Origin of the sequence: Actinacidiphila acidipaludis (genome assembly GCF_019890725.1) — a bacterium.
Taxonomy (GTDB): domain Bacteria; phylum Actinomycetota; class Actinomycetes; order Streptomycetales; family Streptomycetaceae; genus Actinacidiphila; species Actinacidiphila acidipaludis.
In genome coordinates this window covers 56,188-384,406 of record NZ_JAINZZ010000001.1, presented here as the reverse complement: position 1 = coordinate 384,406, position 328,219 = coordinate 56,188, and the positions used below count along the sequence as shown (strand labels likewise).

Below are 328,219 nucleotides of genomic sequence, written 5' to 3'. Positions count from 1 at the left end.
TGCCCTCGACGACGTCACCGTCACCGGGGATGATCTGCCCCGCCTCCACCACCACGTGGTCGCCGATGCCGAGCGCGGTGGCCGGGACCTCCTCCTCGATCCCTGCCGCCCCGTGGGTCCAGCCGGTGAGCCGCCGGGCCGTGGTCTCGGTCCGGGTGCGGCGCAGCGTTTCGGCCTGAGCCTTGCCCCGGCCCTCGGCCACCGCCTCCGCCAGGTTCGCGAACACCGTGGTCAGCCACAGCCAGACGGTGATCACCCAGGCGAACACGCTCGGGTTCCTGATCGCCGACGCGGTGGTGAGGACGGCCCCGGCCTCGACCACGAGCATGACCGGATTGCGGTACATCACCCGTGGGTCGAGCTTGCGCACCGCGTCCGGGACCGAACGCAGCAGGAGTTCGGGGTCGAGCAGGCCGCCGGACATCCGGTGCGGCGGCTGCGCGCTCGCGGCGGCCATCAGTGCAGGCCTTCCGCGAGCGGCCCCAGCGCGAGCGCCGGGAAGTAGGTGAGCCCGACGACGATGAGGATGACCGCGGTCAGCAGGCCGGCGAACTGCGGCCGGTGGGTGGGCAGCGTGCCGGCGCTGACCGGGACGGGGCGCTGGCCCGCCAGCGACCCGGCGAGCGCCAGGACGAAGATCATCGGAAGAAAGCGGCCGACGAGCATCGCCAGGCCCAGCGCCGTGTTGTACCAGGTCGTGTCGGCCGACAGGCCCGCGAAGGCCGAACCGTTGTTGTTCGCGGCGGAGGTGAAGGCGTACAGCACCTCGGAGAAGCCGTGCGGACCGGAGTTGAGCATCGCCGCCCGCTCGCCCGGCAGGGCCATCGCGATCCCCGCGCCGATCAGCACGACGGCCGGTGTGGTGAGGATGTACAGGGAGGCGAACTTCATCTCCCGGCTGCGCAGCTTCTTGCCCAGGTACTCCGGCGTCCGTCCGACCATGAGGCCGGCGACGAAGACCGTGACGACGGCGAGGATCAGGATGCCGTAGAGCCCGGATCCCGTTCCGCCCGGGGCGATCTCGCCCAGCATCATGTTGAAGATGGTCATTCCGCCGCCGCCGGGCGAGTACGAGTCGTGGGACGAGTTCACGGCGCCGGTCGAGGTCAGCGTGGTGGAGGCGGCGAACAGCGCGGAGGCCCAGACACCGAACCGCTGCTCCTTGCCCTCCATCATGCCGCCGGCCAGGTGCCCGGCGGTGCTGCTGATGCTGTGCAGTTCGTTGAGGGTGACGAGAGCGACGGAGACGGCCCAGATCAGGACCATGACCGCGACGATGGCGTAACTCTGGCGCCGGTCCCCGACCATCACCCCGAACGTGCGCGGCAGCGCGAAGGAGACGACCAGCAGCAGGTACACCTCGATCAGGTTGGTGAACGCGGTCGGATTCTCGAACGGGTGGGCGGAGTTGGCGTTGTAGAAGCCGCCGCCGTTGGTGCCCAGTTCCTTGATGGTCTCCTGCGAGGCGACCGGACCACCGGTGATGCTCTGATGGCCGCCGGCGATGGTGGTGACGTCCTGGGCGCCGTGGAAGTTCTGGATCACGCCGGACGCGACCAGGACGATCGCGAAGACGAACGCGATCGGCAGCAGCACCCGCAGCACCACCCGGGTCACGTCCACCCAGAAGTTGCCCACCTGATCGGTCTTCGTCCGGGCGAACCCGCGCATCAGCGCGGCGACGACCGCGATGCCGACCGCGGCGGAGGCGAAGTTCTGCACGGCGAGCCCCGTCATCTGCACGAAGTAGCCGAGAGCGGACTCGCCCGAGTACGACTGCCAGTTGGTGTTCGTCACGAACGACGCAGCCGTGTCGAAGGCCTGGCCGGCCGTCATCCGCGGGGTGCCCAGAGCGAGCAGCAGATGGTTCTGCAGCCGCAGGAAGCCATACAGGAACAGCACGGATACCGCGGAGAACGCCAGCACGCTGCGCAGGTAGGCGCCCCAGGCCTGATCGGCGTCCCCGCTCAGCCCGCCCACCCGGTAGACCAGCCGCTCCAGCCGCCAGTGCCGCGGGGAGGTCAGGACGTGGGCCATGTAGTCGCCGAGCGGACGGAACGACAGGGCCACGGCCACCGCCAGCACCAGGATCTCCAGCCAGCCGCCGAGGGTGTCGCTCACCTCAGAACCTCTCCGGGAAGATCAGGCACACCACCAGATAGACCACGAGAACCGCCGCGACGATCAGACCGACGAGGTTGTCCGCGGTCACAGCCGGCCGACCCCCTTGGCGACCAGGCCCAGGAGGGCGAACACCACGATCGTGAGGCCGATGAAGATCAGGTCCGTCATCGCCCTGTCACCTCGCTTGCTCGGAGGCGGCCGCGACCGCCGGGGAAGCGGCGCGGGTCGCGGGGGGACACGCGAGTCGAAGCCGGATTCCGGGGAACGCGGTGCCGTCGCCGCACGGTCGGTCAGTCCTGCACCGTGCGCCCGACGCTAGTGGAGACCGGTGCGCGGAGGCGCCTTTCACGTGGCGGCCGACAGGGTGAATTCACGGTCGCGGCGGCCGGTCCCGGCCGTCGCGCGCGCCGACCGGTCAGCGGGACCGCGGGCCGCCGTCCGCCGGCCCGGCGGGGCCTGCCTGCTTCCCGGTCGCCCCTGCTCGGCGGCGGAGCAGCCGGCCGTGGGCCGCTTCGGCGTGGGTGACGACGTACACGTCGATGTCGTCGCCCGACCCCTCGATGATGGCCTCGCCGGTGCCGCGCCGGAAGAGTCTGTGCAGGCGGCTGCGCCGGGTGGCGCCGATCATGATCTGGCTGGCGTTGACCTCCCGGGCGAAGTCGAGGACGGCCTTCGCGAGGTCGCTGCCAGTGACGGTGTGGCAAGTGCCGCCCAGCTCCTCCACCAGCTCCCGCTGCCGCGCCGGCAGATGAGGCGAGCCGGCGGTCAGCGCGTCGTCGGCCTCGATGTGGACGGCGAGGAACTCGCCCCCCGCGCCGCGGGACGCGGCACGCTTGGCGCGCCGGATGAGGGTGTCCCCCTCCGGCCCGCCGGACAGCGCGACCAGCACGCGCTCCCGGGTCGCCCAGGGCTGTCGGATGCCGTGGTCGTGGCGGTAGCGCAGGAGGGCCTCCTCGACCCGGTCGGCGGCCCACAGCAGAGCGATCTCCCGCAGAGCGCTGAGGTTCCCCTCGCGGAAGTAGTGGGCGAGGGCCTGGTCCACCTTCTCCGGCGGGTAGATGTTGCCGTGGACCATCCGGCGGCGCAGAGCCTCGGCCGACATGTCGACCAGCTCGATCTGGTCGGCCCCGCGGATCACGTCGTCGGGCACGGTCTCCCGCTGCTTGACGCCGGTGATGTGCTCGACCACGTCGTTCAGCGACTCCAGGTGCTGGATGTTGACCGTGGAGATCACGTGGATCCCCGCCGCCAGCAGCTCGTGGACGTCCTCCCAGCGCTTGCGGTGCCGTGAGCCCGGGATGTTGGTGTGCGCCATCTCGTCGACCAGGGCGACCTCCGGGTGACGGGCGAGGACGCCGTCGAGGTCCATCTCGGTGAAGGTGCAGTCGCGGTACTCCAGGGTCCGCCGCGGCACGGATTCCAGCCCCTCGGCCATCTGCCGGGTCAGCGGCCTGCCGTAGTCCTCGACGTAGGCGATGACGACGTCCGCGCCCCGCCCGGCCCGCCGGTGTCCCTCGGCGAGCATGTCGTACGTCTTTCCCACGCCGGGTGCCGCCCCGAGGTACACCCGCAGGCTTCCGCGCACCATCGCTCCTTCCGGGTTCCCGCCGGTGGGCGGGCCCGGCGCGAGCCGCCCCGCCCCGGTCGCGGAACCCCTCTCTGCGATTCTCACCCACCCGGCCGGCGGAGTCTTCCCGGACGCGGTGAACACCGTGCGTGACCGACCGACCGCGTCACACCTCGATGTGCGAGCCCATGATGACCGTGCGGTCGCGGGGGAGGCCGAAGTGCTCGGCGGCGTCCGCGGTGATGTAGGAGGTGGCGATGAACAGCCTCTTGCGCCAGGGCGTCATCGTCGGCGCCTGTCCGCGGCGGAGTTCGATCGTCGACAGGAAGTAGGACGCCTCGTCGAGTTGCAGCGGCCCCTCCGTCCTGGCGGGGTCGAGCAGGGCCAGCGTGCCGGGGACGTCAGGGGTCTCCATGTAGCCGAACCGTGCGGTGACGTGGAAGATGCCGTCGTCGGAGTAGCCGAGGTCGTCGATGAGGACGCGTTCCCCGGCCGGGACCCGGGGGACGGGTTCGGTCTCGATGGACAGGATCACGATGTGCTCGTGCCGGACGTGGTTGCGCTCGACGTTGGCCCGCATCGCCAGCGGCGTGGTCTGCTTGTCGCGGTTGAGGAACACGGCCGTGCCGGGGACCTCGAGCACCGACGGCCGTCCTTCGCGGAGTTCGTCGATGAACACCCGCAGCGAGCCTTCGCGCTCGGCGCGCTCGGCGGTGACGATCTGCCGTCCGCGCTGCCAGGTCGTCATGACGGCGAACGCGCTGAGGCCGATCAGCAGCGGCAGCCACGCCCCGTGGATCAGCTTGGTCAAGTTGGCCGCCACGAACAGCAGGTCGACGGTCAGCAGCACGGTCGCGCCCGCGGCGACCAGCCACACCGGCGTCCCCCACCGCGCCCTCGCGATGTAGAAGAACAGCAGGGTGGTGATGGTGATGGTGGCGGTGACGGCCATGCCGTAGGCGAAGGCCAGCGACGCGGAGCTGCGGAAGGCGAAGATCAGGGTGAGGACGGAGACCATCAGCAGCCAGTTGATCCACGGAACGTAGATCTGGCCGATGGTCGACTCGGAGGTGTGGGCGATCCGCAACCTCGGCAGATAGCCGAGCTGGGCGGCCTGCGAGGCGACCGAGTACGCGCCGGTGATGACCGCCTGGGAGGCGATGACCGTGGCGGCCGCGGCCAGCAGGACCATCGGAAGCCGTCCCCAGCCGGGCACCAGGAGGAAGAACGGACTGCTGATGTTGGCGTGGTCCTTGAGGATGAGCGCGCCCTGGCCGAAGTAGCTCAGCACCAGGGCGGGGAAGACGACGAACACCCAGGCCCGGCTGATCGACCGGCGACCGAAGTGCCCCATGTCGGCGTACAGCGCCTCCGCGCCGGTGACCGCGAGGACGACCGAGGCCAGGGAGAAGAAGGCCGTACCGAAGTGGCCGAACAGGAAACCCAGCGCATAGGTGGGCGACAGCGCCCGCAGGATGCCCGGGTGACGGACGATGCCCGCCACGCCGCACGCGGCGATCGCCGAGAACCAGACGACCATCACGGGTCCGAACACCCGGCCCACCGCGGCCGTTCCCCTGCGCTGCGCCAGGAACAGCAGCACGATGATCAGTGCGGTGATCGGGACGACCGCGCTCTCCAGCGAGGGCTGGACGACCTTGAGGCCCTCGACCGCGGAGAGCACCGAGATGGCCGGGGTGATCATGCTGTCGCCGAAGAACAGCGCCGCGCCGAAGATGCCCAGAGCGGCCAGCGCGGCGGCGACCCGTCCGTCCCGCTGTGCGTGCAGTCGGCGCAGGAGGGTGATCAGCGCCATGATGCCGCCCTCGCCGTCGTTGTCGGCGCGCATCGCCAGCAGCACATAGGTGACCGAGACGATGATCGTCACCGACCAGAACACCAGCGACACGACGCCGTACACGTTCTGGGTGCTGACCGGGACCGGGTGTGGATCGTTCGGATTGAACACGGTCTGCAGGGTGTAGAGCGGGCTGGTGCCGAGGTCCCCGAACACCACGCCGAGAGCACCGACCACGATGGCCAGTCGCGCGGTGTCGTGCGCGGCGGAACGCCGGGGCACGTTGGGCCGCGCCGCTGATCCGCCGTCCGAACCGGGCATCTGCTGGTCGTTGGTCACGCCGATCCTCCTCAGCGCCGGCAGGACGCCCGGCGTTCCGTGCCGGACACTACCGGGGATGTCAGTCCGGACCGTGGACCGGGCCAGCACGCACGTTCCCGTCGCCGGCCTGTGCGGGGCGGATCGCCTGCTGGACCCAGATCGTCTTTCCGGTGGGCGTGTAGCGGGTGCCCCAGGCCTCGGCGAGCTGGGCGATCATGAACAGCCCGCGGCCGCCCTCGTCGGTACTGGCGGCGTGACACAGATGAGGCGAGGTGCTCGACCCGTCGGACACCTCACAGATCAGGGAACGCTCCAGGATCATCCGCAGCCGGACGGGCCCGCGCCCGTAACGGACGGCGTTGGTCACCAGCTCGCTGACGAAGAGTTCGGTCAGGGGTTCGGCCTCGGCCAGGTCCCACGCGCGCACCTGGCGGCGCGCCAGATCGCGGGCGTGCGCGACGACCGCGGGATCCGCCGCCAGCTCCCAGGTGGCGACGCGGTCGGCGGGCAGGGCGCGGGCCCGCGCGAGGAGGAGGACCGCGTCGTCCTCCGGGGGCCGCGCCCGGAGAGCCGCCTCCCACACCTGATCACGCAGCCGCTCGAGCGGTTGCTCCGCGCGGCCGAGGGCGCCCAGCAAGCCCGGCAGGCCGGCGTCCGGGCCGGACGTCCGGTCCTGGACCAGTCCGTTGGTGAACAGGGCGATGACGCTGTCGTCCGGCAGGTCGAACTCGGCGGCCTCGAAGGGGATGCCGCCGACCCCGAGCGGCGGCCCGATCGGCAGGTCGAGCAGCTGGGCCGCCCGGCCCGGCCGGGCGACCGCGGGAGGCAGGTGCCCCGCGCTGGCGGCCGTGCACCGGCCGGTCACCGGGTCGTAGACCGCGTAGAGACAGGTGGCGCCGCCGCGGGCCCCGGGGTCGGTCCCGGACTGCTCCGGGTCGACGGCCCGGACCACGAGGGCACTGAGCTGGGCCAGCAGCTCCTCAGGAGGCAGGTCCAGGCCGGCGAGGGTGCGGATGGCGGTCAGCAGCCGGCCCGCGCGGGCCACGGCGTCGATGCCGCGGCCCGCGACGTCGGCGACGACCAGGCCGACGCGGGCGCCGGACAGGGCGAGGACGTCGAAGCAGTCCCCGGCGATGCCCGCGCGGCCGGAGGCGGGAAGGTACTGGGTGGCCGTCTCCACGGCCACGCTCCGCAGCCTCCCGGCGTGGGGGAGCAGGCTGTGCTGGAGAGCGAGCGTCGCCTGGTGCTCCCGGGTGTAGCGGCGGGCGTTGTCGACGCAGACCGCTGCCCGTCCCACCAGGTCGCGCGCCAGGGCCAGATCGTCGTCGTCGAAGGGCTCGGGCAGCCGCCACCGGTAGAAGTGGGCCAGTCCCAGCATGACGTCACGGGCCCGCAGCGGAATCGTCATCAGCGAGTGGACCCCGGCCTCGACGATCTTCACCATCCGGGAGGGATCCTGGGCCAGCCAGTCGGCGGCCTGGTCCAGCACCGGGATCAGCAGCGGCTCTCCGGTGGCCAGACAGTCGGCGTAGGGGGTGCTGGGGTGGAACGTCATCAGGGTCCCGGCCTGGTAGGTGGCCTCCGGGGCGTTCGCCGTCACCGAGGCCACCGCGGCCCGCCGCAGCACCGCCGCGCTCCCCACCGGACCGGACGCCGGCTCCTCGCCCTCGGCGACGCCTTCCAGCAGATCGACCGCGACCAGGTCGGCGAGGCGTGGAACCGCGGCCCAGGTCACTTCCTCGGCCGTGTGCGTGACATCGAGCACCGAACCGATCTGCTCGGACATCTCGTTCAGCAGGGCCAGCCGCCGGCCCGGCGACCTCGAGGCGGTCGATGACGCAGCTGGTGCCGTCGGCCGGTCAGGACCGTCCCCGCCGCCCGGCTGCGTCCCTCGGCTCTCCGTCACGGCGCTTCCCCCACTCGGGCGCCGGGGGTCCGGCGCTGCCTGGCGGTTCCAGCCTCTCATCAACGACGCTGGTCGAGCCGGGACGACACCCCCGACGGGGTGAGCCCGGCACGTGACGTCCGGGTGGCGGCGGCGCGGAGGCGGCGCGCCGGGTCACGGACCGCCGGGGCGACGGGTCCCGTCCTCCGGCGTCAGGTCGTGCTGGGCCAGATGGGCGTCGAGTCCGTCCGTGACCGCCGTGATCACGCCCAGGGCGGCGCGGAGTTCGGCGTCGTCGTAGGGTTCCAGGGCTTCGCGTGTGCGGGCGCCGAGCGGCGAGAAGAAGGCCGTGGCGACCGCCCGGGCGCGCTCGGTGTGACGGAGACGGACCACCCGCTGATCGGTGGGGTCGTCCCGTGTGCGCCGCACGTGCCCGGCGGCCTCGAGGCGGTCGATGACATAGCTGGTGCCGCCGGCCGACAGTCCGAGCCGCCGCCGGAGGGTCCGGGGTGTCAGCGGCGTTCCACCGTCCTCGGCGCTGATGATCGCCAGGAGTGCCTGGAGGTCGCTCACTTGCAGACTCCGGGCGGAGGCGAACGCGTGTGCCAGACGTGTCGAGCTGATCGCGTAGCGGCGCAGCGCCAGGAGGATGGCGTCGCGGGTGTCGGAGTCGGCTGTCCGGTCCCTCGCGCGCTCGCTCATGCGGAGTACCCCATGAGCAGCAGGGTAGCCTGCGGTGCATGGATCGTTCAGTGAGTGAATCAGTTCCGCGGCGCGGCGTCGCGAGGGTCGCCCACTGGTCGGTGCGGCACCGCTGGTTCGTGATCGCCGCGTGGCTGGTCCTGGCGCTCGCCGGCGCCGTGGCGGCGAGCCAGGCCGGCGGCAGGCTCACGTTCAGGTTCGATCTGCCCGGCCAGCCGGCCTTCGAGACGAACACGGCGATCGTCGGGCACTTCGGTTCCGGCGGGGACAACCCCCCGCTGGTCGCCGTCGTCCGGCTGCCGGCCGGCAGCACCCCCGACACGCCGGCCGTGCGGAACGAGCTGACCCAGGTGTTCGGGAAGGCGGAGAACGCCCTGCCGGGCGCGCGCACCGCCTCGTACCTGACGACCCACGACCGCGGCTTCGTGTCCGCCGACGGCCGCACCACGTTCGCCCTGTTCTACCCGGTGCCCGACTTCACCACGTCCGATCCGTACAGCAAGGCGCTGCCGGCGATGAACCGGGCGCTCGCGGGGGCACGGGTCGCCGGCGCGCCCGTCCACGTCACCGGCGCCTCTGTCCTGGCGTCCGGCGGCTCCAGCGGCGGCAACAGCGTCCTGGCGGAGACGCTGTTCGCCGGGGTGGCGGCTCTGGTGGTGCTGGCTGTGGTGTTCGGATCGCTGCTGGCCCTGCTGCCGCTGCTGATCGCGGCCGTCGCCATCCCCAGCGCCTTCGTGGTGATCTACGCCCTCACCTATGTGACGACGATGTCCACCCTGGTGCAGAACATCGTCGCCCTGGTCGGGCTCGGTGTGGCCATCGACTACGCCTTGCTGGTGGTCACCCGCTGGCGCGAGGAGCGCGCGTCCCTATCCCCATCAGAGCCGCTGCGCGGAGCGGAGGCGCGCACCGCGCAGGCCCGTGCCGCCAACCGGGACGCGGTTGTCGCGGCGGCCGCCACCGCCGGCAGCTCGGTGGTCTTCTCCGGCATCACCGTCGCCGTCAGCCTGGCGGCCCTGGCACTGACGACGGTGCCCTTCCTGCGCAGCATCGGCCTGGCCGGGCTGCTCATCCCCCTGTTCAGCATCGGCGTCACGACGACGCTGCTGCCGGTGATCCTGGACGCGATCGGGCCGCGGATGGAATGGCCGCGCAGAAAGCCGGCGTCCACCGTCAGCCGTATGTGGACGGCGATCGCGCGCTGGGTGGTCGCCCACCGGGTGATCGCCGCCGCCGGCTCACTGGCCGTGCTGGGGCTGCTCATCGCGCCCGTCGCGGGCCTGAACCTGGGCGAGCCGCAGGCCCGCGCGACCGCCTCGACCGCCCCTGCCGACGCACGGGCGGGGTTCGAGGCGCTGGACGGCTCCGGGCTCGGCGCCGGGGTGCTGCGGCCGACCGAGGTGCTGATGCCGGCCGCCGCCGCGTACACGGCCCCGGCGGGGACGAGCGCGGCGGCGCCGGCCGCCTGGCAGCGAGGCGGTCTGAGGGTGGTCGACGCCTGGTCGCCCGCCGACGCCTCCAGCAGCGCGGGCAAGGACGCGCTCGCCCGGATCCGGCACGCCGCCGCCGGCGTGCCCGGCGCCCGCATCGGCGGATCGGCGGCCCAGGACGCCGACTTCATCCATGCCCTCTACGGCCGCAACCTGCTGATCATCGTCGCGGTCATCGTCGTGCTCACCGTGCTGCTGCTCGCCCGAGCCCTGCGCTCCCTGTGGTTGCCCGTCAAGGCCCTGCTGCTCAACGTCACCTCGCTGGCGGCCGCGTTCGGCGTACTCACCTTCGTGTGGCAGGAGGGCCACGCGACCTCGGTGCTGTTCGGCACCCCGGCGACCGGCGCCGTCACCCTGTGGGTGCCGCTCGCGGTGTTCGCCCTGCTGTTCGGACTGTCGATGGACTACGAGGTGTTCATCCTCACCCGGATCAACGAGGAGTACGGCAAGGGCCTTTCGACGGGCGAGGCGGTCGTCTCCGGCATCGGCCACACCGGCCGGCTCGTCACCTCGGGTGCGCTGATCCTCTGCCTGGCCTTCGTCGCGCTCGGCGGAGTCCCCCAGACGGACGTCAAGATCCTCTCCACCGGACTGGCCGCCGGGATCATCCTGGACGCGACGGTCATCCGCGGCGTCCTCGCCCCCGCCCTGGTCGCCCTCTTCGGCCGTGCAAACTGGTGGATGCCCCGGTGGGCCGCCCGGCTGCTGCGGATCGAACCCCTCACCGGTGGCGGCGACAAGATCCGGGAACCGCTAGGGTGACGTGCACCTGACCGTGGTCGGCCCCGGGCGCCCGCCTGCCGGCACGGGCCTGTTCGCGCGCGCGTGAGGGCTTTCGGCAGGTTCGCCCACAGTCCGAACGACGGCGCCAGGCCCCCTGCCGAACATGCCGACGTGGTGAGAGAGGTACCGGTGTTACGTGGTGAGCTTCCGTCAGAGCACTGCCGAGACGTGTCTCAGACTCGGGCCGCGGCCCGGTGACGTCCGCGGCGGACGCCGTTTCCGGAAGCGAACGTCCGCGGTCCGCGTCACGGTGGCGACGAACGAGGCCTGGGATCAGCGGTGACGGGCAGGCTCCCTCCCATGCAGAACACCCCTGACCTGGACATGCGGCCGGCGCCGACGGACCGATGGAGACCGGCGGACCCGCACCGGACGGTTCCCGCGCCGGTGACCGACCTGGCCGCCGCACCCCCTGTCGGTGCCGAGGACGTCGCGCTGGTACGCGCGAGCCTGGAGGTGGTCGCACCGCACGTCACCGAGCTGGCGCGGTACTTCTACGACATCCTCTTCGCGCGGTATCCGCAGGTCAGGAACATGTTCCCGGCCGACCTCGACGTCCAGCGGGAACGTCTGGTCCGCGGACTGCTGCGCATCGTGGAACTGGTCGACGCCCCCGGCGACCTCGTCGCGTTCTGTTCCCGCCTGGGACGGGGCCACCGCAAGTTCGGCACGCAGAGCGCCCATTACCCGATCGTCGGTGAGTGCCTGCTGCACGCGCTCGCCCACTTCGCCGGGCCTGCCTGGAGTCCGGAGCTGGCAGCGGCCTGGCAGCGCGCCTACACCGCAGCCGCCGGAGTCATGGCCCGTGCGGCCGAGGAGGACGCCCAACTGCGGCCCGCCGTGTGGGACGCGCACATCGTCGGCCATGTGCTCCGCGGAAACGGAATCGCCGAGATCGCCGTTCAGCCGCGGCAGCCGTACCCCTTCGTGGCGGGTCAGTACGTGAGCATCGAGACGCCCTGGGCGCCGCGACTGTGGAGGCACTACTCTCCCGCGCACGCCCCGCAGCCGAACTCCCAACTGACCTTCCACGTCCGCGCGGTGCGCGGAGGCACGGTCAGCAACGCGCTGGTCCACCACGCCCGGGTGGGCGACGCCGTCCGGCTGGGCCCGCCGGAAGGGGACATGGTGCTGCGTCCGACCGCCGGACGCGATCTGCTCTTCGTCGCCGGCGGCACCGGCCTGGCTCCCATCCGCGCGCTCATCGAGCAGGCGGCCCGGAACGGCATCGGCGACGCGCGGGAGGTGAGTCTGTTCATCGGCGCCCGAACGGCGGACGAACTGTACGGACTCGACGACATGTTGCGCATGTCCCAGCGGTACCACTGGCTCCGCGTCCGAGCCGCCGTCTCCGACGAGCAGATCCCGGGACTGAACGGCACGCTGCCCGAGGTGCTGGCGGAATTCGGCCCCTGGTACCGGCACGAGGCCTACCTGTGCGGCCCGCCGCAGATGCTCGGCGGAGCGCTGCAGGCCCTGCACCGCCACGGCGTCCCGCCCCACCACATCCACTACGACCCCTGGGACACCCCCGTCCTGACCGCCCCCCTGGGGCCGCCCCCGACCGACGAGGAGATCTACGAGCAGTGATGAGCCCCGAGACGGCCGGCTTCTCCGGCGAACGACTGCTGCAACAGCGGCTCGGCACGACGGAACGAGCGGCCGAGTTCTACGACCGTCAGGTGCATCCCCGGCTGACCCCCGCCATGGGGGAGTTCATAGCCCGGCAGACCATGATGTTCCTGTCGACGGCCGACTCCCGGGGAGCCTGCGACAGCAGCTTCCGCGCCGGGCCGCCGGGATTCTGCGTCGCACTCGACGAGCGCACCCTGGCCTACCCCGAGTACCGCGGCAACGGTGTCCTGGCCAGCGCGGGCAACATGGCGGAGAACCCCCATCTCGGCGTGCTGTTCATGGACTTCACCCACGACCACATAGGGCTGCACGTCAACGGAACGGTGCGGCTGTACAGCGACGACGACCTGCGCGCGTGGTACCCGCAGCTGCCGATCGAGACCGCGCCGGGCCGCCAGCCCCATCTGTGGGTCCACCTCACCGTCGAAGAGGCCTACGTCCACTGCTCGAAGCACATCCCCCACCTGGAACCCGCACCGCGCCCCCGGCCGGCCACGGACCGCAACCGTCCCAAGGACAGCGACTACTTCACGGAGCACCTCCCGGTCGGTGCACCGTGATCGTGGTCTGCTGACCGGTCGGTCCGGAGGCGGCCGGCGGGGTCGACGGGGCCGCGTCAACGGGGGAGGCAGGCGTGGATGGTCTTGCCGCCGTCCGGGCCCGGGATGATGGAGACCTCGCTGGTGAGGCCGCGGATCAGGGGCCACCCGAACCCGCCGCCGGAGGTGTGGAGAGCCGGCTCGCGTTCCCGCGGGGGTGTCGGACTGAGGTCGCTGACGGCGACCTCCAGCGCGTCCGGGCCGGCCGTGAGCCGGAGGGTGTAGCGACCGCCGCCGTGACGCAGGGCGTTGGTGGTGAGCTCGGACACCACCAGGGCCAGGGCCTGTGCCGTCTCGCGTGAGGGGGACGGATCGAGACCGCCGGCGAAGGCACCGGCGGCGTCGCGGGCGTGCGCGATGTCGGCGAAACAGTCGCCGTTCACGACCAGGGCCCGCGCGGGGAGCGCCGTGAGGATCGTCTCCGTGTCGGTCATGTGCTGCCACCTGCCCTCGATCGGTTGGACCGCCAGAGGTGGCATCTGTCCGCTGGGCCGGTGTTCAACCGGGACTGTCACTCTTTCGAGTGGGCTTGGCATACATGTCCCGGCGTGGGGCAATGCGATTATCTGTCACGGCAACAGCAGAAAAACGCGGTCCGAGCCGTAGCGCTCGCTCGGGCCAGGGGCGCCGGGCGACAGCGGCGAAATCCTTGACCGGGATTCTTGCGATTTACACCGAATCCAGGCATGCGTCTTCGCGGCCAGGGCAGGTGGCTTCTGTCACCGGCCGTCCTGGTGCGTCCCCCCGTGAACATCCCGGGCGGTCCGATGTCGGCCGGTGACTCGTCCGGGCACAGCGCGTGACCGGCGGACGCAAGGCCCTCATGAAGGAGGCGAGCATCACGGAGCGACGTCCGGCGGTGGGTTCCAGCCGCATGCTCCCCGCTGTCCCGACGGCGCTGACGCCGTGAACCTTCCCGGCCGGACCCATCCGGGTGAGGACGATCGGTACCGGCACGAGCTCTACGCCTACGCGGGGCGTGAGCAGTTCGTGGCCGGAGTGTCGGCGTTCATCCACGAGGCGCTGGCGGCCGGTGCGGCGGTGGTGGTCGCCGTCCCGCGGGAGAAAACAGTGGTGCTGCGCGAACGGATCCCGGTGAGCGAGGCGGTCGACTACGTCGACACCAGCCGGGTGGCGCATCATCCGGGACGGCTCTGCGGAGCCTGGCAGGAGTGGATCGGGGAACATGTGGCGCGCGGGCGGCCGGTCCGGGGCGTCGGCGAGTCACCCTGGGGCGAGGTCCGCAGCCGCGTCGAAGCCGAGGAACTGCGCTATCACGAGTGGCTGCTCAACCGAGCGTTCTCCGACGGGCCGGCGTGGTGGCTGCTGTGCACCCATGACATCACTCAGGGCGGGGCCGACGCCCGAAAACTGGCCGACTGCCATCCCGAGCTGCGCCGGGGCGGCCGTCCGACGTGCAACCCGGGATACGACGCGCACGCGCCCTATCCCTTCGCCCCACTGACGAGCCCGCGCGCCCCGTACGAAGAATTCCTCTACGAAAGCGGCGATCTTGCCGCGGTGCGCCGGCGGATCTCCATCCGTGCCGGACTGCACGCGCTGAACGCCGACCGGCTTCGCGAGCTGAATCTCGCCGCGACGGAGGTGGCGACCAACAGCATCCGGCACGGCGGGGGGCGGGGTGTTCTGCGCATATGGTGTGAGAGCAGCCGGCTGGTGTGCGAATTCCGGGATGCCGGACACATCGAGGACCCGCTGACCGGAAGGATGCGGCCGCCGGACAGGCAGCGGGGAGGCCGCGGTCTGTGGCTCGCGCACCAGCTCTGCGATCTCACCGAAGTCCGATCCGCACAGAACAGCGGCACGACGGTTCGCCTTCATATGGAACTGACCGAGTGATTCATCCCACGTCATTGGCCTTTGCGGCGTTTCGGTGTGACCATGGCCGGATGCCTGCAGCCTTTGTCGGAAAAGTTCACGTCAGTGCGGAAGCGGAGGTGTGCGTCCTCACGCTGCGGGGGGAACTGGATTATCAGGACGCCGAAGATGTCGAGAGGGCGGGGCGGGACGCCGCGGACTCCGGACTCCGGACCACGGTCGTGGACCTGAGTCAGGTCACCTTCGCCGACAGCACACTCCTCAACGCCTTGCTGCTCTGGCGACGCCGTCATGACGCCGACGGCCGTCACCTGGTGATCACGGGTCCGTTGCAGCCCGCCGTGTACCGGCTTCTCGACGTCAGCGGCACCCTGGAGTACTTCTCCATCGACTCCGGCGACGGTCCGGCAGCCAACGGCTGACCGGGCTCCCGGCTCCGGCCCGCTCGCTCACGGGTCCGTGCCGCGGGTCGTCCTGGGGGCGGAGCCCCGCGGCGGTGTAGTCCGCAGGATGACGACCACGTTCCGTCGCGGGCCGGATGGCCGGCGGCCGGCGCATGCCTAGCGTTGCAGCATGGACAAGGCGAAGGCGCCGCTGGGCGGCGCAACGGGCGTGGGTCCGGTCCCGGTCATCGAGACCTCGGGGCTGACGAAACGGTTCGGGGATCGGGCCGCCCTTTCCGGGCTGGACTTGGCGGTACCGGGCGGGTGCGCGTTCGGGCTGCTGGGAGCGAACGGTGCGGGCAAGACGACGCTGATCCGGACCGTGCTGGGGCTGACCGCGGCGACGTCCGGTTCGGTCCGCGTGCTGGGCCGGCCGATGCCGGCGGCCCGGGCACGGGTGCTCGCCCGGGTGGGGGCAGTGGTCGAGGAGCCGCGCTTCCACGGACATCTGACCGGGCGTGAGAACCTGCGCGTCGCCGCGGCGGTCCGCGGCCGCGAGGCCGGACAGCGGGTGGGGACCTTACTGGAACGGGTGGGGCTCGCGGGCCGTGCGGACGAACGGGTGGCGGGCTACTCGCTGGGCATGCGCCAGCGTCTGGGGATCGCCCGGTGCCTGCTGAGCGATCCGCTGCTGCTGATCCTGGACGAACCGATGAACGGGCTCGACCCGGCGGGGATCATCGGAATGCGGGAGATGATCCGGACGCTCGTCGGCGAGGGCCGCACCGTGGTGATCAGCTCGCACCTGCTGGACGAGGTGGAGAAGACCTGCGACGCGGTGGCGGTCATCGACCGGGGGCGGTTGATCGCCCAGGGCCCGGTACCCGGGCTCGTCGGCGCGGACGAGCAGGTTCTCGTCGGCTGCACGGAGGCGGCCCGGGCGATGGAACTCCTCAGCGCCCAGGACACGGTGGCCGGGATCAGCGTGGAGGGCGACGGTCTGCTGCGGGTGACGCCGCGTCCAGGCTGCACGGCCGCATCCCTGAACCGGCTGCTGGTGCGGGCGGACATCTGCGTGGGCCGGCTGGAGCCGGTGCGCGCCACGCTCGAGGAACGTTTTCTGCAGATCCTGTCGAACGCGGGGGAGGAAGTGCGATGAACGACGACGGCGGGGATGCTCGGGGAGGCGGCGCGGTGGCGGGAACGCTGCTCCGCATGACAGGGGCGGAACTGCTCAAACTGTACCGGCGGCGGGGGCTGATGATCTGGTCGGGTGTTCTGTCGGCCGGCGGTCAAGTGGCCTTCTACGTGCTGGGGGCTCTGCAGCACGCGGCGGATCCGGCCCATCACGCCCCAGCCGGTGGACTGCGGGGACTGGCCGACGCGATGATGCTGCTCGGCTATCTGGGAGGGGTGGCGGCCGTGATGATCGGTACCGCGGCCGGCGGCGGCGACACCGCTGCCGGGGTGTTCCGCGACCTCGCGTCCACCGGCCGCTCGCGCGCCGCCCTGTTCGCGGTGCGCGTGCCCGCCGCGCTGGTGGTGACCGGGGTGTTCACCGTCCTCGCTTTCGCGGTGACCGCAACGGGGGCGATCGTGTTCGCCGGCCCGGAGCGAGCGCCGTCCGCGGACACGCTCGGGCGATGCTTGGCCGCAGCGGTGGCCGCCGCCGGTGTCTGGACGCTTCTGGCGGTCGGCTTGTCGTCGGCGCTGGCCTCACGGACCGTCGCCGTGGGACTGCTGCTGTGCTGGAACCTGGCGCTGGGCCGGGTGCTGGAGCATGCCGGCGGACTGGGGTCGCTGCGCATGGGGCTGTCCTCGGCGCCGGTCGACCGTCTGGTCCCGGCCGCGGTCGGCGGGACCCACGTGGTCGCGATGCCGGTGTGGGGGGCGGCGGCGGTGATGGTCGCGTGGGCCGCCGCCGGACTCGCGGCGGGCGCGTGGCGGACCGTTCGCCGGGACGCGTGAGCCCGGTGACGTGGCGGATGTCCTGGGGACGTGCGGGTGACCTGGCCGTCACCTGCACGTTCGCCGCGATGGCGGGGGTGGGAGCCGTGGTCGCGCTGCACGACGGCGGCAGCGGGTGGCGGGCGGGTGCGGTGTGTGCCGCGGAGCTCCTCGCCGTGGCGGCGCTCACGCTGCGAAGACAGCGCCCGCTGCCGGTCCTCGCCGTCGTCACCGTTCTCGGTGCTGCGGCCGCGGCGGTCGCCGACCGGACGACGATCGGGCCGCTGCTGCCCGCGGTGGCCCTGTACACCCTCGCCTCCCGACGTTCGTGGCAGACCTCCGCCGCGGCCGGTGCGGGAGTGCTCTGCTGCTACGCCCTCGGCGAGCGCGCCGGCCGCACCCACACACCGGAGCAGTACGTGGTGCTGGCAGCGCTCCTGCTGGTGGCCGTCACGGTCGGGCTCTACGCGGGGGAGCGCCGGGCCGCGCTGGAGACGGCTTCGGCACGTGCCGAACAGGCGGAGCGTGAGCGGCTGTTGCTGGCAGAACGAGCCGTGCTGTCGCAGCGCGTATGGATCGCCCGTGAACTGCACGACGTGATCGGGCACCACGTCAGCCTGCTGGTGGTGCAGGCCGGCGCCGTCCGCAGCACGCTGCCCGGCGATCATCCCGGCTACCCGGTCCTGACGAGCATGATCGAGGGCGGACGCGAGGCGATGACCGAGATGCGGCGCCTGGTCGCCGTGCTCGGTGACCCGCGGGACGAGAGCGACGGCGGCGACCCGGCCGGCGGGCCGCCGCCCGGCCTGGACGACGTGTCCGTCCTGTGCGAACGGCTGCGAACCGCCGGACTGCCCGTCCAGCTCGCCGTCGACGTGTCCGGCCCGCTGACGCGAACGGCCGGCATCACCGCCTACCGGATCGTCCAGGAGGCGCTGACCAACGTCGTCAAACATGCCGGTCAGGTCCCGACGAGGGTGGAGATCCGCGGTGACGGGCGCCTGTTGGACCTGCGCGTCACCAACAGCCGTCCTTCGGCGCCGCCCGACGACCGCCTCGGCTCCGGAGGACACGGTCTGGAGGGCATCCGGCACCGCACAGCCCTGTTCGGCGGCGAACTCGCGGCCGGTCACGTACCGGGCGGCGGTTTCGCCCTGCGTGCCACCCTGCGTCTCCGGGGAGAACCATGATCCGTGTCCTCGTCGTCGACGACCAGCCCCTCATGCGCCAGGGATTCGCCATGATCCTCGGCGCGCAGCCCGACATCACCGTCGTCGGCGAGGCGGCGGACGGGGCCACCGCCGTCCGGCGGGCCCGAGAGCTGTCGCCCGACGTGATCATGATGGACATCCAGATGCCCGGGACGGACGGCATCGCGGCCACACGTGAACTGAGGGGGTGCAAGGTCCTCATCCTCACCACCTTCGGCAGCGACGACCACGTCGCCCAGGCGCTGCAGGCCGGAGCCAGCGGCTTTCTCCTCAAGGACGCCACCCCCGAACAACTGGTCCACGCCGTCCGGGTCGTCGCCGCCGGCGAGGCGCTCCTGGATCCGGCCGTCACGCGCGCCCTGATCCGCCGCGCGCTTCCCGCCCTGGCCGCGCCCGCCCGTCCGCCACGCTTCGACGCCCTCAGCGATCGCGAGACCCAGGTGCTGCGCATGATCGCCCACGGCATGACCAACGCGGAGATCGCCGCCGCGCTGGTGGTCGGCGAAGCGACCGTCAAGACGCATGTCTCCCGGATGCTCGCCAAACTGGAACTGCGCGACCGGGTCCAAGCCGTCGTCGCCGCCTACCAGCACGGTCTCGTGTGACCGGGTGCCGCTGGGCGCGCTGATCGCCGGCGCGGCCGCCCCCACCTTCTCGACGAATGGATGAGAGCCGCCCCATCGGAAGTCCGATTACCTGTCGGAAGGACGCTTCTAACGTCGGTCGGGACGGGGTCGGGCGACGACGCGGGAGGAAGGCTCCGGTGGAGACCATTCGTTGTGCGGGGCTCAGCAAGAGCTATGGCGGGGCCGCCGCCGTGGACGGACTGGATCTGGCGGTCGGGGAAGCGCAGGTGTACGGGTTCCTCGGGCCGAACGGGTCAGGGAAGACCACCACGATGCGGATGCTGCTGGGACTGGTCCGGCCGACGTCCGGCCGGGCGTGGCTGAACGGCCGGGCGCTGCCGGACCCGGACGGTCTCGCGCGGGTCGGGGCGATGATCGAGGAACCGGCCTTCCACCCGTGGATGACGGGGCGGCGCAACCTCGAGGTGCTGGCCTTGCACGGCCCGCCCCTCCCGCACACGGACGCGGTCGCCGGCGCCCTGGAGAACGCCGGCCTGACGTCCGTCGCCGACCGCAAGGTGAAGACCTACTCCCAGGGCATGCGCCAGCGACTCGGCCTGGCCCTGGCACTGATGCGGGACCCGTCGGTCGTCCTGCTCGACGAGCCCATGAACGGCATGGACCCCGCGGCGGTACGGGAGTTCAGGGCCACCATGCGTTCGCTCGCCGACCGCGGGACCACCGTGTTCCTGTCCAGCCATCAGCTGACGGAGGTCGAGCAGCTCTGCGACCGGGTGGCCGTGGTCGCCTCCGGGCGCGTCGTCGCCGAGGGCCGGCCGCGGGACATGACGGCCGCCGTGGTCCGGGTGGTTCTCGCGCCGGCCGACCGGACGGAGGCACGAACCCTGCTGGCGGCACGCTTCCCGGTGCGTGACAAGGGTCCTGACGCCCTGTTGGTCGGGGCCGGTGACGGTCGCGCCGTCAACGAGCTGCTGGGACGGGCCGGGGTGTGGGCCCACCAGATCCGCGTCGAACGGTCGGACCTGGAGGACGCCTTCCTCGATCTGACGACGAGCGACGGGGAGGTGGCCGGTGATGCGACTGCTCCGCGCTGAACTGGCCGCCCTGAACCGGCCGCTGACCTGGGCGGTGATGACGGCCGCAGCGGTCTTCTGCGTTCTGCTCGCGGTCGGGGGCGCGGACAACGCCCGGCGGGGAATGAGCGACGCGGGAGGCGGAGCCATGCCGTCGTGTGCTGTCATGCGGCTGCCCGCCGGACCGGCGTGCACGCAGGCGCAGGCGATGCAGCGCCGGCGGAGGGCAGCAGAGCGCGCCGACGGCACGGCCGCCGCCGCCAGGACGGCGGCGCAACTGGACCCGATCGCCGCCGGAGCCGAGGCGGCCGGCCTCATGGCGTCGCTGCCGGGGGCGCTGGCGCTGTCCCTGCTGGCCGGCGGGCACGTAGGTGGCGAGTGGTCGGGCCGGACTGAAGAACGTGCTCACGCAGAACGGCCGCCGGCACCGGGTCATGCTGGCGAAACTGGCCGCCCTGTGGATCACCGGAGCGGGCATGGTCTGCGCCTGCTGGGCCTCCCTGGCGGTCGCCGGACCCGTGATCCGTGCCGTGGACCATCTGCCCGATCCGCATGAACGGACGCACCACGCCGTGACGTGGGCCGGTACCCAGGCCGGGCGTTCGCTGCTCGTGCTGGCCGCCTTCGCCGCGCTGGGACTGCTGGCCGGTGTGCTCACCCGGGGCACGATCGGCACGATGGCCGCCACCGCCGCGGCCGTCCTCGCCATGCTGATCGCCGCGACGTTGCCGGGGTCGGGGCGCTGGACGCCGGCGACCTGGATCCAGGGGTGGATGGGATTCGCGGCCGGCCAGGGGTCGGTCAGCAACCTCCCGGACAACTTCTGGTCCCGGTTCATCGACACCGGGGGCGCTGCGCCCGGTCACACGCTGGGCCTGGCGGGCGTGACCGGGCTGTTCCTGGCCTGTGCCGCGGCCGCGGCGGTGGTGTTCCGGCGTCTGGACGTGACCGGTTGATCCGGGCGTACGCTCACGTCATGCCGTGCGTCGCCCGAATGCGCGCTGTCGCCGCCCGGAACGGGGCGGACCTGCTGCTGGCCGCAGTGCTGCTGAGCTGGGCGTCGGCGGACGTGCCCTGGCCCTGGCGGCCACCGGGACACGGCGGTACGGGAGCGGCCGTCTGCGGATTTCTCGCGCTGGCCCTTGTGCAGTCCGTGCCGTCGATCTGGCGGCGGCGACTCCCGGGTACCGGACTCGCGCTCGCCCTCGGGGCTCTGGCCGTGCGTACCGCCCTGGGGCTGCACACCGTGTCGGCGGTGGCGGCCGTCGCCGCCACCGGCTACGCGGTCGGCGCGTACAGCGCCTTCGGCCGCCGTCACGCATGGCCGCTGTTCGCGGCAGGGGCGGTGGCCGGGCTGGCGGCCCTGGCGAGCTACCAGGTGCGCATGGTCATCGGGATGCCGGGCGTACTGCTCGCGGCCGGGCTTCTCGCGGGCGATGCGGCCGCGTCCCGGCGCCTGGCGGCAGAGGCCGCCGTGGAAGCGGCCCAGGCGGCAGAACGAAGGCGCATCGCACGGGAGTTGCACGATGTTCTCGCCCACCAGCTCTCCGCCATCACCATCCAGGCGGGCGCGGTGAGGATCGCTGCGGGCACCGGCGCCGCCGGCTCGCAGGGGGCGGCCGTCGAGACGCTCGGGACGGTCGAGCGCCTGGCCCGCGAGGCCACCGTCGAACTGGGGCATCTGCTCGGCGTCCTGCGGCGCGACGGCGAGCCCGCGGCGCGCACTCCGGCACCCTGCCTGGCGGAACTGCCGTCGCTGATCGCCACCGCGTGCGATGCCGGGGTCGAGACCGGGTTCGCGGTCACCGGAGCGGCACGTCAGCTGTCGCCGGGCACCGAACTCGCGGCCTACCGGATCGTGCAGGAGGCGCTCACGAACGTGATCCGGCATGCTCCGGGCGCGGCGGCCCAGGTCGTGCTGCGCTACCAGCCGCAGGGGCTCGACCTCTCCGTCGTCAACGGGCGCCCGGCTACAGTCTTCTCCTCGTCATCGTCCGGCCGGCGGGCGCCGGTGACCTCCCGGCTCGGGATGACCGGCATGCGCGAACGGGCTCAGCTCCACGGCGGGAGCATGACCGCGACCGCGCTGCCCGACGGCGGATTCGCCGTCCACGCCCACCTCCCCTACGGCCTCCCGGGAGGCTCCGCGTGACGGTCACCGTACTGATCGCCGACGACCAGGCCGTCGTGCGCGCCGGACTCGCGATGCTGGTGGACAGTCAGCCCGATCTGGCCGTCGTGGGGCAGGCGCACGACGGGCGGGGGGCGGTCCGGCTGGCGGCCGAACTCGTCCCGGACGTGGTGCTCATGGACATCAGGATGCCGCTGATGGACGGTCTCGAAGCCACCCGGCGGATCAGGACGGCCGGCACCGGGTCCGCGTCCCAGGTGGTCGTCCTGACGACCTACGACCTGGACGAGTACGTCTTCGACGCCCTGCGTGCGGGTGCCCGCGGCTTCCTCCTCAAGCACGCCCCGCCGGAGGAACTCCTGCACGGCATCCGTGTCGCAGCGCGGGGCGGCGCTCTGCTCTCGCCGTCCGTGACGATCCGCCTGATCGAGGCCTTCGCAGCCGGCCGGGCACGGCCCGCGCGTCCGCCTGCCGCGCTGGCCCGGCTCACACCACGCGAGCGCGAGGTCTTCGATCTCGTGGTGGCCGGACGGTCCAACACCGAGATCGGCAGGATGCTGGGAATCGCGGAGACGACCGTGAAGACGCACCTCGGTCACGTCACGGAGAAACTCGGGCTGCGCGACCGGGTCCACGCCGTCATCTTCGCCTACGAGCACGCCCTCGTACCGCCTTCGCCGCCCTGACGGACTCCGCGATCGGCACCGTGCCGGCGTGGGCGTGACGCGGCGGGACGGCGACGGTCGCCGGAGCGTGCGCGAGCGGCCCCTATCGTGGGCGAATGAGCGTTTCGCCCCCCTCCGGGATGCCCCCCGAAGGCCCCGAGGAGGCCCACCCCGGCCGTACGGACTATGCGGGAGCGGTCTACGGCTCCCTGCTGGCGGCCTCCGTCGTGGCCACCGCGGGTGCGGTCGGGGACTTCCCGCGGGTTCAGCTGATCGTGCTGCTGCTGGTCACCGGGGTGGTCTTCTGGGTGGCGCACGTGTACGCGCACATCGCCGGCGAGCGCATCGTCGGCAGGCCGATCGACCGCCGTGAGTGGCGGCGCGTGGCTCGGCACGAGTGGTCCATCGTGGAGGCCGCGGTGCTGCCCGCGGTGGCGGTGGCGGTCAGCCCGCTGCTGACTCTCGGCCTGCCGGGCACCGTCTGGCTGGCCCTCGGCGTCGCCATCGCCCAGCAGGTCACCTGGGCGACTCTCGGCGCGATCCGAGCCGGCGCGTCCCGGCGGCTGGCGGTGGGCGAGGGCGTCGCCAACCTGCTGCTCGGCCTGATCATCGTGGCCGCGAAAGCCGCGTTGGGGCACTGACGTCCGCCCGGCCCGTCGCGCAGGGAAAGATCCGAGGGTCCTGCGCAACGCGCCGATGCGCTGGTGCAGCACGTTCGCTGCGCTCGCCGGCGGCTCGACATCCCAGGGGGCGTTCAGGTGACCCATGGCATTTCATTGCCGCGTCAAGTAAATTCGACTGTGGTTTTCCTTGTCAAACGGACGCCGGGAAGGAACGGATCATGAATCGTCTGCTGTCCGACATCGGGATCGAACTGCCCGTGCTGGCGGCGCCGATGGCCGGCGGCCCCAGCACGCCGGAACTCGTGGCCGAGGCCGCCCGCTCCGGCAGCCTGGGCTTTCTGGCGGGGGGCTACAAGACCGCCGAGGCTCTCGCCGAGCAGATCCAGGCCGTCCGGGCCGAGAACGTGCCGTTCGGAGTGAACCTGTTCGTGGCCAACCCGGTGCCCGTCGCGCCGGAGGACTACCGCCGGTACGCCCGCACGTTGCAGCCCGAGGCCGACCGCTTCGGGCTCACACTCGACGAGGACGCGCCGATGGAGGACGACGACGACTGGGACAGGAAGATCGCCCTGGTCTCGGAGCTGTCCGTCCCCTGGGTCTCCTTCACCTTCGGCATCCCCGATCCTGCCGTGATCCAGGGCCTGCGGCGCTCCGGCACCACGGTCCTGCAGAACGTCACCTCCGCCGACGAGGCGCGATCGGCCGCGGAGGCGGGGGTCGACGCCCTGGTCGTGCAGGCGTCGGCCGCCGGCGGACACTCCGCCACCCTTACCCCGCACCGGCCGCTCGATCCCGCCTCCCTGCCGGACGCCGTGGCGAGCGTGCGGCACGCCACCACGCTGCCGCTCATCGCGGCCGGCGGCATTGCGACCCCCGGGGACGCGGCGGCGGCGCTTCGGGCCGGCGCGGACGCCACGATGGTCGGCACGCTTCTGCTGCGCACGCACGAGAGCGGGGCGTCGCCCGCCCACCAGGCGGCCCTCGCCGATCCGTCCTTCGACACCACCGTCGTCACACGCGCCTTCACCGGCCGGCCCGCCCGCGCCCTGCGCAACCACTTCGCGGAGCGCTACGACGTCGTGGCGCCGGCCGGATATCCCGCCGTGCACCATCTGACCGCCCCGCTGCGCAAGGCCGCGGCCGCGGCGGGCGACGCGCGCCTGGTCCACCTCTGGGCCGGCACCGGTTTCCGCGAGGCGCGCGAGGAAGGTGTCGCGCAGACCCTCCACCGGCTCGCCGATCCCCTCTGACCGCAGGCAACGAGGCCATCGCGCGTTCGCGGCCGGAAGACCTCGGATTCACGCGTCCGGAAACCGGGGTGCGACCCGCTCGCTCGGCGAGTCACACCCCGGATGCGTCCGGTTGCGGTCAGTGCAGGATCCGATCCTTCTCTCGTTCGTACTCCGCTTCGGATATGTCGCCGTGGGCCTTGAGGTCGGCCAGTCGGGCCAGCTCGTCCATCTCGGCAGTCGTGTCATGGGCGGGCTGCGTGCGAGCGGCCGAGGCTGTGGCCCCTCGGAGTTCCGCATCCTGCCGGGCTGCCCGTGCGCTCATCTGGCTGCCGCGAACGATGAGGTAGAGGAAGACGCCGAGGAATGGCAGGCACAACACGCACACCAGCCATGCCGTCTTCCCCAGGCCGCTCATCTGGTGATCCTGGAAGACGTCGGCGATCACCCGGACGAGCAGGAACAGCCACGCCACGGCGGCGACGATGAACAAGATCGTCCAGAAAGCCCCGAGGACGGGGTAGTCGTATGCCAGATCCATGGCTGTCCTCCTGTCGATCCGCGATGTCCCGTGATCAGTGGGGTGGTCATACGTACTCCGGAATGCTGCGCATCTCGATGACACGGAGTCCGAGATCCTCGAATCGGAGCAGCAGCGCGTAGAGGTGCGCGGTGTCGACGACTGGCCCGGAGAGCAGCGTCTCGGCCACGGCGGGTCGCCGGTGCAGTTCGGGGAAGGCTCCCGCCAGTGCGTCGGGCATGGCGCCGGCTATCCGGAACTCGTAGTTCATGGGGCACCCCCTTGATCCCTTCCACATTTGCGCCTGAGGGGCGGACCCGCGACACCCGGAAAGGGTGACTTCGGGACGCCCCGGAGTGTGGGGCGCTCGGCTGCGGAGAGGGCCGTTCGTCCCGGCTGAGGGACCCGAAGGGAGGTTGTGCCGGTCCGGGCGTGCGACGACGCTGGCGGGTGAGGTCAGAACGCGGAGAGCCGGGTCCCCCCAGGGTGGGGAGTGGCATCCGGGCTGCCGGGTGAGTGTCGTGGCTATCGCAGATGTCGGAGCAGATGTCGGAGTCGTTTTCGCCGGTGCCCCTCACGCTGTCGTGGGGGAGGTGCGGGAGTCCGTGGGCGGCGTCGAGGAGTTCGGCAGTCCGGCGGATCCCCTCTTTGCCGCTCGCTTCGTTCCTCCGGGACCACCACGATTCGTTGTCCGGCGCGAGCGGCTCCTGAACCGCATCACGGCCGCCGGCGGGCAGCCCCTGACCCTTGTCGTGGGACCTGCCGGTGCAGGAAAGACGGTGCTCGCATCCCAGTGAACCGCCGAGCACGGCCGTGGTGAACACGTCGCCTGGCTGACCGTGGAACGCGCGGACACGTCGGGAAGCTTCTGGTTCCACGGTGTGGAGGCACTGCGCCGATGCGGCGTCCGCCTGCCGAGGGATCTGCGGTTCCCGGCGTCCCAGCGGGCGGATCACGGAATGCTGGCGCGCCTGGCGGCGGCCCTCGGGGCCCGTCCCGAACGGGTGACGCTCGTCGTCGACCAATTCGACGCCATCACCGCCGTGCGGGAGACGGCAGAAGAGCTGCACTTCGTGCTCCGGAACGCGGCGCCGAACCTGCGCGTGGTTCTGACCAGTAGGTACGACCCCTTGCTGCCTCTGCATCGGTACCGGACCGCAGGTGTGGTGACGGAGATCCGCAACGCTGATCTGGTCTTCGACGAGGAAGCCGCCGCGGTACTCCTGGCCCGCCACGACCTTGACCTCGGCCCGGAGGATGTGCGGGCGCTCGTACGACGGACCGAGGGCTGGGCGGCGGGCCTGCGGCTGTGCGCACTCGCCATGCAGCGCACCGGCGACCCCGCCGCGTTCACCAGGCAGTTCACCGCGGACCGTACCTGCATCGCCGACTATCTCCTGACCGAGGTGCTCAACGCCCAGCCGCAGGCCATACAGGACCTGCTGCTGCGTGTCAGCGTCCTTCCTCGCGTCAGTCCGGCTCTGGCGGACGCCCTCACCCATCGCGACGACGCTGAATGGATCCTCGCCGCTCTGGAGCGGGTCAACGCCTTTGTCGAGTCCGTGGGCGCGAGCGGCTGGTACCGCCTGCATCCGCTGTTCGCGGAAGTGCTCCGTGCGCATCTGCGCCATCGGATGCCCCGGGTGGAGGCGGAGCTGCATCGCCTGGCCGCCCGCTGGCTGGCCGACGAGGGGCATACGTCTGAAGCCGCGGAACAGGCGGCGCAGGCCGGTGACGGCACGGGGACCGCGGGCGTCGTCGCCGTACCGAGCGTCCCTTCGGTACCGCCGGCAGTCGTGGAACCGCTGAGCGACCGGGAACGCGAGGTGCTGCGGCAAGCGGCCCAGCTGCAGTCCAACGCGGACATCGCCGCCGAACTCCACATCTCGGTGAACACCGTCAAGTCCCACCTGAAGAGCGTGCACAGAAAGCTGTGCGTGAACCGCCGACGGGACGCGGTGCGGCCCGCCCGCCAACTCATGCTCGTATGAAGGTGTCGACACGGCCGGCTGGACGACCGCACGTGTGGTTGTCCGCCCCGGGGGCGTGGCCGGAGCTGCTGGAGACGGCATCCCGCCGAGGGGACGGCGGGCGTCACGCAGGGGAGGGTGCCAGGGCGCCGTGACCGCAGGCGCGTCGTCTCAGAAAGCGGCCGGGCGCGGGCCGCCGAGGCTGCCCTCCAGCAGCTGCAGGAGTTCGGCGAGGCGCTGCCCCAGCTCCTGGGCGTCGGACTCGGCCAGGCCGCCGAGCACTCCGCGTTCGAAGGCGAGCTGGGCGGGAAGGACGGCGTCGACGTGCGCCCGTCCCTCCTCGGTCAGCGACACATGGGCCACCCGGCGGTCCCGCGTGTCGACGCGACGCGCCACAAGGCCGGCCTCGGTCAGCCGCTTCAGCCGCTTGGTCACCGCGGCGCCGGACGAGAACGTCTCCCGGGCGAGGTCCCCGGGCGTCAGTTCACGGTCCATGCGCCGCAGCGCGCACAGCACGTCGTACTCGGCGCGGCTGAGGCCGGCGCGCCGCAGCGGGGCGTCCTCGGTCTGCTGGAGGAGGGCGGCGCAGCGGGTGATCCGGCCGACGATCTCGATGGGCCCGGTGTCGAGATCCGGCCGCGTCCGATGCCACTGCCGTACCACCGAGGCCACGGTGTCGCCCCTGCCTGCGCCCGCGGGTCCGTCCTGTGGGGTCATCCGGGCGCGTCCTCCAGAGTGAGCAGTCCCTGCCGTTCCACGATCGCTGCGAGCGTACGGTGTCCGGCCTGCTCGGCGGCGAGCACCCTCTCGTCCGGCACGTCGCGCGGCCACCACTCGCCCGCGGCGGCGTCGGCCGCGGTACGCAGGTCCACGAGTGCCGTGGCGAGCCCGCGGCGCGCCGACCGCAGCCCGGCGGGGTCCACGACAGGCTCCGACAGTGCCGAGCCGGCCTCCTCGTTCGCCCGCTCCAGCCCGGCCAGGGCCCGCCGGACGGTGTCGCCCACGCGCCGGTTCGTCACCGCGACCGCCGCCAGGAGACCGACGCCCGCGCCTATGGCGGTGTCGATCGCGCGGTCGGCGATCAGCTGCCCGGGCGGCTGGGCCCGGACGAACTCGGTCACCAGCAGCGCCATCGGCGTCACGCACACCGTGCCGAGCCAGTAGCTGCGGCTGATCAGCGCCTCGGCGCCGAACGCGCACAGCAGGCAGCAGACGATGCGCGCGCCGGGCCCGAGGCCGGCCACCGGGACCAGCGCGGCGAAGACCAGCACGCCGACGAGGTTGCCCACGAGCCGCTGGAGACCGCGCGACCAGGTGTGGGCGAGATTCGCCTGGTACAGGGACGCGGCGGTGACCAGCGCCCAGTACGGCCTTCCCACGCCCAGCGCCAGGGAGCCGGAGCCCGCGAGCGCACAGCCGACGAAGGTGCGCAGCGCCACGGGCAGCAGCGGGGAGGCCGGTGAGAGGGCGTCGCGCAGCCGGGGCCCGGGCGAGCGGCGCTCCGCCTCCGCGCCCAGGATCTCCGCCGCCCACGGATCGCCGGACGGGAGGGACCCGCGCGCCGAGGACGCCGCGAGCCCGGCGGAGGTGACGGGGGTGGGCAGCGGACCGCGGCCGCGCAGTGCGGCGACCAGACTCCGCAGCACGTCGGGGTTCGCCCCGGCAGGAGCCGCGAGGGCCACCTCGGCCCGGACCAGCAGCAGTTCCAGCGGCCGCCGCACCGCGGGACGGGAGCCGCTGGTCAGCAGGGCGTGCCGGGCGGCGTGAAGGGCGGCGGCGGTGGAGGCGCGCAGCCGTCGGCAGTCGTTCCGCCCGTCGCCCGAACCGTCGCAGCGGCACGGGTGGGTGGGGCCGGCGGAACCGTCCGGCGCCCCGGGAGCGCCCTCCCGGACGCCGGTGGCCGGCCGATGCGCGTCGGCCAGCGCGGCCGCCGCACGCAGCGCCGCCGCCACCGCGCGCCGCTCGGGACCGTCCGGGCGGACCAGCGCCGGCGCCATCCCGACGCACCACGCCCAGGCGCCGGCGGCGACGGTCAGGGCGACATGCCCCGGCACCTGGGCCAGGTGCTGCGGCACGAACAGCGCCGCCGAGCCGACGAAGACGAAGATCACCTGGGCCGGCGGCCCGATCCGCCGGGTGTCGCACAGCAGCTTCTGGACGGCCGCCATCAGCGAGCCCACGGCGACGAGGACCAGCGCGTTCCGGGTCAGCGAAGCGGCGGTCAGGGCCACGCCGACGGTCGCCGCCATGCCCACCACGACCCCGGCCAGGACGCGGGCGCGGGCGCGGTACGGGCGGTTGTGGGCGTAGAGGGCACACAGCGACCCCGCCATCGTGTACAGGATCAGGTCGACCCTGCCCAGGGCGAGCAGGACGAGGTCCGGCACGGCCAGGGCCGCGACGACGCTGAGCGCGGGCTTGAACCAGATGTCCGACGGCCTGGCCGGACGCAGGGACGCCCGCAGCGGCAGCACGGGGAAGTGGCCGGCGCGGACGGAGAGGGGCGGGAAGCGGCGCATACCGTCAACGTTAACAGGTGTTTTACCAGGAAAATATCTTCGGCCTGTGCAGGAGGGCGTTGCCGCGGTCCGTCTGATCGGGCCAGGTCAGGTCACGTCTGGGCAGGTCTGCTCCGGGCCGGTCCGCTTGGGGCAGGGCGCGGACCGGCGGTACCGGCGAGAACTCTCCGTGGTTCGTGGAGGAACGGGCGGAAGGGCGGGCGATCCCGCGGCCCGGAGGTCAGGGGTCCCGGGCCGCGGAGTGCGGTCAGTCGCGGACGAGCGCGAGGACCTCGTCGCGGATCCGCGTCATCGTGGCCCGGTCCGCGGCCTCCACGTTCAGGCGCAGCAGCGGCTCGGTGTTCGAGGGGCGGACGTTGAACCACCAGTCCTGCGTCGTCACGGTCAGACCGTCCAGGTCGTCGAGGGCGACGCCGGAACGGTCCGCGTAGGCGGAGCGGATCCGGTCGAGGCGGGCTGCCGGGTCCTCGACGGTCGAGTTGATCTCTCCCGAGGCGCTGTACCGGATGTAGCCGGCGACCAGTTCGGACAGCGGCGCCTGCTGGGCGCTGAGGGCGGCCAGGACGTGGAGGGCGGCGAGCATGCCCGTGTCCGCGTTCCAGAAGTCGCGGAAGTAGTAGTGCGCCGAGTGCTCGCCGCCGAAGATCGCACCGGTCTCCGCCATCAGCTGCTTGATGAAGGAGTGGCCCACCCGTGAGCGGACGGGTGTCCCGCCGTTCTCCACGATCGTTTCCGGAACGGCCCGGGAGCTGATCAGGTTGTGGATCACCGTTCCGTGGCCCCCGTTGCGGGCCAGCTCTCGCGCGGCGATCAGCGCGGTGACGGCCGACGGCGGCACCGGGTCGCCCTTCTCGTCCACGACGAAGCACCGGTCCGCGTCCCCGTCGAACGCCAGGCCCAGGTCCGCGCCTTCGGCCCGCACCCGTGCCCGCAGGTCGACGATGTTCTTCGGATCCAGCGGGTTCGCCTCGTGGTTGGGGAAGGTGCCGTCCAGGTCGAAGTACATGGGCACCAGGTCGACCGGCAGTGCCGCGAAGACGGCCGGCACGGTGTGGCCGCCCATGCCGTTGCCGGCGTCGACCACCACCTTCAGCGGGCGTGCGACCGGCCCGGCCAGGGACAGCAGGTGCTCGGCGTACCCGCTGAGCAGGTCCCGTTCGGTGACGCTTCCCGGGTTCGGCACGGGCGCGGGTGCTCCGGTCGCCGCCCACGCACCGGCCAGTTCCGCGATGTCGGCCAGACCGGTCGTGAGGCCGATCGGGGCGGCGCCGGCCCGGCACATCTTGATGCCGTTGTAGCGCGCCGGGTTGTGCGAGGCGGTGAACATGGCGCCGGGCAGGCCCAGAGCGCCCGACGCGTAGTAGAGACCGTCGGTGGAGCACAGCCCCACGAGGGTGACGTCCGCCCCGCGGGCGGTGGCACCACGGGCGAAGGCCGCGGCGAGTGCGGGCGACGAGGCACGCATGTCGTGGCCGAGGACGATCGCGGGCGCGCCCGTGACCGTGACGAAGGCGGCGCCGAAGAGCTCCGCCTCGTGCTCGCCCCACTGGTCGGGGACCACGCCCCGTACGTCGTAGGCCTTCACGATCTGCGACAGCTCAGCCATGGGAGCCGTTTCCTTCCCTGTCCTCGACCTTGCCGATCGCCGCGGTGTTCTCGGCGCTGGCGGCGTTCTGGTCGTTCTCGGCATTCTCGTTCGCGGCGATCAGCCACACCGCCGAGTCGGGTGCGACCACCTCCGGGGTGTGCGGCGTCCGCCCGGTGTCCGACGGCTCGCTCGTCAGCACGATGCGCCCTCGCACGCCCGCCTCTGCCAGCGGTAGCGGCCGCGTTCCGAGGTTGACCACGCACGCCAGGCCGCCCCGCTCGAAGGCGAGGTACGGCGCGCCCGCGGGCGAGAGCCACCGCAGCGTGCCGTGCGCGGCCACCGGGTGCTCCCGGCGCAGCCGCAGTGCCTCCCGGTAGAGGCCGAGCGTGGAGTGCGGGTCCGCCTCCTGTGCCTCGGCGGTGAGCCGGCTCCAGTCCTCGGGCTGCGGCAGCCAGGTACGGTCGGGCGCGGCCGTCGAGAAGCCGTAGGGCGGACACGATCCCGACCAGGGAATCGGCACCCGGGCGCCGTCGCGTCCCCGGTCCCGGCGACCGGAGCGGGTCCAGAGCGGGTCGCGGATCCGGTCGTCCGGCACCCAGGCCTGGGGGAGCCCCAGCTCCTCGCCCTGGTACAGGTAGGCGGCGCCGGGCAGGGCGAGCATCAGCAGCGCCGCCGAGCGGGCGCGCGCCGGGGATCCGTAGCGCGTGACCGGGCGTACCGCGTCATGACTCGACAGCACCCAGGTGACGGGCGCGCCGACGGACGCGGTGGCGGCCAGCGACGCGTCGACGACGGCACGCAGCGCCGCGGCGTCCCACGGCGCCTCCAGGAAGGCGAAGTTGAACGCCTGCTGCATCTCGTCCGGCCGCACGTACCGGGCCAGGCGGTCCGGGTCGAACACCGCGGACTCCGCGACCAGCGCGCGGTCGCGCGGGGCCACGGCCCCGGCCACCGGGGGGTGCCGGTCGAGGAGGTCGCGCCAGCTCTGGTAGAGCGGGTGCAGTTCCTCCTGGTCGTAGTACGGCATCAGGTGGTTGCGTGCCGGGTCCTGGTGCTGGCCGGGACCGGCGTCGGGGAGGCCCTCGGCCTTGAACAGGGCGTGGGCGACGTCGATCCGGAATCCGTCGACGCCGTGGTCGAGCCAGAACCGCAGGGTGGCCGCGAAGTCCGCGACCACCTCGGGGTGGCGCCAGTTGAGGTCGGGCTGTTCCGGGGCGTGCAGATGGAGGTACCAGTCGCCGTCGGACAGCCGTGTCCAGGCGGGGCCTCCGAAGGCCGACTGCCAGTCGTTGGGCGGCAGTTCGCCGTCCTCGCCGTGGCCGGGACGGAAGACGTACCGGTCCCGGTCCCGGCCGGGGCCCGGCCCGGCGGCGACCGCCGCGCGGAACCAGGGGTGGGCGTCCGAGGTGTGGTTGGGCACCAGGTCGATGATCACCTTCAGGCCCAGGGCGTGGGCCCGGCCGGTGAACGCGTCGAAGTCCCCGAGGGTCCCCAGGTCCGGGGCGACCGCGGTGTGATCGGCGATGTCGTAGCCGCCGTCGGCCAGCGGCGACGGGTAGAAGGGCGTGACCCACACGGCGTCCGCGCCCAGACGCCGCACGTACGGCAGGTGTGCGGCGGCCCCGCGCAGATCGCCGATGCCGTCCCCGTCCGAGTCGGCGAACGACCGGGGGTGGATCTCGTAGCAGACCGCGTCGCGCCACCAGCTCATCGCGCGCTCCCCGCCGGGAGGACCACCTGCCGGACCGCGCCCGCCTCGGCGGCCCGGGTCGCGGCCTCGGCGACCGCGACGGCCGTCAGCCCCGCATACGCGTCGGCGACGGGCGTGCCGCCGCCGGTCGCGCACCGCAGGAGGTCGGCGAAGGCGGCCCGCACGCTCTGCCGGTAGACCGCGGCCTTGGCCGCCTCGCCGCCGAGATCGACGGTCACCTCCACGTGGTGCGGCACCACGCGGGACACTCCGCGTCCCGCGGCCGGAGCGGTGCCGCCCGCGTGGCGGTCCACGTGGACGGTGATCTGCTCGCGGCCGCTCGGCAGGAACCCGGGGACGTGCAGGAGCTCGCCCGTCCGGGAGGGCAGGCGCTCCCAGCGGGCAGCGCCGTCGTCGTCCGTCCAGGCGGTGATGGTTCCGCGGGTGGGGATCCAGCCGGTGATCAGCGACTGCGCGAAGCCGTGGTCCAGCCTCATCAACTGGCGCTCCGCGCGGTGGGCGTGGGTGAAGGAGTGCAGGTGGGTGGCGAGCGCGCCGCCGGGGTGCACCGCCTCCGCGACCACCATGTCGACCGGGCCGCCGGGCCTGCTGACGGCGGTGGCCTGCACCGACTCCGGGACGCTGCCCAGAAGAGCGCGGGCGGCGTCGAAGAAGTGCACGCCGTGCTCCACGAAGATCCCGCCGCTGCGCGCGGGGTCCCAGAACCAGTGGCCGGGCCCCAGATCCTGGTCGGCGGCGTCGTTCTCGAACAGGAAGCGGCGCGGACGTTCCAGCAGCCCCTCGGCCGTCAGCCGCTGGACGGCGCGCAGCAGCGGGTTGTAGCGCAGCACGTGGTCGACGACCAGCACCCGGCCCGACGCCGCGGCCTCCTCGCCCACGCGGGCGGCGTCGGCGGCGGTCATGGCGAGGGGCTTCTCGCAGAAGACGTGGCGTCCGGCGCGCAGAGCCCGGATCGTGAGCTCGGCGTGGGTGTGCGGCGGGGTGGCCAGGGCGACGACGTCCACGTCCTGGTGGGCGAGCAGGGCATCGAGCCCGTCGCCCGCCGCGGCGCCGTGCCGGGCGGCCAGGGACTCGGCCCGGCCGGTGTCCGCGTCGGCCACCGCGGTGATCCGCAGACCGGGCAGGTCGGCCACGGCGTCCAGGACGTACGCCCCGAACGCTCCGCAGCCGACCAGCCCGACCCCGAGGTGTCCGGGGTTCACGCGGTGCGCTCCAGGACGGCGACGCCGATGTGCGCGTCGGCCATGCCGTAGAAGACGAACACGGTGCCGTCGATCTCCTCGATCGCCGTGGGGAACACCACGTTCGGCACCGTGCCCGAGCGCTCCTGCTCGGTCTCCGGGGCCATCAGCGGCTCGGCGGAGCGGGCGAGGACCCGCGCGGGGTCGGCGGGGTCGAGGATCATCGCGCCGGCGGCGTAGGAGACCCGCTGGTTGGGGGAGAACGGATCGTCGTCCATGACCCCGGAGACGCCGTGGTGGATGAGGAGCCAGCCCTCGTCGACCCGGATCGGGGCGGGACCGGCGCCGATCTTCAGGGCCTCCCAGGGGTGCGCGGACAGCGCCACGAGCCGGTGGTCGCGCGGCCGGGCCAGGGCCCGGATGTCCGCCTCGACCTCGGCCACCGGCACGTACGAGATCCAGATGCCGGGGCGCTCGTCGGTGACGCCCGCCGGCAGGTGGACGCCCTCGCCCGGGCGGAACCAGCCGAGATCCCACATGGGCCGGTGCAGCATGGCGTACGCGGGTTCGCCGTCCGGGCCCGGCACCGGCTCGGGGAAGTGGACGACGTCCTTGTTGGGGAAGAGGTTCAGGTCGGTGTCCAGGTCGGGCTGGTAGGCGAACTGCACGGGGCCCAGCCGCGTCCAGTCCGTGAGGTTCTCCGACACGGCCAGCGCTGGCTTCGGCCCGAGCGGCCCGAAGGCGACGTAGGACATCACATAGCGGCCGAGGCTCGGAATCCAGGTGACCCGGGGGTCCTCCACGCCCGCGTTGTTGGTGCCCCGCTCCCAGCCGGCGTCCGGTTCCAGGACCGTGCCGCGGCGCTCGACGCCCGTCGGCACACCGTCGGTGAGGACGACCTCCGCGATTCCGACCCGGGAGACGTTGCCCTCGGCCACCAGCCGGGGCAGCAGGTGGAGCGTGCCGTCCGGGGTGCGGCCGGCGGCGGGGTTGAGGACGCCCTCCACCTCGTTGGGCTCGCCCGGCCGGGGCGACATCACGACGCCCTTGCGGACCAGCCGGAACGGGATGTGGAGGTGCGGATCCGTGTTGCTCATGGTGCTGATCAGCCTTTGATTCCGGAATCGATGTGGGTCTGGGTGAAGTGACGCTGGAAGAGCAGGAAGAGCACGACGGCGGGGGCGGCCAGCACGCACGCGCCGGCCATCACCGCACCGGTCGGGTTCGACACGGTGCCCTGGAGGTTGCTGAGGAAGCCCGCGAGGGAGACGGCCAGCGGCTGCTTGCTCGCGTCCTTCGTGACGAGGAAGGGCCACAGGAACTCGTTCCACGGGCCGATGAAGGTCAGCAGGGTGCCGGTGAGCAGCGCCGGGCGCGCCATCGGGATGGCGATCTGCCACAGGATGCGCAGTTCACTGGCCCCGTCGATCCGTGCCGCCTCGAACAGCGAGGCGGGCATCTGGAGGAAGAACTGCCGGAAGAGGAAGACCGCGGTCGAGTTGATCGCGAAGGGCAGGATCATGCCGGCGTAGCTGTCGCCGAGCCCGTAGTCACGCACGACCAGCACGTACAGCGGCAGGGTCAGCAGCTGGAAGGGGATGGTCTGCACGAGCAGCAGCACGCCGAACACGCCACCCCGGCCGCGGAACTCCAGCCGCGCCAGGGCGTACCCGGCCAGGACACCGAAGACCAGGGTGCACAGCAGCACGCCGATGGTGACCACGCCGGAGTTGACCAGCGAGCGGCCGAGGGAGATGGCGCCGTTGATCGCCGAGTAGTTGCCGCCGGTGACGTCGCCCGGCGCGGCGGAGGACAGATTGCCCTCGGTGACCTTCCGCAGCGACCCGACGACCATGTAGTAGAAGGGGAAAAGAAAGGCGAGGGCGCCGGCCAGCAGGACCAGAAGCCGGATCACGCGCACCGAGCGGGCACCGCGCTCACGGGGGCCGGATGCGGCGGGGACGTTGGAGCTCATGGCGTCAGTCGCCCCTCTCGGTGAGCTTGCGGGTGATCAGGGTGACGGCGAGCACCAGGACGATGAGGACGACGCCCAGCGCCGCCGCGAAATCCGGGTGACCCTGCTCGATGCCCTTCTGGTACATGAGCAGCACCGGCGAGGTGGACGAGTTGTCGGGGCCGCCGCCACCGGTCAGCAGGTAGGGCTCGCTGAACAGGTTCGCGCCCGTGACGATCGCGTACACCGCGACGAGCGTGGTCGCCGGCCGGACGCCCGGCACCGTGATCGACCAGAACTTGCGGACGGCGCCGGCTCCGTCGACCGACGCGGCCTCGTAGAGGTCGTTGCCGACGTTCTGCAGCGCCCCGAGGTAGAGCATCACGAAGAAGCCGAGCTGCTTCCAGGTCACGAACAGTGCGATCGACGGCATCGCGAGGTGGGTGTTGACCAGCCACGACGGGTCGGGGGCCAGACCGCCGAGCGCGTGGTTGACCAGGCCGTCGGAGCCGAAGAGGAACTGCCACACGGCGACCAGCGCCACGCTGGCCGTGATGTACGGCAGGTAGAAGGCGGCACGGAAGAAGGACCGGAACGGCAGTTTCGCGTTGAGCGCCGTGGCCAGGACCAGTGACAGCCCCACGGTCAGCGGGACGTTGATGACCAGGAAGATCGCGATGTTGAGGAAGGACTTGCCCACCACCGGATCGGTCAGCACGTCCCGGTAGTTGCTGAGGCCCACCCACGGGCTCGGGGCGTGGGCCCCCGGCGCGGTGAAGTAGAAGCGGTGGAAGGAGATCCACAGCGTGTAGCCGAGCGGTATCGCGAAGACGGCCAGTGTGTAGAGCATGTACGGCGTCACGAACAGGGCGCCGATCCCGGAGCGGCGACGCCGCCGGGCGGGGGCCGGGACGCGGGCCGCCGGAGCCTGGGGGAGGGTGCGGGTCAGGGTCATGGCTGCCTCAGTACTCCCCGAGAATCTTGCTGGTCTTGGCCGCCGCGTCGTGCAGGGCCGATGCGGGGGACTGCCGGCCGAAGACGACCGAGCGGGTCCACGCGTCACGGAAGGCCTGCCAGATGTCGATCGAGCCGGCCACGTTCGGCACTTCCACCTCGCGCTCCGCCTGGTCGGCGAACGGCCTGTAGGCGGGGTTCTTCGCGAACCAGCCCGCGAACTGCTGCGCGAGATGTTCCCGGACCGGCATCTGACCGGTGGCCGTGAGGAAGGCGCCGTCCTGCTGCTGGGACGTCGCGAACTTCATCACGTCCCAGGCCGTGGCGCGGTTCTTGCAGGCGCTGAACATGCCGATGGACTTCTGGTCGCTGAAGGTGTGCACCTGGGAGGCCGGACGGCCGTCCGAGGTGGGCACCGGCGCCACGCCCCAGTCGATCTTGTCCTTGTACGCGGCGATGGCCCACGGGCCGACCGTCGCCATGGCCGCCTTGCCGTCGGCCAGCGCGTCACCCGGGTACGCCTCCTGCGGCGCGAGCTTCTCCTGGTAGAAGGTCCGCCAGAAGTCGGCGACCTTGCGCCCGGCTGGGGAGTCGAACTGCGGCTTCCCGTCCTTGATCAGGGGAGTGCCGCCGCTCTCCGCGGCGAAGGCCGGATAGAAGTCGAACCAGGACTGGAAGAACTCGTTGCTCGGCGCCGGCCATATCGCGGCGTCGGCCGCCCCGCTGCGCACCAGCTTCCGGGACGTGTCCAGGAACTCACTGTAGGTCGCCAGCCGCGGGTGCTCGGGGTCGAGTCCGGCCTTCTTGAAGAGCTTCTTGTTGTAGAGGATCATCACCGGATTGCTCTTCCAGGGCAGCTGGTAGTACTTGCCGTCCTCGGAGCGGTACTGCGCGGCCAGTCCGCCGCTGCGCGCCTCGATGTACGACGCGCCGTCCGGGAAGTCGTCGAGCGGGACCAGCCCGGCCTGCTTCTGGAACTGCGGTACGGCGGCGGGAGAGGTGTTGAACACCAGACACGCGCTGGTACCGGCGATGATCGAGGCGCTGATCGCCTCCTCGGACGTCTTGCCCGCGGGGATGTTCTGCGCCCTGACGTGCTGATCGGGATGCAGCTTGTTCCAGTCCGCGACCATCTGGTGTCCCCACTGCGCCTCCTGGGCGTTGTTGGACAGCCAGACCGTGATGGGCCCGCGGGAGTGGTCCGCGGTGGCCGGATCCGGGCCTGATCGCGCGCATCCCGCCGCCGTGCCCGCAAGAGCGAGCACGGCCAGCGCGGACGCTGTTCTCCTCAGCATGTTCTCTCCGAAAGGTGCACGTCCGGCCTCGTTGCCGGACGTCGTCCCCCGCGTCGGGTCGGGGGTCAGTGCCCCGGCGAACCGGCCGCCACGGGTCCGACGGACGCCCGCGGCACGAACGCCGCGGGCGGCAGCCGGACGTCGGGCGCGCTGCCGTGCTCGATCACGGTCAGCAGCGCCCGGGCGGCCGCCGCACCCCAGCCCTGCGCGTCCGCGCGGGCCGAGGCCAGCGGGGGATGCACGAACTGGGCGAGGGGGGTGTCGTCGTAGCCGACGACGGACAGCTGGTCGGGCACGGACACGCCCAGCTGCTGTGCGGCGGCGAGTCCGGCGGTGGCCGACAGGTCGTTGCCGTAGACGATGGCGGTGGGCGGCTCCGCGAGGGCGAGCAGTTCCCGGGTGGCCCGGGCCCCGCCCTCGGCGGTGAAGCCGCCGGGACGCAAGGGCCCCGGCGGCAGGCCCAGTTCGGCCAGCGCCCGCTCCCACGCCTGGCGGCGTCGTTGCGCGTGCCGGAACTCCGGCGGTCCCTCGACGTGCGCGATCCGGCGGTGACCGGCCTTCGCCAGCGCCCGGACGGCCTCGACGTAGGCCGGCTCGTCGTCGAGTTCGACGGCGCAGTGGCCCCCGCTCCACTCCGGCCGGCCCACGACCACGGTCGGCAGGCCGAGCGACGCGGTGAGCGCCGGTCGCGGATCGTCGATCCTGAGGTCGGTGAGCAGGACGCCGTCGACCCTGCGGTCGGCGGCGAGCCGCTCGTACAGGGACCGCTCCCGCTCCGGCGAGCTGACGTGGAGGACCAGTCCGTCACCCTGCTCGGCCAGCACCGTCTCGATGCCCGCCAGGAACGCCGGGTAGAACGGGTCGACGCCCAGGAGGTCCGGTTCGCGGGTCACGACGAGGCCGAGCGCGCCGGCTCTGCCGAGCGACAGGGCCCGGGCCGGACGGCTGGGCTGCCAGCCCAGCTCCTCGGCCGCGGCCAGGATGCGCGCCTTGGTCTCCTTGGCGAGTCCCGGACGGTCGTTCAGAGCGAACGACACGGCACTCCGTGACACACCGGCGAGCTTCGCCACGTCGGCAATCGTGGGTCGCCGCATCATCCGTTCCCTCCCTGCCGGCCGTGTCCCAGCGGCGGCCGACACCGCGTTAAACCGGTTCAGATTCCGGTAACGGCGTCACTAAATCGGTTTAACCCAATGTTTGACAAGCCTCATCGAGCTGTGAGGCCCGTCACAGGGCTGAGCGCCGGGCCGCGGTGCGGCGCCCGGCCCGGCCTGTGGCGTGGATCGGGCGGTGTCCGTCTCGGCCGTGAAGTGGCCCTGGCCGCAGGCGGGTTGGTGTGCCGCCCGTTCGCATGCGGTGGCGGCCTCCTGGCTTCCGGCCGGTAAGTCCGGCGCCCACGTGTCGAGTTGGTGAACACCGTCCTGGAGGGTTCCTCGACGGACTCCCGCCCCGGACGGCCGGCCTCGCGGACGCCTCGCGGGCTGCCGCAGGGTGCCCGGGCGGCGCCTCTCCGTCACACTGGCCTCGGGGGCATATTTCGAGTACATATGACCGCATGGCCCGCAATGTGGGCCGTCCCCCCTCCGCGGGCGCGGCCCAGGACGAAGGCACGCAGAAAGCCCCCGAGCGCCGTCTGCGGGCCGCGCTGGGCCTGCACAGCCTCGCCGGCCAGGTCTTCGTGCTCCAAGTGGTGATCGTGCTGCTGCTCGTCGCGGTCGCCCTGGTGGAACAGGTGGCCCAGTCGCGCCACGACAGCACCTCGGAGGCCCGCAACCGGTCCCTCGCCGTCGCCGAGACGTTCGCGCACGCCCCGGGCGTGGTGGCCGCCCTGCACGCACCGAATCCGACCGCCGTGCTCCAGCCGCAGACGGAGGCCGCCCGCAAGGCGGCCGGCGTCGACTTCATCGTGATCACCGACGTGCACGGCATCCGCTTCACCCATCCCAGGCCCGACAGGATCGGCAAGGTGTTCGTGGGCAACACCGGGCCGCCGCTGCACGGGCACGCCATCACCGAGACGGTCAACGGCACCATCGGCCGGCTGGTGCAGGCCGTCGTGCCGATCGAGAACAGCGGGCACAAGGTGGTGGGGCTGTCGTCCGCCGGCATCACCGTGAAGAAGATCAGCGGCGTCACCAACCGGCAGATCCCGTACCTGGCGGCGGGCGGTGTGCTCGCCCTGGGCCTGTCCACCGGAGGCACCGCGCTCGTCACCCGCCGGCTCCGCCGCCAGACCCACAACCTCGGTCCCTACGAGATGGCGCGGATGTACAAGCACCACGACGCCGTCCTGCACGCGGTCCGCGAGGGGGTCGTCATCGTCGGCGAGGACAAGCGGCTCCTGCTGGTCAACGACGAGGCGCGGCGACTGCTCGGCCTGCCCGCCGACGCGGAGGGCCGGCCGGTCACCGAAGCGGGGCTCGGCGACCCGCTCACGGCGGTGCTGGCCGCGGGCGACCCCGTCAGCGACCGGGTGTTCGCCGCCGGGGACCGGGTGCTGGTGCTGAACCTGCGCCCGACCGATCGCGACGGCGGACCGCCCGGCAGTGTGGCCACCCTCCGGGACTCCACCGAACTGAGCTCCCTGTCCGGCATCGTCGACCGGGCCCGTGGACGCCTCAGGCTGGTGCACGAGGCGAGCCTGGCGATCGGCACGACCCTCGACGTGCGGCGGTCCGCCGAGGAACTGGCCGCCCTGGGCGCGCGGAACTTCGCCGACCTCGTCACCGTCGACCTGGTCGACGGGGTGATGGCCGGGGACGAGCCGGAGCCGGGCAGCACCTGGGTGCACCGGGTCGCGGCCGACGGCGGCCGGGAGGCGCCGGTCCACGCGGTCGGCGACACCTTCGCGTACCAGCCCGCGACACCGGCGGCCCGGAGCCTGGCCAGCGGCCGTGCCCTGCTCGTGCGCGATCTCGGCACCGAGACCGGATGGCGCACCCAGGACCCGGACCGGGCGGAGAAGATCCTGGCGTACGGACTGCGCTCGATGGCCAGCGTGCCACTGCGAGCCCGCGGGGTCACCCTGGGGGTGGCGATCTTCTGGCGCGCCGGCCGGCAGGCCGCCTTCGAGCACGACGACGTCTCGGTGGCCGAGGAGATCGCCGCGCACGCGGCCCTGTGCATCGACAACGCACGCCGCTACACCCGTGATCACTCTATGGCGGTGACGCTGCAGCGCAACCTGCTGCCCCGCGGAGTACCCCGGCAGGACGCCGTGGACGTCGCGTACCGCTACCTGCCCGCTCAGGCCGGAGTGGGAGGCGACTTCTTCGACGTGATCCCCCTGCCGGGCGCCCGCGTCGCCCTGGTGGTCGGCGACGTCGTCGGCCACGGGCTGCACGCCGCGGCCACCATGGGCCGGCTGCGCACCGCCGTGCACAACTTCTCCGCGCTCGACCTCCCGCCGGACGAGCTGCTCGGGCATCTCGACGAGTGGGTCGAACGGACCGATCTGCAGGACGAGGCGCCGGACCGCGGCCAGCCGATCACCGGGGCGACCTGCCTGTACGTCGTCTACGACTCCGTCTCCGGCACGGCGACCGCCGCCACGGCCGGGCACCTGCCGCCCGCCGTGGTCGACCCCGACGGAACGGTGACGTTCCTGCGCCCACCGGTCGCACCACCCCTGGGGCTCGGCGCGGGCCTTCCCGTGGAGACCGCGGCGGTCACGCTGCCGGAGGGCTCCCGCCTCGTCCTGTACACCGACGGGCTCGTCGAGGACCGGCACCGCGACATGGACCGCAGCCTGGATCTGCTCGGCGCGGCCCTGTCCGGGCCCGCCCGCACTCCCGAGGACACCTGCACCGCCGCGACCGAGGCGCTGCTGCCCACCCGCCCGAGCGACGACGTCGCCCTGCTGGTGGCGGCCACCCACCGGCTCGCCCCGGACCGGGTCGCGGAATGGGACGTCCCTCAGGACCCGGCGGCCGTCGCGCCGCTGCGGGAGGCGTGCAGCCGGCAGCTGGAACGGTGGGGGCTGGCCGAACTCTCCTTCGCCACCGAGCTGATCCTCAGCGAACTGCTCACCAACGCGATCCGTTACGGCGCCGAACCCATCCATGTGCGGCTGCTGCGCGACCGCGACCTCGTCTGCGAGATATCCGACGGGAGCAGCACCTCCCCGCACATCCGCCGGGCCGGGGCCACGGAGGAGGGCGGCCGGGGCCTCTACCTCGTCGCCAGCTTCGCCGAACGGTGGGGCACGCGCTACTCGCCGCGGGGCAAGACCATATGGTCCGCGCAGGCCATCCCGAAGGGAGCGGAGGGCTCGGGGTAGGGAGGCCCGAGTCGGAGGCCGTCGGCGCGGTACGCGATCCTGCGCTTCCGGGCAACCAGGCCGAGGGGCCCGACAGCACGTTCGGCTCCGGCGGCCCCAACGGCCGGCAGGATCCGCCGGTGCCGAGATGGGCCAACCGCTCAGGGGGCCGGGCGAGGGCGGGGCGGGTGGCCCGCGGGGTCGACGCGGAGGAACGGGTCCCGCACAGCCTCCTCCGTCAGGGGCCGGTAAGCGGCCGGCCGGCGGAAGGCGTTGCCCCAGGTTTCCCGCCGACGGTAGTCGCGGAGGGCGTCCAGGTCGAACACCGCCGGGTAGACGCCCGCTGGTTCGCCGGCCTCGACGACGAGCATGTCGCGGGAGCGTCCGTCGGCGAAGGCGATTCCGTCGAAGGCGATCGAGTGCCCGAAGCCGGGACCGGCGTAGTTGGTCATCGCGACCGCGGTCATGTTCTCGTAGGCGCGCGCCCGCAGTTGGGTCAGCCGGTTGATCTCCATGTCGCACGCGTTCGGGACCAGCACGAGTTCCGCGCCGGCGAGCATGAGCGCGCGAGCGCTTTCGGGGAACTCCCGGTCGTAACAGATCATCGCGCCGACGGTCACCTCACCGATCGCCGTGTCCAGCGCGCACGCCGTGAAGGACTCTCCCGGCGTGAGGAGTGCTTCCGGCAGCCCGAACGCGCACGTGTGCACCTTCGCCTGGTGCAGAGCGATGCGGCCGCGCCGGTCGATCAGCGAGACGCTGTTGCGCGGTGGCCCGTCCCACCGCTCGAGGTAGGTGAGCGCGATCGCCATGTCGAGTTCGGCCGCCAGCGCGCGGAAGTGGCCCACGAACGGCGATTCCCGGTCGACGGCCCTGCCCTGCCAGACGGCTTCGGGGGCCGGCACAGGTGGCAGGGTGGAACCGTCCCACCGGCTCGGATGCCGGTACAGATCGCCCTGCAGACCGTCCGGGACGGTGCAGGCGTAGCCGTTGCTCCACATCTCGGGGAACAACGCGATGTCGGCGCCCATCGCGCGGGCACGACGACAGGCGGCCTCGCCGAGGACGAGGTTCGCCTCCCACGCGCTTCCGGGCGGGGCGAGTTGCAGCAGGGCGACGGTCAGAGGGCGCACGGCAGGCTCCTTCGTGGTCATGGCGCACGGCGGTCGAACGGACGGCGGGCGGCGGTGGCCACGGAGGAGCTCGGGCGGCGTACGGACGTCAAAGCACGGTGTCACGCTACCGCGTAGGCGTCAGCGCGGTCAGGGGGTGACCGGTGGTGCGGGCACGATGCCCTTATCCAGGTCCTTCTTGAGGTTCCGGGCCCCTTCCACCAAATCCGCGTTGAAGCAGGCCGGGTGGTCGAGCGCGAGGGCGTCGCCCTCTTTGAGCAGGGTGAGATCCCGTGGCTTCACGTAGAGCTTGGCGTCCAGGCGGTCGATGGCGGCCTTGACTTCCGCGCACGACATCGACGGGGACACCGTGGGACTGGTGGTTACCGGGCGCGAGCCGGCGTCGTTGCCGGGCGTGCAACCTGCGAGCACGAAGAACGTGGCGCATGCCAGCGCAGCCGTCGCGAGGATGCGGGGGGACAGGTGGCCCGGGAGGGACGGGGCGGTCACAGGTGGATGCCTCTGCGGGTAGGGCGGTCGAGGGTGGCAGCGCGTCGGAATCCGCGTCACTGTGGCTGCAGCGCAGACGATGTGCCCGGCAGATTCGTCCTCGCTCGCCGAAGGCTGGGGAGTTCAGGCGAAGGAAGATCGTCATCGTACGGCAGTCGTCCACGCGCGCACCGTGTTTTTCGGCTCGTCAGCCTCGGGTCCCGCGGATCAGGAGGGTGGCCATGGGCGGCCGTTTGTCGAAGCCGGGGTCCCGGAGCACGTCGAGGGCCAGCCCGGTGAAGCCCGCTTCGCCGAGCAGCCTCTCCCACACCAGTGCGTCCAGGACCCACCGGTCCATGCTGCTGGTGGTGCCGTTGTCGTGGCGCACGCGGATGGTGCCCGGCCGGACCTCGGTCTCCGCAGGGCGCCCGATCGTGTAGTGGGCGAGGGTGGCCATGACGAACATCCCACCCGAGTGCAGGGACCTGGCTACGACGGGCAGCAGGTCGCGGGGGTCCGTGAAGTCGGGAGCCCCGAAATACGAGTAGGCGACGTCGAGCGAGTCGGGTGCGGCCTGCAGCGCCGTGGACGCGTCGGCGTGCACGAAGTGCAGGGCGCCCACGTGCCCGTAGAGGTCGCGGCCGCGGGCGATCTGGCCCGGGGAGGCGTCGATCGCCACGACCCGGGCGGCGCCCAGGACTTCGGCGACGTGTGCGGCCTGGCGGCCGTTACCGCAGCCGAGGTCCGCGACGTTTTTGCCGGCGACATCGCCGAGGATCTCCGCTCCTGGACCGATCCGCTGGTACCAGTCCCAGAAAAGGCGGCCGCTGGTTCCGCGCGCCCGGTCGTCGGAGGCGCGGCTCCGGCCGTATGTGTTCCAGGGGTCGGCAGCGTCCGCCGCCGCGGAGGGAGTCACCGCCCCATCATTGCGGACGCCGCCGGTACGCGTGGGCACCACGTGGCGGGACCGCGAGGGTTGTTCGTCGGGTGGCGCCGGGCGGGGTCACAGGGCGATGGGGCCGAGGTCGGCGGCGGTCTGGGCCAGCGCGCGGATCGCGGGGCTGTCGGCGGTGGTCCGCCAGGTGAGAGCCCACTCCAGGGTGGGGGCGTCCCGCAGGGGCAGGAAGACGATGCCGGGGGGCTTGTTGTAGCGCGCGGCGATCTCTCCCAGCGGGTGGACGCAGCGTCCGGCGGCGACCAGGGAGAGGATCTCGTGGAAGGTTCGCGCGGCGGGACCGCGCGGTATGCGGCGACCGAGCGGCGTGCGGCTGGGGACCATCGCGGTGACCCAGTACTCGGGGGCCTCCGGGCCGAGATCCACGACATGGTTGTCGGCGAGGTCCTCCAGTGACGCCGTACCGCGTGCGGCCAGCGGATGGTCCTCGGCCACGGCCAGTACGCGGCCTCCCGTGAGCACGGTGGGCCCGACCGTCAGATCGGGTTCCGCCACCGGCAGCCACAGCACATGTGCGTCGTGCTCCCCGTCCCGCAGCGCCGCGAACGCGTCCGCACCGTTGATCTCGCCGAACTGGATGTCGCTGCCCGGGTGGCGGGTACGGAACGCCTCGACGAGAGGCCGCAGTTCGTGGCCGGCGTGGCCGAAGACCCCCAGCCGCAGGGGGCGTCCGGCGCCCGGCCCGGCCATCTGGGCCCGGGCGATCCCGGCGTGCATGAGGTCCAGAGCCTGCTGGAGGTCCTCACGCAGCCGCCGGCCCACGGGAGTCAGGGCCACACGCCGGCTGGTCCGGTCGAACAGGGCGACGCCGAGACGGCGTTCCTGCCGGCGGATCGCCTGGCTGACGCGAGCCTGCGACACGTGCAGCCGCTCCGCCGTCCGGCCGAAGTGCAGTTCCTCGGCCAGCGTCAGGAAGATCTCGATCTCGCGCAGCTCCATACATAACCCCCACGTTATGGACAGACCCACGGACCCTACCTTGTTCCGACGCTGACCTGCGTCGATCCTGGAAGGGATCACCTCGCCGGTGCGCCGCCGCTGCCGCACCCCGCACTGTGCCGGCCCCGCACTGTGCCGGCCCAGCGCCGTGCCGCCCCCGCACGTTGAAACTGCTGTACCTCGCACCGGAACCACTTCGCACAACGGAGAGCCCGTCCATGAACCTCGCTCTGTGGATCTCAGCCGGACTGCTGACCGCGGTCGCCATGGCCGGCGGCCTCAGCAAGACCTTCATCCCCCGGGCGAGGCTGGCCGCACAGCACGGCGGGGAGTGGACGCGGGACGTGGGACAGGGCTTCGTCAGAACCCTCGGCATCCTCGAACTCCTCGCCGCGATCGGCCTGATCGTCCCCGGAGTGCTCGGCATCGCACCGGTCATGGTGCCGGTCACGGCGGCATGCTGGATCGCGCTGATGATCGGCGCGATGATCACGCACGGCCGCCTCGGTCAGTTCGGTCTGGTGCTGCTCAACGCGGTCTACCTCGCGCTCGCCCTCTTCATCGTGTGCGGGCGCTTCGGCCCCTGGCCCTTGGGTAGTTGACGAGGGCCACTCGTGGGGCATGACGCGGCTTCGGGCGGTGCCGGAGCGGCTCCGCGTGTCCGGATGTGGCAGCAGCCCGTCATTGCCGACGCCGAGCCATGCCGGTCAGGATGGACTCATGTCCAGCACCCGCCGCGTCGTCATCGCGGTCTTCCCCGGCGTCGACCTCCTCGACGTCAGCGGCCCGGCCGAGGTCTTCGCCCTGGCCGACCGGGAGACCGGGGGCGCCGCGGGCTACCGCGTCGAGCTCGCGGGGCGGACCCGCGGCGAGGTGCCCACGTCGGCGGGGCTGCGGCTGGTCGCCGACCAGTCCTTCGACGAGGTCGACGGTGTGCTGGACACCCTGCTGATCCCCGGGGTGGTCGAGGCCGGCGCCGGAGGTGAGGTCGCCCGCGTGGACGGGGACGTGGTGGCCTGGGTCGCCCGGGTCGCGCCCCTGGCCCGGCGGGTCGTGTCGGTCTGCGGGGGCGCGCACGTCCTGGCCGCCGCCGGGCTTCTCGACGGCAGGACGGCGACCACGCACTGGTCGGCCGCGGAGCAGCTGGCGGCCGATCATCCCGAGGTCACCGTCGACCCGGACCCGATCTTCGTGCGCTGCGGACATGTGTGGACCGGAGCCGGGATCGGCTCCGGCATGGATCTGGCGCTGGCGCTGGTCGCCGAGGATCTGGGCGAGGAGGTCGCCCTGACGGTGGCCCGGCAACTGGTGCTGTACGTCAAACGGCAGGGCGGGCAGAGCCAGGTCTCGGTTCCGCTGAGCCGGCCCCCCGCGGCCCGCCGCGACATCGACGACCTGCGGATGTTCATCGTGGACCACCTGGACGGCGACCTGTCGGCGGCCGCCCTCGCGGCACGCATGTGCCTGAGTGAGCGTCACTTCGCGCGGGTCTTCCGCCAGGAGACCGGGACCACACCGGCCGCCTACGTCGAGGCCGCGCGGGTGGAGGCGGCCCGCAGGCTCCTGGAGAGCACCGACCAGCCCCTGGACCAGGTCGCCGCCGCATGCGGGCTCGGCTCGGTGGAGACGCTCCACCGGGCGCTGCGCAAGCAGATCGGCACGACGCCCGCGGCCTACCGGCGGCGGTTCCGCATGTCCGCCTGACCCTCTCGTCCCCCACCTCGCCCCGCCCCTTCACCGACCAACTCTCCGCCCGCTCTCCGAGTCCGAGGCGCGCACGCGGAACGGCGCTGTCCCCTGCCCGGAAACGTGCCCGGAAACGCGCCCGGAAACGATCCCGGAAGTGCTGCCCGGGAACCGCAGTCCGGGACGCCCTGCCGGAAGCGACGTCCGAAACGCCCACCGCAATCGACGCCCGAAACACCGGTCCGAGCCTGACGCAGAAAGGCAGTCCGTCCGTGCCCATGCCGAAATCCTTCAGCACGCTGCGGGAACGCCCCTACCGACTCCTGTGGACCGCGCGCAGCGTCTCCGCCCTGGGCAACGCCCTGATCCCGGTGACCATGGTCTTCGCGATCCTGCGCTCGGGCGGCAGCGCCCTGGACGTGGGCACCGTGCTGACCTGCCAGGCTGTCGGTCAGGTGGTGATGCTGCCGGTGGGCGGGGTCTGGGCGGACCGGCTGTCCCGCAAACGCGTGCTGATGGTGACCGATGCCGTCCAGGCGTTGTGCTACGGCCTGCTCGCGGTGATGATCTTTCTGCATCACGCGGCGGTCTGGCAGTTCGCCGTCACCTACACCGTCGCCGGCATGGCCTTCGCCTTCTTCACCCCGGCCTCCCGGGCCGTCCTGCCGGAGGTGGTCGGCGCCGGGCAGCTGCAACCGGCGAACGCGCTGCTCGGCCTCACCGACAGCACCACCAAGGTGCTCGGTCCGGCCCTCGCGGCGCTGCTGCTGGCGGTCACTGGTCCGGGTGCCGCGATCCTCGTCGACTCCCTCAGTTTTGCGCTGAGCTTCGCGCTGGTCGCCCGCATGCACCCGCTCAGGCCGGCGCAACGGCCGGCACGGCAGCGCTTCTTCGCGGACCTGCGGGACGGCTGGCTGGCGGTCGCCCGGCGCCGCTGGTACCTGGCCAACCTGCTCTGCTGGGGCGTGTGGAACTTCGCGATCGCGTTCTTCTTCGTCCTGGGCCCGGTCGTGATGCAGGACGGCCACGGTGGAGCCACCGCCTGGAGCGTGATCATGATCGCCGGCTCCGTGGGCTCCATCGTCGGCGGCCTGGCCGCACTGCGCTACCGGCCGCGGCGCCCCCTGGTCACCGCGAACGCCGCCGCCATGCTCGGGATCGGCCCGCTGGCGCTGCTGGCTCCGCCCGCACCCCTCGTGGTCGTCGCTCTCGGCGTGGCCGTGGCCTTCACCATGACCGCTCTCGTCGGCGAGGTGCTGGCGACCACGCAGCAACAGCTGTTCCCCGAGGAGATACTGGCCCGCGTCAGCTCGCTGGACTGGACGATCTCGCTGATCGCCATGCCCGCGGGTTACGCCGCTGCCGCTCCGGTCGCGCAGTTCCTCGGGACCCGCACGACGCTGCTGGCCGCCGCGGCCGTCATCGGCACCCCGTGCCTGCTGCTGAACCTGCTGCCCGGCGTGCACTCGGTCCAGCGCTTCCCCGACGGCACCATCGGGATCGCCGGCGAGCAGGACGACGCCGCCGCTCTTCCCGAGGCGACGTCGGTTCCCTCTCCGGCCGTCGTGAGCGAGGCGCCCGGGGCCTCGGGACCCTGAACGGGACGGGCGGTGCCGCGCTCCCAACCGCGCGGAGCGGCCACGACGACGGCGCCAGGCCGCGCGACGTCAGCCCGCGAGAGCTGGATCCGGCACCGGCTCCTCCACCCGAGGCGCCCGCCCGGCGTCCGCTCCCGGCTGTTCCGACTGCGGCGCCCGCCCGGCGTCCGCTCCCGGCCGGCACCCCGCCGCCCGCTCAGCCGCGCGTGCGGCCGGGCCCATCGCCCAGGCCGCGGCCGGCATCAGCGCGCCGAGCAGCAGCCAGCCCGGCAGCCCCCAGCCGAGCAGCAACGAGGTCACCACCAGCGGGCCGGCCGTACGGGCGATGGTCACGCCTGTGCCGAAGAACCCCTGGTACTCGCCGATACGGTCGGCCGGGGCGAGGTCGAACGAGAGCTGCCAGGCGCCCGCGGACTGCTGCATCTCCGCCGCCACCTGCAGCGCCTCCCCGGCGACCAGGATCGCCACCGCTACCCAGGGCGCGCGCCCCGCGGACAGCGCGAACACCGCGCAGGAGGCGAACATCACCGCCCCGGACCGTCGCAGCAGCCGCAGCGCGCTGCCCACGCCTGTGACGGTCCGGGCCGTCCGCACCTGGAACAGTGTGACCGCAAGCGTGTTGAGCACGAACAGCCCCGACGCCGACCAGGCCGGCGCTCCCGTCCGCTCGGTGATCCACAGCGGCAACGCGAGACTGAGCAGGGGCAGCCGCAGCAGCAGGACGGCGTTGAGCAGCGCGACCAGGGCGTACGGCCGGTCGCGCAGCACCGCGAACCGCCCGCCGCCGGCCGACGAGCCATCGCCCGCACTGCCGACGGCGCCGAGGGCGCTCACCGCCGGCACGGACGGCAGCCCCCGCAGGAGCAGCGCGCAGGCCAGGTAGCAGAGCGCGTCCAGCGCCAGCACGCCGCGGTACGCCGGCGCCGTCCCGTCGGTCAGCGCGAGCCCGCCGAGAGCCGCGCCCACGGCCAGCCCGGCGTTGAGCGTCGACTGCAGCCGCGCCAGCAGTCCCGTCCGCTCGGCGGCCGGCACCAGCCCGGCCAGCAGCGCCTGGCGGGCCGCCGCCAGTCCGGCCTGCGCGGAGGCGTACGCGCAGGCCGACAGGACGAAGAGCGGGAACCCCCGCGCCGCCAGGAAGGAGGCGACCGCGGCGCACGTCGCCAGTGCCAGCAGCACGGACGTGCCGCGCGCCCCGCGCCGGTCCGCCAGCCGCCCGAGCGGTACCCCGACGAGCGAGCCGACCGCCCACGCCAGCGTCAGCCCGAGCCCCACCCGGGCGGGGGACAGGCCGACGACGTGCGTGAAGTACAGCGCCGAGGACACGTAGAAGGCTCCGTCGCCCACCGAGTTGGCCAACTGGGCGAGACCCAGGTCCCGCTGCGGTCGATACGTCATACCGGCCACGCTAGGGGCCCGGTGGGCCGCTGATCAGGCCCAGTGGACGGCCGGATCATTGGCCCACTTGGACCCCGTGATCCGGCCGGCCCGCTCGGCGCCGCTCAGTGCCCGCGGGCGATCCACTCCTCGAGATGCGGGGCTTCGGCGGCGATGGTGGTGGAATCGCCGTGGCCGGTCAGCACGGTGGTGTCCGGGGGGAGCGTGAGGAGGCGGTCCCTGACCGAGCGGATGATGGTCGGGAAGTCCGAGAACGACCGGCCCGTCGCGCCCGGTCCGCCCGCGAAGAGCGTGTCTCCGGTGAAGACCGTCCCCAGTTCCGGTGCGTACAGGCTGATGGAGCCGGGGGTGTGACCGGGAGTGTGGAGGACCTGGAGCTCGGTCCCGGCGACGGTGATCCGCCGCATGTCGCCGAGGTAGGCGAGGGGGAACTCGGGCTGGCTCTGCGACCACAGGAAGCGGTCGTCGAGGTGGAGGAAGACCGAGGCGCCCGTCGACTCGGCCAGCGGAACGGCCGCGTTGATGTGGTCGTTGTGCGCGTGCGTGCACACCACGGCGGTCAGCCGCCGGTCGCCGACGGCCGACCGGATCGCGTCGGCGTCATGGGCGGCGTCGACGACGAGGACCTCATCGTCGTCGCCGACGATCCAGACGTTGTTGTCGACGTCCCAGGATCCGCCGTCCAGACTGAAGGTCCCCGAGGTCACGACCTGTTCGATGCGGGCGCCCATTCAGAACACCACCACGGAACGCAGGACGTCGCCCGACTGCATCCTGGCGAACGCCTCTTCCACCTCGTTCAGGGCGATGGTCTCGCTGACGAACGCGTCCAGGTCGAGGCGCCCCTGCTGGTACAGGTCGATGAGCATCGGGAAGTCGCGGGACGGCAGGCAGTCTCCGTACCAGGACGACTTGAGGGCTCCGCCGCGTCCGAAGACGTCCAGGAGCGGCAGCTCGATGGTGACGCCGGGCTCGGGCACACCCACCAGCACGACGACGCCGGCCAGGTCGCGGGCGTCGAACGCCTGCCGGTAGGTCTCGGGACGGCCGACCGCGTCGATCACGACATCGGCTCCGAACCCGTCCGTCAGGGCGCGGATTCCCGCGACGGGGTCGCCGGTACGGGAGTTGAGTGTGTGCGTGGCGCCGAAGGAGGTGGCGAGCTCCAGCTTCCGGTCGTCGATGTCGACGGCGATGATGCGTCCGGCGCCGGCCAGCCGGGCACCGGCGATGGCGGCGTTCCCGACCCCGCCGCAGCCGATCACCGCGACGCTCTGGCCGCGGCTCACCGGCGCCGTGTTGAGGGCGGCGCCCAGGCCCGCCATCAGCCCGCAGCCCAGGAGGCCCGCCGCCTCGGGCCGCACCTTGGGCACCTTGGTGCACTGCCCGGCGGCGACCAGGGCCTTCTCCGCGAAGGCGCCGATGCCGAGGGCGGGGCTGAGCGGCGTGCCGTCCGCCAGCCGCATCTTCTGGGTGGCGTTGTGGGTGTCGAAGCAGTACCAGGGCTGGCCCCGGCGGCAGGCACGGCACCGTCCGCACACCGCGCGCCAGTTGAGGATGACGAAGTCCCCGGGCTCGACGTCCTCGACGTCGGGTCCGACGGACTCGACGACACCGGCGGCCTCGTGGCCGAGCAGGAAGGGGAACTCGTCGTTGATGGCGCCTTCCCGGTAGTGCAGGTCCGTGTGGCACACACCGCACGCCAGCACCTTCACCAGGGCTTCTCCCGGACCCGGGTCGGGCACCAGGATCGTCTCCACGGACACGGGCCGGCCTCGGTGGCGTGCGACGACGCCCTGGACTTCGTGGGTCATGTGTGCGTTTTCCCTTGTGCTGGTGGACGTGTACCGGTGTCCTGTTCATCCTCCTGCCTCCACCGCGCGGGCCGCACCCACCGTTCGGGGCACCTCACCCACCCGTTCGGGTAGGTGTGCGGGCTACCATCCGCGCATGCCTTCCTCTTTGCCCCCTGGTGACCCGGCTGTCGTGGCCGAACGGGTAGGCGCGGTGGCGACCGCGCCCTTGCACCTGATCGCCGCACGCCTGCACGAGGTGATCGGGGAGGCGCTTCCGCACCGGGCGCTGGCGGTGTTCACGGAGGACTGCACCGGCCGGCCGCAGAAGAAGGCCGGCGATCCGGCCGTCACCGAACGCATCTCGATCGCGGAACTCGAAGCGGTCCGCCGCCAGGTCCTGACCGGACGCCTGCCCTGCTCCGCCGTCATCGCCGGGACGGAACACGCCGTCCGCGTGTACGACGCGCCGACCGGGGCGATCCTCGTGCTCTGCGAGCCCGGTGAGCCGCGCGTCCCGGGGGCCGGGGCATTCGTCCGCGCGGTGTGGGCGACGGCCGCGACGAGGATCCGGCAGCAGGTCGTCGAGGCCCGCCCCGACTATCTGCGCGAGTCACGTGCCGCGTCCAGCGAGAGACTGCGGGTCACCGCCGAGATGAGCGCACGGCACGAGGCGGACCTGGAAACGCTGCTGGCCCCTTGCGCGGCCGTGACCTGGACGACGCGCGGGCCCGGACCCTGGCCACCGATCTGGCGGCCGCCGCGCTGGTCCGGCTCCGGGCGGGCAACGATCTCGTGGCGTCACTGGCCGAGGAGCCGGTCGCCGTGGCCTTCGGGCGGCTTCGCGAGGACCTGCGTCCCCTCGGCCGCGACGGCAGCATCCAGGTCCAGCTCGTCGACCCGCCCTCCGACGGGCGGCCGCTGCCGGGCGAGATCGCTCATGCCGCCCGGGCCATCGTGCACAGCACGGTCCTGCTGATGCGGGAACAGGCGAACGTCACCCGCGTCCGGGTCGAATGGAACTGCGACGGCACCCACCTGCTGGTCTCGGTGCGCGACGACGGGCCCGGCACACTCGACCCGGGGCGTCCGGCGCTGCGGCGGCTGACGGCACGCGCCTCCGCGCTGGGCGGGTCCCTCGCGGTGAGGGCCGTCGACACCTGGGGCTCCGAGGTCGACGCCCGCATCCCGCTCGACCCACCGGACACCTCGGACACCGCCGCGCTGATGTGGGACCTCGGAGCCCGCGAGGCCGAGGTGCTGCAGCTCCTCGTCGCCGGACGCCGCAACCGCCAGATCGCGACGGAACTCGGCATCAGCGAGAACACCGTCAAGTTCCACACCAGCCGGCTCTACCGCAAGCTCGGCGTCAGCTCGCGCGCGGCCGCCGCCGCCATCGCCGCCGACGCGGGCCTCAACCTCCTGGCGGGCCCGGCGGCGCAGGGGGTGCGGGGGTGAGAAAAGACGGCTGGAGCGGCGCAACTGCCGCATGACGAAGCCGACTTCCGTCGCCAGTCGATTACCCGGGGTGCCGAGGCTGCCGCGGGCCGGCGTTCACCGCATACCGTGCTCGCCGGACGGAGCGAACGGTCCGGGCGCGCATGGCGGATGCTGCCGACGTGACGCGGTGCGGGCCGGGCGAGGCTGCTCTGCGCGACGCGGCCTCGCCCAGCCCGCGCGCAGGCACGGCGCGTTGTCGATCCGGCGGAGGTGTCCGTCCGGGCGACTGACCAGGGCAGGCCCTCGTCAGTCCAGCGGCGTGTGATTCACCCACGCGACCTTGTACGGGTGCCTGGCCTGCCAGTGGTGGATGACCTCCTCGGCGCCGGGGGCCGCGAAGGCGGCGGCGAGGGCCTCCTGGTCGGCGACGCCGAACCGCAGGACGGCCGTCGCGATCAGCGCGGGGATGGCCTCCTCGCCGGGCACGGGGATGTGGCGCCTGGCCGAGGAGCTCTGGACGTGTCCGGAGTCGAGCATCACCTTTTCGATGTCCTGGAGGAATCGGTCGAGCTCGGTGTCCGGGATGGGCTCGTCGAAGGCGACGAGCATCGTGTGCTGAATCATGGGGTCATCGAAACAGCGGTCGGGGAGTCGCGTCCAAGATCCGTTGGGCCATGACCGATAACCTGGAGGCATGGCCGAGCTGGAGACGCGGGAGATCGAGTACGTCGTCGCGGTTGCCGAGGAGCTGCACTTCGGCCGGGCCGCGCAGCGACTGCGCATCGCCCAGCCCGCGTTGTCGAAGGCGGTGCGGCGCGTGGAGAAGCGGCTCGGCGTCCCCTTGTTCGTGCGGTCCAGCCGGCAGGTGACGCTCACCCCGGCGGGCGAGGCACTGCTGCGCCACGGCCGCCACGCCCTGGACGCGGTGAGCGTCGCCGCGGACCGTGCCCGGCGGGCCGGTGACGCGGGAGGGCGGTTGCGGCTCGTCCTCAAACCCGGGGGCGACGCGGGTCTGTTGTCCGCGATCCTCGCCGCCTACGCCACACAGCCCGACGCCCGCCGGGTGGAGATCCTCTTCAGCGGTCCCGCCGACCGCGTGGACCACCTGCGGGCCGGGCGGGCCGATGTCGCGCTGCTGTACGTGCCGTTCGATCCCCTCGACGGGCTCGCGCACGAGACCCTCTGCGTCGAGGAACGCGTCGCGGTCCTGCCCGCGGGCCATGCGCTGGCCTCCCGGCCCGCGCTGCGGCTGGCGGACCTGGAGCACGAGACGTTGCCGCGGTGGCAGGGCGTCCCCGACGAGGTCGCGGGGGATTGGGGTGCGGACGCCGGGCCGCAGGTCGCGGACATCGCCCAGTTGTACTCGCTGGTCGCCGTCGGGCGGGTGGTCGCCGTGCTGCCGCGTTCGCTGGTGTACCCCGCACCGGCGGGTGTGGTGTGCGTTCCCCTTTCCGACGCGCCGAAGAGCCGGATCGTCGTGGCGTGGCCGCCGCACGACGAGGCGTCTCCGCTGGTGGGCTCGTTCGTGACGGCGGCGCTCGCGGTCGGCCGGGAGCTCCGCGGCGCCGACGGCTCCGCGTGACGGGTGGACGCTCCCGCCGGTCACTCCACGCGTGGTGGTGCGTGTGATGCCGGAGCAGCGACTTCAGACAGGAGCAGACAGGGCTAGACAGGACTGGACAGGTGTGTATACCGTCGCGCCATGACAGCCGCCGTACCCGCCAAGCACCAGCGCATCGTCGCGACGCTCGCTGAGGAGATCCGTGCCGGACGGCTGCCCGAGGGCAGCCGGCTTCCCGGAGAGCACGCACTGACCGAGCGGTTCGCGGTCAGCCGGACCACCGTCCGGCAGGCGCTGCGGGCACTGAGTGAACAGGGCCTGATCGCCACCCGGGCCGGGATCGGTTCCGTCGTCACCTTCGACGGTGCCCCGCTGGACGACCCCCGCGGGTGGGCGGCCGCCCTCGCCGGTCGTGGGATCCGGCTGACCACCCGTACCCTCCGCCTGGAGGCCGGACCCGACCCCGCTCTCGCGGCGCGGCTCGGGCTGGACCCGGCGGCGCGGTTCCTGCACCTGGATCGCGTGCGGACGCTGCCCGACGGACTCGGCGTCTCGCTGGAACTCAGCCGCTCCCGGCTGGTCCCCGAACTCGCCGAGGTGCCGCGAACGGGGCTGGTGGAGGACTCGCTGCGCCGCACGCTGACCGCCGCCGGGCTGTTCGAGGCGGGCGGACGGCAGAGCGCCGAGGTCGCCCCGCTGCCCGCGGCGGAGGCGCGGAGCCTGGGACGGGCCGAGGGGGAGGTCTTCCTCAAGGTCGAGCGCACCAGCAGGGACGCGGAGGAGCGCCTTGTGGAGCACGTCACCAGCTGGCTGGCGCCGGAACATTTCCGTCTCGAGCTCACCTTCTGACCAGCAGCGGCACCAAGCACATCACGGACGACACAGAAGACATCACATGAACCACCTTCGTGACCGCGCGCTCGGCGCGCTCTACGGCCTCGCGCTCGGCGACGCGCTCGGGATGCCCACCCAGATCATGTCCCGCTCGGCCATCGCCCGCCGGTACGGCCGGGTGACCGGCTTCGAACCGGGCCCGCCCGAGAATCCGGTCGCCGCCGGGCTCCCGGCCGGCAGCGTCACCGACGACACCGAACAGGCCGTGCTGCTGGGCCGTCTTCTCGTCGAGGGCGACGGCAGCATCGACCCGCACCTGCTGGCCGAGCGGCTGCTCGGCTGGGAGGCGGAGATGAAGGCCCGCGGCTCCTTCGACCTGCTCGGGCCGTCGACCAAGGCCGCGCTCGAAGCCGTCGCCGCCGGCACCCCCATCGAGGAAGCCGCCAGGACCGGCACCACCAACGGAGCCGCCATGCGGGTCACGCCTGTGGGGATCGCCTTCCCGGTCGGACACGGTGGCGACGTCGCCGGCTTCGTGGACCACGTCCTGGAATCCTGCCAGGTCACCCACGCGACGACGATCGGCGTCGCCGGCGCCGCAGCGGTCGCGGCGGCGGTGAGCACGGGCGTCTCCGGCCTCGGCCTCCACGCGGCGCTGGACGCCGCCGTGGCCGCCGCCCGGGAGGGCGTCACCCGCGGCAACTGGATCGCGGGGGGCGACATCGCCACCCGGATCGTGTGGGCCCGTGAGGTCGTCGCCGGAGTGCCCGACGAACGGGCGGTCGATCTGATCAGCGAGCTGATCGGCACGAGCGTGGCCAGCCAGGAATCCATCCCCGCGGCCTTCGCGGTGCTCGCTCTGGCCGGGGACGATCCCTGGCGCTGCGGCCTGCTGGCGGCCAACCTCGGCGGCGACAGCGACACCATCGCCGCCATCGCCTGCGCGATCGCGGGGTCCGTGGCCGGCATTGAGGCGCTTCCCGCGGACGCGGTGGCCACCCTCGACCGGGTCAACGCGGCCCTCGAACTCCGCGCGCTGGCCGAGCGGCTCCTCGCACTCCGCGACCGTTCCGAGCCCGCCGACCGCGCCGACCGTTCCGAGCCGGCCGGCGATGCCGTCGACGCCGTCGATGCAGTGAACGCCGACTCCGCCGAACCCGCCGAACCCGCCGAACCCGCCGAGCCCGCCGAACCCGCCGAGCCCGCCGATCACGGCGCCCCCGGCCGCCCCACCGGTCGCTGAGACCACATCCGACCGACCACCAGGAGGCACACGTGAGCGACTCAACGGTGAGCGCCACCCCGCAGCAGACGGCACCGGACAAGGTCGGCGCCGTCGAAAGCCGCGGTATCGAACCCGTACCCGACGTGGAACGCCACGGCCGGGCCGGGCAGATGTTCTGGACGTGGTTCGCGGCCAACATCAGCATTCTCGGACTGCCGCTCGGCGCCACCCTCGTGGCGTTCCACGGCTTGAACTTCTGGCAGTCGGCCCTGGTGGCGACGGTGGGCTCGGCCGGTTCCTTCGCGATCGTCGGCGCGCTGAGCATCGCCGGCAAGCGCGGCGGAGCGCCGGCCATGACCCTGTCCCGGGCCGTCTTCGGCGCGCGAGGAAACCTCGGCCCCACGCTGATCACCTGGATCAGCCGGGTCGGCTGGGAGACCATCAACACCACCACGGCCGCCTACGCGCTGCTCGCCCTGCTGGCGGCGGCCTTCGGTTGGCGGCAGAACGACGTCCTCACCGTGATCTGCCTGCTGGTCTTCATCTGCTGCACGCTGCTGATCAGCGGGCTCGGACACGCCACCATCATGTGGATCAACCGCTGGGCGACGTACGTCTTCGGGGTGCTCAACCTGGTGGTGATGGGCTTCCTCATCGACACCGTCGACTGGCACAAGGTGTCGAGCGCCGGCGCCGGTTCGGTCAGCGCGATGATCGGCGGAGCCGGGGTGATCGCCGCCGGCACGGGCATCGGCTGGGCCAACGCCGGTGCGGACTACGCCCGTTACCTGCCCCGGAAGATACCCGGGGGACGTCTGGTGATCGCCTCCGCGACCGGGGCCGGCATCCCGCTGGTGCTGCTGATCTCGCTGGGCGCGCTCCTCACCGCCGGGGACCCGGGGCTGGCCACGGCCTCCGACCCGATCGCCGCCATCCACGCCATGCTCCCGAGCTGGATGGCCGTCCCGTATCTGATCGCCGCCTTCGGCGGCCTGCTCCTCTCCAACCATCTGTCGGTGTACTCGGCGGGACTGACGCTGGTGACGCTGGGCATCAAGACGAAGCGGACCATCGCCGTCGGCATCGACGTGGTCGTCACCCTCGCGGGCGGTATCTACTTCATGCTCATCGCGGGCAGCTTCTACGGTCCCTTCACCACGTTCCTGACCATCCTCGCGGTGCCGATCACCGCGTGGGTCGGCGTGTTCGGCACCGACACCGCGCTGGGCCGCCGGTACGACCCGGCAGCGCTGCTGCAGACCCGGCCCGGCAGCCGCTACTGGTACCGGGGCGGCCTGAACTGGCCCGCGGTGGTGTCGTGGGCGGTCGCCATCGTGGTCGGCCTGATGCTGACCGAGGTCGAGACGAGCCCCACCGACGTGTGGTTCTCGGGACCCTGGTCCCACTCGTGGCTGGGCACCAGCGGACTCGGCTGGGCGGTCACGTTCGTCGTGGCGGCCGGGCTGTACCTGGTACTGCGCAAGCTGTCGCCCCGGTCGCGTGCGGCGGAACGCCCGGAGGGCGCCGAGACCGGCACCGGCGGTCATGACGACCTGACCGCTCTGGGGACCCCGGTCAGGAGCGGGTCATGAGCCGCACGCTGTATCTGGCCGGCGGCGTTCTCGTCGACCTCGTGATGCGCGTGCCCCGGCTGCCCGCGCGCGGCGGCGACCTGTTCGCCGAGGGCGCCGAGTTCACCCCGGGCGGCGGGTTCAACGTCCTCACCGCCGCGCGCCGGCTCGGACTGCCCGCCGTGTACGCCGGCGCCCACGGCACCGGGCCGTTCGGCGACCGGGCGCGGGAGGGCCTCGCCCGGGAGGCCGTGGGCGTGCTGCTGCCGCCCGCCCCCGACGAGGACACCGGCTTCTGCGTCGCCCTGGTCGAGACGTCGGAGCGCACCTTCGTCACCGCGAACGGGGCCGAGGGCCGGCTGGACGAAGCGGACATCGCGGTGCTGCTCGAACGACTGCGGCCGGGGGACTTCGTGCACGTCTCCGGCTACGGCCTCGCCGGGCGGGGAACCTCGGACGCCCTCACCGCGCTGGTACGGGCGCTGCCCGCGGACGTCCTGCTGAGCTTCGATCCGGGACCGCTGGCCGACGGCATCCCGGCCGAGGCGCTGCGCACGGTGCTGGCCCGCGCCGACTGGCTCAGCTGCAACCGGCGTGAGGCCGGTCTGCTGACCGGCCTCACGGAGCCCGCGGCGGCGGCCGCCGACGTGTCGGCCGCGCTCCGGGCCCGAACGGCGGCCGGGCTGGTGGTGCGTGGCGACGCGGACGGCTGCTGGGTCACCCCCGCGGGCCAGGACCGCGCGGCCCACGCGGCGGGCCGCCGGGTCGAGGCCGTCGATCCCAACGGCGCCGGGGACGCCCACCTGGGCGCGTTCCTGGCCTCGCTCGCCGAGGGCGCCGCGCCCCTCGCGGCCGCGGCCCGGGCCAACGCGGCCGCCGCGTACGCCGTCACACGGCGCGGGCCGGCCACCGGCCCCACCCGTGCCGAACTGGCCGCTTTCGAGCGCTCGGCACCACCCTCGTCCTGAGCTCGGGGCTCGGCGGTTTCGGCGCGACGGCCGCAGCGGCCCGGCGCGCAACGCCTGGCCGGGCCGTGCGGTGTCAGCTGGGCTGGGCCGTCGGCATGATGAAGACCTGCGGGAGGTTGACCCGCAGCGGCAGGGAGGCGATGAAGCCCACCGTCTGCGCGATGTCGTCCGGCACCAGCCAGTCGATGGTCTCCTTCGACCCCTCCAGCCAGGCGCGGGCGCCGACGTCGGTGACGTGTTCCTGCAGCTCCGTGCCCACGATCCCGGGCTCGATCGCGGAGACCCGCACCCGCTTCGGGCCCAGCTCGACCCGGAGGTGCTTCGACAGGTGCGAGACGAACGCCTTCGTGGCGGCGTAGACGGCGAAGGTGGGGTAGAGGTTCTGCGCGGCGCTCGACGAGGTGTTGATCAGGTCGGCCACGCCGCGCTCGCCGGCGGACCGGACCAGCTGCGGGGTGAACGCGCCGATGACGTTCATCAGCCCGGAGACGTTCAGGTCGATCTGGCGCTGCCACTGGTCGGCACGCAGCTCCTCGACGGGCGCGGGCAGCATGACGCCCGCGTTGTTGAAGAGCAGGTCCGCGCCGCCCAGTTCCGCCTCGACACGGTCGGCCGCGGCCCGCACCGCGGCGGCGTCGGTCACGTCGACGGCGATCGCCACGGCGGTGCCGCCGTTCTTGGCGATGCGGGCGACCAGCTCGTCCAGCCGGTCCGCGCGCCGCGCCAGCACGGCGACCTTCGCGCCGAGCGACGCCAGGTGCTCGGCCGACGCCTCGCCGATGCCGCTGGAGGCGCCGGTGATGACGGCCACCCGGCCGTCCAGGGGCTTGGCGGCGGCCGTGGCAGAGGTCTCGGTGGTCATGGGGTGACACCTTCCGGAAGAAGCGTGGGTAGGGAGGGGGCCCCGGGCGTCCGCCGCGTCGGCCCCTGGCTTCAAGCAGAGCACCGCCCGACTGGCCCCGACGGCCCGGAGGTGGCCCTGGCCAGGCAGGTACCGGCAGGGCCACCCAGCCACGTCCCGGCGCCCGGTGCGGCTCCGGAGCCGTCCGGCCGGTCACGGGGCGCCGGGACGGGTGCGGCTCTGAAACGTTGCCGGTAAGGGGCCGGTGAAGGTCCTGGCCGACGCTGCGGTGCGGGCGGCGCCGGGCGCCCCCGGTGATCGGAGGACGCCCGCTCTCGGTCCGTCGCCCCCAGTTCGGCGGGCGCGATCCACGGCGTGGAACTGCGGAAACGCGAGCAACCAGCCTCTGGTGACGCCCTTTTGGAGAGATCCTGGTTGAACCGTTGATTCAACCCGAGGGCGTGGCTAGCCTCGCCGGAGCGGCGATTGAAACGTACCAATCACCAGCCTCCGGGACTGAGGGAGATGATGACGATGTCCAGACATCGCACGCGCAAGACCGCGCTGACGGTGGCCATCGGCGCGGCACTGGCCGCGATCCTGCCGGTGGGCCCGGCCGCGCCCTCGGCGGTCGCGGCGGCTCCCGCGACGCACCCGTCCGGGCCTTGGACGGACAGCACCTACCAGCCCCGGCCCGGTGACTGGCGGCCCTACGTGCTGGCCCCGGCCGGCCATGTGGTCACGCCGGTCTCGGTCCTGTCCGCCGATCCGCGGGGCGGCGCCGTCCAGGGCGACCCGAAGGCCGCGCTGGGCGGGTCCGCCACGCCGGTGCGGCTGGTCAGCGACGGAGACCGCACCCAGTCGCCGCTGCTCACCCTGGACTTCGGCAAGGAGGTGGGCGGGAAGATCGCGGTCCACCTCGCCGGCGCCTCGACGACGCCGCCCACGCTGCACGTCTGCTTCAGCGAGTCCCGGCAGTTCGCGGCCACCACACCGCAGGCCAACAGCGGTGAGGCCGGGTACGCGCCCGGCTGCGACACGGCGAACATCTGGACCGGCTACCCCGGCGTCACCTACGGCTACGACGCCGACAGCCACACCCTGTCCCTTGACCCCTCGAAGCTGCCCGGCTCCGTGACGGACCGTCAGATACGCGGCGGCTTCCGCTACGCGACGCTCTTCCTGGACGGTCCCGGTTGGGTCGACGTGGACGGCGTCTCACTGGACTTCGACGCCGTGCCGAAGCAGGCGGACCCGGCCGGCTACCAGGGCTGGTTCCTGTCGAGCGACAACGAGCTCAACAAGATCTGGTACGCCGGCGCGTACACCGTGCAGATGGACACCTGGATGTCGGACACGGCCAAGAGCTGGCCGTACGCGGCGGGGGAGCCCGACCACGCCGACTCCCAAGTGCCGTACGCCGACCCGGACCAGGAGGTCATCTTCGACGGCGCCAAGCGCGACCGGATCGTCTGGCAGGGCGACCTCGCGATCCAGGCCCCCGTCACCTACCTGAGCACCGGCGACCTGGCGGCGGTCGACAACTCGCTGTCCTCCCTGTCGGCCCAGCAGCTCTCCGACGGCTACGTACCCGCCGAGAGCCTCGTCGGCCGGCACAACGAGGACGAGATCCGCACGTACGGCGAGTACGTGACCTGGTTCGTCCACAACCACTACGAGCACTGGCTCTACACCGGCGACCGCGCCTACCTCGACAGGTGGTGGCCCTCGCTGACCAAGGCCATGACCTGGCTGGAGTCGGTCCGCGGCCAGGACCCGCAGGGCCTGATCGCGTTCGCCGCCTCCGGGTCGTGCGGCCACTACGGCTACAGCGACTGCGGCCACGAGACGTACGTCAACGCCCTTTACGCCCGGAACCTCGACGAGATGGCCGAGCTGGCCAGGGCCCGTGGCGCGGCGCCGGACGCGGCCACGTACGCCGCACGCTCCATGGCGCTGAAGCAGGCGATCAACGATCAGCTGTGGGACGCCACCACCGGCGCCTACCGGCTCTCCCGTGAGACGCCCGGCGTGTACCCGCAGGACGCCAACGCCACCGCGGTGCTGGCCGGCGTCGCCGACGCGGGCCAGGCACAGCGCGCCATGGACTACCTCCACCGGAACAACTGGAGCGGCTACGGCTCCCTCACGGTCTCGCCCAGCGCCCCCAAGTCCGCGATCGGGCCGATGTACGAGCCGCTGCCCAGCGGCTTCGAGGCCAGTGCCCGCCTCGCGGTGCCGGACTCCACCGGGGACACGCAGGCGAGCGGCCTGCAGCTGATGCGCACCTTCTGGGGTTACATGCTCTCCAAGGATCCGGGCAGCACCTGGTGGGAGAAGGCCGACGCCGCCGGCGACCCGGGGATCAGCCAGTTCACCAGCCTCGCCCACGGCTGGGCCTCCGGCCCCACCGTCACCCTGACCGACCAGGTGCTCGGTGTGACGCCGACCGGAGCGGGCTTCGCCGGCTACGCGGTCGTGCCGCACCCGGCCGGTCTGACCTGGGCGCAGGGGAGTGTGCCCACGCCGCACGGCGCCATCGCCGTCTCCTGGCAGGCGCTCCCCCAGGGGTTCCAGCTCCACGCGACAACCCCGTCCGGCACGTCGGGCCGGCTCGCCGTCCCGACTCGGGGCAAGAGGGTGAGTGTCCGTCTGGACGGACGCCTGGTCTGGGACGGCTCGCACGCGGTCGGCGGGGCGCACGTCACCAGCGACGGCCAGTACGTGTACATGGACGGCGTGCGGGCCGGCCACCACGTCGCGCACGCGCAGAACCTGTAGTCCACGGCCCGGGACCCCGGCCGACAGCCGGGGTCCCGGGACAGGTCATGCGTGGGGGCGGGGCGTCAGCGCCGGGCGTCCTGGGGCTCGTGCGGGGCGACGGCGACCTGCGGGGTGTTCTGCGGGTCCGCGGAGGGTGCCTGCTGCGGCCGGTCCGCGAGCTTGAGCCAGACCACGCCGACGATGATCACCCCCAGCCATAAGGCCTGGAACGCGCTGAGCCCCTCGTCGAAGAAGACCGGACCGAGCAGCGCGGCGCCGGCTGAGCCGATTCCGGCCCAGACGGCGTACCCGATGCTGACCTCGATCGAGCGGAGCGCGACGCTCAGGGCCCACAGGGTCAGCAGGAAGAAGACGACGGCGACCAGCGACCACGTCAGACGGGTGAAGCCGTGGCTTCCGCCCACGGAGAGCGCGTAGCCGACTTCGAACCCCCCGGCGAGGAGCAGCACGAGCCACGGATTGGCGGAGGAGCGGCCGGAGTTGGGCATGAACCGGGGTCCTTTCGTAGAGATTCGTAGAGATGGGCCAGGCAGGGGCGGCGGGTCCGGCGGCCGGGTCCTACGCCGCGCCGCTGAGCTGGAGGCCGACGACCCCGGCGATGATCACGAGGATGCCGAGCGCCTTGCGCCAGTCCAGGCGCTGGTTGAAGAGCAGCACGCCCAGCAGGGTGATGCCGATGCCGGCGATGGACGTCCAGATGGCGTAGCCGACGCCGACGTCGAACGTCAGGAGCGCCTTGCTGAGGAAGTAGGTCCCGATGGCGCCGCTGAGGAGCGTGACGACCGTCCACGGGCGGTTCTTGAAGCCTTCGGCCTTGCCTGCCGCGATGGCGACGGTGATCTCGAAGATGTCGGCGATGGCCAGGTACAGCCACTGCATGGCAGTCCTTTCGTCGGGTGAAGATCGAGGTGCCACGGTGTGAGGTGCCGGGGCGGGGTGCCGGGTGCCGGCCGGTCGGCCCGCGGTGGCCTGGCGGGCGTCAGGTCGCCTGTATGCGGCGGGAGTTGACCGGCACAGGGCTGCCGTACGGCATGTCAGCAGCCATCGAGTCCGCAGGCGTCACCCCGGGCGATCGCCTGCTCGGCCCGGGCGTCGAGTACGGCTGTGCGGATCTGGGCCGCGGTGGGCACGCCCTCGATGCGGTGGCGGTCGGCGACGAGGATCGTCGGAGCGACCTGGACACGGTGGGCGGAGGCGGTCCGCAGCGCCTCCTGGTGGGCCTCGGCGTAGCTGCCCTCGCTCAGGGACCGGGTGAAGTCCGCCGCGTCCAGGCCCAGTTCGGAGGCGATGCCGGCGAGGACGTCGACGTCGCCGATGTCCCGGTTCTCCTGGAAGAACGCCCGCAGCACGCGTGGCGTGTACTCCGCGGCCCTGCCGTGCTCGGCCGCGTACTGGTAGCCCTCGAACGCCAGCCGGGTGTAGGGCTGCGGCGAGACGGTGGGCAGGGTGATGTCCACGCCCATCCGGCGGGCCATCGGGTAGACCGAGCGCGCCCAGATCGCCGGCAGGTAGGGGTCCTCGGGTCGCAGGGTGGGCGTCGGGTGGGGCCGCAGTTCGAACGGCATCCAGGTGATCGCGACGTCCAGGTCCCGGGTGGCCTCGTGCAGGGGGCCCTCGGCCAGCATGCAGAAAGGGCAGACGTAGTCCGACCAGACCTTGATGCCGACGGTGCCGGTCCGCGTCGCCGTCATCGCCGCCCCCGGTTCACGGCGAGGTACTCCTCGAAGGGCTGGGTCCCTTCCGGCACCCGCAGCGAGGTGACCTCCAGCCCCCACGTCGCCGGGTCCTCGGCGAAGATCTTGTACGAGCCGGAGTAGTCGAAGCCGTACCGCGCGGCCGTCCGGCGGTCGGCCGCGTAGACGATGTGGCCGACGTTGAAGTACAGCGACGCCATGTAGCACAGGGCGCAGGGCTCGCCGGAGGCGATCAGCGTGGCCCCGGCGGTGGCGTGCAGGCCGTACCTGGCCGTGGCGGCCCGGAGCGCCACCACCTCGGCGTGGGCGGTGGGGTCGCTGTCCTCGCGCACCCGGTTGAAGCCGGTGCCGAGCACGCGGCCGTCGTTGACCACCAGGCCGGAGAACGGGATGCCGCCCCGGGCGACGTGCTCGCGGCTGATCCGCACCGCTTCACGGACGTGCGCGGTCAGGTCGTTCTCGGCTAAGGAGCCACCGGTCGTGGGTGCCGTGCTGTCAGGCATGGGTCCCCCTGGTATTTGCTTGTACGGACATATATCTTGAGGGCCGCAAAAACCCGTCAGCAACTTTCGGACGGGCAATCAGGTTGTACAGGAGCCCATATTCGCTTGTCAACGCAGCCGGAGGCGAGCCCACGCATCCCGGCCAGTACTTGATCGCACAAACAGTGACGTCCGGTGGGCCGGGCGGCTCCCGGGCCCGTGCGGGTCCTTCCGCACGGGCCCGGGAGGCATCACGCCACCGCGCCGGAGGGCTGCGGCCGCGCTTCCGCGGGAGCCAGCTCGAACAGGCGCCCGTAACCGGTGATCCGTCGGGCGGCCTCCTGCGCGCCGGCCAGATGCAGAGCGTGCCAGAAGAGCACCTGATTGGCGGTCAGGACGGCGAAGTCCAGCTCGCACTCCAGCGCGTTGACGACACCGACCGCCCGGATCCCGTTGCCGGCGACCAGGACGGCGTCCGGCCGGTGCCCGGCCACCGTGGTCCGGATCCAGTCCGAAAGTGCCTCCGGGGTGATCAGTTTCTGGTTGCTCGGCAGGCCGCACGGGCCGTGGTGGACGACCGCGAAGCCCTGCTCGGTGAAGTAGGCGGATCCGAGCCCGGAAAGACGGTCGTCGAACCACGGCGGATTGACGATCGCCACCCTGCGGGCGCCGAGTGCGGTGAAGCCGCTGACGGCGGCGGCCGTGGTGCCGGTGAGCGGGATGCCGCGGGTACGGCGCGCCAGCCGCTCGAACAGCGCCCTCTCGCCGTCCGCGCCGAGCACGTACGCGGAACTGGTGAACCCCAGCGCGATGACGTCGAGCGGTGAGGCGGCGAGCAGTTCGACGGCGTCGTCGATCAACGGCGGCTCCACGAAGGCCCGTACGGGATCGTGCGGGATCTTCGGGTCCATCTCCCCGCCCGCGCGCATCGCGCCGAAGTGCACGCGCGAACCGTGGACGAAGACGTCGTCGGGGGCGATCGCCTGGAACTCCGACTCCGGGCCGACGTCCGCGTGGGGTACGACCACGCCGACCCGGGCCCGGGCCTCCCAGCCGTCCTTCTCGGCCTGGACGTTGCTCATGTGGGTCACTCCTTCAGCTCAGGCCTGGGCCTCGGCGGTCAGCGAGCCGCCGCGGACGGTGCCGGTGCCGCTGCCGTCGAGGAAGCGGGGGTGCTTGGCGCGCATGGTGGACATGACGAACTCGTAGGGGACGTCGTCGAAGTCGCCGTGGTCGGTGAGGAACTCCATGCTCTTGTTGCCCTGTTCGTCGAACGGGTGGTGCACGCTGTCGGCGGTGCCGTCGAACTCCAGCGGCGTCATCCCGTACAGACGGCACAGGATCTTGTTGAACACCGGGGTGGCCTTCACCCACCTGCCGTCCAGGTGAACGGTGTTGAGGCCGTGGAAGAAGACGTCCCCGCCGATGTGGGCGCGCAGCCGGTCGGAGGCGAGATGGTTGCGCACGTCGCCGTAGTGCAGGCGCGCGGGGATCCCCACCGCCCGGCACGCGGCCGCGTACAGGGCCGACTTGTGCAGGCAGAAGCCCTTCCTGGTCGTCGCGGTGCGGCTCGCCCGCAGCCCCTCGGGGGACAGGTCCGCGCCGTACACCTCGTAGAAGACGTCGTCGCGGACCGCGTAGTACAGCTCCACGGCCAGCCGTCTCTTGTCCGCGCCGCGGTCGGTGACGGCGTGATCGACGAAGGCCTGGACGGCGTCCGTCTCGTAGTCCAGGAAGGTGGTGGGCGCGGTGAGCCGGGAGTGCTCGGCGCTCGTGATGGCGTTCATGGTCACCCTTTCGTCAGCGCCGCGTGTTCACAGGCCCAGCAGGGCGGCGATGCGGTTGCGGTGGATCTCGCTGGTGCCGGAGTAGATCGTTCCGGCGACGGCGTTGCGGACTTCGCGCTCGATGCCGGTGCCGGTCAGGTAGCCCTGGCCGCCGAAGATCTGCATCGCGTCCAGGGCGGTGGCCTTGTTGGCCTCGCTCACCACGGTCTTGGTCGCGGCGATGTCGAGCGCGGCGTCCCGGCCGGCCTCGACCTTGGCGCCGGTGTCGGCGAGCCACTTGCGGGAGCTCTCGACCGCGATCTTCATGTCGGCGATCCGGTGCGACACGCCCTGGAACCGTCCGATCGCCTCGCCGAACTGCCGGCGCGTCTTCGCGTAGCGGATCACCCGCTCCAGGCGGTCGTCCATCTCGCCGAGGGTGAGGGAGAACGAGAACAGGATCTCCCGCTTCATGACGTGGTCGAGGATCAGGAAACCCGCGCCCTCGTTGCCGACGCGGTGGGCGGCGGGCACCCGCAGCCCGTCGAAGACCACCTCGCTCAGCGGCGAGGTGCGCAGCCCCATCTTGGCGAGCGGCTCGCCGATCCTCAGGCCGGGGGTGTCCCGCTCCACGAGGAAGACGCTCAGGCCGAACGGACCGGGTGCCCCGGTGCGCGCGTACACCAGGAAGAGATCGGCGATCGGCGCGTTGGTGATGAACGTCTTGCCGCCGTCGAGGACGTAGTCGTCACCGTCGCGCCACGCGGTGGTGGTGATGTTCGTGGCGTCCGAGCCGTGTTCGGGCTCGGTGATGGCGTGCGCCGTGATGAGCTCGCCCGAGACGATCCGGGGCAGGAAGCGGGCGGCGAGGTCCTGGCGGGCGAACGCCTGGAGCGGCACACCGGCACTGACGATCTGCGTGGAGGCGGAGAAGGACAGGCCGGCGTCGCGGCAGACGCGGCCGAGTCCTTCCAGGGCGCGCATGGTGTCCGTGAGGCTGCCGCCGCGGCCGCCGTAACGCTCCTCGAACGGCAGCGCCAGGATCCCCGAGCGCTGAACGGTCTTCCACTTCTCCCAGGGGAATTCGGCGCGGGCGTCGAACTCCGCGATGTCACGGTTGAGTTCCTCGGCCCAGGGCGCCGCGAGGGCGTACGGGTCGGGGACGGTGTCGGAGGTTGTCGGTGCAGGGTGTGCGGAGGGGTGGGTCATGGCTGTACCGGCCTTCCGGGAGGGGTGCGCGGAGGTTCCGGGGCCCGTGGCGGACGGGCCCCGGAACGCGGGACTCAGTACGGGGGGGACTCAGTACGGGGAGGACTCAGTACCGGGAGAAGCGGTACGGGGAGACTCAGTACTGCGAGAAGCCGTCGGGGGAGAGGGTGTGCTTCTCGTCGCCGCGCAGGGCCGGGCTGAAGACGGATATCAGGCGCAGGTCCTCGTAGTCGGAGGCTATGAGGTGGTGCGCGTCGTTCTCGTCGAGGGCGTAGATGGTGCCCTCCGTGATCTTGAAACGGGTTCCGTCCTTGGTGACGACCTCCCCGGAACCGCCGGTGCAGTAGCAGGCCTCCAGGTGGCGGCGGTACTGCAGTGAGCTCGACGTGCCCTTGCGGACCAGCGTCTCGCACACGGTGAAGCCCATGCCGTCGCCCTCGGTCAGCAGGCGGTGGCTGGTGCCGTTGCCCCACTCGACGGGGACGACGTCGCTGGTGCTTCGAACGATCATGGTCAGAACTCCTTCGGGTTACGGAGGGTGGGGGGATTCCGGGATGTCCCGGAGACTCAGGCCGCCGCCCGTGTCGCGGTCTCGACGAAGGCGGCGATGGCGCCGATGCTGCGGAAGTGCTCCGGCTTCAGCGGGATGTCGTCGATGGGTATGGCGTAGGCACCGGCGAGGTGCGAGACCATGCGGACCAGCCCCAGGCTGTCGACGATTCCGCTCTCGATCAGGTCGAACTCCGGCGTCAGATCGGCGGGGTCCTCACCGTCGAGGAACTCGCCGACGACGTAGGCGTGGATCTCCTGCGGCAGATTGCTCATGCCTGATGTCCCTTCTGATGCAGTGCCTTGATGAGGTTGCGGTCAGGTTTTCCGGTCGCGGTGCGCGGCAGGGGTGCGTCGCTCACCTGGACGGAGGAGGGGATCGCGTGGCGCGGCAGATGTGCGGCGCTGTGGGTGCGCAACGGCAGGGAGCTGAGGGTGGTGCCGGGCCGCCGGGTCACCTGCGCGTGCAGCCGGTAGCCCGCCTCCGGGTCGGGAAGGGCCACCACGGCCGCCTCGGCGACGTCCGGGTGGGTGACCAGGACGTTCTCGACTTCCTGCAGGTTGGTGCGCACGCCGCGGACCTTGACCTGGAAGTCGGTGCGCCCGTCGAGCCAGTGCAGGCCGTCGGCGTCCCGGGTGACGACGTCGCCCGTGCGGTAGAAGACCTCGGGGCCGCCGTCCGGCGCCGGCACGAACACCCCCGCATTGCGCTCGCGTTGCAGATACCCGGAGGTCTGGAACGGCGTCGAGACGTAGAGTTCGCCGGTGCCGGGGCCGTCGAGGATCCGCGCCGCGTCGTCGACGAGCAGCGCCCGCACCCCCGGCAGCGGACGGCCGATCGGGATCCGCTCGCCCGCGGTCGCCGGATCGATGCCGTAGAGGAAACTGTCGTTGGTCTCGGTGCAGCCGAACACGTTGTGGAAGCGGGCACGGGGGAAGGCCGCACCGAGCCTGGCCAGCAGCGGGCGTGGTGTCGCGTCACCGGTGCAGATCACCGTACGGACGTGGGGATAACGGACGTCGTCCTGCGTCAGCAGCCGGTACAGCAGGGGGACACCCTGGACGAAGGTGACCTCGTGCTCCGCGACCGCCTGGTGGAGGCGGCGGGCATCGGTGGCGGCCGCCTGCCCGACGAGCACGACTGCGGCGCCGAGCCGCAGCCCGGTCCAGACGTCGAGCAGCGACAGATCGAAGTTGAGCGGGGCGTAACTGAGCAGCGTGTCGCCCGCGTCGAGGCCGAAGTGCCCGGTGGCCCAGTCGGCGAACCGGTCGAAGGCGGCGGCCTCGACGGGCACGATCTTCGGCGTTCCGGTCGACCCGGAGGTGGTCAGCAGCAGCGGTGCGACGGCGGGGTCGGGGACGTCGAATCCGCGAGCCGCCGCGTCGTCCTGGACGACGGTGTCGCGGTGCAGGACTCCGTCGTCGTCGACGGTGAGGACGGCGGAGCAGCGGGCCTGCGCGGTGAGCTCTGCCCGTGCCGCGGGGCCCAGTTCGGGTGACGGAGCCAGAACCGCGTACCCCGCCCGGAAGGCCGCGACGAGCAGGGCGATCGTCCCCGGTGTCTTGTGGGCGGGGACGCACAACGGCCGGCCGCGGTCCGCGGCCAGGCGGTCCAGCCGGTCGGCCAGTGCGTCCGCGAGGTCGGCCAGCCGGCGGTAGGTCGTCACCTGTTCGCCCAGCACCAGAGCCACGGCTCCGGGCCGGTCCCGCGCATGGGCGGCGAGCGCGTCACACAGGCGTAATGAAGGCACGGTTCCCCCTTGCTCATCCCGACATCGACAGGAAGTTGGTCTTCGGTGCGGGGGAGGGCGCCGGAAGAATCCGCGCCAGAAGGATCACATGCCGAAGTCGACGCGCTCGTGGATCAGCGCCGGCTTCGTTCACGCCCCCCCGTGATCGTTCCGTCTCTCACCGTAGCGGCAATGCATGCAGAGTCAAGCATGCATTGCCTAAGATATGACGGAGGTCACGTAACTCCGGGGGCGGAGGGGGCGGCGTTTCGGAGATGACGGAGCGCCAGGAGGGTGCCGCGCGGGCCGGGTGGGGGAGCCGGGACGGGGCCGGGCGAGGTCGAGGTCGCGCAGGGTTGGGCGGGCCGGCGGCGGGGGTGGTGGTGCGGTGTTGTGGCGGTGGCGGTGGCGGTGCCCTCCGGGTCAGACGCCGCTGCGGAGCGCCTGGACCGTCGCGCCGAGCGAGGAGACGGCTCCGGCCGTGTTCAGCGCCGAGCTCAGCACCTCGCCGTAGGTGGCGCGGCCGGCCGCGTAACGCTGACGACCCTCGTCGGTGATCACCGCGTAGACCCCGCGCTTGTCGTCCGGGCACAGGTCGCGCACCGCGAAGCCCGCGGTGTGCAGACGGGCGACCAGGCGCGTCACCGAACTCTGGTTCAGGCCCACCTTGTCGGCCAGGTCCTGCATCCGCAGCTCGCCCTCGGCGGTGTTCGTGAGGCATTCCAGGGCGCGGAACTCCGACAGCCCTATGCCATGCCTGCGCTGCAGTGCCTGGGTCAACTGGCGCTCGACGTACGCGTGCAAGGTGAGGACCTTGCTCCACATGGCCTGGTCAGAGGAGGCGGCGGGCGCCTGAGGGATGGCAGTCATCGTGGAGTCCTCCCAAGCAATGTTGACTAGCCAAGATACATGCTCATGCAAGGTTTGGCTCCGCCCGGGATTTCCGTCTTCGGGCCAGGGTAGGTAGTTGTACGTACAGGCAAAGAATGGGAGTGGGTTCGCGGCCGGTTCGAGGCGCCCGGGTGCCGGGCTCGGCGCGGCGGACGGGTGGCTGGGCGCCGGGGCGCCAGGAGCACCTCGGCAGGGAGAGATCCCGCGCTGCCGCACGTTGCGACGTCGGCCTCGAGTCGGGTCACCGGACTTCGGACGAGGGTTGCGTTCCTGGCGCGGTCGTACTTCCGTGGCTGCTCCAGCCATTCCGGGTCGTCGAACTCGCGCATCGGCGCCGGCAGACGGCTTCGCTCACGGTCGTACCAGCGTGGCTCATGAGCGCGGCTTTTCCACCTGCCGCCAGCCCTCGGCGGAACGTGTGAAGAAGAAGATCCGGTAGACGTCCCGCGTCCACACCGTGGCCCCCTCTCCGTACTCCTCCAGCTCCGCGAAAGCCTCCTCGGAGGAGTCGAAGCTGTACTTGCGCCCCTTGGCGTCCTTGATCATCCACTCCGTACCGGTCGTACTCGTCGCGTTCATCGCCATGCTGCTCGCCCCACCCTCACGTCTTCCTGGGGCACGGCAGCCCCACGTAGTGGGCCGACCCTACCTGGCCCCGCGACCTGCACCCATGCGCTTCCCGTGGGGATCTCGGCCGCCGGCCCCGCGGCGTCCGAGAGAGGGGCTGCGCTACGGTGAGGGGGCCGGTGCGGCGGAGGTGAGCGGCATGGCCATGCGGCCCGATCGGCCCATCCAGTCGCCGGACCGAACAGTGCTTTCCCTGCGTGAAGCCGGGAAGAAGCTCGGGATATCCCGGGGGCGGGTTTTCTGGCGGCTCCTGGCCGGCCATCTCGCCCCCGCACCCGAGGTGAAACATGAGACCGGCGTGACTCTGGCGAGCGTCGAGAGGGAACGGGAGTGGATGCGTCGTGCCACCTGGCCCAGAAAGCTGCGACGCGTCACCGCGGACCTGTTCCAGTGGTTCTGAAGCACGGAAAATGAACGTGGACGGAGAGTTCGGACCGCTGGAATACGCGGGCGGGCTATGGGTCGTCGGCGACCCCGACCGTGCCCATGTGAGGCTCACGCCCCGCGGGATCTCACACTGGGCCGACGGCGCGGAGACGGTCGAGCTGAGATGGCCGCGATTCATGAGCTTCGGCCTGGAAACCCAGGTCAGCCGGCGCGGCGACTCGAAGCGGCTGATCCGCGTGGCGAAGATCGCGGCGAATCTTGCCGGCGCCGTGTATGTGGGCAGTCAGGGTTCTCGCGCAGCGGCGATGCTGCGGCACCCGTACGAAGAGTGGTCCGCGGACTTCGATCACCACGTCAGGAAGTACACACGCCGAGAGATCACCATGGCCGACGCGCTGTTGCGTCACACGATCGCCGCCGGGAAGGGGGAGCGCCTGGGCGATCCCGCCTGGGTTGCGGCCGCGGTGAGCGCGATGCGCGGCGTCCCCTCGGCGCGAAGAGCCAGGGCCGCCGTCGAGTCGATGCTGCGTGCCGGCTGAGGACGCGGCGGACACCGGAGCCACCTGCCGGCACAGGCGATGCGCGGCGCGGCGGCGAGCCCAGTCATGCCGCGCCGCGGAAGACGTAGGCCGTCATGGGGCCGGTAACCGGTCCCGAGCCGAGGCGATCCGTCATCTCCTGGACGACGGTGGCCCGTACCTCCGGTCTGTCGCCGCGTTCCTCGACGGCCGCACGCATCGGCGTCCCGGTGAGGAAGCCGGTGGCGACGTCGGCGGCCGACGCAGCCCGGCCCTCCAGGACGAGTTCCTGCTCCTCCTCGACGGTGAAGCCCGCGGCCGCGAGGTCGGCGGTCACGACGACGGGGTCGCTGTAGCCGTGCGGGATCGCCGGGAGGAACTGCGGTGCGTCCAGGGGAAAGGCCTGTTCGAGCCCGGCCTGGAATGCGGCTCCGAAGGCGTGCGTGCCGATCGGGCCCCAGGTGTTGAACAGGAACCGGCCGCCCGGAGCCAGTACCCGGCGGATCTCGGTGAAGGCCGCGACGCGGTCAGGGAAGAACATCACGCCGAACTGGCAGACCACCAGGTCGAAGCCGCCGTCCGGGAACGGCAGCCTCTGCGCGTCGGCCTGGCGCCACTCCGCACCCGGAGCGCGCACGGACCCGAACGCGACCATCGCCTCGTTCAGGTCGGTGGCCGTCACCGTGGCCGAGGACACTGCCGCCAGCAGGCTTGACGTCAAAACGCCGGTTCCCGCCGCCAGTTCGAGAACCCGTCGAGGGGCGAGTGCCGCCGCCCGGGCGGCCAGGTCCTCGGCGAAGGGCCGGAAGACCGTGGGCACGAGGTACTGCTCGTAGGCCACCGGCATGGACTCGGACCACCGCCGGTCGGCGTCGATTCCCGTCACCTTCCCCACGGTAGTGCCGCCACTTGAAACTGCCGCCCGTGCCGCGCCAATCCCGTGGGACGCGACGCCGTTCCCCAACGAAGCCCTCTTCTCTGCGCGCTGAAGCATCGCCAGTTGGGCAGGGAAGAAACGTGTACCGCGCACGGCGCAACCAAACGGCCGAGGTGTGGGTCATAGGCGTGCCAGTAAGAACTTCGCATCCTGAGGAACAGCGCCCCGTGCATCACAGACCCACCCTGATCTGCGTCATCGCCGGCCTTGTCACCGTCGTCCTCGCCGGTTGCGGCGGTGGCAGCGGAACCGCGGCCGGCCAGCAACAGAAAGGACCGGCCGCAGCGTCCGTCCCGGCGCAGGTTCTGCCGTCGGCTCCTGATCCCGGCTCGATTCGCGTGCCGACAGGCGCCCCCGCGGCTTCTGCCACGGCCGAACCCCTGCCGACCGGGCCGACGCTGGAGCTGAGCCCGCTGGACCTGTGGCGACGGACTGCGGCGGTGATGGCGGACCAGAAGTCCGCGTCGCTGACCCTGGACTTCCGCGACGAGCAGGGCCGGGCTGTGCACGCCGAGTCCTCGGTGGCGGGCAACGGCGACTGCGTGGGGCATGTCAGCGCCGGCGGCGGTCAGGCCCAGGTGATCCACGTCGGGATGACGCCCTATCTGAAGGGTGATGCCGCGTTCCTGACGTGGGCGGGGGAGCGTAACGGAGACGCTGACCTGCTTGTCACCTTTTCGGGCCGCTGGCTCAAGGGAGCCCCGGCCCAGCTCGGCGCCTACGACATCGAGGAGATGTGCTCGCTGTCCACCGCGGTCGGCAACGTCACGGCGGATTTCGACGGGCTGAAGCAGGAACGCGGACCTCTCACGGTCGCCGGCCGGCAGGTCGTGTCCCTGACGCAGACGGGTGACACCAGCTCGGTCACCCTGTACGTCGCCGCTTCGGGGCCGGCCGTCGTGGTCAAGGCCGTCCGGAAGGGCGGAACCGACGTCACCACGACGTTCGCCAACCTGGGCCGGGCCGTTCACGCCAAGGCCCCGGCCGGCACCCTCTGACCTCGTAGCCTCGGCGTCCGGGCACCTCACAGGACTCGGCCTCTGCAGGCATGTCAGGACGCGCTGTCCGCGCGCCTTGCCCCGACGGGCCAGGTCGCGCCGACGGACGGCCGGTCAGCGCCAGCCGAGAGCCGGGGCGACGTGCGTGAGGATGCTCTCCAGGACGTGGGCGTTGTAGTCGACGCCGAGCTGGTTCGGGATGGTGAGCAGCACGGTGTCCGCGGCCTGGATGGCCTCGTCCTCCTGGAGCAGCTTCACCAGCTCGTCGGGCTCGGCGGCGTACGAGCGGCCGAAGATCGCCCGGGTCTTCTCGTCGATCATGCCGACCTGGTCCTGCGAGTTGCGGTCGCGGCCGAAGTAGGCGCGGTCGGTGTCGGTGGTCAGTGCGAAGATGCTGCGGCTGACCGACACCCGCGGCTCGCGCTCGTGTCCGGCGTCCTTGTACGCCGCGCGGTACGCCTCGATCTGCTTGCGCTGCTGGACGTGCAGCGGCTCGCCCGTCTCGTCGTCCTTCAGCGTGGAGCTCTGCAGGTTCATGCCGAGCTTCGCCGCCCAGGCCGCGGTCGCGTTGGAGCCGGAGCCCCACCAGATACGGTCGCGCAGACCCTCGGAGTGCGGCTCGACACGCAGCAGGCCCGGCGGGTTGGGGAACATCGGCCGAGGGTTCGGCCGGGCGAAGCCGTCGCCCTCGATCACCTTGAGGAACGTCTCCGTGTGCCGCCGGGCCATGTCCGCGTCGGTCTCACCCTCGGCCGGGGCGTACCCGAAGTACCGCCAGCCGTCGATCACCTGCTCCGGTGACCCACGGCTGACGCCGAGCTGAAGCCGGCCGCCGGAGATGAGGTCGGCGGCGCCGGCATCCTCCGCCATGTACAGCGGGTTCTCGTACCGCATGTCGATCACGCCGGTACCGATCTCGATCCGCGACGTCCGTGCGCCGATGGCCGAGAGCAGCGGGAAGGGGCTTCCGGCCTGCTGCGCGAAGTGGTGGACGCGGAAGTACGCGCCGTCCACGCCGAGCTCCTCCGCGGCGACCGCGAGATCGATCGACTGGTGCAGGAAGTCGGCAGCAGAGCGCGTCCCCGACTGCACACTCGGCGACCAATGTCCGAACGAGAGAAATCCGATCTTCTTCACACCATGTCACAGCGTCCAGGAGCCCTCTTTGATTCCCGGCCGCCGCTGGTCACGAGGGCGAGGAGCGTCCGCCGGGGGCCGTGACACCCCCTGAGGTCACGGGTTCGTGAAGGCTCGGTGGTCTCCGCCGGGCTCGCCGGGCGAGCGCAGCAGGGCGAACTGCGGGGTGCGGCGCAGGGTGAAGCCCAAGGACTCGTAGAGCCGGATGGCGGCGGTGTTGCCGGCTGCCGCGTGCAGGAACGGTGTCTCGCCGCGGGCGCGGATGCCGGCGGCCACCGCGCGGACCAGCCGGGTGGCAAGGCCCCGGCCGCGATGGTCCGGGTCGGTGCACACCGCACTGATCTCCGTCCAGCCGGGTGGATGCAGCCGCTCCCCGGCCATGGCGACCAGCCGCCCGTCGTGCCGAAGCCCGAGGTAGCAGCCGAGCACAATGGTGCGAGGCAGGAACGGTCCGGGCTTGGTCCGGGCGATCAGGTCGAGGATTTCCGGCACGTCGTCCGGGCCGAGTGGCACGGCCTCCGGGTCCGGGACGCTGTGCAGGGCCGTCGCGACGAGCTGGACGCCGGGTATGGAGTCGATGCGCTCCCAGCCGTCGGGCGGGTCGGTCACGGCTCCGGTGAGGGGGGTGGCGACGCCCGGGCCGACGAGTTCGGCCAGGTCCGCCCAGGCGCGTGGGTCGGACGGGTGGCGAGCGCGGCGAACGGGGACACGTCCGCCGGGTAGCGGGCGGCCAGACCGTGCCGTTCGGCGAGGTGTGCGTGCGGGCCGGTGAGGGCGGCCCAGGCGGGGTTGTCGAGGACGTGGGGCTCGCGCTTACCGAACATCGGCCGGTCGGGTCCTCACCTGGGGCACCCCGCCGCGACGGGAGGGTTGCCGGCCAGCGAGCCAGGGCTTGTCGCTGACACTCATGACCTTCTGCGCGGAACCGTAGAGCGGCGGCGGGAACGCTGTCAACGGCGGTGTCCGGCACTCGGACAGCGTCTCAGGAGGGGCCCGCAGAGCCGGCGCCGCCAGCCCAGGGATGGCCCGGCGAAGGAAGACATTGTGCTTGCCGCGTGCCGGAGTTACGGTGAGGAGCAGGTCAAAGGGGAGGTGACGCGATGCGGGAATCCGGCAGGCAGGTGCTCTCCGCCGTCGCCCTGTTCTCCCGGCGGCACATCGACTTCGAGCGCACCGCCGGCGCTCTGTGTCCGGTCGGCTGACCGCCGCGTCCGACGACCACCCCGACGCCCCGCTTCCGCGGGCTGCGGGCCGCTGCCCGTTTCTCCGGGCCTTCGAGCCCGCGTCCTGACGGGCGGACGCGCCCATACCCCCCGCTCTCGCATCCGGGGCCCGGCCCGGCGTGGCCGGTCTGCATCCCCCCGCTCACCAGCCCCTGGGCCACGCGCACCGGGCCCGGGGACCATCAGGCATGCTCGCGTTCCCGCGCGGCCGGCCTCCCGAGTAGGAAGCGGTACGGCTCGTGTCCCTCTGCAGCATTCCGGTGACCGCCGCTGGCCTGCCGACCCGGCGGCCCTCCTCCCCGGCCCAACTGCGCCGTGTTTTCGGCGCGTTCCCGACCGGAGTGACCGCCGTGGCGGCGCTGGCCGACGGCGTGCCCGTCGGTCTGGCCGCCAGCTCCTTCACCTCGGTCTCACTCCACCCGCCGCTGGTGTCGGTGAGCATCGCCCACACCTCGACGACCTGGCCGCTGCTGGCCGGCCGTGCCCGTCTCGGCGTCACAGTGCTGGGTGCCGACCAGGAACGCGCGTGTGCCCAGCTCGCCTCCCAGGACGGTGACCGGTTCGCCGGGCTGGACTGGCACGCCACCGACGGCGGCGCCGTCCTGCTGCGCGGCGCCTGCGCCTGGTTCGACACCAGCGTCGAGCAGCAGGTCACGGCGGGCGACCACGACATCGTGATCCTGCGCATCCATGCCCTCGGCGCCGAACACGCCGTCCCCCCGCTGGTCTTCCACACCGGCCGCTACCGGCGCCTGGCGGAGACCACCACCAGTCCGAACGCACCCACGACGCAGCACCTGACGACATCCGAGGAGACGCCGTGACCACACACACCACCGACACCGACCGCGCCGCGTTCACGCGGCAGTGGGCGCAGTGGCACGCCCGCCACGAGGAGGTGCGAGCCGACCCGCACGGCTTCCTCGCCATCACCGGCCTGCACTGGCTGGACGCCACCCCGACGCGCTACGCCGACGCTCCCGGCGCCTGGTCGACGACCGAGGAGGGCGCGGTGGTGGTAGAGCTGGCGGACGGCGAGGAACTCGTCCTGGACGGTCAAGTGCTGCGCGGGCGCCATGACTTCGGGGTCGTCGCGGAACGCGGCAGTCTGTTCCCGGCAGCTGGGGACGCCGTCATCGAGGTGGCCAAACGCGGTGGTCACGACATCATCCGTCCCCGCCACCCGGATCACCCGCCGCGGGTGGCCTACGCGGGCACACCGGCCTACGCACCGGACCCGCGATGGGTCCGCGCCGCCCGCTACCTTCCCTTCGCCGTGCCGCGCCCGACGACTGTCGGCGCGGCCGTCGAGGGTCTGCAGCACGTCTATGAGGCGCCCGGGGAGGTCGCGTTCGACCTCGACGGCGTCACGCACCGGCTGACCGCGTTCAACGGCCCGACGCCGGGCAGCCTGTTCGTGCTGTTCACCGACGCGACGTCCGGCGTGACCACCTACGCCGCGAACCGGTCGCTGGCCCTGGCCGCTCCGGGCGAGGACGGACGGATCGACCTGGACTTCAACCGGGCGGTCAATCTGCCCTGCGCCTACACCGAGCTGGCCACCTGCCCGCTGCCGCCCGCCCAGAACCGTCTGCCGGTGGCGATCGAGGCCGGTGAGAAGACCCCGACCGCCCCGGTGACGGTCACCCGCTCAGTACCCGCCGATGGGGCAGCCGGTCAGGCCGGCTGACCCGACGGCGCCCGCCGGTCCCACTCCTCCGCCAGCAGCCGGTAGGAAGCCACCCGGTCCTCGTGGGCATGGGTGATGGTGGTGACGATCAGCTCGTCGGCGCCGGTCGCGTCCCGGAGCGTCTCCAGCCGGTCCGCGACCTGCGCCGCCGTTCCGGTGAACTGGGTCTCCAGCCGGTCCTCGACCAGAGCCCGGTCCTCGTCCGTCCAGACGTGCGCCCGGGCCTCCTCCGGCGTCGGGAAGGGGATGGCGCCCTCACCGCTGCGGATGCTGCGCACCCACAGGCCGTAGCCGGTGGCCAGCTCCCGGGCGCGGCCCTCGTCCTCGGCGACCACCACGTCCGCCGACACACTCACATAGGGCCGCTCCAGCACGGCGGACGGGACGAACGCGGCCCGGTAGCCCTCCACGGCCTCGAGCACCTTCGCCGGGCTGACGTGGTAGTTCGCGGCGAACCGCAGCCCGTTCGCGCCTGCCACCTGAGCGCTGATGCCGCCGCTGCTGCCGAGGATCCACACCTGCAGGTCCGCGCCTTCGCCGGGTACGACGTGGGCCTCGACGCCGTCGGCCGTGGCGTACGTGCCGGCGATCAGCGCGAGGATGTCGGCTATCTGCTCGTCGTACTCCTGCGCCTCGGCGTTCGGCTGCTGCAGGAGCTTCTTGTGCAGGGCGAACCTCGGCGACTTCAGCAGGCCCGTGAAGTCGAAGTGGGCTGGGACGCGCAGCCCGTTGGGGGCGTGGCCGTCCCGCACCGCGGTGGCGCCGGCCAGGGCCGGCTGCCGGGACACGGCCGGCGGCTTGCCGCCCGAGCGGCCCAGGCCCAGGTCGAAGCGGCCCGGGTGCAGGGCGTCGAGCAGCCCGAACTCCTCGACGGTGGACAGCGCGGTGCGGTGCCCGAGCTGCACCGCGCCCGAGCCGAGCCGGATGGCGGACGTCGCGGCTGCCGTCAGCGCCAGGACGACCGCCGGAGAGGTGCCGGCCACGCCGGGATTGAGGTGGTGCTCGGCGAACCAGTAGCGCTGGTAGCCGAACCGCTCGGCCTGCTGGGCGAGGTCGATGCTGTTGCGCAGGGCCTGCTGGGCGGACGAGCCGGAGCTGATCGGTACCAGGTCCAGGACCGCGAGGGGCGTGTTGGCCATGCTCAGACTCCTTGCGACGCGGTGGCGGCGGGCTCGGCGCCCGCCGGAAGGGAGGCGAAGGCGGCCGCCGTCCGGTCCGGGTGCCGGACGGGCGAGTCGTCGGGTGCGACCGGCGCCCACGGCCAGGGCGGATCGGGGATGTCGCGCCGCAGCGCGGGTGCGACGTCGGACTGGAACAGTTCGAGCGACGCCCGGTGCCGGGCGTCGGACAAGCCGCCCGCCTCGGCGCTCACATGGAGCACGGTGTGCCCGAACCGCTCGTGGTAGCGGTGGACCTTGTCGATGATCTGCTGCGGGCTGCCCACCAGCGCGGAGCTGCGCTCGGCGAAGTCCTCAAGGGTGGGGAACACGGGATCGGCACCGAGCCGCCGCTGGAAGGCCAGATAGCCCTCGAACACCGGCCGGTAGTCCGCGAGCGCCTGCTGCGAGGTCTGCGCGGCACACACGCCGGCGGAGCCGGCGCCGACGGTCGCCAGCCTGGGATCATGACCGTACGCCTCCCAGCGCTCGCGGTAGTACCGCACCAACTCGGCGTAGGGCTCGATGGAGTGGGTGACGTTGGCCGAGAACAGCGGATCGCCGTGGCGCGCGGCCAGGTCGACCGACGCGCGGCTGGTGGCGCTGCCGTGCCACACCCGGATCGGCCGCTGGTAGGGCCGCGGCCAGACCTCGGCGTCCTGCAGGGCAGGCCGGAACCGCGGAGCGGCAGTCACCCTGTCATTGCGCCAGAGCTCCCGGAACAGGCCGTAGGACTCGGCGTTCCGCTCCCACTGGTCCTCGGGTGTGACGTGGAACAGTTCGCGCTGGGCGCTGCCGTTGCCCTTGCCGATGATCAACTCCAGTCGGCCGTCCGACAGATGGTCCAGCGTCGCGTAGTCCTCGTAGGCGCGGACGGGATCGAGCAGGCTCAGGGTGGTGACCGCGGTGAACAGCCGGATCCGCCGGGTGAGCGCGGCCACATGGCTCAGCACCACGGTGGGGGAGGAGGAGATGAAGGGCCGCTCGTGCCGCTCCCCGACGCCGAACCCGTCGAATCCCAGTTCCTCGGCGTGCAGGGCGCTGTGGACGACCTGCCGGAATCGGTCGTGCGTCGACGGCTGGGCGCCGGTCACCGGATCGGGGGCGTGCACGATGAGGGTGATGGCGATGAACTTCACGCCCTCGCCCTCCCCGTCCTGGTGACCGTGTCCGCCGTCGGCACCGTGGCCGTGCTCGACGCCGTGACCGCCGCGGTCTCGCGAGCCGGGTCGACCGGCGACAGGCCGAGGTGCTCGCGCAGCGTGCTGCCCTCGTACTCGGTGCGGAACACGCCGCGCTCCTGCAGCAGCGGGACCACGGTGTCCGCGAAGTCGTCGAGGCCGCTTGGCGTCAGGTGCGGTACCAGGATGAAGCCGTCGCTCGCGTCGGTCTGCACGAACTCGTTCAGCGCGTGAGCCACCGTCTCCGGACTGCCGATGAAGGTCTGGCGGCCGGTGACCTCGATGATCAGCTCCCGTGTCGTGAGCTTCTTCGCCTCGGCCAGGGCCCGCCACTCGGCCGCGGTCGCGAGCGGGTCGCGGAACATCCGCACGCTCGCCCGCCCCTTCGCGACCAGGTTCTCGCCGACCAGCGGATCCACCGCGGGCAGCGGGCCGTCCGGGTCGTGGTCACTGAGATCGCGGTTCCACAGTTGCTCCAGGAACTTCACGGCGGTCTGCCCGCTCACCTGCATGCGGCGGATCGCACGGGCCTTCTCCTGCGCCTCGGCGTCGGTGCCTCCCAGGACGTACGTCACGCCGGGCAGGATCTTCAGCTCGTCGGCGGCGCGTCCGTACTTGGCGAGCCGTCCCTTGACGTCGGCGTAGAACGCCCGTCCGGCCTCCAGGGTCCCGTGACGGGTGAAGATCGCGTCCGCGGACGACGCCGCGAACTCGCGCCCTTCCTCGGAGTCCCCGGCCTGGAAGATCACCGGTCGGCCCTGCGGGCTGCGCGGCACATTGAACCGCCCGCGGATGTCGAACTGCGCGACACGATGGGCGAAACGGCCGGCGTCGGCGTCGGTGAGGAAGACCCCGGACTCCTTGTCGGCGGCGATCTCGTCGCCTCGCCAGGAGGCGAAGAGCACCCTGGCCGCGTCGAGGAACTGGCGGGCCCGTTCGTAACGGTCCTCCTGGGCCAGGAAGCCGCCGCGCCGGAAGTTCTCCCCGGTGAAGGCATCCCACGAGGTGACCACGTTCCAGGCGGCGCGGCCGCCCGAGAGGTGGTCGAGGGACGCGAACTGCCGGGCCACCTCGTACGGTTCGTTGAAGGTGGAGTTGATGGTGCCGGCCAGGCCCAGTCGGTCGGTGACGGCAGCCAGTGCGGCCAGGACCGTGAAGGTGTCGGGCCGCCCGACCACGTCCAGGTCGTAGATCTCGCCGCCCTGCTCACGCAGGCGCAGGCCCTCGGCGAGAAAGATGAAGTCGAACTTGGCGCGCTCGGCCGTCCTCGCCACATGGGCGAAGGAACTGAACTCGATCTGGCTGCCCGCGGCCGGGTCGCTCCAGACCGTGGTGTTGTTGACGCCGGGGAAGTGCGCGGCGAGGTGGATCTGCTTCAGCGGCTTGCTCATGTGAGGCTTCCTTGGGTCTCGGCGCTCAGACGGCGGCGGTGGTTTCGGCCGGCGAGGAAACGACCGCGGCGTAACGGTTCGCCGGGCGCGGCAGGCCCAGCAGGCCGCGCAGGGTGCCGGCCTCGTACGCGGTGCGGAACACTCCGCGCCGCTGCAGTTCCGGTACCAGCCGGCGGGTGATCTGCTCCAGGTCGTGCGGGATGGCAGCGGGACGCAGGCGGAACCCGCTGATCCCCGCTTCCCGCCAGCCCGCCAGCAGGTCGGCGAGGCCGTCCGGAGTCCCGGCGAACACCCGGGCGTCGCTGGTGAACGCGGCACCCGCCCGCTCGTCCAGCCGGCTGAGCCGGGCGGCGGCGGTGGCATCCGTGTCATCCAGCAGGACCACCAGATCGGCGAAGACGTGCACGGTCTCCTCAGCGCGCCCCGCCTCCGCCTGGTGCGCCCGGATCTCCGCGACGATCCTCCCCGCCTCGTCCGCGTCGTGCGGCGTGACGAAGCCGACGTCCGCGGAGCGGCCGACCAGCCGGAAGGGCTCGGTGCGGTGGGCCAGTGCGACCACGACCGGCTGGCCCTGCGGTGGGCGGGGCGTGATGGACGGGCCCTTGACGCGGAAGTGGCGCCCCTCGAAGTCGATGTAGTGCAGCTTCGCCCGGTCGATGAAGCGGCCGGTCGCCACGTCGCGGATCTCCGCGTCGTCCTCCCAGCTGTCCCACAGCCGGCGCACCACCTCGACGTAGTCGGCGGCCTCGTCGAAGGAATCGGCGATCACCGCCCGCGCACCCGGAGTGCCGAGGTCGTCGAGCCGCAGCGGCGGGAAGGTGCGGCGGCCGAACAGCTCGGCCTCGTGCGGGCGGACCGACACCTGTACGCGCAGCCCCGCCCGGCCACCGCTGACGTAGTCGAGCGTCGCGATCGCCTTCGAGAGGTGGAACGGCTCGGTGTGGGTGACGACGGCGGTCGGCACCAGGCCGATGCGGTGGGTCAGCGGCGCGATCCGGGCGGCGATCTGCACGGCGTCCAGCCGGCCCCGCACCTGGCCGGTGCGTCGGTCGGGTTCGGTGGGGGAGGAGGACTGCAGACCCAGGGAGTCCTCGATCGTCACGAAGTCCAGCAGTCCGCTCTCGGCCTCGGCCACGAGGCCGGCCCAGTAGGCGGCGGTGAACAGGTCCTTGGGGCGTGCGCCGGGCTCGCGCCAGGCTGCGGGATGCCATCCGGCACCGTCCAGGGCCACGGCGAGGTGGAGGGCGGGCTGGGAGGCAGGGTGGGGCTGGGGCATGGAAGGTCGCTTCCTGCTCGGCGGGGAGACATGGGTGGAGAGCGCGGACCGGCCGGAGTGAGCCGGCGCCCGACGCCGGCGCGGGGACCACACCGACGGGCACGAGGCAGCCGACGCCGGCGCGGCATGCCTGGGCACACCGCGGCACGCGAACGATCAAGGAGTCCGGAAGGGCCGCCCAGCCGGACGGCGGGGCCGGCAGGCGGCAGGCACACCTGTGCCGCGTGAAGGCGGGAGGACTTGTCCGGACGGGCTCAGACGGCCGGACAGAGAGCGCTGGCGATGCGCTGCAGATCGATGTGGCGACGCGAGTAGGCGCTGACGGCTCTGCGCACTTCAGCCCCCTCCGTTCTCCGTCGCGCTTGCGGGCGCCGGGCTCGGCGCCGCCGGGTCGTCACCTGGAGCACCCCGCCGCGTCGGAGGGTTGCCGGTCAGCCAGCCAGGGCTCGGTACTGACACTCGTGACCCGCTCACACGCTAACTCCGGACAACGGCCCAGCACAATGCCCGCTGACCTGGCGTCAGGAAGTAGGTCATTGCCGGGAAGCCGGACAGCCGGTTACGGTGTGGGCCGGTCATGCGACGCACGGTCGTGCCATGGCCCCGGCCCGAGGATGCGAGGTGATCCGCATGCAGGCACGACGGTCCCGCCCCAGCGGCTCGCCTTCGCCGCTCGGCTCCGGCGCGCTCCTGGCCGCCCGCCGGCATGTCGACCTGCTGCGCGTGAACAGCGCCCTGTGTTCCCCGCACACCCTGGTCCGCTGACCTCCGCCTGACCTTTCCCCGCACCGTCGCCACCGGGCTGCTCACCGACCGGTTCGACGGCCGCTTTCCGTGCTGACCGTCCGACGACGTCCGGCAGCACCCACGTGCCTGCGTTGTTCCTGCACGTGCCCCCGCGCCCGCCCGGTCGGCGCACACGGTCACCGCAGCAACCCCAGGCCCCGTTCGCCTCCGGCCGCCCGCCCCACACCGGGGTGCGGCGCCACTACGTCACGGGACGGAAGACGCGCCCTCATGACCAGCTCCGACGCCATCACGCCGACCGACGCCCGCACGCCGTCGACCGATGCTCCCCGCGCCCCGCGCGAAGCCGAACCCCCGCCGTCCGCCGCGCCACCGCCCACCGGCCATCACCCCGGAAACGGCCGCGACGACCGCCGGCTGCTGGCGGCCGGACGCGTCCCCCGGCGCCACCTCGGTCAGTGGATCTCTGCCGCCGTCCTGCTCCTGCTGCTCGCGATGGCCACCAACACCGTCCTGACCAACCGCCGCTTCCAATGGGGTGTCGTCGGCCACTACATCCTCGATACCTCGATCGTCCACGGCCTGGAGCTCACCCTGTGGCTGACGGCCGCGGTGATGGCCACCGGCTACCTCCTCGGAATCGGCGTCGCGGTGATGCGGCTGTCCGCCAACCCCGTGCTCGTCGCGCTCAGCTTCGCCTTCGTGTGGCTGATCCGCTCCGTCCCGCCCCTGGTCCAGCTGCTGTTCTGGTACGAAATCGCCTCGCTCTACCCGCGGTTGTCCATCGGGATCCCCTTCGGGCCGGAGTTCGCGAGCGTGCGGACCGCGCATCTGTTCAGCGGCATCCTGGCCGCCTACGTCGGACTGAGTCTCGACGTCGCCGCCTTCTCCTCCGAGATCGTGCGCGGCGGCATCCTCGCCGTCGACCAAGGCCAGACCGAGGCCGCCCAGGCGCTCGGACTGGGCAGGGCCCGGATCTTCCGAAAGATCGTGCTGCCGCAGGCCATGCCCGCCATCGTTCCCGCCTCCGGCAACCTGCTGATCGGCATGCTGAAGGCGACCTCCATCGTGAGCGTCATCGCCGTCCAGGACCTGCTCTACTCCGCCCAGCTCATCTACAACCAGAACTACCTCGTCATACCGCTGCTGTTGGTGGCGACGCTCTGGTACGTCGTCCTCACCACGCTGCTCTCGGTCGGGCAGTTCTTCGTGGAACGGCACTACGCCCGCGGTCGCGGACGTGCCGGCGGCCGGCTCGGGCCGCGCTCGTTCCGGGAACTCTTCCGGGGCAACCTGCCGCTGTTCGGCCGCGGCGCCGACGAACTGGCGGGCCTGTCATGAGCGTCGGCCCCGTGGGTGAAACGGGCACCGCGCCTCCGCTGGTGCGCGTCAGAGGACTGCGCAAGAGCTTCGGAGCGCACCTCGTGCTCGACGGCATCGACCTCGACGTCCGGCAGGGCGAAGTCACCGTGCTGCTCGGCCCGTCCGGGTCGGGCAAGTCCACACTGCTGCGCAGCATCAACCACCTGGAGCGGCCCGACGACGGGTTCGTCGAGGTGAACGGCGAGATCATCGGATACCGCTACCGCGGCGGGCGACTGCACGAGGTGCGCCCGCACACCATCACCCGGCAGCGCGCCCGGATCGGCATGGTCTTCCAGCAGTTCAACCTCTTCCCGCACATGACCGTGCTGGAGAACCTCGTCGAGGCGCCGGTCGCCGTGCGGGGAACCTCACGCAAGGCCGCCGCCGCACGAGCCACGGACCTGCTGGAACGCGTGGGACTGGCCGGACGTGAAGGCGCCTATCCGCGCACACTCTCCGGCGGACAGCAGCAGCGCGTCGCCATCGCCCGGGCCCTCGCGATGGATCCCGACCTGCTGCTCTTCGACGAACCCACCAGCGCCCTCGACCCGGAACTCGTGGGCGAGGTCCTCGCCGTCATCAAGGACCTGGCGGAGAGCGGTATGACGATGATCGTCGTCACCCACGAGATCGGCTTCGCCCGCGAGGTCGCCGACACCGTGGTCTTCCTCGACGGCGGCCGGATCGTCGAGTCCGGGCCGCCCGCCGATGTGCTCTCCCGTCCCGGCAACGAACGCGCTCGCGCCTTCCTCGCCGCGGTCCTCTGACCCTCCGCGGTCGCGGCCCGCACCCTCCCCGAAGCAAAGGACACACCCGTGACGATCAACCGCCCCGCCGCCGCGCGCACCTCCCTGATCGCCGCCGGGACCGCGGCCGCACTCCTCCTGCTCGCCGCCTGCGGCTCCCACTCGGCCACCGGCGCACCCGCCACGGGCGGCCGGCCGGCGGCGCCCGCCGCCGAGAGCGCGGGCTCCACAGCCATTCCGAACGAGGACGTCCTGTCCACGATCCGGCCCGATCCCGCGCTGAAGGCCGAACTCCCGGCGCAGATCCGCGGCCGCGGCACGATCGTCCTGGGCACCAGCCGGGTCGTCGGCACCTCGGGTCTGCCGCACGGCGGCCAGGCGCCCGACGGCAGCACGGTCGGACTCGACATCGATCTGCGCGACGCCGTCGCCAAGGTGCTCGGCGTCACCTGGGACGTGCAGTACGGAACGTTCCCCACCGTCATCCCCGGCGTCCAGAACGGCAGGTACGACGTAGGCCAGGACAACTTCGGTGCCACCAGGGCCCGCGAGAAGGTGGTCGACTTCGCGACCTACCTCAACGACGGCCAGTCCTTCCTCGGCGCGCAGGACATCGCGGCCGACAAGGTCAGTACGCTGACCGACCTCTGCGGTTACACCGTGGCCACCAGCCCCGGGTCGACCTTCCAGCAACTCCTCACCGACGGCGCGGGCACGTGCGCGGCGGCCGGCAAGAAGCCGTACAAGGTGCAGTACTTCTCCGACAACGCCCCGATCATCCTCGGCCTGACGAACGGCAAGGTGGACATCTACTTCGGCCCCACCCTCAGCCTCAAGTACGAGGCACAGCACATACCCCGCACGAAATACCTCGGTCAGATCACCACGACGCCCGTGGGCTTCGTCACCGCCAAGCACTCCCCGCTCGCGAAGGCACTCAGCGATGCGGTCGACAAGCTCATCGCGGACGGCGACTACGCCCGGATCTTCGCCAAGTGGGGTGTGCCGGGGACAGGCGTCACGTCCTCGGTCGTCAACCCGCCCACGACGTTCTGAACGGTGCCGGCCTCTGTCCTGGGCTCCGGGCCGTGCCGGTCGAGTACGGACGCGGCCCGGTCCGGCGCCGGGGGAGAGGCCCCCGGCGCCGGGGCGGCCGCAGCGTGTCGGGCGCGTGCCCGGACCCGGTTGGCGACGCCGCTGCGCATGCGGAGGCCGGCACCGGGTGTTGATCAGGGCGTGGACCAGTGCTGGTTCGCGCCCCCGTTGCAGTCCCAGATGATCAGCTGCGTCCCGTCGGTGGTGGAGGACGCCGGGTCGTCGAGGCAGCGTCCGGAGACGGGGTTGCGGTAGCCGCCGTCGTAGGGCTGCCACTGCTGGTTGCCGCCGCCGTTGCAGTCCCAGAGCTCGGCCTTGCTGCCGTTCCCGGTGGCCGCGCCGGTGACGTCCAGGCACTTGCCGAGGGCGCGCAGCGTGCCGTCGGTGGCGGCGGTCCATGCCTGTGCGCCGGTGTTGTTGCAGGTCCAGATCTGGACCGCGGTGCCGGCGGTGGCGTTGCCGCCGTTGACGTCCAGGCACTTGCCGGCGAGAGCGGAACGCACCGGACCGGAGACGGCCACGGGCGCGTTGATCCAGCCGGCGGCGTCGGCGGCCTGGACACCGGCGTTGAAGGCGTCGGCCATCTTGCGGTAGCCGGTGTCGTTGGGATGGAGCTGGTCGGACAGGTCCGCCGCGGTCAGGGCGCTCATGTCGACCAGCCGGACGTGCCTCCCCCCGGCCTGCTCGCTCTGGACGATGCCGGGGAGGGCGTTGTCGAACGCGGGCCGGTTGGTCTCCTCGGTGGGGCTCGTCGAGACGATGACGGTCCCGACCAGCACGGTCGCGTCCGGTGCGTCCGCGGTGATCTGGTCGAGCAGCGAGTGGAGCCGGTCGGTCGCCGTGGGGATCTGGTAGTTCTGGTTGAGGTCGTTGGTGCCGATCTCCAGCGTGATGACGTTGGGCCGGTAGGTCGCCAGGACGGAGTCGGCGATCCCGGCGATCTGGTCGATGCGCCAGCCGGAGTGGCCTTCGTTGTCGGGGTCCGGAAGCGTGCCGTTGCGCTGGGTCCCGGTGAAGTCGAGCGCGTGACCCTCGGAGGACAGCTCGTTCCACAGGTCGCCGCGGTAGCTGTTGCCGGTACTGCTGCCGACGCCCCAGGTGATCGAGTCACCCAGCGGCATCAGCCGTAACGTGGTGGGTGCGGCTGCCGCGGCGGCCGGGGCCTGCTTGGCGGCGGCTCGTGCGACGGTGGCCGCGGGCGGTGCCGCATGGGCAGCCGCGGGCATGGCCAGGCCGGCGCAGAGTGCCGCGACGGCCGCTGCCGTGAGACGCGTCGTGGGGGTCATGGTGGGTCCTTCGGATACGTGGGGGAGGGGTGGTGCCGCGGACAACCGGCCTGTGGGCCGGGCCGGTTGCCGTGGGTGGCGCTCGGGGAGCGGCGGGGCTGGACGCGTCGGGGCAATGGGGGGGGCCAGCTCCGGGGGCGCTCGTCGGGGCCTTTCCGGTGGACCGCCTGCGGCTGCGTGAAGCACGTGGGCGCGCAGCCGCAGACGATCCGGTTCAGGATGTGGCGGGGAAGTTCCACTTCTGGTTGGCCCCGCCGTTGCAGTCCCAGATCTCCAGGGCGGTGCCGTTGGCCGTGTTGAATCCGGGGACGTCGAGGCAGCGGCCCGAGGCGGGATTGACCAGGGTGCCGTTGCTCACGGTCCACTGCTGGTTCCCGCCGCCGTGGCAGGTCCACAGGTCCACCGGCGAACCGTTGGCGGTGGCGTTGCCGACGACGTCCAGGCACAGGCCGTTGACGGTGACCGCGCTGTTGCCGACCGTCCACTGCTGGGCGGACGAGGTGTTGCAGTCCCAGATGTCGACGACGGCGCCGGCCGTGGTCGCGTCGGTGTAGTCGTCCAGGCACTTGGCGGTGCTCAGCGCGGAGGTGACGTGACCGGTCGCCGTGCCGCCCGTGCTGCCGGAGCCGGGGGTGATGGAGAGGTTGTCGAACTGGTCGGTGCGGTAGCCCTGGATGCCGAGACCGGCCTGCCCTGACTGGAAGGAGGTGTCGGTGACCGAGCCGACCTGCGTGCCGTCGACCTTGGCGCTGATCGCCGAGCCCTGGAAGGTGAGGGCGAGGTTGTGCCAGGCGCCGGTGCCCAGCGCGGTGGTGGTGCCGGTGGCCAGAGTGTGGTTGGAGCCGTCGGTGTACATCTTCTCGATCCACCACTGGCCGGTGTCGCGGATGCGGAAGTAGTAGGCGTTCATGTGCGACTGGGGACGCAGTTGGGTGTTGGTGCGGCCGAGCAGTTCGGTGGTTCCGGCGCCGCGCAGCAGCACGTCGGAACTGACGGTGTAGTTCGACCAGGTGGTGTCGCCGATCAGGGCGTAGGAGTCGGAGTCGTCCTGCCACTCGATCGGTTTGACCGGCGCCATCTGCTGGACGCAGTTGCCGGAGCGGCCCATGCAGGGCTGGACCTCGAACGAGCCCTGCATGTCGGCCAGATACCGGGCCTCCGTGCCGGTGGCATCGTTGTCGAAGGTGTCGCTGTACGGCAGTGCGAGGGCGTGCGCGGCCGGCGCCGTCGCGGTGCCCCTGCCCTGGCCGGTGGTCGTGGACACGGTGTAGACGTAACCGGGCTGCAGCGTCAGGGAGTACGAGCCGCCGGACGGTGTGACGTCCTGCGTGTGCACGAAGGACGTCGCGGCGCTGGGGTTGTTCACGTCGGTCGCCCAGACGTGGACCTGGCCGGTGGACAGTCCGCCCTGCACGTGGATGTCGACCGTCTGGGAGGAGCCGGCGGTCGTGGTCTCCAGGACCGTGGAGTAGTCGCTGCCGTTGGGCGACTTCAGGCTCACATACGTGCCGTTGGACTCGCTGCCGCCGAGGTAGCCGGAGGCGGAGTCGATGAACTTCCAGCCCGGCTGGGTGAACTGGGTGACCTGCGCGGTGGCCCAGGTGCTGGCGCCGACGGTGTAGTTCCCCGACCAGGGCGAACCGGCCGTGGCCAGACCCACCGTGGAGTAGGGCAGGTTGGGGTAGATCGCGGCGAGCAGCGGCCAGTTGAGATAGGCGGTCATCTTCGCGTCGACATAGCCGCGGGTGATGGCGCGGATCAGCGCGGGGGCTCCGCTGTTCATGTCCTGGGAGCCGTTCTCGCTGTCCCACAGCGGCTTGCCGAGACTGCGTCCGGTCTGGGTGCTCTGGCAGGAGGTCGCGTCGCCGCCGTCACCGCCGTTGCAGGAGTAGTGGACCCCCACGATCGACACGGCGTTGTTGAAGGCGGAGTTGCTCGCCATGTCGTCCGCGACGCTCCAGCCGGAGTCGTCGCCGACGATCTGCACGCTGCCGTAGCCGGCGCTGTTCAGCGCCGTGCGCAGCTGGATGTACCAGTTCGCGTCGTGGCCGCGTTCGTTCCAGCCGCCGAGGTACTTGATCGTCAGTCCGTGCTGCTTGGCGCAGCCGAGCCAGGTGATGAGGTAGTCGATGGTGTCGGTGGACCAGAACCCGCCGTTGATCCAGCCGGGAGCGGCCCAGGCCAGTCCGTAGAGGCCGATGTTCGGGTTGCGCTTGACGGCCTGCTCGGCCAGCCAGAACTCGTAGCCGGCGTCGCAGTTGACGGTCCCGCGCGCGTGCTCGACGGACGGTTCGGAACCGTCGGTGGAGTTCGCGTCGCCGCCGATCTCCAGCTTCAGCATCTGCAGGTCGGCACCGTAGCCGGGTTTGAACAGGTAGTCCAGGATCTGTGACTGCTGGGTGGCCGGGTAGTCGCGCAGCAGACGGGAGTTGCCCCCGCCGCCGCTGATCGCGCCGATCCCGTCGAACGTCCGGCCGCTCTGTGTGCCGTCCAGTGTGACGGAGGTGGTCGCGGCCCGTGCCGGAGTGGCCGCGACCGCGAGTAACGCGGCGAGCAGCGCCAGAATCCACAAAGGTGTCAGTTGTGCCATGCGACGCATGGGCCATCCTTCGCCGTGGGGGTGGCGGCAGGGCCGGGGCTCACTCGACAACTGGGTCCAACGCCCCTGTACCGCCGGGAAGATGGTGCACAGTGTGCTGTCGTGTTTCTTTTGCGGTCAACCCTCGCGGTCAAAGAAACAACACTCAACAGACATCATCAGCAAAGGTACGCAGGTCACAGTTCACCGCGGGGCATGGAACCATCGGCGCCCCGATGGTCGGCAAGCCCTCCGGCCGCTGGTCGATTCCCCGCAGGGCACCACCTACAACACCGTGCAACTGGCCGTGTGGGACTGCAACGGCCGCGCCAACCAGCAGTGGACCCTCGGGTGAGGTGACTCGCGCCTCGTGAACGCCCTTGGGCAGACGGCGACCTGTCGCCGGCCACCGTCTACCCCCAGGTCAAGGCGAGGAAAAACCTGCGGGCGTGTCGTCCCATTCGCCTCGATGGTGCCTCCAGGCACACGATATCCCGCTGACACCGGCTCGCGCCGTCCCTACGCTGCGGTCCGTACCAGACCAATTCCCAAGGGGGGGAACCCAGATGACGATCCTGCCTGTCCCACGCCGCGCCGCGGCACTCACCGTGGCCCTGGCCGCGGCAGCGGCCGCCGCGCTGGCCGGTGCGGCGCCCGCCGGAGCCGCGGACCCGACCGATCCGGTCCTCACGATGCAGCAGCCGCAGACCCAGGCCGTCGCCACCGCCGCCGCGCAAGGGGCGGCCACCACGATCAACCCGAGCCTGATGTACACGATCAGCGGGACCAGCGTGAACACCCAGGCGACCATCACCATCGACGCCCGCCGGCTCGCCAAGATCGCCGACGTCACGTTCTCCGACAACTGCACGGTCCAGCAGTCCGTCGCCACCTGCAGCGAGTTCCTCTGGTGGGACGACGTATCGCCGAACTCCCGCTACGGCCTCACGACCCAGATGCAGGTCAGTGCCAAGGCGGGTGTCGCGGCCGGAGCCGCCGCCTCGTACACCGTCTCGGGGACTGCGGACCACGCCACCATCGTCGGGACCAGCGGTTCCGTCCAGATCGGCGGACCCGCCTTCGCCCAGACCGGGTTGACCGGCAGCACCGGCCTTGCGGTCGGTTCGACCGTCAGCGAGCCGCTGGAGTTCACCAACCGCGGCGACCGCCCGGCGGCCGCGGCGCAGGCGCTGCTCATGGCCTCGCCCGGGCTGACCTTCGCCGACCACTTCGCGAACTGCACGTACAGCTCGGTGCCGAACGACCGGCAGGCGGAGGAGGCTCTGTGCACCTTCCCCGGGCCGATCCAGATCGGTGAGCACGTCGCGCTGGCGACCCCGGTGCGGCTGAACGTCACCTCCACCGCCTACGCCACCTATCTCGACGCCCTCACCGCACCCAAGGGCGATCCGTCCATCGCGGCCCAGACGGCCGACCGCACCTGGACCAAGGGCACCGACACCAACCTGGGGCTGACGGTGCTGGACCCGGGGCAGGCCGGTACGGTTCCGGCGGGCAAGGTCTCGCTGGACTTCACCGACGGCAGCAGCGACTACGCTGTGGCCAGCCTTCGGGCGGTGAACACCGCGGACTTCTCGGTGACCGGCTCCAGCGCCCAGGCGGCTGTGGGCTCCACGGTCGAGATGGACTTCAGCATGCTCAACAACGGGCCTGCCACGATCTTCAACCGCGGTGGCGACGGCATCGGCGTCAGCGTCACGCCTCCGCCCGGCACCACCATCGTGGGCTCGTCGGCCAACTGCCAGCCCAGCCAGTCCGACAACCCTCAGGTGACCGCCCACGGCCCGTACGCCTGCAACGGGGGCTACCTCGTGCCGGCCGGTCAGGCCACGTCCTTCAGCCTGACACTCCGGGTGGACTCGGTCGTCGCCGGCGCCACCGGCACCGCCGCCATGGACTGGGGAGACCCGAGCTGGCGCCCCGACTACGACCAGAACGCGGCGGACGACAGCGCGACCCTGACCCTCAACTGACACCACCACGTACGGCACGCGAGGCCCCCGCCCGAGCACCGGGAACGGGGGTCTCGCCCTGCCGGGGGACGAACCGGCGGGGCCGGAACCGGGGTTGGACCCGGGCCCGGCCCCGCCGTGTGTGAGCGGATCAGCCGCTGTGCGCGGCGGTGACGAGCGCGGGCAGGAGCGCTGCCGCGTCCGGGGTGCCGAGCCCGGTGACCGGGTCCCATCCCTTGGTGGCCGGGTAACCGGTCACGTGCGGGTCCGAGGTGTTGTTGCCGGTCGTCACGTCGTGGAAGTCGGCCCCGTAGGTGGCGGGGTTGGCCGCGACCTTGTAGAGGGCGGCATTGATCGGGCCGAGCCCGCCCCCGTTGATCTGGTCCGCGATGGCGACCAGGCCGGCCCACTGCGGGCATGACAGCGACGTGCCGCCGATGTCGTACCAGCCGGTGCTGCACGGCGCGTTGCCGCACATCAGTCCGCCGTTGCCGTCCGGCGGCAGCGACAGGTAGACCAGGGCGCCGGTGGCCGAGCTGGCCTGCAGCGCGATGTCGGGCACACCGCGCATGCTGCCGATCGCGGTGCTGCCGGCGGGCAGCGTGCCCGCCTGGTAGGCGGGCTTGCCGAAGATGTGGCTGAAGCCGCCGCCGGAGAGCGTCCAGCCGACCTCCGCCTGACCCGCGTTGGCGGAGCAGACGGCGGGCTGGTCGGTGCTGTCGGTGACCCGGGCGCTGGTCGCGTGCGGGTCGGTGCACAGGTATGTGCCGCCCACGCCGGTCACCAGCGGGTCCGAGGCCGGCCACTCCACGGTCGGGTACGGGAACGCCGTGCCGCCCTTGCCCACCGGCGCCTTGGCGGTGTTGGCGCTGCCGCCGTCGCCCGACGATCCGAGGACGGTGACGCCGCCGGCCGCCGCGTCCTCGAACGCGTACCGCAGGTTCTGCAGGGCGTGCGGGCTGCCGAAAGCGTCCTCGGTGGACGCGAACGACTGGGAGATGACCGTGGCCAGGTGGTGCTTCACCACGTAGTCCTCGGCGGCCATCATCTGCGGCATCCCCTGGACGCCGAGTGTCTCGGCGGTGGGCGTGGCGACCAGCAGGATGTTCGCGCCGGGTGCCATGGCGTGGGCGGTCTCCACGTCGAGGGCGACCTCGAGCGCCCAGGCGCTCTTGTCCTCCTGGCCGGTGCCCTTGCCGGTCGAGGGCGGCGCCTTGGTGGCGGGCGAGCCCTGCAGGTGCAGCTCGCTGAACGTCGGCATGCCCGGCGCGCAGGTGACCGCCTCCTCACCGCACATCGGCGCGACGCCGAAGGCGCTGTCGAAGACGTGCAGGTCGTGGGCCATGGTGTCGCTGCCGTACGAGTCGACGATCGCGATGGTCTGGCCGCGGCCGTCCAGACCGGCGGCGTGGAGCGGACCGACGTCGTACGCCGCCCGGGTCGCCTGGGGGCTGAAACAGCGGCGTCCGGCCGAGGCGCACTGCGCGGCCGTCGGCGGCGTGGAACCGGTGGTGAGCTGGGTGAACTCCGCGACGGTCGGATGGACTTCGGGATAGGCCGCGGCCGTGCCCGGTGCGGAGAGGGTGCCCGCGGCCGCGAGCGCCAGCGCGCCCGCCCCCGCCAGGAACCACCCCTTGAAGGTGCGTGTCATGTGCGTGGTCCTCCTCGAGAAACCGTGAAGAGACACATCTGTCCGCCCCTGTAGTGGGGGGATGTGGGGCACGCACAGCGCGGACGGGCAGAGCGTAGTTGCCGCCCTCCCCGGCGACAATGGGTGGGAAGGATCTTCTCACCCTGCCCGGCGGACGGGCTGATCAGAGGGTGGGCGGTCGCGAAACCGGGGCGCCCGCCCATGGCGGGACGCCCCGGTTCGTGCCGCCGCGAGCCGTCAGTTCTGCTGCGGCGTCAGCACGCGCAGCGAGGCCGCGCTCGCGTACAGGTCGACCGGGCCGGTGTCCCCGGTGCGGATCTGGAGGTGGGTGCCCGCGGACGAGGGAACGGCGCCCTGGACGGTCAGCGTCTGCGGTGTCCCGGTGAGCTGGACGGTCTGACTGGACAGGTCCTGCTGACCGTTCCAGAAGTCCAGGTAGACCGTGCCGGTGCCCTCAAGGGTGACGGACGCCTGATAGCTCTGGCCGGCGGGCACCTGCGACACCGGGTCCACCCAGATCCAGGTGTTCGGAGCCGCCGAGGTCTCGGTCCAGCGCACCGCGCTCGCCCCCTCGGGGGTGGTCGCGGCGGCCACCGTGCCGGGAACCGAGCCCACGCCGTTCTGCACCGGGCCCTGCCACGCGAGCTGACCCGTGGGCGTGTCGCCGAGCAGGTTCGGCCCGGTGGGGGTGAGGATGATGGGCTTGCGCCCCGGCGGGAACTCCAGCGGACCGGCCGGGTAGGACGGCGGTGCGTCGGCCGCCGCCGCCGCCCAGGACGTGTCGGCCGTGGACGAGAGCGCGAAGCTCAGCCGCGTGGTGGCCGGCAGGCCGGCTGGGGCGTCGCTGCCGGTGAGCAGGGAGGCCGGAAGCCACGCCCGGGACCAGGACGTGCCGTTGACCGTGACACCGTGCACGTAGGTGGTGGTGGAAGCGCCGGGTGCGGACAACTGCAGCCGGTGGCCGGGCAGGTCGAACTCCGCCCGGGAGAAGATCGGTGCCCCCAGGGTGAGTACCGGTGTCCCCGGAGTGGGCGGGTACATCCCCAGGCTGCACCACACGAACCACGAACTCATCGACCCCAGGTCGTCGTTGCCGGGCTCGCCGCCGGGGGTGTCGGAGTAGACCGAGGTGAGCAGGCGGTGCACGATCTGCTCGCTCTTGTAGGGCGCGCCCGCGTAGGAGTAGATCCACGGGGTGCCGAACGCCGGTTCGTTGCCCGCCCATTCATAGGGCTGGTTGGGGCCGGCGTTGAGCTGCTGGAAGTAGGTGTCCAGCCGCTTGACGGCCGCGTCGTTCCCGCCCATCGCGGTGATCAGGCCCTGGATGTTCTGCGGGATCGACCAGGTGTACTGGGCGGCGTTGCCCTCCTGGAAGCCGGACTGGCCGAACGCGCCCATGCCGTCCGTCGTCGGGTCGAACTGCGGGAACTGGCCCTCTCCGTCGCGCGGTTGGATGTACCCCGTGGCGGTGTTGAAGATGTTGGTCCAGTTCTGGGACCGCTTGAGGAACGTCCGGTACGTGGAGTCCTCGCCCAGGGCCTTGGCGAGCTGGGCGATCCCGAAGTCCGCGGTCGCGTACTCGATGGTCTCCGAAGCGCCGTTGTTCGTCGGGGACAGGGAGCTCTGCGTGGTGTTGGGGACGTATCCCAGCGACTGGTAGGGGGCGAGCTGCGGCCGTTCGACGTACCAGCCCTGGCCCATCTCGGCGGGGGACGCCGGGATCTGTGTCGCGCCCTTCACCATGGCGGCGAGCGCGGCGTGGGCGTCGAAGTCCCGTGCGCCGAGGGCGTACGCCTCGGCCAGGATCGGGTCGGCGGCGTCGCCGTTCATGACGTCGGTGTAGTCGTTGGCGAAGCCCCACTTGGGCAGCCAGCCGCCCTGCGCCTGGTCGTTGAGCAGCGAGGTCATCATCTGGCTGGTCTGCTCCGGGGCGATCACGGCCAGCAGCGGGATCTCCGAGCGGTAGATGTCCCAGCCGGAGAAGTTGGCGTACTGCACGGCGCCGTGCGCGGTCCGGTGGACCTTGTCGTCGAAGCCGAGGTAGTCGCCGTCGGCGTCGGAGAAGATGCTGGGCTCCAGCATCGTGTGGTACAGCGCGGTGTAGAACTCCTGCCGCTGGGCGGCGGTCCCGCCTCCGATGCGGATGCGCGACAGCAGGCTGTTCCACTGCGCGGACGTGCGCCGGGCCACCGCGCCGACGCTCCAGCCGGGGTTCTCGTGCGCCAGGTTGGCGGTGGCGTTGTCCTGGCTCACGTAGGACAGGGCGAGCTTCATCGTGACCTGCTGCTGCGAGGTGGTGTCGAAGCTGACCCACGCACCCGACCCGAGTCCGTCGGTGCCCGCGACCTGGGTCCGCGACTGCGCGCCCTTGGCCTCGACCCCGCGCGGGGCCACCGGGGTCCCGGTGCCGGCCCCGGCCGGCTTGCCGTCGGCTCCCGCCGGCACCCGGACGCGTCCCGAGCCGTGCGCGGTCACCTTGGCGGTTCCGGGGGACTTCACGACCTCGTCCTGCCGGATCGACGCCGCCGAGGCCAGCAGGTCCACCGGCCCGGTGCCCGCGGTGCGCACCTGGAACTGGGGTGCGCCGATGGAGCCCGTCGGGATGGCGGTGTCCACCGTCAGCGTGACCGGCGTGGAGGTGAGGGTGACGGGCGTGCCGCCCACGTCCTGGCGGCCGTTGTAGAAGTTCAGGTAGACGTTCCCGGTGCCCTGGAGCGTGACGCTCGCCTGGTACGAGGCACCCTGGGTCAGGCCGCTGGGCGTCGTCTCGATCCAGGTGTTGGCGAGGGCGTTGCTCTGCTTCCAGGAGACCGCGCTGCTTCCGTCGGCCGCGGTCGCGGGGGCGATGGTCGCCGGGGTGCCGCCGCTCGCCACCTCGTGGTAGCTCCAGGGGAGGTCGCCGGTGGGCTGGGTGAAGACGTTGGGCCCCGCGGGCGCGGTGTGCCAGGTGCCGTAGGAGGAGAACGGCCGGGAGAAGGTGGCCACGAAGTGCACCGGGTAGGTGCCCGGCGAACCGCAGAACTGTCCCGCGGTCTCGGTGCCGGTCACCGTGCGGTCACCCACGACCTGGATGTTCGCCGCCTGGTTGCCGGACTGCGCCTCGCCCATCTTGAACAGCATGTTGGCGGCTGTCGTCGAGGGATAGGTGAAGCGGCCGATGCCGGTGCGCTCGGTGGCGGCCAGTTCGGCCTGCACCGCGGTGGGTGTGCCGGGGTCAAGCGTGACGCCGTAGGAGCCCGGCGAAGCGTGCTCGTGGGCGTGCTGGAACGCCGAGGTGGTGCTCGCCGGGTCGGCCTGCAGGGCGCCGACCGTCGGCAGGATCGGGAAGTCGCCGAAGGCGCCGCAGCCCGGCCCGGACATGTGGGTGAGGCTGAAGCCGGTGGTCGACGAGTCGTCGTAGTTGTAGCCGCCGCCGTCGGGGCGCGAGGGGGTGTCGGGGCTGAACGACACCATGCCGAAGGGCGCGGTCGCGCCCGGGTAGCTGTCCACCTGACCGACGGTGGCGCCGCCCGAGCCGGTGCCGATCAGCGGGTTCACCAGCGCCGCGGGGTCGCTGACCAGGGCGTCCCCCGGAGAGGTGCCCGGCGCGGAGAAGGGCGGGGAACCGGCCACCGCGGCTCCGGCGCTGCCGGTGGCGAACGTTCCGGCGGCCGCGACGGCGACCACCAGGGCTCGCAGGCGGCGGCGTTGTGGTTGCCTGTGACGAAGGGGCATGCGCAGGGCCTTCCGCTCTGACAACGTTATCGAGGAGGTACCGAGGAGGTTGTATCCCCGTGCGGTGCGCCCCCACAAGCCTCGTGCAGCCACCATTCATCTCAGCAGTCACCCATGTGAGCAGTTGAATTGAGGGGGCGTCACCCGACCCCAGGCTGCCGGTGCGGCCGCCGATGGCCGCACACGTCGATCACGCAGTGGCGTCGGTGCGCACGGGCGCCGGCGCCGTCCGCGATACTGCTCCGGTGAGTTCCCACCGCGTCCTGATCGTCGAGGACGACCACGGACTGCGCGCGATACTCGCCCGTGGCCTGCGTGAAGAGGACTTCGACGTCCTCACGGCCGCCGACGGCGCGAGCGCACTGAAAGCCGTACGGTCGCCCTCGCGCGTCCACGCGGTCGTGCTCGACATCGGCCTGCCGGACTCCGACGGACGGGACGTGTGCCACGCGATGCGAGCCGACGGGATCGACGTGCCGGTCGTCTTCCTGACCGCCCACAGCGCGCTGCCCGACCGGTTGTCGGGCTTCACGGCCGGTGGCGACGACTACCTCGCCAAGCCGTTCCACCTGGCCGAGCTGGCCGCCCGGCTCCGCGCGGCGCTGCGCCGGGCCGGGCGGGACGCGGCGGTCGCGGTCGCCGACGTGCGGCTCGACCCGGTGGCGCACGTGCTGGAGGTCAACGGGCGGACGGTACCCCTGACGCCCACCGAATTCCGGCTGATGGCCTGCGTCATGGCCACGCCGGGCACCGTGGTGCGGCGCAGGGCCCTCCTGCGGGCGGCCTGGCCCGAAGGCGCACACGTCAGCGACAACACGCTCGACCAGTACATGACCCGGCTGCGGCGCAAACTGCGCGAGGGCGGCAGCGCCGAGGCCATCAGCACCATACGCGGTGTCGGGTACCGCTTCGCATGAGAACGAAGTCCCTGGCAGGAGTGAGGCCCCGGACCCTCCGGGGCCGGCTGGCCCTGCTCGCCGTGGCCACCAGCGCGGTATGGGTGACAGCACTGACCGTCGCCGCCAATCTGGTGCTGGAGGCACAGCTGCGCGGCCAGGCCGACGGTCTGCTGCGCACCCGGTCGGCCGCGGTGGCGGCCACCTTGGAGGCCGGGTCCGACGGCCGGATCGTGGTGCACGAACCCGCCGACGACCAGGTGCTGGACGCGGGACTGTGGATCTACCAGGGCCGGGTCGCCGTCGAACGCCCGGGCGAGCCGCGGGTGCTGCAACGGCGGGCCGATCAACTGGCCGGGCGGTCCGAGGTGTTCGCCGACGCCTCCGAACCAGTCCCGCACCGCCTCTTCGCACTGCCGGTCACTGCCACGGCCGGCGGCCGTCAGGTGGGAACCGTGGTCGCTGCGGTCGCGCTGGACCCCTCCCGGTCCACCGAGAAGTCCGTGCTCCTCGGATCGACAGCCCTCGCGGCGGCGCTGCTGGGCGGGGTGTATCTCGTGGCCCGTGCGGGTGGCCAGCCGTGCGCTGCTCCCCGTCGGGGTGATGAGCGCCCAGGCCGCCGAGTGGAGTGAACTGGCCATCTCCCAGCGGTTCGGAACCAGGGAACGCCCGGAGGAACTGGCACGGCTGGCAGCCAACCTCGACGGCCTCCTCGACCGTCTTGCGGCCGTGATCCGTCACGAGCAGCAGCTGACCGCCGAACTCTCGCACGAGCTGCGCACGCCACTGGCCAGGATCACCGCCGAGGCCGAATGGCTGGGCGCGCGTCCGCGCAGCAGGGACGATCAGGCGGCGTCCTGCGAGGCCATCGCCGTGAGCGCGGCCGCCATGGCCCAAATCTGCGAGACCCTGCTGACCGACGCCCGGGCCGCGTCCGAGCGGGGCGGTTCGCCGGTACCCGGACGCTGCGACGTGACCGGAGTGGCTCGGGCCGTGGCCCTGCGGACGGCCGACGCCACGCCCGCGGCGGTCCCGGTCGTCGTCGCGGGGCCCGCGGTCGCGGCCGGAGTCCCGGCGGCCGTCGTCGAACGCATGCTCGTCCCCCTGCTGGACAACGCCTGCCGGTACGCCGCCCGGGAGGTCCGCGTCGAGTGCGTGAGCCGGCCGGGCGGCGCGGAGATCACGGTCGCCGACGACGGGCCGGGGGTCCCGCCGGGGATCGGTGCCGCCGTCTTCGAGGCGGGCCGGCGTGCCGACCCCTCGGACGGTCACGACGGCGCCGGACTCGGACTGGCTCTGGCGCGCCGCCTCGCCCGGAACGCCGGAGGCGACATCGTGCTGGCCGAGGCGCGCGGCGGGCCGGGCGGAGCGCGTTTCGTCGTCTCACTGCCGGCCGGCTGAACGGGCCCTGACGTCTCGTGACGGCGCCGGGTTGTCCAGGTGAGTCCGATTCTCGGGCCGGTGCCGGCGAGGCAGCAGTCGGTGAGCGAACCGCCGACCGCCGCCGGTTACCGGGTGCGCTCAGTGTGGTCGTCGTACTCTGCGCGGGCCGTGATGACGTCTTCGATGTGCAGCACGGACCACTCCGTGAGCGCCTTCAGCGGTTCCCGCAGCGTCTGGCCGAGCGCGGTCAGCTCATACTCCACGTGCGGCGGCACCTCCGGGTAGACGGTCCGGCTGACCAGCCCGTCGCGTTCGAGGGTGCGCAGCGTCTGGGTGAGCATCTTCTCGCTCACGCCGGCCAGCGCCTGGCGGAGCCGGCCGAACCGGGAGGTCCCGTTGCGGCCGAGTTCGCCCAGCACCAGGACCGCCCACTTGCTGCCGATCTGGTCGAGCAGGTCCCGCGACGGGCAGCCCCGCTCGTACGGATCGAATGACGGTATGGGCCCGGTCACGTTGTCGACAGCAGCCACAGGGCTCACCTCAATACTATCGGTCAGGTAAGTACCGTACCAAGAAGTGGCTACTCCCCAATAGAGAGTGTGCAGGTCATCCTGGGTTCCATCCCGCCGCGGACGGACTGCGGCGTGCGTGTCGGGCACGCGCGGAAGGAAGGAATGACCATCATGCCGATCGTCGTCACCGGAGCCACCGGCCAGCTGGGCAGGCTCACCGTCGAAGCACTGCTGCGGCGCGGGATCCCGGCCGCGGACATCATCGCGACCGGCCGGGACATCGCAAGGATCAAGGACCTGGCCGACCGGGGCATCACGGTACGCCGCGCCGACTTCGCGGACACCGAAGGCCTGGCCGAGGCATTCGCCGGGGCGGACAGGCTGCTGCTGATCTCGGCCTCGGTTCCCGTGGGCGAGCGGGTCGCCAACCACCGCCGCGTGATCGACGCCGCGGCGGCCGTAGGCGTGTCGCTGGTGGCGTACACGAGCACGACACACGCGGACACGGCCACCACCGTCATCGGCGCCACGCACGGCGAGACCGAGGAGTATCTGCGGGACCGCGGCATCCCCAGCGTGCTGCTGCGCAATGGCTGGTACTTGGAGAACTACACCAGCCAACTGCCGCACATCCTGCGGAACGGCACCGTCGTCGGCGCCGCAGGCGAGGGGCGGATCAGCGCCGCGTCCCGCGCCGACTACGCCGACGCCGCGGCGGTCGTCCTCACCGCTGAAGGCCACGCCGGCGCCGTGTACGAGCTCGGCGGCGACGAATCCTTCACCCTGAGTGAGCTCGCCGCCGCGATCACCGCTGCGGCCGGGAATCCCGTCACCTACGCTGACCTCCCAGAGGCCGACTTCGCCCGGGTACTGGTCACCGCGGGCCTGCCCACCGAACTGGCGGAGGTCCTCGCCGACGCCGACCGCGGCATGAGCCGCGGTGAGATGTACACCGACTCCGGCGACTTGCGCCGCCTGATCGGCCGTCGGCCCGTGACCCTGGCCGAGGCACTGGCGGTCGCCGCCCTACCTCACTGAGGTTGAACTCGTGACGTGGCCGGGGTTCGCTGGTAGGTCTGGTCGTCAGGCCGGTCTGGGCGATGCAGCCGTCTGCGAGTTCGCTGCGGTACCGGATGTTCCCCAGGCCGCGCCGGGTGCGCTGGACGAGCTGTTCGGAGGTGAACCTGCGGATCCCGCCGGCCCGGCTGGATCCGCAGGCATGCGGGTTTCAGGCGTCCTGGGGCTTCCCGGCGGAGGTCATCGATCGCCATCTTGGTCAGGAGCTTCCGACGGGAGGCCCCCGGTCTGCTCACGCTCGGCGAACCGGCCCAACTGCCCTGCGGCGATGACCCCCAGCAGCACGGTCACCGGCCCCTGGCCCCACCCCAGCCCGCCGTGGGCGAGGGGCGTCGCCAGCCACTGCGCGAAGGAGACTCCCAGCGAGCGGACCGTCAGCCAGGCCGCCCAGACACAGGCCACCGCTTTGGTGCCGGCCAGCCACTGTGCCGCCGAGCAGCCGACGACCAGAACGGCGAACAGGGCCTGGGACAAGGCGTGCCCCATGGGCAGCGAACCCGCCGTCAACCGGACTGCCGCGGCACCGGCCGCACAGGTCGCCAGCACAGCCGCCCAGTACAGCGTCTCCAGACCCCGTTCCGCGCGTCCCGTCGGTGGCGTGAATGGCGGCGTGACCGTCCCGAGGAGCCGGGAAGCCACGGCCGCCGCCGAGACGACCGCGACAGCGACGCCGATCCACACGACGACGTTCCCCGAAGCGTCCCGTCCGGCGAGGCCGGCCAGCGCCCCCGTCACTCCCGTTGCCGCGACGGTGGCCCAGTAGACCCAGACCCGGTACCGGTCCGAGCGGAACTGCGCCGTCAACGCGACGGCGAGGACACCTGCCGAGGCCGCCGCCGCGACCGGGCGTCCGACGGCATGCGACAGGGCCGTGGCGGCACACGCTGCCGTCCCGGCGATCAGCGCCTGCGTCAGCCAGAAGCCGCCTGTGGTCTCCGGTGTCTTGCCGGTGGCCGTGGACGTCGGGCGGCTGGGCAGCGTGCGGTCGACGGCGACGGGTTCTTCCCGTTGCCGCATCCTCACCGCTGCCGCGTCGTCGCGCTTGTGCATCGGCACAGCCCTCCCTGGGGCGTGCTCCCCGGTCACGTGCCGCTCGGTGGACGCGGGCGGCTGGTGGTGTCTACAGCTCTGTAGACGGTTGAGGCCGCCTCCGCGTTCCCGCGGACGGGTGTGATCGACCGCGCATGCCGCCACGGCTCCGGATCGCTTGTGGACCGGCCCGGGTCCGAGCCAGCTACTACATGGTGTAGAACTTCACTCGTGGTCACACCGCGGCCCACGCGCTCTGGCGCGGCTCAAGGACCGCGCGGAATGCTGAGCTCTGGACCACAGCAAGCAGGGGCACGAGGACTGCCGGTGTGGGCAGAGGGGGACTGATCGATGACGTCAGGTCCTATGGCCGTTGCGGGAGCACTGGATCCGCAGGCGATGCTGGGGAGATTCGGCGCCTGGGCCGTGTTGCTGGTGGTCTTCGCCGAAACGGGGATCCCGGCGCTGGGCGTTCTTCTGCCTGGTGACACGCTGCTCCTTCCGGCCGGGCTGGCCTGCTCGGTCAGCACCCTGGGCACCACCCGGTTGTCCCTCTCCCTGGTCATGGCGTGCGCGGGGGTCGGTTCACTCGCCGGCGCCCAGACCGGCTTCTGGATGGGGCGGCGCGGCCGCAGGTCCCAGCGGCTGCGCCGGATGAGCCGCAGGAGCCAGGCGCGCTTACGGCGCGCCGAGGCCCTGTTCGCGCGGTACGGGCAGCGGCGAGCGCTGGTGCTGGGGCGATTCATCCCCGTCGTGCGCACCCTGGTCCACCCCGCTGCCGGGCTGCTGGGCATGCCGACGGGCACGTTCACCCTGTGGCAGGCCATGGCCGGACTGGTCTGGTCGCAGTCGCTCGTGCTGGCCGGGTACGTCCTGGGCGTCGGCGGGCGGCAGGGGTCGGGATATCTGACCCCCGCCATCGCCGGGGTCGTGGCCGTCGGACTCCTGCCCGTCGTGCTCGAGTGGCGCCGCGGCCGCCGGGCCGGTCGCGGCGCGGCGCGCGACCCGGACGCGTCGCGATACCTGTCACCACGCCCGGCACCGGCGACGGCAGGCGGCCGGGGAGACGAGAAGGAGAACAACGAGGCCCGCAGATGATCACGTTGGCACCGGCACGGGCACCGGCACCGGCACCGGTGAACTCAGCCTGAATGCAGGGCAGTCGGCTGCGCCCGGACGGCAGACTCCGGCGAAGGTCGCGTCACATCCGGACGACGAGCCCTGCAAGACGGTCCAGCGCCATCCGGGTCCCGGCCTCGTTGTCCGCGGCCGGGACGGCGTCGGGGATGCCCTCGTGGAGGATGGCGACCTCGGTGCCGCCGCCGGCCGCGGTCAGCGTGGTGGTCATCGTCATCGGGGCCGCGACGTCCGGGTCGTCGCTCTCGAACCGCAGGCGTTCGACGACCTTCGCGTCCTCGACGAGTTCCACGAAGTGCCCGTGGTAGGTGTCGGTGCGGCCGGCGGTCTTCCCCGACCGGTCGGGGGCGTCGTAGGTCAGGGAGACCCGGAACGCGCCACCGACGCGGGGCTCGAACTCGTGCACCCGGCAGGTCATCCCGTCCGGCACGCGCCAGGCGGCCACCGCCTCGGGGTCGAGCAGGGCCCGGTACACCCGGGACGGCGGGGCATCCATGTGGCGCGTCATCCTCGTCGCATACACGCCTCGCACTCTACGACCGCTGCCCGGGTCTGTCCCGGAGCCGGGCGGACCGGACCGCATCCAGTCGCCACCAAGGTCGGCGCCATGCCCAGGGACAAGCAGACCGCGCCACCCAGGCCTCTCGCGCCCGGCGACGTGGTGGCCGCCCATTCCCCCGACCTCGGGGAGTGGACGGCCGCCCAGATCACCGGTCTCGACGTCCCGTCACAGACCGCGTCCGTGCTGGAGTTGGACTGGTCCGGCCCCGAGCCCACCTCCGTGGACGACCTCGGGGACGTCGCGCCGCTGCGGCTCACCCACCACGCGTGGAACGGGACGCTGTCCTTCTGCAACCAGGAGTGGATCCTGCCGCGCAGCCACAAGGTCGTCGGCGCGCTGCCCCTGCTCCACGCAGCACCGGCGACCCATTGGGCCTCCGGATGGCACCCCGGCGCGCAACTCGCCCGGCAGCGGCGATGGGACAGCGGTCTGCGCGACGAGCCGGCCCCGGCCTGGAAGGCGGAGTACACCGGAGCGGCGGTCGACGCCCTCCTCGGCCGACCCGCGGCACCGCGAGCCGAGGTCGCGCAGTTGACGATCAGGGACATCGACTCCCTCGACTGCGCTCGGCTCGTCGACCGCTTCCCCGCGGTGACCCGGCTCCACCTGCACGGACGCCTCGGTCTTCTCAGTGCCGCCGGTGAGCTGAACAGGCTGAGCCGCCTGCGGGGGATCGGCATCGCCGACCTGTTCGGGATGACCGCCGAGGACGTTCTGCGGCCGTCGCGCGTGCCCGAGGTGGAGTCCGTGGATCTCTACGGCATCCCCGCCGCGTACGCCTCGGCCATGCGCCGCGCCTGGCGACCCGAGATCCCGGCCGGTACGTATGTGTCCGTACGCCGGGCCCGCAGGCGCGAGTGGGTCGAGGCGAACCGGGACAACCCGTTGCGCGACTGGAACGGCCGCGAACAGATCAGCCCCGCCGTCTACAAGAGGGCCGTCGCCCAGTACAGGACGACCCGTGCGGCGATCCTTCAGGCGCTCGCCGAACCCGCGGAGGCGGAGGGAGCGGCACGCATGGAGGAGCTCGGACGGGCCTACGGCGAGGCGTTCAACGAACTCGACCACCGCACGGGCTTCATCGAGACCGTCGAGCGCGAGGAGCTCTTCGACGTCCTCGGACAGATCGTGACAGAGGCCGAAGCTGTCCTCGGCCCCGGACTCCAGGACGCGCGCGACGGGCTCTTCGCCGGAGTGGACTCCGTCCGGGACTGGTGACGGCCGTGCCGCCTTCCGCCCGCCCGGGGTGAGGAGCGTCGCTCCGGGATTCTGGAAACTTGCGAAGGTTTCACTCCGGGACCGTAGGGACGCCGCCCCGACGTCGTCAAGAGCCCGGCGCGGCCGGCCCGAACCGGATTAATTCCGCGGCCGGTTGACGGAATAGCGGCCGGGGAAATCCGGCCCGGATTAATTCTCCGACCTGTTGACGGAAATAGGAGGGCCTTCGCATGCTGGCTCGGAGTCATCCCAAGGCCCTGTACGGACACTATTGGCGGAGCCACGGAGTTTGCGGTTCCGCGGCGCGGCGCACGCCGGTCCGGTGTCCGGAACGACGAAGGAGAGTGTGATTGATGAGCGCCGGTCCCCGGAACGGGAACGCCGGTATCGGCCGGCGGGCGCTGCTTGCCGGGGCGGCCAGGACGGCCCGTGCGGCCGGCCTCGCCGCCGCCGTCGGTTCGCTGGGGACGGCGACCCGGGCCGCGGCAGCGGCTCCTCCCGCGCCGCCCGGGCGGTACCCCGCGAACTGGCCCGACCCCGCCCCGTACGGTCTCGCGGACAACCGCGGGGACCTGTGGCCGAGGGAGGACAACTCCTTCGTCCTGCCGCTCGAACCGCGTCCGGGCGACGAGGAACTCGGCCGGGTCTGGATGCGCGACACCTACGTCAACTGCTTCCGGGTCGGCGGCCGCCGACCGCTCTACGTCGCCACCGGCACCACGCGGGCCCCCGGCCTCGACACCGCCGGCCCCTGGAACGACGGGATCTTCCTGTGGACGGCCGAGTCCCTGCGCGGACCCTGGCGGCTGGCCGACACCACCGGCATCCGGCCCGGCGCCGAGAGGGGCAAGGTCTGGTCGGCGGAGTTCGCCGGCGAGAACCGGCCCGGACGCACGGTCGTCGCGCCGTGGCAGGAGTACTGGTACGACGACCAGTTCGGCAAGCGCGGCAACGTATGGGCGCCGGAAGTGCACTACTTCCGGGACACCTGGTACATCGTCGCGTGCATGGGCGACCGCTCCCACAAGGTGGGCTCGTTCCTGCTGGTGAGCGAGGGCGGCGTCGAGGGACCGTACCGCCTCGCCGAGGGCAACCTGGACAAGCCCTTCGGCGACGCGCTCCCGGACGCCCCGTACATCGATCACGGGGCGCGTTTCCACATCGACGGCAGCATGTACACCGAGGGCGACGACGCCTGGCTGGTGCTGCACAACAACGGGTACGCCCGGTTCCGCGACGACATGGAGGACATCGTCCCGACGACGGGCCTCCCGGAGTTCCAGCAGCAGCCGTACACGCCCGAGCCCTATCTGGAGGGCGCGTACGTCCACCGGCACGGCGGCAAGTACTACCTGCTGCAGGCCGCGTGGGACCGCACCTCGACGGCCGCCGACGGCAGCACCCGGCACGCCTACGACACGGCCGCCCCCAGTCGGCCGCAGTACCAGTACAACACCGTCGCCGCCGTCGCCGACCACTTCGAGGGCCCCTACTCGCCCCGCTGGACCCTGGGCGTGGGCCTCGGCCACACCAACGTCTTCACGGACGCCGGCGGCCGGCTGTGGGCGACCTTCTTCCGCAACCCGAACTTCGGCTACTGGGCCGACCCGGCACGACTGGCCGACACCGCCGTGCCCGGCGTCGTCCTCCTGGAGTGGACCGGCCCGCAGGGCGACCGCCTCTACGTCAAGCGCCCGGCGGGTTGACCGGCCCCCGCCACGTCGCCTCGATCGCGTTCTCCCGCGGGAAAACGCTTCCGTCCATCCCAGTGGAAAGGGACAGTGTGACCTGCCCGACAGCTCCCAACATCATATTCGCCATGTCCGATCAGGTCCGTGCCGACTTCACCAAAGGCGTGGGCTTCGCACTGGACACGATGCCCTTTCTCGACTCCATCGCCGCCCAGGGCACCCGCTTCCGCCGCGCGTACACCACCGCACCGGCCTGCGTCCCGGCCCGCACCAGCCTCCTCACCGGCAGGTGGCCGAGCACCCACCGCATCCGGCAGAACTCCAACACCGGCGCGACGCTGGTGTCCCGCGGCGACGACCTGATCGACGTGCTGCGCGGCGCGGGCTACCAGCTCTTCTACTCCGGCAAGACGCACATGTACCGGAACGATCCGGCGGACTACGACGCGTTCTCCGAGTACGGGCACACGAAGGGGCCGGACACCACCACCGAGCAGCGGGCCTTCACCGCGTACCTGAACTCCATCGACATGGGTCCGACGACGGCGCCCACCCCCTTCCCGGCGGAGCAGCAGTACCCGTACCGGATCGTCTCCGACGCCATCCAGCAGATCGACGCCCGGGATCCCGGCAAGCCGTTCTTCGCGTTCGTCTCCACACCCGAGCCGCACAACCCCTACCAGGTGTCCGAGCCGTACTTCTCGATGTTCCCCGAGGACACGATCCCCGACCGGATCTCCGGCCCCGAGGCCGCGGAGAACAAGGGCGGCGCCTACAAGTGGCTGCGCGACCTGGTGCAGGAGAAGCGCCCCGGCTACGACGACATCTGGCGCCGCTACCTCGCCTCCTACTGCGGCATGCTCCGCCTCATCGACGACCAGTGGCGCCGGCTCGTCGACCACCTGAAGGATCAGGGCCTGTGGGAGAACACCCTGGTGGTCTTCCTCGCCGACCACGGCGACTACACCGCCGAGTACGGCCTGCAGCGCAAGGGCGCGGGCATCCCCGAGGTCCTGGCGCACATCCCCATGATCGTGCACGGATGCGGCGTCAAGGCCAACGACAACACGACGGACTTCGTCTCGATCGCCGACATCCTGCCCACCGTGTGCGAGGCGATCGGCCGCCCCATCCCGCTGGGCGTCCAGGGCCGCAGCATGTGGCAGATGCTCACCGGCTCCGGCTACCCGGCCGCGGAGTTCGCCGACATCGTCACCGAGCGCGGCTACGGCGGCCTGCCCTATCCCGACGACGCCCGCCCGCCGCTGCACTTCCCCTACGAGGGCACCCGGTACGACGAGCTCAACAGCGTCACCCAGAGCGGTTCGTCGCGGATGCTCCGGCACGACCACTGGAAGCTCTACGAGCACGTCGGCGACGACGGCGAACTGTACGACCTCGCCAAGGATCCGATGGAGCTCCACAACCGCTGGGACGATCCGAGCCTGCGGAAGGTCAAGGCCGACCTGACACAGCGTCTGCAGCGCTGGTCGGTCCGGCTCACCGACGACCTGCCGAAGGGGCAGTACAACGCCCGGCTCGCCCCGCACAACTGGTACCGGACCGCGGAGGAGGACGGAGCATGACCGGACCAGCCCACCACGGCGACGGCGGCGGTCAGCTCCCGCCGTCACGCCGCGCGGTCCTGCGGGGCGCCGCCGCCGTCACCCTGGCCACCGCGGTCACCACGGCGGCGGGCGCCGCGACCGCATCCGCGGCCGGCGCCGCCGCGCCGCCCGCGGCCGTCGACCACCCGGGCGCGCAGTGGCTGCCCGCCGACCCGGCCTGCTACCGCGCCGCGCGGCGCCCGGACAGCGGTCCGGTCGGGTACGTGGTCATCCATGTGACGCAGGCGACCTTCGACGACGCCGTCGCGGTCTTCCGCGACCCCGGCCGGAAGACCTCGGCCCACTACCTGGTCCGCTCGGCGGACGGCCGCATCGGGCAGTGCGTCAGGGAGAAGGACATCGCCTGGCACACCGGCCGTCCGGACTACGACGACCGCAGCATCGGCATCACGCACGAGGGCTGGGTCGACTCCGACGCCTGGTTCACCGAGGAGATGTACGCCGCGTCCGCGGCCCTCACCGCGGACGTGTGCGCGCGTCACGCGATCCCGCTGAGCCGTACTCACATCCTGGGCCACCACGAGGTGCCCGGCGTCACGCACACGGACCCCGGAGCCAACTGGGACTGGGACCGCTACCTCGAGCTGGTCCGCAAGGCGAGCGCCACGAGGTGAGAGGGGGCCTGCCCCGGGACGGCGGGCCCCTCACAGGAAGCGGCGGAACGGCCGGACCGCCGCCTCCTTCAGACGCTGCAGCGCCGGACGGTGGCGCCAGCGGACCGGGTCGATCGCCACGCTGTGCCGCAGGTCCTCGTCGAAGTCGGCGTCGAGCTCGGCGGTCAGCCGTTCGTCGAGGACCGCCAGCATGACCTCCTCGTCGTGGTCCATGGAGCGGCGGTTGAAGTTGCTGGAGCCGACGAGCGAGGTCACGCCGTCCACCGTGACGATCTTCGTGTGCAGCATCGTGGGCTGGTACTGCCGGATGCTCACCCCGGCACGGAGCAGCGCGGCGTAGTGGTGCTGGCCGGCGAGCTGGCAGGCCCGCTGATCGGTGTACGGGCCGGGGAGCAGGATCTCCACGCGGACGCCGCGCTCGGCCGCGGCGCACAGGAGCCCGACGAAGAACGCGTCGGGCGCGAAGTACGCCGTGGACAGCCGCAGCCGCTCCTCGGCCGAGGTGATGACGACCCGCAGCAGGGTCTGCATGTCCTGCCATCCGAGGCTGGCCGAGCCGCGGACGACCTGGACGGTCGACGTTCCGGGCTGCGGCTGCTCGGTGAAGCGGTCGCGTTCGTCGTACAGCTCGTCGTGACACTCCGCCCAGTTCTGGGCGAACGCCGCGGCGATACCGTCGACGGCGGGCCCGCGGACCTCGATGTGGGTGTCCCGCCACTCCTCGGGGCTTCGTGCGTCCCCGCACCACTCCTCGGCTATGCCCACGCCACCGGTGAACGCGATGTGCTCGTCGACGATGAGCGCCTTGCGGTGGCAGCGGTGGTTCTGCTTGAACGGCGACAGCCACAGGGGTTTGCGGAACCACACCACCTGGACGCCGGCGGCGTCCATCATGTCCAGCAGGTCCTGCTCGATCTCCCGGGCGCCGAATCCGTCGAGCAGCAGGCGCACCCGGACGCCCGCGCGGGCCCGGTCGGCGAGCGCGCCGGCGAAGTCCCGCGCGACCTGGCCGCGCCAGTAGACGAAGGTCATCATGTCCACGGTGTGCCGGGCGCCGCGGACCGCGTCGAGCATGACCGGGAAGATCCGGTCACCGTTGCGCAGGGGGCGCAGGGCGTTGCCCTCGGTGGCGGCGACGCCGATCAGCCGCTCCAGCCGCCGCCGCATCCGCTGCTTGCGGGCCTCGTTCCGGCCGGAGGTGTTCGGTCCGGAGGTGTTCGGGCTGGTGAGGGCCACGTCGGGGGCGGTGTTCACGTCGGTGGCGGTACCGACGTCGGTGGAGATGGCCACATCGGCGGCTGCGTCGGGTCGCTGCGCATGCTTCGGCTGGGTCGTCACATCGTTGCGGCTGCCCCCGACCCGCGGATCGAGACCTCGCGGCGGCGGCGGTCCTCACGCGCGCCTGCCGCGAAGCGTCACGGCGGCGCAGCAGCACCAGCCGATCGGCTGCACCGCCCAGTAGCTGACGGCGCGGTACAGCAGCGCGCCGGCCAGCGCCTGGGACGACGGCACGCCGTAGGCCGCCAGCAGGGCGGCCAGTCCGGCCTCGACGACTCCGATGTTCCCCGGCGTCAGCCGCAGGGACGCCGGGATCTGAGTGAGGACATAGGCGCCGAGCACCCCCGGCCAGGGAACGGTGATGTTCAGCGCGCGCAGGCACAGGACGAGACAGGCCAGGTCGAAGACCCAGTTGAACAGGGCCTGTGCCGCAGGCGAGAGCCACGGGCGCAGACCGGGTTTCAGGTTCCAGGCCTGCTCGGCGATCCTGCCCGCCAGGGTCCCGAGGTCGCGTGCCCGGACGGAACGCCGGGTGGCCGCGGCCCAGACCCGTCGCAGGCCCCGTCGTACCGTGTCCGACCGGCGGACCAGCACGACGAAGCAGGCCGCCGAGACGAGGACGATGAGCAGCACGACCATCGTCCACACCACGACGGCCCGGGGCGACGGGCCCGACGCTATGAGGGCCACGGCGCCGATCACGCCGAGACCCAAGCCGGACAGGGCGCCCGCGACGGCCAGGACGGCGGCCGCCAGCGTCGTGTCGATCCCGCGGCGCCGCAACTGCCGGTACGCCCACGCGGTCGCCAGCACCGCACCGCCGGGAAGTGCCCCGGAGACCGCGTTCCCGCCCAAGGTCAGAGCCGCGACCCTGCGCAGCGGCCAGCGTGCTCCGCCGGCGTCGAGCAGCCAGCGCCACACTCCGGCGAAACACAGCAGCGACGCCGCCTGACATGCGGCCGCCGCGGCCAGCGGGAGCGGGTCGACGTGTGCGACCAGCCGCAGGGCTCCGGCGACCTCACTCCTGCGCACCACCGCGGCAGCGGTCACGCCGGCCAGAACGGCACCCGCGACGACCCACCAGATGCGCCGCGGCCATCGCGACGAGCCCGCGTCCCGGTCCGCCGGGCCCTCGCGGCTGTGGCCGCCTCCGCTGTGGTCGCGCACGATCCCGGGCAGCTCCTCAGTCCTGCGTCGCGATCGGCCCCGGTTCACCCGGCCGGCCTCTCGGACCCGGGCGGCCGGGCCCGGCACGCGGAGCCGTCGGAGGCCGCTGGGCCCTCCCTCTCCAGGGTGCCGACAACCGGCCCGCCGGGCCCGGGTCCGACCGGCCCTGCCGCACGGGTCATCAGGCCCCGGGTCCCGGGCCGTACCCGTGCGCCGTGTTCCGGCGCTCCGCCACGGGGCGGCGGGCGTCCACGCGCTCGGCCACCCGCAGGCGCGGCGTCAGCCGAAAGCGTGCCGCCCGGTGGCAGCGGCCCGCCGGGAAAGTGAGAGTGGACGCCACGTGACGTCCGTCGAGGAGCAGCCCATGATCGTCACCATCGTCGGTGCCGGGAACATGGCCCGGGGCATCGGCACCCGGGCGCTGGTGGGCGGACACTCCGTCCGGGTGCACGACCGCACGGAGACCAAGGCGCGCGATCTCGCCTCCGATCTGAGCCGGGTCGTGTCCGGAGCGGACGTGACGGCGGTCGGCGCCGACGCCGCGGCCGACGCCGACCTCGTCGTCCTGGCCGTGCCCTACCCGGCGGGACGTGACGTCGCCGCCGCGTGGGCCGGTGGGCTGGCGGGCAGGACGGTCGTCGACATCTGCAACCCGGTCGACTTCACCACCTTCGACTCGCTGGTCGTACCGCCGGGAACCTCGGCCGCCGAGCAGATCGCCGCCGCCGTGCCCGAGAGCCGGGTCGTCAAGGCCTTCAACACCACCCTCGCCGGCACCCTCGCCGAGGGAGAGGTGGCCGGCCGGCCGTTGGACGTCTTCATCGCCGGGGACGACGACACGGCACGGCGGACCGTGTCCGACCTGGTGTCCTCCGGAGGAATGCGTCCCCTGGACGTCGGGCCGCTGCACTGGGCCCGCGAGCTGGAGGGCTTCCAGCTGCTGCACATGGCGTCCCAGGAGCGGCTCGGGCTGGAACTGGTCCAGCGCCGTCGCGATCCTGCCGTGACGGTGGGCGCATGCCCTCGGCCGCGGGTCCCGCCCGGAGCCCGAGGCGGCGCCGCCAGGGACCGTTCCGGCACCCCACCCTGCCACCGGCGCTCGGCAGGCCGGTCAACGCGCGCGAGCACACTGGAAGGCAGGGAAGGCAGGTGCTGATGCGTGAGCGGCTCGTTGTCGCCGGAGAACGTGAACGAGGTGACCCGGGTCCTCGACCTGAGCGGGGTCTTCGCCAGCGCCGTCGTCGGCGGAGTGCTGGCACGGGCCAAACGCCTGGACCTGTTCGGCTTCCTGGTCATCGGCATCGTGGCCGGCCTCGGCGGTGGCATCCTCCGCGACACACTGCTGCAGCACGGCACCCCGGTGGCGCTGACCGACTACACGTACATCGCGGTCGCCACGGGCGGCACGCTGCTGGCGTTCCTGGCCGACGTGAGCCGGCACACCTCCGGCTGGACCTTCAACCTGCTGGACGCCCTCGCCCTCAGCGTCTGGGCCGTCGCGGGTGCGCAGAAGACGCTCGCCGTGGGGCTCGGCTGGCTCCCGGCAGTGCTGCTGGGCACGATCACCGCCGTCGGCGGCGGGGCCATCCGGGACCTGCTGCTGGCCCGCACTCCGACCGTCTTCGGCCGTACCCCCCTGTACGCGACCGTCGCGATGGCCGTGAGCGCGGTGATGGTCCTCTGCAGCCGGCTCGGGGCACCCACCATCGGGATCGTGGCCGGGATCCTCGTCGGCGCCGCGCTGCGGCTGGCCGCGGTCCGCAGGGGCTGGCGGCTGCCGGTGAGCCGTGACTGGCGGCCGGAGACGATCCGAGGCCGCGGACCGAGGCCTCGGCAACCACCCACCGAGGACGAGGAGCACACAGGCATGACCGGCGACGACTCCTTCGACGCGGTCGTGGCCGGGCTCGACGAGATCCGGTCCGAACTGCAGGACTTCTACCGGGATCTGCACGCCCACCCCGAACTCGGCCATCAGGAGCACCGGACGGCGGCCCGCGTGGCCCAACGGCTCAGGGACGACGGTTACCAGGTGCACGACGGGATCGGCGGTACCGGCGTGGTCGGCGTCCTCGTCAACGGCGAGGGGCCGACGGTCCTGCTGCGCGCCGACATGGACGCTCTGCCGGTCCGCGAGGAGACGGGTCTGCCGTACGCGAGCACGGCGAGCGCCACGGACGCCTCCGGCCACCAGGTCCCCGTGGCCCACGCCTGCGGGCACGACATGCATGTCACCTGCCTGCTGGGAGCCGCCCGTCTGATGGCTGAGGCCCGGAAGTCGTGGCGGGGCACCCTGCTCACCCTCTTCCAGCCGGCCGAAGAGCCCGGCGACGGCGCCGACCGGATGCTCTCCGACGGACTCGCCGACCGCGTCCCCCACCCCGACGTCGCCTACGCCCAGCACGTTCTCCCGTATCCCGCCGGACAGGTCGGAACGCGCGGCGGGTCCTTCCTCTCCGCGGCGGACAACATCACCATCACCGTTCACGGCAGGGGCGCGCACGGCTCGGCGCCCCAGGCCGCGATCGACCCGGTGGTGATGGCGTCGATGATCGTCGTCCGTCTCCAGACGATCGTCTCGCGTGGACTGGCCGCCACCGATCCGGCGGTCCTCACCGTGGGGTCCGTGCGGGCGGGCACCAGCGGCAATGTCATCCCGGAGTCGGCCGAGCTGCTGGTGAACGTGCGCACCTACGACGAGAGCACACGGCGGGACGTCCTGGCCGCGGTGCGGCGCATCGTCACGGCCGAGTGCGACGCCTCCGGGGCGACCCGGGGGCCCGACATCCAGGAGGGCACCCGCTTCCCGCCCACCGTCAACGACGCCGACGTGACCGCCGAGGTCGCCGCGGCCTTCGCCACCGCCTTCGGCGAACGGGCGGTCACGATCGACCTGCAGAGCGCCAGCGAGGACTTCAGCCGCATCCCTGACGCCTTCGGCATCCCCTACACCTACTGGGCCCTCGGCTGCGTCGACCCGGACACCTACCGGGCCGCCCACCGACGCGGCACGGTGGCGCAGGACATCCCGGTCAACCACAACCCCCGCTTCGCCCCCGTGCTCCAGCCCACCCTCGACACCGGCGTGCAGGCCCTCGTCGCAGCCGCACTCACCCGGCTCTCATGAAGCCGTGAGCGTCGCCGAGGGGGAGCACCACCCGCTTCCGGGGGCGAGGGCGGCCGGTGACGGGCCGGCTCATGCCGTGCGGGCCGGTGCCCCGGTCGGGATCACGCCGTCCGGCGCGCGCATGCGTGCTTCGAGCCGCCCCCGAGTGGTGTCCGCGAGTTCACGCAGCAGAGGTGACACCGCCGCCTCCGGGGGCGTGGGGGCGGTGATCCCCGTCGCCTCGGCGGGCAGTTCGGCCAGTTGCGCGCGGAGCTCGTCCCGCACCCAGTCCAGCGGGCGCGGCGATCCGATGCGCTGTCCACGGAGCATCGCCGTGGACAGCAGCGGGCGGGTTCCGAGCGGCCCGGGTTCGTCCCACAGGGCGACGGTGTCGTGCATGCCGTGTCCCCGGAAGACCTGCTTGGCGCCGGGGAGCGTGGTCTTGCCCGGAGAAAGCTTCATCATCGGGCGCCGGTCGTACTCCACCAGCTTGTAGGCGGCGTCCAGTGAGGGGGCGTCCTCGGAGACGCCGAAGCGGGTGCCGACGGCGAACACGTCGATCGGGGCGCCTTCGTGGACCAACCGGTCGATGGCGAACTCGTCGAGGCCGCCGCTGGCCACGATGCCGACGTCCGGCAGTCCGTGCCTGTCGAGGATGTCCCGCACGGTGACGGCGAGCCGGTGGAGGTCGCCGCTGTCGAGCCGCACCGCGCATCCCCTCGCGAGTCCGGCCTCGCGCAGCACCCGGGCGGCCGTCACCGCCCCGGCCGCGGTGTCGTAGGTGTCGATCAGGAGCGTGACCGGGCCGGGGTGAGCGGCGATGAAGGCCCGGAACGCGGCTGCTTCGTCGTCGAAGGCCTCGATGTAGGAGTGGGCCATGGTGCCGATCGCGGGAAGGCCGTAGGCCTGGGCGGCCGCCACGTTGCTCGTTCCCGAGAACCCCGCCATCGCGCTCAGCCGCGCCGCCTGCATGGCCGCTTCGACGCCGTGGGTACGCCGCAGCGAGAAGTCGACCACGGGCCGGCCGGCCGCGGCCAGCACGCACCGCGCCGCCTTGGACGCCACCGCTGTCTGGTGGCAGAGCTGGTTCAGCACGAGCGACTCGACGAGTTGCGCCTGGGGGAGCGGCGCCGTCACCTCCAGCAGGGGCTCGTTCGCGAACACCACGGTGCCCTCGGGGACGGCCCGCACGTCTCCGTCGAAGCGCAGGCCGCTCAGGTGCCGCAGGTCCGCGGCGGACCGGCCGAGGGCCCGCGCGTACGCACGGACGTCGTCCGCACCCACCTCCCATGCGGCCAGCATCGTCAGCAGCGGCTCCAGGCCCGCCGCGACGAGGAACCCCCGTGCCGGCGGCAGGCGGCGCACGTACACGCTGAACGTCGCCGGAGCCGTCATGCCCTCGCGGAGGTACGCGTGCGCCATGGAGACCTCGTACAGGTCCGTGGTCCGGGCGTTCGACATGTCAGACGCTCCTGCCGCGCGTGGAACCCCGGGCGCGGAGGACAACCCCGGCACCGCAGGTCCGGTGCGCGGTACGCGGCCCGTACGTCCGCTGATCCGCGCCCCCGGCTGAGTCCTCCGCGTCGTCTTCATCGTCGCCGCGAATCCCCCTCGGCGCGCGGGGCCGTCCGGGGCACGTCGCCGGGCCGGTCGGCCCTCCGGCGGCGACGAACGGCACCGGCGGCACCGCGATCGCGAACGTAGTGTCGGGTACGAGTCGGTACGGACGAGGGAGCAGCCGATGCACGCGCACGTCGGGGACTGGATCGTGGTGGAGTCCGTGCACCTGGACGGACACCGCCGCCGTGGACAGATCGTGGAACTGGAGCACCCGGACGGCACCCCGCCGTACATGGTGCGCTGGATCGAGGACGACCGGGAGACGCTCTTCTTCCCCGGGCCGGAAGCGCACGTCGAGAACAGGGCCGAACACGCGGGATCCGGGCGCTGATCCGTCGGGCGCCGGCCCGCTGGTCTCATGGCCGAACGCGTCCCGAAGCCGTGGCGCCGCGGCGCTCACGCCGGTGCCGGGCGGCCGGCGGTGTCGTCGGTGCGGAACGCGACGTGTTCGGACACCGAGACCACGCCGTCCACCGTGCGGCACAGCCGGACGACGACCGGGATCAGGCTCCGGAGATCGACCGACCCGCCCAGGGCGACCTGTCCCTGGCGGACGTCCACCGTCAGCTCTGCGGCACTGGCGCCGAGCGTCTGCTGGAGCACGTCCCAGGTGATCTCCTCGCGGATGGCGTCGTCGTCGCGCAGGAAGATCCGCAGCAGATCGCGGCGGCTCACGATGCCCTGGAGCCGGTCCGCCGCGTCCACCACGGGGAGCCGTTTCACGTCGTGGAGCTCCATCAGGCGGGCCGCCTCGACGACGTTCCACTCCGGCCGCGCGCAGATCGCGGGCGCCGACATCACCTCCTCCGCCCTGACTCCTTCCGCCTTGGCCTGCTGGCCGGCTTCCAGCCCGGGCATCGGCGGTCCGCCCGCGGAGTCGTTCCGGTCCGCGGACTTGCGCAGCAGGTCGGCCTCGGACACCACGCCCATCGGCCGATCGCGTTCGTCGACCACCGGGACGGCGGTGACGTCGTTCTCGGCCAGCAGCCGCACCAGCTCCTTGAAGGGCAGGTCGCGCCTGGCCCTGACCACGTTCCGGGTCATGAGTTCCCCGACCGTGCGGTGGTGCATGATCGCGCTCCTTCCCAGTGGTGACGCATCCGAGCGGTGACGAGTCCGACGAGCGGTGCCACGTCCGGGCCTCCGGTGGCGGCCGGGCGGCGCCGAAGCCAACCTGAAGGTGGGGCGGAGATGAGGAGGCACGGTGGGCGGCCTGGTCGTGGTCGGCACGGACGGTTCCGCACCGAGTTCGGCGGCCGTCGCGGCGGCCGCACGTGAGGCCGCCCGACGCGACGCCGATCTGCGGGTGGTGCACGCCTTCGCCTGGCCGGAGGTCCATTTCCTGCCGGGGGCCGCCCCTCCGGCCTTCACCGACACCGAGGTCCATGCCCTGACCGGGCCGCTGCTGTCCCGGGCCGTGGAACAGGCCCGAGCGGCGGCGCCGCAGGTGAGCGTGGACCAGGAGGTGACCGTGGGAGACGCGCTGCAGGTCCTGGTGGACCGGTCGCGCGAGGCGCAGCTCGTGGTCGTCGGTTCCCGGGGGACTGGGGCCTTCGCCGGGCTGCTGGTGGGCTCGACGGGTGTAGGCCTGGCCGCGCACGCCGCATGTCCGGTGCTGGTCGTCCGCGACCCCGCGGAGCCGACCGGCCCGGTGCTCGTCGGAGTCGACGGATCCCCGCAGGCCAGGGACGCGGTGGTGTTCGCCTACGACGAGGCCGCCCTGCGCGGAGCCTCCCTGCTGGCGCTCCACGCGTGGACCGCCTGGAACGTCCCCGTTCCGCAGCCGCCGCGGGATGCGGCCGCTCCCTACGCCTACGAACGCGGCATGCTCGCGGCGGACGAGGAGCGCCTGCTCGCCGAGGCGCTCGCGGGCTGCGCCGAACGCTACCCGCAGGTGACGGTCGAACGCCGATCGGTCCGCGCCGGAACGCGCGAGGCGCTGGTCGCGGAGAGCGCCAGAGCCCAGTTGCTGGTCGTGGGAGCCCGGGGGCGCGGCGGCTTCTCCGGGCTGATGCTCGGATCGGTGAGCCAGGCGGTACTGCACCACGCCCGATGCCCGATGGCCGTCGTCCGCGGCGGTGCCGTCGCGCGCCGGCCGGACTGACCACCCGGACCTCGGCGCGGGTGCGCCGGAAGCGGCCGACGGCGTCCCCGTCGCGGACCGCGGTCCGGACCCGACGGGCGAGGACGGTGCGGCGGCGCTCACGACGGGCCTTCAGCCGGGTTCCATGTACGGCCGGCGGAAGACCGGCGCCTGTCCTGTCCCGTAGGGCCGGACCACGGCGAGAGCCTGCTGCACCGCGGACTCCAGCGGACCGCCGGTGTCGACCTCCACGGCCTCCGGCCACGGCCGTTCCTCGGCTGCCATCGCGGCCGCGACCTCCGGGCCCGCGTCCGAAGCTCCCTGTTCGCGGGTCCTCAGGCGCGCCGCCGCGACGTCCCCGGGGGCCCGGCAGTGCAGCGCGACCAGATCCGCGTCGCAGCGCTCGGCGGCGCGCACGGCGGCCTCGCGCTGCCGGGTGTCGGTCCACGTGGCGTCCAGCACCACGGACTCACCCGACGCGGCCAGAGCCGAGGCCCGGTCGAGCAGGGCCGCATACGTGCCGGCAGTGCGCTCGGGCGTGTAGAGACCCTTGCCGTACGGGGCCGCCGCGGACTCCTCGACCGGGAGACCGGCCAGTTCCTTGCGCAGCCGGTCACTGCTGAGCAGGGTGACGCCCAGGCGGTCGGCCAGCGCCCCGGAGAGCGTGGACTTCCCGCTGCCCGGCAGCCCGCCGACCACCATCAGGGTGACCGCCGACGTCCTCAGGTGGCCGAGCGCGATCCGGAGCAGCCGCCCGGCCGCGGCCTCCGCACCGGCGGCCCCCTGACCCGCCTGGATCAGGGAGACCTTGGCCCGGACGCAGGCGCGATAGGCGACGTAGTGATGCCACAGCGACGGCGGCGCGGGGTCCCCCGAGTACTCGCTGTACCGAGCCAGGAAGAAGGCCGCGGCCGCGGGGGCGTCGAGGTACTCCAGGTCCATGGCGAGGAACGCGGCGTCGTCGAGCCCGTCGACGTGGCGGAGGCGGTCGTCGAACTCCAGGCAGTCCAGGACGCGGGGTCCGTCGTCGAGGCAGAAGACGTCCTCGGCGAGCAGGTCGCCGTGACCGTCGACGATCCGCCGCTGCGCGATGCGAGCGTCGAACAGCGGCCGCCGGCCCGCCAGATAGCGGTTCGCCAGATGCTCGATCTCGGGTGCGCCCGGAGCACTGCGGCCGTCCCGGACCAGCGCGCGGACCTGGTCGAAGCCGGCTGCCCAGCGCTGTGCCAGCGCGTCCCGTGACCCCTCGGCGTCGATGTCCGGGCCTCGCGGGGCTTCGGCGTGTCGTGCGGCGAGCAGCCGAGCGACGGCGCTGAGCTCGTCGTCCAGCGGTGCCCCTTCCCGCACCAGGCGCGCCAGGCGGCGCTCGTCGGGCATGCGGCGCATCACCAGCACGGGTTCGGCCGGCGTCTGCGGACCCTGGAACTCGCCGAGACCGAGGTAGACGTCGGGCGCGAAGCGGCGGTTGAGTTCGAGTTCGCGCTCACACCCCCAGCGCCGGGCCTCGACGGTCGAGTAGTCCAGGAAGGTCAGGTCGACGGGCTTCTTGAGCTTGTAGACACGGCTGCCCAGGAAGAGCAGCACCGCCGTGTGGGTCTCGCGCACCTGGGCGCGCGCCGGTTCCCGCCGTGACCGCTTCCCCACCGAGGCGGGGTCCGCGGGGGCTCCGACGAGGCCCGCGATGACGGTGTCCTCCATGACGGCTGCCTCCTCAATCCGGTGTGCGGACAGGGGTGCCGCGCCGGCAGCACCGGGTCGGCCGCGCGCCCGCTGCCTACGTCCCGCTGCTCAACTCCGGGCGTTGACGTCCGCGTCGGCGGCCCCGGCGTCCACGAGCTGCCGGCCGAGCGCCAGCAGGGCACGGCCGGCCGCGTACTCGTCCCCGATCTCGGGCACCGGCGGGTCGTCCGGGTTGCGGTGGGCGGCGGTGCGGCTCACGAGGGTGTTGTCGCCGGTGTCGAGGACGGCGTGGACCAAGGTGGTGTCCTGGTCCTCCTCGAAGATGTCGAGGCGCAAGGTCCATGTCCGGGTGTGCGCGGCCGTCTGCTGGGTCATGAGATGCCCTGCCCTTCTGCGTCGTTCCTCCCGCGGTGGGGCGGACGCCACCCGGTCTCGGCGACCGGGGGGACCATCCCGTCTCCAGACAAGCCACCCGGAGCCCGGCCCGACAGGGCCGACCGGCCCTCGCCTCGGTCCGACCGGCCGTGGTCCGGCCGGCCTGCGCCAAGACCCCCGCGTATGGGTGTACATCGCGCGACAGGGCCGGGCGGCGCGGGAGCCAATGGGAGCAGGAGTCCGTATCGCCGGGAGGAGCGCTGCCATGGCCCGACGCGCGGCCACCGCCGGATGAGCCCGGGCGGCCCCGAGCCCGCGGAACGCGCCGCGGGCCGCTGGCGCGCCCTGGCGGTGCTGGGGGCGGGCCAGTTCCTGATGGTCCTCGACACCTCGGTCATGAACGTCTCGATCAGCCAGCTGGTCAAGGACTTCCACACCGAGGTCACCGCCATCCAGGCGGTCATCACCCTGTACACGCTGGTGATGGCCGCCTGCATGATCACCGGCGGGAAGCTCGGCGACATGTTCGGCCGGCGGCGGGTCTTCGCGGGCGGCCTCATGGTCTACGGGGTCGGGTCGGCGCTCACCGCGGTGGCACCCACCCTCGCGGTGCTGGCCGTCGGCTGGTCGGTGATCGAGGGCGTGGGCGCCGCCCTGGTGCTTCCGGCGCTGGCCGCCCTGGTCGCGGGCGCCTACCGGGGACGCGACCGGGCGGTGGCCTACGGCGTCATCGGCGGACTCGCGGGCGCCGGCATCGCGGTGGGGCCGCTGCTGGGCGGATGGCTGACGACCTATCTGACCTGGCGGCTGGTGTTCGCGGGCGAGGTCGTGGTCGTCCTCGCGATGCTGGCACTCATCCGCTGGGTTCCCGCCGACCCGCCCCGCGAGGGGCCGCGGCCGCGCCTCGACGTGATCGGCGCGCTGCTGTCCGCCGCAGGGCTGGCCGTGGCGGTGCTCGGCGTGCTGCAGAGCAGTTCGTGGGGCTGGCTCAAGCCCAGGAACCCGCCGTTCGAGATCTTCGGATTCTCGCCGACCGTCTTCGTCATCGCACTCGGTGGGGTGCTCCTCGGGTTCTTCCAGGCCTGGGAACGGCGGATGGCGGAGCGCGGGGGAGAGCCGCTGATCCGCCTGAAGCTGTTCCGTGTCCCGGCTCTGCGTTCGGGGCTGGCCATGCTGCTCGGTCAGAACCTCATCCTGCTGGGCCTGTTCTTCGCCATCCCGCTGTACCTGCAGATCGTCCAGGGACTCGACGCCTTCCAGACCGGGCTGCGGCTGCTCCCGGTGTCCGCGACCATGCTGCTCTCGGCGATGAGCGGCCCGTTTCTGGGGAGGTTCGCCGGTCCCCGCACGGTGGTGCGCGTCGCGCTCGGCGTTCTGCTGATCGCCATCCTCTGGCTCGTCGGCACCATCGACCCGCACATCGACAACGTGTCCTTCGGGTTCGCCATGGCCGTGCTGGGGCTGGGCATGGGCCTGCTGGCGTCCCAACTGGGGAACGTCGTCCAGTCCAGCGTCGGGGAGGACGAGCGCAGTGAGGTGGGCGGGTTGCAGTACACCGCGCAGAACCTGGGTTCCTCGCTCGGCACCGCGCTCATCGGTTCGATCCTGATCAGCGCGCTGGTCACAGCGTTCACTACGCAGATCGAGCACAACTCCGCGGTCTCGCAGGCGACCCGGCAGGAGGTCGGGATCAGGCTCGAGTCCGGCGTCAGTTTCGTCAGCGCCGACCAGGTCCGCGCCGGAGCCCAGGCGGCGGACCTGCCGCCCGCCGAGGTCGACGCGGTCGTCAGCTCGTACGCCCAGGCCCAGCTCAACAGCCTCAAGGCCGCCATTCTGGCCGCGGCAGGCATCACCCTGCTCTCCTTCGCCTTCACCCGGCACCTGCCGACCGAGCCCCCGGCTGCCGCCTCCGGCCCCGATCCCGGAGCGGCCTCCCCGGCCGGCACCGCCTGAGGGCACGTCGGCGGCCCGCGGCGCCGGGGCCGGTCGGCCCGTCACGCGGAGGACGACCGGCCGGTCCGGTCGGCCCTGTCGCCGTGCGCCAGGGAGGCGTTGGCTGGCGGGGACGGAGGGTCCGCGCTCCCATCGCGTCGCGGGCCGTGCTCCGCGGTACTGCGGCACAAGGAAGTGAGCAGCATGAACGGCGCCGTCAATCTGGCCTACAGCTATCCGGTACTGGGCACCTTCCTGACGGTTCTCTGGATCTTCCTCTGGATCGTCTGGCTGATCGTGCTGTTCCGCGTGATCGTCGACATCTTCCGCGACGACACGCTGGGAGGCGGAGCGAAGACCGGCTGGATGGCCTTCGTGATCCTGCTGCCGTTCCTGGGCGTGCTGGTGTACGTGGCCGCCCGCGGCCGCGGCATGGGGGCGCGCGAGGCGCACAGGGCCCATGCCCAGCAGAAGGACCTCGACGACTACATCCGGCGTACCGCCGCCGGCGACGGCCACGGCGGGACCCCCACCGACGAGCTGGCCAGGCTCGCCGAGATCCACGACAAGGGCGGGCTGTCGGACGCGGAGTTCGAGCGGGCCAAGGAGAAGGTCCTCCACTGACCGTGCCCGCTGCGACCGGCCCTCCCGGCAACGACCGGTCGCCCCTTCCGGGGCCCGGGAGAGCCGGCCCCGCCGCAGGCGGAGTCCCGGCCGCGGCCTGACCCCCGCCGGACACCGCGAGGAGAGGTGACGATGGCGAGCCCGCACGCGCCCTCCTCCGGGACCCGGCCGGCGGCCCCGGCGGACTCCTCGGCCCCCGCACCGGACCCCCAGGAGCCCTTGGCGCTGCTGTACCGGGACCTGCGCACATCACCGGCGGGCCTGTCCGAGCGCGAAGCGGAGCGCCGGCGCACGGTGTACGGCCCGAACACCCTGTCCCGCCGCGCCGGCCGTCACCGCCTCGCCGAGCTGGCCCGCCAGTTCACCCATCCCCTGGCTCTGCTGCTCGCGCTGGCCGCGGCCCTGGCCGGCGTGACGGGCACGGTGTCACTGGCGCTGGCGATCCTGGCGGTGATCCTCCTCAACGCAGGGCTCGCCTTCGCGCAGGAACAGCAGGCGGAGAAGGCCGTCGAGGCGCTCTCGGCGTTCCTGGCGGAACAGGCCACGGTGGTCCGCGACGGCACGCCCCGTCCCGTCCCGGCCACGGAGCTCGTGCCGGGCGACGTGCTCATCGTCGACGAGGGGCAGCGGGTCTCCGCCGACGCCCGGCTGGCCGACGGGGGAGTGGAGGTCGACCTCTCCGCCCTGACCGGGGAGTCCGCACCGGTCTACCGGTCGGCCGAGTCGGTGGACCGCACCGAGCGCATGCTGGACGCGCGGGACCTGCTCTTCTCCGGAACGGTCTGCACCGGTGGGCACGCCACGGCCGTGGTCACCACAACGGGCATGCACACCGAGCTGGGCCGGATCGCCGCGCTCAGCCAGCGCACCCAGCGCTCGGAAAGCCCGCTGGAACGCCAGGTCAAACGGGCTGCCAGGCTGATCGCGCTGGTCGCGGTCGGCGTCGGGCTGGCGTTCCTGCCGCTGGGGCTCGCCGCGGGCCTCACACTGGGCGCGGCCGCCACCTTCGCCATCGGCCTGCTGGTCGCCAACGTTCCCGAGGGGCTGCTGCCCACCATCACCCTGGCCCTCGCGACCGGGGTGCGCGACCTGGCCAGGCGCGGCGCGGTGGTGAAGCGGCTGTCGGCCGTCGAGACCCTGGGCGCCACCACGGTGATCTGCACGGACAAGACCGGAACCCTGACCGAGAACAGGATGCGCGCCGTCGCCGTCTGGACTCCGGCGGGTGAGTACTCCCCGGACGGGAACGGGCCCCCGCCCGAGCCGACGCGTCCGGTCATCGCCTCCGCGGCCGCCTGCACCACCGCGCGGCTCGCCGAAGGTCAGGGCGACCCCACGGAACTCGCCCTCCTCGACCTCGCCCAGCGGACCGGAGTGCCCGCGCGCGGGAGGGACGGCCGGAGCACCCTGTACCGCTTCGACCCCCGGATCAAGCTGATGAGTCTGGCGGTCGCGGGTGACGACGGCACGGTCGCGCTGCATACCAAGGGCGCTCCGGAGGAGATCCTCACCCGCTCCGACCGCCTGCTCGACGCGTCGGGGGAGCGCCCCCTCGGACCGGACGAACGGTCCCTGGTCGTCCACGAGGTGGGACTGCTCGCCGACCGCGGCCTGCGGGTGCTCGGGGTGGCCCACCGCACCCTGCCTCCCGGGCGGCCACCTCCGGACCGCCGCGAGGACGCCGAGGAGCACCTGTGCCTGCTGGGACTCGTCGCCCTCGAAGACCCGCTGCGCCCGGAAGTGGGCCCGTCCATCGCCATGGCCCACCGAGCCGGGATCCGCGTCAACGTCGTCACCGGCGACAACGGCCTCACCGCCGCGGCCATCGCCGGTCAGGCCGGTATCGGGTCCCCCGGCGGCCGGACCGTCACCGGCACCGAACTCGACGCGATGAGCGACGCACGCCTGGACCGCCTGCTGGGCGGCGGCGAGGAGGTGATCTTCGCCCGGAGCTCCCCGGAGTCCAAACTGCGGATCGCCGACGCGCTGCGCGCCGAGGGGCAGACCGTGGCCATGACCGGCGACGGGGTGAACGACGCTCCCGCGCTGCGGCGGGCGGACATCGGTGTCGCCATGGGCCGCTCCGGCACCGACGTGGCCAGGGAAGCCGCCACGATGGTGCTGACGGACGACAACTTCGCCACCATCGTGGCGGCCGTCGAGGCCGGACGCCGCACCTACGACAACATCCGCAAGTTCATCGTCTACATCTTCGCCCACGCCGTGCCCGAAGTGGTGCCCTTCCTGGTCTTCGCCCTGGCGGGAGGCGCGATCCCGCTGCCGCTCACGGTGATGCAGATCCTCGCCGTCGATCTGGGCACCGACACCCTCCCCGCCCTGGCCCTGGGACGGGAGCGGTCCGAGCCCGGGCTGATGGAGCGCCCTCCCCGGCCGCGGGGCCACAATGTCATCGACCGAGGCATGCTGGGCCGTGCCTGGGGCTTCCTGGGGCCCCTGTGCGCCGCTCTCGTCATGGGAGGCTTCCTGCTGACCCTCGTCCGCGGCGGCTGGCATCCCGGGGCCGCGACCGGGAGCGGGAGCGCCCTGAACGGCGTCTACCACCGCGCCACGACCGTCGCCTGGCTCGGGATCGTCTTCTGCCAGATCGGCACGGCCTTCGCGGTCCGGACCGAACGGGCGTCGCTGAAGAGCGTCGGCGTCCTCAGCAACCGCCATCTCCTCGGCGGGATCGCCTTCTCCCTGGTTTTCGCCGCGGTGATCGTCTACGTGCCCGCGCTGCACCGGCTGTTCGGCACGGCCGCCCTGGGACCGGCGGACCTGCTCACCGTGGTGTTCTTCCCGTTCGCGGTGTGGGGCGCCGACGAGCTCCGCAAGGCGTTCCTGCGGCGCAGGCCCGTGGCGCCCGCGGTCGTCGCGCCGGCTCCGCCCGCGCCTGACGTGACGGCGATCCCGGTCTCCGGGCACCATCCCTTCGCCGTCATGCTCGCCCGCCACGGCTGGAGCGGCCACCGGCTGACGAGGGCGCTGGGCGTCAGCGAGCGCGCGGCGGCCGACATCGTGGCGCACGCACGGCATGTGGCCGCCGAACACGGGCGCGGCAGGCAGCGCTGAGCCGTCCCCGCCGCCGGACCGCCTGGGCGCGGGTCACCCGCGCTCGACCGTGAGGTCCAGGAAGTGGGCCGAACAGGAGATGCACGGGTCGTGGTTGCGGATGGCCCGCTCGGAGAGCGACGCCAACTCCCCGTCGGTCGCCGTGCCCTCGCCGAGCCTTCCGTGCACCGCACGGCGGACGTCCTCCTCGATGGCGCCCTGGTTCTGGGCCGTCGGGGGCACCAGGTCGGCCTCCAGCACCGTGCCGGTGCCGTCGAGGCGGTAGCGGTGGTAGAGCAGGCCGCGCGGGGCCTCGGTGGCCCCGTGCCCGACACCCGCGCGGGGCGGCACATCCACGAACGGACGGGACGGCGGCTCGTAGGCGTCGATGATGCGCAGCGCCTCCTCCACGGCGTAGAGGACCTCGACGGCGCGGACGACGATGCTGCGGTACGGGTTGCGGCACACCGCGCCCTCGGCCGGGTCGCCCAGCCCCGCCTCGCGGGCGGCCTGCCGCGCCGTGGGTGACAGTTCGCGGCCGCTGATCGCGAAACGGGCGAGGGATCCCGTCAGATGCCGCCGCCCGTCGAGGCGCGAGTGCAGTGCGGTGGAGTACGGCACCTGGTGTTCGACGACATGCCGGCCGAAGTCGCGCAGGCCGAACGTGCGGGTGGGCAGCGGCTGTCCGGAGTCCGCGCGGAGACCGTGCAGGCCGGGGGCGTCCATCACGGTCGGGACGCCACCCTCGATGGCGTAGGTGCCGGGGGCGGCCAGGGCCAGCAGGTCGTGATCGCATCCGGCGTCCGGGAAGTCGAAGCCGGACACCCACCGCACGGTCCGTGCCGCGTCCTCCATCGCCTGGCGCAACCGCGCGGCCACCGGCCGGAGTTCCTCGACGGAGGGGACACGGTGGAATCCGCCCAGCCGGGCGCTCACCGGGTGGATCGCGCGCCCGCCCAGCAACTCGACCACCGCGTTGCCCGCCTGCTTCAGCCGCAACCCCCGCTCGACATCGGCACGGTGGGAGGCCGCGAGGTCGAACAGGCTGTCACAGCCGAGGAAGTCCGGTGCGTGCAGCAGATAGACGTGCAGGGTCTGGCTCTCGATCCACTCGCCGCAGTACATCAGGCGCCGCAGGGCCGCGAGTTGACCGCCGACGACGACCCCGCAGGCGTCCTCCAGCGCCTGGCACGCGCTCATCTGGTAGGCGACCGGGCAGATGCCGCACACCCGCGAGGTGAGGTCCGGGGGTTCGGTGTGCCCGCGGCCGCGCAGGAAGGCCTCGAAGAACCGCGGCGGCTCGTAGATCGACAGGGCCGCGTGCTCGACCTCGTCACCCCGCAGGCTCAGCCGCAGCGCCCCTTCCCCCTCGACGCGGCCGAGCGCGCCGACACCGACGACCCGGGTGTCACGGTCGGTCACCGGGCCTCCTCCCGTCGCGAGACGGCCGCGAACTCGGGTGCCGCGGCGTTGAACGTCCGCAGGACCCGGACCACGTCGAGGGTGTCCATGCCGTCGCGTCGCAGCAGCGGCACGAAGGCCCCGAAGTTGGTGGAGTCCGAGGGACCGAAGCAGCCGTAGCATCCGCGGCCGTACGCCGGGCACAGCGCGCCGCATCCGGCATGCGTGACAGGACCCAGGCAGGGGACGCCCCGGGCCACGGTGACGCACACGGTGCCGCGTCTCTTGCACTCGAAGCAGACGCTGTGCCGCGGCACGTCGGGAGAGCGCCCCGCCAGGTAGGCGGTGATCACCTCCAGCAGCTGCCCGCGGTCGATGGGGCAGCCGCGCAGCTCCAGATCGACGGGGACGTGTGCACTGACCGGCGTGGAGTCGGCGAGCGTCGCGATGTAGTCGGGGCGGGCGTAGACGACCGAGAGGAAGTCGCCGACCTCGGCGAAGTTCCGCAGGGCCTGGACCCCGCCGGCGGTCGCGCACGCCCCGATCGTCACCAGCCGCCGGGACACGCGGCGGACGTGCGCGATCCGGGCCAGGTCCTGGGGGGTCGTGACCGAGCCCTCGACCAGTGAGAGGTCGTAGGGACCCTCGCCCGCCTCGGTGGAGGCCTCCAGGAAGTAGGAGACGCGCACCGCTCCCGCCAGCGCCACCAGTTCCTCCTCGCAGTCCAGCACCGTCAGCTGGCACCCGTCGCACGAGGCGAACTTCCACACCGCGAGGCTGGGCCTGCCGTCCGCGTCCTCGCCGGGTGCAGGGGCGGTCCCTCCCGCGGGATCCGCGGTCATCTCACAGCTCCCTGACGGACATCGGGTGCCGGGCCCGGGCCCAGGACACTACCGGCCCCGCCTGGCAGAGCAGCAGAGGGCCCAGCTGGCAGTGGCCGCAGTGACCCGTGCCGCAGTGCATCGTGCGCTCCAGCGACACGCGGATGCGTTCGGCCGGCACACCGCGGCCGGCGAGCTCGCGCGCCACCACCCTGATCATCACCTCGGGCCCGCACACGAAGGCGTCGGTGACCGCCGGATCGAAGACCGCCCGGTCCAGCAGGTTGGTGACCACGCCGACGTCGTCCGCCCACCCGGGTTCCGGACGGTCCACGGTCACGAGGACGCGGGCCCCCGCCTCGCGCCAGCCGAGGATCTCGCCGTTGTACAGCAGCTCACCGGGCCGGCGGGCGCCGATGAGCACGCTGACCTCGCCGTACCGTTCGCGTGCGGCCACCGTCCGCCGCACCAGCGGCCGCAGCGGTGCCAGGCCGATGCCGCCGGCCACGACCAGCACGTCGCGCCCCGCTGGTTCGTCCCATCCCGTGCCGAAGGGCCCGCGCACGCCGAGGGTGCCACCGGCCCGGGCCCGTGCCAGGGCAGCCGAGACGGCGCCGGCCGAACGCACGGTGAGCGTGAGGCGGTCGCCGTCCATGCCGCTGACGGAGAAGGGCGCGTCGCCGGCGCCGAAGGCGTACACCATCGCGAACTGCCCGGGCCGGAAGGGGTTCAAGGCCACGTGTTCCGGGACCAGTTCGAGGGTGACCGTGCCGGGTGTCTCCTCGCCGGCCCGCAGGACGCGGTAGGGCACGGGCACCGTGACTCCTTCGCCTGGCGTCGTCAGCACAGGATCGCCCGGGCTCACGGCGGCCCCCGGCGTCCGGCACCGTTCGCCGGTCCGTACAGGTCCAGAAGCCGGATGCGGCAGGCCCGAAGGCGCCGTCCGATCGCCACCGAGGCGACGCAGCGGGTCATCGCCAGTCCGAACGCGGGATCGTCCTCGATGGCGGCGCGCACCCGGGCGGCATCGAACTCGTGGGCCTCCACCGCTTCGGACGCCGCGGCGCCCAGGTGCCAGCGGAACGGCTCGAACAGCCAGGACCAGCCGAGCAGTTCCCCGGGGCCCAGGGTCTCCACGACCACCGGCCCCCGGCCGGGGACCTGCGCGTCCAGGGCGACCCGGCCCGAGCGCAGGATCCAGAACAGGCCGGCCTCCTCGTCCTCGTCGAACACACGGGAACCCGCGGTGAAGGAGCGGTCGCGGGCGAAGGAGAGCAGCCGTTCGCGGTACACCGCCGGGAGCGCGTCGAGGAAACGCCGGGCGGTCGCCGTCACCGCTCCTCCGCCGGCGCGTGGGCGTCGCGCTCACGCGCCAGCGCGTGAGCCTCCTCGGTGATGTCGATGCCCACCGGGCACCAGACGATGCAGCGGCCGCACCCCACGCACCCGGAACTGCCGAACTGGTCGTACCAGGTGCCGAGTTTGTGTGTGGCCCACTGCCGGTACCGGCTGTGCGGCGTGGCCCGCACCGGTCCGCCGGGCAGGTGGGTGAACTCCAGGTCGAAACACGACTCCCAGCGCCGCCACCGTTCCGAGTGGTCGCCGGTGAGGTCGGTGATGTCCTCGGCGGTCGTGCAGAAGCAGGTCGGGCACACCATCGTGCAGTTGCCGCAGGTCAGACAGCGCGAGGCGACGTCGTCCCAGCGTTCCGCCGACAGCGTCCCCCGCATGAGGGCCTGGAGGTCCACGGGGGGCATCGTCCGGCCCATGTGATCGGCCGCCGCGGTGACCGCCGACTCGGCGGCGGCACGCGTCCCCGGGTCCGCGGTCCGGTGGGGGATCTCGTCCAGCAGCGACGCGCCCTCGGCCGTGCCCGCCCGCACCAGGAAGCGGTGGCCGGCCCCGTCCACGACCTCGGTGAGAGCGAGGTCGTAGCCGGGTCCGGCCGCCGGTCCGGTGCCCATGGAGACGCAGAAGCAGGTGGCCCCGGGCTCGGTGCACTCCACCGCCACGAGGAGGGCGCGTTCGCGGCGGCTCCGGTAGTTGGAGTCCTCGTGCGGACCGCCGGTCAGCACGCGGTCCTGGATCGCGATGGCACGGAGATCGCACGGACGCACGCCGAGGAAGGCGTAGGAGGGCGCCGGGGTAGCCTCCTGACTGAACGTCATGGCGCCGTCGCTGTCCCGATCCGCGGTCCACTGCCGTTCGCGCTGCGGATGCAGGAAGGTCTTCCAGGACTGCGGGCCCGCGCTGTGCGCGAAGGCGGCACCGTCGGCGCGCTCCACCAGCCGGTAGCGTCCCGCCTCCAGTTCCACACCCCAGCCGTACGGAAGGTCGTCGCCGCCGCTCAGCTCCGCCAGGACCACGGCACCGTCGCGCACGGTCGGACCGACCACGGTCCGCCCGCGCGCCGAAAGAGCGCGGATCAGAGAGTCCAGTCCGTCCCTGCCGATCACCGCGCTGCGCGGCACGTCCGCCATGGCCGCCTCCGGAACGTCACGGGGGACGGCTTCGCGGCGCCGTCCCGTCGTGCGCCGTGTCCGTCCTCCGCCAGTCTGCGAGCCACCGGGCACCCGGGGCGCCCGACACACGCGCGCGGCCGCCGGCCGGGGGCTGTTATCCCCCGTCCGGACCGTTCGGGATGTGCCGGGACGGGCCGCGGACCCTCCCGCGGGGAGAGTGTCCGCATGGATCCTGACGCCGCGGGTGCGCCGCGAATCTGCGTCATCGGCGTCGGCAGCCGCTTCCGGCGCGACGACGCGGCCGGGTGGGCGGTCGTGGCCCGCCTGGGCCGCCCGGCGGACCGGCACCTGCTGCCGCCCGGCACGCAGCTCCATGTCTGCGACGGCGACCCCGCTCGTCTCGTCGCGTTCTGGGAGGGCGCCGACCTGGCGGTCGTGGCCGACGCGGCGCGTGCGGTCCCCGCGCGGCCGGGCACGGTGCACCGCCTCCGGTTCGGCGACGGCCGGCCGGCCGGGCTCCCTGCGACGACCAGCTCCCACGGGTTCGGCCTCGCCGACGCCCTCGGCCTGGCGGCGTCGCTCGGCAGGCTCCCGCGGCGTCTCGTCGTCTACGCGATCGAAGCGGGCGACATGTCGTACGGCACCGGGCTCTCGCTGCCGGTCGCCGCGGCCGTCAGGGTCGTGGCGGCCGGAATCCGGCGGGATCTCGCCGCGGCGGCCGGGGCGCGGCCGGGGGCTGTTGCGGGGCAGCCGTGCAGGGAGTGAGCGGCGGCCCGGCCCAGGGGTGTCAGCCGGACGGGACGACCGCCACCGGGACCTGAGCGTGCCGCAGCACCGTGTGCGTCGTGGAGCCGCTGCGGGGGCCGATCGCCGTGGGACGGGGGCGCCGCCCGATGACCAGCAAGGAGGCGTCCGAGGCAGCGTCGAGCAGGTGGCGGTCGGCGGACCCCACGACGATCTCGTGGATGACGTTCGTCCCCGGGAACTTGTCCCGCCACGGAGCGAGCACCTTCCCGAGAACCGCCGCCTCGTCGAAGGCGGTCCCGAACGGCAGCGCGTCCTCGGGGACCGTGTCCTGGTGCGACTCGGGGGTGCTCCAGCCATGGACCACCCGCAGCGCCGCGGTGCGGCGGGCCGCCGCGTCGAAGGCGAAGCCCACGACACGTTCACTGGGCCAGGCGAGGTTCACGCCGAGGACGACGTCGCGGTAGGGACCCTGCTCCTCACCGCCGTCGGGCGGCGGGAAGTGCTCGTCCGCCGGGGCCGTGCCCGGCCGGACCAGGACCACCGGCATCGGCGCCCGCCCGGCCGCGCCCAGCGCCACCGAGCCGATCAGGAACCCGGCCGCCGTCCTTCCGCCGTGCGCCCCCAGGACCAGCAGTTCGGCGCGCCGTGCGGCCTCGAGCAGTGCGGGCAGCGGCTGACCGGACATCTCGTCCGCGACCACCGACAGCGCGGGATACGCGTTCCGGAGCTCGTCGGCGACGTGGAACGGCGTCCAGCGCTTGCCGGCCGGCCGGGGGCGGGGATCGGTGGGCGTGGCCAGCGTCGTCCGTCCCGGCCGCGCGGGTGTCGCGTGGACCACCAGCAGCTCGGTATCGCGCCGCAGCGCCTCACGAGCCGCCCAGTGGACCGCCGCCAGACTCGCCGACGAACCGTCCACCCCGGCAACGATCGAGTAGACCATGATCGACGCCTCCTTCCCTCTCCCGGCCTCTGTCTTCCAGGCTCCGTCCGCCCGGCGGAGGCGGATAGGGCCGAGCGGGGACCGGGGGAGGCCCGGTCGGCCCTGGGGAGAAGGCCACCGGGCAGCGACGCTGGAAGCCGGACGCCCATCGAGGGGGAAGGGGAGCCACTCGTGAGAATCGCGGACGTCATGCGCGGCCCGGCCGTCACCGTGGCACCGGACGTCCCGGTGCGGACCGCCGCGCGTGTGCTGTGCGAGGCCGGCGTCGGGTGCCTGCCGGTGTGCCGGGACCGGAAGCTGGTGGGAATCGTCACGGACCGGGACCTGGTGATGCGCTGTCTCGCGGACGGGACCGATCCGCGGTCCCCGGTGGGAGAGCTGATGTCCGCGCCCGTCGTCACCGTGGACGCGGACGACGACCTCGTCACCGCGAGCCGCGCGTTCCAGCGGGCCGAGGTGCACCGTCTGCCGGTACTGGACGGCACATGGACGGTCGGGGTGGTGTCGGTGGACGACCTGCTGCTGCAGGCGCACGGCATGATCTCCGATCTGCTGGGGCCGGCGGCCCGGTGCGCCCTGGCGGCCCCGTTCACGGAGGACTCCCCGCAGCCGGGCGGCCTCGACGTCGTGGGCGGGCGACCGGATGCGGGTCCATGACGGTGACTGTGGACGCCGCCGGTCCGCCACCGCACCGCGCCCGTGGAGACGGGGCCTGGCCGGGAGCGCGCAACGGGCCCGTTCGGCCCTAGCAGAAGGCGCAGTGCCCGGTTAAGGATCTAGTTCAGGACCGCGCCACAGGGCGCCGGCGACGTCAGAGGTGAGGGGCCGACCATGAGCGAGCCGCGGCGGTTCTCGTCGCCGTCCCCGATCCGGGTGTTCCTCCTCGACGACCACGAGGTCGTGCGCAGGGGTCTGCACGACCTGCTGGACGCCGAGCCGGACATCGAGGTCGTCGGGGAGGCGGGGACCGCGGACCATGCCCTGGCCCGCGGTCCGGCCCTGCGCCCGGACGTCGCGGTGCTGGACGTGCGGCTGCCGGACGGCGACGGCATCACGGTGTGCCGGGAGCTGCGGTCGTCGATGCCGGAGCTGGCCTGCCTGATGCTCACCTCGTTCGACGACGACGACGCACTGCTGGACGCGATCATGGCGGGCGCGGCCGGGTACGTGCTGAAGCAGATCAAGGGCTCGGACCTGGTGTCGGCGGTGCGCACGGTCGCCTCCGGGCAGTCCCTGCTGGATCCGGCGACGACCGCCCGGCTGATGAGCAGGCTGCGGGACGACGACGCGCCGCCGGAGCCCGGCCAGGAGGCCCTGTCCGGGCTGTCGCCGCGCGAACGTGAGATCCTCGAACTCATCGGCGAGGGACTGACGAACCGTCAGATCGGACGCCGGCTCTACCTGTCGGAGAAGACGGTGAAGAACAACGTCTCCCGGCTGCTGGCCAAGCTCGGCGTGGAACGGCGGGTCCAGGCAGCCGTCATCGCCACCCAGGGCGCGCCCGAGGGCGGACACCGCCACCACGGCAACGGCTGAGGGCCGTTCGGACCCGCAGGCGGTGACCTGCGGCCTCTGGCCGCGCCGGATCCCGCGGCTCAGGCTGGAAGCGCGACGACCGGAGGAGGCGGCCATGAGCACCGCAGCGCTGGACGGGGCGACCCTGGAGAAGCTGGTCTCCGCGGCCGTGGCCGCGCCCTCGATCCACAACACGCAACCCTGGCGCTTCCGGCTCGACCCGGCCACCACCACGATCGAGGTGCGCGCCGCCGCCGACCGGACCCTGCGGAACACCGACCCGGCCGGTCAGGCCCTCCACCTCTCCGCCGGCGCCGCCGTGTTCAACCTGCGGGCCGCCGTCGCCCACTTCGGCTGGGAGCCGGTCGTCCACCTGCTGCCCAGGCCCGCCGATCCCGGCTTCCTGGCGGCGGTGCGGCTGGCCGGGCCGCGACGGGCCGGCGACGCGTGGGAGGGCGCCGAACTGTACGACGCGCTGTGGCGCCGGCACAGCAGCCGCTTCCCCTTCGACGGGCCGCCCGTTCCCGACGACATCCGCGCGGAGATCACCGAGGCCGTGACCGCCGAGGGCGCCATGCTGGTCTTCCCCGGGCCGGCGGAGACCGCGCGCATCCTGCAACTGACGGCGGAGGCCGAGCGGCTCGCCGCCTCCGACCCCGGCCGCAGCACGGAGAGCCGCGCCTGGGTCCGGGAGGGAGCCGACGACGGCATCCCCGCCCTCGCCCTCGGCCCCCGGGACGCCACGGGGCACCTCCCCGTCCGCGACTACACCACCGGCAGGGCGGCCCACCCGCAGGAGCCGGCGCCCTTCGAGGAGCGTCCGGCCGTGGCCGTTCTGGGCACGCTGCACGACAGGCCGGCGGACTGGCTGCGGGCCGGGCAGGGCCTGGAGCGCGCGCTGCTCGTCGCCACCGCGCACGGTGTGCGGGCCTCGCTGTTCAGCCAGGCCGTGGAGTGGCCGGAGGCGCACTGGGCGATGCGCGACCCGCGCGGCGGAACCGCGCACGTCCAGATGCTCATCCGGTTCGGGTACGGGCCCGAGGGTCCGGCGACGCCGCGCCGGCCGGTGCACGAGGTGCTCGACCCCGGCCGCTGACGCGAGCCGCGACCGGTTCCTCCGACGGCCCGCGGCGGACCGCTGACGCCAGCCGCGACCGGTCGCACGGAAGTCCGCTGACGGCTCGGCCGCCTACCGCACGTCGATCGGCACACACCACGCCAGCCGCGTGCCGCCCTGCGGCCCCGGTCCCGCCTCGAACCGGCCCCCGAGCCGGCCGGCCCGCGCGGCGAGATTGCGCAGCCCGCTGCGCGGAGCCTTCTCCGGGATGCCCCGCCCGTTGTCGGTGACCGACACCGTCAGCCATCCCTCCGCGACCACCAGGGTGACCTCGACGGCCGACGCCCCGGCGTGGCGTGCCGCGTTGGACAGCGCCTCGGTGAGGACGGCGACGGCGTCGTCCGCGGTGGCCGAAGGCACGTCGGTGTCGAGCAGTCCCTCCATGTGCAGGACGGGGGTGAACCCGAGCGGCCCGGCGGCCTGTTCGACAGCGGCGGCGGACCGTGCCCGCAGGCCCTGCGGGCGCTGGTCGGCCTCCTTGGCGCGCAGGCCGAAGATCGTGGACCGGATGATCTTGATGGTCTCGTCGAGGTCGTCCACGGCCCGCAGCAGTCGTTCCCGGGCCTCGGGGTGCTCCACGAAGCGCACCGCGCTCTGCAGGGTCATGCCGGTGGCGAACAGCCGCTGGATGGCCAGGTCGTGCAGATCCCGGGCGATGCGGTCCCGGTCCTCGAGGACGGCGAGCTGCTCGGCGGACCTGCGCCGTTCCGCCAGTTGCAGGGCCAGGGCGGCCTGGCCCGCGAAGGCCAGCAGGGGAGTGGTCTCCGCCTCGGTGAACGGAGGCGTGTGTTCCTTGCGCGCCAGCAGCACAGCGCCGCGCGTCCCCTCGTCGGTGACCATCGGCACGGCCACCGTCGGTCCCAGACCGCTGAAGCGCGGGGGCCCGGCGGTGAGCCGGGGGTCCTTCCTGATCTCCGGGGTGGAGATCGGCTTTCCCGCCGACATGGCCGCGCCCATGAACGAGCCCTCGCGGGGGAGGACGAGACCGTGGTGGTCGTCGGCGTCGATGCCGATGGCGATCATCACCTGCAGGTTCACGCCGTCGCCCGCCGGGAGCCCCACGACCCCGAGGTCGGCTTTGGCGATGGTCCGCGCGTGCCGGACGATGCGTTCCAGGACCTCCATCTCGTCGGCGCCGGACAGCAGGGCGGCGACGATGTCGGCGTTGGCCTCCATCCAGCGCTGCCGGTCCCGCGCCGCCTTGTACAGCCGGGCGTTCTCGATGGCGACGCCCGCCGCCACGGCCAGGGTGTTCAGGACGGTCTCGTCCTCCGCGTCGAACGCGCGCCCGCCGCGCTTCTCGGTGAGGTACAGGTTGCCGAAGACCTCTTCCCTGACCCGGATCGGAACGCCGAGGAACGACCGCATCGGAGGGTGGTGGGGCGGGAAGCCGTACGAGGCCGGATGGTCGGCGATCTCGTCCAGCCGTAGCGGCACGGGGTGCCGGATCAGCTCGCCGAGGATGCCGTGGCCCGAGGGCAGGGGGCCGATCTCCCGGACCTCCTCCTCGGTCACCCCCACGGTCAGGAACTCCGACAGCCGGTCGCCCTCCACGACGCCCAGGGCGCCGTACTCAGCGTCGACCAGCAGCACGGCCGACTCCACGATCCGGCGCAGGACATGCGGCAGGTCCAGCTCGCGGCCCACCGACAGCACCGCCTCCAGAAGGCTGTGGATGCGGTCCTGCGTCCCCCGCGCGGCGTCGATCCGTACCTTCAGCTCGTCCAGGAGCTGGTCCAGCTCCAGCCGGGGAAGGTACTCGTGCTCACCGTCCCCGCCGCCCTGGCTGCCGCCGGCCTCGCCCACCGCTGCCTCCAGGCGCGTCCCGCGCGCCGCGACCGAATGTCGTCTCACCGGCCACGGTAGTCGCGCGGCGCGCGGCCCGCCTGCCTGACGCGCACCCTCGCGCGGCCGTTCCGGCAGACAGGTGCCGCCCCTGCCGAGGGCCGCACGGCCCCGGACCGAGGGCCCTCCGCCTCCTGTGGGTGCCGTCGCCGGTGGTGAGGCTGGAACTGCGCCGGCCGGCGTCCGGCCGGCCGCCCGGGCTGCCGCAGGGCCGGCGGACGGGAACGGGACCGACGAAGGGACGTGATCCCATGACACAGGCATCCGCTCCGGTCGGTGACATCGGCCGGCGCCTGGCGCTGCGCCGTCAGGAACTCGGCCTGACCAGGGAGCAGGTGGCCGAGCGGGCCGGTATCGCGCCCGGGTACCTGCAGTACGTGGAGGAACAGCCGTTCGCCTCGCCGGGACCCACGTGCCTGCTCAGGGTCGCCCAGGCCCTGGAGACGAGCGTTCCGCGGCTGCGCGGAGCCGACGCGGGGCTGCCACCCGGCCTCGGCGAGGCGGCGGACCACCCCTCCCTCATCCCACTCGGCCTGCGGGAATGCCTCACCCTGCTGTCCGACCACGGGGTCGGGCGCGTGGCGGTGACCACCGACGACGGCCCGGCGATCGTCCCGGTCAACTACGTCGTGACGGACGGCGCCGTCGTCTTCAGGACCGCACCCTCCGCCGCGCCGTCCCTGGCCGCGGACCACGAGGTCGCCTTCGAGGTGGACCGGATCGACGAGGCGCTCAGCGAGGGCTGGAGCGTCCTGGTCCTCGGTCCGGCCGCCGCGGTCACGGAGGCGGACGAACGGCGGGATCTCGCGGACCGCGCCCGCACGGGTCCCTGGGCGGGAGGGGACCGGCCCGTGTGGATCCGCATCGAACCGCGCCGTGTCACCGGCCGGCGGATCACCGCCGGCTGATCCGCACGGCTCGCACGGACCTTGGGCCCCGCTCGGGGGGCCGTTCGGCCCTGCGCGCGGTCTGCGCGGCCCCTGTCGTCGCCCGCCGCCGCCGTGCGACGGTCGCAGGAGAACGGCCGGACCGAAAGGGGGCCGTGGCCATGCGGACCACCGTGAGGTTCTGGCGCTGGCGCCGCAATCCGCTCAAGCGCGGCACGGACCGGGCCGAGGCATGGAGTGCCGTCGCGCTGACGGCCGTACTGGCCGTGGGAGCCCCCGCCGCCGGTGTGGCGACCGGTCTCGGCTCCGCGGCCGCGGCCACCCCGCCCGCGGGATGGCACACGACCACGGCGGTCCTCACCCGGCAGGCGCCGCCGAGCAGCTACGGCTACGGCACGATGCAGGCGACCGGCGTCCGCTCCGACGTCCGCTGGACGACGCCGGACGGCCGCACGCACCACGGGCTGGCGCTGGTCCGGCCGACGAGTCCGGCGGGAAGCCGCGTCACCGTCTGGCTGGACCGCTCGGGGGCCCTCCGCGAGAACCCGCAAGACGCGGCGTACGTGCGGGCCCGCGCCGTGGCGTTCGGGATGGGCGCGGCCGGCGGCACCGCGCTGGTCGCGGGTACGGGGTGGGCGTGCACCAAGCGCTACCTCGACCACCGGCGTTCCGCCGACCTGGACCGGGAGTGGGCCCGCATCGGCCCGGAGTGGGGCACGGCCGCCCGCGGGTGAGCGGAGCCGACTTCATGCGACGCATGCGATCCACAGAAGCCATGGGACTCATGGGTCGAGGCCGGCATCAGGGCCGACCGGCCCCCACGCCAGGACGTTCCGGCCCTGACGGGCCCCGCGGGCCGCGTGCGACGGTGAGAACGGACCGCGAGAACGCGCACACCGGAAGGCGGTAGCCCCATGAACGCCCCCCTGATCGTCGGTGTCGACGGATCGGATGCGAGTTTGCGAGCCATCGACTGGGCCGTGGCCGAGGCCGCCCGGCACGACGTGCCGGTCCGGCTGGTGCACGGGTCGCTGTGGGAGCGGTACGAGACCGTCAAGCCCGCCTTCGGGACGGCGCCCTCGGCCGGGCATCTCATGGCCGAGCACATCGTCGCCTCCGCCGCCGAACGGGCGGCCCGGATCGCCCCCGACCTGAAGGTCACCACCGAACTCGTCTCGTCCGACCCGGGCATGGCCCTCCTGCGTGCGGCGGAAGCCGCCTTCGCCGTCGTCGTCGGAACCCGTGGCCGCGGCGCCATCAGCGGAATGCTGCTGGGCTCGACCGGCCTGGAGGTCGCCGCCTACGCCACCTGCCCGGTCATCGTGGTGCGGGGTGAACCCGACAACAGCGGTGACGAGTCGGGCCGGATCGCACTGGGCGTCGGCGGCCCGGGCGAATCAGCCGCGGCCATCGAGTTCGCCTTCCGGGAGGCCGAGGTCCGTGAGGCGGACCTGCTGGCCGTGCACGCCTGGCACCGTCCCGCCCACGAACTGCCCGGAACGGCACATGTCTCGGGCGACGGCTCGGACCACGACGAGCACGAAGCCGAACGCGCGCTGGGCGGCGCGCTGCTCGCCACCGCGCAGGCCTACCCGAAGGTCACCGTGCAGACACGGGTGCCGGAGGGGCGCGCGCACACGGCGCTGCTCGAAGCCGCTGCCACGAGCGATCTGCTCGTCGTCGGCGCGCGCCGGCCGCGCGGGAGCATCGGGATGCAACTGGGCCTGGCCAACCACACCGTTCTGCACCATGCCGCCTGCCCGGTCGCCGTCGTTCCCCAGCGGAGCTGACCGCAGGAGGGACCCGCGGGAGGACCCATGCCCAGGAACCATCGGAAAGTGGTGGCGGGCGTCTCCGGCGCCCACCCCCAGGTGAGCGCCCACGTCATCGACTGGGCGGCGGACGAGGCCGTGGCCCGCGGGGCGTCCCTGTACATCGTCCACGCACAGGAGTGGCCGCGCGGGACGTCCCCGGACGCAGGACCGGACCATCCGGCACACGTGTGGTCGCGGCACTTCCGGGCCAACGGCGAGGCGCTGCTCGACGACGCCCGGCTCACCGCGGCAGCGGGGCGGCCGGGCCTGCCCGTGACGACCGAACTCGCCGACGGCCGTGCGGTGCAGGTCCTCCGCGAGAACGCGGAGACCGCCGACATGCTCGTACTCGGCGCACGGCGTCTCACCGGCATCGAGGGCGCTTTCGCCGGCAGCGGCAAGGGACACGCCCTGGCCGGCCATCTGCCGTGCCCGGTGGCGCTGGTGCCCGAACCCGAGACCGACGTCCCCGACTACGCGCCCGTCGTCGTCGGCGTGGACGGCTCGTCCTCGTCGCACGTCGCCCTCGACCTCGCGTTCACGGAGGCCGAGGCGGTGAAGACGGACCTGGTGGCCGTCGAGGTACGCCGCCCACGCGACTACACCTGGGCGGAACTGCCCGAGGTCACCGAGCTCAACCTGTCCGAGGTGCTGGCCGGTTACGGTGAGCGCCACCCGGACGTCTCGGTGAGCCAGGAGATCCTGTCCGGCAACCCCGCGCTCGTGCTGGCGTCGCTGGCGCAGCAGGCGAGATGCCTGGTCGTCGGCAGCCGGGGACTCGGCGGTTTCCGCGGCATGCTGCTGGGCTCCACGAGCAGGGCGCTGATCCACCACACCGACTGTCCGCTGATCATCGCGCCCCTGCCGCACGGAAGTTGAGGCGCCGCACACCTGCTGGGAGGCGGGATCGATGACGAAGCACCGGACCGTGAGCGACCTGATGACCCATTCGGTCCACCGCGTCCACGCGGACACCCCGTTCAAGGAGATCGCCAAGACGCTCGCCGATCACGACATCACCGCCGTCCCGGTCGTGGACGACGACGACCGCCCGATCGGCGTCGTCTCCGAGGCGGACCTGTTGCGCAGGGAGGCCGCGCTGCCGGACACCGCCGGGCTGCTGGCCATCCTGGACATCCCTCCGCTGGAGCCCGGCAGGGCGCCGACCACCGCCCGGACCCTGATGAGCGCGCCCGTGGTGGCGGCCCGCCCCGCGTGGACGGTCGTGCAGGCCGCCAGGATCATGGACCACCACGGGGTGAAGCGGCTCCCGGTCGTCGACGACACCGGCCGGCTGGTCGGCATCATCAGCCGCGCGGACCTGCTGCGGATCTTCCTGCGCCGCGACCACCTCATCCGCGAGGAGATCAGCGGCGACATCCTCGACCGCATGCTCGGCATCAGCGCCGACGAGGTGGGCGTCGACGTCAGCGACGGACGGGTGACCCTGCACGGCACCGTCGAACGCCGCAGCCTGGTACCCGTGGTGAAGAGGCTGTGCGAAGGAGTCGACGGCGTCGTCGAGGTGACGGGAACGCTCGACTACCGCACGGACGAGGCGGTGGCGGTCTCGTCGCCGCAGGAGCGCACACGCGTGCTGCCGTGAGACCGCCGGTCCGACGCGCGCCGAACGCGGACGAGAGGTGAACGACGATGACCGAGCCCCGGGTGCTGGTCGCCTACGCGTCGAAGAACGGCGGCACCGCGGAGATCGCCGCCTGGATCGGCCGCACCCTCACCGACGCCGGTGTCGCCTCCGACGTACGCCCGGCCGCCGAGGTCCGCGACCTGCACCGGTACACCGCGGTGGTGCTCGGCTCCGGCCTGTACGCCGGCCGCTGGCTGCGCGACGCGACCCGCTTCGCCCGCCGCCACCGCCAGGGGCTCCGGATGCTTCCGCTGTGGCTGTTCAGCAGCGGGCCGCTGGACTCCTCCGCCGCCGAGCGCGACATTCCGCCGGTGTCCGGCGCGCTGCGGATCGCCGACGGGGCCGATGCCGTCGAACACGTCACGTTCGGCGGGCGGCTGGTCCCCGGCGCCCGCGGCCTGGTCGCCCGGCTCATCCTGAGCAAGGGAAAGGGCGGGGACTTCCGGGACTCCGGCCGGGTGACGGCCTGGGCCGAGCGCATCGCCGCCACGGCGTCGACGGAACGACGGCAGTTGATCTGACGACCGGGTCCCGGTCGCGCCGACGCCAGCCGTCCCGTCGTCATCGGGCCACCCGACAACTTACGGAGACATCATGTACGCCTCACCGCGCACTGTCAGCGACGTCATGACCCAGACGGTCGTGGCCCTGGGCCAGGACGCGACCTTCAAGGACATCGTCGGCACCATGGAGCAGTGGAAGGTCAGCGCCATGCCGGTGCTCGAGGGCGAGGGCCGGGTGGTGGGGGTGGTGTCGGAGGCGGATCTGCTGCCCAAGGAGGAGTACCGGCAGAGCGATCCGTCGCGAGTGGACGACATCCACCGGCTCGCCGAGATGGCCAAGGCCGACGCCGTCACCGCGGGCCGGCTGATGAGCAGCCCCGCGGTGTGCGTGCACGCCGACGCCACCCTGGCGCAGGCCGCCCGCATCATGGCCCAGCGGAAGGTGAAGCGGCTGCCCGTCACCGACGCCGAGGGCAAGCTCGCCGGCATTGTCAGCCGGTGCGACCTGCTGAAGGTCTTCCTGCGTTCGGACGACGAGATCGCCGAGGAGGTCCGGCACGACGTCGTCAACGCCCTCTTCCCGGGGGAGCAGGCGGTGACCGTGGACGTCAGCGACGGTCTGGTCACGCTCTCCGGCGACGTGCTGGAGCCGGGCCTGATCCCGGTGGCCGGGCGCCTGGCCAGGACGGTCGAGGGCGTCGTCGACGTCCACGACGACCTGACCGCGGCGGTCACCGCGTCCTGAGCCCGGCGTCATGCGGCCGTGACGGAGGCGGGCCGAGGTCCCATCGGACGTCGACGACCCCCTCGACGGCGCGGACCAGCCGGGCCGCGACCGGGACGCGCGAGGTGTCGCGCACCCGCCCGTGCAGCGTCACGGTCCCCTCCGCGACGTCGACCCGGACCGGGGAGGGCTCGCCGGGGAACAGGTACCCGACGACTTCCCGCCGCACTTCCTCCGCGATCTCCTCGTCGTCCCGCAGGAACACCTTCAGCAGGTCGCCGCGGCTGACGATGCCGCACAGGATGCCGGCCGGGTCGACCACCGGAAGCCGCTTCACCTTGGTCTCCGCCATGATCCGGGCCGCTCGCGAGAGCGTGGCACCCGACTCGACGGTGACGGCCGGCGTCGTCATCAGCTCCACGGCGTGGACGGAGCCGGCCTTCACCATGTCGTCGAGGCGCCGGAGCTGGCCCAGCCGGCTGGGGTCGGCGTCGCGGAACTCCTCCTTGGGCAGCAGATCCGCCTCCGAGACCATCCCCGCGACGGTGCCGTCCGCCCCGACCACGGGCACAGCGGTGACCCGGTGCTCCTGGAGGATCCGCACGATCTCCTTGAACGGTGTGCCGCGGTCCACGGACACGACCGATCGCGTCATCACGTCGTCGACGATGTGCGGGCCGCCTGTCATGGCGTATCACTCCTCGCGGATGAGGAGGCCGGCCGTCCGGTGCCCCGATCGGCTGAACGGCCCCCGGGGGATCATGGTTGTCTCACAGTCCTCGCGTCCGTCGTGGGTGTCTCAGTCGTGGGCGACCACGGCGACCGGACAGCCGGCGTGGTGGACGACGCCGTGCGTGACGGGACCGATGTGCGCCCCCACGTGGAGGGAGCCGCGCCTGCGGCCGACGACGAGCAGCCCGGCGCCGGCGCTGGCGTCGATCAAACTCGACACCACCGGTCCGGTGACCACCTCCTGGACCACGCGCCCGCCCTGCGGTCCGTTGCGCCACGGAGCCAGCGCCTTCGCCAGCGCCGTCTCCTGCTCGGCGCGGAACTCCAGGGCCAGGCCCGGGTCGAGTTGCGGGGCCGCGTACCCGTACATCCTGCGGACGTCGTCCGCGTGGACCACCCTCAAGGTCGACTGGCGGACCTCCGCCTCGGCGAGGGCGAAGGCCATGAGCGCGTCGACGGACGCACCGAGGTCCACGCCGACCACGACGTCGGGTCCCGCGACGTCCGAGCCCTCTGGCGTGCGCACCAGCACCACCGGCCGCTCGCTGTGAGCGAGCACCGGCAGGCCGACGGAGCCGAGGAGGAAGCGGCTCATCCTGCCGAGGCCGCCGGACCCGAGGACGAGCATGTCGGCGGTGGCGGCAGCCCGCAGCAGGACCTTCACAGGGGTGCCCGAGGCCTGCTCGGCCGTCACCGTCAGCCCCGGGTAGGTCCCGCGCACGTCTCGCGCCGTGCCCGCCAGCCGGTCCTCCTCCCACAACCGGTAGGCCTCGGGGTTGGGTGAGAACTGCACGTTGCTCACCGGGGGGCGCCAGACGTTGAGCAGATGGACGTCCGCGTCCCACAACGCCGCTTCCTGACCGGCCCAGGCGGCCGCTGCCGCGCTTGCCGGGGAGCCGTCGATTCCGACGACCAGTCGTCCTGTCATCGCTGACCACCGCCTTCGTCCGGACAGGACTGCGAGCCTGTCCGGACACCCGGCCGGCGCCGTGCGCCCGGCCCGGTCCCCTCCAGCGTCACGCGCCCGCGCGCCGCGGGAACAGGGCCGGTCGGCCCCTGTCGGGGGCTGAGCGTCCCGGGGCAGGAGCCGGAAGGTCAGGCGAGGGCGAGGAAGAGCTTCTCCAGCTCGGCCTCGGTCATGGGGGGCGTGGTCTCGTCCGCCGCGGCCATGCACTGCCGCATCCCGCTGGCGACGATCTTGAATCCGGCGCGGTCCAGGGCGCGCGAGACGGCGGCGAGCTGCGTGACGACGTCCTTGCAGTCGCGGCCGGCCTCGATCATGGCGATGACTCCGGACAGCTGGCCCTGCGCGCGGCGCAGCCGGTTCAGGACCGCCTGCACGGAGTCCTCGTCCACTGCCATGCCCATGGCCGCACCTCATTCCTCATCGCTCACGTGTGCGTTCCCCCAGGGTACCCCAGGGGGTATCAGACCCTCAGTCGTGCGAGAACCGTACCGACGGCAGGACGCGCCGCAGCCAGGACGGGCTCCACCAGGCGGCGTGGCCGGCCAGCCGCAGCAGGACCGGCAGCAGGATCAGCCGGACCAGGACGGCGTCCAGCAGGACGGCCACGCCGAGGACGATGCCCATCTCCTTGGGCGGGAGCGGTCCGGAGACGGCGAAGGTGAAGAACACGGCGACCATGACCGCCGCGGCGGCGAAGATCACACGGCCGGAGTGTGCCATGGCCCCGACCATGGCGTCCTTGACGTCGCGGCCGCGTTCGTAGTGCTCCTTGGCGGAGGCGAGCAGGAACACGGTGTAGTCCATCGCGATGGCGAAGATCATCGCGAAGAAGAACACCGGGGCCCAGCCGTCGAGGAAGCCCTGGGAGGTGAAGCCCAGCAGCCCGGCGCCGTGCCCGTCCTGGAAGATCAGCCGGGCGGTGCCGAAGGCGGCGCCGGTGGAGAGCAGGCTGGCGGCGGTGCCGAACGCGGCGATCAGGGGTGCCTGCAGGGCGATGAGCAGCAGCAGGAAGCCGAGACCGAGGACGACACCGATGACGAGCGGCGTCCTGCTCGTCAGGAGGTGCTGCAGGTCGAGGTTCTCCACGGCGGCGCCGCCGACCAGGCTGCCGTGGGGCAGCTCCGCGCGCAGGGTGTGCACGGTCCCGGAGAGCTTCGGGTCGGACGGGTCCACCTTCGGGACGGCCTGGATCATCGACCACCCGGAATGGTCGGTCGCGGCCTGCGGCGGCACGACGGCGGCGACGCCCGGCGTGTGCCGGGCGATCCCGGCGGCCTCGTCCGCCGCGGCCGTGGGCACGGCGATCTGCAGTGTGCCCGGGGCACCGGGGCCGAAGGCGTGCTGTACGGCCGTGTAGCCGGCGCGCGCCGAGGCGTCGTTCGGCAGGACGGCGATGGACGGCATGGCGGTGCGCAGCCCGATCACCGGAGCGGCCAGCGCGAGCAGGACGACCAGGGAGGCGGCGCCGTAGGCCACCGGCCGGCGCCACAGCCGCTCGCCCCAGGCGGCGAAGCGCGGGGAGCGGTGCTCGCCCGTCTTCGCCCAGGGCAGGGAGACGGCGTCGACCCGGTGTCCGAGCTTGGCCAGTACCGCGGGCAGCAGGGTCAGTGTGGCGGCGAGGACGAAGGCGACGGCGAGCATGATGCCGCCGGCCATCGAGCGGAAGGCCGGGGAGGGTACGAGCATCACGGCCGACAGGCTGACCAGGACGGTGGCGCCGGACAGGGCGACGGCCTTGCCCGCGGTGTCCATGGTCTCCACGACCGCCGCGACGGTGCCGCGACCACGGCTCGCCCTGGCCCCGCGGAACCGCATGACCATGAACAGGGCGTAGTCGATGCCGAGTGCCAGGGCGAACATCATCGCGAAGTTCATCGCCCAGATCGACACCGGCGTCAGATGCGTCAGGAGCACGAGTGAGCCGGCCGAGGCGCCGAGCCCCGCCATGGTCAGCAGCAGCGGCAGTCCCGCCGCGACCAGGGAGCCGAAGGCCAGCACGAGGATGATCATGGTGACCGGCCAGGAGAGGATCTCCGAGTGCATCATCGCGTTGTGGTTGGCGGTGTTGAAGTCGCTCCACAGCACGGACGCTCCGGTGGCGTGGACCGTCACACCGTGCCCCGACAGGCCGGCGAGCGGGCCCTTGAGGTCGTCGGCCGCGCGCACCATCGCGTTCGGATCCGCCTTGGCCCCCGCCAGGACGATCGCCGTGCGGCCGTCGGGACTGATCGTCGCGCCGGGCTGCGGGGGCACCACGGCGGCCACCCGCGGGTCGGCCCGCACCATGGTCTCGGCCTGCGCGATGACGTGCCGCACGGCGGGGTCGTCCACCGGCCGGTCGGCGTGCACCACGATCTCGATCGCGGACGAGGCGTTGCCGCCGAAGTGCTGCTGGGCGATCTGCCGCACGGCCACCGACTGCGACCCGTCGGCCTGCCATCCGGCCCCCGACAGCGCGGATTCCACCTTGGGTGCGAAGGCGCCGAGGACGGCGACCACGATCACCCACAGCACGAAGACACTCCTGGTGTGGGTCGCCGACCAGGCCCCGAGCCGGCCGAACGGCCCGGGTGCCCCGGGCGTGCCGGGTGGGTCGGAGGGGCGGGGCCGCCGGTCGGCCGACTCGACTCCGAGTGAGGACGCGGACGTCATGGGACAAGGCCTTCCTGCCGTGCGGGACGCGTTCGTGGAGATACCCCAGGGGGTATCTCGACATCCACGGTAGGCGGAGTGAGGCCGGGCGTGCAAATACCCTCGGGGGTATATTGGACAGCAGGACGATCCTGAGAGCGAGGCAGGTCATGAGCAAGGACTACGGGCAGACGGTCACGCTGCCGGTGCCGTTCGACGAGGCGGTGCCGCGGGTGCGGGAAGCCCTCGCGGCCCAGGGATTCGGGGTGCTCACGGAGATCGACGTCCGTGCCACCCTCAAGGCGAAACTCGACGCCGAGATGGAGCCGTACCTGATTCTGGGGGCCTGCAACCCGCCGCTGGCGCACCAGGCCCTGGAGGCCGACCGGTCGTCCATCGGACTGCTCCTCCCCTGCAACGTCGTGGTGCGCGCCGACCCCGGCGGCGGGTCCGTCGTCCAGGCCCTCGACCCGGGAACGATGGTCGAACTGACCGGCCTGCCCGAACTGCGCCCCGTCGCCGACGAGGCGCGCCGCCGCCTCGGCGCCGCGCTGGCGTCACTCGGCTGAGAACGAAGGAGCCACCACCATGTGCCGACGAGCCGTCTGCAGGACCTGTCAGAAGTTCACGTACCGCGGTTGCGGGATGCACGTCGACCAGGTTCTGGCCGGTGTCCCGAAGTCCCAGCGCTGCACCTGCGCCGAGGACGCGGGGACCGGCGGGGGCTTCTTCAAGCGCCTCCTCGGCCGGCGCTGAGGAAGGGGCGACGGTCAGCCCGTGCGCGGTCCCTCCCCGCGCCGGGCCGGCCTCAGGCGCAGCGCCAGCACAGGGCAGGCGGCGACGGCTCGTCGTGCGTGGGCGAGCAGCGGGCCCGGGACGGCGGAGTCCCGGAGGACGGGATAACCCCATTCGTCCAGGGCGATGCGTTCCGGCAGCAGCTCGGCGCACAGACCGTGGCCGTCGCAGGCGGCGAAGTCGACTGTGAGTTCGTGGTCGCGGCTCATCGCCAGCCCTCCTCGGCCGCGGGGCCGTCCGCCGGAACGGGCAGCCTCAGCGGTTCCGCGGCATGCGGGCACGGCCCGTACTGAAGGTGCCGCAGCACGTCGTCGCCGAAGACCTGCAGTGCCGAGGTGGCCAGCCGGGCGGCACCGTCGGGGTGGCGGCAGGCTCCCCGGCCCGGAAGCAGTCCGAGCCGCCGGTGCAGCCGCTCCAGGAGCTCGGCGCCCGGCCGCCCCCACGCCAGTTCGGCGAAGTCCTCGGCGACGGACGGCACGCCGAACGTGCAGGGCCCGCACTGGCCCGCGCTCTGTCCTCCGAGATAGGCCAGCACCGCGGCGGTCTCGGCCAGGCCGCACGCGTCCTCGGGCAGCGCCACGAGCACCCCGGCGCCGCGCGGGCGGGCCGCGGGATCCAGCGGCACGGGGAGCCAGCTTCCGAAGAATCCGCCCGCGAGCACGGCGCCGAGCCGGGAGCTGGGCCCGCCCGCCACGGTGAGGGCCTGCCGGGCGGACGTGCCCATGGGCATCTCGTAGACGCCCGGGTTGCGGACCGCGCCCGACAGGGTGACCAGAGTCGTCCCCGGTGCATCGGCGCCGCCCAGTTCACGGAACCAGTCCGGGCCGTACCGGGCGATGAGTGCCATGTGCGCCAGCGTTTCCACGTTGGCGATGAACGTGGGCCGTTTCCCGACGCCCTTCTCGAAGGGTCGCGGCGGGGTCGGCCGGGGACGTGCGCCGCCGCCGTTGAGCCAGCTGACCAGCGACGTCTCCTCGCTGGAGACGAAGTGGTGCGGCAGCGTGTGGACGCGTATCCCGGCCTCGTCCAGCCGGACCCGGTTCCTGTCCGCCACGGCCTGGCCCAGCAGCGCGGCCTGGTCGCTCCTGGTGCGGGGCAGGCACAGATGCACGGTCGACGCGCCGGTCGCGGCGGCGGCCAGCACCGCGCCGTCCAGGACCAGGTGCGGGGCGAGCGCGAGCAGGGTCTCGTCCTTCCGGCTGGCGGGCTCGCTCTCCATCCCGTTGGCGACCACCACCGCGGGCCCCCGCTGGGCCGCCACGGTGCGCAGCTTGCGTCCGGTGGGGAAGGCGCCGCCACCCCTGCCGGTCAGGCCCGCCGCCTCGACGTCGTCCGCCAGGGTCGCGGGGGCGCGACCGGTGGGGGCCGCCCCGAAGCGGGCGAGGTGCTCGTCCAGGCCGGTGGGCCCGCCGGTGGCGAACCAGCCGCTCAGGAGACGGACGCCGTACGGGACGGGCATGTCCTGGCCGGTGATCGGCATCGCGGTCTCGGAGGTCACTCGCTCTCCCCTCCTTGCGGGGTCGACGATGCGGACGCCGCGGGCCCGGCCGGAAGGGCCGGGGCCGTGGCCACCGCGGGCTTGGACGGGAACGTGGCGGCGGCGCGGTGGGACCAGCCGGGACGCAGCGGCCCGGTGGCCAGGAACACCACGAGCAGGACCGGCACGATCCCGGTGGCGGGCAGCACCCACCACCGGACCCGCCGGGAGCCGGCCCCGGCACGCGCCAGCCGCCACCAGACGGCACCCAGGACCGCGGCGACGCATGCCGCGTACAGCAGCAGCTGCGGGGTGAGCCGGGTGTCGGTGCCGGTGCCGGCGGCGTGGAAGAGCGCGACCGGCCAGGCCGCGTATGCCGACCAGTGCACCGCCTTCCACATGCGGTGCCCGATCCGCCGGCGGAACGCGCTGGTGATTCCCACGGCCAGCAGCAGGTCCAGCGCGACGGCCCCGAGGCCGACCCACAGGGGGCGGTAGGACGAGGCGAACGGGACGACGGCGGCCGGCCAGCCGATGTGGGTGAAGCTGTCGGCGATGGCGGTGACGATGTGCAGGGCCAGGAAGACCAGCGTCATCAGCGACAGATTGCGGTGGAGTGCGGACACCTCGAACCGGCCGATGTTGCGCGGCGCGTAGCGTCCGGCCGCGGCGATCCCGAGGACGACGGTCAGGGTCAGCAGCACCAGCGACGCCGTGCCGGCGGCCCGCGTGGCGTACCACAGCGGGCTCGGCCCGGACGCCGCGAGCAGGACGGCCGTGTGGGCGGTCATATGCGGGTCCCTTCCGGTGCGGGTCGATCCTCGGGCGGCCAGCCGTTGAGGCGGACGACGCCGCCGTCGGCGCGCACCAGCCGGGCCGGCAGCCCGGTGTCGCGCAGCCAGTCCACGGCACGCTCGCCCATCACGATGGCGGCCGTGGAGGCGGTGTTGGCGTCGACGCAGTCGGCGGCGGTGACACTGGCCGTGCGCCAGACCGCCGGGGCGCTGTCCCCGGTGGCGGGGTCGATGATGTGGTGGCGGGTCCGGCCGCCGCGCTCCCAGGTGCGCACCGTCGTGCCGGACGTGGCGAGGCCGCCGCTGCTGAGGGCGACGACCGGCAGGCCCGGTCCGGCCGGTTCGGCGTGGTCGTCCGCGACGGCCACCCGCCAGCCGCCGGCCGGCGCGGGGCCCGCGGTGGACAGGTCGCCGCCGAGGTTGACCAGCACGCCGCAGCGTGCCGCCGCGGCGGCCGCTCGTGCCGCCCGGTCCGCGGCCAGGGCCTTGGCCGTGGCGCCCAGGTCGAGCGCGCTGCCCGGCGGCAGCCGCAGCAGCCGCAGCTCGGGATCCCAGCCGACCGTTTGCCAGCCCTTGGCGGGATGCAGCGCGGGCGTCGGACCGGTCCGTGCGACCCGGGTGAAGGTGACGTCGTAACCGAGCGCCACAGCGGCCGGTCCCACCGTGGGATCCACCACCCCATCGGTGAGCCGCGCGGCGCGCAGGGCCACCTCGAGGGCCTCGGCCAGCAGTGGACCGACCGGCACCGGCCGGCCGGAACCCGCGGACGCGTTGACGCGGGACAGCTCCGTATCAGGGCGGAACCGGCTGCACGCGTCGTCGATGGCGACCAGTTCCGCCTTCAGCGCCGCCACGGCGGAGGCCGTGCCCGCGGGATCCGCGGTCAGCAGTACCGCCGTCGTACCCAGTGCGGGGAACGCGACGCGGTCGATGGCCGCGGCCGGGCTCGGGAGCCGGGAGCTGTGGGTCATGATCCTCCCGTCGTGGTCTGCGGCGGCTGCGTCGTCGGTGCCGGCGGGGTCGTCGGCGGACGCAGACCGGTCGACGGTTTGGTGGACTTCACCGGCTGATGCGTGGTGACCGGCGGCGTGCGGGTTTTGGCGGGCCGGTGCGTGGTGCCGGTCGTGGCCGGCCGATGCGTGGTCTTCGGCGGCGCGGCGGGCTTCGAGGGCTTGGCCGTGGGGGAGGGGCGGCCGCCGGCCGGGGCGGGAGAGGTGGCGCCGCCCGGTGCGGTGGCAGGCGCATGGCTGGTGCCGCCGGGCGGCTGAGCCGCCGGGGACTGTGCGGGGGAGGAGTGGGCCGCGGAGCCGGGGATGGCATGGGCGTAGCCGGCCCCCAGGGCCGCGGTACCCGCGACGGCCGCGGCGAGCGCCCAGCCGGTCGTGGCCCTGATCCTGAACCGCCCCTTGTCACGGCGGCGGGCTGCCTCCTCCAGGGGGAGGTCCGCGGTGCGGGGCTCGGGCTGGAAGCGGGGGCGACGGCGCATTGGCGTGGATGTCCTCACGGCACGACGGGCAACGTACGGTCACCAGCCTGCCGGGCGGCCCGTCGGGAACCGGTTCAGGGAATCCTCAGAAGTGGTTAAGACCCGCCGCGTGAAGCGTGAGCTGCCTCATACATGCAGGTCAGCGGTCACCCGGAGGAAGTTCGAGTACGACGGTCAGCCCGCCGCCCGGGGTGTCCTCCAGCCGGACGGACCCGCCGTTGGCCGTGAGCAGCCGGTGGACGATGGCCAGACCGAGGCCGGTACCGGAGGTCTCGGGGCCGCTGAAGCGGTGGAAGGCCGTCTCCTGGGCCGACCTGCTCATTCCCGGCCCGTTGTCGGTCACCGTGAGGATCACCTGGCCGTGGCGCGCCAGACCGTCGAGCGCGATGTGTCCTCCCTCGTCGAGGGCGTCCAGCGCGTTGGCGAGCAGGTTGTCGAGGACCTGTTCCAGGTCGCCCGGGCCGAGGCGGGCGGTCAGCCCCGGGTGGCAGCGGGCCGTGAGCCGGACCCGGCGGTCCTGGGCCACCGGGGCCCAGGCGGCGAGCCGGTCCGCCACCACCTCGTCCACCCGCACCGCCACCGGGCGCGGCACGGCGTTCTCCGCCCGGGCCACGGCCAGCAGACCGTCCACCAGGCGCGACAACCGCGCGATCTCCTGCTGCGCGGCCGCGAAGTCCGGCCCGGCGGCCTCGTCCGCGTCGGCGGAGAGCATGTCCAGCCGCAGCCGCAGGGCGGCCATCGGGGTCCGCAACTGGTGGGATACATCGGCGATCACCGCGCGGTGCCCGTGGATCAGCGCCTCCATCCGGGCCGCCATCGTGTTGAAGGTGGCGGCGAGCCTCCGGACCTCGACCGGTCCCCGCCCCGCGGCCGCGCGTGCCGTGAGGTCGCCCTCGCCGAGTTCGTGCGCGGCGGCGTCCACGGCCCGCAGCGGCCGGCCCACCCAGCGTGCGAGGAACACGGCCAGCAGGGCCCCGGCGACCAGACCGCCGACGCCTACGGCCGCCAGCCGCAGCCACATCGCCGCGATCCGGTCGTCCGTCGCGTCGGACGACCGGGACAGCACCGACACGCCCACCGTCCTGGACTCGTCGCCGACCGGCACCGCGACGACCAGGCGGTCGTCCTGCGAGCGGGTGACCGTGCGCGGGTGCGCGAGGACGCTGCGGGCGAGGGCCGCCCACTGCTCACTCCGGGCGGCCGCCTGGGCGCCCGTCGCGCCGGGGCACGGGGTCACCGCGAGTTCACGTCCCGCCGCGTCGAAGACGGCGGAGCAGTCGCCCGGCTCGGTGCTGCGCTCGAGGAACCGACGCAGGGGCGCCGTTGAACCCCGCACCGGCAGGTGTTCCTCGGCGGCGGCGGCCAGGGCCCGGTCCGCGGCGACGGTGCCGTCCCGGAACGAGTTGCGTTCCTGCCGGGCGAGCGACAGCCCCAGCGGCAGGACGGCGATCAGCAACACCAGGGTGACCAGCGCCATCACCGCGAGGGCGACGCGGCGCGTCATGGCGCCTCGGGCCCGTCGGCCTGCCCGGCAGCCGGTCCCAGCCGGAAACCCCTGCCGTACACCGTCTCCACCAGGCCCGGGGTGCCGAGCTTGCGCCGCAGCGCGGCCACATGCACGTCCAGCACCTTCGTCGGCCCGTACCAGTGCTCGTCCCACGCCCGTTCGAGGATCTCCTGCCGCGAGACCACGCGACCAGGGTCCACGGCGAGCACCTCCAGGATGTCGAACTCCTTCGGGGTCAGCGCCACCTCACGCTCGCCGACGCGCACCGTGCGGGTGCGCAGGTCCACGGTGAGGTCGCCGTGGGACAGCAGCTCGCGGTCCGCCGGACGCACCCGCCGCAGCACCGCCCGGATCCTGGCGAGCAGCTCGGCCAGACCGAAGGGCTTCACCAGGTAGTCGTCCGCGCCCTCGTCCAGTGCGGCCACCCGGTCGCCCTCCTCCCCGCGGGCGGTCACGACGATCACGGCGACGTCGGACCGGGTGCGCAACCGACGGCACACCTCGGTGCCGTCCATGTCGGGCAGGCCGAGGTCCAGCAGGACGACATCGGGTTCGGGCGACGCCGTCAGGGCCTCCGTGCCGGAGGACACCGCGGCTGCCTCGTACCCGGCGCGCTCCAGGCCGCGAACCAGAAGGTCGGCGATGCCCCGGTCGTCCTCCACGACTAGCACGCGCATCTCCTCATCGTAGGCGCCCACCCGCGGCCCGGGCCCGACGGTCGCTCCGGCGGGAGCACGAGCTGTCACACGAACGGTCCCCGGCGGCTCCTGGCGGGCACCGGCTCAGAAGAAGCTGAGAAGTTGCCGTGCAAGGCTGCCAACTCCCGCGCGACACGGAGGCATCACCACGCCTCACACGCATCCCCCCACTTGTCCTTGCACTGGAGAACGCATGAGCCTCACGCACATCGACGGTCTGCCGGCCCACGTCCTGTTCGTCCATTTCATCCTGGTGATGGTGCCGCTGACCGCCCTGGCCGCAGTCGTATGCGCCGTCCAGCCGCGGTTCGCCCGGCGCATAGGCCTCGTCCTCCCGATCATGGGGCTGGTGACCCTCGGCATGGTGCCGGTCACCACGCATGCCGGGGAGTGGCTGGAATCGCGGGTCGGGAACGACCCGCTCATCCACAAGCACACCGAACTCGGCGACGGTCTGCTGCCGTGGGCGTTCGGTCTCTTCGTCGCGACGCTCGCCGTCTGGTGGCTCGGACGCCGCTTCGGGCACTCCGCTCAGGCCGGTCCGGACGAGCAGGCCACCGCTGAGGGGACGTCACCGGTCGCCGCGCGCCGGGCCGCGCCCGGGATCGTGCGTGCCGTGGTCCTGGCGCTGGCCGTCGTCGTCTCGGTGGGCGCCGTCGTGGACGTCTACCGCATCGGGGAATCCGGGGCCAAGGCCGCCTGGCACGACAACTACGACAAGTCCGCGAGCGCGCACCACGACTGAGCACCCGGCGGAGATCCGGCGGGCACCGGGCGGCTCCGCGCACGACGGGGACGTGGGGCCGTCCCGCTCACGACGCGCCCGACTGCGTGTGCGGGGCCTGCGAGGTCGCACCGGGGGCCGACGAGGGCGGCCGGAGTCCACCGGAGGTCCCCGAGTGCGTGCTTCCCGGGGCGTTCGCCGGTGACCGGGCCGGAAGGCCGGGGATCGCGTGGGCGTAGCCCGCTCCGAGAACGGCGGCCCCCGCGGCGGTGAGGGCGAGCGTCCAGCGGGTCGCACTGCCGACGCGGCGGCGCCCCTCGTCGCGGCTCCGCGCGGCCTCGGTCACGGACCGGGGCCGGCGGCGCCCCGGGTCACCGGGTGGCAGATCGACAGGCATGCGTGCCTCCCAAACCCGGACGTTTCCGGGTGCACCTCCAGAGTGCCGCCCGGGGTGTCGGGATACCGTTCGGGGATCCTTCAGAAGCTGTAAAGACGCGCGGACACGGCCGAGCAGGCACGACGGCACGTCCCCCATGTCTCCGACAGCTTCCAAACCTCCCACACTTGCCACGCCTCCTACGCCTCGATGCCGTCCCGGCGTCACAGATCCGGCGTCATGGCTGTCTTCCCTTCCGAGCCGCAGAGCACGTCACCGACGGAAGGGACACCATGCCGAGGCCGGGAGATGACGCATCCGTCGCGGGCGGGACGGAGTCACCGGACGCCGGGAACGCCGGGGTGTCAGAGCGCGCCGATGCCGGCCCGGACACCGGGGACCTGGCCCGGGTGACCGCGAACTTCCGCCAGTACCTGATGGGTTGGAGCGCGCAGGAGCGCGGCGAGGGCCTCGTCGACCACTTCCGCAGCGGGCTGGCCCAACCTCAGTTCAACGGCGTGGTGCGTCTGACGTCGCTCGACGGGATCGAGCGGGCCGTCGCGGCGGCGCGGACACGGCTGGCGGGCGTGCCCTGGTGGTGGTGGGTCGGCCCGGACAGCCCTCGGGGGACCGCCGCCGCCCTCGCCGAGCAGGGTGCTTCCGCACGAGGGGTCCTGCCCCTGATGGTGCGGCCACTCCACCACGACCTGGGCTGTGCGCGGCAGCCGGCCGGTCTGCGTATCGAGGTCGCCGAGTCACGGGCCCAACTGACCGAGCTGGTGCGCACCTACAGCGCGTCCATGGGTGTCGATCCCGGGCTGGAACGGGAGTTGGTCCGGATCGAGGAGGAGCGCGCCGACAACGCGCACATCGTCCGGCTCGCCGCCGTGCTCGACGGGCGAACGGTCGGTACGACCGTGGTCGTCGCGGCCCACGAGGTCGCCGGCATCTTCCTCGTGCACGTCGCCGCGGACCGCCGCAGGCGTGGCATCGGCGGGGCACTGACGGCAGCCGCGCTGCGCGCCGGGCGAGAACGCGGTATGCCGCTGGCGGCCCTCGCGGCCAGCCGCGCCGGCGAGCCGCTGTACCGGCGCTTCGGATTCGCCGAGGCGGGGGAGTACCGCTTGTTCACCCTGCCCGGATGACGTCTGCGGCCGTCGAGCGCCGCGTACGACAGGCCGTCAGTCATCACTCATGACCTGCCTCATGACACCGTGTCACACGACACATGAACCGGCCCGCTCGGGGGTGCCGCGACGCATGCCGCGGCCCGCACCGGGGCCGCCCCGCGGCGCCCGCTGGGAGGGGGTTTCGCACGCCCCGCCGACGTCCCCACATCGGTCGTTTCCGGGCGTCCGCGGGGACGCCGCCCGCCGTGACCTGCGCCACGGTGGGCGGTCGACAGCGGGAGTGTGGATGTACTGTCGCCCGCCAGTCCCCGCGCAGGCGGGGACCACGCCGTCCCGGTCCGGCAGAACAGGACCGCATCCGGCGCACCGCGACGTCAAAGGAAGACGTGCATGCACACGATCGATCTCGCCTACGTGGGGCGGGGCCCGCACGAGGAACTGGTCACGTACATCGCCGACCAGCAGGACTTCTACGCCGACGAGGGGGTTCACGTCGCCCTGCGCGACGGCTGCCTCTGGGACCCGGAGCGGTTGCGCGGCGGCGCCGTCATCGGCCTCGGCCGGACGCTGCTGTCCCGGCTCACCGGCGGCATTCCCTGGGTCGCGCTCAACGTCAACACGGACAGCCCGCAGTTCTGGTTCCTCGCCCGCCCGGGCCTGAACTCCCTGGCCGACCTGGCCGGCCGGCGGCTGGCGGTCCACCCTCCGCACACCGGACCCGGCGTCATCGCCCGGGTCATCCTGCGCCGGGCCGGCCTCGATCCGGACCGCGACATCCACACCGTCGTCCGTGCGCCCGGCGACTACAGCATGGACCTGCGGCGATTGCGCGACGGCACGATCGACGCCGCCGTGGTCGGTGACGTCATGGCGCCGGAGGCGGTGGCGGCCGAGAACGGCTGGCAGGTCCTGGCCTTCGCCGGCGACCACTTCAGGATTCCCACCGTCGGGCTGGCCGTGGACCCCACCCGCGTCGACCCGGACGGTCCCGCCGTCCAGGCCGTGGTGCGGGCGCACCGGCGCGCCCTGCGGGTGATCCGCGACGAACCCGACACCACCGTGCGATACCTCCAGAACTTCCTCAACGGCCACACCCCGGACGAAGTCCGGGCGCACTACGAGAAGTTCATCGCCCCGAACTTCGGCACCGACGGCCGGGCCGACCTCGCGGCCGGTGCCGCCGCCGTCACCGCGGTGGCGGCCGAGCTCGACGTCGCGCCGACGTTCACCGCGGCCGATTTCTACCGGACCGCGACCACCCCGGCTCCCTAGGGCCGGCCGCACCCAGACGTGCGGGCGGCGATCGGACCGCGCCCGTGGACCACCGCTGCCCGTCCGCGAGTCATCACATCGTGTTTTTCGCTGGGATCACAGAAAGGCAGACGTGTGAAAGAGTTCCTGGTGGAGGTCACCACCGCGATTCCTGAGGGAACCGATCCGGCCGAGGTCGACCGGCGTCGCGCCGCGGAGGCGCTGCGGGCGCGGGAGTTGATCGCCGCAGGTCACCTGGTGCGGCTCTGGCGGCCGGTGGGCGAGATGCGCAGCATCGCCCTGTGGCGTGCGGCCGACGAGGCCGAACTCCACGAGAAGGTCCTCGGTTCGCTGCCGTTGTGGCCGTGGATGACCGGGGTCGTCACCGCCCTCGAGTCACACCCGAACGACCCGGGCACGGCGGACGCCACGGCCTGATTCTTCGCGCATCCCCGGGTGACTGCATCGGGCCGTCACCCGGGGGCTCGGCGGAAGTCTGTCGACCACCCCTCTGAGCTGGGCGTATGGCCCGGCGCTTCAGCCGGTCGAGCACCTCCCGGCACCGTGCGCCCCGTCATGCCGGCCGGGCGCCTCCCACCCCCACCGCTCCAGAAGAGCCTTGACCGGGCCGCAGCACGTGCCTACTGTATTCGAAATACCGATGGCGGTTCGAGATAATGAACAGAACGGTCGTGTGATGGTCGAGACACAGGCTTTGACGGGCGTGCGGGTGATCGACGCCGCCACGATGGTGGCGGGTCCGCTGGGTGCGTCGATCCTGGCGGACTTCGGCGCCGACGTGATCAAGGTGGAACCCATCGCCGGCGACGAGTCCCGCACCTTCGGCCCCGGCCGCGACGGCATGAGCGGTGTGTACTGCGGGGTCAACCGGAACAAGCGGGCCATCGCACTGGACCTGAGGGCCGACAGCGGACGGGAGGTCTTCCACGAGCTGTGCGCCGGTGCGGACGTGCTGATCGAGAACATGCTGCCCGGCGTGCGTGAGCGGTTCGGCCTGACCGCCGAGGACCTGACGAAGCGCCACCCGCACCTGATCTGTCTCAACGTCAGCGGGTACGGCGAGAGCGGGCCGCTCGCCGGACGGCCGGCGATGGACCCCGTGGCCCAGGCGCTCACCGGCATGATGCAGGCCACGGGCGAGACCGACGGCCGCGGCGTCAAGGCGGGCCCGCCCGTCGCCGACAGTTCGGCCGGCTACCTGGTCGCCGTCGCCGCCCTCGTCGCGATCCTCGCCAGGCAGCGCACCGGCGCCGGCCAGAGCGGATCGATCTCCCTCGTCGGCTCGCTGTTCCACCTGCAGACGCCGTGGCTCGGACAGTACCTGCTGGCCGACTACGTGCAGACGCGGTCCGGCAACGCCAGCAACTTCTACGCTCCGTACAACGCCTACCGGACCCGGGACGGCGGAGCCGTGCACGTCGTGGCCTTCAACGACCGCCACTTCGCCAGGCTCGCCCGGGCGGCCGGCGCCGAACGGCTGCTGGACGACGAACGGTTCGCCGACGCGGCCGCCCGGCTCGCCCACCGTGACGAGCTCGACGCCGAACTGGCCCCCTGGTTCGCCGGGCGCGACCGCGACGACGTGGTCGCTCTGCTCGGCGAGCAGGACATCATCTGCGCCCCCGTGCTCGCCTACGACGAGGCCGTGGCGCACCCCCAGATCCGTGCCCTCGACCTGGTGGTCGACATCGCGCACGACACGCTCGGCGCGCTCCGAGTGCCGGGCGTGCCCATCACGTTGTCGGCGACGCCCGGCCGTGTGGAACGGCCGCCGACGTCGCTCGGCGAGCATACGGCCGAGCTCCTCAAGGAGCTCGGACACGACGACGAGGACATCGAGCGGCTCCTGGCCGCCCGAGTCGTCCGCTGAATCAGCAACTTCTTCTAAGGAGCTTCACGTGAAGGTGGGAATCAGGATCCCCGGTGCCGGTCCCTGGGCCGGACCGGACGCCATCAGCGAGGTCTCGCGCTACGCGGAGAAGATCGGGTTCGACTCGTTGTGGATGACCGATCACGTCGCCCTGCCCACGAAGGTCGAGACGCCGTACCCCTACACGGACAACGGCAAGTTCCTGTGGGCGCCCGAGACGCCCTACCTGGACTGCCTGACGGCACTGACCTGGGCGGCGGCCGCGACGGAGACCGTCGAGCTGGGCACGTCCTGCCTCATCCTGCCCTGGCGCCCGCTGGTGCAGACGTCGAAGACCCTGGTGAGCATCGACGTCCTGTCGAAGGGCCGGCTGTCCGTCGCCATCGGCGTCGGCTGGATGAAGGAGCAGTTCCAGCTCCTGGACGCGCCCTTCAAGGACCGCGGGCGTCGTGTGACCGAGATGGTCAACGCGATGCGGCAGATGTGGACCGACGACGAGGTGGACTTCGACGGCGAGTTCTACAAGCTGCACGACTTCAAGATGTACCCCAAGCCCGTACGCGGCACCATCCCCATCTGGTTCGCCGGCTACAGCGAGGCGTCGCTGCGCCGGATCGCCGCCATCGGCGACGGCTGGCACCCGCTGGCGGTCGGACCCGACGAGTACACCGGCTACCTCGCCACCCTCCGCCGGTACGTCGAGGAGGCCGGCCGCGACATGAGCGAGATCACGCTGACCGCGCGGCCGCTGCGCAAGGCGCCCTACAACGCGGAGACCATCGAGGCCTACGCCGATCTCGGTGTCACGCACTTCATCTGCGACACCTCCTTCGAGCACGCCACCCTCGACGCCGCGATGGAAGAGCTCCAGGAACTGGCCGAGGCCGTCCTGCCGACCGCTCACACCCTTCCCTGAACCGCCGAGTGAAGGAGACAACGATCATGCGTGCGCTGACCACCCGTGTTCCGCTGGTCATCGGTGACCGGCTCGTGGAAGCGTCGAGCGGGGCGACCTTCGACACCGTCAACCCGGCCGACGGCAGCCTCGTCGCCACCGTCGCCGAGGCGACCGCGGACGACGTCGGCCGTGCCGTCGAGATCGCCCGGGACGCGGCCAAGGTCTGGCAGCGGATCCGGCCGTCCGAACGCACCCGCCTGATGCTGCGCTACGCGGCGCTGATCGAGGCGAACAAGCAGACGCTCGCCGAGCTGCAGACCCGGGACATGGGCAAACCCATCCGCGAGTCCCTGTCGATCGATCTGCCGGTCATGGTCGAGACTCTGGAGTACTTCGCCGGTCTCGTCACGAAGATCGAGGGGCGGACCACCCCGGCCCCCGGCCGCTTCCTCAACTACACGGTGCGCGAGCCGGTCGGTGTGGTCGGTGCTGTCACCCCGTGGAACTTCCCCGCGGTGCAGGCCGTCTGGAAGATCGCCCCGGCGCTGGCGATGGGCAACGCCATCGTCCTGAAGCCCGCCCAGCTCGCGCCGCTGGTGCCGGTGGCCCTGGGCGAGCTGGCTCTGGAGGCCGGAATCCCGCCCGGGGTGGTCAACGTCCTGCCCGGCCGGGGGTCGGTGGCCGGGAACGCGCTCGTCCGGCACCCGCTCGTCGGCAAGATCACCTTCACCGGTTCCACCGAAGTGGGCCGCGAGATCGGGCGGATGGCCGCCGACCGCCTCGTCACCGCATCGCTGGAACTCGGCGGGAAGTCGGCCATGGTGGCGTTCGCCGACGCCTCCCCGAAGTCGGTCGCCGGCGTGGTCTTCCAGGCCATGTACGGCAACCAGGGCGAGACCTGCACCGCGCCCAGCCGGCTGCTGGTCGAGCGGCCGATCTACGACGAGGTCCTCGAACTGGTCAGGATCCGCGTCGAGTCCGCGAAGGTCGGTGACCCGCTCGACCCGGAGACGGAGATCGGTCCGCTCATCAACGCCCAGCAGCGGCAGTCGGTCCACTCCTACGTCGTGTCCGGCGCCGAGGAGGGCGCGGTCCTGCTGGCGGGAAGCACCGACGTCCCCGCGGACGGCCCCGGCTTCTTCTACCGGCCGACCCTGTTCGCGGACGTCACGTCCGACATGCGCATAGCCCGCGAGGAGATCTTCGGGCCCGTGCTGTCGGTGCTGCCCTTCGACGGCGAGGACCAGGCGCTGAAGCTGGCGAACGACACCCTGTACGGCCTGGCCGCGGGGGTCTTCACCCGGGACGTCGGACGGGCGCTGCGCTTCGCGGCGTCCCTGGACGCGGGCAACGTCTGGATCAACAGCTGGGGTGTGCTCAACCCCGCCTCGCCGTACCGCGGGTTCCGGCACAGCGGCTACGGAAGCGATCTCGGCCAGAGCGCGATCGAGAGCTTCACGAAGGAGAAGAGCGTATGGGCACGGCTGGACTAGCGCCGGAGACGACGGCCGTTCCGGTCGTCTCCCGGCTGCGGGAGCTGCGGGGCCTGGGCCGTTGGTCGCCGTCGGCGGACTACTCGATCACCCACGACGCGCTCTTCGCGCACGACCCGCGCGCGGTGGCGCTGCTCACCGCCGGTCCCGACGGGACGAAGGAGACCACGTTCGGCGAGGTGCAGCGCGCCGCGCTGCGGATCGGCGGAGCTCTGCGCGCTCACGGTGTGCGCCCCGGCGACCGTGTCGCGATGTACCTCGACCCGTCGCCGGCCACCGCGGAGGTGGTCTTCGGCGTACTGGTCGCGGGCGCCGTACTCCTGCCGATCCCACCGCTGCTGACCGGGGCGTCGGTGGTGCACCGGCTGAGCGACTCCGGCGCCAAGGCCCTCGTCTCCGACGGGCCGGGGCTCGAACGGCTGAGGTCGACCGGCTGCGCGGTCGACGACCGGATCGTGCTGACGGTCGACGGGGCCGAAGGCCGGGAGATCGGCGAGCGGACGGTCGATCCGGACGTGGTCGTCCCGCACCCCGGGGGCCCGACACAGCCGGCTCTCCTGATGTACACCTCCGGCACCAGCGGTCCGGCCAAGGGCGTCGTGCACGGCCATCAGGCCCTGCTCGGCCACATCGGCGTGGACTACGCGTTCGAGTTCTTCCAGCCGGACGACGTCTACTACGGGACGGCGGACTGGGGCTGGATCGGCGGCCTCATGCTGGGGTTGCTGGTGCCGTGGGCCTTCGGCGTACCGGTGGTCGCCCAGCGGCAGGCGCGGTTCGACGCGGACGTCACGCTCGACCTCTTCGCGCGGTGCGGTGTCACCACCGCGTTCCTCCCGCCGTCCGTCCTGCGCCTGCTCCAGGCCAACGGCCGGGCGCCGGAGCGCCGGCTGCGGGCCGTGGTCACCGGCGGGGAGCCGGCCGGCCGCGCCGAGATGGCGTGGGCGCGCCGGCACCTGGCCCAGGCGGTCAACAAGGCGTACGGGCAGACCGAGGCCAACGCGCTCATCGGCGACTCTGGAGTCCTCGGCTCGGTGGACGACGCCACCATGGGCGCCCCCTATCCCGGCCACCGCATCGCGCTCCTGGACGAGCACGGACAGGTGGTGGACGACGGCGAGGTCGGAGAGATCGCCGTACGGCTCCCGGATCCGGTCGCCATGCTCGGTGTGTGGGACGCGGCCACGGCCCGCCCGGTGCCGACCGCGGGCCCGTGGCACCACACGGGTGACCTCGCCCGCCGGGCCTACGGACACCGCCTGGAGTACCTCGGGCGCGCGGACGACGTCATCAAGAGCCGCGGCTACCGGATCGGGCCGTCCGAGATCGAGGACGCTCTGCTGAAACACCCCCTGGTCGTGGAGGCCGCCGCCGTCGGCATACCCGACGACAGGACCGGTCAGCACATCAAGGTGTTCCTCCGGCTCGCCGACGGCCGGCTCGGCGACACCCTGCGCGCCGAACTGTGCGACCTGGTGGCCGGCTCCGTGGGGCCCCACGCCAAACCCCGTGAGTTCGAGGTGGTCTCCGTCCTGCCGAGGACCGAGACCGGGAAGCTCCTGCGACGCCGGCTCACGACACCGAGCCACTGACCGAAAGGGATGACCATGCGCAAGTTCTGGCATGTAGGAATCAACGTCACCGACATGGACCGGTCGATCGCGTTCTACGAGCGCATCGGCTTCAAGGTCCTGCAGGACAAGGTGATCGAGGACGCCAACCTCGCCCGGGCCTTCATGGTCGAGGGCGCCGGTGAACTCCGCTTCGCGCACATGCGGTTGAACGACTCGCCGGACGAGGCGCTGCTGGACATCATCGAATGGCGCGGTGTCCCGGCCGCCGGCCGGGCCTCGGCCGACCTCGTCCACCCCGGCCTGTGCCGGTTCTCGATCCTGACCGACGACATCCAGGCCGAGTACGACCGGCTGAGCGCCGAGGGCGTGGAGTTCCTGCACACCCCGCAGACCGTGATGGGCCCGGACGGTGTGCACGGCTGGCGCCTGCTGTTCGCCCGCGACCCCGACGGCACACTCTTCCACTTTGTCGAGTTGGTGGGGGGTGCCGCTACGGTCAGCCGAGAGACCCCGACCGAAAGGTAGCGACCGTGGCGAACGGCCCTTCCCAGCAGAACCGCGCGGCCATCGACGACGAAGGCGCCGACCAGGGCGGTGGAGTCCTCGTGCCGGCGGTGTCACGCGCCGTACGGGTCCTGGACACGCTGGCCCAGCGGGCCGGCGGTGCGACGCTCACCGAACTCGCGGATCGCTGCGGGCTCGCCAAGAGCACCGCGTCGAACCTGCTCCGGACGATGGTGACCGAGGGCCTGATCAGCTACGACGTGGAGACGCGGCGCTACAACCTGGGGCCGTTGCTGGTGGAGTACGGCATCGCGGCGGTCACCCGGACCACGCCGGTCACCGAGGCGCGGCCGTTCATGGAACGGCTGGCCGAGCGGACCGAACTGGCCTGCCTCGCGATCCAGCCGATGCCCGACGGGCACTTCACCGCGATCGCCAAGATCGAGAGCCGCAAGGACATCAAGGTCACCATCGAGGTCGGCTCGCGTTTCGACCGGACGTCGCCGCTGCTCAGCCAGCTGGCCGACGCCTGGAACGAGGGCCCGGACGCCGGCGCGGGGGACGGCGCCCCGGACGGGGGGGACGTCCGTGCACGCGGCTTCGGCGCGGTCTTCGGCGAGTACCGCCCCGAACTCAACGTCATGGGGTTCCCGGTGTTCGACCGTGACGGGTACCCCTGTCTCGTGATCGCGCTCCTCGGCATCGGTGAGGATCTCACGCCGGACGACGTCGAGGACCTGGCCCAGTACCTGGTGACCGCCGCGCGGGCCATCACGGTCCGCAGCGGCGGACGGGTGCCGGCCGACTACCCCGCCGCCGGTCCTGAGGAAGCCGTCAGCTGAAAGCCGGTTGACGTGTCCGACTCGGCGCATTCCGCCGGGCCGTCCCCCTTCCCCCTGGTCCGGCCGCGCTGACGCATGACAAGTGCCTTACCAGCCTTACCAGAGGAGAGGAGTGGAAGCAGTGGACAATTTCGACAACACCATCGCTGTCGTGGGAGGGACCGGTCCCCAAGGCAGGGGACTGGCCCTGCGTTTCGCCCGGGCCGGCCACGCGGTCGTCATCGGATCCCGCTCGGCCGAGCGCGCCGGGGACACCGCGGCCGAGATCCGGCACCGTGTCGGCGCGAGCGCCGAGGTGCGCGGCCTCGCGAACCCGGATGCCGTCGCGGCCGCGGGGATCGCTCTGCTCGCCGTGCCGTGGGACGGACACCGGGAGCTGGTCCGCGACCTGGCGCCGCACCTTGCCGGCAAGCTGGTGATCAGCTGCGTCAACCCGCTCGGCTTCGACCGCCACGGCCCCTACGGGCTGGACGTGGAGGAGGGCAGCGCCGCCGAACAGGCCCAGCAACTGGTGCCCGACGCGGTCGTGGTGGGCGCCTTCCACCACCTGTCGGCGGTGACGCTCTGGGAGGCGGACGGGCTCCTCGACCACGAGGACGTCCTGGTCTGCGGCGACGACCGGGCCGCGAAGGAGCGCGTGGCCGCGCTCGCCGCGACGATCACCGGTCGCCCCGGCATCGACAGCGGCGCCCTGCGCCTGGCCCGCCACCTCGAACCGCTGACCGCGGTGCTCATCGGCGTCAACCGCCGCTACAGGACGCGGTCCGGCCTCAAGCTCTCGGGGATACCGGCATGATCTTCGAACTGCGCGAGTACATCGCGCTGCCCGGGCGGGCCGAGGAGCTGCACCGCCGCTTCGCCGAGGACACCCTCGACCTCTTCGACGACGTCGGCCTGGACCTCCGCGGGTTCTGGCACGAGGTCGGCGAGCGGTGGCGGATCGTCTACCTCTGCGCTTTCGCCGACACCGCCGAGGCAGCCGCCTTCTGGGAGACCTTCAGAGCCGATCCGCGGTGGATCGCGTTGAAGGAACGGACCGAGGCCACGGGGCCGTTGATCGAGGAAATCGTGAGCACCTACCTCACCGAGCCCGATTACGTCCTCTCCCGCCGCTGATCTGGCGCACGGATCGAGCGCGCTCGCGTGTCCGGTTCCGCACGGCCGGCCGGACGGCACAGGGGCCCTGGCCAGGGCGCCTGACGGGGACTCATTCTCTTCTCATCGCGTTCCATATCGCGGACGCAGTTCGTTATTGTGAATCGAGGGTCGATGATCAAGGGCATTCAGCTGCATGCCTGGACGGCCGGACCGAGCATGGTCGAAGCCGCCGAGGTCGCCGCTCGCACCTTCGAGACCATCTGGGTCACCGACCAGATGCAGTCCCGGAGCATAGGCGCCGTCCTCGGCGCGATCGCCGCCCGCACCGGGGCCGGTGTGGGCACGGCGGTGACCTTCCCGTACGGGCGCAACCCGATGGAGCAGGCCTCGACCATGGCCACGCTGGCGGAGTTCATGCCCCCAGGACGCCAGGTCAGCATGGGCATCGGCGCCGGCGGCGGCCTGGTGCGCGCGATGATGGACCCCCAGCATCCCGTGGAGCGCACCGCGGAACTGATCCGCTTCTGCCGCACGCTCTGGCGGGGGGACGCCGTCCGGATGGGCGACTTCCCGCTGACCCGCGCGGACCTGGGCCTGCGCGAGGACGCCCACGCGTCCCTGGAGTGGGCCAAGGATCCGGCGGTGCGGGTGATCGTCGCCGGCGCCGGACCCCGGATGCTGGAGATGGCCGGCGAGTTCGCCGACGGAGTGATCTGCGCGAGCAACTTCCCGGCCCACAGCCTGGCCGCGTTCCGGAGCGGCCAGTTCGACTCGGTGAGCCACCTCGACCGGCTCGAACGCGGCCGAGAGCGCAGCGAGAGAACGGAGTTCACCCGGATCTACGGCGTGAACATCTCCGTCGCGGCGGACCGCGACAGCGCCACCGCCGCGGCGCGCAGGCAGGCCACGCTCATCGTCGCCCAGCAGCCGCACGAGAGCCTGCAGCGCGGCGGATTCGAGCCGTCGGACTACGCGGCGGCGCGGGACGCGGTGAAGGCGGGCATGAACCTCCACGAGGCCGCGGACCTGCTGCCCCAGGAGATAGCCGACCAGCTCATCATCTCCGGAACACCCGGCGACTGCATCGAGGCACTCGCGGAACTCCTGGAGTACGCCCGAGCCGCCGGCTTCACGGAGACCTACGTCGGGGCTCCCGTGGGCCCCGACCCGGCGGAGGCAGTCGCGTTGCTGACCTCCGAGGTGCTCCCGGAGATCCTGTGAACACCCGCGAGAACCCGACCGCATCCCTGTGCCTCCTGGACCGGGACGGCGCGGTGGCGACGGTGACCCTGAACCGCCCGGACGCGCGCAACGCGCTCAACCTCCCGCTGCTCAGGAACCTGGTCGGCGCGCTCGGAGACGCCCACGCCCGGCACGCGGACGTCCTCGTGCTGCGAGCGGTGGGCCCCGCCTTCTGCGCGGGCGCCGACGTGCGCGCCGACGACGGGTCCGCGATCGGGCAGCCTGGCCTGCGGCGGAGGCTGATCGAGCAGGCCTGCGACCTCATCGAGGCGTTCCCGGCCTCGATCGCCGCGGTGCAGGGACCGGCCGTCGGCGGCGGCTGGGCCCTGGCCGCCTCCGCGGTGGTGACCCTGGCGGCACCGGAGGCGTCCTTCCGTTTCCCGGAACTGCGCCTCGGCTTCCTCCCCCCGGACGCCACGATCCGCAGACTGCGCGCGTCCGTCGGACCTGCGGCGGCGTTCCGGCTGCTGGCCGCTGACGAGCGCTTCTCCGCCCGTGAACTGGCCGGACTGGGACTGGCCGAGGCTGTCGACGCGGCGGACCTCGACGCCCGTGCCCGCGTGCTCGCCGAACGCTTCGCCGCCGCCCCGGCCGACCTCCTGGATCGCCTTCGGACGGCGCTCACCACCTGAGTCCCCACGAAACACCACTCCTGCGCCCACCTCGACCCCCTAAGGAAAGGCGACGACCATGCGCACCAGCGCCTTCAGCGAGAGCGAAGAACAAGCACAACTGCGGGCCACCGCCCGCGCGTTCGTCACCCGGCACGCCCCGGAACGCGACGTGCGGGTCTGGGACGAGGAGGGCTCCTACCCCGAGCGGTTCTACCGGGAGATCGCCCGACTCGGCTGGTACGACATGGTCGCCGACGCCGACGAGCCCGTCGAGGACACGGCGGCCCTGCTCATCACCGTGTGCGAGGAGATCGGCCGGGCGAGCTCCGACCTCGTCGCCCTGCTGAACCTCAACATCAGCGGCATCCGCGACCTGGCCCGCTGGGGCACCCCCGAGCAGCGGAAGACCTACGCGGAGCCCGTGCTCGGCGGCCACGGCCGCTTCTCCATCGGGGTGAGCGAGCCCGATGTCGGGTCGGACGCCGCGAGCGTCGCCACCCGGGCCGAGCGGGCCGACGGCGGCTGGGTGCTCAACGGCCAGAAGACCTACTGCGAGGCCGCCGGACTCCCGGGCACCGTCATGGAGTTGCTCGTCAAGGTCGGCGACGGCGGCCGCAAGCGCGACGACCTGGCCGTGTTCCTGGTGCCCGCCGACCACCCAGGTGTCGAGGTCCGCCGCATGCCGGCGCTGGGCCGCAACATCAGCGGCATCTACGAGGTGTTCCTGCACGACGTCCGGCTGCCCGACTCGGCACTCCTCGGCCGGCCGGGCCAGGGCTGGCAGATCCTCAAGGAACGCCTGGTCCTCGAACGGATCATGATCAGTTCCGGCTTCCTCGGCAGCGTCGCCTCGGTGCTCGACATGACCGTCGCCTACGCCAACGAGCGCGAGCAGTTCGGCCGGACCATCTCCGCCTACCAGGGCGTGAGTCTTCCGCTGGCCGAGATGTTCGTCCGCATGGACGCCGCCCGCTGTGCCGTACAACGCTCGGCCGCCCTCTTCGACGCGGGCGCCGCCTGCGAGGTGGAGAGCACCATGGCCAAGTTCCTGTGCGGGCAGATCTACGCCGAGGCGTCGGCGCTGGCCATGCAGACGCAGGGCGCGTACGGGTACGTCCGCGACCACACCCTGCCCATGCACCACTCCGACGGCATCATCGCCCGGGTGGTCGCGGGGCCGCCGGCCGTCCAGCTCAATGTGGTCGCCCGCTCCATGGGACTGCGGGCCGGCTGATGAGCGACGATCACGACGTCAGGGGGTCGCGGTGAGCACCGCATCCGTACGCCGCGCCCTGGCGCGGGCACAGGCTGGCAAGAACATCGACCGCGCCGAGGCCACCGCACTGCTCGGGGCCCGCGGCGACGACCTCACCCGGCTCTGCGAGGTCGCGGCGTCCATCCGCTCGGCAGGCCTTGCGGACGCCGGACGGCCCGGCACCGTGACCTACAGCAGGAAGGTCTTCGTGCCGCTCACCCGGCTGTGCCGGGACCGATGCCACTACTGCACGTTCGCCACCACGCCCGGCCGGGTCGAAGAGGCGTACCTTCCCCCGGAGAAGGTGCTCGACATCGCCCGCGAGGGCGCCCGGCTGGGCTGCAAGGAAGCCCTGTTCACCCTCGGCGACCGCCCCGAGGCCCGGTGGAAGGCGGCACGCTCCTGGCTGGACGCCCGCGGTTACGAGGACACCCTGTCCTACGTCCGCGCCATGGCGATTCTCGTCCTGGAGGAGACCGGCCTGATCCCGCACCTCAACCCCGGTGTGATGACGTGGGCGGAACTGCAGAAGCTCAAGCCCGTGGCGGGATCGATGGGACTGATGCTCGAGACCACCGCGCGGTCGCTGTGGGCCGAGCCCGGCGGCTGCCACCACGGGTCGCCGGACAAGGAGCCCGCGGTGCGGCTTCGCACCATCGAGGACGCCTCACGGACCGGCATCCCCTTCACCACCGGGATCCTCGTCGGCATCGGCGAGACCCCCGAGGACCGTGTCGACTCCCTCCTGGAGATCCGCCGGATCGCCCGCCAGTACGGCGCCGTCCAGGAGGTGATCGTCCAGAACTTCCGCGCCAAGTCCGGCACGGCGATGCGCGCCGCACCGGACGCCGGACTGGCCGAGTACCTGGCCGTGATCGCCGTGGCGCGGATCCTCCTCGGCCCGCGGATGCGGGTCCAGGCCCCGCCCAACCTCTCGCGTCCCGAGGAACTGCGCCTGCTGCTCGCCGCCGGCGTCGACGACTGGGGCGGCGTCTCGCCCCTCACACCCGACCACGTGAACCCCGAGCGGCCGTGGCCGCAACTGGAGCGGCTGAAGGATCTGACCGCCGAGGCCGGGTTCGAACTCCGTGAGCGGCTGGCGGTGCAGCCGGAGTACCTGCGTGCGGGCGGCCCGTGGGCGGACGCCCGGCTGCGACCGCACCTGCTGGCCCTCGCCGATCCGGCCACCGGCCTCGCCGCCGACGTCACACCGGCCGGCCGGCCCTGGCAGGAGACGGCCGAAGCCGTCTCCTCCGGCCGCACGGACCTCCACACGGCCATCGACCAGGAGGGCCGGCGGACCACCGCCCGCGGCGACTTCGACCACGCCTTCGGGGACTGGCGGGTACTGGCGGAACAGCTCAGCGGCAGGACGGCGCAGACCGGGGCCGGCGCCCCGCAGCGGCTGAACTCCGACGTCGCCGCCGCCCTGCGAGCCGCCGAGCGCGACCCGGCGGCCCTCACCGACCCCCAGGCGCTGGCGCTGGTGCACGCCGACGGGCCCGACCTCGACGCACTGTGCCTGCTGGCCGATCAGGTCCGCCGCTCGACCGTCGGTGACGCCGTCACCTACGTCGTCAACAGGAACGTCAACTTCAGCAACGTCTGCTATGTCGGCTGCCGGTTCTGTGCCTTCGCCCAGCGCGCCACCGACGCCGACGCCTATCGCCTGTCCCTCGACGAGGTCGGTGAGCGCGTCGAGCAGGCGTGGGCCGTGGGTGCCACCGAGATCTGCATGCAGGGCGGCATCGACCCGGCGCTGCCCAGCACCATCCACCTCGACCTGGCCCGCGAGGTGAAACGACGCCGCCCCGGCATCCACCTGCACGCCTTCTCGCCGATGGAGATCATCAGCGGTGCCTCCCGCATGGGCATCTCCGTCGCCGAATGGCTGCGCGAGGCACGGTCGGCCGGCCTCGACTCGGTCCCGGGCACGGCCGCCGAGATCCTCGACGACGAGGTGCGATGGGTGCTCACCAAGGGCAAGCTCCCGGCGGGGGAGTGGGTCCGCGTCATCCGGACGGCCCACGAACTCGGTATCCGGTCGACCGCGACGATGATGTACGGCCATGTCGACGAGCCGCGCCACTGGGTCGCGCACATGCGGACACTGGTCCGCCTGCAGCAGGAGACCGGTGGCTTCACCGAGTTCGTTCCGCTCCCGTTCGTCCACCAGAACGCGCCCCTCTACCTGGCGGGCATCGCACGCCCCGGCCCGTCGCACCGCGACAACCGCGTCGTTCACGCCCTGGCGCGGCTGCTCATGCACGGCCACATCGACAACATCGAGTGCTCCTGGGTGAAGCTCACGCCCGAGCAGTGCGTCGAGCTGCTCCGCGGCGGGGCCAACGACCTCGGCGGCACCCTGATGGAGGAGACCATCAGCCGCATGGCCGGCTCGGCCAACGGATCGATGAAGACGATCGCCGGCATCACGGAACTCGCGGCCGCCGCTGGTCGCCCCGCCCGGCAGCGCACCACCACCTACGACCAGGTCTCCCCGGAACAGGCGCGGGCCGCGCAGCGGTTCGACACCGAGGTGCACCGCGTCGTCCCTCTGAGCGTCGGGTTCGTCCGTTGACGGGCGGGGACTGGGTGGTCGTCGTCCCCCAGAAGGACTTCCGCCAGGCCAAGAGCCGCATGGAGCTGGACCCGCGGGACCGGCAGGCCGTCGCCCGCGCGCTGCTCCGCGACACCGTGACGGCCGCTCGGGCGGCCTCCGGGGTCGCCGAGGTCGTCGTCGTGCTCGATCGCCGCCGGGACGTCGAGGCCGTCGACGACCTCGGCGTACGCCACGTCCTGGCCGCCGGCTCCGGTCTCAACGAGGCGCTGCGGCAGGGCGAACGGGCGGCTCGGACCCGCCGTCCCGGATGTGCGGTGGCCGCCCTTCCCGCGGACCTTCCCTTCGTCGAACCTGCGGTCCTCGGCCGGGCCCTCGCCTACGCGCAGGCCCACGACAGGGCGTTCCTCGCCGACGCGGAGGGCCACGGTACGACCCTGCTGACCGCCCGTCCGGGCCAGGAGCTGCGACCGTTTTACGGCGTCGGGTCGCGCGCGGCCCATCGCCGGTCCGGAGCCGTAGAGCTCGTCGAGCGCGACCTCGCACCCCTGAGGTTCGACGTCGACCGCCTCGCCCACCTGCGCCTGGTGTCACCGCTCGTCAACCACCCGAACCTCGCCGAGGCACTCGGCGGACTCCCGCCGGAAGCCCGCGGGCGCATGCCGGCCACCCACCCCACCCTTCCCGAAGGACAGCCATGGATCTGCTGAGAGACCGCGCCGCGATCGTCACCGGGGGAGCCCAGGGAATCGGTCTCGCGACCGTCGAGACCTTTCTGCGCGAGGGCGCGCGGATCGTCATCGCCGACCGCGACGCGGACGCCTGCCGCAGCGCCGCCGACAGCCTCGACGCGGGCGACCGCGTTGTGACGGTGACGTGCGACGTCACCGTCGCGGCGGACGTCCAGGGCGCCGTGGACCGCTGCGTGTCCACGTTCGGCAGGCTCGACGTGATGGTCAACAACGCGGGCATCACCCGTGACGCGACGATGCGGACGATGACCGAGGAGCAGTTCGAGCAGGTGATCGCGGTGCACCTCAAGGGCTGCTGGAACGGGACCCGGCTGGCCGCCGCGGTCATGCGCGGGCAGCGGTCCGGCGCGATCGTCAACCTCTCGTCCATCTCCGGGAAGGTCGGCTTCGTCGGCCAGACCAACTACTCGGCGGCCAAGGCCGGCATCGTCGGGCTCACCAAGGCCGCCGCCAAGGAGATGGCCCACCACGGCGTGCGGGTCAACGCCATAGCCCCGGGCCTGATCCGCTCCCCGATGACCGAAGCCATGCCCGAGCACATCTGGGACGCGAAACTGGCCGAGATCCCGATGCAGCGCGCCGGTGAGGCGGCGGAGGTCGCGTCGGTGGCCGTCTTCCTGGCGTCGGACCTGGCGTCGTACGTCACGGGAACGGTCACCGAGGTGACGGGCGGGCGTTACATGTGAGCAGCCGCACCGGGACGTTCAGGGTCCGCAACCGGTTGCCCGCGCAGGTCACTCCGGCGGGGTGCCCCGGTCGGCGCTGTCGGCGGGCGCCTCCCGCCAGCCGGGCGCGTCCAGTTCGTCGTCGCGGAGCTGCCACACCCGAGACCGCCCGGATGGAGGGCCGGCAAGGACCCGCAGTTGCTGGGGCCGGTAGTCGTCGCGGGCGTCCTCGACGCTGTAGCCCGCGGAGGCCAGGACGGAGGCCATGGCCTGCATCATCGCGGCTCCGACCGCATGGGAATGCCGCAGGACCGGCTCGTCCAGCTGCTTCAGCCTGAACGCCCGGCTCGAACAGGCCTGCAGGCGGGGGCTGGCCTGCCAGGCCACGAACACCCCGCCTGCCGCGTCGGCACCGTAGTCGACGTCGACCTCGGCGCCGGCGACCAGAGCGGGATCCGCACCCGGCCACACCACGGGAAGGCCTGCGGCCGCAAGCTCGTTGCGCACCTTCCAGGCCAATGTCTCGAAGGCCGCGCCCTCTTTGGTGACCACGCGTTCGAACATGTGCTCAATGTAGGCCAACCGATCGTCCGGGTGTCCGGCGCGGGCACGCCGTCCGGGCGTGCCGCGATCACGGCGACGCCTTCGGCGAGAACGGCTGCCACGGCTATGCTGCGGCTCCTACATGCGGACGGCGGGGAGACGATGCAGGAAACCCTCAGGTTGAGGTACGTACCGGAGATCGACGACCTCACCGAGTTGCTGGCCGGTGCTCCCGAACGGCGGCGGGGCCGAAACCGGGCCGTGCGCAACGCGATCACCCTCTTCGTCCTGCTGGGCTGCGTGGTCTGGTGGAGCACGGTCGCGCCGACCTCGGACACCCTGATGCCCGCGGTGCTCTTCGCGGTGGGCTTCGTGCGATACGCGGTACAGGTGCTTGTCCTCTCCACCCGCTGGGGCCTTCGCCGAAAGGCGCGCGCGACCTGGCGGCGCTCATCGGTACTCCGGCAGGCGCATGAGCAGGAGATAGGACCAGAGGCGGTGACCGTCCGCACGCAGGGGCAGTCGCGCACCTACGCCTGGACACACTTCGGCGGGTTCCAGGAATCCGACCGGCAGTTCCTGCTCGTGGACCGTGCCGGCAAACCGGCCGTCGTCGTCCCCAAGCGGGGCCTCGCCGACCCCGAACTCGTCCCGGCCTGCCGCGCTCTCATCACCGAGTACCTCGCCGGCGTCTCGCCCACGGACTCCGCCACGGACCGTGCCGCCTTGGCATGATGGAGCAGTGATCGATCCGACAGCGCCCGTCGTGCTCCCCGGCCGGATGGCGCGGGCACGGCAGACCGCCCTGGAACTCCCCGACGACATACGGCTGCGACCCTGGCGGGAGAGCGACGCGCACGTCCTGGTGCGGTCGTGTCTCGACCCGGACATCCAGCACTGGAACCGCCCCGGCCAGGTGGACATCGACGCGGCCCGGGAGAAGATCGCGCGCTGGGAGCGGCGGTGGCACACCGAGGAGGCTGCCGTCTGGGCGATCGCTCCCACCGGTGACGACGTGCCCCTGGGGCTGATCGGTCTCGCCGACCTCGACCTGCGCGGGGGCAGCGGCGAGTTCGTCTACTGGCTGCTGCCCGCCGGCCGGGGACACGGCGTCATGGTCACCGCCACACGCGCCGTCAGCCGGTGGGCCTTCGCATGGCTCGGGCTGCACCGTCTGCGGATCACGCACTCCGTGGCCAACACCGCCTCCTGCCACGTCGCCACCAGAGCCGGCTTCCCCCTGGAAGGCACGATGCGCAGCGCGCTCCTCCACGCCGACGGCTGGCACGACGAACACCTCCACGCCCGCGTCCAGGACGACCCGGAGCCCTGACGCACCACCAGGAACTGTCCGCGCCCGTCAAGCCCGCTTCCGTCGGCCGCCGCCTCTGCGCGGCCGCACCTCCGTTGTCAGAGCCCGCTGTTACGTTCTGTGACATGACCGATCACGCGCTCCGGCTGCTGCGGCAGGACCGCCGCCTGGCCGAACTGGCCGCTTTCCCCTTCGACTTCGACCTGGACCGCGCCGACCACGGCCACGTCGAGGAGGTCCGCCTCGCCTCGGGCGGACCGCTGGAGGTGATAGCCGGGGACGACACCGGCGGCACCTACTTCGTGTGCGCGGACGGCTCGGTGCTCTACGCCGACTCGGAGGGAGGCGCCGGGATCATCGGTTCCGGTGTCGACGAGGCCCTGGAGATCGTCATCGGCCTGCCCGGCTGGCACGACTACACGCGTCTGTCGCCGGAGGACGGCGAGGAGAAGATCCTCGCGTGCGTCGCGGAGACCGAGGAAGGGATCCGTGAGCACTACGGAATCGACGAGGAGCGGGCCGAGCTCCGTGCGGCGCTGGGCCTCCCGAACCGCTCCCCGGCCGAGCTCGTGGGCAGACTGCATGCCGCGCTGCTGCGCACCGAACCGGACTTCGTGCTGCTCAACGCGGAGGAGGGCTGCGCCTACGACGCGATAGGCCCGGCCGGCCCCCCGCTGTGGGAGCCCGTGCTCGCCGCGGGCCGAGCCGATCTCGTCCGGCTGCGGCAGGGCGACCGCACGGCCTGGCGCGACGTCGCGGAAGACCCGGTGCGGCGCCGGGTCACCCTGCGGGCCGCGCAGTTCGACCGGGCCGAAGGCGATCTCGAAGTGCTGCGTCACCTGCTGCGGCACGAGGCGCGGTCGTCGATGTCGGACGAACTGCGGCTCGCCGCCGTGCTGGTGGGGCTCCGCGGGAACGCGGAAGATCTGCCGCTGCTCCTCGAGGTCCGGGAGACGGACTTCGACACGGCGTGCGGCCTGGGCGGCATACCGGAACCGGGCGCGAGCTCCGACGAGTTGCGCCGGTGGGCGCGGGAGCTCGACGAGTCGCTGTTCGGGACGGACCCGGCGGACGAGCCGCTCTGGCTTTGGACCGACCTGGCGCGGGACCAGGGGATGACGAACCTCGCGCGAGTGACCCTGATCCGCGAACTCGACGATCTCTTCCTGGACCAGAGCAGACTCCGCCACCCCGGGGCGCCCGGCACCCTGACCACGGGACCGATGAGCGGTCTCGTCCGGGACTTCGAGGAACTCGGCGATCTTCCCCAGGCGCTGCGCGCCCAGCGCCTGTGCGCCGCGCTGCAGGAGAGCGCATGGGACCGGGTCTCTGCCAGGAAGACCCTGGCCCGCCTGGAGCGGGAGGCGGGCCACCTGCCCCAGGCGGCGGACAGCCTGGCCGCCGTGCGCGACGCCCTGGCCACCCCGGGCGACGACTCGCTGCGATCCTGGCGGCAGGTCAACCTCGGCTGCTTCATCGCCGAGGAGCACTACCGGCTCGCCCTCGCTCTGGCGGACGCGGGCCTCCCGGACCAGGCCCGCGTGCTCCTCGCGGCCGCCGACGCGGTCTACGGCGAGCTCGCGGAGAACGCCGCGCAGCGCGTCCACGAGCTGGCCGAGCAGACCGCTGCGAGACTCAGGGAGGTCGGCTGACGACCGGGGACACGCTGCCGGTGATCTCGGCCGTGCCGCCGACATGCACGACGGGCCGGGCAAGGGTGGTCGATGCGGCGGCGCCGGCACCGGACGCGAGGGTCGCGGTGATCGTGGCCGGGCTGCCCAGGGAGTCGCCCATGTCCACGGCGATCCGGCTGAGACCGCGCTCGGCGAGATGAGCGGCCAGGCAGGCCGTGCTGTTGGCGTTGGCGATGTCCTCGGGAACGCCGATCGACGGCGCGAACATGCGGGCGGCGCAGCGGCCGTCCGCCTCCGGTACCGAGTGCGCATAGGCGCCGAGCAGGCCGAACCGGTCGCAGGCCGCGCGGAGGCGGTCCAGGTCCGGGGTGAGGGCGGCCAGGGCGGACCGGGACACGACGGGGACGAGCAGCCGGGGCCGGCCGACCGTGGCGACGCGCAGCCCGGGCTCCGGCGCGTCCGCGTCGAGGCCAAGCGCTGCCGGCACCGACTCCCGCTCCTCCCGGGTGGGTTCCCTGAGATCCACCGGGCCGGGGTCGAAGGCGGCGTCGAACAGGCCACCGTCCTTCCGGGCGCACCAGCCGGTGAACGTCCGCCCCCGGGTGCGCAGTTCGGCCCGGAAGTGCGGGTGGCCCCCGGGGCTGCCGGAGCCAACCGGGTGGGCGGGCGCGTTTCGGGCGGCGAGGACGGCGAGTGCGGCGACCGTGCCGTGGCCGCACGCGGGGAGTTCGCCCTCCCGGGTGAAGAAGCGCAGGGATGCCGTGGTCCGGCCGCCGGGGCCACGGGCGTGCCCGGCCAGGAAGACGGCGTGCGAGGTGCCCATCGCCTCGGGCACGCGGCGGCGCTCGGCATCGCTCATCCCGGACTCGTCCAGCACGGCGGTGGGACTGCCGCCCCTTTCCCCAGGCAGGCCGTCCCGCAGACTCTCCCGCAGGCACGCCCGCACGATGGTCACGGGGAGCCCGGCGAACGTCATACGCGTACCGTACGCCGGGCCCCCTCCGGCTCCCCGGCCTTGGGTGCCCCTCCCGCCTGATTCAGCGCTCGTGCTGAACGTTCTGCTGGGCCGCCGTTCCGCTGTCATGGACGGCCAGGAGGGTGGCCAGCAGGTCGGCGACAGTCGGCCCGGCATCGGCGGGGTGACGCAGGACGGTGCCCTCAGGGATCTCGTAATGGTTGGTGCGGCCGTTGCGCGTGTGCATCAGATAGCCGTCAGTCTCCAGGTCGGAGATGATCTTCTGCACGGCGCGTTCCGTGAGCAGGCATCGCGCGGCGATGTCACGAACGCGGACGCCCGGGTCGCGGGCGATGGTGGCCAGCACGCGCGCATGGTTGGTGAGGAATGTCCATCCCGGCCGCGGATGCAAGGCGTCGTCCATGGTCGACATCGTACGGTGAACGAATGATTCACGTCAGCCTGTACGCGAATTTGTTTTCGTGTATTTGTTGACGTGTGCCGCCGGTGCGCCCATGCTGGACGGACCTGAGCAACTGCCTGCGCCTGAAAGGGATGGTGTGATGATCGGCATCGAGTGCTTCCCATCCCAAGGCGCCCCCGCAGAGCTCACCGCTGCGTTGTGTCCGTCCGGGGCGGCGGCATCCCTCACCCCCGCCTCGCGAGTCTCTGCTCCGCCGACATCTGTGTCGCAGGGCTGCTCGGTCAAGGACCTGCACTCCCGGCTGGAAGTGCGTCTGACCGAGACCGGCGGTCGCGCCCTGGCCGCCGTGGTCGGTGAAATCGACCTCGGCTGCGCTCCTCTGATGGAACGGATCCTGCTCCGCTCCATGGCGGATGCGCGGGACGGCCTCGAGGTCGACCTGGCCGGGGTTGGATTCCTCGATTGCTCGGGCCTGAACGCGCTGCTTCGGGTGCGGCAGGAGGCCGTCACGTCCCGCATCCCGATGAAGGTCACCCGGATATCGCCCGCCGTCCGGCGGATGTTCGAACTGAGCGGCTGCGAGGCCCTGTTCGCCTGATCTGGCGAAGATGCGCCCGGCTGACCGGAGCCGGTCCCACGCCTCAGCCTTCGTTGTGCACCACGCGGTAGCGGAGATAGACGACGTTCGAGCTCAAGCTGCGGTTCTCGACGAGATCCAGATCCACGCGGCGCTCGTGCCGGGGGAAGAAGGGGATGCCACCCCCGACCAGCACGGGGTGGACTCTCGCCCGGTACTCGTCGATGAGATCCAGCGCGGCTGCTTCGGCGGCGAGCGTGGCGCCGCCGATCGCGATCTCCCCGTCGCCCGGCTCGTCCCGCAACCGCCCGATCTCCTCGGCCAGACTGCCGGTGGCCAGGCGCGCGTGACCTTCCACCGCGGACAGCGTCGTGGAGAACACCACTTTCGGGAGCTGCTTCCAGAAGGCGGCCCACTCGAGCATCGCGTCGCTGAGCGAGGGATCCTGGTCGGCGGTCTCCCAATACAGCATCGTCTCGTACAGCCGCCGCCCCATCAGCTGAACCCCGATCTGCCGTGTCTCCTCGGAGATGAAGCGAAAGAGCTCCTCGTCGGGCGCCGTCCACCCGAAGTCGCCGTCCGGCCCCACGATGTAGCCGTCGAGCGAAACGCCCATGGAACAGATCACGCTGCGCATCAGCAGTCCTCCTCTGCAACGGGTTCGACAGTAGGGCCAGAGAAGGCTGTGGGCCTCGACTCGACGCGCGGGAATCAGAGTGGGCGGGGCGCCAGGCCCGATGCCCTGTGCGGGCTGTCGTCCGGGACCGTCCCGGTGCGAGACTGAGGCGTGCTCCTTCGGTTCCTCGCCGCGGCCGGCGTGCTCGCGGTGCTGCCCATGGTGCCCGGGCCGGACATGGCCGTCGTGACCAGGCGGGCTGTGTCCTCCGGTTGGCAGGACGGTCTGCGAACGGTCGGCGGCATCACCGTGGGCCTGCTCGTCTGGGGTGTTCTGACGATCGTGGGTCTCGCCGCGGTCCTGGCCGCATCCGCCGCGGCGTACACCGTGGTCAAGCTGGCGGGAGCCGCCTACCTGTTCTTCCTCGGCGTCCACGCGCTGCTGAACAGCCGGCAGGCGCGGGCGCAGGCCCCGGACGCCCACCCGGACGTCCCTGCCGGCAATCCTTGGCGGACCGGGCTGGTCAACAACGTCTTCAACCCCAAGATCGCCGTCTTCTACACCAGTCTGCCAGGCCCGCGCCTTCTTCCAGAAGCCCGTTGTGCGCCGGGCCATGGACCGCGTCACCGGCACCGCCCTGATCGCCTTCGGCCTCAAGGTGGCCGCCGCTCAGCCGTGACGGAGGGGGGCCGGCGCCGTCGGCGGGATCAGCAGGCCAGCATCTTCTGAATGGCCTGCCGCGTCACGCCGAGCTCGCGCGCGATGTCGGCCCGCGTCACCCCCTGGTCGATGAGGTCCTGCATCAACTCACGCCGTTCGGCGGCGAACTGCTGGGCCAGGCGGGCGTGGTGGATGGCCTGGTCACGCACCTCCCTGATGCGGTCGAAGGCCGGTTCATGGGCGGAGAGATCCTTGACGTCTGCCATGCCTCCACTGTGACAATGGGGGGTTGTCGTGTCAACCCCCCGTTGTCACGGTCCTCGATGCTCTCGGTCACGATGCCGAACTCCACGCCGTGCGGGGCGACCTGGGCTTGGGGACGCGCACCCCGACAGTCGCCCTCCCCATTCCTGGCGGGAGGTCCGGCCAGGGTGAGAACGCGCCTTCCGGCTCGGGTACGATGCGGTTTCCCTCAGCACAGGTGTTCGTCCGCGCTCCATGCGGGCTCCGCGTGCCGGGCTTTTCCCTGTCCGGCTCCGAGAGGGGTCCCCTCCATGCCGAGGTCCGGCCGCGCCGCCTCCCAGGCCGCTTCCCGCGCCGCCTCTTCGGCCGGTCCGAGCCGCGGCGCGCTGCTCCCGCGCGCACTCCTCGCGCTCGCCCTGCTGGCCGGCTACCACCTCGTCGCGCCGTTGATCCTGGCCGCGCTCGCCCTCGCGGATCTCTTTCTGCTGCGCGGCTCGCAGCCCTATGCCCTGACCAGCCTCGGCGCGTACGCGGGTTCCGTCGCGGTGACCTGCTCGCTGGTCCGCGTCGTCTACCTCACCCGAGGCGGTGCGCAGGACCGTCACGACCTCCCCGGCGTCGCGCTGACACCCGCGGAGCAGCCGGAACTGTGGCAGCGGATGGGAGAGTTGGCGCAGTCGGTGGGCACCGCCACATTCGCCGAGATCCGGCTGATCCCGGACGCCAACGCCATGGTGACCGAGGAGCCGCGCCTGCTGGGTCTGCGCCACGGCAAGCGGCGGCTGTTCCTCGGTACTCCGCTCCTCCTCGGCCTGAGCGAAGCCGAACTCGACGCGGTCCTCGCGCACGAACTCGGCCACTATGCCAACGGCGACACCCGCTTGGCCGCCACCGTGTGGGCGGCGCGCGGTGCCGTGGAACGCACCGTCGGCACCCTGAACGAGCGCTCGGCCGCCCACCGGGAACGCGAGGCCGCCGAGGCCGAGGCCAAGGCCGCGCGGCGGCGGGCGCGGGGGAAGCCCGCGCCGGTGACCGCCGGAGCGTCCCGCGGCGCGGACCACTACCTGAGCGTCGTCTACACCGCCTACGCGAAGCTCTGCCTGCGCTGCACCGAAGGGGTCAGCCGCCGCCAGGAGTACGCCGCCGACCTCGTCGCGGTCCGGATCGCCGGGCGCCGCAGCACCGCTGACGCGTTGCGGCACCTCGCGGTGCTGAGCGTGGCCACCGACCTCTACCTGCACCGCTACCCGGCCATGGGCTGGGACGCGGGATTCCTCCCGCCGCCCGGCCAGGTCCACGGCGGACTGGCCCACCTGCTCGCGGACGAGGCCCGTCGGCGCGAACTGGACGAGTTGGCACCGCGGTTGGCCGACCAGCACGGATCGCCGCACGACATCCACCCGCCGCTCGCCGAACGCGTCGCCACCATCGAGGCGCTTCCCGACGACGGCCGCCCCCTCCGCGGCACGGCCCCCGCCGTCGGACTGCTGCGCGCACCGCACACCGTGCTCGCCGCCCTGGAGGAAGCGGAGTTGGGCCCGGATGTGAGAACCGCTCACCGGGTGCCGTGGCACGAACTCCCGTACCGGGCGCACCGCGCAGCCCAGGCCCGTACCGCCGAGCCGCTGCTGCAGGCGACAGCCGATGTCGCGGCGGCTCGCGGTGCCACCCTGCACGGGCCGCCCGCCGTGGGCACGCTGCTCGACCTGGTCGACGCCGGGTTGCTCCCGGAGATCGCCGCGCTGCTGCCCCGGTCCGCAGTGGCGGAGCGCAGCACCGGACGCGCCACGCGCGAGTTCGCCCGGACGGCCTTCCGCTCCCGCCTGCGGGCCCTGACCGTCGTCGCCCTCGCCGACACCGGGCACATCCGCTGGGAACTGTCCTGGTCCGGGGCACCCGTGCGGCAGATCGTGTCCGAGGGGCTGGGCGACACCCTGGAGGCGGCGCTGGACGCCGTCATCGCCGCCCCGCCCGCCACGGCGCCGCTGCGTGCTCTGCTCGACTCGGCGCCCCTGCCTCAGGGCGGCGCTCAGACCACCACCATCCGAAGGCTCCCATGAACACCGTCGTGTACATCGCCGGCGCTTGCCTGCTCGTCTACGCCGCCGTGACGATCCCGCGCAACGCCAAGAAGGCCCGTGCCAAGCGCGCGCAGGCCAAGGCGGCGATGCCGGTCAAGATCGACGCCGCGACGTACGGCCTGGTGCCGGCCGCGCAGGTCGACACCACGCGCCCCGGCCCGGACCCGCAGGCCGACGAAGCGGTCGCCGCGGCCGGCGCCGGCGACTGGCGCCGTCCCGCCGCCTACCTCGCGGACGCCGGGAGCGACTGGGACCTGCGCTGGTACCGCGTCCAGCACCTGATGAAAGTCGACTCGGACAACGACACCTGGCTCACCGCGTGGCGCACGCAAAGCCCGGGTGACCCCGGCGCCGCCCTGACGCACGCCGACGCTCTGGTCACTCTGGCCTGGGAGGTCCGGGGCGGCAAGGGGGGATCGCACACCACTCCCGAGCAGTTCCAGGGTTTCCACCGCGTGCTGAGGGAGGCGCTGCCCGCCTGCCAGGAGGCGGCACGGCTGGCCTCACCGTACGACCCGAGTCCCTGGGTCGCGCAGATCCCCATCGCCTACGGCCTGGGCTGGTCGCACGACGACTTCCGCCACCTGTGGGCGCAGATCACCGCCCGCGATCCGTACCACTTCGGCGCGCACGTGGCCGCTCTGCAGTACTGGTGCGAGAAGTGGCGCGGCTCCAGCGCGCTGATGTTCGACTTCGCGGAGCAGGCCGCTTCCTCGGCGCCTCCCGGCAGCCTGCTGCCCGTCCTCCGGCTCTACGCGACCTTCGAGCACGTGCTCAAGCAGACCGACGACAGTTTCTACGAGGACCCGTACGTCACCGCCGCCGTCGACGCGACGCTCGACGCGGTCGACCTCGTCCCCGCCGACCACCACCGCCTTCCGGTGGTCCGCCACCTGCTGGCCAACGCGCTGTACAGGACCGGTCGTCACGCGGAGGCCGCCGAGCAGTTCCGGGCGATCGGCGGTTACGCGGGCGCTGTTCCCTGGACCTACTTCGCGTCGCCGCTCAAGCAGTTCGTCCATGTGCGGACCCACACCTTCAACGACTGGGAGAAGGCGGGCCGCCCTTCCGTCCCGCCGCGGGCGTCCTTCTGAGCCTGCCTCCCGCCACCCTCAGCCACCAGGGGCGGCGGCCCGGAGGGCGGTGAAACCGCGGCCGCCCACGGTCCAGGCCCCCGCGGGGCTCCATCCGTGCGCCGCGGCGCGGCCGGCCAGCGCGTGGGCGCCCAGGAGCGCCCAGGGGAACGGCCCGCCGTGGGCCCGTTCGCCGTCGTGCAGGCGGACACGCAGGCGCTCGTCGCGGTCCGGACGGCCGGGCGCGGTCTCGGCGATGAGCGTCCCGCCGGGGCGCAACAGGTGCTGGATCCGGTCGAGCAGGGCACCGGGGTCGCCGCCGATGCCGAGGTTGCCGTCCAGCAGCAGCGCGGTGTTCCAGTGGCCTTCACGCGGCAGCGGGTCGAAGACGGACCGGAGGAGCGCCGGTCCGCCGACGGCGAGAACGCGCCGTACGGCCTCGGCGTTGACGTCGATGCCGAGGGCCGTCGTGCCGTGGGCCGCCAGCGCCGTGACCATCCGGCCCGGTCCGCATCCGATGTCGAGGACGGGACCGCGGCACGCGGCCAGCACCGTGCGGTCTGCCGCGTCCGGCGGGGCGCACCATCGTTCGACGTGCAGCGGAAGCATGCGGCCGTCGGGGCAGGCCAGATACAGCGGGCCGCGTCCGCTCCGCAACGCGGCGGCGTAGAGGTCGGCGCCGGCCCACGCCGGTGCCGCGGGCAGGGTCAGGGGAAGGGTCACCGCGCACCCGCCGCCGCACAGTGGGCCAGGGCCGCCGCGAAGCGGGTGCCCGGCGCTCGCGCCGCCACGTACGCGGCGTCCGCGGCGGTGTCCACGTCACGCAGCAGCGGCAGGTCGCGGACCGTCAGTCCGGCCGCGACGAGCCGGTCGCGCTGGGCCCGGCCGGTGCACGCGGTGGACATGGGCACGCCGCGCAGCAGCGCGGGTTCGGGGTCGGCGAGGCCCAGCGCCCAGAACCCGCCGTCGGCCGCCGGCCCGAACCACGCGTCCGGGCCGGGCTTCGTCGCCGAGCGGAGAAGAGCGGGGGTGACCTGCGGGGTGTCCATGCCGATGAGCAGCGCCGGGCCGTCGCACCGGCCGAACGCCGCGGCGAGCCGCTCGTCGAGGCCGCCGGCGCTCTGGGGGACGACGTCGATGCCCGGGGGGAGCCAGGGGCCGGGAGCGCCGTCCAGGACGAGCAGCCGTCGCCGCGCGGGCGTCGCCGCCACCGCGGCAAGGGTGTCGGCGAGAGCGGCCTCGGCGAGGACGGCGGCCTGCTCGGGGGTGAAGGGCGGGGTGAGCCGGGTCTTGACGCGGCCCGGCACCGGCTCCTTCGCGATCACCATGAGTGTGGTCATCGGGCGCCCGCCTGCTCCGTGTTCCGCTGGCCCGGTGCCGCGCTCAGCCGCGCCTGTTCCGCCCCCTGCCGCGCCGGCGTCGCGAGGACGGCACGCATGTCGTGCACCGCCTGCCACGTTCCCCGCCAGGTGCCCGTGACCTTGGACCTGCCGGTGCGCGGCAGGTAGTCCACGTTCTCCTCGACGACGCGCCATCCGGCGTCCGCGGCCCGCACCACCGTCTCCAGGGGGTAACCGCTGCGCCGGTCCTCGACGCACAGGCCGAGCAGCGGGCGGCGCCGTGCGGCGCGCATCGGGCCGAGGTCGCGCAGGCGGAGGCCGGTGCGGGCCCGCAGCATGCGCATCAGCGCGGCGTTGCCCACGCGGGCGTGCGCCGGGAAGGCGCCCCGCGCCGCGGGACGGCGGCGGCCCAGCACGAGGTCGGCCTCGTCGGCGGCGATCCGCTCGACGAATCCGGTCAGCGCCGCCGGGTCGAGGGAGGCGTCGCAGTCGCAGAAGCAGACGAACTCGGCGGTGGCGGCGAGCAGTCCGGCGTGGCAGGCGGCGCCGAACCCCCGGCGCGGTTCGTCCACGACGACCGCCCCGAGCTCCGCGGCGATCCGCGCGGAGTCGTCGGCCGAGCCGTTGTCCACGACGATGGCCCGCCAGCCCGGCGGAATCCGTTCGAGCACCCAGGGCAGTGCTCGGGCCTCGTCGAGGCAGGGGAGGACGACGTCGGCGGTGGGGGTCATGGGATTCCTCTCGGTCGGGGCGGCCGCATGACGGCACGGCGGTGTGCGGCCACGGGGCGACGTGGGGTGGGTGAGTGGCAGTGGTTCAGCAGGGGCGGGGCGTGCCTGTCCTCAATCGGCGGGGTGCGACCGGTCCCGGCGGAAGCGCCAGGTCAGGTGGAGACCGGAGAGGGCGAACAGCACTCCGGTGACGACCAGCCAGCGGGTGCGGAACACCCCGGGATCGAGCAGCGTCGCGTGCCGGTACTGGGCGCCGCTGTCCTCGGTGATGGACGGCCAGTAGACGAGCAGCAGCATCAGCGAGACGAACGCGGGGACCCGGATGTGGTTCACGACGGCGACGGGTGCCGCCGAACGCGGCCGTCCGGCACGAACGGCCCGGTGCAGCAGCCAGTCGGCGCCGCCGTACAGCGGTACGGCCACCAGGTCGTGGACGACAGCCGCGCCGACCGCCCACTGCACCACGCCCCACCAGTCGCCGGACAGCAGCCGGGCGAGCGCGTAGCCGCAGAGGGCGAAGGACGCGAGCAGCGCGGCCAGATGCCACCACGGTTCCCCGTACAGGGTGTGCAGCAGCCTTTTCATGCGTGCTCCGGGAAGCCGGTCGCTCCGAAGGTGAGCCGCCCCACCCATTTGGTGTTCATCACGCCGGGCGCGCCGGGCACGATGACGCGGGCCGGGTAGCCGTGATCGTGCGTCAGGTCGGCGCCGTTGACCCGCAGGGCCAGCAGGGAGCGGCCGTCGCGGACCTGACCGGCGCTGAGCGCCACCGCGCGGAAGGAGCCGGTGCGCTGGACGGACTCGACGAACACCCCGGGCGGGTCGGCTTCGTGACCCGCCAGCGCGGCGAGGTCCCGCAGTCGCACCCCTTCCCAGTGCTGATCACCGGTGGACCAGCCCTCGACGCACGCGATGGGCAGGACCGCGCGGTGCAGGGGCAGTTGCCGTAGGTCGTCGAGGGTCAACTGCACGGTTCCCGCCCCGCCGTCGACGGTCAGCCGCCAGCCGGTTCCGACGTCCTGCGGCCGGATGTGGCTGCCGGCCGCGGTCTTGTTCACGGGGAAGCCTCCGGGACCGGTGCCGGGTGAGCGGCCGTGCGGGGCGAGCAGGGCGGTGCGTCGCAGGGGACCACCGATGCTCTGTCCCGCTGTCACGAGCAGGAGCGTCAGCGAGCCGAGTCCCACCATGCCCAGAGCGCCGCGGCGCGAGATGGTGGGCTCCGCCGGGTCCGACGCGACCAGCCCGGTCGTGTCACCGGTCTCCGGGCGGGTGCGGGCGGTCGGGGTACGCAACTCGGCCCGCAGGTCGCGGCTGCGCAACGCCCGCACGGCGGTGGGGAGTTTCAAGCAGACGTGAGCGAGCACGGCGCCGGCGAACACCCACCCGCCGTAGAAGTGCAGGGGGTAGAACGATCCGGGGAAGACGTAGTCGAGCTGCACGTTGAGGATGCCGGTGGTGAACTCGAAGAGCCCGCCGCCGACCAGGAGCAGCAGCGACAGCCGCTCCAGCGCGTGCCCGGCCGATCGCACGGGCGGCAGCGTGAACAGCTTCGGCACCACCGACCAGAGCTTGGCCAGCAGCACGGGAACCAGGGCGATCCCGAGCGTCACGTGCACACCCTGGGTGAGCCGGTACAGCCAGTACGGGTGCGTGGGCCAGGAGAACAGGTAGAAGCCGAGCAGGCCCTTGTCCGGGGTCTTGTCGTTGACCGCCGACAGACCCGGGTTGTACGCGGCGTACGACAGCAGACCGGTGACGAACAGCACCGGGATGCCGACGAGCAGCACGGCGCCGAGCACCGAGGTCAGCCAGGGGCCGCGCAGTGGACTGCGCCACGGGCTCCGGCGGCGGGCGAGGGGGGCATTCATGTCGGCCGACCCTAGAGGCGGAACCGGCGCCGGTGACCGGATCGACTCATGACGAAAGTCTGACGTCGAGCGCGGTGGGGCCAAGTCCTTGCGGAACTCTGACGGCAGGCCCGGGCAGCGTGACGGGGGCGCCCGGCATGCCTAGGGTGCGGCGGGTGAGCCCTCTCTCCTCCCTTTTCCGAGCGGGCGCCGTCCCGTCGTCCGGCCCGCGCCCCGACACGTCAGCGGACGCACACGGACCCAAGGAGGCGGCCGGTGGCCGCCGGTGGGATGTGGCGGCCGCGGGAGCCGCCCTGCTGCTGTTCGCCGCGATGGCGGCGCTCGGCGCCTGGCTGCAGCGCGACAGCCCCGTGCTCCGGTCGCCGTTCCCGCCGTTGGAGGCCTGGTGGCGTCCGCACGCCGGCCCGGGCACTCCCCTCGCCGTCACCGTCGCCGTGCTGGTCGTCGCCTACGGGCCGGCGCTGGCCGAGCGGCTGCCGTGGCGTGCGCTGCTCGGGGTGTCCTGGGCGGCCGCCATGGCGTGGACGTGGTCCCTGGCGCTGGTGGACGGGTGGCACCGCGGCATCGCCGGCCGGCTGCGGGAGACGGGGGAGTACCTCACGCAGCTGCACCGGTTCGACGACCTCGGGCCAGCCCTGCGGACCTACACCGACCACATCCTGATCGACTCACCGCGGCACTGGACCACCCACATCGCGGGGCACCCGGCGGGCGCGGTGCTGACCTTCGTCGGCCTGGACCGGATCGGTCTGGGCGGGGGCGTCTGGGCCGCGGCGTTCGTGATGACCACCGGAACCTCCCTGGTGGTCGCCGCCCTGGTGACCCTGCGCCTGCTCACCGGAGAGCGCGGGGCCCGCGCGGCGGCGCCGTTCCTGGTCCTGGCGCCGGGCGCGGTCTGGGTCGGGGTCTCCGCCGACGGCTACTTCGCCGCCGTCGCCGCCTGGTCCCTGGCGCTGCTGGCCGTCGCGGCCACGCGCACGAGCACGGTGGCGCGAGCGGCTGCCGGATTCGGCGGCGGCCTGCTGTTCGGCGCGGCCTGCTACCTGTCCTACGGGCTGGTGCTCCTCGCGGTGCCCGCGGCCGTGGTGCTGCTGTGCGCCCGCACGGCCCGCCCGGTCCCGTACGCCCTGGCCGGCGCCGCCGTCGTGGTGGCCGCCTTCACCGCCGCCGGCTTCGACTGGTGGCAGGCGTACGGGCTGCTGAGGATCCGCTACTACCAGGGCTACGGCGGCGTACGCCCCTACGGCTACTGGTTCTTCGGCGACATCGCGGCGGTGGCGGCGGCGGCCGGACTGGCCTCCGCGGCCGGGCTGCGCCGGGTTGCGGCGGCGCTGCCGGGCCGTGTCCGGACGCGGCTGCGCGGCGACCGCGCGGCGACGGCCGCGGTGCTGCTGCCGGTCGGCTTCGTGCTGGCGATGCTGGTCGCCGACCTGACCGGCATGAGCAAGGCCGAGACCGAACGGATCTGGCTGCCGTTCTCCCTGTGGCTGCCGGCCGGCGCGGCGTTCCTGCCGCGACGCGACGACCGCGCCTGGCTCGCCGCGCAGGCGCTGGCCGCGCTGCTGCTCAACCACCTGCTGCTGACGGGCTGGTGACGAGCGGCGGCCGGGACGGCACGTCCGGTCGGCCGCGGACGACGGGTGGGACCGCGGCCGCCGAAACCTTACGAACCTGTGGTCTCCCCGGCCGCCGCCACCCGCCGTCGCCGAACCATGCCTAGGGTCGGCCCATGCGCGTACTCGTCACCGGCGGCGCGGGCTTCATCGGCTCGCACGTCGTCACCGCCCTGCTCGCCGACGGCCACGAACCGGTCGTCCTCGACGCCCTGTCGGCCACCGCCCACGCGGTCGCGCCGCCGCGGCCGGACGCCGAATTCCTCCACGCCGACGTCCGCGACCGGGCGGCCGTGGACCGGGCGCTGCGCGGCGTCGACGCGGTGTGCCACCAGGCGGCGATGGTGGGACTCGGCAAGGACTTCGCCGACGCGCCCGCGTACGTCGACTGCAACGACCACGGAACCGCCGTGCTGCTGGCCGCCATGGCCGGGGCGGGGGTCCGGGACCTGGTGCTCGCCGGGTCCATGGTCGTGTACGGCGAGGGCCGCTACGACTGCCCGCGCCACGGACGGGTGGCGCTGGGGCCGCGGCTGACCGCCGACCTGGAGGCGGGCCGCTTCGAGCCCCGCTGCCCCCGGTGCGGCGCCGAGTCGGTGCCCGGGCTGGTCGACGAGGACACGCCCGCCGACCCGCGCAACGTCTACGCGGCGACGAAGCTCGCCCAGGAACACCTGGCCGCGTCCTGGGCGAGGGCGACGGGGGGCCGGGCGGTGTCCCTGCGCTATCACAACGTCTACGGGCCCGGGATGCCGCGCGACACCCCCTACGCGGGCGTCGCCTCGTTCTTCCGCTCGGCGCTGGCCCGGGGCGAGGCCCCCAGGGTCTTCGAGGACGGCCGCCAGCGGCGGGACTTCGTGCACGTACGCGACATTGCCGACGCCAACTGCCTTGCTGTCCAGGGCATTTCGCAGCTGGAGCCGGGGACCTTTCGCGCCCGCAACGCCGGCAGCGGCACGCCCCGCACCATCGGCGAGATGGCCTCGGCCCTCGCCGACGCCTCGGGCGGACCCGCGCCGATCGTCACCGGCGAGTACCGCCTGGGCGACGTCCGCCACATCACCGCCGACTCGACGCGGCTGCGCGAGGAGTTCGGCTGGCGGCCGCAGGTCGCATTCGCCGCTGGCGTGGCCGAGTTCGCGCATGCCCCGCAGCGCGGCGTGCCGGCTGCCTGACCGGCCTGACCGCCTCCGTCCCCGGTTCAGGCCGGCGCATCCTCGTGGACGACGACCGTCGGCACTTCGTTGAACGCCTCGGTGGAACTCGGGTGGGTGTAGACGGCGTCACGCAGATCGCTCGCGGTGATGCCGTGACGCATCGCGAGGGCCACGGTGTTGACGAGCTCCTGCGCGTCCACGCTGAGCAGCGCGGCGCCCAGGATCAGATCGGTGTCGGCGTCGATGACGAACTTCATCAGACCGCGTTTCTCCTCCACCGCGTAGGCGCGGGGCATGGCCAGGATGTCGGCGACGTCCTCCCGGGCGATCCTGACGCGGTGACCGGCTTCACGGGCCTCTCGCTCGGTCATGCCGACGGTCGCCAGCGGTGGGGTCAGGAAAACGGTGTTCGGGACCGCGACCCGGTCGGTCGTCGAGCGCCTGCCGTCGCCGATGAGCTGGTCGAGCACGATCCTGCTGTCGTCCAGCGAGATGTACGTGAACTTCGGGCCGCCATTGACGTCGCCGAGGGCGAAGATGTGCGACTGGCTGGTCCGCAGGTGCTCGTCCACCTCGATCGCGCCGTCGGCCGCCGTGTGTACCCCGGCGGCCTCCAGGCCGAGCCCGGCGGTGTCGGGAGTGCGGCCGGTCGCCGGCAGCACCGCGTCGGCCGTGACGGTGTGCTCGGCACCGTCGAGGTCGTAGACGACGGCGGCGCCGTTCTCGTCGTCGCGCACCTCGCGGACACGGGCCCCCAGGACGATCTCGACGCCCTCGTCGGTGAGGACCCGTCGCACCGCCTCGGCGACGTCCGCGTCCACCCGGGGCAGGAAGTGCCCGCCCCTGGCGAGCACCGTCACCTCGGAGCCGAACGCCCGGTAGATCGAGGCGAACTCCAGCCCCAGGTAGCCGCCGCCGATGACCACGAGCCGCTTCGGCAGCCGAGTGCGCTCCAGCAGGTCGGTGCTGGAGACCAGGTGGGTGCTGGCGCGCAGGCCGGGCACGTTCGGCACGACGGGCCGCGAGCCCGCGTTGATCAGGATGGTCTCGGCCGTCGCCGTCAGCCGCTCGCCGTCCTGCCGGGTGATGGACACGGTGTGCGGGTCGGTGAACTCCGCCCGCCCGGTGACGATCGTGACCGTCTCCAGGGCGTTCAGGCTCTCGTAGTTGCCCTTGCGCATGAACTCCCGTACGTCCTGCACCTTCGCCACGGCCTGCTCGAAGAAGGCTTGGGGGTCGTCGTCCGGGCGGCGCAGACGGGAGTGGTGCACCATGCCCTTGGACGGCACGCAGCCCACGTTCGGGCAGGTGCCGCCGTACATGCGCTCCGACTCCTCGACGAGCACCACGGTCCGGCCGAGCCGGCCGAGGGCCCGGGCCGCGGTCTTGCCGCCCTTGCCGAACCCGATCACCAGCACGTCGGCGCGCAGCGTGCGCTGTTCTTCGGCTCGCGTGGTCATGCGTTCTCCCGCTCGGTGGTGCGATGGGACGCGGTGCCTCGGGACCGTGCTTCGAGGGACCGCCCCCGCCACGCTAGGCCGGACGGCCCGCCCCGGGCGCGGCATGCTGCCCGCCTCCTGGTGAGAGCCGTCATAAGCCACTCCTATGGCTGACACGTGGTGAGATGGGTCCATGGAGCTGCGTGAGCTGTCGGCGTTCGTCGCGGTGGCGGAGGAGGGCGGGCTGTCTGCCGCGGCGCGGCGACTGCACGTGAGCCAGCCCGCCCTGTCGCAGACGATCAGCGGCCTGGAACGGGAACTGCGGGTGACGCTGCTCGAACGCAGCCGCACCGGCGCCCGCCCGACCGAGGCCGGCCGCGTGCTGCTCGGCGAGGCACGCGCGGTGCTGGCCCGCTACCAGCAGGCCGTGCGCACGATGGCGCGGTTGTCCGAGGACGGCGAGGGCGTCCTGCTGCGGATCGGCATCCCGTTGGAGTTCCCCTTCGACGTGCTGCGTCCCGCGCTGGCCGAACTCGCCGAGGAGTGGCCGGACACCAAGGTGCAGGCCCGCCATCTGTCGTCCGCCGCCCAGATCGACGCCCTGCGGGCCGGTGACCTGGAACTGGGACTGCTGCGTGAGCGGCCGGCCGGTGAGCTCTTCGACGCGATGCTGGTCGCCCGCGAAAGGCTCGGGGTGCTGCTGTCCGCCGACCGGGCCGACGAGCTGTCCACCGGCCGTGGTGTGCCGCTCGACGGCCTCGGCAGGCTCGAATGGCTCGCCTTCCCGCGTTCGGACAGCCCCGCCTGGTACGACGAGCTGACCGCCATCCTGCGCAGCCACGGCCTCGAGCGGTTCAGCGACGCCCCGGAGGGGCAGCGCCTGATCGCCGAGGTGAAGCTGGCGGCGGTCAGCGCCGGCCGCGCCTTCGCGCTCGCCCCGCCCCACTGGACGCAGCCCCTGCCCGAAGGCGTGCGCTGGCAGCCGCTGGCCGGCCACCCCCTGGTGCGCCGCACCTGGGCGGTCTGGGCGGCGGACTCACGCCGTCGCGATCTCGGACGCCTCATCTCGGCCCTGGACCGTCCGGCGGAGACCGCGGACTGACACGTGGCGCCATGGGCTTCGTGCCCGGGGGCCGTCCGGCATGACGGGCGGACGGCCCCGGCCCGCGGCGTCACACCGCCGTGCGGCCACCGTCGACGGGCAGCACCACACCCTGCACGAAGCTCGCCGCGTCGCTCGCCAGATAGACCACCGCGGCGGCGATCTCCTCGGGGCCGGCGGGCCGGCCGGCCGGTGACTGCGCCGCGAGCTGCCCGAGGCCGTCACCCATGGCCGCCGTGCCCTCGGTACGCGTCGGGCCGACGCCGAGCGCGTTGACGCGCACGCCGTGCGGGCCGTACTCGGCGGCCCACGCCTTGGTCAGCAGATTGACGGCGGCCTTGCTGGAGCCGTACAGCGCCGCGCCGGCCGCGCCGAAGGCCGCGACCTGGGTGCTGATGTTCACGATCGCGCCCTTGCCGCGCGCGGCCATGGCCGGGGCGAGCTCGGCGACGAGGAAGAACGTCGCCTTGACGTTGAGCGCGTAGGCGGCGTCGAACTGCTCCTCCGTCACCTCGGCCGTCGGCTGGAACGCGTAGGCGCCGGCGTTGTTGACGAGGACGTCGACCCGGCCGCCGATCTCGACGGCCCGCCGCGCCAGTTGCCGGGCCGACTCGGCGTCGCTCAGGTCGGCGGCGACGAAGTCGGCCTTGCCGCCGCGGCTCCGGATCGTGGTCACCACGGCCTCGCCGCGTCCGGTGTTGCGGCCGGCGACCAGGACGTGGGCCCCCTGCCCGGCCAGGGCGACGGCGGTCGCGGCGCCGATGCCGCTCGTCGCGCCGGTCACCAGCGCGATGTCACCTTCCAGAGAGAAGGAGGAAGTCATGGAACATTCCCTTCAGCGGAATTCATGGCCGTACGGCCTTGTCGACCTGGGGAAACCGTGATCGGCCGCCGGCGATTTCGCCGTGACACGAGGAACCGCTTATGGCGGCCATCGGGAATTGCTGCAGCCGCCGGCGCCCGGTGGGCCGTCCGGGTGGCGTGGGTGGCCGGAGCAGGCGCGGGCAGGCGTGCCGGTGGGGCCGCCGTGAGCCCGGGTGCTTTCGTGTGACCACGAGAATGCGACGGCTTCTGTGACGGGCTCCGGGCGGCAGCCGGGGCCCGGGTCCTGCTGCAAACGCTCGAGGAAGGATCGTCGTGGCGGAACGTGCTGAGAAGAGCGGCACCCCGGTGAACGCGCAGCTTCTGCGAGGTCAGAAGGCCCTGGTGACCGGCGCGAACTCGGGTATCGGCAAGGCGACGGCCATCGCCCTGGGCAGGGCCGGCGCCGATGTCGTCGTCAACTACGTCGTCGGTCCGGACGAGGCCGAGAAGGTCGTCGAGCAGATCAAGGCGTTCGGGGTCCGTTCCTACGCCCACGAGGCCGACGTGTCGAACGAGGGCCAGGTCGTCGAGATGGTCGCCCGGATGGTGAAGGAGCTCGGCACCATCGACATCATGGTGGCTAACGCGGGCCTCCAACGGGACTCCTCGCTGGTCGACATGACGCTCGCCCAGTGGCAGAAGGTCATCGACGTCAACCTCACCGGGCAGTTCCTGTGCGCCCGTGAGGCGGCGAAGGAGTTCATGCGCCGCGGCATCGTCCCCGAGGTGTCCCGGGCGGCCGGGAAGATCATCTGCATGAGCTCGGTCCACCAGATCGTCCCGTGGACCGGCCACGTCAACTACGCCTCCTCCAAGGGCGGCGTCGGCATGATGATGCAGACTCTGGCCCAGGAACTCGCACCCCACCACATCCGTGTCAACGCCATCGGCCCCGGCGCCATCCGCACCCCCATCAACCGGGACGCCTGGGAGACGCCGGAGGCCGAGGCCGAGCTGCTCAAACTCATCCCGTACCAGCGGGTGGGGGACCCCGAGGACATCGCCGACGCCGTCGTCGCCATGGCCTCGGACCTGATGGACTACGTGGTCGGCGCGACCCTGTACGTCGACGGCGGGATGACGCTCTTCCCCGGCTTCGCCACCGGCGGCTGAGCCCCGGTGGAAGACCATGTGACGCCCCGCCGGGTGGTGATCGTCGGGGGCGGTTTCGCGGGGCTGTTCGCCGCCCGTGCGCTGCGCCGGGCCCCGGTCGCGGTGACGCTGCTCGACCACCGGGCTCACCACCTCTTCCAGCCGCTGCTCTACCAGTGCGCGGCCGGGATCCTGTCCGAGGGCCAGATCGCGCAGCCCCTGCGCGCGGTGCTGCGCCGCCACACGAACGTGCGCTGCCTGCTCGCCGACGCCACCGACGTGGATGTGAAGGCCCGCCTCGTCCACACCCGGCGGCCGGCCGGCGGCAGTGTCGCCGTGCCGTACGACGACCTCATCGTCGCGGTCGGCATGCGGCAGTCCTACTTCGGGCACGACGAGTTCGCGGCCCACGCCCCGGGCATGAAGACCCTGGCCGACGCCCTGGAGATCCGCCGCCGGCTCTACCGGGCGTTCGAGATGGCCGAGTCCGCCGCCGACGCGGAAGAACGACGCCAGTGGCTCACCTTCGCGCTCGTCGGCGGCGGCCCGACCGGCGTGGAGCTGGCCGGCCAGATCCGGGAGATCGCCGGGCACACCCTCGACCGCGAGTTCCGCACGATCGACCCGCTCCAGGCCCGGGTGCTGCTCTTCGAGGGATCCGACAAGGTGCTCGGGCCCTTCGGTGAACCGCTGGCCGGGCGTGCCGCGCGCACCCTGGCCGACCTCGGCGTGGAACTCCATCTCGGCACGAGGGTCACCGACCTCGACGCCGACGGTCTGACGGTCGAGGACCGGCAGGGCACGACCACGCGGTACGCCGCGCGCACCGTGCTGTGGACGGCGGGCGTCGAGGCGCCGGGCTCGACCGGCAACGGCGGCTCATCCAGCGGGCGGGCATCGAGCTCGCGCCCGGAGAGATGCTGGCCGACGCGACGGGCGCCGGGGCCGAGCTGGAAGGCATCACCGCCTTGTACCTGCTCACCGGTGAGGACGACTTCAACGCGCTGGCGGCGGCGCTGCTGCGCGGCGGGGTCGAGGGCCCGGTCCACCGCGTCGGCGCGGCGATCGGCAGCCACGGCGTCGTCGCCCCCTACCTCGGCGGGGAGATCCTCTTCGGGACGCACCTGACGGGCTCCGACCTCGCCCGCAAGCACGAGGACGGCGGCGTCATCACGGCCGTCCCCGCCGGCGCGCCCCTCCCCACCGGCAGCGACCTGCTCTTCGTGGTGCGCCGCGGACACCGGCTGGAACCGGTCACGGAAGGAGCCGTGCCGCAGGCCGAACCGGGGGACACCCTGGTTCTGCTGAGCCCGGCGGCGGGGGCGCCGCGTTCGCAAGCCGGGCTCTGAGCGGCGCGGCCTCCACAGCGGCGGGTACCCCTGCCGGCACCGGGCTCGCCCGACTCGCTCAGTGCCAGTTCGAAGGCCAGGTCAGAGCGTGGAATCGCTCCGGCTCAGGGCGGCGTACGCGGCTTCGGCGGCCCGGCCGCCGGCGGTGTCGGCGGGGGCGTGGGCGAGGAAGCCGGTGGTGGTCCTGGTGACCAAGTGATCCTTTGTCAGTGAAATCGTTCAACGTACCCATGTGGAATGGGACGTTCAGTGATGAGGAGCGAACAATGGCGGGCATGCCGATGGACGCTGCCGCGCTGATCGCCGCCGTACGGGCCGGCGACACCGATGCCGCCGAGGAGCTGCTGGCGGCAGGCGTGCCGGCCGACGCGCGGGACGACGGCGGGTACACGGCCCTCGGGCTCGCCGTCGTCCGGGCCGACGCCGCGATGTGCGAGGTGCTGCTCCGGGCCGGTGCAGACCCGAACCTGCGCTGCCCCGGGGGCCGCACGCCGGTGATGCTGGCGGCGGACGGCGGAGCGGTCGGCGCCTGGCACGAACTGCGCGGCGGTTCACCCGACTTCTGGTTCCGCGACGACGTAGGGCGGGACGCGATGGACCTCGCCCGCGCCTGGGTGGGCGTCGACGCGGGCGCCGAACTCCTGCGACGGCTGGGCGGGGTGGAGGGCGACGAGGCGCGGATCACGCGCGGCCCCGCGCAGGACGTGGGAACGGGGTGGTTCGAGACCGTCCACGTCACCACGTCCTCGTCGTCGTCCTCGTCCTCGACCCAGTCCTCGCCCTCGTGCTCGGTGAGCGTGCAGACCGGGCACGCCGCGATCCTGACCGAGCTGGAGGAACTCCGGGGTATCCGCGTCCCCTACGGCGAACTGGCCGACAGGGCCGTGGCTTTCGAGCCGGACCACGTCGGCCGCTTCTACCCGGCGATGGCTCTGGCCTCCCGGATGGACGAGGAGACGTTCACCGTGGCGGCGGCGGAGCTGACGTCCGCCTCCGACGCGGCCCGGCGCAGGTTCGCGGCCGAGGTCCTCGTGCTGCACGCCGTGTCCGAGGACGAGCCCGCCGTCCGGCTGCATCAGGCGGCCATCGACCTGCTGCGCCGCCGCGCCGCCGTGGAGGAGGACCCGGGCGTGCTGACCGAGATCCTCCGCGCGCTCGGGCTGCACGACGACACCCGCGCCCTCCCGCAGATCCTGCGGCACGCCGGCCACCCGGAGCCTGAGGTGCGGGCCCAGGCCGCCGCCTCCCTGCACGGGATGGTCGTGCCGGACAACCCCGAGGCGCTGCGCACGGTTCTCACCCTCACCGAGGACGCGGACGCCCAGGTGCGGAGGAACGCCGCGAGCACGCTGTCCGACGTCCGTGCCGACACACCCCGCATCCGCGCGTCCTTGGCCCGGCTGATGGACGACGCCGATCCGGACGTGTCGGTGGAGGGCGCCCGCGGCCTGGGCCTGCGCGACGATCCCCGCGCCGACCTCCCGGTCGTCCGGGCCTTCCTCGACCGTCCCGAGGACAGCGTCCCCGAGGCGCACCGCGCCTATGAGGTGATCCGGCGCATGCCGCGCGAACGGTTCCTGGCGGCGCGCGACGCCATCGAGGGGCGCGACTCCGCCGCCACCGACCAGCCGTGAAGCCGAACGCCCGCCGCTCCGTCGACGTGAGCCCGGCCCCCGCGACCTGACGCCGGCGCCCTCGACCGCGCCGCCGCGCACGCGATTGTGCCGCCGCGAACGCGACCGCCGCGGCACGACAAGTACGGGGTGAGACCGTCGTGGGACGGTCGGAGACGGAGATTCCGTGGAAGTGGAGTCGGAGCACGAGGCGGACAGCGAACGTGCCAGCGACACCCGATTGACGATGTCCGCCGACGATCCGGCGGCGTTCACGCCCCTGGTGGAGCGGTATTCGGTCGTCCTGCACGGCTATTTCGCGCGGCGCGTGCCGGGCGCCGCGGACGATCTGCTGGCCGAGGCCTGGCTGCAGGCGTTCGCCGCGCGGCGCACGTTCGACGCCTCGCGCGGCTCAGCGCGCGGCTGGCTGTTCGGAGTGGCCCGCAACGTTCTCGCCGGTCATCTGCGGCGGGCGGCCCGGGCGGAGGCTCCGCCGGGAGAACAGGTCAGCGATCCGTGGCAGGCCGTGGACCAGCGGCTCGACGCGGCGGCGCTCGCCCCCGCCCTGCGCGGCGCGCTGGCCGAACTGCCGCCGGACGAAAGGGAGGTACTGCTCCTCGTCAGTTGGGAGCAGTTGACGCCGGCCGAGGCGGCCGCCGCCGTGGGCATTCCGGCAGGGACGGCCCGATCGCGTCTGCACCGGGCCCGGGGCCGGTTGCGCGAACGGCTCGCGCCGGGCCGCCCGGCGGGGCGCGGCCTGGCCGTGACGGGAGACCCGGCATGAGCACACACGACGTTGAGGAGACGGGCATGACCGAGCGGCAGGCAGTGATGGACTTCCCGGGCGCCGAGGCGCTGCAGACGGCCGGCCGGGTCGCGCCTCCGTCCGCGGAGGTGCTGGCCCGGGCCCTGTCCGCGGTCGAGGGCGCGGTGCGCGAGGACCTGGCAAGGGCCTCGCGGCAGGAGGCCGACGGGAAGGCCCGCACGAACGCCGTGGTGACGCCGCTGCGCAAGCGCCGTCGCCTGCTGTCCGTCGTCGCCCTGGCGGCGGTCGCCGCCGGCGTCACGGTGACGGGTGTCTCCATGGGAGGTGGCGCCCGGCAGGGGACGCAGGCGCAGTCCGCGTCCGCGTTCCTGAACGACGTGGCGGAGGTCGCCGCCACCCAGCCGGCCGGTTCCGGGACGTACTGGAAGGTGCGCGCCGACGCCATGGAGGCGTACATCTCGCGTTCCATGGAGGCTCGTTACATCACGCCCGGCAAGGCGGTCCGCACGGGCCACTTCCCCGGTTGGCGACTGGGGTCGCGGACCTACGACTGGAACGGACTGGACGCGCTGACCACCGACCCGGCACAGTTGCTGCGGTTGATCGAGAGCACGACCAAGGCCTCCGCCGACGAGGACGAGGACGCGGGGACCCTCGGCTTCGTGCAGGCGAGCACCCTGCTCGCCGACGCACCCGCCAGTCCGCGGCTGCGTGCCGGCGTGTTCAAAGCGCTTGCCGAGCTGAAGGGTGTGACGGTCGTCGGCACGGTCAAGGACAGCGTCGGACGCACCGGGACGGAGCTCGCCTACCGCGGGGGCGTCGGCACCACGAAGGTGATCATCGCACCGAAAACCGGCACTCTGCTGGAACTCATCGAGCCCTGGCGGAGCGAGAAGGACCAGCGCACGGCGACGTACCTGTCCGTCGGCCTGACCGACACGACCGGCTGACGAACGAAGGCGACCACGGCGCACGGCCCGGACGAGGGCCGTGCGCCGGACGCCCCGCACGTCCTCGGTGACGACGCACAGTACCGGCACGGGCTCGTCAACGTGGCGTCAGAGACGGCTGATAGCCTCTGCGCCTTCGGCGGTCACCATTCGGGGTGGCTGTCAAGGGGAGGGGCGCGCCCCGGGGCGCGCCGGAGATCCGGGGGGCAACGTGGCCCGTAGCAGGCACCGCAGAAGGAAATCACTGATCGCCTATGGAGCGGGAGCGGCCGTGCTGGCCACCGTCGCGACGTACGGCACGATCGCGCTGGCCTCGCCGTCGAGCGGGTCCGGCAGCAGCGCGACGACCGACACCCACGCGCTGCAGGACGCCTTCGCGTCCGCCGCGCAGGAGTTCAAGGTCCCGCAGAACGTTCTGATGGCCGTCGGATACCGGCAGACCCGCTGGGAGTCGCACGACGGCAAGCCCAGCTTCACGGGCAACTACAACGTCATGGGCCTCACCCAGGTGACCGCCTCCGACCTCGATCCGGCCGCCGCCGGCACGTCGGACACCGAGGTCGACCAGAGCGGTGACCCGGCCAAGACGAAGGGGTTCGACCCGCAGAAGGCGAAGGCGGCCGAGGCGGCGGCGGTGGACACCGCCGACCCGCGCCTGCACACGCTGGACGCGGCGGCCAAGCTGACCGGCACGTCCGCGGACGACCTCAAGACCGACTCCGGGCAGAGCGTCCGGGGGGCCGCCGCACTGCTCGCCTCGTACGAGAAGGCGGCCTACGGGTCGCTGCCCGCCGATCCCGCCCGCTGGTACGCGGCCGTCGAACGGTTCAGCCAGTCCCCGGACACCGCGGGCGCCAAGCTCTTCGCCGACCGGGTCTTCAGCACCATGCGCGACGGCGTCTCCACGATGACCTCCGACGGCCAGCAGGTGACACTGTCCGCCTCGCCGGGGCTCCAGGCCGACAAGCCGGCCAAGGCGCCACTCGCGGCGGCGACGACCACGAACACCGCCAAGGCCGCCGGCACGAACGCGGGCACGACCCCGACGCCTGACTGCCCGACCGGCCTGGCGTGCAACTTCGTGCCCGCGGCCTACGCGGCGACCAGCACGACGGACCCGTCGAAGTACGGCAACTACGACATCGCCGACCGGCCGAGCACCACCCTGCCGCACAACGGCAGCCCGGACATCCGGTACATCGTCATCCACGACACCGACAGCGACTTCGACAGCGCCGTCTCGACGTTCCAGAACCCGGCGAACGACGTCGGCACCAACTACATCGTCCGCGCGTCCGACGGCCAGGTCACGCAGATGGTGGAGAACAAGAACATCACCTGGCACGCCGGGAACATGGGCTTCAACCAGCACGCCATCGGGGTCGAGCACGAGGGCTACGCGATGAAGCAGGGCTCGTGGTACACGGAGGCCGAGTACGACTCCTCCGCGACCCTGGTGAAGCACCTGGCCGCCGAGTTCCACATCCCGCTGGACCGTGAGCACATCATCGGCCACGACGAGGTGCCGGGACCGCTCGACGTCTACGTACCCGGCATGCACTGGGACCCGGGACCGTACTGGGACTGGAACCACTACATGTCGCTGCTCGGCGCCCCCACCGGCGCCGGAAGCGCGGGCGGTCCGCTGAAGGTCGGCCAGGAGATCACCATCACGCCGCCGTTCACCACGGCCAACCAGCCGACGGTGGCGTACACCCACGACGGGACCACCGAGAGCTACCAGCAGCCCGCGAACTTCGTGTGGCTGCGGCAGACCCCGTCCAGCACCGGTGCCCTGATCTCGGATCCGTACCTCGGCGCCGGCACCACACAAGGACCCGACTGGGGTGACAAGGCCGTCGCCGGCGCCCGCTACGTGGTCGCCGGTGTCCAGGGCGACTGGACCGCCATCTGGTACGGCGGCCAGAAGGCCTGGTTCGACAACCCGGGCGGTCAGTGGACCGCGCCGGTCGGCACCGGCACGCAGACGGTGCTGACGCCGCGCGCCGGAGCCACCTCCATCCCGGTCTACGGCCGCAGCTACCCGGACACCGCCGCGTACGCCGGCACCCAGGTGACCGTCCAGACCGACACCGACAAGCCGCTGTCGAAGTACTCGGTCAACGCCGGTGAGGTCTACGTCCAGGCAGGACCCGCGGTCAAGGGCGACTTCTACTTCGCCAAGAACATCAACGGCGACGCACCGGACGACCGGACCCTGGTCACCAGCGCGACGAAGGTCTTCTACCCGATCCGGTACAACCACCGGCTGGGCTTCGTCCTCGCCAGCGACGTGCAGCAGATCAGCTCCACCGCTCCGGATCCGGGCACGACCCGCACGAACATGCTGGGTCGGGACGCGTCGGGCGTGCTGTGGCAGTACCAGGGCACGGGCAGCGCGACCTCGCCGTACTTCACCCGCTTCAAGGTCGGTGCGGGCTGGCAGGTCTACAACACGCTGGTGCCGATGACGGAGCTGAAGGCGAACGGCACGGGTGACATGGTCGCTCGGGACACCTCCGGTGTCCTCTGGTACTACCAGGGCAGCGGGAACCCGTCGGCGCCGTTCAAGGCCCGGCTCAAGGTCGGCGCGGGCTGGGGCGCCTACAACACGATGTCCGGCGTGCGGGACGTGACCGGGGACGGCAGGCCGGACCTGGTCGCCCGTGACTCCTCGGGCGTGCTGTGGCTCTACCAGGGCACCGGCACCCCGGCGACGCCCTTCAAGGCGCGCGTGAAGGTCGGCGCGGGCTGGGGCGCGTACGACACCCTGGTGGCGCTGGGCGACTTCACCGGCGACGGCAAGGGCGACATGCTCGGCCGCACCTCGACCGGCGACCTGTACCTGTACTCGGGCACCGGCTCGGCGACCGCGCCCTTCGCCGCCCGGCTCAAGATCGGCGTGAAGTGGGGCGTGTACGACACGCTGGTCGGCCCCGGCGACATGTCGGGTGACGGCAAGCCGGACCTGATCGGCCGTGACTCCACGGGCGCGCTGTGGTTCTACCAGGGCACGGGCAACCCGGCGTCGCCGTACGCCGCCCGCGTCAAGGTGGGCACGGGCTGGCAGATCTACGGCCTCCTGGTCTGACCTCGAGGTGACGCCGGCCGGTCGTCACCGGCCGGCTGAGTCGCTGACCGGCTGACCGGCTGATCGGATGGCCGGTTGATCGGATGGCCGGCTGACCGGCACAACGCAGGGCCGCTCGCTCCCGTGAACGGGGAGGGGCGGCCCTCGCGGTGTCCGGGGACGGCGACCCCGTTTCCGGGCGAGCCCGGGCACGACGCGGCCGGTTCGAAACGCGGTTGCCCCCGGGCACATGTCCTGGCACGCTCCCGACGGTGATCGATGACGCGGGATCGAGCTGCCTGATCGTGACGGGGATGCCGGGAGCCGGGAAGTCGACCGTGACCAGGCTGATCGCCGACCGGCTGTCGCGATCCGCCCTGCTCGACGGCTACTTCATCAGCACGCTGGTGGTCGGCGGCCACGTGTGGGCACTCGGCGAGCCCGCCGACGAGGCGGCGCGGCAAGTGGACCTGTGCAACCGCAACCTGTGCGCGCTGGCGAACAACTTCTCCGACGCCGGCTTCACGCCGGTGATCGACACAGTGGTCCCCGACCGCAGGCAGCTCGACTTCTTCCTGTCGCTCCTCCCGGCCCGGCAGGTCCTCTTCGTCGTCCTGTCGCCGGGCATCGAGGCGTGCCGGTACCGCAACGCCCACCGCGACCCGCGCGAACGCTTCGACTTCGACGGCTACGAGGCTCTGGACGCCACGATGCGACGGGAGTTCGGCGACGCCGGCTGGTGGTTCGACACCGCGGCTCTCACTCCCGAGCAGACCGCCGACCGCATCATCCGCGAAGCTCTCCGCCGGGCTCTGACGGGCTGACCTCCGCCTGCCATCCTCAGGGGTGGAACAACCGCTCGACCTGCGCGGTGTCCTCCGTCGCGCGGTGGTGGACGATCTGGCCGTCCCGGAAGGTGAACCAGTGGTGCATCTGCATCGCCACGTTCCCGCCGTTGGCCCGGTGGTGAGCTTTCAGCCGCACCACGGTCATGACGTCCGTCTCGCTCGCCGCGAACGCCAGCGGAGTGAACTCGTCGACCTTCATGGCCGCGGCGAACTGCTCGAAGAAGGCCCGCACCTCCGACTTGCCCGAGCGCACCCCGTACCACGGTGCCGCCGTGGACACCGTCTCCGTCGCCCAGTTCACGTCTTCGCTCAGCACATTCAGGATGGCCTGCACGTCGCCGCGTCCGAACGCCTCGTACACCGACGTGATGGTGGCGACGTTGGTGTCCGCGCTCATGACCGGCCTCCACTGTGGTGACGCGCGTACCGCCGTCCTCACCTCCACGGTAGGCGCCCACCGCGCGGCGGGACCGTCACCCGGCTCGCGTCGCGTCCCAACCACTCGAACAGGCCATCGGCTGTCGCGCATCCCCGCCCTGGGTCCCCGCGCTCGTGACCGGCTCGGCGATCCGCTGCGGCTCACCGCGCCAGCCGCCCTTAGACACCGGAGCTAGTTGCAAGGCGTGGCCCGACGACGGCTGACCCGCAGTCGTGAAGCTGCGACGACCCTGACCCATGTGCGCAGCGACCATGCCATCGCGAACGCGCAGCCAGATGCCGCGTCGGGGTGCCCCGGATGAAGCGCCGCGCGGAGTGTGAGGCCGGCCGCGACGCGGGACGCTGCGGCACTTGCGCGCTCGGACAGCGGTCGGGCGCGTGAGTCCCCGGGCCTTCGGCCAACGCACCCAGGGCGCCGCGTGGTTGAACCCAGACCCGCACCCATCACAAACAGTGCCATGGTTCTGCTAGCGTCCCTCATAAGCAGAATCATGGTTCTTTTTGTGGGAGGTGTTGTGCCTCGGCTCACCGACGCGCGCAAGGAACTCCGGCGTACCCAGATCGCCGAGGCCGCTGTCCGCTGCTTCAGCCGCAACGGCCTGGAGCGGACCTCGATCGCCGACATCACCGCCGAGTGCGGTCTCTCGGCCGGCTCGATCTACGCGCACTACCGCAACAAGGCCGACCTGGTCCGGGCCGCCGCCCGCGAGGTGCTCGCCAAGCGCGCCGATGCCCTCGGCGAGTACGCCGCGGCCGACGCCCCACCCGGCCCCGACGAACTGCTCTCCCGCCTGATCGCCGCGATCGACCCGGCCGAGGCTCGGGTCGGCGTGCAGACCTGGGGAGAGTCGACCACCAACCCGGCCATCCGCGACATCGTCGTCGACATGACCGACCGGATGCGCGCGATGCTGCGCGACTGCCTCACGGCCTGGCTCGTCAAGGTCGAGCACCATGAGCCGGCCGAGGCCCGGGAGCGCGCCACGCCGATGGCCCACAGGGTCATGGCGCTCTACCAGGCCGAACTGCTGTACAGCGCCCTGGAATCACCGCCCGAGGAGACAGCGTCATGACCACCGCGACCGCTCCGTTCGCCGACCGCGTCGTCGTGCGCGTGGGCTACGGCGCCCTGCAGCTCGAGCGCCTGCACGACCGTCGCGGCGAGGCCGTCGCGCTGCTGCGCCGCGCGGTCGAGTTGGGCGTCGACCACGTGGACACCGCCGAGTTCTACGGCTTCGGTTTCGCCAACGCCGTGATCCGCGAGGCACTGCGACCCGGGGACGACGTCCTGGTGGTCACCAAGGTCGGCGCTGACCCCAACCCGGGCGGGCGTGTGCCGCTGCGTCTGGCGCAGCGGCCCGAGCAGCTGCGCGCCAGCGTCGAGGACAACCTGCGCAGCCTCGGCGTCGACCGGCTCGCGGTCGTCAACCTCCGCCGCCTGGACACCGGTCCCGGACTCCGTCCTGAGGGCGATCAGGTCGTCGGCCTCGACGACCAGCTCGCGCTGATGGCCGACCTGCGCGACGAGGGCAAGATCGGTGCGATCGGCCTGAGCAGTGTCACCCTCGACGGCCTGCGCCGCGCCCTGCCGGCCGGCATCGTCTGCGTGCAGAACGCGTACAGTCTCGTCTCCCGCGATGACGAGGACATGCTGCGGCTCTGCGCGGCCGAGGGCATCGCCTGGGTGCCGTTCTTCCCGCTCGGCGGGGCGGTCCCCGGCCTGCCCAAAGCGACCGACGAGCCAGTGGTGCACGCCGTGGCCGAGTCCCTGGGCATCACGCCCTCCCAGGTCGGCCTCGCCTGGCTGCTGCACCACGCCCCGAACGCGCTGCTCATCCCCGGCACCGCCGACGTCGCTCACCTGGAGGCCAACATCGCGGTCAGCGGGATCACCCTCGACGCCGCGACCCTCGCCACCCTCGATGCCGTCGAGACCCGTTCCAACGATGTCCCCATCGGCTGACCGGAACCACGCGATGTCCCCATCGGCTGACGGCGGCCAACGCGACCCGGCTCGCGGCCGCACCACACGCCGGACACCTTGACGCACCGCCAGGTCACTGCGGGAAACCCGCTCCACCACGCTCCGAGGACGGATCATGAAGGCCATCATCTACCGCGACAACGGCGCCCCGACGTTCTGCAGCTCGTCGACCGTGACCTGCCGGCGCCGGGCATCGGCGAGGTTCGCGTCCGGGTCGCCGTGTCCGGGGTCAACCCGACCGACTGGCAGGCACGCTCCGGCGTCGGCCACCCCAAGCACTTCTCCGAGGTCACCCCGCACCTCGACGGCGCCGGCACGGTCGACGCTGTCGGTGAGGGTGTCGACCGGAGCCGGGTGGGTCAGCGGGTCTGGCTGTTCATGGCCGCCGCCGGGCGGCCCACCGGCACCGCAGCCGAGTTCGCCGTCGTGCCCGCCGAACAAGCCGTGCCGTTGCCGGACGAGGCCGGATTCGACGTCGGCGCCTCACTCGGCGTCCCTGCTCTGACCGCGCACCGCGCGCTCACCGTCGCCGAGGACGGTCCGCGCCGGCTGCGGCCCGGGGCGCTCGACGGGAGGGTGGTGCTCGCCGCAGGCGGGGCCGGAGCGGTCGGGCACGCGGTGATCCAGCTCGCCCGATGGGCCGGCGCCACCGTGATCAGCACGGTGAGCAGCCCGGAGAAAGCCCGGCTCGCGACCGCCGCCGGAGCCCACCACGTGATCAACTATCGCGAGGGCGACCCGGCTGCCCAGATCCGCAAGATCGCCCCGGACGGTGTCGACATCGTCGCCGAGGTGGCGCTGGGCGCGAACCTCGCCTTGGACCTGGCGGTGTTGCGGACGCGCGGCACCATATCGACCTACGCCAACGACGGTGGCAAGCCGGTCGAACTGAACGTACTGCAGAACATGGCACTGAACACACGCTTCCAGTTCCTGGTGCTCTACACGGCCGGCCCGGAGGCACGCGCCGCGGCTGTCCAGGACGTCGCTGCCGCAGTGCGCGACGGAGCGCTGCCGGTCGGCGAGGAGCACGGCCTGCCGCTGATCCGCTTTGCCCTGGACCGCACCGCCGACGCGCACCGCGCGGTCGAGAGCCACGTGGTCGGCAAAGTCCTGGTGGACATCACCTCCTGACGTCCCGTCGGCTACCGAGCCCCCCGCCGCCCACGGGAGACCTCGCATGCGGCGGCCGGGCGGGCGGCATCACCGCGACCTCTGCCGGGCCCGCGGCCACCCCGCGCGGCAAAGGTTCTCGTCAACGGCCCTTTGCCCGAGCAAGATCCAAAACCGTGCGCCGAATCCTCGGTGAGACGTGTGGTGTGCGAGCATCCGGGGCCGCAGCGCTCCTAACCCTCCGGGTCCGTGCCGCGGTGGTCGACGTCGTCGGGTGGCACGGACCCTGGCGTACCGGGCGGGAGCGGTGGGGGTGGGGCTGATCCGGGGGCCGGGCGACGCCGATGCCACCGATCGAACCCTTCGAACATGAGCAGTGCGAAGACGAGCGTACTGACTCCCGTGATCACCAGGCCTCGCACATGGACGCCGTCCTCCCAGGCGTTCACGGCGTCGAGCCATGCGGCCATGAGCAGAGCCCTGCCCGCGTTGGCCATGCGCAACGTGCCACCCCCTGAACCGCCCCCGATACCCTGACCGTCCGGAGACGCGCAGGAGGCATTCAGGATGCCGCATTCCGACCCTGCCGCGCTGCCGGTCGCGGCGCTGGTGTCGGTCATCGCCTCGCGATCCGCGGCCGTGGCCGGCCTGAGATGAGGATCCCCCGGGAGCGAACCCCAACTCGTCCTGTCAGAAGTCCCGTGGGAGCCTCGGTGGTTCCGCCGTCGCCGCGGCCGGGCCGGAGGTCCCAGACGGCGATCAGTCGGTCTGCCAGGCGACGACGATGTCGGTGCCCGCCTGGTGGGCCCGCGCGTTCGGCTCCCGCAGGCCGGCGCGGTGGACCTCGACGGCGCGGGCCGTCAGCTCGTCGTGGACCGGGCGGTGCCGGTCGGGCAGACTCTCGCGGTACCCGACGGCCGGGATGACGACCCCAAGCCGGCCGCCGTGGGCGAGGACGATCTGCGCGAACCACGCGCCGGGACCGTCGGAGACCCAGCGGGTCCCCACCAGCTCCTCCGCCGCGATCCCATCGATCAACTCGCACAGGAATGTGTGGACTTGGGCCTCGACCTGCGGCGACAAGCCGCGGTGCCCCATGATGCCCAGGCGCATGACTGGTTCCCTTGTCCGTAGGTGCGCGGCTCAGGACGAAGGCGCGACCAGGCCGGCCTCGTAGGCGATGATCACCAGCTGCACGCGGTCCCGGGCGTCGAGCTTGGTGAACAGCCGGGCGACGTGAGCCTTGGCCGTGGCGATGCTGATGGAGAGGTCGGCGGCGATCTCGGCGTTGGAGAGACCACGGCCGACCAGGGTCAGCACCTCGCGTTCGCGGGCGGTCACCACGCCCACGGAGTCGTCGGACGTACGGGCCGGGGTGGTGGCTGCGGGACCCGGCCGGGCGGCGAACTCCGCGATGAGGCGGCGGGTGACGCCGGGCGCGAGGAGCGCCTCGCCCGCCGCGACCACGCGGATCGCGTCGAGGATGCTCTCGAGCGCCATGTCCTTGACCAGGAATCCGCCGGCTCCCGCGCGCAGCGCCCCGTAGACGTAGTCGTCATCGTCGAAGGTCGTCAGGACGATGACCTGTGTGGCGGAGCCTGCCGCGGTGATGCGCCGGGTGGCCTCGATGCCGTCCACGCCGGGCATGCGGATGTCCATCACCACTATGTCCGGGGCGAGTTCGGTGACCACGCGCACCGCCTCGGCGCCGTCGCCCGCCTCCCCGACGACCTCGAGATCGGGGGCGTCCGCGATGAGAACGCGCAGGCCCTTCCTGATCAGCGGCTGGTCGTCGACCAGCACGACGCGGACCGTCACGATGCCTCCCCGGGCAGGGGCAGCCGCGCCTGGACGCGGAAGCCGCCCTCCGGACGGGGACCGGCGCTGAACTCGCCCTGCAGCAGCGCCGTTCGCTCGCGCATCCCGATGATGCCGTAGCCCCCGGCGGCCGGCAGTTCGCAGCCCCGGCCGTCGTCGACGATCTCGATGGTGAGCTCCGCCTCCCGGTAGTCGAGGGTGACTTCGCACTGAGCCGTTCCCGAGTGACGGACGACGTTGGTCAGCGCCTCCTGGATGATGCGGAACGCCGACAGGTCCAACTCGGCTGGCAGAAAGCAGGGTTGGCCGCGGCGGTGGACCTCCACCCGCACGCCGGCCTCTCCCGTCGTCGCCACCAGCCGGGGAAGGTCCGTCAGGCCGGGAGTCGGGTCCAGCGGGGCCGGACGGGCGGCGGCGTCCGGCTCGGCCTGGCGCAGCGCGCCCAGCATCCGGCGCAGGCCGGAAAGTGTCTCGCGGCTCGTGGCCTCGATGGCCGAGAGAGCGTTGCGGGCCTCGTCCGGCTGACTCTCGATGACCCGGCTGCCGGTTCCCGCCTGGATGGCGATGACGCCGATGCTGTGGGCGACCATGTCGTGCAGTTCGCGGGCGATCCTCAAGCGTTCGGCGGTGACGGCCTGCTCGGTGGCCCGTACCGCCAGCACGGCGGCGTGCTCGCGGCGCTCGCGCACGGAGTTGCCCGCCATCCAGGCGACGACCGCCGCCAGCACGATGGACCCGGCGACGGGCACGATCACGTTTCCGTGCGCGTAGAGGACCGAGCAGGCCAGTTGGGTGACGACGGCCACCGCGGCGGCGGTGAGCGAGGAGCGGCGTGTGCGCTCCACCGCCATCAGTACGACGGCGAGGTCGGTGACGAGCACTTGCAGACCGCCGGTCGCGGCGGCGCGCACCGGCGCCAGCGCGATGATGGTGAGCCAGGCGCCCACCAGCACGGTGAAGGCCGGCCATGGGCGGCGGCGCATCAGCGCCACGACCAGGACCGTCAGCAGAGCGCCGGCCACGATCCACAACAGGCTGTTGCCGTCCCTTCCGCCCGGCGAGGCCTGGAACAGCACGGCGGGGTAGACGGCCACGCCGGCCCAGGCGAGGACCGCCCGCAGGCGCGTCCAGCCGGAGGCCGGTACGGGGCCGGCCGGTGCGATCGGCGCGGTGGGTGTGGTCGCTGCGGTCGGGGACATGGGCGGATCGTAACGGGCTGACCTGCGGTGACACATCAGCCCGTGGATGTACGCCCGCGGGCTACCGGCCGGGTCGGCAGGTGTCGCCCGCGGCCCGATGTCTCGCGGGTACCGCCCGGGAGATCGTCCGATGCCATGGGACTGACAAGAGCACGTGTCGTGCATGCCGCGCTAGCCGTTCAGGTCATCGGAGTCCTCGTGTTCGCGACGGCTTGGAACGCGCTGGATTTCCACATCTATTGGGAGGGCGGCCGGGTCGTCACGGACGGGGCGAGGCTGTACCGGGAGCAGCTCGTCGCGCACTGGTTCACCAACACACCGTTCATGGCGACCCTGTTCATCCCGATGGCGCACCTGCCACTGACGGTCGCGAGGGTCCTCTGGGAAGCGGCGTCGGTGGCCGCGTTCGCATGGGCCTGGGTGAGCGCGCTGAAGCTCGCGGGGGTTCGGTGCACGCGGACGCGGCTGGCCGCTGTCGTGGTCGCCGGCACGTTCCTGCAGCCCATGTGGCAGTCGATCTTCCTGGGCCAGGTCAACCCGTTCCTGCTCGCACTCGTACTGGCCGACGTCCGGCTGGTGGCCGCCGGTCGCCGCCGGGCGGGGATCGCGATCGGCGTGGCGGCGGCGATCAAACTGACGCCCGGGATATTCGTCGTGCTGCTCCTGCTCGCGGGCCGTTTCCGTGCGGCAGCGGTCGCGACGGGGAGCTTCCTGTCGTGCGGGCTGCTGGCCTTCTTCGTCGCGCCGGAGGCGTCGCGTGTCTACTGGAGCGGTGTCTTCCTCGACACCTCGCGGGTCGGGGCGGCCTACGTCAGCAACCAGTCGCCGTTCGGCGCCGCGGCGCGTCTGCTGGGCGGGCCGGAGCACGTGGGCAGCTGGTATCCGGTGGTGCCGCTCGTCCTCGGGGTGGCCGGGATCGCGGTGGCGGTGGCCTGGGCGCGGCGGAACGACTGGCTGGCCGCGGCGACGGTCACCGGCACGACCGGACTGCTCGTCTCGCCGATCTCCTGGGCGCACCACTGGATGTGGGTCGTGCCCGCGCTGGTGCTGCTCGTCCGGGACGGACGCCGGCGCTGGGCGGCGGGAGTGTACGTGCTCTTCTGCCTGTCGCCGTTGTGGTGGATGCCGCGGTCCTACGGCTTCGACGGGGTGAACACCCTCGTCGCGAACTGCTACTTGCTGTCCGGCCTGGCGTTCGTCGGGTACATGGCGTGGCGGCTGCGCCTGCGTTTGAACTGGTCGGGCATCGTGAGGTCGCAGCGCGCGGTCGCCCTCGGCCGTGCGGGGGCCGGTACCGGTGTCGATCAGCGGTCGCCGGGCCCGGAGGCGCGGGAGCCGGCCGGCACACTGCCGAACCCCGGCGAACCGGCCCGGTTGTAGACGGCGTCGGGGCTTGCCCGCGAAGTCGGGAACCATGGGTGGCGGCGTGGGCGTCCCGGCGGTGACGGGGGGCGAGCGGCCGGGTGGCCACGACAGCGGGGGAGTGCCGAGTGGCTGGACGGCCGCAGAGACCACGGGAGTTGCTGCGTGAGGCGGTCTGGGCGGCATGGGATTTCCCCTGGTGGATGTGGGTCTGTGGGGTGGTCTGGCTCGGGCTGCTGGTGGCGTGGCTTCCGACCGTCTACAGCCTGGTCTCCTCCGGCAGCAGCGTTCTGTCCGGCGCGACGCGGGTGGCACTGGCCTGGCTGATCGGTGCGGCGCTCTCCTGGACCGTCCTGTGGGGTGGACTCGTCGCCTACCGGAAGGCATGGCCGGTGCTCCTGGTCTCCGCCCCGCTCAGCACCGTCCTGCTGATGGCCTGTTACGTGGCGGCCATGCTGGCGTCGCCGGCACCGAGTCCCTCGGACGGCGCTTCGCCGGACAACGACAACGCGGCCGGCGCGGGGCTGGTCATCCTGGCCGTTCCCACCCTCGCGCTCATGGCCCTGCTGCTGGGAGTCGGCGCCGGTGCCGGCTGGTGCGTCGGGCACTGCCGGTACCTACGACGAGCCGCCACCGCAGCCTGAGCGGGGTCCCTCATGCGTGCTCTGCCCCCACGGTGTCTCCTGCGACCTGCGACCTGCGCCCGATGGCCGGTCCCGATCCGGATGATCGCATGTGTCGCGCGGGGGCTTGCCGGGGCAACCGGTCGAGCGAGTCGGCCGGTGCGGGACGGGCCGGGGCCGCCGAACGAGGTGCTGCGCGGCGTGCCCCGGGCGGGCCTCACAGAATCGCGCGGCGGCGGCCCTTCGCACGGCGAGGATAGGGGAAGAGGCGGGGGCGGCGTTTCGCGGCCGCGTCCTCCACCCAGCCGAAGAGCAGCAGCGCCAGCACGATGAGCGGGACCGCCACCAGCAGCGGGAACCACTGGCTGGTGAGCAGCCAGCGCAGGTGGGCGTATGCGAACTGGCTGTTCCACAGCTGGTCGATGATCGGCTCGGTCATCACCAGCGCCACGCAATGCCACAGGTACACCGTCACCGCGCGCGAGTTGAGCAAGGTGATCACGCCGTTGAAGCGTTCCAGCGGTTTGGGCCAGCGCTCCCACGACGGGCTCAGGTGCAGCAGCAGCATGACGCAGCCGAACGACCAGACCGCCTGCGCCAGCGGCACCGCCTCCAGGTCCGGGCCGACCCGCGGGTCGTCGACCGGTGCCCGCTGGAGCAGCCAGAAACCGGCCACCAGCACCAGCGGCGCGATCGACGGAACGACGTACTGCGGGATCCTCCGCAGCAGCCCCTCCTGGTGCGCCATGCCGAGCAGCCAGCACGCGCCGAAGGTGGTGAAGTCCGTCGCGGTCTCCATGATCCGGCCGGACTGGTCCACCAGGCCGGAGTTGAGGAACGCGGAACCGGCGAGCGGCACCAGCAGCGTCACCCATGGCAGCCGCCGTATCGCCTTGAGCATCAGCGGCGACAGGAGCACGTACCAGAGGTACGCCCGCAGGTACCACAGCGGGACGACGACCTGCTCGGCCCAGCTGTGGGGCAGGTGACCACCGAAGCCGTGCACGGTCTGGGCGAACGGCGGGGTGCTCAACGGCAGCACCCAGAAGGCGAGTTTGCCCCACCACCAGTGCGGGTGGCCCTCGGAGTGCGGCCCCCAGCCGTCGTAGATCATCGCGGTCAGCACGACCGCGCCGAACATCCACATCGGTGGCAGCAGACGGCGCGTGCGGCTGCGGATGACGCTCCACGCCGGGCGCTTGAGCGAGCGGGCCATCAGTGAGCCGGCCAGCGCGAACATCACGCCCATGGACGGGAAGAGCAGCGGTAGCCAGGTCCAGCCGAAGTTGTGGTAGATCACGACCCGGATGAGCGCGAGGGCACGCAGCAGGTCGAGGTAGCGGTCGCGTCCTCCACGGCGCGGCGCGGCGGGCGCTTCGGCCGAACCCGCGGCCTCCACGACCTCGGCCTCGGTGCCCGGGCCGTGGTGGAGATCCGTGCCGCTTGGCTCGCTCCCGTCGGGTTCGACCCTGAGCGGGTCGGTCCGGTGGATGAACGCCTCGGGCACGGTGATGGTGCGCAGCTGCATGGTCTCGGCGTCGTCCATCACGATCGCGCCGCGTTCGGCCGTGCTCATGTAGGCGCGGTCGCCGCCGGCACGGGCATGGCCGCCGTGACCGCTATGCCCGCCGTGCCCGCTGTGGCCGCCGTGGCCGCCGTGCCCCGCCGCACCGTGCCCGTGCCCCCGGTGGCCGGCCGCGTCCCGGTATCCGCCCTGGTCGCTACCGCCGTACCCGCTCCGGCCCGTGGCGTCCGCGTACCCACCCTGGCCGCCGGCGTCCCCGTATCCGCCCCGGTCCTGACGGTCCGTGTACCCCTGACGGTCCGCGTGCCCGTACCTGCCACCGTCCGCGTCCCCGTACCCACCGCGGTCCGTCCCCGGGTACCCGCCGCGGCCGGCGCCCCCTTCGTACCCGCCCTGCTCCGGCACACCCGGCGCGCCGTCCCGTTCCTTGGTGCTCATGTCCGCACCGCCTCCCCCGTCGTGACATCGAGACCGACCTCGCCGGTGCGGCGCAGCTTCTGCCAGCGCAGCCGGCCGCCGGTCAGGGCGGTGATCCAGGACTGCAGCAGGACCATGTACATCAGCACCCGGTAGACCACCTGCTGCACCGGCAGCGTGATCAGGTACCAGGCCTTCTCGCGGTCGAGCCGGAAGGACCACCAGGCGCAGAAGGCCTGGAGGAGCAGCACCGCGAACCAGGCGCTCAGGCTCTTGTACGGGTCGACGAAGAAGCAGCCGTAGACCATGGAGATGTCGATGGCCGGCGCGAGCAGCGGCGTGACGACCATGAAGAGCGCCACGAACGGCAGCCCGACGCGTCCGAAGCGGCCGCCGGGGCCGCGTTCCAGGACGGCGTGGCGGTGCTTCCACATCGCCTGCATCGTGCCGTAGCTCCAGCGGTAGCGCTGGGACCACAGCTGGCTCATGCTGCCGGGCGCCTCGGTCCAGGCGCGGGCGTTCTCGGCGTAGACGATCTTCCAGCCGGCCCGGTGCAGCGCCATCGTGACGTCGGTGTCCTCCGCGAGCGTGTCGTCGCTCATGCCGCCGACCTGCACCAGCGCCTCGCGGCGGAAGGCGCCGACCGCGCCGGGGATCGTCGGCATGCAGTCCAGGACGTCGTACATCCGGCGGTCGAGGTTGAAGCCCATCACGTACTCGATGTGCTGCCAGGCGCCGATGAGGGTGTCGCGGTTGCCGACCTTGGCGTTGCCGGCGACCGCGCCGATCCGCGGGTCGCCGAAGGGCTGGACGAGTTCGCGGACGGTCGCCGGTTCGAAGACGGTGTCGCCGTCCATCATCACGATCAGGTCGTGCGAGGCCGCGGCCACACCGGTGTTGAGAGCGGCCGGCTTGCCGCTGTTGGGCTGCCGGATCAGCCGGACCATCGGCAGATCCAGCTCCTCCACGAGCGCCGCGGTGTCGTCGGACGAGCCGTCGTCGACGACGACCACCTCGATCGGATGATCGCTCGCGGCGAGCGAGAGCAGGGTGTTGGTGATGCACTCCTGCTCGTTGTACGCGGGCACGATGACGCTGATCGGTTCGGTGACCGGTGGCCCGTGGCGGAAGCCGGGTTTCCTGGTGCGGCGCACGTGCAGCAGGGACAGGACCAGCATCAGCGCGAACCGGGTGAAGACCAGTACGCCGACCACGGCGAGCAGCGCCACCAGCCAGGGCATCAGCCACACGGAGAAGGCGGTGGCCCAGACGAAGAGGCGTCCCGCCCACAGTGTGGAGCCGTGCACCCGCGCGTTGGCCGAGCCCGCGCCCAGCGCCTCGCCGACGGTCTTGAAGGTGTAGCCCTGCGCCCGGAGCTTGTCGATGATCAGCGGCAGCGCGGCGAGCGTCTGCGAGCGGTTGCCGCCCGCGTCGTGCATGAGGATCATCTCGCCCTGGCCGGGCAGCTTGGGCATGGCGGCCTGCACGATGGCGCCGACGCCCGGGCGCTTCCAGTCGTCGGTGTCCTTGTCGATGAAGGCCACCAGGTAGCCGTCCTTGCCGACCGCCTCGGTCACCGGCCAGGACCAGTCGTCGAGCGCGTCGGCCGTCGAGGAGTACGGCGGCCGGAAGAGGCTGCTGTGGATGCCGGCGACTCCCGCGAGCGCGAGCTGTGTCTCACCCAGCTCCCAGTTCAGCCGCATGTTGTTGTGCAGGGCCAGGTCGGGATGGGTGTAGGTGTGCAGGCCGATCTCGTGGCCCTCGGCGACGACCCGCCGGATCAGCGCCGGGTTGCGGGTGGTCATCGAACCGGTGACGAAGAAGTCCGCCTTGACGTGCTTCTTCGCGAGCACGTCAAGGATCTTCGGCGTCCAGTCGGTGGAGGGGCCGTCGTCGAAGGTCAGCACGACGGTCTTGTCCGGGACGGTGTAGCTGGCCGGGTGGTCCTGCTTGTCGCCGCGGGCGTCCACGACCGGGCCGCCTTCCAGCACGCTCTTGGGCACCGTGGTCTTGTCGACGGAGACGGCGACCTTCTCGTCGTGGAAGACCTCGTTGTTGGCCATGCCGCGCAGCACCAGCAGCGCCAGCAGAGTGACCAGCACGGTGACCGGCAGGAAGAAGCGCAGGGGCGGCGCCGCGAGTCTGCGCGGGCGCAGCACCGACTGGCGGGGTCGTTGATGGCGCGACATGTTCTACGAGTCCTTGTACTGCTGCGGGGCGGTCGGGCGCGGCCGGGCCGGAGGGCAGGCCGGACGTCGGCGGGGGCCGGCTTCGCTCGGGGTGGGGGACTCGTGCGTCGGTGCCGGGAGGTGCGGGTCGGGAGGTGCGGGCCGGGCGTGTGGGCTCTGGTGCCGACGCCCTGACGGTTACGGCGGGGTCGTGGTGTCCTCGGAGCCGCCTCCCGTGGGGGAGCCGGCGGTGAGCGGGGCGCCCTTGACTCGGTCGGCCCTGCCGGGCGGCGCGGGCTGGGGTGCGTCGACGTACTGGCCGGGCGGCAGCGTGTCGGCGGTGTCCGGCACGCTGAACGAGGGGGCGTCCGACTGGGTGCCGAGCAGGCCGGAAACCATCGTCAGAGTGACGCCGACGAAGGCCACGCCGACACCCCATCCCAGACCGCGCAGCCGCCGGCCGCGACGGCCCGACTGATCGACGAACACGGGGGAGGGCTCGACGACTTCCGACAGGGTGCTGGTCACCGAGTTCCTCGGGCTTTCGTTTCGTGCCGCCACTGCTGCGAGAGTCGAAAAATAGCGTTCGTAACTGTCACATGTCCGACCCCTTGGCCTACTTATCCCGATTTAGCCGACGCTCGTGATCAAAATGAGATGAAAATATGGTCAGCAGGCAGTCGAAGCATAGGATCCTGCTCGCGGACCCCCGTCGTCCGTCCGGCGGCCCTTCTCGCCGACCCCGTCACCGCCTGCCCGATCGGACCTCCATGGCCAGAAATCATCGCCTCGGTCGCCCGGCTGCCGCCGTCCTCACCCTGGTGGTGCTCCTGCTGAGCGCAGCGTGCGGAGGCGGCGGCTCCGACGGCGACGGCGGATCCGCGAAGGCGGCCGGCAGCCCCAAGTCCACCGGGCCGTACGACGTCTCGGCACTGCGGGGCGAGCTGGGATCCCTGGGCGCCGGGGCCGGCACCTCGGGCTCGGCCGGCCGGCTGCTCGGCGTCGTGGACGACAAGTCGCCCTGGCAGTACGACATCGTGAAGACCTTCACCTCGCAGGCCGGCCGTGCGCCCGACATCCGCGAGTACTACGCCACCTGGGGCGACGACTTCGACGCCGAGGGCAACGCCTTCCTGTGGCAGCACGGCCAGTTGCCGATGCTCTCACTGGTGCCGTCCGACACCGCACTCGCCGACATCGCCGGCGGCTACGACGACGCGTACGTGCACAGCCTCGCCCGGCAGATCGCCTCCTACCACGGCCCGTTGGTGCTCTCCTTCGCCGGTGAGATGAACGGCCCGTGGAACTCCTGGGGCCCCGGCCACGCCAAGGCCGCCGACTTCACCACTGCCTGGAAGCACGTCCACGACGTCTTCCGTGAGCAGAAGGTCGGCAACGTCATCTGGGTGTGGAGCCCGCACGTCGTCGACAGCGGCACGACGGCCAAGCTCGCGCCCTACTACCCCGGTGACGCCTACGTCGACTGGGTCGGGCTGATCGGCTACTACGGCCCGATCGACGGCACCGCCTTCTCCAGCCTCTTCGCGCCGACGATGCGGCAGATCGCCACCTTCACCCACAAGCCGGTGCTCATCACCGAGACCGGCGTGGCCGAGAGCCCCCGCAAGGAGGCGCAGGTGCGCGACCTGTTCCAGGGCGCGGCCGCGGCCGAAGTGATCGGCCTGGTCTGGTACGACCAGCGCAAGGACTGGCCGGGCAGCTCACAACTGATGGACTGGCGGATCGACACCTCCGTCGGCTCCCGGGCCGCCTTCCGCGCCGAGTCGACGCGCCATCACTTCGGCCATCCCTTCACGAGCGGCTGACCGCACGCGGACGCGGCACTGAAGTGAACAGGGAAGTGAACGGGCCACCGGGAGCAGGGAAAGGGACGTACGAGGGATGACGACGCAGATGGCGCCGGAGCAGGACGGCGTGGTGCGGCCCGAGGGCAGGGCCGCGGCCCGCGCGGCGGACCGGGCCGCGGCGCGGTCGGGCCGGCGGCGCACCCGGCGGATCCTGCTGGCCCTGGTGGTGCTCGCCGCGGTCGGCGGCGGCTCGGCCGTCGCGCTGCACCACGAGGCGTCCGGTCCCACGGCGTCCCGGCACCTGACCACCGCCTGGCAGCGGCCCGCACCGGCCGCGGACGACGCCCTGGTCGGCAGCTGGGTCACCGGCAAGCTGCTGATCCGCGCCAGCACCGAAGGCGGCCTGAGCGCGTACGGGCTGGCCGACGGCACCCCGGCGTGGAGCGCGAAGCTGCCGCCGAAGGCCGCACAGGGCGGCACACGCCCCTGCGCGATGTCGCCCACCCTCACCGCGGGCGGCCTGGGCACCGTCGCGTTCGGCAAGGACGGCAGCACCTGCACCACGCTGGCCGGCATCGACACCAGGACCGGCACGGTGCTGTGGACCCTGCCGCTGACCGACACCAAGCACCCCGTCGCCGCTGCCGCCGACACGTACGTGCAGGGCGGCGTCGCCACCATCGTCAGCGAGAACTTCCTCGGCGGCCTCGACATCCGCACCGGCCGCCGGGTCTGGGGCTTCAGCCCCCGGGGGTTCTACTGCAACGCCTTCGTGTGGGGCGGCACCGGCGTGGTGCTCGTGGACGACTACTGCGCCGACCGCAAGACGCCGTTCACCTTCACCGCCTACGACGGGCAGACCGGCAAGCAGCTCTGGAGCCGTCAGCAGGACGCGCACACCGACGTCGCGCACGTCTTCAGCGTGGCGCCCCTGATCGCCGGCGAGCACACCGCCGGCGAGGACAGCGTCCGTGTCATCGCGCCGAGCGGCAGCAGCCGCAAACTCGCCGTGGGCGACACCGAACTCTCCCCGGGCAACGGCACCGACGCCGACCACAGCGCACGCATCGTGGACAACGTCCTGATCACCCCCGCCACGACGGCCAAGGGCACCGAGATCGACGCCTTCGACGTCACCACCGGCGCGAAGCTGTGGCACATCCCGGCCATCGCGCTGGCGACTCCGCTGAAGGCCGACGACCCGGTGTACGCGCTCGCCGGCACCACCGCGGCGCCCCAACTGGTCCGCCTCGACCCGCGCACCGGCAGGATCACCCCCGTCGCCGCCCTCCCCACGGAGAGCTCCCGGCAGCACTTCACCGCGGGCAGCCTCTATGTGACGCCCGACGGCGGAGTCCTCGAACTGGCCGCGCAGGCCACCTCCGGCGGGGTCACGTACGCGCGCTGAACCGCGGGTCGCGGGGGCCGGGACACTCAGCCGTCGTCGTCGGTCTTGCCGTCGGTCACGTCATCGGCGTCGTCATCGGCGTCGGCGGGTCGGTCGCGTCGCGTTTCCTCCCGTTCCTCGATCACCTCGGTGTACGAGGCGAGCACCTCGTCCATCGCCCTGTCCTCGACCTCGTTGTCGTCCAGCGGCGACCAGGCGGTCCCGGGCTCACGCGGCGTATCCGTCATGCCCGGCGTCTTGCCCGCGCGAGCGGGTTGATGCCAAGCGGCTACTTGCGCTGCCCGGGATCGGCGAAGCGCGGGAGAGTGCCGCCCTACCAGTGGCGTAATCGGATGACTATTTAGGGCTTATGAGAAAGAGGTTCATTTTCTCTGTAAAGCAGCGTCTCTGCGGTTTTTGGCCGTGTCTGTGCCGCACGATCCCTTCACCGGGCCACGACGGTCCGGGACGGGAGGGGCGTCAGCCCCCTAGGCGTACAGAGAGGCCTGAGATGAGCAAGGGACTGAAGAGGGTCGCGGCCCGAGGCGTCGTGGCCGTGGCCCTGACCGCGGGCGCGGTGGTCGGCGCGGTCGGCAGCGCGTCGGCCGCCACCCCGATGTATCACCACCACGCGCCGCAGCCCAAGGCCGCGCACTGCAAGACGGTCCCGGGCCACTGGGAGCGGGTGTGGCACCAGGGCTCCCGGGACGAGGGCAAGCGGGACCAGGACAGGCGGGACCAGGACATGCGGGACCAGGGCAAGCGGGACCTGGGCAAACGGGACCAGATGTCGCGCGACCGGGACCAGCGCGCGCACGCCGGCTACTGGACGTACGTCTGGCAGCCCGCCCACCACGAGTGCCGCCGCTGACCCTGACGGCGTGCGTCACGTTCCCCCGGTGAGCCATCGGTAGTGCGCATCCGGCCCCCGGGACACCTGGTGTCCCGGGGGCCGTGGGCTGCGCCGACGAAGTCGCCTGGCCGGCGCAACGGGTCTTCTGTACCGCGAGGACCTGCCGGACCGCATCGAATTCGCCCGCGAAATCAGGATGGGGGCTGCGGCGCGTAAGTGTGCGTCTGCTTGGGGTCGGGGCCGTACATGTTCGGGCGCCTCTCGCCCTCGATGCAGCCGAAGGCCAGCATGACGATTCCACCGATCACCGGGATGAAGCCGAGGAGGGCCAGCCACCCTGACTTGCCCATGTCGTGCATGCGTCGCACCATCACGGACAGGCTCGGCACGATGACGGCGACCACATAGAGCAGATACGGGACCATGGTCTGCATCGCGGTCCCGAGGGCCAACAGCACGACCAGCACGAGGCCGGTGAACAGGAAGTACATCCAGTACTCCTTGCGGCGGGCGCGCCCATGGAAGACCGCGTACTTCTTGAACGCGCCCAGGTACCAGCGCACGGTGTGTCCCCCCAAGGACCGGATTGCTCGGTCGAACGATGAGCCCACGCGCCGCGTGTCGGGCAGGTCAGGCCCGCAGACGGTAGGGCTGCCGACGCCGGGGAGTCAAGGAGATCAGACCCTCTCTGCCTCCGGGGGCGCACGTCAGACAGTGGCGCCAACCCCGAGTTGAGTAGCCGTACTCAGGTGTCCGGCTGACCTGGGCTTCATCATGGCGCCCATGACGAGGAGCAGGGCGTTGACGCTGGCCGGTGCCGTACCGGTCATGGGGGCCGCCACCGCGGTGGTGACGTGGTGGGGCGTGGGCGACTTGAGCGTGCGGGGGTACGGGACGGACCTGGACCACGCCGAGCGGCCGCCCGACTGGCCGGGGGCGGCGCAGACGGCCGCCGCGGTGGCGGCGCTGGTGCTGCTCGCCGCCGGTGCGGCGGTGCTCGGCGTGGACTTCCGGCAGCGCTGGTTCCTGCCGCAATGGCGCGTCGTCGTAGGGCTGTTGATGGCCGCCGGTGCCCTGACCGGGTGGAGCGGGCGGGTTGTCACCGCCGGGGTCGTCGGCGCCGACATCGTAGCCGGCCTGGCAGTGATGTTCGTTCTGCCGATCGTGCTGGGGCTGAGCCTGGGAGCGTTCGTCCAGGCGATTCTCCTGTGCCGGCGGGAGCGGAAGCGCGCGCGGATCGCCGGCATCCCTCCGACGGCCGGACAGCGGGTGCTGCCGGCCCGCGCTCACCAGTCGGCGGAAGTCTCGTCCAAGGTGTCGGGGTCGGTGACCCAGCCGGCGTTGATGACGAGGCGTGACGTGCGGTGCAGGGCGAGGAAACCGAAGGGGCGGTCGAAGCGGACGCCGATCTCGCGGGCGCGGTAGGGATAGCGCGGGATACCACCGGCCACTGCGGAGAAGGCGGTGACCGCCGCGGAGCGGAAACCGCGGGCACCGAAGGTCGCCGTCATCGCCTGCGCGGCCTGCTGGACGGCCAGGGGCTCGGCACTGACGCCGGGGAAGTGGCCCCGCGAGGCGTCCCCCGCCGTGCGCAGACCGAACAGATCGGGGTGGTCCAGCAGATTGTGGTGGGCGTGGACGGTGAAGGCCACGGTGGCCACGTCGAGGGTCGGCTCACCGTCGAGGCTGGGCACGCCGGCGACGGACACGCCGGGTCCCGGGGTGCCGTACGGGAGCCGGCTGCCGGGGACCACGGCGCGGCGTTCACGCAGTGTGTCAACGGCGGCCGCCAGTACCTGGCCCGCGGTGGCGTCAGGCGTCCCGAGGTACAGGTGGACGTCGATGCCGTGGGCGCCGAGGACCTGAAGTTCGGTGAGGGGGCCGGCCGCCGTGTCCGCCACGCCGACCCGGTCCAGGATGCGGGTGCTCCGGAAGAGGCCGGCCAGCTCCTTCCCGCACCAGGGCCCCGACTCGGCCTCCATCCCGACCGGGGTGAAGGGCCGGATCCAGTCCGTACGGAGGGTCAGGGCGCTCGCCAGGACCAGCAGCGTCTCGCCGTCCACCGAGACCGGCATCGAGTCCAGCTGCCCGTCCGTGCAGGTGGCCGCCCAGGCGTCGAGAAGCGCCTGGTCGCCGGCCGCGTCGCCGCTGAGCCGCCCGTGCACGTCGGCGGGCAGGCGGTCCAGCCAGGCCGGTTCGATGGGCAGGGTGCCGCCGGTCCACAGGCCCAGGGCCGCGTTCAGACCGCGCATCGCGCCGAGGGTGGAGAGCAGTTCTCGTGCTGCCGTGGCGGCGCCGTCCGCGGGGACGCCGAGCGCGGCCGCCAGCTCGTGCCGGGCGGGCCCTGCGGCACCGTCGGCGAGGAGCCCGAGCAACGGCCACACCCCGACGCCGGCGAGAACCGTGCCCTCGCCGGTCAGGGTTGCGGCCCACCGCGCGGTCATCGCGTTGACGGCCTCGACCGTGCCGTGACTGGCCATGCCTGCCCTCTCCTTGCCGCCGGACCCTGGCGAGACTAGAGGCGGACCCGTCGGGTGGCGAGCGAATTGCATGCCCGCGGCCGGGAGGAAGCCCGCCGGCCGTCGGCCGTACCCGGGGACGTGGACGTGGGCGCGTGGCGCGGTCATCGTGACGGTCATGGAACGGACTCGGATACTCGAGGAATTGGCCGGGCGCGGCACGGACACCAACGCGGCGCGGTGCGCGGAGATCGCGGCGGACCTCGGCCTGCTCAGGTCCGACGTGCTCGCCGTCGCCGGACATCCGGTACCGCCCGAACTGCTGCCCCCCGTGCGTGACGCCCGCGTCATGCGGGAGTTCGCCTACCGGGCCGGCCACTGCGACCACGCGCGGATGGCGGCGCTGACCGACTTCATCCGCTCGTTGCCGGCTCCGCCGCCGGATCCGTCACCACGCCCGGAGCCCGACCGGAAGGTTCAGGCGCACCCGGACGCGGGTCCGTTCGCGGCCGTGCTCGACGCGCTGATCCGCCATCGCGGCTTCGGGGTGCCGGAACTGCCCTTCATGGGACTGTCCCTCAGCACGATCCGCGGAAGCATGCTGAGGTTCGATCGCCGTGACCAGCACCGTTGGTATCGACTCGCGAACGTCGCAGGCCCGTTGGGCTGGCGTTTCGAGGACGTGATCGCCGTCGCGGGCGAGCCCCCTTCCGAGCGCCCGCGCTTCACCATGCACTGCCACCATCTCGGCCAGGTCTACGTGGCGGCGATACCGCTGACGACCGAGCAGCTCGTCACCGCCGCCCAGGAGGCCGACCGGCTGAGCCGGCGGCCCGACCAAGGCGCCTGGCGCCCGGTCGGCCAGGGGTTCGCCCGGGAGTGTCCCGACCTGGCCGTGGAGCCGGACGGAAGCGTGAGGAGCTGAAGGGGCGGCATCGGGGGCGGCCGGGCATCGCCCGGCGCCGCGGTGAGGGGCAGGCCGCGCATCGACTAGCGGGTCGAACGGGTGACATCGCGGCTGTGCTCGACGCCGGGACGCCGGTCGCGGGTCAGCATGGTGACTGCATGCCGTCATGTCACCATTCCTGGCGAACAGGAGAAAACGCTTGATGCGACAGGGTCCGCTGGCCGGCCGCTATCCCGTGGTGGCAGCCATGGTGGTGTTCGCCCTGGTGCCGTACCTCGCCCTCTCTTCGGCGCTGGGGCCCCTCACGCCGCACATCGCCAAAGAGCTGGGGCTGAGCCTGGCGGCGATGAACGTGACCACGGGCATGGCCAACGCCGGTTACGCGGTGGGGACGGTCGTGGCGGTGCAGTTCGCCCAGCGCCTGCCGCAGCGGCGGATGCTGCTCGTCTACGCCACCCTGCTCGTGATCGGCTCGGTGCTCACCGCGGCGGCCGTCGACCCCTCGATGTTCATCGTCGGGCACGTCCTGCAGGGCCTGTGCACCAGTCTGCTGCTGATCGCCGCCGTGCCGCCGCTGATCATCGACTATCCGACGTCCAGGCTGCGCGAGACCGCGGTGATCTTGAACGTGTGCATCTTCGGCGCGGTCGCGCTCGGCCCGGTGGTCGGCGGCATCCAGGCCAACGCGCACGGCTGGCGGCCGCTGTTCTGGATCATCGCCGGCATCGCCGTCGCGGCGCTGGTGCTGTCCGTCCTGACGTTCCGTGACACGCCGCCGGTCAATCCCGAGGCGCCGATCGACTTCATCGCACTCGGGCTGGCCACCCTCGGCTGCGTGTCCGCGTTCTTCGGCGCCTCCCGGCTGCTCACCCATCGCTTCCTCGACCCGACGGCGTGCGCGCCGCTGCTCGGCGGACTGCTGCTGATCATCATCCTCTTCGTCCACGAGTACACGGCGAAGAATCCGCTGCTGTGCGTCAGGAGCCTGGTCAGCACGCTGCCGGTCGCCGGCATCGTCGCAGCGATCTGTGCGGCCGCGGCGTCGGTGTCGGCGATCTCGCTGACCCTGACCTCGCTCTCGACGCGCTACTCGCCCCTGCACCTCGGGCTGCTCTACCTTCCCGAGTTCGGCGGCGCGGTGATCACCGCGGCGGCCTTCGGCGTCATCTTCCGCACCCACCTGCTGCACGCCTACGTCCTGGTCGGCATGGGCTTCCTGACCGTCGGCATCGTGCTCATGAACGCCGCCGAGCCGCCCACCGCCGTGCTCACCGCCGTGGGGTCGGGTCTGGTCGGCATCGGCGTCGGGGCCTCGGTCGTCCCGGCGCTGTTCATCGCCGGCTTCTCGCTGCGCTCCAACAACGTGCAGCGCGTCTTCGCGATCATCGAACTCGTCCGGGCGGTGGCGGCGTTCCTGATCGCCCCCGTCCTGCTGTACATCGCCTCCACCGTCGGGAGCAACATCGACGACGGCACCAGGACGGCGCTGTGGATCTGCTTCGGGATCTCCGTCGCGGGCGCGGTGATCGGCGTCGGCCTGTACATCGCGGGCGGCGTGCGCCACGCGCCGACGCCGGCGGTGGAGGAATGGATGAGCGGCGCGCAGCCGGGCTGGAACTCCCCGCCGCTCTTCGCCCGCTTCAAGGAGGGCATCAACCCGGACGACTACTGCCCCTAGCCCGTCAGTGGCCGGCGCTCTGGCCGCCGTCGACGGGCAGGATCACGCCGGTGACGAAGGGGGCGTTCTCCAGGTAGATCACGGCGTCGACGATGTCGCTGACGTCGCCGATGCGGCCCACCGGATGCAGGCTGCCGAGGAACTCGTGGGTGTCGGCGGCGTGCATGGGGGTCTTGATGACGCCGGGGGAGACGGCGTTGGCACGGATGCCCTGCTTGGCGTACTCGGTGGCCAGCGCCCTGGTCACGGACTCCAGGCCGCCTTTGGTCAGCGAGGCCATGGTGCCGTTGACGGTGGCGATCGCATGCTCGGCGTTGCTGGCCGTGATCTGGACGATGTGCCCGCCGCCCTGGGCGAGCATGTGCGGGACGGCCGCCTGCGTGATGTGGAAGAAGCCGTGCAGGTTCACGGCGAGCAGCCAGGTGAAATCGTCGTCGGTGAAGTCGGTGAACGGCTTGCCGACGAAGATCCCGGCGTTGTTGACCAGCGTGTCGATGCGTCCGAACCGCTCCACCCCGGCATCGATGACGCGCTTGCCGGTGGCCGGGTCGCCGATGTCGCCCCGCACGGTCAGGATGCCCGGGTCGCCGGACGGGCCGATGGTGCGGGACGTGGCGACCACGTCGCAGCCGATGGCTCGTCACACGGCGACGAGGCCGGCGCCCGTGCGCTGCGACGCGCCGGTGACGACCGCGCCTTCGCTGGCCTGCGTGCTCACCATCATCTCTTCCCTGCGCGCGGGTGCCGACCGTCGGGCACTCCGGCGGAAGCCGGTCCGTGCTCGCTCCATCTGTATGACAGGGAACCCGACGCAGATGTGACATAGACGGCAGAAGACCCGGTGCGGGACGGTATCGGACGAACGACTCGTTGGACGTTCTGGTTTCCGAGGGCCTGACCGGGGCGTTACTGCCGCGTCGGCGGGCCGCGAGCACGACAGGACTCGACGCACGATGGCGAAGAAGACACGTCCCCTGGCCGGCGAGCTGCCCCGGGCGGTGTTCGATCCGGCGCGTCTGGCGGCGGTCGCCGACTCCGGGCTGCTGGACTCCGCCCCGGAGAGCACCTTCGACGATCTCGCGCAGCTCGCGCTGGCGGTCACCGGCGGGCAGAAGGCGTTCTTCACTGTGGCCGACGGACGCCGTTCGTTCTGGAAGTCCGCGGTCGGCGTCGACCTCGCGGCGGGGCGGGAGAACGACATCCGGGACAGCCCGTGCCACCTCCTGATCGGCACCGGCGAGGAGCTCGTCGCCGAGAACGCGGTGACCGATCCGCGGATCAAGGACCTCGCGGCCGTCGACGCGCTCGGCGTCGGAGCGTGGGCGGGCTACCCCGTGGTGTCCCCGGACGGTCACGTCCTGGGCGGGCTGTGCGTGGTCGACAAGGACGCCCGCCCGTTCACCGCCGTCCAGCGCGAGGCCCTGCGTACCCTGGCGCGGTCGGTGTCCTCCGAGATCGCGCTGCGCCAGGCGCTCGGACTCGCCCGGGCGTCGGCGGAGGCCTCTGCGGCGCTGGCCCGTACCCTGCAGGACAGTCTGCTTCCGCCGCGGCTGCCCGAGACGCCGGGGCTGGACGTGGCCGCGATGCACCGGCCGGCCACCGCCACCGGCATGGCCGGGGCCGAAGTGGTCGGTGACTTCTACGACCTGTTCCGTACGCGCGGCACGAGCTGGTGCGCGGTGATGGGCGACGTGTGCGGCAAGGGAATCGCCGCGGCCAAGGTCACCGCCCTGGCCCGGTACACCGTCCGGGCCGAGGCCACCCAGCGCACCCGGCCGGCCGGCGTCCTGTACCGCCTCCACGAGGCACTGGCCGAGCAGCAGGTCAGCGAACGGTTCCTGACCGCCGCCCTGGCCGTGTTCCGCCCCGACGCCGACGGGATCACCGGCCGGTACGCCAGCGCCGGGCACCCACCCGCCCTGATCCGCCGCGCCGACGGCACCGTCGAGGAACTGCACGCCGACGGTATCGTGCTCAGCCCCGAGATCCCGGCCTCCCGCGACCACCACGGTGAGACGCACTTCCGCCTGTCGCCCGGCGACGCCCTGCTGCTCTACACCGACGGCATCACCGAAGCCCGCGACGACAACCGGGGGCCGCTCTTCGGGGACGACCGTCTCGCCACCGCCCTGGCCGCCACGCGCGGCGCGGCCGCCGCGGACACCCTCGAACGGCTCTGGCGCGCGGCGTCCGACCACTCCGGCGGCCACGCCGTCGACGACACCGCGCTGATGATGGTGCGCGTCACTCCCGGCGCCTGAACGCGGCCGGGCGCCAAGCGCGGCTCCAGGTGCGGCCAGACGTGCTCCTTCGAGCCCGGCTCCGGGTACGGCTCCGGGCGGCCTACAGCGGCGCCGCGGGCCGCAGCCGCGGGTCGCGGATCATGGCGGTGATCTCCGCGGCGGCCTGGGCGGCTCGGCCGGGGCGGCGAAGGCGCCGTTCCATGGACGGCGACCCCACGACGCCGAGACGGATCTCCGTCGCCATGTCGCCCCGCTCGATGATCAGTTCGCCGAACGCGCTGTAGCGGGCGGTGCCGACGAGGTTCCAGGGGACGAGCTCCTTCGACGACCAGAGAACCCCGAGACGCAGGCCTTCGGCGTCGGCCGTGATCTCCCAGGTCCCCAGACGATGGAGGCCGTTCAGCAGCATCAGGACGATCACCCAGAAGAACGCCAGCGGCACCCGGGCATGCGCGTCGACGGCACCCACGGAGACCGCGACGGCAATGAGGACCAATGCGACGCCGGCCCAACGGGCCACCGGACCGGCCTTCCAGCGCACGGGTGCGGCGGCCGGGGTCATACGGCTCATCGCCTCTTGGGTGAGCGCTTCCATCGCGCGGTCGTGCTCCGCTTCGCGCCGTGCCGGACGGCGCGGGGGGCGTGAGCCGCCCCGGTCACGCCGGCCCGCGGGGCCTGCCGGCCGTTCGGGGGCTATCGGGGACAGTGCGACCTCGGTGAGCCGCACGCCGTCCGGACCGGCCGGACGGTCCAGGACCACGGTGCCGCCCTCGCTGAGGGCGCCGTAGGCCGTGGCCGTGCCGAGCGGGCCATGCACCTTCCCATGACCGACGAAACGCAGGACCGGCCGCAGACCGGCGGTGTCGTCGAAGGCGAACAGCTCCGTCATGCCGCCGTTCTGGCGGGCCCGGACACGCATGACCGGAACCGCCGCACCGGCCAGAGCGACGGCGCGGCGCCGCGCCAGCAGGGCGGACATCCCCGCGATCACGCCCAGACCGGCCAGTCCGAGTCCCAGCGCCTGGCGTACGAAATGATCGCCGTACGGCTCGGCGGCCAGCCGCACCGACCGGCCCTGCAGCAGAACCCGCACGGTGCTGACGTCCCGATAGGTGCCGTTGACGTCGAACGTGTGGCGTCGGCCGTCGGGCAGACGCACGGTCAGGGTGGAGTCGTCCGCGCTGTATCCCACCACCGGGACGTCCCGCACGGTGGACGCGCGGACCGCCCGGTCGATCGCCCGGTCGTCCGCGACCACGCTCGTGATCAGTCCCGCGGCCGACGCGCCCATCAACACGGCCGCGACCAGGCGGATCAGGCCGTGCTGCCGGGGACTCGCGTCCGCGGGCATCGGTGCGAAGGCCGTCAGGCCGCCGGCCGCCTCCCGGACGAGCACCCGTTGACGACGGCGCGCCCGCAGCCGAGCCGCACCCACGCCCCAGCCCCAGCCCAGCGCCGCGATGATCCCGCCGACCGAGATGTTCTCTCCGGCGCCGCCCACCCACTCCTGGGGCTGGGCCGAGTACACGATCAGCAACGGCGCGGTCACCACCGCCACTTCGGGCAGCATGAACAACGACACCAGATACGGCAGGATCAGCATGGTGCCGACCGCGTCGAACCACTGCTCCCCGCACGGCGCCTGTACCGAGCACACGGGATCGGGTGTCTGCGCCACCGCGGCGATCGCGGCCGCCACCAGCAGCAGCGCCGGCAGGCCGGGCCGCAGCCAGCGCGGTGGCCGCGCGTCCACCCACCGCTGGGCGTCGACCTGCCGCCACGGACGGGCCGGTACCTCGACGGACGAAGACGCGCTGTTCGACATGTGCGCATTATGAAGCCGTTTCGCGGGAGAGTTCTGCTCGGGGTCGTGCGGGTACGGCCTGGTCAGCGCGGCACCGCCTCCCTCGGCGCTGAGGGCCGCCGGGTATTCGGCAGGAGGAACATGACGCAGAGGACAGGAACGACCGTCGCCGTCACGGGAGGCGCCGCGGGACTCGGGTACGCCATCGCTGAGGAACTGGTCGGCCGCGGAAGGACCGTCGTCCTCCTCGACCGGGACGAAGCGGCATTGGACGCCGCCGTCACCAGCCTCGGCGCGGGCCGCGTCGAGGGTGCCGGCGCCGACCTGTCGACCGTCGAAGGCGTCCGCGCAGCCGCGGAGGTGCTCCTGGCCCGCGGGGACGTCGCCGCCCTCGTGAACAACGCCGGCGGCTGGCTGCCGGGCGAGCAGTACCCCGAGGCCGGCCCCGACCGGTGGCTGGCGGCCCTGACGCTGAACCTCACGGCTCCGATGCTGCTCACCCAGCTGCTGTGGCCGACGCTCGCGGCGGTGTCCGGTGCGGTGGTGAACATCGGGTCCAGCGGCGGCCTCGGCGACACGGCCTACGGCTCACCGGAGTACGGCGCCGCGAAAGCGGGCCTGCGACGCTTCACCACCAGCCTCGCGGGACGCCGCGACGTCCGCGTGATGGCCGTCGTGCCCGGGTGGATCGGCCTCGACCGCGGACGACGGCAATGGGCCGCCCTCTCCCCGCACGACCGGGCCGAGGCCGGCCCCCTCGTCCCACCGGAACAGATCGCGTCCACGGTCCGCCGCCTCCTGGAATCCGGCCGCGCGGGCGAGGTGGTCCACATGCTCCGGGGCGACCAGCTCTGAGCCGTCCCTCCGGGGGCGGGATGTCGTTTGCAGGGGGACGCCCCGGAGGCTTTCGCGTCGTCACCGCGCGGTCGACTCAGCGCCGGCCACCGAGGCGAGGCGCCACGTACTCGCCGAACAGCGGGTCGTACGGCAGCCCTTCGCTGTCCGTCAGCAGGTAGTCCGGCTCAGTCTTCGAGGCGGCCGCGTGCAACCGGATGACGAGGTCGGTCGCGCTCATAGCCGCCAGCGAAGCACCACCGACCGCTCTGCGACAGGGGGAGCGGTGCCGCACGATCACGCCACGGTCTGAGGGGCGTCCCTCAACCGACGCGAGTCTCAGGCTCGTCGGGGATAGTCACGATCTTCGGCGTAGGGCGCAGCGAGGTCGAGAAGGTCGTCGCATGGCCAGGTCTGGCCGTCGTACTGACAGTCATCCCTGATTTTTCCGGCGGAGCCCCGCCGCGGGAGGTCGTCCCGCCCTGCCTCAGAGCGCGATCCGTCCATCGCCGTGCGGCCAGTCCGCGGGGAGCGGTGCGTGGATGGTGACGTAGCGGTCGACGTCCGTCATGAGCATGCGGGGCTTGTCGAGGGGGTGGCCCGGGCGCGGCAGGATCGCGTACAGGTGGATGTTCGCCGGGAAACGGAAGGCGCGGCGCAGGTCCTCGACGTGGAACGGCTGCGCGAGGGTCAGGGACCGGTCGTCCAGGAGTTTGTCCGAGCGGCCCCAGGCGGACAGCACCCGGTTGCCGCAGGCGAGTTCGGCCTCCACGATCGGGAGGAGGTGGGCGTACGGGTGCTCCCGTGTGCCGGCCGCTGCGATGGGCCGGCGCGGGCCGTTCGGCGGGAGCTCCTCCTGCGTGGCCACGGCGTTCACCTTCCGGGCGATTCTGGAGATCCCCTGGACGCTAACCTCTCGCCATGGCTCAGTCCACTCGTTCCCCACAGGTCGTCACGCGGCTCGTCGACGGAAGCATCTGTGCCTACGACCTGACTGCCGATGCCGGGGGCGTGCTGTCACCCGTCCTGATCTGTCGGCCGTCCGTCGGGGATGACGTCGTCGGCCACGCCGTTACCGCAGACCTCCAGCGCGCCTATTACACGACCCTGAACGCGGTGGTCTGCGTGACAGCAGACGGCACCGAAGTCTGGCGGTCGGAGTTCAGGCCGCGGTCAGACCAGCTTTTCGGGCACCGGCCCAGCTGCGTGCTGTCGTTGGACGGACACGTCGTCTGGGTCTACCGGCCTGATGCCATGGCCGGCCGCAACCGCCCCGACCAGTGGGTTGCCCTGGAAGCCCGGACCGGAGCGGTCATCGCGCAGGCGGATCTGGACACCGTGGGCCATGGCGGTCAGCATCTGCTGCACCAGGCGGGCGATCAGGTGTTCCTCGATGTGGGAGAGGGACAGGACGGCTCGGTGATCTACCGGGCGTCGGTGGCCGAGGGCCGGATGGATCTCATCCGCTACCCGTGGAGCGACCGGTGCCTCATGGACCTCGCACCCGACGGACGCCAGTTCATGACGGTCGCCCACGATCAGGCCGACGTCGCCCTCCACACCTACCCGGACGGCGAGGTGACGTTCGCCCTCTCCGTCGATGCCTTCGGACACGACCCGGACGAGATCTGTGTGGAATGGAGCGGTGGCTACCTGGACCAGGACACCGTCGTCGTGACCCTCGCCGGTGAGACCGAGGACGAGCAGGAGTGGTTCCGCCACTACCGCGTCGAGGTCACCTCCGGCCAGGTACAGGGTGAGTTCGACGCTCACGCGGGCGATCCCTACGACATCCAGCCCCTCGGAGACGGATCCTGGCTGACCGCCGGCCCGTCCGGTCACCCGATCCGCTGGACGGACACACCGCGCCCCCGGCCTCGTAGGCTCGGTCCATGACCGAACGTGCCCTCGTCCCCGAAGACTTCGTCGTCCCCACCGAGCTGATCACCCCGCGGTTCCGCCTGGAGCCCCTGGGCCCCCAGCACAACGCGGCCGACCACGCCGCCTGGACCGGCAGCATCGAGCACATCCGTGCGACTCCGGGTTTCCAGGGCAGCTGGCCTCCCGTGGACGGGATGTCCCTGGAGGCGAACCTCGCCGATCTGCGGCGTCACGCGGACGACTTCGTCGAGCGCCGCGGATTCACCTACACCGTCATCGAGACCGGCAGCGGCGACGTGATCGGCTGCGTCTACATCTATCCCGCGCGCGACGACGCGCACCTCACCGACGTCCGCTCCTGGGTCCGGGCCGACAGAGCCGAATGGGACGCCCCTCTGTACGCGGCCGTCTCGAGCTGGCTGTCCACCGACTGGCCGTTGGGAAGCATCAGTTATGAGCCCCGCTGACAGGCACGTCGTCGCAGGCCGGCCTGCGACGGCGGAGGAGGCGCTGCGCGCGGCCGAATACTGGGGCGCCCAGGTGTACCGCGGTCTGCGCGCCGGCGAGCGCGTGGACGATGAGGCCGTCCATCTCGCGTGCCTGTTGCTCGACTGGGGCCATCACGCCGACGTCGTCCGCGACCTCGTGACGCGCCGGCCGGCGGACATCCCCGAGCCGGAAATGGCGGAGCTGGCGGCGGCACTCCTCCGGGTCAGCGGATTCGACCCGGGCTTCGCGCTCGCCCCCGAGCGCTTGGCCGTCCTGGAGCAGGCGGTGCGGAAGGTCGCGGCGGACTTCGCGGGCAGCGCGATCGCGGGCATCGACGGTCTGCACCTCGTGCGGACGGACGACGTCGGCCCCCGAGCCCTGCTCGCCCTCGGGGACGGCACGCTGCTGAACATGGGAAACGGCCTGGCGCCCGCGACGGGAGACGACCCGGTGCGGGCGGCGGCCGAGGTCGCGGCCGAGGTGCAGGACGAAGTCGCGGCCCGCTTCCGGGTGGTCTGGCCTGTCTGCGTCGAACATCGCCTGGGCGCGCGCCCGGCGGTGACGGCCCGCATGGCGCGCTGGCGGTGTGCGGTCGGCGGCCCCGTCGGACACGACATGGCAGAGGTGGGCCGCCTGGGCACCTCCAAGCAGGCCCTGCGAGCGTCCGTCCCGCCTCGCGACGGTCCCGCGAGCCGGTGACGCGGGACGGGAACACCGCTCCCGCCGGCCGGTGTGGCTGACGTCTTGATCGGCTTCTCGCGTGCCTCCTACGGTGAGGCCGTGGAGACGACTCAACGGCCCGCAGCCCGGGTCATCTGCCTGGACGTCGCGCATCGCGTGCTGCTCCTGCACTGGCGTGACCCGTTCGACGGCTCATGGCTCTGGGAACCGCCCGGCGGCGGCATCGAGCCCGGCGAGACGCCGCTGGCCGCGGCACGACGCGAGTTGGCCGAGGAGACCGGGCTCGACCCGGCCGCGGTGCTGGACCGGTCCGTGCCGGTCCAGCGGGACGTGCGCTGGAACGGCAGGCGGTACGTCGGGACCGAGCGCTTCTTCGTCGCGCACTTCGCCGATGAGCAACCGTCGCTCGTGCGCACCGGTCTGCTCCCGGACGAGCAGGTCAACCTGGACACGCACCGGTGGTTCGCGTGGCCGGAGCTGGGTGCGCTGCCCGACCCGGTCGAGCCGCCGCGGTTGGCGACCGTGCTCGGCGCCCTGGTGCCGGACGGCCCGTGGCGCGATCGGGACGGTGCGTGAGGCGGGCACAGCCCCTACGACCACGGCCGCGCCGGCCGTGACCGACGTGCGGGGGGGAGGGCGCTGCCCCTCAGGCAACGCCCGGCCCACGCGGGTCAGTTCGGCAGCTCCTGCCCGCCCTGCTCGACGATCTCTGCGACGACCCCGAAGGGGTCGTACTCCGCCATCTCCGCGCGGACGGCCTGGGCGCGTTCGCGGAACGACGCGTCCGACATCACCCGGCCGACGGCGGCGCGCAACGCGTCCTCCTCGGGCCGTCCGGTGCGCAGGTCGATCCCGGTCCCGGACCAGGCGACGCGCGCCGCGACCTCGGGTTTGTCCTCGCTCTCCCCGGCGACCACGAGCGGGACGCCCTGGCGCAGGGCCGTCTGCACCCCGCCGTAACCCGCATTGGTGACCAGGACGTCCGCCAGCGGCAGGAGGCGGTCGAAGGGGACGAAACCGGCGAGACGCGCGTTGCCGGGCACGTGGCCGTCCAGGGCTTCACGGACCAGGTCCGGGCCGTCGGGGCGGGCGGTCGCGGCGACGACGACGACGTCCGATTCCGCCAGCGCCCGCACGGTGGGGACGACGAGCTGGGACAGGTCCTCGTTGGCCACCGTGCCCTGGGTGACCACGACGACGGGCCGGCCGGACGACAGGTCCGCCCACCAGTCCGGCAGCGGGAAGTCCCCACCGGGGCCGGGAGGGATGGCGCCGATGAGACGGAACCCCTCGGGCGCGTCGCTGCGCGGATACTCGAAGGCCGGGACGCTCAGCTGCAGCAGGTGATCGGGAACCGTGCACCAGGCGTTGAACAGGAAGTCCGGCAGCGTGACGCCCATGGACGCGAACACCGCTTCCGCGTGCTGCTGCACGTCGGCGAGCGCGGACCGGGCCCGCGTGCGCATCTCGGCGTAGCGTTCCCGCTCCTCGGACGTGGCCGGCGGCGGCAGGCCGGGCCCGAAGGGTGCTGTGTCCGCGCTCTCGAAGGTGGGCGGGGCGATGCCGATCTGGACCAGGGTGGGGCGTTCGCCGCGGGGCGCGCGCAGCGCCATGGGAAGGGTCCCCAGGTTGGACAGTTCGCCGATCACCGTGGTCGCGGGGAACTCGGCGAGGATTTCCCGCAGCCGCCGGTCGTGGTGGGGCGCGGAGTCGAGGAAGAAGTACTTGAGAACGTAGGCCATCTGCTCGGCCGGCGGGAGCTTCTCGTGCTCCGGCGGCGGGGAGCCCGGCTCCCGCTCCTGGTAGTCGATCTCCGCGGGGAACGGCTCGAACCGCGCCCCGGTCGCCCTGGCCCGTTCCTCGAACAGCCTGCCGGTGTAGAAGACCACCTCGTGGCCGCGTCTGGTCAGGTCGGCCGCGATCGCCGACAGGGGCGCGAAGTGTCCCTGCGTGGGGAGCGAGGTGACGATGACCTTGGCCATGATTCCCTTTTCGTGCGGGGTGGATCGGCGTGTGCCCGGGGCGCGGGTGCCCGGCCCGGCGAGGACGGGCACAGTGCGGTTCCACTGTCCCGGTCCGTCGCTGCCGGTGGCAGGCCGTCCTGTTCGGGGGAGTGCCGTTCCGGGGCGTGACACACCCTGGTCCGAGCGTCGCCATTGTGCCTCACCTGGGTGAACGACTCCTCGCCGACCGGGTCCGGCTCACCCCCGGCGAGGTCCGCTACGACCGCTTCTCGGACAGCGGCCGTGAATCCGAAGTCACCGTCCCCGTAGCCGAGTTCAGAGCCGAGGCGTGCAAGGACAGGTGAGGCGCACCGCGTTCCTCCGCCCGGCCGCTTCGCCCTGAAGCCGCTACGAGGTGATGGAACCCTGGAAGCGGTAGCGGTCGCCCCGGTAGATGGCCAGGGTGAGTTCGAGGGGCCGGCCGTCCTGGTTGTAGGCGAGCTGCAACGCCAGCAGGACGGGCGTGGCGTCGTTGATCTCCAGGAGTTCGCGTTCGGTGGCGTCCGGCAGCCGGGCCTCGACGGAGTACTCGGCGACGCGCGGCAGTTGCGGCGGATCGGCCTTGCGCAGCGTCGCGAAGAGCGAGGCGGTGGTGAAGTCCGTGTCGGCCAGCGCGGGGCACAGCGCGAGCGGCAGGCGGTTGTGTTCGACCACGACGACCTGCTCGTCGATGTAGCGCAGCCGCCGCATCTCGAACAGGGCGGCACCGGGGCCGATCCGCAGCTTCTCCGCCTCGCTGACGGTCGCCGGCCGCACCGCGGAGTGCAGGACCCGGCTGCGGGTGGTCAGGCCGTGCTTGGCCGCGTAGTCGGCGAAGCCCTCGACCGCGTGGCTGCGCGCTCCGGGGGGCTCCGGCGTCCCGGCGTCGCCGGGCTTCGTCGCCGCGGCGTGCCGGGTGACGAACCAGCCGCGGGCGGCCGCGGACTCGACCATGCCCCGGTCCGACAGTTCCGTGAGGGCCGCGCGCAGCGTGACGCGCGACACGCCGTACCGCGTCGCCAGGGTGCGCTCGGACGGCAGGCGGTCGCCGACCCGGGCGCCGTGGGAGGAGAGATCCGCCCACAGACGCCCGGCGACCTGGGCGTACAGGGGCAGCGCGTCGTCGGCCAGCAGTCCCCGCGGGAGGGACGGGACGGGATCCACCGAGGAAGTCATACCAGAGTAATACCAGAAGACGACCATTGACGGCCACCCCCTGGCCCAGTACGGTTCGTTCAAGCTTGGACTTTGGGCCTGAACAGGGCTGAAGTATGGCAAAGGTACGCAAGGAGCTCGTAATGGGGAGCTGGCTGGACGACGTCGTCCAACAACAGAAGGCCGGACGATCCCAGGGCATCACCTCGGTGTGCTCGGCTCATCCGCTGGTCATCGAGGCGGCTGTCCATCAGGCACGCGATACGGGTGATCACCTGCTGGTGGAGGCCACCTCCAATCAGGTCGACCAGTACGGCGGCTACACCGGCATGCGGCCCGCGGACTTCCGCGATCTGGTGCACGGCATAGCGGTCGACAATGGTCTGCAACTGGACCGCGTCATTCTCGGCGGCGACCACCTCGGACCGAACCGGTGGCAGAGCCAGCCGCCGGACGAGGCGATGGAGAAGGCCTGCGCTCTCGTGGCCGCCTACGCCGCCGCCGGGTTCACCAAGATCCACCTGGACTGCAGCTTCCCCTGCGCCGGCGATCCCCGGCCGCTGACCGACGACCTGGTCGCCGACCGCGCCGCGCGGCTGATCCGGGCCGCCGAGGACGCCGTGGGCCCGGAGGCCGCCGAGCGCATCCGCTACGTGATCGGGACCGAGGTCCCCACGCCCGGCGGCGCCCACGAGGAACTGCACGCGCTCGCCCCCACCGGCGCCGAGGCGGCCCGCACCACCCTGGAACAGCACCGCAAGGCGTTCGCCGAGCACGGCATCGAGGGTGTCTGGCCGCGCGTCATGGCCCTGGTCGTCCAGCCGGCCGTGGAGTTCGACCACCTGCAGGTCGTCGACTACCGGCCCGAGCAGACCGTCGCACTGCGCGAGGTCCTCGACGAGGAACCCGCCATGATCTTCGAGGCGCACTCGACCGACTACCAGACCGTCGAGGCCCTCACCGCGCTGGTCGACGACCACTGGGCGGTCCTCAAGGTCGGTCCCGGGCTCACCTTCGCACTGCGCGAGGCCCTCTTCGCCCTGGCCGCGATCGAGGACGAGCTGGTCCCGGCCGCCGAACGCTCCGGACTGCCCGAGGTCGTGGAGCGGCGGATGCTCGCCGAGCCCGGCCAGTGGGAGAGCTACTACCCGGGCAGCCCGGCCGAGCAGCGACTGGCCCGCCGCTACAGCTACAGCGACCGGCTCCGCTACTACTGGCCCGACCCCGAGATCGCCGACGCCCAGGCCCGGCTGTTCGACAACCTCGCGGCCGTGGACATCCCGCTGCCGCTGCTCAGCGCCCATCTTCCCCTCCAGTACGCCCGGGTCCGCCGGGGAGAGCTCGCGGCCCGGCCGCGCGACCTCGCCATGGACCGTGTCCGCGACGTCCTGCGCGACTACAGCCGCGCCTGCGACCCGAACCACAAGGAGTCCGAGTGACGACCTCCCTCTCCGACGGCCCGGCCGTCGACGACGGGGCACTCCACACCGTCCGAGAGATCGCCCAGCAGCCGGCTCTGTGGCGGGAGGTGGACCGCATCGTCACGGCCTCCCGCGCGACGCTGGACTCCTTCCTGCAGCCGTTGCTGGCCCGCCCCGACCTGCGCGTGGTGCTCACCGGCGCCGGCACCTCCGCGTTCGCCGGGCAGGTGCTCCAGGCAGCGCTGTCGCGCCGGCTGGGGGTGCGCGTCGACGCCGTGGCGACCACCGACCTCGTCGCCGACCCCCGCGGCTGCCTCACCGAGGACGTGCCCACCCTTCTGGTGTCCTTCGCGCGGTCGGGCGACAGCCCCGAGAGCGTGGCCGCCACCGATCTGGCCGAGCAGGTCCTCTCCGAGGTCCACCACCTGGTGATCACCTGCAACGCGCAGGGCAGCCTGGCGGTGCGGCACGCCGACCGGCCCGCGTCCCGTGTGCTGCTGATGCCCGCCGCGTCGAACGACCAGGGCTTCGCGATGACGTCGAGCTTCACCTGCATGACGCTCGCCGCGCTCCTCGCCCTCGGCGGCGACGCCTACGACGGGGTCGCCGAGCGCCTGGCCGCCGCCGCCGAGTCGATCGTCGCCGACGCCGACCGGACGGCGGGCGCCCTGGTGGCCCGCGCGCCCGAGCGGATCGTCTACCTGGGAAGCGGCGCGCTGAAGGGACTCGCCGGGGAGTCGGCCCTCAAGGTGCTCGAACTCACCGGCGGAGCGCTCGTGGCCTCCTCGGAGTCCTCGCTGGGCTTCCGGCACGGCCCCAAGGCCGTCCTCACCCGACGGACCGTCGTCGTCGTGTACGTGTCGAACGACCCCTACACCCGCCAGTACGACCTGGACATCGCCGCGGAACTGCGGGGCAACCTGCCCGCCGGCAGCGTCGTGACGGTCACCGCGGACCCCGGCGCCGCGGCGCCCGGGGCGGACCCCCACAGCTGGGCGCTGCCCGGCCTCGAGGACGTCGAGGACGTCGCCCTGGCCCTGCCGGCCGTGGTGTACGCCCAGATCGTGGCCCTGCGCGCCTCCCTCTCCCGGGGGATCCGGCCGGACCAGCCCTTCCCCTCGGGTGAGGTCAACCGCGTGGTGCAGGGCGTGATCCTGCACTCCCTGCACAACTGAGACAGTCGGCTCACAGCGGCGTGGCGGGGGCGCCGGACGGAGGTTTCACCATGTTCCTCGGTGTTGACGGTGGCGGCACGAAGACGGCGTTCAGCCTGATCGACCGCACCGGTCGGGTGGTGGCGCGGGCGAAGGCGCCAAGCTCGTACTACTTCTCGGAAGGCATCGACCTCGTCGGACGCGTCCTGAAGCAGGGCGTGGACGACATCTGCGCTGCGGCCGGTGTGACGCCGGCCGAGATCGAGTACGCCTTCTTCGCCATCCCCGGTTACGGGGAGGCCGCGGGGGACCTCCCCGCCCTGGACGCCGCTCCGCGAGCCGTGCTGGGCCACGACCGCTACGCCTGCGACAACGACATGGTCTGCGGCTGGGCCGGATCGCTCGGCGCGGCGGACGGCATCAACGTGATCAGCGGCACCGGCTCGATGACGTACGGCGAACGGCTCGGCCGCGGCGTGCGCGTCGGCGGGTGGGGAGAGCTGTTCGGCGACGAGGGATCGGCCTACTGGATCGCGATCCGCGGCCTCGGCGCGTTCTCCCGGATGAGCGACGGCCGGCTGCCCGAGGGCCCGCTCGCCGGGCTGTTCCGCCGGCACCTGGAGCCGGTGTCCGATCTCGACGTGATCGACATCGTCTACAACCAGTGGAAGGGCGACCGCGGCCGGATCGCCGCGCTCAGCCGCGTGGTCGGCGAGGCCGCCGATCTCGGCGACGACGCAGCCTCGGCCATCCTGGCCGACGCCGGTCAGGAACTCGCCCTGGTCGTCGACGTCACCCGCCGCCGGCTGGAGTTCGCTCCCGACGAGACCGTCCCGGTCTCCTACTCCGGGGGCACCTTCACCAACGACACCGTCCTGGCGTCGTTCACCGCCGCACTGCACAGCCGGCACACCGGCTACGAGCTGCGGCGACCCCTGTACGAACCGGTCATCGGCGCCGCGCTGTACGCGGCGAAACTGGCCGGCACCCCGCTCGATCACACCGCGCTCGACGCTCTGCGATCGGTACCGCAAAGCGCAGAGGAGGAAGTGTGATGAACGTGGCCAAACGCAGCTGGATGGTCTACGCGACCCTGCTGGTGGTCTTCTGGGGCGTCTGGGGAGCCTTCTCCAGCCAGCCGAACACCCGCTACGGCTACCCCAACGAGATGATCTACATCATCTGGGCCTTCACCATGCTGATACCGGCCTACTTCGCGCTGCGGGGCAACCGGTTCGACCGCCGGCCGGTCGCGGCGATGTGGGGACTGCTCGCCGGACTCACCGGCGCGGGCGGGCAGCTGCTGCTCTTCCAGGCCCTGTCCGACGGCCCGGCCTACCTCATCTTCCCGGTGGTGTCGCTCTCCCCGGTGATCACCGTGCTCATGGCGACCGTCCTGCTGCGTGAGCGCATAGCGCGGCTCGCCGTCGTCGGTGTGGTCATCGCACTGGTGTCGATCGTGCTGCTCAGCATCCCAGGCGGCGGCAGTTCGAACTCGCACGGCCCCTGGCTGCTGCTGGCCATCATCATCTGCGCCGCGTGGGGCGCGCAGGCGTTCTGCATGCGCAAGGCGGCACTGGTCGGCGTCAACGACGCCACGACCTTCGGGTGGATGACCATCAGCGGGCTCCTGCTGGTCCCGGTGGCGTTCGCCATGATGGGCGGTCTGCCGTCCGGCGCCCCCTGGCAGGCCCCCGCGCTCACCGCCGTCACCCAGGTGCTCAACGCGATCGGCGCGCTGTTCCTGGTGATGGCCCTCAGCCGGGGCAAGGCCTCGGTGGTCGCCCCGATCACCAACGCGCTGGCCCCCGTCCTGACGATCGTGCTGTCCCTCGCGGTCTACCAGACCCTGCCCAACATCTGGGGCACCATCGGCATCGTGCTCGCCCTCGTGGGCTCGACCCTCATGGTGTACAGCGACGAGAAGGGCGGCGAGGAGCCCGCAGCGGGTCCCGACCTCGCGGCGGACGCCGCGGTCGGCGCCGGACACGGCGCCCCGGCCGTGCCCAAATCCTGACGCCCCCCACGCACCGGCCGGTGCGGACGTGCCTCGTCCGTACCGGCCGGACCCATGAACCACGGCGACCACGCCGAACACGCCTACGCGCAGTATCGAAGGGGCCTCACCCATGTCCTTGGTCCACACGCGGGAACTCGTCGAGCAGGGTGCCGCCGCCCGGCGGGCGGTGCCGGCGTTCAACGTGATCACGCTGGAGTACGCCGAGGCGATCGCCGACGGCGCCGTGGCCGCCGGTGTGCCGGTGATCCTGCAGATCAGCGAGAACGCCGTGCGGTTCCACGGCGACCGGGTCGAGCCCCTCGCGCGGGCCGCTGCGGAGGTGGCCCGGTCGAGCGGCGCCGACATCGCGCTGCACCTCGACCACGTCACGGACCTCGAACTCCTGCGCCGCGCTTCCGACGCCGGCTTCTCCTCGGCGATGTTCGACGCCGGCCGGCTCCCGTACGCCGACAACCTCGCGGCGACCCTCGCCGCCGCGAACTGGGCGCACGGCGCCGGTGTGTGGCTGGAGGCGGAACTCGGCTACGTGGGCGGCAAGCCCGGCGCGCCGGCCAGCGCGCACGCGCCCGGGGTCCGCACGGACCCGGACGAGGCCGCGCGCTTCGTGGCCGACACGGGAGTCGACGCCCTCGCGGTCGCGGTCGGCAGCAGCCACGCGATGACCGAGCGCTCGGCCGCACTGGACCACGCCCTGATCGGACGGCTGCGGGACGCGGTCCCCGTGCCGCTGGTGCTGCACGGCTCGTCCGGCGTCCCCGACGACGAACTGCGCCGCGCCGTCGCCGCGGGCATCGCCAAGGTCAACATCGGCACGGCGCTCGGCGCGGCCTTCACCCAGGCCGTACGCGACACCCTGGCTGCCCGGCCGGACACCGTCGACCCGCGGCACTTCCTCGAACGCGGCCGGGAGGCCGTAGCCGAGACGGTACGACAGCTCTGCGCGGTCGTCGGCGGCTGACCGGCGCGCGGGGCCGCGACCGTTCCTGCCTACGCGGGAGCGTCCCGGGCCGCGCTGAACGGGGAACCGGGCTGGGCGGCGTCCGGGGCGGGCGGCTGTGACACAGGGGTGACGAGGAGGGGACGGTTCCGCTCGTGCTCGGTACCTACATTGAAGACACAGCCGCTCGGAGTTCCCGGTCACAGGGGGTGGACGGGACTGCGGCTGGTGCGATGTGTCCGGCCGCTCTCGGGCGGCCCTGTTCCCAGGGGGGGATCTCCATGTCTGTTCTCGTGTCCGCTTCCGTTCTGCGCCGCCGCCGTGCCGCTCTGCGCGTGATGGCGGGTTCCGTCGCGCTGGTGGGTGCGCTGGGTGTGCCGGCCGCCGCGGCCTACGCCGACCAGGGCGCCACGCCGGCGCCGTCCGCCTCCGACAAGGGCGGTGCCGGGCAGGGCCAGGTGACACCGGCCGGAGTGCTGGTGCACACGGACGCGCTCATGGGCGGTCTGACCGCGAAGGTGTACCGGTTCGGCACGGCCACCCCGTACTACTCCGCGGACATCACCAAGAGCGGGAAGGTGCGGGGGTCGCTGACCGCCGGGTTCGGGCACGCGTCCTCCCAGACCCGGGTGTTCGACGACGTGTCGGTGACGCTGTACGGCGACGGCCGGGTGACGTCGGCCGCGGACAAGGGCGGCTCCGGCCAGGGTCCGGTGACCGACACGCGGTGCACGGTCACGCACCGGCAGAACATCGGCGCGGGCACGGCCGCCCTGATGACCATCAGCCCGACCGGTCCGTCCGTACTGTTCCAGGCGGCCGGCGAGAAGGGCGTGATTCCCGGCCTGTCGCTGGACCGCCACCACCCCAAGCTGCCGGCCGGGCACTTCACGGCCGAGATCCTGCGTCCCGACAGCAGCCGGCCGCAGCTGCTGACGAACATGGAAGGCGGCGGCCACAAGGCGACGGTCACCGACTTCCCGCGTCTGCCGCAGGGCTGCCACTTCGACTACAGCACCACCGACGGCACTTCGGGCACCGGCACACCCACCACCGCCGCTCCGGCCGCGACGCAGCAGACCAACGTCGTGCCCAAGGGCTCCGTCGCCGCCGGGTACCAGGCTCCGGACAACGGCGGGCACCAGACGCTCCTGGCCGTGGGCGGCTCGGCCGCGGCCCTCGGCGCCGCCGGCATCGCCTTCGTCGCGGTGCGCCGCCGCCGCGCCACCGCCGGCCGCTGACCCAGACCGGCGACAGGCCGTCACCGCCGCCGGGCGGCCCCGCGCACTTCCGGCGGGCCGCCCGGCCCCGGCATTCCCAGGAGCCCACCGTGCAGTCTCCCGCCACGCCGCGCACCCGGCGGCACCGCCCGACCACCTTGTTGCTCGCCCTGTCCCTGGCGACCCTCGTCACGGCCTGCGGCAGCGGCCACCCGCGGAGCACCACCGCGGCGAACCTTCCTCCGGCCGCCACCCGCGCCCCCCGCCCCGAGCAGGCGAGCAGCGCGGCGATGCCGGCCTCGGCGCCCGTCCGGGTCACCGTCCCCGCAGCCGGCGTCGACACCGGACCCGTGGTGCGCCTCGGCCTGAACGCCGACGGCACACTCCAGGTCCCGTCCGTGGACCAGGCCGACCGCATCGGCTGGTACACGGGCGGCGTCACACCCGGCCAGCGGGGCCCGGCGATCCTCGTCGGCCACCTGGACACCGTCGAAGGCCCGGCCGTCCTGCGCGACGTCACCCGTATCAAGCCGGGCGACCGCATCACCGTCCTGCGCGCCGACGGCACCCGCGCGGTCTTCTCCGTCACCGGCCTGCAACAGGTCAGCAAGACGGCCTTTCCCACCCAGCAGGTCTACGGCAACACCAGCACCCCGCAACTGCGCCTCATCACCTGCGGCGGCACCCTCACCGACGGCCACCACCCGGACAACATCATCGTCTACGCCACCCTCACCGCCCGGACGTAGACGGCGGCCGGCCGCGTCGCCGTCGGCGCCGCACGAGTTGGGTGATGACGAAGACGCCGACGACCACCCAGAGCGCGACGAAGACCGCGACGGCCCACCCGGGGAGGTGGGTGCCCTGACTGCTCGGCACCACGGCCGAGTTGAGCATCGGTCCCATGCCGCCCTCCGATCAGACGGTGCGCCAAAGACGGGCCGAGGGTTCGGGCCCCTCTCCTCTCCGCTGCCCCGGAGTCGGCACATGTCACCTCCGTCCCCCCGGCGCCCGCGGCGGAGTCGCGTGCTTCGCCGCGGGCGGGGGAGCGTCAGCCGGTGACGATCGTGGCGGCGTCGCCCGGGGTGGAGGCCGCGGCGAGGCGGACGCCGATGATGCAGGTGTCGTCGTCGGTGTCGGAACTGCTGTGCGTCAGCAGGTGATCGAGGTGCTCGTCGAGGCTCGCCGACGGATGCATGGAGGCGTCGAGCAGCTGCTCCAGGGTGTCCGGAAGGGAACGGTCCCGTCGCTCGATCAGGCCGTCGGTGTACATCAGCAGGGTGTCGCCCGGGTCGAGCCGGAAGCGCTGCTCCTCGTACGCCGCCTCGCCCGTCGCCCCCAGCAGGATGCCCTTCGTCAGCGGCAGATGCTCGGCCCGGCCGTCGCGTACCAGCAGGGGCGGGAGATGGCCGGCACGCGCCCAGGTCAGTTCGCGGGTGTCCGGGTCGAACAGTCCGCAGACGGCGGTGGCGGTGACGTCCTCGGTCAGATGGTGGGCGACGATGTTGAGCCAGGTGAGGATCTGGCCCGGGCCCGCACCGGTCGCCGCCAGGCCGCGCAGCGCGTTGCGCAGGGCGACCATGCCGGTGGCGGCGTCGATGCCGTGCCCGGCGACGTCCCCCACGGACAGCAGGATCTGCCGTGAGGGCAGCATGACGGCGTCGTACCAGTCGCCGCCGACCAGGTGCTCGTCCTCCGCGGGCCGGTACCGCACCGCCACAGCCAGGCCGCGGGCGCTCAGCGGGGCGTGGGCGGGCGGCATGATCGCGTGCTGGAGCTGCCGTGCGATGCGGTTGCGCTCGGCCGTCTGCTGTTCGCTCTGCGCGAGCTGGTCGCGGGTTGCGGTGAGCGCCACCTCGGTCCAGTGCTGGGTGGAGATGTCCTGGTAGGCGCCCCGCACGGAGACCAGGCGCTGGGCGGCGTCGAGCACGGGCTCCGCCACGACGCGCACGTGACGGACGATCCCGTCCGGGCGCTGGAGCCGGAACGCCGCGGAGGCGGGCTTGCGGTGGTGCAGCAGGGTGCGCAGGAACCGCCCGATGGCCGGCGCGTCGTCCGGGTGGGTGTGCGCGGCGAGGCGTTCCAGGGAGACGGGGACCGCTGTCGGCGGCAGCCCGTAGAGATCGTGCAGTTGGCTGTTCCACGTCACACGGCCGGTGACGAGGTCCTCCTCGAAGCCGCCGATGCGGCCCAGACGCTGGGCGTGCTGCAGGAGGTTGGCGAGGCGGGCGGCCTCGTCCTCGATGCGCCACACGAGCAGGATGCTTCCGTGGTGGCGGGTGACGCTGACGTCGGCGATGGTCGGAACGTGCACCTGGCCGACGGCGGCGTTCAGCGGCATGGCCGTGTCGCGGAACGGCTCGCCGGTGGCGTAGACGCGCTCGATGATGTCGAGCAGGCCGTGCTCCCCGGCCATGACCGGGTACGCCTCCAGCAGGAGCGCGCCGTTGACGGCGCTGCGGGGACGGCCGGCAGGGTCGACGAAGTGCGGATTGGTGTGCGCGATACGGAAGTCCAGGAGCCGGCCGGTGCCGTCCAGGTGCGGGACGAGCAGCAGGATCGGTTCGTGCACTCCGTTGATCAGGTCGATCAACTCCGCGTCGCTGCGCGCCGGTTCGCTGTCCGCGCCGGGCCCGGAGCCGCTGCTGAGGGTGTGGGCGACGATCTCGGCGAGCGCCTCGATCTGGCGGTGGATCTGCGGGGGCTGCGGCTCCAGGCGGTTCGGCCAGCAGATCTCCAGAACGCCCAGGACGCGGCCACTGGCCTCGGCGGGCACGGCGACCCGCCCGCCGTCGGGCATGGTGCGATGCCCCACGGACGGCACCGCGGATTCGGACAGGACGGGCAGCCACACCGAGCGGCGGCTGGTCAGCGCCTGCCGTGCGGGCGTCAGGACGCCCGGCGGCACGTGGTACCACTGTTCGGCTTCGACGTCGGGGATGCCGGCGTGGCCGACGAGCTGGAGCGACGCGCCCGGTCCGGTGGCCCAGATGGCGACCGCGTTCGCGCCCAGCGGGCTCAGCGCGTGTTCCAGGATCGACTGCGCGACGATCCGGCAGTTGTCCTTCAGGAGCGTCCCGGTCTCCGCGGTGCGCAGGCGGACGGCGGCCGAGGACGCGGCGGCGCTGCCGCCGGCCTGGGACCCGGCCGGCGCGTCCGCACCGGCCAGGCCGTCCAGGAAGTCCCGGGCGACCTGGGTGAGTTCGTCCTGCGCGGCCTGGTTGATGATGTCCACGGCCAGCTCGAGCGCGGGCATGCCGGTACTGGCCGCGAGCTCGGCGAGATGCCGGGCCGCGGCGGCCGGTCCGCACTTGAGGCGCTCGACGAGCACGCCGGTGGCCATCTGCAGCAGCGCCTGACCCTCGGCGGCCAGATGTGCCTGGCGCACCTGTTCCTGCAGCCGCGCGACGGTCGCCGCGAGGCGGCCCACGCCCTGATCCGGGCTCTCCTGGTCCCGGGTGTCGTCGGTCACTGGGCCAGCCAGGTGCGCAGCCGGGTCACGAGGTCGTTGGCGTCGACGGGCTTGGTGACGTAGTCGCTCGCGCCCGAGGCCATGCTCTTCTCCTGATCGCCCGGCATCGCCTTGGCGGTGACCGCCAGGATGGGCAGCGAGGCGTACTGCGGCATCGCCCGGATCGCCGCCGTGGCCGCGTAGCCGTCCATCTCCGGCATCATCACGTCCATCAGGACCACGTCGATGTCCGGGTGCGCGGCGAGCGCCTCGATGCCGGCGCGCCCGTTCTCCGCGTGGATGACCTGCATGCCCTGCAGTTCCAGGATGCCGGTGATGGCGTAGAGGTTGCGGGCGTCGTCGTCCACGACCAGTGCGGTGCGTCCGGCCAGTGCGGGGTCGTCCGAGCCGCCCCTGGCGGGTGCGAGCTGCACGGCCCGTTCGGCCCGCATGAGGGACGGCACGTCGGCCGGCCGCTCGGCGGACAGGTGCAGGGCGATCCGCTCACGCAGTTCGTCCAGGCCTGCCAGCACCTCCAGGGGGCGGGCGGCCGACCAGGCCTGCAGGGTGCGTTCCTGGTCCGCGTCCAGACGGCGGCTGCTGTGGACCAGCACCGGGGTGGTGGGCAGCGCCGGATCGGCGTCCATGGTCTCGACGAACCGCATCGCCGCCCCGCCGGCCAGGTCGAGGTCGAGGACGACGAGGTGGCAGGGACGCGCGGCCAGCGCCGCGGCCGCCTCCTCGGCGTTGACGGCGGTGGCCACCTCGACCGTGCTGGGCACGCCGGTGTCCATCAGATTCGCCCGCGCGCTCTCGGCGACCATCGAGAGCAGGCCGCGCGGCAGGTCCTCGATCACCAGCACCCGCCGGGTGCGCGGCGCGGGTGTGTCGTCGCCCTCGCGCGGGACGGCCGGCTGGCTCTCCGGCACCGGCGGCGCCGACGTGGCGCCGCCCGCCTCCCCGGGGGCCGTCTCCTGGAAGTCTGGGCGGGCGATGGGCAGGTACAGCGTGAACGTGCTGCCCTTGCCGGGTGTGCTGGTGACGGAGATGGAGCCGCCGAGCAGGAAGGCCATCTCGCGGCTGATCGACAGACCCAGGCCGGTGCCGCCGTACTTGCGGCTGGTCGTGCCGTCCGCCTGCTGGAACGCCCCGAAGATCGCCTCCAGTTGACCGGGGGCGATGCCGATGCCGGTGTCCACGACCCGCAGTGCGATGGCCGCGCCGTGCCGTCCGACGGCGGCGGGCAGTTCGGCGCCGTCAGCGGGCTCGATCCGCAGCTCCACGCGTCCCGACTCGGTGAACTTCACGGCGTTCGACAGGAGGTTGCGCAGGACCTGGCGCAGCCGCGCGTCGTCGGTGAGCAGCGTCGACGGCAGTCCCGGCGCGGTGACGACGTCGAACCCGAGGCCCTTCTGGCTCGTCATCGGCTGGAACGTCGCCTCGACGTACTCCAGGAGGCGGCGCAGCGGCACCTTCTCGGGCGCGATGTCCATCTTCCCGGCCTCGACCTTGGACAGGTCGAGGATGTCGTTGATGAGCTGCAGCAGGTCCGAGCCGGCGGAGTGGATGATCTCGGCGAACTCCACCTGCTTGACGGTGAGGTTGCGCCCCGGGTTCTGCGCGAGCAACTGCGCCAGGATCAGCAGGCTGTTGAGCGGTGTCCGCAGCTCGTGGCTCATGTTGGCCAGGAACTCCGACTTGTACTTGGACGCCAGGGACAACTCCTGGGCGCGGGTCTCCAGCTCCTGGCGGGCCTGCTCGATCTCCAGGTTCTTGGTCTCGATGTCGCGGTTCTGGGCGGCCAGCAGCGCCGCCTTCTCCTCCAGTTCGGCGTTGGAGCGCTGCAGCTCCTCCTGGCGCGCCTGCAACTCCTGCGAGCGGGCCTGGAGTTCGGCGGTCAGCCGCTGCGACTCCTCCAGCAGCTCATCGGTGCGGGCGTTGGCGACGATGGTGTTCACGTTGACGCCGAGAGTCTCGCGCAGCTGCTCGAGGAAGTCGCGCTGCACACCGGTGAACGAGTGCACGGAGGCCAGTTCGATGACGCCGAGCACCTGGTCCTCGAACACCAGCGGCAGCATGATCAGCGCGGCGGGATCGCTGCTGCCGTAGCCGGAGGAGATCGTCGCGTACCCGGCGGGCACGTCCTCCACCGTGATCGTCTGCCGGCTCACCGCGGCCTGGCCGACCAGGGACTGGCCGAACACGAAACGCCGGCCGCCGCCGGCCTCCTCGCCGTCCGCGTCGGCCGGGCCGTACGCCCCGATCCGCACCAGCTCCTGCGAGCCAGGACCGTCACCGGAGGACGCCGACCCGTCGGCCACCAGGTAGAAGGCGCCGAACTGCGCCTTCACCAGCGGCGTCAGTTCGCGCATGATCAGATCCGCCACCATGGGCAGGTCCCGGTGCCCCTGCATCATGCCGGAGATCCGCGCCAGGTTGGACTTGAGCCAGTCCTGCTCCTGGTTGGCGCGGGTCGAGACGCGCAGCGAACCGACCATGGCGTTGATGTTGTCCTTGAGGTCGGCGACCTCCCCGGACGCGTCCACCGTGATGGAACGGGTCAGGTCGCCCTCGGCGACCGCGCTCGTCACCTCCGCGATCGCCCGGACCTGCCGGGTGAGGTTGCCGGCCAGTTCGTTGACGTTCTCGGTCAGCCGCTTCCACGTCCCCGACACGCCCTCGACCTCGGCCTGGCCGCCCAGGCGCCCCTCACTGCCGACCTCGCGGGCGACGCGGGTGACCTCCGCGGCGAAGGAGGAGAGCTGGTCGACCATGGTGTTGATGGTCGTCTTCAGCTCCAGGATCTCGCCGCGGGCGTCCACGTCGATCTTGCGGGTGAGGTCGCCGTTGGCCACCGCGGTGGTGACCTGGGCGATGTTGCGCACCTGGCCGGTCAGGTTGTTGGCCATGGAGTTGACGTTGTCGGTGAGGTCCTTCCACGTGCCGGCGACGTTCGGCACGCGCGCCTGCCCGCCGAGGATGCCTTCGGTGCCGACCTCGCGGGCGACCCGGGTGACCTCGTCGGCGAACGCGGACAGCGTGTCCACCATCGTGTTGATCACATCGGCGAGCGCGGCGACCTCGCCCTTGGCCTCGACGGTGATCTTCCGGGAGAGGTCACCGCGGGCGACCGCGGTGGCGACCTGGGCGATGGACCGCACCTGACCGGTGAGGTTGGACGCCATGACGTTGACGTTGTCCGTCAGGTCCTTCCAGGTGCCCGAGACACCGCGGACCCGGGCCTGCCCACCGAGGTTGCCCTCGGTGCCGACCTCGCGGGCGACGCGGGTCACCTCGTCGGCGAAGGAGGAGAGCTGGTCGACCATCGTGTTGATGGTCTCCTTCAGTTCCAGGATCTCCCCGCGGGCGTCCACCCGGATCTTCTGCGACAGGTCGCCCTCGGCGACCGCGGTGGCGACCTGGGCGATGGAGCGGACCTGGTCGGTGAGGTTGCCGGCCATGAAGTTGACGGAGTCGGTGAGGTCGCGCCAGACGCCGGCGACGCCTCCGACCTGGGCCTGTCCGCCGAGTCGGCCTTCGGTGCCGACCTCGCGGGCGACGCGGGTGACTTCCGCGGCGAAGGAGGAGAGCTGGTCGACCATGGTGTTGACGGTGTTCTTCAGCGCGAGGATCTCGCCCTGCGCGGCGACGTCGATCTTCTGCGACAGGTCGCCCTCGGCGACCGCGGTGGTCACCTGCGCGATGGAGCGGACCTGGTCGGTGAGGTTGCCGGCCATGAAGTTGACGGAGTCGGTGAGGTCGCGCCAGACGCCGGCGACGCCTCCGACCTGGGCCTGTCCGCCGAGTCGGCCTTCGGTGCCGACCTCGCGGGCGACGCGGGTGACTTCCGCGGCGAAGGAGGAGAGCTGGTCGACCATGGTGTTGACGGTGTTCTTCAGCGCGAGGATCTCGCCCTGTGCCGCGACGTCGATCTTCTGCGACAGGTCGCCCTTCGCGACCGCCGTGGCGACCTGCGCGATGTCCCGGACCTGCGTGGTCAGGTTGCCGGCCATCGCGTTCACCGAGTCGGTGAGGTCCTTCCACGTCCCCGACACCCCCGGCACGTCGGCCTGGCCGCCCAGCCGGCCCTCCGTGCCGACCTCCCGCGCCACACGCGTGACCTCGGAGGTGAACAGCGACAACTGGTCGGTCATGCCGTTGAACACGTCGGCGATCTCGCCCATCAGGCCGTCGGCCCCGTCCGGGAGCCTTATCCCGAAGTCGCCGTCGCGGACGGCGGTCAGCCCGGCCAGCAACTGCCGCAGCTCCGCCTCACCGGCCCGCGCCGCCGTACGCGAGCGCGTCGCGCTCATGCCACCCGTACCGCTCGCCGTGGTTCCACCCATCACAACGTTCCTCTCAACGGCCACACCGAGCCGGCACCGTGGACCGGCGCGGCAGACGAAGGAGTGCGACGGCCTTCCCCCATGATCCGGACGACCGAAATCGCCGTCCACGAGGGTACCCAGCGATCGCCAATGGATGCCGGTGTGCTTTCTCACCCGTCCCACCGGACGGACTTTTGGCCGAAGGAAGCCCACGGGCACCCTGATGCACACCGGTCCCAGCCGCGGGGACGGAGGGGCGGGCCGGCGGGATCCCGGGGCGTCGGGTCCGTCGGCGGCGAGGTCACCCGCGGTACGGCGCCGCTGCCCCACGACGTCCTGGAAGGACTGCACGAGCTCCGCATAAGCCTCGGCTCCGGTCCGCCCGGCGTGGCGGGACCGCAGGTCCGCCGTGATCCGGTCGCCCGCGGCCGTCCTTGCGCGGCCGCGGGCGGTGGGGTGGACGAGCTCGGCCGCCCGTCGAGGGAGCAGCCGCGTGCCGGACGCGGGCGGTCGGGAACGCGGCAGGACGACGGGGGCGACCCGAGTCGCGCCCACGCCGTCCTCTCTGCCGGATATCTCAGGGAATCCGCACGGTGACGGACTCGCCCGCCTTCATGCTGATCTGCTTCCGGAAGGCGCCGGCGCGCAGTTCGGTGGCCGTCCCGCCCATGCTGTGGATCGTGGCCGTGGTCGCCTTGCCGTCGCGCCACGCGAAGTCGACGGTGAAGCCTCCTCGTGCCCCCGCGCCGCGCACCGAACCCTTCGCGGCCCAGGCGCCCGGCAGGGCCGGCAGCAACTCGATGACACCCGGACGTGAGTAGAGGACCATCTCCAGCGCAGCGGTGGAACCGCCGAGGTTGGCGTCGATCTGGAAGATCGTGTAACTGCCCTGGCTGTACATGTCGAACCAGTTGGCCGACGTGCCGTTGCCGTTGTTCATCGACGGACGCAGCACGGTCAGATAGAGCTGGTACGCCTTGTCCGCGTCCTTCAGGCGCGCCCAGCACAGGGACCGCCACGCACAGCCCCAGCCGAACGAGTCCATGCCGCGGGCGGTGAGCAGCGCCCGGACGCCGTCGATCAGCGCGGAGGGGCTGGTGTCGGTGTTGATCCGGTCGCCGGGGTAGAAACCGATCAGCGGGGACAGGTGGCGGTGCGTGGTCTCACCGAGGTTGTCCGGGCTCATCCACTCCTCGAGCCAGCCGGACTTCGGGCTGACCTGCGGCAGGTAGAGCCTGGCCTGCTTGGCGGCGAGGTCGGCCGCCAGGTCCGCGTCGCGGTGCAGCGTCGCGGAGGCCTGCTGGAACTCCTCGAAGAGCTCCCACACCAGTTCCTGCCCGTAGGTGTTGCCCTTGGCGTCCGGGCCGTGCTCCGGCGACCAGGCCGTGTCGTCGATCAGGACCTCACGGCTGGTGCCGTCGGACCCGGTGACGGTCGTGGTGATCAGGCGGGCCTGCCAGAACTCGGCCGCGCCCTTGAGCACCGGGTAGATCAGCTCCAGGTAGTCCTGGTCCTGGCTGTACTCGTAGTGCCGCCACAGCGAGTTGCACAGCCAGGCGTTGCCCGAGGGGTGCCAGACCCAGCCGCTGCCGCCGTAGATGTTGGTGGAGAACGCGACCGCCCACCCGGCGATCTTCCCGCTGCTGTTGCGGAACCTGTTCTTGTCGCTGTTGAACAGCCGCTTCGTGACGTCGGTCCAGACCGGCAGCTGGGAGACGCAGTACTCGGCGAGGGCGCGGGCGTTCTCGCCCAGTCCGGCGGGGTCCGCAAGCCAGTAGGCCATCTGGACGTTGATGTCGGTGTGGTAGTCCGCGTACCAGTCGGGTGTGTTGTTGTGCACCCAGATGCCCTGCAGGTTCATCGGGAGCCAGTCACGGGAGCCGGTGATGGTGAGGTAGCGCCCGTACTGGACGTACGTCGCCTCCAGTTCGGGGTCCGGCGTCGACTTGTCGGTGTACCGCACCGCGATCCGCGACCACGAGTCCAGCGACCGCTGCAGGGCGGAGGACTCGCCCAGGTCGATCGCGAACCGGTTGTACAGCCGCTGGTAGTCGGCGACATGGGTGGTCAGCAGCTTCGTGCCGGACACCTTGGCGGCGGCGGCCACCTTGCCGCGGGCGACCGCGAGCGGATCGGTCGAGGCGGCGCGGTAGCCCTGCGTGGAGTCGGGGGAGTAGTCGGTGCCGCCGCAGAGCACGATCAGCACGTCGCGGCAGCCGTCGAACGCGATGGTGTCGCCGTCGAGGCGTATCCGGCCGGTGGAACTGACCGCGGTCACCGCGGCGGCGTAGCGCAGGCCGTTCTCCAGGGCCGCGGAGATCGACAGGTGGGCGTCGCCGGCCGACGTGGTCTCGCCGTGCGTGCCGGCCAGCGAGATCGTGCCGGTGTGCGGGCCGTCCCCGGTGAGCCGGACGACGACCACGTCGTCCGGATGGCTGGCGTACACCTCGCGCCGGTACCGCACGCCGCGGTACCGGTAGTCGGCGGACACCACGCCGTTGCTCAGGTCGAGTTGACGGCGGTAGTCGGTCACCGCGTCGCCCGCGTGGGCGGGCATCGCGATGTGCAGCTGGGCGAGCAGCCCGAAGCTCCCGAAGTCATCCCTGCCGTACGGCAGTTGGCCGTCGTCGGTCGGGGTGTCGTTGCGGCCGCCGGTCCAGAGCGATCCGTCGGTGAGGTACACGAAGTCGTCGGCCGGGTCGCAGCCGACCAGGGCGCCGATCCGGCCGTTGCCGACGGGGAGGGCCTCCTGAATGATGTTCGCCTCGGTGGCGGGTGAGCGGTACCAGATCGTGGTGGCCTTGCCTTCCGGCACGATCTCCACGTTCGCCGGGCGGACCGGGTCGGCGTGCGCGGCGAACGGCTGGAAGGCGAGCGCGACGCCGCCGCCGACGGCGCCGGTGAGGCGGAGGAAGTCGCGACGAGAGGAAGCGGGCACGGCAGGGTCCCTTCGCAGGACGTGCGGGGATTGTCGTCGCCAACTATTCACAATTATTGGGTCGCGTCAACGGGTCGAACAGCCAAGTCATCCGATCTGTCTGGGCAGTTGATTTTCATCCAGGGGTAATTCGTGGGTGTATGACGACCATTCAGCCGATGCGTGAACCCCTAAGGTCCGATGGCTCATCGGTCGTGACGACGACCGGAGGCCAGGGCGATGTCGAGTCACTGGCCGCCGGTGATGCCTGCCGTTCCGCGCGGCGTCGAAGCGTGAGGCCCGCGGTTCGGGACACTCGGGGACGAACCCGCTCCCCTCACCGGACCGCGAACCCGTCTCCGCCGTGGGCTGCATCCTTCCGTCCGGACCGCAAGAACCAGGAATGCCATGCCCCGTGTGCCCGTTCGGCCCCTTGTCCGGTCCACGACCTCCCGCACGGAGGCCTTCAGCGACGGCGTCTTCGCCATCGCGGTCACCATCCTCGTCCTCGACCTCGCCACGCCCGCGCACCCCCCGGGCGGACTCGGGCGGGCACTCGGGCATCTGTGGCCCGCATACCTGGGCTACGTGGCCTCGTTCAGCTACATCGCCGTGATCTGGCTCAACCACCACCAGATCTTCATGGGGATCCGGACGATGGACCGCGGGCTGCACGCGGCCAACTTCTTCCTGCTGATGACCACGTCGGCACTTGCGTTCCCGACCGCCGTGGTCTCCGAAGCGCTCGGCGAGGACCTCACGGGGAAGGACGCCCGGGTGGCCGTCGCCCTCTACGCGGGCATCTCGGCGGCGATGTGCCTGAGCTGGACATCGCTCTACGTCCACCTGGGCCGCCACCCCGAACTCCTCGACGACTCCGTGGAGTCCGCCTACGTCCGCAGCGGTGTGAGCCGTTCGTGGGTCGGGATGGTGCTGTACGTGGCCGCCGGAGTGCTGGGCGCGCTCGTGACCCCGCTGATCGCGCTCGCCGTCTTCGTCCTGCTCCCGGCCTTCTATTTCCTCAGCAGCTCGAGTGTGGTGGCGGAGGAGGAGGAAGCGGCGTGAAGGTGCCTCGGGCTTCGGGGGGAAGGGTTGCCGAGTAGGGCGTGGGGCCGGCTCGCCCATCGACCGCTCGTCGCCGGCCGAGCCCGTCCCTGTACTGAACGGGCCCGGTGCCGCATGAAAACCGTGGGCAGGTCTCGCCCTGAGTCGATACGTTGCCCGGGTGGACGACGCAGTGACCATCAAGCTGTCGCGGGACCAGGCGTTCGTGCTGTCCCACTGGTTCTTCGAAGTGGAGCGGTCCGGGGAGCTCGACGGGATCGTGAACGACCGGGCCGTCTGGTCGCCGTTGCACGCCATCTCCGGCACGCTGGAAACGACCCTGGCGGAGATCTTCATGCCGGACTACGACGTCAGGCTCGAGGCGGCGAGGGTGCGGCTGATCGAGGCGAAGTACGGCGGGCGGGACGAGTAGGCGGGCGAGCGAGAGCGCCGCCGCGGGGAGGGCCACGTGAGGGGGACGGTGCTCCGAAACGGTTGACCGATGGACGCCGATCGGGGAAAGCCGCCCTAGGCTGGGCCGGTGGCACGATACTTCGACGTACATCCGCAGAACCCTCAGCCTCGCAGCATCAGCGCGGTGGCCGACAGCATCCGGTCCGGTGCGCTGGTCGCGTACCCCACGGACTCCTGCTACGCGCTGGGGTGCCAGTTGGGCAACCGCGACGGGATCGACCGCATCCGGTCCATCCGGAACCTCGACGACCGGCACCACTTCACCCTCGTCTGCCAGAACTTCGCTCAGCTCGGCCAGTTCGTGCAGATCGACAACGACGTCTTCCGGGCGATCAAGGCGGCGACGCCGGGCAGCTACACGTTCATCCTTCCGGCGACGAAGGAGGTGCCGCGCCAACTGCTGCACCCGAAGAAGAGGACCGTCGGCGTCCGCATCCCCGATCACATCGTGACGCAGGCCCTGCTCGCCGAGCTCGGCCAGCCGCTGGTCTCCAGCACGCTGCTGCTGCCCGACGAGGCCGAGCCGCTGACACAGGGCTGGGAGATCAAGGAGCGGCTCGACCACGTGGTGGACGCGGTCGTCGACTCGGGTGACTGCGGCACCGAACCCACGACCGTCGTCGACTTCTCCGACGGTGAGGCCGAGATCCTGCGCCGCGGGGCGGGACCCACCGCGCGGTTCGAGTAGCCGGGACTCCGGACCACCGGGTGCCGTGGGCTCCCCGTCGAGTCGACCGCCAAGTGCGGATCGGTCCGGCACGAGTGTCAGAGGCCTCTGCCAGGCTCTGGTCATGGAGATGACGCTGCAACTGACGATCGACTGCGCCGACCCCCGGAGGCTCGTGGCGTTCTGGAGCGAGGCGCTGGGGTACGTGCCCGAACCGCCGCCGGGCGGTCATGCGACGTGGCGGGCGTACTGGGAGGACATGGGCGTACCCGAGGACGAGCTGCCGCCCGGCGCGGGCGACCTCCCGGAGTCGATCGTCGATCCCGCGGGGCAGGGGCCCCGGGTGTGGTTCCAGCACGTTCCGGAGTCCAAGACCATCAAGAACCGCATCCACCTCGATCTCAAGGTCGGCGGCGGCCGCGACGTCCCGTTGGCGATCCGCAGGCAGCGGGTCACGGCCACGGTGGAAAGACTGGTCAAGGCGGGCGCCGGCGTGGTGCGGATCTCGGACGCGCCGGAGATGGAGCACTACGCCGTCCAGTTGCAGGATCCCGAGGGCAACGAATTCGACGTCGTCTAGGCGGATGCGATCGGGATGCGTGCCGGGCCACGACCGGCGCGCTGGTCGGAGCGGCGCTGTTCGTCAGTCAGGCGTCCGGCCCGGCGCGCAGATCCCGCACGTCCAGGACGAGCCTGTACACCGCGCTGAGGAGGACCGCGGTCCCGAGCACGGGCCAGAGGGCCGACGCCCCGGCGCGGTAGTCCCTGATGCCGATGACGAGCAGCATCACGCCGACGACGACACCGACGACAGAGGCCAGAGCGCTGATGCGATGAATCACACGGACATCATCAACGACAACCTCGATGAGCGGAAGTGATCCACACGGGGCGGTCCGTCACGCCGCCGCGGCGACGTACGGGAACGTCGTGGTCGTGGGAGCGTCGACCGCGTCATGGGAGAGGCCGATGCTCAGCGCGCTGTCGGTGGTGAGGGAGAACATGACCTCGCCGGCGTTGTCCGTCAGGGCGCGGCCGTTGAACTTCGCGAAGCCGAACACCGCCGGTGTGCCGATGACATAGGGCAGGACGTCGGGGAGGAGACGGTCGGCGACGTCCCGGCCGTAGCCGCGGGGGTCGGCCGTCGTGCCGCGGGCCGCCACCACCGCGGCGACGCGGTCGGTGATCACGTCGCGGAACGTCTGCGGATCGTCGGCCGGCTCCGTCTGGTTCAGCTGCTCGGCCAGTTCGTCGTCGAACTGCGCGAAGATCGGCGAAACCATCGGCAGACCGCACCGGTTGATGCGGTGCCAGCCGCCCGCGTCGGTGGCCAGGGCCGTCGTCGTCCATACCCCGATGCGGGCGTTGCGGATGAACGGCCGCAGGCCGGCGTCGGAGACCTCCAGCACGATGGAGCGGATCTTCTGGTCGGCGAAGAGGCTGGAGACCTGTGCGGTGTCCTGGGCGGGGACGTCGACGTCGGTGCCCTCCTGGAAGGCGTGACCGACGGCCTCGACCACCTCCGGGTTCATCCAGAACGGGTCGCTGGCCCGGCCGGTCCACACCCGCAGCCCACTGCCCGCGGCGACCTCGCGGCCGGTGGTGCCCGCCAGCAGCAGCACGCCCTCCGCGTGGTCGTCGGACGCGTCGTCGCCCACCAGACGCCTCAGCTGCAAGCTCTGCGTCCCGTCGGCGTCCGCGGGGCCGAAGGTGAAGCGATAAGCCAGGTTCTCGACGGCGTCACCCGTGCTGTCGATCTTGAACTCGTACTGGGCCTCGGGGTGGAAGCCCTTGGGCGCGTCCGGCCCCGCCGCGTCGGAGCAGACGTTCATCACGAACACCGTTCCGCGATCACCGCGGAAGAGGTAGGTGTCGGAGATGTTCAGCCGGGCGTCCGCGCGGGCCGCGGGAGAGTCGAGGTGGTGGGACATGGGATGGCTCCAGGCGTCCGGGCTCCAAGCACACCGAAGCCGCGGGGAACGGCCGCGGCGTCTCACGCTCGCGCCCCGCTCCCGCCCAGGCCTCGGTTTCCCCGCCCGGACGCTGCGCTCCTGGGAAACGGAAAATGGTCCTTCTCCGCAGTCCACGGTACCGCCGTGGACCGCGACGCACCTGTTCAGCGCACGCGGCCCGCGCAGCCGCCGGCACTCAAGCCGCGGTTTTCGTGTGCTGCGCCTGTGCGCCGTCCCCCTCCGCGGCGGGCGATATCCCTACGATTCTGCCCATTGCGCGGCATGCGTGATGTACGCGGTATGCGCGGGTCCGGTTCGTGGTCGAGGGAGGCGTGTCGGCGGAATGACGACGGTTCAGGGGTCGCGGTACCGGTTGACACCCAATCTGTTCGGGACCGCGTTCGGAACCGCCGGTCTCGCGGGGTGCTGGGCCGTCGCCCGGCACACGGTGGGCGTGGCGGAGTGGCCGGAGGACGTCTTCTGGATCCTTTCGGCGATGCTGTGGCTCGTGACGGTGCCGGCCTACCTGCGCAACGTGATGGCACAGGGACGTCTGCGGACGGAGCTGCCCGATCCGACGATGGGCCCGTTCACGTCGCTGGCGCCCATCACGCTCATGCCGCTGGGCGCGGCGCTGGCCGGGCACGCACGGGGGGCGGGGGAGACGGTGTTCCTCGTCGGGCTCGGCCTGATGGTGCTCGTGGGGAGCTGGCTGACCGGTGTGTGGATCCGGGAGGACGTCCAGCTCGTGACCTGGCACCCGGCGTACTTCCTGCCCACGGCCGCGGGTGGTCTCATCGCCGCGGCCGGCTGCGCCGCCCTCGGCTGGCCGACCGCGGCCCACGTCATGCTCGGCTACGGCGTGATCTCATGGCTGGTCCTGGGGTCGATCATCCTCGTGCGGCTGTTCACCCAGCCGATGCTGCCCACGCCCCTCCTGCCCACGATCGCCATCGAGGTCGCCCCTCCGGTCGTCGCCGGGAACGCCTGGTTCGCGATCAACGGCGGCCACGTGGACCTGTTCGCGGAACTGCTCGGCGGCTACGCCGCCCTGATGGCCCTGGTCCAGGTGTCGATGTTCTCCACCTACCGCAAGGCGCCCTTCGGCCCGGCGTACTGGGCGTTCGCCTTCTCCTACGCCGCGGCCTTCACCAACGGCGTGTCATGGCTCGCGCTGGAGCACGTACGGGACCGTAGGCCGCTCACGTACGTCCTGCTGGCCGTGGCCACCTGCGCCTGGGCCGCGCTGGCGGTTCGTACCGTGCTCGGCCTGGTGCGGGGGACCTTTCTGGCGCGCGTGACGGCCCCGGCGCCTCCGGCGGTCCCGAGCTGATCGCCGCACCGCCCACCGGGCGACACCGCCCACCGGGTGAGACCGCCCACCGGGTGAGACCGCCCCCCGGACGGGAGCACGCGGTCGGCCGGCCCGCGGGAACGCGGGCCGGCCGAGGGGTGTCAGCGCAGTCCGAACGCCCGCGTGATCGTCTGCGAGACGGTGTCACCCGAGGCGTCCCGGGCCGTCACCCTGAGAGTGGCGAACCCGGCCGACTTCGGCGCGTGCAGCGACGTCCGCCAGCCGTCGCCGTGGCGGTCCAGGCCGGCGTGCTGCCAGGTCGCCCCGTCGTCGTACGAGATGTCGACGGACGGCTTGCCCACCAGCGCGGTCACGCCCGGCAGCTGCGACGCCGTGACGGTCAGCGCGGCATGCCGGTCCGCGCGGCCCGCGGTGTCGGTGTCCACGCCGTAGTCGAGCTGGATGAGGGGGAGGGCCACCGCGGCGTCGGCGCCGGTGCCGGCCGAGGTGAAGTCCCACTCGGTCAGCGTGTGCGTGGAGTACGGGTCCGCCCACGCCGCCCGGTCGTTGTCGAGCACCAGCCGGTACGGTTTGCTGTCCGCCGCGAGGCCGGGCACCTGCAGCCACTCGGCGTTGCCCCAGTCCAGCTGCTGGTCGCCCTGGTAGAGGGACATCCAGTCCTTGACGTCGAAGTTGCCTCCGGCCTCCCCGACGTGCCCGGAGCCGGAATCGCCCCAGCCCGGCGCGGTGATGTACATCGTGTCGAGGTACCGCACCGGCTGGTAGTTCACCGGGCCCATGCGGGGCCGCTCGATCGGCCCGAACCAGGTGACCTTCGCGGGCTTGCCCGCCGTGTAGTGCAGCATGTCGATGGAGTGCTGCCCGGTCTCACCGGCGATGAAGGCGTCGTCCGTCCAGTCGAGGCCGGAGGTGACCCAGTCGGTCCGCTCGCCCTGGGCGGGCGCGGTCAGCTGGTTGCCGTCCAGCCAGCCGTGCCACGCGTCAGTGCGGTACTCCATGGCCTTGCCCTGCCGGTAGTTCCGGAAGGAGACGTCCACCCGGGCCAGCGTCGCCTTCGTCTCGCGCCACGTCGGGTCGGCCGGGACGCCGCCGGACCAGTGGTGCACCACGTCGTAGAGATAGTCGGTGGTGGGGTGCGAGTCGGCCGTCAGTGTGCTGTCGCCGCGCGCGATCGCGGCGATCAGGGCGGCTCCCTGATCGGCGCTCAGCGTGGCCACGGTCACCGGGGCGTCGCTCTGCGGGGTCCAGGGGTTCTCGTCCCAGGGGTCCATCCGGCCGGTGCCGTTGCTGACCACGACGAGCAGTTTGGCGCCTGCCGCGGCGGCGGCCTCCGCCTGGGGCCGGATGTCCGAGACGTTGTCGGCGCGCACGACCACGGCCTTGCCGCGTACGTCGTGGCGGTCGGCGAGTGCCGAGCCGTCACCTGCGTAGACGGCCGTCAGCTTCCTGGTGCCCGCGGGCAGCGGCACCGCCGCCCGCTTGACCAGCGGGTCGGCGTACGTGCCCGACCTGCCGGCGAGGGTCAGGGCCGGCTCCTCCATCCGGAACCGGGCGCCGAACTCGAAGGTGCCCTCGGTCACCTTCTTGCCGGTGGGCAGCGCCCAGATGCTGTCGTACGACGCGTTGGGCAGCATGGTCGTCTCGACGAGACTGTCCGGGAAGGACCGCAGGACCTCCAGCCGCGGCGCGACCGGCGTGGTCTGCCCGGGTACCCGGGCCACGATCCGGCGGGCCTTGCGGGCGTCGAGCGTGACGGTGCGGTCCTGGTCGAGCGAGACGTCGTTGAAGCTGAGCAGCGCCATACCGAGCGAGTGCGGCCCGTTCGCGCCCTGGACGTCGGAGATGAGCCAGCCGCTGTAGCTGCCGACGGGCATCCGCGCCACGCCCGTGCCCGACGCGTCGAGGTCCAGGGTGGTCCACTGGTTGGCCGTGGTCAGCATGACCGTGCCGGACAGCGGGTTGCCCAGGCGGTCCTTGGCCGTGACCGTCAGGTTCTGGCGCTGGCCCTCCTGTGCGCCGCCGATCAGCGTGCGGGCGCGGACCGTGCCGCTGCCGTCGGTGCCCACGACCATGCCGCTGACCGGCTGGTCGGGCACCAGGCGGTCCAGGTGCGTGGTCAGTTCGACCGAGGCCGTGCTGTGCGGCGGGACGGTGACGTGGCTGTCGGAGAGGCTGAACAGCCCGGCCGGCGCGCCCGAGGCGTCGACCGCCAGGTCCAGATCGGCCGGAGCGTCACCGGTATTGGTGTACGCGACCTTGCTGACGTCCGTCGCCCCCGGGACGACCGGCCAGGTGTGGAAGCCGGCGAACGCGGTGGTGGTGGCGAACACCGAGGCGTGCACCGCCGCCAGGGCGTCCACCCGGCCGGCGCCCGCCTGGTACGGGCTGTAGTCCGGAGTGGCCTTGGCGCTGCTGACCAGCGCCTCCTTCAACTGCGTGCCCGTCCAGTCCGGGTGGGCAGCGGCCAGCAGCGCGGCCGTCCCCGCGACGTGCGGCGTCGCCATCGACGTGCCGCTCATCGTGGTGTAGTAGCCGGAGCCGCGAACGTAGTGCGAGCGTGCCGCCACGATGTCCACGCCGGGGGCGGTGATCTCGGGCTTCAGCCCGTCGTCGCCCAGACGCGGTCCCTGGCTGGAGAAGTCGGCGAGGTGGTCCGAGGAGTCGACCGCGCCGACGGTCAGCGCCGCGTCCGCCGCACCCGGGCTGCCGATCGAGTGCGGGCCGCCGTTGCCGGCGGCGATGACGAACAGGGCGCCGGTGTCGCGGCTGAGCTGGTCGACCGCCTGGCTCATCGGGTCGCCGGCGTCACCGCCGCCGCCCAGGCTCATGCTGATGACCTTGGCCTGCTCGTCCTGCGCGGCCCACTGCATGCCCGCGATGATCCAGGACTCCTGCCCGCTGCCCTCGGAGTTGAGCACCTTGCCGATCTCCAGGCGGGCGCCGGGCGCCACGCCACGCTCCTTTCCGTCGGAGGCGGCGCCGGTGCCGGCGATCGTCGAGGCGACGTGCGTGCCGTGACCGTTCCTGTCGACGGCGTCCGGCTCGTAGGGAACGAAGCTGCTGGTGTCGTCCACCTGCCCGGCGAGGTCGGGGTGTTCAGGGTCGACGCCGGTGTCGAGCACCGCGACCTTCACCCCGGCGCCGGTGTCGCCCTGCGCCCAGACCTGCGGCGCGCCGATCTGGGCGGTCGAGTCGGCCAGATCGGCCTTCACCCGGCCGTCGAGCCAGACCTTGGCGACGCCGCCCGCCAGGACAGGATGCGCGGAGCGGGCACCGGAGGCCGCCGCGCCGCCGGTGAGCGCGGACCAGAACGCCGGGGCCTGCGCGCGGTTCTGGACGATGGCCGCGCCCTGAACGCTGTCCAGCCGGCGTACGACCGACGAGCCGGCCACCTTCGGCTGTGTCCGGGCGCGGGCGGCGGGGTCGGTGTAGCGGACGATGAGCGGCAACTGCGCGGCGTGCGCGTCGTCGTAGCCGTCGGCGATCAGGCCGGTGACGTTGAACAGCTGCTTGTCCAGCATGCCGGAGGCCACGTACGGCAGGGCGGCGTCGGGGTAGACGTAGGTCGAGCCGTCGACGACGACGCGGTGGTATCCGGCCGACGTGCCCCTCGGGCTCTCGAAGGAGTTGACGGGGCTGCCGTTCGCGCCGGTTCCGATGGTGACCTTGTCGCCGGTGATCAGGGTGACGGTGTGCGCTGCACCGCCCGGCGGTTGGGGTGCGGCGGTGGTGACCGCCGCCTGAGCCGTGGGTCCCGACGCGGGCGCCGCGGCGGTGGCCGGCAGGACGCCCACTGCCAGGGCGGCGACCGCGGCGAGCGCGATCGGTCCCGGCCGGGGGATGGGAACGAGTGCCAAGGGGGACTCCCCATGTGGTTGAAGAGCGGATGACTTCCGGATCATGGGGGCTGCTTCGAGCGGCGAACAATGGGCGGGGCCTGGCACCTTTGAGCCATGACCCCGTTGTGCCACGGCACAGTTGCCCCGTGCCGGGATGGAACGGCGTGAATCCCTCCACCGGTGTCCGCTCACCGAACGGCAGACCGCACCGAGGGCAACGAAAGCCGTCGGAACAGCAGTTGGGGGTCCTGAGCGGCTCGCGCTCACCGCGGGACGAGGCCCTCCGGCGCGTATGGGCCTAGAACGGCCCGGGCTTGCGGTAGACCGAGACGTGGGAACGCGAGTCCGCCGTGAATTCCGCGCCCGACCAGTCGGCGTGCCGGGACTCCAGGGTCATTCCGGCCAGCTCGGCCATCAGGTCGAGTTCTGCGGGCCAGATGTAGCGGTGCGGGCTGCGGGACAGCTCGGCCTCGTGGCCGGCCTCCGGGTCGAAGCGGAAGTGGTGCGAGACGACCTGCTGGTGCAGGACGTCGTAGGTGTCGAGTCCGATGTAGCCCGTCGCGCTCTCCCAGACCACGGCCTGCTGACCGGGCGGCAGCTTGCGCAGTTCCGGGACCCAGAGCTCCACGACGAACCGGCCGCCGGGCGCGAGATGGCGTGCGGCGTTGCGGAAGCAGGCGACCTGCCCGGCCTGCGTGAGCAGGTTGGAGATGGTGTTGAAGACGAGATAGACCAGCTGGAACTCGCCCGGCACGAGCGCGGTGGCCATGTCGCCGACGACGACCGGAATAGCGGCGTCGTCCGCCTTCGCCCGGAGCCGGGCGAGCATCGGCTCCGACAGCTCGATGCCGCTGACGGGTACCCCGCGCTCCGCCAGCGGCACCGCGACCCGCCCGGTTCCGATGGCGAGCTCCAACGCCCGCCCGCCGTCCGCGAGTTCCACGAGACGATCCACCGTCGGCCCCAGCACCGCCGGTGCGAACATGCCGGTCCCCGGAGTGTCGTAACGCCGCGCGGTCCGCTCGTCCCAGATCTCACTCTGCAGCATGGGCAGCGATGGTTTCCCACCGCCCGGGGGACGTCAACGCGATTTCCCGCGGCCGGGACGAGAGCGGGCTGGATCCGCTCCCGCCCCGGCGGCCGGGTCAGCTCTCGGAGGGACGCGGCGCGCGCAGGTGGGCTCGCTGCGCCAGCTCCTCGTCGTCGACCAGCGTGAGCATCGGCTGGCCCGGTGCGCACATCATGAACACGACGTACTTGGCGGGCACCTCGTCCGAGGCGTTGCCGTTCTGGTAGTGGATCACGTCGCCGCCCGGCTCCCAGAAGGTCTCACCGGCCTTGATGATGTGCTCCGGCTCCCCTTCGAGCTCCCAGCGGACCTCGCCCTCGATGACGTAGCCGAAGCACGGCCCCGAGTGGCGGTGCGGGGGAGTCCCCGGGTTCCCCGGGGGCCACTCGACGAGGACGGTCATTCCCGAGGCGCCCTCGGGGATGAAGGGCGGCTTGACGTCCGCCAGCATGGTGGGTCCGGTCCCGTCGGCTGATTCCATCCCGTGCACGTGCACTGCTGTTACACCTCCGTGGGCAGGCCCGGAACGCGCGATCTCGCGTGGGCGGTTCCGGACGACAACTGTTCCTCACCGGTAGAGACAGGGCATGCCCGCGATCTGTGACGCGCCGCGCGGCCGAACGGTGCACGCGATCGGCGGCGCGCCTCGGGCGTCGCCGGCCGCGCGGCGATTCCGGCCGCTTCGCGCCAGGAAGTGCGGCAGGTGATGGCTTTGACTGTGACGGTGCGTGCTCGCAGCCGGGCACGGAGTATGCGCTCGATCGCCATGCCGACGCCGTGCGGCATCGGCGAGGGCCTGATGCGATGATGAGGACGATGAGGACGATGAGGACAGGGACCGCCATCATGCGGCGGGCCGCGAAGGGCGACTGCGGAACGTGACCGTCGCGGAGCCGGACGTGCGGGCTAGGACGTGGCTGTGGAAGGTTGGGCGGAGAGCGGCACTGTCCCGCGAGCGATGATCGGACGGGACGAGGAACTCCGTACCGTGCGCGGGTTGCTGACCGACGCGGCCGCCGGGCGCGGCAGCGCGCTCCTGATCCACGGCACCGCCGGGGTGGGCAAGTCCGCGGTCCTGCGGACGGCCGGCGCCGAAGCCGCCGGGCGGGGCTTCCGGGTGCTGCGCGCCTCCGGCGTGGAGACCGAGCAGTGGCTGCCGTTCGCCGCCCTGCAGCAGTTGCTGCAATCGACCGTTCCGGGCATCCGCACCTTGCCGGCGCCACTGCGGCTGGCGCTGGACGACGTGTTCCGCCCCGCGGAGGGCGAGCCCGCGATCTTCCGCATCGGACTGGCCGTACTGGAACTGCTCGCGGACGCGGCCGACCGCCGGCCGGTCCTGGTGCTGGTCGACGACGTGCAGTGGATCGACTCGTCGAGCCGGGACGTGCTCAGGTTCGTCTCGCGCCGCACCCGCCACCTCCCCATCCTGGTCCTCGCCGCGGGCCGGACGCACTCCTTCGACTCGTTCAGCCTCAGCGCGCACCCGGACCTCCGCCTCGAGCCCCTGGGCGAACAGGCGGCGACCCGGCTGCTCGATGCGGGCGCACCCGAACTGTCCCCCGCCGTACGCTCGTTCGTCCTCGAGCACGCCGCGGGCAATCCGCTGGCACTGGTGGAGCTCCCCAAGTCGGTGCGGGGCGTGCCCGCACAGGCGGACAACCTGCCGCTGACACTGCGGCTGGAGGCGGCGTTCGCCGCGCGCACCGATTCGGCGAGCCGCGAGTGCCGGGCCTTCCTCCTGGCTCTGGCAGCGGAACCGCACGCACCGCTGGACCGGCTGCTGGAGGCGTCGAGCCGTCTCTGCGGCTCCCCCGTGTCGGTGGACGCGCTGCAGCAGGCGGTCGAGGCGGACCTGGTCACCCTGGTCGGCCGCACTCCCGAGTTCCAGCATCCGCTGATGCGCTCGGCGATCTACACCCGGGCCGCGGTGGCCGAGCGGCTGGCGGCCCACCGCGCCCTCGCGGCCGTGATGGACGACCTGCCCGATCGTCACCTCATGCACCTGGCCTCGTCCACGCTGGGACCGGACGAGGAACTGGCCGCCCGGCTCGAACGGTTCGCCGACGCCTCCCAGGCCGGTGGGAAGCCGGCGGCGGCCATCCCGGCGCTGCGGCAGGCTGCCGAACTCGTCCTGGACGCGGGCCGCAGGACGGACATCCTGGTCCGGGCCGCCGAGCTGGCCGGAGAGATCAACGACCGCGCACAGACCCAGGCGCTGCTGAACCGCGCCGACATGAACGAGCTCGGACCCGTCGCCCGGGCCCGGCTCATGGTGGTCTCCGACAAGGCGGCCTTCGAGCCGGACGAGCCGCAGCGACGGATCCACGACATGGTCACCGCCGCGGCCCCCGCGTTCGACACCGGTGCCCGCGACGTCGCCGAGAACCTGCTGTGGCGTGCCGCAGCACGCTGCTTCTTCCAGGACGGCGACGCCCGGGTGCGCGCCCAGGCCGCGCAGGAGCTGGACCGATGGGACCCCGACCCCGACGCTCCCCTGGTCCTCTTGGTCCGCGCGTACACCGAGCCGTACCGCTACGGAACCGACCTCGTCGAGCGGCTGGCGTCACGCAGTCCGGACCGCGATGACGGCAGGACCCAGCACTTCCTCGGAAGCGGCGCGATGGCCGTCGGCGAGTCCAGCAGTGCGGCACGGTTCATGGCGCTGGCCTCCGCGGCGTGGCGCTCGCAGGGCCGGCTCGGGCTGCTCGCGCGTTCGCTCGCCGCCAGCTGGCCGCGGCCGTACCTCGGCCAACTCGACCAGGCCCGCGAGGAATCCGCCGAGGGGCTGGTCCTGGCCGAGGAGACCGGTGAGTGGATCGTCTGGCTGGGCCTGAAGGCCACGGCCGGCCTGGTGGCGGCCATGCGCGGGGAGAATGAGGAGGCGGCCCGGTCACAACGCGAACTGCGCGGCCACAGCCTCTTCTCCGCCATGCCGTACGCCGCCGTCACCGCGCAGCAGACCGACGCGCTTCTCGCGCTGTACGGCGGGCGCCCGGCGGAGGCCTACGAACTGCTCGCGCGCGCCTTCGATCCGGACGATCCCCACTACCACTCCGTGCGCCGCTGGCTGCTCGCCCCGGACCTGGCGGACGCGGCGGTGGCCGCCGGCACGGTCGAACCGGTACGGGAGGTGCTGGCCGGTCTTCCGGAGCTGGCCCGCGAGCTGCCGTCGGAGATGATGGTGGTCGCCCGCGTCTACACCGACGCGGTGCTGGCACCGGACGACCTGGCCGAGGAGGCCTACGCCGCGGCGCTCGCCGCGCTGCCGGCCGCCTGGACGCTGTCGCACGCCCGCCTGCACCTGCACCACGGGCGGTGGCTGCGCCGGCAGCGCCGCAACGTGGACGCCCGCACCCCGCTGCGACTCGCCCGTGACGAGTTCGACCGGATCGGCGCGCGCCCCTGGGCCGAGGCGTCCCGCGAGCAGTTGCGCGCCGCCGGTGCGTCGGGCGGCCGGCGGAACGCCACGAGGGGAGTGCAACTGTCGGCCCAGCAGCGGCAGATAGCCGAGCTGGCGTCACAGGGACTGAGCAACCGGGAGATCGGCGAGCGGTTGTTCATCTCCCACCGCACCGTCGGGGCCCACCTGTACCAGATCTATCCGCGCCTGGGCGTCACCAGCCGGGGCAAGCTCGCCGCCGCCCTCGCCACCCTCGACCAGGGAACGCCGGCCGGTGGTGCGCCCGGCCGCACGGCGTGAGGGCCCGACGTCCGGGCACGGCAGGACCGATGTCACGTCGAAGGGGCGGGGCGGCGTTCACCTCGCCGCCCCGCCCCTGGCCGTGCGGGCCGTCAGCCGACCGCCCCCGCCGCCTCTTCGATGACACGGGCGACGGTCTCCGGGTGGGACACGCTCACGGCGTGCGAGGCCGCGACCTCCCGCACCTGGGCCTGAGCCCGGTCCGCCATGAAGATCTGCAGCTCCCGGGGGATGTTCAGGTCCTCGGTGGCAACGACACTCCAGGAGGGGATCGTCCGCCAGGCGGGCTCGGACGCGGCCTCACCGAGCGCACCGGCGGTGGCGGGACGCTGGGTGACCGCCATGATGTCGGCGACGTGCGCCGGCACGTCCGCGGCGAACTGGTGGTGGTACCGGGACGGGTCGATGGAGAGATCGACGTCCTGGGAGCCGTCGGGCAGGGTGATCGGCACGGGACGCAGGGCCTCACCGAGCGAACTTCCCGGGAACTTGACCGCCAGTTCGTTCGCGCTCTCCCCCCTCTCCGGGAGGAAGGCGGCGACGTACACGAGCGCCTTGACCTTGTCGGAATCACGGGCGGCGTCGCTGATCACCGCCCCGCCGTACGAGTGCCCGACGAGAACCACCGGGCCGTCGATGCCGGCCAGGACGTCCCTGACGTAGGCGGCGTCGCCGCTCAGCCCGCGCAGCGGGTTCGCGACCGCGACCACCGGGAAACCCTCGTGCTTCAGCTTCTTGATGACACCGTTCCAGCTGGAGGAATCGGCGAACGCCCCGTGGACGAGGACCACGGTGGTCGTCTGGCGGTGTGCGTGGATGTGCATGGCAGGCCCTTTCGGGATCGCTGTGGACGTGACGAGACCGTGCGTCAGCCGGCGGCACGCGCCGCGGTGGCGATGAAGTCGGCCACGGCGTCGGGACGGGAGATCAGGGAGACGTGGGAGGCGTTGATCTCCTCCACCTTGGCGTGCGCGACCTTGGCGGCCGCCTCCTGCGCCGCGGGCGGGATGATCTTGTCCTGGCGTCCGATCAGCGCCCACGACGGGATCGTCTTCCACGCCGGGTCACCGGACTTCTCGGTGACGGCGGAAGCCGTCAGCGGGCGCTGCGTCGCGATGATCTGGTTCTGCTGTTCCGCGGACAGATCCTGGGCGAACGCCGAGCTCACGACCTGCGGCTTCAGGTAGAGGTCCGCGTCGCCGGCCGGTGCGCCGGGGTACGGCGCGAAGTTGAACACCGTGGTCGGGTCCTGCACGGTCACCGCCGAACCGGGCTTCGAGGCGGCGATGTCCCCGGCGGACTGCCCCTGCGCGGGGATGAACGCGTCGATGTACACGAGTTCCTTGACGTTGCTGTTGCCGCGGGCGGCGTTGGTGATGACCATGCCGCCGTAGGAGTGGCCGACCAGCACGATCGGGCCCGGGATCGTCTTGAGGTAGTCGGCCAGGTAGGCGGCGTCGCTGCTCACACCCCGCAGATTGTTCGGCGGGGCGACGACGTGGTAGCCGGCGCTCTCCAGGCGGGTGGTCACGCCGCTCCAGCTCGACGCGTCGGCCCAGGCACCGTGCACGAGGACCACGGTCGGCTTGTCCCCGGCCGTGGACCGGGCGGACGACGCGGACTGGGCCGGCCCCGTCGAAGCGCTCGCGGAACCGCCCATGGCGACGAGGACACCGGTTCCGATGCTCGCCGCCGCGAGGACGGCGAGCGGAGTGCGGGCACGGCGGAGAAACGAACGACTGTTCATGGAAAAGGCCCTTCCTGGGCAGAATGTGGCGCCGACCGTCCCGAACAGGGAAACGGCCGTGGTGTCGCGCCGGCGTGCGGTCACGCGTCGGAATGGAGCAGACCGTGCGGGGCGAGCCGGTCATCCGACCGCGGCTTCCCGGAAGCGGGCTGCTGCCTGCTTTCACCTATACGACAGGGCACCCCGGGAAGTTGTGACATAAGCGGTGAGCAGCGGGCAAAAAGGCGTCGGTGGTGCGATCACGGAGCGGCGCCGAAGCGGTGGTGGCAGCCCCGGACCGGCCCCGGACACCGTCCGGCCGGCGTCGCGGAGCGGATCATCCGAGGCTCGCCCAGATGCACTTCCCGTGTTCGGTGTACCGAGCCCCCCAGCCGGCCGCCGTGAGGGCGACCAGCTGCAGGCCGCGGCCGAATTCGTCGTCGAGTGCCGGATGCCGCACGCGTGGGGTCGCCTCGCTGCCGTCGTAGACCTCGCAGATCAGCGAGCCGCCGAGCCGCAGCAGCCGGAGGCGGATCATCCCCGTGTCGTCACCGGCCGCGTCGGCGCCGATGCCGACCGCGTGGCGGACCGTGTTGCCGACCAGTTCGCTGACCACGAGCGCGGCCTCGTCCGACAGGTCCTCCCTTCCCCACGCGCGGAGTTGGCCGAGGGCGACCTTCCGGGCCCGCGCGGCGGACGACGGGACGCACGGAAGGTCGCGGGCGGCGATGTCGGCGGCGGGGACACGGTCGGTGTTCAGGGCGAGCAGTGCGGCGTCGTCCTGGCGGCGGGCGTCGGGAGGCAGTTCCCGCGTGATCACCGTGCACATGTCGCTGAGCCACCGCGCTCGCGGATCCGGGTCGTCGGGCACGGGCGCCGTCGCCAGGTAGCGGGACATCACCCCGATCAGGCGTCCTGTGCCGGCGCCGCCGACGAGGCCCCTGGTGAACAGGACCAGGGTGCTGCCCGGCTCCAGCACCGTCTCGGTGACCGGGACGGGGATCCGGTCGAGGTCCCGGGCGGAGCCGAGCGGCGACCCTGCCGTGACGTCGAGGTTCCGCGGCTCCTGGCCGGGCCGCACCACGACGGGCGCCGGATGGCCGGCGCTGGCGAGCGTGCACACACCGAGGGTCGGGTCGTACAGGGCCATGAGGCAGGTGGCGTGGAAGGACGGCCAGGGGGAGGAACCACCCACGCGGGCCACGACGTCACCGACGCGGGCCATCACCTCGTCCAGCGGCAGGTCGAGCGCCGCGACGGTGAGCACCGTGTGACGCAGGATCCCCATGGTGATCGACGGCTCCAGGCCGCGTCCGCTCACGTCGCCGATCACCGCCAGGCTCCTGCCGCCGGACAGCGGGACGGTGTCGTACCAGTCGCCTCCGACGTCCTGCCCGGCCGTGGCGCGCCAGCGGGTCGCCGTCTGCACGGCGACCAGCTCGGGCTGCGTGCGGGGCAGCAGTTCACGCTGCAGCCGCTCGGCGCGCCCGTGGGCCTGCTCGTACAGCCGCGCGTTGTCCAGCGCGGTGGCGATGTAGACGGCGACGGTCCCGAGCAGGTCCCGCTCCTCGGGACGGAACGCGTGGGTCTGCTTCCAGGCGATGACGCACGAGCCGACCCGCCGGTCCCGGGAGACCAGCGGCAGCATCGCCCACGCCCGCATGCCGCTGAGGCGGGCCAGGTCGGCCAGAGCGGGCCAGCGCCGGGTGAACTCCCCGACGGAGGTGACGAATCCGATGTCCTCGGTGGGGTCGTCCGGTGGCCCGCTCATCGCGCGCAACCGCGTGGTGAACGACGGCGGATAGCCGACCACGCCGATCAGTTGGGGCGACGTGCCGGTCACGTCATGGACGACCAGGCCGTCGGCGCCCACCAGGGGGAGTACGTGCCGCGTGACGGCGGCCAACACCTCGGAGGGGTGCAGAGCCTCGATCAGGGCGCCGATCAGTGCGGCGACGCGCCGCCCGGGTTCAGCGCCCGCCGTTTCGGCCGGACGGTCCCGGGCCGTCAGCTGCCCCATGGTGCCCGTCACGTCGGAGGACCCTCCGCCGCCGGCGCCCCGGGCGACCGCGTTCCCGGCCCTGCCAGGCGGCGACCACCACCACGGCGCCGTCCCGCTCGGCCGTCCATCGCATATCGCCTCCATCGCGCCACGGCATTCGGGCGCTCAGGGCATCCGCACGGTCCGTCACCCATGGTAGTCAGCGGTCAACCCCCGCGCATGTCCTCCGCGGCGCCGCGACGGCCCGGCCAACCGGCGGAGGGCCGCCACGCGGCCCGTCCGGTCAGGTCGGGGACGGCTGCGCGGTGGTCGCCGGGGAGTTGCGCGCGGTGAGGGAGCTGGCGACGGTCGCCGCCGCGATGGTGACCAGCGCGCCGAGCATCAGGGCGGCGGCCTCACCGGGCTCGAGCAGGTGAAGCTGGGTCCCCAGCGTCGCGGCCGCCACGGGGACGCCCAGTTGCGCGGAGGCCAGGACGCCGATGCCGACCGGCTGCCCGGTGGCCCGCATGGCGGCGTGGACGGCGACGGCGCCCAGCCCGAGCAGCACCCCCAGTGCCACGAAGGAGGGGCGCTGCCCCAGCGCGCGCAGGTCCAGGGACGCTCCCAGCCACAGGAAGAACAGCGGTCCGAAGAAACCCTCGGTGAGGGCGAACAGCTGCTTGGCCAGGCGGCGCGGTTCACCCACCGCGGAGGCCACCAGACCCAGCGAGAACCCGGCCAGCATGATCGAGACGTGAGTGCGTACCGCGAGCGCGGCGAAGCTGAACAGGACGACCAGGCTGATCCGCAGTTCGAGGGCGAACTGCCGTTCCTCGGACAGATGGTGGAGGCGGCGCCGGTATCCGCCGCGTTCCAGACGGCTCAGGGCCACGAACGCCACCCCCGCGCAGCCGATCACCGCCAGGGCGCCGAGCGCCGCGCGGGCGGCATGCCGGGGGTCGATGACCAGGGGCAGCGCCACGATGCAGGCGGTGTCCGCGACCGCGACCTGCGGCAGCATCTGCAGGACCGCCCCGCCTCCCAGCCCCAGCGAACCGACCACCGGCAGGATCAGCGCCGCGGACGAGGACGCCATCAGCACGGTGTACAGGGCGGTGTGGCCGGTGTGGAAGACACGGGCGAGCGCGAACGCGGGGACGAGCGCGAGGACGCCGACGGCCACGGCCCGCAGGGTCCCCGTGCGCAGCCCGGCGCGCAGGGCGGTGTCCCGTACGGGGACCCGGGCGCCGGCGACGAACATGATGAGGGCGAAGCCGATGTCGGCGAGGAAGCTGAAGGTCGGATTCCGGGCGTTCAGATAGCCGATGGCGGTGGGCCCCAGCAGTACCCCGGCGACGAGTTCGCCGAGCACGACGGGCAGATGCCACAGTCGGGGCAGGGCCAGCAGCGGGCCCAGGAGCGCGGCCAGGGAGATCACGGCCAGGGTCGCAAAGCTCACGGGCGTGGATCTCCTGGTGGGGCGGTGGAACGGCTGCTCGCCGGATCGGCACACGATATCCGTGCCGGGGGAGGAAATGCCGCCAGCCCCGGCACGGGGGGGGAGAGCGGCGGTGCGGCGTCCTGCTCAGGCGTAGGGCCGTATCAGGCGAGAGAAGACCAGCGGAGCCTCCGGCAGCGCGGCGCGCAGGCCGGGGGCCAGCAGCAGACACGGCTCCTCAGCGGGCGCGTCCGGATGCGGCAGGCGGTAGGGCACCAGGTCGAAGTGCCCGCCGTCGGCGTCGATCATCCGGATCGCCTCCGTGAGCACTCGCGGATCCGCCGGGTCGGCGCCGTCCCACGCCGCGCGCAGCGGGTGCCGGCCCGGGAAGGCGGGCAGCCGGTCGGCTTCGGGCGCCCCGGTGAAGACGTGCAGGGCGGCGCCGCGCCGGTTCAGGATCCGGTCGAGGTCGAAACAGGTGAAGACCGGATCCCAGCGCAGCACCAGGTAAGCGGCGTCGGGCAGCACGCTGGTCAGGGTGTCGGCGACCAGGCGCGCCAGCGCCTGTGCTTCGCCGGCCAGGCGGGTGCGGGTCGCCCGGTAAGCGGCCAGCGGACCGCCGGAGGGTGGCGCGGGTACGCGGGCCGCACCCGGTTCGTGTCCGGGCAGGACGCCCGTCCTGGCGGTGTGCCACTGCGTCATGGGGGCCTCGCCTTCCTTGTGCGGGGGAGTTCCTGAACAGCTTGGCTCCCGCGCCGTGCCCGAACATCGGTCATTCGACTGTGCGTGGTGCACACGCGGGCCGACCGGCGACCCGGGGACCCGGGAACGCGGCTGTGAGGCACGTCACGGCAACGCGTACCCTCCGGGGCGGCAGGAAGAGACATGGATCCAGAATTCCGGGCCCTGATCAGGGCGGGCGACGAGGGCGCCTTCGCCGTGCTCTTCCGCCGGCACGGCACCGCGGTCTACAACCACTGCTTCCGGCTGACGGGCGACTGGACGGCGGCCGAGGACTGCGCCTCCTTCACTTTCCTGGAGGCGTGGCGGCTGCGGGCGAAGGCCGATCCCTGGGGAGGGAGCCTGCTGCCGTGGCTGCTGGGCATCGCCACCAACGTCGTCCACCACCGCCGGCGCACCGCCCGGCGGCACCAGCGGCTGCTGGCCCGCCTGCCGGCTCCGGAACTCGTCCCCGACTTCGCCGACGAGGTCGTGGGACGGCTGGAGGACCAGGAACGGGTGACCGAGGTCCTGCGGGTCCTCGACGAACTGCCCCGCGCTGACCGTGAGGTCCTCGCGCTGTGCGTCTGGGCGGGACTCGACTACAACGCCGCGGCCCGGGCGCTGGGAGTTCCGGTCGGCACCGTGCGGTCGCGGCTGTCGCGCGCCCGGCGCCGGCTGGACAGGCTCGCGGGCGGAAAACCGTTGCCCGGAAGGGAACCCCCGCCGGTGCGGCGGCAGATGACTGATGACCGCGGCTCCGCGGTCCGGCCGACCGGAGGGCAGCAGCGATGATCCGCGATCACGACGACGACCTGCAGGCGCTGCGCCGGGCGCTTCCCGTGCCCGCGGAGCGCGACTTCCCGGCCGGCCGCCGTCACCAGCGTGAGGAACATCTGATGACCAGTTGGCTCGACATGTCCCATGGTGCGCCCGAGCGCGGGCGGCTCGCTGTACGCGTCGGCGTGCCGGTCGCCGTCGCCGCGGCCGCGGTGGCTGCCGTCGTGGCGGTGTCCACCACGGGCACGGGCTCGCCGGCGCCGGGCGGTCACCCGTCGGCCGTCCACGAGCCGGCCGCTCGCGTGCCGGCCCGCGCCGGCGCGTCGTCCTCCACCGGCCCGCTCGGCATCACCACCGCCGCCTACACCCTCACTCGGCAGCAGCCCGGCGACAGGGTGCGGATCACCCTGCATCCGTCCGCGGCGGGGGAGGTGGACCCCGCTCAGCTCCAGCGCGATCTGGCGAGCCTGGGAATTCACGCAAAGGTCACCAGGGGCGAGCCGCGCACCTACCCCCGCGTCTACAACCTCGCCGAGCGTGCGGCGAACGGTGACTACGTCGCCACCGTCCTGCCCGAACTGACCGGCCGTTTCCCGGAGGTGATCGTCTTCTCGGAGAACTCGCCCGCGTCCGACGTGCTCACCGTCTCCGTGGCCGCGACGGCCGGCTGACGCGCCACCGTTCACCGGGTACCGGCCGTCCGGACGGCCGGTACCCGCCGGTACTTGAACGCGCATCTTGTTGTGGACATGACCATGCCGTAGCTTGTGCTCGACCCGCATGGACCAGCGGGTTCGATTCATCCTGATCGCGCATTCCCCCCTCTCCCGCCCACACCCCGGGGCGGCTGCCGCACGTCTCCAGGAGGATCCCTGTGAACACACCCATCTCGCGGCGCGGAGCGCTGGCGCTGTCGGTGTCCGCCGCCACGGTCGCGGCACTGCTGGGCGCGTCGTCGTCCGTCGCCTCCGCGGCCCAGCCGGCGGACCCGCCGCGTGCCGCCGGCTCCGCGGTCGCTGCGGCCGAGGCGCGGACGGCGCGCTCCTTCGCCGCCTCGCTGGCCGATCCGGCCTGGCGGGCCCAGGTCCGCTCGGCCGCTCTGAGCTCCCACGACGTGGACCTCGCTGCGCTGACCGCGCGCTCCACCACGAGCGCCGGGCGGGCCCTGGCATCACAGGTGGCCGCGGCGGACCGGCGCATCGCGACGGCCAAGGGGCTCGACAAGAGCATCGGCTCCCTGCTGCGGCTGCGCCTGGGTACCCAGGCGATGGCCGGGCGACTCCGGCCCGGCACCCTCCCGTTGGTCGCCGCGGCCATCACCGACGACCAGGCCGCCACGCTGACCGCCTATGACGCCCAGGGCCGCGGCCACGCACTGAACACGCGCGTGGCGCCGCGACAAGCGGTGTACGTCGTCGACATCGACGTCGCCAAGGCCGCCGCGGCCGGCATGAAGCTGGTCAGCAGGGCGCTCGACGCGGCCGGAGTCGCGTCCGACACGATCACCCGGGCGACCCCCGCGGTGCCCGCGCGCACGGGTGCCGCCCGTCCTGCCGACGCCGGCGGCTACTGGGCGACCAAGATGGACGCGGTCTACCTCAACGACGACGAGGAGCCCTGGCCGCTCGGCGACGCGGAGATCTACTCGCTCGTCAGCGGCTTCGGCCAGGACGGCAACGTGCGCGTCGACTCCGTCGACATGCCCTACCTGGACAACGACCACCACACGTACTACCCCGGCCAGCTCGTCATCAACTGGTCGAACTTCAAGTACAACGCGCTCGACCTGGTGATGATGGAGTCCGACTCCGGCACCAACTACCAGCAGCTCGCCATCGCCCTGGCCGACGCGTTGCTGACCATCACCGACAACGGCGCCTACCAGCCGCTGGTCGACGCCATCCTCAACGCCATCCCGTCCGCCTGGTACTCCAACGACGACGACTACGTGGACTCCTGGTACACCATCACCGAGCAGGAGTCCGGCACGATCCACGGCGCCCGCGGCAACGGCTGGATGACCATCGAGCCGTACTGGGTCTCCGCCCTGTGACGCGCTGACCCGCCGACTCCCGGTTCCCACGGCGGAGTCAGCGGTCCGGGCTCCCGCGGACGCGAGGTCCGCGGGAGCCCGGACGCCCGTCCGTCACTCCGGGAGCGGACAGCTCTTGACGGCGGAGCCGGGGCTCGCTTGGATCCGAGCGGTTCTCCGGCACCGGCGACTGCCGGGACTACGAGCTCTGGAACGGCCACCGCCAGGCCGACGGCTCCTGGCACGCCGGCTCCGGAGCGGTCTTCTCCCTCACGTCGCACACGCTGCGGCCCGACGGCTGGACGTCCGCCGACGCGGCGGGGCTGCCCGTCCTCCCCGGCCTGGCGCGCTACGACGAGGCCGCCCGCGGCGTCATCGACCACGCCCTGCGGATCACCGTCCCCCGCAGCCAGGCCGCCCACCTGTGGCCGGCCCGCCACGACGCCGGGTCCGCCGACCGCGGTCTGCCGCCGATGGGCCTGCGGCTGCGGCTGAAGGCCGGCGTCGACATCTCCGGTCTCCCGCCCCAGGCGCGGGCGATCGCGCAGACCCTGAAGACCTACGGCGCGATCGTCGCCGACAACGGCTCCGCCTGGTACATCAGCGGCACTCCCGACAGCCGCTGGAACAACGACCAGCTCCAGGAGCTCGGCACGCTCAGCGGAGCCGACTTCGAGGCCGTCGACGTCTCGGCACTGCGGATGTCGACGGGGTCCGACGCCGCCCGGCAGCGCTGAGCCGCGACCCCCCGGGAGCCCGCCCGTTGGTGCAAGCGGGTGGGCGCGGTCAGCACAGTGGTGTACGCCAAGTGGCAGCGCGGCCGCCCGTGGACGTCTGCTGGTGCCATGGGCTGGTCCCGGCGACCAGAACGGTGCGGACGTCGCCTTGCCGACCGGTGCGCGCAGCGGTGCTGCCAGGTCGGCCCGGTTCGTCTCCGTCATCGTTACCGCACAGATCAGTGGGACGGTCGCAGGGATGAGGACGAACCCGTTCGAGGGAGCCGGGAAACCGGTGCTGACCTCCGGCAGGACCGCCGAGTCGGCCGCGGTCTCACCGGCCCGTGCCTCCGTCGAGCGCGCCAGGGCGCGGGTCCAGGCGCTCGCCGCGCTGGTCGCCGCGCTGTCGGCGATGGGCGCCTACTGCCTGGCGATGGCCGTCCACGGCACCTACCCGTTCGGCCCGCGGTCGCGCGCGGTCAACGACCTCGGCAACCAGTTCGTCCCGCTGCACGCCCACCTGTGGGACCTGCTGCGCGGCCGCAGCACCGGCGACCTTCTCTTCAACTGGAACAGCGGCTACGGCGTCCCGTTCCTGGCGGACTTCTTCACCTACCTGACCAACCCCTTCTCCTGGCTGGTCGTCCTCGTCCCCCGGGACGCGATCCAGGTGCCGGTCTTCCTGGTCACCCTGCTCAGCCTCGGCCTGGGCACGGCCCTGATGACCGTCTTCCTCGGCCGGCTGCAGCGCGGCTCGCCGTGGCTGCGCGCCGCGCTGGCAGTCGGCTACGGCCTCAGCTCCTGGATGATCTCCGACGGCTTCTCCGACCCGATGTGGATGTGGGTCCTGGTCTCCCTGCCACTGCTCGGCATCGTCGGCGACTGGGCACTGCACGGCCGCCGGTGGGTGCCCGGCACCCTCCTCGTCGCGGTCTGCTGGCTGGGCAACTTCTACACCGCGGCGATGGCCACCCTCGGCATGGGACTGGTGCTGCTGGTCCGGCTCGCCCTGGACGAACGCCCGCTGCGCGAGCGGGGGCGGGCCGTCCTGCGCGCCGCCTCGATGACGGCGGTGGGCGTCGCGCTCGCCGCGCCCGTGCTCACCGTCACCTACCGTGCGAGCAAGGCGGCCCAGCCCGGTCCCGTGGCCACCTACGCGGGTCCCCCCAGCCTCCGGAGCTACCTCGCCCACCTGCTGCCCGGCGGCCCCTACCCGAGCGGGCCACGGGTCTCCGTCGGCGTGCTGGCGCTGCTGCTCGTGCTGACCTTCCCCTTCATACGGCGGGTGCCGGTCAGGGAACGGGTGCTGTGGCCGCTCCTGCTGTTCCTGGTCGCGCTCTCCTACGTCTGGGAGCCGACCATCCTGCTGTGGCACGGCCTGGCCATGCCGAACGGCAGCCCGTACCGGGCCGCCGTGACCATGACGGCCATGCTGACGTCCGTCGCCTGGCTGGCCCTGGCCCGCCGGCCGCGGCCGAAGGAACTCCTGGGCGGCGCGGGGCTGCTGGCGCTCCTGTTCGTCGCCGTCATCGGCAACCGCTACCTCACCGCCGGCGACTGGGCCGTGGTGCTGGCCGGCGCCGTCCTGGCCGTCGGGCTCCTCCTGCTGCTCGGCCGCGGCCCCGGCCGGCGTGGGCGTGCCGTCATCACCGCCGTCCTGGCGTGCTCGGTCGTCCTCGCCTGCGCCTACAACGTCTACGCGGTCACGGTGCGCCGCGACCGGATCGCCCAGTGGCAGCCGAAGCGGACCTTCGACGCGCAGTCGCTGAGCGCCGCGGCGGCGGTCCAGGAGCGGGACGACTGGCCGGCCTCGCGCACCGACACGGGCCCCCACGAGTTCGCCGACAACGACCCGCTGCTGCTGGGCGGCGAGGGAGGCTCGTACTACAGCAGCTATGTGCCCGAACGCAGCGCCGCGGCCCTGCAGGGACTGGGCGCCGCCTGGTACATCCAGGGCCGCCACCTGCTCGGCTTCAACGATCCCGTCAGCCGGGCGATCATGGGCGTGAGCAGCTATCTCGTCAGCGTCCCGCACACGCCCGGCCCGGTGCGGCGGACGGCTCCCGCACCGCCGGTGGTCACCCTGCGCCCGGGCGCGGCCTTCGACGGAACCGCCCGCGACGCCTCGGTCTTCGCACGCCAGGAGCGGGTGCTCGGCAGCAAGGTCTACACGGTGCCCGCCCTCACCCCCACGTCGGGCCCGGCGCCCACCGCCGGTCCCGGCGATACCTGGCATCTGCCCGGCACGCCCCAGGGCGCCCCCGGAACGACCTTCACGGCACGCTGCGCGCCCGGCTCGCTGGCCTACGTCTACACGCCGTGGTTCACCGGCGACCTGCGTGCCAACGGCGCAGCGTACCGGGCCGACGGCGTCTACCGCATGACCGACAACGGGCTGCTCCCCGTCGGTTCCGTGCCGGCCGACGGGGTGGTGAGCCTCCGCCTGTCCAGCCCCCGCGCGCAGAACATCCCGCGCCTGCCCCTGGGATGCCTGGACGCCTCCGCGCTCACCAGCGCGATCACCGACCTGCGGGCCTCCGCACCCGCCACCATCGCCACCAGCGGGCACACGATCAGCGCCACCTTCCGGTCCGCCGGCAACGGCACCGCCGTGATCGCCGTGCCCGCGGTGGAGGGCTGGACCTGCGCGGTGGACGGTGCCGGGGCGAAGGCCCCCGGCACCCTCGGCGGCCTCATGGCGGTGCGGCTCGCCGGCAGCTCCCATGTCGCCTGTTCGTTCCGGCCCCCGGGCCTGGGCCTCGGCCTGCTGATGGCCGGCCTGGCTCTCGCCCTGCTGCCCGCCGTCGCCATCGCCGGCCGCATCCGCAGCCGTTCGTCGCGCCCCGTCACGGAGAACGCCGATGCTGAAACTGTCGCTCGTCGTCCCCTGCTACAACGAGGAAGCGGTCGTCGACCGTTTCGACTCCGCCACCCGCGCGGTCCTGGACGGGCTGCCCATCGAGTACGAGATCTGCTACGTGGACGACGGCAGCGGTGACCAGACCCTGGCCAAGCTCCGGCTGATCGCCGAACAGCACCCGCACGCCACCCGCTACGTCTCCTTCAGCCGCAACTTCGGCAAGGAGGCCGGCATGCTCGCCGGGCTGCGCGAGACCACCGGCGACGCCGTGATCATCATGGACGCCGACCTCCAGCACCCGCCGGAGCTCATCTCACGGATGCTGGAGCTGCACGAGCTGGGCCACGACCAGGTCATCGCCCGGCGCGGCCGCGAAGGCGACAGGGCCGTGCGGTCCGTCCTCAGCCGGGCGTACTACCGCGCGGTCAACAAGTGGATCGACGTCGAACTCACCGACGGCGTCGGGGACTTCCGGCTGATCTCCCGGCCGGTGGTCGAGGCGCTGCTGTCGCTGCCGGAGTACAACCGCTTCTCCAAGGGGCTGTTCTCGTGGGTCGGCTTCGACACCGTCAGCTTCGACTACCACAACGCCGAACGGGAGGCGGGGGAGTCCAAGTGGCGGTTCGGCGCGCTGCTCAACTACGGCATGGACGGACTGGTCTCCTTCAACAACCGCCCGCTGCGCATCGCGATCTGGCTCGGCTTCACCCTGGCCGGCCTGGGCGTGCTCTACGCCGTGTGGATCACGGTGACCGCCATGACGTACGGCGTCACGCTGCCCGGGTACGTCACCCTGGTCGCCATCATCGTCGGCCTGGGCGGAGTGCAGATGGTCATGCTGGGACTGATCGGGGAGTACATCGGCCGCATCTACTACGAGACCAAACGCCGCCCGCACTTCCTGGTCAAGGAGCGGTGCTCGCCGGCGCTCGGAACAGCGGACGCGCAGGACCGGCGGCAACAGGGGCTGCGGCGCGGCAAGGTGGTGTGACCGTGGAGCCCGGACACGGGCCGGATCCGTGGCACCGACCGGCCACCGGGAACAAGCCGGGCTCCGGCCGGCGGGCGCAGACCGGGCAGATCCTCCGGTTCGTCCTGGTCGGAGGGATCAACACGCTGACCTTCTACGGCTGCTACCGCCTGCTGCTGCTCGTGCTGCCCTACTTCGCGGCCTACACCCTCGCCTTTCTGCTGAGCATGGTCGGGTCGTTCCTGATGAACACCTATTTCACCTACCGCACACGCCCCAGCTGGCGGAAGTTCGCCCTCTTCCCGCTGACCAACGTCACCAACTACCTCGTGCAGAGCGCCGGGCTGATCGCGCTGGTGCACTGGATGGGCATGAGCAAGAAGATCGCCCCCCTGGTCGCAGCGGTGATCGCGGTGCCGTTCACCTACCTGCTGGCGCGGCGGATCCTGCTGACCACGGGTGCCGCGCGACGGGTGGCGGCGGCCGACTCCGCCCCCGGGCAGGACCCGGATCCGGGTACGGTCCGCCGCGCCGGACGCTGACCTGAGGGGAGGCCCTGGTCCGCGGAGGGGCAACAGTGCGGCAGACTGAGAGCGCACCCGGTCGCGCGTGGCCGGGTCAGCGGGGGTGTCCAGGGGGCTACCGGCGGGTACACGGTGGTTCTGGAAACGATCGGGTGAGTGGGGGTCGCGGAGTGAGGCAGGCGGAAGTCCTCGACGTGGGATGTCACAGCGCTCTGCTGAGTGTGGCCCGCGGCAGGAAGACCGGCGGGCTGCGTCCTGTGCGGTCCCGCAAGGTCCGGCTCGCGCTGCACCGCGCCCTGGCCGCCGACGGACGCCTGCGCAGGACCGGGATCAGAAGCGTGCAACAGGCCGTCGCCGAGACGCTGGCGGAGGAGCCGCGATCGGGACTGGAGGACCTGTTCCCGTTCGCCACGTCCGTCATCAGGGACGCCCCCAACCGCGACGAGGTCATCGACCGCGTCGCACAAGCCACGGGCATCCGGCTGCGGGTGCTGCCCGGTGAGGAGGAGGCCCGCCTGGCGTACGTGGCCGCGCGCAGCTGGGCGGGCGACGACGCCGGACCGCTGCTGGTGCTGGACATCGGCGGTGGCACGGTGGAGATCGCCTACGGCACCGGCGCGTCCCCCCGCAAGGTGTACTCGCTGCCGCTCGGCGCCCGCCAGGTCACCCGTGAGCTCCTGCCCGGCGGCCTCGCCGGGTCGGCGCGGCATCTCGCCGAGGTTCGGGAGGAGCTGAGCCGGTCGCTGAGCGCGGCCGGTGACCTGGTCCCCGGTGACGCCCCGGGCTTGCGCGTCCTCGCCTGCTCCAAGACGTTCACCCAGCTCGCCCGGCTCGCCGCGGTCCGACCCCGGCCCGGTGCCCGGCAGTTGACGCTGCCGGCGCTGCGGAAGACCATCCCCGTCCTGGCGGCGGCCGGGGTAGCCGACCGCGCGCGGCTTCCCGGAGTCTCCGCGCATCGCGCCGAACAGAGCCTGGCCGGTGCGCTGGTGGCCGAGGCCCTCATGGAGGCCTGCGCGACCGACGCGGTGACGATCTGCCCCTGGTCGACCAGGGAGGGCCTGCTGATCGAGCGCCTGCGCACGACCGCCGCCCGGGAACCGCACGCAGCCTGAGCCGCGTCGCCGCGGACCGCATCTCGGGGGTCGCTTTCCGGTCAGAGCCGTGCCCTAGGATGCCGACGAACCGCGGTGGACAGAACCGAGCCGGGGGCGGCCGGTCCGGAGGAGATGATCGCGGAGGCCCGCAAGGCGCTCTTCGTGATGGTCGGTTTCCTGGCGATCGTGTGGGGGATCCAAGTCGCCAACTGGGCTGACGGCTACGCACTTTCCCGCGACTACGGGTTGCTCTCCGGATCACCGGGCCGCCTCCCGGACGTGTTCACCGCGCCCTTTCTGCACTGGAGCTGGGCGCACATCGAGAGCAACTCGGGGCCGCTGTTCGTCTTCGGCTTTCTCGCCGCGTACCGGGGCGTGTCGCGGTTCCTGGCGCTCACGTTGCTCGTAGCGGCCACGAGCGGGCTCGCCGTTTGGTTCTTCGAGCGCGGCGACCTGGACACGGTGGGCGCGAGCGGACTGATCTTCGGCTACTTCGGCTATGTCACCCTCCGTGGGCTCTTCGACCGGCACCTCGTCGACACCCTGGTCGGCCTCGTCATGGCGGCCTCGTTCGCCTACCTGCTCACGGTGGCCGTCCCCGGGACGCCCGGCGTGAGCTGGCTGGCCCACCTCGGCGGGCTGGTGGGCGGTGTCGCCGGTGCGTGGCTGCTGCGTGACCGGCGCGGTGGCGGAGTACCGCGGCAGCGACCGGCCCGGCCCTCCGCGCCGGGAGGGTCCGGCAACCCCCGGGCCGACCTGCACAAGGAACTCGGGGACCTCGGTCTGCTGTGACTCCGCGACCGGCGGTGGTCCCGCGCGTCCGCCCGGGGTGGTCAGGCCCAGGGGTACCGGGACGCCATGTAGGCGCGGCGGGCGTCGAGGACCTCGTCGAGGTCGGTGAGCGGCTCGAAGGACAGGTCGCCGAGCGGGCCGCGCCCCGAGGCCAGCACATGCAGTCGGCCGAGGTCCACCCGCACGAGCCACACGTCGGCGGACCGCCGGAGCACTCCGGGAACGGCGGCGCCCGCGAGGTCGGCCGTGACGTCCTCGGGCTGTGCCGAGTCGAGGCCGGCCGGAAGGTCCGGTATGAAGCCCTGGCCGGGCAGGTCCCACCAGGTGGTGACCTTGATGTGCGGCTGGTCGGCGTCCCACGAGCCGTACGCGAGCGTCAGCGCCTGCAGGACGTCGTCGACCGTGTGCCCCTCGGCCAGCGTGCACGGCCCGAGCCACGGCGTCCGCAGCCGGTAGACGGGTTCCGGGCACTCCCGGAACGACCGCCTCAGCGTTTCCTCCGTCGCCCTGAGCAGGGCGCGTGCGCGCTCACCGCCGTCGCTGCGATGCATGCCTCCACAGTGCCAGCCGCCACCGGGCCGCCGGAGGCGAATGCGTCGTTCCGCAGCGCCACCCAGGGGTCCAGGGCGGCTGCGGCGAGTAGGGCGTGGGTGCGGGGTTCGCCCTTCCGGTACCCGGGGAGGATGTCCTTCCGAGTCAAGAGGTCCGCCGGCAGGGGCGGTGTGACGGAGGGGCGGCCATGCGCCGATGCAGGGGGCGTGCGGGATGACGTCGATCGGTCTGCGGCCGGCGACTCCGGCCGACGACGAATACCTCTTTCAGTTGCACAAGGCAGCGCTCGGTGACTACGTCGCGCAGATCTGGGGGTGGGACGAAGAAGTGCAACGCGCCTTCCACGAACGCCTGTTCGACCCTGGCCGGTGGCAGATCATCACCGTGGACGGTGCTGACGCGGGCATGATCGACGTGGACCACGGTCCGGCAGGACCGTATCTGGGCCGCATCGAGATCCACCCCGACCACCAGGGCCGCGGCATCGGCAGTCGGCTCATCCGCGAACTCGTCGAACAGGCCCGTGGGCACGGCCAGGACCTCACGCTGGACGTGCTCGCGGTCAACCATCGCGCCCAGGCCCTCTACCGGCGCCTCGGCCTGCGCGAAGTCGCCCGGCACGGCGAGAACGGCATCAAGGTCAGGATGACCACCGCGCCGCTCCGGTGAGCCGTCCGCGCCCCGACGTCGCCGCCACTGATGGCACCCCGCCCCAGCTTCGGTGAGGACGCGGCGCGCTGCCCGCTGCTGACTACGCTCCGCGCGGTGCGCAGTCGATGTCGGAGAGCGTGGCGGCCGCCGGGGGTGCCTGCTCGGTCGCCCGGGCGGTGTCCCCGTCGAGCGCGCGGTCGCTGTGGACGCGAAGAAGGCCGTCGATGCCGCGCAGCAGGGTCTCGCCGGCCTGGACGGGATCGCCGAGGTAGCCGGCGCTCATCGCTCCGTCGCGGAGCATGACGAAGTGCCGTCCCGCGTGCTCGGCCGAGTCCTCCGTGATCGCGGCGAACAGTCCGGTGATGGTCCGCAGGTACCAGGCGCGGTGCTCCACGACGGCCTGGTGGACCGGGTGGTCGGGGGCGGGGAACTCCGCCGCCGCGTTGAGGAAGGCGCATCCGCGGTAGCCGGGTGAGCGGATCTGCTCGACCAGTGAAGCCCCGATGCCCCGCAGGACCGCGTCGGCGGACAGGTCCTCCGCGATCAGGCCGCCGAGCTGGGCGCGGATCGCCTCGTCGACGCTTCGGATGTAGGCGACGGCCAGGGCTTCCTTGCTCCGGAAGTGGCGGTAGAAGGTCGCGTTGGTGACCTTCGCCTCGGCGACCAGGCGGTCGACGCCCACGGTGTGGATGCCTTCCGCGTAGAAGATCTGCCCGGCGGTCTTCAGGAGCCGCTCCCGGGCCTCGGAGACCCTCCTGCCGGTGCCGGCTTCCGTCTGCGTCATGGCGCCCATCGTAGCAGCGGGAGCGATCTTTCCAGAGAGAACGTTCTCTCTTGTTATCGACCGCAGGGATGTGTCAGGCTGCTCGGGAGAGAGAACGTTCTCTCTGCCTGCTTCCGGCCATCGGAATGAGGGCCGCTCCGCCCTGGCCGCGTGCGCCGGCACGCCTTCCGAATTTCACCCCCGCACCCACTGGAGAACCCCATGGCATCCGCCGCCCCCGTCGCCCACATCGGTGCCGCGCCCGCGATGCGCCGGCTGTACTTCACGCGCTTCGCCTTCGCCGCCGCCTGGGCGGCGCTTCTGCTGGCGTCCGGCTCCGGCCTCGGCCTCGGGGCCAAACTGCTGCTGATCGTCTACCCCGCCTTCGACGTCGCCGCGGCCGTCGTGGACGCCAGGTCGGCCCGCGCCACCGGGCCGGTCAAGGGCCTGTACGCCAACATGGCCGTCAGTGCGCTCGCCGCCGTCGGCGTCGCGGTCGCCAGCACCTCCGGCGTGGCCGACGTCCTGCGTGTCTGGGGTGCGTGGGCCGTCGTGTCCGGCCTGGTCCAGCTCATCGTGGGTGTCGCGCGCCGGCCGATGGGCGGCCAGTGGGCGATGATCCTCAGCGGGGCCATCTCCGTCCTCGCCGGCGGGTCCTTCATCCGCGGCGCCTCCCAGACCGACCCCTCGCTGACCGCGCTGGCCGGTTACGCCGCGCTCGGCGGGATCTTCTTCCTCGTCTCGGCGATCCGCCTGTCCCGCACGGCGTCCGCAGGGGCTGACACCTCCGAAGCCTGACCCGTTCACGGCCTGACCCGTCCTCAGCCAGCCGGGCCCAAGCGACGGAACCGGGCCACCTCGCGTGCGCGCGGAACCCCCGGCGGTACGTGCGTACCGCCGCGCGGGACCCCCGGCGGTACGTGCGTACCCATGGCCGCAGGTACCACGGTCAGCCCTGGCGACGGGCGCAACCCCCGGTGCCGTGCCATGTTCGATCCGGTAACGGGCTGACCCTCGGGCAGGCCTCGGCCGCCGCCGAACGGGCGGCGGCCGCGCACGCCGGGCACACCGGCGGAGCGGTGGGACGCGCCCCGACGGGCAAGCCGCCCTGCATGAGAAAGGAGCGCGGTCATGTCCACCGACGCCATCGTGCTGCTCAAGGAAGACCACAAGGCCGTGCGGAAGCTCTTCCGTGAGTTCCAGTCGGCCGGCGACCGGGCCACCGCGACGAAGGACCGGCTGGTGAAGGAGATCATCGAGGCCCTCACCGTGCACACCTACATCGAGAACGAAGTGATGTATCCGCGGGTGCGGCAGATGGTCCCCGACCTGGAGGACGACATCCTCGAGTCCTACGAGGAGCACCACGTGGCGGACGTGCTCTGCGCCGAGCTCGCCATGATGAGCCCCCGTAACGAACGCTTCGACGCCAAGACCACGGTCCTCATCGAATCCGTGAGCCACCACCTGGAGGAAGAGGAAGGCGAGTGGTTCCCCAAGGTGCGCGAGGCGCTCGGACGCAAGGAACTGCAGGAGATCGGAGCCGCGTTGCTGGAGGCCAAGAAGAAGGCGCCCCGTACCCCGGTGCACCCCCGGGCGCTCAAGAAGGCCGCCGACGCCCTTTTCGGCTGAGGGGCGACGGAGTTCGCGCCCGCGGGGCCTTCCCGTCCGGTAGGACCGGGGCGAGGAGCCCGCTGCCGGACCCACCGATTGGGTCATCACCACGTGCGGGCCGCCCGGGGGCTCCCGAGACTGAGGGCATGGCAGAACAGCAGACGCGCAGCCGGCCGGCCGCCCGGCGGTCCAAGGCACGCGAGCGGGTCAACGACGCCGCACAGGCGGCGCAGGCCGCGGCAGACCGGCTCTCCGAACTCGTCGACCACACGGTGGAGGGCGCGTCCGCGGTGACCCGACGCGACGACGACGGCTGGCGGGTGGGCGTCGACGTGATCGAGGTGCGGCGCATCCCCGACACCACGAGCCTGATGGCCACGTACGAGGTGGACCTGGACAGCGGCGGAGCGCTGCTCGGCTACCGCAGGGTCCGGCGCTACCGGCGATGCGACGCCGACGAGTGACCCCGACCCGCGGGGCGAGCGCCGACCGCGGGACACCTCCGCACAGCACGCGCCGGCCGCGGACGCACCGCTGCACAGCGCGCGCGTGACCCCCTTTCAGCAGCAGCCAACACAAGGAGCGGTGCCGCCGTGACCGTGATAACCGACGGAGTCGTCTGCGCCCCGCGCGCCGGGACCCTCTACGACGTTCTCGACCTGATCCTCGACCGCGGCATCGTGATCGACGCGTTCGTCCGGGTCTCACTCGTGGGCATCGAGATCCTCAAGATCGACGCCCGCATCGTCGTGGCCAGCGTCGACACGTACCTGCGGTTCGCGGAGGCCTGCAACCGCCTGGACCTGGAGCACGACGCGAGCAGCCGTACGGTGCCGGAGCTCTTCGGTGGCGGCGGTGGGGCGGCCACGAGCATCGGCAAGGCCGGCGCGAAGAAGGCGGCCCGCTCGGTCGGCGACAAGGTCAAGGAGGTCGTCGGGGGCGGGTCCGACGATGACGACGACAGTGACGACGAGGGCGAGCGCGCGCCGAAGCGCCGTGCGGCCTCGCGGACCGGATCCGGCAGCCGGGCTCGTTCGCGGCGCCGGGACGAGGAGGACTGAGCGGTGAGCCAGCGGTGAGCCTCTACATCTACGGCGTGGTCGGGGCGTCCGGCGCCTTTCCCGATGATCTGCGCGGGGTCGGCGATCCGCCCGGAGCCGTGCGGCGGCTGCCGGCCGGTGCCGTCGCCGCCGCCGTGGGCCCCGCTCCGGACCGGCTGCGCGCGCGCCGCAGGGACCTGCAGGCGCACCAGGAGGTGCTGCTGGCACTGGGCGAGGCCGGTCCGGTCCTGCCGATGCGGTTCGGCGTCGTCGCCGACGACGAGGAGTCCGTCCGCGCCCGGCTCGACGCGGCGAGCGACGGACACCTCGCCGCCCTCGACCGGATCGCCGGCCGGGTGGAGATGAACGTCCGGGCCACGCCCGTCGACCAGGGCCTCGCCGACATCGTGCGGACGGACCCCCAGGTGCGGCGACTGCGTGAGGAAGCGCGACGACGCCCGGGATACGAGGTCAACGTGCGGCTGGGCGAGGCGGTGGCGGCGGCCGTGACGCGCCGGGCCGTTCGGGCCGCGGGTGACGTGCTGGCCGCGCTGGCCGGGCCGGACCGCGAGGTGAGCCACGGCCCGGAGCAGCCCGGCTGGGTGCTCAACGCCTCCTTCCTCGTCCCGTCCGACGGCGTGGCGGCGTTCAGGGCCGAGGTGGACCGCCTGGCGGCCCTGCACGGCGACAGCGCGGCGCTCCAGGTCACCGGGCCGCTGCCCTGCTACAGCTTCGCCATGGCACCCGAGCCGGTCGCGGTGTGACGTGGGCCTGATCTCGGGGCTGCTGCTCCTGCCGCTCGCGCCCGTGCAGGGCGTCTCCTGGGTCGCCGACGTGATCCTGGACGCCGCCGAGCGCGAACTGTACGACCCGGCGGTCGTGCAAGCCCGGCTCGCCGCCCTCAACCGGGCGTTCGACGACGGTGAGATCGACGCCGAGACCTTCGAACGCGAAGAGGAACGTCTGCTCGACCTGCTCGACCGACCGGCGGGCGGACGGACCGGCGCCCCGCGGCCTGAAGGGACCTGACGATGGAGATGCCCTGCACGCCGCCGGTGGCGGCCGCGGACGGACGTCGGGGGAGTGACGGCCGATGACGCAGCTGGACTACGCCGGTTCGGTGCCCGCGTCCTACCCGTCGGGACCGACCACCGCGAACCTCGCCGACATCCTCGAACGCGTCCTCGACAAGGGCATCGTGATCGCCGGCGACATCAAGATCGACCTGCTCGACATCGAACTGCTCACCATCCGCCTGCGCCTCTTCGTCTCCTCGGTGGAGACCGCGAAGAGGGCCGGCATCGACTGGTGGGAGACCGATCCCGCGCTGTCGTCCCGGGCCGCGGAGAGCGCGCTGGCGGAGGAGAACCGGCAACTGCGGGACCGGCTGGCGGCGTTGGAGGGCGGCGAGCCGTCCGGCTCCGACGACGGCGGGCGCCGTTCTCCGAAGGCGCGGAGTGGCACCGGTGGACGTCGCAGGCGGGACGGGGACGGTGAGGGATCGTGACGGGCGGCCGGTCGCCCGAGCCGACGCCGGCCGGGAACGACGCCTCGGTCACCTCCCTGTGTGTCTTCGCGGTCTGCGCCGTGGCCCCGGGCGATCAGCCGATCGCCGGCACCGAGGCGCTCGGGCACGCCGAGAGCGGTCCGCTGACCCTGCTCCCGCTGGACGCCGAGATGGCGGCCCTCGTCCAGGAGGTTCCGGCGGAACGGTTCACCGAGGAGGCGCTGCGCGAACACCTCGCCGATCCGGCGGCGCTGGAGGCGTACGCGCGTGCCCACCACGCGGTGGTGACGGCCGCATCGGCCGCGGGCCCGGTGGTGCCGCTGCCGCTGGCCACGCTGTTCGCCGATCACGACCGCGCGCGCGAGGTGCTCTCCGAGAACCTGCCACGGTTCCGCGAAGCCCTCGACCGGGTCCGCGGACGCGCCGAGTGGGCGGTCAAGGTCCATCTGCGGCGCGACGACCCGCCACCGGACCAGGCGGCCTCCGACCGCGGCGCGAGTGCCGCCGGCACCCCCAGCGCGGCCGGTGCCGGGCGCGCCTACCTCTCGCGGGTGCGCGGCCGTGAGAAGGACCGGATCTCGCGTCGGGACGCCGCGACGGCCGCGGCCCAGCGGGTGCACGAAGCCGCGAACACGGTGGCGGCCGGGAGCGTCCGCCTGCGCCCGCACGGCCAGGAGATCACCGGGAAGGACCGGCTCCAGGTGATGAACGCCGCCTACCTGGTCGATGAGGCCCGGAGTGCCGAACTGTCCACCGTGCTGGCGGCGTTGCGGACAGACCTGGCGGGATCGGCGATCGAGATCGACGTGTCGGGCCCGTGGGTGCCGTACTCGTTCACCGCGGGGGAGGAGTCGTGACCGCGGAAACCGGCGCCGTGGCGTGGTCGGGACCCGACGCGGGCGCCCCCATCGGCGTTCCGCTCGTCGACCTGCTCGACCGGGTGCTGGCGACCGGCGTCGTCATCGGCGGGGACGTGGTGATCGCCATCGCCGAAGTGCCGCTGATCCGGCTGTCGTTGCGGGCGCTGCTGTCATCGGTCAGCGAACGCGTTCCGGCGCCGTGGAACGACAGCGGCCCGCTGTGAGCGACGCGAGGGTCGACATCGACCCGCACCACGCGGCCCGGGACCTGGTCTCCCTGGTCCTTACGGTGATCGAGCTGCTGCGTCAGCTCATGGAACGGCAGGCGATCCGCCGGATCGACGAAGGCGGGCTCTCCGAGGACCAGGAGGACGCCCTCGGCACAGCCTTGATGCTGCTCGACCGCACGATGACCGACCTGTGCGAGCAGTACGGGCTGAGCCGCAGCGACCTCGGCCTCGACCTGGGCCCCCTCGGCCCGTTGCTCGCCGACGACACCTGGTGACGCGGGAGCGGCTCTGGGGGGGGCAGACTGAACCGGTCCGCGGTCCGCGGTCCGCAGTCGGCTGTCCACAGCTCGCGGTCGGGGTCAGGTCCGGTGACGCCGATGACGGGGCTGCTCATGGTGGTGGGGGGTTTGTCCGCCTGGTGCGAGAGGCGGCTGGGCTCGCGGCCCGTGGAGACGCTCTTCGAGCACGCGCACCTTTCCACGGTCGTGGCACTACGCCTGGCAGACGGTCGTGAAGTGGTCGTCAAAGCACGGCCGTTCGAGGCTCGGCTGGCGGGTTGTGCGGAGGTGCAACGTCGCCTGCATCGATCCGGCTTTCCCTGCCCCGAGCTGCTGACGGACCCTGAACCACTGCACTGTCCGAGTGAGTTGACGGGCCAGGTCGTCACGGCTGAGGCGCTGGTTCCCGGCGGGACCGTGCTGCCGCCGCGACCCGAGGCACCCGAGCTGTTCGCGACGGCGCTGGCCCGTATGACGGCAGCGGCGCCGTCGACGGCGGACGTGCCCCCGCTCGTCCCCGCGCCGCCCTGGAACCGTTGGGACCACGACGATCCACGTCCCTGGCCGTGGCCGGACGACATGGACGTGGACCTCAACGCCCGGCCCGGACCTGGCTGGTTGGACGAGACGGCTCGCCGTGTGCGCACCCGGATGCGGCGCGCCGCTCTGCCCGAGGTCGTCGGACACGGTGACTTCGAGTCCCAGAACATCCGGTGGAACGGCGACCGCCTGCACGTGGTGTACGACTGGGACAGCGCGGTCGCCCGGCCCGAGGCGGCCGTGGCCGGTCTGGCGGCCGCCGTTTTCCCCGCGGGCGGCCCCGAGGACCGGCCCGCCTCCGTCGCCGAGACCGAGCGGTTCCTGTCCGCGTACGCCCGTGCCCGCGGCCGGCGTTGGACGCGGGAGGAGTCAGAGGTGGCCTGGGCCGCCGGCCTGTGGGTCAGGGCCTTCAACGCGAAGAAGGCATCGGTGGCCGACCCGCACGCCTCCGCTCCCGCCCGCCTGGCAGCGGAAGCCCCCGAGCGCCTCCGCCGCGCCGACGCCTGACGCCCACCGCCCTGCGCGGTGCTCCGTCATCCTCCTGCCGCGGACGCCGGCCGGACGGTCAGGCGCTGAGGTGTTCGTGCAGCACCTGCCAGGCGCCCGCCGTCTTGACGAGCACGTTCGTGCCGCGGCCGCCGCCCGATCGCGATCGGCCGTCGATGGTTCCGGTCCACGCGAAGCGATAACGGCACACGGCGTGGTCGGCGCTGTGGGCGACCCACTCCAGGTCGTCGATCCGGTACACCTCGTCCTGGATGGTGGCGAAGGTCGTGGCGATCGCGGCGAGGACGGCTTCGCGGCCGCGGTGTGTTCCGTCGGTGAACCAGTAGACCGCCTCGGGGGCGATCAGTGGTGCGAGCCGCGCGATGTCGTGACTGTTGGTGGCCCGCTCGTAGGCGCGGACGAACTCAGCCGGCGGGACAGGTTGGTTCACGGACGACCTCGCGCTCTGGTCAGTGGGAGAAGTCCCGTTCGTCGCGCAGGCGGGCTGCCTGCTCGCGCAGCGCGGAGACCGTCGCGGCGGTGTCCTCCCGCAGACGCGCGGCCTGCTGTCGCAGCGCCTCGAGAGAGGCGGCGGTCTCCGCCTCGAGCTTGCTCGCCAGGGCCTCCAGGACCTCCGGCATCGGCGTCTCGACCACATCGGATCCGCTGGGCAGCATGTCCGCTCGCATGAACATCCCCCTCCTCGACGAGCCGCCCTCGACCACCGAGGCGGCGCCACATCTTCCCACCGCGTCCGTTGCCAAGGCGACGCCCGGCGCGCGTACTTCTCGACCGTTACGGGAGAGCAGGTCTGCGGCCGGCCCTGCCCGGCAGGCGGGGACGTCCGCACCTCGGACTCCTGCGCGGCGCTGCCGATCGCCGAGGCCGAGGCTCGCAAGGCCGCCGGCGGACCGGTTGTAGCGCACGAGGCGTTTATGACCGACCTGGAGGCCGAGGACAGGCCGGCCGCCGGGCCCCAGGCGGGCCCCGGTTCGCCCGCGACCGACCGCTGAGCTCAGGGGCCGGGCTCGTCGCGGGGTTCGACGTAGGGCTCCTCGTCGAGAGACTGGCCGCGCTCGTGGGCCCGGGCGCGTTCGGACTCCGCGCTGTACTCCAGGCCCAGGAGCAGCGCGATGTTGGAGATCCACAGCCAGATCAGGAAGACGATGATTCCGGCGAACGTGCCGTACGTCTTGTTGTAGCTGCCGAAGTTCGCCACGTAGACGGCGAAGAGGGCCGAGGCGGCGATCCAGATGCCGATGCTGAGCAGGCTGCCGCGGGTGACCCAGGCGAAACTGTGCCGGACGTTCGGGGCGGCCCAGTGGAGCACGGCGACGACCATCGAGAACAGCAGGATCATCACCGGCCATTTGGCGTAGTTCCAGACGGTCACCGCGGTGTCGCCCAGGCCCAGGATGCTGCCGGTCTTGTGGGCGAGGCTGCCGGTGAAGACGATGCCCACCGCGATCGCGGCCATCGCGATGACGATGAAGACGGTGATCGCGAAGCGGATGGGCAGGGTCTTCCAGGCGGGACGCCCCTCGCCGATGTCGTAGACCGCGTTGCCGGCCCGCATGAAGGCCGCCACGTAGCCGGAGGCGGACCAGAGCGCGACCGCCACGCCGATGATCAGCGGGATCAGGGCCTTGTTCCCGCTCGTCTGCACCTGGGCGACGATGCTGGTCAGCGTGGAGCGGACGGCTCCGGGTGCCACGCTGATGATGTTGTTCGTCAGGGACGCGGCCGTCGACTTGCTCAGGAGACCCACGATCGACACCAGGGCCAGCAGCGCGGGGAAGATCGCCAGGATCGCGTAGTAGGTGAGTGCCGCCGCCAGGTCGGGCAGGTTGTCGGCCTTGTACTCCTTGAACGCGCGCTTCAGGATCTCGCGCGACGACCCGCTGGGCAGGTCGGACGGCTTCTCCGGAGCCCGGCGGCCCTCGTCGGCCCGGTGGGCGCCGCCCTCGCGGTGCTTCGGCTCGTCTTCTTCCATCGTGCGCCTCCTGAGTCCGCGGGTGCATCGGCTTCCGGGCCCGGCGACGAGCTAGGGGGGCTCCGCCCGGGACCCGGGAAGAGCCGATGTACGAGGACCGGACATTCCACTCATTCACCCATTATGGTGCGGCTCCAGGTCCCGCGGTCCGTCCGCGACGCCGCGGAAGCGCCCCGTTCCCCCGTCCGCGTGAACGGCGCGGGTGCGCGTGAGCGGCCCCGGGCGGACCGGGTCAGGCACGGCCGCGGGCCGTGGGGTGCGCCGGCCGTGGTGCGGTGGCAAGCGGCACCCCACGGCCCGCGAGGAGCCCGGGGGAGCGGGGCGGAAGTCGCGTCAGGTGGCGGTCAGCCGAACTGGCCGGGCTGGTAGTCACCGGCGGGCTGCCGGTTGATGATGTTGATGCGGTTGTAGGCGTTGATCACCGCGATGAGGGACATCAGCGCGACGAGCTGGTCCTCGTCGTAGTACTTGGTGGCGTTCGTCCACGCCTCGTCACTGACGCCCTCGGCGGCGTCGGCGACGCGGGTGCCCTGTTCGGCGAGCTCCAGGGCGGCGCGCTCGGCGTCGGTGAAGACCGTTGCCTCCCGCCAGGCCGCGACCAGGTTGAGGCGGATCGCCGTCTCTCCCGCGTGGGCCGCGTCCTTGGTGTGCATGTCGGTGCAGAAGCCGCAGCCGTTGATCTGGCTCGCGCGGATCTTGACCAGCTCCTGGGTCGCAGCCGGGAGCGAGGAGCTCCCCAGCGTCATGGCCGCCGAGTTGATGTGCCGGAGCACCTTGCCGGCCAGTGCGTTGCCGAAGTAGTCGAGACGCGGTTCCATCGTGAATCTCCTCGTCGTGTGGTGGTGACACATCACTGACCGGCGAGGAACGGATTTGTGACAGCCGGGGCGCCGTGACCCCCGTCTCGTCGCCGTACCGGATCCCCCGTGCGGGTCCGGTCGATCCGGCGAACTCTCCGCGCCTGTCACACCGTGGACCGCCTTCTTGTCATTCGTGGTGGCAGCGACGTTCCCCGATGCGCCCGCACCGCATCGAGGTGTGCGCGGCTCCCTGAAATCGTCGCGGAGGATTCCGTTGTGAAAGCTGTACTGACCCGCGAAAGCACCCGATCGCCCGCCCCGCGGCCGCCCCTCGAAGACCGTGACGAACGTTTCCAGGCGGCCACGGACCTGCTCGGCCAGATGTACTCGGCCGCGCTGCGTATGACACGCAACACGGCCGACGCGGAGGACCTGGTGCAGGACACCTTCGCGAAGGCGTATGTGTCCTTCCACCAGTTCGAGGAAGGCACGAATCTCAGGGCCTGGCTCTACCGGATCCTGACCACGACCTTCATCACCACCTACCGCAAGAGGCAGCGGGAACCGCAGTGTTCGGCCATGGACGCCGTCCAGGACCGGCAGTTGGCGCTCATGGCGTCCCACACGTCGGGCGGACTGGGCTCGGCGGAGTCGCAGGCGCTCGACCACCTGCCCGACCCCGCCGTCAAAGCCGCCCTCCAGGAACTCCCGGAGGAGTTCCGGATCGCCGTCTACCTGGCGGATGTCGAGGGTTTCACCTACCAGGAGATCGCCGACATCATGGGAACGCCCATCGGGACGGCCACCTCCCGGCTCCACCGCGGCCGACGCCGGCTGCGCCGGTCGCTCGAGGCCACGCACGCGGCCGGCGGACCGTCCCGGCGCACCTGAACGATCCGCGGCCGCGAGCGGGCGCACGGGCCGAGCCGCCGGCCGAGAGGAACCCCGCCGGCCGAGGGGAACCCCGCCGGACGGAGGGGACGTCCGTCGGACAGAGGGAATTGCGTCGGCCGGGCGGAAGCCCGTCAGAAGAGCGGCATGCCCGGGTCGATGCCGAAGCGCACCCGGCCGGCCGCTTCGAAGAAGCCGGCGGAGTGGTTGGCGTGCTGGAGGGCCACCATGCCGTCGCGGAAGAGCCGCTCGACGCGGTTGCCCCGGTAGAGGGACGACGAGCTGCCGAGCTCGTACATCGCCACCAGGACCTCCCGGCTGACCTGTGCGGCGTGACTCATCGCGGCCCGCAGGTCGGCGCGCAGGTCGAGGGTGACCGGCTCGCCGTTCTCCCCGGCGGCGTCCAGAGCCGCCGCCGCGGACAGCAGCAGGAGCCGCGCGGCCCGCAGAGCGGCCTGGGACCGGGCCACCACGGCCTGGGTGTGCGCGGACCGGGCGAGCGTGGCCCCGGTGAACGTCGCCTTGGACAGGGCGAGAGCGACGGTCTCGTCGACGGCCGCCTGGGCGACGCCGAGAACGACGGCGGTGCAGCCCGGGATGACCAGAGCGGGGATGAAGCCCTGGTAGAGAGGCCGCTCGATGCGGGCCGGCACGTCGATACGGGCGACGAGCTCCGCGGGCACCGGGGCGTTCTCGACGACGACGTCGTTGCTGCCCGAGCCGAGCAGGCCGCTGACGTTCCAGGTGTCCCTGATCGACACCTGGTCCCGGCCCACCACGAAGAGCCGCACGTCCGGGGTGCCGGCGTCGGTCAGGCGCGGACCGCCGTCCTGGGTGACGACACCGACCATCGCCAGCCAGTCGGCCCGGCGGGCGCCGCTGACGATCTTCCAGGTGCCGGACAGCCGAAAGCCGCCGTCGGCGGGGACGGCGGTACCGGGCATGCCCGAGTTCGCGAAGACCGGCTCGGGACCGTCGCCCCAGATCCGGGCGATACCGGCCTCGTCCAGCAAGGCGGCGAGGAAGCCCCAGTTGGCGTTCCACACCAGCCACGCCACGGACGCATCGATGCGGCCGAAGCCCTCGTACACCTTGAGCACGGTCGTCAACGGTGCCTCGAAGCCGCCGAGTTCGCGTGGGGTGAGCAGCCGGAAGGCACCCGCGTCGCGCAGTGCGCGGACCAGGTCCTCCGGCACGTCCCGGTCGGTCTCCATCCGCTCGGCGGCCGCCTCGATGGCCGCCGCCAGCTGCACGGGCAGGCCCAGCGGGCCGGACTCCGCCCCGGGCCGCGGGGGAGTGCCGGGCCCCGCGGCGGCCGGTGGCCCGGTCGGGGGCGGTGGCGTGGTGGTGTCGGGGTTCTCGAGGTCGTTCGCGCGGTCGACGCTCATGGTCTCCTTGCCCTGTGTGCGGGTCCGGCCGTGTTTCTTCCGCCTACCAAGACAAGGTGGCGCCGCCGGATGTGACAGCTTCGGCCGCACGGCGGGACAACGAGTGGGAAACACCGCATGTGTCCTGAAAACGTGGATCACACCGTTGGTGCCGCAATTGGTGCAGGCGGACGGACCGGGTCGTCACGGACCGCGTCGTCAGCGGGACAGGCCGTCAGCGGGACACGCTGTGAACGGACCGCGTCGCCGCGGAATGCGTGGTCGCGGCAAGTGCGTCAGCATGAGAGGGGGAGGGACGCGGAAAGCACCGCCGAATGGGCAGCGGAGAGCATCTTCGACCGGCCGCCGTCCGGGACCTCGTGGATCACATGCTGGCCCGGACGGTGGAAGCGCTGGGCGCCTACGCCGGCGCGCTGTTTCTCCTCGAACCCGGCGGTGAGGTGCTGACCCTCGACGTCAGCGCCGGGATGCCCTTCGACTTCGCCGGACCGCTGCGGCGCGTGCGGATGGGCGCCGAGGGCGGGCCCATCGCCGAGGCGCTGCACGAGCGGCGCCAGATCTGGATGGAGTCGGGGCAGGAGATCGCCCGGCGCTACCCCATGCTCGCCATGGTCCTGCCGCACCCCCGCGCGGTGGCCGTCACGCCGCTGGAGACCGGGTCCACCGCCTGGGGCGCGTTGCTGACACTGTTCCCCGAGACGACACCGGGACCCGACGCGCCCGCGCGCCACCTGCCCACCACCGCGGCGCAGTGCATCGCCTGGGTCATGCAGGGCGCCGCCGGCGCCGGTCACCCCCTGTACCCCGGGCCGCAGCCGCGTTTCGTCGCCCCGCCGTCCCGTGAGCGCGCGCTGCCGTCGCAGGCCCAGGCCGCCGTCGACTTCCTCGCCGCGGTCCCCGAGGGGTGCTGCCGGCTCAGTCCACGCGCGCGGATCACCTTCGTCGACCCCACCGCCGCGGCCCTGCTGGACGCGGACGTCCCCGACCTGCTGGGCGCACGGCTGTGGGAAGCGGTGCCGTGGCTGGCCGATCCCCAGCTCGAGTTCCGGCACCAGGCCGCGGTCATCAGCCGGCTGCCGTCCTCGTACACCGCCCTGGACCCCTTCGGCGAGCCGCTCCTGTTCACGTTCTACCCGGACCGCAGGGGGGTGAGCGTGCGGATCACCCCGAGGGCCGGCCGGCAGAACCTCGACCGGCCCGCGCTGCCCCGCGACGAGACGACGGGCGGCGGTGAGAGACTCGACGCGCTGCGCCACCGGATGCACCTGTCCGGCGCGCTCGCGGAGGCCAGATCCGTCCGCCAGGTCGTGGAGCTGGTCGCCGACCACCTGCTGCTGGCCCTGCAGGCGCAGACGTTCGGGCTCCTCGTCGCGGAGGAGGGCCGCGTCCGGCTCATCGGGCACCGCGGCGCCAGCCCGGCCATGGTCGAGCTCTTCGACGGTGCGCCGTTCGTCACGGACCTGCCCGCGGCGGCGTTGATCCCGCAGACCCCGGCGAGGGAACTCGCGCGGGGCGTACCGTCCTTCTTCGCCAACCGCGAGGAGATCCGGGCGGCGTATCCCGAAGGCGCGGCGGCGGCCGACGGCGTGGCCGCGTCGGCATGGCTGCCGCTGGTGGTGTCGGGACAGCTGGTCGGCCTGTGCATGGTCGGCTACACGGAGCCGCATCCCTTCACCCTGGAGGAGCGCGCGGTCTGCACCTCGCTGGGCACGCTCATCGCGCAGGCACTGGACCGGGCCCGGCAGTACGACGTCACCCACCAACTGGCCGAGGGACTGCAGGAGAGCCTGCTCCCGCGCGCCCTGAAGGCGGTCCCTGGGCTGGAGGCGACCGCCCGCTACCTGCCCGCCAGCCGCCGCATGGACGTCGGCGGCGACTTCTACGACGTCGTCCGGCTGTCGTCCGGTGAGGCCGCCGCGGTCATCGGCGACGTCGAGGGCCACAACGTCAGCGCCGCCGGCCTGATGGGGCAGGCCCGCACCGCCGTCCACGCCTACGCGGTGTCGGGCGCCCCACCGGACGACGTCCTCAGAGGCACCAACCGTCTGCTCATCGACCTCGACACCGAACTGCTCACCAGTTGCCTGTACGTCCACCTCGACCTGGTCCGGCACGTCGCCCGGGTGGCCAGCGCCGGCCACTGGCCGCCCCTGCTGCACCACCCCGGCCGGCCGGCGGAGATGGTCGACCTGCAGGCGGGCCCCCTGCTGGGCGTCGACGCCGACGCCGAATACCCGGTCACCGAGATCGGGCTGCGGCCCGGGAGCACGCTGGCCCTGTACACCGACGGGCTCATCGAGATGCCGGGCACCGACCAGGACACCACCATCGCCGGGCTCAACGACGTGCTCGCGGACGGCAACCGCCCCCTCGACGTCCTCGCCGACGCCCTGGTCACCCGCGCCCAGCCCACCGGCCACCGAGCAGACGACACGGCCCTGTTGCTGGTGAAGCTGTCGTCACCGGACGGTGCGCACCCGGACGGCTCGCACCCGAGCCCGCACGGTTCGCGGCCGGGCCTGGGCGGTTCGCACCCGGATCCGGGCGGTTCGGCCATCGGATAGCCGGTCGGCCGGGGGGAAGCGGCGGGCCCGCGGATCGTGCCACCCCCCGGCCTCAGATCCAGCCGCGTTTGGCGGCCTCGGCCCCGACCTGGAAGCGGGTGTCGATGCCGAGTCCGGCGGCGATCGCAGCGATCCTGCGGGTCACCGTGCGCGAACTCATGCCCAGTTGCCGGGCGATGGCCTGGTCCTTGTAGCCGGCCTGCAGCATCTTCAGCAGCAGGAGGTCCTCCGCGCTCGGACCGTCGGGTGCCGCCGGAGCCGTCGCGACGATGGACTGCGCCCGCTGCCAGTAGGTGTCGAACAGCTCCAGGAGCGCGTCGAGCAGGCCCGACCGGTGGACGATGGCGATCTTGTCGTAGCGCCCGGCGACCAGCGCGACCAGTGCGACACGGCGGTCCATGATGCGCAGCCGGAACGGCAGGGAGGGCAGGATGCGGGCCTGCTCGCCGACCTGCGCGAGGCGGGTGATCAGCGCGAAGCGGTCCGGCTGCGCCAGCGCCTCGGGCGTGTAGACCGACCGGATGTCGACGCCGCGGCCCAGCAGGTCCATCGTCAGCTCCTCCTCCAACTCGGCGGTGTAGACGCCCAGATAGGGGGGACGGTCCAGCACCCAGAAGTGCGTGCGGACCGACTGCATCAGCTCGGCGACCCGTTGCGTGATCTCCGCCTCGCCGGTGATCACCTCCACCAGTCCGGTCGGATCCTCCTGGAGGCGGCTGGCGCGGTACTCACCCGCCAGATCGTCGACCGTGTCCCATACGGCGGTGAACGACGCCTCGGCCTCGGCGCGCCGCATGGCGAGCAGCGCGCTCAGCGCCGTCTGCGGGCTGACCGGCCGGTACTGGCCGTGTCCCTCTCTCCGCAGCAGCCCCAGATCCGTCAACCGGGCGACCGCGCGCCTGATGCGGCCCGTGGTGGTGCCCAGGCTCTGGGCGATCTCCCCGGCCGGGCGGTCCGGCTTCGCCAGGTAGCCGCGGTAGACCTGTTCGTCGAACTCGCTGATGCCCAGGGTGCTCAGCACCGGCTGCCCTCCCGGTGACCGTCGCCGCCGGCGAGCGGTCGGGACGGTCGTGGCGCGATTCGCCAACTGGCGATGTACGACACGAGTGTGATCTAGACATTCCGCGTTCACAAGCTTTCACTCGTGAACGTTCACGTCGCCATGGCATGCGGCTCCGGGCAGCTACCGGCACCGATGGCCGGACGGGCGGCGCCACTTGGACGGCAGAGGACGACCGTGCTCTGCCCGACCGCAGAGCCGGGAGACACCTTGTGAAAGCCCACCGCAGACGCTGGAGAGTGCCGGTCACCGCTGGAGCTCTGGTCCTCGCGCTGGCCGGCCCTTACAGCGCCAGGGCACTGACCCCCTCGGCCATCCCCTCCGAGGCCGCCACCCCGTCCACGCAGTCCGGCGCCGACCGGGTGCCCGCCGGCGACCACTCCGTCACACTGATCACCGGCGACATCGTCACCACCCACCAGGTCCCCGGTACCGACGGCATGTCCGGCGGGACGGTCAGCGTCCGCGGCGCGGACGGGCGCCCGGTGGAGAGCCACATCCTGACGTCGGGCGACGACCTCTACGTGTACCCCGAGTCGGTCCTGCCCTTCGTCGCCCAGGGCACCCTGGACCGGCGGCTGTTCGACATCACCACCATGATCGCGGACGGGTACGACGACGCCCACCGCGCCGGGCTGCCGCTGATCGTCTCCTACACGCACGCGGCCGCAGCGCACCGGGCGGCCGCCGCGCCCGAGGGGGCGACCCGGGTCCGCACGCTGGACGACATCAACGGCGCGGCCCTCACCACGGACCGCTCGCACGCCGCCGACTTCTGGAAGTCCGTGGCCGGGACGGCGGCGACGGGCACGGCGACGACCGCCGGAGCGCGCAAGCAGGCCGCGGCACCGTCCTTCGGCGGCGGCATCTCGCACATCTGGCTGGACGGTCTGGTCCACGCGGACCTCGCCGACAGCACCAAGCAGATCGGCGCCCCGCAGGTCTGGGCGGGCGGCGACACCGGGCAGGGCGTGAACGTGGCCGTCCTCGACACCGGCGTCGACGCCGGGCACCCGGACCTCGCGGACAGCATCGCGGACCGGCAGAGCTTCGTCCCGGACGAGAACACCGACGACTACGTCGGGCACGGCACCCACGTCGCGTCCATCATCGCCGGTACCGGTGCCGCATCCGGCGGCGCGGAGAAGGGCGTCGCCCCCGGCGCCCGCCTCGACATCGGCAAGGTGCTGGGCAACGACGGTTCCGGGCAGACCTCGTGGGTGCTGGCCGGTATGCAGTGGGCCGCGGTCGACCAGCACGCCAAGATCATCAACATGAGCCTCGGCGACGGCGTGGCCTCCGACGGCAGCGACCCGCTCAGCCAGGCGGTCGACCAGCTCAGCGCCCAGACCGGCGCCCTCTTCGTCGTCGCGGCCGGCAACTCCGGCGCCCCCGGCACCATCGGCTCGCCGGGAGCGGCGACCGACGCGCTGACCGTCGGCGCCGTCGACTCCACCGACTCCGTGGCCGACTTCTCCAGCCAGGGCCCCCGGGTCGACGGCGCGCTGAAGCCGGAGATCACCGCCCCCGGCGTCGACATCCTCGCGGCCAACTCGCAGTTCGACGGCAACGGCGAGGGCGCCTACCAGACCATGAGCGGCACCTCCATGGCCACGCCCCATGTGACGGGCGCCGCCGCGCTGCTGGCCGCCGCCCATCCGGACCTCACCGGAAGCCAGCTCAAGGACCTGCTGGCCAGCACCTCGCTGCAGATCCCGCAGTACGACGCCTTCCAGGCCGGCAGCGGACGGCTCGACGTCGCGGCAGCGGCGCACGCGGGGGTCTTCGCCACGGCGACCGCCTTCGCCGGGCAGGTGCCCGACGCGCCGGCCGGCGGCGTGCAGCGCCCGGTGACCTACACCAACACCACGGACGCGCCGGTCACCCTGACCCTGTCCGTCGACGCGGCGCACGCCCCCGCCGGCGTGTTCCGGCTGTCCGCCCAGCAGGTCGTCGTGCCCGCGCACGGCACCGCCGGGGTCACCGTGACGATCGACGGCTCCGGCATCACCGCCGACGGCAGCTACACCGGCCAGGTGCTGGCCAAGGACAGCGCCGGAAACGTCGCGGCGCACACCGCCGTCTCCCTCGGGTACGTCGAGCACAAGCTGACCATGACGTTCAAGGACGCCCAGGGCCTGCCCATGTCCGGTGTCGTCGAACTGCTCAGGTCCGGCGACGACAGCCCGCAGTTCGTGGTGATCGACGACTCGGGCACGGGCCAGATGTACCTGCCCAAGGACGTGTACTCGGTGCTGTCCTTCAAGCAGATCCAGGGAGTTCACGGCCCCCACTCCATGGGGATGGCCCTGCTCGGCGACCCCGACGTCAACCTGGACCGCGACACCACCGTCACCCTCGACGTCTCCAAGGTCGCGCGGATCGACGAGACGACCCCGCAGCGCAGCGAGGAGACCTACCAGCGGCTGGACTACACCCGCCTGATGGGAGGCCAGAACTGGCGGGACTACATGGAGACCCAGACCAACTACGACAGCCTCTGGGCCCAGCCGACCAGCCACAAGGTCACCCACGGCGACTTCTACCTGGCCGCCCGCTGGCGCAAGGAGCAGCCCGCGCTGGCCGTCTCCACCCGGACGACCGACTTCACCGACGTCCTGCGCCAGGACGGCATCACGCCGCTCCCCGCGGGCCGGAGCAAGCTCCCGCTGGTCTTCGCCGGTGAGGGCGCGACCACCGACTACGCCCACCTCGACGCCCGCGGCAAGGCCGTCGTGGTCCGCCGCAACGGCGACGTCAACGACTTCGCCCAGGCGGCGAACGCGATCGCCGCGGGCGCGAAGCTCATGCTGGTCGTGAACAACACCGACGGCCGCGGGTTCCGCCTCTACAACAAGCCCTTCGGCGGGTCGCCGGTCGCGCTCGACGTGGGCCTGCTCAGCACCGACGAGGGCGAGAAGCTGGTCCGGCAGGCCCAGACCCGTGGCGCCTCGGTCACCGTCGACTCCCAGCCCGTCAGTCCGTACGTCTACGACCTCGACCTGACCTGGCACAACGAGATCCCGGGCCACATGGTGGTACAGGGCGGCCCGAAGAACCTCGCCCGGGTCGACGAGACCTTCGACAGCCCGGCTCCGGAGACCTCCGGCGGCGAGTTCCGCTTCGACTGGCCCCGGTACAACAACTGGGCCATCGGCGAGATGATGCCGGAGCCGGTCCGGGGGAAGCGCACCGACTGGGTCTCCACCGGCCCGTACAACGGCTGGAGCCAGAGCGCCTACGCGGACGGCATGGTCTTCGAGGCCGGGGCCAAGACCTCCTACCGGCCGGGCAGCACGCAGTCCGAGGAATGGTTCAAGCCGATCGAGCGCCCCTACCTCAACGACGACTACAGCCTGCCGACGCGCACCGGCGACCACCTGTACATCGACGCCCCCGCCTGGGGCAGCCACGACCACGTCGGCATGAGCCAGATGGAAGACGGCACCGGCCAGCAGCAGACGCTGTACCAGGGCACCACCCAGCTGGGCACGGGGAACTTCACCAATGTCTCGGGCGACGCCCCCGGCTCCGGCAGACTGCCGTACCGGTTGCTCGTCACCGGTCAGCGTGACCTGCCCTTCACCCCGTACTCCTCCAGCACACGCACCGAGTGGGACTTCAGCTCGGCGGCGACGCCGGACGGCTCGGCGGCGGTGCTGCCGCTGGTGCAGCTCGACTACGAGATCGCCACCGACACCGCGGGGCGTGCCGGGCGGCACGACAGCCTGACCGTCACCGCCGCCCAGCTCCCGGGCGCCGTCGGGGCCGGCCGGATCGGCGCGGTCACCCTGGAGGTGTCCTACGACGACGGCACGACCTGGCGCAAGGCCACCGCCGACCACGACGGCGGCTACCGCCTGGACGCGCCGCACGCGGCGTCCTACGTGTCGCTGAGGGCGAGCGCCGTGGACTCGGCGGGCAACGCCGTGCACCAGACCGTGATCCGGGCGTTCGGCCTGCGCTGACGCCCGGCGGGGAGATCCCGCGCGCATGAGGAAGGGCGGCCGGTCCGTCCGTGGTCGCCGGACCACGGACGGACCGGCCGGTCGCTGTCACAACCAGGACCGCCGTTCTGTCTGTCTGCTGAGATCCCAGTCGAGGAACAGAGGACACCGTGCGTGAGATCCTGATCGTCGGTGGCGGCTACGCGGGCTTCTACACCGCGTGGCGCCTTGAGAAGAAGCTGCGCCGCGGCGAAGCGCGCGTCACCATCGTGGACCCGCGCCCCTACATGACGTACCAGCCGTTTCTGCCCGAGGTCCTGGCCGGATCGATCGAAGCACGCCACGCGGCCGTGTCGCTGCGACGGCATCTGCACCGCACGCGGCTGATCGCGGGAAGCGTCACGGAGATCCGGAACAGCACCCGGACCGTCACCGTCCGGCAGGAGGGCCGGCCGGACCACGACCTGCGCTACGACGTCCTCGTGGTGACCGCCGGCGCCATCACCCGCACGTTCCCCATACCGGGCATCAGCGAGGAGGCTTTCGGGCTCAAGCACGTCGAGGAGGCCGTCGCCATCCGCGACCGCCTGCTCACCTCGTTCGACCGGGCCGCGGGCCTGCCGGCAGGACCGGAACGCCGGAAGCTGCTCACGGTCACCTTCGTCGGCGGCGGATTCTCCGGAGTGGAGGGCTTCGGCGAACTGATGTCGCTGGCACACGCCCTGCTGAAGCACTATCCGGAGATCACCGCGCGGGAACTGGAATTCCATCTGGTGGAGGCGCGGGACCGGATCCTGCCCGAGGTCACCGACAAACCCGGCCGGTGGGTCGTGGAGTCCCTGGAGAAGCGCGGCGGGCAGGTGCACCTGAACTCCCAGCTCGTCTCCGCCGAGGACGGCCATGTCGTGCTCTCCGACGGAAAGGAATTCGACTCCGGACTGCTGGTCTGGGCCGCCGGCAACGCGTCGAACCCCATCGTGCACAACCACACCGACCTCCCGGTCAACGACCGCGGCCTCGTGGTGGTGCGGCCCGACCTGCGCGTCGGCACGGAGTCGGAGGTCGTGCCCGACGTCTGGGCGGCGGGCGACGACGCCGCCGTTCCCGACCTGGCGGCCGGACGGCCGGGGGCCTACACGGTCCCCAACGCCCAGCACGCCGTCCGCCAGGGCAAACGCCTCGCGAAGAACATCGTCGCGAGCCTGCGCGGCCGCAAGACCAGGAACTACGTCCACCACAGCCTGGGAGTGGTGGCCACCCTCGGCATCGGCCGCGGCATCTTCCAGTACCACGGCATCGTCATCAAGGGCCTGCCCGCGTGGCTCATGCACCGCGGGTACCACGTGCTCGCCATTCCGACCTGGGAACGCAAGGTCCGTGTCCTGGCGGTCTGGCTCACCGCCGGCCTCTACGGGCGCGACATCGTGTCGCTGGCGTCGGTGCAGCACCCCCGGGAGGCGTTTCTCTCCCGGGGCAACCCGCGCGAGAGCGGCGAGCCGGCCGAAGTGCGTCAGTAGCCCGCACCGTGACCCCTCCGTGGCGTGTCACCTCCGGCCGCGGGGGCCGCGGCCGCTCAGGAGATGTTGGCGCGGTACAGGCCGCGTCCGGTGCGCCGCAGGCGTGAGGCGCCGACGAGACGGTCCAGGGTGCTCCGGACGGCGTTGATGGTGCCGCTGTCGGTGTCCCGGCCGAGAGCGGCGGCGACGTCGCGGGCGCGCAGGTCCACGTCGCCGGCACCGGCGAAGTACCGCATGACCTGCTCGGTGAGCCGGCCGTACGTCCGGTGCGTGTCGGCTTCGCCTCCGGCGGGGGTCGGCGGGACGGCCGGCTCACCGACCGGCTGCCGCTCCGGCCGGGCGCGGCTCGGCCGTGGCGGGGAGCGGCGCCCGCGGTCGGGTTCGGCGAGCGGCGCGCGCGGAGTGACCAACAGGCCACGCAGCGCGTCGAGGGTCTGCCGCACCGAACCCAGGTGCGCCGCGACCGCGGCCAGTTCCCGCTCCAGCGCCTGCTTCTGGATCTCCAGGCGGATCAGTTCCTCCTGGAGGTTCCCCGCGGCGGACTGGATGTCCTGCGCGGTGCGGGTCGCCGGGCTTGTGGGCTCGCTCATCCTCGACCTCTCCGGCTGTTCAGGACGCGGCAAATCGCGACAGCTTCTCCGGGTTCATGATCCACATGGCCCGGTCGATACCGTGCTCCGAGGCCTCGATGGACAGCAGGACGACGGGCTTGCCGTCCGCGGAGACGAGGGCGGCCGGCAGGCCGTTGACCTCGATCCACTCCGTCGTCGTCCCCGGCCAGAAGTGCGGGGCGAAGGCGGCGAGGAACTTGGAGATCCGCACGCTGCCGAAGATCGGCACCTTCGAGGCACTGCGCACCCCGCCGCCGTCGGTGTAGCTGACCGCGTCCTCGGCGAGTACGTCCTCGAGAACCGGGAGGTTGCCCGTCTTGGCGGCTTCGAGGAAGACCTCCAGCAGCCGTCGGTGGGCCTCCGGGCTGGCCGGCTCCCGGTGCTCGGCGGCCAGGTGCTTGCGGGCGCGGCTGACCAGCTGACGTGCGTTGGCCTCGCTGGAGTCGAGGATGTCGGCGATCCGCCGGTACGGATAGTCGAACGCCTCCCGCAGGACGTACGCGGCACGTTCCACGGGGTTGAGCTTCTCCAGGAGGAACAGCACCGCCATCTCCAGGGCCTCCGCGCGCTCGGCGCCGAGCTGTGGGTCCACGCTGGTGTCGACGGGCTCCGGCAGCCACGGGCCGATGTACGTCTCCCGGCGCACGCGGGCCGACTGAGCGGTGTTGATGGCGAGCCGTGTCGTCACCGTGGCGAGGAAGGCCGCGGGCTCACGGATTCCGGCACGGTCGGTGTTCTGCCATCGCAGCCATGCGTCCTGGACGATGTCCTCGGCCTCCGCGACGCTGCCAAGGATCCGGTAGGCGATCCCGAACAGCTGCGGCCGCGCCGCGGAGAAGTCGTCCGTCGCCTGCTCGAGGGAAGCAGTGTCGTCGTCGGCATGCATGGTCGTTCCTTCCGGCTTCCACCATGCTACAAGCCGTGTCAGCAGGGTGCGCGTGCCACCGTATGGGGGACGTGTGACGAGACAGTGTGCGGGGGTCGGTGCGTGCCGGCGGGTGCCTGTGGGCGCCTGTGACCGGCGCGGGAAGCGCGGAAGACGGGTGCGTGGTGAAGCGCACTCGTCACACCTAAGGCGTTTTCGATTTGCGACTGTCACACATCCAGGGCCTTTCCTGTCTGTCGTTGTGAATCGTAGGCAAGGGAGAAAGGACGGCATGGTGCCGAGTCCGAGAAGTGAAGAATTCCGGTGCCTCAGCGACTTTCGCACCATCCTGTTCCGGTGAGGGTCGCGACGATGCCGACGGCCGTGCGAGAACCGGCCGGACATCTCCTGCTCGACGACAGACTCTCGCTCGAGCGGGGACTGCTGCCGGCGCCCGTCCTGGGACGGGACGGCTTCCGGGCCGCCGCGCACTACGAACCGGGCCGCGCGCAGGCCCTGTTGAGCGGTGACTTCTACGACGTGGTGCAGAGCGAGGACTCGACCGTGCACGCGATCATCGGTGACGTCTCCGGCCACGGTCCCGCGGAGGCCGCGCTGGCGGTCCACCTGCGTCTCGCCTGGCGCACCGCGGTGCTCTGCGGCCGCACCCAGCTGCAGCAGATGGGCATGCTCGAGAGAATCCTGGTCCAGGAGAGGACGAGCGACGAGACCTTCGCCACCGTGGTCTCACTGCGGTTTCCGCCGGGAGGGCATTCGGTGACCGCGGTGAACGCCGGTCACCCCGGCATCATTCTGCGCAGGTCGCGTGAGGTCCGCTGGGTCGAGCCGCAGACCGGCATCGCGCTCGGTTTCTTCCCCGGACACGAGGACTGGGTGGAGACGCGTATCGAACTCTCGCCGCGGGACGGTGTGGTGCTCCTCACCGACGGCGTCTTCGAGGGCCGGACCGGCCGCGCCACGCGGCTCGGCGAGGAAGGGCTCCTCCGGCTGGCGGCCCGCCGCTCGCACCTGCCCGCGCAGGAGTTCATCGACGCCCTGGTCGGGGACGCCGCCGCCATGGCCGCGCCCTTCGGCGGACTGAGCGACGACGTGGCCGTGCTGCAACTCGGCTGGAACGTCCCGGGCTGACGGGCGGAACCCGCGGGAGCGACGACTCCTCCCGCGGGTCACCGCACGGCTCACGCCGGCCGGCGGACGGCTCAGACGAAGGCGCTCCGGCCGGTGATCGACTTGCCCACGATGAGGCTGTTCATCTCGCGGGTGCCCTCGTAGGAGTAGAGGGCTTCGGCGTCGGCGAAGAAACGGGCGATGTCGTAGTCGAGGACGATGCCGTTGCCGCCGAAGATCTCGCGGCAGGAGGCGACGACCTCCCGCATCCGGGACGTGGTGAACGCCTTGGCGAGCGAGGAGTGTTCGTCGCGGCAGATCCCCTGGTCCTGCAGACGCGCGAGCTGCACCAGCATTCCCCAGGACGCGGTGATGCTGCCCAGGCTCTTCACCAGCAGGTCCTGCACCATCTGGAACTCCGCGATCGGGCGGCCGAACTGCCGGCGCTCCTTGGCGTAGGCGAGAGCGAGTTCGTAGGCGCCGATCATGACGCCCAGCGCCTGCCAGGAGACCCCGCTCCGGGTCACCCGCAGGATCTCCGCCACATCCCGGAAGGAGTTGACCCGCTGGAGGCGGTTCGACTCCGGCACACGCACGTCCGTCAGCGTGATCTCGGCGTTCTGCACGATCCGCAGGGCGATCTTGCCCTCGATCTTCACCGCCTCGAAGCCGGGCGTGCCCTTGTCCACGACGAAGCCCTTGACCTGGTCGTCGCGGATGTCGCGCGCCCAGACGACGACGTGGTCGGCGAAGGTGCCGTTGCCGATCCACTTCTTGGCGCCGTTGAGAATCCACGTGTCGCCGACGCGTTCGGCGGTGGTGCGCATGCCGCCGGAGACGTCGGAACCGCCCAGTGGTTCGGTCAGGGCGAAGGCCGCTACCTTCTCCAGCGAGGCCATGGCGGGCAGCCAGCGCTCACGCTGCTCCCGGTCGCCGCCGGCGAGGATCGAGTAGAAGCCGAGGCCGTCGTGCACGCCGAAGAACGTCGCGACCGAGGCGTCGACCCGGCTCATCTCCATGGCGACCATGCCGCTGAGCAGGTGGCTGACGGCCGGACGATGCTCGCCGTAGCCCTCCCAGGACAGGGCGGTGAGCCCGCTGTCGCGGAACAGCCCGATCAGTTCGTGCGGGAACTCACCCTTGGCCCAGTACTCGTTGACCAGCGGTTTGACCTTCTCCCGCAGAAAGGTGCGCGCGTGGTCGAGGATCTTCCGCTCATCGTCGGCGAGCAGCGTCTCGTAGAGGTAGAAATCGGCAGGGGACGGCTCGTCGGGCGCGGGGGCGTGGGGGCTGCTGGTGGCCATGTGCGGTGTCCTTCCGGGAACGTGCGTCACATGGCCAGACCTGGCAGGGCCGGACAGTGTGACACCCTTGCCGGGGACCGGCGCGCGGCCGCAGCCTCGAAGAGTCAGGCGTCGACCAGCATGTCCTTGCGCAGCCGGGCGAGGGTGCGGATGAGGATCCGGGAGACGTGCACCTGGGAGAGCCCCATCTCCGCGCCGATCTCCACCTGCGTCATGCCGGAGCAGAAACGCAGCCCGAGGATCGTGCGGTCACGGTCGTCCAGCCGCTCCAGCATGGGCTTCAGCGCCATGAGGTTGTCGGCCTTCTCCAGGGCGGAGTCCGGCGCCCCGATCGTCTTCAGAAGCGCCGGTGCCGCGTCGCCCTGGTCGTCGAACTGGGTGTCCAGGGACGTGGTGTTGTAGGCGAGGCCCGCCAGCACGCCCTCGCGGACCTCGCTCTCGTCCAGCCCCAGGTGGTCCGCCAGCGTCGCCGTCGTGGGTTGCCGACCGCAGGTCTGCGTCAGTTCGTCGGTCGCCTTGCCCAGTTTCAGGCGCAGTTCCTGGAGCCGGCGGGGCACGTGCATGGCCCATCCGCACTCGCGGAAGTAGTGCTGGATCTCCCCGCGGATCTTCGGCACGGCGTAGGTGGTGAACTCCAGGCCACGGTCGGGGTCGAATCCGTCGACGGCCTTGATCAGACCGATGGTGCCGACCTGTTCGAGATCGTCCTGCGGGGTGGGGGAGGAGCGGTACTGGCCGGCGACGAAGTGCACCAGCGGGAGGTTGAGTTCGACGAGGGCGTCCCGTGCGTCGGCGTGTTCGCGGGTGCCGGGCCGCAGCGCGGCCAGACGGCGGAACAGCTTCCGGGACTCGGCCCTGAGCTTTCCGGGCGCGGTCCGCCGTGTGCGGTCGACGGCTGCCGTGGAATCCTCGTTCATCGTCTCTCCCAAGTGGCTTCGGCTCACCGACGGCAGCCCGGCACGGGCGGTACGGCAGCGTCCTCACGCGTGCGGTACGGCCGTCCGGCGGCGGGGGCCGGGGCGTTCGCGTCCGGCCGGACCACCGGTGCCGGCGTCGTGCGGCGTTCGACCTAACAGACCGACAAGGCGTCAGCCCTGTGACGGTTTTCAGGCACCGGTTCGGACGCCTCGGGGGACGAGTTCGGGAACGCGAAGGCCCGGCCCACCGCGGTGGACCGGGCACAGTTGGGCAGCAGCCTAGGAGTTCTGCGCGCGGTAGAGGCCGCGGCCGGCCCGCTGGAGCCGCGAAGCGCCGACGAGGCGGTCCAGTGTGCTCCGCACGGCGTTGATGCTGCCGTTGCCGGAGTCGCGGCCGAGGGCCGCCGCGACGTCGCGGGCACGCACCTCGACGCCGCCGATGCCGGCGAAGTACTCCAGGATCTGGTCGGTGATCTTGCCGTACGCGCTGTGCCCCTCGGCGTGGCCGGAGGCCGAGGCGGACGCCGGCACCGGCTCCTTGCGGACGTCCTTCGCGCCGGTCTTCGCCTGACGGGGCAGCGCCGCGGACGTCGGCGAGGAGGAAGGGGGAGGCGGGGCGGAAACCGTAGGCCGAGCGGGAACCGGGCGCTGCCGGGAGACGGCAGGATCCGCCGCGTCGACCTGCTCCGTGGCGTCACCGTCCGAGGCGCCGCCCGCCGGCGTTGCGCGGGCGTCGGCCATCAGACCGTGAAGGGCTCCGAGGGTCTGCTGAACGGAGTCCAGGTGCGCGACGACCGCGGCCAGTTCCCGCTCCAGAGCCTGCTTCTGGATCTCCAGACGGGCCAGTTCGTCCCGGAGACTCTCCGCAGTGGTCTCGATGCTGTGCGCCGAGTGCGTTGCCGGGATCATGTGCCCTCTCCTCCTGGGACCTTGTCACCGCGTCCGCCGTCCGGCGGGATGCGTTCGTCGTGAGCTCAAAGCGGCACAACGACACATCATAGGCAGGAACGAACGGAAAGAGGGGTGACGGCACACTTCATCCCTCGAGTCGACACTTCTTGTCACGTTGACCACGTAACCGATCGTCGTCGGCCTCCGGCCCCGACTCCGCCCCGTCGTGACGCAGCCGGCGCAGCGACTCGGAGACGGCCCTGATGCGTGCGTCGACCGAGGCGAGGTCCTCCTGCAGCATGCGGCAGCGGGCCGAGAGCACGGCGGCCTCGGCGGCAAGTGCCACACAGGCCGCCAGGGCGTCCGTGTGCTTGTCATGGTGGCCGCACATTCCCTGTCCTCCTCGGGTGGAAGTCCTGCGTCACATTCGCTCTGACCGAGCGCATGCGGCCGCTGTGACAGAGCGGAGGCGGACCTCACCGAGAAGCCGCTGTCACAACACAGCCCACCACGCGGTCAGGTTGGTGACACGACAGAAGTACGTGTGACGTGGCCGGTGGGACAGCACCCGCGGGCCGCGGCACATGAGCCCGAAGAGGTGAGGGAGGGTGGCCGATGAACCGCACTGACGCGCTGGGCCTGGCGGAGCTGTTGGACGAGCGGCGCCATCTGCTGGACGTCGCCTGCTGGATGCTCGGCAGCAGCAGCGAGTCGGAGAGTGTCCTCGACGAGACCTACCGCGAGTGGTACGACCTCTCCGACGTCGACCGGCGGGAGATCGGGGCCCCTCGCTCCTGGCTGGCGCGGGTGGTGGGCCGTATCTGCCTGGGCAGACTCGCGCCGTCCGGCCGGGCCGAGGACGCCGCTCCGCCGGCTGAGGACGCCGGCGTGACGGGGACGGCCGCGCCCGGTTCCTGCGTTCCGGTCGAGCAGCAGGTCAGCCAGGTCCTGCTGAGCGCCCTCGATTCCTTTTCCCCGGCGGAGCGCGCCGCGTTCCTGGTCACCGGCTCCTCGCGGATGCCCGCTGCCCCGTGGGCCCCGGCGTCCCCGGGTGAGGAGGCCGTCGCGCGGACCCGGGCGGAATGGGGCGAACTCGGTGACCGGATCGGCAGACGCCTGCAGGCGCAGCGACAGCGTGCCGGGGATGCCGAGCACGACGCCGTCGTGCGGGCGGTGCGGCTGGCCTGCGTCACGCAGGACCCGCAACTGCTGGTGTCCGTACTGGCAGCCGATGCCGCGGCCTTCTTCGACGGCGGCGGCAAGGTCCGGGCCCTGGTCAGACCGGTGGAGGGCGGTGAGCAGGTGGCCTACAGCCTGCTGGCCCTGGTCGGGCCACGCGGGCGCACCAGTCTCGCGGCCCAGTCGGTCAACGGGCGCACCGGCCTGGTGGCCCGCTACGACCACATGGTCGCCGCGGTCTTCAGCCTGGAGGTCATCACCAGACGTGTGACGAGGATCTGGGTCACACTCAATCCCGACAAGCTGCGTGCCTGGAACAGGTCGTCGCGTCGTCCCTGAGCTGTACAACCCCGGGAACGTCCCGCATGCGGGCCTCCCGGACGTCCCCTGAGTCTGCCCGCCCACCCGTGGCGGCAACTTTGCTCCGCACTGTCACACGGTGGTGGCCACCACGGTCAATACACCGGATGTGACAGAAAACGCTGTGACCTTGTGGTCACGGTCGCTGCAAAAAACCACCCATGTCATGCGCACAGCCGGGGTCGACGGTACCCGGGCCGAACACGCGCGTGCTGAACCGGTTGCCGGAGCTCAATGCCGCCCCGCGGGGGTCACGTGTCCACGCGAGCGGATCCGTGCGGCCGGAGGAACGGAGACAGCAGGACCATGTACCCAGAGCCGGACCCTGAGCGGAGCGGACTCGATGAGGCAGTTCTCGATGAGGCAGTCGCTGTCTTCGTGCAGTTGCGGCCGTGCCTCTTCGGCATCGCGTACCGCGTGCTCGGGAGTGCCGTGGAGGCGGAGGACGTGGTCCAGGAGGTCTGGCTGCGCTGGCAGAAGACCGATCGCTCCGCCGTGATCAGCCCCGCAGCGTTCCTGTCCAGCGCCACGACACGACTGGCCATCAACGTCGCGCAGTCCGCGCGCGTGCGCCGCGAGACCTACGTGGGCCCGTGGCTGCCGGAACCGGTGGACACCAGTGCGGACCCGCAGCTGGGAGCCGAGCGGGCGGAGGACCTGGAAATGGCCCTTCTGCTGCTGCTGGAGAGACTCAGCCCGACCGAGCGCGCCGCCTACGTCCTGCGCGAGGCGTTCGACTACCCGTACTCCCAGATCGCCGAGATCCTCGAACTCAGCCAGGTCAACGTGCGGCAGATCGTCAGCCGTGCCCGCAAGCACCTGTCGGCCGAGAAGCGCGAGACCGTCGAGGCGGGGGCACACCGGCGGCTGCTCGACGCCTTCGTCTGCGCGGCCAAGACCGGGGACGTGGCCGCGCTCGAAACCGTGCTCGTCCCGGACGCGGAGTGCGCGCCGGCCGCGCCGCCCGCCCCACTCATGTACCCGACCCTGGCCGTGCCCGTGCGGTGAACCCGGCGCCGCCGCAGGCGCCGACCGGGGACCTGACCGTGAACCAAGGAGATCACCATGAACTGGCGCCTGACGGCGGCCTGCCGGGACCTGGATCCCGACGTGTTCTTCCCGATCGGCACCGGCGGCATGTCCCTCGTGCAGATCGCCGAGGCGAAGACCGTGTGCCGGCGGTGCCCGGTCGCCGAGCAGTGCCTGGCCTGGGCGGTGGGCGACGGCCGCGTCGAGGGGATCTGGGGCGGCACCACGGAGAACGAACGCCGGGCCATGCGCCTGCGTGAGGACCTGGGTTCATAGCCCGGCGGTCACGGCGCCGATGACGAAGAGGGATGGTCGAGACAGATGAGCAGCGGACGGCAGGCAACCGGAGTGCGGCGGCCGCCGGAAGGCGACCGGATGACCCGCTGGATGGAGAGCCGGCTCGGAGTGAGGGGCACGGCCAGAAACGCGATGCGCCGGGCGTTCCCGACTCACTGGTCCTTCGTGCTCGGAGAGATCAGCCTCTACAGCTTCGTCGTCCTGGTCGTCACGGGCGTCTATCTAGCGCTGTACTTCCACCCCTCGACGAACCAGGTGGTCTATCACGGGAGTTACCGCCCGCTGCAGGGGCAGCACGTGTCGGAGGCCTTCAACTCCACGATGCACCTGTCGTTCGAGGTGCGTGGCGGTCTGCTGATGCGGCAGGCCCACCACTGGGCGGCGCTGATCTTCATCGCCAGCCTTCTCGGCCACATGCTGCGGGTGTTCTTCACCGGCGCCTTCCGCAAGCCCCGGGAACTCAACTGGCTGCTGGGATTCGCTCTGCTGGCGCTGGGGATGTTCGCCGGCCTCACCGGGTACGACCTGCCGGACGATCTCCTGTCCGGGACCGGCCTGATGATCGTCAACGGAACCGTTCTCTCCATTCCCGTCGTCGGCACCTATCTGTCGATGTTCCTGTTCGGGGGAGCCTTTCCCGGCGGGGACGTCATCGCGCGGTTCGACATCATCCATGTGCTGCTCATTCCCGCGGTCATGGTCGGCATCATCGCGGCCGCGCTGGTCCTGGAGAGGCGCCACGGGCCCACCCAGTACCCCGGCCCCGGCCGCAGTGAGAAGAACATCGTCGGGCTGCCGCTGAAGACCTACGCCATGAAGACGGCCGGCCTGTTCTTCGTCACCTGCGGCGTGATCTTCCTCTTCGCGTCGATCGCGCAGATCAACCCGATCTGGCTGTACGGCCCCTACCGTCCCGACCAGGTCTCCGCCGGATCGCAGCCCGACTGGTACATGGGCGTGGCCGACGGGCTCCTGCGGGTGATGCCCGGCTGGGAAGTGAGCGCGTGGGGCCACGCCCTGGCGCTCGACAACCTGGTCCCCCTGATCGTGGGGGTCGGCTTCTTCCTGTTCCTGGCCGTGTACCCCTTCATCGAGTCCTGGGTCACCGACGACGACCGTGAGCACCATGTCCTGGACCGGCCGCGCAACCGTCCGGTGCGGACCGGGATCGGTGCGGCCTGGATCAGCGTGTACGTCGTGGCGCTGGTGGGCGCCGGGAACGACGTGATCGCCACACATCTGCATCTCTCGGTGAACGCGGTAACGTGGGCGGTCAGAGTGAGTTTGTTCGTCGTGCCCCCCGCGGTTTTCACCGTGGCGAAACGATGGGCACTGGGCCTGCAGCGGCAGGATCGCGAAAAGGTGCTGCACGGCCGGGAGACCGGCATCCTCAAACGCCTCCCGCACGGTGAGTTCATCGAAGTGCACGAAGCTGTTTCCCAAAAGCAATTGCACATGCTGACGGCCCACGAGCAGTACCAGCCGATCGGTACCGGGCCAGGCGCCGCGTCCGGCAGGACGCAGCGGCTGCGGTCCAGGCTCAGCCGGCGTTTCTACGGGGAAGGCACGCAGATCCCGAAGCCGACGGTCCGGGAATTCAAGGAGATCTCCGAGAGGCATCGGCAGTGACGCCCACCACGCCCGGCGCCGTGTCACAGATTCCCTATGCCACCGGTCGTATGTCGTGAGCGGCTATTTGATCGGAGTTGAATTGTGGCAATCACCGAACGACTTCTTTCCACCACGGTGCTGGTGATAGGCACCGGAGGCGCGGGACTGCGGGCGGCCATCGAACTGGCCGAGAGCGGGGTCGACGTGCTGGCGGTCGGAAAGCGGCCCAAGGACGACGCGCACACGGCGCTCGCCGCCGGCGGTATCAACGCCGCTCTGGCCACCATGGACCCGGAGGACAGCTGGCAGCAGCACGCCGCGGACACGCTCAAGGAGAGCTATCTGCTGGCCGATCCCCGCACGGTGGAGATCGTCACCCAGGGCGCGGCCCGGGGCATCGACGACCTCGAACGGTTCGGCATGGCCTTCGCGCGGGAACAGGACGGCCGGATCTCCCAGCGCTTCTTCGGCGCCCACAAGTTCCGCCGCACCGCCTTCGCGGGCGACTACACCGGCCTGGAGATCCAGCGCACCCTGATCCGCCGCGCCGAGCAGCTCCGGATCCCCGTCCTCGACGGCGTGTACATCACGCAGCTGCTGACCGACGACAACGCCGTCTTCGGCGCGTACGGCTTCGACCTCACCCACGGGACCCGCTACCTGATCCACGCCGACGCCGTCATCCTCGCCGCCGGCGGCCACACCCGGATCTGGCGGCGCACCTCCTCGCGCCGTGACGAGAACACCGGCGACTCCTTCCGCCTGGCCGTGGAGGCCGGCGCCCGGCTGCGCGACCCCGAACTCGTCCAGTTCCACCCCTCGGGCATCCTCGAACCGGAGAACGCCGCCGGCACCCTGGTCAGCGAGGCCGCACGGGGCGAGGGCGGTGTGCTGCGCAACGCCCTCGGCGAGCGCTTCATGACCCGCTACGACCCGGAGCGCATGGAGCTCTCCACCCGCGACCGCGTGGCGCTCGCCGCCTACACCGAGATCAAGGAGGGACGCGGCACCCCGCACGGCGGTGTGTGGCTGGACGTCTCCCACCTGTCCCGGCAGACGATCATGGAACGGCTCCCGCGGGTCTACCAGACCCTGATGGACCTCCAGATGCTGGACATCACGCGGGACCCCATCGAGATCGCCCCCACCGCGCACTACTCGATGGGCGGCGTGTGGGTCCGGCCCGAGGACCACAGCACCGACGTCCGCGGCCTCTACGCCATCGGAGAGGCGTCCAGCGGACTGCACGGCGCCAACCGCCTCGGCGGCAACAGCCTCATCGAACTGCTGGTCTTCGGCCGCATCACCGGCCAGGCGGCCGCGGCCCACGCCCGGGAACTGCCGAAGCAGCAGCGGTCGGCGGCCGCCGTCGCCGACGCCCGGGCCGAGATCGACGACCTCCTCGCGTCGGACGGACCGGAGAACGTCCGCGCACTGCAGCGCGCCGTCCGCAACACCATGACCGAGCACGCCGGCGTCGTCCGCGACGAACAGGGACTGCGGGCCGGGCTGGTGGAGCTCATCGCGATCGAGGAGCGGATGCAGGACGTGGGCGTCCACCCGGACATCGCCGGGTTCCAGGACCTCGCGCACGCCTTCGACCTCAAGTCCGCCGCGCTGGCGGCCCGCGCCACGCTCGAGGCCGCCCTCGAGCGCCGTGAGACGCGCGGCTGCCACAACCGCAGCGACTACCCCGAACTCGACCCCGCGCTGCGGGTCAACCTCGTGTGGTCCCCGACCGAGGGCGTCACCCGCGAGAGCATCCCGGCCGTTCCGGACGAGATCGCGGCGCTGATGCAAGAGGTCTCGACGGTCGGGAAGCTCGCCGAGTGAACCACCGTCCACCGGCCGGGACATGGTCCCGCCGCCGGTCGGCAGAACGCCGTCACCGAGCGTGCGTGGCACGCATGAGCAAGACAGAGAGGATTCCAGCATGAAGATCGTCGTGGTCGGCGGGACCGGACTCATCGGTTCCAAGGTGGTCGCGAGGCTCCAGGAGAACGGTCACCAGGCGGTCCCCGCGGCGCCCAACACCGGCGTCAACACCCTGACGGGTGAAGGACTGGGCGAGGCCCTGGACGGCGCGTCCGTCGTCGTCGACGTGTCCAACTCGCCCTCGTTCGAGGACGACGCGGCCATGGAGTTCTTCCACACCTCCACCACCAACCTGCTGAAGGCGGAGGATGCGGCGGGGGTGACGCACCATGTGGCCCTCTCCGTCGTGGGCCTCGACCGCCTCCAGGAGAGCGGTTATCTGCGCGCCAAGCAGGCCCAGGAGGAGCTGATCGAGGACTCCGGGATCGCATTCTCCATCGTCCACGCGACCCAGTTCTTCGAGTTCGTTCCCGGCATGGCGGACGCCGCGACCGAGGGCGACACCGTGCGCCTGGCGCCGGTCAGGATCCGGCCCGTCCATTCCGACGACGTCGCCGCCGCGGTCTGCCACGCCGCGAGCGGAACTCCCGTCAACGGCACGGTCGAAGTGACCGGCCCCGACGAGTTCCGGCTCGACGACCTCGTCCGCGGGGCGCTCGCCGCCCGGAACGACACTCGCACCGTCGTCACCGATCCGCACGCCCGCTACTTCGGCGCCGAGGTCGAGGAGACCACGCTGCTGCCGGGCCCGGACGCCCACGTGGCCGAGACCCGGTTCGCCGACTGGCTCGCGCAACAGCGATGAGACCCGAGGGGGGCGCCGCACGCATTGCGTGCGGCGCCCCCCTCGTCATGTCCGCCGGCGCGCTTCCTTCCAGCCCGCTCACGGCGGGGACTGGTCGACGTCCGGGGCCGCGGCGGCCTCCGTGGACAGGGTGACCGTGACCGGTGTTCCCCGCACCGCCATTCTCGCGTAGGGACACAGCGAGAACGCCTCGTCCAGCAGGGGATGGGCGACCTCCGGGTCGGCGGCGGGCCATTTCACCACCAGGGCCACCCGCAGCTGGTAGCCGCCGTCCTCCGGGTCCCTGCCGAACACCACGGTCGCGTCGACGGCGATCACGGTGGGGTCGAGCGCGGCGCGTCTGGCCAGCAGGCTCAGTGCCCCGTGAAAGCACGCGGCGAACCCGGCGGCGAACAGCTGCTCCGGGTTCGTCCCCGCGCCTCCTCCGCCCAGTTCGGTCGGCATCCCGAGCGTGATGTCCAGGGCTCCGTCGGAGGAGCGGGCCCGTCCCGAGGCCCGCCCGTGCGCCACGGCGCCGCCTTCCACCGTCACCGTGGTCGTGTAGATGGGGGAGAACACCGGTCCGTCGTAGTCCTTCTCGATGGACAGGTCGGGCAACTGGTCCTGCTGGGTCACGGCGTGACTCCACTCGTGTCGGGGCGCCCGGCCCGGCGGTGAGCCGGCTCGGCGCGGAGATCGGGCAGACAGGCGTCAGGAGGCGGGAGGACCCGCGGCGGGCCCTCCGGCGTGCGGCCCGCGGGGGACGGGCCTTCGGGGGGAAGGCCGGCTGCCGCACGGGTGACGAATAACATGTGGTCGTCCTTTGCGTTCGGACTGTCTGGTCACCGGGTAACCAATGGACCGGGAAGCGCCCCGATGTGTGACACGAGGTGGGTGCGTCCCGCGCCACAGCCGTGCGCCGCTCCGCGACCCCGTGCCGGGCGCCCGCCGTGTCACCCCCACCAGCCGTACCGGACACGGCAGTTGACCACCGTCTCGGGGTCGACCACGCCGAGTCGCCGCAGCCGGTGCAGGGCGGTCACGACGATGGTCGCGGCGTCCACGGGGAAATCACCGCGCACCGAAGCGGGTGTGTCCGGCCGGCCGGGACCGTCCGGGCCCAAAGACGCGAAGTCCTGCTCGATCCACGGACCGATCTGGTCGGGTACCCGGCGCGCCGAGTCACTGACGGCCAGGACGGGTCCGCACGCGCCGGACAGCGCCGCGGTCAGGTAGGGGACGCGGTCCTCACCGCGCAGCCGCGCCCGGTCCGCGTCCAGCGCCTCGTGGCGCAGTCCGGTCCAGGAGGTGACGGACCAGACGTCGGCGCCGACACCCCAGTCGGACGCGAGAAGTCCCTGGGCCTCCAGAGCCCGGTGGACGGCCCCACCCGAGGCCAGCACCTGGATACGCGGCCCGGGCGCGGAGGACTGCGCAGGACACAGCCGGTACATGCCCCGCGGGCCGGCCTCGCCGACCATGGTGCCGGCGGGCATCGCAGCCTGGTGCCCCGGCCCGTCGAACGGCGTCAGGGAGGACCGGACGTCCTCGGGGAGAAACAGATCGCTCATGGCCGACCTTCTGTCAGGGAACGGGGATCAGGGCACGCGCTGCCGCCGATAGGGCGCGGGATTCCGTCGTACAGACGCGTCGTTCCTACGACAGGCCCCGTGCCGCTGTTGTGACAAAACGGTGCGACGCACGGGACGCACTCGGTCAGACGTCACACGGAAACGGTGTGTCCGGTCACACCTTCGCAAGGTGACGTGAGGCAGTGCCCCCACAGCCCGGGGCGGGCTGTGGACGGCGGCTCCTCGAACTGGGCGGGAGGGCCGAGCGCTTGAGTGCCGTCGACGCGGTCCGGTTGATGCTGACAGCGCTCTTCGCGGTCGCGGCCGTGGCCACACTGCGGCGCCACGTCGTGCGGAGCGGCCTGCGGTGGCGTGGCCGGACCGGCTCCCTTCTCCACGCGGTGATGGCAGCGGACATGGCCTGCATGACATGGCGCTGGTACCCGCATGTGCCGGCCATGCCACACACCGTGTTCTACGCCGTCGCCGCACTGTGGTTCCCGCTCTCCGCGCCGAGACGAGGCGACGGCGCGGTCGCGCCGGAGGTCCTGCGCGCTCTGCCCTCCGCGGCGGCCATGGCCGCCATGGCATGGATGGCGCACCCCATGAGGGCGAGCGGGCACGCCACCATGGCCGCCGGCCTCGCCGAGGGCCGTGGAACCGCGCGGGCCATGGACGACTCCATGGCGGCGTCAGGTGGCGGCACCGCAGCCGTCGGCCTGCTCGCGCTCTTCCTGCTGCTGTGCGCCCTGTGGTCCCTGACCCGGGACCTGCCCGGACTGAGCCGGACCGCGGCCACCGGCCACACGTCCACGCAGAGCGTCCACGACCACTTCTGGGACGGTGTGACGGCCCTCGGCACCGCCGTCATGCTGGTCCTGCACCACTGAGCCGGAAGCCGGTGCGGGCGGGCGGGGGAGGTCCTCCTCGGCCCAGACGACCTTGCCGCCCGGGACGCAGCGGGAGCCCCATCGGCGCGACGACTGGGCGACCAGGAGCAGCCCCCGGCCGTGCTCGTCGCCGGTGAGCGCGTGCTGCTGGCGCGGCGGGCACACGTCGCTGTCGAAGACCTCGCAGGTCAGCACCTGGTGGTGGACGAGGCGCAGGCCGACCGGGTCCGTGCTGTGGCGGACGGCGTTGGTGACCAGTTCGCTGACGATCAGCAGCGTCGAGTCGGCGAGGTCCTCCAGCCCCCACGCGGCGAGCTGGCCGGCCGTCATCCGCCGGGCGTCCCGCGCAGCCCTCCCGTCGTTCGGCAACGTCCATGACGCCACCCGGGCCGGATCCAGCGACCGGGTCCGTACCAGGAGCAAGGTCGCGTCGTCGCGAGGCGCCTGCACGTTGGAGATCGCCATCGCGCGGGTGCAGAGATCCTCGAGGTCGCCTTCCGGCTGGGCCAGCGCCGCGCCCAGCCGGTGCATGCCCGCAGAGATGTCGTCGTCACGCGTCTCGACCAGCCCGTCGGTGTACAGGGCCAGCAGGCTGCCCTCGGGCAGCTCCAGCTCCACCGACTCGAAAGGCACGCCCAGGCCGAGGCCGAGCGGGGCCCCGGACGGCATCTCGGGAAAGGAGACGCGACCGTCGGGGTCCACGACCGCGGGCGGCGGGTGGCCGGCCCGTGCCATCGTGCAGCGGCGGGTGACCGGGTCGTAGACCGCGTACAGGCAGGTGGCCCCCACCACGGCAGTAGCCTGTTCCGGGCCGTCGGCCTCCTCCTCGGCCAGCCGCTGCACCGTGTCGTCGAGGTGGGTGAGCAGGTCGTCGGGTGACAGCTCCATGTCCGCGAGGGTGTGCACGGCCGTGCGCAGCCTGCCCATGTTCGCGGCGGCGTTGATGCCGTGACCGACCACGTCCCCGACGACCAGGGCGACCCGGGCGCCGGACAGCGGAATCACGTCGAACCAGTCGCCCCCGACGCCGCTGTCCACGTCGGCGGGCAGGTACCGCGAGGCCGCCTCCACCGCCGTGCCGCCGCTCAGCCGGCGCGGGAGCAGGTTGCGTTGCAGCGTGAGGGCGGCGCTGCGCTCCCGCGAGTACTCGCGCGCGTTGGCCAGCGAGAGGGCCGCACGGTTGGCGAGTTCCTCCGCCAGGAGGAGGTCGAGCTCCTGGAACGGGACGGGGTTCTCGGTACGGACGAACACGGCCACGCCCAGCACGGTGCGCCGAGCGCGGATGGGGACGACCATCAGCGAGTGCATGCCGTTCTCCTGGATCTTGCGCGTGCGCGTCGGGTCGTGATCGGCCCAGGTGCCCGGCGCCGTGTCCAGGATCGGCTCCAGATGCGGCCGCCCTGTACGCAGGACCTCGGTGAACGGTGAGACGGCCTGCACGGTGATCGACTCGCCGCGCGCCCACGGGGACTCCGGCGCACCCCGGTGGATGGACGCCAGACCGGCACGCCGGAAAGCGGGCGGGTGCTCGCCGTCCGGGCCGATGTGCGCGGGGGGCTCCTGCCCGTAGGGAACCGACTGCTCCAGGTCCACGGCCACGTAGTCGGCCAGCAGCGGCACGGCGAGGTCGGCCAGCTCCTGGCTGGTCTGCATCACGTCCAGGGTGCTGCCGAGGCGCGACCCGGCCTCACTCAGGACGGCCAGGCGCTCCCGCGCCCGGCGGCTCTCGGTCAGGTCGGCGTTGATCGTGCACATCCCCACCGCCTCGCCGTCGGCGCCGCGCAGGCAGAAGAAGGACGCCGTGAACGTGTGGTCCCGCCGCGGGCTCGTCGCCGGCCACATCCGGTACTGGTGGATCTTGGTGGTGTCGCCGAGCAGCACCTGCCGCATCACCGCTTCGAGAGCGTCGGACTTGCACCCGGGCAGCGCCTCGGTGAACCGGCGCCCGAGCCGGCGGTCACGAGGGATGCCGTCGTGGCCCGCCATGGTGTCGTTCACCCAGGTGCACCGCAGCTCGGTGTCCCGCACGACCACCCCGATGGGTGCCCGGGTGAGCAGCGACTCCCGGGCCGAGCCGGTCGCCGCCTCCGCGGCGTGGGCACCGGCGTCACTCACCGAGACCAGCCATCGGACCGTTCCGTCCTGCCCCCACAGCCTCGACACCCGCAGGCTGATGTCGATCAGGAACCCGTCCCGGTGACGCAACGGTGTGACGCCCGACCATCCGCTCTGCGGGTGGCACCGCTCCACGAAGGCCGCCATCGTCGGCGCGTCCTCCGGGAGCGGCAGGACCACCGCGGCGGACCGCCCGACCACGTCCTCGGCGGCATGGCCGACGAGCCGCTCGGCGGCCTGCGTCCAGGCCACGACCGTGCCCCGGTCGTCGACCAGGGCGATCGCCGACTCCAGGGGCCGGTGCCGGTCCGGGTGGTCACCGCTCGAAGCCTTGCCGGTGCTGATCATGGAGCTGTCGTCCTCGGGGTAGGCGCGGGCGTCACTGGTTGAAGATTCGTCCTTTACGGACTCGACAGCCGCCTCTCGCGATTTGTGACAACTCGCCGCATAAGACGTGGCGCGTGCCCGGCCCTATCGTGGAAGAGGAGGCGAGACCATGAAGATCACAGTCATCGGCGGTACCGGACTGATCGGGTCGCAGGTCGTGCGGAAGCTGACCGCGGCCGGGCACGAAGCACTGCCGGCGTCGCCGTCCACCGGCGTCGACGTGCTGAGCGGAGAGGGTCTGGAAGGCGCGCTGTCGGGAGCCGACGTCGTCGTCAACCTGGCCAACTCACCCACCTTCGACGCGGCGTCCCTGGACTTCTTCCGGACCTCGATGACGAACGTGCTGGCCGCCGGGGCGGACGCGGGCGTGCGGCACCAGGTCGTCCTGTCGATCGTGGGCGTCGACCAGGTACCGGGGCTCGACTACTACCGGGCCAAGGCGCTGCAGGAGGATCTGCTCCGGCAGGGGCCCACGCCCTGGTCCATCGTGCGGGCGACCCAGTTCTTCGAGTTCATGGACGCCACCTTGGACATGACCTCCGACGGCGACATCGTCCGGCTGCCCGCGGCCCGCATCCAGCCGATGGCGTCCGTGGACGTCGTGGACGCCGTCGTCGAGGTCGCCACCGGGGCCCCGCTGCTGGGTATCCGCAATGTCGCCGGGCCCGACGTCTTCCTGCTCGACGAACTCGGAAAGCTCACCCTTGAGCTGGAGCACGACTCCAGGACGGTCGTCACCGACGCCGACGCCGGCCTGTTCGCCGCCATCTCGGGAGACGAGCTGATCGCCGGGCCGGACGCCCGCCTGGCGCCCACGCACTACGCGGACTGGGTCCGGGAACGCCACTGACCTCCGTGTCGCCGTGTCGCCGGTGCCTCGGGCGCGCGCCCCGGTCCTCAAGGGCCGTCGTGACCTGAGGGTTCGTGCTCCTGCTCGTGGTCGTGGGGGGTCTCGGCCTTCGCCTTGGCGATGTTGCCCTTCGGGCCGAACACCGCTTGGGACAGCCGCACACGCAGCCGCATGAGATGCGTCGCCGATTCGGCGTCCGGGGGCGCCGTGCCCTCGTCGTGGGGGAGCGAGGACAGGGTGAGCGGCGGCGGCTGCGCGTGGGAGGTCAGCCGGTGGACCTTCTCCTGGGACAGCAGGGAGTGGACCTCGATGTACTCGCCGTGCGGCAGCAGTTTGATGACACCGGTCTCCCGTCCGTGCAGGACGCGGTCGCGGTCGCGCCGCTGGAGACCCATCGCGATGCGTTTGGCGACGGAGTAGGCCAGCAGCGGTGCGACGAAGACCGCGATGCGGGCGGCCCAGGTGACCGCGTTGACGGACAGCTGGAAGTGCGTGGCGATGATGTCGTTGCTGGCCGCGACGAACAGCACGAAGTACAGGGTGATCCAGGCGACCCCGAGACCGGTGCGCACCGGTCGGTTGCGGGGACGTTCCAGGAGGTGGTGGTCGGACCGGTCGCCGTTGATCCACGCCTCGAAGAACGGGTAGACGCCGATGGCGGCGAGGACGAGCCCGAAGGTGACCAGGGGGATGAGGACGTCGAGGACGAGTGTGTGTCCCCACAGCCGGATCTCCCAGCCGGGCATGATGCGTTCCAGGCCGTCGGCGAATCCCATGTACCAGTCGGGCTGGGACCCGGACGAGACCTGGTCCGGGCGGTAGGGCCCGTACAGCCAAACCGGGTTGATCTGGGCGACGGCCGAGATGACGGCGATGACCGCGGACACCAGGAGGAAGAAGCCGCCGGACTTCGCGGCACGCCGCCACAGCAGGGGCATGCCGACGGTGTTGCGGTCACTGCGCCCGGGGCCGGGGAACTGGGCGTGCTGGTGGTGGAAGAGAAGGATCAGGTGCACCAGCAGCGCCGCCGTCATCAGCCCGGGGATGACCAGGAGGTGGATGGTGCTGAAGCGCGGGACGTAGTCCCGGCCGGGGAACTCGCCGCCGAACAGGAACATCGACAGATAGGTGCCGACGACGGGCGTGGAGAGGATGCCGCCCTGCACGACCCGGGTGCCGGTCCCGGACAGCAGGTCGTCCGGGAGGTCGTAGCCGGTCAGCCCCTCGAAGAGGGTCAACGGCAGCAGGGCGAACCCGGTGATCCAGATGATCTCGCGGGGCTTGCGGAACGCCCCGGAGAAGAACGTCCGCATCATGTGGGCGAGGATGGCGGCGACCAGGATCAGCGCGGCCCAGTGGTGCATCTGCCGGATCAGCAGGCCGCCGCGCACGTCGAGGCTGATGTGCAGGGTCGACGCGTACGCCTGGGACATCCGGACGCCGTGCAGCGGGGCGTAGCCACCGCGGTAGACGACGGTGTCCATCGAGGGGTGGAAGAACAGCGTCAGGTACAGGCCGGTGACCACCAGCAGGATCAGGCTGTACAGGCAGATCTCGCCGAGCAGGAACGACCAGTGGTCGGGGAACGTCCTGCGCATGGTGTTCCTGGCCCACCGGTACAGGCCGCCCCGGTTGTTCATCCAGTCGGCGAACCGCATGCCCGAGGTCGGGGGAGAGGCGGTCGCCCGGGCCGCCCGGGCACGGTCGGCGGCGATGCGCCGGTCGCGGTCGGAGGGGCTCCCCCCATCGGACTCGGGCGGTTCCGCCGGAGGCGGCGCGGTGGTCGGGTCAGGCAAGGTCTGCTCCCGAAACAGCGGCGAAGGGCGGACGCCGGGACGGCATGGTGCACATCTGACGAACGTTTAGTATGCCCGCTTCGCGCTAGTTTGTTACGCAAGCCTGTCCGGGGCGCGCCGCCGCGCCGCTGCCTGCCCAAGGCGCAGGACGCGGGAAGAGTGTCGCTGAACTGATGATGTGATCGGTCGGACAGCTTTCAACTACGATGACCGGCACTAGTGCTGACATCAGAGCCCGTCAGGAGGGGTGGTGGCCGGCAGCCGTCACTGGTACCGGCCCTGTCCGGTCGGGGCCGGGGCACAAGGGGGTATAGCGCTGCGGGCGTCCGTGATCGGGCTGGTGGTGGCCGCCCTGTGGATATTGACCGGCGGTCAGGCGTTCGGGAGCGAGCAATCGGCTCCGCCTGACGTGACGTGTGACTCGGCCGGCCTGTC

Annotated in this window: 299 protein-coding genes, 8 pseudogenes and 2 riboswitches (1 of these 309 cut by a window edge); of the genes and pseudogenes, 167 read left to right on the top strand and 140 right to left on the bottom strand. The window is 72.3% G+C overall.

The annotated features are described in order from the left end of the window. The 7 genes from K7862_RS01775 to K7862_RS01745 all read right to left on the bottom strand — a co-directional run. Positions 1 to 457: P-type ATPase actuator domain-containing protein (locus K7862_RS01775; protein WP_504740050.1), on the bottom strand; the 457-nt coding region annotated here is incomplete at its 3' end. Beyond that, positions 457 to 2,121 carry a potassium-transporting ATPase subunit KdpA gene (kdpA, locus tag K7862_RS01770; RefSeq protein WP_222959639.1) on the bottom strand — a complete coding sequence of 555 codons (1,665 nt, stop codon included), beginning with the start codon at positions 2,119 to 2,121 and terminating at the stop codon, positions 457 to 459. The genes K7862_RS01775 and kdpA, both read right to left, overlap by 1 nt. Position 2,122: 1 nt before the next feature. Then, the gene (gene kdpF / locus K7862_RS01765) at positions 2,123 to 2,212 is read right to left on the bottom strand and encodes a K(+)-transporting ATPase subunit F (RefSeq protein ID WP_222959636.1); all 90 of its coding nucleotides are present in this window, start codon (positions 2,210 to 2,212) and stop codon (positions 2,123 to 2,125) included. A 327-nt stretch (positions 2,213 to 2,539) separates the two neighbouring features. After that, positions 2,540 to 3,712 carry a universal stress protein gene (locus K7862_RS01760; protein ID WP_222959633.1) on the bottom strand — a complete coding sequence of 391 codons (1,173 nt, stop codon included), beginning with the start codon at positions 3,710 to 3,712 and terminating at the stop codon, positions 2,540 to 2,542. Positions 3,713 to 3,857: 145 nt separating this feature from the next. Beyond that, positions 3,858 to 5,828 carry a potassium transporter Kup gene (locus tag K7862_RS01755; protein ID WP_308011788.1) on the bottom strand — a complete coding sequence of 657 codons (1,971 nt, stop codon included), beginning with the start codon at positions 5,826 to 5,828 and terminating at the stop codon, positions 3,858 to 3,860. Positions 5,829 to 5,889: 61 nt separating this feature from the next. Continuing rightward, complete coding sequence (locus K7862_RS01750) at positions 5,890 to 7,596, bottom strand: ATP-binding SpoIIE family protein phosphatase (RefSeq protein WP_222959631.1); 1,707 nt, start codon at positions 7,594 to 7,596, stop codon at positions 5,890 to 5,892. A gap of 273 nt (positions 7,597 to 7,869) precedes the next feature. Beyond that, the gene (locus K7862_RS01745) at positions 7,870 to 8,397 is read right to left on the bottom strand and encodes a MarR family winged helix-turn-helix transcriptional regulator (RefSeq protein WP_222959628.1); all 528 of its coding nucleotides are present in this window, start codon (positions 8,395 to 8,397) and stop codon (positions 7,870 to 7,872) included. A 50-nt stretch (positions 8,398 to 8,447) separates the two neighbouring features. Between K7862_RS01745 and K7862_RS01740 the strand changes: the two genes are divergently transcribed. From K7862_RS01740 to K7862_RS01730, 3 genes are all read left to right on the top strand, one after another. After that, positions 8,448 to 10,649: an MMPL family transporter gene (locus K7862_RS01740; protein ID WP_222959626.1), complete on the top strand. Its 2,202-nt coding sequence runs from the start codon at positions 8,448 to 8,450 to the stop codon at positions 10,647 to 10,649. 321 nt (positions 10,650 to 10,970) lie between these two features. Further along, positions 10,971 to 12,260, top strand: a complete 1,290-nt coding sequence (locus K7862_RS01735; protein ID WP_222959623.1) for a globin domain-containing protein — start codon at positions 10,971 to 10,973, stop codon at positions 12,258 to 12,260. Then, positions 12,260 to 12,865, top strand: a complete 606-nt coding sequence (locus K7862_RS01730; RefSeq protein ID WP_222959621.1) for a pyridoxamine 5'-phosphate oxidase family protein — start codon at positions 12,260 to 12,262, stop codon at positions 12,863 to 12,865. The genes K7862_RS01735 and K7862_RS01730 overlap by 1 nt, the downstream gene beginning before the upstream one ends. Before the next feature lie 56 nt (positions 12,866 to 12,921). Here K7862_RS01730 and K7862_RS01725 read toward each other — a convergent pair whose 3' ends face one another. Next, on the bottom strand, positions 12,922 to 13,338 hold the full coding sequence (locus tag K7862_RS01725; RefSeq protein ID WP_222959619.1) for an ATP-binding protein: 417 nt from the start codon (positions 13,336 to 13,338) through the stop codon (positions 12,922 to 12,924). Between the two features lie 472 nt (positions 13,339 to 13,810). Here K7862_RS01725 and K7862_RS01720 point away from each other — a divergent pair, with 472 nt between their 5' ends. From K7862_RS01720 to K7862_RS01665, 12 genes are all read left to right on the top strand, one after another. Next, positions 13,811 to 14,764 carry an anti-sigma factor RsbA family regulatory protein gene (locus tag K7862_RS01720; RefSeq protein ID WP_222959617.1) on the top strand — a complete coding sequence of 318 codons (954 nt, stop codon included), beginning with the start codon at positions 13,811 to 13,813 and terminating at the stop codon, positions 14,762 to 14,764. A 50-nt stretch (positions 14,765 to 14,814) separates the two neighbouring features. Next, positions 14,815 to 15,165, top strand: a complete 351-nt coding sequence (locus tag K7862_RS01715) for an STAS domain-containing protein (RefSeq protein ID WP_222959615.1) — start codon at positions 14,815 to 14,817, stop codon at positions 15,163 to 15,165. A gap of 151 nt (positions 15,166 to 15,316) precedes the next feature. Further along, positions 15,317 to 16,285 carry an ABC transporter ATP-binding protein gene (locus tag K7862_RS01710; RefSeq protein ID WP_222959614.1) on the top strand — a complete coding sequence of 323 codons (969 nt, stop codon included), beginning with the start codon at positions 15,317 to 15,319 and terminating at the stop codon, positions 16,283 to 16,285. Between the two features lie 56 nt (positions 16,286 to 16,341). Then, positions 16,342 to 17,094: a hypothetical protein gene (locus tag K7862_RS01705; protein ID WP_222959613.1), complete on the top strand. Its 753-nt coding sequence runs from the start codon at positions 16,342 to 16,344 to the stop codon at positions 17,092 to 17,094. Positions 17,095 to 17,111: 17 nt separating this feature from the next. Beyond that, positions 17,112 to 18,263: a sensor histidine kinase gene (locus K7862_RS01700; protein ID WP_222959612.1), complete on the top strand. Its 1,152-nt coding sequence runs from the start codon at positions 17,112 to 17,114 to the stop codon at positions 18,261 to 18,263. Continuing rightward, positions 18,260 to 18,889 carry a response regulator gene (locus tag K7862_RS01695; protein WP_222959611.1) on the top strand — a complete coding sequence of 210 codons (630 nt, stop codon included), beginning with the start codon at positions 18,260 to 18,262 and terminating at the stop codon, positions 18,887 to 18,889. Before K7862_RS01700 ends, K7862_RS01695 begins: the two co-directional genes overlap by 4 nt. A gap of 158 nt (positions 18,890 to 19,047) precedes the next feature. After that, on the top strand, positions 19,048 to 19,965 hold the full coding sequence (locus K7862_RS01690) for an ABC transporter ATP-binding protein (protein WP_308011787.1): 918 nt from the start codon (positions 19,048 to 19,050) through the stop codon (positions 19,963 to 19,965). Between the two features lie 380 nt (positions 19,966 to 20,345). Then, the gene (locus K7862_RS01685; protein ID WP_222959608.1) at positions 20,346 to 20,900 is read left to right on the top strand and encodes a hypothetical protein; all 555 of its coding nucleotides are present in this window, start codon (positions 20,346 to 20,348) and stop codon (positions 20,898 to 20,900) included. Positions 20,901 to 20,938: 38 nt separating this feature from the next. After that, positions 20,939 to 22,096 (top strand): sensor histidine kinase, encoded by a 1,158-nt coding sequence (locus K7862_RS01680; protein ID WP_222959606.1) that lies wholly within the window; start codon positions 20,939 to 20,941, stop codon positions 22,094 to 22,096. Continuing rightward, on the top strand, positions 22,093 to 22,761 hold the full coding sequence (locus tag K7862_RS01675; RefSeq protein WP_222959605.1) for a response regulator: 669 nt from the start codon (positions 22,093 to 22,095) through the stop codon (positions 22,759 to 22,761). Before K7862_RS01680 ends, K7862_RS01675 begins: the two co-directional genes overlap by 4 nt. A 95-nt stretch (positions 22,762 to 22,856) precedes the next feature. Beyond that, positions 22,857 to 23,381 carry a hypothetical protein gene (locus K7862_RS01670; protein ID WP_262412468.1) on the top strand — a complete coding sequence of 175 codons (525 nt, stop codon included), beginning with the start codon at positions 22,857 to 22,859 and terminating at the stop codon, positions 23,379 to 23,381. Between the two features lie 200 nt (positions 23,382 to 23,581). Further along, positions 23,582 to 24,613, top strand: coding sequence for a nitronate monooxygenase (locus tag K7862_RS01665; protein ID WP_222959604.1), 1,032 nt, complete (start codon positions 23,582 to 23,584; stop codon positions 24,611 to 24,613). A 118-nt stretch (positions 24,614 to 24,731) separates the two neighbouring features. Here the strand turns inward: K7862_RS01665 and K7862_RS01660 are convergent, their stop codons facing one another. Both K7862_RS01660 and K7862_RS01655 read right to left on the bottom strand, forming a co-directional pair. Further along, positions 24,732 to 25,133 (bottom strand): SHOCT domain-containing protein, encoded by a 402-nt coding sequence (locus tag K7862_RS01660; RefSeq protein WP_222959603.1) that lies wholly within the window; start codon positions 25,131 to 25,133, stop codon positions 24,732 to 24,734. Positions 25,134 to 25,179: 46 nt separating this feature from the next. Continuing rightward, a complete protein-coding gene (locus K7862_RS01655; protein ID WP_222959602.1) occupies positions 25,180 to 25,383 on the bottom strand; it encodes a DUF8691 family protein in 204 nt (67 codons plus the stop codon). Between the two features lie 688 nt (positions 25,384 to 26,071). Here K7862_RS01655 and K7862_RS37235 point away from each other — a divergent pair. Beyond that, positions 26,072 to 27,103 carry a helix-turn-helix transcriptional regulator gene (locus K7862_RS37235; RefSeq protein WP_262412467.1) on the top strand — a complete coding sequence of 344 codons (1,032 nt, stop codon included), beginning with the start codon at positions 26,072 to 26,074 and terminating at the stop codon, positions 27,101 to 27,103. A gap of 150 nt (positions 27,104 to 27,253) precedes the next feature. On the opposite strand, the gene K7862_RS01645 is transcribed toward K7862_RS37235, so the two are convergent. The 10 genes from K7862_RS01645 to K7862_RS01600 all read right to left on the bottom strand — a co-directional run bounded on the left by K7862_RS01645 (position 27,254) and on the right by K7862_RS01600 (position 39,381). Next, the gene (locus tag K7862_RS01645; protein WP_222959601.1) at positions 27,254 to 27,799 is read right to left on the bottom strand and encodes a MarR family winged helix-turn-helix transcriptional regulator; all 546 of its coding nucleotides are present in this window, start codon (positions 27,797 to 27,799) and stop codon (positions 27,254 to 27,256) included. Beyond that, a complete protein-coding gene (locus K7862_RS01640; protein ID WP_222959600.1) occupies positions 27,796 to 29,601 on the bottom strand; it encodes an FUSC family protein in 1,806 nt (601 codons plus the stop codon). Before K7862_RS01640 ends, K7862_RS01645 begins: the two co-directional genes overlap by 4 nt. 247 nt (positions 29,602 to 29,848) lie before the next feature. Further along, positions 29,849 to 31,207: a phosphomannomutase/phosphoglucomutase gene (locus K7862_RS01635; RefSeq protein ID WP_222959599.1), complete on the bottom strand. Its 1,359-nt coding sequence runs from the start codon at positions 31,205 to 31,207 to the stop codon at positions 29,849 to 29,851. Further along, on the bottom strand, positions 31,200 to 32,900 hold the full coding sequence (locus K7862_RS01630) for a glycoside hydrolase family 13 protein (RefSeq protein WP_222959598.1): 1,701 nt from the start codon (positions 32,898 to 32,900) through the stop codon (positions 31,200 to 31,202). The genes K7862_RS01635 and K7862_RS01630 overlap by 8 nt, the downstream gene beginning before the upstream one ends. Further along, positions 32,897 to 34,102: a Gfo/Idh/MocA family protein gene (locus K7862_RS38405; RefSeq protein ID WP_222959597.1), complete on the bottom strand. Its 1,206-nt coding sequence runs from the start codon at positions 34,100 to 34,102 to the stop codon at positions 32,897 to 32,899. The genes K7862_RS01630 and K7862_RS38405 overlap by 4 nt, the downstream gene beginning before the upstream one ends. Then, a complete protein-coding gene (locus K7862_RS01620; protein ID WP_222959596.1) occupies positions 34,099 to 35,178 on the bottom strand; it encodes a glycoside hydrolase family 130 protein in 1,080 nt (359 codons plus the stop codon). Before K7862_RS01620 ends, K7862_RS38405 begins: the two co-directional genes overlap by 4 nt. A gap of 8 nt (positions 35,179 to 35,186) precedes the next feature. Further along, a complete protein-coding gene (locus K7862_RS01615; RefSeq protein WP_222959595.1) occupies positions 35,187 to 36,056 on the bottom strand; it encodes a carbohydrate ABC transporter permease in 870 nt (289 codons plus the stop codon). A gap of 4 nt (positions 36,057 to 36,060) precedes the next feature. Continuing rightward, positions 36,061 to 36,990 carry a carbohydrate ABC transporter permease gene (locus K7862_RS01610; protein WP_222959594.1) on the bottom strand — a complete coding sequence of 310 codons (930 nt, stop codon included), beginning with the start codon at positions 36,988 to 36,990 and terminating at the stop codon, positions 36,061 to 36,063. Positions 36,991 to 36,997: 7 nt separating this feature from the next. Further along, positions 36,998 to 38,284 (bottom strand): extracellular solute-binding protein, encoded by a 1,287-nt coding sequence (locus K7862_RS01605; protein WP_222959593.1) that lies wholly within the window; start codon positions 38,282 to 38,284, stop codon positions 36,998 to 37,000. 65 nt (positions 38,285 to 38,349) lie between these two features. Beyond that, a complete protein-coding gene (locus K7862_RS01600) occupies positions 38,350 to 39,381 on the bottom strand; it encodes a LacI family DNA-binding transcriptional regulator (protein WP_222959592.1) in 1,032 nt (343 codons plus the stop codon). Positions 39,382 to 39,839: 458 nt separating this feature from the next. Between K7862_RS01600 and K7862_RS01595 the strand changes: the two genes are divergently transcribed. Beyond that, positions 39,840 to 42,563, top strand: a complete 2,724-nt coding sequence (locus K7862_RS01595; RefSeq protein ID WP_222959591.1) for a SpoIIE family protein phosphatase — start codon at positions 39,840 to 39,842, stop codon at positions 42,561 to 42,563. Between the two features lie 140 nt (positions 42,564 to 42,703). On the opposite strand, the gene K7862_RS01590 is transcribed toward K7862_RS01595, so the two are convergent. The 4 genes from K7862_RS01590 to K7862_RS01575 form a co-directional block, all read right to left on the bottom strand. Further along, positions 42,704 to 43,675, bottom strand: a complete 972-nt coding sequence (locus tag K7862_RS01590) for a carbon-nitrogen hydrolase family protein (RefSeq protein WP_222959590.1) — start codon at positions 43,673 to 43,675, stop codon at positions 42,704 to 42,706. A 129-nt stretch (positions 43,676 to 43,804) separates the two neighbouring features. Then, the gene (locus tag K7862_RS01585) at positions 43,805 to 44,011 is read right to left on the bottom strand and encodes a hypothetical protein (RefSeq protein WP_222959589.1); all 207 of its coding nucleotides are present in this window, start codon (positions 44,009 to 44,011) and stop codon (positions 43,805 to 43,807) included. A 340-nt stretch (positions 44,012 to 44,351) separates the two neighbouring features. Beyond that, positions 44,352 to 45,059, bottom strand: a complete 708-nt coding sequence (locus tag K7862_RS01580) for a class I SAM-dependent methyltransferase (protein WP_222959588.1) — start codon at positions 45,057 to 45,059, stop codon at positions 44,352 to 44,354. An 87-nt stretch (positions 45,060 to 45,146) separates the two neighbouring features. Next, positions 45,147 to 46,037 (bottom strand): LysR family transcriptional regulator, encoded by an 891-nt coding sequence (locus K7862_RS01575; protein WP_222959587.1) that lies wholly within the window; start codon positions 46,035 to 46,037, stop codon positions 45,147 to 45,149. Between the two features lie 218 nt (positions 46,038 to 46,255). On the opposite strand from K7862_RS01575, the gene K7862_RS01570 reads away from it, so the two are divergent. From K7862_RS01570 to K7862_RS01560, 3 genes are all read left to right on the top strand, one after another. After that, positions 46,256 to 46,639, top strand: a complete 384-nt coding sequence (locus tag K7862_RS01570) for a DoxX family protein (RefSeq protein ID WP_222959586.1) — start codon at positions 46,256 to 46,258, stop codon at positions 46,637 to 46,639. 118 nt (positions 46,640 to 46,757) lie between these two features. Then, entirely contained in the window at positions 46,758 to 47,741 is a 984-nt protein-coding gene (locus tag K7862_RS01565) for a GlxA family transcriptional regulator (protein ID WP_222959585.1), read from the top strand. 260 nt (positions 47,742 to 48,001) lie between these two features. Next, on the top strand, positions 48,002 to 49,321 hold the full coding sequence (locus tag K7862_RS01560) for an MFS transporter (RefSeq protein WP_262412519.1): 1,320 nt from the start codon (positions 48,002 to 48,004) through the stop codon (positions 49,319 to 49,321). A 69-nt stretch (positions 49,322 to 49,390) separates the two neighbouring features. Here the strand turns inward: K7862_RS01560 and K7862_RS01555 are convergent, their stop codons facing one another. The 3 genes from K7862_RS01555 to K7862_RS01545 form a co-directional block, all read right to left on the bottom strand. Then, entirely contained in the window at positions 49,391 to 50,716 is a 1,326-nt protein-coding gene (locus tag K7862_RS01555) for an MFS transporter (RefSeq protein ID WP_222959583.1), read from the bottom strand. A 104-nt stretch (positions 50,717 to 50,820) separates the two neighbouring features. Further along, complete coding sequence (locus K7862_RS01550) at positions 50,821 to 51,447, bottom strand: MBL fold metallo-hydrolase (RefSeq protein WP_222959582.1); 627 nt, start codon at positions 51,445 to 51,447, stop codon at positions 50,821 to 50,823. Then, positions 51,448 to 52,530 carry an S-(hydroxymethyl)mycothiol dehydrogenase gene (locus K7862_RS01545; RefSeq protein WP_222959581.1) on the bottom strand — a complete coding sequence of 361 codons (1,083 nt, stop codon included), beginning with the start codon at positions 52,528 to 52,530 and terminating at the stop codon, positions 51,448 to 51,450. It abuts the gene before it with no gap. 678 nt (positions 52,531 to 53,208) lie between these two features. Between K7862_RS01545 and K7862_RS37230 the strand changes: the two genes are divergently transcribed. Next, positions 53,209 to 53,967, top strand: a complete 759-nt coding sequence (locus K7862_RS37230; RefSeq protein WP_262412466.1) for a helix-turn-helix transcriptional regulator — start codon at positions 53,209 to 53,211, stop codon at positions 53,965 to 53,967. A gap of 288 nt (positions 53,968 to 54,255) precedes the next feature. On the opposite strand, the gene K7862_RS01535 is transcribed toward K7862_RS37230, so the two are convergent. After that, positions 54,256 to 54,573, bottom strand: coding sequence for a hypothetical protein (locus K7862_RS01535; RefSeq protein WP_222959580.1), 318 nt, complete (start codon positions 54,571 to 54,573; stop codon positions 54,256 to 54,258). 70 nt (positions 54,574 to 54,643) lie between these two features. On the opposite strand from K7862_RS01535, the gene K7862_RS01530 reads away from it, so the two are divergent. The 5 genes and pseudogenes from K7862_RS01530 to K7862_RS01510 all read left to right on the top strand — a co-directional run bounded on the left by K7862_RS01530 (position 54,644) and on the right by K7862_RS01510 (position 60,108). After that, on the top strand, positions 54,644 to 55,531 hold the full coding sequence (locus K7862_RS01530; protein ID WP_222959579.1) for a LysR family transcriptional regulator: 888 nt from the start codon (positions 54,644 to 54,646) through the stop codon (positions 55,529 to 55,531). Positions 55,532 to 55,651: 120 nt separating this feature from the next. Continuing rightward, positions 55,652 to 56,359: a GntR family transcriptional regulator gene (locus K7862_RS01525; RefSeq protein ID WP_222959578.1), complete on the top strand. Its 708-nt coding sequence runs from the start codon at positions 55,652 to 55,654 to the stop codon at positions 56,357 to 56,359. A gap of 46 nt (positions 56,360 to 56,405) precedes the next feature. After that, a pseudogene (locus tag K7862_RS01520) lies at positions 56,406 to 57,407 on the top strand (ADP-ribosylglycohydrolase family protein); the annotation flags it as partial. Between the two features lie 212 nt (positions 57,408 to 57,619). Next, positions 57,620 to 59,161, top strand: a complete 1,542-nt coding sequence (locus K7862_RS01515; RefSeq protein ID WP_308011786.1) for a purine-cytosine permease family protein — start codon at positions 57,620 to 57,622, stop codon at positions 59,159 to 59,161. Beyond that, a complete protein-coding gene (locus K7862_RS01510; protein ID WP_222959576.1) occupies positions 59,158 to 60,108 on the top strand; it encodes a PfkB family carbohydrate kinase in 951 nt (316 codons plus the stop codon). The genes K7862_RS01515 and K7862_RS01510 overlap by 4 nt, the downstream gene beginning before the upstream one ends. 73 nt (positions 60,109 to 60,181) lie before the next feature. Here K7862_RS01510 and K7862_RS01505 read toward each other — a convergent pair whose 3' ends face one another. Beyond that, positions 60,182 to 60,970, bottom strand: coding sequence for an SDR family oxidoreductase (locus K7862_RS01505; RefSeq protein ID WP_222959575.1), 789 nt, complete (start codon positions 60,968 to 60,970; stop codon positions 60,182 to 60,184). A 513-nt stretch (positions 60,971 to 61,483) separates the two neighbouring features. On the opposite strand from K7862_RS01505, the gene K7862_RS01500 reads away from it, so the two are divergent. After that, entirely contained in the window at positions 61,484 to 63,730 is a 2,247-nt protein-coding gene (locus tag K7862_RS01500; protein ID WP_222959574.1) for an alpha-L-rhamnosidase-related protein, read from the top strand. 65 nt (positions 63,731 to 63,795) lie between these two features. On the opposite strand, the gene K7862_RS01495 is transcribed toward K7862_RS01500, so the two are convergent. The 12 genes from K7862_RS01495 to K7862_RS01440 form a co-directional block, all read right to left on the bottom strand. Beyond that, positions 63,796 to 64,221: a DMT family transporter gene (locus tag K7862_RS01495; protein ID WP_222959573.1), complete on the bottom strand. Its 426-nt coding sequence runs from the start codon at positions 64,219 to 64,221 to the stop codon at positions 63,796 to 63,798. Positions 64,222 to 64,291: 70 nt separating this feature from the next. Further along, positions 64,292 to 64,612, bottom strand: coding sequence for a DMT family transporter (locus K7862_RS01490; protein WP_222959572.1), 321 nt, complete (start codon positions 64,610 to 64,612; stop codon positions 64,292 to 64,294). Between the two features lie 155 nt (positions 64,613 to 64,767). Continuing rightward, positions 64,768 to 65,424: a DsbA family oxidoreductase gene (locus K7862_RS01485; RefSeq protein WP_222959571.1), complete on the bottom strand. Its 657-nt coding sequence runs from the start codon at positions 65,422 to 65,424 to the stop codon at positions 64,768 to 64,770. Continuing rightward, positions 65,421 to 65,930, bottom strand: coding sequence for a nucleoside deaminase (locus K7862_RS01480; RefSeq protein ID WP_222959570.1), 510 nt, complete (start codon positions 65,928 to 65,930; stop codon positions 65,421 to 65,423). Before K7862_RS01480 ends, K7862_RS01485 begins: the two co-directional genes overlap by 4 nt. A 230-nt stretch (positions 65,931 to 66,160) precedes the next feature. Further along, the gene (locus tag K7862_RS01475; protein ID WP_222959569.1) at positions 66,161 to 66,991 is read right to left on the bottom strand and encodes a maleate cis-trans isomerase family protein; all 831 of its coding nucleotides are present in this window, start codon (positions 66,989 to 66,991) and stop codon (positions 66,161 to 66,163) included. A gap of 18 nt (positions 66,992 to 67,009) precedes the next feature. Then, positions 67,010 to 67,696, bottom strand: coding sequence for a transglutaminase-like domain-containing protein (locus K7862_RS01470; RefSeq protein WP_222959568.1), 687 nt, complete (start codon positions 67,694 to 67,696; stop codon positions 67,010 to 67,012). Between the two features lie 27 nt (positions 67,697 to 67,723). Then, the gene (locus K7862_RS01465; protein WP_222959567.1) at positions 67,724 to 68,884 is read right to left on the bottom strand and encodes an acyl-CoA dehydrogenase family protein; all 1,161 of its coding nucleotides are present in this window, start codon (positions 68,882 to 68,884) and stop codon (positions 67,724 to 67,726) included. A 136-nt stretch (positions 68,885 to 69,020) separates the two neighbouring features. After that, complete coding sequence (locus tag K7862_RS01460; protein ID WP_222959566.1) at positions 69,021 to 69,395, bottom strand: ectoine synthase; 375 nt, start codon at positions 69,393 to 69,395, stop codon at positions 69,021 to 69,023. A gap of 56 nt (positions 69,396 to 69,451) precedes the next feature. Next, positions 69,452 to 69,709: an acyl carrier protein gene (locus K7862_RS01455; RefSeq protein ID WP_222959565.1), complete on the bottom strand. Its 258-nt coding sequence runs from the start codon at positions 69,707 to 69,709 to the stop codon at positions 69,452 to 69,454. Next, positions 69,706 to 71,184, bottom strand: coding sequence for an AMP-binding protein (locus K7862_RS01450; protein ID WP_222959564.1), 1,479 nt, complete (start codon positions 71,182 to 71,184; stop codon positions 69,706 to 69,708). Before K7862_RS01450 ends, K7862_RS01455 begins: the two co-directional genes overlap by 4 nt. Before the next feature lie 402 nt (positions 71,185 to 71,586). Next, complete coding sequence (locus K7862_RS01445; protein WP_222959563.1) at positions 71,587 to 72,033, bottom strand: MarR family winged helix-turn-helix transcriptional regulator; 447 nt, start codon at positions 72,031 to 72,033, stop codon at positions 71,587 to 71,589. Positions 72,034 to 72,426: 393 nt separating this feature from the next. Further along, entirely contained in the window at positions 72,427 to 72,639 is a 213-nt protein-coding gene (locus K7862_RS01440; protein WP_222959562.1) for a hypothetical protein, read from the bottom strand. Positions 72,640 to 72,820: 181 nt separating this feature from the next. Here K7862_RS01440 and K7862_RS01435 point away from each other — a divergent pair, with 181 nt between their 5' ends. Then, positions 72,821 to 73,081, top strand: coding sequence for a DNA-binding protein (locus K7862_RS01435; protein WP_222959561.1), 261 nt, complete (start codon positions 72,821 to 72,823; stop codon positions 73,079 to 73,081). A gap of 10 nt (positions 73,082 to 73,091) precedes the next feature. Continuing rightward, positions 73,092 to 73,607: a hypothetical protein gene (locus K7862_RS01430; protein WP_222959560.1), complete on the top strand. Its 516-nt coding sequence runs from the start codon at positions 73,092 to 73,094 to the stop codon at positions 73,605 to 73,607. Positions 73,608 to 73,671: 64 nt separating this feature from the next. Here the strand turns inward: K7862_RS01430 and K7862_RS01425 are convergent, their stop codons facing one another. Further along, complete coding sequence (locus K7862_RS01425) at positions 73,672 to 74,433, bottom strand: class I SAM-dependent methyltransferase (RefSeq protein ID WP_222959705.1); 762 nt, start codon at positions 74,431 to 74,433, stop codon at positions 73,672 to 73,674. A 170-nt stretch (positions 74,434 to 74,603) separates the two neighbouring features. Here K7862_RS01425 and K7862_RS01420 point away from each other — a divergent pair, with 170 nt between their 5' ends. After that, complete coding sequence (locus K7862_RS01420; RefSeq protein ID WP_222959559.1) at positions 74,604 to 75,521, top strand: hypothetical protein; 918 nt, start codon at positions 74,604 to 74,606, stop codon at positions 75,519 to 75,521. A gap of 114 nt (positions 75,522 to 75,635) precedes the next feature. On the opposite strand, the gene K7862_RS01415 is transcribed toward K7862_RS01420, so the two are convergent. Both K7862_RS01415 and K7862_RS01410 read right to left on the bottom strand, forming a co-directional pair. Continuing rightward, the gene (locus K7862_RS01415; protein ID WP_222959558.1) at positions 75,636 to 76,658 is read right to left on the bottom strand and encodes an LLM class flavin-dependent oxidoreductase; all 1,023 of its coding nucleotides are present in this window, start codon (positions 76,656 to 76,658) and stop codon (positions 75,636 to 75,638) included. A 96-nt stretch (positions 76,659 to 76,754) separates the two neighbouring features. After that, positions 76,755 to 77,482, bottom strand: a pseudogene (locus K7862_RS01410) (GNAT family N-acetyltransferase). Next, positions 77,463 to 77,571: riboswitch (SAM riboswitch) on the bottom strand. Its footprint overlaps the pseudogene before it by 20 nt. Positions 77,572 to 78,141: 570 nt before the next feature. Between K7862_RS01410 and K7862_RS01405 the strand changes: the two are divergent. Beyond that, positions 78,142 to 78,705 (top strand): flavin reductase family protein, encoded by a 564-nt coding sequence (locus tag K7862_RS01405; protein WP_222959557.1) that lies wholly within the window; start codon positions 78,142 to 78,144, stop codon positions 78,703 to 78,705. Further along, positions 78,702 to 79,571 (top strand): DUF1684 domain-containing protein, encoded by an 870-nt coding sequence (locus K7862_RS01400; RefSeq protein ID WP_222959556.1) that lies wholly within the window; start codon positions 78,702 to 78,704, stop codon positions 79,569 to 79,571. The genes K7862_RS01405 and K7862_RS01400 overlap by 4 nt, the downstream gene beginning before the upstream one ends. Here K7862_RS01400 and K7862_RS01395 read toward each other — a convergent pair. The 5 genes from K7862_RS01395 to K7862_RS38400 all read right to left on the bottom strand — a co-directional run bounded on the left by K7862_RS01395 (position 79,559) and on the right by K7862_RS38400 (position 84,911). After that, positions 79,559 to 80,710, bottom strand: a complete 1,152-nt coding sequence (locus tag K7862_RS01395; RefSeq protein WP_222959555.1) for an LLM class flavin-dependent oxidoreductase — start codon at positions 80,708 to 80,710, stop codon at positions 79,559 to 79,561. The genes K7862_RS01400 and K7862_RS01395 overlap by 13 nt on opposite strands. Positions 80,711 to 80,712: 2 nt before the next feature. Next, the gene (locus K7862_RS01390) at positions 80,713 to 81,867 is read right to left on the bottom strand and encodes an LLM class flavin-dependent oxidoreductase (protein ID WP_222959554.1); all 1,155 of its coding nucleotides are present in this window, start codon (positions 81,865 to 81,867) and stop codon (positions 80,713 to 80,715) included. Further along, a complete protein-coding gene (locus K7862_RS01385; protein ID WP_222959553.1) occupies positions 81,864 to 83,300 on the bottom strand; it encodes an NtaA/DmoA family FMN-dependent monooxygenase in 1,437 nt (478 codons plus the stop codon). The genes K7862_RS01390 and K7862_RS01385 overlap by 4 nt, the downstream gene beginning before the upstream one ends. A gap of 25 nt (positions 83,301 to 83,325) precedes the next feature. Next, complete coding sequence (locus K7862_RS01380; protein ID WP_222959552.1) at positions 83,326 to 84,576, bottom strand: LLM class flavin-dependent oxidoreductase; 1,251 nt, start codon at positions 84,574 to 84,576, stop codon at positions 83,326 to 83,328. 254 nt (positions 84,577 to 84,830) lie between these two features. After that, positions 84,831 to 84,911, bottom strand: coding sequence for a putative leader peptide (locus tag K7862_RS38400; protein WP_372461476.1), 81 nt, complete (start codon positions 84,909 to 84,911; stop codon positions 84,831 to 84,833). 18 nt (positions 84,912 to 84,929) lie between these two features. After that, a riboswitch (SAM riboswitch) is annotated at positions 84,930 to 85,043 on the bottom strand. Between the two features lie 163 nt (positions 85,044 to 85,206). Here K7862_RS38400 and K7862_RS37225 point away from each other — a divergent pair. The 4 genes from K7862_RS37225 to K7862_RS01365 all read left to right on the top strand — a co-directional run bounded on the left by K7862_RS37225 (position 85,207) and on the right by K7862_RS01365 (position 88,490). Further along, positions 85,207 to 85,341 carry a putative leader peptide gene (locus K7862_RS37225; RefSeq protein WP_262412465.1) on the top strand — a complete coding sequence of 45 codons (135 nt, stop codon included), beginning with the start codon at positions 85,207 to 85,209 and terminating at the stop codon, positions 85,339 to 85,341. A 252-nt stretch (positions 85,342 to 85,593) separates the two neighbouring features. Continuing rightward, complete coding sequence (locus tag K7862_RS01375) at positions 85,594 to 86,664, top strand: amino acid ABC transporter permease (RefSeq protein ID WP_222959551.1); 1,071 nt, start codon at positions 85,594 to 85,596, stop codon at positions 86,662 to 86,664. Between the two features lie 38 nt (positions 86,665 to 86,702). Next, positions 86,703 to 87,455 carry an amino acid ABC transporter ATP-binding protein gene (locus K7862_RS01370; RefSeq protein ID WP_222959703.1) on the top strand — a complete coding sequence of 251 codons (753 nt, stop codon included), beginning with the start codon at positions 86,703 to 86,705 and terminating at the stop codon, positions 87,453 to 87,455. 48 nt (positions 87,456 to 87,503) lie between these two features. After that, on the top strand, positions 87,504 to 88,490 hold the full coding sequence (locus K7862_RS01365; RefSeq protein WP_222959550.1) for a transporter substrate-binding domain-containing protein: 987 nt from the start codon (positions 87,504 to 87,506) through the stop codon (positions 88,488 to 88,490). Between the two features lie 173 nt (positions 88,491 to 88,663). Here the strand turns inward: K7862_RS01365 and K7862_RS01360 are convergent, their stop codons facing one another. Next, a complete protein-coding gene (locus K7862_RS01360; RefSeq protein WP_262412464.1) occupies positions 88,664 to 89,815 on the bottom strand; it encodes an SGNH/GDSL hydrolase family protein in 1,152 nt (383 codons plus the stop codon). 214 nt (positions 89,816 to 90,029) lie between these two features. Further along, complete coding sequence (locus K7862_RS01355; RefSeq protein WP_222959549.1) at positions 90,030 to 92,414, bottom strand: RICIN domain-containing protein; 2,385 nt, start codon at positions 92,412 to 92,414, stop codon at positions 90,030 to 90,032. Positions 92,415 to 92,959: 545 nt separating this feature from the next. Here K7862_RS01355 and K7862_RS01350 point away from each other — a divergent pair. Next, the gene (locus K7862_RS01350; RefSeq protein ID WP_222959548.1) at positions 92,960 to 94,387 is read left to right on the top strand and encodes a hypothetical protein; all 1,428 of its coding nucleotides are present in this window, start codon (positions 92,960 to 92,962) and stop codon (positions 94,385 to 94,387) included. 130 nt (positions 94,388 to 94,517) lie between these two features. Here K7862_RS01350 and K7862_RS01345 read toward each other — a convergent pair whose 3' ends face one another. Both K7862_RS01345 and K7862_RS01340 read right to left on the bottom strand, forming a co-directional pair. After that, positions 94,518 to 96,017, bottom strand: coding sequence for a S53 family peptidase (locus K7862_RS01345; RefSeq protein ID WP_222959547.1), 1,500 nt, complete (start codon positions 96,015 to 96,017; stop codon positions 94,518 to 94,520). A 237-nt stretch (positions 96,018 to 96,254) separates the two neighbouring features. Then, entirely contained in the window at positions 96,255 to 99,731 is a 3,477-nt protein-coding gene (locus K7862_RS01340) for a GH92 family glycosyl hydrolase (protein WP_222959546.1), read from the bottom strand. Positions 99,732 to 99,976: 245 nt separating this feature from the next. Between K7862_RS01340 and K7862_RS01335 the strand changes: the two genes are divergently transcribed. From K7862_RS01335 to K7862_RS37215, 3 genes are read left to right on the top strand one after another with little or no spacing between them, the layout of a single operon-like run. Further along, on the top strand, positions 99,977 to 100,648 hold the full coding sequence (locus K7862_RS01335; protein ID WP_308011784.1) for a response regulator transcription factor: 672 nt from the start codon (positions 99,977 to 99,979) through the stop codon (positions 100,646 to 100,648). Then, a complete protein-coding gene (locus tag K7862_RS37220) occupies positions 100,645 to 101,259 on the top strand; it encodes a hypothetical protein (RefSeq protein WP_262412463.1) in 615 nt (204 codons plus the stop codon). The genes K7862_RS01335 and K7862_RS37220 overlap by 4 nt, the downstream gene beginning before the upstream one ends. Further along, complete coding sequence (locus tag K7862_RS37215) at positions 101,231 to 102,028, top strand: sensor histidine kinase (protein WP_262412462.1); 798 nt, start codon at positions 101,231 to 101,233, stop codon at positions 102,026 to 102,028. Before K7862_RS37220 ends, K7862_RS37215 begins: the two co-directional genes overlap by 29 nt. Before the next feature lie 107 nt (positions 102,029 to 102,135). Here K7862_RS37215 and K7862_RS01325 read toward each other — a convergent pair whose 3' ends face one another. After that, the gene (locus K7862_RS01325; protein WP_222959544.1) at positions 102,136 to 102,540 is read right to left on the bottom strand and encodes a winged helix-turn-helix transcriptional regulator; all 405 of its coding nucleotides are present in this window, start codon (positions 102,538 to 102,540) and stop codon (positions 102,136 to 102,138) included. A 144-nt stretch (positions 102,541 to 102,684) separates the two neighbouring features. On the opposite strand from K7862_RS01325, the gene K7862_RS01320 reads away from it, so the two are divergent. Further along, complete coding sequence (locus K7862_RS01320; protein WP_222959543.1) at positions 102,685 to 103,560, top strand: SDR family oxidoreductase; 876 nt, start codon at positions 102,685 to 102,687, stop codon at positions 103,558 to 103,560. Between the two features lie 219 nt (positions 103,561 to 103,779). Here the strand turns inward: K7862_RS01320 and K7862_RS01315 are convergent, their stop codons facing one another. Continuing rightward, positions 103,780 to 104,649, bottom strand: coding sequence for a hypothetical protein (locus K7862_RS01315; RefSeq protein ID WP_222959542.1), 870 nt, complete (start codon positions 104,647 to 104,649; stop codon positions 103,780 to 103,782). A gap of 330 nt (positions 104,650 to 104,979) precedes the next feature. Here K7862_RS01315 and K7862_RS01310 point away from each other — a divergent pair, with 330 nt between their 5' ends. After that, positions 104,980 to 105,726, top strand: coding sequence for a DedA family protein (locus K7862_RS01310; RefSeq protein ID WP_262412461.1), 747 nt, complete (start codon positions 104,980 to 104,982; stop codon positions 105,724 to 105,726). 103 nt (positions 105,727 to 105,829) lie between these two features. Here the strand turns inward: K7862_RS01310 and K7862_RS01305 are convergent, their stop codons facing one another. Next, positions 105,830 to 106,288 carry an SRPBCC domain-containing protein gene (locus tag K7862_RS01305; protein ID WP_222959541.1) on the bottom strand — a complete coding sequence of 153 codons (459 nt, stop codon included), beginning with the start codon at positions 106,286 to 106,288 and terminating at the stop codon, positions 105,830 to 105,832. Positions 106,289 to 106,372: 84 nt separating this feature from the next. Between K7862_RS01305 and K7862_RS01300 the strand changes: the two genes are divergently transcribed. From K7862_RS01300 to K7862_RS01285, 4 genes are all read left to right on the top strand, one after another. Then, complete coding sequence (locus K7862_RS01300; protein WP_222959540.1) at positions 106,373 to 107,545, top strand: hypothetical protein; 1,173 nt, start codon at positions 106,373 to 106,375, stop codon at positions 107,543 to 107,545. Between the two features lie 353 nt (positions 107,546 to 107,898). Next, complete coding sequence (locus K7862_RS01295) at positions 107,899 to 109,251, top strand: family 43 glycosylhydrolase (RefSeq protein WP_222959539.1); 1,353 nt, start codon at positions 107,899 to 107,901, stop codon at positions 109,249 to 109,251. A gap of 62 nt (positions 109,252 to 109,313) precedes the next feature. Continuing rightward, on the top strand, positions 109,314 to 110,822 hold the full coding sequence (locus K7862_RS01290; protein ID WP_308011783.1) for a sulfatase-like hydrolase/transferase: 1,509 nt from the start codon (positions 109,314 to 109,316) through the stop codon (positions 110,820 to 110,822). Beyond that, entirely contained in the window at positions 110,819 to 111,478 is a 660-nt protein-coding gene (locus tag K7862_RS01285; RefSeq protein WP_222959537.1) for an N-acetylmuramoyl-L-alanine amidase, read from the top strand. The genes K7862_RS01290 and K7862_RS01285 overlap by 4 nt, the downstream gene beginning before the upstream one ends. Positions 111,479 to 111,508: 30 nt before the next feature. Here the strand turns inward: K7862_RS01285 and K7862_RS01280 are convergent, their stop codons facing one another. Further along, a complete protein-coding gene (locus tag K7862_RS01280) occupies positions 111,509 to 112,645 on the bottom strand; it encodes a phospholipase D-like domain-containing protein (RefSeq protein ID WP_222959696.1) in 1,137 nt (378 codons plus the stop codon). Between the two features lie 225 nt (positions 112,646 to 112,870). Then, the gene (locus tag K7862_RS01275; RefSeq protein ID WP_222959536.1) at positions 112,871 to 113,923 is read right to left on the bottom strand and encodes a lysylphosphatidylglycerol synthase transmembrane domain-containing protein; all 1,053 of its coding nucleotides are present in this window, start codon (positions 113,921 to 113,923) and stop codon (positions 112,871 to 112,873) included. 364 nt (positions 113,924 to 114,287) lie between these two features. Here K7862_RS01275 and K7862_RS01270 point away from each other — a divergent pair, with 364 nt between their 5' ends. From K7862_RS01270 to K7862_RS01260, 3 genes and pseudogenes are all read left to right on the top strand, one after another. After that, a complete protein-coding gene (locus K7862_RS01270) occupies positions 114,288 to 115,079 on the top strand; it encodes an NADPH-dependent F420 reductase (protein ID WP_262412458.1) in 792 nt (263 codons plus the stop codon). A gap of 3 nt (positions 115,080 to 115,082) precedes the next feature. Next, a pseudogene (locus K7862_RS01265) lies at positions 115,083 to 115,550 on the top strand (trimeric intracellular cation channel family protein); the annotation flags it as partial. 240 nt (positions 115,551 to 115,790) lie between these two features. After that, the gene (locus K7862_RS01260) at positions 115,791 to 117,050 is read left to right on the top strand and encodes an amidohydrolase (protein WP_222959694.1); all 1,260 of its coding nucleotides are present in this window, start codon (positions 115,791 to 115,793) and stop codon (positions 117,048 to 117,050) included. Between the two features lie 69 nt (positions 117,051 to 117,119). Here K7862_RS01260 and K7862_RS01255 read toward each other — a convergent pair whose 3' ends face one another. Continuing rightward, the gene (locus K7862_RS01255; RefSeq protein ID WP_222959535.1) at positions 117,120 to 118,490 is read right to left on the bottom strand and encodes a nicotinate phosphoribosyltransferase; all 1,371 of its coding nucleotides are present in this window, start codon (positions 118,488 to 118,490) and stop codon (positions 117,120 to 117,122) included. A gap of 280 nt (positions 118,491 to 118,770) precedes the next feature. Here K7862_RS01255 and K7862_RS01250 point away from each other — a divergent pair, with 280 nt between their 5' ends. Further along, positions 118,771 to 118,980 (top strand): DUF1918 domain-containing protein, encoded by a 210-nt coding sequence (locus tag K7862_RS01250; protein WP_222959534.1) that lies wholly within the window; start codon positions 118,771 to 118,773, stop codon positions 118,978 to 118,980. A 65-nt stretch (positions 118,981 to 119,045) separates the two neighbouring features. On the opposite strand, the gene K7862_RS01245 is transcribed toward K7862_RS01250, so the two are convergent. Next, complete coding sequence (locus tag K7862_RS01245; RefSeq protein WP_222959533.1) at positions 119,046 to 119,720, bottom strand: CBS domain-containing protein; 675 nt, start codon at positions 119,718 to 119,720, stop codon at positions 119,046 to 119,048. A 133-nt stretch (positions 119,721 to 119,853) separates the two neighbouring features. Between K7862_RS01245 and K7862_RS01240 the strand changes: the two genes are divergently transcribed. After that, positions 119,854 to 120,753: a universal stress protein gene (locus K7862_RS01240; protein WP_222959532.1), complete on the top strand. Its 900-nt coding sequence runs from the start codon at positions 119,854 to 119,856 to the stop codon at positions 120,751 to 120,753. A 111-nt stretch (positions 120,754 to 120,864) separates the two neighbouring features. Here the strand turns inward: K7862_RS01240 and K7862_RS01235 are convergent, their stop codons facing one another. Together K7862_RS01235 and K7862_RS01230 are read right to left on the bottom strand one after the other, a co-directional pair. Continuing rightward, a complete protein-coding gene (locus K7862_RS01235; RefSeq protein WP_308011791.1) occupies positions 120,865 to 122,337 on the bottom strand; it encodes a bifunctional aminoglycoside phosphotransferase/ATP-binding protein in 1,473 nt (490 codons plus the stop codon). A gap of 183 nt (positions 122,338 to 122,520) precedes the next feature. Beyond that, entirely contained in the window at positions 122,521 to 122,787 is a 267-nt protein-coding gene (locus K7862_RS01230; protein ID WP_222959530.1) for a dsRBD fold-containing protein, read from the bottom strand. Positions 122,788 to 123,078: 291 nt separating this feature from the next. On the opposite strand from K7862_RS01230, the gene K7862_RS01225 reads away from it, so the two are divergent. The 3 genes from K7862_RS01225 (at position 123,079) to K7862_RS01215 (ending at position 128,415) form a co-directional block, all read left to right on the top strand. Continuing rightward, the gene (locus K7862_RS01225; RefSeq protein ID WP_222959529.1) at positions 123,079 to 124,740 is read left to right on the top strand and encodes an MFS transporter; all 1,662 of its coding nucleotides are present in this window, start codon (positions 123,079 to 123,081) and stop codon (positions 124,738 to 124,740) included. Between the two features lie 183 nt (positions 124,741 to 124,923). Then, a complete protein-coding gene (locus tag K7862_RS01220) occupies positions 124,924 to 125,343 on the top strand; it encodes an SHOCT domain-containing protein (protein ID WP_222959528.1) in 420 nt (139 codons plus the stop codon). A gap of 132 nt (positions 125,344 to 125,475) precedes the next feature. After that, entirely contained in the window at positions 125,476 to 128,415 is a 2,940-nt protein-coding gene (locus tag K7862_RS01215) for a cation-translocating P-type ATPase (protein WP_222959527.1), read from the top strand. A 33-nt stretch (positions 128,416 to 128,448) separates the two neighbouring features. On the opposite strand, the gene K7862_RS01210 is transcribed toward K7862_RS01215, so the two are convergent. The 5 genes from K7862_RS01210 to K7862_RS01190 are packed head-to-tail and all read right to left on the bottom strand — an operon-like array spanning position 128,449 to position 133,096. Then, a complete protein-coding gene (locus K7862_RS01210) occupies positions 128,449 to 129,816 on the bottom strand; it encodes a Ni/Fe hydrogenase subunit alpha (protein ID WP_222959526.1) in 1,368 nt (455 codons plus the stop codon). Next, positions 129,813 to 130,637, bottom strand: a complete 825-nt coding sequence (locus tag K7862_RS01205; RefSeq protein WP_222959525.1) for an NADH-quinone oxidoreductase subunit B family protein — start codon at positions 130,635 to 130,637, stop codon at positions 129,813 to 129,815. The genes K7862_RS01210 and K7862_RS01205 overlap by 4 nt, the downstream gene beginning before the upstream one ends. A 1-nt stretch (position 130,638) precedes the next feature. Next, positions 130,639 to 131,433: an FAD/NAD(P)-binding protein gene (locus tag K7862_RS01200; protein WP_222959524.1), complete on the bottom strand. Its 795-nt coding sequence runs from the start codon at positions 131,431 to 131,433 to the stop codon at positions 130,639 to 130,641. A gap of 44 nt (positions 131,434 to 131,477) precedes the next feature. Next, a complete protein-coding gene (locus K7862_RS01195; RefSeq protein WP_222959523.1) occupies positions 131,478 to 131,951 on the bottom strand; it encodes a cyclic nucleotide-binding domain-containing protein in 474 nt (157 codons plus the stop codon). Beyond that, a complete protein-coding gene (locus tag K7862_RS01190; protein WP_222959522.1) occupies positions 131,948 to 133,096 on the bottom strand; it encodes a 4Fe-4S dicluster domain-containing protein in 1,149 nt (382 codons plus the stop codon). Before K7862_RS01190 ends, K7862_RS01195 begins: the two co-directional genes overlap by 4 nt. Positions 133,097 to 133,303: 207 nt before the next feature. On the opposite strand from K7862_RS01190, the gene K7862_RS01185 reads away from it, so the two are divergent. Then, positions 133,304 to 133,843: a hydrogenase maturation protease gene (locus K7862_RS01185; RefSeq protein ID WP_222959521.1), complete on the top strand. Its 540-nt coding sequence runs from the start codon at positions 133,304 to 133,306 to the stop codon at positions 133,841 to 133,843. A gap of 22 nt (positions 133,844 to 133,865) precedes the next feature. Here the strand turns inward: K7862_RS01185 and K7862_RS01180 are convergent, their stop codons facing one another. Then, on the bottom strand, positions 133,866 to 134,765 hold the full coding sequence (locus K7862_RS01180) for a universal stress protein (protein ID WP_222959520.1): 900 nt from the start codon (positions 134,763 to 134,765) through the stop codon (positions 133,866 to 133,868). 171 nt (positions 134,766 to 134,936) lie between these two features. On the opposite strand from K7862_RS01180, the gene K7862_RS01175 reads away from it, so the two are divergent. The 3 genes from K7862_RS01175 (at position 134,937) to K7862_RS01165 (ending at position 137,376) form a co-directional block, all read left to right on the top strand. Further along, positions 134,937 to 135,422 carry a CBS domain-containing protein gene (locus K7862_RS01175; protein WP_222959519.1) on the top strand — a complete coding sequence of 162 codons (486 nt, stop codon included), beginning with the start codon at positions 134,937 to 134,939 and terminating at the stop codon, positions 135,420 to 135,422. Positions 135,423 to 135,596: 174 nt separating this feature from the next. Continuing rightward, on the top strand, positions 135,597 to 136,301 hold the full coding sequence (locus K7862_RS01170; protein WP_222959518.1) for a response regulator: 705 nt from the start codon (positions 135,597 to 135,599) through the stop codon (positions 136,299 to 136,301). Positions 136,302 to 136,395: 94 nt separating this feature from the next. Further along, positions 136,396 to 137,376 (top strand): Acg family FMN-binding oxidoreductase, encoded by a 981-nt coding sequence (locus K7862_RS01165; protein WP_222959517.1) that lies wholly within the window; start codon positions 136,396 to 136,398, stop codon positions 137,374 to 137,376. A 93-nt stretch (positions 137,377 to 137,469) separates the two neighbouring features. Here K7862_RS01165 and K7862_RS01160 read toward each other — a convergent pair whose 3' ends face one another. Then, a complete protein-coding gene (locus K7862_RS01160) occupies positions 137,470 to 139,203 on the bottom strand; it encodes a sensor histidine kinase (protein WP_308011790.1) in 1,734 nt (577 codons plus the stop codon). A 290-nt stretch (positions 139,204 to 139,493) separates the two neighbouring features. On the opposite strand from K7862_RS01160, the gene K7862_RS01155 reads away from it, so the two are divergent. The 7 genes from K7862_RS01155 to K7862_RS01125 all read left to right on the top strand — a co-directional run bounded on the left by K7862_RS01155 (position 139,494) and on the right by K7862_RS01125 (position 144,839). After that, positions 139,494 to 140,150, top strand: coding sequence for a helix-turn-helix domain-containing protein (locus K7862_RS01155; protein ID WP_222959515.1), 657 nt, complete (start codon positions 139,494 to 139,496; stop codon positions 140,148 to 140,150). Between the two features lie 140 nt (positions 140,151 to 140,290). Further along, the gene (locus K7862_RS01150) at positions 140,291 to 140,863 is read left to right on the top strand and encodes an Rv1733c family protein (protein WP_222959514.1); all 573 of its coding nucleotides are present in this window, start codon (positions 140,291 to 140,293) and stop codon (positions 140,861 to 140,863) included. A 180-nt stretch (positions 140,864 to 141,043) separates the two neighbouring features. Then, positions 141,044 to 141,919 carry a universal stress protein gene (locus K7862_RS01145; protein ID WP_222959513.1) on the top strand — a complete coding sequence of 292 codons (876 nt, stop codon included), beginning with the start codon at positions 141,044 to 141,046 and terminating at the stop codon, positions 141,917 to 141,919. Between the two features lie 27 nt (positions 141,920 to 141,946). Then, positions 141,947 to 142,822: a universal stress protein gene (locus tag K7862_RS01140; RefSeq protein WP_222959512.1), complete on the top strand. Its 876-nt coding sequence runs from the start codon at positions 141,947 to 141,949 to the stop codon at positions 142,820 to 142,822. 31 nt (positions 142,823 to 142,853) lie between these two features. Continuing rightward, positions 142,854 to 143,549: a CBS domain-containing protein gene (locus tag K7862_RS01135; protein WP_222959511.1), complete on the top strand. Its 696-nt coding sequence runs from the start codon at positions 142,854 to 142,856 to the stop codon at positions 143,547 to 143,549. Between the two features lie 47 nt (positions 143,550 to 143,596). After that, a complete protein-coding gene (locus tag K7862_RS01130; RefSeq protein ID WP_222959510.1) occupies positions 143,597 to 144,112 on the top strand; it encodes a flavodoxin domain-containing protein in 516 nt (171 codons plus the stop codon). A gap of 73 nt (positions 144,113 to 144,185) precedes the next feature. Beyond that, on the top strand, positions 144,186 to 144,839 hold the full coding sequence (locus K7862_RS01125; protein WP_222959509.1) for a CBS domain-containing protein: 654 nt from the start codon (positions 144,186 to 144,188) through the stop codon (positions 144,837 to 144,839). On the opposite strand, the gene K7862_RS01120 is transcribed toward K7862_RS01125, so the two are convergent. The 4 genes from K7862_RS01120 to K7862_RS01105 all read right to left on the bottom strand — a co-directional run bounded on the left by K7862_RS01120 (position 144,826) and on the right by K7862_RS01105 (position 149,169). Then, the gene (locus K7862_RS01120; protein ID WP_222959508.1) at positions 144,826 to 145,506 is read right to left on the bottom strand and encodes a CBS domain-containing protein; all 681 of its coding nucleotides are present in this window, start codon (positions 145,504 to 145,506) and stop codon (positions 144,826 to 144,828) included. The two genes, K7862_RS01125 and K7862_RS01120, sit on opposite strands and share 14 nt — an antisense overlap. Before the next feature lie 111 nt (positions 145,507 to 145,617). Further along, positions 145,618 to 146,478: a universal stress protein gene (locus K7862_RS01115; protein WP_222959507.1), complete on the bottom strand. Its 861-nt coding sequence runs from the start codon at positions 146,476 to 146,478 to the stop codon at positions 145,618 to 145,620. 167 nt (positions 146,479 to 146,645) lie between these two features. After that, positions 146,646 to 146,912 (bottom strand): metal-sensitive transcriptional regulator, encoded by a 267-nt coding sequence (locus tag K7862_RS01110; protein WP_222959692.1) that lies wholly within the window; start codon positions 146,910 to 146,912, stop codon positions 146,646 to 146,648. Positions 146,913 to 146,985: 73 nt separating this feature from the next. After that, positions 146,986 to 149,169: an MMPL family transporter gene (locus K7862_RS01105; protein WP_222959506.1), complete on the bottom strand. Its 2,184-nt coding sequence runs from the start codon at positions 149,167 to 149,169 to the stop codon at positions 146,986 to 146,988. Positions 149,170 to 149,318: 149 nt separating this feature from the next. Between K7862_RS01105 and K7862_RS01100 the strand changes: the two genes are divergently transcribed. Next, on the top strand, positions 149,319 to 149,717 hold the full coding sequence (locus K7862_RS01100; protein ID WP_222959505.1) for a DUF302 domain-containing protein: 399 nt from the start codon (positions 149,319 to 149,321) through the stop codon (positions 149,715 to 149,717). A 19-nt stretch (positions 149,718 to 149,736) separates the two neighbouring features. Further along, positions 149,737 to 149,904, top strand: coding sequence for a DUF8730 family Cys-rich protein (locus K7862_RS01095; RefSeq protein ID WP_222959504.1), 168 nt, complete (start codon positions 149,737 to 149,739; stop codon positions 149,902 to 149,904). Between the two features lie 14 nt (positions 149,905 to 149,918). Here K7862_RS01095 and K7862_RS01090 read toward each other — a convergent pair whose 3' ends face one another. From K7862_RS01090 to K7862_RS01060, 7 genes are all read right to left on the bottom strand, one after another. Next, positions 149,919 to 150,152, bottom strand: coding sequence for a ferredoxin (locus tag K7862_RS01090; protein ID WP_222959503.1), 234 nt, complete (start codon positions 150,150 to 150,152; stop codon positions 149,919 to 149,921). Next, a complete protein-coding gene (locus tag K7862_RS01085; protein ID WP_308011782.1) occupies positions 150,149 to 151,441 on the bottom strand; it encodes an NADH-ubiquinone oxidoreductase-F iron-sulfur binding region domain-containing protein in 1,293 nt (430 codons plus the stop codon). The genes K7862_RS01090 and K7862_RS01085 overlap by 4 nt, the downstream gene beginning before the upstream one ends. Continuing rightward, positions 151,438 to 152,211 carry a ferric reductase-like transmembrane domain-containing protein gene (locus K7862_RS01080; RefSeq protein ID WP_222959502.1) on the bottom strand — a complete coding sequence of 258 codons (774 nt, stop codon included), beginning with the start codon at positions 152,209 to 152,211 and terminating at the stop codon, positions 151,438 to 151,440. Before K7862_RS01080 ends, K7862_RS01085 begins: the two co-directional genes overlap by 4 nt. Then, the gene (locus tag K7862_RS01075; protein ID WP_222959501.1) at positions 152,208 to 153,185 is read right to left on the bottom strand and encodes an FAD:protein FMN transferase; all 978 of its coding nucleotides are present in this window, start codon (positions 153,183 to 153,185) and stop codon (positions 152,208 to 152,210) included. Before K7862_RS01075 ends, K7862_RS01080 begins: the two co-directional genes overlap by 4 nt. After that, entirely contained in the window at positions 153,182 to 153,700 is a 519-nt protein-coding gene (locus K7862_RS01070) for a hypothetical protein (protein WP_222959500.1), read from the bottom strand. The genes K7862_RS01075 and K7862_RS01070 overlap by 4 nt, the downstream gene beginning before the upstream one ends. Positions 153,701 to 153,839: 139 nt before the next feature. Next, positions 153,840 to 155,204, bottom strand: a complete 1,365-nt coding sequence (locus K7862_RS01065) for a sensor histidine kinase (protein WP_222959499.1) — start codon at positions 155,202 to 155,204, stop codon at positions 153,840 to 153,842. Next, the gene (locus K7862_RS01060; protein WP_222959498.1) at positions 155,201 to 155,884 is read right to left on the bottom strand and encodes a response regulator transcription factor; all 684 of its coding nucleotides are present in this window, start codon (positions 155,882 to 155,884) and stop codon (positions 155,201 to 155,203) included. The genes K7862_RS01065 and K7862_RS01060 overlap by 4 nt, the downstream gene beginning before the upstream one ends. A gap of 214 nt (positions 155,885 to 156,098) precedes the next feature. Between K7862_RS01060 and K7862_RS01055 the strand changes: the two genes are divergently transcribed. The 18 genes from K7862_RS01055 (at position 156,099) to fabG (ending at position 174,795) form a co-directional block, all read left to right on the top strand. Then, positions 156,099 to 156,650: a DUF2231 domain-containing protein gene (locus K7862_RS01055; RefSeq protein WP_222959497.1), complete on the top strand. Its 552-nt coding sequence runs from the start codon at positions 156,099 to 156,101 to the stop codon at positions 156,648 to 156,650. A 717-nt stretch (positions 156,651 to 157,367) separates the two neighbouring features. Then, entirely contained in the window at positions 157,368 to 158,150 is a 783-nt protein-coding gene (locus tag K7862_RS01050; RefSeq protein WP_308011781.1) for a GNAT family N-acetyltransferase, read from the top strand. A 375-nt stretch (positions 158,151 to 158,525) separates the two neighbouring features. Next, on the top strand, positions 158,526 to 159,407 hold the full coding sequence (locus K7862_RS01045; protein WP_222959495.1) for an ABC transporter substrate-binding protein: 882 nt from the start codon (positions 158,526 to 158,528) through the stop codon (positions 159,405 to 159,407). A 114-nt stretch (positions 159,408 to 159,521) separates the two neighbouring features. Beyond that, positions 159,522 to 159,824, top strand: a complete 303-nt coding sequence (locus tag K7862_RS01040; RefSeq protein WP_222959494.1) for a muconolactone Delta-isomerase family protein — start codon at positions 159,522 to 159,524, stop codon at positions 159,822 to 159,824. Positions 159,825 to 160,083: 259 nt separating this feature from the next. Further along, positions 160,084 to 161,277 (top strand): CaiB/BaiF CoA transferase family protein, encoded by a 1,194-nt coding sequence (locus K7862_RS01035; RefSeq protein WP_222959493.1) that lies wholly within the window; start codon positions 160,084 to 160,086, stop codon positions 161,275 to 161,277. A gap of 28 nt (positions 161,278 to 161,305) precedes the next feature. Next, entirely contained in the window at positions 161,306 to 162,193 is an 888-nt protein-coding gene (locus K7862_RS01030) for a TIGR03619 family F420-dependent LLM class oxidoreductase (protein WP_222959492.1), read from the top strand. Between the two features lie 26 nt (positions 162,194 to 162,219). After that, positions 162,220 to 163,668, top strand: coding sequence for an aldehyde dehydrogenase family protein (locus tag K7862_RS01025; protein ID WP_222959491.1), 1,449 nt, complete (start codon positions 162,220 to 162,222; stop codon positions 163,666 to 163,668). After that, entirely contained in the window at positions 163,650 to 165,260 is a 1,611-nt protein-coding gene (locus K7862_RS01020) for an AMP-binding protein (protein ID WP_222959490.1), read from the top strand. The genes K7862_RS01025 and K7862_RS01020 overlap by 19 nt, the downstream gene beginning before the upstream one ends. Before the next feature lie 15 nt (positions 165,261 to 165,275). Continuing rightward, complete coding sequence (locus K7862_RS01015) at positions 165,276 to 165,767, top strand: VOC family protein (protein WP_222959489.1); 492 nt, start codon at positions 165,276 to 165,278, stop codon at positions 165,765 to 165,767. Between the two features lie 5 nt (positions 165,768 to 165,772). Continuing rightward, positions 165,773 to 166,588: an IclR family transcriptional regulator gene (locus tag K7862_RS01010; RefSeq protein ID WP_222959488.1), complete on the top strand. Its 816-nt coding sequence runs from the start codon at positions 165,773 to 165,775 to the stop codon at positions 166,586 to 166,588. A gap of 121 nt (positions 166,589 to 166,709) precedes the next feature. Then, complete coding sequence (gene npdG / locus K7862_RS01005; protein ID WP_222959487.1) at positions 166,710 to 167,384, top strand: NADPH-dependent F420 reductase; 675 nt, start codon at positions 166,710 to 166,712, stop codon at positions 167,382 to 167,384. After that, complete coding sequence (locus K7862_RS01000) at positions 167,381 to 167,704, top strand: NIPSNAP family protein (protein WP_222959486.1); 324 nt, start codon at positions 167,381 to 167,383, stop codon at positions 167,702 to 167,704. The genes npdG and K7862_RS01000 overlap by 4 nt, the downstream gene beginning before the upstream one ends. A gap of 153 nt (positions 167,705 to 167,857) precedes the next feature. Then, positions 167,858 to 168,907, top strand: coding sequence for an LLM class flavin-dependent oxidoreductase (locus K7862_RS00995; RefSeq protein WP_222959485.1), 1,050 nt, complete (start codon positions 167,858 to 167,860; stop codon positions 168,905 to 168,907). Next, a complete protein-coding gene (locus K7862_RS00990; protein ID WP_222959484.1) occupies positions 168,904 to 169,560 on the top strand; it encodes an enoyl-CoA hydratase/isomerase family protein in 657 nt (218 codons plus the stop codon). The genes K7862_RS00995 and K7862_RS00990 overlap by 4 nt, the downstream gene beginning before the upstream one ends. A 58-nt stretch (positions 169,561 to 169,618) precedes the next feature. Beyond that, complete coding sequence (locus K7862_RS00985; protein ID WP_222959483.1) at positions 169,619 to 170,776, top strand: acyl-CoA dehydrogenase family protein; 1,158 nt, start codon at positions 169,619 to 169,621, stop codon at positions 170,774 to 170,776. After that, entirely contained in the window at positions 170,739 to 173,378 is a 2,640-nt protein-coding gene (locus K7862_RS00980; protein ID WP_222959482.1) for a bifunctional FO biosynthesis protein CofGH, read from the top strand. Before K7862_RS00985 ends, K7862_RS00980 begins: the two co-directional genes overlap by 38 nt. After that, a complete protein-coding gene (gene cofC / locus K7862_RS00975; protein WP_222959481.1) occupies positions 173,375 to 174,067 on the top strand; it encodes a 2-phospho-L-lactate guanylyltransferase in 693 nt (230 codons plus the stop codon). Before K7862_RS00980 ends, cofC begins: the two co-directional genes overlap by 4 nt. Beyond that, positions 174,055 to 174,795: a 3-oxoacyl-ACP reductase FabG gene (fabG, locus tag K7862_RS00970; protein WP_222959480.1), complete on the top strand. Its 741-nt coding sequence runs from the start codon at positions 174,055 to 174,057 to the stop codon at positions 174,793 to 174,795. Before cofC ends, fabG begins: the two co-directional genes overlap by 13 nt. Before the next feature lie 48 nt (positions 174,796 to 174,843). On the opposite strand, the gene K7862_RS00965 is transcribed toward fabG, so the two are convergent. Beyond that, a complete protein-coding gene (locus tag K7862_RS00965) occupies positions 174,844 to 175,338 on the bottom strand; it encodes a hypothetical protein (RefSeq protein ID WP_222959479.1) in 495 nt (164 codons plus the stop codon). A gap of 159 nt (positions 175,339 to 175,497) precedes the next feature. Between K7862_RS00965 and K7862_RS00960 the strand changes: the two genes are divergently transcribed. The 3 genes from K7862_RS00960 to K7862_RS00950 all read left to right on the top strand — a co-directional run bounded on the left by K7862_RS00960 (position 175,498) and on the right by K7862_RS00950 (position 178,281). Continuing rightward, positions 175,498 to 176,052 carry a YcxB family protein gene (locus tag K7862_RS00960; RefSeq protein ID WP_222959478.1) on the top strand — a complete coding sequence of 185 codons (555 nt, stop codon included), beginning with the start codon at positions 175,498 to 175,500 and terminating at the stop codon, positions 176,050 to 176,052. A 7-nt stretch (positions 176,053 to 176,059) separates the two neighbouring features. Next, entirely contained in the window at positions 176,060 to 176,650 is a 591-nt protein-coding gene (locus K7862_RS00955) for a GNAT family N-acetyltransferase (RefSeq protein WP_308011780.1), read from the top strand. Positions 176,651 to 176,754: 104 nt separating this feature from the next. Further along, entirely contained in the window at positions 176,755 to 178,281 is a 1,527-nt protein-coding gene (locus K7862_RS00950) for a hypothetical protein (protein ID WP_222959477.1), read from the top strand. Here the strand turns inward: K7862_RS00950 and K7862_RS00945 are convergent. Further along, positions 178,265 to 179,239: a PhzF family phenazine biosynthesis protein gene (locus K7862_RS00945; protein ID WP_222959476.1), complete on the bottom strand. Its 975-nt coding sequence runs from the start codon at positions 179,237 to 179,239 to the stop codon at positions 178,265 to 178,267. The genes K7862_RS00950 and K7862_RS00945 overlap by 17 nt on opposite strands. Before the next feature lie 61 nt (positions 179,240 to 179,300). After that, positions 179,301 to 179,642 (bottom strand): helix-turn-helix transcriptional regulator, encoded by a 342-nt coding sequence (locus tag K7862_RS00940; RefSeq protein WP_222959475.1) that lies wholly within the window; start codon positions 179,640 to 179,642, stop codon positions 179,301 to 179,303. Between the two features lie 139 nt (positions 179,643 to 179,781). Between K7862_RS00940 and K7862_RS00935 the strand changes: the two genes are divergently transcribed. Beyond that, complete coding sequence (locus tag K7862_RS00935; RefSeq protein ID WP_222959474.1) at positions 179,782 to 180,240, top strand: STAS domain-containing protein; 459 nt, start codon at positions 179,782 to 179,784, stop codon at positions 180,238 to 180,240. Between the two features lie 43 nt (positions 180,241 to 180,283). Here K7862_RS00935 and K7862_RS00930 read toward each other — a convergent pair whose 3' ends face one another. Further along, entirely contained in the window at positions 180,284 to 180,856 is a 573-nt protein-coding gene (locus K7862_RS00930; protein ID WP_222959473.1) for a dihydrofolate reductase family protein, read from the bottom strand. 180 nt (positions 180,857 to 181,036) lie between these two features. On the opposite strand from K7862_RS00930, the gene K7862_RS00925 reads away from it, so the two are divergent. Next, on the top strand, positions 181,037 to 181,564 hold the full coding sequence (locus tag K7862_RS00925) for a LysE family translocator (RefSeq protein WP_372461473.1): 528 nt from the start codon (positions 181,037 to 181,039) through the stop codon (positions 181,562 to 181,564). Here K7862_RS00925 and K7862_RS00920 read toward each other — a convergent pair. Further along, positions 181,543 to 181,761, bottom strand: a complete 219-nt coding sequence (locus K7862_RS00920; RefSeq protein WP_222959472.1) for a hypothetical protein — start codon at positions 181,759 to 181,761, stop codon at positions 181,543 to 181,545. The genes K7862_RS00925 and K7862_RS00920 overlap by 22 nt on opposite strands. Before the next feature lie 288 nt (positions 181,762 to 182,049). On the opposite strand from K7862_RS00920, the gene K7862_RS00915 reads away from it, so the two are divergent. Both K7862_RS00915 and K7862_RS00910 read left to right on the top strand, forming a co-directional pair. Further along, positions 182,050 to 183,798: a M48 family metalloprotease gene (locus K7862_RS00915; protein ID WP_222959471.1), complete on the top strand. Its 1,749-nt coding sequence runs from the start codon at positions 182,050 to 182,052 to the stop codon at positions 183,796 to 183,798. Then, positions 183,795 to 184,913 carry a hypothetical protein gene (locus K7862_RS00910; protein ID WP_222959470.1) on the top strand — a complete coding sequence of 373 codons (1,119 nt, stop codon included), beginning with the start codon at positions 183,795 to 183,797 and terminating at the stop codon, positions 184,911 to 184,913. Before K7862_RS00915 ends, K7862_RS00910 begins: the two co-directional genes overlap by 4 nt. 18 nt (positions 184,914 to 184,931) lie before the next feature. Here the strand turns inward: K7862_RS00910 and K7862_RS00905 are convergent, their stop codons facing one another. The 5 genes from K7862_RS00905 to K7862_RS00885 all read right to left on the bottom strand — a co-directional run bounded on the left by K7862_RS00905 (position 184,932) and on the right by K7862_RS00885 (position 188,831). Then, positions 184,932 to 185,615: a class I SAM-dependent methyltransferase gene (locus K7862_RS00905; RefSeq protein ID WP_308011779.1), complete on the bottom strand. Its 684-nt coding sequence runs from the start codon at positions 185,613 to 185,615 to the stop codon at positions 184,932 to 184,934. Next, complete coding sequence (locus tag K7862_RS00900) at positions 185,612 to 186,232, bottom strand: TIGR04282 family arsenosugar biosynthesis glycosyltransferase (RefSeq protein ID WP_222959469.1); 621 nt, start codon at positions 186,230 to 186,232, stop codon at positions 185,612 to 185,614. The genes K7862_RS00905 and K7862_RS00900 overlap by 4 nt, the downstream gene beginning before the upstream one ends. Beyond that, complete coding sequence (locus K7862_RS00895) at positions 186,229 to 186,963, bottom strand: glycosyltransferase family 2 protein (RefSeq protein ID WP_222959468.1); 735 nt, start codon at positions 186,961 to 186,963, stop codon at positions 186,229 to 186,231. Before K7862_RS00895 ends, K7862_RS00900 begins: the two co-directional genes overlap by 4 nt. Before the next feature lie 111 nt (positions 186,964 to 187,074). After that, the gene (locus tag K7862_RS00890; RefSeq protein WP_262412457.1) at positions 187,075 to 187,548 is read right to left on the bottom strand and encodes a hypothetical protein; all 474 of its coding nucleotides are present in this window, start codon (positions 187,546 to 187,548) and stop codon (positions 187,075 to 187,077) included. Then, positions 187,545 to 188,831 carry a molybdopterin-dependent oxidoreductase gene (locus K7862_RS00885; protein WP_222959466.1) on the bottom strand — a complete coding sequence of 429 codons (1,287 nt, stop codon included), beginning with the start codon at positions 188,829 to 188,831 and terminating at the stop codon, positions 187,545 to 187,547. Before K7862_RS00885 ends, K7862_RS00890 begins: the two co-directional genes overlap by 4 nt. Before the next feature lie 137 nt (positions 188,832 to 188,968). Here K7862_RS00885 and K7862_RS00880 point away from each other — a divergent pair, with 137 nt between their 5' ends. Both K7862_RS00880 and K7862_RS00875 read left to right on the top strand, forming a co-directional pair. Beyond that, the gene (locus K7862_RS00880) at positions 188,969 to 190,426 is read left to right on the top strand and encodes a hypothetical protein (protein ID WP_372461471.1); all 1,458 of its coding nucleotides are present in this window, start codon (positions 188,969 to 188,971) and stop codon (positions 190,424 to 190,426) included. A gap of 134 nt (positions 190,427 to 190,560) precedes the next feature. Beyond that, positions 190,561 to 191,619, top strand: a complete 1,059-nt coding sequence (locus tag K7862_RS00875) for an NAD-dependent epimerase/dehydratase family protein (RefSeq protein WP_222959464.1) — start codon at positions 190,561 to 190,563, stop codon at positions 191,617 to 191,619. 26 nt (positions 191,620 to 191,645) lie between these two features. Here K7862_RS00875 and K7862_RS00870 read toward each other — a convergent pair whose 3' ends face one another. Beyond that, entirely contained in the window at positions 191,646 to 193,061 is a 1,416-nt protein-coding gene (locus K7862_RS00870; protein WP_222959463.1) for a dihydrolipoyl dehydrogenase family protein, read from the bottom strand. Positions 193,062 to 193,233: 172 nt separating this feature from the next. On the opposite strand from K7862_RS00870, the gene K7862_RS00865 reads away from it, so the two are divergent. Further along, positions 193,234 to 194,142: a LysR family transcriptional regulator gene (locus K7862_RS00865; RefSeq protein WP_222959462.1), complete on the top strand. Its 909-nt coding sequence runs from the start codon at positions 193,234 to 193,236 to the stop codon at positions 194,140 to 194,142. 70 nt (positions 194,143 to 194,212) lie between these two features. Here K7862_RS00865 and K7862_RS00860 read toward each other — a convergent pair whose 3' ends face one another. Next, positions 194,213 to 194,965: an SDR family NAD(P)-dependent oxidoreductase gene (locus tag K7862_RS00860; RefSeq protein WP_222959461.1), complete on the bottom strand. Its 753-nt coding sequence runs from the start codon at positions 194,963 to 194,965 to the stop codon at positions 194,213 to 194,215. Positions 194,966 to 195,279: 314 nt separating this feature from the next. On the opposite strand from K7862_RS00860, the gene K7862_RS00855 reads away from it, so the two are divergent. From K7862_RS00855 to K7862_RS00825, 7 genes are all read left to right on the top strand, one after another. After that, on the top strand, positions 195,280 to 196,119 hold the full coding sequence (locus K7862_RS00855; RefSeq protein WP_308011777.1) for an SDR family oxidoreductase: 840 nt from the start codon (positions 195,280 to 195,282) through the stop codon (positions 196,117 to 196,119). Positions 196,120 to 196,137: 18 nt separating this feature from the next. Next, positions 196,138 to 197,226 (top strand): NAD(P)/FAD-dependent oxidoreductase, encoded by a 1,089-nt coding sequence (locus K7862_RS00850; protein WP_308011776.1) that lies wholly within the window; start codon positions 196,138 to 196,140, stop codon positions 197,224 to 197,226. Between the two features lie 496 nt (positions 197,227 to 197,722). Next, entirely contained in the window at positions 197,723 to 199,081 is a 1,359-nt protein-coding gene (locus K7862_RS00845; RefSeq protein ID WP_222959460.1) for an ankyrin repeat domain-containing protein, read from the top strand. Between the two features lie 166 nt (positions 199,082 to 199,247). Then, entirely contained in the window at positions 199,248 to 199,844 is a 597-nt protein-coding gene (locus tag K7862_RS00840) for an RNA polymerase sigma factor (RefSeq protein WP_308011775.1), read from the top strand. Further along, positions 199,841 to 200,776: a hypothetical protein gene (locus K7862_RS00835; RefSeq protein ID WP_222959459.1), complete on the top strand. Its 936-nt coding sequence runs from the start codon at positions 199,841 to 199,843 to the stop codon at positions 200,774 to 200,776. Before K7862_RS00840 ends, K7862_RS00835 begins: the two co-directional genes overlap by 4 nt. 271 nt (positions 200,777 to 201,047) lie before the next feature. Beyond that, positions 201,048 to 203,867 (top strand): N-acetylmuramoyl-L-alanine amidase, encoded by a 2,820-nt coding sequence (locus K7862_RS00830; protein ID WP_308011774.1) that lies wholly within the window; start codon positions 201,048 to 201,050, stop codon positions 203,865 to 203,867. Between the two features lie 251 nt (positions 203,868 to 204,118). Then, positions 204,119 to 204,670 (top strand): AAA family ATPase, encoded by a 552-nt coding sequence (locus K7862_RS00825; RefSeq protein WP_308011773.1) that lies wholly within the window; start codon positions 204,119 to 204,121, stop codon positions 204,668 to 204,670. A 16-nt stretch (positions 204,671 to 204,686) separates the two neighbouring features. Here K7862_RS00825 and K7862_RS00820 read toward each other — a convergent pair whose 3' ends face one another. Then, positions 204,687 to 205,091: a nuclear transport factor 2 family protein gene (locus tag K7862_RS00820; protein WP_222959458.1), complete on the bottom strand. Its 405-nt coding sequence runs from the start codon at positions 205,089 to 205,091 to the stop codon at positions 204,687 to 204,689. A 556-nt stretch (positions 205,092 to 205,647) separates the two neighbouring features. Between K7862_RS00820 and K7862_RS00815 the strand changes: the two genes are divergently transcribed. The 3 genes from K7862_RS00815 to K7862_RS00805 all read left to right on the top strand — a co-directional run bounded on the left by K7862_RS00815 (position 205,648) and on the right by K7862_RS00805 (position 208,250). Continuing rightward, positions 205,648 to 206,205 carry a TetR/AcrR family transcriptional regulator gene (locus K7862_RS00815; RefSeq protein WP_222959457.1) on the top strand — a complete coding sequence of 186 codons (558 nt, stop codon included), beginning with the start codon at positions 205,648 to 205,650 and terminating at the stop codon, positions 206,203 to 206,205. Next, positions 206,202 to 207,095: an aldo/keto reductase gene (locus K7862_RS00810; protein ID WP_222959456.1), complete on the top strand. Its 894-nt coding sequence runs from the start codon at positions 206,202 to 206,204 to the stop codon at positions 207,093 to 207,095. Before K7862_RS00815 ends, K7862_RS00810 begins: the two co-directional genes overlap by 4 nt. Before the next feature lie 240 nt (positions 207,096 to 207,335). Next, on the top strand, positions 207,336 to 208,250 hold the full coding sequence (locus tag K7862_RS00805) for an NADPH:quinone reductase (protein WP_308011772.1): 915 nt from the start codon (positions 207,336 to 207,338) through the stop codon (positions 208,248 to 208,250). A gap of 738 nt (positions 208,251 to 208,988) precedes the next feature. On the opposite strand, the gene K7862_RS00800 is transcribed toward K7862_RS00805, so the two are convergent. Genes K7862_RS00800 through K7862_RS00790 form a run of 3 tightly spaced genes read right to left on the bottom strand, consistent with a single transcriptional unit; the run spans position 208,989 to position 211,246 of the window. Next, the gene (locus K7862_RS00800) at positions 208,989 to 209,342 is read right to left on the bottom strand and encodes a hypothetical protein (protein ID WP_222959455.1); all 354 of its coding nucleotides are present in this window, start codon (positions 209,340 to 209,342) and stop codon (positions 208,989 to 208,991) included. A 30-nt stretch (positions 209,343 to 209,372) separates the two neighbouring features. Then, a complete protein-coding gene (locus tag K7862_RS00795; protein WP_222959454.1) occupies positions 209,373 to 210,047 on the bottom strand; it encodes a response regulator in 675 nt (224 codons plus the stop codon). Beyond that, the gene (locus K7862_RS00790) at positions 210,044 to 211,246 is read right to left on the bottom strand and encodes a sensor histidine kinase (protein WP_262412455.1); all 1,203 of its coding nucleotides are present in this window, start codon (positions 211,244 to 211,246) and stop codon (positions 210,044 to 210,046) included. Before K7862_RS00790 ends, K7862_RS00795 begins: the two co-directional genes overlap by 4 nt. 198 nt (positions 211,247 to 211,444) lie before the next feature. On the opposite strand from K7862_RS00790, the gene K7862_RS00785 reads away from it, so the two are divergent. Next, complete coding sequence (locus tag K7862_RS00785; RefSeq protein WP_222959453.1) at positions 211,445 to 212,626, top strand: glycosyltransferase 87 family protein; 1,182 nt, start codon at positions 211,445 to 211,447, stop codon at positions 212,624 to 212,626. 110 nt (positions 212,627 to 212,736) lie between these two features. Beyond that, positions 212,737 to 213,252, top strand: a complete 516-nt coding sequence (locus tag K7862_RS00780; protein ID WP_222959452.1) for a hypothetical protein — start codon at positions 212,737 to 212,739, stop codon at positions 213,250 to 213,252. Positions 213,253 to 213,448: 196 nt separating this feature from the next. Here the strand turns inward: K7862_RS00780 and K7862_RS00775 are convergent, their stop codons facing one another. The 3 genes from K7862_RS00775 to K7862_RS00765 form a co-directional block, all read right to left on the bottom strand. Continuing rightward, positions 213,449 to 215,194 (bottom strand): acyltransferase family protein, encoded by a 1,746-nt coding sequence (locus K7862_RS00775; protein ID WP_262412453.1) that lies wholly within the window; start codon positions 215,192 to 215,194, stop codon positions 213,449 to 213,451. Further along, positions 215,191 to 217,362 carry a bifunctional polysaccharide deacetylase/glycosyltransferase family 2 protein gene (locus K7862_RS00770; protein ID WP_222959451.1) on the bottom strand — a complete coding sequence of 724 codons (2,172 nt, stop codon included), beginning with the start codon at positions 217,360 to 217,362 and terminating at the stop codon, positions 215,191 to 215,193. The genes K7862_RS00775 and K7862_RS00770 overlap by 4 nt, the downstream gene beginning before the upstream one ends. A gap of 177 nt (positions 217,363 to 217,539) precedes the next feature. Further along, positions 217,540 to 217,869, bottom strand: a complete 330-nt coding sequence (locus K7862_RS00765) for a hypothetical protein (RefSeq protein WP_222959450.1) — start codon at positions 217,867 to 217,869, stop codon at positions 217,540 to 217,542. Between the two features lie 242 nt (positions 217,870 to 218,111). On the opposite strand from K7862_RS00765, the gene K7862_RS00760 reads away from it, so the two are divergent. Both K7862_RS00760 and K7862_RS00755 read left to right on the top strand, forming a co-directional pair. Beyond that, the gene (locus K7862_RS00760) at positions 218,112 to 219,167 is read left to right on the top strand and encodes a glycoside hydrolase family 26 protein (protein WP_222959449.1); all 1,056 of its coding nucleotides are present in this window, start codon (positions 218,112 to 218,114) and stop codon (positions 219,165 to 219,167) included. Positions 219,168 to 219,243: 76 nt separating this feature from the next. Then, complete coding sequence (locus tag K7862_RS00755) at positions 219,244 to 220,557, top strand: outer membrane protein assembly factor BamB family protein (protein ID WP_222959448.1); 1,314 nt, start codon at positions 219,244 to 219,246, stop codon at positions 220,555 to 220,557. Between the two features lie 26 nt (positions 220,558 to 220,583). Here the strand turns inward: K7862_RS00755 and K7862_RS00750 are convergent, their stop codons facing one another. Beyond that, positions 220,584 to 220,784, bottom strand: a complete 201-nt coding sequence (locus tag K7862_RS00750) for a hypothetical protein (protein WP_222959447.1) — start codon at positions 220,782 to 220,784, stop codon at positions 220,584 to 220,586. 263 nt (positions 220,785 to 221,047) lie between these two features. Between K7862_RS00750 and K7862_RS00745 the strand changes: the two genes are divergently transcribed. Further along, positions 221,048 to 221,407 carry a hypothetical protein gene (locus K7862_RS00745; RefSeq protein WP_222959446.1) on the top strand — a complete coding sequence of 120 codons (360 nt, stop codon included), beginning with the start codon at positions 221,048 to 221,050 and terminating at the stop codon, positions 221,405 to 221,407. 173 nt (positions 221,408 to 221,580) lie between these two features. Here K7862_RS00745 and K7862_RS00740 read toward each other — a convergent pair whose 3' ends face one another. Further along, positions 221,581 to 221,967: a DUF805 domain-containing protein gene (locus tag K7862_RS00740; protein WP_262412452.1), complete on the bottom strand. Its 387-nt coding sequence runs from the start codon at positions 221,965 to 221,967 to the stop codon at positions 221,581 to 221,583. A gap of 708 nt (positions 221,968 to 222,675) precedes the next feature. Continuing rightward, positions 222,676 to 223,869, bottom strand: coding sequence for a serpin family protein (locus tag K7862_RS00735; RefSeq protein WP_222959445.1), 1,194 nt, complete (start codon positions 223,867 to 223,869; stop codon positions 222,676 to 222,678). A gap of 157 nt (positions 223,870 to 224,026) precedes the next feature. Here K7862_RS00735 and K7862_RS00730 point away from each other — a divergent pair, with 157 nt between their 5' ends. Further along, positions 224,027 to 224,773, top strand: a complete 747-nt coding sequence (locus K7862_RS00730) for a hypothetical protein (RefSeq protein WP_222959444.1) — start codon at positions 224,027 to 224,029, stop codon at positions 224,771 to 224,773. Positions 224,774 to 224,957: 184 nt separating this feature from the next. After that, entirely contained in the window at positions 224,958 to 226,433 is a 1,476-nt protein-coding gene (locus tag K7862_RS00725; RefSeq protein WP_222959443.1) for an MFS transporter, read from the top strand. A gap of 4 nt (positions 226,434 to 226,437) precedes the next feature. On the opposite strand, the pseudogene K7862_RS00720 reads toward K7862_RS00725, so the two are convergent. After that, positions 226,438 to 227,151 (bottom strand): annotated as a pseudogene (locus K7862_RS00720) (SDR family NAD(P)-dependent oxidoreductase). A gap of 235 nt (positions 227,152 to 227,386) precedes the next feature. Between K7862_RS00720 and K7862_RS00715 the strand changes: the two are divergent. Continuing rightward, the gene (locus tag K7862_RS00715; protein ID WP_222959442.1) at positions 227,387 to 228,694 is read left to right on the top strand and encodes a PP2C family protein-serine/threonine phosphatase; all 1,308 of its coding nucleotides are present in this window, start codon (positions 227,387 to 227,389) and stop codon (positions 228,692 to 228,694) included. A gap of 82 nt (positions 228,695 to 228,776) precedes the next feature. Here K7862_RS00715 and K7862_RS00710 read toward each other — a convergent pair whose 3' ends face one another. Next, a complete protein-coding gene (locus K7862_RS00710; protein ID WP_222959441.1) occupies positions 228,777 to 230,501 on the bottom strand; it encodes a hypothetical protein in 1,725 nt (574 codons plus the stop codon). 120 nt (positions 230,502 to 230,621) lie between these two features. Between K7862_RS00710 and K7862_RS00705 the strand changes: the two genes are divergently transcribed. After that, complete coding sequence (locus tag K7862_RS00705) at positions 230,622 to 231,335, top strand: SDR family NAD(P)-dependent oxidoreductase (RefSeq protein WP_222959440.1); 714 nt, start codon at positions 230,622 to 230,624, stop codon at positions 231,333 to 231,335. A 76-nt stretch (positions 231,336 to 231,411) separates the two neighbouring features. Here K7862_RS00705 and K7862_RS00700 read toward each other — a convergent pair whose 3' ends face one another. Together K7862_RS00700 and K7862_RS00695 are read right to left on the bottom strand one after the other, a co-directional pair. Beyond that, positions 231,412 to 231,555: a hypothetical protein gene (locus K7862_RS00700; RefSeq protein ID WP_222959439.1), complete on the bottom strand. Its 144-nt coding sequence runs from the start codon at positions 231,553 to 231,555 to the stop codon at positions 231,412 to 231,414. Positions 231,556 to 231,801: 246 nt separating this feature from the next. Further along, on the bottom strand, positions 231,802 to 232,182 hold the full coding sequence (locus tag K7862_RS00695) for a hypothetical protein (RefSeq protein ID WP_222959438.1): 381 nt from the start codon (positions 232,180 to 232,182) through the stop codon (positions 231,802 to 231,804). 53 nt (positions 232,183 to 232,235) lie between these two features. On the opposite strand from K7862_RS00695, the gene K7862_RS00690 reads away from it, so the two are divergent. The 4 genes from K7862_RS00690 to K7862_RS00675 all read left to right on the top strand — a co-directional run bounded on the left by K7862_RS00690 (position 232,236) and on the right by K7862_RS00675 (position 234,941). Continuing rightward, entirely contained in the window at positions 232,236 to 233,210 is a 975-nt protein-coding gene (locus K7862_RS00690) for a hypothetical protein (RefSeq protein ID WP_222959437.1), read from the top strand. Continuing rightward, positions 233,207 to 233,662, top strand: a complete 456-nt coding sequence (locus tag K7862_RS00685) for a GNAT family N-acetyltransferase (RefSeq protein WP_222959436.1) — start codon at positions 233,207 to 233,209, stop codon at positions 233,660 to 233,662. The genes K7862_RS00690 and K7862_RS00685 overlap by 4 nt, the downstream gene beginning before the upstream one ends. Further along, on the top strand, positions 233,649 to 234,383 hold the full coding sequence (locus K7862_RS00680) for a diacylglycerol kinase catalytic domain-containing protein (protein ID WP_222959435.1): 735 nt from the start codon (positions 233,649 to 233,651) through the stop codon (positions 234,381 to 234,383). Before K7862_RS00685 ends, K7862_RS00680 begins: the two co-directional genes overlap by 14 nt. Before the next feature lie 81 nt (positions 234,384 to 234,464). After that, positions 234,465 to 234,941: an NUDIX hydrolase gene (locus tag K7862_RS00675; protein WP_222959434.1), complete on the top strand. Its 477-nt coding sequence runs from the start codon at positions 234,465 to 234,467 to the stop codon at positions 234,939 to 234,941. Between the two features lie 95 nt (positions 234,942 to 235,036). On the opposite strand, the gene K7862_RS00670 is transcribed toward K7862_RS00675, so the two are convergent. Then, positions 235,037 to 236,347, bottom strand: coding sequence for a nucleotide disphospho-sugar-binding domain-containing protein (locus K7862_RS00670; protein ID WP_222959433.1), 1,311 nt, complete (start codon positions 236,345 to 236,347; stop codon positions 235,037 to 235,039). A 176-nt stretch (positions 236,348 to 236,523) separates the two neighbouring features. On the opposite strand from K7862_RS00670, the gene K7862_RS00665 reads away from it, so the two are divergent. Further along, positions 236,524 to 236,673 (top strand): hypothetical protein, encoded by a 150-nt coding sequence (locus K7862_RS00665; RefSeq protein ID WP_222959432.1) that lies wholly within the window; start codon positions 236,524 to 236,526, stop codon positions 236,671 to 236,673. Positions 236,674 to 236,716: 43 nt separating this feature from the next. Here K7862_RS00665 and K7862_RS00660 read toward each other — a convergent pair whose 3' ends face one another. After that, positions 236,717 to 237,523, bottom strand: a complete 807-nt coding sequence (locus K7862_RS00660) for a GntR family transcriptional regulator (protein WP_222959431.1) — start codon at positions 237,521 to 237,523, stop codon at positions 236,717 to 236,719. Between the two features lie 122 nt (positions 237,524 to 237,645). On the opposite strand from K7862_RS00660, the gene K7862_RS00655 reads away from it, so the two are divergent. The 7 genes from K7862_RS00655 to K7862_RS00625 all read left to right on the top strand — a co-directional run bounded on the left by K7862_RS00655 (position 237,646) and on the right by K7862_RS00625 (position 245,003). Beyond that, the gene (locus K7862_RS00655; protein WP_222959430.1) at positions 237,646 to 238,941 is read left to right on the top strand and encodes a D-tagatose-bisphosphate aldolase, class II, non-catalytic subunit; all 1,296 of its coding nucleotides are present in this window, start codon (positions 237,646 to 237,648) and stop codon (positions 238,939 to 238,941) included. Beyond that, positions 238,938 to 240,098: an SIS domain-containing protein gene (locus K7862_RS00650; protein ID WP_222959429.1), complete on the top strand. Its 1,161-nt coding sequence runs from the start codon at positions 238,938 to 238,940 to the stop codon at positions 240,096 to 240,098. Before K7862_RS00655 ends, K7862_RS00650 begins: the two co-directional genes overlap by 4 nt. A 50-nt stretch (positions 240,099 to 240,148) precedes the next feature. Then, the gene (locus K7862_RS00645; RefSeq protein WP_222959428.1) at positions 240,149 to 241,132 is read left to right on the top strand and encodes an N-acetylglucosamine kinase; all 984 of its coding nucleotides are present in this window, start codon (positions 240,149 to 240,151) and stop codon (positions 241,130 to 241,132) included. Continuing rightward, a complete protein-coding gene (locus K7862_RS00640) occupies positions 241,132 to 242,094 on the top strand; it encodes a DMT family transporter (protein ID WP_222959427.1) in 963 nt (320 codons plus the stop codon). Before K7862_RS00645 ends, K7862_RS00640 begins: the two co-directional genes overlap by 1 nt. Positions 242,095 to 242,206: 112 nt before the next feature. After that, entirely contained in the window at positions 242,207 to 243,055 is an 849-nt protein-coding gene (locus K7862_RS00635; RefSeq protein ID WP_222959426.1) for a class II fructose-bisphosphate aldolase, read from the top strand. Between the two features lie 272 nt (positions 243,056 to 243,327). Next, positions 243,328 to 244,275, top strand: coding sequence for a hypothetical protein (locus tag K7862_RS00630; RefSeq protein ID WP_222959425.1), 948 nt, complete (start codon positions 243,328 to 243,330; stop codon positions 244,273 to 244,275). Positions 244,276 to 244,364: 89 nt separating this feature from the next. Beyond that, on the top strand, positions 244,365 to 245,003 hold the full coding sequence (locus tag K7862_RS00625; protein ID WP_308011770.1) for a class F sortase: 639 nt from the start codon (positions 244,365 to 244,367) through the stop codon (positions 245,001 to 245,003). Here the strand turns inward: K7862_RS00625 and K7862_RS00620 are convergent. The 4 genes from K7862_RS00620 to K7862_RS00605 form a co-directional block, all read right to left on the bottom strand. Beyond that, the gene (locus tag K7862_RS00620; RefSeq protein WP_222959424.1) at positions 244,987 to 245,160 is read right to left on the bottom strand and encodes a hypothetical protein; all 174 of its coding nucleotides are present in this window, start codon (positions 245,158 to 245,160) and stop codon (positions 244,987 to 244,989) included. The genes K7862_RS00625 and K7862_RS00620 overlap by 17 nt on opposite strands. Before the next feature lie 145 nt (positions 245,161 to 245,305). After that, on the bottom strand, positions 245,306 to 247,738 hold the full coding sequence (locus K7862_RS00615) for a SpoIIE family protein phosphatase (RefSeq protein WP_372461475.1): 2,433 nt from the start codon (positions 247,736 to 247,738) through the stop codon (positions 245,306 to 245,308). Further along, positions 247,723 to 252,018 carry a HAMP domain-containing protein gene (locus K7862_RS00610; protein WP_222959667.1) on the bottom strand — a complete coding sequence of 1,432 codons (4,296 nt, stop codon included), beginning with the start codon at positions 252,016 to 252,018 and terminating at the stop codon, positions 247,723 to 247,725. Before K7862_RS00610 ends, K7862_RS00615 begins: the two co-directional genes overlap by 16 nt. Positions 252,019 to 252,610: 592 nt before the next feature. Continuing rightward, positions 252,611 to 254,971 (bottom strand): glycosyl hydrolase family 95 catalytic domain-containing protein, encoded by a 2,361-nt coding sequence (locus tag K7862_RS00605; RefSeq protein ID WP_222959423.1) that lies wholly within the window; start codon positions 254,969 to 254,971, stop codon positions 252,611 to 252,613. Positions 254,972 to 255,358: 387 nt separating this feature from the next. On the opposite strand from K7862_RS00605, the gene K7862_RS00600 reads away from it, so the two are divergent. The 4 genes from K7862_RS00600 to K7862_RS00585 all read left to right on the top strand — a co-directional run bounded on the left by K7862_RS00600 (position 255,359) and on the right by K7862_RS00585 (position 257,715). Continuing rightward, on the top strand, positions 255,359 to 256,015 hold the full coding sequence (locus tag K7862_RS00600; protein ID WP_222959422.1) for a TMEM175 family protein: 657 nt from the start codon (positions 255,359 to 255,361) through the stop codon (positions 256,013 to 256,015). A 160-nt stretch (positions 256,016 to 256,175) separates the two neighbouring features. After that, positions 256,176 to 256,427, top strand: coding sequence for a hypothetical protein (locus tag K7862_RS00595; protein WP_308011768.1), 252 nt, complete (start codon positions 256,176 to 256,178; stop codon positions 256,425 to 256,427). 108 nt (positions 256,428 to 256,535) lie between these two features. After that, positions 256,536 to 257,156, top strand: a complete 621-nt coding sequence (locus K7862_RS00590) for an L-threonylcarbamoyladenylate synthase (protein ID WP_222959421.1) — start codon at positions 256,536 to 256,538, stop codon at positions 257,154 to 257,156. A 103-nt stretch (positions 257,157 to 257,259) separates the two neighbouring features. Next, complete coding sequence (locus tag K7862_RS00585) at positions 257,260 to 257,715, top strand: VOC family protein (protein WP_222959420.1); 456 nt, start codon at positions 257,260 to 257,262, stop codon at positions 257,713 to 257,715. A 67-nt stretch (positions 257,716 to 257,782) separates the two neighbouring features. Here the strand turns inward: K7862_RS00585 and K7862_RS00580 are convergent, their stop codons facing one another. Both K7862_RS00580 and K7862_RS00575 read right to left on the bottom strand, forming a co-directional pair. Further along, the gene (locus K7862_RS00580; RefSeq protein ID WP_222959419.1) at positions 257,783 to 257,977 is read right to left on the bottom strand and encodes a hypothetical protein; all 195 of its coding nucleotides are present in this window, start codon (positions 257,975 to 257,977) and stop codon (positions 257,783 to 257,785) included. A 57-nt stretch (positions 257,978 to 258,034) separates the two neighbouring features. Further along, positions 258,035 to 259,066 carry a DUF4331 family protein gene (locus K7862_RS00575; protein ID WP_222959418.1) on the bottom strand — a complete coding sequence of 344 codons (1,032 nt, stop codon included), beginning with the start codon at positions 259,064 to 259,066 and terminating at the stop codon, positions 258,035 to 258,037. 364 nt (positions 259,067 to 259,430) lie between these two features. Here K7862_RS00575 and K7862_RS00570 point away from each other — a divergent pair, with 364 nt between their 5' ends. Then, positions 259,431 to 260,420, top strand: a complete 990-nt coding sequence (locus K7862_RS00570) for an SLAC1 family transporter (RefSeq protein ID WP_222959417.1) — start codon at positions 259,431 to 259,433, stop codon at positions 260,418 to 260,420. Positions 260,421 to 260,542: 122 nt separating this feature from the next. On the opposite strand, the gene K7862_RS00565 is transcribed toward K7862_RS00570, so the two are convergent. From K7862_RS00565 to K7862_RS00555, 3 genes are all read right to left on the bottom strand, one after another. Then, on the bottom strand, positions 260,543 to 264,259 hold the full coding sequence (locus K7862_RS00565; protein ID WP_262412451.1) for a S8 family serine peptidase: 3,717 nt from the start codon (positions 264,257 to 264,259) through the stop codon (positions 260,543 to 260,545). A 280-nt stretch (positions 264,260 to 264,539) separates the two neighbouring features. Then, entirely contained in the window at positions 264,540 to 265,289 is a 750-nt protein-coding gene (locus K7862_RS00560; RefSeq protein ID WP_222959415.1) for a class I SAM-dependent methyltransferase, read from the bottom strand. A gap of 97 nt (positions 265,290 to 265,386) precedes the next feature. Further along, the gene (locus K7862_RS00555; RefSeq protein WP_222959414.1) at positions 265,387 to 265,791 is read right to left on the bottom strand and encodes a cupin domain-containing protein; all 405 of its coding nucleotides are present in this window, start codon (positions 265,789 to 265,791) and stop codon (positions 265,387 to 265,389) included. 477 nt (positions 265,792 to 266,268) lie between these two features. Between K7862_RS00555 and K7862_RS00550 the strand changes: the two genes are divergently transcribed. Further along, positions 266,269 to 269,010 carry an ATP-binding protein gene (locus K7862_RS00550; protein WP_222959413.1) on the top strand — a complete coding sequence of 914 codons (2,742 nt, stop codon included), beginning with the start codon at positions 266,269 to 266,271 and terminating at the stop codon, positions 269,008 to 269,010. Positions 269,011 to 269,102: 92 nt separating this feature from the next. Here the strand turns inward: K7862_RS00550 and K7862_RS00545 are convergent, their stop codons facing one another. From K7862_RS00545 to K7862_RS00525, 5 genes are all read right to left on the bottom strand, one after another. Continuing rightward, positions 269,103 to 269,834, bottom strand: a complete 732-nt coding sequence (locus K7862_RS00545; protein WP_222959412.1) for an alpha/beta fold hydrolase — start codon at positions 269,832 to 269,834, stop codon at positions 269,103 to 269,105. Positions 269,835 to 269,878: 44 nt separating this feature from the next. Continuing rightward, positions 269,879 to 270,757 carry an alpha/beta fold hydrolase gene (locus K7862_RS00540; RefSeq protein ID WP_262412450.1) on the bottom strand — a complete coding sequence of 293 codons (879 nt, stop codon included), beginning with the start codon at positions 270,755 to 270,757 and terminating at the stop codon, positions 269,879 to 269,881. Between the two features lie 316 nt (positions 270,758 to 271,073). Then, positions 271,074 to 272,768, bottom strand: a complete 1,695-nt coding sequence (locus K7862_RS00535) for an ATP-binding SpoIIE family protein phosphatase (protein WP_222959411.1) — start codon at positions 272,766 to 272,768, stop codon at positions 271,074 to 271,076. A gap of 253 nt (positions 272,769 to 273,021) precedes the next feature. Continuing rightward, positions 273,022 to 274,176, bottom strand: a complete 1,155-nt coding sequence (locus K7862_RS00530; RefSeq protein ID WP_222959410.1) for a cation:proton antiporter — start codon at positions 274,174 to 274,176, stop codon at positions 273,022 to 273,024. 126 nt (positions 274,177 to 274,302) lie between these two features. After that, the gene (locus tag K7862_RS00525; protein WP_222959409.1) at positions 274,303 to 274,857 is read right to left on the bottom strand and encodes a hypothetical protein; all 555 of its coding nucleotides are present in this window, start codon (positions 274,855 to 274,857) and stop codon (positions 274,303 to 274,305) included. Positions 274,858 to 275,040: 183 nt separating this feature from the next. Between K7862_RS00525 and K7862_RS00520 the strand changes: the two genes are divergently transcribed. The 9 genes and pseudogenes from K7862_RS00520 to K7862_RS00485 all read left to right on the top strand — a co-directional run bounded on the left by K7862_RS00520 (position 275,041) and on the right by K7862_RS00485 (position 284,643). After that, positions 275,041 to 275,670: an RNA polymerase sigma factor gene (locus K7862_RS00520; RefSeq protein WP_222959408.1), complete on the top strand. Its 630-nt coding sequence runs from the start codon at positions 275,041 to 275,043 to the stop codon at positions 275,668 to 275,670. Continuing rightward, the gene (locus K7862_RS00515) at positions 275,667 to 276,326 is read left to right on the top strand and encodes a hypothetical protein (RefSeq protein WP_222959407.1); all 660 of its coding nucleotides are present in this window, start codon (positions 275,667 to 275,669) and stop codon (positions 276,324 to 276,326) included. The genes K7862_RS00520 and K7862_RS00515 overlap by 4 nt, the downstream gene beginning before the upstream one ends. A 203-nt stretch (positions 276,327 to 276,529) precedes the next feature. Next, the gene (locus K7862_RS00510) at positions 276,530 to 277,708 is read left to right on the top strand and encodes a DUF3103 family protein (protein WP_308011767.1); all 1,179 of its coding nucleotides are present in this window, start codon (positions 276,530 to 276,532) and stop codon (positions 277,706 to 277,708) included. Positions 277,709 to 278,160: 452 nt separating this feature from the next. After that, positions 278,161 to 278,424, top strand: a complete 264-nt coding sequence (locus K7862_RS00505; protein WP_222959406.1) for a hypothetical protein — start codon at positions 278,161 to 278,163, stop codon at positions 278,422 to 278,424. Between the two features lie 238 nt (positions 278,425 to 278,662). Next, positions 278,663 to 281,113 (top strand): annotated as a pseudogene (locus K7862_RS00500) (YfhO family protein); the annotation flags it as partial. 151 nt (positions 281,114 to 281,264) lie between these two features. Further along, entirely contained in the window at positions 281,265 to 282,254 is a 990-nt protein-coding gene (locus tag K7862_RS37210) for a glycosyltransferase family 2 protein (protein ID WP_262412449.1), read from the top strand. An 89-nt stretch (positions 282,255 to 282,343) separates the two neighbouring features. After that, positions 282,344 to 282,775: a GtrA family protein gene (locus K7862_RS00495; protein ID WP_308011789.1), complete on the top strand. Its 432-nt coding sequence runs from the start codon at positions 282,344 to 282,346 to the stop codon at positions 282,773 to 282,775. Positions 282,776 to 282,927: 152 nt separating this feature from the next. Then, complete coding sequence (locus K7862_RS00490; protein ID WP_222959403.1) at positions 282,928 to 283,869, top strand: Ppx/GppA phosphatase family protein; 942 nt, start codon at positions 282,928 to 282,930, stop codon at positions 283,867 to 283,869. Positions 283,870 to 283,944: 75 nt separating this feature from the next. Then, complete coding sequence (locus tag K7862_RS00485) at positions 283,945 to 284,643, top strand: rhomboid family intramembrane serine protease (RefSeq protein ID WP_308011766.1); 699 nt, start codon at positions 283,945 to 283,947, stop codon at positions 284,641 to 284,643. 41 nt (positions 284,644 to 284,684) lie between these two features. On the opposite strand, the gene K7862_RS00480 is transcribed toward K7862_RS00485, so the two are convergent. Continuing rightward, positions 284,685 to 285,194 (bottom strand): hypothetical protein, encoded by a 510-nt coding sequence (locus K7862_RS00480; RefSeq protein WP_222959402.1) that lies wholly within the window; start codon positions 285,192 to 285,194, stop codon positions 284,685 to 284,687. Between the two features lie 214 nt (positions 285,195 to 285,408). Here K7862_RS00480 and K7862_RS00475 point away from each other — a divergent pair, with 214 nt between their 5' ends. Continuing rightward, positions 285,409 to 285,864: a GNAT family N-acetyltransferase gene (locus tag K7862_RS00475; protein ID WP_222959401.1), complete on the top strand. Its 456-nt coding sequence runs from the start codon at positions 285,409 to 285,411 to the stop codon at positions 285,862 to 285,864. Between the two features lie 82 nt (positions 285,865 to 285,946). Here K7862_RS00475 and K7862_RS00470 read toward each other — a convergent pair whose 3' ends face one another. Further along, on the bottom strand, positions 285,947 to 286,639 hold the full coding sequence (locus K7862_RS00470; RefSeq protein WP_222959400.1) for a TetR/AcrR family transcriptional regulator: 693 nt from the start codon (positions 286,637 to 286,639) through the stop codon (positions 285,947 to 285,949). 192 nt (positions 286,640 to 286,831) lie between these two features. On the opposite strand from K7862_RS00470, the gene K7862_RS00465 reads away from it, so the two are divergent. The 11 genes from K7862_RS00465 (at position 286,832) to K7862_RS00415 (ending at position 293,185) form a co-directional block, all read left to right on the top strand. Next, complete coding sequence (locus K7862_RS00465) at positions 286,832 to 287,407, top strand: hypothetical protein (protein WP_222959399.1); 576 nt, start codon at positions 286,832 to 286,834, stop codon at positions 287,405 to 287,407. A 333-nt stretch (positions 287,408 to 287,740) separates the two neighbouring features. Further along, entirely contained in the window at positions 287,741 to 288,241 is a 501-nt protein-coding gene (locus tag K7862_RS00460) for a hemerythrin domain-containing protein (RefSeq protein WP_222959398.1), read from the top strand. Between the two features lie 128 nt (positions 288,242 to 288,369). Next, the gene (gene gvpO, locus K7862_RS00455; protein ID WP_222959397.1) at positions 288,370 to 288,687 is read left to right on the top strand and encodes a gas vesicle protein GvpO; all 318 of its coding nucleotides are present in this window, start codon (positions 288,370 to 288,372) and stop codon (positions 288,685 to 288,687) included. Between the two features lie 129 nt (positions 288,688 to 288,816). Then, positions 288,817 to 289,284: a gas vesicle protein GvpJ gene (gene gvpJ / locus K7862_RS00450; RefSeq protein WP_222959396.1), complete on the top strand. Its 468-nt coding sequence runs from the start codon at positions 288,817 to 288,819 to the stop codon at positions 289,282 to 289,284. A 14-nt stretch (positions 289,285 to 289,298) separates the two neighbouring features. Continuing rightward, the gene (locus K7862_RS00445) at positions 289,299 to 290,027 is read left to right on the top strand and encodes a GvpL/GvpF family gas vesicle protein (RefSeq protein ID WP_222959395.1); all 729 of its coding nucleotides are present in this window, start codon (positions 289,299 to 289,301) and stop codon (positions 290,025 to 290,027) included. A gap of 1 nt (position 290,028) precedes the next feature. Continuing rightward, positions 290,029 to 290,292, top strand: a complete 264-nt coding sequence (locus tag K7862_RS00440; RefSeq protein WP_222959394.1) for a gas vesicle protein GvpG — start codon at positions 290,029 to 290,031, stop codon at positions 290,290 to 290,292. A 64-nt stretch (positions 290,293 to 290,356) separates the two neighbouring features. Next, positions 290,357 to 290,770: a gas vesicle protein gene (locus K7862_RS00435; protein WP_222959393.1), complete on the top strand. Its 414-nt coding sequence runs from the start codon at positions 290,357 to 290,359 to the stop codon at positions 290,768 to 290,770. Continuing rightward, positions 290,767 to 291,627, top strand: a complete 861-nt coding sequence (locus tag K7862_RS00430; protein ID WP_222959392.1) for a GvpL/GvpF family gas vesicle protein — start codon at positions 290,767 to 290,769, stop codon at positions 291,625 to 291,627. The genes K7862_RS00435 and K7862_RS00430 overlap by 4 nt, the downstream gene beginning before the upstream one ends. 17 nt (positions 291,628 to 291,644) lie before the next feature. Continuing rightward, positions 291,645 to 291,854: a gas vesicle protein gene (locus K7862_RS00425; RefSeq protein WP_222959658.1), complete on the top strand. Its 210-nt coding sequence runs from the start codon at positions 291,645 to 291,647 to the stop codon at positions 291,852 to 291,854. Then, complete coding sequence (locus K7862_RS00420) at positions 291,851 to 292,135, top strand: gas vesicle protein K (protein ID WP_222959391.1); 285 nt, start codon at positions 291,851 to 291,853, stop codon at positions 292,133 to 292,135. The genes K7862_RS00425 and K7862_RS00420 overlap by 4 nt, the downstream gene beginning before the upstream one ends. A gap of 102 nt (positions 292,136 to 292,237) precedes the next feature. Then, the gene (locus K7862_RS00415) at positions 292,238 to 293,185 is read left to right on the top strand and encodes a phosphotransferase (protein WP_308011765.1); all 948 of its coding nucleotides are present in this window, start codon (positions 292,238 to 292,240) and stop codon (positions 293,183 to 293,185) included. A gap of 58 nt (positions 293,186 to 293,243) precedes the next feature. Here K7862_RS00415 and K7862_RS37205 read toward each other — a convergent pair whose 3' ends face one another. The 4 genes from K7862_RS37205 to K7862_RS00400 form a co-directional block, all read right to left on the bottom strand. Further along, the gene (locus K7862_RS37205; protein ID WP_308011764.1) at positions 293,244 to 293,615 is read right to left on the bottom strand and encodes a YybH family protein; all 372 of its coding nucleotides are present in this window, start codon (positions 293,613 to 293,615) and stop codon (positions 293,244 to 293,246) included. Positions 293,616 to 293,634: 19 nt separating this feature from the next. Next, entirely contained in the window at positions 293,635 to 293,853 is a 219-nt protein-coding gene (locus K7862_RS37200) for a hypothetical protein (protein ID WP_262412448.1), read from the bottom strand. 326 nt (positions 293,854 to 294,179) lie between these two features. Further along, positions 294,180 to 295,157 (bottom strand): YihY/virulence factor BrkB family protein, encoded by a 978-nt coding sequence (locus K7862_RS00405; RefSeq protein WP_222959388.1) that lies wholly within the window; start codon positions 295,155 to 295,157, stop codon positions 294,180 to 294,182. A 344-nt stretch (positions 295,158 to 295,501) separates the two neighbouring features. Further along, entirely contained in the window at positions 295,502 to 295,975 is a 474-nt protein-coding gene (locus K7862_RS00400) for a carboxymuconolactone decarboxylase family protein (protein ID WP_222959387.1), read from the bottom strand. Positions 295,976 to 296,233: 258 nt separating this feature from the next. Here K7862_RS00400 and K7862_RS00395 point away from each other — a divergent pair. After that, positions 296,234 to 296,874 (top strand): annotated as a pseudogene (locus K7862_RS00395) (sigma-70 family RNA polymerase sigma factor); the annotation flags it as partial. A 108-nt stretch (positions 296,875 to 296,982) separates the two neighbouring features. Here the strand turns inward: K7862_RS00395 and K7862_RS00390 are convergent. Continuing rightward, a complete protein-coding gene (locus tag K7862_RS00390) occupies positions 296,983 to 298,236 on the bottom strand; it encodes an acyl-CoA dehydrogenase family protein (protein WP_222959386.1) in 1,254 nt (417 codons plus the stop codon). Positions 298,237 to 298,604: 368 nt separating this feature from the next. On the opposite strand from K7862_RS00390, the gene K7862_RS00385 reads away from it, so the two are divergent. Beyond that, positions 298,605 to 300,800, top strand: coding sequence for a SpoIIE family protein phosphatase (locus K7862_RS00385; protein ID WP_222959385.1), 2,196 nt, complete (start codon positions 298,605 to 298,607; stop codon positions 300,798 to 300,800). A 52-nt stretch (positions 300,801 to 300,852) separates the two neighbouring features. Here the strand turns inward: K7862_RS00385 and K7862_RS00380 are convergent, their stop codons facing one another. Next, entirely contained in the window at positions 300,853 to 301,821 is a 969-nt protein-coding gene (locus K7862_RS00380) for a transcriptional regulator (RefSeq protein WP_222959384.1), read from the bottom strand. A gap of 278 nt (positions 301,822 to 302,099) precedes the next feature. On the opposite strand from K7862_RS00380, the gene K7862_RS00375 reads away from it, so the two are divergent. Beyond that, on the top strand, positions 302,100 to 305,828 hold the full coding sequence (locus K7862_RS00375) for a S8 family peptidase (protein WP_308011763.1): 3,729 nt from the start codon (positions 302,100 to 302,102) through the stop codon (positions 305,826 to 305,828). Between the two features lie 149 nt (positions 305,829 to 305,977). Continuing rightward, positions 305,978 to 307,324 carry an NAD(P)/FAD-dependent oxidoreductase gene (locus tag K7862_RS00370; protein WP_222959382.1) on the top strand — a complete coding sequence of 449 codons (1,347 nt, stop codon included), beginning with the start codon at positions 305,978 to 305,980 and terminating at the stop codon, positions 307,322 to 307,324. A gap of 56 nt (positions 307,325 to 307,380) precedes the next feature. On the opposite strand, the gene K7862_RS00365 is transcribed toward K7862_RS00370, so the two are convergent. Together K7862_RS00365 and K7862_RS00360 are read right to left on the bottom strand one after the other, a co-directional pair. After that, on the bottom strand, positions 307,381 to 307,914 hold the full coding sequence (locus tag K7862_RS00365; RefSeq protein ID WP_222959381.1) for a hypothetical protein: 534 nt from the start codon (positions 307,912 to 307,914) through the stop codon (positions 307,381 to 307,383). Positions 307,915 to 307,933: 19 nt separating this feature from the next. Next, entirely contained in the window at positions 307,934 to 308,821 is an 888-nt protein-coding gene (locus K7862_RS00360; protein ID WP_222959380.1) for an RNA polymerase sigma-70 factor, read from the bottom strand. Positions 308,822 to 309,157: 336 nt separating this feature from the next. Here K7862_RS00360 and K7862_RS00355 point away from each other — a divergent pair, with 336 nt between their 5' ends. Beyond that, positions 309,158 to 309,949: a PP2C family protein-serine/threonine phosphatase gene (locus K7862_RS00355; RefSeq protein ID WP_372461468.1), complete on the top strand. Its 792-nt coding sequence runs from the start codon at positions 309,158 to 309,160 to the stop codon at positions 309,947 to 309,949. Positions 309,950 to 310,020: 71 nt separating this feature from the next. On the opposite strand, the gene K7862_RS00350 is transcribed toward K7862_RS00355, so the two are convergent. The 4 genes from K7862_RS00350 to K7862_RS00335 all read right to left on the bottom strand — a co-directional run bounded on the left by K7862_RS00350 (position 310,021) and on the right by K7862_RS00335 (position 313,431). Then, positions 310,021 to 311,232, bottom strand: a complete 1,212-nt coding sequence (locus K7862_RS00350) for an acyl-CoA dehydrogenase family protein (RefSeq protein ID WP_222959379.1) — start codon at positions 311,230 to 311,232, stop codon at positions 310,021 to 310,023. 104 nt (positions 311,233 to 311,336) lie between these two features. Further along, positions 311,337 to 312,149: a SigB/SigF/SigG family RNA polymerase sigma factor gene (locus K7862_RS00345; RefSeq protein ID WP_222959378.1), complete on the bottom strand. Its 813-nt coding sequence runs from the start codon at positions 312,147 to 312,149 to the stop codon at positions 311,337 to 311,339. Between the two features lie 279 nt (positions 312,150 to 312,428). Next, complete coding sequence (locus K7862_RS00340; RefSeq protein WP_222959377.1) at positions 312,429 to 313,058, bottom strand: hypothetical protein; 630 nt, start codon at positions 313,056 to 313,058, stop codon at positions 312,429 to 312,431. Between the two features lie 127 nt (positions 313,059 to 313,185). Next, positions 313,186 to 313,431, bottom strand: a complete 246-nt coding sequence (locus K7862_RS00335) for a hypothetical protein (protein WP_222959376.1) — start codon at positions 313,429 to 313,431, stop codon at positions 313,186 to 313,188. 224 nt (positions 313,432 to 313,655) lie between these two features. Between K7862_RS00335 and K7862_RS00330 the strand changes: the two genes are divergently transcribed. The 6 genes and pseudogenes from K7862_RS00330 to K7862_RS00305 all read left to right on the top strand — a co-directional run bounded on the left by K7862_RS00330 (position 313,656) and on the right by K7862_RS00305 (position 320,196). Then, positions 313,656 to 314,558 (top strand): sigma-70 family RNA polymerase sigma factor family protein, encoded by a 903-nt coding sequence (locus tag K7862_RS00330; protein ID WP_222959375.1) that lies wholly within the window; start codon positions 313,656 to 313,658, stop codon positions 314,556 to 314,558. Between the two features lie 327 nt (positions 314,559 to 314,885). Beyond that, positions 314,886 to 315,521: pseudogene (locus tag K7862_RS00325) on the top strand (sigma-70 family RNA polymerase sigma factor); the annotation flags it as partial. A 123-nt stretch (positions 315,522 to 315,644) separates the two neighbouring features. Beyond that, positions 315,645 to 315,884 (top strand): WhiB family transcriptional regulator, encoded by a 240-nt coding sequence (locus tag K7862_RS00320; protein ID WP_222959373.1) that lies wholly within the window; start codon positions 315,645 to 315,647, stop codon positions 315,882 to 315,884. 45 nt (positions 315,885 to 315,929) lie between these two features. Beyond that, on the top strand, positions 315,930 to 317,534 hold the full coding sequence (qcrB, locus tag K7862_RS00315; protein ID WP_222959372.1) for a cytochrome bc1 complex cytochrome b subunit: 1,605 nt from the start codon (positions 315,930 to 315,932) through the stop codon (positions 317,532 to 317,534). A gap of 84 nt (positions 317,535 to 317,618) precedes the next feature. Continuing rightward, a complete protein-coding gene (locus K7862_RS00310) occupies positions 317,619 to 319,349 on the top strand; it encodes an L-aspartate oxidase (RefSeq protein ID WP_222959371.1) in 1,731 nt (576 codons plus the stop codon). A gap of 100 nt (positions 319,350 to 319,449) precedes the next feature. After that, the gene (locus K7862_RS00305; protein WP_222959370.1) at positions 319,450 to 320,196 is read left to right on the top strand and encodes an SDR family oxidoreductase; all 747 of its coding nucleotides are present in this window, start codon (positions 319,450 to 319,452) and stop codon (positions 320,194 to 320,196) included. Between the two features lie 78 nt (positions 320,197 to 320,274). Here K7862_RS00305 and K7862_RS00300 read toward each other — a convergent pair whose 3' ends face one another. Together K7862_RS00300 and K7862_RS00295 are read right to left on the bottom strand one after the other, a co-directional pair. Further along, on the bottom strand, positions 320,275 to 320,811 hold the full coding sequence (locus tag K7862_RS00300) for an Ohr family peroxiredoxin (RefSeq protein WP_222959369.1): 537 nt from the start codon (positions 320,809 to 320,811) through the stop codon (positions 320,275 to 320,277). A gap of 317 nt (positions 320,812 to 321,128) precedes the next feature. After that, positions 321,129 to 321,746, bottom strand: a complete 618-nt coding sequence (locus tag K7862_RS00295; RefSeq protein ID WP_222959368.1) for a transketolase-like TK C-terminal-containing protein — start codon at positions 321,744 to 321,746, stop codon at positions 321,129 to 321,131. A gap of 269 nt (positions 321,747 to 322,015) precedes the next feature. On the opposite strand from K7862_RS00295, the gene K7862_RS00290 reads away from it, so the two are divergent. Beyond that, a complete protein-coding gene (locus K7862_RS00290; protein WP_222959367.1) occupies positions 322,016 to 322,636 on the top strand; it encodes a DUF5134 domain-containing protein in 621 nt (206 codons plus the stop codon). A 24-nt stretch (positions 322,637 to 322,660) separates the two neighbouring features. On the opposite strand, the pseudogene K7862_RS00285 reads toward K7862_RS00290, so the two are convergent. Then, positions 322,661 to 325,099, bottom strand: a pseudogene (locus K7862_RS00285) (SpoIIE family protein phosphatase); the annotation flags it as partial. Between the two features lie 148 nt (positions 325,100 to 325,247). Here K7862_RS00285 and K7862_RS00280 point away from each other — a divergent pair. Beyond that, a complete protein-coding gene (locus K7862_RS00280) occupies positions 325,248 to 325,988 on the top strand; it encodes an SDR family oxidoreductase (RefSeq protein WP_222959366.1) in 741 nt (246 codons plus the stop codon). Positions 325,989 to 326,035: 47 nt separating this feature from the next. On the opposite strand, the gene qcrB (K7862_RS00275) is transcribed toward K7862_RS00280, so the two are convergent. Continuing rightward, positions 326,036 to 327,646, bottom strand: coding sequence for a cytochrome bc1 complex cytochrome b subunit (gene qcrB / locus K7862_RS00275; RefSeq protein ID WP_222959652.1), 1,611 nt, complete (start codon positions 327,644 to 327,646; stop codon positions 326,036 to 326,038). Positions 327,647 to 328,112: 466 nt separating this feature from the next. Between qcrB (K7862_RS00275) and K7862_RS00270 the strand changes: the two genes are divergently transcribed. Then, positions 328,113 to 328,219, top strand: partial view of a DUF6185 family protein gene (locus tag K7862_RS00270; protein ID WP_222959365.1) — the beginning only. The gene runs 2,614 nt beyond the window's last position; only the first 107 of its 2,721 coding nucleotides appear in the window; its start codon is at positions 328,113 to 328,115; its stop codon lies beyond the right edge, outside the window.

Excerpts from the sequence above, each read along its gene's own strand:
- K7862_RS01380 (WP_222959552.1), bottom strand. The coding sequence starts at position 84,576 with ATGCCCCAGCCCCACCCTGCCTCCCAGCCCGCCCTCCACCTCGCCGTG.
- K7862_RS00715 (WP_222959442.1), top strand. The coding sequence starts at position 227,387 with ATGGCGAAGAAGACACGTCCCCTGGCCGGCGAGCTGCCCCGGGCGGTG.
- K7862_RS01205 (WP_222959525.1), bottom strand. The coding sequence starts at position 130,637 with ATGACCGCGGATCCCGCGGGAGGGACCGCCCCTGCACCCGGCGAGGAC.
- K7862_RS00635 (WP_222959426.1), top strand. The coding sequence starts at position 242,207 with ATGTCCTTGGTCCACACGCGGGAACTCGTCGAGCAGGGTGCCGCCGCC.
- K7862_RS00760 (WP_222959449.1), top strand. The coding sequence starts at position 218,112 with ATGGCCAGAAATCATCGCCTCGGTCGCCCGGCTGCCGCCGTCCTCACC.
- K7862_RS01550 (WP_222959582.1), bottom strand. The coding sequence starts at position 51,447 with ATGGGCGCCCGCATCGAACAGGTCGTGACCTCGGGGACCTTCAGTCTG.
- K7862_RS00560 (WP_222959415.1), bottom strand. The coding sequence starts at position 265,289 with ATGCTGCAGAGTGAGATCTGGGACGAGCGGACCGCGCGGCGTTACGAC.
- K7862_RS01465 (WP_222959567.1), bottom strand. The coding sequence starts at position 68,884 with ATGACCCACCCCTCCGCACACCCTGCACCGACAACCTCCGACACCGTC.
- K7862_RS01565 (WP_222959585.1), top strand. The coding sequence starts at position 46,758 with ATGTCCAGCACCCGCCGCGTCGTCATCGCGGTCTTCCCCGGCGTCGAC.
- K7862_RS01585 (WP_222959589.1), bottom strand. The coding sequence starts at position 44,011 with ATGTCGTGCGCGGAAGTCAAGGCCGCCATCGACCGCCTGGACGCCAAG.
- K7862_RS00350 (WP_222959379.1), bottom strand. The coding sequence starts at position 311,232 with ATGGCCACCAGCAGCCCCCACGCCCCCGCGCCCGACGAGCCGTCCCCT.
- K7862_RS01645 (WP_222959601.1), bottom strand. The coding sequence starts at position 27,799 with ATGACCCCACAGGACGGACCCGCGGGCGCAGGCAGGGGCGACACCGTG.
- K7862_RS00400 (WP_222959387.1), bottom strand. The coding sequence starts at position 295,975 with ATGGAACCGCGTCTCGACTACTTCGGCAACGCACTGGCCGGCAAGGTG.
- gvpO (WP_222959397.1), top strand. The coding sequence starts at position 288,370 with ATGGCAGAACAGCAGACGCGCAGCCGGCCGGCCGCCCGGCGGTCCAAG.
- K7862_RS00655 (WP_222959430.1), top strand. The coding sequence starts at position 237,646 with ATGGGGAGCTGGCTGGACGACGTCGTCCAACAACAGAAGGCCGGACGA.
- K7862_RS01605 (WP_222959593.1), bottom strand. The coding sequence starts at position 38,284 with ATGCTGAGGAGAACAGCGTCCGCGCTGGCCGTGCTCGCTCTTGCGGGC.
- qcrB (WP_222959652.1), bottom strand. The coding sequence starts at position 327,646 with ATGCGGTTCGCCGACTGGATGAACAACCGGGGCGGCCTGTACCGGTGG.
- K7862_RS00515 (WP_222959407.1), top strand. The coding sequence starts at position 275,667 with ATGATCCGCGATCACGACGACGACCTGCAGGCGCTGCGCCGGGCGCTT.
- K7862_RS01035 (WP_222959493.1), top strand. The coding sequence starts at position 160,084 with ATGGTCGAGACACAGGCTTTGACGGGCGTGCGGGTGATCGACGCCGCC.
- K7862_RS01245 (WP_222959533.1), bottom strand. The coding sequence starts at position 119,720 with ATGCACCACCGCACGGTCGGGGAACTCATGACCCGGAACGTGGTCAGG.
- K7862_RS01500 (WP_222959574.1), top strand. The coding sequence starts at position 61,484 with ATGTCCAGACATCGCACGCGCAAGACCGCGCTGACGGTGGCCATCGGC.
- K7862_RS01680 (WP_222959606.1), top strand. The coding sequence starts at position 20,939 with ATGCGCGCTGTCGCCGCCCGGAACGGGGCGGACCTGCTGCTGGCCGCA.
- K7862_RS01495 (WP_222959573.1), bottom strand. The coding sequence starts at position 64,221 with ATGCCCAACTCCGGCCGCTCCTCCGCCAATCCGTGGCTCGTGCTGCTC.
- K7862_RS00610 (WP_222959667.1), bottom strand. The coding sequence starts at position 252,018 with ATGAGCGCGACGCGCTCGCGTACGGCGGCGCGGGCCGGTGAGGCGGAG.
- K7862_RS00670 (WP_222959433.1), bottom strand. The coding sequence starts at position 236,347 with ATGGCCAAGGTCATCGTCACCTCGCTCCCCACGCAGGGACACTTCGCG.
- K7862_RS01345 (WP_222959547.1), bottom strand. The coding sequence starts at position 96,017 with ATGACACGCACCTTCAAGGGGTGGTTCCTGGCGGGGGCGGGCGCGCTG.
- K7862_RS01215 (WP_222959527.1), top strand. The coding sequence starts at position 125,476 with ATGGCGAGCCCGCACGCGCCCTCCTCCGGGACCCGGCCGGCGGCCCCG.
- K7862_RS01145 (WP_222959513.1), top strand. The coding sequence starts at position 141,044 with ATGAACGCCCCCCTGATCGTCGGTGTCGACGGATCGGATGCGAGTTTG.
- K7862_RS00920 (WP_222959472.1), bottom strand. The coding sequence starts at position 181,761 with ATGGCAGACGTCAAGGATCTCTCCGCCCATGAACCGGCCTTCGACCGC.
- K7862_RS01385 (WP_222959553.1), bottom strand. The coding sequence starts at position 83,300 with ATGAGCAAGCCGCTGAAGCAGATCCACCTCGCCGCGCACTTCCCCGGC.
- K7862_RS37200 (WP_262412448.1), bottom strand. The coding sequence starts at position 293,853 with ATGCGAGCGGACATGCTGCCCAGCGGATCCGATGTGGTCGAGACGCCG.
- K7862_RS01640 (WP_222959600.1), bottom strand. The coding sequence starts at position 29,601 with ATGCGCCGCTTCCCGCCCCTCTCCGTCCGCGCCGGCCACTTCCCCGTG.
- K7862_RS01295 (WP_222959539.1), top strand. The coding sequence starts at position 107,899 with ATGAGCGCCGGTCCCCGGAACGGGAACGCCGGTATCGGCCGGCGGGCG.
- K7862_RS00600 (WP_222959422.1), top strand. The coding sequence starts at position 255,359 with ATGCCCCGTGTGCCCGTTCGGCCCCTTGTCCGGTCCACGACCTCCCGC.
- K7862_RS01630 (WP_222959598.1), bottom strand. The coding sequence starts at position 32,900 with ATGAGCTGGTGGCGCGACGCGGTCTGCTACGAGATCCACCCCCGGTCG.
- K7862_RS01715 (WP_222959615.1), top strand. The coding sequence starts at position 14,815 with ATGCCTGCAGCCTTTGTCGGAAAAGTTCACGTCAGTGCGGAAGCGGAG.
- K7862_RS00345 (WP_222959378.1), bottom strand. The coding sequence starts at position 312,149 with ATGAACGAGGATTCCACGGCAGCCGTCGACCGCACACGGCGGACCGCG.
- K7862_RS01320 (WP_222959543.1), top strand. The coding sequence starts at position 102,685 with ATGACCATCATGCCGATCGTCGTCACCGGAGCCACCGGCCAGCTGGGC.
- K7862_RS00700 (WP_222959439.1), bottom strand. The coding sequence starts at position 231,555 with ATGAGCGCGACCGACCTCGTCATCCGGTTGCACGCGGCCGCCTCGAAG.
- K7862_RS01180 (WP_222959520.1), bottom strand. The coding sequence starts at position 134,765 with ATGGTCTACTCGATCGTTGCCGGGGTGGACGGTTCGTCGGCGAGTCTG.
- K7862_RS01695 (WP_222959611.1), top strand. The coding sequence starts at position 18,260 with ATGATCCGTGTCCTCGTCGTCGACGACCAGCCCCTCATGCGCCAGGGA.
- K7862_RS00385 (WP_222959385.1), top strand. The coding sequence starts at position 298,605 with ATGCTGGCCCGGACGGTGGAAGCGCTGGGCGCCTACGCCGGCGCGCTG.
- K7862_RS01635 (WP_222959599.1), bottom strand. The coding sequence starts at position 31,207 with ATGGCTGAGCTGTCGCAGATCGTGAAGGCCTACGACGTACGGGGCGTG.
- K7862_RS01750 (WP_222959631.1), bottom strand. The coding sequence starts at position 7,596 with ATGTCCGAGCAGATCGGTTCGGTGCTCGATGTCACGCACACGGCCGAG.
- K7862_RS01000 (WP_222959486.1), top strand. The coding sequence starts at position 167,381 with ATGATCTTCGAACTGCGCGAGTACATCGCGCTGCCCGGGCGGGCCGAG.
- K7862_RS37215 (WP_262412462.1), top strand. The coding sequence starts at position 101,231 with ATGAGCGCCCAGGCCGCCGAGTGGAGTGAACTGGCCATCTCCCAGCGG.
- K7862_RS00835 (WP_222959459.1), top strand. The coding sequence starts at position 199,841 with ATGAGCACACACGACGTTGAGGAGACGGGCATGACCGAGCGGCAGGCA.
- K7862_RS00680 (WP_222959435.1), top strand. The coding sequence starts at position 233,649 with ATGAGCCCCGCTGACAGGCACGTCGTCGCAGGCCGGCCTGCGACGGCG.
- K7862_RS01735 (WP_222959623.1), top strand. The coding sequence starts at position 10,971 with ATGCAGAACACCCCTGACCTGGACATGCGGCCGGCGCCGACGGACCGA.
- K7862_RS00330 (WP_222959375.1), top strand. The coding sequence starts at position 313,656 with ATGAACCGCACTGACGCGCTGGGCCTGGCGGAGCTGTTGGACGAGCGG.
- K7862_RS01700 (WP_222959612.1), top strand. The coding sequence starts at position 17,112 with ATGTCCTGGGGACGTGCGGGTGACCTGGCCGTCACCTGCACGTTCGCC.
- K7862_RS01015 (WP_222959489.1), top strand. The coding sequence starts at position 165,276 with ATGCGCAAGTTCTGGCATGTAGGAATCAACGTCACCGACATGGACCGG.
- K7862_RS01190 (WP_222959522.1), bottom strand. The coding sequence starts at position 133,096 with ATGGCGGACGTGCCGCGCAGCGCGGTGATCGGCAGGGACGGACTGGAC.
- K7862_RS01435 (WP_222959561.1), top strand. The coding sequence starts at position 72,821 with ATGGCCATGCGGCCCGATCGGCCCATCCAGTCGCCGGACCGAACAGTG.
- K7862_RS00690 (WP_222959437.1), top strand. The coding sequence starts at position 232,236 with ATGGCTCAGTCCACTCGTTCCCCACAGGTCGTCACGCGGCTCGTCGAC.
- K7862_RS01065 (WP_222959499.1), bottom strand. The coding sequence starts at position 155,204 with ATGACGCGCCGCGTCGCCCTCGCGGTGATGGCGCTGGTCACCCTGGTG.
- K7862_RS01310 (WP_262412461.1), top strand. The coding sequence starts at position 104,980 with ATGACGTCAGGTCCTATGGCCGTTGCGGGAGCACTGGATCCGCAGGCG.
- K7862_RS01615 (WP_222959595.1), bottom strand. The coding sequence starts at position 36,056 with ATGAGCTCCAACGTCCCCGCCGCATCCGGCCCCCGTGAGCGCGGTGCC.
- K7862_RS00570 (WP_222959417.1), top strand. The coding sequence starts at position 259,431 with ATGACGACGGTTCAGGGGTCGCGGTACCGGTTGACACCCAATCTGTTC.
- K7862_RS01560 (WP_262412519.1), top strand. The coding sequence starts at position 48,002 with ATGCCGAAATCCTTCAGCACGCTGCGGGAACGCCCCTACCGACTCCTG.
- K7862_RS01760 (WP_222959633.1), bottom strand. The coding sequence starts at position 3,712 with ATGGTGCGCGGAAGCCTGCGGGTGTACCTCGGGGCGGCACCCGGCGTG.
- K7862_RS00575 (WP_222959418.1), bottom strand. The coding sequence starts at position 259,066 with ATGTCCCACCACCTCGACTCTCCCGCGGCCCGCGCGGACGCCCGGCTG.
- K7862_RS00845 (WP_222959460.1), top strand. The coding sequence starts at position 197,723 with ATGCCGATGGACGCTGCCGCGCTGATCGCCGCCGTACGGGCCGGCGAC.
- K7862_RS01155 (WP_222959515.1), top strand. The coding sequence starts at position 139,494 with ATGACACAGGCATCCGCTCCGGTCGGTGACATCGGCCGGCGCCTGGCG.
- K7862_RS00340 (WP_222959377.1), bottom strand. The coding sequence starts at position 313,058 with ATGATCCCGGCAACGCACTCGGCGCACAGCATCGAGACCACTGCGGAG.
- K7862_RS01725 (WP_222959619.1), bottom strand. The coding sequence starts at position 13,338 with ATGACCGACACGGAGACGATCCTCACGGCGCTCCCCGCGCGGGCCCTG.
- K7862_RS01705 (WP_222959613.1), top strand. The coding sequence starts at position 16,342 with ATGACAGGGGCGGAACTGCTCAAACTGTACCGGCGGCGGGGGCTGATG.
- K7862_RS00475 (WP_222959401.1), top strand. The coding sequence starts at position 285,409 with ATGACGTCGATCGGTCTGCGGCCGGCGACTCCGGCCGACGACGAATAC.
- K7862_RS01150 (WP_222959514.1), top strand. The coding sequence starts at position 140,291 with ATGCGGACCACCGTGAGGTTCTGGCGCTGGCGCCGCAATCCGCTCAAG.
- K7862_RS00470 (WP_222959400.1), bottom strand. The coding sequence starts at position 286,639 with ATGGGCGCCATGACGCAGACGGAAGCCGGCACCGGCAGGAGGGTCTCC.
- K7862_RS00995 (WP_222959485.1), top strand. The coding sequence starts at position 167,858 with ATGATCAAGGGCATTCAGCTGCATGCCTGGACGGCCGGACCGAGCATG.
- K7862_RS01260 (WP_222959694.1), top strand. The coding sequence starts at position 115,791 with ATGACCGGCGACGACTCCTTCGACGCGGTCGTGGCCGGGCTCGACGAG.
- K7862_RS00335 (WP_222959376.1), bottom strand. The coding sequence starts at position 313,431 with ATGTGCGGCCACCATGACAAGCACACGGACGCCCTGGCGGCCTGTGTG.
- K7862_RS01060 (WP_222959498.1), bottom strand. The coding sequence starts at position 155,884 with ATGCGCGTGCTAGTCGTGGAGGACGACCGGGGCATCGCCGACCTTCTG.
- K7862_RS01250 (WP_222959534.1), top strand. The coding sequence starts at position 118,771 with ATGCACGCGCACGTCGGGGACTGGATCGTGGTGGAGTCCGTGCACCTG.
- K7862_RS00295 (WP_222959368.1), bottom strand. The coding sequence starts at position 321,746 with ATGAGCGATCTGTTTCTCCCCGAGGACGTCCGGTCCTCCCTGACGCCG.
- K7862_RS37235 (WP_262412467.1), top strand. The coding sequence starts at position 26,072 with ATGCTGGCGCGCCTGGCGGCGGCCCTCGGGGCCCGTCCCGAACGGGTG.
- K7862_RS00950 (WP_222959477.1), top strand. The coding sequence starts at position 176,755 with ATGACCGATCACGCGCTCCGGCTGCTGCGGCAGGACCGCCGCCTGGCC.
- K7862_RS01055 (WP_222959497.1), top strand. The coding sequence starts at position 156,099 with ATGAGCCTCACGCACATCGACGGTCTGCCGGCCCACGTCCTGTTCGTC.
- K7862_RS01490 (WP_222959572.1), bottom strand. The coding sequence starts at position 64,612 with ATGCAGTGGCTGTACCTGGCCATCGCCGACATCTTCGAGATCACCGTC.
- K7862_RS01710 (WP_222959614.1), top strand. The coding sequence starts at position 15,317 with ATGGACAAGGCGAAGGCGCCGCTGGGCGGCGCAACGGGCGTGGGTCCG.
- K7862_RS00735 (WP_222959445.1), bottom strand. The coding sequence starts at position 223,869 with ATGGCCAGTCACGGCACGGTCGAGGCCGTCAACGCGATGACCGCGCGG.
- K7862_RS00725 (WP_222959443.1), top strand. The coding sequence starts at position 224,958 with ATGCGACAGGGTCCGCTGGCCGGCCGCTATCCCGTGGTGGCAGCCATG.
- K7862_RS37210 (WP_262412449.1), top strand. The coding sequence starts at position 281,265 with ATGCTGAAACTGTCGCTCGTCGTCCCCTGCTACAACGAGGAAGCGGTC.
- K7862_RS01125 (WP_222959509.1), top strand. The coding sequence starts at position 144,186 with ATGTACGCCTCACCGCGCACTGTCAGCGACGTCATGACCCAGACGGTC.
- K7862_RS01140 (WP_222959512.1), top strand. The coding sequence starts at position 141,947 with ATGCCCAGGAACCATCGGAAAGTGGTGGCGGGCGTCTCCGGCGCCCAC.
- K7862_RS01530 (WP_222959579.1), top strand. The coding sequence starts at position 54,644 with ATGGCCGAGCTGGAGACGCGGGAGATCGAGTACGTCGTCGCGGTTGCC.
- K7862_RS00460 (WP_222959398.1), top strand. The coding sequence starts at position 287,741 with ATGTCCACCGACGCCATCGTGCTGCTCAAGGAAGACCACAAGGCCGTG.
- K7862_RS00800 (WP_222959455.1), bottom strand. The coding sequence starts at position 209,342 with ATGCGCCTGGGCATCATGGGGCACCGCGGCTTGTCGCCGCAGGTCGAG.
- K7862_RS01105 (WP_222959506.1), bottom strand. The coding sequence starts at position 149,169 with ATGACGTCCGCGTCCTCACTCGGAGTCGAGTCGGCCGACCGGCGGCCC.
- K7862_RS01660 (WP_222959603.1), bottom strand. The coding sequence starts at position 25,133 with ATGGATCTGGCATACGACTACCCCGTCCTCGGGGCTTTCTGGACGATC.
- K7862_RS00945 (WP_222959476.1), bottom strand. The coding sequence starts at position 179,239 with ATGACGTTCGCCGGGCTCCCCGTGACCATCGTGCGGGCGTGCCTGCGG.
- K7862_RS00520 (WP_222959408.1), top strand. The coding sequence starts at position 275,041 with ATGGATCCAGAATTCCGGGCCCTGATCAGGGCGGGCGACGAGGGCGCC.
- K7862_RS00305 (WP_222959370.1), top strand. The coding sequence starts at position 319,450 with ATGAAGATCGTCGTGGTCGGCGGGACCGGACTCATCGGTTCCAAGGTG.
- K7862_RS01220 (WP_222959528.1), top strand. The coding sequence starts at position 124,924 with ATGAACGGCGCCGTCAATCTGGCCTACAGCTATCCGGTACTGGGCACC.
- K7862_RS00435 (WP_222959393.1), top strand. The coding sequence starts at position 290,357 with ATGACGCAGCTGGACTACGCCGGTTCGGTGCCCGCGTCCTACCCGTCG.
- K7862_RS01425 (WP_222959705.1), bottom strand. The coding sequence starts at position 74,433 with ATGCCGGTGGCCTACGAGCAGTACCTCGTGCCCACGGTCTTCCGGCCC.
- K7862_RS00860 (WP_222959461.1), bottom strand. The coding sequence starts at position 194,965 with ATGACTTCCTCCTTCTCTCTGGAAGGTGACATCGCGCTGGTGACCGGC.
- K7862_RS00790 (WP_262412455.1), bottom strand. The coding sequence starts at position 211,246 with ATGTCCCCGACCGCAGCGACCACACCCACCGCGCCGATCGCACCGGCC.
- fabG (WP_222959480.1), top strand. The coding sequence starts at position 174,055 with ATGGATCTGCTGAGAGACCGCGCCGCGATCGTCACCGGGGGAGCCCAG.
- K7862_RS01610 (WP_222959594.1), bottom strand. The coding sequence starts at position 36,990 with ATGACCCTGACCCGCACCCTCCCCCAGGCTCCGGCGGCCCGCGTCCCG.
- K7862_RS01505 (WP_222959575.1), bottom strand. The coding sequence starts at position 60,970 with ATGACCACCGAGACCTCTGCCACGGCCGCCGCCAAGCCCCTGGACGGC.
- K7862_RS00890 (WP_262412457.1), bottom strand. The coding sequence starts at position 187,548 with ATGAAAAGGCTGCTGCACACCCTGTACGGGGAACCGTGGTGGCATCTG.
- K7862_RS00915 (WP_222959471.1), top strand. The coding sequence starts at position 182,050 with ATGCCGAGGTCCGGCCGCGCCGCCTCCCAGGCCGCTTCCCGCGCCGCC.
- K7862_RS00415 (WP_308011765.1), top strand. The coding sequence starts at position 292,238 with ATGACGGGGCTGCTCATGGTGGTGGGGGGTTTGTCCGCCTGGTGCGAG.
- K7862_RS00365 (WP_222959381.1), bottom strand. The coding sequence starts at position 307,914 with ATGAGCGAGCCCACAAGCCCGGCGACCCGCACCGCGCAGGACATCCAG.
- K7862_RS00940 (WP_222959475.1), bottom strand. The coding sequence starts at position 179,642 with ATGGACGACGCCTTGCATCCGCGGCCGGGATGGACATTCCTCACCAAC.
- K7862_RS37220 (WP_262412463.1), top strand. The coding sequence starts at position 100,645 with ATGAGAACGAAGTCCCTGGCAGGAGTGAGGCCCCGGACCCTCCGGGGC.
- K7862_RS00705 (WP_222959440.1), top strand. The coding sequence starts at position 230,622 with ATGACGCAGAGGACAGGAACGACCGTCGCCGTCACGGGAGGCGCCGCG.
- K7862_RS00640 (WP_222959427.1), top strand. The coding sequence starts at position 241,132 with ATGAACGTGGCCAAACGCAGCTGGATGGTCTACGCGACCCTGCTGGTG.
- K7862_RS00870 (WP_222959463.1), bottom strand. The coding sequence starts at position 193,061 with ATGACCACGCGAGCCGAAGAACAGCGCACGCTGCGCGCCGACGTGCTG.
- K7862_RS37225 (WP_262412465.1), top strand. The coding sequence starts at position 85,207 with ATGCAGGCACGACGGTCCCGCCCCAGCGGCTCGCCTTCGCCGCTCGGC.
- K7862_RS01575 (WP_222959587.1), bottom strand. The coding sequence starts at position 46,037 with ATGGAGCTGCGCGAGATCGAGATCTTCCTGACGCTGGCCGAGGAACTG.
- K7862_RS01440 (WP_222959562.1), bottom strand. The coding sequence starts at position 72,639 with ATGGCGATGAACGCGACGAGTACGACCGGTACGGAGTGGATGATCAAG.
- K7862_RS00750 (WP_222959447.1), bottom strand. The coding sequence starts at position 220,784 with ATGACGGATACGCCGCGTGAGCCCGGGACCGCCTGGTCGCCGCTGGAC.
- K7862_RS01350 (WP_222959548.1), top strand. The coding sequence starts at position 92,960 with ATGACGATCCTGCCTGTCCCACGCCGCGCCGCGGCACTCACCGTGGCC.
- K7862_RS01300 (WP_222959540.1), top strand. The coding sequence starts at position 106,373 with ATGCCCAGGGACAAGCAGACCGCGCCACCCAGGCCTCTCGCGCCCGGC.
- K7862_RS01170 (WP_222959518.1), top strand. The coding sequence starts at position 135,597 with ATGAGCGAGCCGCGGCGGTTCTCGTCGCCGTCCCCGATCCGGGTGTTC.
- K7862_RS01455 (WP_222959565.1), bottom strand. The coding sequence starts at position 69,709 with ATGAGCAATCTGCCGCAGGAGATCCACGCCTACGTCGTCGGCGAGTTC.
- K7862_RS01485 (WP_222959571.1), bottom strand. The coding sequence starts at position 65,424 with ATGACGGCGACGCGGACCGGCACCGTCGGCATCAAGGTCTGGTCGGAC.
- K7862_RS00985 (WP_222959483.1), top strand. The coding sequence starts at position 169,619 with ATGCGCACCAGCGCCTTCAGCGAGAGCGAAGAACAAGCACAACTGCGG.
- K7862_RS01115 (WP_222959507.1), bottom strand. The coding sequence starts at position 146,478 with ATGACAGGACGACTGGTCGTCGGAATCGACGGCTCCCCGGCAAGCGCG.
- K7862_RS01110 (WP_222959692.1), bottom strand. The coding sequence starts at position 146,912 with ATGGCAGTGGACGAGGACTCCGTGCAGGCGGTCCTGAACCGGCTGCGC.
- K7862_RS00820 (WP_222959458.1), bottom strand. The coding sequence starts at position 205,091 with ATGAGCGCGGACACCAACGTCGCCACCATCACGTCGGTGTACGAGGCG.
- K7862_RS01280 (WP_222959696.1), bottom strand. The coding sequence starts at position 112,645 with ATGCGGCGGCGGCTGGAGCGGCTGATCGGCGTCGCCGCCACCGAGGGC.
- K7862_RS01135 (WP_222959511.1), top strand. The coding sequence starts at position 142,854 with ATGACGAAGCACCGGACCGTGAGCGACCTGATGACCCATTCGGTCCAC.
- K7862_RS00770 (WP_222959451.1), bottom strand. The coding sequence starts at position 217,362 with ATGTCGCGCCATCAACGACCCCGCCAGTCGGTGCTGCGCCCGCGCAGA.
- qcrB (WP_222959372.1), top strand. The coding sequence starts at position 315,930 with ATGAGCAGCGGACGGCAGGCAACCGGAGTGCGGCGGCCGCCGGAAGGC.
- K7862_RS01745 (WP_222959628.1), bottom strand. The coding sequence starts at position 8,397 with ATGAGCGAGCGCGCGAGGGACCGGACAGCCGACTCCGACACCCGCGAC.
- K7862_RS00865 (WP_222959462.1), top strand. The coding sequence starts at position 193,234 with ATGGAGCTGCGTGAGCTGTCGGCGTTCGTCGCGGTGGCGGAGGAGGGC.
- K7862_RS00545 (WP_222959412.1), bottom strand. The coding sequence starts at position 269,834 with ATGCACATCCACGCACACCGCCAGACGACCACCGTGGTCCTCGTCCAC.
- K7862_RS00585 (WP_222959420.1), top strand. The coding sequence starts at position 257,260 with ATGGAGATGACGCTGCAACTGACGATCGACTGCGCCGACCCCCGGAGG.
- K7862_RS00775 (WP_262412453.1), bottom strand. The coding sequence starts at position 215,194 with ATGAGCACCAAGGAACGGGACGGCGCGCCGGGTGTGCCGGAGCAGGGC.
- K7862_RS01600 (WP_222959592.1), bottom strand. The coding sequence starts at position 39,381 with ATGATGCGGCGACCCACGATTGCCGACGTGGCGAAGCTCGCCGGTGTG.
- K7862_RS01730 (WP_222959621.1), top strand. The coding sequence starts at position 12,260 with ATGAGCCCCGAGACGGCCGGCTTCTCCGGCGAACGACTGCTGCAACAG.
- K7862_RS01395 (WP_222959555.1), bottom strand. The coding sequence starts at position 80,710 with ATGGCCAACACGCCCCTCGCGGTCCTGGACCTGGTACCGATCAGCTCC.
- K7862_RS01445 (WP_222959563.1), bottom strand. The coding sequence starts at position 72,033 with ATGACTGCCATCCCTCAGGCGCCCGCCGCCTCCTCTGACCAGGCCATG.
- K7862_RS00965 (WP_222959479.1), bottom strand. The coding sequence starts at position 175,338 with ATGTTCGAACGCGTGGTCACCAAAGAGGGCGCGGCCTTCGAGACATTG.
- K7862_RS00550 (WP_222959413.1), top strand. The coding sequence starts at position 266,269 with ATGATCGGACGGGACGAGGAACTCCGTACCGTGCGCGGGTTGCTGACC.
- K7862_RS01095 (WP_222959504.1), top strand. The coding sequence starts at position 149,737 with ATGTGCCGACGAGCCGTCTGCAGGACCTGTCAGAAGTTCACGTACCGC.
- K7862_RS01340 (WP_222959546.1), bottom strand. The coding sequence starts at position 99,731 with ATGCCCCTTCGTCACAGGCAACCACAACGCCGCCGCCTGCGAGCCCTG.
- K7862_RS00900 (WP_222959469.1), bottom strand. The coding sequence starts at position 186,232 with ATGACCACACTCATGGTGATCGCGAAGGAGCCGGTGCCGGGCCGCGTC.
- K7862_RS01360 (WP_262412464.1), bottom strand. The coding sequence starts at position 89,815 with ATGACCCCCACGACGCGTCTCACGGCAGCGGCCGTCGCGGCACTCTGC.
- K7862_RS01475 (WP_222959569.1), bottom strand. The coding sequence starts at position 66,991 with ATGAGCAACGTCCAGGCCGAGAAGGACGGCTGGGAGGCCCGGGCCCGG.
- K7862_RS01570 (WP_222959586.1), top strand. The coding sequence starts at position 46,256 with ATGAACCTCGCTCTGTGGATCTCAGCCGGACTGCTGACCGCGGTCGCC.
- K7862_RS00480 (WP_222959402.1), bottom strand. The coding sequence starts at position 285,194 with ATGCATCGCAGCGACGGCGGTGAGCGCGCACGCGCCCTGCTCAGGGCG.
- K7862_RS00755 (WP_222959448.1), top strand. The coding sequence starts at position 219,244 with ATGACGACGCAGATGGCGCCGGAGCAGGACGGCGTGGTGCGGCCCGAG.
- K7862_RS00555 (WP_222959414.1), bottom strand. The coding sequence starts at position 265,791 with ATGGAATCAGCCGACGGGACCGGACCCACCATGCTGGCGGACGTCAAG.
- K7862_RS01185 (WP_222959521.1), top strand. The coding sequence starts at position 133,304 with ATGGATCCTGACGCCGCGGGTGCGCCGCGAATCTGCGTCATCGGCGTC.
- K7862_RS01045 (WP_222959495.1), top strand. The coding sequence starts at position 158,526 with ATGCACACGATCGATCTCGCCTACGTGGGGCGGGGCCCGCACGAGGAA.
- K7862_RS01090 (WP_222959503.1), bottom strand. The coding sequence starts at position 150,152 with ATGAGCCGCGACCACGAACTCACAGTCGACTTCGCCGCCTGCGACGGC.
- K7862_RS01230 (WP_222959530.1), bottom strand. The coding sequence starts at position 122,787 with ATGACCCAGCAGACGGCCGCGCACACCCGGACATGGACCTTGCGCCTC.
- K7862_RS01375 (WP_222959551.1), top strand. The coding sequence starts at position 85,594 with ATGACCAGCTCCGACGCCATCACGCCGACCGACGCCCGCACGCCGTCG.
- K7862_RS00880 (WP_372461471.1), top strand. The coding sequence starts at position 188,969 with ATGCCTAGGGTGCGGCGGGTGAGCCCTCTCTCCTCCCTTTTCCGAGCG.
- K7862_RS00730 (WP_222959444.1), top strand. The coding sequence starts at position 224,027 with ATGGAACGGACTCGGATACTCGAGGAATTGGCCGGGCGCGGCACGGAC.
- K7862_RS01460 (WP_222959566.1), bottom strand. The coding sequence starts at position 69,395 with ATGATCGTTCGAAGCACCAGCGACGTCGTCCCCGTCGAGTGGGGCAAC.
- K7862_RS01665 (WP_222959604.1), top strand. The coding sequence starts at position 23,582 with ATGAATCGTCTGCTGTCCGACATCGGGATCGAACTGCCCGTGCTGGCG.
- K7862_RS01100 (WP_222959505.1), top strand. The coding sequence starts at position 149,319 with ATGAGCAAGGACTACGGGCAGACGGTCACGCTGCCGGTGCCGTTCGAC.
- K7862_RS00505 (WP_222959406.1), top strand. The coding sequence starts at position 278,161 with ATGGGCCTGCGGCTGCGGCTGAAGGCCGGCGTCGACATCTCCGGTCTC.
- K7862_RS00320 (WP_222959373.1), top strand. The coding sequence starts at position 315,645 with ATGAACTGGCGCCTGACGGCGGCCTGCCGGGACCTGGATCCCGACGTG.
- K7862_RS01130 (WP_222959510.1), top strand. The coding sequence starts at position 143,597 with ATGACCGAGCCCCGGGTGCTGGTCGCCTACGCGTCGAAGAACGGCGGC.
- K7862_RS00645 (WP_222959428.1), top strand. The coding sequence starts at position 240,149 with ATGTTCCTCGGTGTTGACGGTGGCGGCACGAAGACGGCGTTCAGCCTG.
- K7862_RS01525 (WP_222959578.1), top strand. The coding sequence starts at position 55,652 with ATGACAGCCGCCGTACCCGCCAAGCACCAGCGCATCGTCGCGACGCTC.
- K7862_RS01480 (WP_222959570.1), bottom strand. The coding sequence starts at position 65,930 with ATGCCTGACAGCACGGCACCCACGACCGGTGGCTCCTTAGCCGAGAAC.
- K7862_RS01225 (WP_222959529.1), top strand. The coding sequence starts at position 123,079 with ATGAGCCCGGGCGGCCCCGAGCCCGCGGAACGCGCCGCGGGCCGCTGG.
- K7862_RS00390 (WP_222959386.1), bottom strand. The coding sequence starts at position 298,236 with ATGAGCGTCGACCGCGCGAACGACCTCGAGAACCCCGACACCACCACG.
- K7862_RS00930 (WP_222959473.1), bottom strand. The coding sequence starts at position 180,856 with ATGCGCAGCGTGATCTGTTCCATGGGCGTTTCGCTCGACGGCTACATC.
- K7862_RS01670 (WP_262412468.1), top strand. The coding sequence starts at position 22,857 with ATGAGCGTTTCGCCCCCCTCCGGGATGCCCCCCGAAGGCCCCGAGGAG.
- K7862_RS01270 (WP_262412458.1), top strand. The coding sequence starts at position 114,288 with ATGATCGTCACCATCGTCGGTGCCGGGAACATGGCCCGGGGCATCGGC.
- K7862_RS00405 (WP_222959388.1), bottom strand. The coding sequence starts at position 295,157 with ATGGAAGAAGACGAGCCGAAGCACCGCGAGGGCGGCGCCCACCGGGCC.
- K7862_RS01025 (WP_222959491.1), top strand. The coding sequence starts at position 162,220 with ATGCGTGCGCTGACCACCCGTGTTCCGCTGGTCATCGGTGACCGGCTC.
- K7862_RS00660 (WP_222959431.1), bottom strand. The coding sequence starts at position 237,523 with ATGACTTCCTCGGTGGATCCCGTCCCGTCCCTCCCGCGGGGACTGCTG.
- K7862_RS01255 (WP_222959535.1), bottom strand. The coding sequence starts at position 118,490 with ATGTCGAACGCCCGGACCACGGACCTGTACGAGGTCTCCATGGCGCAC.
- K7862_RS00620 (WP_222959424.1), bottom strand. The coding sequence starts at position 245,160 with ATGGGACCGATGCTCAACTCGGCCGTGGTGCCGAGCAGTCAGGGCACC.
- K7862_RS01120 (WP_222959508.1), bottom strand. The coding sequence starts at position 145,506 with ATGACAGGCGGCCCGCACATCGTCGACGACGTGATGACGCGATCGGTC.
- K7862_RS01285 (WP_222959537.1), top strand. The coding sequence starts at position 110,819 with ATGACCGGACCAGCCCACCACGGCGACGGCGGCGGTCAGCTCCCGCCG.
- K7862_RS01470 (WP_222959568.1), bottom strand. The coding sequence starts at position 67,696 with ATGAACGCCATCACGAGCGCCGAGCACTCCCGGCTCACCGCGCCCACC.
- K7862_RS01020 (WP_222959490.1), top strand. The coding sequence starts at position 163,650 with ATGGGCACGGCTGGACTAGCGCCGGAGACGACGGCCGTTCCGGTCGTC.
- K7862_RS01510 (WP_222959576.1), top strand. The coding sequence starts at position 59,158 with ATGAGCCGCACGCTGTATCTGGCCGGCGGCGTTCTCGTCGACCTCGTG.
- K7862_RS01655 (WP_222959602.1), bottom strand. The coding sequence starts at position 25,383 with ATGAACTACGAGTTCCGGATAGCCGGCGCCATGCCCGACGCACTGGCG.
- K7862_RS00895 (WP_222959468.1), bottom strand. The coding sequence starts at position 186,963 with ATGACCCCCACCGCCGACGTCGTCCTCCCCTGCCTCGACGAGGCCCGA.
- K7862_RS00710 (WP_222959441.1), bottom strand. The coding sequence starts at position 230,501 with ATGTCGAACAGCGCGTCTTCGTCCGTCGAGGTACCGGCCCGTCCGTGG.
- K7862_RS00685 (WP_222959436.1), top strand. The coding sequence starts at position 233,207 with ATGACCGAACGTGCCCTCGTCCCCGAAGACTTCGTCGTCCCCACCGAG.
- K7862_RS00280 (WP_222959366.1), top strand. The coding sequence starts at position 325,248 with ATGAAGATCACAGTCATCGGCGGTACCGGACTGATCGGGTCGCAGGTC.
- K7862_RS00810 (WP_222959456.1), top strand. The coding sequence starts at position 206,202 with ATGACCACCGCGACCGCTCCGTTCGCCGACCGCGTCGTCGTGCGCGTG.
- K7862_RS01080 (WP_222959502.1), bottom strand. The coding sequence starts at position 152,211 with ATGACCGCCCACACGGCCGTCCTGCTCGCGGCGTCCGGGCCGAGCCCG.
- K7862_RS01430 (WP_222959560.1), top strand. The coding sequence starts at position 73,092 with ATGAACGTGGACGGAGAGTTCGGACCGCTGGAATACGCGGGCGGGCTA.
- K7862_RS00525 (WP_222959409.1), bottom strand. The coding sequence starts at position 274,857 with ATGACGCAGTGGCACACCGCCAGGACGGGCGTCCTGCCCGGACACGAA.
- K7862_RS00540 (WP_262412450.1), bottom strand. The coding sequence starts at position 270,757 with ATGAACAGTCGTTCGTTTCTCCGCCGTGCCCGCACTCCGCTCGCCGTC.
- K7862_RS00980 (WP_222959482.1), top strand. The coding sequence starts at position 170,739 with ATGTGGTCGCCCGCTCCATGGGACTGCGGGCCGGCTGATGAGCGACGA.
- K7862_RS00935 (WP_222959474.1), top strand. The coding sequence starts at position 179,782 with ATGATCGGCATCGAGTGCTTCCCATCCCAAGGCGCCCCCGCAGAGCTC.
- K7862_RS01595 (WP_222959591.1), top strand. The coding sequence starts at position 39,840 with ATGGCCCGCAATGTGGGCCGTCCCCCCTCCGCGGGCGCGGCCCAGGAC.
- K7862_RS00360 (WP_222959380.1), bottom strand. The coding sequence starts at position 308,821 with ATGCATGCCGACGACGACACTGCTTCCCTCGAGCAGGCGACGGACGAC.
- K7862_RS01315 (WP_222959542.1), bottom strand. The coding sequence starts at position 104,649 with ATGCACAAGCGCGACGACGCGGCAGCGGTGAGGATGCGGCAACGGGAA.
- K7862_RS00875 (WP_222959464.1), top strand. The coding sequence starts at position 190,561 with ATGCGCGTACTCGTCACCGGCGGCGCGGGCTTCATCGGCTCGCACGTC.
- K7862_RS01355 (WP_222959549.1), bottom strand. The coding sequence starts at position 92,414 with ATGCGTCGCATGGCACAACTGACACCTTTGTGGATTCTGGCGCTGCTC.
- K7862_RS01545 (WP_222959581.1), bottom strand. The coding sequence starts at position 52,530 with ATGACCCACGAAGTCCAGGGCGTCGTCGCACGCCACCGAGGCCGGCCC.
- K7862_RS00885 (WP_222959466.1), bottom strand. The coding sequence starts at position 188,831 with ATGAATGCCCCCCTCGCCCGCCGCCGGAGCCCGTGGCGCAGTCCACTG.
- K7862_RS01165 (WP_222959517.1), top strand. The coding sequence starts at position 136,396 with ATGAGCACCGCAGCGCTGGACGGGGCGACCCTGGAGAAGCTGGTCTCC.
- K7862_RS00465 (WP_222959399.1), top strand. The coding sequence starts at position 286,832 with ATGGCATCCGCCGCCCCCGTCGCCCACATCGGTGCCGCGCCCGCGATG.
- K7862_RS01070 (WP_222959500.1), bottom strand. The coding sequence starts at position 153,700 with ATGCGCCGTCGCCCCCGCTTCCAGCCCGAGCCCCGCACCGCGGACCTC.
- K7862_RS01075 (WP_222959501.1), bottom strand. The coding sequence starts at position 153,185 with ATGACCCACAGCTCCCGGCTCCCGAGCCCGGCCGCGGCCATCGACCGC.
- K7862_RS00910 (WP_222959470.1), top strand. The coding sequence starts at position 183,795 with ATGAACACCGTCGTGTACATCGCCGGCGCTTGCCTGCTCGTCTACGCC.
- K7862_RS01620 (WP_222959596.1), bottom strand. The coding sequence starts at position 35,178 with ATGAGCAACACGGATCCGCACCTCCACATCCCGTTCCGGCTGGTCCGC.
- K7862_RS01535 (WP_222959580.1), bottom strand. The coding sequence starts at position 54,573 with ATGATTCAGCACACGATGCTCGTCGCCTTCGACGAGCCCATCCCGGAC.
- K7862_RS00745 (WP_222959446.1), top strand. The coding sequence starts at position 221,048 with ATGAGCAAGGGACTGAAGAGGGTCGCGGCCCGAGGCGTCGTGGCCGTG.
- K7862_RS01555 (WP_222959583.1), bottom strand. The coding sequence starts at position 50,716 with ATGACGTATCGACCGCAGCGGGACCTGGGTCTCGCCCAGTTGGCCAAC.